Annotated in this window: 375 protein-coding genes, 3 tRNA genes and 1 pseudogene (2 of these 379 cut by a window edge); 166 read left to right on the top strand and 213 right to left on the bottom strand. The window is 52.3% G+C overall.

Going from position 1 to position 461373, the window contains the following annotated elements:
* The 8 genes in view from H5P27_RS18430 to H5P27_RS18395 are tightly spaced (at most 44 nt apart) and all read left to right on the top strand, a layout consistent with a single transcriptional unit that may run on beyond the window.
* On the top strand, positions 1–338 hold the end of the coding sequence (locus H5P27_RS18430) for a DUF5060 domain-containing protein (RefSeq protein WP_185661893.1). Its footprint begins 1267 nt before the window's first position; only the last 338 of its 1605 coding nucleotides appear in the window; its start codon lies off the left edge, out of view; the stop codon is at positions 336–338.
* Between the two features lie 29 nt (positions 339–367).
* On the top strand, positions 368–1357 hold the full coding sequence (locus tag H5P27_RS18425) for a glycoside hydrolase family 43 protein (protein WP_221774788.1): 990 nt from the start codon (positions 368–370) through the stop codon (positions 1355–1357).
* A gap of 33 nt (positions 1358–1390) precedes the next feature.
* Positions 1391–2974 (top strand): glycoside hydrolase family 28 protein, encoded by a 1584-nt coding sequence (locus H5P27_RS18420; RefSeq protein ID WP_185661892.1) that lies wholly within the window; start codon positions 1391–1393, stop codon positions 2972–2974.
* 41 nt (positions 2975–3015) lie between these two features.
* Entirely contained in the window at positions 3016–3942 is a 927-nt protein-coding gene (locus tag H5P27_RS18415) for a dihydrodipicolinate synthase family protein (protein WP_185661891.1), read from the top strand.
* Between the two features lie 33 nt (positions 3943–3975).
* A complete protein-coding gene (locus tag H5P27_RS18410) occupies positions 3976–5472 on the top strand; it encodes a sodium:solute symporter family protein (protein WP_185661890.1) in 1497 nt (498 codons plus the stop codon).
* A 12-nt stretch (positions 5473–5484) separates the two neighbouring features.
* Positions 5485–9027 carry a glycosyl hydrolase family 95 catalytic domain-containing protein gene (locus tag H5P27_RS18405; RefSeq protein ID WP_185661889.1) on the top strand — a complete coding sequence of 1181 codons (3543 nt, stop codon included), beginning with the start codon at positions 5485–5487 and terminating at the stop codon, positions 9025–9027.
* 44 nt (positions 9028–9071) lie between these two features.
* The gene (locus H5P27_RS18400) at positions 9072–13085 is read left to right on the top strand and encodes an exo-alpha-sialidase (protein WP_185661888.1); all 4014 of its coding nucleotides are present in this window, start codon (positions 9072–9074) and stop codon (positions 13083–13085) included.
* A 32-nt stretch (positions 13086–13117) separates the two neighbouring features.
* A complete protein-coding gene (locus H5P27_RS18395; RefSeq protein ID WP_185661887.1) occupies positions 13118–17551 on the top strand; it encodes a family 78 glycoside hydrolase catalytic domain in 4434 nt (1477 codons plus the stop codon).
* Positions 17552–17591: 40 nt separating this feature from the next.
* Here the strand turns inward: H5P27_RS18395 and H5P27_RS18390 are convergent, their stop codons facing one another.
* Positions 17592–18689 carry a GntR family transcriptional regulator gene (locus H5P27_RS18390; protein WP_185661886.1) on the bottom strand — a complete coding sequence of 366 codons (1098 nt, stop codon included), beginning with the start codon at positions 18687–18689 and terminating at the stop codon, positions 17592–17594.
* 139 nt (positions 18690–18828) lie between these two features.
* On the opposite strand from H5P27_RS18390, the gene H5P27_RS18385 reads away from it, so the two are divergent.
* From H5P27_RS18385 to H5P27_RS18345, 9 genes are all read left to right on the top strand, one after another.
* A complete protein-coding gene (locus tag H5P27_RS18385) occupies positions 18829–19722 on the top strand; it encodes a PfkB family carbohydrate kinase (protein WP_185661885.1) in 894 nt (297 codons plus the stop codon).
* An 83-nt stretch (positions 19723–19805) separates the two neighbouring features.
* Positions 19806–20765, top strand: a complete 960-nt coding sequence (locus H5P27_RS18380; protein WP_185661884.1) for a sugar ABC transporter substrate-binding protein — start codon at positions 19806–19808, stop codon at positions 20763–20765.
* Positions 20766–20871: 106 nt separating this feature from the next.
* Positions 20872–22350 (top strand): sugar ABC transporter ATP-binding protein, encoded by a 1479-nt coding sequence (locus H5P27_RS18375; RefSeq protein WP_185661883.1) that lies wholly within the window; start codon positions 20872–20874, stop codon positions 22348–22350.
* A 12-nt stretch (positions 22351–22362) separates the two neighbouring features.
* Positions 22363–23331, top strand: a complete 969-nt coding sequence (locus H5P27_RS18370) for an ABC transporter permease (RefSeq protein ID WP_185661882.1) — start codon at positions 22363–22365, stop codon at positions 23329–23331.
* Between the two features lie 44 nt (positions 23332–23375).
* Positions 23376–24029 (top strand): cytidylate kinase-like family protein, encoded by a 654-nt coding sequence (locus H5P27_RS18365; RefSeq protein ID WP_185661881.1) that lies wholly within the window; start codon positions 23376–23378, stop codon positions 24027–24029.
* 121 nt (positions 24030–24150) lie between these two features.
* On the top strand, positions 24151–25623 hold the full coding sequence (locus tag H5P27_RS18360; RefSeq protein WP_185661880.1) for a mannitol dehydrogenase family protein: 1473 nt from the start codon (positions 24151–24153) through the stop codon (positions 25621–25623).
* A gap of 21 nt (positions 25624–25644) precedes the next feature.
* Positions 25645–26382, top strand: coding sequence for an SDR family oxidoreductase (locus tag H5P27_RS18355; RefSeq protein WP_185661879.1), 738 nt, complete (start codon positions 25645–25647; stop codon positions 26380–26382).
* Between the two features lie 326 nt (positions 26383–26708).
* Entirely contained in the window at positions 26709–27929 is a 1221-nt protein-coding gene (locus tag H5P27_RS18350) for a hypothetical protein (RefSeq protein WP_343075620.1), read from the top strand.
* Positions 27930–28207: 278 nt separating this feature from the next.
* A complete protein-coding gene (locus tag H5P27_RS18345; protein ID WP_185661878.1) occupies positions 28208–29416 on the top strand; it encodes a PP2C family protein-serine/threonine phosphatase in 1209 nt (402 codons plus the stop codon).
* 50 nt (positions 29417–29466) lie between these two features.
* On the opposite strand, the gene H5P27_RS18340 is transcribed toward H5P27_RS18345, so the two are convergent.
* The gene (locus tag H5P27_RS18340; protein ID WP_185661877.1) at positions 29467–30516 is read right to left on the bottom strand and encodes a beta/alpha barrel domain-containing protein; all 1050 of its coding nucleotides are present in this window, start codon (positions 30514–30516) and stop codon (positions 29467–29469) included.
* A gap of 124 nt (positions 30517–30640) precedes the next feature.
* Here H5P27_RS18340 and H5P27_RS18335 point away from each other — a divergent pair, with 124 nt between their 5' ends.
* Together H5P27_RS18335 and H5P27_RS18330 are read left to right on the top strand one after the other, a co-directional pair.
* Complete coding sequence (locus tag H5P27_RS18335) at positions 30641–31405, top strand: glycerophosphodiester phosphodiesterase (RefSeq protein WP_221774786.1); 765 nt, start codon at positions 30641–30643, stop codon at positions 31403–31405.
* Positions 31406–31537: 132 nt separating this feature from the next.
* Complete coding sequence (locus H5P27_RS18330; RefSeq protein ID WP_185661875.1) at positions 31538–32161, top strand: hypothetical protein; 624 nt, start codon at positions 31538–31540, stop codon at positions 32159–32161.
* 44 nt (positions 32162–32205) lie between these two features.
* Here H5P27_RS18330 and H5P27_RS18325 read toward each other — a convergent pair whose 3' ends face one another.
* Positions 32206–34299 carry a glycoside hydrolase family 43 protein gene (locus H5P27_RS18325; RefSeq protein WP_185661874.1) on the bottom strand — a complete coding sequence of 698 codons (2094 nt, stop codon included), beginning with the start codon at positions 34297–34299 and terminating at the stop codon, positions 32206–32208.
* A gap of 192 nt (positions 34300–34491) precedes the next feature.
* Positions 34492–34567, bottom strand: a tRNA-Lys gene (locus tag H5P27_RS18320).
* 369 nt (positions 34568–34936) lie between these two features.
* Between H5P27_RS18320 and H5P27_RS18315 the strand changes: the two genes are divergently transcribed.
* The gene (locus tag H5P27_RS18315) at positions 34937–35539 is read left to right on the top strand and encodes a sigma-70 family RNA polymerase sigma factor (protein WP_185661873.1); all 603 of its coding nucleotides are present in this window, start codon (positions 34937–34939) and stop codon (positions 35537–35539) included.
* Positions 35536–36255, top strand: a complete 720-nt coding sequence (locus tag H5P27_RS18310) for a hypothetical protein (protein WP_185661872.1) — start codon at positions 35536–35538, stop codon at positions 36253–36255. Before H5P27_RS18315 ends, H5P27_RS18310 begins: the two co-directional genes overlap by 4 nt.
* Before the next feature lie 96 nt (positions 36256–36351).
* Here the strand turns inward: H5P27_RS18310 and ruvA are convergent, their stop codons facing one another.
* Genes ruvA through dapA form a run of 3 tightly spaced genes read right to left on the bottom strand, consistent with a single transcriptional unit; the run spans position 36352 to position 38628 of the window.
* On the bottom strand, positions 36352–36972 hold the full coding sequence (ruvA, locus tag H5P27_RS18305) for a Holliday junction branch migration protein RuvA (RefSeq protein WP_185661871.1): 621 nt from the start codon (positions 36970–36972) through the stop codon (positions 36352–36354).
* Positions 36973–36978: 6 nt separating this feature from the next.
* The gene (gene dapB, locus H5P27_RS18300) at positions 36979–37710 is read right to left on the bottom strand and encodes a 4-hydroxy-tetrahydrodipicolinate reductase (protein WP_185661870.1); all 732 of its coding nucleotides are present in this window, start codon (positions 37708–37710) and stop codon (positions 36979–36981) included.
* A 9-nt stretch (positions 37711–37719) separates the two neighbouring features.
* The gene (dapA, locus tag H5P27_RS18295) at positions 37720–38628 is read right to left on the bottom strand and encodes a 4-hydroxy-tetrahydrodipicolinate synthase (RefSeq protein ID WP_221774785.1); all 909 of its coding nucleotides are present in this window, start codon (positions 38626–38628) and stop codon (positions 37720–37722) included.
* Positions 38629–38731: 103 nt separating this feature from the next.
* On the opposite strand from dapA, the gene H5P27_RS18290 reads away from it, so the two are divergent.
* Complete coding sequence (locus H5P27_RS18290) at positions 38732–39847, top strand: type IV pilus twitching motility protein PilT (RefSeq protein WP_185661869.1); 1116 nt, start codon at positions 38732–38734, stop codon at positions 39845–39847.
* A gap of 29 nt (positions 39848–39876) precedes the next feature.
* Here the strand turns inward: H5P27_RS18290 and hemA are convergent, their stop codons facing one another.
* The 3 genes from hemA to H5P27_RS18275 form a co-directional block, all read right to left on the bottom strand.
* The gene (gene hemA, locus H5P27_RS18285; RefSeq protein WP_185661868.1) at positions 39877–40929 is read right to left on the bottom strand and encodes a glutamyl-tRNA reductase; all 1053 of its coding nucleotides are present in this window, start codon (positions 40927–40929) and stop codon (positions 39877–39879) included.
* Complete coding sequence (locus tag H5P27_RS18280; protein ID WP_185661867.1) at positions 40926–41798, bottom strand: cytochrome C assembly family protein; 873 nt, start codon at positions 41796–41798, stop codon at positions 40926–40928. The genes hemA and H5P27_RS18280 overlap by 4 nt, the downstream gene beginning before the upstream one ends.
* 117 nt (positions 41799–41915) lie before the next feature.
* Entirely contained in the window at positions 41916–42308 is a 393-nt protein-coding gene (locus tag H5P27_RS18275; RefSeq protein WP_185661866.1) for an ApaG domain-containing protein, read from the bottom strand.
* 260 nt (positions 42309–42568) lie between these two features.
* Here H5P27_RS18275 and H5P27_RS18265 point away from each other — a divergent pair, with 260 nt between their 5' ends.
* Positions 42569–44041, top strand: coding sequence for a hypothetical protein (locus tag H5P27_RS18265; RefSeq protein WP_185661864.1), 1473 nt, complete (start codon positions 42569–42571; stop codon positions 44039–44041).
* Positions 44042–44069: 28 nt separating this feature from the next.
* On the opposite strand, the gene H5P27_RS18260 is transcribed toward H5P27_RS18265, so the two are convergent.
* From H5P27_RS18260 to H5P27_RS18245, 4 genes are all read right to left on the bottom strand, one after another.
* Positions 44070–44741, bottom strand: a complete 672-nt coding sequence (locus H5P27_RS18260) for a GOLPH3/VPS74 family protein (protein WP_185661863.1) — start codon at positions 44739–44741, stop codon at positions 44070–44072.
* 31 nt (positions 44742–44772) lie between these two features.
* A complete protein-coding gene (locus tag H5P27_RS18255) occupies positions 44773–45108 on the bottom strand; it encodes an SdpI family protein (RefSeq protein ID WP_185661862.1) in 336 nt (111 codons plus the stop codon).
* Between the two features lie 22 nt (positions 45109–45130).
* Positions 45131–45310 carry a hypothetical protein gene (locus H5P27_RS18250; protein ID WP_185661861.1) on the bottom strand — a complete coding sequence of 60 codons (180 nt, stop codon included), beginning with the start codon at positions 45308–45310 and terminating at the stop codon, positions 45131–45133.
* Between the two features lie 110 nt (positions 45311–45420).
* A complete protein-coding gene (locus tag H5P27_RS18245) occupies positions 45421–46758 on the bottom strand; it encodes a BNR repeat-containing protein (protein WP_185661860.1) in 1338 nt (445 codons plus the stop codon).
* A 93-nt stretch (positions 46759–46851) separates the two neighbouring features.
* On the opposite strand from H5P27_RS18245, the gene H5P27_RS18240 reads away from it, so the two are divergent.
* Complete coding sequence (locus tag H5P27_RS18240) at positions 46852–48225, top strand: M20/M25/M40 family metallo-hydrolase (protein WP_185661859.1); 1374 nt, start codon at positions 46852–46854, stop codon at positions 48223–48225.
* On the opposite strand, the gene H5P27_RS18235 is transcribed toward H5P27_RS18240, so the two are convergent.
* The 3 genes from H5P27_RS18235 to H5P27_RS18225 form a co-directional block, all read right to left on the bottom strand.
* A complete protein-coding gene (locus H5P27_RS18235) occupies positions 48222–49166 on the bottom strand; it encodes a hypothetical protein (RefSeq protein WP_185661858.1) in 945 nt (314 codons plus the stop codon). The genes H5P27_RS18240 and H5P27_RS18235 overlap by 4 nt on opposite strands.
* Before the next feature lie 133 nt (positions 49167–49299).
* Positions 49300–50238 carry a thioredoxin-disulfide reductase gene (gene trxB / locus H5P27_RS18230; protein ID WP_185661857.1) on the bottom strand — a complete coding sequence of 313 codons (939 nt, stop codon included), beginning with the start codon at positions 50236–50238 and terminating at the stop codon, positions 49300–49302.
* A gap of 149 nt (positions 50239–50387) precedes the next feature.
* Positions 50388–56459 carry an InlB B-repeat-containing protein gene (locus tag H5P27_RS18225; protein ID WP_185661856.1) on the bottom strand — a complete coding sequence of 2024 codons (6072 nt, stop codon included), beginning with the start codon at positions 56457–56459 and terminating at the stop codon, positions 50388–50390.
* Positions 56460–56629: 170 nt separating this feature from the next.
* On the opposite strand from H5P27_RS18225, the gene H5P27_RS18220 reads away from it, so the two are divergent.
* The gene (locus H5P27_RS18220; RefSeq protein WP_185661855.1) at positions 56630–57430 is read left to right on the top strand and encodes a TatD family hydrolase; all 801 of its coding nucleotides are present in this window, start codon (positions 56630–56632) and stop codon (positions 57428–57430) included.
* A gap of 84 nt (positions 57431–57514) precedes the next feature.
* Here the strand turns inward: H5P27_RS18220 and H5P27_RS18215 are convergent, their stop codons facing one another.
* Entirely contained in the window at positions 57515–57814 is a 300-nt protein-coding gene (locus H5P27_RS18215; RefSeq protein WP_185661854.1) for an HPr family phosphocarrier protein, read from the bottom strand.
* Positions 57815–57907: 93 nt separating this feature from the next.
* Here H5P27_RS18215 and kdsB point away from each other — a divergent pair, with 93 nt between their 5' ends.
* A complete protein-coding gene (kdsB, locus tag H5P27_RS18210) occupies positions 57908–58648 on the top strand; it encodes a 3-deoxy-manno-octulosonate cytidylyltransferase (RefSeq protein ID WP_185661853.1) in 741 nt (246 codons plus the stop codon).
* Positions 58649–58665: 17 nt separating this feature from the next.
* Here the strand turns inward: kdsB and H5P27_RS18205 are convergent, their stop codons facing one another.
* From H5P27_RS18205 to carA, 9 genes are all read right to left on the bottom strand, one after another.
* Complete coding sequence (locus H5P27_RS18205) at positions 58666–59205, bottom strand: lipocalin family protein (protein ID WP_185661852.1); 540 nt, start codon at positions 59203–59205, stop codon at positions 58666–58668.
* Positions 59202–59942 (bottom strand): acyl-CoA desaturase, encoded by a 741-nt coding sequence (locus tag H5P27_RS18200; RefSeq protein ID WP_185661851.1) that lies wholly within the window; start codon positions 59940–59942, stop codon positions 59202–59204. Before H5P27_RS18200 ends, H5P27_RS18205 begins: the two co-directional genes overlap by 4 nt.
* A gap of 25 nt (positions 59943–59967) precedes the next feature.
* Positions 59968–60993 carry an SAM-dependent methyltransferase gene (locus H5P27_RS18195; protein WP_185661850.1) on the bottom strand — a complete coding sequence of 342 codons (1026 nt, stop codon included), beginning with the start codon at positions 60991–60993 and terminating at the stop codon, positions 59968–59970.
* A gap of 26 nt (positions 60994–61019) precedes the next feature.
* Positions 61020–61814, bottom strand: coding sequence for a DUF1295 domain-containing protein (locus H5P27_RS18190; RefSeq protein WP_185661849.1), 795 nt, complete (start codon positions 61812–61814; stop codon positions 61020–61022).
* Positions 61811–63088, bottom strand: a complete 1278-nt coding sequence (locus tag H5P27_RS18185) for an SAM-dependent methyltransferase (RefSeq protein ID WP_185661848.1) — start codon at positions 63086–63088, stop codon at positions 61811–61813. The genes H5P27_RS18190 and H5P27_RS18185 overlap by 4 nt, the downstream gene beginning before the upstream one ends.
* A gap of 4 nt (positions 63089–63092) precedes the next feature.
* Complete coding sequence (locus H5P27_RS18180; RefSeq protein WP_185661847.1) at positions 63093–63890, bottom strand: DUF1365 family protein; 798 nt, start codon at positions 63888–63890, stop codon at positions 63093–63095.
* Complete coding sequence (locus H5P27_RS18175; protein WP_185661846.1) at positions 63871–65154, bottom strand: NAD(P)/FAD-dependent oxidoreductase; 1284 nt, start codon at positions 65152–65154, stop codon at positions 63871–63873. Before H5P27_RS18175 ends, H5P27_RS18180 begins: the two co-directional genes overlap by 20 nt.
* Complete coding sequence (locus H5P27_RS18170) at positions 65151–66098, bottom strand: MerR family transcriptional regulator (RefSeq protein ID WP_185661845.1); 948 nt, start codon at positions 66096–66098, stop codon at positions 65151–65153. The genes H5P27_RS18175 and H5P27_RS18170 overlap by 4 nt, the downstream gene beginning before the upstream one ends.
* A gap of 313 nt (positions 66099–66411) precedes the next feature.
* Positions 66412–67569 (bottom strand): glutamine-hydrolyzing carbamoyl-phosphate synthase small subunit, encoded by a 1158-nt coding sequence (gene carA / locus H5P27_RS18165; protein WP_185661844.1) that lies wholly within the window; start codon positions 67567–67569, stop codon positions 66412–66414.
* Positions 67570–67711: 142 nt separating this feature from the next.
* Here carA and H5P27_RS18160 point away from each other — a divergent pair, with 142 nt between their 5' ends.
* Entirely contained in the window at positions 67712–68908 is a 1197-nt protein-coding gene (locus H5P27_RS18160; protein ID WP_185661843.1) for a KamA family radical SAM protein, read from the top strand.
* 27 nt (positions 68909–68935) lie between these two features.
* Here the strand turns inward: H5P27_RS18160 and H5P27_RS18155 are convergent, their stop codons facing one another.
* The 10 genes from H5P27_RS18155 to H5P27_RS18110 form a co-directional block, all read right to left on the bottom strand.
* Entirely contained in the window at positions 68936–73450 is a 4515-nt protein-coding gene (locus H5P27_RS18155; protein ID WP_185661842.1) for a non-ribosomal peptide synthetase, read from the bottom strand.
* Between the two features lie 7 nt (positions 73451–73457).
* Positions 73458–77168: a class I SAM-dependent methyltransferase gene (locus H5P27_RS18150; protein WP_185661841.1), complete on the bottom strand. Its 3711-nt coding sequence runs from the start codon at positions 77166–77168 to the stop codon at positions 73458–73460.
* Positions 77165–81376, bottom strand: coding sequence for a non-ribosomal peptide synthetase (locus tag H5P27_RS18145; RefSeq protein WP_185661840.1), 4212 nt, complete (start codon positions 81374–81376; stop codon positions 77165–77167). The genes H5P27_RS18150 and H5P27_RS18145 overlap by 4 nt, the downstream gene beginning before the upstream one ends.
* A complete protein-coding gene (locus H5P27_RS18140) occupies positions 81357–82943 on the bottom strand; it encodes an amino acid adenylation domain-containing protein (protein ID WP_185661839.1) in 1587 nt (528 codons plus the stop codon). The genes H5P27_RS18145 and H5P27_RS18140 overlap by 20 nt, the downstream gene beginning before the upstream one ends.
* A gap of 7 nt (positions 82944–82950) precedes the next feature.
* Positions 82951–84096 carry an acyl-CoA dehydrogenase family protein gene (locus H5P27_RS18135; protein ID WP_185661838.1) on the bottom strand — a complete coding sequence of 382 codons (1146 nt, stop codon included), beginning with the start codon at positions 84094–84096 and terminating at the stop codon, positions 82951–82953.
* On the bottom strand, positions 84080–85171 hold the full coding sequence (locus tag H5P27_RS18130) for an ornithine cyclodeaminase family protein (RefSeq protein ID WP_185661837.1): 1092 nt from the start codon (positions 85169–85171) through the stop codon (positions 84080–84082). The genes H5P27_RS18135 and H5P27_RS18130 overlap by 17 nt, the downstream gene beginning before the upstream one ends.
* Positions 85168–85425, bottom strand: a complete 258-nt coding sequence (locus H5P27_RS18125; protein WP_185661836.1) for an acyl carrier protein — start codon at positions 85423–85425, stop codon at positions 85168–85170. Before H5P27_RS18125 ends, H5P27_RS18130 begins: the two co-directional genes overlap by 4 nt.
* Positions 85426–85438: 13 nt before the next feature.
* Positions 85439–86590, bottom strand: a complete 1152-nt coding sequence (locus H5P27_RS18120) for a HupE/UreJ family protein (RefSeq protein WP_185661835.1) — start codon at positions 86588–86590, stop codon at positions 85439–85441.
* Between the two features lie 73 nt (positions 86591–86663).
* A complete protein-coding gene (locus tag H5P27_RS20145; RefSeq protein WP_185661834.1) occupies positions 86664–87473 on the bottom strand; it encodes a 4'-phosphopantetheinyl transferase superfamily protein in 810 nt (269 codons plus the stop codon).
* 91 nt (positions 87474–87564) lie between these two features.
* On the bottom strand, positions 87565–88119 hold the full coding sequence (locus H5P27_RS18110; protein WP_185661833.1) for a sugar O-acetyltransferase: 555 nt from the start codon (positions 88117–88119) through the stop codon (positions 87565–87567).
* A gap of 208 nt (positions 88120–88327) precedes the next feature.
* Between H5P27_RS18110 and H5P27_RS18105 the strand changes: the two genes are divergently transcribed.
* Complete coding sequence (locus H5P27_RS18105) at positions 88328–89491, top strand: glycosyltransferase family protein (protein ID WP_185661832.1); 1164 nt, start codon at positions 88328–88330, stop codon at positions 89489–89491.
* A 51-nt stretch (positions 89492–89542) separates the two neighbouring features.
* Here the strand turns inward: H5P27_RS18105 and H5P27_RS18100 are convergent, their stop codons facing one another.
* Positions 89543–90892 carry a TolB-like translocation protein gene (locus H5P27_RS18100; protein ID WP_221774784.1) on the bottom strand — a complete coding sequence of 450 codons (1350 nt, stop codon included), beginning with the start codon at positions 90890–90892 and terminating at the stop codon, positions 89543–89545.
* A gap of 201 nt (positions 90893–91093) precedes the next feature.
* Here H5P27_RS18100 and H5P27_RS19660 point away from each other — a divergent pair, with 201 nt between their 5' ends.
* Positions 91094–93907 carry a rhamnogalacturonan acetylesterase gene (locus tag H5P27_RS19660; protein WP_221774783.1) on the top strand — a complete coding sequence of 938 codons (2814 nt, stop codon included), beginning with the start codon at positions 91094–91096 and terminating at the stop codon, positions 93905–93907.
* Positions 93908–93989: 82 nt separating this feature from the next.
* On the opposite strand, the pseudogene H5P27_RS18085 reads toward H5P27_RS19660, so the two are convergent.
* A pseudogene (locus H5P27_RS18085) lies at positions 93990–94229 on the bottom strand (alpha-L-fucosidase); the annotation flags it as partial.
* Between the two features lie 231 nt (positions 94230–94460).
* On the opposite strand from H5P27_RS18085, the gene H5P27_RS18080 reads away from it, so the two are divergent.
* Complete coding sequence (locus H5P27_RS18080) at positions 94461–95513, top strand: PRC-barrel domain containing protein (protein ID WP_185661831.1); 1053 nt, start codon at positions 94461–94463, stop codon at positions 95511–95513.
* A gap of 157 nt (positions 95514–95670) precedes the next feature.
* Here the strand turns inward: H5P27_RS18080 and H5P27_RS18075 are convergent, their stop codons facing one another.
* On the bottom strand, positions 95671–95895 hold the full coding sequence (locus H5P27_RS18075; RefSeq protein ID WP_185661830.1) for a hypothetical protein: 225 nt from the start codon (positions 95893–95895) through the stop codon (positions 95671–95673).
* A 218-nt stretch (positions 95896–96113) separates the two neighbouring features.
* On the opposite strand from H5P27_RS18075, the gene H5P27_RS18070 reads away from it, so the two are divergent.
* On the top strand, positions 96114–96806 hold the full coding sequence (locus H5P27_RS18070; RefSeq protein WP_185661829.1) for a DUF4336 domain-containing protein: 693 nt from the start codon (positions 96114–96116) through the stop codon (positions 96804–96806).
* A 17-nt stretch (positions 96807–96823) separates the two neighbouring features.
* Here H5P27_RS18070 and H5P27_RS18065 read toward each other — a convergent pair whose 3' ends face one another.
* Both H5P27_RS18065 and H5P27_RS18060 read right to left on the bottom strand, forming a co-directional pair.
* A complete protein-coding gene (locus H5P27_RS18065; RefSeq protein WP_185661828.1) occupies positions 96824–97357 on the bottom strand; it encodes a protein tyrosine phosphatase family protein in 534 nt (177 codons plus the stop codon).
* A 55-nt stretch (positions 97358–97412) separates the two neighbouring features.
* On the bottom strand, positions 97413–98405 hold the full coding sequence (locus tag H5P27_RS18060; protein ID WP_185661827.1) for a 2-hydroxyacid dehydrogenase: 993 nt from the start codon (positions 98403–98405) through the stop codon (positions 97413–97415).
* Positions 98406–98777: 372 nt separating this feature from the next.
* Between H5P27_RS18060 and H5P27_RS18055 the strand changes: the two genes are divergently transcribed.
* Positions 98778–99809: a transglutaminase-like domain-containing protein gene (locus H5P27_RS18055; RefSeq protein ID WP_185661826.1), complete on the top strand. Its 1032-nt coding sequence runs from the start codon at positions 98778–98780 to the stop codon at positions 99807–99809.
* 63 nt (positions 99810–99872) lie between these two features.
* On the opposite strand, the gene H5P27_RS18050 is transcribed toward H5P27_RS18055, so the two are convergent.
* The 7 genes from H5P27_RS18050 to H5P27_RS18020 are packed head-to-tail and all read right to left on the bottom strand — an operon-like array spanning position 99873 to position 106058.
* A complete protein-coding gene (locus H5P27_RS18050) occupies positions 99873–100694 on the bottom strand; it encodes a DUF3891 family protein (protein WP_185661825.1) in 822 nt (273 codons plus the stop codon).
* A gap of 41 nt (positions 100695–100735) precedes the next feature.
* Positions 100736–102115: a tetratricopeptide repeat protein gene (locus H5P27_RS18045; protein ID WP_185661824.1), complete on the bottom strand. Its 1380-nt coding sequence runs from the start codon at positions 102113–102115 to the stop codon at positions 100736–100738.
* A 3-nt stretch (positions 102116–102118) separates the two neighbouring features.
* Positions 102119–102793: an energy transducer TonB gene (locus H5P27_RS18040; RefSeq protein WP_185661823.1), complete on the bottom strand. Its 675-nt coding sequence runs from the start codon at positions 102791–102793 to the stop codon at positions 102119–102121.
* 16 nt (positions 102794–102809) lie between these two features.
* A complete protein-coding gene (locus tag H5P27_RS18035; RefSeq protein ID WP_185661822.1) occupies positions 102810–103214 on the bottom strand; it encodes an ExbD/TolR family protein in 405 nt (134 codons plus the stop codon).
* Between the two features lie 11 nt (positions 103215–103225).
* Positions 103226–103828 carry a MotA/TolQ/ExbB proton channel family protein gene (locus H5P27_RS18030; RefSeq protein ID WP_185661821.1) on the bottom strand — a complete coding sequence of 201 codons (603 nt, stop codon included), beginning with the start codon at positions 103826–103828 and terminating at the stop codon, positions 103226–103228.
* A 23-nt stretch (positions 103829–103851) separates the two neighbouring features.
* Entirely contained in the window at positions 103852–105243 is a 1392-nt protein-coding gene (locus H5P27_RS18025; RefSeq protein WP_185661820.1) for a MotA/TolQ/ExbB proton channel family protein, read from the bottom strand.
* Positions 105244–105281: 38 nt separating this feature from the next.
* Entirely contained in the window at positions 105282–106058 is a 777-nt protein-coding gene (locus H5P27_RS18020) for a DUF3450 family protein (RefSeq protein ID WP_185661819.1), read from the bottom strand.
* 130 nt (positions 106059–106188) lie between these two features.
* On the opposite strand from H5P27_RS18020, the gene H5P27_RS18015 reads away from it, so the two are divergent.
* The gene (locus tag H5P27_RS18015; RefSeq protein WP_185661818.1) at positions 106189–107166 is read left to right on the top strand and encodes an ABC transporter substrate-binding protein; all 978 of its coding nucleotides are present in this window, start codon (positions 106189–106191) and stop codon (positions 107164–107166) included.
* A 40-nt stretch (positions 107167–107206) separates the two neighbouring features.
* On the opposite strand, the gene H5P27_RS18010 is transcribed toward H5P27_RS18015, so the two are convergent.
* Both H5P27_RS18010 and H5P27_RS18005 read right to left on the bottom strand, forming a co-directional pair.
* Positions 107207–108538: an FAD-binding oxidoreductase gene (locus H5P27_RS18010; RefSeq protein ID WP_185661817.1), complete on the bottom strand. Its 1332-nt coding sequence runs from the start codon at positions 108536–108538 to the stop codon at positions 107207–107209.
* A gap of 15 nt (positions 108539–108553) precedes the next feature.
* Complete coding sequence (locus tag H5P27_RS18005; protein ID WP_185661816.1) at positions 108554–109696, bottom strand: aromatic ring-hydroxylating oxygenase subunit alpha; 1143 nt, start codon at positions 109694–109696, stop codon at positions 108554–108556.
* Positions 109697–109843: 147 nt separating this feature from the next.
* Between H5P27_RS18005 and H5P27_RS18000 the strand changes: the two genes are divergently transcribed.
* From H5P27_RS18000 to H5P27_RS17990, 3 genes are read left to right on the top strand one after another with little or no spacing between them, the layout of a single operon-like run.
* Positions 109844–110821: an ABC transporter substrate-binding protein gene (locus H5P27_RS18000; protein WP_185661815.1), complete on the top strand. Its 978-nt coding sequence runs from the start codon at positions 109844–109846 to the stop codon at positions 110819–110821.
* Positions 110821–111828, top strand: coding sequence for an ABC transporter substrate-binding protein (locus tag H5P27_RS17995; protein WP_185661814.1), 1008 nt, complete (start codon positions 110821–110823; stop codon positions 111826–111828). The genes H5P27_RS18000 and H5P27_RS17995 overlap by 1 nt, the downstream gene beginning before the upstream one ends.
* Positions 111828–112646, top strand: a complete 819-nt coding sequence (locus H5P27_RS17990; RefSeq protein ID WP_221774782.1) for an ABC transporter ATP-binding protein — start codon at positions 111828–111830, stop codon at positions 112644–112646. Before H5P27_RS17995 ends, H5P27_RS17990 begins: the two co-directional genes overlap by 1 nt.
* 43 nt (positions 112647–112689) lie before the next feature.
* On the opposite strand, the gene H5P27_RS17985 is transcribed toward H5P27_RS17990, so the two are convergent.
* Positions 112690–113589 (bottom strand): alpha/beta hydrolase fold domain-containing protein, encoded by a 900-nt coding sequence (locus tag H5P27_RS17985; protein WP_185661813.1) that lies wholly within the window; start codon positions 113587–113589, stop codon positions 112690–112692.
* A gap of 97 nt (positions 113590–113686) precedes the next feature.
* Between H5P27_RS17985 and H5P27_RS17980 the strand changes: the two genes are divergently transcribed.
* Positions 113687–114709 carry an ABC transporter substrate-binding protein gene (locus H5P27_RS17980; protein ID WP_185661812.1) on the top strand — a complete coding sequence of 341 codons (1023 nt, stop codon included), beginning with the start codon at positions 113687–113689 and terminating at the stop codon, positions 114707–114709.
* Between the two features lie 16 nt (positions 114710–114725).
* Here H5P27_RS17980 and H5P27_RS17975 read toward each other — a convergent pair whose 3' ends face one another.
* From H5P27_RS17975 to H5P27_RS17940, 8 genes are read right to left on the bottom strand one after another with little or no spacing between them, the layout of a single operon-like run.
* A complete protein-coding gene (locus tag H5P27_RS17975; RefSeq protein ID WP_185661811.1) occupies positions 114726–116114 on the bottom strand; it encodes an FAD-binding oxidoreductase in 1389 nt (462 codons plus the stop codon).
* Between the two features lie 25 nt (positions 116115–116139).
* Positions 116140–116874: a sulfite exporter TauE/SafE family protein gene (locus H5P27_RS17970; RefSeq protein WP_185661810.1), complete on the bottom strand. Its 735-nt coding sequence runs from the start codon at positions 116872–116874 to the stop codon at positions 116140–116142.
* Between the two features lie 25 nt (positions 116875–116899).
* Positions 116900–117301 (bottom strand): VOC family protein, encoded by a 402-nt coding sequence (locus H5P27_RS17965; RefSeq protein ID WP_185661809.1) that lies wholly within the window; start codon positions 117299–117301, stop codon positions 116900–116902.
* Between the two features lie 18 nt (positions 117302–117319).
* Positions 117320–118645: an FAD-binding oxidoreductase gene (locus tag H5P27_RS17960; RefSeq protein ID WP_185661808.1), complete on the bottom strand. Its 1326-nt coding sequence runs from the start codon at positions 118643–118645 to the stop codon at positions 117320–117322.
* Between the two features lie 6 nt (positions 118646–118651).
* Positions 118652–119986 carry an FAD-binding oxidoreductase gene (locus H5P27_RS17955; RefSeq protein ID WP_185661807.1) on the bottom strand — a complete coding sequence of 445 codons (1335 nt, stop codon included), beginning with the start codon at positions 119984–119986 and terminating at the stop codon, positions 118652–118654.
* A gap of 3 nt (positions 119987–119989) precedes the next feature.
* A complete protein-coding gene (locus H5P27_RS17950) occupies positions 119990–121336 on the bottom strand; it encodes an FAD-binding oxidoreductase (RefSeq protein WP_185661806.1) in 1347 nt (448 codons plus the stop codon).
* Between the two features lie 24 nt (positions 121337–121360).
* Positions 121361–122149 carry an ABC transporter permease gene (locus H5P27_RS17945; RefSeq protein WP_185661805.1) on the bottom strand — a complete coding sequence of 263 codons (789 nt, stop codon included), beginning with the start codon at positions 122147–122149 and terminating at the stop codon, positions 121361–121363.
* A gap of 41 nt (positions 122150–122190) precedes the next feature.
* Positions 122191–123351, bottom strand: a complete 1161-nt coding sequence (locus H5P27_RS17940) for an ABC transporter substrate-binding protein (RefSeq protein ID WP_185661804.1) — start codon at positions 123349–123351, stop codon at positions 122191–122193.
* Between the two features lie 63 nt (positions 123352–123414).
* Between H5P27_RS17940 and H5P27_RS17935 the strand changes: the two genes are divergently transcribed.
* Positions 123415–124419, top strand: coding sequence for an ABC transporter substrate-binding protein (locus H5P27_RS17935; RefSeq protein WP_246462809.1), 1005 nt, complete (start codon positions 123415–123417; stop codon positions 124417–124419).
* Here the strand turns inward: H5P27_RS17935 and H5P27_RS17930 are convergent.
* Genes H5P27_RS17930 through H5P27_RS17915 form a run of 4 tightly spaced genes read right to left on the bottom strand, consistent with a single transcriptional unit; the run spans position 124416 to position 128214 of the window.
* Positions 124416–125882 (bottom strand): sulfatase family protein, encoded by a 1467-nt coding sequence (locus tag H5P27_RS17930; protein ID WP_185661802.1) that lies wholly within the window; start codon positions 125880–125882, stop codon positions 124416–124418. The two genes, H5P27_RS17935 and H5P27_RS17930, sit on opposite strands and share 4 nt — an antisense overlap.
* Positions 125857–126309 (bottom strand): DUF5069 domain-containing protein, encoded by a 453-nt coding sequence (locus H5P27_RS17925; RefSeq protein ID WP_185661801.1) that lies wholly within the window; start codon positions 126307–126309, stop codon positions 125857–125859. The genes H5P27_RS17930 and H5P27_RS17925 overlap by 26 nt, the downstream gene beginning before the upstream one ends.
* A 30-nt stretch (positions 126310–126339) precedes the next feature.
* A complete protein-coding gene (locus H5P27_RS17920; protein ID WP_185661800.1) occupies positions 126340–127623 on the bottom strand; it encodes an MFS transporter in 1284 nt (427 codons plus the stop codon).
* A gap of 3 nt (positions 127624–127626) precedes the next feature.
* A complete protein-coding gene (locus H5P27_RS17915) occupies positions 127627–128214 on the bottom strand; it encodes a pyridoxamine 5'-phosphate oxidase family protein (RefSeq protein WP_185661799.1) in 588 nt (195 codons plus the stop codon).
* 91 nt (positions 128215–128305) lie between these two features.
* On the opposite strand from H5P27_RS17915, the gene H5P27_RS17910 reads away from it, so the two are divergent.
* The 5 genes from H5P27_RS17910 to H5P27_RS17890 all read left to right on the top strand — a co-directional run bounded on the left by H5P27_RS17910 (position 128306) and on the right by H5P27_RS17890 (position 132369).
* Positions 128306–129016, top strand: coding sequence for a dienelactone hydrolase family protein (locus tag H5P27_RS17910; RefSeq protein ID WP_185661798.1), 711 nt, complete (start codon positions 128306–128308; stop codon positions 129014–129016).
* A 113-nt stretch (positions 129017–129129) separates the two neighbouring features.
* The gene (locus H5P27_RS17905) at positions 129130–130179 is read left to right on the top strand and encodes an ABC transporter substrate-binding protein (RefSeq protein WP_185661797.1); all 1050 of its coding nucleotides are present in this window, start codon (positions 129130–129132) and stop codon (positions 130177–130179) included.
* A 21-nt stretch (positions 130180–130200) separates the two neighbouring features.
* On the top strand, positions 130201–130998 hold the full coding sequence (locus H5P27_RS17900; protein WP_185661796.1) for an ABC transporter ATP-binding protein: 798 nt from the start codon (positions 130201–130203) through the stop codon (positions 130996–130998).
* Entirely contained in the window at positions 130995–131756 is a 762-nt protein-coding gene (locus tag H5P27_RS17895) for an ABC transporter permease (RefSeq protein WP_185661795.1), read from the top strand. The genes H5P27_RS17900 and H5P27_RS17895 overlap by 4 nt, the downstream gene beginning before the upstream one ends.
* A 31-nt stretch (positions 131757–131787) precedes the next feature.
* On the top strand, positions 131788–132369 hold the full coding sequence (locus H5P27_RS17890) for an LOG family protein (protein WP_185661794.1): 582 nt from the start codon (positions 131788–131790) through the stop codon (positions 132367–132369).
* A gap of 18 nt (positions 132370–132387) precedes the next feature.
* Here H5P27_RS17890 and H5P27_RS17885 read toward each other — a convergent pair whose 3' ends face one another.
* Genes H5P27_RS17885 through H5P27_RS17860 form a run of 6 tightly spaced genes read right to left on the bottom strand, consistent with a single transcriptional unit; the run spans position 132388 to position 137502 of the window.
* The gene (locus H5P27_RS17885; RefSeq protein ID WP_185661793.1) at positions 132388–132786 is read right to left on the bottom strand and encodes an NUDIX hydrolase; all 399 of its coding nucleotides are present in this window, start codon (positions 132784–132786) and stop codon (positions 132388–132390) included.
* Positions 132787–132823: 37 nt separating this feature from the next.
* Positions 132824–134212, bottom strand: coding sequence for an FAD-binding oxidoreductase (locus H5P27_RS17880; RefSeq protein ID WP_185661792.1), 1389 nt, complete (start codon positions 134210–134212; stop codon positions 132824–132826).
* 6 nt (positions 134213–134218) lie between these two features.
* Positions 134219–135220, bottom strand: a complete 1002-nt coding sequence (locus H5P27_RS17875; protein ID WP_185661791.1) for an ABC transporter substrate-binding protein — start codon at positions 135218–135220, stop codon at positions 134219–134221.
* Positions 135208–135987, bottom strand: coding sequence for a creatininase family protein (locus H5P27_RS17870; RefSeq protein ID WP_185661790.1), 780 nt, complete (start codon positions 135985–135987; stop codon positions 135208–135210). Before H5P27_RS17870 ends, H5P27_RS17875 begins: the two co-directional genes overlap by 13 nt.
* Positions 135984–136805, bottom strand: coding sequence for a creatininase family protein (locus tag H5P27_RS17865; RefSeq protein WP_185661789.1), 822 nt, complete (start codon positions 136803–136805; stop codon positions 135984–135986). The genes H5P27_RS17870 and H5P27_RS17865 overlap by 4 nt, the downstream gene beginning before the upstream one ends.
* A gap of 25 nt (positions 136806–136830) precedes the next feature.
* A complete protein-coding gene (locus H5P27_RS17860) occupies positions 136831–137502 on the bottom strand; it encodes an O-methyltransferase (RefSeq protein WP_185661788.1) in 672 nt (223 codons plus the stop codon).
* A 106-nt stretch (positions 137503–137608) separates the two neighbouring features.
* Between H5P27_RS17860 and H5P27_RS17855 the strand changes: the two genes are divergently transcribed.
* The gene (locus tag H5P27_RS17855; protein ID WP_185661787.1) at positions 137609–138997 is read left to right on the top strand and encodes an FAD-binding oxidoreductase; all 1389 of its coding nucleotides are present in this window, start codon (positions 137609–137611) and stop codon (positions 138995–138997) included.
* Positions 138997–140076, top strand: a complete 1080-nt coding sequence (locus tag H5P27_RS17850; protein WP_185661786.1) for an ABC transporter substrate-binding protein — start codon at positions 138997–138999, stop codon at positions 140074–140076. The genes H5P27_RS17855 and H5P27_RS17850 overlap by 1 nt, the downstream gene beginning before the upstream one ends.
* Positions 140077–140090: 14 nt before the next feature.
* Here the strand turns inward: H5P27_RS17850 and H5P27_RS17845 are convergent, their stop codons facing one another.
* Positions 140091–141485, bottom strand: coding sequence for a uracil-xanthine permease family protein (locus tag H5P27_RS17845; protein ID WP_185661785.1), 1395 nt, complete (start codon positions 141483–141485; stop codon positions 140091–140093).
* Positions 141486–141560: 75 nt separating this feature from the next.
* On the opposite strand from H5P27_RS17845, the gene H5P27_RS17840 reads away from it, so the two are divergent.
* The 3 genes from H5P27_RS17840 to H5P27_RS17830 are packed head-to-tail and all read left to right on the top strand — an operon-like array spanning position 141561 to position 144363.
* Positions 141561–142358: a DUF3891 family protein gene (locus tag H5P27_RS17840; RefSeq protein ID WP_185661784.1), complete on the top strand. Its 798-nt coding sequence runs from the start codon at positions 141561–141563 to the stop codon at positions 142356–142358.
* A gap of 23 nt (positions 142359–142381) precedes the next feature.
* On the top strand, positions 142382–143611 hold the full coding sequence (locus H5P27_RS17835) for an FAD-dependent monooxygenase (RefSeq protein ID WP_185661783.1): 1230 nt from the start codon (positions 142382–142384) through the stop codon (positions 143609–143611).
* Between the two features lie 11 nt (positions 143612–143622).
* On the top strand, positions 143623–144363 hold the full coding sequence (locus tag H5P27_RS17830; RefSeq protein WP_185661782.1) for an ATP-binding cassette domain-containing protein: 741 nt from the start codon (positions 143623–143625) through the stop codon (positions 144361–144363).
* 22 nt (positions 144364–144385) lie between these two features.
* Here the strand turns inward: H5P27_RS17830 and H5P27_RS17825 are convergent, their stop codons facing one another.
* From H5P27_RS17825 to H5P27_RS17805, 5 genes are read right to left on the bottom strand one after another with little or no spacing between them, the layout of a single operon-like run.
* Positions 144386–145138 carry an ABC transporter permease gene (locus H5P27_RS17825; protein ID WP_185661781.1) on the bottom strand — a complete coding sequence of 251 codons (753 nt, stop codon included), beginning with the start codon at positions 145136–145138 and terminating at the stop codon, positions 144386–144388.
* An 11-nt stretch (positions 145139–145149) separates the two neighbouring features.
* On the bottom strand, positions 145150–146430 hold the full coding sequence (locus H5P27_RS17820) for a uracil-xanthine permease family protein (RefSeq protein WP_185661780.1): 1281 nt from the start codon (positions 146428–146430) through the stop codon (positions 145150–145152).
* Positions 146427–147611: an ABC transporter substrate-binding protein gene (locus H5P27_RS17815; RefSeq protein ID WP_185661779.1), complete on the bottom strand. Its 1185-nt coding sequence runs from the start codon at positions 147609–147611 to the stop codon at positions 146427–146429. Before H5P27_RS17815 ends, H5P27_RS17820 begins: the two co-directional genes overlap by 4 nt.
* Positions 147608–148942, bottom strand: a complete 1335-nt coding sequence (locus H5P27_RS17810) for a cytochrome P450 (RefSeq protein ID WP_185661778.1) — start codon at positions 148940–148942, stop codon at positions 147608–147610. The genes H5P27_RS17815 and H5P27_RS17810 overlap by 4 nt, the downstream gene beginning before the upstream one ends.
* A 22-nt stretch (positions 148943–148964) precedes the next feature.
* The gene (locus tag H5P27_RS17805) at positions 148965–150296 is read right to left on the bottom strand and encodes a cytochrome P450 (protein WP_185661777.1); all 1332 of its coding nucleotides are present in this window, start codon (positions 150294–150296) and stop codon (positions 148965–148967) included.
* Positions 150297–150430: 134 nt separating this feature from the next.
* Between H5P27_RS17805 and H5P27_RS17800 the strand changes: the two genes are divergently transcribed.
* Positions 150431–151552, top strand: coding sequence for an ABC transporter substrate-binding protein (locus H5P27_RS17800; protein WP_221774781.1), 1122 nt, complete (start codon positions 150431–150433; stop codon positions 151550–151552).
* A 12-nt stretch (positions 151553–151564) separates the two neighbouring features.
* Positions 151565–152779, top strand: a complete 1215-nt coding sequence (locus tag H5P27_RS17795; protein WP_185661775.1) for an amidohydrolase family protein — start codon at positions 151565–151567, stop codon at positions 152777–152779.
* 13 nt (positions 152780–152792) lie between these two features.
* Here H5P27_RS17795 and H5P27_RS17790 read toward each other — a convergent pair whose 3' ends face one another.
* The 5 genes from H5P27_RS17790 to H5P27_RS17770 form a co-directional block, all read right to left on the bottom strand.
* Positions 152793–154205, bottom strand: coding sequence for an amidase family protein (locus H5P27_RS17790; protein WP_185661774.1), 1413 nt, complete (start codon positions 154203–154205; stop codon positions 152793–152795).
* A 33-nt stretch (positions 154206–154238) separates the two neighbouring features.
* The gene (gene atzD, locus H5P27_RS17785) at positions 154239–155330 is read right to left on the bottom strand and encodes a cyanuric acid amidohydrolase (RefSeq protein ID WP_185661773.1); all 1092 of its coding nucleotides are present in this window, start codon (positions 155328–155330) and stop codon (positions 154239–154241) included.
* A complete protein-coding gene (locus H5P27_RS17780; RefSeq protein ID WP_185661772.1) occupies positions 155327–156484 on the bottom strand; it encodes an ABC transporter substrate-binding protein in 1158 nt (385 codons plus the stop codon). The genes atzD (H5P27_RS17785) and H5P27_RS17780 overlap by 4 nt, the downstream gene beginning before the upstream one ends.
* Positions 156485–156602: 118 nt before the next feature.
* Positions 156603–159128, bottom strand: a complete 2526-nt coding sequence (locus H5P27_RS17775) for a TonB-dependent siderophore receptor (protein ID WP_185661771.1) — start codon at positions 159126–159128, stop codon at positions 156603–156605.
* A gap of 270 nt (positions 159129–159398) precedes the next feature.
* Positions 159399–160733, bottom strand: a complete 1335-nt coding sequence (locus H5P27_RS17770) for a uracil-xanthine permease family protein (RefSeq protein WP_185661770.1) — start codon at positions 160731–160733, stop codon at positions 159399–159401.
* Between the two features lie 162 nt (positions 160734–160895).
* On the opposite strand from H5P27_RS17770, the gene H5P27_RS17765 reads away from it, so the two are divergent.
* Complete coding sequence (locus tag H5P27_RS17765) at positions 160896–162119, top strand: amidase (protein ID WP_185661769.1); 1224 nt, start codon at positions 160896–160898, stop codon at positions 162117–162119.
* A gap of 23 nt (positions 162120–162142) precedes the next feature.
* Here H5P27_RS17765 and H5P27_RS17760 read toward each other — a convergent pair whose 3' ends face one another.
* Genes H5P27_RS17760 through H5P27_RS17735 form a run of 6 tightly spaced genes read right to left on the bottom strand, consistent with a single transcriptional unit; the run spans position 162143 to position 169005 of the window.
* Positions 162143–162922: a creatininase family protein gene (locus H5P27_RS17760; protein ID WP_221774780.1), complete on the bottom strand. Its 780-nt coding sequence runs from the start codon at positions 162920–162922 to the stop codon at positions 162143–162145.
* Positions 162923–162933: 11 nt separating this feature from the next.
* Positions 162934–164319: an FAD-binding oxidoreductase gene (locus H5P27_RS17755; protein ID WP_185661767.1), complete on the bottom strand. Its 1386-nt coding sequence runs from the start codon at positions 164317–164319 to the stop codon at positions 162934–162936.
* Positions 164320–164326: 7 nt separating this feature from the next.
* Positions 164327–165265 (bottom strand): ABC transporter permease, encoded by a 939-nt coding sequence (locus H5P27_RS17750; protein ID WP_185661766.1) that lies wholly within the window; start codon positions 165263–165265, stop codon positions 164327–164329.
* The gene (locus H5P27_RS17745) at positions 165258–166376 is read right to left on the bottom strand and encodes an ABC transporter permease (RefSeq protein ID WP_185661765.1); all 1119 of its coding nucleotides are present in this window, start codon (positions 166374–166376) and stop codon (positions 165258–165260) included. Before H5P27_RS17745 ends, H5P27_RS17750 begins: the two co-directional genes overlap by 8 nt.
* Positions 166373–167947 carry an ABC transporter ATP-binding protein gene (locus H5P27_RS17740; protein ID WP_185661764.1) on the bottom strand — a complete coding sequence of 525 codons (1575 nt, stop codon included), beginning with the start codon at positions 167945–167947 and terminating at the stop codon, positions 166373–166375. Before H5P27_RS17740 ends, H5P27_RS17745 begins: the two co-directional genes overlap by 4 nt.
* On the bottom strand, positions 167944–169005 hold the full coding sequence (locus H5P27_RS17735; protein ID WP_185661763.1) for a BMP family protein: 1062 nt from the start codon (positions 169003–169005) through the stop codon (positions 167944–167946). Before H5P27_RS17735 ends, H5P27_RS17740 begins: the two co-directional genes overlap by 4 nt.
* Before the next feature lie 86 nt (positions 169006–169091).
* Between H5P27_RS17735 and H5P27_RS17730 the strand changes: the two genes are divergently transcribed.
* Positions 169092–169970 carry a carbon-nitrogen hydrolase family protein gene (locus tag H5P27_RS17730; RefSeq protein ID WP_185661762.1) on the top strand — a complete coding sequence of 293 codons (879 nt, stop codon included), beginning with the start codon at positions 169092–169094 and terminating at the stop codon, positions 169968–169970.
* 95 nt (positions 169971–170065) lie between these two features.
* Here H5P27_RS17730 and H5P27_RS17725 read toward each other — a convergent pair whose 3' ends face one another.
* A complete protein-coding gene (locus H5P27_RS17725) occupies positions 170066–171184 on the bottom strand; it encodes an MBL fold metallo-hydrolase (RefSeq protein WP_185661761.1) in 1119 nt (372 codons plus the stop codon).
* On the opposite strand from H5P27_RS17725, the gene H5P27_RS17720 reads away from it, so the two are divergent.
* Positions 171153–172550, top strand: coding sequence for a cytochrome P450 (locus H5P27_RS17720; RefSeq protein WP_185661760.1), 1398 nt, complete (start codon positions 171153–171155; stop codon positions 172548–172550). The genes H5P27_RS17725 and H5P27_RS17720 overlap by 32 nt on opposite strands.
* Positions 172551–172578: 28 nt before the next feature.
* The gene (locus tag H5P27_RS17715; protein ID WP_185661759.1) at positions 172579–173292 is read left to right on the top strand and encodes an SDR family oxidoreductase; all 714 of its coding nucleotides are present in this window, start codon (positions 172579–172581) and stop codon (positions 173290–173292) included.
* Here the strand turns inward: H5P27_RS17715 and H5P27_RS17710 are convergent.
* Entirely contained in the window at positions 173289–173924 is a 636-nt protein-coding gene (locus tag H5P27_RS17710; RefSeq protein ID WP_185661758.1) for a riboflavin synthase subunit alpha, read from the bottom strand. The genes H5P27_RS17715 and H5P27_RS17710 overlap by 4 nt on opposite strands.
* A gap of 63 nt (positions 173925–173987) precedes the next feature.
* The gene (locus H5P27_RS17705; protein ID WP_185661757.1) at positions 173988–175442 is read right to left on the bottom strand and encodes an NAD(P)-binding domain-containing protein; all 1455 of its coding nucleotides are present in this window, start codon (positions 175440–175442) and stop codon (positions 173988–173990) included.
* A gap of 111 nt (positions 175443–175553) precedes the next feature.
* On the opposite strand from H5P27_RS17705, the gene H5P27_RS17700 reads away from it, so the two are divergent.
* The 7 genes from H5P27_RS17700 (at position 175554) to atzD (H5P27_RS17670) (ending at position 182328) form a co-directional block, all read left to right on the top strand.
* Positions 175554–176480 carry a polysaccharide deacetylase family protein gene (locus H5P27_RS17700; protein WP_185661756.1) on the top strand — a complete coding sequence of 309 codons (927 nt, stop codon included), beginning with the start codon at positions 175554–175556 and terminating at the stop codon, positions 176478–176480.
* A gap of 220 nt (positions 176481–176700) precedes the next feature.
* Positions 176701–178020: a cytochrome P450 gene (locus tag H5P27_RS17695; RefSeq protein WP_185661755.1), complete on the top strand. Its 1320-nt coding sequence runs from the start codon at positions 176701–176703 to the stop codon at positions 178018–178020.
* Positions 178017–179195 (top strand): ABC transporter substrate-binding protein, encoded by a 1179-nt coding sequence (locus tag H5P27_RS17690; protein ID WP_185661754.1) that lies wholly within the window; start codon positions 178017–178019, stop codon positions 179193–179195. The genes H5P27_RS17695 and H5P27_RS17690 overlap by 4 nt, the downstream gene beginning before the upstream one ends.
* Before the next feature lie 52 nt (positions 179196–179247).
* Positions 179248–179634 carry an oxalurate catabolism protein HpxZ gene (hpxZ, locus tag H5P27_RS17685; RefSeq protein ID WP_185661753.1) on the top strand — a complete coding sequence of 129 codons (387 nt, stop codon included), beginning with the start codon at positions 179248–179250 and terminating at the stop codon, positions 179632–179634.
* Positions 179635–179645: 11 nt separating this feature from the next.
* A complete protein-coding gene (locus tag H5P27_RS17680; protein WP_185661752.1) occupies positions 179646–179855 on the top strand; it encodes a hypothetical protein in 210 nt (69 codons plus the stop codon).
* Complete coding sequence (locus H5P27_RS17675; protein ID WP_185661751.1) at positions 179855–181255, top strand: AtzE family amidohydrolase; 1401 nt, start codon at positions 179855–179857, stop codon at positions 181253–181255. The genes H5P27_RS17680 and H5P27_RS17675 overlap by 1 nt, the downstream gene beginning before the upstream one ends.
* On the top strand, positions 181252–182328 hold the full coding sequence (gene atzD, locus H5P27_RS17670) for a cyanuric acid amidohydrolase (RefSeq protein WP_185661750.1): 1077 nt from the start codon (positions 181252–181254) through the stop codon (positions 182326–182328). Before H5P27_RS17675 ends, atzD (H5P27_RS17670) begins: the two co-directional genes overlap by 4 nt.
* A gap of 12 nt (positions 182329–182340) precedes the next feature.
* On the opposite strand, the gene H5P27_RS17665 is transcribed toward atzD (H5P27_RS17670), so the two are convergent.
* Positions 182341–183768: an aldehyde dehydrogenase family protein gene (locus tag H5P27_RS17665; RefSeq protein WP_185661749.1), complete on the bottom strand. Its 1428-nt coding sequence runs from the start codon at positions 183766–183768 to the stop codon at positions 182341–182343.
* Positions 183761–185380 (bottom strand): amidohydrolase family protein, encoded by a 1620-nt coding sequence (locus tag H5P27_RS17660; protein WP_185661748.1) that lies wholly within the window; start codon positions 185378–185380, stop codon positions 183761–183763. Before H5P27_RS17660 ends, H5P27_RS17665 begins: the two co-directional genes overlap by 8 nt.
* 122 nt (positions 185381–185502) lie before the next feature.
* Here H5P27_RS17660 and H5P27_RS17655 point away from each other — a divergent pair, with 122 nt between their 5' ends.
* The 9 genes from H5P27_RS17655 (at position 185503) to H5P27_RS17615 (ending at position 193858) form a co-directional block, all read left to right on the top strand.
* Positions 185503–186987 carry a dihydroorotase gene (locus tag H5P27_RS17655; RefSeq protein ID WP_185661747.1) on the top strand — a complete coding sequence of 495 codons (1485 nt, stop codon included), beginning with the start codon at positions 185503–185505 and terminating at the stop codon, positions 186985–186987.
* A gap of 16 nt (positions 186988–187003) precedes the next feature.
* Positions 187004–187744 carry an isochorismatase family protein gene (locus H5P27_RS17650; RefSeq protein WP_185661746.1) on the top strand — a complete coding sequence of 247 codons (741 nt, stop codon included), beginning with the start codon at positions 187004–187006 and terminating at the stop codon, positions 187742–187744.
* 2 nt (positions 187745–187746) lie between these two features.
* Positions 187747–188358 (top strand): amino acid synthesis family protein, encoded by a 612-nt coding sequence (locus H5P27_RS17645; protein ID WP_185661745.1) that lies wholly within the window; start codon positions 187747–187749, stop codon positions 188356–188358.
* A gap of 22 nt (positions 188359–188380) precedes the next feature.
* Positions 188381–188881 (top strand): amino acid synthesis family protein, encoded by a 501-nt coding sequence (locus H5P27_RS17640; RefSeq protein WP_185661744.1) that lies wholly within the window; start codon positions 188381–188383, stop codon positions 188879–188881.
* Between the two features lie 447 nt (positions 188882–189328).
* The gene (locus H5P27_RS17635; RefSeq protein WP_185661743.1) at positions 189329–190498 is read left to right on the top strand and encodes an amidohydrolase family protein; all 1170 of its coding nucleotides are present in this window, start codon (positions 189329–189331) and stop codon (positions 190496–190498) included.
* Between the two features lie 13 nt (positions 190499–190511).
* The gene (locus tag H5P27_RS17630; protein ID WP_185661742.1) at positions 190512–191126 is read left to right on the top strand and encodes a DUF1989 domain-containing protein; all 615 of its coding nucleotides are present in this window, start codon (positions 190512–190514) and stop codon (positions 191124–191126) included.
* Between the two features lie 13 nt (positions 191127–191139).
* Positions 191140–191811 (top strand): class II aldolase/adducin family protein, encoded by a 672-nt coding sequence (locus H5P27_RS17625; protein ID WP_185661741.1) that lies wholly within the window; start codon positions 191140–191142, stop codon positions 191809–191811.
* 77 nt (positions 191812–191888) lie between these two features.
* Positions 191889–192848, top strand: a complete 960-nt coding sequence (locus H5P27_RS17620) for an aromatic ring-hydroxylating dioxygenase subunit alpha (RefSeq protein WP_185661740.1) — start codon at positions 191889–191891, stop codon at positions 192846–192848.
* The gene (locus tag H5P27_RS17615; RefSeq protein WP_185661739.1) at positions 192845–193858 is read left to right on the top strand and encodes an ABC transporter substrate-binding protein; all 1014 of its coding nucleotides are present in this window, start codon (positions 192845–192847) and stop codon (positions 193856–193858) included. Before H5P27_RS17620 ends, H5P27_RS17615 begins: the two co-directional genes overlap by 4 nt.
* Positions 193859–193985: 127 nt before the next feature.
* Here the strand turns inward: H5P27_RS17615 and H5P27_RS17610 are convergent, their stop codons facing one another.
* Both H5P27_RS17610 and H5P27_RS17605 read right to left on the bottom strand, forming a co-directional pair.
* Positions 193986–196586, bottom strand: a complete 2601-nt coding sequence (locus H5P27_RS17610) for a TonB-dependent siderophore receptor (protein ID WP_185661738.1) — start codon at positions 196584–196586, stop codon at positions 193986–193988.
* A 149-nt stretch (positions 196587–196735) separates the two neighbouring features.
* Positions 196736–197557, bottom strand: a complete 822-nt coding sequence (locus tag H5P27_RS17605; RefSeq protein WP_185661737.1) for a hypothetical protein — start codon at positions 197555–197557, stop codon at positions 196736–196738.
* A gap of 220 nt (positions 197558–197777) precedes the next feature.
* Here H5P27_RS17605 and H5P27_RS17600 point away from each other — a divergent pair, with 220 nt between their 5' ends.
* Positions 197778–199076: a cytosine deaminase gene (locus tag H5P27_RS17600; RefSeq protein ID WP_185661736.1), complete on the top strand. Its 1299-nt coding sequence runs from the start codon at positions 197778–197780 to the stop codon at positions 199074–199076.
* Here the strand turns inward: H5P27_RS17600 and H5P27_RS17595 are convergent.
* The gene (locus H5P27_RS17595) at positions 199073–200704 is read right to left on the bottom strand and encodes a bifunctional UDP-sugar hydrolase/5'-nucleotidase (protein ID WP_185661735.1); all 1632 of its coding nucleotides are present in this window, start codon (positions 200702–200704) and stop codon (positions 199073–199075) included. The genes H5P27_RS17600 and H5P27_RS17595 overlap by 4 nt on opposite strands.
* Here H5P27_RS17595 and H5P27_RS17590 point away from each other — a divergent pair.
* The 3 genes from H5P27_RS17590 to H5P27_RS17580 all read left to right on the top strand — a co-directional run bounded on the left by H5P27_RS17590 (position 200703) and on the right by H5P27_RS17580 (position 202971).
* Positions 200703–201200, top strand: coding sequence for a DUF2165 family protein (locus H5P27_RS17590; RefSeq protein WP_185661734.1), 498 nt, complete (start codon positions 200703–200705; stop codon positions 201198–201200). The two genes, H5P27_RS17595 and H5P27_RS17590, sit on opposite strands and share 2 nt — an antisense overlap.
* A complete protein-coding gene (locus H5P27_RS17585; RefSeq protein ID WP_221774779.1) occupies positions 201197–202435 on the top strand; it encodes an amidohydrolase family protein in 1239 nt (412 codons plus the stop codon). Before H5P27_RS17590 ends, H5P27_RS17585 begins: the two co-directional genes overlap by 4 nt.
* Positions 202436–202506: 71 nt before the next feature.
* On the top strand, positions 202507–202971 hold the full coding sequence (locus H5P27_RS17580) for a RidA family protein (RefSeq protein WP_185661733.1): 465 nt from the start codon (positions 202507–202509) through the stop codon (positions 202969–202971).
* Positions 202972–202991: 20 nt separating this feature from the next.
* On the opposite strand, the gene H5P27_RS17575 is transcribed toward H5P27_RS17580, so the two are convergent.
* From H5P27_RS17575 to H5P27_RS17550, 6 genes are all read right to left on the bottom strand, one after another.
* A complete protein-coding gene (locus H5P27_RS17575) occupies positions 202992–206105 on the bottom strand; it encodes an efflux RND transporter permease subunit (protein ID WP_185661732.1) in 3114 nt (1037 codons plus the stop codon).
* A 2-nt stretch (positions 206106–206107) separates the two neighbouring features.
* The gene (locus H5P27_RS17570) at positions 206108–207328 is read right to left on the bottom strand and encodes an efflux RND transporter periplasmic adaptor subunit (RefSeq protein ID WP_185661731.1); all 1221 of its coding nucleotides are present in this window, start codon (positions 207326–207328) and stop codon (positions 206108–206110) included.
* A 6-nt stretch (positions 207329–207334) separates the two neighbouring features.
* The gene (locus H5P27_RS17565; protein WP_185661730.1) at positions 207335–208747 is read right to left on the bottom strand and encodes an efflux transporter outer membrane subunit; all 1413 of its coding nucleotides are present in this window, start codon (positions 208745–208747) and stop codon (positions 207335–207337) included.
* Positions 208748–208855: 108 nt separating this feature from the next.
* Positions 208856–209581 (bottom strand): SDR family oxidoreductase, encoded by a 726-nt coding sequence (locus H5P27_RS17560; protein WP_185661729.1) that lies wholly within the window; start codon positions 209579–209581, stop codon positions 208856–208858.
* Between the two features lie 26 nt (positions 209582–209607).
* Positions 209608–211431, bottom strand: a complete 1824-nt coding sequence (locus tag H5P27_RS17555; RefSeq protein WP_221774778.1) for a subtype B tannase — start codon at positions 211429–211431, stop codon at positions 209608–209610.
* 122 nt (positions 211432–211553) lie between these two features.
* A complete protein-coding gene (locus H5P27_RS17550) occupies positions 211554–212279 on the bottom strand; it encodes a siderophore-interacting protein (RefSeq protein WP_185661727.1) in 726 nt (241 codons plus the stop codon).
* Positions 212280–212415: 136 nt separating this feature from the next.
* Between H5P27_RS17550 and H5P27_RS17545 the strand changes: the two genes are divergently transcribed.
* Positions 212416–212898, top strand: a complete 483-nt coding sequence (locus H5P27_RS17545; protein WP_185661726.1) for a MarR family winged helix-turn-helix transcriptional regulator — start codon at positions 212416–212418, stop codon at positions 212896–212898.
* Positions 212899–212950: 52 nt separating this feature from the next.
* Here the strand turns inward: H5P27_RS17545 and H5P27_RS17540 are convergent, their stop codons facing one another.
* Positions 212951–213544, bottom strand: a complete 594-nt coding sequence (locus tag H5P27_RS17540) for a TetR/AcrR family transcriptional regulator (RefSeq protein ID WP_185661725.1) — start codon at positions 213542–213544, stop codon at positions 212951–212953.
* A gap of 186 nt (positions 213545–213730) precedes the next feature.
* Between H5P27_RS17540 and H5P27_RS17535 the strand changes: the two genes are divergently transcribed.
* From H5P27_RS17535 to H5P27_RS17525, 3 genes are read left to right on the top strand one after another with little or no spacing between them, the layout of a single operon-like run.
* Entirely contained in the window at positions 213731–215116 is a 1386-nt protein-coding gene (locus tag H5P27_RS17535; RefSeq protein ID WP_185661724.1) for an efflux transporter outer membrane subunit, read from the top strand.
* A gap of 36 nt (positions 215117–215152) precedes the next feature.
* Positions 215153–216238 carry an efflux RND transporter periplasmic adaptor subunit gene (locus H5P27_RS17530; protein WP_185661723.1) on the top strand — a complete coding sequence of 362 codons (1086 nt, stop codon included), beginning with the start codon at positions 215153–215155 and terminating at the stop codon, positions 216236–216238.
* 19 nt (positions 216239–216257) lie between these two features.
* Positions 216258–219290 (top strand): efflux RND transporter permease subunit, encoded by a 3033-nt coding sequence (locus H5P27_RS17525; protein ID WP_185661722.1) that lies wholly within the window; start codon positions 216258–216260, stop codon positions 219288–219290.
* A gap of 23 nt (positions 219291–219313) precedes the next feature.
* On the opposite strand, the gene arsB is transcribed toward H5P27_RS17525, so the two are convergent.
* The 12 genes from arsB to H5P27_RS17465 all read right to left on the bottom strand — a co-directional run bounded on the left by arsB (position 219314) and on the right by H5P27_RS17465 (position 235591).
* Positions 219314–220387, bottom strand: a complete 1074-nt coding sequence (gene arsB / locus H5P27_RS17520; RefSeq protein ID WP_185661721.1) for an ACR3 family arsenite efflux transporter — start codon at positions 220385–220387, stop codon at positions 219314–219316.
* Positions 220388–220427: 40 nt separating this feature from the next.
* Positions 220428–221381, bottom strand: a complete 954-nt coding sequence (locus tag H5P27_RS17515) for a permease (protein WP_185661720.1) — start codon at positions 221379–221381, stop codon at positions 220428–220430.
* Complete coding sequence (locus tag H5P27_RS17510; RefSeq protein WP_185661719.1) at positions 221372–221548, bottom strand: hypothetical protein; 177 nt, start codon at positions 221546–221548, stop codon at positions 221372–221374. Before H5P27_RS17510 ends, H5P27_RS17515 begins: the two co-directional genes overlap by 10 nt.
* Before the next feature lie 28 nt (positions 221549–221576).
* Complete coding sequence (locus tag H5P27_RS17505) at positions 221577–222011, bottom strand: arsenate reductase ArsC (protein ID WP_185661718.1); 435 nt, start codon at positions 222009–222011, stop codon at positions 221577–221579.
* 216 nt (positions 222012–222227) lie between these two features.
* On the bottom strand, positions 222228–223538 hold the full coding sequence (locus tag H5P27_RS17500; protein ID WP_185661717.1) for a PepSY-associated TM helix domain-containing protein: 1311 nt from the start codon (positions 223536–223538) through the stop codon (positions 222228–222230).
* Positions 223539–223548: 10 nt separating this feature from the next.
* Positions 223549–224667 carry a PepSY-associated TM helix domain-containing protein gene (locus H5P27_RS17495; protein WP_185661716.1) on the bottom strand — a complete coding sequence of 373 codons (1119 nt, stop codon included), beginning with the start codon at positions 224665–224667 and terminating at the stop codon, positions 223549–223551.
* Between the two features lie 153 nt (positions 224668–224820).
* Complete coding sequence (locus tag H5P27_RS17490; protein ID WP_185661715.1) at positions 224821–226983, bottom strand: TonB-dependent siderophore receptor; 2163 nt, start codon at positions 226981–226983, stop codon at positions 224821–224823.
* 197 nt (positions 226984–227180) lie between these two features.
* Positions 227181–228392, bottom strand: coding sequence for a sugar efflux transporter (locus H5P27_RS17485; RefSeq protein ID WP_185661714.1), 1212 nt, complete (start codon positions 228390–228392; stop codon positions 227181–227183).
* A gap of 168 nt (positions 228393–228560) precedes the next feature.
* Positions 228561–230615 carry a TonB-dependent receptor gene (locus tag H5P27_RS17480; protein ID WP_185661713.1) on the bottom strand — a complete coding sequence of 685 codons (2055 nt, stop codon included), beginning with the start codon at positions 230613–230615 and terminating at the stop codon, positions 228561–228563.
* Between the two features lie 308 nt (positions 230616–230923).
* Positions 230924–231361 carry a hypothetical protein gene (locus H5P27_RS17475; RefSeq protein WP_185661712.1) on the bottom strand — a complete coding sequence of 146 codons (438 nt, stop codon included), beginning with the start codon at positions 231359–231361 and terminating at the stop codon, positions 230924–230926.
* A 53-nt stretch (positions 231362–231414) separates the two neighbouring features.
* Complete coding sequence (locus H5P27_RS17470) at positions 231415–233313, bottom strand: TonB-dependent receptor plug domain-containing protein (protein WP_185661711.1); 1899 nt, start codon at positions 233311–233313, stop codon at positions 231415–231417.
* Between the two features lie 145 nt (positions 233314–233458).
* On the bottom strand, positions 233459–235591 hold the full coding sequence (locus tag H5P27_RS17465; RefSeq protein ID WP_185661710.1) for a TonB-dependent receptor plug domain-containing protein: 2133 nt from the start codon (positions 235589–235591) through the stop codon (positions 233459–233461).
* A 212-nt stretch (positions 235592–235803) separates the two neighbouring features.
* Here H5P27_RS17465 and H5P27_RS17460 point away from each other — a divergent pair, with 212 nt between their 5' ends.
* Positions 235804–236427, top strand: a complete 624-nt coding sequence (locus H5P27_RS17460) for a DUF3793 family protein (protein ID WP_185661709.1) — start codon at positions 235804–235806, stop codon at positions 236425–236427.
* Positions 236428–236518: 91 nt separating this feature from the next.
* Here H5P27_RS17460 and H5P27_RS17455 read toward each other — a convergent pair whose 3' ends face one another.
* The 5 genes from H5P27_RS17455 to H5P27_RS19845 form a co-directional block, all read right to left on the bottom strand.
* On the bottom strand, positions 236519–236710 hold the full coding sequence (locus H5P27_RS17455) for a 4Fe-4S binding protein (protein WP_185661708.1): 192 nt from the start codon (positions 236708–236710) through the stop codon (positions 236519–236521).
* A gap of 389 nt (positions 236711–237099) precedes the next feature.
* Positions 237100–238113 (bottom strand): cytochrome d ubiquinol oxidase subunit II, encoded by a 1014-nt coding sequence (locus H5P27_RS17450; protein ID WP_185661707.1) that lies wholly within the window; start codon positions 238111–238113, stop codon positions 237100–237102.
* Entirely contained in the window at positions 238110–239432 is a 1323-nt protein-coding gene (locus tag H5P27_RS17445; protein ID WP_185661706.1) for a cytochrome ubiquinol oxidase subunit I, read from the bottom strand. Before H5P27_RS17445 ends, H5P27_RS17450 begins: the two co-directional genes overlap by 4 nt.
* 424 nt (positions 239433–239856) lie before the next feature.
* The gene (locus H5P27_RS17440; RefSeq protein WP_185661705.1) at positions 239857–241452 is read right to left on the bottom strand and encodes an aspartate:alanine exchanger family transporter; all 1596 of its coding nucleotides are present in this window, start codon (positions 241450–241452) and stop codon (positions 239857–239859) included.
* Positions 241421–241561 (bottom strand): hypothetical protein, encoded by a 141-nt coding sequence (locus tag H5P27_RS19845; protein WP_185661704.1) that lies wholly within the window; start codon positions 241559–241561, stop codon positions 241421–241423. The genes H5P27_RS17440 and H5P27_RS19845 overlap by 32 nt, the downstream gene beginning before the upstream one ends.
* A gap of 264 nt (positions 241562–241825) precedes the next feature.
* On the opposite strand from H5P27_RS19845, the gene H5P27_RS17430 reads away from it, so the two are divergent.
* The 3 genes from H5P27_RS17430 to H5P27_RS17420 are packed head-to-tail and all read left to right on the top strand — an operon-like array spanning position 241826 to position 246433.
* Complete coding sequence (locus H5P27_RS17430; protein WP_185661703.1) at positions 241826–243949, top strand: TonB-dependent receptor; 2124 nt, start codon at positions 241826–241828, stop codon at positions 243947–243949.
* A gap of 6 nt (positions 243950–243955) precedes the next feature.
* Positions 243956–245170, top strand: coding sequence for a CobW family GTP-binding protein (locus H5P27_RS17425; RefSeq protein WP_185661702.1), 1215 nt, complete (start codon positions 243956–243958; stop codon positions 245168–245170).
* A gap of 48 nt (positions 245171–245218) precedes the next feature.
* Positions 245219–246433, top strand: coding sequence for an endonuclease/exonuclease/phosphatase family protein (locus tag H5P27_RS17420; protein WP_185661701.1), 1215 nt, complete (start codon positions 245219–245221; stop codon positions 246431–246433).
* 57 nt (positions 246434–246490) lie between these two features.
* Here the strand turns inward: H5P27_RS17420 and H5P27_RS17415 are convergent, their stop codons facing one another.
* Both H5P27_RS17415 and H5P27_RS17410 read right to left on the bottom strand, forming a co-directional pair.
* On the bottom strand, positions 246491–246982 hold the full coding sequence (locus tag H5P27_RS17415) for a DUF6702 family protein (protein WP_185661700.1): 492 nt from the start codon (positions 246980–246982) through the stop codon (positions 246491–246493).
* The gene (locus H5P27_RS17410; protein ID WP_185661699.1) at positions 246979–249498 is read right to left on the bottom strand and encodes a M1 family metallopeptidase; all 2520 of its coding nucleotides are present in this window, start codon (positions 249496–249498) and stop codon (positions 246979–246981) included. The genes H5P27_RS17415 and H5P27_RS17410 overlap by 4 nt, the downstream gene beginning before the upstream one ends.
* A 310-nt stretch (positions 249499–249808) precedes the next feature.
* On the opposite strand from H5P27_RS17410, the gene H5P27_RS17405 reads away from it, so the two are divergent.
* The 5 genes from H5P27_RS17405 (at position 249809) to H5P27_RS17385 (ending at position 253445) form a co-directional block, all read left to right on the top strand.
* Positions 249809–250390: a MerC domain-containing protein gene (locus tag H5P27_RS17405; RefSeq protein WP_185661698.1), complete on the top strand. Its 582-nt coding sequence runs from the start codon at positions 249809–249811 to the stop codon at positions 250388–250390.
* 98 nt (positions 250391–250488) lie between these two features.
* Positions 250489–251178 carry an ABC transporter ATP-binding protein gene (locus H5P27_RS17400; RefSeq protein WP_185661697.1) on the top strand — a complete coding sequence of 230 codons (690 nt, stop codon included), beginning with the start codon at positions 250489–250491 and terminating at the stop codon, positions 251176–251178.
* Positions 251175–252374 carry an ABC transporter permease gene (locus H5P27_RS17395; RefSeq protein WP_185661696.1) on the top strand — a complete coding sequence of 400 codons (1200 nt, stop codon included), beginning with the start codon at positions 251175–251177 and terminating at the stop codon, positions 252372–252374. The genes H5P27_RS17400 and H5P27_RS17395 overlap by 4 nt, the downstream gene beginning before the upstream one ends.
* 17 nt (positions 252375–252391) lie before the next feature.
* Positions 252392–252886: a hypothetical protein gene (locus tag H5P27_RS17390; protein ID WP_185661695.1), complete on the top strand. Its 495-nt coding sequence runs from the start codon at positions 252392–252394 to the stop codon at positions 252884–252886.
* A 22-nt stretch (positions 252887–252908) separates the two neighbouring features.
* Positions 252909–253445, top strand: coding sequence for a DUF3299 domain-containing protein (locus H5P27_RS17385; protein WP_221774776.1), 537 nt, complete (start codon positions 252909–252911; stop codon positions 253443–253445).
* Positions 253446–253800: 355 nt separating this feature from the next.
* On the opposite strand, the gene H5P27_RS17380 is transcribed toward H5P27_RS17385, so the two are convergent.
* The 10 genes from H5P27_RS17380 to H5P27_RS17335 form a co-directional block, all read right to left on the bottom strand.
* Positions 253801–254652 (bottom strand): hypothetical protein, encoded by an 852-nt coding sequence (locus H5P27_RS17380; RefSeq protein ID WP_185661693.1) that lies wholly within the window; start codon positions 254650–254652, stop codon positions 253801–253803.
* A gap of 623 nt (positions 254653–255275) precedes the next feature.
* Positions 255276–256142, bottom strand: coding sequence for a metal ABC transporter permease (locus tag H5P27_RS17375; RefSeq protein ID WP_185661692.1), 867 nt, complete (start codon positions 256140–256142; stop codon positions 255276–255278).
* Complete coding sequence (locus H5P27_RS17370) at positions 256130–256879, bottom strand: metal ABC transporter ATP-binding protein (RefSeq protein ID WP_185661691.1); 750 nt, start codon at positions 256877–256879, stop codon at positions 256130–256132. The genes H5P27_RS17375 and H5P27_RS17370 overlap by 13 nt, the downstream gene beginning before the upstream one ends.
* A complete protein-coding gene (locus tag H5P27_RS17365; protein ID WP_185661690.1) occupies positions 256876–257769 on the bottom strand; it encodes a metal ABC transporter solute-binding protein, Zn/Mn family in 894 nt (297 codons plus the stop codon). Before H5P27_RS17365 ends, H5P27_RS17370 begins: the two co-directional genes overlap by 4 nt.
* Before the next feature lie 125 nt (positions 257770–257894).
* Positions 257895–258359, bottom strand: coding sequence for a thioredoxin family protein (locus H5P27_RS17360; RefSeq protein WP_185661689.1), 465 nt, complete (start codon positions 258357–258359; stop codon positions 257895–257897).
* A 350-nt stretch (positions 258360–258709) separates the two neighbouring features.
* Complete coding sequence (locus tag H5P27_RS17355; RefSeq protein ID WP_185661688.1) at positions 258710–261478, bottom strand: bifunctional aconitate hydratase 2/2-methylisocitrate dehydratase; 2769 nt, start codon at positions 261476–261478, stop codon at positions 258710–258712.
* A 215-nt stretch (positions 261479–261693) separates the two neighbouring features.
* Positions 261694–262635 (bottom strand): alpha/beta hydrolase, encoded by a 942-nt coding sequence (locus tag H5P27_RS17350; RefSeq protein ID WP_221774775.1) that lies wholly within the window; start codon positions 262633–262635, stop codon positions 261694–261696.
* Positions 262636–262787: 152 nt separating this feature from the next.
* Positions 262788–263309 carry a DUF6691 family protein gene (locus H5P27_RS17345; protein WP_185661686.1) on the bottom strand — a complete coding sequence of 174 codons (522 nt, stop codon included), beginning with the start codon at positions 263307–263309 and terminating at the stop codon, positions 262788–262790.
* The gene (locus tag H5P27_RS17340) at positions 263309–263905 is read right to left on the bottom strand and encodes a YeeE/YedE thiosulfate transporter family protein (RefSeq protein ID WP_185661685.1); all 597 of its coding nucleotides are present in this window, start codon (positions 263903–263905) and stop codon (positions 263309–263311) included. Before H5P27_RS17340 ends, H5P27_RS17345 begins: the two co-directional genes overlap by 1 nt.
* A complete protein-coding gene (locus H5P27_RS17335; protein WP_185661684.1) occupies positions 263902–265320 on the bottom strand; it encodes an MBL fold metallo-hydrolase in 1419 nt (472 codons plus the stop codon). Before H5P27_RS17335 ends, H5P27_RS17340 begins: the two co-directional genes overlap by 4 nt.
* Positions 265321–265700: 380 nt before the next feature.
* Here H5P27_RS17335 and H5P27_RS17330 point away from each other — a divergent pair, with 380 nt between their 5' ends.
* On the top strand, positions 265701–270521 hold the full coding sequence (locus tag H5P27_RS17330; RefSeq protein WP_185661683.1) for a hypothetical protein: 4821 nt from the start codon (positions 265701–265703) through the stop codon (positions 270519–270521).
* Positions 270522–270623: 102 nt separating this feature from the next.
* Positions 270624–271262 (top strand): uracil phosphoribosyltransferase, encoded by a 639-nt coding sequence (gene upp / locus H5P27_RS17325; RefSeq protein ID WP_185661682.1) that lies wholly within the window; start codon positions 270624–270626, stop codon positions 271260–271262.
* A gap of 148 nt (positions 271263–271410) precedes the next feature.
* Here the strand turns inward: upp and H5P27_RS17320 are convergent.
* Positions 271411–271487 (bottom strand) — tRNA-Val (locus H5P27_RS17320).
* Between the two features lie 167 nt (positions 271488–271654).
* On the opposite strand from H5P27_RS17320, the gene recN reads away from it, so the two are divergent.
* The 5 genes from recN to H5P27_RS17295 all read left to right on the top strand — a co-directional run bounded on the left by recN (position 271655) and on the right by H5P27_RS17295 (position 277799).
* On the top strand, positions 271655–273316 hold the full coding sequence (recN, locus tag H5P27_RS17315) for a DNA repair protein RecN (RefSeq protein ID WP_185661681.1): 1662 nt from the start codon (positions 271655–271657) through the stop codon (positions 273314–273316).
* Positions 273317–273319: 3 nt separating this feature from the next.
* Entirely contained in the window at positions 273320–274126 is an 807-nt protein-coding gene (locus tag H5P27_RS17310; RefSeq protein WP_185661680.1) for an SDR family NAD(P)-dependent oxidoreductase, read from the top strand.
* Between the two features lie 113 nt (positions 274127–274239).
* Positions 274240–275328 carry a glycosyltransferase gene (locus tag H5P27_RS20140; protein WP_221774774.1) on the top strand — a complete coding sequence of 363 codons (1089 nt, stop codon included), beginning with the start codon at positions 274240–274242 and terminating at the stop codon, positions 275326–275328.
* Between the two features lie 41 nt (positions 275329–275369).
* Positions 275370–276578: a glycosyltransferase gene (locus H5P27_RS17300; protein ID WP_185661679.1), complete on the top strand. Its 1209-nt coding sequence runs from the start codon at positions 275370–275372 to the stop codon at positions 276576–276578.
* Between the two features lie 129 nt (positions 276579–276707).
* Positions 276708–277799: a glycosyltransferase gene (locus H5P27_RS17295; protein WP_185661678.1), complete on the top strand. Its 1092-nt coding sequence runs from the start codon at positions 276708–276710 to the stop codon at positions 277797–277799.
* A 66-nt stretch (positions 277800–277865) separates the two neighbouring features.
* Here the strand turns inward: H5P27_RS17295 and H5P27_RS17290 are convergent, their stop codons facing one another.
* The 12 genes from H5P27_RS17290 to H5P27_RS17235 form a co-directional block, all read right to left on the bottom strand.
* Positions 277866–279806: an alpha/beta hydrolase family protein gene (locus tag H5P27_RS17290; protein WP_185661677.1), complete on the bottom strand. Its 1941-nt coding sequence runs from the start codon at positions 279804–279806 to the stop codon at positions 277866–277868.
* Positions 279807–279872: 66 nt separating this feature from the next.
* The gene (locus H5P27_RS17285; protein ID WP_185661676.1) at positions 279873–281114 is read right to left on the bottom strand and encodes a tetratricopeptide repeat protein; all 1242 of its coding nucleotides are present in this window, start codon (positions 281112–281114) and stop codon (positions 279873–279875) included.
* Positions 281115–281137: 23 nt separating this feature from the next.
* A complete protein-coding gene (locus H5P27_RS17280; RefSeq protein ID WP_185661675.1) occupies positions 281138–281806 on the bottom strand; it encodes an energy transducer TonB in 669 nt (222 codons plus the stop codon).
* Positions 281806–282207 carry an ExbD/TolR family protein gene (locus tag H5P27_RS17275; RefSeq protein WP_185661674.1) on the bottom strand — a complete coding sequence of 134 codons (402 nt, stop codon included), beginning with the start codon at positions 282205–282207 and terminating at the stop codon, positions 281806–281808. Before H5P27_RS17275 ends, H5P27_RS17280 begins: the two co-directional genes overlap by 1 nt.
* A 3-nt stretch (positions 282208–282210) precedes the next feature.
* The gene (locus H5P27_RS17270) at positions 282211–282615 is read right to left on the bottom strand and encodes an ExbD/TolR family protein (RefSeq protein ID WP_185661673.1); all 405 of its coding nucleotides are present in this window, start codon (positions 282613–282615) and stop codon (positions 282211–282213) included.
* Positions 282616–282618: 3 nt separating this feature from the next.
* Positions 282619–283143 (bottom strand): MotA/TolQ/ExbB proton channel family protein, encoded by a 525-nt coding sequence (locus H5P27_RS17265; RefSeq protein WP_185661672.1) that lies wholly within the window; start codon positions 283141–283143, stop codon positions 282619–282621.
* A gap of 7 nt (positions 283144–283150) precedes the next feature.
* Entirely contained in the window at positions 283151–284506 is a 1356-nt protein-coding gene (locus H5P27_RS17260; RefSeq protein WP_185661671.1) for a MotA/TolQ/ExbB proton channel family protein, read from the bottom strand.
* A 24-nt stretch (positions 284507–284530) separates the two neighbouring features.
* The gene (locus H5P27_RS17255) at positions 284531–285352 is read right to left on the bottom strand and encodes a DUF3450 domain-containing protein (protein ID WP_185661670.1); all 822 of its coding nucleotides are present in this window, start codon (positions 285350–285352) and stop codon (positions 284531–284533) included.
* 164 nt (positions 285353–285516) lie between these two features.
* Complete coding sequence (locus H5P27_RS17250; RefSeq protein WP_185661669.1) at positions 285517–288174, bottom strand: TonB-dependent receptor plug domain-containing protein; 2658 nt, start codon at positions 288172–288174, stop codon at positions 285517–285519.
* 194 nt (positions 288175–288368) lie between these two features.
* Positions 288369–289562: an aminotransferase class I/II-fold pyridoxal phosphate-dependent enzyme gene (locus H5P27_RS17245; protein ID WP_185661668.1), complete on the bottom strand. Its 1194-nt coding sequence runs from the start codon at positions 289560–289562 to the stop codon at positions 288369–288371.
* Positions 289563–289635: 73 nt separating this feature from the next.
* On the bottom strand, positions 289636–290490 hold the full coding sequence (locus H5P27_RS17240) for a glycosyltransferase family 2 protein (RefSeq protein WP_339382609.1): 855 nt from the start codon (positions 290488–290490) through the stop codon (positions 289636–289638).
* A gap of 18 nt (positions 290491–290508) precedes the next feature.
* The gene (locus H5P27_RS17235; RefSeq protein WP_185661666.1) at positions 290509–291387 is read right to left on the bottom strand and encodes a polyprenyl synthetase family protein; all 879 of its coding nucleotides are present in this window, start codon (positions 291385–291387) and stop codon (positions 290509–290511) included.
* Between the two features lie 46 nt (positions 291388–291433).
* Here H5P27_RS17235 and H5P27_RS17230 point away from each other — a divergent pair, with 46 nt between their 5' ends.
* From H5P27_RS17230 to H5P27_RS17215, 4 genes are all read left to right on the top strand, one after another.
* Complete coding sequence (locus H5P27_RS17230) at positions 291434–292018, top strand: DUF4013 domain-containing protein (protein ID WP_185661665.1); 585 nt, start codon at positions 291434–291436, stop codon at positions 292016–292018.
* Positions 292019–292041: 23 nt separating this feature from the next.
* Positions 292042–292734 (top strand): hypothetical protein, encoded by a 693-nt coding sequence (locus H5P27_RS17225; RefSeq protein ID WP_185661664.1) that lies wholly within the window; start codon positions 292042–292044, stop codon positions 292732–292734.
* A 78-nt stretch (positions 292735–292812) separates the two neighbouring features.
* A complete protein-coding gene (gene murJ / locus H5P27_RS17220; RefSeq protein ID WP_281384361.1) occupies positions 292813–294333 on the top strand; it encodes a murein biosynthesis integral membrane protein MurJ in 1521 nt (506 codons plus the stop codon).
* Positions 294334–294376: 43 nt separating this feature from the next.
* A complete protein-coding gene (locus tag H5P27_RS17215; RefSeq protein ID WP_185661662.1) occupies positions 294377–295840 on the top strand; it encodes an FAD-binding oxidoreductase in 1464 nt (487 codons plus the stop codon).
* Between the two features lie 10 nt (positions 295841–295850).
* On the opposite strand, the gene H5P27_RS17210 is transcribed toward H5P27_RS17215, so the two are convergent.
* The 11 genes from H5P27_RS17210 to H5P27_RS17160 all read right to left on the bottom strand — a co-directional run bounded on the left by H5P27_RS17210 (position 295851) and on the right by H5P27_RS17160 (position 307874).
* Positions 295851–297569 (bottom strand): SulP family inorganic anion transporter, encoded by a 1719-nt coding sequence (locus H5P27_RS17210; protein ID WP_185661661.1) that lies wholly within the window; start codon positions 297567–297569, stop codon positions 295851–295853.
* A gap of 179 nt (positions 297570–297748) precedes the next feature.
* Positions 297749–298900, bottom strand: a complete 1152-nt coding sequence (locus tag H5P27_RS17205) for a phosphoserine transaminase (RefSeq protein ID WP_185661660.1) — start codon at positions 298898–298900, stop codon at positions 297749–297751.
* 109 nt (positions 298901–299009) lie between these two features.
* Entirely contained in the window at positions 299010–299780 is a 771-nt protein-coding gene (gene surE / locus H5P27_RS17200; RefSeq protein ID WP_185661659.1) for a 5'/3'-nucleotidase SurE, read from the bottom strand.
* A gap of 123 nt (positions 299781–299903) precedes the next feature.
* Positions 299904–302120 (bottom strand): polyribonucleotide nucleotidyltransferase, encoded by a 2217-nt coding sequence (gene pnp / locus H5P27_RS17195; protein ID WP_185661658.1) that lies wholly within the window; start codon positions 302118–302120, stop codon positions 299904–299906.
* 288 nt (positions 302121–302408) lie between these two features.
* Positions 302409–302681 carry a 30S ribosomal protein S15 gene (rpsO, locus tag H5P27_RS17190; RefSeq protein WP_185661657.1) on the bottom strand — a complete coding sequence of 91 codons (273 nt, stop codon included), beginning with the start codon at positions 302679–302681 and terminating at the stop codon, positions 302409–302411.
* 223 nt (positions 302682–302904) lie between these two features.
* Positions 302905–303321, bottom strand: coding sequence for a response regulator (locus H5P27_RS17185; RefSeq protein ID WP_185661656.1), 417 nt, complete (start codon positions 303319–303321; stop codon positions 302905–302907).
* 39 nt (positions 303322–303360) lie between these two features.
* A complete protein-coding gene (locus H5P27_RS17180; protein WP_185661655.1) occupies positions 303361–304008 on the bottom strand; it encodes a LuxR C-terminal-related transcriptional regulator in 648 nt (215 codons plus the stop codon).
* A 237-nt stretch (positions 304009–304245) separates the two neighbouring features.
* A complete protein-coding gene (locus H5P27_RS17175) occupies positions 304246–304896 on the bottom strand; it encodes a response regulator (protein WP_185661654.1) in 651 nt (216 codons plus the stop codon).
* 164 nt (positions 304897–305060) lie between these two features.
* Positions 305061–306251 (bottom strand): outer membrane beta-barrel protein, encoded by a 1191-nt coding sequence (locus H5P27_RS17170; RefSeq protein ID WP_185661653.1) that lies wholly within the window; start codon positions 306249–306251, stop codon positions 305061–305063.
* Between the two features lie 90 nt (positions 306252–306341).
* On the bottom strand, positions 306342–307043 hold the full coding sequence (locus tag H5P27_RS17165; RefSeq protein WP_185661652.1) for a DUF445 domain-containing protein: 702 nt from the start codon (positions 307041–307043) through the stop codon (positions 306342–306344).
* A 57-nt stretch (positions 307044–307100) separates the two neighbouring features.
* Positions 307101–307874, bottom strand: a complete 774-nt coding sequence (locus H5P27_RS17160) for an alpha/beta hydrolase (protein WP_185661651.1) — start codon at positions 307872–307874, stop codon at positions 307101–307103.
* Between the two features lie 250 nt (positions 307875–308124).
* Here H5P27_RS17160 and H5P27_RS17155 point away from each other — a divergent pair, with 250 nt between their 5' ends.
* Positions 308125–309003 carry an HDOD domain-containing protein gene (locus H5P27_RS17155; protein ID WP_185661650.1) on the top strand — a complete coding sequence of 293 codons (879 nt, stop codon included), beginning with the start codon at positions 308125–308127 and terminating at the stop codon, positions 309001–309003.
* Here the strand turns inward: H5P27_RS17155 and gcvP are convergent.
* Positions 309000–311900, bottom strand: a complete 2901-nt coding sequence (gcvP, locus tag H5P27_RS17150) for an aminomethyl-transferring glycine dehydrogenase (RefSeq protein ID WP_185662141.1) — start codon at positions 311898–311900, stop codon at positions 309000–309002. The two genes, H5P27_RS17155 and gcvP, sit on opposite strands and share 4 nt — an antisense overlap.
* A 126-nt stretch (positions 311901–312026) precedes the next feature.
* Between gcvP and H5P27_RS17145 the strand changes: the two genes are divergently transcribed.
* Entirely contained in the window at positions 312027–312680 is a 654-nt protein-coding gene (locus H5P27_RS17145; protein ID WP_185661649.1) for an endonuclease III domain-containing protein, read from the top strand.
* A 72-nt stretch (positions 312681–312752) separates the two neighbouring features.
* Here the strand turns inward: H5P27_RS17145 and H5P27_RS17140 are convergent, their stop codons facing one another.
* Positions 312753–313457 carry a type II secretion system protein gene (locus H5P27_RS17140; RefSeq protein WP_185661648.1) on the bottom strand — a complete coding sequence of 235 codons (705 nt, stop codon included), beginning with the start codon at positions 313455–313457 and terminating at the stop codon, positions 312753–312755.
* A gap of 332 nt (positions 313458–313789) precedes the next feature.
* Here H5P27_RS17140 and ilvE point away from each other — a divergent pair, with 332 nt between their 5' ends.
* The 9 genes from ilvE to H5P27_RS17095 all read left to right on the top strand — a co-directional run bounded on the left by ilvE (position 313790) and on the right by H5P27_RS17095 (position 327137).
* Positions 313790–314656 carry a branched-chain-amino-acid transaminase gene (gene ilvE / locus H5P27_RS17135; protein ID WP_185661647.1) on the top strand — a complete coding sequence of 289 codons (867 nt, stop codon included), beginning with the start codon at positions 313790–313792 and terminating at the stop codon, positions 314654–314656.
* 237 nt (positions 314657–314893) lie between these two features.
* A complete protein-coding gene (locus H5P27_RS17130) occupies positions 314894–315403 on the top strand; it encodes a UvrB/UvrC motif-containing protein (protein ID WP_185661646.1) in 510 nt (169 codons plus the stop codon).
* 4 nt (positions 315404–315407) lie between these two features.
* The gene (locus H5P27_RS17125; RefSeq protein ID WP_185661645.1) at positions 315408–316538 is read left to right on the top strand and encodes a protein arginine kinase; all 1131 of its coding nucleotides are present in this window, start codon (positions 315408–315410) and stop codon (positions 316536–316538) included.
* 4 nt (positions 316539–316542) lie between these two features.
* Complete coding sequence (locus tag H5P27_RS17120; RefSeq protein WP_185661644.1) at positions 316543–319053, top strand: ATP-dependent Clp protease ATP-binding subunit; 2511 nt, start codon at positions 316543–316545, stop codon at positions 319051–319053.
* 242 nt (positions 319054–319295) lie between these two features.
* On the top strand, positions 319296–323288 hold the full coding sequence (locus tag H5P27_RS17115) for a S8 family serine peptidase (protein WP_185661643.1): 3993 nt from the start codon (positions 319296–319298) through the stop codon (positions 323286–323288).
* A gap of 56 nt (positions 323289–323344) precedes the next feature.
* Positions 323345–324403, top strand: a complete 1059-nt coding sequence (obgE, locus tag H5P27_RS17110; RefSeq protein ID WP_185661642.1) for a GTPase ObgE — start codon at positions 323345–323347, stop codon at positions 324401–324403.
* Between the two features lie 49 nt (positions 324404–324452).
* The gene (locus H5P27_RS17105; protein ID WP_185661641.1) at positions 324453–324938 is read left to right on the top strand and encodes a hypothetical protein; all 486 of its coding nucleotides are present in this window, start codon (positions 324453–324455) and stop codon (positions 324936–324938) included.
* Between the two features lie 6 nt (positions 324939–324944).
* Entirely contained in the window at positions 324945–326660 is a 1716-nt protein-coding gene (locus H5P27_RS17100; RefSeq protein ID WP_185661640.1) for a GspE/PulE family protein, read from the top strand.
* A 39-nt stretch (positions 326661–326699) separates the two neighbouring features.
* Entirely contained in the window at positions 326700–327137 is a 438-nt protein-coding gene (locus H5P27_RS17095; RefSeq protein WP_185661639.1) for a PDZ domain-containing protein, read from the top strand.
* A 29-nt stretch (positions 327138–327166) separates the two neighbouring features.
* Here the strand turns inward: H5P27_RS17095 and speB are convergent, their stop codons facing one another.
* The 5 genes from speB to msrA form a co-directional block, all read right to left on the bottom strand.
* Positions 327167–328048 (bottom strand): agmatinase, encoded by an 882-nt coding sequence (gene speB, locus H5P27_RS17090; RefSeq protein WP_185661638.1) that lies wholly within the window; start codon positions 328046–328048, stop codon positions 327167–327169.
* Between the two features lie 16 nt (positions 328049–328064).
* A complete protein-coding gene (gene nspC / locus H5P27_RS17085) occupies positions 328065–329228 on the bottom strand; it encodes a carboxynorspermidine decarboxylase (RefSeq protein WP_185661637.1) in 1164 nt (387 codons plus the stop codon).
* Positions 329229–329327: 99 nt separating this feature from the next.
* The gene (locus tag H5P27_RS17080) at positions 329328–330533 is read right to left on the bottom strand and encodes a saccharopine dehydrogenase family protein (RefSeq protein ID WP_185661636.1); all 1206 of its coding nucleotides are present in this window, start codon (positions 330531–330533) and stop codon (positions 329328–329330) included.
* A 598-nt stretch (positions 330534–331131) separates the two neighbouring features.
* Positions 331132–334833, bottom strand: a complete 3702-nt coding sequence (locus tag H5P27_RS17075) for an ATP-binding protein (RefSeq protein ID WP_185661635.1) — start codon at positions 334831–334833, stop codon at positions 331132–331134.
* A 176-nt stretch (positions 334834–335009) separates the two neighbouring features.
* On the bottom strand, positions 335010–335546 hold the full coding sequence (gene msrA, locus H5P27_RS17070; RefSeq protein WP_343075618.1) for a peptide-methionine (S)-S-oxide reductase MsrA: 537 nt from the start codon (positions 335544–335546) through the stop codon (positions 335010–335012).
* Positions 335547–335761: 215 nt separating this feature from the next.
* Between msrA and H5P27_RS17065 the strand changes: the two genes are divergently transcribed.
* The gene (locus H5P27_RS17065; protein ID WP_185661633.1) at positions 335762–336619 is read left to right on the top strand and encodes a ParB/RepB/Spo0J family partition protein; all 858 of its coding nucleotides are present in this window, start codon (positions 335762–335764) and stop codon (positions 336617–336619) included.
* Positions 336620–336739: 120 nt separating this feature from the next.
* Positions 336740–337345, top strand: a complete 606-nt coding sequence (locus H5P27_RS17060) for a GNAT family N-acetyltransferase (protein ID WP_185661632.1) — start codon at positions 336740–336742, stop codon at positions 337343–337345.
* Here H5P27_RS17060 and H5P27_RS17055 read toward each other — a convergent pair.
* The 4 genes from H5P27_RS17055 to ppdK all read right to left on the bottom strand — a co-directional run bounded on the left by H5P27_RS17055 (position 337292) and on the right by ppdK (position 343733).
* The gene (locus H5P27_RS17055) at positions 337292–337984 is read right to left on the bottom strand and encodes a hypothetical protein (protein ID WP_185661631.1); all 693 of its coding nucleotides are present in this window, start codon (positions 337982–337984) and stop codon (positions 337292–337294) included. The genes H5P27_RS17060 and H5P27_RS17055 overlap by 54 nt on opposite strands.
* Before the next feature lie 12 nt (positions 337985–337996).
* Positions 337997–339391 (bottom strand): alkaline phosphatase PhoX, encoded by a 1395-nt coding sequence (locus H5P27_RS17050; protein WP_185661630.1) that lies wholly within the window; start codon positions 339389–339391, stop codon positions 337997–337999.
* Between the two features lie 56 nt (positions 339392–339447).
* Positions 339448–340746 (bottom strand): GTPase HflX, encoded by a 1299-nt coding sequence (gene hflX / locus H5P27_RS17045; protein ID WP_185661629.1) that lies wholly within the window; start codon positions 340744–340746, stop codon positions 339448–339450.
* A 170-nt stretch (positions 340747–340916) separates the two neighbouring features.
* Entirely contained in the window at positions 340917–343733 is a 2817-nt protein-coding gene (gene ppdK / locus H5P27_RS17040; RefSeq protein ID WP_185661628.1) for a pyruvate, phosphate dikinase, read from the bottom strand.
* A gap of 211 nt (positions 343734–343944) precedes the next feature.
* Here ppdK and tatC point away from each other — a divergent pair, with 211 nt between their 5' ends.
* Positions 343945–344778 carry a twin-arginine translocase subunit TatC gene (tatC, locus tag H5P27_RS17035; RefSeq protein ID WP_185661627.1) on the top strand — a complete coding sequence of 278 codons (834 nt, stop codon included), beginning with the start codon at positions 343945–343947 and terminating at the stop codon, positions 344776–344778.
* A gap of 42 nt (positions 344779–344820) precedes the next feature.
* Here the strand turns inward: tatC and hemL are convergent, their stop codons facing one another.
* Entirely contained in the window at positions 344821–346098 is a 1278-nt protein-coding gene (hemL, locus tag H5P27_RS17030) for a glutamate-1-semialdehyde 2,1-aminomutase (protein WP_185661626.1), read from the bottom strand.
* A 33-nt stretch (positions 346099–346131) separates the two neighbouring features.
* Positions 346132–347772 (bottom strand): NAD+ synthase, encoded by a 1641-nt coding sequence (locus H5P27_RS17025; RefSeq protein ID WP_185661625.1) that lies wholly within the window; start codon positions 347770–347772, stop codon positions 346132–346134.
* Between the two features lie 174 nt (positions 347773–347946).
* Here H5P27_RS17025 and H5P27_RS17020 point away from each other — a divergent pair, with 174 nt between their 5' ends.
* The 6 genes from H5P27_RS17020 (at position 347947) to H5P27_RS16995 (ending at position 353121) form a co-directional block, all read left to right on the top strand.
* Positions 347947–348522, top strand: coding sequence for a Maf family protein (locus tag H5P27_RS17020; protein ID WP_185661624.1), 576 nt, complete (start codon positions 347947–347949; stop codon positions 348520–348522).
* Between the two features lie 12 nt (positions 348523–348534).
* Positions 348535–349749 carry a hypothetical protein gene (locus H5P27_RS17015; RefSeq protein WP_185661623.1) on the top strand — a complete coding sequence of 405 codons (1215 nt, stop codon included), beginning with the start codon at positions 348535–348537 and terminating at the stop codon, positions 349747–349749.
* Positions 349750–349753: 4 nt separating this feature from the next.
* Positions 349754–350407, top strand: coding sequence for an alpha/beta fold hydrolase (locus H5P27_RS17010; RefSeq protein ID WP_221774772.1), 654 nt, complete (start codon positions 349754–349756; stop codon positions 350405–350407).
* A gap of 5 nt (positions 350408–350412) precedes the next feature.
* On the top strand, positions 350413–350838 hold the full coding sequence (locus H5P27_RS17005) for a GNAT family N-acetyltransferase (protein ID WP_185661622.1): 426 nt from the start codon (positions 350413–350415) through the stop codon (positions 350836–350838).
* 200 nt (positions 350839–351038) lie between these two features.
* Positions 351039–352241 carry a mannosyl-3-phosphoglycerate synthase gene (gene mpgS, locus H5P27_RS17000; RefSeq protein WP_185661621.1) on the top strand — a complete coding sequence of 401 codons (1203 nt, stop codon included), beginning with the start codon at positions 351039–351041 and terminating at the stop codon, positions 352239–352241.
* Positions 352242–352269: 28 nt separating this feature from the next.
* Positions 352270–353121, top strand: a complete 852-nt coding sequence (locus H5P27_RS16995) for an HAD-IIB family hydrolase (RefSeq protein WP_185661620.1) — start codon at positions 352270–352272, stop codon at positions 353119–353121.
* A gap of 85 nt (positions 353122–353206) precedes the next feature.
* Here the strand turns inward: H5P27_RS16995 and H5P27_RS16990 are convergent, their stop codons facing one another.
* The 3 genes from H5P27_RS16990 to H5P27_RS16980 all read right to left on the bottom strand — a co-directional run bounded on the left by H5P27_RS16990 (position 353207) and on the right by H5P27_RS16980 (position 357941).
* The gene (locus H5P27_RS16990; protein ID WP_185661619.1) at positions 353207–354592 is read right to left on the bottom strand and encodes a hypothetical protein; all 1386 of its coding nucleotides are present in this window, start codon (positions 354590–354592) and stop codon (positions 353207–353209) included.
* A gap of 143 nt (positions 354593–354735) precedes the next feature.
* Complete coding sequence (gene purD / locus H5P27_RS16985) at positions 354736–356028, bottom strand: phosphoribosylamine--glycine ligase (protein WP_185661618.1); 1293 nt, start codon at positions 356026–356028, stop codon at positions 354736–354738.
* 107 nt (positions 356029–356135) lie between these two features.
* Positions 356136–357941: a glycoside hydrolase family 2 protein gene (locus tag H5P27_RS16980; RefSeq protein WP_185661617.1), complete on the bottom strand. Its 1806-nt coding sequence runs from the start codon at positions 357939–357941 to the stop codon at positions 356136–356138.
* Positions 357942–358158: 217 nt separating this feature from the next.
* Here H5P27_RS16980 and H5P27_RS16975 point away from each other — a divergent pair, with 217 nt between their 5' ends.
* Positions 358159–359226 carry a M48 family metallopeptidase gene (locus tag H5P27_RS16975; RefSeq protein ID WP_185661616.1) on the top strand — a complete coding sequence of 356 codons (1068 nt, stop codon included), beginning with the start codon at positions 358159–358161 and terminating at the stop codon, positions 359224–359226.
* An 86-nt stretch (positions 359227–359312) separates the two neighbouring features.
* Here the strand turns inward: H5P27_RS16975 and H5P27_RS16970 are convergent, their stop codons facing one another.
* A complete protein-coding gene (locus tag H5P27_RS16970) occupies positions 359313–361229 on the bottom strand; it encodes an LOG family protein (RefSeq protein WP_185661615.1) in 1917 nt (638 codons plus the stop codon).
* Between the two features lie 128 nt (positions 361230–361357).
* Between H5P27_RS16970 and H5P27_RS16965 the strand changes: the two genes are divergently transcribed.
* The 4 genes from H5P27_RS16965 to H5P27_RS16950 all read left to right on the top strand — a co-directional run bounded on the left by H5P27_RS16965 (position 361358) and on the right by H5P27_RS16950 (position 365828).
* The gene (locus H5P27_RS16965; RefSeq protein ID WP_185661614.1) at positions 361358–362143 is read left to right on the top strand and encodes an FKBP-type peptidyl-prolyl cis-trans isomerase; all 786 of its coding nucleotides are present in this window, start codon (positions 361358–361360) and stop codon (positions 362141–362143) included.
* A 32-nt stretch (positions 362144–362175) separates the two neighbouring features.
* Complete coding sequence (locus tag H5P27_RS16960; protein WP_185661613.1) at positions 362176–363309, top strand: glycosyltransferase; 1134 nt, start codon at positions 362176–362178, stop codon at positions 363307–363309.
* A 66-nt stretch (positions 363310–363375) separates the two neighbouring features.
* Positions 363376–364254 (top strand): diacylglycerol/lipid kinase family protein, encoded by an 879-nt coding sequence (locus H5P27_RS16955; RefSeq protein ID WP_185661612.1) that lies wholly within the window; start codon positions 363376–363378, stop codon positions 364252–364254.
* 665 nt (positions 364255–364919) lie between these two features.
* The gene (locus H5P27_RS16950) at positions 364920–365828 is read left to right on the top strand and encodes a 2-dehydropantoate 2-reductase (protein ID WP_185661611.1); all 909 of its coding nucleotides are present in this window, start codon (positions 364920–364922) and stop codon (positions 365826–365828) included.
* 25 nt (positions 365829–365853) lie between these two features.
* Here H5P27_RS16950 and H5P27_RS16945 read toward each other — a convergent pair whose 3' ends face one another.
* Positions 365854–367410, bottom strand: a complete 1557-nt coding sequence (locus H5P27_RS16945) for an adenylosuccinate synthetase (protein WP_185661610.1) — start codon at positions 367408–367410, stop codon at positions 365854–365856.
* 216 nt (positions 367411–367626) lie between these two features.
* Here H5P27_RS16945 and H5P27_RS16940 point away from each other — a divergent pair, with 216 nt between their 5' ends.
* On the top strand, positions 367627–371499 hold the full coding sequence (locus tag H5P27_RS16940; RefSeq protein ID WP_185661609.1) for a beta-propeller fold lactonase family protein: 3873 nt from the start codon (positions 367627–367629) through the stop codon (positions 371497–371499).
* Here the strand turns inward: H5P27_RS16940 and H5P27_RS16935 are convergent.
* Positions 371496–372164: an arylesterase gene (locus tag H5P27_RS16935; RefSeq protein WP_221774771.1), complete on the bottom strand. Its 669-nt coding sequence runs from the start codon at positions 372162–372164 to the stop codon at positions 371496–371498. The genes H5P27_RS16940 and H5P27_RS16935 overlap by 4 nt on opposite strands.
* 31 nt (positions 372165–372195) lie before the next feature.
* Between H5P27_RS16935 and H5P27_RS16930 the strand changes: the two genes are divergently transcribed.
* Positions 372196–372903, top strand: coding sequence for an ABC transporter ATP-binding protein (locus tag H5P27_RS16930; RefSeq protein ID WP_221774799.1), 708 nt, complete (start codon positions 372196–372198; stop codon positions 372901–372903).
* A 43-nt stretch (positions 372904–372946) separates the two neighbouring features.
* Positions 372947–375451: an ABC transporter permease gene (locus H5P27_RS16925; RefSeq protein ID WP_185661606.1), complete on the top strand. Its 2505-nt coding sequence runs from the start codon at positions 372947–372949 to the stop codon at positions 375449–375451.
* A gap of 85 nt (positions 375452–375536) precedes the next feature.
* Here H5P27_RS16925 and H5P27_RS16920 read toward each other — a convergent pair whose 3' ends face one another.
* From H5P27_RS16920 to H5P27_RS16910, 3 genes are all read right to left on the bottom strand, one after another.
* Positions 375537–376112, bottom strand: a complete 576-nt coding sequence (locus H5P27_RS16920; RefSeq protein WP_185661605.1) for a tetratricopeptide repeat protein — start codon at positions 376110–376112, stop codon at positions 375537–375539.
* A 166-nt stretch (positions 376113–376278) separates the two neighbouring features.
* The gene (locus H5P27_RS16915) at positions 376279–376806 is read right to left on the bottom strand and encodes a GNAT family N-acetyltransferase (RefSeq protein ID WP_185661604.1); all 528 of its coding nucleotides are present in this window, start codon (positions 376804–376806) and stop codon (positions 376279–376281) included.
* A gap of 81 nt (positions 376807–376887) precedes the next feature.
* Positions 376888–379773: a glycosyl hydrolase 115 family protein gene (locus H5P27_RS16910; RefSeq protein ID WP_185661603.1), complete on the bottom strand. Its 2886-nt coding sequence runs from the start codon at positions 379771–379773 to the stop codon at positions 376888–376890.
* Between the two features lie 124 nt (positions 379774–379897).
* Here H5P27_RS16910 and H5P27_RS16905 point away from each other — a divergent pair, with 124 nt between their 5' ends.
* Together H5P27_RS16905 and cbiB are read left to right on the top strand one after the other, a co-directional pair.
* On the top strand, positions 379898–381583 hold the full coding sequence (locus H5P27_RS16905) for a glycoside hydrolase family 43 protein (protein ID WP_185661602.1): 1686 nt from the start codon (positions 379898–379900) through the stop codon (positions 381581–381583).
* A gap of 12 nt (positions 381584–381595) precedes the next feature.
* On the top strand, positions 381596–382537 hold the full coding sequence (gene cbiB / locus H5P27_RS16900; RefSeq protein ID WP_185661601.1) for an adenosylcobinamide-phosphate synthase CbiB: 942 nt from the start codon (positions 381596–381598) through the stop codon (positions 382535–382537).
* Between the two features lie 135 nt (positions 382538–382672).
* On the opposite strand, the gene H5P27_RS20255 is transcribed toward cbiB, so the two are convergent.
* Positions 382673–382858 (bottom strand): hypothetical protein, encoded by a 186-nt coding sequence (locus tag H5P27_RS20255; protein ID WP_425511344.1) that lies wholly within the window; start codon positions 382856–382858, stop codon positions 382673–382675.
* 111 nt (positions 382859–382969) lie between these two features.
* Between H5P27_RS20255 and H5P27_RS16895 the strand changes: the two genes are divergently transcribed.
* The 10 genes from H5P27_RS16895 to H5P27_RS16850 all read left to right on the top strand — a co-directional run bounded on the left by H5P27_RS16895 (position 382970) and on the right by H5P27_RS16850 (position 395260).
* Complete coding sequence (locus H5P27_RS16895; RefSeq protein ID WP_185661600.1) at positions 382970–384853, top strand: TonB-dependent receptor plug domain-containing protein; 1884 nt, start codon at positions 382970–382972, stop codon at positions 384851–384853.
* Between the two features lie 103 nt (positions 384854–384956).
* Complete coding sequence (locus H5P27_RS16890) at positions 384957–386063, top strand: ABC transporter substrate-binding protein (protein WP_185661599.1); 1107 nt, start codon at positions 384957–384959, stop codon at positions 386061–386063.
* 12 nt (positions 386064–386075) lie between these two features.
* On the top strand, positions 386076–387128 hold the full coding sequence (locus H5P27_RS16885; protein WP_185661598.1) for a FecCD family ABC transporter permease: 1053 nt from the start codon (positions 386076–386078) through the stop codon (positions 387126–387128).
* Entirely contained in the window at positions 387128–388174 is a 1047-nt protein-coding gene (locus H5P27_RS16880) for an ABC transporter ATP-binding protein (protein ID WP_185661597.1), read from the top strand. The genes H5P27_RS16885 and H5P27_RS16880 overlap by 1 nt, the downstream gene beginning before the upstream one ends.
* On the top strand, positions 388171–389331 hold the full coding sequence (locus tag H5P27_RS16875) for an adenosylcobinamide amidohydrolase (protein ID WP_185661596.1): 1161 nt from the start codon (positions 388171–388173) through the stop codon (positions 389329–389331). The genes H5P27_RS16880 and H5P27_RS16875 overlap by 4 nt, the downstream gene beginning before the upstream one ends.
* 34 nt (positions 389332–389365) lie before the next feature.
* The gene (locus H5P27_RS16870; protein WP_185661595.1) at positions 389366–389944 is read left to right on the top strand and encodes a cob(I)yrinic acid a,c-diamide adenosyltransferase; all 579 of its coding nucleotides are present in this window, start codon (positions 389366–389368) and stop codon (positions 389942–389944) included.
* A 10-nt stretch (positions 389945–389954) separates the two neighbouring features.
* The gene (locus H5P27_RS16865) at positions 389955–390644 is read left to right on the top strand and encodes an adenine nucleotide alpha hydrolase (protein WP_185661594.1); all 690 of its coding nucleotides are present in this window, start codon (positions 389955–389957) and stop codon (positions 390642–390644) included.
* Positions 390641–392095: a cobyric acid synthase gene (locus H5P27_RS16860; protein WP_185661593.1), complete on the top strand. Its 1455-nt coding sequence runs from the start codon at positions 390641–390643 to the stop codon at positions 392093–392095. The genes H5P27_RS16865 and H5P27_RS16860 overlap by 4 nt, the downstream gene beginning before the upstream one ends.
* 161 nt (positions 392096–392256) lie before the next feature.
* On the top strand, positions 392257–394464 hold the full coding sequence (locus H5P27_RS16855; protein ID WP_221774770.1) for a ribonucleoside triphosphate reductase: 2208 nt from the start codon (positions 392257–392259) through the stop codon (positions 394462–394464).
* 61 nt (positions 394465–394525) lie between these two features.
* A complete protein-coding gene (locus H5P27_RS16850) occupies positions 394526–395260 on the top strand; it encodes an anaerobic ribonucleoside-triphosphate reductase activating protein (protein WP_185661592.1) in 735 nt (244 codons plus the stop codon).
* A gap of 42 nt (positions 395261–395302) precedes the next feature.
* On the opposite strand, the gene H5P27_RS16845 is transcribed toward H5P27_RS16850, so the two are convergent.
* Positions 395303–395959, bottom strand: coding sequence for a rhomboid family intramembrane serine protease (locus H5P27_RS16845; RefSeq protein ID WP_185661591.1), 657 nt, complete (start codon positions 395957–395959; stop codon positions 395303–395305).
* A gap of 373 nt (positions 395960–396332) precedes the next feature.
* Between H5P27_RS16845 and H5P27_RS16840 the strand changes: the two genes are divergently transcribed.
* Positions 396333–396527 (top strand): cold-shock protein, encoded by a 195-nt coding sequence (locus H5P27_RS16840; RefSeq protein ID WP_185661590.1) that lies wholly within the window; start codon positions 396333–396335, stop codon positions 396525–396527.
* Positions 396528–396681: 154 nt separating this feature from the next.
* Here H5P27_RS16840 and H5P27_RS16835 read toward each other — a convergent pair whose 3' ends face one another.
* Entirely contained in the window at positions 396682–396960 is a 279-nt protein-coding gene (locus tag H5P27_RS16835) for a DUF2103 domain-containing protein (protein WP_185661589.1), read from the bottom strand.
* Between the two features lie 116 nt (positions 396961–397076).
* On the opposite strand from H5P27_RS16835, the gene H5P27_RS16830 reads away from it, so the two are divergent.
* The gene (locus H5P27_RS16830; RefSeq protein WP_185661588.1) at positions 397077–397496 is read left to right on the top strand and encodes an acyl-CoA thioesterase; all 420 of its coding nucleotides are present in this window, start codon (positions 397077–397079) and stop codon (positions 397494–397496) included.
* A gap of 10 nt (positions 397497–397506) precedes the next feature.
* Here the strand turns inward: H5P27_RS16830 and H5P27_RS16825 are convergent, their stop codons facing one another.
* Complete coding sequence (locus H5P27_RS16825) at positions 397507–398202, bottom strand: rhomboid family intramembrane serine protease (protein WP_185661587.1); 696 nt, start codon at positions 398200–398202, stop codon at positions 397507–397509.
* 101 nt (positions 398203–398303) lie between these two features.
* Positions 398304–400007 carry a hypothetical protein gene (locus H5P27_RS16820; protein WP_221774769.1) on the bottom strand — a complete coding sequence of 568 codons (1704 nt, stop codon included), beginning with the start codon at positions 400005–400007 and terminating at the stop codon, positions 398304–398306.
* A gap of 319 nt (positions 400008–400326) precedes the next feature.
* Between H5P27_RS16820 and H5P27_RS16815 the strand changes: the two genes are divergently transcribed.
* The gene (locus H5P27_RS16815; RefSeq protein WP_185661586.1) at positions 400327–401877 is read left to right on the top strand and encodes an alkaline phosphatase PhoX; all 1551 of its coding nucleotides are present in this window, start codon (positions 400327–400329) and stop codon (positions 401875–401877) included.
* 139 nt (positions 401878–402016) lie between these two features.
* Here H5P27_RS16815 and H5P27_RS16810 read toward each other — a convergent pair whose 3' ends face one another.
* Positions 402017–403999, bottom strand: coding sequence for an alpha-L-arabinofuranosidase C-terminal domain-containing protein (locus H5P27_RS16810; protein WP_185661585.1), 1983 nt, complete (start codon positions 403997–403999; stop codon positions 402017–402019).
* Between the two features lie 477 nt (positions 404000–404476).
* Between H5P27_RS16810 and H5P27_RS16805 the strand changes: the two genes are divergently transcribed.
* Positions 404477–405640, top strand: a complete 1164-nt coding sequence (locus H5P27_RS16805; RefSeq protein WP_221774768.1) for an aldose epimerase family protein — start codon at positions 404477–404479, stop codon at positions 405638–405640.
* Positions 405641–405657: 17 nt separating this feature from the next.
* Positions 405658–407367: a sodium:solute symporter gene (locus H5P27_RS16800; RefSeq protein ID WP_185661584.1), complete on the top strand. Its 1710-nt coding sequence runs from the start codon at positions 405658–405660 to the stop codon at positions 407365–407367.
* A 178-nt stretch (positions 407368–407545) separates the two neighbouring features.
* Here the strand turns inward: H5P27_RS16800 and ovoA are convergent, their stop codons facing one another.
* Both ovoA and H5P27_RS16790 read right to left on the bottom strand, forming a co-directional pair.
* The gene (gene ovoA, locus H5P27_RS16795; protein ID WP_185661583.1) at positions 407546–409678 is read right to left on the bottom strand and encodes a 5-histidylcysteine sulfoxide synthase; all 2133 of its coding nucleotides are present in this window, start codon (positions 409676–409678) and stop codon (positions 407546–407548) included.
* A gap of 179 nt (positions 409679–409857) precedes the next feature.
* Positions 409858–410313, bottom strand: a complete 456-nt coding sequence (locus H5P27_RS16790; protein WP_185661582.1) for a hypothetical protein — start codon at positions 410311–410313, stop codon at positions 409858–409860.
* A 96-nt stretch (positions 410314–410409) separates the two neighbouring features.
* On the opposite strand from H5P27_RS16790, the gene H5P27_RS16785 reads away from it, so the two are divergent.
* The 5 genes from H5P27_RS16785 to H5P27_RS16765 all read left to right on the top strand — a co-directional run bounded on the left by H5P27_RS16785 (position 410410) and on the right by H5P27_RS16765 (position 414343).
* Positions 410410–410928, top strand: coding sequence for an NUDIX hydrolase (locus tag H5P27_RS16785; RefSeq protein WP_185661581.1), 519 nt, complete (start codon positions 410410–410412; stop codon positions 410926–410928).
* A 98-nt stretch (positions 410929–411026) separates the two neighbouring features.
* Positions 411027–411938 carry a 4-hydroxythreonine-4-phosphate dehydrogenase PdxA gene (pdxA, locus tag H5P27_RS16780; RefSeq protein ID WP_185661580.1) on the top strand — a complete coding sequence of 304 codons (912 nt, stop codon included), beginning with the start codon at positions 411027–411029 and terminating at the stop codon, positions 411936–411938.
* 53 nt (positions 411939–411991) lie between these two features.
* Entirely contained in the window at positions 411992–412369 is a 378-nt protein-coding gene (locus tag H5P27_RS16775; RefSeq protein WP_185661579.1) for an iron-sulfur cluster assembly accessory protein, read from the top strand.
* A 140-nt stretch (positions 412370–412509) separates the two neighbouring features.
* Positions 412510–413181: a translation initiation factor IF-3 gene (gene infC / locus H5P27_RS16770; RefSeq protein ID WP_185661578.1), complete on the top strand. Its 672-nt coding sequence runs from the start codon at positions 412510–412512 to the stop codon at positions 413179–413181.
* A gap of 43 nt (positions 413182–413224) precedes the next feature.
* Positions 413225–414343, top strand: coding sequence for an N-acetylmuramoyl-L-alanine amidase (locus tag H5P27_RS16765; protein ID WP_185661577.1), 1119 nt, complete (start codon positions 413225–413227; stop codon positions 414341–414343).
* 89 nt (positions 414344–414432) lie between these two features.
* Here H5P27_RS16765 and H5P27_RS16760 read toward each other — a convergent pair whose 3' ends face one another.
* The 6 genes from H5P27_RS16760 to H5P27_RS16735 form a co-directional block, all read right to left on the bottom strand.
* Positions 414433–415011: a ClpP family protease gene (locus H5P27_RS16760; protein WP_185661576.1), complete on the bottom strand. Its 579-nt coding sequence runs from the start codon at positions 415009–415011 to the stop codon at positions 414433–414435.
* A 164-nt stretch (positions 415012–415175) separates the two neighbouring features.
* Positions 415176–415754 (bottom strand): putative Fe-S cluster assembly protein SufT, encoded by a 579-nt coding sequence (sufT, locus tag H5P27_RS16755; RefSeq protein WP_185661575.1) that lies wholly within the window; start codon positions 415752–415754, stop codon positions 415176–415178.
* Positions 415755–415850: 96 nt separating this feature from the next.
* Positions 415851–417227 (bottom strand): Fe-S cluster assembly protein SufD, encoded by a 1377-nt coding sequence (gene sufD / locus H5P27_RS16750; protein WP_185661574.1) that lies wholly within the window; start codon positions 417225–417227, stop codon positions 415851–415853.
* Between the two features lie 52 nt (positions 417228–417279).
* Positions 417280–418689: a Fe-S cluster assembly protein SufB gene (sufB, locus tag H5P27_RS16745; RefSeq protein WP_185661573.1), complete on the bottom strand. Its 1410-nt coding sequence runs from the start codon at positions 418687–418689 to the stop codon at positions 417280–417282.
* A 46-nt stretch (positions 418690–418735) separates the two neighbouring features.
* Complete coding sequence (gene sufC / locus H5P27_RS16740; RefSeq protein WP_185661572.1) at positions 418736–419503, bottom strand: Fe-S cluster assembly ATPase SufC; 768 nt, start codon at positions 419501–419503, stop codon at positions 418736–418738.
* 66 nt (positions 419504–419569) lie between these two features.
* Positions 419570–419989 carry a Fur family transcriptional regulator gene (locus H5P27_RS16735; RefSeq protein WP_185661571.1) on the bottom strand — a complete coding sequence of 140 codons (420 nt, stop codon included), beginning with the start codon at positions 419987–419989 and terminating at the stop codon, positions 419570–419572.
* Positions 419990–420249: 260 nt separating this feature from the next.
* On the opposite strand from H5P27_RS16735, the gene H5P27_RS16730 reads away from it, so the two are divergent.
* Positions 420250–421569 carry a cytochrome P450 gene (locus tag H5P27_RS16730; protein ID WP_185661570.1) on the top strand — a complete coding sequence of 440 codons (1320 nt, stop codon included), beginning with the start codon at positions 420250–420252 and terminating at the stop codon, positions 421567–421569.
* Positions 421570–421579: 10 nt separating this feature from the next.
* Entirely contained in the window at positions 421580–423235 is a 1656-nt protein-coding gene (locus H5P27_RS16725; RefSeq protein WP_185661569.1) for an NCS2 family permease, read from the top strand.
* Here H5P27_RS16725 and H5P27_RS16720 read toward each other — a convergent pair.
* From H5P27_RS16720 to H5P27_RS16700, 5 genes are all read right to left on the bottom strand, one after another.
* Positions 423232–423789: an MOSC domain-containing protein gene (locus H5P27_RS16720; RefSeq protein ID WP_185661568.1), complete on the bottom strand. Its 558-nt coding sequence runs from the start codon at positions 423787–423789 to the stop codon at positions 423232–423234. The two genes, H5P27_RS16725 and H5P27_RS16720, sit on opposite strands and share 4 nt — an antisense overlap.
* A 7-nt stretch (positions 423790–423796) precedes the next feature.
* Positions 423797–425203, bottom strand: coding sequence for a dihydrolipoyl dehydrogenase (gene lpdA, locus H5P27_RS16715; RefSeq protein ID WP_185661567.1), 1407 nt, complete (start codon positions 425201–425203; stop codon positions 423797–423799).
* Positions 425204–425264: 61 nt separating this feature from the next.
* Positions 425265–425735 carry an SRPBCC family protein gene (locus H5P27_RS16710; protein WP_185661566.1) on the bottom strand — a complete coding sequence of 157 codons (471 nt, stop codon included), beginning with the start codon at positions 425733–425735 and terminating at the stop codon, positions 425265–425267.
* Between the two features lie 53 nt (positions 425736–425788).
* On the bottom strand, positions 425789–427000 hold the full coding sequence (gene odhB, locus H5P27_RS16705; protein ID WP_185661565.1) for a 2-oxoglutarate dehydrogenase complex dihydrolipoyllysine-residue succinyltransferase: 1212 nt from the start codon (positions 426998–427000) through the stop codon (positions 425789–425791).
* Positions 427001–427029: 29 nt separating this feature from the next.
* Entirely contained in the window at positions 427030–429768 is a 2739-nt protein-coding gene (locus H5P27_RS16700; protein WP_185661564.1) for a 2-oxoglutarate dehydrogenase E1 component, read from the bottom strand.
* Between the two features lie 225 nt (positions 429769–429993).
* On the opposite strand from H5P27_RS16700, the gene H5P27_RS16695 reads away from it, so the two are divergent.
* Together H5P27_RS16695 and H5P27_RS16690 are read left to right on the top strand one after the other, a co-directional pair.
* Positions 429994–430272 carry a hypothetical protein gene (locus H5P27_RS16695; protein WP_221774766.1) on the top strand — a complete coding sequence of 93 codons (279 nt, stop codon included), beginning with the start codon at positions 429994–429996 and terminating at the stop codon, positions 430270–430272.
* A gap of 1 nt (position 430273) precedes the next feature.
* Positions 430274–430669 (top strand): translation initiation factor, encoded by a 396-nt coding sequence (locus H5P27_RS16690; RefSeq protein ID WP_185661563.1) that lies wholly within the window; start codon positions 430274–430276, stop codon positions 430667–430669.
* Positions 430670–430701: 32 nt separating this feature from the next.
* Here H5P27_RS16690 and metF read toward each other — a convergent pair whose 3' ends face one another.
* Together metF and rlmN are read right to left on the bottom strand one after the other, a co-directional pair.
* On the bottom strand, positions 430702–431586 hold the full coding sequence (gene metF, locus H5P27_RS16685) for a methylenetetrahydrofolate reductase [NAD(P)H] (protein WP_185661562.1): 885 nt from the start codon (positions 431584–431586) through the stop codon (positions 430702–430704).
* Positions 431587–431674: 88 nt separating this feature from the next.
* Positions 431675–432778, bottom strand: coding sequence for a dual-specificity RNA methyltransferase RlmN (gene rlmN / locus H5P27_RS16680; protein WP_185661561.1), 1104 nt, complete (start codon positions 432776–432778; stop codon positions 431675–431677).
* A gap of 113 nt (positions 432779–432891) precedes the next feature.
* Between rlmN and H5P27_RS16675 the strand changes: the two genes are divergently transcribed.
* Positions 432892–434061, top strand: a complete 1170-nt coding sequence (locus H5P27_RS16675) for an LptF/LptG family permease (RefSeq protein ID WP_185661560.1) — start codon at positions 432892–432894, stop codon at positions 434059–434061.
* A gap of 27 nt (positions 434062–434088) precedes the next feature.
* On the opposite strand, the gene H5P27_RS16670 is transcribed toward H5P27_RS16675, so the two are convergent.
* From H5P27_RS16670 to H5P27_RS16660, 3 genes are read right to left on the bottom strand one after another with little or no spacing between them, the layout of a single operon-like run.
* Positions 434089–434532 (bottom strand): hypothetical protein, encoded by a 444-nt coding sequence (locus H5P27_RS16670; RefSeq protein ID WP_185661559.1) that lies wholly within the window; start codon positions 434530–434532, stop codon positions 434089–434091.
* On the bottom strand, positions 434529–435113 hold the full coding sequence (locus H5P27_RS16665) for a sigma-70 family RNA polymerase sigma factor (RefSeq protein ID WP_221774765.1): 585 nt from the start codon (positions 435111–435113) through the stop codon (positions 434529–434531). The genes H5P27_RS16670 and H5P27_RS16665 overlap by 4 nt, the downstream gene beginning before the upstream one ends.
* Before the next feature lie 48 nt (positions 435114–435161).
* Positions 435162–435935: a M14 family metallopeptidase gene (locus H5P27_RS16660; RefSeq protein ID WP_185661557.1), complete on the bottom strand. Its 774-nt coding sequence runs from the start codon at positions 435933–435935 to the stop codon at positions 435162–435164.
* 161 nt (positions 435936–436096) lie between these two features.
* On the opposite strand from H5P27_RS16660, the gene H5P27_RS16655 reads away from it, so the two are divergent.
* Positions 436097–437476 carry a UDP-glucose 6-dehydrogenase gene (locus H5P27_RS16655; RefSeq protein ID WP_185661556.1) on the top strand — a complete coding sequence of 460 codons (1380 nt, stop codon included), beginning with the start codon at positions 436097–436099 and terminating at the stop codon, positions 437474–437476.
* Between the two features lie 190 nt (positions 437477–437666).
* Positions 437667–437984 carry a hypothetical protein gene (locus tag H5P27_RS16650; protein WP_185661555.1) on the top strand — a complete coding sequence of 106 codons (318 nt, stop codon included), beginning with the start codon at positions 437667–437669 and terminating at the stop codon, positions 437982–437984.
* Between the two features lie 43 nt (positions 437985–438027).
* On the opposite strand, the gene H5P27_RS16645 is transcribed toward H5P27_RS16650, so the two are convergent.
* Positions 438028–440589, bottom strand: coding sequence for a DNA topoisomerase III (locus H5P27_RS16645; protein ID WP_185661554.1), 2562 nt, complete (start codon positions 440587–440589; stop codon positions 438028–438030).
* Positions 440590–440869: 280 nt separating this feature from the next.
* On the opposite strand from H5P27_RS16645, the gene lpxK reads away from it, so the two are divergent.
* The 9 genes from lpxK (at position 440870) to H5P27_RS16600 (ending at position 451391) form a co-directional block, all read left to right on the top strand.
* Entirely contained in the window at positions 440870–442078 is a 1209-nt protein-coding gene (gene lpxK / locus H5P27_RS16640) for a tetraacyldisaccharide 4'-kinase (protein WP_185661553.1), read from the top strand.
* 59 nt (positions 442079–442137) lie between these two features.
* Positions 442138–443253, top strand: a complete 1116-nt coding sequence (locus H5P27_RS16635; RefSeq protein WP_185661552.1) for an aminopeptidase — start codon at positions 442138–442140, stop codon at positions 443251–443253.
* Position 443254: 1 nt separating this feature from the next.
* Positions 443255–444250 carry an adenosine deaminase family protein gene (locus H5P27_RS16630; protein ID WP_185661551.1) on the top strand — a complete coding sequence of 332 codons (996 nt, stop codon included), beginning with the start codon at positions 443255–443257 and terminating at the stop codon, positions 444248–444250.
* Positions 444247–445179 (top strand): RluA family pseudouridine synthase, encoded by a 933-nt coding sequence (locus tag H5P27_RS16625; protein ID WP_185661550.1) that lies wholly within the window; start codon positions 444247–444249, stop codon positions 445177–445179. The genes H5P27_RS16630 and H5P27_RS16625 overlap by 4 nt, the downstream gene beginning before the upstream one ends.
* A 51-nt stretch (positions 445180–445230) precedes the next feature.
* The gene (menB, locus tag H5P27_RS16620; RefSeq protein ID WP_185661549.1) at positions 445231–446067 is read left to right on the top strand and encodes a 1,4-dihydroxy-2-naphthoyl-CoA synthase; all 837 of its coding nucleotides are present in this window, start codon (positions 445231–445233) and stop codon (positions 446065–446067) included.
* Positions 446068–446085: 18 nt separating this feature from the next.
* Positions 446086–447345, top strand: coding sequence for a diaminopimelate decarboxylase (locus H5P27_RS16615; RefSeq protein ID WP_185661548.1), 1260 nt, complete (start codon positions 446086–446088; stop codon positions 447343–447345).
* A 63-nt stretch (positions 447346–447408) separates the two neighbouring features.
* Complete coding sequence (hrpB, locus tag H5P27_RS16610) at positions 447409–449952, top strand: ATP-dependent helicase HrpB (protein ID WP_185661547.1); 2544 nt, start codon at positions 447409–447411, stop codon at positions 449950–449952.
* A 27-nt stretch (positions 449953–449979) separates the two neighbouring features.
* Entirely contained in the window at positions 449980–450264 is a 285-nt protein-coding gene (locus H5P27_RS16605; protein ID WP_221774764.1) for a flagellar basal body rod C-terminal domain-containing protein, read from the top strand.
* A gap of 146 nt (positions 450265–450410) precedes the next feature.
* Complete coding sequence (locus H5P27_RS16600) at positions 450411–451391, top strand: hypothetical protein (protein ID WP_185661545.1); 981 nt, start codon at positions 450411–450413, stop codon at positions 451389–451391.
* A gap of 7 nt (positions 451392–451398) precedes the next feature.
* On the opposite strand, the gene H5P27_RS16595 is transcribed toward H5P27_RS16600, so the two are convergent.
* The 3 genes from H5P27_RS16595 to H5P27_RS16585 all read right to left on the bottom strand — a co-directional run bounded on the left by H5P27_RS16595 (position 451399) and on the right by H5P27_RS16585 (position 454662).
* The gene (locus H5P27_RS16595; protein WP_185661544.1) at positions 451399–452745 is read right to left on the bottom strand and encodes an MFS transporter; all 1347 of its coding nucleotides are present in this window, start codon (positions 452743–452745) and stop codon (positions 451399–451401) included.
* Between the two features lie 325 nt (positions 452746–453070).
* Positions 453071–453859, bottom strand: coding sequence for an RluA family pseudouridine synthase (locus H5P27_RS16590; RefSeq protein WP_185661543.1), 789 nt, complete (start codon positions 453857–453859; stop codon positions 453071–453073).
* Positions 453860–453867: 8 nt separating this feature from the next.
* Positions 453868–454662 carry an SDR family NAD(P)-dependent oxidoreductase gene (locus tag H5P27_RS16585; protein WP_185661542.1) on the bottom strand — a complete coding sequence of 265 codons (795 nt, stop codon included), beginning with the start codon at positions 454660–454662 and terminating at the stop codon, positions 453868–453870.
* A 59-nt stretch (positions 454663–454721) separates the two neighbouring features.
* On the opposite strand from H5P27_RS16585, the gene hpf reads away from it, so the two are divergent.
* Entirely contained in the window at positions 454722–455093 is a 372-nt protein-coding gene (gene hpf / locus H5P27_RS16580) for a ribosome hibernation-promoting factor, HPF/YfiA family (RefSeq protein ID WP_185661541.1), read from the top strand.
* Positions 455094–455235: 142 nt separating this feature from the next.
* Positions 455236–455312: transfer RNA gene (locus H5P27_RS16575), tRNA-Arg, on the top strand.
* A gap of 56 nt (positions 455313–455368) precedes the next feature.
* Here H5P27_RS16575 and H5P27_RS16570 read toward each other — a convergent pair.
* The 8 genes from H5P27_RS16570 to H5P27_RS16535 all read right to left on the bottom strand — a co-directional run.
* A complete protein-coding gene (locus H5P27_RS16570) occupies positions 455369–455809 on the bottom strand; it encodes an NUDIX hydrolase (protein ID WP_185661540.1) in 441 nt (146 codons plus the stop codon).
* Positions 455802–456659, bottom strand: coding sequence for a polyphosphate kinase 2 family protein (locus H5P27_RS16565; protein ID WP_185661539.1), 858 nt, complete (start codon positions 456657–456659; stop codon positions 455802–455804). The genes H5P27_RS16570 and H5P27_RS16565 overlap by 8 nt, the downstream gene beginning before the upstream one ends.
* 115 nt (positions 456660–456774) lie before the next feature.
* Positions 456775–457629 (bottom strand): class I SAM-dependent methyltransferase, encoded by an 855-nt coding sequence (locus tag H5P27_RS16560; RefSeq protein ID WP_185661538.1) that lies wholly within the window; start codon positions 457627–457629, stop codon positions 456775–456777.
* A 56-nt stretch (positions 457630–457685) separates the two neighbouring features.
* Positions 457686–458261, bottom strand: a complete 576-nt coding sequence (hpt, locus tag H5P27_RS16555; RefSeq protein WP_185661537.1) for a hypoxanthine phosphoribosyltransferase — start codon at positions 458259–458261, stop codon at positions 457686–457688.
* Positions 458262–458918, bottom strand: coding sequence for a ribulose-phosphate 3-epimerase (gene rpe, locus H5P27_RS16550; protein WP_185661536.1), 657 nt, complete (start codon positions 458916–458918; stop codon positions 458262–458264).
* 75 nt (positions 458919–458993) lie between these two features.
* Positions 458994–459500: an LPS assembly lipoprotein LptE gene (lptE, locus tag H5P27_RS16545; RefSeq protein ID WP_185661535.1), complete on the bottom strand. Its 507-nt coding sequence runs from the start codon at positions 459498–459500 to the stop codon at positions 458994–458996.
* A 48-nt stretch (positions 459501–459548) separates the two neighbouring features.
* Entirely contained in the window at positions 459549–460664 is a 1116-nt protein-coding gene (locus H5P27_RS16540; RefSeq protein WP_185661534.1) for a tetratricopeptide repeat protein, read from the bottom strand.
* 42 nt (positions 460665–460706) lie between these two features.
* Positions 460707–461373, bottom strand: partial view of a beta-ketoacyl-ACP synthase III gene (locus H5P27_RS16535; RefSeq protein WP_185661533.1) — the 3' portion only. The gene runs 332 nt beyond the window's last position; the window shows 667 of its 999 coding nt (coding positions 333–999); its start codon lies beyond the right edge, outside the window — the gene reads right to left on this strand; it ends in the stop codon at positions 460707–460709.

Genomic DNA, 461373 nt, shown 5'->3' with positions numbered 1-461373 from the left:
TCCTGCTGGAAATCCTCGAAAACGGCCCGCTTGGCGGATTCGAACCAATCGATAAGTGGCATTGGGATCCGACAGTGGGTCAGCCAGGAGTGCAGTATTTGACCTACTTTGGCCGGCAAGCGCCCGAAGAGTGGGAGTTCAAACTCTACAAAGGCCTCGAGGCCGGCATGAAGTTCAAGGTCGAAATAATCGATGCGTGGAACATGACCATCACACCGGTTAAGGGCGTTTTCGAGATCGGCGAAAAGAAGGACTACCACCACTACGATACGAAGGGCCGCTCCATTCAGCTGGATGGCAAGCCCTACCAAGCGCTGCGGATTACCCGAGTTAACTAAAAGTCGGATCCCCAAATCTAAACTTCGACATGACTTTTGCCCCAAACCCAACACGTATTGGAAAGACGATTACGCGTCTGGTCGTCTCGACTCTCGCTTTCGCAGCCGCAATGTACGCATTTGCGCAAGATGAGCAAAGCGTTCCAGAGAAAGCTTACCTCTTTCCTCACTTCTATTGGAATGGGGACTCCGGTATGCACCTCGCTTGGAGCCGTGATGGTTTCACTTGGGAATTACTCAAAGACGGGGAGAGTTTCCTGCATCCCGAGGTAGGCGAGTCGAAACTTATTCGAGACCCGTCTGTGACGAAAGGGCCAGACGGTACCTACCACATGGTTTGGACCGACTCATGGGGCAGCAAGACGATTGGCTATGCTTCGACCAAAGATTTTGTTCATTGGAGCGAGCAGAAGACGATACCCGTCATGACACATGAGCCCGACGCACAGAATAGCTGGGCTCCCGAGATTTACTGGGATTCGAGCGAGCAGAATTTTCTAATCCTGTGGTCGACTACCATTCCCGGTACCTTTCCTGAGTCAGCTCTCTCGAATCGACGCCCAACCCGCAATCACCGTATTTACGTTACGACTACGGAAGATTTCGAAAATTTCACGCCGACCCGACTCTATTACGATGGAGGCTTCAATGTCATCGACGCGATCCTTGCGGAAGACGGAGACGATTGGCTGATGTTCGTCAAGCACGAGCAACTCAGCCCAACCACAGAGAAGAACATCCGTCTGGTTCGTGCCAAGACTTCGCACGGTCCATTTTCGGCTCCGTCACCCGCTATCACCGGAGACTATTGGTCTGAGGGCCCATCGCCCTTTAAGATCGATGACTATTGGTACGTGTATTTCGACAAGCACATGCTTAACAAGTACGGAGCCGTTCGCTCCAAGGACTTGGAAAATTGGGAGGATGTGAGCGACCTATTGCATTTTCCCAAAGACGTACGGCATGGCTGCTTCATAGAGGTGGATCGCTCCATACTTGAGCCTTTGCTGGCTCTTTAAGTTACCCAATCCATTTAACCCCCAATTTATCTTATGACTCTCAATCTATTCAGAGCCCTAACGCTTAGTGCGTTCGCATTTTTCGCAACCGTGGCCTTGGCCCAAAACTCAAGCTGGCACGACGTGCGGGACTACGGAGCAGCTGGCGATGGCGTGATCAAAGACACCGACGCAATAAACGCAGCGATCGCCGCCTGCACGGAGCAGGGAGGCGGTACCGTCTATTTCCCTGCCGGCACTTACCTGACCGGTTCGATCCACATGGAAAGCAACCTAACGCTCCACGTCGACAATGGAGCGGAACTCCTCTATAGCGGAGACCCCGAAGATTCGCCGGTCGTCAAGACCCGTTGGGAAGGTACCGAAGTCTATACTTACAGCCCTCTCATCTACGCTTACCAGAAGGAGAATATCGCCGTAGTGGGCGGTGGACTACTCAACGGGGCCGGCGTTAACTGGTGGTGGCGCACGACGGAAGACCCTGCTCGTGAGCATATTGCTATGCCAGGAAAACTCGCTTGGAAGGCCCTTCTGAAGCGTATCCAAGAAGAAGGGTACGAGCCTGTTGAAGAAGACTTCGAGGTCGCGATGCATTACCTTCGCCCTTCGCTGATCCAGAGCATCGAGTGCAAGAAGGTCCTGTTTGAAGGAATCAGTTTGCTCGATTCGCCTATGTGGATGCTGCATCCGATCTACTGCGAAGACTTGCAGATCCGCGGCGTGAAGTTCTCTTCCCACGGACCGAATGGCGATGGAATCGATTTGGACTCTTGCCGAAACGTCCGCATCTCGGACTGTTTTTTCGATACCTACGACGACTGCATCGTTATCAAGTCTGGCCGTGACGCTCAAGGACGAGCGATTGGTCGTCCTACCGAGTTTGTGACCATCACGAACTGCGTTATGTATCAAGGAAATGGAGGTGTCGTGATTGGTAGCGAGATGTCAGGCGGTATTCGTAACATCACTGCGTCCAATATCGTGTGCTACGGCACGGATCGCGGAATTCGGCTCAAGACAGCTCGTGGACGCGGAGCAGTAGTCGAGAACCTACGCTTCGACAATTGGGTGATCGAAAACTCCGCTTTGGAATCTATTCAGATTTCTAGCAACTACGTGGATTTGCCCGAGGAGGATTTCAGTGAACGTACTCCTACCATGCGTAACGTGGCTATCAGTAACGTCACTATCGTGAACGCTGCCAAAGCAATCAACATCGCTGGATTGCCGGAGCAAAAGGTCGAAGGTCTTCGCTTTTCCGATATCGTAGCTTCGGGGGAAATCGGTCTAAACTGCGATCTCGCGGAAGATGTAGAGTTCAATAACGTGCGGATTAACGCTCGGACAGGTGCTCAGTTTTCAATTACAAACTCCAAAGGCGTTGTTCTCAATAATGTCGGGAGCCGCCAAGAATCTCAAGAGCCGGTGGTTTCCGTTCGCGATGTCGAGGACCTGTGGTTGACCAACAGCCATGCGGTCGCGGCAAACGAGACTTTTCTCGAGGTTAATGGAGCAGAAACCTCAAACATCGCGGTAACAGGTAGTGAAATTTCGAATGCGGCGACTCCATTGAGCGTTGGCGAGGAAGTCAGTGAGGGAGAGGTCCTTTTCAAATAGCGGGAGGTAAGACTTCTCCCGTACAACTATTCGATTCTAAAATGAAAACTGAATTGCCAAAAGAAGGAGTGCTGGCCGCTCTTTGTTTGCCTGTCGACCCAAATGGTCGGCTTCTGGAGGACGCATTGGCGGCCCATTTGCAATGGCTGCAAGCCAAAGGAGTTCATGGCGTGTTGGCTCTAGGCAGCACGGGCGAGTTTCCGCTCATGACGCTAGACGAGCGTAAGGAGACCTTGGATACCGTTTTGAGATTGGCTAACGGATTACCTGTCATCGCGAACATCAGCGATATCAACCCTCGCACGGTGGAAGTACTGGGCAAACATGCCAAGACGATCGGGTTGCCAGGAGTCGCGGTTATGCCGCCAAGTTTCTATCCAGTCGGGCCGCAGGAGCAGTTGAGCTTTTTTCAGCGCGTTGCGGCAGCGGCGGACCTGCCGGTAATGCTCTATAATTTCCCTGAGTTAACGGGCAATCGGATCGCTCCTGAAACGGTAGCAGCCTTTGCGGATTCCGCTCCCATGTTTGGCATCAAGCAAAGTGGGAAGGAGTTCGAGTACCACAAGGAGTTGGTGGCTATCGGCGAAGCCAAGGGGTTTAGCGTTTACAGCGGAGCGGATACTCGTCTACCAGAGGCGTTTGGGCTTGGAGTTAAAGCGGCAATAGGTGGTTTGGTGAATTTCATTCCTGAATACATGTTGGCGATCCATGCACATTGCCGGAAAGGCGAAGTTTGCGATGTTGAGCTTCTCGCTCAGAGAATGAGAGAGATCGGAGCTAAGATCGACCGTTTGACCTTTCCCGTCAATGTGGGGATGGGCATGGCGGCTCGCGGACTTGAGCCAGGTTGCTCACGGACCAATGTTTCGCAGACGTTTCGTGATGAATTCGCTGTCGTGACGCAGGAACTACGCGAGCTCTTCGATTCCTGGAACCTAGAATCAGCCGCATCGGAGGCGGTATCCTAGCTTAGTCGCTCCCTCCCGAATATCCCAAACCCCATGCAGTCTCATTTCACCACCTTAGACCTAATAATCCTCGGAGCTTATTTCGTGGCAATCCTTGGAGTGGGCTACGGCTTCCGGACCAAGAGTTCCAGCGTGGAAGGGTTTACAGCGGCGAACCGTAGTCTGCCCGGTTGGTTGACTGGATTGTCGATTCTCGGGACTTACGTCAGCAGCATCAGCTTTCTCGCTCTGCCAGGAAAGGCGTTCGCCACCGATTGGAACTCGTTCGTATTCAGTCTTTCTCTGCCACTGGCGACCTTGGTGGCGATTCGCTGGTTTCTTCCTTTTTATCGAAATAGCAGTTCCGTTTCCGCTTACGAGCACTTGGAAGAACGCTTCGGCGTCTGGGCTCGGAGCTATACGAGCGCTTGCTACCTGCTGACGCAGCTTGCTCGTATGGGAACGGTTATGTACTTGATGGCACTTCCCTTGAACGTGTTGCTCGGCTGGGATATTCGCCTGATTATCATTGCGACCGGTGTATCCGTGACAGCTTACACCTTTCTTGGCGGATTAGTCGCGGTCATTTGGACGGATGCGATCCAGACTATTATTCTGATTCTTGGAGCGCTTGTTTGCGGAGCGATCATGGTCTTCAGCTTGCCAGGCGGATTTGGGGAATTGTTTCCCGTAGCGGCGGAGAATGACAAGTTCAGCCTCGGTAGCTACGGTCTCGAATTAGGGGAGAGCACCTTCTGGGTTGTACTTGTGTATGGTCTCGTAATCAACCTGCAGAATTTCGGAATCGACCAAAACTACGTGCAACGCTACGTGGCTTCCAGCTCCGACAAGGAAGCTCGCAAAAGTCTCTGGGTCGGCGGGGCTACTTACCTTCCGGTATCGGCTATCTTCTTTTTCTTGGGAACCAGCCTTTTCGCTTACTACCAGGCGTTTCCGGACTTGCTGCCGACTGCCTACCAGGATCCGGCTAATGCAGATAAAGTTTTTCCCTGGTTCATCGTGTCGGCTTTGCCGGCGGGGCTGACTGGCTTGTTGATCGCAGCGGTATTTGCAGCGGCTATGAGCACGGTTTCGACTAGCCTCAACTCTTCGTCGACCATTATCCTCAACGACTATTACAAGCGCTTCGTGAATCGCTCCGCCGATGATCGGACCGGAATGCGTTTCCTGCACGGGACGACGGTTGTATGGGGGATATTGGGTACAGTGATCGCCTTGGCGATGACTGAAGTGAAGAGCGCCTTGGATGCATGGTGGAGCCTAGCGGGAATTTTTGGAGGCGGAACGCTGGGGCTGTTTCTCCTCGGCATGATTTCGCACCGGGCCAAGAACGCGGCCGCCATTACCGGCGTAACAGCCGGAGTTTTGCTCATCGTTTGGATGACTTTCTCAAGCAAGGCCGAGTTCTTGCCAAACGGGCTGCAAAGTCCCTTCCACAATTACCTGATCATCGTTTTTGGAACCGCGACCATCTTGATCGTGGGTGGTCTCGTTTCACTGCTGCTCGGGAAAAAGCCTAACGCTAACTGATACAATTTTATAATGATAAAAAGATTCGGAATAACTCGCTGGCTAAGCTTCTCGGTTATGGCCTTGTCCCTCGGGCTGATTGGGCAGAGTGCTGAGGAGACTACGCTTTGGTACAATGAACCCGCGGAGCATTGGACAGAAGCCCTGCCGGTTGGCAATGGGAGTCTGGGAGCAATGGTCTTCGGCGGCAAGGAGCTCGAACATCTGCAGCTCAATGAAGATACGCTCTGGACCGGCCAACCGCACGAGTACCAGCACGAAGGAGCAGTGGATCATCTCCCCGAGATCCGGAGACTGCTAAGGGCAGGCGATCAGGACGCAGCGGAAGCGCTGGCCATGGATACGTTTATGAGTATCCCGCTTCGTCAAAAATGGTACCAGCCCATGTCGGATCTGCTGATGGAATTCAAGGGTCACGAATCCGCCACTAACTATCGTAGGGAACTCGACCTTGATACTGCGATTTCACGAGTTGGTTATGAAGTCGGCGGAGTCGAATTCGCTCGCGAAACGATATCCAGCTACCCGGATCAGGTCATCGGCCAACGAATTGTATCCAGCCAAAAAGGCGCCCTTGATTTCTCAATACGCCTTACTACGGAACATGCTCTGCACGAGGTTAAGGTTTTGGGGAAACAGGGTCGCATCTTGCTTACCGGCCAGGTCGAGGACATTTCCTTGGAAAGGCTCAGCGAAGAACAAGCCCAATACTTGGGCGATCTTTACGAAGGGGAGGGGATTCGCTTTGCTACACAGGTCGAAGTTAGGATCGAAGGCGGCAAGCTGAAGCGAAAGGGAGATCGTTTGCTCGTTGTAGGAGCGGATGCAGCGACTTTGTTAATAAGCGGTGCGACTTCTTTCGAAAACTATCGGGACATCAGTGGCGATCCGGTGGCCAAGACGAACGCCATTTTAGAACAGGCGGAATCCAAGGATTACGCCTCGATTCGCTCGGCTCAGAAAGCGGATCATGAAGCGCTTTTTAGCCGGATGGAAATCGATCTTGGGACTTCGGAACGTTCGCAACTCTCAACATATGATCGTTTGCGGGAAGAAGATAAAACCCAGGATCCCGGCTTGGTGTCTCTGTTGTTCAACTACGGCCGTTATCTTCTCATCTCCAGCAGTCGAGCCGGCTCACAGCCCGCTAACCTGCAGGGTATCTGGAATGACCAGATTCGTCCCCCTTGGGGCAGCAAATACACAGTTAACATCAATGCGGAAATGAATTATTGGCCGACGGAAGTGGCTAATCTCGCCGAGACGGCTGAGCCTTTGTTCGATATGATCGACGATCTTGTCGAGAGCGGCCGTAAGACCGCTCAGACCCACTACGGCGCTCGCGGTTGGGTGCTGCACCACAATACGGATTTGTGGCGAGCTACGGCACCTATTAATAACTCCAACCATGGGATCTGGCCCGCAGGAGGCGCTTGGCTTTGCAATCATCTGTGGGAACGGTATTTGTTTACCGGAGACGAGGCGTTTTTGAAGAATCGCGCTTACCCAGTGATGAAAGAGGCTGCTCTCTTTTTCATGGATACGCTGGTTGAAGACAACAACGGCCAGTGGCTGATCAGCGGTCCCTCCAACTCCCCCGAACATGGTGGGCTCGTAATGGGGCCGACAATGGATCACCAGATCATTCGCAATCTCTATGCCGCGGTAATTGAAGCTGCCAAGGTTCTAGATGTAGACGCAGAGCTAGCCAGCGAACTCACGGCTCAGCGAAACCGTATTGCGCCCAACCAGATCGGGCAACACGGCCAGCTGCAGGAATGGCTCGAAGATGAGGACGATCCGGATAACCGTCACCGTCACGTTTCGCACCTTTGGGGCGTCTTTCCCGGCAAGGAAATTACGCAACGCACCCCCGAACTCCTTGAGGCAGCGAAGCAATCCCTGACCTTTAGAGGTGATGGAGGAACGGGTTGGTCATTGGGTTGGAAGATCGCTCTCTGGGCTCGTTTTCGTGACGGAGACCACGCTCACAAGATGATCATGACACAGCTTAACTTCGTCGATCCGGGATACGGATCAAAGGGAGGCGGAGGTATGTATCCGAATCTCTTCGACGCCCATCCGCCGTTTCAGATCGATGGAAATTTCGCCGCAACCGCAGCAGTTTGCGAGATGTTGCTGCAAAGCCATGAATACGTATCCACGCAGAGCGATCGCAGAGAGCTCGTTTTATTGCCCGCTTTGCCCGGCCTATGGAAATCAGGTTCCATCAAGGGGCTAAAAGCTCGAGGTGGCTTCGAAGTCGATTTGAGCTGGCAGGATAGCCGTTTGTTATCCGTTGAAATTTCCTCTGTTAAAGGAGGTAAGGCACGTCTCGTTTACGGGGACAGGGTGGTTGATGTGAATTTGAAAGCCGGCGAGAGGGCGAGTTTTGGTCCGGACCTGAGAAACACGCTCGCCTACGATGCTGAGCAGTCGCCGCTGGAGCTCTCCCAGTGGATGATGCGATCCACGGTTGAGCGCTTCCAAACTTGGTTGCCCGCAGGAGAAGAGGTGGCCTCTTTCTGGGACTATGGACTGGGAATGCTCGCGGTGGCCAACGTAGAGCTGTACCGGGCCAGCGGGGAAGAAAAGTGGCTGGACTACGCGGAAGGCATTATCCGTCCCAACATGTTGGAGGACGGCTCTATTCGTCGCTACGAGCTAGAGAAGTACAATGTCGACCTGGTGAAGCCCGGAAGCGCTGCGATCGATCTGTACAAGATAACTGGAGACGAGGTCTACAAGGCACCCATCGAATTGCTCCGCAAGCAGATGCGTGAGCATCCCCGCACCGAAGAAGGTGGATTTTGGCACAAGAAGAAGTACGAGTCGCAAATGTGGCTAGATGGCCTCTACATGGCTTCTCCTTTCTTGGCCCAGTATGCGGCGACCTTTGAAGAGCCGGAGCTTTTTGATGACGTGGTCAATCAGATTGCCCTAATGGATAAGCACGCGTACGATGCGGAGAAAGGCCTACACTACCATGCATGGGATGAAAAACGGCAGCAGTCTTGGGCGGATGCGGAAACCGGCTTGTCCGATAATTTCTGGAGTCGCTCAATCGGTTGGTACGGCATGGCCCTGGTCGATGTGCTAGACTACCTGCCTGAAGACTATGCGGGACGTGATACTGTAGTGGAGATTCTCGGACGATGGGCCAAGGGTGTCAAAAAGTACCAGGATGCGGATACCGGCTTGTGGTGGCAGGTAACGGATGCTGGTGGCAAGACAGGTAACTATTTGGAAGCCAGCGGTTCGTGCATGTTCGTCTACGTATTGTCGAAGGCGGTGAACCGGGGCTATCTCGATCGTACCGTTTTCGAGGATACTATTGAACAAGGCTGGACTGGCATAAAGGAGCGTTTGCTCGATGTAGATGGAGAACTGCTGAAGCTCGCCCAATGTTGCCGTGTAGCAGGACTGAGCGATTCGCGGGACGGGTCCTTTGACTATTATCTCAGCGAGCCGGTGATCTTCAACGATCTCAAAGGAGTGGGGCCCTTTATTCGGGCTGGAGTAGAAATGGAAGCCTTCGAAAAGGCACTGAACTGAGCGGATTTCTCTAACCGCTTCAGAATAAACAGAAAGAATTTGTCATGATACTTAGGAAAAGAATTGGAAGCTCGCTTCGCCGGTGGTCGGCGGGATTGTTAACGGTGCTGGGCTGTCTTTCGGCGTCCCAAGCGGTGGAAGTTCCAGAGAGCCAATCGCTCGATGGCGACTGGTCGTTTAAATGGGTTCCGGATCAGAAAGCAGCGGACGAGTATCGCTGGTTTTTCGAGGAAGGTTACGACTATAGCGATTGGGATACGATTCCGGTCCCTTCCCACTGGAATCTGCACGGATACGAGGATCCTCGTTGGGTCGATGGTTCAACTGGAGAGGGCTTTTACTACACGACATTCGAAGCACCGGAAAATACCAAGGAGTTGCGTAGCTACCTGAACTTCGGAGGCGTATGGGTCTCGGCCGAAGTTTGGCTGAACGGAAAGAATCTCGGTCGCCACGACAGTGGTTTTACCGCCTTTTCCTACGATATCAGCGGATCGATCAAGGCGGGAGAAACGAACGTATTGGCAGTGCGGGTACGTCAGCAGATCGCGGGCGAGCTATTTAAGTTCGACGCCAACGACGACTGGGGACTCGCCGGCATCTACCGCAGTGTAGAAGTCGAGTACAAGCCCAAGGACATGTTTATCGAACGCGTCGCGGTAGAAACCGACTTGGATGATCAGTTCATCGATGCGGATCTTAATCTAAGCGTATTTGTCCAGCGAAACGAGAGCGACCACTACATCGCGCCGTCGCCTCCCTTTGATTTGGTTGCCACTTTGTCTACGACCGAAGGAGAAGAGGTTCAACGCAAGACTTTTACCGCTACGGTTGCTGGGGCTCACAATGGCCGGGAAGCACACTTCAGCATGCATGTAGACAAGCCTCTACAGTGGACAGCTGAAACTCCGAACCTCTACGATTTGCGTATCGATCTGATCAAAGGCGGCGAGTTGCACCACAGCTGGCAAGATCGCATCGGTTTCCGCGAAGTATCTACTGACGGAGGTATTCTTCGTCTCAATGGGCAGGCTATCAAGTTGCGTGGGGTTGCCACCCACGACCTTTGGCCCGACGTAGGGCGGGCCACTCGCGAAGAGCATTGGGTCAAAGACCTAGAGCTGATGAAAGCTGCGAATATCAACGCCATCCGCATGGCCCACTATCCCCACGCGGAAGGCTTCCTGCGCTTGTGCGATGAATACGGGATGTATGTGCTGGACGAAATTCCTCTTGGATTTGGAGGGGACCGTATGGGCAATCCCATTTTTGCGGCAGGTATGTATCTGCGTATCCATGAAACAATGGAGCGCGACCTGAACCGTCCATCGGTGATCGTTTGGGATTTTGGTAATGAGGATCCGTTTTCCGCCCTGCACCTGACCGGCTTGAAAGCCATCAAAGGCCTGGACAAAACGCGTCCGGTTCTGATGCCTTTCCGTGCGTCAGAGACTTTGCCGCCAGAAGTCGATATTCTCGCTCCTCACTACTGGAAGGCAGACGAGTACGATGAGCTCGCGGCCGATGCCCGTCGTCCTATTATCACTACCGAGTATACGCACGCCATTGGCCCCAACGATTTTGGAGAAATGGAAGATCGCTGGAACGCTCTTACCAAGCATCCAGCCGGAGCGGGTGGAATGATTTGGCTTTGGGCTGACCAAGGGCTGCTGCGCGAAGTTGACGACCGCGAGGTGCTGGATCCGTTGCTGGATAAGAGTAAATACACCCGCAAAGGTGGCGAGCTTGTGGCTCACAGTTTCGTAGGTCGCGGAGAAAAAATGATTTTGGATGCGCACGGCAACCTCGGCCAAGACGGCATCGTCGACCCGGATCGTAAACCGCAGCGCGACTACTTCGAAGCCAAGGCGGTCTACGCCCCCGCTCAAGCCTTGGTGGACAGCGTAACGCTGGTGCCAGGAGACACGTTCTATCGCATTCCTGTTCGTAACGGATACGACTTCAAGGATCTGTCGGGATTGAACTTCCAATGGAAGCTGATGCGAGACGGAGAGACTCTTCAAACAGGCGATGCTACTTTGGAAGCACCAGCCCACACGACCAAAGACCTGCTAATCCCGGCTGAAAAGGTGGATCTCGGTGTTTCGGGCGCTTATTACGTAGCGGTTAAAATTAAGCGTGAGGACAATTCCTTAATGTCGGAGTTCTCCGTTCGATTGGGCGGAAAATCTTCGATCGTTGAAGAAGCAATCGCGGAAGCCGGTGAACTATCGGTGAGCGAAGACGATAGCGAACTCGTGGTATCCGTAAACGGGGCACGCTATACGTTCGCCAAAGCCAGCGGTACCATAGAGTCGATTAAGGTTTCCGGCGAAAAAGTCGTGGAGGATTCGAGTTTCACGGTTTGGCGACCTGCTACCTTTGCAGAACGTAATCGCCTCGATAAGCGTAAGGATGGCTACCCTTGGGAGTCCTACATGAGCGACCTCAAGGCGAAGGCTAGTTCTTGGGCGACAGAAGTAAGTGATGATGCAGTAGTCCTGAAAACGACCGTGACGCACCGCTACGACGAGCAGAATTACGTGGAGGTTGAGTACGCCTATACGGTCGATGCCCAAGGAGTGCTTTCGGTCGACTACACCGCGAAACCGACTTTGGACCATGATTGGTTTCCTGAAATCGGCCTCAGTTTGAAACTCGCCGACGAGCCGATGATGCTAGGCTGGCAGGGGCTCGGAATTCTGGATACAACTCCCGGCAAAACTGCGGCTGCTCAATTTGGGCAATGGCTTGCTCCTGTCTTCAGCAAGGAGTCGCGAGGACCGAAAACAGGAATCGAGTGGGCCCGTTTGTCGCTCGGGCAGGGAACTGGATTCTATGCCGACGGCATGCCAGCCTTCCGTTTGGACGGAGTTTTTGGCAATGGCAGCTCGATCCATCTTCTCTCAAAAATTGCAGGCTCCTGGGTGAAAAATGGCCCAGCGGAACGTGAAGAGCGGAACATCCCAGTAGAAGAGGGAAGCGTCTACAGTGGATCGGTTCGTCTCGTGCCGGTCGCGAAAGATGCGAGTATCGAGGAGAATCGCGAAGCGGTTTTGCCCCACCCAGCGGTCTTGGAATCGAGTTTCATCAATGAAAATAAGAGCTACCGCGAGTGCCATGCTTCCTCGATTGTGGACCTTGGAAACGGTGAGCTGTTGGCGACCTGGTTTGGAGGAACCAAAGAGCGAAATCCCGATGTAACCATTTGGGTGGCGCGCTACAAAGACGGAGAGTGGTCGGACGCAGAAGAGGTTGCGGATGGGAAACAGAAAGACGGAGAACGCTACCCAACTTGGAATCCAGTGCTCTTCAACCCGAGCAACGGACCGCTTCAGCTCTTCTACAAAGTTGGCCCAAATCCCGGCTCATGGTGGGGGATGGTGATGACCTCGAAGAATGGCGGTAAGTCGTGGAGCAAGCCGACTCGCCTCGAAGACGAATTTCTCGGACCAATCAAAAACAAGCCCATCGAGTTGGCCAATGGTGATTGGCTTTCCCCTTCGAGCACGGAAGGAAAGTACGATGGTTGGAGGCTTCACTTCGAACGTTCCTCCGACCAAGGAAAGACTTGGGAAATGACTCCACCCGTTGAGCCGGGTCAAATGGGAGCCTACTTCGATTCTATTCAAGCCAGCATTCTCGATCACGGCGATGAGGTTCTGCAGGCTCTGAGTCGCACTAAGCAAGGCGTTATGTCTTCTACTTGGTCTTACGACAATGGTGAGACTTGGACTCCGACCGAAGGTACTGAAATACCCAATACCGGTTCTGGCGCGGATGCAGTTACCTTGCAGGACGGGCGTCATCTTTTGGTTTACAACCACACTTCCGGTCCGCCAGAGCGCGTGCACAAGGGTGTTCGTTATCCACTGGATCTCGCCATTTCTAGCGATGGCAAGACTTGGGAGCACTTGCTTACGCTAGAGAACGTCCCTCGCGGTGCAGGCTACGCTTATCCAGCTATCATTCAAGATGAGGCGGGACTAGTCCATGTGACTTATACCTGGAATAGGCGTATCATTAAGCACGTGGTTATAGATCCCTCTAAATTCTAACTCGAATTCGCCTTTCAAAACCCTCTCTTCTGATGTTCTCCTGCCCACGTTTCTTGACGTTCGTCTGTCTGCTTATTGCGGCCGTCGCTCCATCACTTCGCGCTTCGCTTGATTGGTTGCCAGAAGATTTCCCGGAGGCGACTGAGTCCATGCTTTGCCAGCGGTCTTACTTGAGCGCTGAGAAGGGGGCTGAGGTATTGCAGGCGGCAGTCGAGGAGTTCGATAGTGTTGAAAAGTGGGAGGCCTATCGAGCTCTGGTTAAGCGGAAGATTTTGGAGGGAGCCGGACTTTCGCCGCTGCCCAAGAAGACGCCTCTCAATGCGATAGTGCATTCGCGGCGTGAATACGATGGCTACAGCCTAGAAAATGTAGCCATCGAAACCACTCCCGGCTACTGGGCGACTGGTAATCTGTTTCGCCCACTAAATACGGAAGGAAAGGTTCCGGGAATTCTGAATACACACGGCCACTCCGGTCGTATCGAGCGAGAGGAACAGTGGCTGAAACACGGCCGTTTTCACGAGCAGAACCAACGTCGGGGTGCAGCCTTGGCAAAGATGGGAGCGGTGGTTTTCAGCATCGACATGTTTGGCTACGCCGACGGCATCACTCAGCTTGGCCCAGACGCCCACCGCACGGAAGTTGCTATGCGGATACAGTTGTGGAACGCTATTCGAGCTCTCGACTTTTTGGAGTCCTTGCCTGAAGTCGATTCCGAGCGATTGGGAGTGACTGGATACTCGGGCGGAGGGACTCAAGCCTTCCTGCTCACCGTGGTCGACGACCGTATCGCCGCCTCCGCTCCCGTTGCCATGGTTTCCTCCTACTTTTTTGGCGGGTGCCCTTGTGAGAGCGGTAGGCCGATTCACCGTAGCGAAGAGCACTTCGTGAGCAATGCAATGATCTCTGCTATGGCTGCTCCGCGTCCGCAGCGACTAATCTCGGACGGAGGGGATTGGTCGGTCCATACGCCGGAGACGGAATTCCCCTTTTTACAGAAGATCTATGCCCTGTACGGAGCGGAGGATAAAGTCTCCAATGTGCACTTACCGGACGAAGGGCATAATTATGGGCCGAACAAGCGGAAGGCTATGTACCCGTTTTTTGCGGACGTGTTTGGTTTGGACCTGAATGCTATCCGCAATGATTCGGGCGAAATCGATGATAGCGTGATCGAAGTCGAATTTCCCGATCAGCTGCGTGTTTTCAATGAGGAGCACCCCGTTCCAGTTGGCACCTTGCGTACTGCGGAGGCGGTGGGAAGATCCTTGGATCGTCTACAGCTTTCCGAAGAGGTGGCTTCGCTTAGCGTCTACGATCTGCGTGTGGATGATCAACGAGACCCTTTGGGGATCGACTCAGAGAAGCCCGAATTCTCGTGGAAGCTAGAATCATCGCTTAATGGAGTTGCTCAAGCTGCCTATCAAATTTTGGTGGCTTCGGATATTAACTCGCTATCAGAGGAGCTGGGTAATGTTTGGGATAGCCGAAAGGTAAATTCTGATGAGCAGTATGGAATTCCTTTTGGCGGTCCTCGCTTGGAAGGCTCTTCTACGTATTTCTGGAAGGTCAAAATATGGGATCAAACCGGCAAAGCTAGCGAATGGTCCCCTGTGGCCAAATTGACAACTGGGGCTCTTACCTCGGCTGATTGGGCGGGAGCGGAGTGGATTACGCATCCTGATTGGCTGGTCGCCAATCGTCCTCACCTCGGATACCGGTCGCATTCCGAGGAATCGGTTGACTCGCCCAAGTGGTTGCAAATCGATTTGGGCCAGAGTTATGCGATAGATGAAATCTTTCTGCACTCGCTGCGGCACACTGTTGCCGAGCGTCTTGGTTTCCCGACCGAGTTTAAGGTCGAGTTATCCGAGAGCTATAGGTTTGAGAATCCGTATCTAGTCGTTGACTACACGGTCCCGCCGCACACGAACAAGTGGTTTACGAAACATCATTTTGAATTAGAAACACCGCAGAACGCTCGCTACTTCCGCATGGAAGTTCCGCGCTTGCGGGATTTGGATGGCGAAATTTGCTTGGCTTTAAGTCAGATTGAGATCCTGAGCAGTGGGAAGAACGTAGCTCTCGGTGCAAAAATCTCAGCCAGCGATTCTAGGGAAGAAGGGTTGTGGTCCGCATCCGCGGTGGTCGACGGAAAGGGTGTACCGGGTAGCAATCCAATGGGCACCAAAACGGCCCAGCTCCGCAAAGAGTTTGAGGTTAGCTCGGATGTGGAATCCGCTATGTTGCATGTGGCTGGTCTGGGAAGCTATGCTTTGCAGATCAATGGCGAAGTAGTTGGCAAGGATCGCCTAGGTCCTGGTTGGACGGATACGGATGAGACCGTTCTCTATGATACGAGGGATGTGACTGAATTGTTGAAAGCGGGGCCAAATGCCATCGGTTTGGATCTGGCAGGAGGCATGTACAGCGTTACCGATCCAGGTAAACGCTACACCAAATTCGTAGGCAGATTCCGTCCGCTCAAGGCTATCGTTAGTTTGCTGATTCGCTACAAAGATGGATCTAGTCAGCGTCTCGTGACTGATGATACCTGGCAGGCGAAAGTTGGACCAACTACCTATAGTCATATGTATGGAGGGGAGGACTACGACGCTCGACTCGAAGATCGTGGATGGACCAAGGCAGGTTTCGAAGGTGCTTCTTGGGCACCTGCAGCCGTTGCTTCTGCTCCAGCTGGAGAGCTAAAGGGGGCCTCTTACGCCGCTCCAGCTCTGGTCGGTCATGAGCGGTTTGAACCTGTTATGATTTCGCAGCTGGGCGAGGGGAAGTTTATCTATGACTTTGGCCAAAACGCTTCCATGATGCCTGAATTGGAAGTGAAAGGGCCTGCCGGATCGAAGGTTAGATTGCTGCCCGGTGAGTTGCTCAAAGAGGACGGCAGTATTTATCGGGGATCCTCGGCTCATGGGGCCAAGGATGCATACTGGCAGTACACGCTACTCGGCGAAGGAAAGGTCGAAAGCTGGGCTCCTCAATTCTTTTATCACGGAGCGAGATACGTGCAGGTCGAGCTTGAACCGGCGACAGAGGGTGGGGAGCTTCCACGAGTTGTCAGTATTGAAAGCGTGGTGACGCACTCCAGTTCCGAACCAGTAGGGCATTTTGCCAGTTCGAGCGACTTGTTCAACCAGACGCGGGAGCTCATACGTTGGGCTCAGCGAAGCAACATGGTGAGCGTTCTGACCGATTGCCCTCATCGTGAGCGGCTAGGCTGGATGGAGCAATATCACCTCAACGGACCCTCGCTTCGGTACGAGTTCGATGTCACGCAACTCTATCGGAAGTGCTTCGGTGATATGGTTGATTCGCAAACCGAGGAGGGACTCGTTACCAATGTCTCGCCAGAGTTCATAACGTTTGACGGAGCGTTTAGAGACTCGCCGGAATGGGGGAGCGCTTTGATTTTGGCCGCTTGGCAGCAGTATTTGTGGAATGGAGACTTGAGCGAGTTTAAGCGACACTACGAGGAGATGCTGCGCTATGTTGAATACCTCGGTGGAAAATCGAAGGGCCATTTGTTGAATCACGGTCTGGGCGATTGGTATGATCTCGGTCCTGAACGTCCCGGATTTTCGCAACTTACACCTATCTCGCTGACCGCGACCGCGACATACTACGAAGATGTAAGGACCATGGAGCGCATAGCGCGTTTGCTAGGGAAGACCGGTGATGCTGAGCGTTTCTCGAGTCTCGGCTCCCAAATCAAGACCGCTTTCAATGATGCCCATTTTGACCCTGTGGCGAAAAACTATGGAGCGACGAGTCAAGCGGGCAACGCCATGGCTTTGGTTCTAGGACTCGCTCCGGAGGACGCTCGTGATGACGTTCTTGATACGATTATCTCTGATATATGTTCACGTGGGAACGCTTTGTCGGCCGGAGATGTGGGACATCGTTACCTTTTGCTAGCTCTCGCTCAAGCAGGCCGCTCTGATGTGATCTTTGACATGCATCACCAGACCGATCGGCCCGGTTATGGAATGCAAATCGCCAATGGGGCGACCAGTCTCGCAGAGGCTTGGGATGCGGGGCGGCATTCTTCGCAGAACCACTTTATGCTCGGTCACATAATGGAGTGGTTTTACAGCAGCCTAGTCGGAATCTCTCCTCTCGCGGAAGAACCCGGATTTAAGCTCGTATCCATTGCTCCACAACCCGTGGAAGGCATCGATTGGGCAGAAGCCCGTTTCGACAGCGTGCGTGGCCCGGTAGAAGCACGCTGGAAAAAGGATGGCGAGCATTTTGAACTGGAGGTTTCACTTGCTGCAAACATGCGTGGCAGAGTGAAACTGCCGGAGGCTCACGTTGAACGAGTTTTGTTAAACGGTATTCCAGCAGATGAAGTAGAGTCTGTTAGCTGGCTCGAATCTGTCGACTCATCCCCAGTCATTGAATTCCCCTCAGGGCTTTGGAGCATAGACCTCGGGCTTGCTAGCGATTAGCATTTGCATCTGTAGCCGGAGGTTTGGAATTTTGGCATAGCTACTCCTCGGAAGTGGCTGAGGTAGATCCGCGAACGATGATGCGGCCATTTAGTGAAATTCGACAATTAGGGCTTTCTGGGTTTTTGATGCGGTTTAGCATTACTTTGGCGGCTACTTCTCCAATGTCGTTGCAGGGCTGGTGGTAACTCGTGAGGGGGACTGACAAAAGGGAGGCGTATTTCACGTCGTCGAAACCGCAAACTTTGATGGCGGATGGTATGTCTGCTCCCAGATCGATGAGGGCCCTGAGGAGAGGAGCTGCTGTGACGTCGTTGGCGCAGATGATTCCATCTATCTTTTTATCCAAGAGTTTACGGGCTGTCTTTTGGGGGGTGTCTACTAGCATTTCTACATCCACCAGATCGCGGGCTCTCAGGCCGTTATGCACCAGTGCCTCTCGGCAGCCCAAGCGGCGAAGCTCGACGGTCATCGCCACATTGGGAGCCGAAACAAAGGCGAGGTTTTGGCATCCGAGGCCGATTAGATGTCCACACATGACGTATCCAGCTTCGATGTTGTCGATCCCTATCAGGTCGCACGGTGTCTGTCTTGGCCAGGGGTAGACGTCGCGATCGAGCAGCACTACTTCGATGTTCTGTTCTCTCAGTCTTCTGATGATCTGCAGGTTGAAGTCTTGTTGGCAGGGGATGTGTTCGACTGGAGTGAAGAAGACGCCGTTGACTTTCTCCTCAATGAAACGGTCCGTCAGCAGTTCCGCCATCGTTTTAGGCTCGAGGTTGGTGCTCAGTTCAGTGGGCCGAAGAACCCGCATCGCCTCCATGCCGGCGCTCTCTATGAGGCTTGCGCAGATTGGTTCGAAGATCTCGATTTCCTGTAGCTGGGGAATCAAAAGGCCTGCTTTAAGCCCGGTTCGGCCAGGCCCAATGACTTGGGTGCCGAAACCTGAACGACGGTGTACCAGCTTTTCCTTTGCGAGCATGTTCAGCGCTTTAGCCACGGTGGGTCGCGAAACGTTGTACTTTTCACACAATTCGGCCTCAGTCGGTAACATGTCCCCGGGCGAGAAGGTCTGTTTCTTAATCGAAGACGATAATTCGTCATAAAGCTGCAAGTACCTTAGTTTTGAAGAACTCATGAAAAGTTTGTTATACAAATGTAAGTAATAAGAAAAGTAAAAAATTACTTTTGAATTTACTTTTGTCGGAAGAATGAGAAGGTTTTGTCATCGCATCGCCCCGAGCGATCGAGTGTTTTCCAAGTAACCCCTCAACCCCGTGACAAAACGATTTATAGTAGCCGGCATCGGCGAGGTCCTTTGGGACCTGTTTCCAAATCACAAGCGCCTTGGCGGCGCCCCAGCCAATTTCGCTTGCCACGTGCAGCAGCTGGGGCCGAGCGCGTATCCTGTCAGTTGCGTTGGAGCTGACGAGCTGGGAGACGAGATATTTACGCACCTCTCTAGGCTGGGAGTCGACACTGTGTACGTAACCGAGGTTCCGGATAGCAGGACAGGCATCGTGGATGTCGTTTTGAAGTTTGGGAAGCCAACTTACGAGATTCACGAGGATGTCGCATGGGATCACATCCCTTTCACGGCAGAGCTATCGGAACTCGCCGAGAAGCTCGATGCCGTTTGTTTTGGTTCCCTCTCTCAACGTTCTGAAGTATCGAAAAGGACGATACAGTCTTTCTTGGGCAAAATGCGAGAGGGAGCGTTGAAAATTTTCGACGTGAATTTGCGCCAGTCTTATTTCTCCGCAGGCCTGCTCGAGGACTCATTGAAACTGGCCAACGTGCTGAAGTTAAGCGATGAAGAGTTGCCCGTCCTTGCGGATATGTTTGAGTTGGAAGGCTCGGTGCAGCAGCAGCTTGCCCAACTCGCGGACCGATTCTCTCTCCGACTGGTCGCTTACACACGTGGGCCTGAAGGCAGCCTTTTGTACACGCCGGAGGAATCGGACGACTTTCCTGGCATCGAAGTCCAAGCGGTGGATACGGTTGGAGCCGGAGACTCGTTTACGGCGACCTTGTGTGTCGGGTTGCTGCTGGGCAAGCCACTAAGCGAAGTGAATCGGTTCGCAAATGAGGTGGCCGCATATGTGTGCTCCCAAAAGGGAGCAACTCCGGGTTTTCCGCTCCAAATGGCCAGCAAGTGGAGTCTCACTTAGGTCCGCAGGCTCTGCTGGTAAAAATTTTCTTAGATTTTCTCTCTGTGTTGAGAGAAACAACCCCAAATAAAATATATTATAAGATGAAGAATACTATCATAGGTTTAGTGGCGATGCTCGCGAGTTTTGCCATCGTAGGCTGCAGTCCCAAAAGCGAAGAGAGCTCGGCTTCGAGCGAGGCGATAAAAATTGGAATGACAGTCCAGGATTTGAGTAATCCGACATGGGCTGGCTATTGTCAGGCCATCGCAAAAGAAGTTAAGGCTCAGGGTGGCAGCATGACCTTTGTCGCATGTGAGAGTAATGCCGGCAAGCAGATCACCCAGATCGAGAATTTTGTATCCAGCGGAGTAGACGTCCTGATCGTGCATCCGGCAGATCCGGCCGGAGTGGAGTTCGCGCTCAAGCAAGCTCGCGAGGCTGGCATCAAGGTGATTGCTTGGGATGACAACCTGAAGAATGCAGACCTTGCTTGGTTGATCGACAACCATGATCTCGGCTACGAGATTGGGAAGCACGCTGCGAAGTGGATCAACGAGAAGCATGGCGGCTCGACTGAGGTAGCGATTCTTAACTACCCGCAGCTACCAATCTTGCTCGAGCGCGGTAACGGTATCCGTGATGCCATACAAGAGCTTGCTCCGAATGCAAAGATCGTAGCGGAGACGAGCGCGATCAATCCCGCCGAAGGGATCTCGAAGATGGAAACCATTTTTCAGTCCAACCCAGGTGTTAAGGTTGTTTGTTCCATCGGTGGAGGCGGTTCCGTAGGTGCGAATGAGGCAGCGAAGGCCGCGAATAAGATCACTGACGATTTCGGCATCTTCGCGGCAGATGCTACCCAGCCAGAGCTCTCCGCTATGACCAACAACGAAGGCGTACGGATGAGTGTTACGATTACTGGCACGAACCAGGATATCGCTGAAGCGATTTGGGCGATGGTTACCAAGCTGACTTCGGGAGAGTCCATCGAGCAGAAGGAAATCTATCGTACGCTCATTCCCGTGACAAAGGACAACGTCTCAAAGTTTCTCGTAAAGTAGTAAACGACACAGGACCAGAGCTCGGAAAGCGGATGTATCCAATTTTCGAGCAATCCATCCACTCAAACGCTAGGTTTGGCTGTAACAACTTTTTGAGGACGCGACAATGAACATACTTCAGCTGAAGAATATCACAAAAAAATACCCCGGAGTCATCGCTTTGAATGACGTCAGCATCGATTTTATCGAGGGCGAGGCCCATGCTTTAGTGGGTGAAAACGGGGCAGGGAAGTCGACGCTTATCAAGAGTTGTACAGGTGCGGTCATACCTAATGAAGGGTCGATTGTAGTTGGAGGCGAAGAGTATTCTTCTCTGACGCCTCAGCTCTCCGAGCAAAATGGAATTGGCGTAATCTATCAGGAATTCAACCTGGTGGGCGAGTTGTCGGTAGCCGAGAATATCTTTCTTGGGCGGGCGATCCGCAAGGGGATCGTGATCGACCGAAAGGCGATGGTGGCTGAATCGGCCAAGATCTTCGAGCAATTCAATATCGATATCGATCCCAATGCGTTGGTTAGCAGCCTCACTGTGGGTTACCAGCAGCTTGTTGAAATCGCCAAGGCTCTATCGCAAAACGCTAGGATTCTCATAATGGACGAGCCTTCCGCTCCGCTAACCTCTGCGGAAGCGGAAAGGCTCTACCAGATGGTAGAAAAACTGAAGAAATCCGGCGTTACGATAATCTACATATCCCACCGGATGGAAGAGATTTTCAGGCTTACTGAGCGCATAACAGTGCTGCGAGATGGCCATAAGATCGATACGGTGAAGACGTGCGATACGAATATGAACGACCTTGTGAAGATGATGGTTGGTCGCGAATTGAAGGAAACGTATCCGGCACGTGGAGACTGCATTTCAGATGAAGTCCTCCTTGAGGTTAAAGACCTATCTGGAAACGGAGTCAGTGGCACCAGTTTTCAAATACGAAAAGGGGAGGTTCTTGGCTTTGCTGGCCTAATCGGCGCAGGTCGTACCGAAACGGCTGAGCTTCTCTTTGGAGCTGCCAAAAAGACTGGCGGATCGATTTTTCTCAATGGCAAGGAGATTAGTCCGAAGACGCCTCGAGACGCTATTGATTCTGGCATCGCACTCGTACCCGAGGATCGCAAGGGGAAGGGTGCTCTTCTGGAGATGGACATACGCTCTAACACGAGCATGTCGGTACTGGAGAGATTGTCCAAGCTCATGGTGGTTAACCAGAAAGAGGAAAAGCGTATCGCCAACCACTACAAAGAATCGATCCGCATCAAAACGCCGTCGATTGAGCAGAAAATCAAGAACCTAAGTGGAGGGAACCAGCAGAAGGTAATCATCGCTAGGTGGCTCGCGTCGGAACCGGACCTTGTTATATTTGATGAACCGACTCGGGGTATCGATGTGGGAGCTAAGTCTGAGATCTATGCCCTCGTAAATTCCTTAGTGGAGGCGGGCAAGGCGGTTTTGATGATCTCCTCTGAGATGGAGGAGGTCATGGGCATGTCCGATCGGATTATAGTGCTGTGCGAAGGGCGGATTTCCGGAGAGCTCGAACGCAAAGATTTCAACCAGGAAGCTATTATGAATTTCGCTTCGCAGAAGTAGGAGAATACACTAATGGAATATTTAGATAAATTAAGAAACGCCACCAACGCGGTAGAATTTGCCAAGCGAAACGGGATTTACATCGTCCTTTTGTTGCTGGTCTTTTTCTTCTCTATCGCGTCAGAAAATTTCCTGGTTAGCAATAACCTGCTCAATGTAGCACGACAGGTTTCGATGCTCGGTATCGCATCGGTCGGTTTCGCATTCGTACTCCTTTTGGGAGGTATCGACCTTTCGGTTGGATCAAACATAACCTTGGTCAATATCGTTGGAGGTTGGTGCATGGTGAATGCTGGAATGCATCCGGCGCTGGCGATCGTTTTGGCCCTCTCGATGGCTACTTTCATCGGCTTTGCGAATGGCTGGATCATCGCAAATCTTAACATGCCGCCGCTGATCGTGACCTTGGCGATGATGATTATTGTAGAAGGTTTGGCCTACTTGATTTGTGAAGGTCTCCCGATTTATGGATTTCCCGCGTCGTTTGCCGTGATTGGGCAGGGCTATGTAGGCCCTATCCCAATACCGGTAATCATAATGGTGGTGATTTTAAGCATCGGAGCTTTTATCCTCAATAAGACGTATTTCGGCCGCTATTTCTATGCCGTAGGTGGAAACGAAGAGGCAGCCAAGCTCTCAGGAATCAAGGTCAAGAACGTCAAATACCTCGTGTATTCTCTATCTGGATTCTTTGCGGGACTCGCAGGTATCGTAATCCTCTCAAGAACAAACTCCGCTCAAGTCCTGGCCGGTAAGGGATTGGAGTTTGATATTCTTACAGCCTGTGTCCTCGGCGGAGTTAGTGTCACGGGTGGATTTGGAAGAATTTCGAACGTCGTTGCTGGTGTTCTCATTCTAGGTGTTCTGAGTAATGGTCTGGTTCTGATGAACGTGACTCAGTTCTCTCAGATGGTTATCAAGGGAGCTGTCCTGATGATCGCAGTCGCTTTCGACTGCCTCCAGCACCGCAAGGCAAGCTGAAGCGTAAATTAGAATCTGTCCTGATCGACGAAGTGTAGCTAGTTATGAACACGATAATCATTTCAAGATTGCTAGGTAGTGGGGCTGGATTGATAGCCAGCCAATTAGCCCAATCCCTAAATTACGATTTTGTGGATAAGGAAATGCTTCAGGTAACTATGGAGCAGTATGGATTGACTCGTTTCGGCAAGCTATACACTTCGCCGCCAAATATCTGGGACTTGGCGAACTCCAAAAACCTTCAAGTCGTATCCATGTTGGATGATACGATGCGGGCTCTTGCTCATCGCAAGCAGACCGTGGTTTTGGCCCGCGGTGGGTACAACGTGCTTAGCAATCGTTCGGATGTACTCAAAGTTAGAATACAGGCACCGTTCGCTGCAAGGGTCGAAAGGGTAATGGAAAGGGAAGGGATTCAGGATAAGGAGCAGGCGGAAAAGCTTGTGGCGGCGGATGATAAAGCGCGAACGAAGTTTGTGGCACGCTTCTATCATCAAAATTGGGAAGATGCCAGTAGCTTCGATCTGGTCATAAATACAGATCTAATTCCCACTGAGACTTCGGTAGCTTGGATAAGTGATGCATCTCGATTACTCGAGAAAAGGGATCAGCTGATTGGTTCTGGATCAACCGAAAGCAAGGAAGTGGATCCGCTTCTTCTAGAGGCTATCGAGCACGCTTTGGAAGGGCGTGTCTAGAACACTCCACCTAGTGAACTACCGCGAGTAGCAAAATTATATCGACTTGGTTATAGCCTAAGAGGCGAAGGCTTCGATTCAGTCTAATACATTTTCAAATAACCCCAGAGTAGGACCTCAAATGAACATCAAACTTAATAGCGCAAACGTCGGCAATTTAGCTTCGAATATCGAGGTGCCTGCTTACGATAGGCAAGCGGTAACGCCGTCAATAATGCACGTCGGTGTAGGCGGATTTCATCGGGCTCATCAAGCCGTTTACACTGACGATCTCCTCAAGCAGGGTGGTGATTCGTCCTGGGGCTTTTGTGGCGTAGGGCTGTTGGAGCACGACAAGCGTATGCATGAGGTGATGAAGGCTCAAGATTGTCTCTATACCTTGGTTGAAAGGAGCTCCGAAGGCGATACGGCTCGTGTCGTGGGGTCGATTGTCGATTTCGTTTTTGCTCCAGATAATCGAGAGAAAGTCCTAGAGCAAATGGCATCGCCGGATACGCGGATTGTCTCCATGACGATTACTGAAGGCGGCTACTATTTTGGATCTGACGGAGAGTTGAATGTGGGGCACCCGGACCTCCAGCGAGACCTTGAGAATCCCGGTCAGCCTAGGTGCTCGTTTGGGTTTCTTTTGGAAGCACTCAATCGTCGCCGTTTGCGAGGACTGGCTCCCTTTACCATCATGTCGTGTGACAATGTCCAAGGAAATGGCAACATTGCCAAGAAGATGCTTTCTGCTTATGCCGAGCTGAGAGATCCGGTTCTCAGGAATTGGATGGACGAAAATTGCCTGTTCCCAAATAGCATGGTAGATCGTATCACGCCAGCGACTACAAGCGAGTTACGGGATTTGGTTGGCGCTCAATTTGGTATCGATGATGGATGGCCCGTGATGACGGAACCGTTCAAGCAATGGGTGATTGAGGATCATTTCGTTCAGGGTCGTCCGAAGTGGGAAAACGTCGGAGCTCAGATGACCAACGACGTGTTGCCATATGAATTAATGAAGTTGCGACTTCTCAACGGCACGCACCAAGCCCTTTGCTACCCAGGCATGTTGTTGGGGAAAGAGCTTGTGCACGAGGCAATGGAAAACGCGGATATACGCCTCCTGTGCCGCAAGATGATGGATGAAGAAGCGACGCCGACACTATCGCCTGTTCCCGGCATTGACCTCGACGAGTACAAGGACTCCGTCATTGAGCGTTTTGCGAATCCGGCCATTCGCGACCAACTGTCCCGTATTGGGATCTATGGTTCTTCCGGACTGCCGACTTTTGTGCTGCCGTCCATTGTCGAGCAACTCAAGCGGGGCGGATCGATCAAGTATCTTTGTTTCGTGATCGCATCCTGGTTTCGCTACCTCAATGGAGCAGATGAATCAGGCAAGGCGATGCCTATGCTTGATCCTATGGCTGAAAAGCTGAGGGAACGTGCTCAAGAAGCTGGACCGGATGCTCGCCCTCTACTGGCGATGCGCGAAGTATTTAGCGAAGAGCTAGCTAGCGAGCCAATTTTCGTGGATACCGTCTGCGCCCAATTGAAGGGGCTTTACGAAAATGGAACCGCTGCTGCTCTGAAAGAGTGCATTGCTTAACAGGACTGTATCCAGAGTAATATGAGCACTCTAAAATCAAGTCTGGAAGGGAAGATCGCGGCGGTGACAGGCGGGGCATCGGGCATCGGGCTTGCGAGCGTAAAGGGAATGCTTGGCGCGGGAGCTCAGGTTGTCGTGATTGACCGAGACGAGAGCGCTCTGGCGAGAGTCAGGGATGAGTTTGGCGACCAAGTCACGACCTTGGCGATTGATCTACTGGATACGAAATGTTGCTCGAGCCTAGTGCCTCGTATTTTGGAGGAAGTTGGCCACATCGATATATTTCATGCCAATGCTGGGCTCTATTTAGGTGGGGATCTTGTGGAGGCCAGTAGCGAGGCGATCGATAGAATGCTGCACCTGAATGTGAACGTTGTTATGAAGAACGTTCGAGATGTCTTGCCCCATATGATTGAACGCAAAGGGGGAGATATTCTGGTAACGAGTTCTCTAGCGGCTCACTACCCAACTCCATGGGAGCCAGTCTATGCATCCTCTAAATGGGCCATCAATTGTTTCGTTCAGGTGGTTCGCCGTCAAAATTTCAAACATGGAATTCGTGTCGGCTCGATTTCTCCCGGGCCGGTGCGTACCAATTTGGTTTCCGATTGGCCCGAAGATAAGCTCCGGGAGGCTATCGATTCTGGGAGCCTCATCGACCCCAAGGAGATAGGGGACACAATTTTATTTATGCTCACCCGGCCACCCCAGGTTACGATTCGAGATGTCGTATTAATGCCGACCAATTTCGATTTATAATAGAAGATAAACTGAAAAATTAACCCCCATATACGTTCTCTGGAACGGATGTGAACACTCTGTCTGAGAAGGCACGGCAGCTACTGCTTTGTGCAAAATTTCGAGGATTTACAAATCGTTTTAATATCAACCCCAAAAGTAATATGACTACATACAAAAAAGATAACAGAAAATTGAAAACACTCTATGCTGGAGCTTTTGCAGCAGGTTTAGCTGTATCCGCGCCGTTTTCCCTCGAGGCCCAGAAGCTAAGTGACGAAACTCCAGCCTATGTTCCCGCGAGTGAAGTCAACACCTGGCTCGACGGCCGTGCGGAAGTTAAGTTTATGGCATTGCAGAACTACCAGGCTATCCAAGCGAAGGATGGAGCGTTCCGACCTGAGGATGAGTTGCAGTCAGATGGTTTTGGCCGACTTCGCCTGAACCTTCAGATGAAGTTTCACATTTCCGAGCACATCGTAGCTGACGTTGACATAGCGGAAGAGCCTAATGATTTCGGTAATAATGGAGATCGTGATTTCTCATTCCACCAAGACTTTGCTGGTATCGAGTTCGACCTGTTAGGATTGACGGGATCTTCTCAGGATGGCTCGGACTTGACGCTTCGCATCGGTAATATCGGCGCAGCACCCTTTCAGTTCAAAGGCTTCCAAGATGGTGCAGACAACCAAGGGAATGCCTTGATTGGCAATGGCATGATTGACTATGCGACTGCGGAGAATGGGGTACAATTGAGCTACAGCAAGTCCTTGGAGGATGGCAGTGCCATTACCGGCTACAATGTTGCAGGACACATGACGACTTCGAGTTTCGGGGAAGCCTTTCAGGACAATCGCGGCTACAACTACAGACTGCAGGGTACACTCGAGTTCGCAGGTGGTTTCAAGGCGGGCTTAAACATGTTTCAAGCGAATCAAGGCGGACAACTACAATTCGTGAATGGGGTTGCGAGTTTGGCTGGCGTCACCACCACCAACTATCGGTTTGGAGACGGCGATAATTACAATTTCTCCGCATCAGGATCAAGTGAGAGAGATACGCATCTGGGAATTATGCCTGGACTCGACCAGTCTATTCTGCAGCTCAACTTAGCCTATCAGCCAAACCCGAATACGAGCATCATCTTCATGATGGGCGAATCGTCCGACGACTACACTTTCGCTGATGCAGCGGGTAATGCTGTCGCTGGTATCACCTATTTCGGGGATGACAATGGTGTAGCCGATGCCAACGGGACAACTTATGATTCCTCCACAGTTATTCGAGGCGAGTCTTCAGTCGAATACTGGATTATCGAGGCCCAGCAGTACCTCGTGCCCGAAAAATTCTACGTGGCTGCGCGCTATGCGGAAGCTGAAAATACTTCTGAGCTGATCGCCCAGTCTGACAATACCGCAGATCGCTTGCAACTGGCCGCTGGATACTGGTTCAACGATCGGACCCTATTGAAATTTGAATACGTTGACCAGAGTGAAGGAGCTAATTCTGGTGGACAGATTGGCGCTGGTTTCGACGGGTTTACGTCAGAGCTTTCGGTTAAGTTCTAAGGTAGTTAGAAGCTAATCGATTAATGACGCCATTAAGTGTTGGGTACACTAGGCGTTCATTGGGAGACCCCCAGAATTGGTAGGCGAGTTTCCGGGGGGATATCGTGTGTCGATGGGACTAGCTCCTGTCGTGACGATAGGGGCGGCTCAGGTAGAGTCGCCCCACTTTTATATTTGTTAATAATGCGGAAGGAAAGTGCTGATCTGCTATACGGCGGGTGCAAGCATGGAACTTCCGTTATCAAGGTCCAAATAGTATCTGTAGCTAGCTCAAGAAGATGAATGAAAAACTGCCTATCAACAAATCTATCCGCGAGCTCGGAGATGCCAGAGCAGGATTGCTTTTCAGAGCGCTCCTGGAGCAAACACAGGACCAAGTCTACTTCAAAGACTTAAACAGCAAGTTCGTTTGGGTAAGTGATGTAATGCTTTCCAAATACAAATTGGAATCTATGGATGACCTCCTTGGCAAAAGCGATTTTGATTTTTTCAGTAGGGAACATGCCCAGAAGACTTTTGAAGAGGAGCAGCGGTTAATACGAGATGACGAGCGGCTCGTTAACTACGTAGAAAAGGAAATATGGCCGGACGGACGAATTACTTATGTCACTTCAACCAAGGTGCCATTGCGTCTAGATTCGGGTGAAATCGTGGGTATCCTTGGGATAACAAGGGACATAACGGATGAGGTGAAAATTCAGCATCAGCTCGAGGAAAGCAGAGCCTTGTTACTAAAAAGAAACGCGATAATGGAGGAAGATCTCCAGAGTGCTCGAACAGTACAACGAATGACAATCCCAGGCTTATTGCCTGACGTCCCTTTTGCAGATGTCGCTGTTTCCATTACAAGCTTAAACGAAGTTTGCGGAGATCTTGTGACTTTTCCGCTGCAAAACGACAGGCGGATGTCATTGGTTCTTGGAGACATCAGTGGGCATGGAGTCACCGCAGGGCTTTTCACAATGCTGGCAAAACACCTGGCGGATTTCTATTTGAAAAATGAATCTTGTGGTCCTGATGAAGCGTTATTCGTTCTTGATAGGCATCTAGAGGGGCTCATACCGGAGGGGTTTTTAACCGCGGTGGCTGGCGTCTTTTATAGGAAAAATGAAGACGAGCTGTACGTTTCCTTGGCGAGTTCCTGCCAACCTCCTGTTTTATGGTACCGTAGCCAAACGCAAGAGGTTGAGATTGTGAAAATGAGGGGAGAAGGAGCACTAGGCTTAGGGATATGCGACAGCTTCGAATGCCGCTCGTTGCGTTTGTCGAGAGGAGATTGTCTGCTTTTTGCTACCGATGGCGCAACTGAGCTGGAAAACCCCGATGGCGTCCAGTTGGGGGTGGCAAAATGGGCTGAGCTTTTTAGAGGCGTAGGAGCCTTGGACACCGAAGAAATAATTCGTCGTCTCTTGACGGAACTCGAACGTTTTTCTGGCGGACGTTTCCCTCAAGATGACACGACATTGCTCGCCGTTAGAATCAAATAGATAGTTTCTGTTTAGGCGAAAACAGAGGATTTTGGCTGAAAACCATGATGCTAAGCACCTGAGTAATTGTTTTGGGTCGGGGTAGGTTTTAGGTCGTCCGCTAGCTCTCTGTGTGGTTTTATTCGAGCCTTGGAGAGCTCGCCATGATAAGCCTTGACGGCTTCGATGGGGCTGATCTCGCCGTCCACGATTTTACGTAGGAAATTAATGAATACGAGAGGGGATTCGGACAGGTTGATCTTGCGTCCGAACAAAGCGACTTTGGCACCGTACTTTTGTGCGTCGTGGATAAGCTGGAAGGCGTCTAAGGTGGTGCCGGCGCTTCCGCCTAGTATACCGACCACAAGTCTGGGATCGTAGGCAACGAGTTCTTCCAAAGGGCCCGGACCATTGTAGGGAATCTTTAAGAACAAGGGTCGCCCCGTTCGTGTGACCCCAGCCAGCGAACGAACGATAGCATCGTTCAGGAAGGTACCGGTATGGGAGGGATCGAAGCCCGGGTGTACGTTGGGATTGAAGACTTCGAGAAAATAGCGGAATCGCTTTTGTTCGGCTTCGATGCGAAAGGCGCGAAACGTCTCCAGCGCCGCGTGGTCGTGATCAATGTCGTTGGTGAAAGTGATCGAGTAGAGGCCGAGATCGGCTCCTTGGTAAGGCTGAGTGAAATCGTCGCTGAGCCGGCCGTATTTTATGTGGTCAATCGAAGCGGTCCTGAAGTTGCGAGAGGGTTGGCTTGGATATGAGGATTCTCGGAAGGCCCAAACGTCCGTGGTGTCGTTGGCCCGAGCGGCTGGAGTGATCGCCGAGTCGCGGAAGAGTCCTTCGTCTATCCCGATTTTCTCCAAGTTCGACGCGGATAAGAGGAGGATGTCCACAATGTCTTGCTCAATGATGGCTCTGATTTGGTCGAGGTATTCCTCGTTTGATTGGTAGAGAAGGTGGCTTGGCTTGTTTTTATTGCCCGGCCGCTTCGGACCCGGAGCCTGAATGCCGAAAGCCATGTCAGCGTCCTTGGCGTCTGCGATAATGAAGTCGCTTCGTTTTGCCTGTCCTTGGGCAATGCGTTCAAGCTTCTCGTCCAGTCTCTTAGTCGTCTGCATTTTGATATTATAATGTCGGTGTATCTCCGTTTTAACCACAGGTTGGCTCGCTTGGCCATTCCTGAACGAGTTCTTTCGCCACTTTTGGATTCCAAGTGATTCTCGACTTCGCTAGCGGTGAATGATGGCTGCTTCCGTTTCAGAGAGGGTTCGAATCGTGGCTCACAGAGGGGCGTCTGCTTATGCGCCTGAGAATACGCTGCCTTCCTTCGAATTAGCTTGGGAAATGGGGGCCGACGCGATCGAAGGTGATTTTCAACTGACTGTAGATGGACATGTCGTATGTGTGCACGATTACTCAATCGAAAGGTACACAGGTATAGACCGTCGTGTGGTTGAAATGACGCTTTCCGAACTGAGGGCGCTGGACTTCGGGTCCTGGAAGGGAGGCGAATGGATTGGAGTATCGATTGCGACCCTTGAGGAAGTCCTCTCTATCGTTCCTTCCGGGAAGATGCTCTATTTGGAAATTAAATCCGGTCCAGAAATTGTTCCGGAGTTGCTGAAACAAGTAGCGAAGGCCCGTATTAAAGCGGAGCAGCTTGTTTTCATCTCTTTTGATCAAGCGGTGGTGACACGGCTGAAGCGAGAAGCTCCCGAGCTGGTGGTTAATTGGCTCGTGTCATTGGAATCCAACGACGGTGTCATTTCACCTGCGCCAAAAGAGCTCTTGCAGGTTTTGAAGCTGACAGGGGCAGATGGTATCGGAGTTGAGGCCATTCCAGATATCAGTGCTGAATTCGTTGCAGCCATTAGAGGAGGTGGTTGGGCGTTCCATGTCTGGACAGTGGACCAAGTGGCTTTGGCGCGAAAGTTAGCTCAGTTCGGTTCCAAATCGATCACTACCAATAAACCAGACCTTATCCTACGTGCACTCAGACGTGACTGAGCTAATGGCTGGGTGATCGGTAAAAAGGCACTTAGGGATCTTTTATAGTCAACATTGGGGCTTTCACTTTAGCTTAGCTGTAAAACAAAAGTAAAAGTTGATTGAGTCCGCAAAGGGTGCATAGCTCGCCTCATGAGAATCCATCCATTGCCTCGACGGGCGACTGTTTCCTTGTTTTTCGTTTTGTCGCTCTTGGTAGCCAAGTCGGCTTCCGCTGTCACGATGGAGCTATACACGCAGGTGTTGAGCAATTCGATTTATGCCACGCCCGGCGTAGAGGACATGGATTTGGACTATGATTACTATTCTTATCCCTTGATCTCGCAGGTGGGAGCCGGTGATTTTTTAAGGGTAGAGATCTATTTTAGCCCTTTCAAAATGTGGTGGGATTCGGATCCAATCCCCGGTCGCTACGAGGTGGATGTATTTGGTTTGTACGACTCCTCCGACAATTATGTAGGAGGCGATGGAGCCATTTCCACCTATTGGAGAGAAGTAAATGGCCGCCGCGTATTTGATACGCTTTCTGGGCCTTCTATCTTGGATTTAGACGTCAATATTTCTGCCGAGGATTTTACCGGCACTATCCGATTTCTTGGTGTGAGGCATGTCGGATGGGGTAATTTGACTGTACAAGTACTGGGAGGGCGCTTTGCGGAAGGCAGTTTGCCAGCAGTGCCTGATCCTGTCGGCACTGCGGCGCTCTTGTTCGGCTCTCTTTCTGGTTTGGTTTTGTTTCGCCGCCTTCAGAGTTGAGTTTGAGTAGCTAGGCTTTAATGGCCCAGCGTGCTGTATCGAACTTACTCTACAAGCTGCCAAGTGAAACAGCTTCCGCCTTTTCTATTAGGCGTTGCCCCGGGAGAGTCCGCTGAGGTGAGTTCGCCTCCACTTGGCAAGGCGTTCAAGTAGCGATTGGTATGCAGGGATAGGAGCATGATTTCCTTGTTGAGCATATCTTGCCATTGGAAAAGTGAGGCCTGTCCCGACTCTTCGGATACGAAACGGACATCGCCCGTGGCTCCAACTCCGGTTACTCGAATAAAGGATCCGTCCGATGATTTTAGCGCTATCCGACCTTGACCTCGATCTACCACTGTAAGGTGAGCCGCTTCCGATTTAGCTAGGTCCGAGTCTGGAGACATTGGGCGAAGAAAGCCGTTCCATGAGACAAGTGTCGCTCCGTCGGCCTTGCTGATGAGCTTGATCTTTTTGCCTACAGGGATTTCTCGCCATTTGGCAGTCGCAACCGGTTCTTCGAGCTCGAAAGAATCGAAATCCGCGTAACCTCCATCGGATCCGGATTGATTGAAGTTGAATAGCGAATACCGGATTCCCTGGAAGGTCTTGAGTTGGAAGACCATGGTAAACGGCTCACCGATCTTTGTGTATTCCTGTCCATTTACGCTGTAGCTGAACTGAGCTTGCTCGGTGTCGAAATCGCATTCGACTCGCAAGCTAACCGTGTTGGAATCGATCGCTTCGCGAAGGTAGCTTTCTGATATTTGGTCATATCTCTCTATCCAGAATCCGCTTTCGTCACGGCCGGCGGCCAATCGAGCGTAGGGGAAGTTGGCCAGAGCCAGTCCGGCTCGGTCGCCAGGTTTCAACCCCGAAAGATCCAAGTGGGTAGTCGCAATGGATATTGGCCCAACCGCTCTTTGGGTGAGAGTATTGCGAGCGGTCCAGTAAGATTCTGCTGGCGTCGAGTGAAGACGAAGAAACCCTGCCCGTTCGGAGAGCGACCACTTTTGGTCGTTCGGCACGTGGCTCCACTGCCAGACATTGGCGAGTTCGCTCTCAAACTCGTCGCTTCGTTGATAGGGCGCGTGGGGCTCATCGACTGGGTATTCAGTTTCTGGTTTCACCCAAGTGCGAGGCGTACGAGTCAAGTTGCCCGGAAGCCCGAAATAGGGCCAGTCATCCTGCCATGTCACGGGAGATAAGCAGGTGAGGCGACCGACGGAGTTGTAGTCGATCATAGAGAAGCCCCACCATTGCCCGCTTGGCGTATCGACCAAACCTCCTTGGTGGAGAGATATAGTGCTTCCTGATTCCGGTGCTGGTGGGATGAGTTCTATTTCGGGTCCACCTCGCCCCCATCCTTCGAGACGCCAGCCGTTTGATTTACCCAAGGTTTCCCGAGCGCTTATGGTAGTAACTTCGTAGGGGCCATCGATTTGCGAGGCTCGAGCGCAGGCCATGTAGAGCATGGGGCTGTAGTTCGAGCTCGTGATGATGTATTGCCCATCAATCTTATAGAAGTGCACGCCTTCTCCGATCCCGCTACCAGCTGGGATGATGATTCGTTCGGAACCGGGAACGATATCTAGTAAGTCATCGGTCAGCTCGACCATGCGGATTTCGTTGTAGCCCCAGATCGCGTAGGCTTTGCCATCGTCATCGAATAGGACGGAAAGGTCGTGGAGCGACACTTTCATCTGTTCCCGTTGCCATGGGCCAGCTGGATCGGTGGCGGAAAGGATCTGGGTTTTCTCCCCGTTGATATTTGTGAAGATGTAAAAGATGCCGTCGTGGTAACGGAGGCAAGGAGCCCAGATGCCTTGGCCGTAGATCTCGCCGTCCTCCAGTCGGAAATTTGGCCCAAGATCTAGCTTTTCGAAGGCGTAGGTCAAAAGCTGCCAGTTAACGAGATCTCTAGAATGCAGAATGGGAAGCCCCGGCATGCTGTGCATGGTGGTTCCAGTGAGGTAATAGTCATCACCCACGCGAATCATGTCCGGATCGGAGAATTCGTCGTAGAAAAGGGGATTAGTGAAGGTGCCATTTCCGTTGTCGGCGGTCCATGTGGAGAGTTTCTCCGCTTGAAGAAAGTTGGCCGCGGCCAGACAAGCTGCCAGGGCAAGTCTGGCGAAGAGTTTGGGAGAGTTGATCATAGGGCAAAATGGGGGATGTATCGTTTATCGAGTAAAGCGGCCGAGCGTTATTTGGTCAAACGAGAGCGAGGCATTCTTCGAAGCAGTCAGTTCTCTTTATAGGCAGATTCGAGAACTGATGGCTGAGAGCGGAGGACTGCCTGACTAATGGCACAAAAAAACCTCTGCAATCTGTTGATTTGCAGAGGTTTTTGGTAGGCCGACTGGGACTCGAACCCAGAACCAATTGCTTAAAAGGCAACTGCTCTACCGATTGAGCTATCGACCCATCAGAGCCCTACGGGCTTTCGGAAGTTGGGGAATACAGGACGAGGTAAAGGGGATGGCAAGTCCTAATTGTAAGTTTCCAAGCTTGTTCCATTCTTTCGGTCGAAAGGGCGTTTCAAACGTTATTTAAGCAACCGGACGGCGTAATGTTGCGTATAAACCTTGAAAAATCACAGAGGTATCGGCTCTTTTTCGGCTGGGACTGTGTGAAAATCGCTAATTTTTATAGGAGGAGACGATCCGAAAGTGCGGAAATCGCCGCTAAAAGTTGAATAAACTGCTGGTTAGGAGCGTCTTATTTCGAGATTTGAAAGAAGGAGGAAAAATGGGAACAATAGCCGACGACAGCCGTCCCAAAGCGACAACCGCTATGTCAACTAAAGCTCAAGAAGTCGCCCTAGACAAAGCGCTGGTAGCGCGCTTCAAGGCCGGAGATGAATCCGCCTTCGAAGAAATGGTTTCACGATACTGGGATCGCATCTACGCGATGGTGCACAAGCTTCTCCGCAACACCCAAGATGCGGAGGAGGTAACTCAAGATGCTTTCATCCGCGCTCACCGTGGTTTGGAGAATTTCCGCGGCGATTCCAGTTTTTCAACCTGGCTCTATCAGATTGCGACCAATTTGGCTCGCAATCGCTACTGGTACTGGTGGCGCCGCAAGCGTGACAAATCGGTCTCTTTCGATCAGCCAATCGCTGCTGAGTCCTCCACAACGCTAGCTGAAGTTTTTCCTGCGGAGGTGGAATCTCCTGAGGACATCACCATCACCAATGAATTTAAAGATCGGGTTGCCGCGGCGATGGATCTTTTGAACGAAAAGCATCGCGAAGCTTTGGTCCTTCGCAACGTACGAAACCTCACTTATGAGGAGATCGCCGACGAACTGCAAATCAGCATCGGCACCGTCAAAAGTAGAATTGCGAGAGCTCGCGAGAGCCTACGCGAGAAAATGGGTAACGAACTTCTATGAATAAGCAGCGTTTCATCGAACAACTGAATCTACACCTCGACGAAGAGTTGTCTGCGGAAGACTCTGCTGAGTTACTCGATGCGGTGCGCTCCAACCCGGAGTATCATCGGATATACATCCAGTACTGCCAGTTATTCAACGCATGCTCCGAGCTCGGCGACAAGTTTTCGCAACAAAAGCCGATCACTCAGTGGCGCCAGAAGCTCTACGCCGTCGGTGGTATGGCTGCAGCGGCGGCTCTGTTATTCATGGCTGCACGTAACCTCTCGCCGTTTATTGGAAACGAAGGGACTCAACTCGTTGCTAGTAATACCGAAGCGCAAAGTGTAAACGCTCCGTCGGCCGAGCCCGTGCTCGTAGTCGAGAAGGGCGAGTTGCCAGCGAGTGATTTTATGACCCTAGGGGATGCTATCCCTGTCGGTCTCGATCTCGATAAGGTCTTCAATCCATCAAATCGCGATTGGGAGTTGGATTCCGAATCATCTCGCTCGCTGACAAATTTCAAGGTTTCTCGAACCGTGGAAGCTCATGCTGCTTCCAAGTGGCCGAGTAAGGAATTCGGTTTTGCAAAGCCTGTTATCGAAAGTACCTATGCTCACGAAGAGATCGGGTCTGGTATGGCGGATAGCGAATCTTTATCAATTGGTTCCGCTTTTGGTGGAGAGGGCTACGACTTCGGAAGTGCGGCGGCAACAGCCCCCAAGCCTCGACAGTAAAACCGCTCGGTGGATATAATTTTTAAGGCGCTCACTTTATAAGTGGGCACCTTTTTTGTAGGCCAAAATCGCAGCTATGCCGGATTTGGGCTGATCTCAGCCGAGAGCGGCTTTGATAAGTTGCTCGGTCGATGCATTTGGACCGAGGGCTTCAACAGCCTTGCCGACTGACTTTGACGCGTCGGTCTGGCGATATCCTAAAGCGAGTAGGGCTAGAATAGCATCTTCCTGGTGATTGCCGCTTGGGGCTGATCCACTTGTTGTGTCGGATTTCAAGCCTTGCAGTGGATCACTCGTCGAAGTCTGAGCGAAGGCACCGAGTTTGTCCTTCAATTCTATTATGACTCGTTCGGCTGTTTTTTTGCCAATACCGGGAGTTTTGGCCAGAAGGACCGAATCCTCGTTGCCGATTGCAGATACGAGGGAAGGAAGCTCGAGCTTGGAAAGCATGCCTATACCGACCTTGGGACCGACTCCAGAGACCTTCTCGATAAGGAGCTGAAAGAAGTTTCGCTCTTCCTCGGTAGCGAAGCCGTATAGAGCCTGCGAATCCTCGCGGTACACCACGTGGGTGTGAAGTTTTACTCGTTCCCCGTTCGCAGGGAGTTTAGCTGCCGTGGAAACGGGAATGTTGACCAAATAGCCCAGACCTCCCGCATTGACGATGGCAGTGAGCGGTGTAGCCCGCTCCAAAATCCCTTCGATAGAGACGATCATGCGCGACTAGGCTAGGCCGAGAACTTCTCTGATTCCGTAGATTCCAGGCTTTTTGCCAACGGACCAGGCTGCGGCCCGTACCGCTCCACGGGCGAAGATAGCTCTGCTCGAAGCTTTGTGTGTAAGCTCCACGCGTTCTCCGACATCCGAGAAGATCACGGTGTGATCGCCAACCACATCGCCGCCTCGGAGTGAATGCATTCCCACTTCGCGCTCTGTTCGCTCGCCGGTGATTCCCTCGCGGCCGTGTCGTAGGTCATCGTAATTGAGACCTCTCGGTTCGAGAACGGCGTCAGCGAGCATCAGAGCGGTGCCGCTGGGGGCATCTTTCTTGAGTCGGTGGTGCATCTCCACGATTTCGGCGTTGTAGTCCATGGGTAGGATACCAGCTGCCTTCTCGACGAGGTAGCACAGCAGATTTACGCCGATGGAAAAATTTCCGGCCCAGACGGTTGCGGTCTTAGAGGCGATTTCCAGGAGCTTAGCCTTTTCCTCCTGACTGTGTCCGGTGGTGCCGCAAACGACTGGTTTGCCGAGCTCGGCAGCTGTTTGGAAAACAGACTCCGTTACGGTGTGGAAAGAGAAATCGATAACCGCGTCCGCTGCTGCGATTCCAGCCTTCAGGTCATCGCCTTGATCGATTTTTGCTACGACCTTGTGTCCAGCTTCCACTGTCGCCTCGGCGATCGCTTGGCCCATACGCCCCTTGGCGCCTACAATACAGATTTTCAATGACATGGCTCTGATCTACGCTTGGGTGGCTAGGGCTGCTTGCAGTTCTTCAAAAATGGAGAGCACCAAAGTTTTGTTCTCGGGGCGCAGTTCACACAGCGGTAGCCTTACGCGACCAGTTTCAAAGAGACCCGCCTTGACCATGCACGCTTTCACCGGAACCGGATTTGGCTCGATGAAAAGATTGGTGAAGATCGGGTAGAGAAGCTGATGCAGGGCGCTGGCTGTTTTTAGGTCACCATCCAGGGATGCCTTAACGAGGGCTACCACTTGCTCGGGAATGACGTTCGAGGCGACTGATATTACGCCTTCCGCTCCAGCGCAGATGAAGGGGAGAGTTAGCCCGTCGTCGCCGCTGAGCACTACGAGGTCGTCACCCATCGCCTTCTTGAGTTCGTTTACTCGGTCTACACTGCCGCCCGCTTCCTTGATGTGGTTAACGTGAGGGTACTTCGCCAGAAGTCTCTCAACTGTTGATACGTCGATCTGGATGCCGCAGCGTCCTGGAATCGAGTAGAGAACGATGGTGCGGTCAGTTGCTTCCGCAATTGCAGAGAAATGGCGGAACAGGCCTTCCTGGCTTGGCTTGTTGTAGTAGGGGGCCACGTGAAGCATGCCGGCTGCTCCCGCTTGATGGGCATACTTAGTGAGCGAAACTGCTTCACGAGTAGAATTGGAACCCGCTCCTGCGATTACGGGCACGCGCCCCGCTGCAGTTTGGATTGTCAATTCCACGACACGTTGGTGCTCATCATGGCTGAGGGTAGGGCATTCGCCGGTCGTCCCTACGGGTACGAGCGCGTCGATACCTCCCTGAATCTGGTGTTCGACCAGTTTTTTAAGATCAGATTCGGCTAAGGACCCATCTCCGAGGAAGGGGGTCGCTAGGGCGGTCATTGATCCGGTGTACTTTTTTGCGCTCATAATTCGAAAGTGAAGGAATCGAGTTCCAAGCCGATTTATAAGGACGGTCAACCTTATACCTGTAGAGGCGATCTTTTCTATAACTCGAGTCCACTTTCCAAAAATGTCATCTGAGATCTTCGACGAACTTCTTTATCTAGCTGTCGACAATGGGGCGTCTGATATCGTCATAAAAAGCGATAAGCCAGGCTATCTCCGTCTTCATGGAAATCTTGAGCCAGTGGAGATGCCTCCCATCGACGGTGAGTCTGTCTTGGAGTTCGTCGACGAAAACGTGCCCAGCAACTACAAGGAAACGTGGGAAATGGAAGGTCAGGTCGACTTCGCCTATTTCTTGGAACGTGCAGGACGTTTTCGTGTGAACGCTTTTCTGCAACGCGGCACCGTCAGCATCGTTTTCCGTCACATCAAGAGCAAGATTCCCAATTTCGAGGATCTCTCGCTCGATCAGGAAGTACTGCTAAATCTCGCTCAAAAGAAGGATGGTATCGTTTTCGTGTGCGGGGCGACCGGATCCGGAAAATCGACGACGCTCGCTTGTTTGCTGAATTGGATCAACCACAACATGGACAAGCATGTGGTGACCTTGGAGGATCCGATCGAGTTCAATTTCATCGATTCAAAATCTGTCTTCCAGCAGCGAGAGGTCGGTATCGACGCTCCAAGCTTCCAGAAGGCTCTCAAAGCCGTTTTGCGTCAAAATCCGGACATGATTCTGATCGGGGAAATGCGCGATAAGGAAACGTTCGAGACGGCGCTTGCCGCTGCCGAAACGGGCCACCTCGTTTTCACGACTTTGCACGCCGCGAGCGCCCAACAGGCGATCACTCGCTTATTCGAGTATTTTCCAGCCGAGCAACATCAGTTGGTCCAAAGAAAGTTGTCCGAAACGCTGCGTGGCATTATCGTGCAGAAGTTGCTTCCCAATCTGGAAGGGGACGGACGTGTTCCTGCTCAGGAGATCTTGATTGGCGATTCTGTAGTCCGTACCACGATCCGAGAGGGTCGTTTCGATCAGGTCGGAACCTTGCTCGATGTTTCTGCGGACAGTGGCTCGCGGTCCTTCAACAAGGAGCTCTCGAGACTAATCAAGGCCGGGATGATCAGCAAGAAGATCGGCTTGAAGAACTCTCCAAATCCGCAGGCTCTGGAAATGAACCTGAAGGGTATCTACTTGAGCGATTCGAACCGGATCCTCGGGGGAGCTAGTTTGAACTAGCATCCTCGCTTGGGTCGGTTTCGCTGACCCTATTTCTTTTCGAACTGCTTTCGCTTCAGTATCGCGTCCCAGATGAACTTCGATTTCTGGGCGGCAATCTCGGTCGATTCCAAGACTGCTTTTTTGCGTTGAGCCAAGTTTTCGTCAGCGATGCTCGCTAGATCGTCTAGATTGTAGAGGAAGACGCTGTCTAAGTCTCCGCAGCGTTTCTCGATGTTTCTCGGCAAGCCGAGGTCGATGAGAAACAAGGGGCGTCCTCGCCGTTTCGCGATTCGCTTCTTTACGAGGTCGTAGGTTATAATAGGGCTTTCCGCTCCGACGGAGGAGATAACGATGTCGTATTCCTGCAGGTATTCAGGAAGTTCTGACAAAAGGCGCGGAGTTCCTCCCCATTGCTGAGCTACCTCGTTGGCTCGTTCCTGACTGCGGCTGGCGATTCCGAAGTTTTCAGCCCCGCGGCTGCGCAGTGCTTTAACCGTTTTCTCCCCGATTTCGCCTGTTCCGAGCGAGAGGGCGGCGGCGGATTTCAGATCTCCGAAAATTTTGCCCGCCAAGTCCACGGCTACGTTGGCTATGTTGATCTGCCCTTCGCCAACTGTAGTTGAATTTCGGATGAGCTTGGCCGCTTGGAAACCTTTCTGGAAAACCCGGTTGATAACCTTGCCTGCGTATCCATTTGTTTGGGACTCAGCGTAGGCGGCTTTAACTTGACCGAATATTTCCGCTTCGCCGGTTATTTGAGAGCGAAGTCCAGCGGAAACTTCAATGAGATGCTGCACGGCGTCTTGGCCCGAGCGAAGGTGTATGTGATCCTTTATTTCGTCTGTCGAGACGGCGTAGATTTGCGCCAACTGCTCCAGCACTTCTTGAGGCGTCGCGTCATCGGAAAGCTGTGTGTAGAGCTCGAAGCGGTTGCAGGTATTTAGCACCAGCGACTCGGATATGTGATCGGAGCTATGCAGGTCGGAGTACAGTTTGCCCACCTTTTCGCTATCCAGAGAGTAACGCTCTCTTACTTCCAAGGGGGCGATCTCGTGGTTGATGCTCACCACGATGAATGACTTGTCGTCTTCGGCGCTCATGGTTGCTCAATCGATTCCGAGTAGGCCGCAGCGTGACTAGAGTTGTCGCTATTGCGGTCGACTGCCGCGAGGGAGAGCAGGGCGGCGACGAAGATAAAGATGCAAGACCAGGCGAATTTTTTGGAGGTGATCGCCAGTTTCCAGTCCAAAACCAGTACGACGGCGTAGGCGAGCCAGACTGCGATGGTGGAAGCCAGTTTAACGGTGAGAACCGAATCCAGATTTTGTATGAAATAGCGGTAGCCGATGGCGAGAGACACGCTGAGAATGACGAAGCCCATTTTGGCCAATCGCCCGTTTATGCTGACCAATTCGACGATGGAAGGGAGAAAAGGAAAGAGCCCTCCTACCACATTCTTGGTTTTCAAACTGCGGCTCTGCAGCAAATACATCGCGGAGGTCAGAGCCAGCACGCCGAAGACACCGTAGCTAAATAAGGCGAGGGCTGCATGGGTCTCGATCCATGGAGAATCGCCAAAAATCGGTTCGCGGCTGGGAGAATCCCAATGTCCGAAAATCAGAGACAATATTGAGAAGAGGCAGGCAAAGCCGGAGGTGAAAACACCCAGCAGACTGACTCGAAAAGCGGGCCCCACAAAGATATAGATAGCGATGGCCGACCAGACCATGAATTGCACCAGTTCAAATTGGTTGGCCAAGGGGCATCCGCCGTACTGCAGGCCGCGAGCGTAGAGTCCGGTGGTTTGCAGGATCCATCCGAAGGTGACCAAGCCGAGGATGTAGGGGCGGCCGGTCTTTCTTTTTAGCTTCAAGGCCGAATAGGAGCCCAGCAGAAAGGAGGACGCGAACACAATGGTCGCGAGCCATATCCACTGTTTGTCGGCGAGGCCGAATAGCATGTTGTTCATTTGCTAGGCTAAAGATGAATTAGAAAGACGCCTCTTTGTGCTGAGACTGATGGCGAGGAAGCTTGATTGGTGGCAGATCTTCAAAGGGATGCCTCAGACGTCAAGCGGATCTATGGCTTATGCCATTGGAGGGATCTTCATTTCGAAGGGAGGGATCAGGCAGTGTATCTTATTTCCGAATTGGTCCCTCCCGTGGAAGCTGCCCCAAGCCTCCGCGTTGCAGCTACCGATATGGAAGCTGTTATAGGAGAAGCGTTCGCCGGGCTGAAGTTCGGGCTCTTCCCCAACGATCTTGTCGCCCTCGACTACGAGCGTTTCGCCTTCCTCGCCTTTGATTATCCATTTCCGGCCGAGAAGTTGGACTGCCCGTTCGGAGCGATTTTCCACTGTGATAAAGTAAATGAAAACATGTGGCGTTTCGGGAGGTACGTTGGGTCCTCCGTATTGATAACGAAGGTCGTCTAGTTTGACCACTAGACCGTCAAGTTCTTCGGATGGGCTGCTTTGCATGCTGTTTAGTTTCCTAAGCCTGTCCTGTTTTGTGAACTGCTTCTGCCATCGTCTGAAGTTGGCGCTCAGGCTGATTTTGGGTGGGAAGACTGCCTTCCAAGCTGAAGAATGAGGCGTTGTTTAGATGGATAAACTGGGACGTTTGGGACTGTTTTGAGCGTGCGGTAGCGTTCATAGTTGAATGACGCCGGACGTTAGGGAGTGGCTGCATCGCGGTCAAAATCCTTTCGCGGCCGGCTCGTTTTCCACAATTGGCTTGTATGAGCAAGCAGGTGTCGGAAAAGAGAGGCATGTCTTCGAAAGCGCTTATCATGGTAAAAGACGTTTCAGGGGTCGCCTCGTTGGCGAAAAGCCTGGTGGGGGAATTCGGTTTTGAGCTTTGGGGTAATGAAATCGCCTGTGAAGCGCTGACGGGGCTCGGTGTTTCCATCAAGCTTGCCAAGACCTCGGAGGCTGTGGCCATGATCGAGAATCCGGCTGAGGCAGTTCGGCTGGTGGTGGCTAATTTCGTGGATGTGGAATCGGCGGGTCGTGCTTTCATGTCGTGGAAGTCGGCCTTGTCTGCTTTTGATCGAGGAATCGTATCCTCGTTGCGGGCAGCGGCCTGGGCAGTGGACCGGGTCGCGGTAATTGGCAATCCAAGCGATTATGATGCCGCTTTGCAGGAGTTGAGCGAAAATGGTGGAAAGTTCCGGCAGGCGTTTCGTATGGAGCGGGCAACGGCGGCATTTCGGGCAGCCAGTGAATTCGATTTTGCAGTGGGCCAGTATTTGGAAGTTCAAGGTGCCGACAAACCTGACATGGGCGCTCTCAGTGGATACTCGAAAGCCCTTCGCTTCGCTTGGCCGAGGTTACAGCTCTTGGAGCATGGCGAAAATGGACATCAGCTTGCGGCTCTCTATGGCAGTTTTTCCGAGCATTTCGAACAGGTTTGCGGACCTAAACTCGACTACACCTCGATTTTGAGCGTGTCGAAAGCCGCCTATCTTATCGGAGAGTTCGAAAAACCGGCGGCCGCCTTACTGCGAAATGGCAAGATTGTGACTGCGGCTTGCGGTTCGGATTTGGCTGAGCTGGTGGCTGGGGTGCTGAAAGATGAGGATGCTCGCGGCTCGTGGCTCGTGGCGAACGGAAGTTTGGGGGAATCCGTCATTTCCGAAGCAATCGAATCGGGAGTCGTGGGTATTTTGTCTCCGGACCTCACAGATTCGGAACGGGAGTTGTTGAGTCGCACAGGGAAGGTCTCTGCTCTGGTTTCTCTTACAGGTCTAGGTTACGAGGCCTTGCAGGAGATTCGCAGCGTAGCGGGCGGGGTGCTCGTGCAAGATAAGGATCGGGCTCCGGTCAATCCGATGGAGTGGACGCCGATGAGCCTCGCCCAGCCGCTGGTGGAAGACTGGGAGTCGCTGATGTTTGGGGCCAAAGTGGTTCGCCATGCGGATTCCGAAGCTTTGGCGATCGTGAGCGGCGAGCGGCTAATTTGGCTTGCTGCGGGGGAAGTGTCGACGCGACGCGCTTGGCAAGTCGTGGAAGAGTCGGGAGTTGGATTGGACAAGACTGTCGCGGTTTTCGATTCGCCGGAGGTCGACCCTAAGATATTGCCCCGCATGAAGGAATTTGGCGTGCGAGTAGCGCTTGTTACAGCGGGTGGCGATGAACAGGCTCTTCGCGATGCTGCCAACAGTTGCGGCTTGGTCCTTTTGTCTGCGCCAAAGTCCTGGAGAAAGTTCTAGCCCAGCTGAACTCGGGGAAGTTTCTCCGTCAGTTAGTTACCACTACAGTTACGGCGGTGGTCACGGCCACGATGGTGGCAATTTGGATCTCTTGGATCAGATCCTTGGTCGCTTTCCCAGCCACCTCTCCGGAGACGATTTGTTTGATGCGTTCCTTTTGCGGATTCAGCCGTTTTCGGCCATAGATGCGAAGGAGAAGCTCGCTGGCGTCGGCCAAGGATACGAGCAAAATGTCCCGTGGAGTTGGCTCTTGGTCCGGGCTGAATATCAAGCGTTCTAGTCGATCCAATAGCGCTTGTTCCGGAGCGTGATTCACTTCGGGATAAACCGTTCGGTTGAATACCAGCAAAACGCTATCTGAAGTCCTACGCAAAATGCCCAGATCGCAGAGGGACTCCGCTGCCCTGTGGTGAATCCGCTTTATGCTTGCGATGCGGTTAACCCATTTGGCGAGTCGCGTCGGCCGTTTCGCAGAATCGATCTTTTGGATACATTCGTCCAGCAGGGCGTCTCCTGTCGGGCTCGAGTCGAGCAGCTCGACAAACTTTTTCTTGTCGTCCGAGACTGCGATTCGCTTTTCGAAGAGCAGTTCCGCCATGATGGATCCAGCCAGCACGAGGCCAAGGTTTTCGATGGTGAAAGTGCCTTTTTCGTCCTTTAGGGCGAGGAGTGAAATTTCTTGGTAGAGATGAAGTTTCATTGTTTTTGGGGGCTGGCTTGAAGCGGAGCTCCTACAATTTTCGGGCGTAAAGATAAGCCTGAAGCCCGGGTATCAAGTAGAGCATGGGAGCGTAGGCGAACAGCCACTGGTAGGGGGATTCAATGGGAGGAAGGACGAAACAAAGGAGACCGATAAGCAAGATAGGCACTGACCACGCTAGGAGCAATTTTCCTCCCTTTTTGTTTATCTTGTACCAAAGCTCATCCGACTCGAAGCTTTTGGCGAGGCGTACGCCGTAGAGCTTGTTCATCGCGACCTTCTCTTTTATCAGGGGGATGGATACGCCGGCGGCAAGCACGGCAACCACGCTGTTTGAAATTCCCAAAGTGAGGTTTAGTTTTTCCATTTTGGTAGCGCGGAGGTGGCTATCAGGTACGTTCTCCGCATCTCGATTTTCCGGTGAAAAGAGTTATCTGCAAAACGACAGCCACTAGAGGCAGTGTTTGCGTGAAAGAATCGGGAGCTCCCAATAGGGCAGATGCGAGGATCGCTGTGGCCCACGCCAGAGCGTGGAGGACTGAATAGAGTTTGCGGTGCTTGTCTGTCATGATGTGTTTGTTGTTAACTTTTACACAGACTAGCATGCCGAAGTTACCGTCGTGTTACCTATCGGTAAAACGTGTTTTTTTTCTAAAATAACTCGGAAAGCCCATAGACGCTATCTGCTATCCTGCCACTGCAACACGTAGACTGGCTGGGGTGGAAGCTCGACCGTTTTCTCCTGACCTTCGCTGGCGTAGCCGTCCCCTTGAGCTGTTCTTTGTATGAACAACGCCAATTTCTTCTCCCGACTCCAAAGCGGCAAGTCGTAGCTAGGTTCCCACTGATCCGTATCGATTTCCGCCAAGTCCTTGAACTTCCACTCAGGTGAGGAAATATCATCGCAGTAGGCCATGCTCGGGCGGTTATCCCTTTCTATGTCTCGAAAGATTAAATACGCTTTGGTCGTGTCTCCGGTCGAGTCGGCCAGAATTTGGGGACGGGAGATCGGAATCTTTTTGGTCCCAGTTCCGCTGAGCGAAAACGGCGTTTCTCGCTTGGTTATTTGCGAGTTATGCCAAGCGTATCCATCGTAATGGACTAAATGGAATTGAGGTACTTTTGATCCGGCTGGAGTCCAGTAGGAGGCGATGTAGGGATTCCCGTCCGAATCCGAGCACATCGAGGTTTGGTTGATTAGCTCGCTGTTTTGAGGGATGAGAGCCGCGTATTCGGCAGTTGCCGCGGTTATCGGCAGGACGTAGGGCGTGCCGTCTGATCGGACCCAGGATTTCCCCCCGTCGCTAGATTTTGCGAAACAGATGTCATGATTCGTGGATACGTCCCACGTCTCTCTCCAGGTCCAGGATAGGTAGATGCTCTCGGAATTCGGATCCACATAGGCTTGCCAGTAGGAATTTCGCTTGTTCTCGCCGTCGATTAGCTTGGTTTGCACACGGGACCAAGTTTTTGAGGCGGTATGGTAGCGATTCATGACCAGATTCCCCCGGCCGGATCCCCCGTCGCGGTAGAGGAAAATCAAGTCGCCGCCAGCTATGGAGTAAAACTCCGGATAGGTCACGCTGTGCTCTTCGCTCCCGATCATGGAGGGGATTTCGGCAAATTCGAGAGAGCCAGGCTTTGTCGATTTGGCGTAGTGGAGAGAAGTGTTATGGTGATCCCAAGCGATGTGCAGGAAGCCGTCTCCGTCCACCGCTATGCAGATGGAGTTGTGGGCGTCTTTCATGTTTCCGGTGAGCTGGGTCCGCTCGGCAGTCCAATCCTCGGAATCTAAGTTTCGGTGGGCGATGACTACGTGGCCGCTTTCGTCATAGTAGGCTGCGTACTGGCGGTTCTGGTCGGAAACGACGGAGTTTTTCCGGAAAATCGTGGTGTTGACCGAGTTTTGAGCCCATCCCGTGCCGACTTGCATCAAGGTCGATTTCTCGGATCGACAGGAAACGAGGGCCAGAAGAAGGCAGAGGAGGGTGAGGAGCTTTGGGACGGGGAATTTCATCGGAAAACCCATTTTGCGAAAAGTAGCCGACGAGCGAAAGCCAATTAACTGTTCCGGGTTGCTATTGATGGGGGTATGTCTTGAATTCGCCGCATGTTTGACGCGATCGAAAAGCTGAAAGAGTACGTTAGTTATCAGAGTGTTTCCGCTGATTCCGCCTATAAGGAAGGAATGGGGCAAACGAGAGATTTTGTAGCAAAAATGCTGGGAGACCTTGGACTCAGTGTTGAGATCGTGGATACTCAAAAGCATCCGATCGTGATGGCTCGCCGCACTGGAGATCCCTCTTGGCCGCATGTCGTGATTTACGGTCACTACGATGTGCAGCCGGTCGATCCGATCGAGCTCTGGGAGACTAGTCCGTTCGAGGCGACCATCAAAGGAGATCGTATTTATGGTCGAGGAACAGCGGACAACAAGGGACCGCAAATGGCTCACATCGCTGCGGTGGCGGAATTGCTCGAAGAGCATCCTGATGTACCGCTGCGTCTAACTTTCATTATCGAAGGAGAGGAAGAAATCGGGAGCCCAAGCCTATTGCCTCTGCTCGTGGAGCGAAAGGAAGAGTTGAGCGAAGCGGATATGGTGTTGCTCTCAGATACGCTTAGCCCGACGGCGGATCAAATCGCGGTAACGGTTGGCTTACGAGGTATCGTGGAAATGGAATTTGAGTTGGTGGGCCCCAAGTCGGACTTGCACTCTGGTTTGCATGGCGGAGCGGTCTACAATCCTCTGCAGGCGATGGCGGAGATTTGCGCTTCACTGCACACTGCGGATAATCGCGTAAACATATCCGGTTTCTACGACGATGTGACGGATGTGGAAGACTGGGAGCGGGAAGAGCTCGCAGGCTTGGGGACGAATATCGAAGCCTATGCGGCGAGTGTCGGGGTGGAGGCCTTGCATCCGGTAACAGGATACACGCCCTTTGAAGCGATTCGCTACATGCCAACCCTCGAATTTAATGGCCTCTGGGGCGGCTACACCGGTGAAGGTAGCAAGACAATCGTACCCGCCAAAGCGACAGTCAAAATCACCTGTCGCCTTGTTGGGAATCAGAAGCCTGACGTTATCGGAAAGCTCGTATCGGAAGCGCTCATGAAGCGAGTGCCCCAGGGCTTGAAAGGCAAAGTGAAGCTTGGCCATACCGGCGTACCTTATCTCGTCGTCCCGCCAAATCGCCCCAATACGCCTAAGGATCAAAGTGAGATCTTGGCCAAAGCCTATGAGGCAACTGAATCGGCGGTTACGGATGTGTTTGGAAAGAAGCCACTGTTTTTGCGCGAGGGAGGAAGCATCCCGATTATCGCGGATGTAAAACGCGTGACCGGACTAGACTCCGTCATGATCGGACTATTCTTGCCGGAGGATAATCTTCACGCTCCCAATGAAAGCATGTCCTTGGAGGTGCTTAAAAAGGGAATACAGGTTTCTAAGCGGATTCTGAAGGCGGTCGCAGGAGTCTAGTTTCTACCTTTTGCCCGTTTAGCGGGGAGGGTTTCCTGTACGGCCTCTCCGCTCTCCACGACTTCCAAATCGCCCAGCTCGATCTTGTATTCGTCGCGTTTGTACACCTTCGTTTCAAGACCCTCGCTCACGTTTCCGTAGTAGGCTTCGCCTGCTTTGCTCATCAACAGAACTGCATCCTTATAGCTGGAGCCCAAGGCTTTCATGCTAATGCGAGTTGTCCACAGAAGTCGCTTTTTGTTGTTTTTCGAGAGCTCTTGGAAATCCCAGGCCATTACCACGATCAGATAGCGTTCTTGTTGTAATTGCGTCAGCATCCGCACCTCGTCAGTCGTGGCGAATGGCTTGGCTCTTTCTTTGGCCAAGTCGTCGTCGAAACCGAGGATTTCGGCGATCTGGTTTTCCTGCATACGTTCGCTTTGCAGGCTGTTGTTGTACTTGAGCGAGTCAAATCGGGCTTGGTCCGAACTGTACATGTCGGAGTAGGGAGGGGTATAGCTCGAATTGGGCGATGCTCCCGGAGGAAGGTTCTGATTCATTTCGGCAATCCCTTCATATGCCTGCTGCAATGCGAAGTCGCGATTTGGGTCCTCGAACTTCTCGACCGCTCCCCAGTGTACGACCAGCAACATGTCCGCGGCTGCCTGGTCTTGTGCGGGCAGAAAATTCTGAGCGGCGAGACTTTCCGACAAGGTTTCGGCTATCTCCAGAAAGTCGACTTGCTTGATTCGGTCTGAACGAGTTGAGTTTCCGAAGAAATCGCCTTGGGCAAAAACGTAGCTTAGTGGCTGATTGTGATCCAATTCCCTTTGCTCGAGAAAGGCGTTGGAGCTGCGCGCTTTTACGGCGACGCGAACTTTAGCGTCCAGAGTTGGGCTCAGAATGAGCATACCGAGTAGGGCGATGACGCAGAAGCGGGGCAGGTAGCTGGGGTTATTCATTGTGAATGAATCCCGATTATCTTGTATCGCCGAAATTGGCAAATCTATCGGACGTGCAGAGTGAAAGCTGGACACAAAAAAGCCGCATCGGTGGAGACGCGGCTTTTGTTGAAAATCTAGTTGTTTATGGGGGCTACTGCTCGGCCAACCAACGTTCCGCTTCGATCGCGGCTTGGCAACCCATACCCGCAGCGGTGATCGCTTGGCGATAGACATGGTCGGCGCAGTCGCCGGAGACATAGACTCCGGGGATGTTGGTTTGGACCTGGCTGCCCAGCTTTGGCTTGAAGTAGCCTTCTTCGTCCGTTTCCAACGCGTCCGCGAAGGGGCCAGTGTTGGGAATGTGGCCGATGGCGATGAATACGCCTTTGGCGTCGATGGATGAGGATTCGCCAGTCTTGCGGTTGGTAACCTTCACAGCGGTGGCAAAGCCTTGTTCGTCAGCTACGACTTCGTCCAAAACCGTGTCCCAAACCATCTCGATCTTCTCGTGGGCGATAGTACGCTCTGCCATCAATTTAGAGGCGCGGAGCTCGTCTCGACGGTGGATCAAATAAACCTTAGAAGCAAAGCGAGTGAGGAAGAGGGCCTCCTCACAAGCGGTGTCTCCGCCGCCTACGACCACGACATCCATGTTGCGGTAGAAGGCTCCATCGCAAGTCGCGCAGGTGGTGACTCCCTTGCCTCCGTACATTTCCTTTTCGCCCGGTATGTCGAGGAGACGAGGGGAAGCTCCCGTGGAGATGATGACCGACTTGGCCTTATACTCTTTATCGCCCGCCTTGAGGGTGTAAGGGGAGCTCGAAAAGTCTACGCTATCGATGGTGGCCTGTGCGAAACGAGTGCCGAAGCGAGTCGCCTGCTTGCGGAGATTGTCCATGAGCATGAAGCCGTCGATTCCCTCTGGGAAACCTGGGAAATTTTCCACTTCGCTCGTCTGGGTGAGCTGTCCACCCGGGAGCGTGCCTTCCAGGACGAGAGGGTTCAGATTAGCCCGAGCGGTGTAGATGGCTGCTGTGAGGCCAGAGCAGCCAGTTCCGATAATGATGACGTTTTCGACTTCGGTTGACATGTGTTGTTAGGAAAGACTCTACGAAGATTGAGGGGGGATTGATGCAGGAAAGCGATCAAGCCCGCTTTGGCAACGGAGGAATTCAGGGAACTCGCTTTCGTCAGCCACGCTGATCCTAGACCCAAATCTGCTTGGATGGAAAATGCCGTTTACTCCGCCAGCTCCTCTAAGGTTCTCGATTCGGCAGAATGCTGCAGCTTGAAATAGAGGTGATCTGTTCCGTAGAGATCAGGAGGCAAGAGGGTCGATTTCCAATCAGCTGAATCGGTAGCATCCAGGCTTTCGGGGAGTTCGAAGTAATCCCAAGTTGTACCTAAAGTTGTGCTGAAGAGTATCTTTGCATCGTCGAGAAGAGAGGTACTGGGTTGATGGATTTCAAGTCGCAGAGATTCCTCTGGGGATAACGCTGGCACCAGTCGGATTTGCGGTGTCGGACGACCCGGATCAGTTCCAAGAAGGTATTCTTCGTAGTTGGTGAGCCCGTCCTCATCTGGATCCCCGCTCGGTTCGGTCCAGCCCAAGTCGAGACCTTGAGATTCATCGAAACTGAGCCACCAGTCGAGATAGTCGCTCAATCCCCCCGTTAGCTCCTCTTTTTCCAGTGAATCGAAAGAGAGGGCCTGATCTTTCGTAGTCCCGTTGTAGTCTGGTACCTGGTTCTCGATGATTACACCGAGGGTGCCCTCGGAAATGATCATCCTGCCCGACGAGAGTGATTGGCCAGCCGTAGTATTTTCAGAGCTACCACCTAGCAGGGTTATGCTTGGTGATACGGTTTCCCAGTAGCTGACTCGTTCCTTGGACTTGAATTCAAATCTGTAACTACCGGAATCGGGGTGATCTAATTTCAGCAGGTCTAGGTTGCTTCGAGGATGAGCGGCGATTGTGTACTCTGCCGCTCCGAGGCGCGTCCACGTCCCGATGCCAGCATGTTGGAAATCGTAGCCGAACAGCTTGGCTGGCTTCCAAGCCCGAACTTCCAGCTTGAGCGAGCCATCTATTATTATCTCATGCGATCCTCCGTCGGCATTTAACTCTTCTGGCAGGCCGATCCATTCTAGGGTTGTGTTGGAAGCATAGGGTACAGCCTCGATATTTACCGTGTCTCCCGTCCGGTAGACGTTTTTGGTCGGCTCGCGTTTTATTTCTGTACCGATTCCGGTGAGGTCGAGAAGGTAGCCACTTGCGATGTTAGCCCCGAAATTGAAATAGCTTGGGACATCCTCGTATTTCAAAACTAGGTCATGGGTTCCAGAGGGAATTTGAATGGAAGCGAAGAACTTCCCCGAGCCTGAGTTAGAGTAAGCAGCGTTTTGGAAGTCCCCATTGTCGATGCTGTAGCTTGGGACCTCTGTTGAACCGTCTACATCGCTAAAAACGATCACCGCGGGACCCTCTATTTCGGTGCTCATTTCGATGGGCTCGAGATAATTCAGTTTATCGATTTCAATTGTTTGTAGTGGGGTGCCGACAAACTCGTTTGAATAGACATCCAAACTTGCGTTGTTGAGTACCCAATCGTGCCCGAGGAAAGTCTCATAGTTGATGATCTTTTGGAATACCGGTATGGGTTCCTCACTACTTACATCAGTCTGAAATTGGTAACCGTGCTCTTCGTAGGGGGCTTGCCATTTGACGAATTCGTAACCGTCCTTTGGAAGCGCTGTTACCGAAATGCTTCTGCCAGCCTGATAGGTACTGGTAAACGTGCCAAAACGCATCGTCCCCATTTCGTAAACCCGTTCGTAACTCCTGTAACCCTCGTCTTTCCCGTCGAAGATTATCGAAGCGCTTTCGTGGGGAGAGAACGGGTGCTCGATGGTGAGAGCGTTTTCTCCTGCGGGGAATTGCAGAGCAATCTCGTTCTCGTACAAAACGATGGGGTTTAAAATCTGTTCGCCGGACTTGTAGATGAAATCCTCGTGGGAACTCTCTGTACTCAGGCGAATGTAAGCGGGTCCCTCAATTGGTAGCGTCAGTGTGTGGGAGGCCTCTTCGTTTTCGCCATATGAGCTTTGGATCCAACTAGAAGCATAGCTAGTTTGCTGGAAGGATCCAACACTTGATGGCTTTGCCCAGCCTGCTTGCGTATCGAACGGAATGTTTATGCGGGCGGTAATGGGTGTGTTGTCTGCTTGGCTGACTTCTATTTGACTGATAGCGGATTGTGTCTCTTCGCCCACTACCCACTCTATAAGATCGTCTTCCCAGTTTTCGTCCACCGAGACATTTACTGGACTGTTTTTTGATAGAGAAGCCAAACTTGGCTCGAAGTCGAGATCGGCTGGATCGGTCACTTGAGTCATCGGTGCCCAGTACTCCAAGAACTTTACCCCGCATATTTGAGCGTACGTGTAGCTGTCGTCTCGGTTGGCTATGAGCTTTACCTGCTCTCCCTCCGATACAGGGATTCTCAGGTGTTTCCAGTTTAGGGGAGATCCTTGTATTTTGAATACAATTTGCCCCTCTTTTTCGATTTCTATGATGTCATCAACATATTTAGATCGTACGTAAAATTCAATGTGCCCTTCGGTTTCAGCTTCGAATAAGAGTGTGCTAATTACGTTAAGGTCGAAAACTTCAGTTTGTCCCGGGCCGATGTCTTGAGAACTTGGCCATAAGTCATTGTAGCCTTCGTCTATAACCTTTAGATTTGGAATATCTAATTGGTCTTTTCTGTACTCCGCCTGTAGCGCATAAGTTGGATCTGCTTCTATAGTTATTGACCTCTGCGTGCTGAAAGTCTCGTTGCTGGAGCCGTTCAACCAGCGGTAAAATTCCCATCCTAAGAGATTTTTCTCAGATGCGACCAATGTGACTTCTTCTCCAGGAATGTAATCGCTTTTAGCTGGCGATATTTCTATCTCGGCATTATAGGCGAATGCGTAGATTGAGACACTTTCCTTGAGTGTGAGTGGGTATATCGAGATGGCTGATAGCTCTGATTCGTCCAAGGGCAGGGAGGTTACTTCCCATCTTAACTCATGCTCGCCTTCGGGTATTAAGAAACCAGATACGTCTTCAACTGCGGTGCCATCTAGAAGAAGCTGAACATCTAGTCCATCATATTTTCCGTATGTATAGAAGTATGAACTGGCATAGACTGGTCCGGTCAAGGTTGTTGTAGCGCTAGATTGAGTCCCGCTATCTTCGGCTGAAAAATAGTACCATAAATACTCGGAGTCGCTGCTGCCAAGACGTGATGGTGGCTTGTTTTCGAAGCTCCATTGGCTTCCTCCGAAATTACCATCGCTAGCGAAGATGGCGGCGACTGAGGCATGCTCCGTGACTTTGAGGTTCAGTGGGTTTGGGGAGGCTTCATAAGGCGCGGCCCATCCGACGAAGGTGTTTCCCTCGTCTGCCGTAGCCAGAAGCTGGACTGATGCGTCGAGTTGGTAGGTGGTTTCTTCGGGCGTCATCTGCACGGTACCGCCGGCTCCACCTGAACTAACTTGGTAGCCTTCTGTAAACCCTAAGCTTGATACAATTGGGTCTAGCAGCGTTTGAGAAGAGCTATCGGAAGTCGCCGGGTCTACAACAATCTCTACTGAGTGCTCGCCATCTTCGATAAGAACCTTTCCTGAGGCCCAAGAGAAACTCTTGGACAGATCATTTTCTTCCCCATCTACGTACACGGATGCACTTTCTACACGGCTAATCGTGAGATAGAAAATCCCGGGACCTTGCAATGTTGTGCGAAGCGTTGTCGCCGTTTCGGAGCTCCAAGGGCTTGGTAGGCTCAAATAGTCAGTGTTAAAGAATACCCCTTCCGTATCAGTTTCCAAGGCTATCCCATTGTATTCGAAGGTCTCCACTCCATAGCGGCCATGGCTGACGATTGGTCGGTCTACCAGTACTTGGGTCGTTGCTTCGTTTCCTGCTAAGTCTCCGTCCCAGCCTAAGAACAGGTTCTTGTCACTATAGGAAGTTGAGGTAATCTGAAGTTCGGTGCCGTGTGGCAGATAGACGATATAGTCCGACTCGTCTTCTTCCCAGTAGTCGTCCGGTTCCGGAAGTGCGGGACTGAATTCGACCGAGCCGCCTGCGAGGGTGATGTCTATAGGATGTACTTGTTCGAGGCGAACTCTAGTCGCTGAATGTACACTACCGTATGCGATCACACGTACGCGGTGCTCGCCCTCGGGGATTCCGAAGACACCCTCCTTGCTGAGAATGCAAATTTCACCATCGATTTCATATTGGAAATTTGAGACTCCATATTGACTTACTTGGATACGCATCGTCGCGGGGCCAATGAATGTTGATTCAAACCAGGCCGATTGATCCTCGTTCATGTCGTTGCCGACCGACCACTCCCCTTCGGAATAGGTCCAGAGTGTATCGCCAGATTGGATAGCGCCGGATTCGTCTGCTTGTTTGACGAAATTCGCTTTCAATACAGTCGGGGAACTCGGGCTGACCTCAATGCTTGGCTGAGTGGATTCGGAAAGGCCTGACCAGTGGCTGAAAGTGTATCCATCATTGGGTACGGCGGTTAATTGAGTGGCTGACTCTCCCTCTAGAAAATAGGTTCCACTTTCATAGCCTTCAATCGTTCCGCCTAAGGTTGTATAGAATTCGACGGGAACTCCTGGCTGCCATTTGATGTTGTCTACTGTTGTGAGAGGTTCGTAGGTGAAGGCTTTGGAACTGTTGTCATACGCGATCACGATTGCGTGCCATCCTCGGTCAAGAAAGAGCTCCAAGGTCGTGATTCCGGATACTTTGCTAGTCTCTACTTCTACCCCATCCACATAACATTCTATATCGGATCCGTATCCATCGAATTGCATGCTGAGAAGGCCTGATCCCTCCACTAGGAATCCAACCCTAGCTATATCGGTCCAGCTTTCTAGTGGGTTTGATGGAGCTAAGCTCAGTCCGTCTTCTCCTTCCGTGATCGTCCATTCGTGATCGCTATAGGATCTAAGCTCGAGTTCTCCGGAGCGGATGACCTTATAGAACCGGGCCTCGAAGTTGTTTTCTACGTTCGGATCGATCTCGATCACTGGATCTGAACTTCCCACATCCCCCTTCCAGGACTCGAATTCCCAACCCTCGTCAGGAACTGCCCGTAGCTGATGAGGTACAGTCAATGGTACATAACTTTCGTTGACGATACCTTCGACTTCGCCCTCTCCCAAAATGGTCAGCTCGATGGGAAGGAAGGGCGATATCTCAAAGTCGTACAATTCTAGATTGCCGGAACCTGGGACAGAGAAATCCTTGGTCGCAGGCGAAACCCATTGGGAAAAAACCATGGTTTCGCCCTCGCCGATTGTTTCCGAATTCCAATTAGCATTGGCCTCTACGCCGTTGCCTCTTCGAACCTTCATTTGGAATAGGCCGGGGTTTTCCACCGTGAAGCGGAAGTACTTGTTGGACTGAAGATCGATGGAAAAGCTGGGAGCAGTACCCGGCTCGGGTAGGGAATAGCTGTTGTAGTCGCTAAGATCGCATTCTACGAATCCGCCTTCGAAAGGCTGCTTGATTATCCAGATAGCTTCAAACGAGTACGGAACTGTAGGCACGATCGTTAGCTCTGGCGATTCGAGATCCCAACCATCTACAGGTCCCCAGAAGTTATTGGGAATCCAACGGATAAACTCTACCTGTTCGTAAGGAGCGGACGCTGTCAAAGTGACCTCTTCGCCGTAGTCGTAACGGTCTTTGTCTGGGTATTTGCTGAGCGTGGTCCCCGGAGTTTGGACCAACTCTAATGGGGTGCCCTGTAGAATTTCCAGATTGGAAAAACGGAAGCTGCGATCACTAGCTTCGCTTGCGCTGCTGCTAATTGGTGAAATCTGAATCGAGATGTCCTGCTCTGGAACAGTCTCGTCGTCTCTCTCAAAGAAGCTACCAAAACTGAAGCTGTTGTTGATATAAGAGTAGCTACTTAGATACAGGGATTTCGAGGGTTCTTCACCCTGGAATTCCTGGACCGTGCTGCCCAAGCCGCTCAAATCGGTCTCAATGGACAATAGGTACTCACCCGGCGAAGGTACGTTTTTGAGTATCAGCTTCGCGTAGCTGTCAGCCGGTACGGATAATTGGAGGCCAGATTCGGTGAGGGAGACTTCAGCTCCATCGCCTAGCTCGACCGCGAGCTCGTTGGGGCCATCGAATTGGAGTGCCTCTTCGAGTGCTGCCGAGTCGGGTAATTCAGCATATGACAGGGACGCCCAGATGGCGGCAAAAAATAAGGGGAGGGAACGAAACATGGTTTGAACTGGAGAAAGTGGGAGACACTCGTAAGGGTAATTATTTAATTCAAGGATCTAATTAATAGTTGCAATTATAATTAGTAAATCTTCTGGGGGTAGGGGCAAGGTGTCATCGCCGCGGTGTTTTAAGTTTGTATGTCGTTGCCGCTTTCGATGGATGGTAGGGCATGTCGGGAATCGTAGATACGCATACGCATTTGCATAGTTTTGCCCTGAAGGGGGTCTTGGAGCAGACGCTTGAAGCCGCGGCGGAAGCGGGCTTGCGGCGTTTGGTGACGGTCGGCACCGATACGGACGACTGGGAGCTCTACGCTGAGATGGCGTCAAACTACGAGCAGATCGACTACACGGTGGGGATTCATCCTTGCTCGGTGGAAGCGGGCTGGGAGAAGAGTTTTGCCCAGATCGAAGCCTTTTGGGCGAAGGACCTTAAGCCGGTGGCTCTGGGGGAAATCGGTTTGGATCGCTTTCATCTCCCGAAGAACGACGAGGAGAAGGCGAAGCAGGTGTTCGAACTGCAGGTCGCTGCTTGCGAAGCGCAGCTCCAATTGGCCAAAAAGTTGGATTGCCCGGTGGTGATTCACTCGCGTGGCGCTTTCGAGGAATCGGTGAAGTTGATCGACGCGAGCGGCGTGGACTGGAGCAAGGTGGTCTTTCACTGCTTCTCGGAAGGTCCGGGAGAGATGAAGCAGCTTCTCGATCGAGGCGGTTTTGGCAGCTTCACCGGAGTGATTACTTTTAAGAATGCGGAAAGCGTGCGTGAGGCGGCCAAGCTGCAGGGGCTGGATCGTCTGATGATCGAGACGGATGCTCCCTATCTTGCTCCCATGCCGAAGCGTGGAAAACCAAACGAACCTGCTTACTTGCGTTACACGGCGGATTATTGTGCCGAGCTTTTTGGCGTTTCCCAAGAAGCATTTGCGGAGCATACGACGGCGACGGCTAGAGCCTTTTACGGGCTGGCTTAACCGCGATTATTGAAGGCAAAAAAAGGGCCAGTTCTGGTTAGAACTGGCCTAACTGTTATCGAGGGAATCGTTTCGCGTCTCAGTCTATTTCTCGTCGAACTTGGTGGCGAAAAGGGCTTCTAGGGCGTCGAGGCATTCAGCCGCATCGGGTCCGGTGGCCAATGTTTTGATTTCGGAGCCTTTGCCGGCGGCCAGCATCATAAGGCCCATGATGGATTTGCCATTCACTTGCTCGTCGTCCTTTTCGAAGAAGACGTCGGAGCTGTACTTGTTGGTGACCCTTACGATCATGGCGGCGGGGCGAGCGTGGATACCCATTTGGTTTTGGACCAGGAGCATGCGTTCGAGCGCGTTTCCGTCTGAACTAAGGTTGGCAGAATCCATAAGCGATGAGGGTGAGAATTTCTTTGAGTAAAAGTGTGGTATACGTATGCAGGTGGCCAAGTACAAGTACGGATATTTAACCTCGTAACCTAAATGCTAGCAATCGTAGCCCCAGCGCGCCTCGCCTCTACCCGTTTTCCTGAGAAACTACTCCATCCCATTTGTGGAAAGCCCCTTATTCTTTGGGTCGCGGAACGCATACAATCCCAAGTGCCTGATATCCCCGCTTACTTTGCGGTGGACGATGAAAAGCTAAGATCCGTAGTCGAAGAGGCCGGATTCCGCGCGATCATGACGCGTGTGGACCATCAGAGCGGAACCGACCGACTCGCCGAGGCCAACGAACAAATCGGTGCGGATGTCCTGATCAATGTGCAGGCGGACGAGCCCATGGTCGCTGCTTCGCAGATCGCATCGCTGGTCGAATACATGGAGCAGGGGGCCACGATGGCGACTCTGGCCACGCCGTTCCTAACCCGAAAGGACTTCTTGGATCCCAATCAGGTGAAGGTAACGATTTCGAACGAGGGTGATGCCCTCTATTTTTCGAGAGCTCCGATCCCTTACCATCGAGATGGCTTCGCGAGCTTCGATGACGAGTGGGTTAAACGCTCCCCGGTGTTTCGCCATCTGGGACTCTATGCCTATCGAGCCGACTTCCTGAACGAGTTTTGCCGATTGCCGCAAGGTCGTCTCGAAGCGATCGAACGCCTCGAGCAATTAAGGGCCTTGGAAAATGGCTATCGGATCAAAGTCGGACTCACCCAAGAGCAGTCTATCGGTATCGACACTGCAGAGGACGTTGAGAAATTCACCGCCGCGGTCGCCGGCTAGTCTCTCGGGTGAATTTCTCAATCCTTGGTCTCTGCTTGGTGCGGCAAACGTCTCAGCTCACTAAGATCGTAGTCTCGAGAAACGAGCTCTTGTATTAGCTCATCGTACTTTGAATCAGTCATTTGGGGCGACCGGGACATGATCCAGGCCATGCTTCTGCCCGGATGTCCGACCACCGTGTACTCGTAGGAGGGATCCACGTAGAGAATGTAGTAGGCAGCGTTTAGGATTCCGAAAAAACGCATCCTCCACTCCGCGTTAGATTCGTGGTCGTATACTTTTCCGACCGGATGGTATTCCTTCCACTTACCCTCGTGAGAGCCTTTGCGGTAGCGGTAGGTAGTGCGGATCTTTTTGCCGTCCAGTTCGTAGGTCTCAGTGGCGTCGTAAGCCTCCTTATCCATGAAGGTCGGCGTATGGCCGTGCACGTACCAGGTGCCCATGAAGCTCTCGAGATTTACGGAGTCGGCTAGTTTTTGGTTTGGCATTTCGTTTTCGGAACAGGCGGTTGTGAGTAGCGTCGCCAGTAAGGTTAAGGCTATCAAAAGTCGTTTCATGACGAGCGTACTGGGGCTAGGCGGATGATTCGCAGTTTATCCAACACAAGGATGAAGGGATAGAGGACGTCCCATTCGTACCAGCGGTTGGCGAAGTTGGCGCGATTCGGAAAGCGGTGATGGTTGTTCTGAAAAGTCTCTCCCACGAATAGCAGATCCCAAGCGAAAGTGTTCTTCGATTGGTCAGGTGTATTGTGATTCCGGTAACCGTACTTGTGGCCACACCAGTTCACGAAAGCCCCATGTACCGGCCCCATCAGGAAGTGGAACGGCAGCAGCAGATACCAGATAGGGGAGGGAGCAAAGTAGTAGTAGAAAAGTATATACAGCGCGCAGAAGCCAAGCCGCACGAAGATGGAGTTGCCGAGGCGATCCACTAAAGGCCAAGTGGGCAGAGCTCGGATCGAGGGGGAGCTTGACTCACGTTGACCGGTCTTAAATTCATAGTAGACCCTTGCGGTGTTCTTCATCATACCCCAGACATCGCTAAAGAAATGTGGTGAATGAGGATCTTCCTCTGTATCGCTATGCTTGTGATGCTCCATGTGCAGAGCCGCGTACGACTTCGGGTGAAGAAAGGAAGATCCTTGGGCCACAAACGTGAACAAGTAGAAGAACTTCTCCCAAAATGGGCTCATGCGAAACATGCTGTGAGCCATATAGCGGTGCAGGAAAAAACTTTGGGCAATCACTGACGCATACCAGTGGAGCACAAAGAATATGATTATGGCGGTCATCGGAATAGAATCCCCAACGTTTCGTTTACTTTGACAACTGCTTGGTGAAACGGTAGTGCGAGACTCCCCATTCGCTACCATTTTTGTATCCAAACAATTCCGCACAAGCTAGGAAGAAAAGTCGCCATCTCCACATCCACTGCTTCGCATTCTCGGGTCCGTAGACTTTGGCGAAAATAGGCTCTATTTTTGATTCGTACGTATTCATGTTTTGGAGCCAAGCTTCGGATGTTTTCTGGTAATGCACTCCGCTCAAGGCCCAGCTCTCCTCCGCTTGAATATACTTGTCGAAGCTCGGAAGAAGATCGTGCGACGGCATGATCCCACCGGTGAAGAAGTGTCGAGCCATCCATTCGGAAGGGTTGCTCGCGTCGTAGGCGTAAGCGTGCTTCTTATGAGAGAATACGTGGACGAACATTTTCGCGTCGTCGCGTAGCCAGTTGGAAAGTTTTGCGAATAAAGCGTCGTAGTTTCTCACGTGCTCTAGCATTTCGATTGAGACGATGCGGTCGAATTGGAGAGGGGTGTCGAAGGCGTTGATATCGCAAGTGACTACGTTTAGATTGGTCAATCCCCGTTCGCTAGCCCGCTTTCTTATGAACTCTGCCTGACTCGAAGAATTGGATACAGTAGTGATTTGGGAGTATGGGAACTTCGCTGCAGCCCAGAGCGAAAATGAACCCCAGCCACAACCGAGCTCCAGGATATCCTGTCCATCTTTCAACTGGGCTCGCTCGGCGACGAGTTCGAGAGACGCAAGCTCAGACTCTTCGATTGAGTTACATCCCTCTGGCCAGTATCCGCTGCTGTATTTCAAGTAGGGCCCGAGCACTAGTTCGAAGAATTCAGCCGGAACTTCGTAGTGCTGTTCGTTCGCTTTGTCTGTGTCTACTGCCAAAGCGCTTTGCTTGAGGGCTCTCTTGAAGCTCTCATTGGAATCGGGGCCTTTCGACGCTTCGATCTCTAGTTTGCGTTTTAGCCTCTGTCTGATTCCGAATCTGAGAAGAAAGTAAGGGATGTATCCATTTTCTGCGAGTTTTAGCGTGTTCATTTTTCTGCTGGCGTAAGGTTGTTGTTTTAATTGGATGCGGGACTCTTCTTGGGAATCGGAAGGAAAGCTCGGGTCTCTTTTTGGTAAGCTCGGTAATCGTCGCCTCGGCTCTTTATGGCGTTTCGCTCCGTGGGCGGGATTCCGGTAACTTTGGTTATCAGGAAAAGGAGAATCAGCGGGCTCGCGAGCGAAGCCCAGAAATAGGGGGTGCCGTAGGTGAGGAAAGGGAACGAGCACCAGAGCATCCACTCGAAGAAGTAGTTGGGGTGTCGGGAGAGGGCCCACAGTCCCTTACGGCATGTGCGTCCCTTGTTGTTGGGGTCGCTCCTAAACTTTGATAGTTGGTTGTCTGCAATCGCCTCGCCGGTTATCGCGACGCCAGCGATTCCAATAGCAATCCAATCTCCGACTGCTCCGAAACTTTGTCGGGTCGACATTGCCAGTAGCGGGGCGATACTCATGATGACCGCTGCAAGTGCTTGAAACTGAAAGAATATGAAAGTGCGACGCTTCAGATCGTCTTTCCAGGCTTCTCGGATCTCTTGATATCGTCCATCCTCCTCTTCGTTTGATACTCTGACGAGCAGGTGAGTGCCCAGACGCACGGACCAAGTGAGCGTCAAAGCTAAGGCGAGGAGGCTGCGGGAAATCGCGTTTTCGTAGTTGGCCACGAAATAGAGAATGGCCAAGGCTCCTACTGAGTAGGACCACACGACATCCACGTAGCCGAAGTTCTCTCTTTTCCAACAATATTTGAAAGTGAGGAGCATCGCGATGGACACCATTGCGAGGCCGGTAGCTAGTTGTATGTAGATATTCATGACGCGACGCTGAGACCCTTCTCAAACCCTGCATTGGATTGAGAGTGGGATCGCTCTTCGAAATTGTAGGCCGGCTCGTCTGGACGACCGAAGACCATTTGCATGACGTTAATGTGGCGTTGAAGGAAGCCCGCCTCGCAGTAGGCGAAGTAGAACTCCCACTTGCGCTTGAAGGCTTCGTCGAACCCTTGCTGCTCGATGTTTCCCCACTGTGAGAGGAATCGGCGTCTCCAAAGGTTGAGTGTTTTGGCGTAATGTAAGCCAAAGGTTTCTTGGTGGAGCAGGTCGAGGTTTCCGCTGGACTCGGCGGCTTCTAGCAGGCGACGCGAAGAGGGCAGGTGTGAACCGGGGAAAATGTGTTTCTGTATCCAGTCTACACGTTTGCGGTAACCTTTGTAGATTGGGTTCGGCGTGGTGATAACTTGGACTGCCGCCAACCCTTCGGGCTTCAAAAGCCGTTCGACTTGTTCGAAGTACTGGCCGAGATATTTTTCTCCCACAGCCTCCAGCATCTCGATAGAGGCGATACGATCGAACTTGCCTTCCAGCGTTCTATAGTCCGCGAAGCGAATTTCGATCCGGTCGCGGACCGGACTGTTGGCTACCCGTTTTTGAGCTTCTTTCAACTGCTCTTCCGAGATGGTGATGCCTGTAATTTTACAGCCGTAGTGGGTTGCCGCGTACATGGCGAAACCTCCCCAGCCACACCCAATCTCAAGCAGGTGATGGTACGGTTGAAGATCCAGCTTACGGCAGATCCTGTCGTACTTTTCCTCCTGGGCTTGCTCGAGGCTCTGGGTTTCGCTCGTGAAGAAGGCAGACGAGTACGTCATCGTCGGATCGAGGAAGAGCTTGTAGAAGTCGTTTCCGAGATCGTAGTGAGCGTGGATGTTGCGTCTGCTTTGATCGATGGTGTTGCGACGCCTCCAGTGGGTCAAAGTGTCGGCTGCGACCAGCAGGCCAGAAAGGGCTTTGCTTGCAGCAGGAGTGATGTTTGGCGAGATGTCCTGAAGGTTGACGCAGAACCACTGCAGCAAACCGCAAAGGTCGTCGCTGCTCCAGTAGCCATGCTGGTAGGCTTCGCCAAGTCCGATGCCTTTGTTTAGGGCCACCATTTTAAATGTTTCAGTATTGTGGATACGAAAAGTCGTTGATTTGGCGGAATCGTTTGCCCCGCATTTGTGGATCTCACCATTTGGAAGATGCACCTCGATTGAGCCGACTCTCGCTTGTTTCAGGTTATTGAGGACGACGTTTTGGTATAGGCTAGGCATGGCTTCAGTGGATGGAGTGGTTGTGCGGTTTGAGATAGATGTGTTTGTCCTGTTGCAGTTCAGGCCGGCTCGCTTTTCGACGTACTTTTAGTCCTTTCAGAAAGAGCAGGAATGCGTGCCAGTGAATGCCCCAGACGATTCCTAGCGTGATAGCCGGAAATCGGAGACTATAAGCGATGAGTTTCCAGTCGCTTAATTCGGTTTGTTCGCCGCTGAGGGAACTGGTAAAATAGGGCCGACGCGATTCGGTATCAGATTGGTTGATACTGATCTTGAGCTTTTCGTTGGGAACTTGGAGTTGGAAGTGAAATACTGTATCCAGATCGCTGAACGGTGAAACGTAAAACAGCTTGCTTTGGTCATCTTGGAAGCGATCTGAGCGTCTCTCTTTTATCAGGAAGAGTTTCTGTTCGTTGAAGGTGTTGTCTACCTCGGCGATGGAGCAAAGCGGATCGCCTTCGGGAGTCTTCACGAAGTAGAAGGAGACCGGATTAAAAATGTGGCCGAATGTTCTTAGGTGGGTGAGGAGCCCGATGGTTCCGATCTGGTTCCGAGCGAATCCATTTTCTTCGAGGAACTGGATTACGTTCTCCTTGATGCTTGGCTTTTCCGCATCGTAGTGGTCGCTGACTCGCAATTGGTAGGGAGCCCAACCTCTGGATCCAACCAGGCGGAAGCGCTTCTCGAGCGTTTGCTCCTCGTCCAAATCGATGTAGAACATGAAAAGGCGATAAGAGAAGGCGTGCTTCTTGGGCTTGCTGCGAGAATGGTATACTTTGCAATCATACAGCCGCGATTTCACTTCGCACCTCCTTCCGTTTCAGCAGTAACTCAACAGCGTTGAGGGCAGACCAGAGCGCGTCTTCGTGAAAGCCATTGCGGAAGTAGCTCCCGCAGAAGCTAAGTGATCCTTCCTCATTCAGCTGCTTGAGTCTCGGTTGAGCTTCAATCGCTGCCGTGTCGAAGCGAGGGTGCGTGTAGTGGGTGGACCAGACGATCTTGTCTGGATCGATAGTCTGGTGCGGATCGACGCTGACGAAGTGATTCCCCAGTGGCTCTATGTCTTGGAGATTGTTCATCCAGTAGTGCGTCGAGGCTAGCGTTTCACCGTCCCTCTTCTCATGGGATACGTTCCAAGACGCCCAAGCGTTGCGCGACTTTGGCATTACCGATTCATCAGTGTGCAGAACGGTGTGGTTCTGGTTGTATCCGAAGCGGGACAGTAGCTCGCCTTGCAGCTCTGTCGGGTTAGAGAGAAGCTTCAAGGCGTCGTCGGCGTGCGTGGCGACGATTACGTGCGAGAAAGCTTTGCTTGTCCCGTCGCTTAGTTGAACGGTCGATCCGGTATCAGATTGGTGGATGCTTTTGACCCCGCATCCAACCATCGGAGGTCGGTGCAGCTGGTTCAGAAGCTTTCGCTTATATTGTTCGCTGCCGCCTTTGACAGTCTTCCACTGGTACTGGATTCCGATGCCAAGCATGTGGTGATTCTTCATGAAACCCAGCATGGACTTAGCCGGAAAATCCAAGATCTTGTCTGGAGGCGTGGACCAGACCGCTCCTGCCATTGGCAGGACGAAATCTTCCATGGCTCTGTCTGAGATCGCGTATTCTTGCGCGAAGTCGCCAATCGTGATTTCAGGTGAGATATCACTCTCGAGTAGCCGGTGAGCTTGTGAGAAGAAGTGTTTGATACCCGAATACAAGCTCCATTGTCGGGGATCTAAGATGCGAGCACGCTGAGCGAAGAAACCGCTTCCGCCATTGCTGCAGTATTCCAAACCCGTATTCACGTTACGAACACCGAACGACATGGAAGTCGGGTAGGAGCTGACGCCGAGCTCGTCGAAGAGTTTTATGAGGTTGGGGTAAGTGTGGTCGTTGAAGACCATGAAGCCTGTGTCGATCGGCGTTTCACCTTTTCCGCTGGCGACGAACTTGGTGTTCGTATGGCCGCCGACGTAGTCTGCCGACTCGTATAGATGCACATCGAAGTGATCGCGGAGGTAGTAGGCGCTCGCCATCCCCGCGATGCCACTGCCTATGACTGCAACTTGCGGTTTCATGACGCAGGCTCCGTGGAGTATGGAATGTTGTCTTTGGTGCAGAGGTAGAGCAGAGCCTTCTCCACGATCCCTCTCGCCTTGGCTATCTCATTACCCAGATGCGTATGTAGCTCCGCGTCTTCGGGGGACTCGATTTCGCAGTGCTGGCAGTACTTTTCAAAGGACACTAGGCTCGCAACGAGTGCTGAGATATGGTGCGGACACTCGCACTTGATGCTTGGATTCGAGCGGGCAATCAAGGCGAGCTGTTCCTCGCTGAAAAGTCGGTCTGGAGACTTGTCTGACCGTTGGGCGTTTGCAGCGCTTTGGTGCGACGAGCCAGCGATGGCCGCATGGATGTAGTGAGCCATGAGCTCTGCAGAGCAGGGAGCATTGATCAAAAAAATCCCTTTCTTGGAGAGTTCCGAGATCGCTCCGCGAGGGGCGTAGTCGTAGATGACTGCGAGTGGAACGTTGGGATGTTCGTGGCGAATGACGGCCAAGTCTTGGCGGCAGCTGTTTATGTCGGAGCCGAGCTCGCAAATCACTATATCCGGCGTCTCTCTGGCTTCGCTAGAGGCCTGAAAGCTCTCGGGCAGGATCGAAGTCCAGAGGAGGGCTTTCGGACCGACGGCCAAAATTCGGACGAGCTTGGTTTGGTTTGCCGAGTGTTCTGTACTTCTTGTCTGAAACTCGAGAACACGCTTTCGGAGTCCTTCGATGGGCATTTCGGCAATGGAGCCGATGGAGTCGCCGGCTTCGGTTAGCTTTCGCAGCAGAGCGATTTGCTCCACCTGGCTCTGCGTGTAGCGTCTGCGACCGGAGGCGGTTCTATGAGCCGCTTTAATAAACCTGCGTCTCTCCCAAGTTCTCAAGGTATTGGGCGAAAGCCCGACCATGCGAGCAACTGCTCCTACTTCAAATTGGCCTTCCTCTTGAGCGAGGTCTGTTTTGTTTTGCTCCATATCTGTCTCGGTTGAAATTTAATACGAAGCATTACGATAAATGATGCAGTGAAGCGATTCATATTGAATCGTAAAAATGGTTCAAGAATTGTTCAAATAGCGGTTGGGATCAATAAATACCTGTTGTGCATCAGTTTAAGGCTTGTTCAGTGCTTGTTTGGTTATGATGAGAATCGATTCATGCGTCCTTTTGAAACAATTCTATGAACAGGGTGTTGTGAGCTTTGAACCGATTCGTTTCACGGTTCATAGTCACAAAAAAGGCGCGGTCCCGAGGAACCGCGCCGTGGCTTAAATGCTTCTACTGGAAAATCTAGGCCTTTTTAGACTGAGCGACCAGCTGGTAGAACTTTTCGAAGTTCGGGTTAGCGTCGCTTGGGCCAGGGCCCGCTTCCGGATGGTATTGCACGGAGAAGACCGGCTTATCCTTTAGCTTGATTCCAGCGATGGTGTTGTCGTTCAAGTTGACCTCGGTGATTTCCGCACCGCACTCGGCCAGACCTTCTTCTGAGGTGGCGAATCCGTGGTTGTGAGCGGTGATGGCTACGAAGTCAGTTTCGAAGTTCTTGACCGGTTGGTTGCCGCCGCGATGACCAAACTTGAGCTTGTAGGTCTTCGCTCCGATGGCGTGAGTGATGATCTGATGTCCGAGACAAATGCCGAAAACTGGATAGTCGTTCATCAAGCCGCGAACCGTCTCGTGCACGTAGGTAACGGGCTCTGGATCGCCGGGGCCATTGGAAAGGAAGACTCCGTCTGGGTTGATGGCTTTAATTTCCTCTACTGTGGAAGTGGCAGGGAAAACGTGGACTTCGAATCCGTGGAAGGCCAATTCGCGGAAAATCGACTTCTTGGCTCCCAGGTCGAGAGCGGCGATTTTGAAAATTTCACGTTCGCGGGCTGGCTTTCTGATTGTGGAACGAGTCGGGTTGTAAGGCCAACCAGCTTCTTTGGGGCCGTAGACGTAGGTCGCGGCACAAGTGACCTCTTTCACGTAGTCGGCTCCCACGATGCCTTCCCAGTCCTTAGCACGCTGGACGGCTTCCTCGTCGGAGATATCCTCGGTACTGATGCAGCATTTCATCGCTCCCGAGACACGTAGCTTCTTGGTCAAGGCGCGAGTATCGATGCCTTCGAGGCCTGGGATGCCGTGCTTTTCCAAGTACTCTGGCAGCGTGGCGGTGCTACGCCAGTTGCTGGCGATAGGGCTTAGCTCGCGTACCACGAATCCGGTGCACATAGGCTTGTCGGCTTCGATGTCTTCCTCGTTGACTCCATAGTTGCCGATCATCGGCGCAGTCATGGTGATTATCTGTCCGTAATAGGAGGGGTCGGTCAGGATTTCCTGATAACCGGTCATGCTCGTATTAAAAACAGCTTCGCCAACCACCGTCTTTTTCGCTCCGAAGGCTACGCCTCGGAAAACAGATCCGTCTTCTAGTGCTAGTACTCCTGTCTGGCTGTCGTTCATTAAGGATGGGACAAAAGTTGGTTTGCGGTGGGGCTACAATCCCTTTTTGTGACTTAATCGTAAATATCGCGTTAGCTCGTCTACTCGGGTTGCGCCTTCCAGCCTAATCCAACCTTTCATCCTTCCGAATTTAATCGAAAATATGCCATACACCGAAGACCGAACACACTGGCAATCAGGGCAAGGCCTCTGGGAACATGTCCCCGAATCCGACTGGAACAACTGGACTTGGCAGCTCAAAAATCGCATCACTTCCCTCGAGCAACTCGAGAAGTACATGGAACTCACCCCTGAAGAACGAGCGGGTTGTGAGCATGCCAATACGAAGCTGGCCATGGCGATTACGCCGTACTTTTTCAACCTGATCGACCGTGACGATCCGAATTGCCCGATCCGCAAACAGGTCATTCCACGTGAAGGGGAGATGACAGTCGGAGCGGAGGAGATGCTTGATCCGGTAGGAGAAGACGGGCACTCGCCAGTCCCGGGCCTCGTGCACCGCTATCCGGACCGCGTGCTGTTTTTGGTTACTGACCGCTGCGCTGCCTATTGCCGCTACTGCACGCGCTCGCGTCTTGTTAGCAACGCGCAGGATTACAATTTCCATCCGGAGTTCGAAGCTGGGCTGAAGTACATTGAAGAGCATCCCGAGGTGCGTGACGTGTTGCTCAGCGGCGGAGACCCATTGCTGATGTCGGACAAGAAGATTGATTACTTGCTTGGTCGTCTTCGGGCTATCGAGCACGTGGAATTTATTCGAATAGGATCCCGCATCCCGGTCTTTTTGCCTCAGCGTATCACGCCGGAGCTCTGCGAGATCTTCAAAAAGCATGGCCCGATTTGGATGAGTATACACACCAACCATCCAAGAGAGTGCACTCAAACTCTGAAGGACGCTTGCGAACGACTTTCCTTCGCAGGAGTTCCACTCGGCAATCAATCGGTCTTGCTCAAGGACGTAAATGACGACGCGGACATAATGAAGGCTCTTGTGCACCGTCTGGTGCGCATGCGGGTGCGGCCTTACTACATCTACCAATGCGATCTAATCACCGGTAGCGCTCACCTTCGGGCCAACGTTTGCAAGGGGATCGAGATCATGAAACAGCTCCGCGGCCACACTACGGGCTATTCAGTGCCGCAATTCGTAATCGATGCTCCGGGGGGAGGAGGCAAAGTGCCGATCAATCCTCAGTACATCACTAAGATCGATGACGAGGCGATCCACTTTAAGAATTTCGAAGGCAAACTCTACAGGTATCCGCTTAACACCTACGGTCCACTCGACTCAGATGATGACGACGACTGCAAGTGCGACGCGGAAGAGATAATGTTCTAGCGAGTAGTTGCTAAAGGCTCAGCGAGTTTAGAAGCTTTTCAGTTTCTCATTGATGGAATCGGCAAGGATCGCCGCATGCGGAGCCTTTAGTATTTCAGCGTGCTTGCATTCCACTTGAATCATTTCGCTGTTTGGAGCTACTCGCTGCCAATCCGCTTTACCATGATTTGCGTAAATGTCAGAATCGTTGCAGCGAAATGCGAGAACCGGGCCGCGGTAAGGACTGGTGCGATGGTTTCTAAAGGCGATCTTTACGGAACTTTCCATCAACTCTGTCAGCTCTGCATTCTGCCTATAGGAATCGCTCAGGTATCGCCTGCTTGATTCTCGTAAGCGTCTGATTAGCCTTCTGGCGTTACGGACCATTCGCCGCGGAGCTCTCAGCAATCTGGGATAATTCTCGAATGAGTTCTGGTATCGGGGAATGTTGTCCTCCTCGTTCACTTCATCGCCAATTAGGTGAGGGGATTCCCCATCAATGGAAACGATGAGTGGTACTTGTTTCCCTTTTGCCTCCAGCTGTTTCGCCATCTCGATTGCTACGGCAGCCCCAAAACAGTGGCCGACTAGAATGTATGGGCCGTTGCTATAGACTGCTTCCACTTCCGATAGGTGTCTTGTCGCAATCTCTTGGATACTCTTGCAGGGTGGCTCTGACCCGTCTCGACCGATTGACTGTAGTCCGTAAATAGTACGGTTTGCGTCTAGTTTGTTTGCCAGTTCCCTGTAGAAGAGGACTTGCAAGCCACCTGCGTGAATGAGAAAGAGCGGCACCGAGTCTCCGCCTTTTCTGATCGTCACCAGATTCTTAAGGGAAGGCAATTGTGGTGCGTCTGCTCCGAGTAAGCTTGCGATCGCTGTAACGGTTGAATTTGTGAATAGCACAGACGGAGCAAGTCGTTTTCCGAATTCATCCTCAATTTTTCGAAAGAGCCTGACTGCTTGTAGAGAAGTTCCGCCCAACTCAAAGAAATCGTCGGTTCCATGGCAGGAGCGGACATCCAGTATCGATTCGAAGATACTCGCCACCCGGGCCGTTGGGTTAAGGGAATCTGCTTTTCCCGATGAACCAATTGCAGGGGGATTTTTGATACTTTTCGAGGCGGGTGTTGCAGAGGTCCCAGGTTGGGTTTCAGAAAGAAATTCCGAAGATACCTGCGGCAAATAGAGGGACACGCTACGTCGTCTCAAAGTAATCAGTTTATCGACGGCTTCCTGGAATGTTAAGCGTATATGCTCTACTTCGGATTTCGAAAATGCTCCTGTATCAAAGTCGAAGTTTAGCTTTAGAATGTCTGCTAGCTCAATCGAAAGTGAGAGAGGGGATAGAGATGTGGAGTCGCCCTTGAAGTTTTCGAGTCGAACCTTGCCGGATTCCTCAACCCATGGGTAGTTGGCAATGGTGAGGGTTGTGTCGAATAGGTTGAGGGAGACATTTTCTAAAGAACCGAGGATGCGAGCGGAAGAAAGGTAAGCAAATCGAGATACCATTTCTTGATTCTTCAGAACCGATTGAACCCAAAATTGCAGGTTCTCCCGAGGATCGACATCGATCCGAATCGGTACGGTGCTAGCTAGATTGGCGACGACTGCCTGCGGGTTTGAGATCTCGATGTCGCGTCCTGAGATTGTGTAACCGAATACCACTGATGAGGAATTGCTGAGTGCCGAGAGGGTGAGTGCCCAGGCAGCGGTCAGGATGGCACTCGGTGTTGAACGAAATTCCTTGGCAGTAGATTTTATGGCTTGTAGCTGCTCTGCCCCGACGTCGATTTTTTGGAGACTTCGATTTCCTGCAGTTGTAGTGGTCCCGATATTACAAGGAGAGCAATTTGAAAGATAGTCTTTCCAAAAAGCCGAAGCGCTGGCCTTGGATCGAGACGAAATCCAGCGTTGGTATTCTGAGAAGGCCTCGTTCGCTTCCTCCGTTTTCGATATTTCCGCTCCATTGGCCAAGCGAAGCACTTCCTGCAAGATGATAGAGCTAGACCAGCCATCTATAAATAGGTGGTGGCATTTCCAAAAGAAATGGTGGCGGTCTTTGGCCGTATTGACGAGTAGCAAGCGTTGGGTCGGACCGTGCTCCAAATCGAGGCTTTGACTGAAGAAATCTTCTTTCGTTCTGGAAAGCTCTTGCTGTTGGTCTGACTGCTCTAGATCAGTTAGGTCGAGGGGGGTTATCTCGGCTTGAGAGGTAGGACCGATGATTTGAACCGGTCTCTGTCCCTTCGTTTCCGAGAGCCTGGAGCGGAGGGCGGGATGGGTGCTAAAGACCGTTTTCCAAGCTTGTTCGAGATCAAGTGAATTTGGACTGCCGACAAATTCGCCGGATAGGTTCAGTTCTCCTTGGTCGTCTCTTGGGTTGCCGAGGCGATGTAAGAGCAAGCTTTGTTGAATGTCTGAAATTTCGTACCTAAGTTCCTCGCCTGATTCTCTGTATTCACCCATCGAAGACAGACTCAGAAAATGACTTCGTACCTCCACCAGCAAGGCGTCCATGCTCTTGTTCGGGTGAAGCATCGGGTTGAAGGACCAGTTGACCTCCAATTCGTCATCCCGAATCGCAGCATTGATCTCGAATTGAGCGGTGCGTCGGTTCTGCGGGTCGCGGTTTTCTCCGATGTTTTGGCCAACTATTTCCAGAGTGCCGTTTCCTTTAGTTTCACTCTGTCTTCCCAAGTAGTTAAACGTGATCTCGGGCTCTGGAATCCTAGACCCTCCCTCTCGTGTGTTGAGCCGAGTTCTGATGAGGCCGAAATTCTCACCCTTTGCTGGTATGCGATCCAGCTGGAATTGTACGTCGTTCAAGCAATCCTGAATACCCTCTGAGTGACTCAGATCCAAAACTAGCGGGAAATAGCTGGTCATCCAAGAAACGACGCTGCTGGTATTGGGATCTTCCAAGTCACGTCCATGGCCTTCCACTCCGATCAGGACATTGGGTGAACCTATGAAACCAACTAGAGATTTGGATACAGCAGCTAGAAGAGCGGATTGAACGCTGCTGTAGTGTTTCGATGCGAAGTTTTGAACTGCTTTGGTTTCCCTTTTTCCTAGTCGAAAACTCAAGCTAGCGGTGTCTGCTTCTCGGTTTTTGAGCGAAATTCCGCTGTGGAGTTTTGGGCATTTAGCATAGTCCTGCCTTGTCCAAAATTCAGCCTCGGCCGCCAAGGCTCTGTTTGCTCGGTTCGGGATGTTGGACAAAACTTCTTTCAGTTCAGAGTCACCAACCGCGTTGAGCTCGGAGGGTGTGCTTGGATTGGATAGTTGACTCTCTAAGTCCGAAAGGAGTCTCGTCCACGAAACCGCATCCACCGACCAGTGATGCACTGCAAGAAGAAGTAGTGTCTCGCGATCCGTTTGAAAAATGGCACCTCTCAGCAGAGGACCCTCGGATAAACTCAACTGCGGGTGTAGTTTGTCCGCGGTTGTCTGTATCAGTTTATCAAGTACGTTTTTTTCGAGGCCTCTGGCGTCTACAGTTTCGACGATGTCGTTGGTAACTGAGTAAGTTCTGATGCTCTGGTGCTTTTTGTCTTCGCACAAGGCGAGTCGAAGTGATGCATGACGCGCAAGCAGACTCTGTACTGCATTGCGGATAGTTTCCTCTGTGCGTTGCTTATCAATCTTCAGGAGAACCGATTGGTTCCAGTGGTCGGGGGAGTCTAGATCTTGATCGAGAAACCACTCTTGGATGGGTGTGAGTGGAAGGTGAGAGGTTTCGGAGTTCGATAGAGTGGCTTCGATGCCGACTGGAATTGCGACTTGGGCTTGGTTCCCAGCGGAAATGGAAGCTTTCAGTTTGTTGGGAGAGGGATGTTTGAAGAGGCTGGACACTGAGAATGAAAAACCTCTTTCCCTCAGTTTTGAAATGAGGCTGATTGCCGTAATCGAATCTCCTCCGGCTTCGAAGAAATCGTCATCCGCTTGAAAGTCGGGAACTCCTAGAACGTCACGAAAAATGGATACAATAGCCGTGGGCTGCTCAGCTTTTTCCTGTTGGGCCGACGAAAGGTTGAGCGTTTCGCTTAGGCTGTTGAAGCGTGAATGACGAAACAGATCGGTAACCCGAAGCTCGATTCCTGCAGACCTCGCATGGGAAACGATTTGCATCGCCATGATGGAATCTCCACCGAGCTCGAAGAAATCGTCGTCATCTTCGATTTTCTTGCCAAAGGCTTTTTCCCAGATCGATTTCAGCGGATTAGATTCTTGCGAGCTTTTGGTATCGACGACTGTTTTTGTCCGAGGATCTTTTTTGGCCGACTCGGCTAGCGCTTTCCTGTCGACCTTGCCGTTGGATGTGAGCGGGAGCTTTTCGAGAACATGGTAGTCTTTGGGTACCATGTATTGAGGAAGGTGACTCGATAGGATTTTCTGGAGCTCCTTGCTCGAGGGATGGTCGGAGCTGTTCTTTTGAGTTACGAAGGCGGTGAGACGGTGAGGGCCTATCGGGTGCTTCTTTTTCAGAATTACCAGCAAAGCCTCTCTTTGGCTCGGCGTAAGATCAGCGATCCGATCTGATGTATGCGATTTATCCATACGGGGTCTATTTGGTCGCTTTGATCGCGATCATGGATTGAGCCCACCAAGTGTCGATGGTGTCGTAAGGCACGTTCAGCGAAATGGGCCGGTAGGTGACCTCGCTAAAATGTTTGAGCAACGCCCTTTGATGGCGTCGGCTAATCGAATCGATTTCTGTCGTAAGATAAGTGAAGACTCCACCCTTTTTCAGGTGGGCAGCCATAGGTTCGAAGGCGTGTTCTGCAAAGGTTACGCTATTGAGAACGTATTCGACGAATTCTTCCTCGTTCATCGGAAAGGCATGAAACAGAATCCCATCGAATAGACCGAGTTTTGGAAGAATATCCTGCCAGCGAGAATGGTGAAGTCGAATGTCGGAAATCGGGTATTGGGATTTCCAAGGCTTGAAATGGTTTTCAATGCAGGGACCATTCATTTCGACTACTGTGTGGCTCGATACCTTGTTATCTTGTATAAAACTAGCAGATACGCCGAGCCCGAACCCGATTTCTAGAATGTCTCCATGTGATTCAGTCGCGTAGGCAGCCATTTGCTTCATTATCGGAGTCTGCCAATCCTCCATGATGCTATCGCTTTCCAGATCAGCTTTCGTGATATCGAGAAGGTCGCGGTCTAGTTTGTGATCCTTGCCCGGCACGAATTGAGGAGTGGTTTTGTCGAGATGCTCAAGGTCGTCTGCTATTTCGTTAATTGCTTGAGCGATGAGCCAATCACGCTGGGCCTTGCGTGGCGGAGCGATGAATTGCTCAGATTGGAAATTAAGTTCTATTTCGAGCTTTTCTCTTTTTAATCTCCGGTTGTTTTTCGACGTTCGAGCAGGCTGGCGTCCAGTCGCACAAACCTCTTTTATCGCTTCGGCTAAGTCTTGTTCTTCAGTTTGGGCGATAAGTTCTTCCAGGGGTCGTGTATCCAGCTCTGGTGACAAGTGGCTTGGAGTAGCGAGTACCGAGGCTTCTTTTACACCCTCGATATTTCTAAGCGCATTTTCAATTTCACCTATTTCGATACGATAGCCGTTGATCTTAACCTGTTCGTCCGTCCGACCGTGGTAGACGATTTCGCCCGCAGCGTTCCAACTGCCTAGGTCTCCAGTCGCGTAAAACCTTTGTTGGTTTTCATCTTCGAAGAACTTTTCCTGAGTTAACTCAGTTGAATTGTCGTACCCGAGCGTGACTCCTGGGCCAGCGATACATATTTCGCCTACGAATCCTTTGGGTATGCGTTTTCTTCCGGAATCCACGATCCTGATTGTTGTGCCAGGTATCGGCTTCCCGATGGGAACTGCTTCGAGCGTATTTTCTCTTAGGAATGAATGCACGGTGGCCCAAACTGTAGCTTCAGTTGGACCGTATTCATTAAATAGTGACGAATGTGGGAGCTTGGCTTGAACTTCCTTGACGAGCTTTTCGCTACAAGCTTCGCCAGCTACGATAATATTCTTCAGGCAGGTCAATCTATCCGCATTCCAGCGAACCAGCTGTTCCACCAACGAGGGAACTGCTAGAAGGGAGTCGACCCTATTTTCAGCAATGAAGGTGCTCAACAACTCTGGGTCTCGTATCTGCTCAAAGGTGGGAACGACCAGTGTAGCTCCTGCTGCGAATGTCCAAAACAGACTCGCTACCGAACTATCGAAGGAGAGGCTTGGAATGAGAATGAAGCGCTTTGGTAGAGAATCGTAATACTGCAGGCGGGCTTGAGTCGAGGAGATCAAATTGCCATGCGTGACGCTGACCCCTTTGGGCTTACCGGTGGAGCCCGAGGTGAAAATTGTGTAGGCAAAGTCTTCAAGAGAAGGGGCAGTTAGCTTCCCGTCTGCTGGGGCCTGATCCGAATTGGCGAGCAATTCTTCTATTCGAAGGGAGGTGAGTTTATTTGCCGGGATTTTTGAAGAAGAACTCTCCGCACAAATTATCAGTGCGGGAGCTGCATCTTCGAAGAGCTGCTCAACACGTTTGGGCGGGTAATCGACATCGATGGAAGTGTACCTGCATTTCGCTTTAAGAATGCCGTAGATCGCGACGATCGCTTCCGGTGAGCGTTCCAGGAAAAGGGCTACGGAATCGCCTCGGGTAACGCCTTTTTCGAGCAACGACGCAGCCACACGATTGGATAGGGTGTGGAGCTGTGCGTACGAGTAACTCGTACCGTTTCCCTCCAAGGCAATTGTATTGGAATTTTCGCGACCGGCGAAAAAATCTAGCACGGTGCTGCGGTTTGTCAGTTCTAAGGCCGGCCCCTGCTCAAGCGTTTGCAGTTCCTCTACGTCTTTTTCGCTCAAATACGGAAGATCTGCCACCGGCAGGTTTGGGCTGGCTGCGATGCCCTGAAGCAAGGTTTCGTAATGCTTCAGAAACCGTTTGATCGTGGCGGCTTCGAAGAGCTCTGTGCGGTATTCGACTACTGTCTTGAACCCGTCATCCTGCTCTGAAACGAAAAGGCTTATGTCGAATTTTGACGTTTTCGTTTCGATAAAGATCGGCTCGATCTCGCAACCCGGCAACGAAAGCTTGGGCGTTCCTTCGTCTTCCCTTTGGAAGACGAACATGGTCTGGAAAAGCGGATGCCTGCCTTGTACGCGCTTGGGTTTCAGCAGCTCTACGATTTTGTCCGTTGGAAGATCCTGGTGTTCCAAGGCTTCGGCAATCGTTTGCTTCGCTTCGGAAAGAGCCTGCAAAAAAATAGGGTTTCCCGCAAAATTTGAACGGATAACCAATGTGTTGAGAAAGAAACCAATCAGTTTGGCGGTTTCCTTTTTTCTTCGATTGGCTACGGGTGTGGAAACCAGTATGTCATCGTTTTGCGAATACTTCGACAGGAGAAGGGAGAATGCGAGTATGAGAACGGTGAATGTGGATGCATTGTTCTCGTTGGCCAGCTTCTTGATGTTGGAAGCGGTTTTTGAGTCGATTCTCCCGTACTCAAGGCTTCCTGCTGTAGTGAGGGTGGCTGGGTAGGGGTGGTCCGTTGGGAGCGAGATGGGCGCAGGTGGGTCTTGGAGCTTAGCTCTCCAATAGTCTGCTTGCTTGCTTTCTCTTTCTTTGGTGAACCACTTCCTCTGCCAATGCGCGAAGTCGGAAAATTGGTACGAAGGTTCCTCTAGATTCAATGGTCCCCCTTTCGCTAGGTGAGTATAGGCCGCTTCTACCTCTTTCCAGAATACGAGCAGCGACCATTTGTCGAAGGCGATATCGTGTACAGTAAGAATCAGTACGAATGTGCCACCGGGTTCGGGAAACAGGCCGACTCGATAAAGGGGACCCTTTTCGATGTCGATCGGGAGTTGCCCAAAGGCTTGGGCCTTCTGCATTGAGGAATCTGGGGAATCGCAAACAAAAGTCTCCAGCTTCTTGTGGTCATTCCTTGCCGGTACCTGCGTTAGCTGACCTTCTAGCATTTCGTAGCCTGAGGACAGGATCTCGTGACGCGAGACGACCTTTTCCAGGGCTTTGGCCAGAGCTTCTACATTCAATCCCGAGTGAATGCGGAAGCTGCTCGTAATGTTGTTCGATGCAGAGCCCGAATCTAGACGATCGAGAAGCCAGATGCGACTTTGGCCGATTGATGCGAGCTTGGGTGCATCAGCGGGCCTCTTTCCCAGACTGTTGGAATCTGCCTGGGGAGCGAGTTTACGCTTTAGTCGACGTTGCAGCAGCAAGCGCTTCGCTTCGCTCAAATCCCTCCCGGATGGTTTTGCATTTTGCTCCGCGCTCATTGCTCAGATTGAAGAAGCTTGTCGACTTCTTCCGGGTCCATACCCTCGATTTCACTGAAGATGATCTCTTCGATTTTCTCGCTCAATTGAGCGACAGTGGGAAATTGGAAGATGCTCTGCAGAGGAAGGTCTATTTGGAAATCGTTGCAGAGTTGAAGCGTTATTTCCATGGCTGCCAGCGAAACGCCGCCAATTTGGAAAAAGCTGTCGTCTACCCCGAATTGACGCGTTCCGAGATGGGTTGCCCAAACTTCGAATACATGCTCTTCGACTTCTCCTGTTGGTTGGAGGCGTTCTTTGCTGGAAGCAGAACTCTCCGGGTCAATTGCGGGCAAAGCGGCGACGTCGATCTTACCATTGGTAGTCAATGGCATGCTTGGGACTTGTACAAAGTAGTTAGGCCGAAGCTGTGGTGGCAGGTATTTATCAACAGTCGATATTAGCTCAGAAGGTGGTATCGGATCGGGGGATACATAGTAGGCGACGAGCTGTTCTTTTCCTTCTGCCGCTTCCAATCGGTTTTCGTCATACCCGATTTCGCTCAGCATTGTTTTGACCTCTTCGGTGTCGAAGTGGTCTTCCAATTCCTCTTTCGCTTCGTCGCGACGTTTTTGGTCCAAACGCACGTCCCAACTGTAGGGCAGGGCGTAGTTGTGAAAGCCACGCTCCTTGTTGTGGATGTAGATCCCTACATCGTTCACGCGGCAGTTAGTTGAACGCCCAGTATCGGATGGCTTGATCCAAGGGACACGTTTTGAGAGGTAGCGGTAGATCTCCTCCAACGGTGCACTCCAGTAGCGGTAGAAGTCGACGAATATGATTTCTTCAAAAATGTCGTCAGTTTCGAACAAGCTATTGTCCAAACAACGCGTAACCGCATCTTGGGTACGGTGATAGTTTTTGCGGGCCTCCAGTACGGCGAGATCGACTTGTTCCGGGTTGAATCGTCCGCCCACAAAAAGATTTTCGGTCAATCGTGTTTCGAAGAATTGGCCGCGGGAAAGTCCGGTCACTATAGTTGGAATACCAAGCTCATGGGCTCGGTTGATGCCAAGTGTGTAAATTGTCTTAAAGCAGCCGTTGCAGACATTTGAGAAACGAGTCAGGCTGTCGCGGAAAATCTCGTTCATGGACTCGGTCTGGGCGAACTCGTGCTCGACTCCTAGGGCTTCGGTCACGCGACGAATATTGTCCATGGCCTGCTCGGACAGGTATCCATTGTCCAAGGTGAAGGCGTATACCCTTAGCCCCATATCCACCAGTTGGCACAAGGCGTAGGCACTGTCCTTTCCGCCGCTGAAAAAGACCATGCAGTCGTAGCCTGAGTTTTTCTCAGTACGCCTTGATTCGAAGAGCTCCCTAAGTTCCTCCGGCTTTTTGAAGTAGGCTTGAGCCTCGTCTTTGATGGAATCGTAGGAACTGCAAACACTGCAAACTCCCTGCTCGTTGAAGACGATGGAAGGGTACTGGGAGGAGATGCCGCAGCGGACGCAATGGGCTGCGTCCTTGTTAACGGTGACACCCGCGTTTGGCTTTGTTAGGGTCACATATGCCGAACGTATTTCAGGATGGCTCGCTATGGCTGATTCGATTTCGCCCAACTCGATTCTGAAGCCCGAGCGTTTGATCTGGCTATCGATTCTGCCGAGGTAGGAGAGTTCGCCACGCTGTGAAAACCTCGCCAGATCCCCTGTTTTATAGGTCCGTCTACCCTGGGTGATCGAACTCTCCAAAAAGGACGAGGCCGTCTTTTCCGGATCGTTGCGATAGCCTCGAGCTAAACCAATCCGTTCAATGAAGATCTCTCCAGGAGTTCCCTCTGGAACAGGCGTGCCAGCACTATTTAACAGATGGATTGAAACTCCGTCGGCCGGGCGACCAATTGGGACGCTTAAGCCCTCGTGACCGATTTCATGGCGATGTATCATGCAACCAACAACGGCTTCGGTCGGACCGTATTCGTTGTAAAGTTCGACCGCTTGTGGAAACTGTTTACATACTTCGTCCGCGAGACTCTGTTTCAAATCCTCTCCACCCAGAACAAGTCGGCGGATCTTTGATTGGGAAAGGTCTAGGTTTCTCAGTAGTGAGAGGTGGGATGGGGTCAGCTTTATGAAGTCGACCGCGTTGTCGTTTATCACGTCAATAACTCCGTGATCCACCGCGTCATTAAGTTGTGGGTACACAACGAGGCTTCCACCGGTGACGAAGGGTAGGAAGAGGCTTGTTACGGTGAGGTCGAAAGCGAGCGAAGTGAAAAGCGGGTAGACCAACTTTTCGCCTCTGACGTATTCGCGCTCCGCCCATTGAATGTAGTCCAGCAGACCCTCGTGCTCAATCTCAACCCCCTTTGGCTGTCCAGTGGAACCGGAGGTGTAAATGACGTAGGCGAGGTCTTTGAGGCCTATTTTAGGCAATTCGCTCGAAATTGATTTACCCGCTATCTGCAAGCTCTGCAGCGTTTCGCAAGATAGGGTAGCTGTTCCGGAAATTCGCTTCTGGTCCTCCGCGATGACTAATTGCGTATCCGAGTCTTGGATGATCCGTTCAATCCGATTGGCCGGGTATTTGGGATCAATGGGGGCATAGGCCTGACCGGCTCGAAGACAGCCTAGTATTGCGACAACCAGTTCGAGCGAGCGTGGCAGTAGAATGGCTACGCAATCATTGCTGGCGTCTACCTTCGCTTGGATGCCTTTCGCGGCGACTTCCGATGCTTGCCAGAGTTCGCCGTAAGTCATGGATCTCGAACCCTCTCTTAGGGCCGTAGAATCCGGAGAAGTAGCAACGTGTTCCGCAATAAGATCGATGACCGTTGAGGCTCCGCTTCGAGTAGGAGAAGAACAGTTGTTGAACTCCACCAGGGTTCGCTCGCGTTCTTCGCTTGTCAATATATCGACCTGATCGATTTGCGTATCGGGAGCCTTGGTTGCCGCTGCGAGCAAGGCCATGAAGTGGGCAGGGATCCTTCGCCTATCGTACTGAGAGAAAGTTGTATCGCTAAGGTCGAATTGAATAACGAATGCTCCGGTTCCATTGTAGTCGTGGACTTGGAGCTTCAAGTCGTAGACACCGTCGATGTGTCCAGAGTGTATCCAGTTTGCCTTTACGGGTAAGTCGGCGAAGTTGCCGAATGATTGCGGAAAGTAATTCAAAACCGCGTTGCTTGTGGTTGCTCCGCTAGGGGCGCTAAGTCCCGGTCCCGAGTTGCTGAGAAAATCTTGGATTTCTGCCAAGGCCTTGGCACCGAGAGAGGCGAAGGTTTCTTCGTCTGCTAACTCAAGGTCCAATGGGAACATTTCGATGAAACATCCTAACGATTTCTTTGAGGCTCGGTTCGGGCGGTTCCCGGCAGGCGAGTCGAAGGACACTCTATCTTGGGAGGAAACACGATTCAGCAGGGCGGCGAGGAGCGTTGAGAAGACCGCGTAAATCGATATGTCTGGAAAAAACGCGGCAAAGGACTCGTGAGCAGACAGGTCTCTTATGGCCTTGGATTGCTCTTCGGTGAGATTTATTTGGATACGCTCACTGGACGTTACATTTTGATCGGATTCCCGTCCGTATATTGGGTTGTTGCGGATCGGGAACTGCTCCGCCTTTTTGAGCCAATAGTCTGTATCTCTCGCTGATGCTTCGTTTTCGGCGGCTATTTCAAAATACTGTTTTTTGGGGGCTGAAGTCTCGGCCTTTTGATCGGCGGAGTAGGCCGACGAAATCGCTTTGAAGAGCCCTATGGTCGAAGAGGCATCGGTAATCAGATGATGTTGGTTCAGGAACCAACCGTATCTATTTACGGCCAGCTTCACTAGCTTGGATTCGATGAGCGGCCCGTCCATTTTCATCAGCGTGGCGGACTGCTGCTTAGCCAGTTCGTAGAAGGCTGCCTCTGGATCTGCCTGATCTGAAAAATCGAAGAGTTGGGTGGCGCAGGCTTGCGTATCCAACCCCTCCCGTTTGGGAGAGCCGAAATCGAGGCGGATCGAAGATCGAAGAACCGGATTCATCTCGATGACCTGATTCCACGCCCGTTGAAAGCGTTGCTCATCGACCTTGCCGTCGATCACATAGGCGAAAGCCATATTGCAGAACGGGCTTTGAGGATGAACCTGTTGCCCTGTCCAGATCTGAATCTGGGAATGGGTCAGTCCGGAACCGGCCTTTATTGAACTAAGTGGCTTGTTGCCGTTAGGAGACGGTTCGTTCATTGTCTAGTTCGGCGAGTTTAATTCGGTCAATTTTTCCGGATCCTGTACGAGGAAACGTATCTAAGCTAAGAATACGCGAGGGAACAGCATAGCTTGGTAGGTTTTTTCTAGCAGTACTAAGAAGCTCCTTTGAGTCGATGCTCGATCCAATCGATGGCTTGTAGTAAGCTACGATTGTTTTTTCGCCCTGCGGATCTTCTACGACGATCGCTGCCGCTTCTTCGACCTGCAGTTGCTGCGTAAAGGCAGCTTCGATTTCGTCGAGTTCGATACGGTAGCCTCGCAGCTTAATCTGCCGGTCCTTTCTGCCTAGAAAATGGAGTATCCCGTTCTGGTCCCTCTGCATGAGGTCGCCGGTTCGATAGTAGCGTCGCTTGAAACCGGATACGGGTTCTTCGTGAAAAAATGCTTTCTCGTTAAGGTCTGATCGTCCCCAGTACCCTTGCATCATTGTCGAGGCGCTTATCAGCAGCTCGCCGGTACCTTCCTTTTCGATCAGATGATTTTCGTCATCCAGCAGCAAGTGGTGGGCGGCGTCCCAAATATGGCCGATGGGTACTGGCTCATCGGAGAGACTCTCCTTGTCGGGGACATGGTAGTAGCTGCATTGGTTCACTTCTGCCGGCCCGTACACATTACAGAACCTTGCTCCAGGCAGGCGATCCATCAGCATACTGAGGTATTTAGGAGGGAAGGGTTCTCCGCCGAAGAGTACCCAGCGGAGCGAACTCAGGTCGAGGCCTTCCCATTCTCCACGAAGTACGAGCTGGGTCAGAGCCAACGGAACCGAGTACCAAAAGGTGAGCCGCTCGCGTTCGATGAGACGGGCCAGGCTGGCAGGAAACATCAATTCCTCCTCGGGAATTAAAACTGTCGTCGCTCCGACGAAAGGACCGGTTAGAAGCTCGAATGTCGAAATGTCGAAATGGATCGGAGCATGATTCCCCAGAATATCTTCGGGAACCACTTGGTATAAGTCCGCTGAGTGCCGAGCGTAGGCCAGACCGCTGCGATGGGTATGCATCAAACCTTTGGGCAGGCCAGTCGACCCAGAAGTATACATGATGTAGGCAAGGTCATCCTCCTTTGCCTTATTCTCCGGTGGCGCCGAAACGGAGTCGTAAATGGAGCACCAGTCTACATAGGTCCGATGGATGGTATCGTCGCGTTGGATACCGATTACCGTTCTTAACGGGAGCTTTTGATTCTGCTCGAGCGATGCGATTGTTCTCCGCTTTTCCTTGTTGGTAACCAAGAAATGGATTCCGCAGTCCTGAATTATGAATTCGATCCGGTTAAGGGGGGCTGAGGCATCGATGGGCACGTAAACGCCCCCAGCTAGCAAGATCCCGTAAATAGCTACCGGCAATTCGAGGGATTTATTCATGTGGATGCCGACACGATCCAATGGCGAAAGTCCTTGCTCTAGCAAGGTATTGGCTAGTTGGCAGGCAGCGGTGTAGAGCTGGGCGTAGGTAAGCAAATCTCCGCGGCAGCGGAAAGCGATGCTGTCGGGACGCTCTAGAGCATTGCGCTCGATCGACTGATGTAAGCAGGTTTGCAGCATGTAGATCCTAGATCCCGGTGAGGCGGGCGATAAGGTTGCGCTGTATATCCGAAGTACCTGCGTAAAGAACCCCGCCGACTGAATCTCGCAGATTTCTCTCGGTAGCCGATCCGCTTAAATATCCAACAGCCCCGTGGATACGCATCGCATCCGTGCTAGAAGCTAGAAAGGCTTCGGAGATTGTAAGTTTGGTCATAGCTGCCTCAGCAGCGATGGACTTTCCTTGATCGATCAGCCAGGCAGATCGGTACAAGTGCAGCTTGCAGTTTTCCAGTCTCAGACGCATGTCCGCGATTCGGTTGGATACGCTTTGAAATTGGGATATCGGCTTCTTGAACTGTTTCCGTTTTTTGGAGAACTCCACTGTATCTTCCAATTGACGGGCAAGTACTCCCACCTGAGAGGCGAGGATAAGGGCACGCTCCCATTCCATCGATTCGTTGAACAAGCTGAGCCCCGTGCCTTCTTCGCCGAGGCGAGCCGATTCGGAAATCTGGCAGTCGGTAAAGGTCAAATCTCCCATCGGCAGAGTTCGTAGGCCGAGCTTTTCGATGTTATCCGATTTGTGAATACCTGGATTTGGGCAGTCCACGAGGAAGGCGGACAAACCCCAAGGTCCTGCGTTTGGATCAGTCTTGGCGTAGACCAGTAGGAGATCGGCGACAGGGGCGAAGCCGATGTAGGCTTTTTCTCCATTCAGCAGATAGCCCGATTCGTTCCGTTGAGCGAAGCTCTCCATGGCCATCGCGTCTGAGCCCGCATGCGGTTCTGTAATGCAGTCTGCGGCAATTGTTTCTCCCGACAAAAGCCGCGGCAGATACTTTGAAATCTGCTCTTGGCTACCAAAGGTAATGAGAGGCGGCAAGATCGTGCAGACCAAAGCAGAGAACCCCAGTGCCAATCCATTATCCTCGCAAGCGAAGCCGAAGGCCTCAAGGGCGATGGCTTTCGTCTGAGTATCCCAGCCCCGTCCGCCGTGATCTTTGGGAATGAATCCGTGAGCGAAACCGCTGTCGCACAATTTCTTCCAGCCGCTTTCGTCGAAGTGTGAAGCGGAGTCCGATCTTGGAGGGAGATCAGCGAAAAGCCGCGAACCGATTTCGATGGCTTCTTCGCGGACCTCCTTTTGTTGGGGGCTAATTTCGAAGTTCATGAAGAGTGCGCTCCGCGGAAAGGGCTTTCCCTAAAAAGGAGTAGGGGTCGCGAGGGTCTTGGGGGATGCTTTCCAATTGAAGCTCCTGTCCTAGCCCTAGCTCTTGGGCTAGTTGTTCAAAAAGGGACGCTGTCACGTAGTCCGCGTAGGCGTGTCCTGTCGAATCGAATACGCTTAATCGGTCTTTGGCTTTGTTTTGAAGATCGGCTGAATTGAGCAAAGCGCTCAGCTCGGTATCAATTTCTTGCTCAAGTAGCTGCTGACATTCTCCCTCGGCTTGAGCCTGAAGCTTGAAGTCGGGGCAGACGAAACTGCGTTTCAGGAGTGAGATGGGGAGTTCTATCTTGTTCGGAAAATCCGAACCGACGGCGTTAATGTGCAGGTTCGGTCGATTCGAAAAATCGTTGAAAAGCGGGCCTGATCCTGGATCGGCGGAAGTACAGGTACAGAGAATGTCGCTGCTCTCAAGGAGCGGCTTCAATCCTTCCAACTCAACCACTTCGACTTTGAGACCGGTGAACTGGATTCGCTCTTGAAGCGAATCGGCGGCCGATCGATCGATGTCGCATGCGAGAACGCGATCGATGTCGAAGACTCTAGAAAGGGCATGGATTTGGGTAACCGCTTGGGCTCCCGAGCCAACGATTCCGAGCACGATCCCGTTTTTTGGTTCAACCATGTATTTGCTCGCAATCGCAGTCATGGCTCCGGTCCGAAGAGCTGTTGCGAAGGTTCCGTCGACGAGGCATTTTAGGTGACCAGTCGTTGTATCGAAAAGGCCGATACTGGATAAGATCGTTGGTAGGTTGCGTTTGCCCGGGTTGGTCGGGTGGTAGCCTACGACTTTTAGGGAGGCCAAACCTTTTCCTATGGAGGCAGGCATCCATTCCAGTAACCCCAAATCCGGATTCTGGTAGTGTATACCGGTTCGAGGTGGGATCACCGCGTTTTGCGAGTCGAGTTCCTTGAAGGCAGTTTCCAAACGAGCTATGAGTCGATCAAGCAAAGCATCGATGCCGACGCTACCAACAATTTCGCCGATATCTTCGCAGGATAGGATTCGGGTGGTTCTCATGATGGGGTAAGAGTGCGGGCGAGGTAGTCCGCCATGGCCTGCTCCGAAAGGAAGTTAGCGGGGACTAGATCGCGCGGTGGAATCTTGGTATCGAATTCCGACTCGATTTTACTCACTAGCCGCATGGCGTTTATGGAGTCCAAGAACCCTTCCGCTATTAAGTTGGTATCGGGGGCGATTTCCTCGCCCTCCGCTAAATCCAAGTCAATAGTCAGTATCTTGTGGATACGGACGAGAATATCTTCGCTAGTCATGCTGGATTGGCGATTAGAGAGCGAAGGCTCGTTCGATAAACCAGTAGCCCGCTATCAGAATGAGGGCGCAGGATCCTCCCTTGAGCGCTACTGGAAGGTAGACGCTGCTGGTCCGCAGGACGTAAATGACCGGAAAGAGAACCAGGAGTATGGCGAGCTGCCCGATTTCTACACCTACATTGAAGGCGATGATGATTTTTAGAAATGGCGTTAGCTCGGACACGCGGAAAGGTAGGTCCGCCATTACGCTCGCGAAGCCGAGCCCGTGGAAGAGGCCGAGCAGGAAGGTAATAGTGAGCGACACCTTTGCGGCGCGACCCAGTAGATTATTAACTGCCACCAGCACGATGGAGAGGGCGATGATTGATTCGACCAAGCGCGAGGGGAGCTGTACGAAACCGAGACTGGCGAGTGCCAAGGTGATACTGTGCGCTACCGTGAATACGGTCACTATTTTGAGAAGAGATACTAAGGTCTTTTTCAAACCTTGGGCGGGCTGCCACTTGTTTTCCTTTTTGACCAAGACGATCGGCAGGGCGAGCGCCACTAAAAACAGGATGTGATCGATCCCGATCCAGATGTGCAGGATCCCTTGCCAGATCATGTCCCGAGCCCGTTGCACAGAAGGAGGATTGAATACGTCTAGGATTTGCTCGCTGTTGTTGCGGCTGAAAACCATCGAGATGTTCATCTCGTAGTCCTCGCTAGGCCAAACGCCCTTTTCCGTTACAACGATATCGCGATGCATGGTGTCGCCATCGTAGAGCATCGTTAGCTTCAGGTCCAAGTAGGGAGGGACTGGATCGGCGGGGATATTAAACTCGTATTGAGCCCAACCGCCTTCCGCATCGAACAGTTTGGTGGTGTGAAAATTAAGAGGGTAGGGCTCGCCACCTCGCGGAGCTATGGAGAGGTTTTCCTTTATATAGTCGGTGATTTGCGGAGCGGTATCGACGATGATTTTCTCGCTCGCCTTTCCGTTCTGCATGGCGTCGACTCCGAGCTTTTCGTTCAGGTCGTCGAGCTTGATTTCAACCCTTCCTCTTATCGAGCTCTCCAGAAATTCAAGGAAGAGGTAGGTTTCGCCAGTCGCGTGAGCAAATAGCTTGGCGGGTAGGCAGGTGCATGCGGCAAGGCACGCTAGGGCAAAGTAGCGTTGGATCATGTATTAGGTGGATTAAGGGGAACAGCAATCAGGGGGCTGAAGGCCGGTACGACTAGTTTACGTTCGAAAACGTCTAAGTGGACTCAAAAAAATAGCGGGCTTTTACCGTTTTTATTGGTTGGTGGCTCGCTATGGCACAGATAGATTCGGGAGTGATTGGAGGCGAGGAGAGGTGCCATTCATTAACGTCACCCCATTTCGGATCTATAGAGCGAAGTTGGCAATCTTTGTCGGGATCGAGAGTAACTTGTAACGAATCTAGGTGAGCGCTCAAGCCTTCGCCAGTCGCTTTCAAGACCGCTTCCTTGCGAGTCCACGCTAACAGAAACGCTTCGTCTTTCAGCTCTTCGGGCAAGCTCTGGAACTCCTGTAACTCGGTGGGGTGGAAAAACCTTTCGACCAATTCGTCTCGCCCGTTTATGCTGCGGCGATCCTCGATGTCCACCCCGATGGGGCTGTCTAAACGAACGCCGAGCAGATAGCTGGATCCTGAGTGGGACAGGTTGAAATGGATTCGGCTGTTTTCTGCAGGTGCGAGGGAGGCTAGCTCCGGTTTTCCGAGAGGCGAGAAGGCAAATTCCAACTGCTCGGGGAGAATGCCAAGGTAGCGAGACAGGATCAGACGCGTGATAGTGCGAGCGGCTCGGTAGCGGGACTGCAACTGTGGGGTCCGGAAACGACGGGCCTTTTGTTCTTCGGTTGCGGACAGTTTTGGTTCAATGGGAACGTCAAGATCCGCACTCCAAAGGTGGGCTTCACCGGGGCGGACTATCCACTGGTTATCCGAATTTGGAAAGGTCGATTCACTTATCTGAAAATCTGTTTTCAGAGGCCTTTGACCTGAGGACAGGTCGGATGGTGAGTTGGTGATCGATCTTGGCACAGCGTAGACCCGATAGGGTATTAGCAGTACGTATCATTTCTAGTAGATACGTCAATAGGCGTGTTGGACTACTCCTGCCTGCAAAAATGGGTCAGATTTCCCTGATCACGCGGCAGGGATTCCCTGCAGCGACGACGCGTGACGGTATGGAGCGAGTTACCACGCTACCGGCGCCGATGGTGGTTCCTTCTCCGATTTCCACGCCCGGCAAAACAATCGATCCACCTCCGATCCAGACTTTGCTTCCGATTTTAATAGGTTTCGCGAACTCGTCGAAGCGAGCGCGTTCTTCGGGATCGATGGGGTGGGTGGCGGTGTAGATCTGCACGTTGGGTCCGAACTTTACGTAGTCGCCTATCTCGATGCGGTTCACGTCCAGCATGACGCAGCCGAAGTTAGCGTAGAAGGCTTTGCCGAGGTGGATGTTGTAGCCGTAGTCGCAGCGGAAGGGAGGTTCGATGAAGGACGTCTTGTGGCAGGAGCCGAGTAACGATTTGAGAAGGGCGGCCCGCTCGGCGAATTGCTCAGGCTCGGTTGCATTGTAGCTGTGGATTGCTTTGCGGGCGGTAAGTCGGTCCTTGCTCAATTCCGGGTCCATGGCCCGATAAAGTTCCCCGGCTAGCATCTTCTCTTTTTCTGTCGGCATGAATTGGATGCTTGAGAGAAATTTGGGTAAAGGAAAGGGTGGATTTGTTCCGCTTGACCGCTTGCAGAAGAATGTGGTTTGAGGCTGACTATGATCGGGTGGGGCGGGTACGTATCCGGAATCAATATACAATTTGGGTTCCGTTTAGTCGATTAATTCTATTTCCGTTCCCACTTGCGGAAGTCCATCCTTGGCCTAGCGTTTTGAAATGGCTCTCACGGATCACAAGATCATCCTCTACAAAGGCGATTCCCAATACGGTGTCATGCACCGGTTCATCGACGATATTGCCGAAGCGTATCGAGAGCTTGGGCACAAGGTCGATATTGTGTCTCTGGGGGATTCGAATCCTCAAAGCGATCAAGAAGTGATCAAGGCCTTAAGTGGTGAGAAGCCGCTTTTCGCGTTGGGAATTAATGGGGTGGGCGAGTTCGCGATCGATGGGAAATCGATATACGATATCGGTGCCTTTCCTCATGTATCTTGGCTAATGGATCATCCCGTTTGGCACATGGAGCGGCTGGAGCGAGGTGCCGAGAAGTTCAAGGTGGTCGGCGTTGTCGACGACGACCACCTCGCCTTTTTCCAGGCGGCGTTTCCATCGCCACCCAGTACGGTCTTCTTGCCGCATGGCGGGTGTCTGGCTCGAAGCCCAACTCCGGCGGAGCGTGATCTGGATATTGTATTTAGCGGGTCAGGGGTTGATCCAAAGACCCAACGCGAATCGTGGGCCAGCAAAAGCGAGGAAGAGCGCCAACTGCTTGAGGCGGCAGCGGAAATTGGGCTCAGTAGCTACGGCTTGCCGTTGCTGGATGTCGTAACGAAGTGTTTTGAAACCTTGGGCTTAAAGCCCAGCCGCGAGCTCTTTCTAAGCTCCATGGTTGAAGTGGATCGTTACCTGAGGGCGGAGCGTCGCTTGGCCGATTTGAGAGCCTTGGATGACGCGGGCGTAGCGGTAGATCTTTTTGGCAACGGCTGGGAGTTCGCTGGATTCACGACACATCGGCTACACGGGCCGGTGGATTTCGACGAGAGCTTGAATCTTCTGCAGCGAAGCAAGCTCGCCCTGAACGTGTCGGATTTCTTTGCCAGCGGGAGTCACGACCGCGTCTTCTCTTCCATGCTAAATGGAGCAGTGCCGCTCACTACCGGCAGCAACTATTTCGATTCGCTTCCGGGGTTCGATGAGGTTGCTCTCAGTTATCGGAGCTCTTCCGAGTTGGTAGAAAAGGCCAAGGCAGGTTTAGCCGATGAGGCGGATCTTTTGCGGCGGGCGGCTGCCGGCAAGGTGTTCACGGAGGCAGAGCACACGATCGGCAAGCGAGCAATCGCCCTGCGGGATGCCATCGCGGAAGCGGTTGGCATCAGCTAACAAAAAAGGCCCGACCTTCCGGCCGAGCCATGGGAGGGAGAAAATGTGATGCTAGTCTTTTCTCAAGACTCCGCTGTAGTCCTTGTTCAGAAGCGAATCTGGGAGATAGACTACGCAGATATTCATGGAGCGATCGTCTTCCGATAGCATGGCGGACTGGATCTGGATCTTGGTGCCGTCGCGGCTGAAAGTCGGATGCACGTGGTCACGAGCTGTTGGCTTGTGCCCGGTGGTGAGTAGCATCATTTCGTCCGTGGTGCGATCGATCAGGTAAAGGCTCCTGCTAAAGTCGTCCCCAACTGCCCAGCGTCCGTCAGGTGAACCGGATACGTGCCAGAGGCCGCTGCCGCTGCGGGTTTGGCCAGCGATGCGCATTTCTCCGGTGCGAAGGTTTACGATGCCCAGTCCGGTTGGCTTCTCGCGAGTGGCGGAGGGGCCCCAATCGTCGACGGTTCCGGGAGCTCGGTGGCCCATGATAGCGATCGCGACCTCGTCCTTGGTGATGATGGCTTCGTGGGTGACCCACTCGTAGTCGGCCTCAGGGTAAAGAATGCGTGGCTCTTCGCCCACGGTTACCACCCAAGTACGCTGCGGAGATTTGCCACCGGTTTCCCAGCAAGCTACGATTTCGCGTGATTTCCAAGGGTTGCTTTGGATATGTCCCAATTGGAAAGGTAGGGCGGCGACGATTTCGATTTCGCCGGTTTCGATATCCATGCTGGCGATTCCGGTTGGACCCGCACCCATGTTGCGAGGGCCGTAGTTTTCGAAGATTTCAGTCCCCTCGGGAATGTATTTGGCCGCTTCCTCGCGTCCAATGCGGAAGTAGATCAAGTCGTCATTGGCATCGATGGTCATGTCTCCTCCGGCTCCCATGGAAGCGTCGACCATGCCCACGGTGCGTTGGTAGGCGGATTGGTCTTTTAGAGTCCCAGCTGCACTATCGGCGAAGAGGGACTCAAGGTCGATTTCCACGATCGCCTTGTCGGCGTCGTTACTGCCGTAGCGAGGCTGGGCGTCAGCCGGTGAGGCCGGATCTCGCATGACGTAGAGCTTCATAGCCTTTTGGGCGATGGTCAGCATGCCGAAGTAGCCGCCTTCGGTTACTTGTACTATGTCGCCTGTTTCCTCGTTCACGGCGAGGGCTTCGCCAGCAATACGATCAGAGCGGAAGATCAGCCATTTTCCATCCGCTGTCCATTGTGGATGGGTTTGGTAGATCTTGGAATCTCCCGCTTGCTTGCTGGTTAGGAAGGCGAGTTCGACGCCGGTGACTGGGTCCGAGATGACCTTCTTTTCGGAAGGGAGTCGGGTCCCGATAGGGGATGCGGATAGGGCCTGAGTTGAGAGTAAGGCAGCACCCGCGACTAGAAGGGATAAAAAGGGTATCTTCACATTCACGGCAGCAGAGGCTGCTCGTTTCTTGGGTCAGGTCAAAGGGTCTGTGTTCGCCTGAACGCGGACAGTCCGAGTTTTTCCTACGATCGTAGTCTATAGTTGGGATAAGTGGCCGCTTTCGTGGCCGGCTTGTCTGTAGGTTTCTGACTGTCGGGATTTTGTCGCGTGGACAGGAGCAGAAGATTCGGGCTTAATGGCGGGCCTATGTCCCGAAAGACGCTTACGCTCTCCCTACGCGTTGCGAGTCTCTTGCTCGTTTCGCTATTCCATTACATCGCCTTTACCCAAGAGGATGACTCCGAGCCTCGCTTGCCGCATATCTTCGTGGCTGGAGACTCGACGGCAGCTCCCGGCGACGGCACTGACCGCATGGGTTGGGCCACGCCATTCGCTGAGTTTTTCGATGAAACCAAGGTGGTTGTTGAAAACAAAGCCCGTGGTGGCCGCAGCAGTCGTACCTTTATCACCGAAGGGCACTGGGGCCGTCTGCTGCTCGAAGTCGATCCGGGCGACGTAGTGATTATCCAGTTCGGGCACAACGACAGCGGCGCAGTTAACCGCGAACCCGAAGGATCTACACGCCCGCTCCGCGCTCGCGGCAGCATTCCCGGGCTCGGTGACGAGAGTGTCGAAATCGACAACGCGGTAACGGGCAAACATGAGGTCGTGTATACTTACGGCCACTACATGCGGAAGATGGTGGCAGACGTGCGATCAAAAGGAGCGACGCCTGTTTTTCTCTCTTTGACTTCACGCAACCTCTGGAAGGACGGACGTCTGGAGCGTGGCTCTGGCCAGTATGGCTACTGGACCTACCGTCTCGCAAAGGAGCTCGACGTGCCGTTTATCGATATAACCAACCCGGTGGTCGACTTCTACGAGCCGCTCGGGACCAAGGAGGCGCTCGACAAGTATTTCCCCAAGGACTACGTGCACACCGGGCCTGAAGGGGCTATGATCAACGCTGAAACGGTGGTCGCTGGTCTCAAAGGACTGCGTCCCAGCCCTGTCGATGGTTGGCTTTCGGCCAAGGGTGAAGAAGTCGAAGCTGATCCTCTCTCTTGGCTGACTCTGCCAATCACTGCCGATGGCGAAAAGCCGACTGTATTCTTGATTGGCGATTCCACGGTCCGCAATGGACGTGGCGATGGATCCAACGGCCAATGGGGTTGGGGAGCGTTCTTGGACCGTCACTTCGACGACACCGAGATCAATGTTGTAAACCGAGCGGTAGGAGGTTTGAGCAGCCGTACTTTTTTCACCGGTCCTTACTGGGCTCGCGTCAAGACAATGATGAAGCCCGGCGATTTCCTAATCATGCAGTTCGGACATAACGATGATATCGCTCTTAACGACGCTAAGCGTGCTCGCGGCACGATTAAAGGGGTCGGTGAAGAGACGGAAGAAATCGATAACATGCTGACCGGCAAGCACGAGGTCGTGCACACATACGGCTGGTATTTGCGTCAATACATTGAGACCGCTAAAGAAGCCGGTGTCACTCCGTTGGTTTGCTCGCTCGTGCCTCGCAAGAAATGGACCGAAGACGGCAAGATTCGCCGGAGCCCCGATAGCTATGCCGGCTGGGCCAAGCAAGTGGCGGAAGAAGAGGGCGTTGGTTTTATCGATCTCAACTCCATCGTAGCCGACAAGTACGATGCCCTTGGCAAGAAGGCCGTCGATCCGCTTTTTGGAGACGCTCATACGCACACTAGCCTGGAGGGCGCTATCCTAAATGCCGAGTGTGTGGCGGAAGGACTCAGAGCATTGGAATCTAACCCCTTGGAAGAATTTATGACAGTGAATATTGGATACGGTAAGCCAGTGACTTTCTCTTTTGGAGAAGAGGCGGTGGAAGGAGCAATTCAAGTTTCACCCGATGATGTTTACGACGCCGAGAGCGGCTATGGCTTTGATCTTGGTATCGAGCCGGACTCAGATGAGGGCGTTTTCTATTTCTCAGTTTCGGCTATGGATGGGAATTACCGCCTAACTATGGAATTTGGTGACGACGAAGAAGCGTCGGAAAATACAGTTAAGGTTGAATCCCGCCGACTGCTTCTCGAAAAGGTAGAAACCAAGGCAGGGGAGTTTGTTACTCGTAGCGTAATCGCCAATACGCGTGACTCTAACTTGATCCCGCCGGAGAAGTTCGCCCCCGGTGGCACTGAAGTGGTGCTCAACGATCGTGAGATCGGAAAGCTTCATTGGGATGATAAGCTGACGATAGAATTCAACGGCACTAATCCGAAAGTACGCTCGCTAAAGATCGAAAAGGTCGATGTGCCCACGGTTTACCTCATCGGCGATTCTACCGTGACCGATCAACCTTATGAGCCAGCTGCTAGCTGGGGCCAAATGCTGCCCCGCTTTTTAAGAGACGAAATCGCTGTATCCAATCACGCCGAGTCTGGCGAGACCATGAAGTCCTTCATCACGGGTCTCCGCCTCGCTAAGGTTTTGGAAGCAATGAAAGAAGGAGACTATCTCTTCGTGCAGTTCACCCATAACGATCAGAAGAAGCAGTGGCCGCAGACCTACGTGGAAGCTGATTCAACTTACAAGGCGTACTTGAATGTATTGATCGAGGAAGCACGTCTTCGGGGTGCAACTCCGGTGCTTGTAACGTCCATGGAACGCCGTATCTTCGACAAGAAGGGAAAGATCAAAAGCAGTTTGGGCGACTACCCGAAAGCCATGCGAGAAGTCGCGAAGAAGGCAAAAGTCACTTTGATCGATCTGCAGCCCATGAGCGTAAAACTCTACGAAGCCCTTGGAGAGGAAGATTCGCCCAAGGCCTTTAGCAACGATGGAAAGGATATTACTCACCACAACAACTACGGCGCGTACGAGCTGGCCAAGTGTGTTATTGAACAGGTCAGCAAGTCCAAGCTGCCCTTGGCTGAATTGATTGTAGATGATTTTGCGGGATTCGACCCTGCGAGTCCTGATGATGTGGATACGTTCGACATGGCGGCGAGTCCATTCAGCAGCGACATAGCTCCTTTGGGGAACTAGCGGAATCGCTTGACCCTCGATTCATAGCAAAAAGGCCCGTCGCGAGACGGGCCTTTTTTGTGAAGTGTTTTTTGGAAACGGATTACTGTTTCGTTTCGATTTTGAAGGTGACTGCCATGGGGTCTGTCTTGCTCCGGTCTGCGCTCAGAGAAAGACCTTGTTCGCCGATGGACCATTCCACGGGCAAGTCCGATTCCAAGAGGCGGATCGATTCAATTTCGATAGGAGAGGGAAGCTGATTGGCCGCGAAAGACTCAAGCAAAACCGAATCCGTTTCGGGGCGTCCCAGGATCGTTGCGTAGATTGTGGATCCTTTTGTCGTGTAACGCGTATCCCGAAACGGTCATTCAATGTGCAACTACGTGTCAGCGTTTTGCGATACCATACTATAGTTTAGGGGTTTGAATTAAGTTCCGAAGATAAAATTAAATTTTGTAAGTATCAGATTAAGAATGAGTAATGTTTTGGAGTAGGTTGGGTTTAGGAGGTTGGCACGCGAATGGCAAATGGTAAGGCGAACCTAAATTCGTTAATACCAACCCACGTAATTAAAATGAAACTACACAAAAACACCAAGACTCAGATAAACTCTTCGAATTTCATAAAGAACACCACTGCGGCTGCCTTGGCTCTCACGGTCATGATCCCGCTCTCGTTGCAGGCGCATGACCACAAGTCTGATGCGACCGAGAAGCAGGAGTCCATGGCTCAGGCGGAAACTTCCCCCAAGGAATCTTATTCCGGAAGCGATGTTTCTAGTGCGGACGGCAGTATGCCGGAAGAGGGACAGTACTCTATGGAGAGTTCAGAAGGTAGCCCTAAGCTCAACGAATCGGCCTCTGAAGATAACTGGAGCGAAGAGATGAAGAAAAAGGCGAACAAAGCTGGCGATGAAGCTGAAAGTGCAATGTCAAAGCACGACATGGCAATGGCTGACCAGGGACAAATGGCCCACAAGCAGCACGGTGAGCAGAATCTTCAGGATTTCCCAAAGTCCTTCACTTCATCTAATCGCGTAGAGATCGATTCATGGATGGGCGTCGCTGTAGTCGAAGGTGAGAATACTGAACTGGGAGAAGTGGAAGATGTCGTAGTTGACCTGAAGTCTGGCGAAATCAGTCACCTCGTAGTGGACAATCCAGGACTCTTTGCAGGCTCTTCTTTGCTCTCGATGCAGCACGCTGAGCTGAAGGCAGCTGAAGGTAAAGTAGCCGCGGAAAGCAGTAAGGCATTTGAGTTGAAGGATGATTATCTCCGAGAAACTGAAGCTCTCGGCAGTAAGCTGATTGGATCGAAGGTGAAGGATACGGAAGGACGAAAGATTGGTAAGATCGACCGTCTAGTCATCGCGCCGAACTCCTCTTCAGTGTATGCTATCCTAGGCAACCTCGATAAGGACATCGAAATTGGCGAAGCCGACCGTGAAATTGCAGTGCCTGTGATCTCTTTGGAAAGCGACGTAGAAGAAGACGGATATCTCACTCTTTTTGCGGTGGAAGAACTAGCTAGTTTCGATACGCCGTCAGTCTCTGAAGATTGGAGTACCGCCTTTGATAAAGGATATATCGTGATTTCGAGTGAAGTCACTGTGGCGAGTGCTTACTAAAAATAGGCTAATCGGAAACGTAGAAAAATTTCTTTCTAGGAACGCTCCCCTCTGACGAGGGGAGTGTTTTTGCATACAGTTTTAACGTATACACTGGATACAAAAAAACCACCGATGCTTTTAGCGTCGGTGGTTTTTAAGCTGTCTTAGAATTTGGCTAGTGTCCGTTAAGTATTGAGAAACTGGAGTCGAAAAATGTATTAATTACGGATTGGGGAACTTCTGAGTTTTTAGCCTCTTGTGGTGTGTGCTGAATTAGGCCTCTTAAGGTCGCCAATTCTAAGTTGAGAGCTTCCTCTTGCTGGCCACTCCCGTTGCCGGAAACGATTCCCGGTCCAGCTCGATCGTAGTCAAAGTCCAATTCTTGCTTTTTTAATTCCATAGAGCCGTTTACGCCTAAACCGCGCCATCCGCATTTGGAGGCGGACTACCTATCAAGACCCCCTTGGGTAAGGTCTTGAACGATGCAAAAAACATGGATCCCTTGCATCCTGCACTTTCGAGACCCCGATATTCGCTAATTCATCCCTTCATTTCCTTGAGCGCGATTTCTGCAAATGAGTGGATGAACAGACAAGAAGATCAACCTGAGGAGAGCGAATGAAACAGATAGGGACCAATATTTGGATACAGAAACACAAACTGAGTTTTTTAGGATTGGATGTAGGCAGAACCGTTACAGCTATCAGATTGGCGAGTGGGGAAGTCCTATTGCATTCGACGGCTCCGTTCAAAGAAACTCATCTGTTGGAGCTTCGCGAGATTGGTCCAGTTGCTTGGGTTGTGGAGCCCATGAATGATCATGATACGTTCACGAAGGAGGGGCTTAGCTTCTTCCCTGATGCTACTTTCCTTGCTCCCGTTAATTTTCCAAGTCTCGAAGGCGTGCCGAGGCCAGACCCCATCTTCCCGGCTCCAGAGGCGTGGTCAGACGAGATAGAGGTCCTGCGGATAGAGGGAGCGCCCTGGTTCAATGAGTATGTCTTTTTTCACCGTCCTAGTCGGACCCTGATCGTTTGTGACCTGTTACTTAACTTCCCGGAGGTCGATTCCAGTTGGAAAAAATTGTTGCTCACCCTTGGTCTTGGAAAGCGTAAGTCCCCCGGAGTGTCTCGGCGGTTCAAGCTCGCGATTACGGATGAGGAGGCATTTCGTTCTTCGATTCTGAAGCTCCTGCAGTGGGACTTTCAACAAGTTGTAGTTGGGCATGGTGAACCGATATTAAAAAACGCGAAGGCCGAGGTGACCGACGCGTTTGAGGACGCAGGCTGGCTCGAGAGCGTCTGCGCTTAGGTTCTGTTGTAGCCAGATTATTGAGACATTTCTTGGAGTTTAGTCCGCAAGGGTTCTTCCAGTTTCGTTAATCCCCACTCTTTGCCAGTGGAAATCGCTGTCTCTACATTAGCTCCCTTTTCGGTGAATTCGTGGTAAGCGATTACAGCTCCTACGCGATTACCACTTGCGCAATGAAGGAAGGCCTTTTCGTCGCCTATCTCTTTCAGGGTTTTTGCCAGTTCGGAGTCTGTCTCTGCATTCACATCCTTAGCGCCTGCCACGGGGATCGTGTGGTAAGTCATCCCCAAGCTCTCGACGTAGGATTTTTCGTCCCAATCCATTTCGGAAGCGGGGCGAAGGTTGAGGACGTGTTTCACGCCTGAAGAAGCGAGTTCGGCGAGATCCTCTTTACTTGGCTGTCCGCCGGTGAGTATTTTGTCAGTGGGTTGCCGAAGGTTGGCAATCGGTGGAAGGCTTTCTGCCTCGGACGATTTGGAGCATCCTGTTAGAGCGACTAGGGTGCCCAGCGCTACCACGGCAAGGAATTTGATTCGTTTTGGAGTAAGCATAGCGGGTATCTTTGTTAGGGTCTTAGAAAGTGTCCATCGAAGAAAGGAGTCCGGGTCAGTCTGCTTTGACCTCATTCTTGCACGATCCATCTGCTGCTAGATCGTTCAGGTTTTGCAGCGTGACACTAGCGATCTGAGTCAGAGCAGTATCAGTGAAAAAGGCTTGGTGTCCGGTCACGAGCACATTGGGAAAAGTAAGCAGTCGGGCGAAGACGTCGTCTTGCATGACGAGGGCAGACTGATCCTCGAAAAACATGGAATCTTCCTCCTCGTATACATCGATAGCCAGATTCCCGATATGACCGTTTTTCAGGCCACCTATCACGGCTGCGGTGTCAATGAGGCCTCCTCGACTGGTGTTCACGATGGTGACGCCCTTTTTCATTTTTGAGATCGAAGCTGCGTCAATAAGGTGATGGGTCGATTCCATCAGCGGGCAATGCAAGCTTATGACATCGGACTGTGAAAAGATGGTCTCAAGGTCGACGTAGCTCGCTCCGGCCAAAATGAGCGATTCGTTCTCAAACTTGTCGTGACAAATAACTTGGCAGCCAAACCCTTGGAAAAGGGACGCTACGATAGAGCCAATTTTTCCGGTCCCAATGATCCCTACTGTGAGTCCGTGTAAATCGAAGCCCACGAGTCCATCGAGAGCGAAGTTGCCCTCGCGAACGCGGTTGTAGGAGCGGTGGATGCGACGGTTCAAAGTAAGCAAAAGAGCCAGCGTGTGCTCCGCTACGGCGTGTGGCGAATAAGCGGGAACCCTCACAACCTTCAGTCCTAGATTTTCAGCGGCCTCCAAATCCACGTTATTAAATCCCGCGCAACGCAAGGCAACGTACTTGACGCCTAGGCGAGCGAGTCCCTCAAGGGTGGGACGATCGACGTGATCGTTCACGAATACACAAACCGCGGTCGCGCCTTCCGCGAGAGAGACTGATCTTTCTGCCAACTTCGTTTCGAAAAAGACTAGCTCGTGCTGAGACTGGTTGGCGGCTTTGAAGTACTTTTCGTCGTAGCGTTTGCTGCTGAAAAATGCGATTTTCATAATTTTAGATTCCGTCTTAGGGGACGAGCTGGGTTATTCTTTTTGTAGCGGGGAGAGTGATACAAATGCGGGATCTACAGTCGTAACGTTATCATCGAGCTCCCAGATATAGGAACCCTATGCCCAATCGGATAACTGTCCAACCGTATCCCGCTGAAGGTTTCAACAGCGCTCAATCGTCACAAGTTCCTAGTCGGAGTAACTGAAATCATTTTAACCGAGCCCGAAGGAGGCGCTTGGCGGAGTCTATGCTAAGAAATGATTATTTGAGGCAGACGACTGTAACCTTTGGCTACGTTTCTGAGTATTGGATTACTGAACGACGCCTCCTCCGGCCCTTCCGGGCCACTCGAACTCTTCGCCAAATTCGCCATGAAACGTACGCTACGCCACATTTGTTCCTTATCCGCTATCTTATGCCTCTTTGGATCGCTCGCCACCGCGAGCGAATCGTCGAGCCCGGAGGGTGGACTGGCCGAGTCTAGCTTAGAGTTGAATAAGCAGATGATCGATTTTCTGCAGAGTAGCGGCGTGAGTGAGGAGCAACCCCCGGTTGAGCGAATGCAAGGAATCCTGGACGCTCTCTATGGAGCGGAAGATGGGTTTACCTATGATTCAGCCGCTAACTTCAGTGCTCAAAAAGCCTTTGAGGAGAAACGAGGAAACTGCGTTTCGCTTGCCATGCTTTTTACCTCTTTCGCCCGCTCGGTGGGGCTAGATGCTAGATTCAACCAGTTAGATTATACCCCGATCTGGGAAAACGTGGATGGGATCTTGGTGGAAACCATTCATATCAACGTCCTTGTTTACGTGGGTGGAAATCAGTATGTGGTGGACGCTCAGCCCGAGTTAGTCGAGTTGGCTTCCCATAGCCGAAATCCAGTTTCAGATGAGCGAGTCTTTTCCCACTTTTACAACAACCAAGGTTTGCTCGCCTTGGCGGATGGAAAATTGGAATTGGCCGGAGAGCTGATTCAGAGAGCGATTGAAATGGATCCTGAAAATGGGACCGCTTGGCAAAATCGTGGCCTGTATCATTTCCGCTCCAGCAATAAAAAAGAGGGTGAAGAATCCCTCGTGAAAGCCGCGGAGCTGAACCGCTCCTCATCTTCGGCTTGCTTCCAGTTGTCTGCCTACTATGAAGCGGTTGGAGATACCAATCGATCGGAGAAGTACGCCAAGTTGGGATCCAAACGCTCCAAGCGGAATCCATTTTATCACTACTATCGCTCCCAGCAGTTTGCGGAACAGGGCGATCTCAAGAAAGCCACGAAGCACTTGGAGTACGCCTTAAAAATCCTGCCTAGCTATTCCACTTTCCAAATCGCTCTTATGGATTTAAAGCAAAGGCAGGAACAAGACAAAGGCTTGGCCTCGAAGCCCGAGCTGGCACGTTTTCACTGAGCCTGACGTCGTGCTTGCCGTGCGGATACGGCTAGAACAATTATAGCTCGGTGAAATCCAGGGTCACTTGGTCAAAGTGATGGTAATCTTTTCTTCCTGAGCGACTGAAAACGCGCTGCGGAAGGCTTCTACATTCTCGAAGGTGTTGCCAGGTACAAAGCGAGCTGGGACCGTTAGGCTTATCTTTTCCTCGTCCAATGGGTAGGGCTCGAGGCGGTAGCAATTATCGCCAAGCGGAATCACTTTAATCTCATGGCGAGCCCCAGATTCATCCGGGTGTAAATGCTGCAAAGGGATACTGGTTGGAAAAGCGACGCAGGTGATGAGCGAAAAGCTGTCACAGGCTTGAAGGAATTCGAAAGCCCGGCGGAGCGTTTCTGGAGTCGAATAAGGCTCTAGGCTCGGGTCGCGTTTAATTGCTTCCGCTAGCAGCTCTTTTTGACGCTTTTGTTGTCCGGCGATGAATTCGCCGTGAGCAACTCGTTCCTCTTCCGTTAAGGTGCTGAGGTCGGCTCCGTTGGTAAGCAAACTCTCGGTGTGCATGCTGATCAGCATAGCGGCGTAGGGATTGGCATCCGCTTGTGCCTCCGTTGCTTGGCCGCGTACCTTTAAGTATGCGTAGAAGTCAATTTCCTCAAAAGCGTCGTAGGTGCCGACCAACTCTTTGGTAAAGGCGCTAGGACGGCCTTCGGGAGTGAGTTCCGGTTCGCTATCCCGCTCCACCCAGGCGTCGTCGTGGTGGGTGATTGCTGTGAGCACTTCTTTGCGAGGCTCTGGAGCTGGAAAGTCCTTTGTCGACCAGTGGTGGCCAAATGCGGCGGCTAAACGTGCGTGATCGCGATGGCCCATTAGCCACCAACCTTCAGGGGTTTCGATACGAATCATAGGTCTTGGAAAATTGGATACCGTTACAACTTAGTATCAAGCTAGCGAATTGCCGCTTCGACCTGGGTGAGGTAGTTGGCGATGTAAGGCTTGGGATCGATGGCTTGAACGCTGCGTAGGATGTCCGCTGCGACACGATAGTCCTTCATCTGCACGTAGACGCGTGCCCGGTTGAGCATCGCTTCTATCGTGAAGTCCTTCGCCTTTTCCGCTCTTTCAAATTGTACGAGGGCGTTTTCAAGATCGTCCTTTTTCCAGAAGTATTCGCCGAGGAGTATCAAGGCGCGGCCATTGAGCGGATCCACGCTAACGATGTTTTCCAGAATTTCCGCTGCCGCATCCTCTTGCTCGAGTCCTAGGGCGATCTTGGCCTTGTAGTTGAGCAGTTCCAGGTAGGACGGATCTGTTTCTCCCAACGACAGGGCGTTTTCTATATCGGATGCAAGCACTTCAGCTTGTTCGAAATTCGCTTGGTCGGTAAGGATCTTGAGCATTCTCAAGGCTCTTTCGGCCACAACGCCTTCACCTTTGATCGCGGTTTGATAAGCGCTGAGGGCTAGGGCTGGCAGACCTTCGTTCATATACAAATCGCCAAGCAGGTTTTGCACGGAAAACTCGTCTGCACCCAACATGGTGGCAACGGTTAGACTTGCGGCTGCTTTCTCCGTGTCCTGTAGGGTGAGGTAGTTGTTTGCTTTGAACTTCCAGTAGTCGGAGTTGTCAGGTTCTTCGACGAGGAGTTCGTTTAAAAGGCGTTGAGCGGCGAGATTTTCGCCGGAAGCGATCAAGGCGCTGAGCTTGCCGCGTTTCCAGTCCTTACTTTCTGGATTCAGAATCAGGGCGGTGCGGTAGGCGTCTATAGCGGAGTCGTAGAACTTCTGGTTGAGATACGCGAGCCCGAGCAATCCGTAGACAGTGTCAGTTCCGGTGCCCAGTTCAACGGCCTTGGTGAGGAAAGGAGTCGCGTCTTCAAAACGTTGGTCTTGGACGAGCACGAGTCCCATGTTCATGTAGGCTCTAGCGAAGTTAGGGAATTTCTTGATGGCGTCGCGGTAGGCCTGCTCGGCTAAGTCAGCCTTCTGCGTTTGCAGGTAGAGGTTGCCCAGCGTGTAGGTGAGGGCGGCGCTGGACTCCGGAGTGATGGCTGACTTGAGCGTCTCGATTGCCTGTTGCGGATTTGACCGGATGGTAGGAGCGAGGGTTTGAAACAGTTCGCCTTCTTCTTTCGAGATGGTCGGTTCCGTCTCGGTCATGAAACCGTAGGACCCGAGGAAACGCTCCTGAAATTCAGGGTTGTCCCAAGCGTTCTCGCTTAGCGGAAATGTCTGCGCATTCGATGTTGAGATTCCGAGCAGGGCGATGGTTCCGGGAACGATCGCGGTTAGTCGGCGAAAGGAGCGGTGGAGGTGAGTACGAGTCATGGCTTATCGAATTTTGCTTGAGACTGGAAGGATGTATTCAGCACGGACGGGCTCTCCGTCCTTGGTTGGTGGCGTGAAGACCCAGGACTTAACGGTAGACAGGGCGGCGGGTCCGTAGTCGGGGTGATTGGACTCGACTAGGTTGGCTGCCAGAATCCGTCCTTCGGGACCCAATAGAATTTTAATGCGAGCCCGGCCGGGGATCCGTCCCTGCTGCATAGAGTAAGGAAGTTGGACAGGGCGGCCGCTGACGAAACGAGGCTGCTCGTCGAGATCTGCGATCGAGAAGATCTGCATTTCAGAGATGGCATCCGGCTGGACGCCGAAGCCTCCGACTTGCATGGCAGCAGCCATCGCGTCACCCATCCCTGGGTTGAGGGCCAAATCGAGGGCTGCGAGAGAGATTGGCGGCGGCGGCGGCGTCATCTGCGGAGGCGGTTCTTCCACTGCCTCTTGTTCTGGCGGTGGCGGCTCCGGCGGTGGGGGCGGCGGAGGAGGGAGCGTAACTTCCACCGATCGCACGGTGCTGTCGCTCTGACTCAGAGCGGTTATAAGCTGTGTGAAGGGAAGCAGGGCAAAGATTGCCAAGCCCATCAGTAAGGTGAGCGCAACGCGTATGGCTAGGCCTTGCTTGTAGCTCGGCGAGCGATATCCGCTACTGTCTTGTGCCAACTTCATGGAATCCAGGTGCCGACTAATTCTCGGTCGAAATGCTGACCGATTCGGCTCCGGCCAACTTAGATTCGTCGATCACCCCTACCAGCAGGTGCGTGGGTACGTTGCGATCGGCTTGAATAATTACTGGCATCATCTCGCGTTGTGTATTGCGACGGACGATAGAGCGAACTCCGGAGAGACCGATTTCTCGTCCCCCGTACACAACCTTGCCTGTATCTGTAATTGCGATCAGGATACTGTTTTTCTCAAGATCTACTGCGGAGGCAGCTTGCGGCTTGTTAACGTCCACACCTGTTTCTTCAACGAATACCGTGGTCACGATAAAGAAGATCAAGAGAATGAATACCATATCGATGAGCGGAGAGATGTTTAGCTCATCGGTTTGATTGTCGGAATCGTCTAGTGACGGTCTGTTTCTCATGCGGTGGGTGGTTACTTGCGAAGATGTTCTACGCGCTTGACGGTGTAGGTTTCGAGTTTGGAGAGGAACAGCTCCATCTCGTCTCGTCGGCGCTTGATTGAGGCGATTATGATGTAGGCGGGGATCGCGACGATGAGGCCTGCTTGCGTAGTGATGAGGGCTTGAGAGATGCCTCCGGCTACCACGTCCACGGTCTCGCCTCCCGCTCCTGTGGAGAGTCCGCCAAATGTGCTGAGCATCCCGGCCACAGTACCGAGCAGACCGGTTAGGGGAGCGGTACCTGTCAGGATACTTCCAAAAATGATGCGACGGGTTATCGGCTTGAGGAGGGCGATGCGAACTTCCTCGAAGCGCCAGCGCATATCGGCGATAGGGAGGCGATCTCCACGAACGTAGCGCAAGATGTGCCCAATCTCGCCTTGGGAATCTTCCGGGCGATCAATCCAATGCTCCCAGGCGTTGGGGTCTTCCCGATAGAAGTTGTTTCGAGAGAGAAAGCCCCAGGTGTCAAAGAGGACGTAATAAATAACGATCACGAGAATCGCTAGAGGGATCATGAGCCAGCCGCCGCCGGTCCAGATCTCTATCATCGATTCGTAGAATGAGCTACTCATGGAACTTAGGTTAAGATTCGTTCCTAGCTGGCGCTCTTTTCCTTCTTAGGCAGGGCATTGATAAAGGCGACTCCCGACTTCTCCATGTCACCTATCATAGCTCCGGCCCTCCTTGATAGGATAGCGTGCATGATGAGAGCTGGGATGGCGACGATCAGACCAAACTCTGTGGTGATAAGAGCTTCGGAGATGCCTGAAGAAAGTGATTTCGCGTCGCCGGTGCCGAAGATGGTGATCAGCTTGAAGGTGTTGATCATACCGGTAACGGTTCCCAGGAGACCCATCAGCGGAGCGGTCGCAGCGGTGACTGCGATGAAGGGAAGCATTCGGTTGATCTTCGGCTTCGTCTCCAGCATCTCCTCGTAGAGAACTTCTTCAACTGTCTCCTTGCTCTCGAAAATATTCTTGGAGCCAGCTTGGAACATTTTACCAAGCGGGCCGGGCATTGCGTTCGCGATATGCAATGCTTTTTCCTGGTCAGCAGAAGTGATCGCCGAGAACAGCTTTCCGATTTCCGAGTCGGCTGGACGCTTTATAGAGTAAATTTCCAAGGCCTTGAATCCAGCGACCATGGTAGCGAGAAGGGCGAATCCAAGAATTGGATATACCCAAATACCGCCCTTGGCGATATGCTCGGGGATCGTTTCTTCGGTAGAGGCGAGAGCGATAGCGTTGCCGATGGTAGAGTCTACTGGGAGTTTTCCAGACTTGCTGCTGGCAAGCGTTGCAATCGATTCGTCCGCATCCGGTATTCCGATATCCACTACGCTCGGCTCTGAGGACGCTCCCCGCTGAGCGATGCCACCTAGGCCGGATTTATCGGAACTGAAGTAGGTGATTGGGCCGAAGAGTATGAACTTACCGTCTTCGAATGCTCCGGTGGGGAGAATGGCTTCCCCTTGTATAATCTGTCCTCCGACCAGCTCTTTGGCGCGATCCAGACCGATCATCATGATCTCCGCTTGCTTGTTAAGACCCGTGCCGTCTTCTACGTCGGCGGCGAGGAGCGACTCGTCGATCAGCGGTTCGAGCGTGCTTAGCTCGGCGATGGATGCCCGCGTTTCGAGGCCTCTTGCGTATTCGAGGAGCAGGTTGGACGCGAACTGGATTTCTTCCTGACGAGCCTTCACAGACTCCTGCATTTTGGTCAGGTCGAAATTACTGTTTTCGCGGAGGCGATCGATGCGTTCCGCTTCTTTGTCCAGAGTTTTGATCTCGGCCTGCAGCTCGTTGAGCTTGCGGGAGAGAGGCACCTTTTCGTCGCGTATTTCGGCTCGAGCCGAAGAAAGGCGAGAGAGGGCGTCAGCTAGCTTGGATTCGATTTCCTTATCCGTTTGACTCAGTGTCTGAGCGGCAAGCAGTGCAGGAGTTGCGATCAATATCGCAGAAGAAAGTAGGGTGGAAAATTTGAACATGACGAGCGATCAGGTTTCGGCAGGAATGGTGTAGTGGATCAGTAGATACTCACTGGAAGTTCGATGAACTCCGCTTGGGAAGTCTGCTGGTATATTGCTAGGAGTTTTTGGATGTCCGGGGCCAAGTCGGTGTCGGTCGTCCACTCCCAACCCTCTGGGCTAGGTGTGCCGTATCCTGCGGTAACTCCTTGGGTATCTACGAAATAGGCTGCGGCTAAACCGAAATAAAGGGTGTGAACTTCGAGGCTTTGGTCATCGCTGACCTTTTTGATTTCGCTCAGGTAGGTGACTCCCGAATTAAACTTATCTACCTGCGATAGGATACCGACTACGTTTTGAGTACGTTGTGAAAGGGAGAGCTTTGTGGTGCTGGAATCTTCGGGAAGGCGCGAGATCAAAGGCTTGATTTCCTCGGTGAAGGGAGGAGGCAGCATCGGAATCAGCTCACGCGTTTTTGCTTCCGCATCTGAGATTATGGATACATAGGCATCTGCCGTAGCAGTGAGCTTATCTTTTTCCTCAACGATTGCGGCACGCTCTTCATCGGCGGCGGAACTGAGCTCGTTGGCGCTGTCGATTTTCTCCTGCAGAGACGCTTTGTCTGTTTCCATCAAAGAGATCATATCTTCGATGACTGCTTTTTCGGATTCCCATTCAGTAGATTCTTCCGAGATCAATCGCTCGGTTTCCATCCACTGTAGGATTTTCATTTCTATGGTTGAAGCGTCAGTCTGCGCGAACCCAGTTGCTGGAATGAGTGATGAGCAGATGGAGGCGAGAGCGGCAGCTTGGATGAATCGGCGAGGTCTTCCCATGGGGCCAGCTTCTAGCTGCTCGCGTGCCAGAAAGTGGCATACGTAACTTTTTTTGAAGGATGTTATAAGATCGGCTTAAACGCTAAAACGGAGCTGGCATTTTGGCTGCTATGGTAAGGCGATGCCACGAATGCTTCCGACAAAATTTGGTCACTTCTATTATATATCGCTGCTCTTGAATTTGCTGATTCTCGTAGGCTGCAGGGAGGGGCCACGTTCCGATGCTCCCTTAGTATTGCAGACCAATTGGGCTCCTCAGCCTGAAGATGGAGGTTTCTTTCATGCTTCGGAATCCGGTTTGTTCGAAGAGGAGGGAATTGATGTCGAAGTCCGTCCGGCTTCAGCGGGTATGAATATCTATTCTCACGTGGCAGCCGGTGAAGCGGACTTTGGCATCTCTGTACTGGCAAAGCTGAGCGTTGCGATTAATCGCGGTTTACCCCTTGTGGCTGTTGCCTCCTACCGACCGGCGACTTTGCGGGTTTTGTTGCTTCACGAGGATGACCCAGTTCAAGATTTTCCTGATCTCAATCACCGTATGGTAAAGGCCCGCGGAGAAGATCTTTGGCTGAAATATTTACAACATGAATACAAGCTCGAGATGCGCATTGTGCCGCATGACTTCGGGCTCGGCCAATTCTTGGCTCAAGATGATCTTATCCAACAAGGACTCCTGACGAGCGAACCTTATACGTTAAAAGAGCGTGGCGTGCCGGTGCGTATTTTGGAGCTGAGCAAAGCAGGCTGGGAGAATCCAGAGGTTATCTTTTGCCGCCGCGATCTGCTTGAGCAGGATCCCGAACTTGTAGCCAAAGTCGTTCGAGCTTCGCTTAAAGGTTGGGACGAGTTTTTGCGAGGGGATGCTGAGGAGACACTGGCTTGGTTGGCCAAAGAGAATCCAGCCCGCTCGATCGAATCGATGCGTTGGGCTCGCGATGAGCTAACGAAGATGTATGGAGAAAGTGGAGTTTGGACCGGCGACGATTTCGGGAAGATCAGTCCAGAGAAGGTGGAACGGATACTCTCTATCCTAAAGACGCTTGGGGCGGTGGGGGATTCCCTTTCGGTCGAAGAGCTTGTGGATTTCAGTATTGGAGAACGAATCTAGCGGCTTGAGAAGCAGGCCCGCTCGTTCTCCGATTCTCCGCTTAGCCAAAACGACCAGGACTGAGTAGTTCGTGCGGATCGAATCGCTTTTTCATCTTCTGTTTCGCAGAGAGTCTATCTGGATTCAGTTTGCTGCCGATATAAGGATCGTGGCTGTTGAATCGTAGTATTCCCATCTCGCGAAGCTTCTCGAGACTTTCGTCTAGGTGCGGTTCATCGACGAAGGGGAAGAGTAGCGAACATTGCATGAAGAGCTGATCCGCTGTTCGGTGAAAATCGGCTTGGATGAAGCACTCGTGTCCGAGTTTGGGCCGAATGGTTTCCAGTTCTTCTTTCCAATTATCGAAGGATAGAAATACGGAAAGGGATGCCAGTCGCTCGTCGCCTTTTAAGGCCCAAAGGATACTGTGCCCCTGCACGAAGTCCGAAAGCATGGGGCTGCGTCTTGGTTCGGCGTGCGGAATCTCGAAGGGAACCGTGTATCCGTTGTCTAATGCCAAGGCTTTGAGCGAGTCGGTACCGGATTGGGCAACCTCTAGAAGGATAGCGTTTGCGTTCTCGGGAAGATGCTTGCGTATCGGGATGCAGTAATGCGGCAGCGGATTTTCCAAGAAGCACATGGTGCGAAGGGGAATGCTGCGGTCGTTAGCAAGTCTGGCGGCAAATGCGAACAGCTCTACGAAAGAGTTTCCACACACCACAATTTGATCCCAGGATTCCTTGGGTTCCAGACGGACCGATACTTCTGTGATTAACGCAACCGCGCCAAAGGAGTGGATAAGGTCAGTCGTATCGCTTCCGGAAAGGACGATTTCTTGTGGCTCTTCTTCGATGGTGAGCAGCTTGATCTGCTCTACCATGTTGTTGTGTTGCAGTAGGCCGTTGCGCATCCCTCCCACTCCTCCGGATCCGCCTACCGCGAAACCTGCAATGGTTGCCTTCGCCCAAGTCGATGGGTAGCACGGCATCTCGTAGCCGGCGGCACGGGCGGCGTCTTCGATCGCTCGGCAGCGGGCTCCGGCTTGGGCTTTTATGGTGTTGCCCTCGACCGCGATGATTTGATCGAAGGAACTAAAATCGATTAGCAGCCCATCGCATAAGGGCACCGCTTGTCCGAAGTTACCTGTAGCGCCTCCGCGGAGGTGGAGGGGGACTTTGTGTTTGCAGGCTAAGGAGACGACAGATCGCAGGGTCTCCATGTCACGGACTGTGTATACCGCGTCCGCCGTGTTTTCAGCGAGCTCACGTTCGAGTCGTGGAGAGAACCAGTAGTAGTCTCGTGACCGTTTCCGAACCGACTCCGGTTCGGTATTCAAGTCCTCGGCTGGAACGATCTCGGCAAGTTTTTGCGAAAATTCGGCGGGAAGCGGCATTGCGGAATTCGTGCCCTAAACGCTTTTGTCCACAGGGGAGGAGGCTGGCTTGCCTGTTTCCTCCGGCATTTTGACAGGGTCGACCTCGTTTTTCCGGTATTCGATATTCTCTGGCGTCTCGTATTGGATGAAGTGATCGCCGTAGACCTCTTGTTCTCCGTTTTCCTTGAGAAGCTCCATCAGGATGTTGCGAATCAGCATGCCTGGACGATCCGATGCCATGTGCAGTTCTGCTCGACGTGATTGATCTATGGGTACATCTGGATCGCACGACTCGAGGATGTGGCGATCTTCGATGGTGACGATACGGTCGAAGGCGACCACTTTTTCGGCCGGCACGTCTTCCTCTGTATCGTTACGGTAGACCCATTGGCAAAGTTGCATGGTTCCGTCGGCAATCGGTGTGGCACAGGTTACGATGGAGTGGATGAGTCCGCCCGGGTAGTGGATTTTCGATTTGCGGATAACGGGTGGGTAATAGTCGGTGCGAGTGGTGCGATAGGTGACGTCGTCGTCCTCGCCAGTCACGGAGCGATCCACCTTGGTATTGTCGACCCGGTTTTTGTTAAGCATGTAGAAGCTCCCGTTTTCCGTTTTGTAGAGCTTGCCGAGTTCCGGGACAGGTTTGTTGATGTCGCCAAATGAATCTTTATGCACGAAGGCGATATGAGCGGCGTCGAAAGAGTTTTCCATGAGACGCATGCTGGCGCAGTCCCATGTTTCGTAGAACTCGAAGACTTGGCGGAAATCGGGATCACCTGCTTCTTCGAACTCCGGTATGCCACTTATCGGGTCGTCGCTCAGGCACACCCAAGCGTATCCATATTTCTCTTCGCACAAGTACGCTTTGATTTTCAGCTGGTGGTTAGGGACCTTGTCGCCGATTTGCGGAACGCTGCGGCATTGGCCGGAGCCGTCGAAACGCCAGCCGTGGTAGGGGCAGGTTATGCAACCATCGGTGTCGACCCAGCCAATCGATAGTTTCGCCATGCGGTGGCAGCATCGGTCGATAGCGGCGCGGGGAGCCCCTTCGTTGTCAGCCCATAGAACAATAGATTCGCCCATGAGCGTAAACGGTTGTGGGCCCTCCTTCAGCATTTCCATGGGCACGATGGGATACCAGAAGCGTTTAAATACGGCTTGTTTCGTAATTAGCATGGCGAAGTGTCAGTCGGTTTAGATTAGCGGGTGCGGGTTAACTCACGAGCAAGCAACGTCTGCGCCAATAGGTTGCGGAGTCGCTCGCTGAAGGGATAGTCTGGCGCAACTACTGCTCCCGGCGGGGCAATGTTCCCGCTACGTACGATGATGAAACACTGGGTGTATCCGCTATTTGCATTTTCAGCTCTGCTTTGCCTCGCGGGCTGTGGTGAAAAGGAGTCAGAAGATGGCGCTAAGAAAGTACGTTTTCAGATGGGCTGGTATGCGCAGCCGGAGCGAGGTGGCTTTTTCCAAGGCGTGGTGGCCGGGCATTTTGCCAACGAGGGTTTAGAGGTGACCTTGAAAAATGGTGGGCCTCAAAACACGGCAGGCGCTATGCTTGCGGCAGGAGAAGCTGATATCGCGGATCTTCGTTTGGAAGAATCCTTAGCCCTTATCGAAAAGGGATTTCCGATCGTGCTGGTAGCGGCCTATATGCAGCACGATCCCCAGGCCATAATGGTGCGGGAAAGTAGTCCAGTAATGACGATGGCAGACTTGGATGGACGCCGTGTGATGGCACGGCCAGGGATTCCATTTCTCGAAGTGATCAAGAAGAAGTTCGATATCGATTTCTCGCTAATACCGTTAAGCGGCAATGCGGCTCTCTTTCTTTCGGATCCAGAAATCGCCCAGCAGTGTTTCATCACGAACGAGCCTTTTTATGCGGATCGTGAAGGAATAAAGGTTAGGACTATGACGCTATCCTCCATCGGCTTTGACCTTTTTCGAGTGATCGGAGTTCGCAAGAGCTACGCAGAAAAGAATCCGGAAATCGTGAAAGGTTTCTTGCGGGGAATGATTGCTGGTTGGGAAGACTATCTCACCGCGGAGGACGTAACTGCGGCCCACGATATGATCAAACAAATGAACCCGACTTTGGACGAAGCGGGAATGGACTTCGCACGGGAGGTAATGATCAGGGAGAAGCTAATCGAGGGTAAAGAGAATCCTCACGGTATCGGTTGGCTAGACGTGGCGCGATTGGACGAAGTGATGAACGAGCTTTATGAAATCGGTTTCCTGAAGAAGAAAATCGATATTGAAGCGTCAACGGACCTGAGCTTTTTGGAGTCGCTTTGATGCCTAGATTCTCTCGTATCCAGAAATTGGGGGCGATTGCGGGTTGCCTCTTTCTGGTGGCTTGTGGCGATCGGGATACGGAAGAGAACTCGGGGGCGGAGGTTGTTCCGATTTCTCTGCAACCGGATTGGTACGCCCAGCCGGAGCAGGGTGGGTTTTATTTTGCTCTGGCGGAAGGACTCTACGATCGGGCGGACTTGAGAGTTACGATCCTTGATACGGCTCCGAACCTTCCGTTTTTGCAAAAGGTAGCCAAAGGCGAAGCCACCGTAGGCATTACTCGCTTGGATCTACTGGCAGCCGCGGTGGAGAAGGGGTTGCCCTTGGTTGTGATCGGAAAGTACTCCGAGCACGCGCCGAGCGGGATCATGGTTCCTGCGGGTAGCGATATTCATGATTTTGCTGATTTGGATGGAAAGCGGGTCATGGCCACGATCTACGCTCCCTACGTCAATTATCTGCAGTCGCATTTTGGAATCAAGATGCGGCTCATTCCTCATAACTGGGGAATGGCACAATTTGTGTCGGGAGAGCTCGATGCCCAGCAATGTTACATAACCAGCGAACCTTATCACGTGAAGCGGCAAGGCATGGAGACGCGGACGCTGATAGTTGCCGATGCCGGATATGATCCGCCGCATGTGCTTTACACGAGTCGCGAAACGTTGGAGGCGAACAAGGATGCCTTGCTCCGTTTTTTCGAAGCGTCGATGGCTGGATGGAAGGGATATTTAGAGGCAGATCCCAGTTCGACGCACGAGTTGATAGCTAAGCGAAATCCCAAGATGGATCCTGATTTCATGGATTGGTCTCGAAGCGTTTTGATCGAGGAAGGGGTTATTTCGGGACGGCGTCCCGAGATCAGGGAAACTTGGGGTAAAGTCTCGCGAGAGGAAGTGAGTGAATTGATCGAACAGCTTCTGGAGGTTGGCGAGTTGAGCGATTTGTCTCCGGACGAATTGGATTGGGTAGATTTCGATTTCAGCTGGGAAGAGGTAGATGCGTAATGAAAGACTTTAATTCAGAAGAGAATGTGGCAGGTAGCTTGCTTACGAAGCCCATGATGGCACTCCCGCAAGTCTATTTTAAGGAAGTACAAAAGCAGTTCGGCACTGGACCGGTCATTCTCGATAATATCAATCTTGAGGTGCAAGCGGGTGAGTTCATCAGTCTCATTGGCCCAAGTGGCTGCGGTAAATCCACCTTGTTGCGTCTGATTTCGGGCCTGACTCCCAACACCGCTGGCGAAATCGTAATCGATGGTATGACACCTGAAAACGCTCGCGCGGAGATGGCCTACATTTTCCAAGAGGCGAATCTGCTCCCCTGGCTGAGAGTGCAAAAAAACGTGGAGCTCGCTCTCAAGGTGCAAGGGCACATCGACAAGTATCGCCGCAAGGATATCGCCGATAAGATGATCGATCTGGTTGGGCTCGATCACGCTCGTAACCGATTCCCGCATCAGCTTTCGGGTGGCATGCGTATGCGCGTATCCATTGCTCGGGCACTCTCGCTTTCTCCCAGGATTTTGCTTTTGGACGAGCCTTTTGGCGCTTTGGACGAAATGACTCGAGATCGCTTAAATGAGGAGATTCTCGAGATTCGGGCTAAGGAAAATTGGACTGCCTTTTTCGTAACGCACTCCGTCGCGGAAGCCGTATTTCTATCGTCCCGCATTGTTGTTTTGTCAGCCAATCCTGGGCGAGTAGCCGAGATCATCGAAGTACCCTTTTCTTATCCACGTACCGCCGAGTTGCGAGAAACGACGGAGTTTCTAGACTTGGTGCGTCGCACTTCAATGTCGCTTCGCTCTGTCATGCACTAGCGTGCAGTCCAGACCGAAACGTTTAGATGTATTTGGATACTGGTTACTTTTGGCTTATCTCTTTGAGGAAGGCCATTAGCTTCTGATGAAGGGGATCGCCTTCGGTCCGAGCGAACCATTGGGTATTGTAGTGGTTTCCTCCCGGAGCGCTGACTAGAGTCGATTGGTTTCCGGCGTCTAACCAAGCTTGATGCATGACGGCGCTTTGTCGGGCGAACTCCTCCGTTTCGTCGTCTCCAAAAACGATGAACGCTGGAGGTAGGTCGCGTTTGACATGATAGAATGGCGACCAAGCTTTCGCGTCCTTCACGCTCGTCACGTACTGGCGGGAGTTAGAACTGTGGTGAGCCATTTCCAGGTCGTAGAGACCAGAGAATCCGAAACATCCCAAAATGTTCTGCGGATCTAAAGAGGTTTCGGTCCAGTCGTTAACCATTGCCATCATGGCCAAGTGTGCGCCCGCTGAGTTTCCGGACACGATGAGGCGGGTCGGATCGATCCCGAGTTTGGCGTGGTTGTCGCTCACCCAGTTCACTGCCAGCCGGGCGTGATCTATGATTTGATCCATACTGAAGAGCGGTAGAAAGCCATAGGTGGCGGCGATGAAATTGTAGCCCGCCGGACAGAACGCCTCTGCCCAGAAGTTCGCAAAGAACTTGTCGCTCAGGCGCCAGCTGCCTCCGTGAAAGAAAATGATGGTTGGGGCTTTGTCTGCTCCCAATGGAGTTGGGAAAAAGTCTAGGCGATGGCGGTCTGCCGGACCGTACATAAGGTCAAGCTTTGGGGAAAAGGCATCTCGCGCTCGGTAAGCCCCTTCTACAAAATTCGCGTACGCTTCGTCGCGTTTGGGTCCGACCATTCCGTAAGAAAGCTGATGGTCGATTTCTTCTTGGGTCGAGTAGCCGGCGTAGATCATGCCCAAGCAAAGCAAAAGATGGGCCACGTTTTGCTGGACTCTTTGTCTCTCAGTGGGAATGGCGAATGCTTAGCAAATCGCAATGTATGTAGAATCCAGAAAGTTGGGACATTTCACTTTTGAGATGTTCAAGAAAGTAGCGGTCCAGGTCTCGATTGTCTCTACTGTAATCTTTGTCAGTGGATGCAGTAACAAAAGTGTGGATACAATAGCTGTTGAAGATGAAGCTAATGCTGTTCAAATTCAAGCAGATTGGTATGCTCAACCTGAGCACTCAGGGTTTTATCTCGCATGGAAAAAGAGATACTACGAAGCCGCTGGAATCGTAATGGAAGTGAAAGCGGGTGGCCCCAATGATAACACTCGGCAGAAGGTCGCTCAAGGTACAGTGACTTTTGGAGTGGCTCGGCTTGAGGACGTGATCATGGCCATTGACCGCGGTTTGCCATTAGTAGCAGTGGGAGCTTATTTGCAACGAATTCCGCTTTCGCTAATGGTGCACGCGGATCAGGATGTGTATTCAGTTACTGATATTGGCGATCGACCGGTTATGGCCTCCGCTGGTTCGCTTTATCTGGAACGTCTAGAGGCCCGGCACGGCGTTTCGCTCAACACGATCCCGCACATGAGAACTATAGCCAGATTCCTTTCGGACAAGGAACTCGTGCAGCAGTGCTATCTAACCAATGAACCGTATTTCGTGGAGCGAGAAGGGGTAGATGTGCGGGTACTTCCTATTTACAACGAAGGACTGGACTCTTTTAGAGTGCTTTACACGCGCACTGATCTCGTGAAGGAAGATCCGGACTTGATCGAGAAGGTCGTCGCCATATCGCACCGAGGCTGGGCTGAGTATATTGCGGAGGGGGATGGCTACGAAATCGCTCACGCTGCGATTAAGGAGATGAACCCGGAGCAAGATCTAGAGTTCATGAAATGGGCCCGGGAACAAATGTTGAGTCACGGCATTGTGACGGGTCCTTCTGGGCAGGTAGAGGATCTCCGATCAGTCACCCGGGAGCGTGTCCAGGAAATGGCGGACGAACTCCTGAATCTCGGCCTTGTATCGCGGAAATATCTCGCAGACGAAATTATGGCCTGGGAAGTGGTAGACAAGGTATTGGAAAAACCGATACCCAGCAGCTAGAAGCGTTTACTGGATTCTACCAGGATTTCGACATTTCTGATCCTAGGTCCGGGGCTTCATGAGCCAGTTTCCCGATGCCGAATATTCTACTCGGGTCGCGTACCGACTTGAGGCGGATTTTTGAACTGTGCATCGTTTCCATTCCCCGCCGGTCGAGGAAGGGTGAGTGCACATCATAGAAATAGATCCCCATTTCCTGCAGAGCTCTCTCTCCCTTCTGGAGTGTCTCTGTGTCGGGGGCTTTGAAGATAGGCCCCGCGGCGACTGAAGGTTTGCCATCGGTTTGATTGAAGTCAGCTCGCAGTGCAAATACGGGATCCTTCCAATCCATGAGTCGGCGTACTGCGGATTCCCAATTTTGGAAATCGATCTTGGCGGAAAGGTAAGTGTAGCTGGGATCTTCTTTCTTAGCCCAAAGGGTGGAGTGATTCTGTACGAAATCCGAAAGCATGGGAGCTCGCCTCGGTTCTTTGTGTGGAAGGTGGAGTTTAACCGAGATTCCCTCGCTTTCTGCTTTATCCAGAATCAGGGAAAGGTACTCGGTGGTGACTTCCAGCTGGATGATGCTCTCGCCCTCGGTGTAGTGCTTCTTCAAGGGAATGAAGAAGGAGGGAATGGGCCATTGTTGAAAGTTTAGGAGCCGGAGTTTTTCAGCATGATCACGAGCGAGGCTGTGGGCGAAAGCGAAAAGCTTCATTGCATCGGGAGAAGAAAGGACGACTTGCTCCCAGGGCAATTTTGGCACGAGTTGCAATTCGACGTCTACGATAAAGCCATTGACCCCGTAGGCATGAAGGTAGTTGAGGCAGTCTGCACCTGTAATGCGATGCAATTGCGGAGGCTGGCTGCTATCGAGAATCGTCATAGCAGTGACGGTTTTGCCATCGCGTAAAACGCCGTTTTTTATGCTCCCGATTCCGGCTGAGCCTCCGGCAAGAAATCCTCCAATCGTGGATTTGACCCAAGTAGATGGATACATGGGCAACTCCCAGCCAAATGGGCGTGCGAACTCTTCCATGGTCTGGCAGCGAACGCCTGCGGTTGCCCGTAATCTCCCCGTTTCTCTATCGATTTTAAGTGGTTCGGTGAGCGGTCGCATGTCTAAGAGAAGTCCGCCAAGGACAGGTGCTGCCTGGCCGTAGTTACCCGTTCCAGCGCCTCTGGGCGTTAACGGAATCCCTTCTTTAGCCGCATATGCGACTACCTTCTTGAGCGTTTCGATGGATCGAACCGCAATGACGGCGTCTGCAATGATTGGATCAAGTAGGGGTGTAAGACGCGGCGAATACCAGTAGTAGTCCCTCGAAAGTTTGGTTCGGGTCGCCTCGTCTGTTAGGAAATCTCCTTCCGGGCAAAGCTCAGCGAGCTCTTGGAGTTGCTTAGGTTCAAGTGGCTTAATGGGCATGTGGATAAAATGCGTTTGGGGTTAGTCAGACGATGGAGATCGAATATTTGACACCAATCAGCAGAAGGAAACAGAGGACTATACGTTTCAAGGTCTGCGGGTTTAGGAGATGCGCTGATTTCAGTCCGAGCAGCACGGATAGTATGAGAATGGGGGAGGCCAAAGCGAAAAGCTTTAGGTGGGGAAGTGGGAGATTGCCATTTGCTCCGTGCATGACGATTAAGGCGGTCATATTGATCATCATATAACCGGTGATGTTGCTTTTGAATTCCTTTTCGTTCCAACCCGAGCACAAGCCGTAGATGATGGCGAAGGGGCCGCCTGCGTTGAAGGCCCCGGCGAGCGTGCCTGAGCCGAATCCAAATAGGTATGCAACCCATGGATACTTAATCTTAGGCAAATGTGGACGACTCAGGGAGAACAAAGAAAATCCGATGATAACGACTCCGAGCAGAGAAAGGGCAACTTGGGAATCCAGTTTCCTGACGAAGTGCATGCCCACCGGAATTCCGGGGATGGCTCCTGCGAGGAGCTTCAGAACCGGTCGCAAGGTGAACGAATTGCGATAAACGAATAGGATAACCAAGCCCGTGAGCAGCGCTGTTAATGCGGCGAATGCGGCAGCGTAGTAGATCGGGAGGAAAAGGGTGAGTAGCGAGATGGCCACGATGCCAACTCCGAAGCCGGTCACCCCGTGCGAGAAGCCTGCAATGAAGAGGATAATCGCTAGATACAGGAAGGTTGGCCAATCAATTGTCATGGGGCAGGCAATACAAAGCTATCGGTCAGGAACTCGGAAGAATGGTATCCTCCGCTCCCTCGTCATAGTTGCATATTTGTATCTTCAAGCCCTCGTGGGCTACAAAATGAGCGGTTTCCATCTTTGCTGTCTCGGTCCGCTTGGGGCCGCGAACGGGAGGATACCCCCCCTCGGACATCGCTTGGCAATCAGCGGTGACATCGTCCGTGCGAAAGGCGAAATGGTCTACGCCTCCTTTGCCGGCGTCTACCTCGATAAGCTCGAACTTGGTGCCGGTTCCCGGGTCCCAGATGAATACGATAGGGCGGCCACTGACCATGTGTGTTCCGCGGCGACCGACTCTAAAATTAAGTTTTTGCGTAAAGAACGCGATGCTCGCTTCGATGTCTTCAACACCGAGGGCAATGTGGTCTAATTGGGTAATCATAGTCTAAAGCTTTCAGGGTTAGGAGTCAGTCGACCGAGGAATACGGCCGTCGTTTAGCAGGTGGAGTGGATCGGTTTTTGATCGCGTCTTTTGTATCAACTCCAGGCTAGGGGGATGACCGTTTCCGAGCTGATGGTTGTGCACATTGATCACTTGGAGGCCCATCGATCGAATTTCAGAGATAGCCCGAAGAAGGAGCTCTTCGCTCTCGTAGCGGGAAAGTAGGATACCCCCGTAGCTATCAGCGTTTCCTGCTTCTTTTCTCGAGTCGAAATGGCAGCTAGCCTCTGGAAGTAGAGCTATTATTTGGGGTAGGTTTTTTATGATTCCAGCACCCTTGATTTGCAGGTGGCAAAGGTCCGCGCGTTTCTGTTTTATGCGAAGCGTGGGATGGTTGAAAGAGTGGGTGTGGAGATATTCCAAAGCTGTTGGGTCTTCCGCTTCGAACGTTCCTCCATGCTTGTGCACGATTTCTTGGATACGACTTGCCATCGAGCTAGCTACCATGGACCTCAGGCTAATTCGTCCTTTAGGCATTCGCTCGTCATCGCCGAAATAGTCTACGATATCGGGCAGATCGAAGGAGTTTAGGCGAGGTGGGATGGGGAGGTGTACTATCTCCTGAGACGCGGCGGCCACCGCTTCTATTTGGTCAGGAGAAAACGAGAAGAAAAACGCGGTCCAATCTCTACGAGGGCGGAGTCTAACCTTTGCCTCCGCGATAATCCCTGTCGTTCCGTAGGCGTGTAGATAGGGGTTGCAATCTTTACCCTGCACCAAAAATGGCTCTGAGTCTTGCGTACAGGGATATATTTTTAATGTATCCACGAAACCATTCCAGATCATTCCGTAAGTGACGGATCCTGCTCCACCGTTGCCGCCAGAGAGGAAACCAGCCAGAGTACTGCCAGTGGTGCTAGGGACGAGCTGAAGTTCCTGATTCGTCTCAGATGCGGCCCTCTCCAGTTGCCGAAAGTTACAGCCTGCTTGAGCGGTTATCCAATTTTCTTCGATCGAGCGGATAGCATTCAAGTTCGTCAGGTCCAGCACTAGGCCTCCATCTATGGGGACTGCTTGGCCGTAGTTGCCGGTGCCTTTGCCACGAGGGGTTACGGGTATGTTGTTCCGGTAGGCCCATTTTAGAATCGTCTGGAGGTGATCTTCCGATTCTGGTTTGGCCAATATCTCTGCTGGAGGTCGATCCGCGAGTTTTCGTTTCAGAATCGGGGACATCCAGTAGTAGTCGCGTGACGCTCTCAGCAGGGCCGCAGGATCGAGGTCTACTACGCTTTTCGGAATTAATTTTAGGAGCTCCTGCAAGGAGTCGGGCGTAAGGGATGACATGGAAAATCATTCCTCAGGGAAGGTTGCGACTACTGTTTCCGAGGGGAGTCTTCCTCTATTCAGCAAATTCTTTGGATCATTCACTGCCTTTGTCCGGATCACATTTTCGATCTTGGGCAGATGGCCTTCGCCCAGTTTATCGGAGTGTACATTGACGACTTGGAGGCCGAGCGAGCGAAGCGACTCAATTGCATTTGCGATCGTTGCTCTATCCACAAAACGAGAAACCAGAAGGCCTCCGAAGCTCTGTTTATCGTCAACGAGTCTACACTCGAGATGGAGGGCAGAGTCGGGCAAAAGCGATAAGATGGCTTCCGTTTTCTCGACCATTGCATCGCCAGCTAGCTGCAAATGGCAAATTTCGGGACGCTTCTGTTTTGCCCGCAGCGTGAAGTGGTTGTAAGAGAGAAGGTGAAGATTCTCCAGGTCCTCTGGTTTTTCCGCTTCGAAACGCCCGCCGAGTTGCTCCACTATTTGAATACAATTGTCGACGGTGCTCTTGTCCACCATAGGACGCAGGCTGATCCTTCCTGCAGGCATAGCTGCGTTCTTAGGAAGGAGGGCCACTGCTTCGGGGAGGTCGAATGTATTTAGTCGCGGGACGATCGGGAGTTTCGTGAATGCTTTTGCCGCGGCAGCCGCTTTTGAAATCTGATCTGCACCAAAGGAGAAGTAGAGAGCGGTCCAATTTCTGCGCGGGCGGAGGCGGACTTTTGCTTTGGTGATAATTCCCGTCGTTCCGAAGGCGTGTAGGTAGTTTAGGCATTCTTCGCCGCTGACCCAGAAAGGCTCAGGATTTTCCACGCAGGGCAGGATTTCCAGCGAATCTACAAAGTCGTTCCAAATGAATCCGTATTGCACCGAACCAGCTCCTCCAGCTCCTCCTCCGATAAAGCCACCCAGCGTACTCTTGGTAGTGCTGGGAATGATTTGCAATTCACGGTCCAGGCTCTCAGTGGCCGCTTCCAATTGGAGAAAGTTGCACCCGGTTTCTGCCGTTATCCAATCGCTCTCAACCTCGATGACTTGGTTCATCGCAGTCAAATCGAACACGATGCCGCCGTCGACGGGTACCGCTTGCCCGTAGTTGCCCGTTCCCTTGCCGCGTGGCGTTATGGGGACCTCGTACTGGTAGGCGATGGAAAGCGCCTTGGCCAAGTCCAGCAGATTCTGAGGCTTAACGACCGCGGAGGCCAGCGGGCAGTCACGAAGCTGTTGGGAAAGGATAGGCGAGAGCCAAAAGTAATCTCGCGAGGCGATTTGACAACTCCGGGCATCGCAGTCGACGGCCTCATCTCCGAGGGATGCTTTCAGTGCATTGATCGCGGATGGCAAATCCATGGCTTAGGCTAGCTCCTTGGAGTTTTGGGCAATGACCTCTTTCGGGGGGAACCGTCCCGGATTCAGCAAGCCCTTTGGGTCGACCAATGCGGATACGCGAAGCACTTCGGATAGGGTCGGGTAGTGGCCTAAACCCAGATACCAATGGTGTGGATTCACGACGATACAGCCCATTGATTTTAGCTCGGCCATGGCCTCATACAGGGTAGCTCGATTGACAAAGCGTGAGATCAAAATTCCTCCGTATCCGGGAGTTCCCGACACCTTCATACCGTCTAAGTGGACTGTTGATTCTGGCAGAATGCTGGTGATTTGATCGATTCTGTCGATGACTGCAGGTCCGCCGATTTGGAGGTGACAAAGACCTGGATCACTTTGCTTGGCCCGCAAGCTCACGTGGTTGTAGGAAAGAAAAGTCTGCAGCGTACAGGCTTTAGGATCGATGGACTCTACCTTTCCTCCCATCTCATCCAACCATGACTCATACTCGGCTAGCATCGTGGGGTCGGATATAAGCCGCACGCTGATTCGGTCGCGAGCAAGACCGGGGTGCTCCGGAAAGAATTTGAGGAATGAAGCTTGGTCGACAGACAGGAGCCGAGGCAAGGTCGCGGCTTTCATGGTTCGCATCCCAAATGCTGTCGCTGCTTCCCAGGCGTCTGCCGGAAAGCTGGCAAAGAGGGCGGTCCAATCAGTCTTGGGGACAAGCTTGATGGTTGCTTCCGCAATTAAACCGGTGGTGCCGTATCCATGCAGGTGGTCGAGTGTATCCGGCGCATCCACGACAAATGGCGCGCTCTCTTCGAGACAGGGAACGATCTTCAGCTGCTTGACGAAACCATTCCATAGAAATCCGTGAGCGACCGATCCGGTCCCTCCTGAACCGCCACTTAGAAATCCTCCTAAGTAGCTGTTGGTTGTGCTTGGAAAAATGGATAGTTCTTGTCCTGTCTTATTGGCTGCCGCTTCAAGCTTCGTGAACGGTACGCCCGCTTCCGCCCGCATAAAGCCGTCACCAATTTCGAGAATTTGCTGCATCCGACTGGTGTCTACCACCGCACCTGGTCCCTGAGGAACGGATTGGCCGTAATTCCCAGTACCTTTGCCGCGAGGAGTTAGGCCCACGTTGTATTTGTACGCTAGACTAGTGATTGCCGAAAGCTCGTCCGCGTTTTCCGGATACACCACGAAGTCAGTTATTTTTCCTTCTACGAGGGGAGAAAGGATGGGGGATAACCACGCGTAGTCGCGCGAAACGGATCTCAACGTTGCCGGGTCATCGCTCACCCGATCCGCTCCTATTTCAGAACGCACCGCATCGGCAAATTGTTGGACTTTAAGAGCAGGCATTAGAGGAGGAAGGAAGATTGGTGGCTAGGTTTCGCGTCGGATGGCGGATTCGTGCCAGTTGTGCAGCAAGAGCCAGTGCAGATAATTGACCCCTGAGACGAAGACGAAACCAAGCAAGCAAGCCACCAGTGCGGTCGCGAAAAGCGCTGCGGTCTCTAACTGCGAGCTGTAGGATACCACGAGGTAGCCAAGACCCCCTTTTCCGCCGGAGGCTTCGCCCGCATAGAAGTCGCCTACCAAGGCGCCTATCGGAGCGAGGGTACCGGAGATCTTCAAGCCTGTCAGGAAGTATGGCAGGGCGAAAGGAACGCGGAGCATGAAAACCTCTGCTTGAGTGGAGGCATTGAGCGTGGTGAAAAGATCTATGAGGTTCTTGTCAGTCGAGACCAAGCCCATGGTCGTATTTGCGACGATAGGGAAGAAGGTGATCATGAAGGTGATCGCTACGATGCTCGGAAGACCCTGCCCGTACCAGAGTACGAAGATTGGGGCCAATACGATGACGGGGACCATCTGGAAAAAGATCACCCATGGATACCACATCGTCCGTACCCACTGAGCGGATGCAAGGAGTACGCTTAAGCCGATGCCAACTACGATGGAAAACAGAAAGCCCACCAGAGCGGAAGCTCCCGTCTGAATGGCTGCACCCATTAGGATACTAAATTCCTCTCCAATCGCGGCCAAAATCTGTCCCGGCCAGGGAAGAATCCAATCCTCTTGCCCTCCGATGACTTTGAAGAGAATCCAAATGAGATAGAGTATAAGTCCGCCGGCTACAGGCAGCATCCAATTGAGTAGGCGTTTTTGCATTGTTCGGTTCCGCTACTAGCAAAAGAGTTGCCAACTTGCCTCTACTCGGGCGACGAAGTTTGATCCGGTAAATCGATGGCTCCGTGTCGCCACAAAATTGCGGCTGCCTCCACCCAACGATCCTCGGTCATGAACAGGAGATCCTCGTTTGGTTTGGCTAGAGAGAGGGGCCTTTGCAGATCCAGTCGCCTCGCGATTAGCTCGGCGGTAAGTCCCGATTCCTCGATCAAGGGATGAATCTCCTTTGCCGCGCTCAAGCTATCTGCAGCCAAAAGCTCTCTCAAGCTATGATCCAATCCGCGCAAAAAGGCTCGTACGCTCTCAGCATCGTTTTGCAGCGTACTCGGCAGAACGGTAACGACATTATGATAGTCTTCCCAGCCGTGCTTGCGAAATTCCCAAAGCATCCAGTTCTGGTATCCCATAGCTTCGAGCTTCCTCGGATTGTTGTCGGCCATGGTGGTATAGTAGTCGTAGACGCCGTTGGTCAGCGGCACGAGACTGGTTCCTGCTTTGCTCACTACGATATCGCTGGACTCTAGCCCGAGCTTCTCGAGTGCGAAGGACAAGAAGATCTCGCCGCCCGGCGTCATGCCTAGCTTTTTTCCGCGAAAATCTTCCGCTGTAAGCTCCCGCTGCGAAGTTTGAGACTGGGGGATTGTTTGATCGATGGCGATGTAGGCGTAGGGATACTCCTTTTGCAAAGCGCCCACCGCGACTACCTCGCCTCCTGTGTCGCTGGCCAACATGCGGATAACGCTGGTAGTGGAAGATGCGATCGCTATGTCGACCTGATTGCTGAGCAGCAGGATCAGGTTGTCCCGTCCAGGTCCTCCGGGGACGACCTCGATATCCAAGCCCTCTTGCTCGAAATACCCTCGGGCGAGTCCGAACCAGAGAGCTGGCACTTGATCGTTCACTAGCCACGGCAAGGCGACTCGAAGCTTCTTCGTTGGGCCAGTTGCCGATTTAAAATTCGAGAAATCCGTCTCCCCCTGGATGGGTAGGTAGTCGTTGGATACGTAGCGATCCCAAGAAAATGCGTCCTTTAGTTTCTGATGACTCTCCTCTTCGCTAAACTCCAGACGGTTAGTGGTGGAGGCTTCTTTGTCGTTTGTCTTTTCCTTGGAAGCTCGGCAGGCGAAAAGAGTGAGAGCGGCGAGTAAAGTGGCTACTGTTGTTGTAACGCGGGAACGATCCATTGGCCGCCTGTAGCAGGTCGCTTACCAGCTCGGATTGGCGCTTTTGTTGCTCGTGTGGCTTTGATGATCCATGGTCGCAGCGTATCAGTTATTTCCGGCATAATCTTAGTTGCTCTGGGTGCTCTGTGGCAGGGATGTTCCGAGAATGGGACGGAAGAGTTGACTAGCGATACGCTTCCTCTCGTTCGTTTGCAGGCGAATTGGTATGCCCAAACATCGCATGGCGGTTTTCATCAAGCCATGGCCAAAGGGATCTACGAGAAGCATGGCGTTCAGGTGGAACTGATGGACGCCGGACCCGGAAGCAAGTTTATGCAAAAGGTGGCGCTTGGCGATGCGGACATCGGTATGAACCGGTTTGATTCCATCGCTCAAGCTGTGGACAAGGGCCTACCTATCGTGGCAGTCGCGATATTTATGTATCACGACGCGGCTGCATTTATGGTGCGAGAGGATTCCCCGGTGAAGACATTTTCAGACTTAGATGGTCGTCGTGTCATGTTGGCAGTGGGTTCGACCTTTGAAGCCTATTTTCGCCGCCAATTCGATATCGAGTTCAAGGCTGTTCCTTACAATTGGGGTTATGGCGAATTCATGATCGACCCTGAGCTTACCCAGCAAAGCTACGTGACCAATGAGCCCTATTTCGTAGCCAGAGAAGGAGTGGCTACCAGGACCTTGCCATTTTACGAGGCCGGTTACGATCCACCGCAGGTCCTTTTCGCCAATCGCGAATTTTTGGAGAAGAATCCTGACACAGTTCGCCGATTTTTAGCAGCCACCATAGAAGGCTATCTGGATTTTATGGATAATGATCCTCAGCCCGCCTTTGATTCGATCCATTCCTATAATCCCAATCTCGATCAAGATCACATGCGTTTCGCCCATGGGGTTTTGGTGGACCAGCATTTTCTCCGCGGGGAGCCTGAATTGGATTATCAATACGGAACCATGCCAGATGCTAAGATGAGAAAGGTCGTAGACATCCTGAAGGACCTAGACCTTGTATCCAAAGAGCTCACACTTGAAGAATGCGTCGATTCCTCATTTCTCCCCGGAGAAGATTAGTTGCTGGATATGGGAAGCGGCTCCTTGGTCCATGGCTCGCCAGCGTTGAAGCGGGGTAGGGACCAGACCTGTCGACCACTTTTGCCCGGCTCTTCCCAGCGTGTGAAGTAAGTTTCTAGTTGCGATACGAAATCTTCTTTTGCCTCTTGGTGGGGGCCAATGCTGGGAACGCGTTCCTTTCTTGGATTTGAAAGATCGAACCAATGGTCGACCGGTGCCGATGCTGGATCTTCAGCGTAGTACCTGACCAACTTCCAGCGTCCGTCGCTAATCATGCGAGCGTTGCCGTACTCTGCAAATTGACGTTGTCGCCATTCTCTTACACGTTCGCCTTGCAAGAGCGGAGTCAATGCTTTGCCCGGACCTTTGGGAGTTTCATCGCTGCCGGCCAAATCGACGATAGTTTCGTGAAGATCACAAAGGTTGACGAATTCGGATCTCACCTGGGCAGGCCGTATCCATTCTCTGGGCCCGGAAATTATAAGCGGAATTGAGAGGGTCTCTTCCGTGAGGTTCAGGGGCAGACTTCCATTAGCCTTCCCATACAGACCATATTGTCCGGTCATGTGTCCATGGTCGGAAACGTAGATGATAATCGTGTTTTCGAGCAGTCCTCTCGCTTGCAGACCATCTTGGAGCCGACCGATTTGCTCGTCGAGCAGGGTGACGGCGGCGAGGTATTGAGCGACCCACTCTTCGTGTTGAGGGGTGTCGCCCGTCTTTTTATTTGAGCGATTGGTCCAGCTATTGTCGCCATAGGGAAGCAGTTCCGAAGCGAAATCGCGGTAATAGGAAACCGTTCTCTCCGGAAGCCCTTCGAAGGGAAAATGAGGCTCGACGTAGGTGAGGCATGTGAAGAAGGGAGCCCCCTCCGCGCTGTCTATGAATTCGAGGGCGGACTCGGTTAGGAACCAGGCTTGCATACCGGTTTTGCTTACCGCCTCTCCATCGACCGAATAGTGGACTGTCCCGCTATGGGCGTACTGAGTTATCCAATCCATTGCTCGCAGGTCATAGCTAAGCCATTTGTCGAAACCACGTACCGGCTTCCAACCTTCACCATCTGCGTGCCATTTGCCAAAAAGGCCCGTTTTGTAGCCCGCTTTCTTCAACTTCTCGGACAAAAGCGTTTCTCCATCGAGCCTTCCTTTTTTATCAAAAGGCTCATCTTCCGACAAAAAGTCGTGTACGCCGTGCTGCGACGGAATGCGGCCTGTGAAGAAGCTCGCTCGGGAAGGGGAGCAAACTGGGGCTGGCGAAATCGCCGCGTCAAATCTCACTCCCTCTGCGGCGAGCTGATCCATATTTGGAGTTCGGATACGCGAATCTCCATAGGTCCCAGTTGCCCAGCGTCCATGGTCGTCCGCCATGATGAGGACAATGTTGGGTTGTTCGCTGGCCGCGTTTAGGCAGGCCAAACCCAAAAGGAAAAGAATGCTAAGCTTTGCCGCCAAAGGATACATAGTCGTCGAGGTCGAGCATATCGAAGGACGTCACAATATCAGTGCGATCCGGGGCCAGCGTTTCGTGCATCTTGTTGAATTTGGCTCGGTATGTGGGATTGTCCGGAGATCGGCTCTGGTGGTAAGCCGACCAAGCCAAAATGTCAGGTAGGCTTAGGTCGCGTCCCAGATTTTCCATTACCCAAGCGAGAATCTCACCATCTCCCTTGCCCGCAGCGATTTCAGCTTTCATCGCCTCGGGATCGATTTTGGTAAATGTGAAGAAATGCTGGTCTAAGGCGCAGGCGTAATTGTAGTCGCCGTTGGTTCCAGCCAACACGGCACGACATTTGTCAATCACACGTGGGAGGATCGCGAAGCCTCCAAGTCGGACGCGAGGGCTTCGCGGAGGTTGTTGGGTCAGGTCTGGGCTTGAGTAGTTGGTCATGATATTAGAAATGGGGAAATTCGGTTTTGCCTACCCCTTGGGTTCAGGAAGTCGACGTGCCAGAGAAAAGGCGAATAGGTACAGGACGCTGAATGCTCCAAAGGCCACGATCGGTCCTGTAAAAGCGAATACGCTCCCTAAGGCGATGGGGCCAAATCCGCTGCCCATCGCGGCTCGGGCCCGAAAGAGCCCTAGATATTCCCCTTGGCGGTCGTGGGGGGCGTACAGTGATGCCAGACTCGATAAGGCGGGAAAGACGAGTCCTGCTCCAGTTGCTAGAAAGATGAGCCCGGTAACCAGTCCATATGAAGGAAGGGGGCTGGCCATGATTGCCACTCCCAGAGCGGCCAATACGAAACCGATGAAGCTACATTGCCTTTCATCCATGTACTTCGATAAACGAGGCAGGATGAACGATTGGCTGATCAATTGGAAAACACCCGATGCCGCGTAGAGCAGACTGGTTTTGCTCGGAGTCCAGTCGTAGCGGTTTAGGGCCAGAAACGATAGGTTGAATTGCACCGCGGCATAGGCGAATACGAAGATGAAGAAAACAAAGTTGAGTTGATTCATTGCCTTTTCTGGCACCCGGTGGAGGCGTCCCAGTATGGTTTTGACGCTTACATCCAAAACTTGGGTACGAGCCTCACGAGGATGGGATTCTCTAAAGAGAAAACGCACCATCCACAGGTTTAACACGCAGAACATCATAGAACCAAAAGCTACGAAGGAAAAAGGATTCACCCCGTAGTCTCGCAGGTAAGGCACATAATCGAGCGGATTTACTTTAACCAACAGACCTCCGATCAGGGGAGAGAGCGTCGAACCAAGGGCGAAACCCATCGCCAAAACGTTCATTCCCAACATGCGGTGGTGACGGCTGGTAGAGTCGCTGATCGCCGCCGAAGTAATCGACATGTTACCGGAAGTGATCCCTGTAAAAGCCCGAACCAAGAGGAAGAGCCAAATCGTGTCGCTAAATATCCAGAGGATCTGGGCGGCAAGCTGAATCCAAAGCGACCAAAGAAGGATCGGTTTACGGCCCTTATGATCCGAGAATGCTCCCCATACCGGGCCTAGGAAAACCTGGGATAATCCGTATATAGTGGCTGCTACGCCTCCCATCAGAACAGAGGGAATACTGTATTCGGCCAAATAATACGCCATCATGGTGGGGATGAGTGGTATTATTAGCCCGTAGGCTAGGTAGTTTAGCCAAAAGGTAAATCCGATCACGGTGAGCTGTCGCCAAGGAGCCGGTGGCTTGGCAGCATTCTGGGGATCAGACTGTGGAGGAATGTCAGTCTCGTTCATGGTTCAGGGGACGAGTTGCTGACAGTGCCATTGGCCGTCTATTAGGGTTGCTCGGCGACGGTCGTGTTGGCGATCTGAGGGCGATGTTTTCAGCCGTTCTATTTCTTCGGGTTCGAAAAGAATGGCTCGGACGTGGCTAGGCGTAGTTTCTATGGATTTGCCTTCGCTTCGTTCGGCTACGGTTTCGGAAACTTTCTCGATGCTCTCGATCGCTTGGCCGGGGATGAAGCCGTCCCCGTAGGCAAGGTCGAGTCGGCGAACGCTAGGTGGTAGTTGGCTCCAACGAGCTGAGGCTACATCCGGGCTTTGGCTAATGCACTTGCCGGTTATCCGGTATTGCAGGCCAAGGCTTGGCCACCAAAGCATGATTTCCGCTTTTGGGTTTGCGGAGAGTTGTCTCCACTTTTGATGAAATTCGCTAGCGACAAGGAGGAGGCCTTTAGCCGTGAGTTCGTGGATAACGACTGTCCTCACGCGTGCTTGTCCGCTACTATCGCAAGTCGCAAGCGAGCCGAGAAACGCGTTTGGTTCTGACGCGTCTTTAGCGCTTTGGAATTCGAGGATAAGCTCGTCGAGGAGCGAGAGAGACATAGGCAGGCCCTAGCAGAAAGTGAGCCCACTTTCTTCAGTAGTGGATAGTTCACTCCGCTTTGCTCGGCAGGTTTCTTGCTAAGACGGGCCTATGCTCCGAACGATTACCTACTCAGTCGGGTCGATCACTTTCGAATCCCGTTGCTACATCCCACCTTTTTCTGAAAAGCCCGGCCCCGCTCTCATCGTTTTTCCAAACTTATGGGGTCCCAACGACTACTGGGACGAGATGCTAGAAAAGTATTCGACCCTAGGATACGTGGTCATGATTGTCGATATGTACGGAGTAGATACGCGCCCAGAAACTTTCGATGAGGCCTATGAAGTGATCAAACCTCTCAAGGCGGATCGCGAAGTGACTCGCCAACGGGCTACGGCTGCCCTGGAGAACTTGGCCGCTCTGCAGGAGGTTGATTCAAGCAAGGTTATCGCAACGGGATATTGCTTTGGCGGTATGTGCGTATTGGAGCTCGCTCGCATTTCAGCTCCAGTTCTGGGAGTTGTCTCCCTGCACGGTACTCTTAAGTCGCCGCTAGCGTTGGGGCAGGGAGATACGATTAAGCCCAGCGTCTTGGTATTGCACGGAGCCGAGGATCCGGGGATTCCAGACGAGGAGGTTGCTGGATTTATGGCCGAGATGCGGGCAGTGGACGCAGATTGGCAGCTAGTGCATTTTGGTGGACAGGTGCACGCCTTCACTGACCGGAAGGCTAACCGTCCGGGGCATGCAAAGTACGATGCTCTAACAGACTCTCGGTCATGGGGCATGATGGTTCAGTTCATCGCCGAGAAATTCGGCTGATGTTGAGCCATTCATACGATCATGGCGCTGTCCGAGGTGGTACAGCTTTTGCTGAATGCGGAATCACTTCGCCGACCCTGTTTCGCGCTGTGTCGACTTCACTTAGAAAAACGATGACTAACCCCGAGCTTTCGAGACGAAATTTCCTTCAAAAGACCGCCGTTGCTTCCGCCGCCTCGCTTTTTGGTTTTCCGAATATTCTCAAGGCGGCTGACACTAAGCTGAAGATGGTGCTGAACTGGCGTTACGAAGGCCCGCAGGCTTGGTACTTTCTCGCCCAGGATCGTGGCTATTTCGCGAAAGCGGGGATCGACATCCAGATTGACCAGGGAAACGGTTCCGGCGCTGCGGTCGGAAAAGTCGCTGGTATCTACGATGTTGGTTTCGGAGATGTGAACGCGCTGATCCAACTCGCGGCTCAGAAGCCAGAGGAGGCCCCTGTGTGTGTCTATCAGCTCTACAACACGCCACCGTTCACGATCGCGGTGCTGAAGGATGGACCGATCAAGACTGCCAAGGATCTGGCCGGCCGCACCTTAGGGGGAGCTCCAAATGATGGAGCGCTTAAGCTTTTTTCCATCTTTAGCAAAGGGGCGGGGATTGATACGTCCAATATCGATATCGTTCACTTCCAACCGAACATGCGCGAACAAATGCTGCGCACGAAACAGGTGGATGGCGTTTTTGGATACGTGAATACAATTCGTTTTTCCGCGAAACTTTCAGGGATGGATCCGGACAACGATCTGCGGTTCATCAATTTCAGCGATTACGGAATCGATCTCTACTCCAACGGGATCATCGTAAACAGAGAGCTTGCGGTCGACAAACCGGAGATTGTGAGAGGTTTGGTTCACGGCATTAATCGCGGGATTTCAGACGTGATCGCGGATCCCAATGCGGGAATCGCAGCGGTGGCGAAGCGGGAAGGGCTGATTAACCGGAGAGTCGAGAAGGAGCGTTTACTCGCCACGCTAGAATTTGAAATGAACCATCCGGAAATCGCTACTCACGGGCTGGGGGCGATTGATGAGGAAAGATTCAGCGGAGCGATCGATACGGTAGTCGAGGCGTACGGACTGCCCAGAACTCCGAGTATCGAAGAAATTTATACGCCGGAGTTTCTGCCTCCTGAAAGCGATAGACTCTACAAGCTACTCTGATAGTTTGCCTGCCAATTCCCCTTGAAACCGCTCATTCAGTTCCGAGATGTCAGCGTCACTTATGGTGATGGGGCTGACGCTACCTTGGCGTTGAGCCCGACGAACCTCTCGATCGAACAGGGGGATTTTATAGCGCTTGTTGGTCCGTCTGGCTGCGGGAAGTCGACCCTGCTGAAATTGGCCAGCGAGCTTCTGGCACCGAGCTCAGGCGCTCTAGAATTTTGTGGGGTCGAGTCGGTGAGAGTGGGGATGGCGTTTCAATCGGCTAACTTATTGCCGTGGCTTAGCATTCGGAAAAATGTCATGATGCCGCTCAAAATCGTGCCACCCTACAAGGCAGAGTATCGAAAGAAAAGATACAACGAGTATAAGGATCGAGTCGATCAGCTGCTCGATCAGGTGGGGCTACTTTCGTTTGCTGAAAAGCAGCCTTGGCAGTTGTCGGGTGGTATGATGCAACGGGCGAATCTTTGCCGAGCTCTGGTGCACGAGCCGGATTTGCTGCTGCTTGACGAACCTTTTGGCGCGCTCGATCAGTTTACTCGAGAAGAGCTTTGGGGTACCTTGCAGGATCTTTGGCTGAGCAAAAAACCGACGGTTATGCTTGTCACTCACGACCTGAGGGAGGCTGCGTATCTCGCCACCCGTATTTGTGTGATGAGTCCACGGCCGGGGCGGATTCTTGAAGATCGCTCTGTGAGCTTTCCGCGGCCCCGTAGCTTGCAGACGACGTTTCAGCCTGAGTTTTCCAGCTTAGTTCAAGAGTTGCACGCTTTGATCTCTGTACCAAAAAAACAAACACAGGAGTTTGCTCGATGAGGGATAGAATCAAGCGATTTCTGGCGTCGTTATCTTTGTTTGTCGCGGTATTTGTATTGTGGGAGGTGGTAGTAGTCGTTTTCCAGATATCGGAGTTGGTGCTCCCCAGGCCGAGCCAAGTGTTTACCGCTCTTATTGATTATTGGTCGGGTATACTGCCGCATGCTTACCAGACTCTTTACACCACTTTGCTCGGTTTCGCGCTAGGCGTGATTTGCGGGCTTTTCCTCGGTGTGGCGATTGGTTCGTCGCGATTGGTTTACGACACTGGATATCCCTTGCTGGTTGGCATATCCTCGGTTCCCAAGGTGGCCGTGGTACCCATTTTCGTCCTGTGGTTTGGCGCTGGTTCAGTACCAGCGATTTTGACTGCGATGATCATTTGCGTCTTTCCGATCGTAGTTAATGTGGCCACGGGCATCGCCAACGTGGAACCAGAGCTAATCGACGTGATGCGGGCGATGAAAGCGAGCCGCCGAGAGATACTCTGGAATGTGAGCTTGCCGCGTTCGCTACCTTATTTTTTCGCCTCACTCAAAGTAGCGATCACTCTGGCTTTTGTCGGAGCGGTGGTGGCGGAGACCGTCGCCTCCAACAAAGGAATTGGCAACATGATGATGATTGCGTCCTCGTCATTCAACGTGCCGCTTGTCTTTGCTGGTCTACTGATCCTGGCCTTTCTAGGCGTGTTGCTGTACGGAGTCTTTGCCTTGCTCGAACAACGTTTTGCTGGCTGGGCCACAAGACGGAGTCGTTAACCTTCAAACGCAAATCTGGAGAATAATTTTTATGACAACGAATTCTATAAAATCGATCGCTGTGTATTGCGGTTCGAATACGGGAGCTGGAACCAAGTACATGGATTCGGCGAAGGAGCTTGGCACTTTGCTGGCGAAGTCCGGCATCCGGCTGATTTATGGAGGCACACACAAAGGCTTGATGGGAGCGATTGCTGACGCGGTTCTGGAAAACGGAGGCGAAGCTTACGGTGTGATTACGGAGCGACTATTGGGAAAAGGGCATCTTCATGATGGGCTCACAGGACACGAAGTCACTGCCACCATGAAGGAGCGAAAACACCGCATGGCGCAGCTCGCCGACGCTTTTATCGGGATGCCAGGCGGAATCGGTACGATGGAAGAATTTTTAGAAGTTTGGACGCTTAACCAATTGGGCGATCTCGATAAACCGCCCGGCTTGTTCAGCGTGGACGGCTATTTTGAACCGTTCATGGGTTTTATCGATCACATGATTCAAGAAGCATTTTTGCCAGCCGCTCACAGAAACTCGGTAGTGGTGGAAAGCGATGCAAAGGCCCTGTTGGAAGGTTTACTCAGCTTCGAAAAGGTGACGGTTCCAAAGTGGCTGTAGTGTCACAGCGGCTATTGATCAATCGAGTAGGCCGCGTTGTTTCAAATCGGAAAAAATCAACCGGCTCGCTTCGGAAATTTTGTCACTATCCCTTGAGTCGAGCCACGTGATCTCTTCGATTTCGGAAGAAGGCTTGAGCGTACCTTTAAAGGGAGCGGAATAGCAGGTCATCTTAACGATCAAGCCCTCCGCATGCCCATCCGCCTGAGCTTCATAGACTCCAATCAAAGCCGCCTGGTCCGCGAGGATTTCCACAGCAAGCTCCTCTTTCACTTCTCGCACCAAAGTTTCGGTGTCGGTCTCGCCTGCTTCCCGTTTGCCGCCCGGAAGGTACCAGACATCCTTCCCTTTGCTGCGTGCCCCGAGGATCTTTCGATCTGCGAGGTGTATCCAAGCGATCTTATCGATAACTTTCATCTAGGGCAGGGCAGCGTTCGAGGAAGTTCACCTGCGACTATGCAGAAGTGGTTTGAAAGGGGTTGAGCGGATAGCTGCTCATTTTGCCCGGGTTGAGAATACCTTTCGGATCAGTTTGGCGTTTCAGTTCGACCTTCGCCTTTATGAGGTCCTCGAAATAGCCTTCCTCCAGGTGGTAAACGTGGGGACTTGTGGTGGTGCAGCCAACTTCTTCCGCGTAGGCTACGATTTCGTCGAGACGCTCTTTCGTGGTGTAATTAATCGCGGGACCGCCGCCTGGAACGACGGATTCTTCTCCTGCCTTCCACTTGCTGGTAGCTTTCACCCATTCGAAATGGGAGAATATTTCTTCAGGGAAGCGTTCCTTCAGTTTCTTGGCCGCATTGAGAGGATCCTCTCCGTAGTCTACTTGCAAATACGTCCAGTGTGGATGGTCCTTTAGAATCCAGAGCATGGTATGGTTCCAAGTGTAGTCGGTTATGTGGGGCGGGCGTAGGGGCTCGACCGCGGCGATGAAATGGCAATTTTGAATGCCTGCTTCTTTGGCCAAGGCGAGCAACTCCGGTGTTTTCGATTCGTCAATCTGTATGAACGCGGAGTGATGGCCTTGCGGGAGATATTTCTTGAGGGGCTTGAAAGTATCGGAGATTGGCCCTTCAAAGAAGGAAACCAATCGCTTGGGCAGGTCGCTACGGTTAGCGATTTCGTGACACCAGTTGTAGAGTGCATCGAAGTCGGAGTGCGCAAAAATGTGTTGGTCGTACTTTCGCTTAGGAGCCATGCGTAGGGTAAGTTCCACTACGACTCCTGTGGTTCCGTAGGTGTTGATGGCTGGGAGGCAATCGTCCTCTTCGAAGGTTAGGATCTTCGGCTCGGCCTCGACAGTTAGGATTTTCAAACGCTTTACCATGCCACCATTGGCAGTGCCACCGTAGGTAATGGAACCGATGCCGCCTGAGCCTCCGCAGATGAAGCCAGCGATAGAGCTCTTGACGAAGGTCGAGGGAATGCAGCGCATTTCTAATCCGCTTTCTCGGGCTTTGTTCTCCAGGTCAATCACCCGGACGCCCGGCTCTACGGTCGCCTCGCCATCTGCGATTTCGATGATCTTATCTAGCTGCATCAACTCCAACAAAATACCGCCGTAGAGTGGAGTGCATTGCCCGTAATTTCCGGTGCCTCCACCGCGAACCGTTACAGGGATCTGCTCAGAATAGCACCAAGATACCAAGGCTTTGAGTGTTGCGAGATCAGGTACGAGCACGACTGCGTCAGCCCGCTTCGATTCGAGCTCATTTTTGAGCAGCGGGGAGAAGTAGGCGAAGTCTTTGGAATACTTCTCTAGGTCTGTATCCTCTTGGAGAATACGAGAAAGGTCGACGAGTTGGGCTAGCGATTCGAGTCGTTCAGGTGTTAATTGAGACATGGCAGGTTAGTTAAGTGATTCGGGTAGAAATGAGTTGGATATGGCAGCTTTCCAATCGAGGTCTGCGGGCACCATTTCGAGGTCGCGCAGTAGTTCGAACTGGGTTCGCGTGCGGCTCGGGTCGATGGCGTAAAAGGATTCGTCCCACTGGTAATCGCCGTCCACTAGGTGGTAGTTTATGATTTGCTTGCGGCCCCATTCAACGTGGTCTGGCTTGAGCACAGGATTCAGCTCGACGAGCAAATCGTTTGTGGCTGAGGCATCGCCGTTTAGGTAGTCTTGCCAGCCGCGAGCTGAGGCTCGAACAACAGCTTTAACCACCTCAGGATGTTCGGCTGCGAACTCTTCCCGCGTATATACGCAGAGGAAGGTTTGATAACCAGCGTCGGCAAGAGGAAGAAGCTTTAGGTCGATGTCCGCTTTTTCAACCTGGTAGGGCTCGTTGGTGAGATAGGCTTGTTGGACAAACTCTTTCGATTCGTCTGCCATGAATCTTTGGATACCGTAGTCGTGCGGAACGGCTCGCAGCTTTATATCAAAATGACGTTCCATCCACAGGTGAAACGGTTTTCCTAGCTGGAGCATGACGGTATGCTCATCTAGCTCAGGAATTGAGTTAGCCGGATTGGACTCGTGAAGCATCAGGGCCAAGGGCGAACGTTGGAAGTAGACCGATACGGCAAGCAAGGGCATGCCGCGAGCTCTGGCCATGAGAATATCCTCGATACGGGTGATGCCAAAATCCGCTTGGCCGGAGGCGACCATCTGGGCGTTGATCATTTGCGGATTGCTAGGTTTTACGTCCAGATTCACGCCCTCATCGCTGTAGAAACCTTGCAGGGAAGCGTGGAAAAATCCGCCTGTTTCAGGCTGGGCGTACCAGTCCGTTTGCAAAACGTACGGCTTCGAGTCAGCCGCCTCTTCAGCGTTTTTGTCCCCGCACCCAGCCAAGAAACTGAGAGCAGCGAGGGAAGCGAAGCCGGCAGATTTCGCGACTACTGATTGCATAAGGTTACGATGCTTTCCGCCAGAGCGGCAGCTCCTTTGTCCAACCACTCTCTTCCATCTTCGATGGTTGCGAGACTAGCGTCTCCGATTACTCCGGAATCTGAAATATCCGCCGTTACCCAAGAGTAGGTCGCAGGGGCGCACTCGGCCCTTAACTCTGCGGGATCGTCTACAGAACCTGGATACTCGCAGGGTAGGTAAGTCGAATCCACGAGTTGATGGTCTTCGGTGGCAGCCATCATCCAGGCGGTTTCAACCTGATTTGCGTGGAATCCGAAAGCCGCTTCCTGCTTGCTGATTGGAGGAGCGAAACCGGAGCGCAAGAAACAGGTCGAGATGTCGGATTTCTCAGCTTGGAATTCCTGCATGCAGGCTCGCACAACGGACATGTTTCCGCCGTGCGTATTCAAAAAGGCGAACTTACGGAAGCCCCAGCCGTAGCACTGCTGGAAAATGCTGTGAACGAGGCGGCGGAGAATTTTGGCAGGGACAAAGAGGGTTCCAGGATAGCCTACATGTTCGTTGCTTTTGCCGATGGTGACTGGCGGGGTCACGAAGACTGGCGTTCCTTCTGGCACTTTAGGCAAGGCCAAGCTAAGCCACGCTTGTCCCATCAAGGAATCGACTGCAACCGGCAATTGAGGACCGTGCTGCTCGATGGCTCCCGTAGGGATAATAACCAAAGCTGACTCTTTGTTGGGAAAAGCCTCGATCTGGGATGGCGAGTAGGATGGGAGATAGAACTTTCTGTAGCTTGGGAAGCTCATGAGGCAGGCGGGATGTAGTCGGTTTTGAAAGTGATGGCACCGTCGTTGGGTAGAGGGGCTCGTTCGGCGATCTCATGCAGGAGGCGAGCGAGATGTGCGCCCGATTCTTCCAAAATGGCCGGAGCAGTCTCAGCGGCTTCGGCCGGTATCAGGCCACCTTTTAAAGGATCGCAGAATTTCGGTATTCCAGGCTCATAGGCATCGTTCGGAATAGGATCTGCAGATTCCACGGCGGGCTCGTCCAAGAGGTAAACCGCCAGGGCTCGCGCCTTCTCGCGGTCTGGCGTTTTAACCGGACCGCTATTGGCGCTTCCCATTCCCATGGCGGAGGCTTGCCGGTATGGGTGTAGATCCAATCCGAGGCCACTTAGGTTTACGCAAAACATCTGCAGCCCGTGTTTGATTCGCATATCCCGTCCCATGATGTCGGTAAACTGTTCGTTGTATGGGCCGGTATTGAAAAGGATGACCTTTTTAAAGCCGGTAAGCTTGATACTGTCCAAAACGCTATCAACGAGATCGTACGCAGTTTCGAAATCCAGAGAAAAGGACGCATTCGAGAATGGTTGCGGCTGGAAACGAACGGGCGGGGTAACGAGGATTTTTTCGCCCAAATCCGCTTTCTGTATCGAGTCTTTCAGTACGGCAGACCCGATTGTCTCTTCCACATCCATGCCGAGTCCGATTCCCCAGTCGGCGAATCCATGCAAAGGAACGACGACAAGAGTCTCCTCCTTATCCGGCCAGTTGTAGATTTTAGTCCAGGTGTAGTGGGCCCATGAACTGGTGATGTCTGAATCTGCTATCTTTATGAACATGTCGTTATTCGAAAGGGTGTGGCTTTTAGCGACGCGCTCCCACAGTTAAGCCTTCGCCCGTGGGAAGTATGGTTGAGACGAAATCCGGGTGTTCCAATATCGCCTTGTTAAACTGTATGCAGCCGTTGATTAGAGCCGCTTCCTCCTCGTCCGCTGGAGGGGACGCGATTCGTCCGTACGCGAAAGTGTTGTCCGCTACGAGTAAACCGCCTGGCCGAAGCGCTTCAGCGGCCAGCTCGAGATACTCCGGATAGTGGTCGCGATCCGCGTCCAGAAAAATGAAGTCCAGTTTCCCTTTCGCTGCGACTTGGGCAAAGCCTTCCAGCCCTGGAGCTTCGATACAGGTTACTTGTTTAGCGTATCCATATTTCTCGAACGTTTCTGTAGCGACGGCGACGTGCTTGGGCTCGATGTCGACTGTGTAAAGATGTCCGTCCGCAGGGAGCTCCCTTGCGATGCAGAGCCCGGAGTAGCCTCCCAGTGTTCCGATTTCCAAAACATTTTTTGCTCGGCATGCGTTCAGCAAGAATGCGAGGTGGCGCGTGTCTTCCCGCGTTAGTTGGATACCCGGTAAGTCCGCGGCGGAACTACGCTCGCGCACTTCTTCGAGAGCAGGATCGTCATCGAGCAGAAGCTCGCTGACGTAGTTGGATATAGAGGCGTCTTGCAGTGAGAAGTTTTTTAATACGTCAACCATGGCTTAGTGTCGCTTACCCAAAAAGGGGGAGTATTTCTAAAGCCATTAGCACGAAGAATGCCGTTTGGTAGAAAAGCTGCTAGAGCAAATGCGCTTAATTTTTGATATGCCCGTATTTGACCTAAGTTCCGTTTTAGAGGTCCTCGGCACCGTATTGCCAGAGGAGAGAATCATCCTGCGAGAAGGCTCCTTGGAGAAACTCTCGAAGGATTTCTACTGGTACTCGCCTGTACTCAAACGTCAGCTTGAAGACAAAAAGGCCGATTTCGGATTGATGATCGAAACCCGGGAAGAGCTGCAAAAGGTGATTTCGATTTTGTTCGAATACCAGGTTCCGATCCAAATTAGAGGAGGGGGAACCGGGAACTACGGTCAGCTGATTCCTCTCTATGGTGGAGTGATACTAGACCTTTCCGGAATGGATGCGATTCATTCGGTGGAGGAAGGGGTTCTCCGAGCGGAGCCCGGTGTTAGGATAGCGACGATCGAACTAGAAGCGGGCAAGGCAGGTTACGAGATGCGCTGCATTCCGTCGACTTGGGTCAAGAGTTCCTTCGGCGGATTCCTAGCCGGTGGTTCGGGTGGAATCGGTTCAATCACTTACGGTGGAATCGCCTCCAATGACAACATGGTTTCTGCCACCATTTGCACAGTCGAAGCAGAGCCGAAGATTGTGAAAATCGAGGGACCGGATTGCCTGCGTGTGTTACACACTTATGGAACCAACGGGATTTTGGTGGAAGCCGAGATGAAGCTGGGTGTGAAGCGAAAGTACGAGCAACTGATTTTCTCCCATGCCGATTGGAGCACGCTGTTCGATTGGACCAATTCAATTGCCCAAGACCGCTCGATTCTGAAGCGCTTGGTAACGCAGTTTGATGGTGACATCGTCGATGCGTTTAAACCTCTCAGACGTTACTTTACCGAGGGAGAGCACGTCACTTTTCTTCTTATCGATGAAGCTTTCGTGGAAGGCGTTTTGGCTAGCGCTGAGGAGGCGGGCATCCGTTTCTGTCATCAAATGCCGCTCAACTTCCCGCCAAAGCCGCCCTACCTGACAGACTACACCTGGAACCACACCACGCTTTGGGCTCTGAAGAAGGATCCTAACATCACCTACCTGCAACTCGGCTTCGGTCCAACTGGTTTCAAGGAGCGGGCCCAGCTGCTCAAGGATGCGTTTCCGGACGAAATCTTCCACCACCTTGAATTCACCGCCAACCATGAGCCGGAAGGCGAGGCGACCGGCATCAGCTGCGGAGGACTGCCTATCGTCAAGTTCACGACCGAGGAGCGCTTAAACGAGATTATCTCCTTCTGTTGGGACAATGGTATCTTTGTGGCGAATCCGCATACTTGTATCTTGGAAGAAGGCGGTCGGCATGACGATTTGGACGAGAAGCGTCGCCTAAAATCTCTCTACGATCCGAAAGGCCTGCTCAACCCAGGTAAAATGAAAACCTACGAAAGCAATCCTTTCACCGCCCCTGTATAATGTTTACGAATACGAAATATTTCCGACAGATCTTTAATGCTAAAGTAGTTTCCAGCCTAGGACTCGCGTCTTCGCTAGTTTTCCTAGTCGGCTGCGGTAACGATGAATCAACGGAGGCTGGTGACGAAAGCGCGTTGACCCCGGTTAGCATCCAAACCGACTGGTATGCCCAGCCCGAGCACGGTGGATTCTACCAGGCGAAGGTTGCCGGCATCTACGAGGAGGCAGGGCTGGATGTGACGATTTCCCAAGGTGGGCCCAATTCCAACGCGGTTATGAAAGTGGCCCGCGGTCAGATGGATTTCGGGATCGGTCGCTTGGACGACATCGCTCTCAGGATCGAAAAGGGCTTAGATATCGTGATCGTCTCCGCTCTCATGCAGCACGACCCGCAAGCACTGTTGCTCCATGCAGACAACCCGATTTCTAAAATCGCAGAACTCGACGATCAACGAATCATGATTACTCCGGGCTCTGTCATGGTACAGATGATGGAGAAAAAGTACGACCTCTCCATCCGTATCCAGCCCTTGGATTTCGGGATAGGGCGCTTCCTTTCCGATCCCGGCTACATCCAGCAATGTTTCGTGACAAGCGAACCCTATTTTGCCCGGAAGAACGGAGTCGAATCCAAGGTCATCCTTATTTCCGATTTGGGATTCGATCCTTACCGAGTGATTTTTGCCAATCGAACTATGGTTGAGGAAAAGCCTGATGTGGTGGCCGCCTTTGTTGCCGCTACCATAGAAGGTTGGTCTGACTATGTCGACGAAGCGACCGATAGAAGCGCCGCAAACGCGATGATCTCTACCGAGAACAAGATCATGGATGATCCCGAGCTGCTCGCCTTTTGCGTGCAGTCCATGAGGGATTACAACTTGATTCACGGAATAGAAGAAGAGGGAGACGCGAACGGTTTGCTTCGCAAAGCGCGTATCCAAGAAGCCATAGACTTGATGGTGGAGCTAGACATACTCGAAACCATCACCCAGGCGGAAGACGTCTATACCACGGAGTTCCTGCCTGAGAACCTGCAGTCCATGCTGTCCGACGAAGAGAAAGTTCCGTTTCAGCCTTAGGTCCTGAACAAAGCCTAACTTTCTGCTAGCTCTCGTTCGTTGGAACGGGAACTTTTTTTGCGTGTATCCAGCAGGTTGAAAAAGGCGTTTAATCCCACTGCGAAGATGATGGCGAGGACTACGTTGCTCGTTACGAGTAGCCGTACGATCAGAGGCCAAGAGGCGGTGGCGTCGGGCAAGGCTTCCAGCCGAATGGGTAGAAGCAGAGAGCAGAGCACTGTTAGCCCGATGGTGTAGGCGTGCCGTATTTCGCTGGTGGACTGAGCGAGTACGCGGATACCCGAGATCGCGATCATAGCGCAAACCAGGAGGAAGACGCCGCCGAGAACGGATCGAGGAAGCGAGACCAACAATGTTCCAAATTTTGGACACAGTCCGTAGAGTGCGAGGATCAAGGCGGCGACTTGGACTACGCGTCGGCTTGCGACTCCGGTAGCGGCGATTACTCCGATATTTTGAGTGTAGCTGGTACAGGGAAGCCCGCCGAAAAGGGAGGCTATAAAACTACCGGCTCCTTCCGCCATGATGCCGCGGTTTATGTGGCGCTTTTGCAGCGGTTCGTCCGATGCTGCGCAGGTGGCGGCATAGTCGCCCAGAGACTCTACGATCGATCCGATGAAACCGATGGTCACAGCGAAAATGGCAGTCGGAATCCATTCCCAGCCAAAACCAGGGCCGCCGTAGGGAAAGAGCTTTGGGATGGCGAACCAAGAAGCTTCTCGCACGGGGCTCCAATCCATTTGGCCGCTGAGGCTGCCGCCTACAAGTCCAACCAAAAGGATGGAGAGCAGGATGGCTCCTCGCGCGAGCAAGCCGCCGAATAGTTTTTGAAATCGCAGCTGCAGGATCAGGACAAAAAGGATGACTGTGGTGGCGAAAGCGAAATTGCTCCAATGGCCACTCCCCACCGCGAGGCGTGTTGCCACCTGTCCCAGGCTCAGGGCGATGCAAATGATGACCGTCCCGATCACGACGGGCGGAAACAGTTTCTTCAAGGGAGACAGCCAGCCCAAGGCTCCGACGATCGTCTGCAGGATCGATGCGATCCAAACTCCGCCCCAAACGGCCGCCAAGCCGATTTGACCCGCGACCGGTGCTATGACTCCGGTCACCATGGCGGAGCAACCTTGGATGATGGGGAGGCGGTTGCCTATGGTTGTTTGCAGGATGGTTGCGATACCCATGGTGAACAGGCAGGCGTTGATCAAGTCGGCCCGTCCACTCACGCTCATGCCAACCGCCGAGGCCACCGCTAGTGGAATTACGAAAGGGGAGATGTCCACCATGGTGTGCTGCCAGGCGTAGAAGAGCGTTTCGCTAAAGCGTTTGGGGCTTTCTTCTATCTTGTAGTGCAGCGTTTGCTTGGGGGAATCTGGATCGGAAGCGGACGGATTAGGCACGGAGGACATCGCGGGGCGCTATGCAAGATTCCTGCCAAAGAAATTCCCGCATCGGCACGTCAGTTGCTAGGGCTGAGGTCTTCTATGTTTATCACTCCTGTCGGCAATCGTTGGTTTTTCACTACCCAAGCGGATCACAGTGTCCTCGTGGGGCAAATCGCATCCTTTTGGGGAAACGAGGAGTTCGCCGTGCCCAAGCCCATGCGATCGATGATAATTGCAGCCGCGGAGCACGACCACGTTTGGGTTCGGGAGGACCATCAGGTTTTGCTTAAACCGGAAGGAGTGCCATTCGACTTTGCGAACCTTCCGTACGATCGGCATACCAGTCTCTATGCTGAGGGTGCCAGGCAGGTCGCTTCGCGAGACCTTTATGCGGGCTTTATGGTTTCCTTGCATGGCATGGGAATCTATAACTACCGTCATGGAACGGATGATACGATGATTCGTCCGCGAAATACGCCCCACGATGCCGAGGTTATAGATGCCTACATGGCTGGGGAGGCGGCCTACCAAAAGTCGCTTCAAGAACAGTTGGCTCCCGAATTCGCTCCTTACTTAGAGGAGGACACGCTTTGGACGAACTACCATATTTTTCAGGTTTGGGATCGGCTTGGGATCTTGTTGAGCAAGTACCAACAAGAGGACTTTATCATTGATCCTGCTCCGCTCGACTACGAAGGCGGCAGCACCAAGCTCGCTTTTACTAGAATCGAAGAAAACCATTTTCGGGTCAGTCCGTATCCGTTTTCCAAACCGAAAGTAAGCTTCAGTTTCATCGCTCGATGGGTGGACCAAATCTCGTTTGACGATGAGGAACAGTATCGCTGCGTGCTTGACCAAACGACGCGTATCCCGGTCACCTATACGTTCGAAGCTTAATCGCCGATTTTATCCAAATTAAAATGTCTGAAAAACCGCTACGTGTAGCAATCGTCGGATCCGGAGTCGCCGGAAGTCTTCTTGCCTACGGACTCTCTAATGATCCTCGCTTCGAAGTGTTCTGTTTCGAGAAGGTTGCGGCCGATGATTATTCTCTCGCCGGGACCGGCCTGAACATCAGCCCAAACTCGATTACCACCCTGCGTAACTTCTATCCAGAGGTCGCCGAGGACCTTTTAGAGAGCAATCTGCCTTGGAAGGAGTTCAACGTTTCGCTGGTAACCGGGGAGCCCTTAATCTCGCTCAACCTGCTCGATGTTGCGGATGATCCGGGGGTGCGTATCCGTTGGGCAGATCTCTACACGCACTGCCGCAAGCCTGTGATGGACAGGATTACCTTCGCGACAGATGTGAAGTCGATCGCCTATGAAGAGGGTGGTGAAACGCTGAAGCTTACCTATACCAACAGCCAGAGCGACACGGTGCATGAGCTCGATGGATTGGACTTAGTCGTGGGAGCAGATGGACGCTATTCTCTGGTTCGCGATACCTTTTTTCCGAAGATCCAATCCCGTTTGTGCGGCATGGGAATTTGCAGAGCTCTTTTCTACGATGAAGGGAAGCCGAACCCATTGCGTGAATACGGACAATGGTTTTTAGGAGCCCACCGTTTGCTCGGTTTCCCGCTTACCAATGGGGCGAACTACTGCACGGCGACTTTCCCGATTCCGATCGAAAGCCAGATTCCTCCCGAAAAGAAATCGGTGGAAGGGCTTTACCAGATGTTCGCCCCCGAAGGCGTTTCTCTCTGCAAGGAGGCGAAATTCATTTTGGAGGGAATCGCTTCGGAAAAAGATAATCTCCATTGGGCCCGTTTCCAAGTATCCGATTTTCAATGGCAGGATGAAGCCGGTCATGTTCTTTTGCTCGGCGATGCCTCTCACGCTATGGTGCCGACCCTTGGACAAGGGGCGACGCAGGCGATTGAGGATGCCTGTGCGGCAGCGGATTCCCTCAAGCTTCTTTATGACGAAAAGAACCGTGGAGGCAGCGTCGTGTCAGCTCTGCAGCATTATCGTGAACGCCGAGAAGCTCGGGTGCAATTTTGCTCGGACCTCAGCGATGACGCCTCCGATACGCTGCGTCCGGATACCGATGTGGTTAAGGATACGCTGCGTAAAGCTCAGCCTCCCTTTCTCGATCAATTGTCTCGTTTGTATCGAGACGTCCCCAAACCCCTCGTTAACTCCTAAGTCTTTGATCCGTGGTAATAATTGATTCCGTAACCAAAAAGTTCGGCGAGCAGTTTGTGGCTCTCCAAGATATTTCGCTCACCATAGACGAAGGTGAATTCGTGGCTATCATCGGCCCTTCCGGCTGCGGAAAGACGACGCTTCTTCGCCTCGTCGCGGATCTAGAGAAACCGACCGAGGGCGAAATTACGATTGAAGGGCATGCTCCCAAAGAAGCGAGACGGCAACATGAGATCGGCCTCGCTTTCCAGCGGCCCGCTCTGATCGATTCCAGAACCGCGCTCAAGAATGTGGAGTTCACGCTAGAAGTGGCGGGCTTGGAAGGTGCCTTGGATCCAAAGGCTTTGCTCGACAGCTTTGGCCTCGGAGATTTCTACAACTACTATCCGCACCAGCTATCTGGTGGTATGCAGCAGCGTGTGAACATTGCGTGTGCCTGCGTGCACAACCCGCGTCTTCTACTTCTCGACGAGCCCTTTGGAGCGCTCGACGAGATGACTCGTGAACGCATGATCTTGTGGATGCGCGATATCCATTTGGCGAACCCGCGTACGACCCTGCTGATTACGCACAGCATTGAAGAAGCAGTGTTGTTAGCCGACCGAATCGTCGTGCTCTCGGCGAAACCAGGACGGATTTCTGAGATCATTTCAATTCCCAGAGACGGTGAAATTGACCGCACTTCGCCGACTCATGTTCGCCACATCGCTGAGGTCCGAAAGGCTCTTCACGCTGTGATGGGCGACGAGTGATTAAGCCGTAATTGGCCAGCAATTACACCATCTTCCGGCGCCAGCGGAAGAGATAGCTTTCGAGGAATCGGATGCCGAGATAGGCAAAGATAGCGATCACGCTGGCCAGCAATCCGACTGCGAATAGACGGTCGCTCCGGTATTCAGTCGAGGCTTGTACGATTAGGTAACCCAAGCCCTCTTGGGCGAAAAACCACTCTGAGACGATTGCTCCCGTTATTGCTCCCGTGAGGGCAATTTCTTGGGCTGCGATAAAGTAGGGCAAGGCCGCCGGCATGCGAACTTTTCGAAATACGGTCCACTGTGAGGCGTTGAGGCTGTAGCAGCGATCAATGAGCACTTGATCCACCTCTCTCAGACCCTTGGACATATTTGCCAGGATCGGAAAGAAGTTGAAGAAAATCACTACCAGAACCTTTGGCGCCAGAGTGTCTCCCATCATTACAATCAGGATACTCGCATAGACGGGCAAAGGTAGGTTCTTGATTAGGATGGTCCAAGGAGTGGAAAACTCCTCGAAGCTCTTCATGTACAGGTAGGTCACCGCGATCGCGATGGCTACGAGGTTAGCTAGTACGTAGCCGAGCAGGGCGATCTTCAGGGTGGCTCCCGTATGGTACATGAGCCGGCCCCATTCCTCCACGAGCACTCCGAAGACTTTAGGGAAGGAAGGAAAGAGGAACTCGCTCGGTTGAAAAATCAAAGTGACCAGTATCCACAGAAGTGGAATGGACAGGAACATTAAGGGAAAGGCGAGACGCTGGCGGTTGTTCATAGTCAGTCAGATTATTTCTCGTCGGCTGCTGCTGCGGGACGACTGGGTAAGATTTGGTTCAGGATAATGCCAAGGATGGCTGCCAGACCGACTCCTCCAAGTTCGATCCCACCGAAGGTCCAAGTCAGTTTGCCGACTCCCACCACCATGATCACCGCGAACACGATGTAGTTCTTGGGGTCTTCAAAATCCACTTTGGCCCGCACAATGGTATTGAGACCCACTGCGGCGATCATACCGAAAACGATGACCATGACTCCGCCCATGACGGGGACTGGCACGGTTCCGAGTAAGGCGCTAAGCTTGCCGCTGAAGGCGAGCAGGATCGAAACGATGGCCCCGATGCGCATGTAGGTAACGGAAAAGGCTTTGGTCAAAGCGACGGCGCCAGTGACTTCTGAATACGTGGTATTGGGAGGGCCGCCGAACAAGCCAGCCAAGGCAGTGGCGATTCCGTCGCCCAAAATAGTTCGGTGCAGGCCAGGATTCTCCAAGTAGTTTTGCTTGGTAACCGATTGGATCGCGAGCACGTCGCCCACATGCTCAACCGCGGGGACAATCGCGACCGGCAGAAAGATTAAGATCGCTCCGATTGACCAAACGGGCATCTCGAATCTGCCTGCCTCGGAAGCGGAGGTCCATGGAAGTTGTATCCAGGGAGCTTCGACAACGGCTGTATAGTCCACGACGCCAAAGGCGATTGAAATGAAATAGCCGACTCCCGCCGCGATGATGATCGGTAGAAGATTCAGCAAACGTCTTTTGGATAGGGCGATGGCGATTGCTACACCGGCCGTAACGGCGGAGAGGATGGCGGCCTGGCCATTAAAGACGCCTGAGGAATCGAAACTGACCGCCATGTCCGAAGCGATTGGGGTCAGACCCAAACCGATGACCATGATGACCGGACCTGTGACAATGGCCGGGAGAACCTTTTGCACCGCGTTGATGCCCCTCCATAGAATTACGGCGGAGAGGATGGCGTATACGATGCCGACGCTGGCCATTCCGCAAAAAGTAGCGCCATACCCAAACTGAGCTAAGGATTGCTGGATCGGGGCCACAAAGGCGAAAGAGCTTGCGAGAAAGACAGGTACTTTCCCCTTGGTGATAAAGGTGAAGACGATCGTTCCCAGTCCCGCAGTGAAAAGGGCGATGGAGGGATCAAGTCCCGTGATGATCGGAATCAGAACCAAAGCTCCGAACGCGACGAAGAGCATTTGCGCTCCGATGACGTAGGTGTGCCAAGCTTTGAGGGAAGGATTGGTGATCGTCGAGCTGAGCTGGGTCATTGCTTTTTGTGGGATGGAGCTTCCGTGATACCGTACTGAACGAGGATAGCGGCTAGCTCGTTCCATCGCTTTTCTGTCATTTGGAGTGGGGCTGTTCCGTCTGTACCCACCACTTGGGCACGCTCGAGTTCGAAGCGTCGTTTTACGAGGACTGGATCAAGGTCGCCGTCCTCCATAAATCCGACTGTGATATCCACGGCCTCCTCTGGGTCGTTTAGCCAATCCTCGACTCCGCGGGACAAGGCGTAGCAGAAGCGTTTGAGCAGGTCGCTGTTTTCCTCGGCGAATTGTTTAGTGACCACGACGACGTCACAGTATTGGTTCCACCCATAGTCCTTGAGCATGAAGTGGGTCCAGTTCCTGATACCCTGGCGTTCCAGATATCTCGGTTCGTTTTGTATCCAGACACCGCGAAAATCGATGACCCGAGATTGCAGGATGAACTGGGCGTTTCCAGTGTTTTGAACCTTTACGAAATCTTCAGGCAAGCCAAGTTTGCGAGCTAGGAAGGGCGGGTACTTTCGGTCGTCCACTCCGACGCCTAGCTTTTTGCCAACCATATCGTAGGGAGTGATCTTCTTCTCGGTGACCTGGTCTTGCGGCACATCGAAATCCAGGGCCATGATCGCGTAGGGATTGTCCTTCTGAAAGGCAGCGATCGCCATCAATCCCATCGGGGTGGCGCTATTTTCGACGAGGATTACATTCTTTCCATGGCTGGTAGTTGCGAGATCTAGAAAGCCGCTGGAAAGTGTCTTCAGATGATCGATACCTGGACCGCCAGAACGAAGCTCCAGCTCGATTCCCACTTCGTCGAAATAACCCTTTTCGATGGCGACGTAAACTGCTGCAAACTGGTCGTTGAGAATCCATGGCATGCCCAGTCGTAAGGTTTGCTTCTCAGCCAGTGGCGGAAACTCCACGACTTCTCCAAACTCCGGGAGGAAATCGTTGGTCATGTAATCGCCGGCGGGCAGATCGGTTTCCACCTCCTCGAGGATTTCCTCGTAAGGACGGGAATCAATATCCGCCAAGCCATCTCCATCTTCTGGTTTGCTACAGCCAGCGACGAAGACGATACCGCAGGCGCATGCGGCTCGAAGTAAATTGGAAAAAGGCACGAGGAAAACGTTAGCCGAAATCGTGCCACGCGAGCGGTCCAAAATCTTGGAAGCTCTCAAGACGACTTAGGATGAAACTTGACCATGATGTCATCCCTCGGGGCCAGAACGACGTCCAACTTCGCCTCGGTCGAAGGAGGCGTTTGGTATTCAATGTCGTAGTAGCGAAGAATGTTACCAACCGCGGTCGGCTGCAGCACACGAGCGAGCGGAACACCGGCGCAGACATGGGCTCCGCCGCCAAATAGGCCATGCACATCCCGATCCGGCATGCCCGAGCCTTCCATGAATCGTTCTGGCTTAAAGGCGAGGGGATCTTCGTAGCATTCGTCGATGTAGTGGCCGAGCGTGTGCAGATGGGTTACCCAAGTCTTGGCTGGAATTTCGTATCCATCGAACTCGAACGCTTTTTTCGTGAGACGGTGGAATGCCATACTTGGAGGACGGAAACGCTCGATTTCCATGCAAGCAGCTTTGAGGCATGGCCACTCTTTCATGTTGGTAAATCGATCCGTTTCCCAATTTGAAAGTTCGGCGTCCATCTTCTCTTTCCACTCCGGAGTTTGTGTGGTCATCAACACGTTCCAAAGCACCATCTGCGAGGTGGTAGTCGATCCCGCCATCATGAGTTGCGACAGATCGTGGATAAGCTCGTAGCGAGGAATCGGCGGCTCGTCTTTGGGATGAGCGGCGAGACTCATGGACAGGACGTCGTTGCCCGGGCTGCCGTTCTTTTCCCGGTCCTCGATGATGGAGTTTAGATAACGGAAGATCTTTTTGCGGCGGTAGATACGATCCGGCCGCAGGTAGTAAAGGTGACGCCAAGGACCCAGTGATTCAGCCTTCAGCATCATCTTGTTGCTGATGGCCATGGTCTCGTCCATCCCGTCCGGCAGCTCGACTTGCATCAAGGCCCGGCTTGTCATCTTTATGATGATACGCATGCAGAACAGGCGAAAAGGAATCCACTCTCCTTTGTTTCTCGCAATCTCGCGATGGATGGATTCTCCCATCGCAGCCGTGTGCGGCATGATAACGCTCGGCTTGAAACCTGCCGTTACGCGGCGGCGTTTTTTCGCGTACTCAACTCCTTCGAGTTGGTTTAAATAGCGGTCGCTGAATTGCTCGCGGAAGTGGCGGTTCGAGGTTGGGTAGTCCCAGAGCTCCTTGTCACCCCAAATGAAGTGGTTCGCTTTCACGCCGGCCATAGCGACTCTTTCCTCGCCATGGTGCTTGATTTTGAAAATAGGTCCCGCCTCGCGGTATGAGTCCACGACCGTTCCGATTGGATCAACAGAGAACGCTTTGTCCCAAGTCTGGGCGACGCCTCGATCGTTCTTGGGTTCGTAGCTGGGAAGGGTGGCGAAGGTCTTTTTAACTTCTTGAATCATTTCTCAGGAGCCTCGGTTTGGGTTAGACGCTGGCTGGTTCGGTCGCTCGAGGAACGATGCGAACCTCGCACGGAGTCTGCGCTTCTCCGCCACTTTGCTCGATCAAGAAAGTGTCGCTTGGTGGAACGTCTTGGAGATCGAAGCTCTTCAGGATCAAGGCGACCATGAGTGGTCCCTGCAGCAGGGTTACGTTTCTACCAACGCAAACGTGAGCTCCTCCGCCGAAGAACCCGTTGTGCTTGGGGCTGAATTTCGCTCCGTCCATGAAACGCTTCGGATCGAAGACGTCCGGATTTTCGAAGTACTGCTCATCGAAATGCATGAAGGGCGGGCAGTAGACGCATAGAGTGCCTTCTGGGATTGTATAGCCTCCGAACTCGAAATCGCGGTTTGGCAGAAGCGGCAAAGTCAGAACCTGCGGGCGGTTGCGTTGTATTTCGAAAGTAAATGCTTTTAGACGCTCCATTCCGGCGACTGCCATGGCGTCGTAGCCATCCCAATCTTCCAGTTCTTCACGCAACCAATCCAGCCATCCCGCTGGCGAGTATATTTCCCGTAACATAGTGATGGTGAAGTGTGTTGTATTTTGGATACCGGCTACGAGGATGTAGTAGAGCTCGTTAACCAGATCGTCGCGAGTGCCCGGTGTTCCTGCTTTTTCTCTCGCCTCGATGACCTGCTGGAAATTGTCATCGGGTGGATTGTCGTCTGCGAGGCGTTCGTCGACGATGCGACCCATGATGTCGAAGGCGGCCTTTTTGTCCTCCAAATAGCTGGGCAAGCTGTAGTGCGCTTCTTGTTTCTGTGGAGACAGGGCCACGCCGGAGATGAAGTGTAATTGCCAGCGAACTAGGATCTCGAATTCCTCGTCGCTCACCGCCGCTTGAGAAACCGTTTCCAGATTGAAGCGAGTTATTACCCGAGGCAACCACTGGCGAAGAGCTACTTTTTCTCCTGCTTCGGCAGCTGCTTTCAAGTGGTCCCGCACGATGGAAGCGATTTTTGGCAGGTAGCGAATGTTGGAACTCACGCTGAACGACTTGTTGATCAGCTTGCGCTTGGCCCGGTGCTTTTCGCCATCGCTCGAGGTGACGTGAGGTTCTCCCAGTTCGCTTAGGAAGGCTCCGCGAGAGTCGCGGTAGCACCAGAGATCGCTGGAGGACCAGACAAATTCGTTCGCCTCCGTTCCGGTCAACAACACGAATTCGCGATCGCTAAAAGAAATACGGCATACCCCGCCATGACGTTTGTGCGCCGCCCGCATAAATTGAAGCGGTCCAGTTTGGAAAGACCAGTTTTCCTCCGTAGGAGCTGCAAAGTACGGGATATTTTCTGTAGTTGTTTTTTCGGACATTGTCAGGCTTTTGACGTTCTAAGCGGATGGGCAAGCGGGCTTCAGCATATTCGATACCCATTTTTCTTCCGACTGGATGAAATTGGCCTGCCTTTAGCTGAATGCCGTTTATGCGAAATTTGTGTCGCCCCGTTTTGACGTTTAGCACCAGCTTGCTCGCCGCTTGTTTTCTTTCCAGTTGCGGCCAAGGCGAGAAGGAATTGGAGGTTCCGGAGGACCTTCCGGAGTCCTTTGCCATTAATTCCGAAGTCGAAAAGACTTACAGCGAAAACCTGAAAGTTATTCGGGAATCTTTGCCGGCGGAGCGTTACGTCGACATGAGCTTTTTGCCGGAGGATGGCGATTACTCGGCTCCAGAGGAGAAGGGTCCAAGCTACGAGCTAACGGTCGGCTTGCCATGGATTTTTAACGACCAGCATGCTCCGCTCTACATCGCGCAAGCGCTTGGCTATTTCGAGGATGAGGGACTCATCGTGGATTTGAGAGAGGGAGGACCAGGAAGAAATCCTTTGGCTCTCTTAGCTGGAGGCTCGGTCGATATTGCGATTTCCTCCAGTGGGAACGCGATCGTCCGTTTGGCCGCGAGCGCCACCGGTGCGGACGTCGTAGCCATCGCCGCCATGAACCGAGGGAGTGGTTACTCTTGGTTGGCTATGGATGAGGATACTCCCAAGGAGCAGCGGTCGGACAAGGTCCTGACGCCCGCAGACTTCTACGGAGCAACAGTGGGGATCCAAGAAGGCGCCGATATGGCAATGACGTTTTTCTTGGAGAATTTTCCTTACCTGAAGGACAAGGTGAAGTTCACGCGGGCGGGATTTACGCCGGATCTTCTCGTGGTCGGAACGATCGATTTTTATGCGGCCATGTACGAGAACCAGCCGCGCCTGATCGAAGGGCAAGGCTTCAAGAATTGGACCGCATTTCGTTTTAGCGACTATGGACTGACCGATTTCGCCAACGTGCACACAGTGAGTCGAGAAATGGCTGAAACGCAGGGACCTGTTTTGCGGCGATATCTGCGAGCAGTGGGACGAGCAGTTCAATTGATGCTCGATGATCCGAAACAGGCGGCGGAGATAACCAAGGGCTACAGCACGACGACCCAATTAACGATCGAGCAAATCCTTCGACGTTTCGACCTGCAGCGTTCCATGATCGAAGCGAGTCCCGGCATGCCTATCTTGTATGCGCCGCTTGATACCTGGGACAGAATTGCATCCCAACTCTATACCTACGAGCAAATAGAATTTTGATCGAATCTCCGAATGTGTTTAGAAAATAGATACGATCTTTTAGTACGAGAAGCACGCTTACTAGGTTTCGATGGCACGACAGATATCGGGATAAAAGCAGGCAAAATCTCAGCCATCGGAAAGCTCGAGAATTGCGAGGCTTCCGAAATGATTGAGGCCAAGGGGCAGCTCGTTTTGCCCGCTTTCGTAAACGCGCATTTCCATCTCTGCAAAGTCTTCACTCTCGATTGGGTGGATGACGCGGCTATCGATGCCTATCATGCTCCCGGTATGGAGAACGCCGGTGAAGCGATCGATCTCGCCGCTCGGGTGAAAGCCCACTATAGCGAGGAGGTCTTGTTGCCTCAGATTACGCGAGCTCTCGAGTGGGCCGAGCGTTATGGAAACCTGTTTTTGCGCGTCTTTGCAGACGTGGATGGTAAAGCCGGTCTGACCGGACTGAAGGCAGTACTCAAAGCCAAGGAACTCTTTGCTGACCGACTCGAGCTGCAAGTCGTCGCCTTCGCCCAGGATGGAATTGTACGGGAGCCCGAAGCCACCGCACTAATGGAAGAAGCGATGCAGCTGGGGGCTGATGTGGTTGGCGGAATCCCATGGATCGAGGATGGGAGTGCTGCCCAGCAAGCGCATGTCGACGAGATATTCCGTCTTGCCCTCAAGTACGATGCTCCGGTTTCCATGTTGTTGGACGATGCCGGAAAACCTGATCTTCGAACTCTGGAGATGATGTGTCGCAAGGCGATCGAAACCGGTTGGCAAGGGCGTTGTCTGGCTCATCATTGTCGTGCACTGAATGTCTATCCCAGCGATTACAAAGAAGAGGTATTGTATCCGTTAATGCGAGACGCAGGAGTTGGATTGGTTAGCAATCCGCACACAGGGCCCATGCATGCCGACCCGAGGGAGCTGGAAGCCTCTGGTGTGGATATTTGCTTGGGGCAGGATGATGTGACTGATGCCTACTATCCCTTTGGGCGAAACAATATGTTGGAAGTCGCTTTTCTGGCTGCCCACGCGTGGATGTTAACCCGCCGCGAGGAAGGGGATAAACTTTTGGAAATGGTTACCTCCAGAGCGGCTAAAGCCATGGGGCTGAAGGCTTACGGCATAGAGGAGGGCAATGAAGCGAACCTCGTATTGGTCAAGGGAGACACTGCCCGCGAGGCCTTGCGTTTTCACGAGCCGCTTACGGTGATTCGAAAAGGACGGATCGTGACTCCGGCCTAATCGTTTGAATCGCTTACTGGGCTGCCGGCGGCAAGGGAAGCTCTGGCAGGACTGTCTCCAAAATTTGGGCGCCGGCCAATACGCGAGCGTCTTCCCAGCGAGGTCCCGCGATTTGAAGTCCTACCGGAAGACCACGCTTGGTGAGCCCGACAGGGGCGGAAGCAGCGGGACCGCTTAGTAGCGTGAGAAGAAAGGTTTGGGCTACCCAATCGATGTATGACTGCATCGGTTTGCCGTTAATGGTCTCAGGGTAATTCTGTTCAACTGGAAACGGCTCGATCGGCATGCAAGGAGTGAGGAGCAGGTCGAAGTTTTTCCAAATCGCTTGCACGCGAGCGTAGATTTCACCGCGCTTTTTCTCCGCTTTTGCCAAGTCCAGAGAGGTAACCTTAAGGCCTTGCTCTATGTTTCCGCGTAGGTTGGGGCCGAGCTGATCCAACTTATCCAGTTTGTCCAGATGATGATTCATCATGAACTGTCCACGCAGAGCCAAAAAGGCATCTCGTCCGTCGCTAAGATCCAGCTCGATTTCTTCGACGATGTGTCCCGCTTTCGCGAGGGATTTTACCTTTTCTTCGATGAGCGAGGCGATTTCCGCGTCAACCTCCAGACCGCTGATGCTCGGACACCAAGCGAATCGCATAGGCTTTGGGGCCGCCGCGAAATCGTCCAAAACAGAAAGAAAGGACGCCGCAGGCTTGTTGGCCGAAATGGGCGAGTGGCTGCTGTATCCAGATATCGAATCCAGCATGAGGGCGACGTCTTTCGCGTTGCGGGCCATGGGGCCTTGTGTGCGAATCACATCCCAAGGCGAAGCGCTTTCCACGGTTGGAACGAGGCCAATGGTGGGTCGCAAACCAAGCACTCCGCAAAACGATGCAGGGATGCGAAGGGATCCGCCCATGTCTGAGCCCTCGGCCAGAGGAGACAAGCGGGCGGTCAAAGCGGCTGCACCGCCACCTGTGGATCCGCCCGCAGTGAGTTCGGTATTCCACGGATTGCGTGTTGGTCCGAAGAGTGGGTTGGTGGCGTGGGCTCCGGCCGCAAACTCCGAGGTGTTGGTTTTTCCGAGGATTATGGCGCCTGCCGCCTTTAGGCGAGCGACCACCAGGTCGTCTTGCTGCGGGACGTTGTTCCGATAGAGGGGGGAACCGTAGGTGGTTAAGATTTTTGCAGTGGGCGTGACATCCTTGATGGCGACCGGAACACCATGGAGGGGGCCGACGGGCGTCGACTTGTTGTCCAATTCTTTAGCCGCGCTCACTGCGTGGTCTGCGGCGACGGTGCAATACGCGTTGACCGAAGGATTCAACTTTTCGATACGCTGCAGATAGGCGGCAACGACTTCGCTGGCGGAAACTTGTTTTTGGCGGACTAGAGCGGCCAGTTCCGTGGCGCTTAAAAGTGGGATTTCGTTGGCTTGCACTGGGAGGAATTGAGAGCCGACGGTGGCACAAGCTCAAGGCCTTTTCGTAATCACGGCTACCAATCCGCCGCCATCCGGTCCTTGGTGCTCAGCTCCCCCTGAGACGAAAATCCGTCCATCTCCAAAAACGCTGGCCACTAAACCGCCCAAGGCTCCGCGTATGTGGCGTTGGGCGTTTATGTCGGTGTCGTCCAACATGGTATGGCGAAATCCGCGCACTTGGCCGCGACGATCCGGTTCGCATTTCACTAGCACTCCACAGACCTCGCTTGTTTGAGCCTTGCTAGTCTCCCGGAGTTTCAGAACTGCATCCAGATCGAGCGCGTCAACCATGGAGGTGGCATCGATTTGGTAGTGGCCGCTCCAATCAGGACTGTTCCCCAACACAATGACTTCGACTGCGGACACCTCCACTCCGGACGACACGCTAGCACGATTGGAGAAAAGGCTGTAGTCGCTCAACATCGCTTCTGCAGACAGTTGATCCTCCGACAACTCGCCCAGAGCGAGGGCGACTCCCCAAGCTCCAGCGACACGTGAAAGGGCCATGGCCCGATTCGGATCTCCTGAGCAAAGGCTTTTGCCCGCTGCGACTGCTTGTTTTGCGGCGGCTACGGTGAAGCAGGGGCACTTCAGTTGCACGAAGGAGACATCGTCGGGATTGGAAATCTGCGCGTCCTCCATCGCTCTCTTCACTGCCTCTAAAGTGAGCTTCCAATGAGTTTCCGTTCCAATCTCCCAGGCTTCGATGGGGCGAGTCATGGCGACTCCCAAAGCGAGCGCTTTATCTCCGCTTGCGGGAGGTATCTCGGTTTGCGAGCGGGTCAAGACGACGTAGTGCGGGCTGAGTACACCTTCGGTTCCGCCGGAAAGCACGCAGGGGATTTTCTCCGCGAGTTCCTCGATCGTGGCGTCGAGGTATTTTGAAAGCAGCAACATCAAGGACTGAGTGAAGTAGCCGCGGGTAAAGTCATTTACTCCTCCGTTCCCCTCGGTCTTACCAATGATGGCGACGATGTCCGCTGACTTGATTCGTCCTTCGATGATTTCCTGATCCAGAGCGGACAGATCGCCCGGATGTTTCATGGTCAGCCGGGTAGCTTTGGCGGTGGGGTATTGCTTCATTCGCTCGTCGTTTGAAGTTGGGGAGGCATCTTTTCGATGACGCCGTAGTAGAGGAGGATGGCGGCGGTACGTTCCCAGGTTTCCGGGTCGATGCTGAGCATGGGAGCGTCACCGACGGGGAGGGAAAGATCGCTCTGATAAGCGAGGCGTTTGCCGATCAGTTCCAAGGTCAGACTCGTTTCGGGAATAGCCGCTTTCACGATCTCGGCCGACTCTTCCGGATTTTCTATGATGAACTCGACCGCTCGCGAAAGGGCCCAGAGATAGCGGGAAATCTTCTCCGGTTCGTTTTCGACAGTGGAGCGTGTAGTCATAATTACATTACCAAAATCAGCCCAACCATGCTCTGCGAACTCCCAGACAAACCAGTTCTTGTGGCCGCGAGCTTCCAGCATACGGGGCATATTATCCATCCAACAGGTCATGAATTCGAAGGCGCCTTCGAGCAGTGGTTCGATGGCGGTAGAGGTTCTTTTGATTTCTACTTCGTCTGGCGAAACGCCCATCTGTTCAAGGGTGAAAGCGGTTAGGTACTCTGACCCCGGTTCCGCTCCAATTCGTTGGCCGCGAAAGTCTTCCGCTGTAATTTTCCTTTCCGATCTTTGATCGGATGGAGTTTTCGGATCGAGGCCGACCCAGGCGTAAGGATATTTTCGAAACAGAGCTCCGACTGCGATCGCATCTCCTCCGGTGCGACTGTGCTGAAGGCGAATAAGAGCGCTTCCATTTGAGGATGAAACGAAGTCAATCTGTCCGGCCACAAGCAAGCCGATCGGGTTTTTGCCGGGTCCGCCGGGGATGAGTTCTACCTCGAATCCCGCGTCGCGAAAGTAGCCTTTGCTCTGGGCAATGTAGTAGGCGGCAAATTGGTCGTTGGCGATCCATGACAAGCCGACCGTCAGCGGTTCGAGCGGCGCGTCAGCTGGTACAGGATCGAAGGATTTCCCGGTGAAATCGTTGTTGAGATAGGTCGTTGGCTTTAGGACTTCCTTAACGTCGACTAACGCATCTTCGATCGAGGGGTATTGGGGTTCTACCAAAAAGGCCGCGTTCTTTCCCTTGTTTTCTTCGGGTGAATCTGGGTTTTGGCCGCATCCAGCCAAGAGCCCGATGGCGACCAGAGCAATTGCGGCGGGTATCGGTTTTCTAATCATTGGGAGGAGGGGCTTGCACGTTTTATGCCGAACGTATTGCCGAAAGGAGGAGTTGAAATGTGGGCACAAAAAAACGCCTCTCCGGGTGGAGAGGCGCTGATTTAATTATTGCACGTAATTAGAATTTATAAGTCGCGGTCAGTGCGGCTTCACGTCCGGAACCGGCTAGAACCAAAGTATCGAAGAAGAGGTTCTGGCTCTTGTACCAGTCGAGGTTGTCGAAGAGGTTATCCACGTTGAGACGAACCGAGAAATTGTCGGTAAACTCGTATCCAACAGACATGTTAACCAAATAGTATTCTGGGAGTGTGATGTAGCCTGTCCAACCAGCTTCAACCTCAGCTGTATATTCGAGACCGGTAGTTATGCTCAAACCGTAGTCGGATAGGTATGACACGTAGAGCGAGTAGTTGTGGTCGGGACGACCTGGTTCTTCCGCTCCTGATCCTGAAAATTCCTCCACGAGAGGACCTCCGAAGGAGTTGAAACGAAGACCCCCATAAGCGGCGAAGGCTTCCTCGATCGTGATGCCCATGCGGTCCGCGATGAGAGGAATGCCGGTACCAAGGAGGCTGGTTGCCGACGGACGAGTAGTCTTTGAAGTGTTCAGCGCGAAGGTAGCGAAGAGATTGTCGCTGGCTGCCCAACGAGCGCTGAATTCGACACCCTTGGTGTTCTCGTCGATGTTAGCGGCCAACTGCGAGTTGTACTCGGTACGGTTTTGCTCGTACGCCGCGACGCTAATAGTGAGGGAATCGTCGAGGAAGCTTCCTTTGACACCAAGCTCCATCAAGTCCGAATCTTGCAAGTAGCTACCAGCGGAAATGGTTCCCACATCAACTTCGGAAGCTTGTCCGTCGTTGATGAAGGTCGACTTCGCAAATGTGAAGTAAGGAATCAGTCCCATGCCTGTGCGGTAGCTCAAGCTGGCATTGACCGCTGAATACGAATCGCTCGCCTCCGCTCCTGGCGTACCGGCGAGAACGTTGACGCGGTTAAGGAAGCCGTAGTTGGTAGACTCGATATCGATTTCGTGGATGCTCGCACCTACGTTTAGGAGAATGCTGTCGGCGAATGTGAAATCGCCGGTGACGAATGCTCCGAGGTCATCGTAAACGGTATCGATGATATTGTCGTAGATGTTAACCGAACGGTCGAAGTAGTCTGGAATGGCAGTCTTGTCACCACCTGGAATCGTCGCGATAGCGATACGTGTGTTAGCGGTAACCGGTTGCGATAGGTCGCGGTAGTTGAAGGGCTCAGTTAGGAAGTCCGCGAGCATGTACGTATCCAAGTGACGGAAGGTGCCTCCGAATACGAAGGTTGCGTCGAAGTTCTCCTTTTCATCCATATCGTAGACGAAAGTGAGCTTGTTTTCCCATACCGCGGAATCGTAGTCGTTGTTGAAACCGTAAGTGGTATTACGAGCGGTTTCGTAGGCGTCATAGAAAAATTGATACTTCCAAGTCAGGTTACCTCCGGGATTACCCTTCAGGTCGAAGAAGGCGGTCAAGTTTTCGCCATAGCCGTAGTCCTCGGGTTCCGTGAAACCGACACTGTTGCTTAGTTGCGTCGTACCGGTGATGTCGAGAGTCGCAATGGAAAGACCGGTTTCGGAATCGATCGTATTGGCTGCTACCCAGTCGTCGAGAAGAAGGCCACCTACAGTAAGGTTGCCGTCAGCATCGGCGGACAAGCCCGGGATACGGTTTGTGAACTGAGCGAAACCATTTCCGGCGTCGACTTCGTCTGGCTCGAGGCGGCCGCTTCCATCTCGGTCAAGGTTTGTAATAGACAAGTCTCCAGTGATGTAAGTCTTGTTGTCGATCAGGTCTTGAGTCACGCGGTTCCAGCCTGGATTTTGGATCTGGCTGAGGTCTGCGTACATGAAGCCGGTTTCCAGGGTGATGGTGTCGGTGAGATCCTGAACGATGTTGGCCTGGAAGATGGTGTCTTCATTACCTAGGTAATCATAGAAGCTTCCTGAATCTTCGTATTCGAGATAGAAATACGCGCCACCCGCTTTGTCGCCTAGCTTGTAAGGGATACCTGTTTCAGCCGTAACTTGGAACTTATCATAAGTTCCCACAGTTACGGTGTACTTTCCAGTGGCGTCTGTCTGGTACTTGGTGTTGTCGCCACGAGCGGTTCTTGGGAAGTAGTTGAGGATACCGCCAACGGAGCCCGCTCCGTATTGGACGGGAGGAATGCCCTTGATGAGTTCGAAACGGTCTGCTGCTCCGATCGGAGTACGGAAATTACCGCGATTCTTCAGCTTCTTGAACCCGCGGAAGTAGTTCTCCGCTTCCACGTTACGCACGTCGACGTTACCCTCGATGCCGAACTGATTGTTCGTGTATGCGCCAGATGCAACCGCGGCGATACGGCCCACTGAGTCGATGCCGTAGGACTCGAGGATATCGCCTTCGACGATATCAACGGAACGTGGGATTTCTAGCTGTGATTTGGCATAACCAAAAACGGAATCAACAGGCCGAGTCGGCAAGATTCCGAGAGGGTCGGAAACCTCCTCTTCAAAGGAGACTTCCTCGAGTTCTTCAACTTCGGAGTCTTGGGCATGTAGGGCTCCAGCTGCCAGGAAAACGGAGCTAATGCACAAGTATTTATATAGCGGGTCATTCATAGTGTGAGATCTTTTTAGGAACCGTTTGTTGTTGTTGGATCAATAACTCGGCCTTGAGCAGGCAACGTGCCAAGGACGTGACATTAAGCTGCGGTGAAAAATGAAAAATAATCATACTTCACATGAACCTTTCCAGATGGCCAGAATGGCATCGCTTTTGGGTGAGTTTCCTGAGCCCATGTTACTTGTAGCAAGTATCGAACAGATCGATACGATAACGATCCATTGCTATGTGGACTCTCTATTGCGTGCTCGTGCTTTCCGAATCGACTAAGCCTTTTCTTTGATCCTGTTGGGGAGCAGCCCATTAAGAATCAATGCCACTAAGCCGCCGGTAACAAAAGGGGTGCCAAAGACCAGTCGGACCCAATCGGGGAATACGTCCAAAATCTCAGGTTTCATCTGAAGGCCCACTCCTGTTCCCAAGGCGACCGCTAAAACGAGGACGCTTCGCTGGTCGAGTGGATGTCGGGCAGTGGTGACTCGGATCCCGGCCACGAGGATAAAACTGAAAAGAATCAGTGTGAGGCCACCGAGAACGGGGGGAGGGGTGATTGAAATCCAACGTCCGATCGGAGGAAAGATGCCCAAAATAAGCATGAAACCAGAGACGTAGTAGCCGATGCGTCGCGAGGCGACTCCAGTGAGTTGGATGACTCCGTTGTTTTGGGAAAAGGAAGTGTTTGGAAAACTGTTCAGAATTCCGGCGATGACCGAATTCAGTCCGTCTGCGAGCACGCCGCCTTGTATACGATTCCAGAATACGTTGCCCGTTGTCGGTTCTCCCGAAAATTCGGAAGTCGCAGTGAGGTCTCCCACTGTCTCAACGCCTGAAAAGACGTACATAAGAGCAAAAGGGAGGAGGTAGGCCCAATTGAATTCCAAACCAAAGTGGAAGGGCACTGGAATTATCACCCAGCCTGTGGAAGGGGGTGGCGCCTGAACCCAACCGAAGATGGCGCAAGTCGCATAACCGATTCCTAGCGAAAGAACGATTGAGGTAAGACGAAGAAAGGGCCTTCCCAGTCCGTTGCAAATGATGACGATTACAATGGTGATCCCCGCCATGAGATGAGGAGCCCAAACTGGAGCCTCCGTACCGAAGCCTCTAATAATGTATGTGAAGGCGGCAGGTACTAGCGAGAATCCGATGAGGATCAGGAAGGTGCCTGTTACGATGGGCGAGAAGAAATTCCTAAGCCGCGGAAGGATGGGGGCAAAGAGCATTTGCATGGGTGCAGCTGCCAGTGACATTCCGATCATCAGAGGAATTCCACCCGCTTTGCCGGTCTCGGCGAGAATGGGAATGAAGGCGAAGCTCGTTCCCGTGACGCAAAGCATACCCGAGCCGAAGGGACCGCGACGCTTGATTTGTATTATGGTACCGATGGCGGACCCGATCAGTCCCATGCTCAGCAGATAGGCGGATTCCTCTTTGCTGTAGCCAACGATGCCCGCCAAAATGAGAGGTGGGGCGATTACACCCACAAACATCGCGAGGACGTGTTGCAAGCCCACCAAGGCGGCAGTGTGGATAGGAGGCTTGGCTTCTAGAGGATAGAGGATTTGCGAAGCGGCTGGGTAGTTGGGATCTTTTTCTGCCATGGAAAGAGCGATCTGAGGAGAGGAAGGCTCATCGCGAGTTGCAGTTCCCGTTCCATTTGGACTGGACGTAGAAAAATTAGCAGAACCTTGGAATGGCGTCTGCTAGGCGACCTCCTATGCCCCGTGTATTCAAAATGCTTTTATCGATAGGATTTAGAGCCGATGCATGAATCTGAAAGAATCTCGACCAGGCTCCGTGAGCTGGGGGCTTTGGTTCCAGAAGGTGACTTTCAGCTGCAAGGTTCGGGCAGCGGCCCGCTCAAGGGTTTGAGCTTCGTGGTCAAAGATCTGTTTGACGTAGCGGGATATCGAACTTCTGCCGGCAACCCGGACTGGCTAGCAGAGCAAGCTCCCGCATCCGTGACAGCGCCTCTTGTTTCGCACTTGCTGGATTCGGGAGCTGATCTGTTTGGAAAGACCATAACGGACGATTTCGCGTGCGGCATGTTTGGAGAGAACATCCATTACGGAACGCCTCTAAATAGTCGCAGTCCCGAACGCGTCCCGGGAGGCTCTTCTAGCGGCTCGGTGGCTGCGGTAGCGGGCGGAGCCGTTGATTTTTCCATTGGTACCGATACAGGTGGCAGCGTTCGCGTGCCGGCTTCCTTTTGTGGGATCTACGGTATGCGCCCATCTCATGGATACGTGAATATGAACCGCTGTTTCCCGCAGTGCGATTACTTCGATACGGCGGGGTGGTTCACTCGTTCGGTGGATCTCCTGCAGGTGGTTGGCGATGTGATTCTGAGTCCTGGCGACCCGTTTAGTGAACTGGATGAATTGCTCGTTGCGGAAGATGTTCTGGATTGGGTGGAGCCGAAGGTTGCAGAGGCGTTTACCGAGCTCTTCCGGTGGTTGGAAGTTTCCGGTCGCGGCAAGTTCTTCAACCGGAATGGTGAACACTATCTAAATACCTATTGGCCTTTGATGAGCCGGCAGCTTTGGAATACGCATCGCGAATGGCTGGAGGCGAAAGAGCGAACTTTAGCTCCCGGACTAGCAGATCGACTGAGAGAAGCGGGCAAGGTCGATGCTCTGGCGTTCCAAAAGGCCACTGAAGACCGAGCTGATATTGCTGCGCACTTCAACGATGCCCTTGGTAGTCATGGGGCTTTTCTGCTTCCGACGACCCCTGATCTAGCGCCCTTGAAAGGAGGCGAGTTGGGAGACTTAAACCGTTTCCGGAGCCGTTGTGTTAGCATGGTTGGCGGAGCTTCTTTAGCTGGGCTGCCGCAAATCAGTATCCCTGCCATCGAAATTCAAGGGGCAACGGTTGGCTTGTCTCTCCTTGGCCCGAGAGGATCAGATCGAGCTCTTCTCCGCCTCGCGAAGTCTATCGACCAGCGGCTAGTTCCTTGGCGGCAACGTTACGGTCCGGGAGGATAGCAGCTTCCTTTGGGCGTAGGCTACTAAGCTTTTGAGGCGAGCTGTTGGCGAAGGGAGTCGACTCGGTTTAGTATGGTGTCGAGTCGGTTGGCTTGAGCCTCCGCAAACGTTGTCCAAAGCAATTTTCCTTTTTCCGCGTATTCAGAAATTTGTTCGGCTTTCACTTCAATCGGATCCCCCCAGCAACCATCCTCGCTGAAAGCCCGCAGTAGCCCGTAGTTGAAAGCCGCTTCGTTTTGCTCGGGATGAAGGGACCCGAAGCTCCCCGCTTTCACAAGGTCAGGGTGGAAGAAGGCAGTTGAGCAAAGTGGTAGAAGTCCGCCATGCAGGCCTTCGCCTTCCGTAAGTCCGGCCGCTAGCCGCGCTTCAGGAATACTGTCTGCGGCCCCGTCTTTTGCCGAGATTAAGGTAATGTTTGGATTGGCGGCATTGATCTCTTTGATGGCACTGGATTCCCAATGAGAACCGCCATGCGGGCTGAGCAAGATGAACCGCCGGTATCCCTGCTGGGAGAGCTGACATACCAGATGTTCCGTGATTGTTTGCATCAATGACGCGGGTAGGGACAAGGTCCCCGCTAGGTTGCCATGCTCTTGAGACGTGTTGTAGGGAAAAACTGGAGTCCGGAAGGCATGCAGTGATTCGGCGTAGCGATCTGCTAGGAAGTCTGCTAACAAAGAGTCGATACAGCAGGGGAGACAAGGCCCGCATTGCTCCGCTCCACCAAAGACCAGAATCGCAGTCTCTGATTGTGAGTCCGCGAGTTCGCGGGAGGTGTTTTCCAATGAAAGTCCAGAGCCCATGCTTGTTTTCGCTAGATACTCTCGCTTGGCGTCCAAGGCTCGTAGCTGCCTGGGTTGTAGTTCTTTATTTTTCCTGGATTAAGCAGTCCTTGAGGGTCGACGAGATCCTTGATCGCGAATTTGGCTTCGAGGCCGTGGGAATGTAGTCCCTCGTCCAAGAATGGTGTGTGTGCCCCGCTTGTTCCGACCCCTTGAGCTTCCATAAACGCTCGCATCTCGTTGAAGCGCTCTTTCGTTGTGTACTTAAAAATAGTGAGACCGGCGAAGATGGGACAATCGTTGGTGTAGTCCCGCAAAACCTCGAGGTGCCACCAAACCTCGTCGGGAAAGGCTTCTTTGATCGCGCTCATCTGCTGGCGGTAGTTTGCCGTATCAAATCGGTTGCCCATGTAGGAGTAGCTTGGGTCAAACTTCAAAGCCCATAGCGTCGTATGATTGTAAGTGAAGTCTGAGTACATGGGAGCCTTGCGAGGCTCGTGTGGGGCGATGTCGTGCTGTACTTCCAGTCCTTTTTCGGCAACGTAGCTCTTGAAGCTCTCTGCTTGAGATTCTTCAATCTCGAAAAAGACGAGATGTGCATCGGGGCGTATCCATTTTTTCAGTCCTTTGAAGTAGGACGGGATGGGCCATTCGTGGATGCTGACAAGACGTTTCCTCCAGCTCTTGTCCGATGAGATTTCCACTGCGAACTCCATTAGCTTCCACCAATCCTCGCTCACTACCATGATCTGTCGCCAATCGGCTTTCGGGGCCAGTCGCAGAGTGATGCGGGTCACGATTCCGTTTGTGCCATAGGTGTGATAAACCTTGCACGTATCCTCTTCTTCGAGACGAAATTTTCGGGGCGGATTTTCTAGTGAAAGGAACTCCACGGCTTTTATGGTACCCGCTTCGTGCAGCCTGCCCCAGGTTACCGATCCGATGCCTCCCGATCCGCCTCCGATAAAACCGCTCAATGTAGACTTCACCCATGTGGAAGGATAGGAACGTAGTTCGAGACCTTTTTCTCTCGCTGCATTTTCTAAGGTTTGCATGCGAACGCCTGCTTGTGCTTCGACCCAATCATCACCGAAACCGAGGATCTCTTTCATACCGTTTATATCGATAAGAACGCCACCTTCGAACGGTGTGCATTGGCCATAGTTTCCGGTGGCGGCGCCACGAAGAGTCACAGGAACTTTAGCGGCTGCGCAATCTGCCACAACTTGCTCAAGTTGGCTTTCCGAGGAAACCTTGACCACCGCATCGGCCGCTTTGCTCGCAAGGGACTCCTTTAGGAAGGGCGAGTACCATGAGTAGTCGCGAGATAGCTTTAGGAGACTCGACTCGTCGGTGATTAGATTATCACTACCGACTGCATCGGTGAGTTTGCTTAGAAGGTCGTTAGAAAGTGTCATAGGAAATCTAGTCAAGTTTTTGGCCCAACATAAACGGAGCGCTGGATTTCTTTCCGCTCACGAAGAAGTAGACCACCAGGGTCAAAATGTAGGGCATAACGATCAGCCATTCGAAGGGAATCGCCAAATCTACCGTTTGGCCCCTGAGAGCTAGGGCTTGGCCTCCTCCGAATATCAACCCCACTGGTATGAGCCACCACGGATTCCAGCGGGCAACGATTACTAGGGCAAGGGCTACAAAGCCGACTCCTGCGGTCATATTCTCGGTGAAGAAGCGGACATTTCCGAGTGAGTAGGCACCCCCGGCGAGTCCCGCCATAAGTCCGCCGAAGAGTATGGCGCTTGCTCGGAGGCGAGTGACAGAGAAGCCCGCATTTGCGACCGCTTGCGGATTCTCACCTACGGCGCGAAGACGTAGACCGAGATGTGAACGGAAAAGAAACCAGCCGGTGAAGGCTGTTAATGCGTACAACAAATAGATCAGCACGTTGTATTCAAAAAGCAAGGTTCCGAAAAAGGGTATCTTGCTAAGCAAAGGAATCTCCATGCTCTCGAAGGCGGAGACGGGCTCTGGGTTGTCGCCAATAACCAGACGAGAGAGGTAGGTCGACGTACCTAATGCAGCGAGGTTTAGGGCGACCCCGCTTAGGATTTGGTCTGCTCTGAGAGCCAGAACGACCACAGTATGTACAGCGCTTATCGCCAAGCCGCACAGGGCCGCTAGGGCGAGCCCTCCGAAAGCGCTTCCCGTTAGACCTGAACCCCAAACCGCGGCAAAAGCGCTCATCAGCATCATCCCTTCGATGCCAATGTTGAGCACTCCAGTCCTCTCTGTGACCGCTTCTCCTGTCGCTGCAATTGTTATGGGAGCGGCACTACGAATCGCAGCCTGCCAAAATTCTGCGGAGATGAGGAGACCGCCTAATACCAAGGCGCTATCAAACATTGGCTCCTCCTTCGACAATGGCCTTTTTGCGGAGAGACGCCTGCCTCGTCTTGTGTTGTTGCCACCACTTTTTCCATTGCGGAGCCAAAGCTAAGAGCAAAAAGAAGAGGACTAAGGCTTGAATGATAACAGCGAGAGTCTGAGGGATTCCGGCGCTAAACTCCATGTATTCAGCTCCGGTGCGGAGGGTAGCGAAAAACAAGGCGCAAGGAATGATGGCTAGCGGATGGGATCTGGCGGCTAATGCAATGGTTAAGCCAGTAAACCCGTAGCCTGTGGCGACTTCCTCGCTTAACCTAAATTGAACTCCCAGCAAGGCGCAGGCCCCTCCAAGTCCTGCACAGGCTCCGCCGATCGCCATGGCTCTGTATTCAAGCTTTCGAACCGGGAAGCCCGCAAACAGAGCGGTGGGACGAGCCCGTCCGGTTACTTGTTCCTGAAATCCGGATACGCGATAGGTTTGTAATATCCAAATGAGAATCGCCAGCACAGGGGCGATTATCAGCCCGGAGTGGAAACGTATATCTCCACCTAGAATGGGTAGCTGCGACTCCAGTGGAACCGGCGGGCTCCAAGGGTGGCCCATGCCGCTTTCGGTATCCCGCATCGGACCGTGAACGAGCCAAGCTACAAACCAAAAAGCTATGAAGTTAAGCATTATGGTAACGATGATTTCGTTCATGCCTCGATGGATACGTGTCCAAGCGGCGAGCAAAGACCAAAGCGCTCCGGCGATGGCGGCGGCGAGGAGCGCGAATACAAGGATGCCCGGGCTAGCAACTTCGCTGAAACTGAGGGCGACCATAGTCGCCGCTGCGGCCCCCATGATCATTTGTCCTTCGCCGCCTAGATTGACCCAACCTAGCCGCCAAGGCGTGGCTACCGCCAGTGCCGCGAGAAGAAGGGGGGCGCATTCGTTCAGGGTTGAACCTAGACGAGAGGGGATTCGGAAAAACGATCCTCGACCTGAGAAGTCTAAACCTGTTGCCCCTTCGAACAGTTTCAGATAGCTGCCCCATGGGTCGAAACCGCTGAGTCCAAGCAGGAGAGCTCCAACCAAAACCGCTAGCAGGATGGATCCGAGAGTTGCGAAAAGCGGTAGGCTCTTCAAAGCGTTGCTCCTTCCGCTTGCAGGGCGTATCCCGCCATGAGTTGACCCACGGTTTCCCGAGCGTTGACGCCGTTGGGAACCGATCCCATCCATTTGCCACGATGCAGCACGCCTATTTGGTGAGACAAGGCAAGCAGCTCATCCAAGTCTCCCGATATTAGCACGACGGCGGTTCCGGTTTCGGCCGCTTTGACAAGCTGCTGGTGGACGAAGTCAGCCGAAACGAAATCCAGGCCGCGAGTAGGTTGGGCGACTACGAGGAGTTTGGCAGGTGTTTGTAGTTCACGGGCCAATACCACCTTTTGCTGATTTCCGCCGGAGAGTGTTCGAACGTTTCGCAAGAGATCGTTGGCCGCAATAGAGAAGCTGGCTTTCGCCTTTTCGCCAATCTCTTTCCAATGCCCACGCTTGAGCCAACCTTTCCGGCTCAAGGGATTCTGACCCGCGTATTGAAGCACAAGATTGTCCAGTATGGGAAGATCCAGAGCGAGTCCCTCGTGATGACGGTCCTCGCTCACTCGCCGTAATCCCAATGAGTTACGCTGTTCGATAGTCAGTTCCGGCAGCCGGTCGTGATTGAGAACTTCAAACATTCCGGTAGCTGGCCATCGGTCTCCCGTAATCAATTCGAAAAGTTCTCGCTGCCCGTTGCCATCGATGCCCGCGATTCCGAATATTTCACCGGGGAACACTTTCATGGATACGTCTTCAAGCGGAGAGGGCGTTCTGGAATCCGCGGAAGCTATGCTCACACTATCTAGCCAGACATAGGGACGAGAGCTCGTTTTGGCTTGGTCTGTTGTGGCAGATTGGGAAAACGTTCTTTGCGAGCTGGCCGTTGATTCGCCGGTCATTAGGGCTGCGAGTTCGCTAGCGTTTGTATCTGAAGCTTTCCGTTCACCGACCTTCTGGCCTTTACGCAGCACGGTAATCTGATCGCTGAGCTCCAGGACCTCAGCCAGCTTGTGAGCAATGAGAATAACTGCGGCACCGTCTTGAGCGAGTTTGCGTAAAATGCCAAATAGCCGCTGCACTTCTTCGGGGGTCAATATAGCGGTCGGTTCGTCGAGGATAAGAAGTTTTGGCTTGGAAAGGAGCGCTTTTAGAAGGGCTACGTTTTGTCGTTTGCCGAGTGCCATCTCGGAAACGATTTCCTCCATATTAAGTTCAAGCCTGTAGGCGTCATTGAGCTGTTCCGCACGCTGGCGAAGGTCCTTCCCGCTCTTTGGCGCAGACCAAAGGGGCCGGCTCTCGCCGAGTACGATATTTTCCCAAACCGTAAATGGTTCGACCAAAGTTACGTGCTGAGGAACGAAACTGATACCCAGTTCTCGAAAACGTTTCGTGTGGCCCGCTTCCACTTTTTCTCCGAGCCAAAACAGTTCCCCTCTATCGGGCCGTGTGGCTCCGTACAGGATGCTCACCAAGGTGGATTTGCCCGCTCCATTTTCGCCAATGATGGAATGGATCTTTCCCGACCAAATCTCTAGGTCGACCGCTTCGTTGGCTACGACTCCCGGATAGATCTTGGTCAAGTCCCGCGTTCTGAGTAGCGGTTGCTCGTCGTTCATGGAAGGCTGAGTGGCTCGAGTCCTTCAGAAGCGTCCCGCGTTTTCATGAGAGGGATTTCGATCAATCCATCCGCGATGGCTTGTCTCCACTTTTCGACGACATCCCGATATTCTTGCGGAACATCTTCGCGATACTCACCCAATCCGGCTGCTTCTGATTCCACTCCGAAAGACACGGAACCTCCTTCGAAAGTACCTTGCAAAATCTGGATTCCGACTTCGGCGCAAGCGGCTCCCACGTCGACCTTTTGAGTGGTGATAACGACTTCTGGCGCGACGTGCCGTTGGTCAATTCCCCAGCCGAATACATCTACTCCCGCTTCACGGCAGGCTTCGATGACGCCGAGACCTGCACTGTTGGCGAGCTGCCAGATTATATCGGCTCCGCTCTCGATTTGAGCTTGGGCGGCTTCCTTGGCTTTGATGGTATCGAAGTTGGAACCAGTGAATACGATTTGCGTTTTCGCTTCAGGATTCGCCGAGCGAGCGCCCAATCGATAACCTTCTGCTTGGGCAATAAATAGCGGATAATCATTTCCGCCCACCGCTCCACAAATTCCGCTTTCCGTCATTTGGCCCGCGAGAATTCCCGCTAGGAAGGAAGCTTCCCAGGTTCGGATCTCGATCGAGGTTAGGTTCTTGTCGTCTAGAGGGCGGATCGAATTGTTCACAATGAAATGCGTATCCGGAAACTGGGGAGCATATTTCTCGGCGATCTCAGTGAATTCGAGGCCATGCAAAATCAAAACGTCGACGCCTTCCTCGGCGAAGCTACGCGCCACGCGATCCCAGTTCGCTGCGGGCACGTTTTCCGCGAATCGGATCTCGGCCCCCGTTTCCTTTCCAATCTTTTCCAGTCCGAGATATCCCATCTGATTCCAGCCCTGATCGCTGATCGCTCCGGGGAGGATAATGGCTGCAGTTTGGGTGGGTTCGGGATCTGAATCCATTTCATCGTCGCCGCCACCGCAGGCGCTGAGCAGGAGCGAAATGAGTAGAGAGCAAAAGGAGAGGGGAAGTCGGAGCAGGCTTAGGCGAAAGCGGCGGGATGTAAGCATGTCCGGCCTAGAGCTAAAAGCGTACCATCGAAGTAGCTTTTGAGAGGCTTGGAGATTTTGGCATGTTCCTCGCTAAGGGTCGCCTCATGCCCACGAAAAAAGTAGCCTTGATTCATCCCCGAAATCTCATCCGCAGCTGGTCCCGTGTGTTCGCAGCGCATTTCGACGCCTCGACTCCGCCGGAAAGCGCCCAGCTCGACAATGCGGTAGAATGGGTCAATAAAGCCGTTACCGCGGGAGCGGAGTACGTCGTGTTTCCAGAGCTGTATCCAGGACCATTCACACCCGAAGCGGATTGTTTCACGCTCGATGATACCATCAGGGCGATGTGCGATGCAGCGAAAGCGGGTCAGGCTTGGGTCGTTTTTGGTGCTGCGGAAGAAGAGGAAGGGAAGCTCTTCAACACCCTGCGAATCGCCTCGCCGAAAGGAGATATTGTTGGCTACTACCGTAAACGGATTCCGGCTTGTGGAGAGCCTTGGTCGCCAGGCGAAGGGATCGCCGTTGTTGATTGTGGGGGACTGAAAATCGGTTTGGCCATCTGTTGGGAGGCTTGGTTTCCGGAAGTCGGTCGCACCCTGGCCCTAGAGGGAGCTGAACTGATCGTTTATCCGGTAGGAGCCTTGATTTACGAACTTACCGAGTCATGGCGGACCTTGGTCCACGCCCGCGCCATTGAAAATACGGCTTTCACTGCGGCCAGTATCAATCTCTTTGGAAAGGAAGATGGGATCTGTTCCGTGTTTGGTCCGGAAGGCGTTTTGGCTCAGCGGGAAGGGGAAGGTTTCGTGGTCGCGGAACTTGATCTCGATCGCCTGCGATGGATGAGATCGATAGACGAGGAAATGGTCATTCCGAAACCGTACAAAGCGATCCCGGGCCCCGCCCGCTCGCTGCCTTTGCCCGTGGTGGAAACGCTTTTGGAAGCAAAGAAGAAATACGATGCCGCCGGGCTAGGGCGTTAATATTTCTTGGCAATCGCGGTAGTGCTAACCCTATGCTGCCACAAATATCCGGAGAGATGCCCGTTTGAGTATCCATGAAGAGATTACACAACGAATCAGTTTTCTTCCGGGATGCGGATGGAGCTCAGGTCGGGGCCGACTATCACCGTGCCAGTGAAACCGCCTTCTCTTGCTGCGGCTTCGTAGTCGGATTCGTCTAAAGGGGCTCCGGGAATGTGCCAGCGATCTTTGCGGTCCACTTGTCCCAGGGGTGGAGTGAGGTGAGTCATCATGAAGTAGCGAATTCCCGCTCGCTCTGCCATGGCGCCCAAATCGTCGACGGTACTTTGACGATAAAAGATAGGAGCCGGCATGCCACCTCCTGCTTCGGGTCCCATGTTCGGATGAGTGGAGGAATGGACCAGGATGTCAGCTCCTTGCGAGAGCCTTTCCACAGCGGCCGAGGTGGATGTATCGCGAGGAGGCTTTCGAACATCATTCGATGCGTCCCCGCCTATCACCACGCTGCCAGCTGGCGTATCAACGCGGAAGGACAAGTGGTCGGGCGTATGGGTGGAGGCGATGGCGGACACGGTGACATCACCCTTTTGCCAAACGATCGTGGGCTCAAAAGGACGATCTACCGGTATGATATTGAAGAGCTCGGCGGGGCCGCCGGCTGGCGTGAAAGGACGTTCTGAATGCCGCTGCTTGATTTCCCCTGAGGCGAGGTAAGGGTCGGCTATGTGATGGGCGAGCTGGGTTCCACTAGTGGTGAATCCTTTGGAACCGATGACATCGGCGCTACAGATGAAGTCGATTTTGGGAAGGTCGGAAAAATAATGCCAACGAAGCTGCATGAAATTGGCGAGGCCGTCGACATGGTCGTTGTGGGTGTGCGTGATGAAAATGGCCTGTATTTGATCGACGGTTACATCGATTTCCGAAAGTCGCAGGGCAGTGCTGCGTCCCACGTCGAATTGTAGGCGGAGCGGATCTTGTTCGGAATCTGGGTCTGCGTAGGTTACGAGAGTTCCTGCTCCTGCGAGGCCTTTGTAGACATTGGGGCCTCCTTTAGTGCCGGTTAAAGTGACTTCCAAATAGGGAGTGGATAAGAGCGAAAGAGGCGTCACCACGAGCGGCATTAGGAATCGGATGAGGAGCTTAACAAGGGCCATAGCGAATTCATTCTCAGCAACGACTATGCCGAATCCAGCTCCGGCCAAGTTCCTCATGCAGAATGGTATGTGCTTTGCTCAGATGGCCTCCGTGAGTTTGCCCTTATCCGAAATCCCACAGTTCTCCGCCGACGACGAAGACGTGTTACCCGAATTGCTCGAGGACCCAATCGGACTCTACCTGCGGATCTATCGACGACATGGAGCCCTATGCCGTATCCGGTTGGGGGGTACCGATGCGTTGTTCATGGGAGGCTTGGAAGTGAACCATAAGATTTGGCGGACCTCGCACATGTGGGATTACGCTCGCTCCAACATCGCTTTCAAAGAGCAGATCGCCGATGACCATCTCGACTCGCTTGCGGGACCGGCCCACCAGAAAAAGCGGAAGATCCTACAGCCAATGTTTTCGATGGAGATGGTCATGCGGTTTCTCCCTGCTTTGAACCAGTATTTCCTAGCTACCATGGAGGAGTGGTCCCGGCGGGAATCGGTCGATTTCATGCGTTGTTGGTTGAACCACCTTTGCCGTTTTCGCTTCCGCTCTTTCGTGCAAGAGCCTGTTTCAAACGAGCAGATTGATCGGGCGGCGGAGTGGCAATTTCAGTTTATCCACGGCATCGCCTTGGGTGAGGCTCGGCACCAGTACTACGCCCGGCCTGAGTACGTGGCGATCCACGACGAAGCCATGGAACTTTTTAAAGGAATTGGCAAAGCCCGCCTCGAAGCGACAGATGCTCCAGCCGATTGCCTCACGGCGGTGATCGAAAATCGACGGGGGCTCGATTCCGAAATCGATCTCGAAGCTCTGAAGGACGATGTATATATGCTCACGGTGGCGGGGATCGATAATATCGCCAATTTCATTATCACCCTCTTATCCGATATCATTCACCAACCCGGCTTGCTGGAGAAAGTTCGGGCGGAAATCGATGAATGGGATGGCGAGGATTTGCGGGCCTTTTCCCAATTGCCCGTGATGAAGGCCATTGTTTTGGAAAGCCAACGCGTGCGTCCCCAAGTTGTGGCGACAACGGCTAGCTTCCTGTATCCAATGGAATCCTTCGAGTTTGAAGGTTATGAAATTCCGGCGGATACGCCGGTTTTTCACCCCATGATCCTTGGCCAGTTTTTAGAGGAGCATTACGCGGATCCATTTAAATTCGACGAAACCAGATTTTGGGAAGAAGAGGGCGGCTTGAAGAAATTCGTAGCTCGCACCCACGGATTTTTTGGCGGGGGAGCCCACCTCTGCATTGGGAAGAACCTCGGTTTGCTGCAAGGACCGCTGCTGGTGGCTCAGCTCCTGAAGCGTTATGATTTGGAAGGACTTCCCAAGCCTTTGGATCGGCCCAAGGTCGGGCGTCGCGATACAACCTATCTACAGAAAATGCCTGTACGACTGGTGCCGCGGACTAGCTGAGAATCGGCTATTTTGGGCTATTAAAATTATGAAACGAATATTTATTACCGGCTCTAACCGGGGCCTTGGACTCGGATTTGTTCGCTTATTTCTGGAGCGAGGCGACCAGGTTTTCGCAGCCTGCCGCCGTCCTGCTAAGGCGGAAGCGTTGCAGGAGCTGAAAGCGAAATTCGGCGGACTGCTGACTTTGATTGAGTGCGACGTCACGGATGAAGCCTCGATACTCGCCGCGGCAGCGGAGGTAAGCAAAGAAACCGATGCCCTCGATTGGGTGATCAACAATGCGGGGCAAGGCGGTTTGGAGACTTTGGCTGATGTGAGTTTCAAACGCGGCTTGGAGCTGTACGCGGCCAACTGTATTGGGCCGATCGTGGTGGCCCGCACCTTCCGCGAGCTTTTGAAGGCAGGCAGCAATCCTTTGCTAATTCAAATTAGCAGTCGCCTCGGATCTATCGGCGAACGCGAGTCGGAGGATGGCCGCTGGGTGGACGGATACGTTTACCCTTCCACCAAAGCCGCCTTGAACATGATGTCGCGCCAGCTATGGAAGGATTTCACTCCGCTGGGTATCACCGTTGTTATTCAGAGCCCCGGCTGGGTGCGAACAGATATGGGCGGCGACGCGGCTCCGCTGGATATCGAAACCGCAACCACTAGCATGCTGAAGGTCTGGGAGGGTCTCGGCCCCGAAGATGGAGGCCGCTACCTTAGCGAGACGGGAGACGATCTGCCTTTCGGCTAGAGCTTCGCAGTGGTTTCGCTGAGGGCGAGGCGTACCGCGTCGTGGATGGTGTCGACCATGATCTGAGTCTGGCGGTCAATCTCGAAGTTGATGAGATCGCCCGGCTTGCTCGTGTCGTAAGTCGTCTGGCGCAAGGTTTCGGGGATCAGGTAGACCTTGAAACGGCCGCTTTCGCGATCGAGCTCCGTCACGGTGAGGCTACAGCCATTGAGGCCGATGAAGCCTTTGTTGAAGACGTATCGACGGTAGGCCGGTGGTAGCTCGAGGGTGATGACGCAGTTGTTTTCCGGATGGTCAACTGCGACGACTGCCATAGTTCCGTCCACGTGACCACTCATCGGGTGTCCACCGATTTCAACGCCCGTCTTGGCGGAGCGTTCGACGTTCACGAGGTCGCCCTGCTTTTTGGTGCCTAAATTCGTCAGGCGAAGGGTTTCGATGGAGGCGTCGAAGGTAACGAGATTTCCCTCTACCGCCACGACCGACATGCAAACGCCGTCTAGGCTAACGCTGGCCCCGATCTTAAGGTCTTCGAGATGTCGTTCGTCGAAGGCAATCTTGAAGGTGGCGGCGTTTTCACGCTCTTCCAGGATTTCAATTGGGAAAACGGCTGTGACGATTCCGGTGTACATGGCTGGTGTTGTGCACGATTGGGACTAGCAGGTCGATTGAGAAAATCGAAATTAAGTTTGGCTTCAGTCCGCGTTAAAGCGGTCTACTTGGTCGGCGGGCAACTGGAGTTCCGCTTCGTCGAAGGCGAGGGCAGTTTTCACATAATAGTCCGCGTCGAGCAGAAACAAGCGATCGCGAATGCCTGATGAAAGTCGGGGAATGGTGAACTGTAGGCCACTGACGGATACGATGTGGGATCCATGGTTCATGCCGGAACCAAATGAAACGTTGAAAATTTGCCTTAGCCATCCGTCCTTCTCGTCTTTCGGTTGGAATTCGAAAGCCGGCCCGAGATCCGGAAAGGCGGAGATGCCCGCGTCTTCGTAGCCATCGGGAGCTTGGTAGGACTCCCAAGTCCGAATCTTTTGGGAGAAGGATTGTATGTCGCTGCGTTCCATGGGCTTTCGCTTGAAGCCCGTGGCTAAGATCGCGAAGTCCGACTCGTGTGGGCCTGAAGAGGTTTCGATGGTCACACCGCCTTCCTCTCCATCCTCGATGCTGCTCCAATTCGTTCCCGGGTGTATGGAGAGGGCGGGATGCTGGTAGATTCGCTCAAAGGCCTTTTGTGGAGGCGGTTGGTCGATGTCTATGAGGCGCTTTAAGATTTTCCATCGATCGTCAGGGGGCAGGTCTTTGAAGCCCGCCATCATGCCTGCATTTTCCAAGTGCCGACGAGGATTGACCAAAGGGATCTTTTTGCGGCGATAGAAGATATCCACCGCGGCTGCTCCTGCTTCAAGGGCGGTGCCGGCTAAGTCGAAGGCCCCCGCTCCGTGCCCAAGAATCGAGACTCGTTTTCCTTGGAAGGTTTGAAAGTCGATTGAGTCTCCGCCGTGGGCCCAACGCTCTGGGGACGCCTTGATAGACAGTGCGTTGGGAAAATTTTTATATTGGTCCGCGCTCGAGCCGCCTGCGAGAACGACGGTGCGACATCGCTGTATCATAGAGCCGTCAGGAGTTTCGAAGTGCAGGTTGAAAGTCTGGTCGGGCAGGGGCTCGATGGTCTTCAAGCGATGCTGGTAGGAGATGGGAAGCTCCAACAGCTCCGAGTACCAGTGCAGATAGTCCGCGAATGCGGCCCGAGGAGATTGTTTAAGGGGTTCCCAAGCTTCGGCCCCGTATCGAGCTTTGTAATACCTCTGGAAACTCAGTCTTGGGTCGCCCCGTTCCAGGCCGCAAAGGTCCTTCGGGGTTCGCAAGAAGTTCATTCGGGTGTATTGGGCGAAATTTCCGTTCTGGTATTGCGGATTCTGGTCGAAAATCTGGATACGGGTTACGCCCTCGCAGCGCAGCGAGTAACAGCATCCTAATCCGTTTTGACCGGCTCCGATGATCGCTACGTCAAGGATCGGCTGGCCTGTCTCATCCGCGTAGGGCCGCACCCATGGCTTTGCGTAGTATGAGAAGACGTCACGGTCGGAGCGTATTTCTTCCTCTAAGCGTTTAAGTGCGGGAGTGGCGGAAAGCGAAGACGGCATGATTCGCTGCAAAACCATTTTTCCTGCCAACTTTTCACTTAAAACGAAATCGTTGGGTTGCGGTTCTGTACCTAGCTCAAACTGGCACGCTGAACGCTTACGGCTTGGTTCGTGACCGAACCGTTATACCCTGATTTTCACCGCTTAGACCTAAGCTCGCACGGACGTTATGACTATGTTCCGATAAACGATCGGAATGACTTTGAATGGCCCGATGGAAAACGGCTCGCGGTCTATATCGCCGTAAAGATCGAGCACTTCCCATTTGGTGAAGGCATGGGGCACGCTCTCGCTCATCCGCAACCCGAACCAGATGTGATGAACTATGCCTGGAGGGACTATGGAGTTCGCGTTGGTATTTGGCGCCTCCTGGAGGAATTTCAGACTTTGGATCTTCCGTTTGCCGCCTTGTTGAACACGGCATTGATTGAATACGCTCCTCCATTGATCCGAGCTTTGAGTGATACGAGTTGCGAGATGGTCGGGCATGGTCGCAGCAACGGTGAGAGGCAAAGTCAATGGAGCGAAGAGACGGAGCGAAGGATGATCGAAGCGGTAACTCTCGACCTAGAAAACGCGTTCGGAAAAAGACCGCAAGGTTGGATGGGGCCGTGGGTGGCGGAGAGTCGGACGACTCCGGACCTTTTGGCGGAGGCCGGCTACCGCTACACCTTGGACTGGGGTATGGACGAGCAACCGGTTTGGCTAAAAACCAGAGGTGGGGGCAAACTGTTATCGATTCCTTATCCTAGGCCGAGCAACGATATCGCTCTGCTGCATGGGCACCATGTGACGCCGAGGGCCTACACGGAGATCTTGATCGACCAGTTCGAGGAGATGCTGGATCAATCACGCAAAGCTCCACTGGTATTCAACCTAAGCTTACACCCGTTTTTGGTTGGGCAACCCTTTCGTTTGCGAGCATTGAGGAAATTCCTAAGCTATCTCGCTGAGCGTAGAAATGAGATTTGGCTGACCACTCCGGGAGAAATTGCCCAATACTCTGCGTCGCTTCCTGCGGGTATTATCGCCTCATGATCTACTCAGGCTGCCAGCGTCTTACGACGATTCACCTTCCAGAACGCGTTAATTTCTCACCTTTGAAAGGGAGGCGGTAATAGGTGACTCATCTGGCCTGTCCTATGCTTGGGGGCTGGTGAACCGCGAAGCCAAGTAGCCTAAAAGCGATGACGCAATCAAGTGGAACGGAATCGCCTATCACCAAAGTCCTGCCCCTGCTTTCTCCCAATTCTGCACTATGATCACAGAACTTAAATCCCTGGAAGATATCCCTGTATTCAAAAGCCATGACAGCGTTGAGGAAGCGTCTCGGGAATTTTTGGATAAGCCGATTGAGCTCCTGTTAACGGCTTACCAAGAATGTGGGCCGATTTTTAAGATGGCGGTAGGAGGCCAGTGGAAAGTCATTTTGTCAGGTTACGACTCGAATGATTTCATGTGGCGAAATCCCCGAAATTTCAGCTATGGCATTGGAAATAAGCCATTTCTGGAGCAAATGGGACACGATCATCTGACGGGGCTCGATGGAGATCGCCACAAGCTAAAGAAGAAGATTCTCAAGCCGGCCTTCAGTATGGAGGGAGCCATGCGCTACCTCTCGATTTTTAATCGCGAGATCGAGAAAATGCTTTCAGCTTTAGATTTGGATTCGCCGATCGAAACGGCAGAGCTCTGGGCTCGGACCATTATTCGCATCAATAGCCAGACCGTGGCGGTAAGCGAAATCGATGAAGCAACGATTACCTTGCTTTCCGATTGGGAGCGCGAGTTCCTAAAGGGCCTCGTGAAAGGTGAAGAGCGGCATGCCTTTTTCGAGCAACCCGAGTATCTGGAATTAAAGGGAAAAGTATTTTCCCATTTTGGTTCCATCGTTGAGAGACGCTTATCGGGTGATTCCTCCATCCAAGATAATTTCGCCGAAGTCCTAGCCGCTCGGTCGGAGGAAGAGAATCCAATCAATCGAGAGCACGCTGCTAACGATTTGTACTTTATCCTCTTGGCCGGAGTGCACAATACCTCCGCTCTGATTAACGCCTGTCTCCATTTTGCTTATACGCGTCCAGCTTGGCTGCAGGCATTGCGGGAAGAAGTTGAGGCCTGGGATGGGAAGGACTTAATGGCCCTCGCGGGAATGACTCGTCTCAAGGCGACTATCATGGAGGCTCAACGTTTACTGCCCGCAGTTAATTTGCAGGGGAAATTCGTAACGGAAGCATTTGAATTCAAGGGGTACGACATTCCAGCGGGAACGCATTTCTTCCATGCCAATACCCTTTGTCATTTTCTGGACGAATACTACGAAAATCCGATGTCTTTTCTGCCGGAACGTTTCGTCGAAGAAGGCAAGTTCGTTCCAAAGACGATCGGGTTCTTTGGAGGCGGGATTCATCTCTGCCTCGGGCGAAATCATTCCATGCTGCAAACGCCGGTAGCCTTGGCTCATGTGCTCAGGAAATTCGATTTGAAGTTTAACTACGATCCGCCGCTCTCGGTAAAGCTCAGCAATCCAAGGCGATCAGTAACGCCCTTTTATCCAACGACTTTTGTTTCCCGATGAGAAGAGCTGAAAATCAAGATAGACGAGCTTCTTCTCTGGCCTGTGTATTCGCGTTTTGGGGACTGTCCTTAGCAGGTTGTGGCGGTGATTCCTCGCCTGAGGAACAAACGATTTCTTTGGAAGAGCAGGCTCAGTCGAAGGCGGCTGCTCTCGCATTCGAAGCCTCGCTGGAGGAGACCGAGCGACTCGTTCGGGAAAGAATGCCAGCGAGCAGCTATGTGGACCAGACCTTGATGCCAAAGATCGAAGATTTGAGCACGGCTCCAGAATTCGATGAAGTGGTAAAGCTGCGAGTCGGAGCTCCTTGGGTGTTCAATGACGAAACTGCGCCCTGGTATATTGGCCAAGAGCTTGGGTATTTTCGCGAGGCCGGATTGGAGATTGAATTGGTGGAGGGTGGCCCCGGTAGAAACCCGTTTACTCTTCTTCTTGGCGGCCAATTGGATATCGCAGTTTCAGCTTATTTTTCCCTCGTACCAACAGTACGAACTTCGCCGACGGGTGGCGATGTCGTGGTCATAAATGCGGTCCTTAAAAATACTCCAGCAGGCGTCTTAGCCATCGACCACAGCATCCCTCAGGATCAGCGGAGTGATTGGAAGCTGAAGCCAGAAGATATGCGGAACAAGGTCCTCGGGGTGCAGGCCGGCAGCGATCGTCATGCTGCGATTTATTTGCAGGCTTCGGGCATTCCGGAGGAATCGGTAGAGGTTATCCGCGTGGGGAATAGCCCGGAAGCCCTGATGTCTGGCAGGGTTGATTTCATGCTGGCTTGGATCGTTAACCAGCCTCGGATCCTGGAGGCGAATGGTTTTAAAAATTGGGCATTCTTTTTGGTGTCCGACTATTATTACACCTCTCCTTCCGATGTTTCAGTCGTCTTGCGCGAGATGCTGGAAAGCCGGCCCGACGTGGTCTACCGGTACAATTGGGCTCTTCTCAAAAGCGTTCGCTATCTGCTGGAACACAGTGATGATGCGGCGGAAATTACGGCCCGCTACATACCCGATGCAGGGCTGGATTTGGAACAGATAAAATGGCGCTTCGATTTGCAGCGGTCCCTTATCGAAGGGACGAATCCCGAAGACTTGCTGATGATCGATGTCGCTGAATTGGACAAGGTAGTCGCCTACAATATCCAAGCTGGCACAGTCGAAATGCCTCCCGAGAACTAGGTCGAATCTTTCAGGATAAGCTGGCTCGGCACCTGCTTGAGGCCTCCCGATCATGGATACCGAATTAAGTGAAGCTAGCCGAGAACTTACCGTCGCTTGCGATGCCTACGAAATAGCCCTTGTCACCAATGATGTGGATACGTTGATGGATCTATTTTGGGATTCGCCAGATACGGTTCGCTATGGCCCGACGGAAAATCTTTACGGATCCGAAGAGATCCAAGCCTTTCGTCAGAATCGACCTTCCAAAGGTCTGGAGCGGAAAGTGGAGCGGCGGGAGATCACCTTGCTCGATGCGATTACTGGCTATTGCAATATCGAGTTTTCCCGTGAGACCCCGGCTGGAAAACGGATTGGTCGTCAGACACAATTCTGGCGAAAGTTTCCCGAGATCGGCTGGAAGGTCGTTTCCGCGCACGTGTCGCTGATGGCGATTTGAAGCTAATTCTCATGGATCCGACCGAGTCTGAGCTTCACTCCTATGTGAAGGTTGCCCTGAAACTGAACGGCCTAAATTTGCCGGATGCCGACTTCGCGGAAACGCTGCGAAACTTCGAATTGTTGGCTAGTCATGCCAAAAATTTCACTAGTATGCAAACTCAGGATACAGATGAGATCGCTTTGAAATTCGAAGCGGGCAAAGGGTTTGGCAGCGTCTGATGGATTCGATCAGCACCATTTCCTCACGTGTCCGACTTGGGCAGCTCTCTGCTCGATCCGTGGTCGAAGAGGCGTTGGCCCAAATGTCTGGTCCCGGTCGTCAGCTGAATGCAGTGACCGCGGTTTTGTCGGAAAGAGCTTTGCTGCAGGCGGACGCTGTGGACCAAGCGGTTTCGCAGGGGAGAGATCCTGGCCCGCTTGCAGGAGTGCCATTTGGCGTGAAGGACCTCTTTGACGTGGAAGGGCTGGCAACCTTAGCGGGCTCGAAAATCCAAGCGGATTCTCCCGTCGCTCCGAAGGATGCAACCGCGATACGGCTCCTCGAATCGGCCGGAGCGGTGCTCTGCGGTACGCAACGTATGGATGAGTACGCCTATGGTTTTACGACCGAGAATGCCCACTATGGAGCCACTCGGAATCCGCACGATCGCGAGCGAATCGCCGGAGGGTCTTCCGGAGGGGCTGCCGCATGCGTGGCTGCTGGCTTGCTGCCGTTTTCTTTGGGAACCGATACGAATGGCTCCGTTCGCGTGCCATCCTCCCTTTGCGGTATCTATGGTTTAAAGCCGACCTATGGTCGCTTATCCCGAGCGGGGGCGTTTCTTTTTGTCGGAAGCATCGATTGTATCGGCCCGTTTGCGCGTTCGGTGGAAGACCTCGCCTTGGTTTTTGAAGCCATGCAAGGGAAGGATGCGGAAGATCCGGTTCAGTCGGATTGCTCTTTTTCCGCGGTCTCAAACGGAGGAAAAGTCGAGGAGGGCGTTCTGCGAGTTGGCATGCTGGACGGCTATTTTTCCGAGATGCAGGAACCCGAAGCGAGCGAGGCGGTGGCTGCGGTAGCTTCGCTTCTTGGGGCGAAAGACAAAGTCAGTTTTCCAGATCCCGTGGCGGCCCGTTCCGCCGCTTTCGTGGTGAGCGCTTGCGAAGGTGGGCGCTTGCACAAAGAACGCCTAAGCACGCGTTTCGAGGATTTTGACCCAGCAGTGAGAAACCGCTTGGCGGCCGGGCTTTGCGCACCGAGCTCCTGGTATTTGCAGGCCCAAGTCACCAGAAAAAAACTACAAAGAGAATTACTAGGTCTTTTCGAAACGCACGATGTTCTCATCGCTCCAGCGACTCCGCTTTCGGCTCCGAAAATTGGACAAACGGAAATGTCGATCGGCGGAAAGATCGTACCTACCCGCCCGAATATGGGAATCTTCACCCAGCCGATTTCCTTTTTCGGTTTACCGGTTCTCACGGTGCCATACCTGCGCAAGGGGCAAATGCCGATCGGCGTTCAACTTATTGGCCGACCGTTCGGCGAAGAAAATCTGTTCCGAGTAGCGCGAAGCCTAGAAGCGGCATCCGAAGCCTTTCGTCCCCAAATTCCCGAAACCTTTAAGCCAAAGAAATCATGAGCGCCTTTTTGCAAGTAGTGGGCCAAGCGAGCCCTGACGACCTTTCCGGTCTGCGAGCTTTGGTGGAGAGCGAGCAGCTCGATCCCAAGCGTATTGTCGCGTTTTTGAACAAGACGGAAGGGAACGGCTGCGTGAATGATTTCGCCCGCGGATACTGCGCTCATGTCCTGCACGAATACCTTTCTGGCGAGCTTGGCCCTGAGGCTGCCGAAAAGGCTTTGCTTATCATGTCTGGCGGTTGCGAAGGGGTTCTCAGCCCGCACATGAATGTGTTTTCGCAAGATGGTCCCGAGTCGGATCAAGTCACCGGTGGCTTGGCCATTGGGGCGGGGAAAACGAGGGATTTCAAAGCCGAAGAGATTGGCCGGATGGCAATGGTGGAAGAAACCGCGAGGCTCGCGACCGAGCTGATGGAGAGCTTATCCCTCTCCAAGGAGGACGTACATTTTGTGCAAATCAAGTGTCCGCTCATTCGCTCGTCAGATGTCACGGAAGCCCAGGAAAAGGGCGTGTCGCTCGCCACGACGGACACTTTGAAATCGATGGGCTATTCACGTGGGGCTTCCAGTTTGGGCGCCGCTGTCGCCTTGGGCGAAGTGGAGCTTTCGGGTTTGGACGATAGCAAGATTCTTGGAGCTCTTGATCTCTATTCCGGCGTTGCTTCCTCGTCTTCGGGCATTGAGCTCCGTTGTTGCGAAGTGTTGATCATGGGCAATAGCCCATTGTCGCGAAGTCCCTTGCGTATCGGTCATGCTGTGATGCAAGACGCCCTCGATCGCGACGCGGTGGTACAAGCTTGCGTAGAGAGCCAGGGAATGACCGATGGCAATTTCGATCCGGAAAAGGTCGCGAACGTATTTGCCAAGTCGGAGGTGGATCCCTCGGGAATGATACGTGGGAAACGGCATACTATGCTGCAGGATTCCGATGTGAGCGGAACGCGCATGAGTCGGGCCGTGGTAGGTGCGATCGTGGCCAGCGTACTCGGGCGAACCCAGGTTTATGTATCTGGAGGAGCGGAGCATCAAGGTCCACCAGGTGGTGGTCCGGTGGCGGCTATCTCTTGGATCTAGCCTGCTTTGACTCTAACTTTCGCAGGAACGCCAAACGGTATACTTCAGCTGGCTCATCTCTTCCAGTGTGAAGCCGAGTCCCTCCCGTCCTAAACCGCTCATTTTCACGCCGCCGAATGGAACGATGTACGGACGGTAGTTGCCAGTCCCATTGATTACGGTGCCTCCGGCCTCGATCTCGTTGGCCACCGATTCCGCTCGCTGCCAGTCGCGACTGAACACACCGCTGGATAATCCATAGCTGGATTGGTTGGCGATTTCGATAGCGCGCTTATCGGTGTCGAACGGAATCAAGGGCAATACGGGGCCGAAAATTTCGTCATCTTTGGCGATGTCTGCCGTAGCGGGAACGCGACCGAGAAGGAAAGGGCTGACGAATGCGCCGTGGGTCTCGAGTTCGCCAAAAAGGAGCTCTCCACCTTGCTCGATGGCATGCTTGACTTGGCTAACGACCCGGCGAGCAGCGTCGCTGCTGATCATGGGGCCGAGTTGCTTGGATTCGTCTAAAGGGTCCCCGATTGATATTTTGGCGAGCTCGCTCTTTAGTCGCTCTGCCAGAGCGTCGTGCAGGCTTTCGTGAACCAGAATCCGTTTGTTGGAGGCGCAGGCTTGGCCGTTCATCAGCGTGCGGCCGAAGATCAAATGGGGAACCGCAAGGTCCAAGTCGGCATCTTCCAGAAGGATTGCAGGATCATTGCCTCCCAACTCTAAATGCAGTTTCGGCAGATTCGCCGCCGATAACTCTGCGACAGAAATTCCTGCTGCCGTCGATCCAGTTAGGCTGATCAGATCGATTCCAGGGCTTGTTGCGATAGCCCGACCCAGATCGGCTCCACCATAAACGCAGTGTAAGGATTCTTTGGGGACGCCGCCAGAATGGAAGTGCTTTGTCACCCGCTCCACAATCAAAGGCGTCTGAGGCGGAGCTTTAACCAGAACTGAGTTCCCCATGGCTATGGCTGCAGCCACCTTTTCGACATACAACTCCACGGGGAAATTAAAGGGGAGGATTGCCGCGACTAAGCCGAAGGGGACTCGCCTGGAAATGATTCGATCTCCAGTGATACCGGGTGAATCTTGAGTTGATATCTGCTCAGGTTTGTAGGCGGTAGCTTTGGTAGCGATTGCCCGCAGATATTCGATCGTGATGGTGACTTCGAATCTCGCTTGAGCGATTGGCTTTCCACTCTCTTCGGCGAGCAACTCGCTTAGTCCGCTGCTGTCGCTCTGCAGGGAGTCCGCTACAGCGAGGAGCACTTCAGATCGTTGGTCGAGACTTTGTTGACGCCAAGATGATTGGCCATGGCGGAGATTTGCGATCAAAGTGGGAATTGATCGCAAATCGCTCTCAGCGACGTTGCCCAATTTGTGGCCAGTCGCGGGGGCGAAGCTTTCGATCGTCCGGCCGTCTGAATTCAACGTGGTTTCGATCTCAGGCATTTGCATTCGCGACCACGGGCGTGGTGGCGTGTGTCCAAAGCGGATGATCAGGACTCACCTTGGCTCGGATGCGGTTAATGCGATTGTGTACCTCGGAGGAAAGCTCTCTTGCATCGAGGTGTTCCACTTTTCCGTCGATGACTCGTCGCTCGCCGCCAACGTAAACGCCCTTTAGATTTCGCAAACTACAAGCCAGCACGTAGGTGCTGATCGGATCGTGGATCGGGCCCGTGTCGGGGTCCTGAGGATCGACGAGGAGGAAATCGGCGTATTTCCCGACTTCTAGGCTTCCAACCTGATCTGCTATTTGAAGCGTCTCGGCGCTACCCTTGGTGTGGAGGTAGAGCATCTTGCGAGCGCTCATTGCCGCAGGATCCTTGTGAGTTGCCCGCAGCGTATAGATGCCGATTCGCATGTTTTGAAAAGGATCTGAAAGATCGGTGCAGGATTGGTCGTCCAGCCCGACTCCCACATTCATGCCGTGCTTGAGCCAGCAGGGAACATCGGCCACGCCGGAGGCAAGCCTGCCGTTGCTTGTCGGTTGCCAAACTGCTCCACAGCCGCAGCGGGCGGCGGTCTGGATTATCTCCTCTCCAGCGTGAATGAAATGCCCGAAAATCAGATCCGGAGACAGGGCGCCCGCTTCGTGATACCACCAAAACTTCTCCCTTTGGCCTTCGATATTGTGCGGTGTTTCCAGGAAGTGCGGTTGGTTGATCAACCCGAAGCGTTGCATCGCTTCGAGCTCTAGGGCCGCGGTTTCCTTCTTCTCTGCCCACTGAACGGTGCCACTTAAGGCCATGCGCAGAAATTGAGGATGGTCTTGGAACTGATTCGACCAATTGACCAAGGCCTCTAGACGGGCGAAGGTCGCTTCCTTGCTTTGCATTTCAGCCAGCCAAACACTGTTGATAAAGCGAATGCCTGCATCGAGCTTCGCCTTGAACTGGGCTTGCTCCCAAGTGATCGGTTTGTAGTTGTCCTGCGAGAAGGTGCCGTGCCCGTCGTCCTCCATCTGGAAAGGAACGCCGGTGCTGGTGAAGTCGTAAGCGGTGGTAATCCCGTTTCTCAGGAAATCGACCGCTCCGTGCTTGCTGAGATAGTAAATGTCCTCGTCGTCGCAATGATCGGTGTAGCGGGTCATGGCGACGATCCAACCGTAGAGCGATTGGTCCTCGCCGAGTCCTCGCGAAGCGCTGGTGAAGAGGTGGCTGTGGGCGGAAACGAATCCAGGAGCTAGGATCTGGCCCTTCGCGTCGAGGCGACTCACCACTGAATCGTAGGATGGAGCGGGGCCTTGTCCTATTTTTTGGATACGACCATCGGTGGCTACAACGAGGTGTCCATAATAGGGGGCAAAGTCAGGAGTCGCCGCGTCTAGGATGAGAGCATTTTCTACAACTAGTTTGGGATGGGACGACTCGCTTAATTCCATGCGACCCTTCAGCAGGAGAAGCGCCCAAGAGCTACCATCCTGAATCAAAGCTACAAGGGGGCGAACGAATGCTGGTTCAAAATAAGCAAACGAGTTTCTTCTGCTGCCGGATGTGTCGTCAGGCTTAGAAAATCTTCCCTTTTCCAAGAAAACGTAGGAGTTCACGGTGCTTGGCATGTTAGTGGCTTAGCTTATGGCCTGTATTAACGACCAGCAGGGGACCCCATCTCCGCGCGAGTCAGAAAGGACCAGCAGGAGTGTCTTCGCTCCACGCGAGTCGAAGTTAACCTTTTTGAATTATGCGCGTTGATTTGCTGATCAAGAACGGGACGATCGTCTCGGGCTCAGGACGAAAGAAAGCGGAAATAGCCGTCAAGAACGGGAAGATAGTCGCTATCTATTCTGGAGAATCCCCTTACACGGCGGACGAGACGATAGACGCCGAGGGACTCTTCGTATTGCCAGGAGTCGTTGATACGGAAGCTCACCCTGGATGCTACAATCCGTTTCGATCCGACCTAGCGACTGAGTCGCGCGCCGCCGCTGCCACAGGAGTCACTACTTGGGGCGTACACCAGCCCAGCACTCGCTTAGGGGCAGAACCCTTTGTCGAATACGTGCAAGCCGAGGACGTTGGTCCTTTTCTCCCTGTGATGCCTGGCTGTGTGAAGATTATCGAAGAAGTTTCGGCAGTAGATGTATTTATCACTCCTATGGTCGAGACGGATGAGCAGGTCGCGGAGATTCCGCAGCTTGCTGAGGAGTTCGGCATGACCAGCTACAAGCTCTATTGCCAATCCATGAAGCCGGAGCTCGATAAATACTGGGCAGGCCGTAAGGCGGGACTGGGAGCGGGCTTCGACGATGGGGTGATCTTTAGCACCATGCGCGAAGTGGCGAAGCTCGGTGGCTCTGCCATTACCCAGATCCATGCTGAAAACTGGCAAATCGCTCGCTTGTTCGAAAAGGAATTGATTGAGGATGGGCGGACGGACTTCGCGGCCTGGACAGATCGGTCGCCAGATTTCTGTGAAGTTCACCACGTAAGATCTTTTGGGTATCTCGCCAAGATCACCGGCAGTCCGCTGTTTATACAGCATTCCAGCACTGCTGCGACTCACGAGGAGATCATGCGAATTCAAGGGGAGGGAGTTACCATTTATGGAAATTCCGGACCGTCGTGGCTCTATCTAGAGCCGAATCAGGAAGCATGGAGAATCAATGTGCCGATCCGGTATCCTGATAATCGAGCTGCGATCTGGGATGCTTTGGCGAAGGGTAAGGGGGTTAACACCGTAAGCTCTGATCACGTAATCTCTTGGCCGCCGAATCACCGTAAGGATATGTTCAACGACAATATTTGGAAGCTACGGACCGGATTTACCAGCCGGGTGGAAATGCTTGTGCCAGTCATGCTCAGCTATGGTGTAAATGAAGGACGCATTACTCTCGAACGTATGGTGGAAGTGCTTTGCGAAGATCCAGCCCGCATCTTTGGGTTATTTCCTAAGAAGGGTAGCATCGAAGTCGGAGCTGACGCGGATTTCTGTTTCGTGGATCTAGAACGGGAAATCACAGTGAATGAGAAAAACGTGACCAGCGCGTCAGGTTGGTCGGTGGTCGAAGGGCATACCTTCAAGGGTTGGCCGGTTCGTACCATATTGCGGGGAAAAACAATTGCCCATTGGAAAGAGGGAGAAGAGTCGCCCTACGTTGTTCCAACTGAAGAAAGCAACGGTGAATACCTGCCACGTATTAACGGCTCCAAATACTACAAAATCTAAACAAGGAATTAGACTTATGGCAATTTGGGATGATGTTTTAACCGAGCAGGACAAAAAGGTATATGAAGTAGCTGGTTGGAGTAAACCGGGTGGCTTTGGAAAACGTCCCGCTTTGTTGCTTGTTGATATTATATATAATTTTGTAGGCGATCCAGAAGAGCCTATATTGGATAGTATAAAAAAGTGGCGGTATAGCTGTGGGACCACCGGTTGGGATGGAGTTCGGGCAACCGCCAAACTCGTTGCAGCGGCTCGTAAGAAAAAGATTCCACTGTTTTATACGACATGGGAGCGGCGTGATGATTTTTTGGATATGGGGCGTTGGAATGATAAAAACTACCGTGTGGATGACGGGATTGATGCGATCGGGCACCACGGTAACGATATTGTGGCAGAGATCGCTCCCCAAGATCACGACATGGTTTTCGTTAAGAAAAAGCCTAGCGCTTTTTTCGGGACGAGTCTCGCCAGTTACTTTATCGATTTCGGGGTGGACACTGTGATTCTGGCTGGAACTACAACGAGTGGCTGTATCCGTTCCACTGCCATCGATTCATTTAGCTACAACTATTACACGATCGTTCCAACTGAGTGTGTCTGGGATAGGGGAGAAGTAAGTCACAAGATCAATCTCTTCGATATCAACGCGAAGTACGGAGATGTCGTCGCTCTTGAGAAAACCTTAGCCTACCTCGATGGGTTGGAAGAAGATATCTTCCACGATCGTTGGCCAAGGCAAATGAAGAGGGATTTTTAACCATGAAGAAAGCGGCTAACTTTCTAGACTACCATATTCGTCGTTGGTACACCCAGGTTGACGAAGCTCTCGCGAATGAATCCGGAGTGCTCGCCGAGGATGGTGTTCCGGTAAGGAAAGTTGTTGTCGCAGCAGCGATCCAGAATCCCTACGCTGGAGAGGGGTATTCGGATGATTTGTCTAAGATAGTTAATTGCTCAAAGGAGCTCGGGGCGGAGTTTGGACGTCGTTTGGTTCAAGCCTTAGCCGGAGATTCTGCTCAAAGCTACGGGAAGGCGTGTTTGGTCGGTGCAGAGGGAGAGTATGAACATGGTAATGGATTTTTAACTACGAGTTTTGCAAATCCCATAAGGGAGGCTCTTGGTGGCGGATCTGCTTGGATTCCTTCCACGGGTAAAAGGTCGGAGATTGGTGGAGGTATCGATGTTCCTCTGGCTTGCAAGGATGCATTGTATGTTAGGTCGCACTACGATACGATTACGGTTAATTTTCCGGATTCTCCAGCTCCCGATGAAGTTGTGGTTATTTTTGCCATCGCAACTAGAGGTCGGATCAAAGCTCGTTTAGGAGGGCTTACTTTTGATCAGGTCGAGGGCAAAGACGGGCTACGCTGATTAATAATGACCACTGGTGTCCATGGGAATAAAAATAAGAAAATGGATACAGAGGGTCGAAGAGGATCTGTCTCGTGGGTCTGTCGTCTTCAAGAAGATCGCCGTTGGGGCGGTGGTTGAGAATCCGTATGCCGGTGTTGATGCGGATAGTCTAGATGAGATAATCGAACCCAGTTTGAGTTTGAGCGGTTCTTTTGTTGATCGGCTGTTGTCTTTGCTTGGAGATTCTCATCCCGTATCCTATGGCAAGGCCGCAGTGGTCGGAAGCTCGGGCGAGTTCGAGCATGGGAAAGCGTTTCTCACCACGCGTTTTGTTGATCCCATTCGAGCGGCTTTGGGTAATGCCAAATCTTGGGTGCCGTCCACTTGCCTTAGATCAAGTGTGGGTTCGAATGTCGATGTGCCTACGGGGGCGATTCATGATCTTTTTGGCTTGGAGGAGAATCAGACCATATCCCTTAACTTCGGTGATTCACCCAATGCTGATGAAGTGATTGTAGTTTTTGTGATTGTTTGTAAGTAAACAAAAAAAGGATACAGGAAGTGTGTTTAAAAAGGTGCATTAAGAGTTGAAAAGAGTGCAGTTCGTGCGGCGATGAGATTAAAAATAGGCGCGATAAAAAGTTTCCCAGGTTTTGCTGAAAAATTGTCTTTGTTTGGCCAATATCGATTCTTGGCATTGATGGAAATGATGATAGTTTAGTAATTATATAAGAAGCTTGTAGGATGTGAAAGAGACTTGGATTTGTGCACGAAAAATGATGGGAGAATTGAGCAGGATGGTGGGGATATTTGAGCAATTTAAATGATCACTATGATATCAATACTTAGTTCGATGATTATTAATAAACAAATTGAGTTTTGGGTTAAGTATTTGTTCTATTGAAGGAGGGGCATGTGCTTAGGTGTTGAAGGTAGCTCTTGCACTAGAAGAAAAGAACACGGCGTCGGACGCCAAATAGATTGGTTGATGGAAAAGGTCTTAATAAAGAATTTGGGTTATGTGATCAGCGGAGACCTCGAGAAACGATGGGGCAAATGTTCTGAAGTCGCCATAGAGTCAGGGAAGGTTGCTTTTGTAGGTTCAGCGGGCAGTTGCGATGCGAGCGAATTCGACTTCGTGGTCGATGCGATGGGTTCGACTTTAGCACCCGGGCTTATTGATTCGCACGTCCACATTGTATTCGGAGATTGGACACCAAGGCAGAATACGATCGGATGGATCGAAAGCTATCTCCATGGTGGAATCACATCGATGATGTCGGCGAGCGAAGTTCACCTGCCTAATCGACCGAAAGATGCAGCTGGAGTTAAGGCTTTGGCCCTGACTGCCCACCGTTGCTACAGTTGTCGCTCTGCAGGAGACCAAAAGATTCATGCAGGATCGGTTATTCTAGAACCGGGGTTGGTCGCTGAGGATTTTGCTGAGCTTAGGAGCCAAGGTGTCTGGCTGGCAAAAATGGGATTTGGGTCATTCTCTGAAAATCGAGACGCCGCTCCGCTGGTGAAATCTGCGAAGGACGAGGGGTTCGTTGTTATGTCGCATACTGGCGGAGTGTCTATCCCCGGAAGCCGGGCCATAACTGCCGATGATCTTTTAAGTTTGGGCGTAGATGTTGCCGGCCACGTAAATGGGGGGACAACGGCCTTGCCTGAGGCGGACCTAGAGAAGCTGATATGCGAATCGAATGAAATGTACTTTCAGATCTCCCAGGCGGGAAATTTAAGGTCTGCCTTGAAGGTTTTGGAGTTCGCTGAAAGAGAAGGAAAGCTCAACCAAGTTTTGATGTCCTCGGACACTCCGACGGGGACGGGTGTAATGCCTCTCGGAACTTTGAAATCTGTAGTGGAGTTGTGTGCCCTTGGAAAGTTGGATCCCGATCACACGTGGGCTATGGCTACGGGCTTGAATGCGAAGATGCTTCGGCAAAACACGGGTGAAATTGCAGTAGGCAAGGAAGCGGATTTGCTTATCATCGATGCTCCAAGCGGTTCAGCTTTTGAAGATGCCATTTCTGCGATGAAAGGTGGAGACCTCCCTGGAATATCAGGCGTTTTGATCGATGGATTATGGCGGGTAGGCAGGAGTCGGAATACGCCATTGGCCAGGAATCTCGCCCTTATAGAAAAAGGAGGCTAGGTATTTGTTAGCGATGGATGGATACAAAAAGATTGTAGAAATTATAGTTCCGGCCAGCCACGGGAAAGCAGTAAAGGTGGCTGCTGGAGATAGGCTTGAAGTCATAGATCTCGAAGGGAAGCAAGTTGGAGATCTGATGGCTTGGGTGTCAGGTTCTGAAGAAGAGTATTTCTCCCCCGCTCACACCTTGACACAAAATTGGAGTGTAGCCCTGCGAGTGGGCAGCGTCCTCGCGACCAACAAACGTAGAATCCTATTTCGCGTTTTGGAGGATGATGTCGGGATTCACGATATTCTAGTGCCTTGCTGCGATCACGAAGCTTACGTTACGCGGTACGGAATTCATGACCACCGCAGTTGTCTGGAGAATATCAAAGAGTCACTAAGCGAGCTTGGGGAAGCTTGTGTAGCTAGAGCGGAAATGGCTGTTAATTTATTCATGAACAACAGGATAGAATCTGACGGAAAGATAGTCTATGAGGCACCTGAGCACGGCCCTGGATCTCGGATCCTCCTCTCCTGCGAGCTGGACGCTTTAGTCGCGTTATCGGCCTGTCCTCAAGATCAGACGCCTACGAATGGCTGGGAATGTACTGCGATGATGTTACGAGTTTGGAGGCCCGAATAATAGGTGGCATGGAATGGAGCAGTGGCTGAAAGATTTTAGTACCGCTCTACAGATCATGGAGGGCCATGGTCTGACGGAGGGGTTTGGGCATCTCAGCGTAAGGCTAAGGGATGGGCGAATTGCAATTACTCCTGCCAAAGGTCCGGGTATGTCTGCAGCCAATTCGTTGCATATCCTTTTTTCTGATACGGGAGAGAGACTTGATGACGGAACGCTTCCAGCTCCTCTGGAGTCGCCGATGCACTTAGCGGTCTACGCTGCGAGACCCGACGTTAATTCAATTTGTCGGACGCATTCTCGGTATATTGTTTCCTATGGCGTAACAGGCGACGAGTTGATATTGTCGCATGGATTTGGATTGATGCTGGGAGACAAGATTCCCTTCTGCGAATTCGGCGATTTGATTTCGAATGAAGAGAAAGGAAACCGTGTTGTTCAGTCATTGGGTGCCAATACGGCTTTGCTCCTCAAGGGAAATGGCGGCTTTTCGGTTGGGGATTCTATTTCCCAAGCAGTAGTAAAGGCGATCTATTTGGAAGAGGCGGCTAGGATCTCTATGGATCTGAAGGCGGCTTCGATGAATCTCGCTGAGTGGAGCGAAAGTGAACTCGAAAGTCGTCGCTCCTGGCATCAAGCAGAGGCTGCTCGAGCATGGGAGTACTACTCTTGGAAATACAGAGCTTGAGGAGCTGAACACTTTCATGGAGCTACGTTTTTCGGTGCACGCATTGGCGCGTTTTCGGCTCGAATTTAGATACTAGAATGATTGACGACCAAGTATTGAGGCGCGAATGGCACGTAGTGCTTCGAGCGAAGGATATAGGTGAGGGCGAGGTCCTTTCCAAAACAGTGCTGGGTGAAGACTTAGTGCTTTGGAAGGATGCGAGTAAGGTGCACGTATGGAGGGACTTGTGCATCCATCGGGGAGCTAAACTGTCTCTTGGAACCCTAAAGGAAGGATGTATCGTTTGTCCGTATCACGGCTGGGAATACAATTCGGAGGGTCGATGTATGCGGATTCCGGCCCAAAATTCGAAACGGGCCATTTCATCCAAGGCCAAGGCCCAACCGTATTTGTCATGCGAGAAATATGGAGCCATTTGGGTTTGCCTCGATTCTGATCCTATCTCTCCTGAACCATTCCTGCCAATCTTCGAAAATCAGACCTTAGGTCTTTTTCTCTCGAGTCATCCCATGCGGGCAAAAGCTCCTAGAGTTATCGAAAACTACCTTGATTTCTCTCATTTGCCGTTCTTGCACGCCGGTTTTTTGGGTGATCCAGATATGCCGCAAGTTGAGGACTACGACGTAGAAATGACGGAGAATGGACTAGTAGCTCGCGATTTAAAGATATGGCAACCTAACCCTGATGGTTCTGGCGTAGGTGGGTATCGAAGTTATGACTACTTCTGCTACCGACCTTTAATCGCCGCCTTTTCCAAGGAGAAGGTTCTTTCCGTTTTGACCGCTACTCCTGTGGATGAAGAGACCACTGTGGCTTGGCTGTTTGGCATGTCAGAGTTTAGGGAAGGTCTGACGGAGGAAGATGCTTTGAAGTGGTCTGAACTAATTATCAGTCAGGACAAACCTGCGGTCGAATCGCAGAGGCCGGAGCTCTTGCCTCTGGATCTCCAGGAAGAGTTGCACCTCGCTTGCGACCGTCTCGCCATTGCCTATCGGAGATGGTTGAAGGAATTGGGGCTAAGCTACGGAGTTTCATGAGCAAGAAGGCGTGGATCCTTAATACCTGTTTGGGGGTACTCCTTTCCGGATGCGCAAACGATCGTACGGATGAAGTGGAAGCTGAAGCTGATGGACAAGCTCTGCGAAAGGTGACCCTAAAACTAGATTGGTATGCTGAGCCGGCCCATGGCGGGTTTTATCAAGCTTTGCTCAACGGCTATTACGAAGAGGCCGGTCTCGAGGTGGAGATCCAGCAAGGTGGGCCGGGAGTTATGCCCTTGCAGGCGGTCGCGTTGGGACGTGTCGATTTTACCTTGGGGAGGATTGACGATGCGATTATCGGGGTAGATCGCGGGCTTCCGGTTCAATTGGTAGCGGCCTATATGGAGAAGGACCCGCAGGCGATTATGTTTCACGCATCGAACCCAATTGACAGTTGGGAAGACTTAGACGGTAAGTCGATCATGGTGAATCCAGGCAATGCATTTGTGGCTGTATTGAGAAAACGGAAACAAATCGATTTTAGCGTGATTCCGCTGGATTATGGAATTCAGCGTTTTCTCAAAGATCCGGATTTCATCCAACAGTGCTTCGTTACCAGTCAGCCATATTTTGCTAAGCAGCAAGGAGTAGAGGTCGGCGTTATGTTGCTCTCTGATGAGGACTACAGTCCAGAGCGAGTGGTCATTACGAATACGACTTTCGCGGAAGAGAATCCGGAAATCGTAAAGGCATTTGCGGAGAGCAGTCTGCGAGGTTGGAAAGACTACATGGAAGGCGACCCAAGTAAAACTCACGAATATCTCACTGGTATACACAATGGGAATACGGACGAGCTAAACGCTTACAGTCATAAAGCCATGAGCGAGTACAAAGTCGTATTCGGAGACGCAAGCCTAGGGGAATCGCTTGGATTGATTGACGAGTCGAAGCTCGAGAAGACGATCGAGACTTTGAGAGATTTGGAGATTGTTAAACAGGAATTGAGGGCGTCGGATCTGATCGATTATTCGATTCTTCCGGAGGCAGTTAGAGTTCCGGTTAAGTAAGTTAGGTAAGCGTCACCGTGCGGTAACTACTACTCGCCGTGCCAGGAAAGAAGGCGTTGCGGCTTAGCAAAAAAAAATGGTCGCCCACGTTGAGGCGACCATTTGGTTTAGAAATCTTATATTTAGATCAGAAGGGCACTGTCAGTGTCAGCTTCATCTGAACGTCTTCCGGAGCTTTGGTCAGCAGGTTGTTCGCTGCGAAGTTTGGATCCGCTCCGAGGAAGTAATCTTCTTCGGTTAGGTTTTCCAGACTTAGCATCGCCTTCCAAGCTTCGGTTTCGTACCAGAGGTTTGCGTTCACTACGGTCGATGAATCGATTTCGATGTTTCGGTCGTAAGAGGTCCAATAGGAGTCGCTCCATACGGCACCGATGGAGGCACCGAAGTTCTCGTTAAACGTATTCGATACGAATAGTTTTACTACCGTTTGCGGCGCGCCTGGTACGATCAGGTCTGGATTCGCTGATGGAGAACCGCCTTCCGGAGTGAACCCGCCAAATGCGTTGGCGAACTGGTTGAGCAATGCTCCACCTTCGAGGGCGACGCCGATCTCGTCGTTTCCAGCTCCCGTGGGATCGAGCAAGCCAAATGGCATGGTGCGGTAGCCAAGGCTGGTGGTTCTTCTTGTTTCACGATCGCTGAATGAAGCGATGATAGTGGTCGACTCGGTAGCGGCATAGGCCAGCTCGAATTCGATACCTTCAGATTCGTAGGGGTCCGAGGTGCCAGTGATGTCGTTGAAGGAAGCTTGGTCCCATTCGTAATACGATAGCGTCGAAAACAGATTTCCTTCCATAGCGGACATTTTGATACCCACTTCCTTTAAGCTGGATTCGCCGAAGTTCTGATCGCCAACAATTGCTCCGCCTTGAAGTGGAGCGTAGGTTGTCGCCTCCTGAAGAGCTCCGTAAAGCGATAGGGATTCGTTGATTTTGAAGGACGGATTGATGCTCCAGTTCAGGAAGGTATCATCGCCAGTCACTATGTTTTGTTCAATGTCAGTGGGCTCGTCGGGTACTCTGACCTCGTAGTCGATACTGTCGTAACGAGCGCTTGCTAGGATGGAAAAGCTTTCGCCTATGTCGAACTTGCTAGATAGGAACAAGCCCATTTGGGTGAGCTCCGATTCTGCCGCATGCCCGCCTGGTCCAGATGCTCCAAAATTTCCACCCCAATAGTTGTTTCCTCCCGCGAGCGGATCGATGTCAGAACCAGACAGGAAAACTGAGTTTGCGCTGATGGTAGGCAAGCTGATGTCACGCCTCGCCATAGGCTCGACCCAGAAATCCTGTAGCTGCTTTGCTTTGGTTAAGCGTGCTTGAGCACCGTAGTTAAGAAGCAAGGACATGGAGTCGCCAATATCGATTTCGTTGGTTAGAGAAATGCGATCGTCAACCACTTCCTGGCTCATGCGGAAGGCGTATTGGTAAGAGGATACTTTATCTGTATCGATCTTCTCGACGAAGAGCTTGTTGGTTAGGGTAGAGCCGCTATCGAAGTTGTGCGTGATATCGAAGAATGCCATGATATCCTCCGAGTCCGCGAAATCGGAGAGGTCGGACAGGACGTCATCGGCATCGATGGTGGTGGTGAAAGGAGTTCCTCCCGCCAAGAAGTACTCTGGCGTGTACAAATAACCGGAAGTGGTTTGCACTACATCGTCAGGCATGCCCGCGTAGGTGGCGGCTCTTACTTCTGCGTCAGCCATGTTCTTCAGGGCTGCGAGCTGATCCGCTGGTAGGCCTGCGGCTTCTACGATGTCTGCTGGAACGACCAGGGCTCGGAAATCCGCGTAGTTGCCATTGGTAAGCGGAGCGTATCCCCAGACTAGGCCATCCACGATGTTACGATCGGCGATGCCACCGTTGCCCGGGCGAACAACGCTTAGCGGCTCTCCGATGACGTATTCATTGTTGTCCACCAGGTTTTGAGTCGGACGGTTCCATCCGGCATTCTCGTTGGACTCGAATTCGTAGTATTCCGCTCCCGCGAAGATGCTAGTCTTGTCGGAGAGCTTAACTTTTAGAGCTGCGTACAGAGACAGATAATCATTACCCACGTTTTTCCAGTAGGAGTCTGCATCCTGGACTGAGAGCGATAAACGGTAGGCAGCGGGAGCTTTGCCGAGCATGAATGGGGCTCCTTGGTCGACCTGTACGTTGTAGTGGTCGTTGCTTCCTGCTTCCAAGGTCACCGAACCGCGCGACTCGTCGAAGAAGGGAGATTTGGGAATCATGTTCACGTACCCGCCCACGTGGCTAGGAATGTACTGCGCGGGAGCGGGACCTTTAACTATTTCCATGGCTTCGAGCGAGCCGAAGGAGGTAGGCATTTCGTTTCTCTGGAATGGTCGAAGCATGCCGTTGTAGTAGATGCCGCCTTGCCAACCACGAAGGACTGGGGCTCCCGGAATTCCGTAGAAATTATAACGCTCAGTGCCTGCTCCGACTTTTTGCAAGTCATCGAAGTCGTTGATCTGAAACTGCTCCATTGCTTCAGGGGAGAGGACGGTGATAGCTCTGGGAATATCGACGAGATCCATGTCGTCGAAGAACGCCGAATCCACAGTCCGATCCGTGGGGATCAGGGAATCTGATTCTTCAGCGGCAATTTGCTCAGAGATGAAGATCCCGAGGTCTGTAACCTCTTCGTCGTCTTGAGCGTGCAGGTTGAAGTTCGCTGCACCGCTTAGCAGTGCAGACGCAACTAGACATCTTTTTATTTTCATGGGCGATTTTAGAGCCCCTTAGGCTCTGTCAGGCAGTTGGAGTCTGTTTAGTTTTGAGTAGACGCGTTTTTGATTAAGCAAAATATGTGCCCGCTTCCGGCAGCGTGTATCAGAAATCGGGATACTTGGATCTAAGCATTTACGTTCGGCTATTCGCCGGCTACAGCGGTCAGAAGCCTCTTGAGGCTTTCTTTCTCCTCATTGCTGTAGTGGGCGTAGCTTGGCATTTTGGTGGCGAGCGGATTAGTGGCGCTCGGATCGATCAGCATACTCTCGAAATACTCCTCGGAGTTGCTGGCGAACAAGCTGAGTAGGGTGAGGTTTCGGGTTGAAACATGACCACCCATCAAGTCCGAATCGGTCGAATGGCAAGACAGGCAAGCGTTGAGATAGATGTCTTGTCCGAGCGAATGGTCTGGATCGGAAAATGGTTCCGGCAGCTCGGAAAGGGCGAGGTCAAGGTTTGTTGCGATGATCTCTTCCACGCCCCAAGGGTTCTTGTGCCCCGGATCCCTCAAGGAGTCTGTCTTCTCGGTATTGATTATGAAGGGTCCCCATTCGGGATGACCGATTTCAGCGAGCCAAGCTCCCAAGGGCTGTCCTTCCACCGTGAGGATGAGGTAAGGGTTTGTTGCTTCGATGATGGCCGGAGAGAAATTTGATTGGTAACCGTCGCTGCAGTTCGCGAGCCAGAAGTCGACATCCTCGTCCGATGAGAACTCCGCAATGAAGTCGGACAAGTAGACGTAGGTCATTTCTCGCTCTACCTCGTCGATTTCCATGGGAAGCCTTGCGGAGTGAGTGGGTAGTTTTGAAATTTCATCCCACGAAACTTCCTTTACGTGCGATCCTTCGCTTGTCTGGAATTTCAATGACAAGATGAACAGCTTCACCGGTTCGTCTGCATGGAGAAGGGCGCAGGCATGGAAAAGAATCGGTAGTAGGATGAGTCGAAGTAACATGTTCATCATCTAGCGGCGAATCCAAGAACGCGTGATGTTCACGCGAGTTGGTCGAACTAGGGTAGCAGGCGGCGATTTTAATAGGTTGGCAAAGCGGAGAGGACTTGATCCTCTGGCACTCGTTAAGCACGAACGCTGCCAATTTGAAATTCACGAGCAGCCAGTGCAAATTGGTACTACGATTGCTTTCCTAGGGACGAGTTTAGACCCTCTAAAGAAACAAATATACATGACATTGGACGATCAGCCGAATGCTACTTTAATCGCGAAAGCGCCTCGATGCCTGCTTCCAGAAAAGCTCGAATTACGAGAAGATGCGGAAGGATTAAGTGTCGTGAAAATTGTGCTTGAGGGCGATACGGTGAAGTCCATTTCGCAACACGATGAGAAGCCCGAAGAAGGTTGCCTAGACGTTAGCGACCAGCTTCTGTTTCCGGGGTTCTTGGACGCTCACACACATTTGGACAAGGCTCACAGTTGGGAGCGGGCTCCTAACCGATCCGGTACTTTCGATGAAGCGCTCAAGAACTTGTTTAAGGACAAAGTTCATTGGACTGAGGAAGATGTCTATGCACGCGCGAACTACTCGCTCGAGTGCGCCTATGCCTATGGAACTGTGGCGCTTCGCACGCACGTGGATACGGGCTTGGATTGGGCGGAACGCAGTTACAAAGCCCTCAGTCAGCTACGAGAAGACTGGAAAGGAAAGGTCGATTTGCAGATGGTAAGCCTTTGTCGAGTCGACGACTACGCAACGGATAAGGGCGAGGCTCTTGCAGACCTTCCCATTCGATACGGAGCCAATGCCTTGGGTGGCATGCCGCTCATGAACCCTGAACTTGATTCGCAACTTGATCGCCTCTTGGGATTCGCGAAAGAAAGGGGTGTCGGATTGGACTTGCACGTAGACGAAAGCGGCAATCCAGATGCGGACTGTCTGTCAGCGGTCGCTCGTGCTGTTATACGTAATGAATTCACAAATACAGTCGTGTGCGGACACTGTTGCAGTCTTGCCGTTAGGCCGATCGAAAAGCAAAAAGAGACGCTCGAACTGGTGAAAGAAGCGGGACTGAAAATCGTTTCCTTGCCCATGTGCAACTTGTATCTGCAGGATCGCAGAGGAGTCGGTGATACTATCCAAACTCCGTATTGGAGAGGGATTACTTTAGCGCATGAATTCATGGAACGAGGGGTCCCTTTCGCTTGCGCCAGCGACAATGTGCGGGATGCATTTTATGCGTTTGGCGATTTCGATATGCTGGAAGTCTACCGCGAGTCGGTTCGCATCGGCCACCTAGATCGTCGCTTGCAGGAATCAACGACGGTGGTGACATCGCAAGCGGCTTCGCTGATGGATTTGGGAGAAAAAGGTTTTGGAAGAATTGCACCGGGGGCTCCTGCACGTTTCGTAAAATTCGCTGCTAGTAGTCTAAGCCAGTTGCTAAGCCGACCTCGAATCGACCGGCAGCTGTTCTTGGAAGGGAGCTTTAAGTCTTTAGAAATTCCGCCATATCGGAAACTCGTCTAGTCGGTCGACAGGAACGTGAAGCGTTTCTGCGAGCTAGGTGGAATTTGAACTCCGTGTTCTTTGGCTTGTTTCCAGAGGGTTTCTCGAATCGAAGGTCCTGCTACTTTGAAGCTAGGAAAGTCTAGGCCTGCGGATTGGAAGAGATTTGAATATCCGCCCGCTCCGGAGGCCACGTAGCTGTGGGTGTAGAGTTCGAGTGTGTCGAACTGGTTGGGGTGGAAGTCCATGTCTTTGTAGGCGGCCCTCATGAGCTTCGGAGAATCCTGGCTGAGCTCGACCTCGTAAGAGAGCTTTCCGTCGAAGTGTAGAATTCCAATATCATCCCGGTATCCCGGAGGCTCCAGGACCCGCCTGGTATTTAATTCCAAGATCCTTGGCAGCAAACACCATGGAATGGTCGCCTTGTAAAGTTGGTCGCCGTAGGGGAATAGTTGATACCATTCTGCTTTGCTTAAGCTTCCATTAAGCCTGCGGTTTCCCATGAATGCGCAGCCGATCGCGATCAGCCTTGCATTGTCACGTGCTGGCGGAAGGGAGGCGGAGATCTGATCGCAAACCCAGTTCAATGTGCTTGATTGGCCGCGGTACCGGTCTGTCCAGGGATCCTCTTCCTGTAGTTTCTCTACCTGCACGTCGATTTCGCCAGCTGCGAGTATCAGCTGATTGGCAGCGGCTACCATGTTCGTTTCGGCTTGAGAGATAGTGGAAGTCTGAAACTTGGAGATTGGTATTGTGGAGCAAGTCCATCGATTCGACACGCTCCAAACTGCCTTGTTGTAGACGCTTAGCCCCAATCCCGCTTGTATGTAGTTGGTAGTCTGTGGAGACTTTTCGATGGATGGAATCAATTGATGGGTATGGGCTCCGCAGAGCAGCACGCCCGGCGGAAGCTGGTCGAGCAAAGCTTTGTCGTAAGTGGTTCCGTTATGCGAAAGGACAACCACGATGTTCGCTAGAGATTGAGCATCTGCTATACGATTACCAAGTGCCTTGGCCGGATCTACAAAGTCGGAATACGGATCTGGAATGTGGTTCGTGTTCGCGAGGCCCAAGACTGCGACCCGTTTGTCCAAAAAATCGAAGAGGACGATGTCGTGAGTCACGCGATTGAGCGGGGAGGAAGTTGTTAGATTGCTCGCAATGAAGAGGGGAAAGTCGCGAGGCGCTTTTTCAACTAGGCTTTCTATCCCCCAGTCCAAATCATGGTTGCCCGGGCAGATCGCATCTACTCCATAGGCGTTGAGGTATTCGTACAAGGGATTCGGAACGGGGCCCTCTTTTTCCATAAAAAGATCCCATGGTTCTCCGCCTCCAAAGTCATCCCCTCCATTTAAAAGTAGCGAATCTCCAGCCTCTGATTCCCTGAATTTGGCGAGGGAGGCGAGTCGACAGGCTTCAGGATCTGAAAGCGATAAGTGCTTACCGTGGGCGTCCGAAAAGTAGAACACGGAGAGTGTTGTTTGAGACGCCTCAGGCTTTGGGGGCAAGGTGACCCCATCCGAGCTGGGTAACCAAATGCGGAGATAATTTCTGTGGGGAGTTTCTCTGCAAATCCAAGGCATCTCTAGCGGCAAAGCAAAATGGGTGCCGTAGTTCTGTTGGCCGAAATCTTGCTGATGGGTGGCCATGCCGATTCGCCTTTGTAAAATTGCCCTGACTGCCGCTTCTGTTCCGTTTCTGCTTCTCGTTGTATTTAACAACATCACCGACTACGGATCCAATTACGCCTTTGTGGAAGGTGTCCTCAAGATGGATACAACTTTCGAAGGGAATGGGGCTATGTGGCGTTCAATTGATTCACCTTGGGTCTATCATGTTTTCTACGCCACGATTATTTGCTGGGAGTTCGTTTCCATGGTGATTCTCGGGATGGGTGTCCTTCGCCTATACAAAGCCCGTGGCAAGAGCGCTGCGGAATTCAACAAGGCCAAAGGGCTAGCTGTTTTGGGACTGACTGTGAGCATGCTGCAGTGGTACTTGGCCTTCCTCGTAGTGGGAGCGGAGTGGTTCCTGATGTGGCAATCCAACTCCTTCAACGGACAGGACGCCGCGACGCGTATGTTTCTCACAATGGGAATCTCGCTGCTTTTCCTGATTTCTAAGGACAGCGAGTTGGAGTCATGATTGAAGCGATGGTTTTCCGGGATGCCGTGGCATTGCTGGGAACTGAACTACAGCCGTTTCTTTGCGAAAAAATAGTAGTCGAGAAGGGGGTTTTTAGCGAGATTCAGCCTGTGCGACCCGTATCTGAGGTTGCTGGCTGCGGGCTGGTGCTCGTCCCTGGGCTATGCAACGCTCATACCCATGTCGGCGACTCGCCACTGCAAGATGGCACGGATGGTTTGACGCTGGAAGAGGGCTTTTTTCGGCCTCATGGATACAAGTATCGTGAGCTTGGCAAGATGAGCGAAGCGGTTCAATTGCCGCATTTGGTCGAGCAATTGTCGTTTATGGTTCGGACCGGCACTACCATGCATATCGATTTTCGAGAGCAGGGCGTAGAGGGCGCGAAACTTCTGAAAAAGGCATCTGCAGCAGCTGGGATTAAGTCGCTCATCCTGTCGCAATTCCAAGATTCGCCTCTTACGGAGGAGCAATTACTTGAGGATCAGGCAGCTCTAAGAGAGGAGGTTCAATCCGAATTCGAGCGAATGCTAGATGTAGCAGATGGGTTTAGCGAAAGCACCATGAACGATCTGACCAGTGTCGCTTGGAAGTGGATACAATGGGCTACAAAGCGGAAGGGGAAACTGCGAGCAATCCATTGTCTTGAAAATGAAGGCTATCGAAATCGCAGTTTGGAAATTGCCGGTAAGGGCGATCTTCAGAGGGCGATAGAGTTGTATGACCCGCATTTGATAGTGCATTTGACGGTAGCAAACGACGAGGAGATAGAGTTGCTCGCGAGTTCCGGAAAGGTTGCGGTGCTTAATCCTCGAGCCAACGCGAATCTGGGCCTTCCGCTACCGCCTGTCGCCAAACTGATGAAAGCCGGAGTCCCGCTGCTGCTCGGCACAGACAACGTAATGCTCAATGCGCCAAACATGCTGGCGGAACTCGATTTTACCTACAAGCTGGCGAAGAGCCAATTCGGCGATGCAAGAGGTCCGAGTTCTACGAGTATCCTGAAAATGGCGACGACGAACCTTAGCCATGTACTTCCGGGTATCGGAGAGGTAGGTATCGGGGAGGGAAAAACGGCAGACTTTTTTGTAGTGGATTTTAGGAATCCTCGTATCGCTTACACCCGAAACTTGGTCGCCAGTTTAGTAACCCGACTTTATCCTGAGGACGTAGTTTTGACAGTACGAGAAGGGAAGGTATTGTACCGGAATGCTGCGTTCGAGTCTTATTCCTAAGAGCGTATTGAGCTACAATATAAAGTCGTAACGCCAATTTGAGGACAGTTTAGAATCTGATAGAGAACACGATGAGCTTGATTGAAGAAAAACTAGAAGAAATGGGTTTGACCCTACCAGAACCGCCCTCGCCGGGAGGGAATTATGTTCCTCACAAGAAGGTGGGTAACTTAGTATACCTTGCCGGAGTGATCTGTATCCAAAATGGCGTACTCAGTCATGAGGGGCAAGTGGGCAGCGACCAGACCATCGAATCTGGCTATGAAGCAGCTAAGGTTTGTGCCTTGAACGCCTTGGCGGCAATCAAGGGAGCGGTGGGAGATTTCGATAAATTGCGAGAGATCGTATACATGTCCGGATACGTGAATGCGGTGTCTGGATTTGACAGCAGTCCGCTCGTTATAAACGGGGCGAGTGATCTATTTATCGAGTTGCTAGGAGAAAAAGGCATGCACGCTCGAGCCGCGGTTGCGGTTGCGGGATTACCCAAAAACGCGACAGTCGAAATCCAGCTCGTGGTCCATGTGGACGATTAAATAGCTCTTATGGTGCAGCCTTAACTCGCGGTCGGCGATTTACGGAACATATCTTTAATGTCCTCAAAGGTTAAGTACAAGCAGGGGACGAGTACTAAAATGATCCCGGTGGTGAATACGATTCCGAAACCGAGCGAGATTGCCATTGGGATCAGGTACTGAGCTTGCATCGAGCTTTCCGAGATGATGGGGATCAGGCCACAGGCGGTCGTCAAGGTCGTGAGCATGATCGGGCGGAAGCGTCGTAGTCCGGCTTGGTGAATGGCATCGAAGGTGGATGTCTTCTTCCTCTGCCGATTGGCAAAATCCACCATGATCAGTGAGTCGTTTACCACGACGCCTGAGAGCGCGATCATCCCCATCAGACTGATTAGCGACAAATCGTATCCAAGAATCATGTGTCCGATGATCGCTCCAATGGCTCCGAAGGGGATGGCCACCAGAACGATGAGCGGCTGGATATAGCTGCCGAAGGCTACAGCGAGGAGGGCGTAGATGACGAAGATGGCGAGGCCGAGTCCACCGTAGAGGACCTGGGTAGACTCTCTCATGTCTGCTTGGCTTCCCTCGAAGGTCCAAGTCAAGCCAGGGTAGTCGGCTCGAAGCTCCGGCAGCACCTCTGTTTCGAAAGCGGTAATGACTTGTCCAAGCGTGCGTTTGGGTTCCACGTCCATGGATACAGATACGACACGTCGGCCGTCGCGTCGATTGATGGAGGTGAAGGCCTCCCCGTAGCTGATATCGGCCACGTCGAGGAGCGGCACTTCTGTGCCGTTAGGCGTGCGAATGACGAGATCTTCGAAGTTGTGGATGTCCTTCCGTTCCTCGAGCGGGAGCTTAACGCGAACTTCGATCTCGTTGGTTCCTCTTAATTGTCGCGTCGCTAGTGCACCGAAAAATGAGTTGCGGACTTGTTCACCGAGGTCGTCTTCAGTTAGCCCTAGAGCACGACCTTCAGGGCGTAGCTTTATGTCGATTTGCTTTTTGCCCTTGTTGTAGTTGTCGCTGACGTCCCTTGTATTGGTAAAGCTCTCTGCTCGCTCCACGAACGCGTAGGTCGCCTGTTCGAGGACGTCGATATCATTATGGCTGAGATCGATGCTTATGTCCTGGCGAGCACCGCCCGGACCGCTCTCCGCCTCGAAAGTAACTTGATGAACGCCGGGAATATCTCCGATTTCCTGTCTCCAAAGTTCAATGACTTCCGCCGCGGTCATAGTGCTTTCTTCTGGAGGACGCATGACTATTTCCACGTCGATGAAGCTACCTCCACGGATATTTGTCTTAACGCCTTCTGCCGCCTCGTAGAGATTATGCTCTTCGAACATTCGCTGGGTTGACTCAGTTATTTCCCGAGCGACGCGAGCAGCCTGATCTGGCGTGACTCCCACTGGTAGGCGTACGCCTGCCTCGATTTCATCGGCAGAAACTTCAGGCATGTTGATCATGCCCATGTGGGCGCTGGTCGCGTAACCGCCGACGATGGCAAATAGGGCGATGGTGGCGACGAGAGTCAGGTAGCGTGCCCGGAGGCAAACGTCTAAAAAGCGTCGGTAGTAGTTGTTGACGAAGCCGTCGAATTTTCGAGCTACCTTCTGCTGGAGGTGGTGGATTCTGTTTCCTATCCGAGTGCGACCGCCTTCTTTGGTGTGGGCGAGGTGAGCTGGAAGGATGAACAGAGCTTCTACGAGAGATATCGTGAGAACGATAATAACGACTGCGGGAAGGGGCCACCAAAACATACCGGTCTCTCCCGGGATGAAGAGAAGCGGAATGAAGGCTACGATATTGGTAAGAATGCTAAAGATTACTGGACCGCTGATTTCTTTGGCTCCGCGTATCGAGGCAGTCATTACATCCATGCCTTGTTGCCGGTACTCATAGATGTTTTCTCCTACCACGATTGCGTCGTCCACCACAATTCCCAGCACTACGAGGAAGGCGAACATGGAGACCATGTTGATACTCAAATCGGCGACTGGCAGAAACATGATACCTCCGACGAATGAGACGGTCATACCAGCCATGACCCAGAAGGCTAACCTGATCTCCAAGAAGATGGAAAGGATGGCCAACACGATGAAGGCAGCGAGCACTCCGTTTTCAATTAGGAGCGACAAGCGTTGTTTATACTCGTCGGCAGAGTTGCTGTCGATTCGCCAATCCACGCCCGGGGGAAGGGTCGTTTCGAAATCTGCCATGATCTCGTCAACGGCGGCGGAGATATCCAGCGGCGACTGATTGCCGATGCGATATATGTTAACTTGAATCGAAAGCTCTTGGTTGAACTGTGACGGAAAACTACCTTCGGCGAAACCATCTGTGATAGTGGCTATGTCCTTTAGTTTCACGCTGGCTCCACTCTCGCCGCTAATGATTTCGATTTCTCCGAATTCTTCGGCCCATTGTTTCCGCCCTTTTGTCCGCAGCAAGATTTCGCCAGTCTGAGTCTCTACGGACCCGGCTGAAATGTCAGAACTGGAACTGGAAATAATGTCTGCGACCTCCCCTAAGGTTAACTGGTAAGTTCGCAAAGTGGCACGTGGGATCTCTACATGCGTCACGTAATCAGGGGCGTTGCGTAACTCGACTTGAGTGATACGGGGATCGCCCAACATTTGGTCCCGCAATTGTTCGGCCATCTTGCGCAAGGACCATTGGGTGGCTTTACCATAGATGACGATATTGAGAACGCTACGCTGGTTCGATTGGAGGCTTACCTGTGGTTCGTCGATATCGTCAGGGAAGGTACGAATGCGATTTACGGCTTGATCGATGTCTTGGAAGACCTGCATGCGATCAGCTCCCTGTACCAATTCTATGGTTACAGATCCCGAGCCTTCGCGAGCCACCGAAGTGATCTCCTTTATTCCATCCACTCCGCGTACGGTTTCCTCGACCGGCAAAATTATCCCTTGCTCGACTTCAGCCGGAGCTGCTCCTGGGTAGCCGACGCTGACCGTAACGACGTCCAGTTGGAATTCAGGCAGGACCTCCTTCTGTATGTTGATCGCGGTGAAAATTCCACCTAGCAGGAGAACGATCATCAAAAGATTTGCCGCCACGGGATTGCGAACCATCCAAGCGATAGCGCCACCCGAAAGGGTGTTGTCTGTTTTGGGTTTGGGCTCCATCCTTATTCGACTGTGAGAGGTTCGTCTTCGGTCCGCAGAGCTGCGCCTTCGACCACTGAGCTGAGGCTAGTGGCTACAATTTCATCCTCTTCACCGAGGCCAGCGCTGATGTAGGCGCTACTGGAATCGAGAAAAGCAATGTCGACTGGGACTATTCGCAAGACACCCTCTTGCTTCACCCAAACTGTGTTGTCTTGTCGTAAATGCGCTCGGTCGATCCGGTATACGTTTTCAATTGGTTTTCCTTCGATCGATACCTCCAGCAGCGAACCTATTATCAGTGGAGGGGTGCCTTTTTGAGCGGCCGACAATGCCAGTGGGTCTTCCACTAGAATTTGTACGCGAGCCAAACGTGTGGTTGAGTCGAGAGAGCCTATGAATTGATCCACAAAACCGATACGCGACACCTTCGACGGCCATGCCGTTTTATTGCGAAGGGTGGCCTTCGACCCAACGCTCCCGTCATCTGTACGGAAGCTGATGTTTTGGAGTTTGTCCAAAGGAATGGAGGCTACGACCCAGTAGGCTTGTGTTCCCGCAAGCTGAGCGAGTTCTGTCCCACTGTCGACTTGCGATCCGATAGACACCTCGCGACTCAAGATCTGGGCGTCAAAGGGGGCGACCACGTTTGTCCTTTGAAGGAGGAGTTCGGCTTGTTTCAGGTCTGCTTCGGCGGTGGCTACTTCGGCTTGAGCCAGCTTAAGCTGAGGCTGGCGTAAGGCGAGGGAGCGGTCCGACCAGTCTATATTGTCGCCAACTAGTTCCAAATCCATTTCGGCCACCTTCTGGTACCCGAGTTCGAGCTCCAAGTTCGCTTGAGCTTGCTCCAGAGCGCTTTGGGCGCGAGCGACGTCGTTTTCGAAATCGGCTGGATCAATCTTAAGAAGATGGTCCCCTTTTTTGACATGCTGGCCTGCTTCGAACAGGGAAGATATTTCGACCACTTCCCCAGTTACTCTAGCCTGCAATCCAACCGACTCTTTGGCTTGTACGTTCCCCATGACGTTGATTTGCGGAGCGAAGGTGCCAAATTCCGCTTTTGTGGTTTCCACTAGCATGGGTGTCCTACGGCTGGCAGCCACATTTTGAGCGGTGGGCTCGGTTGTGTTGATAAGGAAAAGAATCGCTGCGGTAGCGAGTAGGATGAGGACACTTATGCCGACGGTTAGTTTCCAGCCCAATGGCTTTGAGTCCTCGTTGCTCGGTTTTTTGGATGTTGTCATGTTGGACTAGTTTTCTTGGGCTGTATCAAAATTCTCGCGACCATTAGAGATCGTACCGGCAAGTGCTCTGTATAGAGTGACGCGTTGCTCGAGCACCATTCTTTGCAATTCTACCAAATCCCGCTGCAGGGATTGGACGTTGAGCAAAGCAGTGAGCACATCGAGGTATTCGGATACGCCGTTAGAGTACTCTGTCTGGAGGATTTTGTACGACCTTTCGGCTAGATTCAGTTGCCGGTTTTTGCTCTGTAATCGATCGGACAAGGATCTCTCCAGAACTAGGCTGTCTTCAACCTCTTGCAGGGCCACCAACATCGTTTGGCGGTAATTAGCGAGTCGACTCTCGAGAATGGCGCGGCTGCGTTCTGTTTCCGCTTTGCGGGCACCACCCTCAAATATGGGCGCTAGAACTTGAGCTGATAGGTTCTGTATCCACGTATCAAATAAGCTGGATGGGGAGTCTCCGATGGATGCAAGGCTCCCTCCGAGACTCAAGCTCGGGTAACGATCCGCGATCGAAGCGGCTAGATTTGCATTGGCTGCGGAGAGTGAGTTGAATGCGGCGAGAACATCGGGACGCCGTTCGAGTAGTTTCGCAGGAACCCCAGTCGCGGGTAGGGGCGGGAGCTCGGGGAGTTTCGAAGTGGTTCGGTCGCTTCCTTTTTCGAGTGGGCTGGTCCCAAGTAGTACGCTCATCGCATTTTGCTGTACTTCGATACTGGCAGCGATTTCTATGAGCTGCTCCTTACTGCTTTCAACTAGCTGTTCCTGTCGGAGGATATCGGAGCTGCGAACTAGGCCGCCTCCGAATCGAGTTTGCAGCGATTTGAGGGCGTCCTCATTAGCCTGTAGTTGCTGGCCAATCAGTTCCCTTTGCTTGAGAGATTCTGAGAGTCCGAAGTGTAGTATCGCCACCTGGGCAGCCAGGCTTTGCATCGCGCTTTGATAGTCGTAGTAGCTCGCTTCGAATTCGAATTTCGAAGCCTTGGCTGCATTGCTAACCCTTCCCCAGAGGTCGACCTCGTAGGATGCTTCCAAACCTATTCCGTAGCTCTCTGCACTAGGGGCGTTTTCCTCTTTTTCCTGCTCTGCGCTGGCTTGAAGGCTCAGAAAGGGAAACTTGGCGGAATTGGCCTGAGTGAGTACGGCCTTGGCTTGCAAGAGGTTTTGCCAGGCAATCTCGAGTGAGTTGTTTGTTTGAAAAGCTTGCTCGATTTTTTGGGCCAGAAGGGGATCGCCAAACTCATTCCACCAGGCTTCCTCTTGCTGTTTTTGGCCTAGCTCGCTGAACGAATTAGATAGTGGAAGTAGCTCCTCAGGAGGCGGTGCCGAGGTTTTTCGGGCTGTCGCGCACCCGGACAGCAAAACTACCCCGCAAAGTGGTAGTGCAATTGGTAAACAGAGTAGGCTTCTAAACATGGAAAGGCGTATCGATCGTTAATCGTTGGAAAATTTCGATCGGAATTCACAGGTGTCGTGCCCGTAATACGAGGGGTGCTCGTATCTGATTTACTAAAAGTGAGTTTTTTAAACCAAAGTTAAGCCCCCGTCGATTTGTAGTGTTTGGCCGGTGACGAAACTATTTTGCATCAGAAATAGATAGGCCTCTGCCACTTCCTCCATTGTTCCGGTTCGCCCGAGTGGGATGCGTTTCGAAAAATCTGCTTCGGTGGCACCCAACTCATCTGCGCTCATATCTTTCCAAAGAGGCGTCTTCATCCATGTGGGAGCGACGGAGTTTACCCGTGTATCGGGAGCCAGTTCCACGGCCAGTCCCTCCACTAATGTTCGGATAGCCTGATTTCCCAAAAATGCACCCGACGCATTATGGGGACGGCCTCCCGAACCCGAGGTGAACACCATGCTTCCGCCCTTCTTAATCTTCGTTGCTGCGGCACGAGCGATGCGGAGGTTGTTTTCGTATTTCTCTTCGAAGCTTTGTTTTATCGTTTGGAAATCTGTATCGGCGAATCCGCCACCCATAGCGCCGCCAGCCATCGAGACGAGGTGGTCGAATTCAGGAAGGCTTTCGAAAAAGGCCTGGACTTGCTGATCTGACGATGCCTCCACCGCCGAGGGGATCAACTCGCATCCCTCCACGGTCAAGGACTGGGCGGCTTCTTGGGCTTTTTCCAAGCTGCGACTTGTGATCGTAATCGTTTTGCAACTACGAGACAGCTTTTGGGCAAGAGTCAGTCCAATGCCGGAGGCTCCGCCAATGATTACTACGTCTTTGTTTTTTAGGTTATTCATCCTATGAATACGTTAGTTTTATCCGATTATTCCGCAAAGAATGACGCTGCTTCGCTTGCGATTAGGTTGTCGTTTTCTCCGCTAGAGCCACTGATACCGATAGCTCCCGCCAAGCTCCCTTGGTGGTAGATGGGTATTCCTCCTTGTAAGGGCACTATTCCGGGCACCGTGAGCATCGCGGTTTGGCCTTCATTGATCATATTCTCAAAGAGAGAGGAGGGGGCTCCCAGTTGGGCTGCTGTATTGGCTTTCCCAATGGCAACTTCGATCGTAACAAGCGATGCTCCGTCCATGCGTTCGAACGCGATCAAGTTACCGCTTCGGTCCACTACGGCGGCAGAAATCTTTGCTCCCATTTGTTCGGCCTTCGACTGGGCTGCGGATATAAGCATCTGGGTCGCTTCTAGATTGAGACTAAACTGCTTTTCAAAAAGAGGCTTTGAAGCGCTCGCTTCGTTTGCGCCGGTCACCTTTTCTATCCAGTTGAATAGTTGCGGCAAATCGTAGTCTCCGCTATGGGGTACATCCCATGGTAGCGTGAAATCAACCTCGTAACCTGTATTACGAAGGCGTGTGGCGAGAATCACAGGAATTGCTAGCGACGTGTCGCGGTCAATCGCTCCATGGCGAATCCTCCAGAACGGAGCGGTATCAGAAGTTTCGGTGCCGATATAGTTCATTGGGTTCATCAGCTTGATTCTGTCAGCTGCCGCAAGAGAGCTTCCCTCTGTCCCATGGGATAAGGAGAAGCGGGTGAAGTGCTGGTATTCGTTTTGCTTGTTGCCAAAAAGCTGATTTTCCGGCGTGTCGAGTTTGGTCGAGTCGAAGGCCGGAGGCGTCTTCTTCCTTGTTGCGTAAGCGACATAGGCGGGAAAGTCTATGTCTGCGACTTTCCCGTCCTGGAGTTCAATCCATTTGATCTTGTCCAGACTTACACCGTCTGAGAGAGCCGTTTGAGCAGAATCTATTACATACTGTTTGACGTGATCAGCGAAGCTCCCCGTGCCGTCTGCCTCCAAGGTCAAGGCGTTCCCGTGGCCGTCCTCTAGATGAAGACTGTTTAGGTAGGCGGGAAAAAGGGCTGCCAATTCGTTTGAGAGATCTATCTGCGAATCGTCCAGAGTGGAGGATACCTTTTCTCCCACTCGCGAGCCATCTGCTGAGCGAGTAAATCTCATATGTTCGAATTCGTTGTATCCATTGAATAACCACTCGTACGCAGTATCGGAATTATCCAAGTTAGTGATGGGGCAATAGGCGGAAGCTGCGTAAATGTCATCGCGGGCCGGAGCAGCACCCAATTCATCAAGGAAGGCGGAGTAGTCGGAATTGTTTCCAGTGGCGGCGAGTAAGGCGGAAAGGGCCCCGCCGGCGCTTGTTCCGTTTGAGATGACCTTTTCCGAATCTCCGGGAATTGTTTTGTCGTTGTATCTTAGATACCGAACGGCAGCTTTGAGGTCGACTATGGCGGCGGGGGCCTTGCCATTTTCCTCGGTTCGTCCCCGAACGCCTGGATAGGCGACGACATAGCCTTCAGAGAGAGCGTAGAAAGCGGCGTTCATGGGGCTATTCCAGCCAGGGCCTGGCTCGCCCGCGGCCGCTGGCATGTATCCACCCACATCGTTTGGCAAAAAGATGGGAGCTGAGTGTAGGTCGAATTTTCCACTCTTCGTGTTGTCGTAGTACGAAAGGGGGACGAAAATGTTGAGTTTTTGGCGGTCGGGATTGGCCGGGTTGGCGACGTAGACGATATCTTCGAATGCCCGGTAGGCGATCGTGATCCCGTCTATGGTTTGCTCCTTGTCTTGATAGGATGAGGAGTCGAATTCGAGAGAGTAGGTAGTAGCCATATTCTGTTCCGCTGAAAACCCAAGCGAGATCGCGACAAGGATAGCGAGAGGGGAAAGCGCCCGCATGCGGTATGTTTCGATCCGTAGCGTTCGAAGAAGATGTGATAGTTGCCTGAACATGATTATGCTTGAAGGGATTCTTTTACTTTATCGCGTTTCCAGTATGGCTTAACGAATACGTTTTCTTTTGGCATGGAAAAATGTTTGAGCAGAATGGATTCAACTTGAGTGATAGTGTCCTGCTCTCCAGCGCACCAAGCTACGCCTTCGCCTGCGGGTAGGGGTAAGTGTTTGAGTTTGTGGAGGAGTATGTCTTCAGACTGTATCCAATGGAATGACACATCAGCGTCTGATTTAATATTCCGTCGGTCTGCGGGATCTGGAAGTGTGACTAGCACTATCGCTTTGGTCCAGCTAGGTAGCTCCTCGACCCGGCGGTGAATCGCTGGTAGCGAGGAATTATCACCGATTAGCAGGTGCCAGTCGTAATTAGTAGGAATGATTCGTGAGCCCTTGGGGCCGCCAATTTCGGCTACGTCTCCAGGAACCGCGTTGGATGCCCAACGAGCAGCGGGACCTGTTGAGTGAGTTCCGAATTCAATTGTGAGTTCCTTGTTTTCGGGGTCATAGTCGCGAACTGTGTAGTGACGACCCAACCGCTCCCCTTCAGTAGTTTCGAGAAATAGCTTTATATGGTCGTCAAAAGAAGCGGTACGGAATCCTGCCAGGCTTTCCCCGCCAAACCTTATGCCAAGCGTGTTGGCACCTATTTTCTGAATCTCTTTTACTGCAACTGAGCGCTTTTTTAGCTCGTAGCTTACTTTTGTTATTTCCTTATCCTGTCCCATTCGATTATTGGTTGATAATGTCTACGAATGGAGAAAAGATGACAAAGTCAACAAAAAGAAGGGGCTCGGTCTCATATCCCGTCGATTGTGCGCTGAGCTTGCGCCTTTTGGCTTAGCTCTTTTTCTCGCTAGGAAAATGACTGTACCGAAAGACGAAAAACCTATGTCTGACGAGTCCTCGCAAGAAGGGGGAGCGGAGGAAATTTTTGAGGCTATCCACCGGACTATGCACCTTATTCGTGCGGAGCAGTACCGAGAACTGAAGGAAAGTCCTTTTGAGATTACCCACCTGGAAGGTAAAATTCTGAACTTTCTGGGCAGAAGCGATGGTTTAACCTTGAGCGAACTAGTTGAGCATTTTGGACGAGATAAGGGGCAGCTAGCTCGACTGACAAAGACACTTCGCGAGCAGGGGTTGGTTTGCTCAAATCCGAATTCAGAGGATCGACGAAGCTCGATTTTGCAGCTGACAGATCTGGGCAGGAAAGTGAATGATTCACTACTTGCTCGCCTAGCGAAGGTTAGCTCGCACGCGATCGAGGGGTTTACAAAGGATGAACAGAAGCAGTTTCTTTCGTACCTGGGTCGGGTTCAGAGTAATTTGAAGCCCCACGTCTAAGAGCAAAGCGCTCGGATATAGTTCCGTTAAAGAGCGACCTTCCTATGTCGTTTTACGGCGCGAGGGTCTTGCGGACCATTAGCTTTAAGGTTTCGGTTGGCGCTTTCAGGTCAAAGTCGCCGTTTGCATGTCCGGCGATTCTCAAGCCGTCGATGCAGCTCACGATGAGCACTGCGAAGCCGAGTGCGTCGATTTCTTTAGAGATGGTTCCTGTGCTCTGACCGAAACGAATGATTTTGGCGAAGCGTTCATGTAGTCGGGCATCGTAGCCGCGTATGATCTCTTGAACCTTGGGGTTCCGACTCGCTTCCGCCTTGAGCTCCGCGAGCAAACGGCCGCCAAAACCTTCTGTTGAATCTTCCCAGATTTCGTAGGCCCGCTCCAGCATGGCGTCGAGCGGGTCTCCGGTCTCAACCAAAGAGGCCAGACGTTCTTCGTAGTGCTGAGCGGAATTCTCGACCAAAGATTCGATGAGTTCCTCCTTGCCTTTGAAGTAGTGGTATAGATGTCCGGGGCTCATTTTCGCCTGCTTGCAAATGGCGGACATAGATGCCCCGTGGAAGCCCTTTTCTTCAAAGCAAATACGTGCTGCTTCGAGCACCTGTTGGCGCCGCTGCTCTATTAGTTCTGGATTTGCTGTTTTCATCTAATTCCCAGGGTCGCACCAGAACAGAAGAGAAAGTCTTCACCAAGTCTAGTTCTGGTCCCAGCTGGCCTTTTTTTGTTAAAGTAGAATGAACGTACTAAATACGGCTTGACCGCTGTCGACTTAAAAATAGAACGAACAATCTAATTAAAATGCTAAAGCTCGATATCTAGGAGTTCTGGAAAGATGAGGAGAATCTCTGCATACCTTTTGGCGAGCGTGCCAGTCGTCCTGTTGGCGGGTTGCGCTACCTTTGAGCCGCCGGCGGAGCGAGCCATCCTAGAAACAGCTCTGCCGCACATAGAATCTGTCCCAGATGCGTGGATGGCAGAAGGGGCATGGGCTGGCGAGGTCGATCCATCTTGGCTCCAGGCCCTCGCAGCTCCGGGATTGGAAGCCTATGTGAGCGAGGTGCTGGAAAACAATCCGTCGCTCGCTATCGCTGAGTATCGCGTAGAGGCGGCCGCTGCAGTGGCCCGTCAAGCGAGTGGTCAACTCCAACCTAGTTTAGGTGTAGGGGCTTCAGGAATTGTGCTCGACGGTATCGGTAGTGGCGTATCCACGAGTCTTGGGGCTGATGTGATGGGGTCTTGGACAATCGATATTTTTGGAAAGCTCCGCTCTGCCAAGCTTGCGGCAGAAGCTGGTCTGCGTCGGAGCGAAGCCGAATTCCAGCAGGCTCGGCTTTCGCTGGTTGGAGCTGCGGCCAAGGCTTGGATGGATGCGGCGGAGAGCGTGCAAGTTCGCGACTTCATAGAGGAGGTCTTTCTGAACCAAGAGGAGACGTTGCGCATCGTTCGGCTCAAAGTGGAAGAGGGAAGTCAGACCGAGAAGGAACTGCGTCTTGCTGAGGCGCAAGTAAGCGGCGCTCGTGCGCAGTTGGCTAATGCCCAGATGCGAGTGGCCCTCGCCAGTCGGGTCTTAGATATTTTGGCTGGCCGATACCCGAGTGGGAATACCTCTTTCCATGTATCCACTCCGTCGAGACTAGCTTCGACTCCGACAGGGATTCCTGCGGAATTGTTGGAAAGACGTTATGACATCGTTGCGGCACGTGAGGCGGTGGTCGCTACATTCCATTTGCTTGAAGAGGCAAAGGTGGCTCGCTTGCCCTCGCTGGAGCTGACTGGGGCGGGAATCTATTCTGGGGCTGACTCTCTAGCTCTGCTCGGAATCAAAGACAGCATCTTGGGAGGCATGGCTTCGCTGACCGCTCCAATCTTCGCGGGCGGGCAGTTAAAGGAGCAAGTCCAAGTGCGGACCGCCGAGCAAGAGCAGGCAATTGCCCTGTATGGCGATGTCGTCTTGCAAGCGTTTTTGGAAGTGGAGAGTAGCTTGGAAAAAAGTCGCTGGTTGGAAGTCCGCATCGACGCATTCGCTAGCTTGGTCGAGCAAATCTCAAGAGCTCGGGATCTGGCAGGCATCCAGTACGAAGGCGGCCAAATCGACCTCTTGAGCGTTTTGCAGCTAGAAGATCGCGTCATCGAACAGCGAATACAGGAGATCTCTGCGAGATACGCAGCGTGGAGAAATCGAATCGATCTGCACATAGCCCTAGGCGGCGCATTTTAGGACAAGGAAATTCAACGAAATTAACAGGCTTAAACCATGAACGGAAACCTGAAAAAAACACTCTCAACCGCGTTGGCGGGACTTAGCCTGACATTATTCGGATGCGGTAAAAAGGAAACCGCAGTGCAAGAGCCGGTCCGACCAGTTAAGCTCTACGAAGTCGAACTGGGAACTCCTGATCGCATGTACGAGTTTCCTGGCCGAATCCAGGCCAGTCAGGAAGCGAACCTCGCTTTCGAAGTAGCTGGGCGAATTCTGGAGATGCCAGTACGCGAGGGGGAGCTAGTGCAGAAGGGGCAATTGATCGCTCGGCTTGACGACCGTGATTACGAGTCGGACCTTCACGCGGCAGAAGCTCGCTATGAGCAGGCTAAATCTGAATACGATCGACTGAAGAGCCTGTTCGATCAGAACGCCACAGCCAAGGCCGCTCTCGAAGGAGCCAAGGTCGCTTTTGAAGCCGCGACGGCTCAGCGTGACATCGCCAAGAAACGCTGGGAAGAAACTCGCGTTTACGCTCCGTTCGCCGGAGAAATTGCCCAAATCCTAGTCAACGATTTCGCAAATGTAATGCCCAAGCAGCCGATCGCGGTTGTGCAGGATATTTCTACTTTGGAAGCGGTGGTGGATATTCCCGAAACGCTGTGGATTCTTAAAGGCGAAGACGCTACGGCGGAAATGGTAACCGAAAAGGTAAGGCCCGAACTTCGGGTGACGGCGATGCCTGAGGTCTCTTTCCCGCTGCGTGTTTCGGAATTTGCGACAAGGGCGAATCCTGCAAGCCGCACCTTTCCTGTGACTCTACAATTTGAGCGACCCAGTGAAATTAGTATTCATCCCGGCATGACAGCCCGCATTCGCTTCTGGGTACCCGCGAAGGAAGACGACGCGCTCGCCGGAACATTGCTGCCGGTATCCAGTATCGATTTTCAGCCGGATGGGCAGGCTCTGGTGTGGAAGTATGATCCGTCGGCTGAGGCGGTTTCGCCTGTTGCCGTATCGGTGGGTCAGGCGAGAGCCGAGGAGATCGAAGTGACGGGAGATCTGAAGTCGGGGGACTTGATTGTAAGCTCCGGAGTTGTCCACTTGCGCGAAGGCATGCAAGTGAAGCCTTGGAAATAATTAGCCCCAAGAATCCACCATGAACTGGATACGTTACTTTTTGGAGCGACGAGTTACGACGCTCTTTCTGGCCTTCGGCCTTTTTGTGGGCGGTCTGCAAGCTTATCTCAATATGAGCAGGCTGGAAGATCCCGAGTTTACCATTAAGGACGCTCTGATCATCACTCCTTATTCGGGTGCCTCCGCTGAAGAGGTTGAGCAAGAGGTCAGCGACGAAATCGAGATCGCGGTGCAGCAACTCGGGCAGTTGGATGAAGTCATTTCCAAGTCCGAGCGAGGCTTGTCTACCGTAACGGTTACCATCAAGGACACTTACGGGGGAGCGGCTTTGCCCCAAGTCTGGGACGAGTTGCGTCACAAGGTTCACGATGCCCAATCCTCTTTGCCGCCCGGTGCGGGGCCATCGATGGTGATCGATGATTACGGCGACGTCTTTGGCGTATTCTTTGTCGTCTATGGTGCCGACTATAGTTACGCCGAGCTCAAGCGAGTCACCGACATGCTGCGCCGGGAGCTGTTGAAAGTGCAGGATGTTGGGAAGGTATCTGTTTTTGGAGAAAGGCGTGAGGCGCTCTATGTAGAGTTCAATCGAGATCGACTGGCTCTTTTAGGAATTTCTCCGGAGTCGATAGGAAGGGAGTTGCAAAACCGTAATCTGGTCGGAGGTGCCGGGCGTGTGCAGGTGGGCGACGAGTTCATCGCGATCCATCCCGACGGGGAGTTCAAGTCGCTTGCCGATATCGAAAATCTCTTGATCGATACGCATCAGGGCGGGCGTTTCTATCTGCGGGATGTTGCCAAAGTAAGCCGTGGATACGTTGACCCGAGGAGTGAAGCGGTCTACTACGCAGGGCATCCTTCCATCGGCTTGGGAATTTCGACGGTATCCGGCGGGAATGTGGTTACCATGGGAGAGGCGTTGCTGGTGCGGCTGGAGGAGCTTAAAAGTGAAATCCCGCTCGGTATGGAAATCGGTATGGTTTCCATGCAGTCCGAAGCGGTACAAGAGGCCATCAACGGCTTTGTAATCAGCCTAATCGAAGCGGTGGCCATCGTGATTGGCGTACTGCTTCTCTTCATGGGCTTGCGTAGTGGGCTCTTGATCGGGGTGGTTCTGATCCTGACCATTGTAGGGTCGTTTATGATACTTAAACCGATGGGCGTAGCCTTGGAGCGCGTTTCGCTCGGCGCTCTCATCATCGCCTTGGGTATGCTGGTGGACAATGCGATCGTAGTTGTCGATGGGATACTGGTTGGCCTAGGGCGAGGGAAGAAAGCGATGGAGGCGGCGGTCGAAGTCGTTAAGCAATCGGCGATACCTCTGCTCGGAGCCACGTTCATTGCCGTGCTGGCATTTGCTGCGATTGGCTTCTCCAAAGATAGCACTGGCGAGTTCACCCGTTCGCTTTTCCTGGTGATCCTCGTGTCGCTGCTGTTGAGCTGGGTGGTTGCGGTCACGGTTACTCCCTTGCTGGGTGTGATGTTTCTGCCAAAGGCTGAAGCGGATGGAGCAGAGCCGCACTCGAATCGAATCTATGGCTGGTACAAGTCGACTCTTCGTTTCCTGCTGCGGAATCGCTGGAAAACAGTAATGCTGGTCGGACTGGTTTTTGTATTGTCCCTCGCGGGATTCACCCAACTAAAGCAAGCCTTCTTCCCCCCGTCGACTCGCCCACAGTTCTTGGTCGATTTTTGGATGCCCCAAGGTACTCACTTTGATGTGACGGACGAGAAGTCCAGTGAATTGGCCGACTTCGTTCGAAATATGGAAGGCGTGGAAGGCGTGACAACTCTGGTTGGACAAGGCGGGCCTCGCTTTTTGCTCACCTATGTTCCGGAAAAGCCGAATGCCGCCTATGCCCAGCTTATTGTAGATGTCTCCGGTCCTGAAGTAGTTGACGATCTGATACCGGAAATCGAAGCGGAGATCGTGGAGCGTTTTCCCGATGCCTTAGGGTTCGCCTACAAGTTTGAGCTCGGGCCGGGAGCGGTGGGAAAAATCCAAGCCCGCTTCTCCGGACCGGACGAAACCGTGTTGCGCGAAATCGCGAATCAGGCTATTGCCATCATGGATGAGGAACCGGAAGCGCGGGCACCGCGTACCAATTGGCGACAGCGGGTTAAAGTGATTCGTCCCATCTTGATCGAAGAGCAAGCGAGACATCTTGGAATCGACTATCTGCAGGTGGCTCGACTAATTCGTTCTTCCTTTCAGGGTCAAGCGGTCGGACTGTTTCGCGAGGGAGATTTGTTGCTACCGATAATGCTGCGAGCTCCCGAGGCAGAGAGGCTCGAAGTGTCGGAGCTGAGATCCTTGCAGATTTGGTCCCCGGTAGCTCAGCGTTATGTGCCTTTGACGCAAGTCGTCTCGGATTTCCAGATGGAAAGCGAAGAAGGGATCATTGTACGCAAAGATCGGCAACGTTCGATCACTGTGTTTAGCGACCCGAGGAATATTACCGCTTCCGAATTGCTCGAGCGACTACGGCGAAAGATCGAGGCAATCGAACTGCCGTCAGGTTATAATTTAGAGTGGGAAGGTGAATACAAAGATACAGCCAAGGCTCAGAGTAGCCTGGCGAAGAGTATTCCACTTTTTGCGGTCATGATGGTTCTGGTGACGATCGCGCTATTCAATTCCATTCGACAACCGCTCTTGATCTGGGCCTGCGTCCCGCTGGCAACGATCGGGGTAACCGCCGGCCTACTGGTTACGGGGCAGCCCTTTGGCTTTATGGCCTTGCTCGGTTTCCTCAGCTTGAGCGGAATGCTGATCAAGAACGCGATTGTGATGATCGATGAAATCAACCTGCAGATGCTCGAAGACAAATCAGAGATGGATGCAGTGGTCGACTCCGCCACTAGCCGTCTCATGCCGGTCGGTATGGCGGCAACCACTACCGCTTTGGGAATGATACCTTTACTCTTTGACGCCTTCTTCTCAGCGATGGCGGTTACCATCGTATCGGGACTCGTGGTGGCTACTGTACTTACTATGTTAGTCCTGCCGGTCTTTTACGTGATCGGCTTTAACATAAAAGAAGAGCGGTAAGGCGGGTGGAGCCGCAAGTTACTTTAGCTAAAGAGGCGCTTGCGGAACCAGAAGGCTAGATTGACCAAGGCGATCATGACCGGCACTTCCACCAGCGGTCCGATCACGGCCGCGAAAGCGACGCCGGATCCGATGCCAAAAACTGCTACCGCAACGGCGATGGCCAGTTCGAAGTTGTTGCTGGCGGCGGTGAAGCTGAGCGTTACGCTTTGGCGATAGTCCGCTCCCACGAATTTGCCCATCAGGAAGCTGACCACGAACATGATCAGGAAGTAGATGGTGAGGGGAATCGCGATGCGAACGACGTCCAAGGGGAGTTCCAGAATAGTGTCTCCCTTGAAGGTGAACATCAGCACGATGGTGAAGAGCAGGGCGATCAGCGTGATAGGGCTGATTTTGGGAATGAAGACCGATTCGTACCAATCTCGGCCTTTAAGCTTAACTCCGATGAAGCGAGTGAGCATGCCTCCGATGAACGGGATCCCGAGGTAGATGAAGACACTCTGGGCGACTTCTCCCATGGTGATGGCAACCACACTTCCTTCGTAACCAAACACTCCGGGTAGCCAGGTTATGAATACCCAAGCGTAGATGCTGAAGAATACAATTTGGAAAACGCTGTTGAAGGCGACTAGTCCGGCTGCGTATTCGTTGTCACCCTCGGCCAGCTCGTTCCAAACGATAACCATAGCGATGCAGCGAGCAAGGCCGATGAGAATGACGCCTGTCATGTATTCCGGGTGTCCGCTAAGGAAAGCAATCGCCAGGAGAAACATGAGCACTGGCCCGATAATCCAATTCTGGATCAATGAGAGGCCGAGCACTCGAAAGTTCCGGAAGACGCGGTGCATCTCCTCGTAGCGAACCTTAGCCAGCGGTGGATACATCATGAGGACTAGCCCGATGGCGATCGGAATGTTGGTAGTGCCCACTTGAAATTGGTCGAGGAAGCTAGTGGCTCCATCCCATAGGGCTCCGAGGGCGACCCCACCGGCGATAGCGAGGAAGATCCACAGCGTTAGGAAACGGTCGAGGAATCCGAGCTTTTTGCGAGCTGGCTGGCAAGCTCCGGGTACAGTTGGACTAGGTTGGCTCATTGGTGTTAAGCGTATCAGGAAGTTGGATGTAAGTCGGTTCTTACAAGTACTGACTCAGGGCGTTTAGCAGATATCCGGTAGCGATGATGGCGATGGTCGTTATGCCAAAGAAGATCGCGATAAGCGGGAGTCTCATGGTGCGTCGCAACATGATGGCTTCAGGCAAGCTTAACGCGGCCATAGCCATCATGAAGGCGAGGGCGGTTCCGAGCGGGATGCCCTTTTCGAAGAGCACGACGGCGATTGGTACGATGGCGGCGCAGCTACCGTACATCGGGACGCCTAGGATAGTGGCTAATGGAACGGAGAAGATGCCCGTGGCTTCCATCAAGCTGTGAATGGTGTCCTGCGGAACGTAGTTGTGAATGAAGGCCCCAATGGCTACGCCGACGATGACCCAGAGCCATATGCTGCGGATTACGCTGGCGGCTTCGTCGATGCCGAACTTGATACGTTTGCCGAATGTGTATTCAATTATCTGATCATCATTGTGGGCGGATTCGATGATATCAGTCTCCAAATGACGCTCCAGTTTCATGCGGCCGAGAATGACTCCGGCCAAAATGCCGATTAGCAAACCACTCGCCACGTAGGCAATAGTGATGGGAACCCCGAACTCGCTCGCCATGAGGATCACCAAGTATTCGTTGATGATGGGGGAGGTTATGAGAAAAGAGAAGGTAACCCCCAGTGGTACGCCAGCCTTCAACAGGCTGATGAAAATGGGAATAGAGGAACAGGAGCAAAAGGGAGTGATGGCTCCGAACAGGGCGGCTATGACGTTGGCCCAGACTCCGCCGGCTCCCATCCATTTTTTGAGCTTATGCTCCGGAAGCCAGGTGCGAATCACGCCGATAGCGAAGATCATCACTGCCAGCAGCAGGAAGATCTTTACCGTGTCGTAGAGGAAAAAGTGGACGGCCGCTGCGAAGCGTGACTCCGGGTCGAGGCCGATCCACTGGTAGACGATCGTATCAATCGATTTTAGCAGCACTTTCCGCCCTTGCCGTCACCGCCGCAGCAGCCTTGCTGGGATTTTTGGTCCGCCTTTTCCTTCATCACGCCGTCGATCTTGTTGACGATGCGGGTGAAGAATCCCTTTTTCTCGGGAGTTTGGGTTTCGGTCTTAGGCGCTTCGGTAGTGGTCTTTGGGTCGCTCATGGTATTTCCTCCTGTTCGGTTGATTCTATTATTTTGCAGCTTCGGTGAGACCGGCTGCGTAGGCTTCGAAAACGAGTTTAATTTCGTCGCGAATACGACGGAAAGCGTCGACTAGCTCCTCGCCCTCGCGTTGGGCGTGTGGGGGATCCTCGAAGCCCCAATGGTAGCGGTTGACCATGCCCGGGAAGACTGGGCAGGCGTCATTGGCATTGCCGCAAACGGTGATTACGGTGTCGATTCCAGCGTCGAGGAAGCGATCCAAGTGCTTTGACTCGTGTCCGGATACGTCGATTCCGATTTCCCCCATGACTTCGATGGCCTTCGGGTGAACGTAACCTGATGGCTTCGCGCCCGCCGAGAAGACTTCATGAGCTTCTCCCAACGCGTTGCGCAAGATGCCTTCCGCCATGTGGCTTCGGCAGGAGTTTCCGGTACAGAGGATGAGGATTTTTTTCTTAGACATGGTCTTGGCTAGTCAAGCGATTGCGGTCCGACGGATTTCGGGGTGTAGGTCACCTTTCAAGGCCTGCAATTCAAAATGAAAGACAGAGTCCGTCAAGTGAATATTCCATCAGGAGAATAATCGCACCCAAGGCATTGTATAAGGGTTTTAAACGAAAGGCCATTGGCGGGGTAGGTTAGGATTCGCCTGGAGTTTGGTCTTTTCTGAACGCAGATTTCAGCCCGCTTTTCTTTTTACCCAACTCGCAAGACCTATCAGGAGGAGAGTCGCTCCCACCGTTGGAAGAAAAATCGCTAGGGCGATAGTGAACCACGCGATCCAGCGGGGGACTTCGTTACCAACCGGTCTTCTTGGGGCACCCAATTTGCCCTGAGGTCGACGTCTCCACCAGATCCAAACCCCGGTGGCTGACATGGCGGTGATCAAGAGGCAGCTCAGCACGGCCAAAACTTTGGTGCCGAGACCAAAAATGCTGCCGGTATGGATAGGGTAGAAGAGGAGGGTCAAATGCGTTGGAAGGGGAAAACTCTCGCTCGATGTTGATAGCAGTATTTCTCCAGTGTGTTGATCAATGAATACAGCTCCTATGTCCTCGAAAGGACGGGTGATATCGCCCAAGACGCTAAAGGCGTCATTGGTTCCCGGGTGCGGGAGATCCAGGGTGAAGTCTGTTGCTCCGAAATTTGGATATGCCGCTTTTGCTATGCTTAGGGCTTTGTCTGGGGAGATTTGTTTTACTCCTTCGGGCGCGTCTGCGGATTTGGGAGGTGAAATGTAGAACTCGGGAAAGCCTCCGCTCAAGGCATTGCCGATCATGTAGGCGCGACCCCAAACGTTGGTAAACAAAAGCCCCGTGAGCATGATGAGTAACACGAAGAGAGAGACGTACATACCTGGCACTGTGTGCCAGTCGCGAAGAATGGTGCGGAAACTTCCCTTCGTCCGAGGTATCCAAACACCTTTAACTTTTTCTTTTTTTCGAGGCCACCAAAGGTAAAGTCCGGCTAGTATTGAAACGATTCCCCAGCAAGTGGATACTTCTGCGAGGTAGCGTCCCGTTTCACCAGCTAGGAAGGTTCGGTGAATCCTTAGAACGACGGGAAAGAATCCTTCTTTGGTACTGACGTGGCCAAGGATTTGACCTCTGTATTGGTCGTAAAATACGCGTCTGAACTCGTGTTCGCCTGATTTGTTTTCCTCTTCGACGAGAGCGGACCAAGAACGGCTTTTATTCTCTGGAAAATGGAAGTTGTGCAGTTCGTGATCTGGTAGTTCGATTGCGAGATCAGATCGTATCCGCTCCAAACTTACTGTGTTTTCAGCCGGTTCCACGAGATAAAGCTCCGGGTGGAAAATCGGAGCTAGTTCGTCTTCGAACACATAGATCGCCCCTGTGAGCGACATAATGATAAGGAAAGGGGCGGAAATTAGCCCTGCCCAGAAATGCCACCGCCAGACGGCTTGGTAGATTTTGCCAGAGACGTTTTGCTTTTTGGTCCCCTGAGAGTTTAGGGCCTCAGTCTTCATCTTTTTGATATTAGGCGGATTGGCTTTCCAGCGAGGCTTCCGGCTTTTGACGAAGGCGTTTTGGTCGCTTGCGTTTGAAGTACATCATGGCTCCGGTGATGCTAAGAGCTGCGGGACTTAGTCCGGCGAGGCACCAGAGGGTTTTGGTGAAGAGTCCACCGAAGCCGCCAAAATGAAGGGGCTCGAAGGCGTCGACGACTTTGGCCCACCATCCCGATTCCTTCAGGTTCGTGACGTGTTTTACTTGTCCGTTCTCTGCGGAAATCCAAATGGTGCTTCCGTAAAGGCTGTTGATAATTCCCGCCTCTGGATGTTGCCCGTAGAGATAGAAGGTCGGATCGGACTCGGTGGGGAAGTAGATGTAGTTTAGAGCGTATCCGGCGATTTGCTGGTCCGCAATCGTAGCGAGCTGATCTATACTGTCGCCATATTCTTGGTACGGGCTCTCGATCTCGTGCTCTTCTTCATGGCTGTGTTCGATCAATTCATGAGCAACGTGGGAGATGTTCCAGTAAGCACCGGTAAAGCCTAGGATGAAGTTGAAGGGGACGGAAGCGATGCCGATAGCTTTGTGAAAATCCGAAAAGAAGATACGCGAACTTGTTTTCCAGCGAATGCGGAAAAAGGCTTTGAAGAAAGGGCGGTGCAGGTAAATTCCGGATACGCTTAGAAATAGGAAACCGAGCGCTAGAATAGCTGCGACAATCATACCGATGTGGTCCGCGAAAAAGGTATAGTGCAGTTGGACGAACCAACCATATAGCGTCTCTTCGTAGTCAAGGGGGCGATCGGCAGTTTCTCCGGTGTAAGGATCTACATAAAGTATGTGCCATTCGTCCCCACCACGATCCATGACGTAGGCTCGGTCCCGCTTATCGGCGTCTGTATTAAAGAGCCATCCTCGTATCCAAAAATCAGGAAACTTGGACTCCACGCTTTGAGTTAATTCAGAAGTGGGAATTCGCGTTGACGCCTCATCCTGAGGCGCGTTGAGCGTAACGTCCGGGTGGAGAGCCGAGGAGATCTCCTCGTGGAATACCAGTACGCTGCCGCTTAAACCGATTATGAGTAAGCCGATGGCGCAAAAGAGTCCGATCCAAGAGTGGAGTTTCCACAGTCGTTTTCGCATTTGTGAGAGGAGGTAAAGTGTTCCGGAAGGATGTTCGGATTTTTCTCGCAGAGCGTCTCAAGCGGAAAAGAGGCGACCACCTCCCGAAGTAAGAGGTGGACGCCCGCATGTCATCTGCTTGGAAGATCTATCCGCTCGGTGTTTTGTCTGCCCCTAGAAGTCGTACCTCAGTGAAAAGAGCAGATTTCTTGGATCGCCAAATTGCGGGTAATCGAGATTGGAAAGGTATATTTCGTCCGTGGCGTTTTTGGCGCTGAAGGTAGCAGATAGGTTCTCGTTTATCTGATAGTTCACGTGCATGTTGAGCAAGGTGTAGGCACCTTGGCTAATCTGGACGTAGCCTTGGCCCGGAATGTACTGGGATCCTAGGATTTCGCTCTGCCAAGTGGCTCCACCTCCGATTGCCAGGCGACTCCAGTTTCCTGGGAATTGGTAGTGGGTGGAAAGCTGAAGGAGGTCATCGGGAAGATTCGTCCATATCGGGTCACCTTCGTGGCGGGAAGTTTCGTTGTGAGTGTATCCGAATATCATGGACCAGTCCTTGGTGACCTTTCCGCTCAATTGCAGTTCTATGCCCTCGGCTTTAGTTCCGTCTACCCCGATTTGCGGATACTTGCCACTGGGGAGTGGATCAGGATTAAGCGGATCAGCGACTGCGAAATTGTCCTGAGAGGTCTCGAACAAGGCAGCGGTGAAGGTGGCTCTGCCGTCTGAAAAACTAGACTTGATACCGATTTCGAGGTTGGTGCCGTCAACCGGATCGAGGATGTTTCCGCTGGCATCGACGTTGTCTTGTGGCTCGAAAATCGTGGTATAGCTCCCGTAAACGGTCACATTCTCGTTCAGGTCATAGGTGAAGCCGACATAGGGGGTAAACTCGTTATCCACTTCGTACTCGCTGCTGACGTAGGCGGTGGTTCCATCGTCGTTTCTTCCGTAGTCAATGGTATCCCATTTCGTGATACGTGCTCCGAGGATGGTCGAAAATCTGTCGGTCAAGCGGAGGCGAGTCGAAGCGTAGATGCCGGTGGATTTCGTATTGATTACGCCTTGGCCGGGCAGGTAGGCGAGCTCCATTTCCGGAGCGGTTCCGTCCCAGGTGTAGAAGTTCGGGATGGCGTAGGCGTAGGGAGTGCCGGCGAATCCGCTAGTCGTGTTCAAGGCGACGCTTTCGTAGTCGGAGTAGCTAGCCCCGAAGACGACTTCGTGCTCGCGCTCGAAAAGGTCGATTTTGCCATTAAGGTACAGGTCGATGCTGTCCCGTGTGTCGTCACTGTCCCAAGAGTAGCCGCTAAGGATAACTCCCGATCCGTCCTCCTTGTTGAGCCAGGTTTCCGCGTAGGCGTTTGCGTAGACGCTGAGGCTTTGTTCGTCGCCTTCAGTGTGGTTGATGGCGGCTTTCAATTGCCAGTCCTCGTTGATCTTGTGCTCGAGGTTTACGAAAGCGGTGTTGGAGTGACGGTGCCAGTAGGCCCAGTCGGTTGCGAAATTCGTAGTGTAGGGAAGCTCGGAGGGAGTGCCGTCTGCCGCGAGCGGCGGGATTGTGCCCCATACGGAGGCGGTTGGCTCATTGTCCTGTCTTTGGAATCCGAAGGAAAGAGTTGTGTTTTCCGTGAGATCGGCCGCGAAGGTAGCTAGGTAGGCTAACTTGTCTTCGTGGTAGCGATCACGGAAGCTATCGCGGTCTGTGTAAGCAACGACGAAGCGGCTACGGAATTTGCCGTCTGAGGTGATCGGTGTATTCACGTCGACTTGGGTGCGAAGATAATTCCAAGAGCCAATCGTCTGGGTTATCGAGGCAGCGAATCCCTTCTCTGCCTTTTTGCGATGGAGGTTAACAGTACCGGACGGTTTGCCCGATCCGCTAAAGAGTCCATTTGCGCCGCGTAGGATTTCTACACGTTCGTATAGGGCGGTATCGAATTCCTGATTGGTGTCGTTGCTGTAGGTCGGAATCCCGTCGACTTGGAAATCGGTGATACGAAAGCCGCGAGAGAAGTAGAGCGGTCGTTGGGTGTCGTAGAGAGAAACGTTTACTCCGGTGACGTTTCTCATAACGTCATCCATGTTAAACATCGATTCCGCTTCGAGGCGGGCTCCGTCGATCAAGCTAATCGTTTGTGGCGTTTCCCGGTCGGAAAGCGGAAGGCGTGTAGCGGCGCCTATGATTTCATACTGATCTCCGAAGAGCGTGAAGCTAGAGAGTTCCACGACTTCGTCGTCAGAAGCTTGATACGCTTCTTCTACAGTCTGACCTGTCGCGGAAACCGCGAGGCTAAGGGCGCTGATCGCTAAGCTGGATTTTGTTTTAGTCATCGTTTGGTAGTTTAGTTCTTCTCAACCGTGATCCTGTTGGAAACCGGCGGTCGAGTCGTTAAGCTACCAAATACTTTGGGTGGAAATCTGCCCGCTAAGGGATTTTGATGACTCTATTCGGGATTTTCGTTTAGGGGTATCACGAGGCGATGGTCGCTGGTTCGAAGCTCGAGAATCTCGGGTTCAACGGGCATTTCCTATTCGCTAGCGTCCCTGCGGATCCCGACGATTAGACCCGACGCGACCGTTGCGATGAGGGCGCAGGTCAGAAAGGTTCCTTGATGGCCGAAGGACTCGAGAATGAAACCAAAGGTCAACATGCCCACGAGATTTCCAACGGCTCCCGAATTCGAGAAGATGGAAGTCGCCAGCCCCATTTGACCTGGCAGCAGGTCTTGGAAAAAGAGGATAGCGATGTTGGTCAATATGGCAAAGGCTGTCCCGCTTAGTATCTGGAGTATGAATACGTGCCATGGCTGGGAAGCGAAGCTTAGTCCGAAGAAGTAGGCTGCTGTGATTATTACACCGAATTTGATGAGCGAGAGTTGGTAACCTTTGCCCGCCAAATGTCCGAACCAGAGCATTAGTGGAATTTCAACTACAGGTCCGATGCCGAAAGCGATGCCAAGATCCGATTCAGTGCCGTTGAGGGATCGAGTCATGGCTAGCGGCAGATTCATCATGTTGATCGCATTCGCGGCGGAAACTGCGGCAAAGGCGGTGAAGCTGAGGGCGAGTTTCGGGCGGGCGAGTCCAGCGAGGAAATTTGGCTTGGTCGCTGTGCTCGATTGAGGGTTCGGTTTGCGATAGGAAACGAATTTCAACACGCCGAGTAGAAACAAGAGGTAGAGTGCGGCGGCGGAAAGAAAGAGCCCGCGAAATCCAAAACTCGTTAGCATCACTGCGCCAGTCGCAGGTCCGAGTGTCCACGAAAAGGAGAAGCAAACCCGCACCACGCTCATGGTGAAGCTCGACGCTCCCTTATCTCCACCTATCTCGCCATAGGTCTCGCGAACGTGGGAGAAGAGTTGGGCGAAGCAAATGGAAGCCGCAGCTTGCATAGTACAACCGACCACGAGCAGTAGGGTGATGTCTCGGATCAGAGCGTAGGCCGCGAATCCGACCACTCCAGCGGCCGAACCTAGGATCAATACCGTTTTACGAGGCAAGCGAGAGTCGGAGAGTTTCGCCAGTACGGTGCTGACTACAATGGCACTCAGAGAGGTGATGGTCATGAATACTCCAAAACCGCTCGGAGTCATGCCGATTTCCTCCGTGCCCCATTTCGAGAGGAACGGGGCCACGAAAGAAAAGGCGATTCCTAGCGAGAAGGTAGACGCCAATAGCCCCGAAAAATTGGGCTTTTGGTGTAGGGAGGCTAGGGTACGCAGGAGCAGACGGAGAGACATTTGCAAGAGTACAGGTAAATCCTCGAACTTAGCCCTGCCAGCCTACGGTTTGAAAACTCTTCAGACGGTAAGAATAAGGAGAGTCTTGGACTTGGGCGCGAAAAAGCCACGGCGGGAGGCCGTGGCTTAGAAAGGATAACCTTTTAAACGGAGTTGAAACCTAGAGGGTTAGAAGAGCCGCGTTATGTTGAGTCGGGCTGTCATCGGTTCGATGATGTGATAGTGCCTATCGGCTACGCCACCATCGGGTTCTCCCGGGAGTCTGGATTCGTAGAAGTAAGTGATGTCCTTGTCATCCGAGTCGAGCAGGTTGAGCAGGTCGACGCTAACATCCCAGTTTCCTGTTTTGTATCCAACTTTCAAGTTAACGGAGTTGAAGTCATTAGAACGAACGGAGTTGTCCTCTATGAGTGGCCGGTCTGAAAAATAGCGGTAGCGAAGGGAACCATACCACGGTGCGTCTGGAGAGCGGTAGCTTAGACCGGCTGAGCCAACGGAATCGATTGCACCCGGAATCTCGTCGCCATCGGGTGATGTGTCGCTATAAGACGCATCGGTGAAGGCGAGATCCAGGTCTAGGGTGAGGTAGTCGGAGAGGGTGAAGTAGTTGGCGATTTCCAGGCCGATACGTTCGCTCGGACGGGAGGCTTCTGTGTTGCCAGCGTCGCCGACGTAGAGGAGCTCTGAGTCGAGGTCCAGTGTCCACAAGGCGATCGAGGTGTTGGAGCGTTCGTTCCAGTTGTGTCGGATGCCGATCTCGTATCCAAATGATCTTACAAGGAGGTCGACACTGTCCACCGGTGTGATGCGATCCGAGGGATCGATGGTGATGGTCGCACCTCTTGCGTCATTGCTATGGAAGCCGTAGCCTGCGCTGAGGTAGAGTTCGGTGTTATCGCTCGGTGTGTAGACGGCATTGAATTTCGGACTTACTTGGGTGTCATTCGCTGATCCGGAGTTGGCAGCGAAATCGCTATCGACGTCGAAGTCGAAGTAGTCGAAGCGAAGACCGAAATTAGTCGAAAAGGTTTCGGTCCAGTCCACCTCCGTGTCATAGAAAGCGGATAGGCTGAGCTCTTTGACCGAATCCTCCCGGTTCACGCCGATGACTTGGCGTTCGAAGGTGTTGTAGAGTCCGACTTTTTCGATGTCGTCAAAGCGTGTGGAGAGCCCGATGGTGTGCTCAGCTCGATTGCCCAGGAAACTGCTTTCCTCGAAAGTGTGGCTTAGATTTGCCCCGTAGAGAACGCGTTGGTCGGACTGCTGGAATTGATCGCCTTGTTCCGGATTGTCTAAAAAGTAGGTGAAGTTGGACCAAAGGTCCATGTCGTAGTAAATCGAATACGCAGTCAGTTTGGTGAACTGGCCATCGGAGTCCTTGGTCCATTCTCCGGAAAGGCTGTAGCGAGAGGAGGAGCCTCCCACTGTGTCATCGATGAATCCGTAGTCGCTAATCAGCCCTTGTTCGACGGCTCTCTGTGGGATCTGATCAGTTGAATCCCAACTCGAGTCGTAACCCATAAACGTGAGGGAGTAAGCAATTCCGTCCTGCCGGTCGCTCGCATATTTGATCATGCCGTTGAGCTTGTCCAAGTTTTCATCTAGATCCCAAGGACCGTTGTTGCCAACCTGCTCGATGCCAAGGATCAGCTCTCCGTTGCCGATTCGCTCGGAACCCGCTGCTAATGCTCTGAGGTAGGAGTCCTCGCCAATGGAAAGCGACAAGAGGTCGTTTTGCAGCGAGTTTGAGGTCGTCATCTGAGCGGAGCCAGCAGATGCGAAGTCGCCCACGGAAGCGTAGTAGGAGCCTTTCAGGTAGGTGATCGTATCGACGAGTTCCGGAATGATAAAATTGATGTCGGTGTAGCCTTGTCCGTGCCCGTGCGAAACCATGTTCACTGGCATACCATCGATCCAAGTTGCGAAGTCGGTACCGTGGTCCAGGTTAAAACCGCGGAGAAAGTACTGGTTGGCCTTTCCGGAACCGCTGTGTTGAGTAACGATCATGCCAGGGATTGCCTCCAGCATTTCTCCGGTACGGAGCATGGGGCGTGTCTCGAGGTCGACCTGACCGATGATGCCCTCGGAGGCGGATATGGCTTCACCGACCAAGGTGCTACCTCGGCCGGTGATCTTAAATTCGTCGAGCTCGACGACGTCTTGGGAAAATAGTTTCGGGACTAGGATTGCTGTGAGAAGAAAGGGGATCTTCTGAAGATGCATAGGATTCGGGTTAAGGTTGCAGGAATCTGCTACGCATACGAACGAATCTGCTATCTGGACGCAATTATATTAATAAAGAACATTAGGAACGATAATGGATCGAACTATCCTTGGAATCCGGTTTCTGTATTTTACAATTTTACTGAGACGAAGTCGTAGTTTGTTATAAAAAATTAGCTCTGTGGGGTGGAATAGTTACAGAGGCATTAAGCGCCGAGTGGCGGGTCCCCCTGGAAATTGTTTAAAGTTTTTGTCGCTTAATTTAAATAGCGAGACCCTCGCGGCACGAGGGTCTCAGTTGAAGGTTTCTAGTGTTTGGCTTTCACGTGTTCGGCCCACCAGGTCGGTTCTTGGAAGCCCTCCGCGTCATACATCGCGTTGGCGGCGTCTTTGAGAGCATCCTCGGGCAAAGGGAGTGGCGGCATGATGCCGAAGCGTTTTATTGCCCCTTTCATTAGGCTTTTGTCTGCTTCGGGTTTTGGGAGATATGCGACGATCGCTTCGACAAATGTTTCACGATCTGGATACTTCTCCAGATAGTGGTCGCGCACACCCCAGAGCGGTGGCGCCAGGCCCTTTTCTTGTAGCTCGTGGCTGGGTTGAGTCTGGTGGCATGCTATGCATAAGTTCTGCAGTGTTTCTGCACCTCTAGTTGTTGAGTCGCTCTGTTGGGAAAGAACTCGACTCAAGGGGGTTACGCTTGCTGCGGTGGACAGAAGGGTAAGGACAATCTTTTTGGAAATCATCTGAAAAGTATGTGATGGGACGTATTTGTTTTATTGAAGCGCAAGGTTCGAATTCAGAACCGCAAGTTGGCACCCGTGAAATAATGTGCTGGTAAAAGGCTGCTTTCCTCCGCGTCGAGCAGGTTCTTTGCGCCCGCGAAAAGTTCGAAGTGTTCGTTCAGTGACTTGCTAATGCGTGTATCGACGGTGAATGCGCTTTCGTAGGCGATGGTGTCAGTCGCTCCCCAGATTTTGCCGGCCCAGTTCAGGGCTAGATTCGCCCGAATCCCCCAGTGGGAGAAGTCTTTGTAGAATTTCAGGCGTGCGTTTGATTCGTGCTGTCCTTCCACGTGGTATCCAGTTTGTTGGTCGATGGGATCGACCCGTGTATAAGAAGCTTCGATACGGAAGGTCTCGTCGAGTTTATAGCTTGCGATCAATTCGACTCCTTCTATCTCGACCTCGCTGAGATTCTGCCACTGGGCGGTCGTAAGCTTGCCTTGTTTGGACAACGTAACTTGTTCGATCATATCCGATACTTCGTTGCGGAACGCGGTGGCTTCGAAGGTCCAGTCGGAAGCTATGTAAGAAAGGCCAGCCTCAATGTTTGTCGAAGTCTCTGGCTTGAGCTCGGCGTTGGGCTGGATGGTTGTCTTCCCTCCGTTAGCGTAGGTCTCGATAAGAAGTTCTGTAACGTTGGGGGCTCTGAATCCATTTCCAAGTCCGGCGTGTAGTTGCCATCCGGAAGTGAGTGAGTTCCATGAGATGGCGGCGCTAGGAGACAGACGCGACCCGTATCCGTCTTGATTGTCGTAGCGAAGTCCTAGGATTGCTTCGGTGGAGGCATTCGGATCCCAGACGAATTGCGAGTAGGTGGCTAAATTGTCTACGCTTTGGTTCGTGGAAGATTCGCTTTCGATTTCGTATTCGGTATTACGGTATTCGAATCCGAAGAACGAATTCAACGAGTCGGAAAAGCGTTGCGAGTAGCGTGCTTCACCGACCAGAATTTGACTTTCGGTCGCTAGGTTGAAAGCGGCGGCCTTTTGAGCCGGCAAATCGAAAGTAATGTCGCCGCTATAGGTGTTGGTGTAGGTTCTGATGACGAGTTGGCTATCGTCGTTGCTGAAATTGTTTTCGTATTCGGCGGAGAAGCCGACGCGCTCGTCCTCAGCATGACGTTCGGCACCACCGGAAGTAGGTCGCATACCTGTCCGCTCAGTGAGAGCGTAGTCGAAATGGGTTCTTAGGGTTTGGTCTTCGGAGAGGTGGTAGTCTAGGTTGACTGAGGTGTTGTACGTTTCTAGGTCATCCACATCGCTAGGCGCTCCGTCGCCGCTCTCCCATTGGTCGGTGGTCCTGGAGGAAATGGATGCCGCAATGCCCCATGGCCCTTGTAGGGTCTCGCTCGATACGCCTGCGCTCAAGCTATCCCATTCTCCGGTTCCGTATTCAAAATATGCACGGCTAGAGGGTGACTTAGATATGCCGTGTTGTGTTAGGATATTCACGACACCACCTATGGCGTCGGAGCCGTAGAGGGCGGATGCCGGGCCTCTAAGGATCTCCACTTGTGCAACACCGCCGAGTAGGTATTGGTTGAGGTCGGTCATTGACTTGAAGCCAGGGCTTGTGCGTCGGCCGTCGACAAGAATGAGTGTGTGTGATGAGCTTGATCCGCGAATGGATGGGCTTTTGATGCGACCGGAACTGTTTTCGATAAATAGGCCAGGAGCATAGCTGAGGCTCTCGCTCACACTATTGCTCGCAAAAGAGGAAAGATCCTCCTCGTTGAGTGTATCCGTTTGAATAGGGAGTGATTGGAGGACCGTTTGCTCCAGAGTGACGGTGCTCAACAATGTTGTGTCGAGACTCGTCTCTGAGCTTTGGGCCGATGCTGATCCGTATGAGAGGGAGATCGAAGCCAAGAACCCTAGGTTTCTGGCTAATCTTATATAGGAAGAAATAGACATCTTTTTATCTTTTATTTAGGTTTTTGTGTCGGGTTTGAGGGCAATCAAGAGGTGATCGTTGGGTAAAAAAAGGGTTTGGTCATCGACCAAACCCTGTATTTCAAATTCGCTTATCTGAGGCGTCTGTATTACTCTGGAGGATACGCTACCAAAGTACGCGTGCAGTGAGGTAAACGCTGCGTGGATTGACAGGCCCGTATAGGTAAGTCGGATCGCGTTCCTCGCCGTTGTCTTGCTGGTCTTTTTGGCGCTGGTCGAAGATATTGTTCACGCCGGCGCTTAGGATAAGTTCGGAGTCTCCAAGAAATCCTTCGAATTCTTTAGATAGGCCGAAGTCCATCACTAGGAATTTAGGTGTATCGCGCCAGATGTCTGCGTCTTCGCCTACGGCTACCATCGAACCAGTGTAGGACATTAGGAGATTGGCGTCGACGAATTCATGATTTTCGTAGGAGAGTGCGATGTGCCCCGTCCAGTCTGGGCGCTTGAGGTACTCGCGAGTTGTCAATCCTGTTACACGCTCGACAGGCTCGTCGTAGAGTGCGCGGACGTAGGAGATGCCAGCATCGAGCTTGAAGGCTTCGTTTATTTGCCAGTTGGTATTGTTTTCCCAAACAAATACGGAGGACTCGGCACCATTTACACGAAGCCAGATGTTCTCATCTCCAGAGAGCTCGCCGGAATCGTCGATGTCGAACGAATCCTTGAGGAGGGTGTAGTGTAGTTGCGAATGCAGGATGATTTTGTCCTCGAGGTTCTTTGGACGCCATTCCGCTCCGAGGCTGAAGGTTTGCGAGCTTTCCTCTTTTAGGTCGGGGTCGTTCTGCAATAAGATGGCTCCGCCGTTGTTTACGCCGATGTGTTGGTCCTCGTTGAAGGCTCCCGGAGCGTTGAAGCCGGTAGACCAGGAGGCGCGGTAAGTCATGTTCTTATTCTGAGTGTGGCGGTAGGCGATGCGAGGGGAGAAAACGGTGCCGTCAACATTATCGTGGTCGTCGATGCGGCCGCCCATCACCAACTCGCTTTTCTCCCCGATTAGCCACTGGTCTTGGAGGAAGAAGCTGGTGTTGCTGAAGTCGTCTTCCGTGTAGCTGGAAGCAGCTCCGTAAAGGGGTCCATCACTCAAGGTTTCCAGACGGTACTGCAAACCTGTGGAGAAGGTGTGCCGGTCCTTGCGCCAGTTGACTTGGCTATCGATGTAGAAGACGTCATTGTTAGAGTTTCCCCAAACGGTACGCGCCAGAGCGTCGATGGCGTTTTGGTTGGCGCTGATGTACGCTTCGGTCACATCTCCTTCGTATCCGGCTTCCTCGTACGCTCTTTGCTCTAGATCGGCACGGGCTCCGTAGTAGCTATGACGTTGAACGTCGATGTAGCTAGCCTTGAGGGTGTAGTCGATGTCAGATGCGAGCGTTTGGGCCCACTCGGCGCTCGCTATGTTAATCTCATGAGCCAGCGATTCCGCGACGCGAGCTTGCTCTTCTGGCAGATCTAGGTTGTCGCCTCCTCGGTGCGACTGGTCCATGTATTGGTAGGACAACTTCAATTGGCCTGTTTCGCTGGGGCGGTACCAAGTCTGGAAACCGATAACGGTGTTTTCAAATTCTGGAATTTCGGAAAAACCATCGGTTGTCAGGTCGAGAGAATCTCGATCCTGGCGCATCCCGTAAACTGTGTAGCTGAAAGCTCCGGAAGGATCGACGCTGTCGTAGGAGAAACTTGCCTCGGTCTCGGTCGCGTCTCCTAGGATGCTCTCGATTGAGAGAGAGGTTAGGAAGCTGCTTTCATTTGGCTCGGTGGTGATGAGATTTACCACGCCGGCAATTGCTTCAGGCCCGTAGAGAGAGGAACTGCCACCCTTGACCACTTCAAGGCGGTCAACGAAGACAGCAGGGAAAAGGTCGGCTCCGTAAACTTTGGCTAGGCCGCAGTAGAGGGGCGATCCGTCAAAGAGGAAGGAAGTGTAGTCCGTGCTGAGGCCAAGCAGTTGGATTTGGTTGAGACCGCAGTTCTGGCAGTCGCTCTCGAAGCGGGCCGTAGGCACGAGCTTTAAGGCGTCCTTGAGGGACGTCAGATTGTAGCTCTGCAGATCGTCTTTTAAGAGCAATTCGGTTTTTACAGGAGTTTCGCTTATGATGCGCTCGGTGCGAGTCCCTGTGACGACGACGGGATCAAGCTCGTAGGCGTCGTCGAACGTCTCCTCCTTTGCAAAGCTCAAAGAGCTAGTGGCTAGGATTAGAGCTCCTGCAGTTATTTTGGTGGTAGCGTGATAAATCATGACAGATTTGTATTTTATTTACGGGTCATTCGCCACCCCGAGAAGGATAGCGGGCGCCCTGAGAGGGATTTTTTGAGATCCGTTTGCAATAGGGGCTTGTGCTTCTGAAAGCCGATGGTCGACTTCGGTTAAACCAATTTCCGGTGGACGGCTGTTTTGCCTTGCCAAAGGAATATTATTTAGCGATCAAGACTCAGTCGCAATAAAGCACCATGAACGCTGCACCACAGAAGATTCCTGCCCTTATGGCCTTCCTGGACTGGCGGCAGGCTTTGGCTCAAATGGAGGAGCGAGTCCGCCGTTTCGACGCATGGGTATTTCTCAATGCGTCCAGTGTCTTGTTGAGTGAGAAGACGGGCGAGCTGCTCGCGATGGACCTTCAAGAGATGGGTATGACGGCTGATGACGTTGAGTTCGAGCTAGAGCGCCTCTCCGGCAAATGGAATTTTGACTATAAGCTGTTTGCTGAGAGCAATGGCTTTCTCAAGTTCATCGTCTATCGCAGGGATCGTCTCCGTGCAGTACTCGATGAGTCTCCGTATTGCGTGATGGTTGGGCAGTTGAACTATTCTCATCCACTCAGTCCGGAGTCTTTTCTGGGAGAGGTCAAAGAGCGCTGGCTTGAGCAGGGGTCGGTACCGCACGAGATCGGGGTGGCTCTGGGCTATCCCTTGGAGGATGTGTTTGGCTACATGGGCCTAATGCCTTTGGCGTGCAAAGGTGTTTGTGGATGGCGGGTTTATGGGTGTATGAAGGAATCGCAACGTCGAAGCTGCGCTTTCAACAACGCTCGTTGTCAGGCTTTGGCTTTTCTGGCCGGTTCCGCTGCTGCGTAAGCCCCGGCAAAGGGCGGGCTTGAGTGTGGGCACAAAAAAGCGGCTCCCCTAGATGGGAACCGCTCTGGTAATTTTGCAGTAAGCCTGCGGATTAGCCTTTTACAATAGCGTCCGCTGGGCATTGCGGTACGCAACGTACGGCTGCCATGTTGGAGCAGTCGTTACAGGCGTCAGCGTCGATGACGTAGGTCTTTTCGGATTCGTGTGCGCTAACAGCATTGCGAGGGCAAACTGGGCGACAGGCGTCGCACATAACACAGAGGTCTGGCTTGATGGTATACATAATTTTCGTCGTTAGAGTTTCTTGAGACTACAAAGTCCGTTAAATGAGATTAGAGTCGGCTATAAGCCTGCTATTCTCAAGGGAAAATCACTGAAAAGTATACGTAACTAGCAGAATAACAGTGAATTAAGTCGATACAGTAGTTATTGAGTCTCAATAACGCCGCTATTGAGACTCTATATCGCTAAATGACGGAAATTGAGACTTATTCGCGGGAAAATGAAGGGATCGACTCGATTTTGGTGGAGGGGTACCCAGCTCGGTTGGGGTAGCTCTTGCTCAGAGAAAGTTCTCCGCGAAGGTCGCGGACTTAAGATTCAGTCAGGACCGGGCTGGCGTTACCGTTTTCGTAGGTTTGCCCGATTTCTGTTTCTGTAAGTTCGGGGACCTCAATCGTAGCTTAGGTCCTCAGCTTTTCCTCTGAAGATCCAGTAGGCTAGCGTGGTGTATCCGATCATAAAGGGGAGGACTATGCCGGTGCCGATCAGGATTACGAGTAGCGACTCTGGAGCTGCGGAGGCGTCGACGATTTTCAGCTGCCCTGGAATAATGTAAGGATAGAAGCTGTAGACGAGTCCTAGAAATCCCAATACAAAGATGGAAATCGAAATGGCGAATGGCATCCAGGAAAGCCGATCTCCCTCAAGGGGAAGGGCCTTGAGGATAAAGAGCATAAACAAGGTAAGGATCATCGAGATCAGCGGCATCGCGATAAGCAGAGTTACCTCCGGAAATGAAAACATGCGGTCGTAGATGCGCGTGTCGACAAAAGGGGCTACAGCGCTACTCAGCACCGCGCCGAGAGTCATCAGCAGGATTGAGTTTCGGGCCCACTTGATCGCCTTTTTCTGCAGGTCTCCCTCCGCCTTCATAATAAGCCAGCAGGACCCCATCAGGGCGTATCCGGATACCACAAGCATGCCGAAGAAAACTGAAAACAGTTCTGCTATGAGTCCGCTCTGGAAACCGATCATGAAGCGTCCTACCATGTAGCCTTGGGTTAGGGTTATGCAAAGCGAGCTCCAGAAAAAGACCAAGTTCCATTTGTGCTGGGCTTCGGGAGCGACCTTCTTGCGGAAGTCGAACGAGACTCCTCGGAAAACCAAGGCGACAATCATTAAGGTAACTGGCAGGTAGAGGCTAGTCAGTACAATCCCGTGGGCGGGCGGAAACGCTACCAGGAGGAGACCTACTCCTAGGACGAGCCAAGTTTCATTGGCATCCCAAAAGGGGCCTATGGAAGCGATCATGCGGTCGCGTTCGTCGCTGTCGACCGATTTGGAAAGCAGTCCGACCCCTAGGTCGTAGCCGTCGAGGATGGCGTAAAGTAGCATGGACAGCCCGATGAGGAAGGCGAAGACGAAGGGCAGCCATGCACCGTTTTCAAATATCTCCAAATTCATGATACAGCAGGCGTTTTAGATTCGGTGGCAGCTTCCTTGCGAGCGAGATAGAAGAGCGAGCCAATGTAGGCGATAAAGAGCAGCACGTAGGTGACGAGGTATCCCGTCAAGGTTAGGGCAACGTGTTCTGGCGGCAGGTCCGCTACGGCGTCCTTGGTTTTCAGAATTCCGTAGACGAGCCACGGTTGGCGGCCAATTTCGGTAACATACCAGCCGGAAACTGTTCCCACCCAGCCAGAGAAGGTCATCGCCAAGAGAATTTGCAGGTAGAGCTTTGGCCATTCGCGTTTTTTCCAGATCAGGTAGGCTCCTACCGCGGAGACGGCGATCATGATCATGCCGGTGCCTACCATGATGCGGAAGCTCCAAAATACGGGACTTACTCTTGGGTGTTCTCCCTCGAATTCGTTTAAGCCTTGGACGTGTCCGTTGGGATCTCGCGTAATTATGAGGCTACCGAGCTTGGGTATCGCTATCTCGAATTTGTTTTCTCTGGCCTCTTCATCTGGCAACGCGAAAAGAACCAAGGGAGCTCCATCCTCGCTGTCCCAAAGAGCCTCCATGGCTGCGAGTTTAGCAGGCTGGTAGTCGCGGGTATTTATTCCATGCATATCTCCGACGAAGGCTTGTACCGGTGCGAGAAAGGCAGCTGCTACCACGCAAGTGGCGAGGCCAGTGCGAACCGCCGGTCGCTTGTCACCCTTCAAGTATCGATAGGAAAGCAAGCCTGCGGCCAGAAAGGCCACGGTTAGGCCCGAGCCTAGTAGGGTATGGAAAAGCCGGTAAGGCATTGAGGGACTGAATACGATGTCCCACCAACTTTCCGCATGGGCTACGCCATCTATCATGACATGCCCCGCGGGCGTTTGCATCCAGCTATCAAGAGCGAGTATCCAAAAAGCGGATAGGGTTGTACCTGCTGCGACTAGAAAGGTAGCGAGCGAGTGAAACCACGCGGGTACGCGTCGGAAACCATATAACATAACCCCTAGGAAAGTCGCTTCTAGGAAGAACGCGGTCAGGATCTCGTAGGCGAGCAGGGGGCCGGCGATGTTGCCAACAGTGTTCATGTAGCCCGGCCAGTTGGTGCCGAACTGAAACGACATGGTGACCCCCGTTACGACACCGAGGCTAAAGGTAAGGGCAAAAACCTTGGTGAAGTAGAAGTACAGCTCCATCCACTGGTAGTCTTTCGACCGGCTGTATCTCCATTTAAAATACAGCAGCAACCACCCCAAACTGATGGTGATGGTGGGGAATAGGATATGAAAGGTTATGTTGGCCGCGAATTGGATTCGCGACAAAAGGAATTCGTCCATGACTTGGTGGGCCGCTTCCGAATTGCTTCTAAGGCGGCAAGCTTAGTGTTGTTCAATCATCTCGGGCAGGTGCAACCCGTGAAGGGTTGAGCCATACTGCCAAATACGAACGGCACAACAAAAGGAAGGCAGGTCAAGGCGAAGATAAGGTGGGGTTCTTGTTTGTATTAGGCAGGCTTTGGGGGATCGGATTGTCTATGTTGTTGATGGCTAAGCCAAAGTCGCCGTAATCACGGGCTTTTAGTCTGAATTCTTGGTGTTATGAGGCAGCGCTGCTGCTCCAAGGCTGAACTAAGTCCTAGTGCCCGTAGCTACGCTGCTGGGCGATTCGGTGGCTACTAGCTCTGTACCAATTTTTTGAAGCAGCTGGCGATTCAGTTTGGAGAAGCGTGAAATAGCTTTCAGGCTTCTCCGTTTTCCCAGATCAAATTATCGCCATCAACAGTTTAGCCAGGAGCGCCATCAAGATAACAGCCACGGGATAAACGGTGGCGTAGCTTACGATGGGGGATTGTTTTGATGTTTTGGATACGATTGCTCCTAGCGCGGGAGTACTCGTCATGCCTCCGCAAATTCCGCCTAAGGTTTGACCTAGAGGGAGTCGGAAGGCTCGCCGAGCAAGGAAGTAGCACAAGAGCATCGGGATCAAAGTGATGATCGCTCCAATGATGAAGATTTGCAGGCCTTGGCTTTGCACCGCTTCCAAAATAGTTGCGCCCCCTTTGACTCCGGCGTCTGCGAGAAAAAATACGAGACCAAGTTCTTGCAGGAAAACGCGGGTAGGGCGGGGTATGTAGCCGATAAGTCCACCTACGCGTCCGAAATGGCCCAGGATGAGGGCCGCTATCAGCGGACCCCCCGAGAGTCCGAGCGAAAAGCTTTCCCCTCCGGGAAGAGGGAGTTGGATTTTTCCAAGGATAATTCCCAATGCGAGGCCGAAACAGAGGGAGAAGAGGCAGGTTTCGGAAAACGCGTTGGGCCGATGTCCAATAAATTTTTCAAAGGAGCGTAAATGGGAAGGCGGTCCCACGACGGTGAGAATGTCTCCTTGAGTTAAACGGGTTTCGCGCTGAGGCGTGAAGGCAAAGTCCATACGTTCGATGCGGGTGATGACGACTCCGTGATTTTTCAATGAATCGAACTGCCCAAGCGTTTGACCCAAGATCTTTCGATCCGTGAGCACCAGCCGTCGCCTTTCATTATCTACATCGAGATGTACCTCTCGATTCGAAGCTCGGCCGAGGAGTCGTGTTGCTAATTGTAGACCGCGCGGCTCTCCCACGAGGAGGAGGATTTTTCCCTCTTCGAAGGTGTCGGCCGCGGAGATGGGCTCGAGTCGATCTTGGCGGAGAACACGACTGATCTGGCACCCGCCGATGGCCTGAAGGCTCTCGTCGGTAACGGTTTGGCCAAAGAAGCTCGGATTTGTCACCTCAATCAATTGGCGACTTATATTGTTGGAGGTCGGGGCGTCTTCGCTGTCATCGAGGCTAAGTTTAAGAAGCCGAGGCATGAGCTGTACAAATAAAACCACGCCGATAATCCCGAGCGGATAAGCGACACCGTAGCCGACCACAACATCTTGACCAAGTTCTCCAGCAGCTTCGATCGCCGAGGCCAAGGCCGGGGTGCTGGTCAATGCTCCAGCGAAAATGCCCGTAGCCATGCCGGGGCTTAGGTCGTAGATTGCGGAGAGAGTCCAGGTGACGATTGCTCCCAGTCCGACTACTGCGACCGCCAGTTGGGCGAGAACTCTACCCTCTCTTTTCAGGGCTCCGAAGAAGCGGTTTCCCGCTCCAATGCCCACACTGTAGACGAACAGCACCAGACCGACGCTGCCTACTTGGTTGGGAATGGAAAGACCAAGATGGCCAGCGAGCAGGGCGGCGAAAATGACACCAGAAGAGCCGAGATTAACACCGCCGATTTCTATACGACCGAGGAGCAAGCCGAGTCCGATGATCGCAAACAAGGCGAGCAAAGGTGTTTCAATGAAGGGACTGAGTATTGAGTTTAGCATGACTGATAGTCTCGGCCCAGTGCATGCCAGTAGCGGCTGGTTCGCGTTTTTCGTGCGTATCCAGCTTTTCAGGCCCATCCCGAGCGCGAGGATGTATTATGGTTGGCATGGGCATTCTGGCTACGGCCTGTATTGGCCTCACAGTTGCGCGTCAGCTCCCGAGTTTCACGGGATTCCCCCAAAACGGTCAGCAGCTTCAGTTAAAAACTGCCTATGTCGAAGGGAGCGTGTAGAGTTGAATGAGCATTAGGCAAGCTAAACATAAACGAGTTAGAGTATTAGCGAGAATTCTTGTTTGAGCCGCGTTTTTAATGCAAATAAGTTGCGAAAAATAGATTGCGTAAATTGCAAAAATATTGCGATAAAGGCGGCCATGAGACGCATCAAGAGACTCACTATCACTTCAGCGGTGGGGTTCGCCCCATTCGGTCTGCTTTTCGCCCAAGAGGAATCTGGTAGCAGTTCTTCATTTGTAGAGCTTGCTCCTCACGTGGTTACCGCCAGTCCATTCGTAACGAATGTCGATGAATTGGTTGTGCCGGTTAGCGAGCTAGCAGGAGAGGAGCTCGACCGCAAGGCTGTCTCTAATCTGGGCGCGACTTTGGATGGAGAGCCCGGGGTGCATTCTACTTATTTTGGCCCGGGTGCTGGCAGGCCGGTCATTCGCGGTTTTGATGGAGATCGGGTGCGTATCCTCAACCAGGGTACGGACAGTCACGACGTTTCACAGACTAGTCCGGACCATGCGGTTGGAATCGAACCTCTCTTCGCCCACGATATCGAGGTGGTGCGTGGACCTGCTTCATTGCTATATGGAAACGCAGCCATCGGTGGTGTTGTTAACGTAATCGGAAAAGAACTACCGATCGAGCGTGCTCAAGTGCCAATCAGCGGCGAAATCGAGGTGAGCTACGGTTCTGTTGCGGACGAGAAGTCGGCTGGAGTCGCTCTTGAGGGAGGACAGGGAGATATTGCTTGGAGCTTAGGTTATTTCGAGCGTAGTTCTGGTGATATCGAGATTCCGGGTTATGCGGAATCGGCCTACCAGATGGAAGCGGAGGAGGAAGAAGAGAATCACGAGGAAGAGGAGGAAGTCTTTGGTGTTTTGGAAAATAGCTTTGTGGATACGCGGTCTGGCTATGTGGGAATGACTTGGTTCGGCGATTCCGGATCGTTTGGTTTCTCGTTCTCGAAGTACGACACCGACTATGGTGTTCCCGGCCATTCTCACGAGCATGAGCACGAAGAGGAAGAGGACCACGATGAGGAAGAGGAAGAACATGCGGAAGAAAGTGTCAGCATCGACTTGGACCAGTCTCGGTTCGCCCTGCGGGGTGAGTTGATTGACCCGGTAGACTTTTTCGAATCGGTAGAGCTGAACTTCAGCTATGGCGAGTATCAGCACAAGGAACTCGAAGGAGACGAAGTGGGCACCGTTTTCGATCGGGATGGTTTCGAACTGAGACTGACCGGCGTTCATCGTCCTTTGGGTGATTTGACTGGAGCAATTGGATTTCAGCTAAAGGGTGAGTCCTTCTCAGCAGTGGGCGAGGAGGCTTTCATCCCTGCCAATGATTCAACGCAATATGGTTTGTTCGCGGTTGAGCGTCTCAATCGTGAGTGGGGAGCATGGGAATTCGGTGGCCGTATCGAAAATGTGGATGTCGATCCAGTCGACTCGGCATTGAGCGGAAAGAGTTTCACTACTGGGAACGCCTCCGCCGGTTTTGTACGCAAGGTCGGGGAAAGTGCGGTCTTCGCAACGAATCTCACCTATACAGAGCGTGCGCCAAGCGCGAGCGAGCTCTATGCATTTGGTCCTCACGTGGGCACTCAGAGTTACGAGATCGGTGATTCCAGTCTCGGACTAGAGAGCTCTGTCAATCTTGACATGTCTTATCGCTTGGTTGCGGGTAAGGTGACCGGTGAGTTCACTGTTTTCTACTCCGATTTCAGCGACTACATATATATGCGATATTTGGATGAAGATACGATTGCTTCGCTTTATGGAGAATTGGATACGGATGGATTGGATCTTTTTCAAGCTACGCCCGCGGATGCTAAATTCTATGGTTACGAGCTAGACCTTCGCTACCACATCGTTGACGAAATCGATCGAGCCATGCATATCGACGTGATGCTTGATCAGACGCGTGCAACCAACGAGCGATTCGATACTAATATGCCCAGAATTCCAACGCGCCGTATCGGGGCACGCTACGAGTATGCGTCTGGGCCTTGGGTAGCAGGCATTGAAGGTCGTTATCATGAAGCGGCATCACATCTGGCTCCCAACGAATTGCCAACTGATAGCTATTTTCTCTGGGGAGCCGACTTGCTCTACCGTATCCAGACTACGGATTCGGTAACTGTGGATCTTTTTGCGATTGGCAGCAACCTGGGCGACGAGGAAGCCCGAGCTCACACTTCCTATCTAAAGGATCTCGCTCCCATGCCAGGACGAAGCGTGAAGCTTGGTGTGCGGACTCGCTTCTAGTTGTTCATGAAGGTCGGCAGCTTGGAAAAAGCGGAGGCTAATATTTCAGAAGGGGATGCGTCAGATGGACGTATCCCTCTTCTTATTCTGGGCGGATTTCTGGGGGCGGGAAAAACGACTGTCCTCAATCACATCCTCCGCGAGGCAAAGGGCCTCAAGATAGCGGCTTTGGTCAATGATGTCGGCGAGGTGAATATCGATGCCGCGTTTACCAAGGATGTAGCTCAGCTAGATGAGAAGTCAGCCGGCGAAATCGTAGAATTGAGCAATGGGTGTATCTGCTGTGGCATTCAAAGCGCTTTTGGAGAAGCTGTGATCGAACTCGCTAAACGTAAACCCGATTGCATCATCGTCGAAGCGACGGGTATTGCCGAGCCGCAAGGTATCATCTCAAGCCTTGCTTCGCGAGACGAGGTCGATGTTTCGGCTTTGGATTATGTGCGTATTGTTAATCTCATTACTTTGGTCGATGCGCAGTGGTGGGTAGATAAGGTGCAGGAGGCATTTACGCCTGTTCGTCGCTCGCTCCTTCTATTCTCAGATCCACGGAGGCCGCTGAGCGAGTTGCTGACCTTACAGGTGGAAGGAGCGAATGTGATCGTGCTCAATAAGAGCGATCTTGTGGATGAAGAATCGCTGCAACGATCGCACTCCGTTCTCGCCACCATGTGTCCGGAGGCAGCGATCTTCACGACATCCGAGGGACAGGTAGATATCAGGCAATTGCTAGAGGTGGAACGGTTTGAACTCGAAAACGCCTTAAAGCAGTCACGGTGCGATCAAGAGCTGAGGCACGATCGTGATTCAGACCACAACCCGTTGAAAAAGGAACCAGCCAAAGGGCATAAACATGGAGACTACGGTCTGATGGCATTTACCTTTCGGGCTCGGTATCCGCTGCAACACCACAAGTTTGTGGCGTATTTGCGAAGTGGGGTGCCGGGGCTTTTGAGAGCAAAGGGATTTGCTTGGACTAACCGTGATCTAGATCGGGTGGGTTACCTTTCTCTAGCCGGAGACACCCTTCGTTTCGATTACCTAGGAAAATGGATGCAGGCTCGACTCGAAGCCGGTGAAATTGATCGATCGCAGATACCGGCTGAGATTTGGAGAAATTGGGACATGGAAACTGGCGATCGTCGCCAAGAGATCGTATTGATAGGAATCGATCTCGACCGTGCGGCCATCGAATCGAGTTTGAAGAATTGCGCAGTTATGTAACTCATTTGAAGCTATACTTGCCGCGAGCATTCGACCTATGCTTTGCCCATGTCGTTTCGAATTCATCTACTGACATTTGGCCTACTAGTGGCTTTCAGCAATTCGGTTGATTCTAAGCTTTCAGCGAAGGAAGTCGCTGCCAATCACGAGGTGGCTACTGCGCAACCATTCCGAGTGGCGACTTTTAACGTGAGCATGGAGTCGGGGAATTATGGAGACGAGGCGTCGAGTCTCGTTTTGCAGCAAGAGCTGGCTTCCGGAGACAATCCACAGATTCAAGCCATAGCGGCGATTCTGCAAAAGCGACGACCCGACATCGTGCTGCTGAACGAGTTCGACTATATCGCGGATACCAGCAAAGGAATTAATGCCTTCCAGGATAACTACCTCGGTATCTCTCAACGAGGCGATGAGCCGATCCGCTACGATTACTTCTACTTGGCCGAATCCAACACAGGAGAATTGTCACCGGTCGATATCAACGACGACGGTACGCTTAGTTTGCCCGCCGACGCCTACGGCTTCGGCTTGTATCCAGGGCATTATGCCATGGTCCTTTTAAGTCGTTTCCCAATCGATTCGGAGCGTGTCCGGACTTTCAGGACTTTTTTGTGGAAGGACATGCCGGGTGCTTTGAAACCGCTGAAGGAAGATGGGAGCGGTTACTATTCCGCAGAGGTTTGGAATCATTTCCGGTTATCGTCCAAGTCGCATTGGGATGTGCCAGTTTTGATTGGAGGCAAGGCTTTGCACGTGCTGGCCAGTCACCCGACGCCGCCAGTTTTCGACGGCGAGGAGGATCGCAATGGGCGTCGCAACAACGACGAGATTCGCTTTTGGGCCGATTACGTCAGTCCCGACGAAGAAATCTCAGCCTACATTTATGATGACGCAGGGGAGGCCGGAGGTATGGCCTCTGACGAGCCCTTTGTCATTCTTGGTGATTTGAATGCGTCGGACTGCAACGGCGATTCGTACGAGGGAGCGATCCAGCAGTTGCTGGAGCATCCATCTATCGTCGACCCGAGGCCAGATAGCGATGGTGCGACTGAAGCCTGGCCTGGCGACGATTGCGCTCGTCATAGCACGCATATCGCGGGTTGGCGTCTGGACTATGTTTTGCCCTCGTCCGGTGAGTCGCTTCAGGTTTTAGATTCCGGTGTTTACTGGCCGGAAACCAGCTCGCCTGATGCGGAGTTGTTTGAAGACCGTTCGAAAAGCTCAGACCACCGCCTCGTGTGGCTCGATTTGGAACTGAGGTAGAGGGAGTTTTACGAGCGAAGTCCCGGGCACAAAAGGGAGGAGAGTATTCCTGTTTCCCTAGCGGACTGCTTTCCACTTGTCCTTGCCTGTGAAGAAAAGCGTGAGGCGAATTGTTTCAGTTTTGATGCTAACAAGGTTGGACTGCTTCGAGTAGACGTCGCGCAGAATATCGCTTCTGATCGAGAAGGAGTCGGGTAGATACCCTTCGTATTCCTGATAGACATACAGATGTTCTCCGGAAACCTCCGCTCCGACTAAGGTCAAGCTTAGTGGCTTGTCGGTGGTTGCTTCTCTAATGCCGAATCGTTTCTCAACGTAAATGGCCATGCGAGCCCGCCCTTCGAGGGTTTCTAGTGATTGTCCTTTGTCGTTCAGAATACGATCAATGATTGGCTCGACATCGTGCGCGTGCAGTGTGTGGACGATTTCAACCGTACCCGAATTTTCGTTACGCGTTATGGATGTGAATGCCTCTGGCTTGCGATGAGCCAGGAGGTCACTCGCGCTGAGCCAAGCCAAGGCGGCCAAGACTATCGAGAGTCGCTTCATTGCTGGTCTGGTGTATCCAGAGGTAAATCCTTGGCGTCGTCTTCCTCTTCGCCGGTTTTTGCTGGTTTTAGCTTGGCGAGCATTTCTGCCATTTGATCGCGTCTGTTGCGCTTATACTTGTAGAGTTCGATCCGAGATTTGCGAATGGTTGAGGGGAAGCTATTATTTGAGTAGTCCGCATCTGCTATTTCGTGGCGAGGATCTAGCTCGATCGAGCTTATCGCTTGGTCACGTATCAGTAGCTTGGTGACGTTCTTGTTGTTCCGCCTCCAGATTTCAGCAGGAATCATGAGAAACTCATCAGATCCATCGGTGAATATCAGCCGCAGTGGCAACGGCATGGGTAGGCCGCCTATGTTTTGGAAATCGACGAAGTAAATGAAGTCATCTTCTTCCAAGGCTTTTTCGAGAGTCGCTTTTTCCCAATCTTCCAGCCCTTCGAGGGCACTTGTGTAGTCGTTGCGGTTTTGGTTGCTGATCACGAAGGGATCGCTCTCGGTGTAAAAGTCTGCGAGCTCAGGTTCGCGATCGACTCGCATTGTGAGCCTTTCGGCTTTGTTGCGAGATTGGGTCAGAGGCTCTGGATACGCTGCCTCGTGTTCTGCGCGTTGCTTTTCCAGTTCCGTTTCAGGATTGAGGGTGGAGACCTTGTATTCCCGTACGTCGGTAATCGCCATGTCGACGTGATCTGTGCTGTAGAACCAACCTCTCCAGAACCAATCTAGATCTACCCCTGAAGCGTCTTCCATAGTGCGGAAAAAGTCGGAAGGGGTGGGGCGTTTGAACTTCCAGCGTTGCGAGTATTCACGGAAGGCGAAATCGAATAGCTCTCTGCCCATGATCGTTTCGCGCAAGATGGTCAGGGCGGCTGCCGGTTTGCGGTACGCGTTGTTCCCGAACTGAGTGATGGAGTCCGATTGGGTCATGATGGGCACTTGGTTACTGCTCGTCATGTAGCTGGAGATCATATCCAGCTGCGGTTTGTCGCTGCTCCAAAAATCGTCCTCCCATTCGTATTGGGCGGTATATTGCAGAAAGCTGTTTATACCCTCGTCCATCCAAGTCCATTGACGTTCGTCGGAGTTCACTGTCATGGGAAAGTAGATATGGCCAATTTCGTGGATGATCACTCCAACCAAGCCTACTTTCGTGGTGCGCGAGTAAGTGTAGTCCTGGTCGGCGCGGATACCTTTGGCGATGTACTCGGGTGTATCCTCCTCCTGCGAGGGAGTTGATTCATCGGGTGATTCTGACTCAACAATCTCGGCGTCCGATTCTTCCTCTTCCTGTTCGAAGGGTTCTGGCCGGTAGCCATTGAAAGTAATCATTGGATACTCCATCCCGCCGCTTTTCCAAGTGTTGACGGATTGGGCGGTGGGATAGGGGTAGTTGAATGAAAAACGTGAATACACGTCCATGGTATGGACCACAGCCTTAGTGGAATAGGTATGCCAGATCGGCATCGCTTCATTCGGGTAAAAGGACATGGCCAGAACTTTGGGTACTTCGGCATCGTCCTGATGGTGAATCATAGCGTCCCAAATGAACTTGCGTGAGCTCGCCCACGCGAAGTCGCGCACATTGGTGGCCGAGAAGCGCCAGGTCTTCGTGTCGTCGACGCCTTCGCTTTCGTTCTCCAAGGCTTCTTCCGGTGTAATGATGAATACCGGCTGGTCGGAGGAGCTCGCCTCTTTCAGCCGTTCCTGTTGGACGGAAGTCAGGATATTCTCCGGGTTCTGCAGGACTCCGGTGGAGGATACGACGTGATCCGAAGGGACGGTGATGGCCACTTCGTAGTCGCCAAACTCCAAGGTGAATTCGCCGCTGCCCAAGAACTGTTTGTGCTGCCAGCCAGCGTAGTCGGTGTAGGCTACGAGGCGAGGAAACCACTGGGCCAAAAAGAAGATGTAGGTATCGTTTTCGTCGAAATGCTCGAAGCCATTTCTCCCCCAGGCTTTACCATTTTCGGCGATGTTGAATTCCCAATCGACCTTGAAGGTGTGGTTTTCTCCAGCCTTGAGAGGAGTCGGAAGATTGATGCGCATCATCGTATCGACGATAGTATGACGTAGCTCAGTCCCATCTGCGTCTGTAACGCTCTTTATATGGTACCCAAGGCCCCGCTCTTTCAGGTAATAGTGGTGCTGCAGCGTTCCATAGCCGAGGCTGTCCTTTCCGTCCCGTTGGTAGGTCGTCGAGGTCAGATTTTGACCCGAATCCGGCTTGAATCGGTTTTGGTCCAATTGCAGCCAGATGTAGCGGAGGGTGTCCGGCGAATTATTTGTGTAGGAAATGGTTTCTGAGCCCGTAATGCTCTTCTCGTCTTCATCGAGCGAAACCTCGATTTGGTAGTCCGCCCGCTGCTGCCAGTAGGCGTGGCCGGGGGCTCCGGAGGCGGTCCGATAGACATTTGGTGAGGGTAGGTCCACCTCCAGTTGCCGGAAGGCGTCGTAGAAGTCGCCCTTAGTTTGGCGAATAGCGTCTCCCTTGGCCAGCGTGCAGGATAGTATCGCCATGAGAAGGGAAAGAAGTTTTTTACGGGTGTTCACTTTTAAATTTTAAGGGTTTAAAGAAAACTCAGAGTATGGGCCCACGTCTCTCAAAGTAGCAGGTCTGGCCTCAGCATAGTCGATGCCTTTCGGCGCTTTTGATTTTTATCGAGCGTCACGATTCTCGAAATGGAGGTATGGCTTTAGAGACTCAGTCGGCCAAGCCTCTTTTCGTTAGTCTGGTTGCTCCCCGGAAAATGGCTCTTCCACTGCAAATCTTGATTCCATCCGCAATTGAGTTTGCATTAAATGCAAGAATGTTGCGATAATGGCGGCAATGAACGTCGTTCTCCGTAGCACGCTTGATAAGGCCGCCATATCGATGGCGGTGATTTGTGGTATTCATTGCCTTGTAACTCCCGTTTTGCTGGTGGCTTTGCCGCTACTGGCTACCACTTTCTGGGTAGACGAGAATTTCCATTTATGGATGCTGCTGTTCGTCATCCCGACAACCACTTTAGCAGTCTGGAGCGGATGCCGGCGTCACAAGGACAAGTGGGTGGCGTTGTGCGCGGTGATCGGCATTGGGATATTGAGCTCCGCTTTGATCGCAGAGCGTATCGAACATGGCCACGGCGATGGTCACGATCATGCGGCAGAGTCCATTTACGCACAAAATGAAGAGCAAACTCTACTGGGGGGATCTTCCGACGAGACTCATGCTGCTGGTGGAGGTTGCTGCGAGCTGCATCCTGCCGCGGAGGAGGGCGATTCCTTGGCTACTGTTCTCCCGCTGACTTGGCATGCCCTTTTGAATACGCTCGGTGGTTGCTTCCTGGTCGCGGGTCATGTACGAAATTTTTTGCTGTGCCGAAAAAACGACTGCTCCCACTGCGATGAATGCAGCTCGTCAAAGTGACGCCTCATTAGCTGTTAAAGGCGTGTCGCAATAATTGAAAGGGCTTTGCAATACTTGAATCACTTGCCCAGCTTCGTGCGTATTCTGGAGGGAAGACTATGGCTTTGTTGGAAATAGCGGATTTGGAGAAGTCTTACGCCGAGGCGGACGGCGGGGAACGGGCAATATTGGCCGTAGATCGTTTCTCGCTCGAAGCGGGTGAACAGATGGCGCTGAAAGGGCCAAGCGGATGCGGCAAAACCACTTTTTTGCATCTGATTGCGGGAATCCTGCCGGCCAGCAAAGGACGGATTTGTGTTAAGGACACTGTGGTCTCGGAGCTTGGAGAAGCTGCGCGAGATCAGTACAGAGCGCGCACGATCGGCTATGTTTTTCAGAGCTTCCATCTGATGCGTGATTTCTCGTGCCTTGAAAACGTGGAACTAGGGATGTCCTTTGGCGCGAAGGTCGATAGAGCCTTCGCCAAGTCTCTTCTCATGCGTGTGGGCTTAGGCGAGCGTATCGACTATCGAGCGTCGCAGTTGTCGGTCGGACAGCAGCAGCGAGTCGCGATCGCTCGCGCTTTGGCCAACCGTCCTCGTCTCGTTTTGGCTGATGAGCCAACTGGTAGCCTCGACGAGGAAACGGGGAAGCTCGCCATCGATTTGCTGCGCGAACTATGCGAGGAAAACGGAGCTTCGCTGCTTCTGGTGAGTCATGACCGATCCGTTGTGGAGCGGTTCGAGTCGAGAGTGGATTTTCGGGAGCTCAACAGGGTCTTGTCCAACGCAGGGGAGGCTAAGCTGTGAGTCCGTTACGAATCGCCCTCAAAGGATTGAAGAACCGGGCTCTCAGCAGCTCGGTCACTGCCGGTTCGATGGCCCTTTCGGTCTGCCTGCTCTTACTTGTTTGGGGCTTCAAGGCTGAAGCGGAGAGGAGCTTTGCGGCTGCGGATGGCGGCTTTGACGCGGTACTTGGACCGCGCGGTTCCAAGCTGCAAATTGTTTTGAATGCTCTCTACCACTTGGACGATTCCCCCGGTCTGATGCGTTGGAGCGATTACGAGCAGATCAAGGCCAACCCGGTGATTGCCGAAGCTTATCCAATCGCGGTGGGAGACAACTATAGAGGTGTTAGGTTAGTGGGCACTGTTCCGGAGTATTTGCAGGACCACGAATATCGAGAAGGTCAAGGTTTCGAGATCGCGGACACTGGGCGCGTCTTCGCTGCAGGTAAATTAGAAGCTGTGGTTGGTAGCCAAGCGGCTAAGCAATTGCAAATAGGGGAAGGGGACACTTTCCACCCGTATCATGGTTTACAATACGACGTGAATGCTCGTCACGCGGAGCTGTACACTGTGGTCGGAGTTTTAGAGCCAACCGGTACGCCAGCAGACCGGGTTATTTGGATTCCCGTAGCAGGGATTCAGAACATGAGCGGCCACGCGGCGGCTGCTGCAAACTCGGTCAGCGCCACGCTTTTGAAATTTCATCCCGGAGCCCGCGCGGCGGGATTTCAGCTCGATATGCTTTACAACAAGCAAGGAGATCGGATGACTCTCGCTTGGCCCGCAAGCCAGAGCGTATTGCGGCTGTTCAACAAGCTCGGCTGGTTTGACCTAGCCCTGCGGGCGATCGCTGTCTTGGTGGCGATCATTGCTGCAGCCGGGGTAACGGCTACGCTCTACAACTCGATGAGCGAACGTCAGCGGGATATCGCAGTCTGGCGAGCCCTAGGGGCACGCCGTCGGGTTGTCTTTAGTATTGCAACTTTGGAGTCACTCGGGATTGCCATTCTGGGTTTGTTGGGAGGCTTCCTATTGTATCTGACGGCAGGCTTCGCCCTCGCGGAGTTTGTGAGAGAACGAGCCGGTGTTATGCTCGAATTATTCGCCCCTAATCCTGCATTTTGGGCAGTCCCTCTGGGCGTACTTGTAATTGGCTTCTTAGCCGGTCTCGCTCCTGCTTTGAAGGCCTATACTGTGGATGTGACAAAACACTTATAATAATAGGGAATCTTGTAATGAGAAATATACTACGAATGCTGGCTTTGCTCGGGACTGCGGGCACAATGCACCTTTTTACGGGTTGCGGCGGTGGACACGACCACGACCACGATCACGAGGTGGGCCACGAACATGTTCATCACGCGCCACACGGTGGAGCCTTGGGGATGCTAGGCGATCATGCTTTCCAAATCGAAATCGCACCGGATGCTGATGGGGGAAAGGTAGACCTCTATGTACTCGATGGCGAGGCTGAGAACTTTATTCGGATTGCAGCTCCTGCGATTGCCGCTGTTGCTGAGGTGGCTGGTAGCGAGCAGCCTTTGCTCTTCCAGGCGGTGGCAAGTGAGGCTACGGGGGAAACGGTTGGCGACAGCTCGCATTTCTCTGTTCTAGCCCCGGAACTTGCCATGAAATCTGAATTTGAGATAACGTTCGCAGAATTGGAATTGTTAGGCCAAGTGTTTGAGTCGGTCAGCATTCCGTATCCAGAAGGAACACATGGTGACTAGGGAATGGAAAAGGGGAGTGAATATGAGATTTAGAGCATTGTTTGTAATCTTTGCAGGACTGGTCATGTCCTTATGCCAATTATCGAACGGCAAGGCTGCCATTCAGGGCGATTATCCGTTTATCGGGTTTGACCGGCTTTCGTCTGGACTTTATCTGCCAGAGAAACCTGAGAAAGAGGGCAAGGTCGTCCGCAAGGATCCTGAGTACCTTGCTGAGGTTGTTCCGGCCGACGTGCTTGAAAAGAACGGAAAGAAGGTGGAGATCGCCGGCTACATGATGCCGATCTCCGTCAAGGGCGAAAAGGTGGATGAATTTCTCCTGCTCCCGGATACGGGAGCTTGTTGTTACGGCGCGATGCCCGCATTAAACGGATACGTCTTTGCTCGGGCTAAAAAGGGAGTGAACCTTTTGGATAACGTGCCCATCCGGATCCGAGGCAAATTTACAGTGGAAGAAGTTTGGCAGGGCCAGTTCTTTAGCCATCTCTACTTTATGGAGGTGGAAGAGGTGATCGTAGGATTTGGAGCCATACCGAAGGATCCTATGATTGGTCTTTAAACGTTTCTTTAGAGAAGGCCGCGTCCTTACGTTTTGGGTACGGCCTTTTCTTGTACAGTTGCTTCATCACTCTCGTCGAGATCGTCAAGAGATTCAACCACACGCCTGGTCCATTGTTCGAATGTCTCGTTGAAGTAAGCGTCTGCTTCTGTTTTAGGCGCGAACAACTAGCGTGTAGTCTTTGCAATTCAGCAACCAGGTCCTTTGCGTATTTGCAATTCGGATTCGATGGAGAGCTCCTCTGAATTGCCAGTCATGGTGGCGAAGTAGATGTGGAGCGTCTGGTTTGTTGAGTCTTCAAGCATTTGGCGGGAGCGAGGAAGATTGTTTTAGGCGTAGTTGTCTCGGCGTGCTCTCAGGTCGAAAGTAGGTCGTTGGTTATCGCTGAGAAGCAGCTCCGTGAGAAAGGTTCGGAGGTGGGACGAATGGCCATGAGTTGAAGGTTCTGGGGGCCTGTAACGATAAGGGTTGGCGTTTCTGGATCCTCGATATCCAGTTGTAAGGATTTGATGGCAGGAAACCCTATCTGGAATGTGCAGCGCTCTGCATGCGCGGAAATTGTGATATCGTCGAAGGAAATGTTCTTAGGGGTGAGTTCTCGAATTTGCGTTGAATCTGGGGTTTCTAAGGTGAGTTCGATACTTGCCTGCCTGTCGCAGATGTAATCAAGAATGGATACGAGAGTCGCTGGCGTGTGTCTTAAAGGGATAGGTCCCTTCTCTAGCGGAGAGAGGCCTGAAGGTTCCGATGTAGTCTCGGATTGCGGAGTGCCCTGGCAAATCGATTGAACGAAGCGGGCCCATTTATATATGGGAATTGTACTCGGGCAGCAAAGCTGTAGTGTTTCGAAGCCGCGTTGATTGAAAAACGAGATACGGCCCGGGCTGTTGCAGCAATCGCAGTAGTCGACTTTGGCCAGAACAGTAGAACCGGAGCGTTGCCGGAAGCGAAATGAGCCATCAAGTGAAACGCCCTCATTTAGCTCCTCGTCGAAAGCGAATTTGTGCAGCGGAGTGTGTGAAACTAGACGAGCGTAGGTATTTCGACTTTGCAGATAGACTGAGTCTAGCTGTTCTGCAGCAACCTGAAAAATGTGCAACCAGTTATTGGGTACAGGAATGTTTCCAGCATAGTCTGTTCTGAAAGTAACCGGTTTTTCTTTTATGTGGCTAGAAGTGTCCTTGGTGGGAATAGTCAGTCTGTTCATTAATTGCTTGTTGAAAAATTAGCCCTTTGACTTGCGACTCGGGCGCACACCTTTGCGTAGGGGCAAAATCCGGCGATGCAGCTAGCTAGCTTGAAAGCTGCTTCGCTTTGCGGTGAAAGCTCGGGTGGTACCGTTATAGTAATGAGGGGTTGTCCATCTAGAGACAGCCTTCTTGCCTCTATCGATAGCGAAAGGGGCATCTGCAAATCGCTTGCGCAGGTCCTTGCGATATTTTCCAAGTCCGCCCGTGCTTGTCGGTTAGGCGAACTGATTTCGCAAACTATCGCTCTATTGGATTTAGTGAACATCTCAGGAGTGAGTGGTTTGCTATGACCGCTCTGAAAGAGGTCGCAGCATGACGGAGACTATATCACCGCGGATCTGTATCCTCTACTCCGAGACGGATTCACTCGACTCGTAAAGGGATGTAATTGGATTTCGTTTCAGACTGAAGCCAGAGAAGCTCCAACTATTTTAGGACGGCTGTCTATCGTTTTTAGACCGAAAGCGGGAACGAAGACCGCTGCTATCTCCTTGGCGCGTCCTGTGCCATGAGCTACCGTTCCAAAGAACGTACCCGTCCCAAGTTTGAAGAAACTGTAACCAGAGTATCGATACGTTATCTACGCTTGATGCCTCGATTTAGCGGAATCGGTTTTCCCCGTCTTCACCAGCTTAGCCGGAACTATGTGCCGAAGGATGGAGGAGAGGCTAAAGAGGCTGGCTGCAGCGAGCACGATTACGGGGCCGGCAGGCCAATCCAAAGAGACCGCGGCTTCCAGTCCCACGAATATCGAAGCCAAGGCGATAAGGGACGCTAGCCCCACCATGGCGACCATACCGCGGGCCCAGTGGGCGGCCGAGGCCGAGGGCAGCGTTAGCAAAGCCAAGACGAGGATGAGGCCTACCACTTGAATGAGCAGCACCACTGCGATCGCGATCAAAGTGAGTAGCAGATAATTGAGCCCATCGACTGGCAAACCTCGCAGTCGGGCGAACTCGGGATCGAGGCTGGCAGCAACCAAAGGGCGCCAGAATATGATCAAAGGCAGAGCGACCACGATCAGACCGCCGGTCATAAACATGAGGCGATCTGGGCCTGCGGTGAGGATCGAGCCAAACAGGTAGCTCATCAGCTGAACGTTGTAGCCAGGCGTACGCGATATGAATAGGATGCCAACCGCCATACCGACCGCCCAAATCGCTCCGATCAAGGCGTCTTCATGGCCGTGGCCGCTACTTCTGCCGCGTTTGTCCAACCAGCCGATCAGGAAAGCGGAAACCACAGCAGCGGGTAAGGCGCCCGCCTCTGGAGCAAAGCCATAGTAGTAGGCGACTCCCAGTCCGCCCAAGGCCGAGTGGGCAACCGCTCCGGCGAGAAAGGCGAGGCGACGGACTCGTACGAAAGGACCGATCAAGCCGCAAGCCAACGCGGATACGACGCCAGCGCCTAGTGCCCAGCGCATGAAGGCGTAGGTTAAGAGTGACATTGCGTGCACTCCTCCTTCCGGTGACAGTGGACCTCGCCGCCAAATATCTGGTTGGCAAGGCTAGCGGCGGTCGGCTTTTCGGGGGCTTCCCAAAGTTTATGTTCCATGCAGAAGACCTGGTCGCAGTGAGCGGCTATCTGAGCTAGGTCATGGGAAACTACGATGATGGGCCGATGTTGTCCAAGCTTGCACATCAATTCAAAAAGGGAAGCCGCGTGAGAGTGATCGACGCTGGCGGTAGGTTCGTCGAACAGGAGCATCTCCGGGTTGGTCGCTAGAGCTCGGGCGATGAGCCCGCGTTGCAATTCGCCCCCGGATAGGGCGGATAAAGCCCGTTTGGCCAAGGGTTCTACTTTGGCCGCCTTCAGGGCCTCGTTTACGCGAGACTGCTTGGACTTGGCGGAGTTCCGCGACCACAGTTTAGGTCCAAGCAAGCCGGTTTCCACCAATCCCTTCAGTGTCACTGGGAATTCCCGATCGAACTTGGCGGCTTGTGGGACGAAGCCGATTTTTGAGGCTGCTTTGGCAGGAGGCTTATCGAAAACTCGTATCTGGCCGCTAGTGGGATTCAACAAGCCAAGAATTAGGTTCAGGAGGGTAGACTTGCCTCCGCCGTTCGGACCAATCAAACCGTAGAGTCCGGGACCCTCGATCCGCAGCGACACCTTTTCGAGGACCGATTGTCCGCCTCGATTAAAGCTCAAGTTATCGATGCTCAGCGGTAGGGGCGAAGTCATTTAAAGGAGGATGCCAGAGCGTCTGTGATGGATTGGAGGTTTTCGATGGGATCTTCGTGGAAAGGGTCGATCTGGGTGACTGATCCGCCAATCTCGATAGCGATGGTTCGGGCTTCTTTCTGGCTAAAGTGTTTTTGCACGAAAATTGTTAGAAGCCCTTCGGCGCGAGCGGTGTCGATGGCTTTGGCGATCATACGAGGCCCGGGAGGCATGCCTTCTTGCTCGATGGCTATCTGGCGAAGTCCGTAGCTGTCGCTAATGTAGCCCCAGGCCGGATGGAAAACGAGGAAGGCCCGGCCGCGAAAGGGATCTAGTTTGGCGGTGGCGGCTGCGTGGACGGCCTCAAGCTTCTTTAACCAAGCGTCGGCATTTGTTCGGTAGTCAGCGGCACGGCCGGGATCCATGGAAATGAGCTTGTCTCGTATGGCGAGGGCAGTGTCTCGAAGCTGGGGCGCGGCCAACCAGATATGCGGGTCGACCATTTCCTCGTCTGCGTGATCGTCATGCGAATCGTGATCGTGGTGAACATGACCGCTAATGGTGCGAGTTTGCACGAAATCTCGGGTGTGAAGAAGGGGGAGATCTGGCTGTATTTCCAATATTTGCGGAATCCAGTTTCGTTCGTGAGGCAGGTCGATCGCTACGTAGAGGTCGGCATTCGCGATAGATGCCATTTTCGAGGGAGATGGCTCGAATGTGTTCGGGTGGATGCCCGGAGGGACCATGGTGATGACTTCGACGTTATCGCCGCCAACGCCTTCGACGATTGCTTGTTGTGGCAAAATTGAGACGACAACCTTGAGGGGAGCGGCCTCGGCGAGAAGCAAGGAAATCGCGGGGAACGAAAGGAGGAGGGAGAGGAAGATGGTTTTAGCTACGGCGTGATTCATAGATGCACACAGATTGCAATAGGGAGCGTTCGCTGGTAGTCAACGAAGCAGGTGGGTGGGCTCGCTTTATCCAAGGGGGTAATAGGAAGCTAGCAGTCGGGGGCGCTATTGACCCGGGAGCTTATTTATTCGGCGGGTGCTTGGGGCTTTGAGGAGAGTCGGGCGGAGAGCTCCGCTAGATATTGCTTTGAATTCGTGGCGAAGTAGGAATGCCGCCAAAGTATCGTGTCGTCGGAAGGATCGTAGTAGATGACGGTAGGAAAGGCGGTCACTTCAAATTGGGCTTTTAGCAAATCGTTGCGTCGACCTTTACGCGGAGGGAGTTTGCGACGTTGCGGAAAATCGACTTTGACCGGTGTCGCGATTTCTTCGATACGACTCGCGAATTCTTCTTGGGAAAACAGTTCTCTTTCTAGTTTCTGGCACCAAATGCACCAATCGGAACCGGTGAAGAATAACAGCATCGGTTTGGAGCTCTCGAAAGCTAGGTCTCGGGCTTTCTGGTAATCGGTGCTCCAGACCGATCTTTTCTCGGAAGCGGAGCTCAAGACTAGCGGAAAAAAGAGGAACGCTATGAGGCATAATTTCATGTGAAGCGTTTTTAGTGCGAATTTCTCTAAATGCCCAATTCTTTGCTCTAGAGCTTTGAGTTAAAAAAGTGGCGGCCCGCTTTCGCGGACCGCCCTCTAACGACTTGTGTTTCCGAAAAATAAATTGTGGGGCCACTCTAGCAGGGGTGCTTCCCTAGAGCTACTCCGAGACGGATTTCGGTGACCCGAGGACGGATGATTGTAATGGCCGCTAGCCATTTGGTTAGATGTAAGGCCTCTCGAGAGGCTTGTTCCCTAATGAGAAATCTCTGGGGGCACTTGTCTTTTCGATTCAAAAAAAGGGTCCGAGAATTCTCTCGGACCCTTTGTGGAATTAAAGTGGTTTCGTACTAGCCAACCAGTCGCTCACGCGGTGGAGCGAACTTCGTCAGGTTGATTCCTTCTACCGCGGTTTTGTATTCTTCCATATTCGGGATTCTTCCAAGTATTGCGGAAAGCACTACGACTGGAGTGGAAGCCAATAGGGATTCACCTTTCTTGCGATCGGAGTCTTCAACTACGCGGCCTTGGAAGAGGCGGGTGGAGGTAGCCATTACGGTATCGCCCCTTGCCGCTTTCTCTTGGTTGCCCATACAGAGGTTACAGCCCGGACGCTCCAGGTACATCATGTTTTCGTATTCGGTACGAGCGGAGCCCTTGGGGGCATCGTCGTTGAATTCGAAGCCGGAATATTTCTGAAGGATGTTCCAGTCACCTTCTTCCTTGAGCTCGTCGATGATATTGTAAGTAGGCGCTGCCACAACGAGAGGAGCATGGAATTCTACCTTGCCGCTCTCCTTCTCCAAGTTTTTGAGCATTTGAGCTACGATCTTAAGGTCGCCCTTATGTACCATGCAGGAACCGACGAAACCGAGGTCCACCTTCTTGTCTCCTCCGTAGTAGGATACTTCGCGGATGGTATCGTGAGTGTAACGCTTGGATACGTCTTCATTGTTGACGTCCGGGTCAGCGATCATCGGTTCGTCGATAATATCGAGGTCGACCACGAACTCGGCGAAGTACTTGGCGCTCTCATCAGGTGTGAGGGCAGGCTTCTCGCCGGAACGGATTTCAGCGATTCTCTGGTTTGCCTTGTCGATCAATCCTTGGAGGACTTGGGCGTCGTTATCCATGCCCTTTTCGATCATGATTTGGATACGGTTTTTAGCAATTTCGAGGGACTCGATCAAAGTCTCGTTTTCTGAGATACAAATCGAAGCCTTTGCCTTCATTTCCGCGGTCCAGTCCGTGAAGGTGAACGCTTGGTCGGCGGGTAGGGTGCCGATGTGTACCTCGATCACGCGGCCTTGGAAAACGTTGTCGCCGAATTTCTTGAGCATTTGGGCCTGTGTGGCGTGAACGACGTCGCGGAAGTCCATGTGATCCTTGAGGTCCCCCTTGAAGGTGACCTTGACGGATTCCGGTATCGGCATCGTTGCTTCGCCTGTGGCGAGTGCCAAAGCGACTGTTCCCGAGTCGGCTCCGAAGGCGACACCCTTCGACATGCGGGTGTGCGAGTCTCCACCGATGATGATGGCCCAATCGTCCACGGTGAGGTCATTCAGAACCTTGTGGATAACGTCCGTCATGGAGTGGTAAACGCCCTTCGGGTCACGTGCCGTGATAAGCCCGAAAGAGTTCATGAACTTCATCAAACGCGGGATATTAGCCTGAGCCTTTTTATCCCAAACGGAGGCGGTGTGACAGCCAGACTGGTATGCTCCGTCAACAGTAGGAGAGATGACGGTTGCTGCCATGGCTTCCAGTTCTTGGGAAGTCATGAGGCCAGTGGTGTCCTGCGATCCCACGATGTTGACCTTGACGCGAACGTCGGAACCAGCGTGCAGGACGGTGCCCTTGGTGGTGCCGACGGCGTTTTTATTGAAGATCTTTTCGACTGCGGTGAGCCCTTGGCCTGGATTCGAAACCTCCTTGGAAGGCGCGAAGACTGGAGTCGCTTCGACTCCAAGAGTGGAGGCGGCGAAGCTCTGCAGCTTCTTTCCAAATACGATGGCGTAGGATCCGCCAGCCTTGATGAACTCGACCTTTTGTGGAGTCAGCGCGGAGGAGATGTCGACTAGCTCTTTGTCCCCGTTGTACAGCTTCTTCTCCTTTGTGTTGATGGTGAGGACGGTGCCGGTTTCAACGGAGTAGGTTTGCTTGAGGATTGGGTCGCCCTTGTCGTCTAGGACAGGCTTGCCGTCAGCGTCGAATTCCTTGACCCAGTTTTTCAGGTCGATGCCGATACCACCCGTTACGCCAACTGTGGTGAGGAAGATGGGGGAAATCCCGTTCGTTCCCGCCACGATAGGGGCGATGTTTACGAACGGAACGTAGGGGCTCGCTTGCTTGCCGGTCCAGAGAGCGACGTTGTTCACCCCAGACATACGGGAGGAACCTACGCCCATGGTGCCTTTTTCGGCGATGAGCATCACGCTCTTGCCCGGATGGGCGGCTTGGAGTTCTTGGATCTCCTTTTGGGCAGCCTCGGAGATCATGCACTTGCCGTGCAACTCGCGGTCGGAGCGAGAGTGGGCTTGGTTGCCGGGAGAGAGCAGGTCGGTGGAGATATCGCCTTCCGCAGCGATGTAGGTCACCACGTCGATCTTCTCAGCTACGTCCGGAAGCTTTGTGAAAAATTCAGCTTTTGCGTAACTTTCGAGTATGTCGCTCGCGACTGGGTTTCCTTCGGCAAAGGCCGCTTTGAGGCGGTCGGTATCCGCTTCGTAAAGGAAAACTTGGGTTTTCAGCACGGCTGCTGCCTCTTGAGCAATCGCGGCGTCCTCACCGAGGGCTAGGTCGAGTAGGACCTCTACGGAAGGTCCGCCTTTCATGTGAGAAAGCAGCTCGAACGCGAAGGTCGGGGAGATTTCCTCTACCACTGATTCGCCGAGAATGATTTCTTTGAGGAACTTAGCCTTTTCTCCCGCCGCACTTGTGGTGCCTGGTAGGGTGTTGTAGATAAGGAACTTAAGGGAGTCATCTCTATCCGGATGTCCCTCCGTTTTTATCTGCCCGATGATTTCGGACAGCAATTCGCCGTCGTCGATTGGCTTGGGGCTCAAGCCTTGGGCTTTTCTCTCTTCAATTTCTTTTGTGTAGTCGGAATACAAGCTCATGTGCGCTGCGAAATTTGATGTCCTAATATTGATATTTCCAGCAGAAACTCTGCCTCTCCCTCTCCAGAATAGGAAAACACGGGATTTGGAAACCCTTTTTGCCAAATTACAGTCTGCGAGGGGTTCTGGCAAGGGCGAGGGACGCTCAGCCCAAGTTTCAATCTAGCCCGCTGGGTCGCTCCTTTTTAGAGAAATTAGGCTCAGCGGAAGCCCAATCACTGGAAAGCGATGCGAAGTGCGTGGGTGATCATGGAAACGCGTGCGGTCCCGTGGTCGTTTTCGGCGAATTCGTAGTAGTCCACCGGCATGCCCAACGACCGTAATTCTTCGGAGAGCTCCTTCAGGCTTACCCCTTTGGCCCGCTCGGCGAGTATCTTTGCTCTTTCAGAACTGCTCGCGATTCGGTTCTCCGGAAACTCTAGGGTGCCGATCCCGAGGGCGAGTTTCGGGAACGGTTCATCTGAACTGTGATTTTCAAGCCAAAGGTCCTTCTCTTTCAGAACGTATTGGCGATTCCACCACACTGAAGGGCTCGCGGCTATGTAGGTTTGGAAAGCGTCGGGCCGCGTGAACAGAGTGTGCAGAGTGAATAATCCTCCGTAGGAATGCCCGAAGAGCGTTTGTCGCTCCTTGTTGATGGCGAAGTCATTCTCGATGCGGGGTTTCAGTTCGTTTTCGATGAAGTCTAGAAAGCGGTCCGCTCCGCCTTGTTTTCGGCCCGATGGATCTCCGGTATTCGACAAGTCCTTTGCTGGAGGGGTGTAGTCCTCGGTTCGAGCTGCCATATCGAAAACCACATCACCTTGATAGCCGATACCGACCATCAGCGCTTGTTTGAGCCCTCCCGGTCGCGGCGTGTGTAGAGCGATTTCTAGCTGACTGGCCGCGAGCGGGTAGGAGGCGTTTCCATCAAGCATGTATAGCACGGGGTATCCCTCGGGTGGGGGAGGAGAGGAGGGCACAAAGACAAAGATCTGGTAGGTCCGCCCCGTGATCTTTGATGGAATCTCAATTCGCTGGGCCCTAATGGAGAGAGGTTGGTCTCGCCAAGTCGGATCCTCAACGAGGCCAGTGTCGCTCGAGAAACCTTGGGTCAGCGAAGTGGAAGCTAAAACGATTGTGAGGAAGGTTGTTCGGATGAGATTCGAAATGTGCATGTGGGAAGCAGAGCGTTCGTATGAGTTAGCCAATGTTGATTGCGTGAACGGTTCACGCAGGGACTTGACCGCTTCGCTTTTTGTTTCAAGGGAAACGTTTAATAACTCGAGTGGCGGAAAGCTCTCGGGTCGTCATTAACCCTGTCGAACGTTCAGCTTGGTAGCAACAAAACCACCGCAGTCAGTGCTACTGCGAACCCAAAAACCGAGAGGTGCTGCTTGGCTCCCGACTGAGGCACGAGTCGAACGGCCTTCGCGTTGTCTTTACTCAACTTTCCTACGAACCGTTTTGACAATAATGCGAAGAGGTAGGATCCGGCCAACATTCCAGCGATCAGGGAAAAGGCATCTCCGTTTAGTTGACCAATTGCGGCGGCTCCTGTCCCAGGGCAGTAGCCGGCTAGAGCGAGGCCCACGCCAAACAGCAGGCCTCCTCCGATGTTTTTCGGTAAATTCAGTTTCTTTACTGAAAGCTGCACAAGGCCCCTGCTACGAAGAAAACTTACGCCAACGATTCCTGTTATTACCGCGGTGAGCATTATTTTCATGACGGTAAAGTCCTGTAGCTGTAGTGCTCCAATCAGTATGTGGAAGTTTGCAACGCCACCTTTTTGTAAAAGAAAACCAAATACAAAACCGATGATTGCTGCTTTTGTTAGCTTTGCGAGATTCATTAGAATGAAGGGTAGATTAGTTTGGCGGTCATGACTCCTCCTGCGAAAAAGCTGATGAGTGAAACCCAAGAGGCTGCGCTGAGTTGTAGAGCTCCGCTTATTCCGTGACCACTGGTGCAGCCTCCGGCAGTTCGAGCCCCCACCGCTAAGAATATCCCTCCTAAGAATGCCCACAGGAATCTTTGTCCCGCTGAATCCTCGCCAAATATGTCCTGCCAGTAGGGAGGGATGGCTTGCCATTCCAAGGTTCCGCCGCTTGAGGCAGCAACGAGGCTGCCGATTACTACGGCTAGTATGAATACGACTCCGTAGTTGAATTTTGGAGGATTCTCACGGTAGTACGGCAATCCGCTCGTGGTTTTGGGAGCGATCGATTTTCCGACCATTCCTGCAAGTGTCGCGTACGATGAAGATGCTCCAATTGGCTTTTTCGCGACAAGCATACTCAGGCAAACTAAAATACCAATTAGGAATCCAACCAGGATCGGAGACCAGGAAGGCTCTCCGTACTCCATGGCTAGTTCAGAGCCTCTACCGCTCAGTGCACCCGCTGGCACGAGTAGGAGGAGAGTTAGCGAGACGATGCGGTTCTTCATGCTGGCTGTAGCTCTCGCTTCTCATCCTTTTCAACAGGCAGCTCAGATTGCTTCCACGCCACCCAACTGCCTGGTAAGCTTCCCACGTTTTCGAACCCGATTTTCTTCAATATGCTGGCTGCGATACTTGCTCGGAATCCGCTGGCGCAGTAGGTAACTACTGGCTCGTTAGGATCTAGAATGTTGAGTGCCTGCTCTTCGAGGTCTGGTAGAAAAATGTGCTTCGAACTTGGGATGTATCCATTTTTACGTTCTGATTCAGAACGAACGTCCAACACTTGGACCAAGCCTAGGTAATCTTTTAGCTCAGGAGCGGTGTAAGGGTCGTAGGTGCTAACTGCTTTGCCCTCCATGATCCATTCCATAATACCGCCGGAAAGGTATCCAACTACGTTGTAGTGTCCTGTTCTCAAAAGCAGGGCCCGTACCTTCTCCAAATCTGAGTCCTTTTCCAAAACAAGGATCAATGGCGTGTCGAATTCCAGTAGCCAACCAGACCAGACTGACAATTCCCCTTTGGCCTCGATGTTGAGGGAGCCTGGTATGTGTCCGCTAGCGAATGAGAGAGCGGATCGAGTATCCAGTATTTTGGCACCGTCGCAGGCTACCCTCTCGACCTCCGCGGGGTTTAGGGCGCGGACTGACTTTTGCTCGTATCTCTCTTTGGCGTCACTGGCGTTAAGCTTTTTGAGAGGTCGGTAATGATTTGGCTCTTCAGGCGCCGCTCCCAAGACCTCCTCAATGAAATCTTCCTTTTCGGTCAACTTAAAGTACGGGTTGTTGCCTTTCTCGTAGCCAATCGTGCTGAACATTCGGTCACCTATTTTAGGACCGCAGGCGGAACCCGCCCCATGACCTGGGTAGAGCATCACGCCGTCGGGAATGTTCGCGTAAATTCGGTGGATACTGTGATACAGGTTTTCGGCTAGGTCCTGAGTTTCTTCCTCGCCTAGCAAATCGGGACGGCCTACTGAATCAACGAATAGGGTATCGCCAGAGAATAGGGCGAATGGGGTGTCCTTAGAGCCTTCGTAAGCAAAGTAGCTCAGGTGTTCCGGCGTATGTCCTGGAGTGTGACGGGCGACAATTCTGAGGTTTCCCAACTTCGCCTCGTGGCCATCCACAATTTTTTCGTGGCGGAATTTGTATTCAGGATTTCCTTCTCCGCTCACGCGGACTGGGACTTCGCCACCCAGTTTTTTCTGCAACGCGAGGGAGCCGCTCATGAAGTCAGCGTGTATATGAGTTTCGTAGATCGCTTTTATTTCTAGGCCCATTTCCTGAGCCTTCTTTACGTAGATATCGCAGTCAGGTCTGGGATCAATAACGGCTGCGAATCCCTCTGAATCATCTCCGACAAGGTATGAGAGTTGGGCTATTCCGTCGGTGTATACAGGTTCGATTATCAGTGCCATAATGCTTTTCCTTCCAATTGAGTTTCTCACCGGATTTGCATCACCTGCGCCAAGGTCATTAACGGGCTTTTTCCCGATGCCGATATTGCCTGATGCAATTTCTCAGAGCCGAGCCAGTGCAGCTTGCAATCTGGTAAGGTTCCGCTGCGTGACGGGGATCTTTGGACGTATCGAATGTCTCACGGTCACTGACCGCTAGCTGACAAAGAGGGATTTCCAGATGGTTTTTATCCAGGATTTCCAGTTCGATAGTTGTAAGATCCGGCTGGGGACTGGCCCGTAGCAAAGGGAGATTTGTATGGCGCATGGGTCGTACGCTAAAGTGCGTACGTAAGGGGTATTTTGTTGAATGGTGACAAACTGCTTGGATCCTTTTAGGTATGTCGATCCCGTTTCGCCGGTTATGTTTTCAAACTATTTGGGTCCTTCTGGCTTCTCTTGGCCTCAGCATATCGGGCTTTTGGGATAATTTGGAGGGAGCTTACACTGTGGAGCGGCTGGACACGACTAGCCTTCCGTATATCGTCGTCTCGCCACAGAGCATGAATGCCGATGGGACGGTCGTTTTCACCTCGGGTGATCCATCAGCAGCCACTGTCTACATTTGGGAGGCAGGTGATGAGCAAGCGTACCCAGCTTTGTCGACGCCACCTGCGGGTTGGTATGAATCAGCCATGATCCGGGATGATGGGATTATCTATGGTAAACGAAAGACGCGAACCTATCCTCAGGATCCGTACAATTATGTGGATACGACCTATTACGACAGGATCGATAATCAGGCTGTAAGTGAAAAGTTGATTCGTACGGGGACGGGTGCCACGGGTACTGCTTACGCTCCATCTGGGGTTTCGGATGACAACAAGCTAGTATCAAACTCCGCCGATAATGTCGAATCGGGCGATGACACGCTTACCTTCTCGATCTACGATCAGTTTTGGAGCGAAACCCGTATACGAGCACCGAATACGGATTTGCCTACCACCAACGGCCAGACTTGGGTGTGGGTGAACGGGATCAGTAAGGACGGTAGGGTTTTTGGCACCTACCCTATTGAAAACATCGGTCCAGGAAACAATACATCCTTGCAGCGATTTTGGTGGGACGGTGCGTTTCATGCATTCGGCCCTGTCTATGAGTCAAACGACTACCGGAATAACTCCCAGACTTCAGCCTGGACGATGGACAGTTCAGGGAAAATTGCGGGTTATGGTTTTGTTTACACCCCAATTGAAGCTCGGGAAGCAGGTGCGACCGAGCCTCTGTATGAAGAATTCGATCCTCTCGCTGAGATCGAGCCGGGCGCTGATCGCGGTAGGGTTTTTGTTCTCAACGAGAAGGGTGACCTATTGACTAGCAATGCCCTCGTACGCGATGGGGTTTTTACTCCGATCCGCGATTTGATACCCGAGGACTTTGAGACTATCGAAGGGGGGATATTGAGTGGCCTATGGATGAACGATAACGGCCAAATCTTGATAAAGGACTACACTTGCTTGGGAGGCTGCCAATCGGTCTTATATCGATTGACTCCGAATGATCAGTCGTTGTCCATATCGATTCCCGAGGATAGTTATAAGATAGGTGATTTTTTTACCGCCACGATTGTTGTAACCTCCAGTAAAGAAGAGTCCGCTACGGTATCGTTTCTAGATAACAAAATTCTGGATACGCCGGATAGCGCGATACTCAAAATCGTTGAGGACGATACCAACAACCTATCGAGCACGTTTGTCCTATCTGAAGAAGATCCCTCGAAAACGTTTGAGGTCGAAATAGAAGTGGTGGGCTATGGGGTCGCTGAACTCAATTCAGAAGTCGAAGCCGTTTACGAGAGTGGAGTGGACGCCCTTGTGGCCAGCGAGGACGTCATCGTACCATCGATTGTCCTAAGTCTGAGAGCCCTGCCGCTGGAGGACGGAGAGTCGAGGGTGAATTACGAGTTGAACGAGGAGGGGATGCCCACTGATTCGAAGGGTAATATCGTCAGCCCCAGAATCGAAGTAACGGTCGAGAATCTGGCTGAAGCTCCAGTAAACGCGGTGCTTCAGGGGCTGGATCCGCGAGCCCGAGACAAGTCCTCCGTTTTGGGGCGTATCCAAAGTTTGGGCGACTTCCCAATCGAGCTAGGGGCAATCGCCAAGGGATCTCTGAAGACGCAAGAGATCGCTCTGGAACTGAACGAAGATGGGCGTTTCGAATTTGCCGCGGTAGCTACCGCATATTTCGTGGACAAGCCGGCTGTGCAATTTAATGCCGCTAAGACAGGGGCGCCGATAGCGGTGGGCGAACCTTACCCGGTAAAAGTCGAAATGGAATTCGTCCGGACCTCGACGATCACCAATCAAGGTCCCGAAACCTTTTTCGTAAGTCCTGGCGGCGAGATCAAGATAATCGCCACCGTCGAGAACCTTACCACTAACAGTACTCTGCATTTTAAAGGACTGGATGCCGAGAAACGTTTCAATGCTTTCGGCAGCAGGCTTACTAGCTCAGAAGCAAATGAATTGGAACCACCTCTCGTACACGACCATGAAGTGGATGCGGATAGCTCCGTAGTGCTCTCTGGCCTCGTCCAGACGGATCCTTTTGGAGCTCCGACAGGGACGGTTCGTTGGATTATTCCGGAGGACGCCTATTTGATCGACGACGCGACGAAAGAGCGAACGGATCTTGATCCAAAAGATTTTTTAGTGGAAACGGAAATCAAGGGTTGGTTGAGCGACGAGTACTCGCTTCGCATTGTGCAGGATTTCTCAAAGCCCTTGCCACCCGAGCTAACCAGTCTCGAATCCGTAGCCCTCTTCGCGGGCAACTTCACAAAAGGGACTCTGGTCGGCATGGCCAAATGGACTCACGATTCGTTTGATGCGATCGGCGGGTTGGGGCGTGTCGCCGGTACTGTATCCGCAGACCCCTCGCTCTTGTCAGACGCCCTCGGCAACGGATCGCGTTTCGTATGGGAATCAGCAGAATTGGCGCATTTGGGTTGGACGAGTATGTCGACTGCTCAAAAAGAGGCCTTCATCCTCGAAGTTTCCGACGAGACGTGGAGGCGTGCCCAGTTTTTGGCGACCGCCCCTTTTGATAAGGAAAGCTACTCTGCCGCAGTTGAATACACGAAAAAAGTGACGTATCCGCTTTTTGATGGTGTTTCGGAGGCCTACGCGTCGGACGACCCTGAGAGAATTGCCGAACTCTACGGAACCATAACGGGTAATGTAGCGATGGAGGTTATCACAGCCTATCTGCCTGACCCTAAGTTTACTCGCTACGTCGACGGCGCGGAACTGGCCAACTTGGCCAAAGCGGCTGATAACATCCGAGCGGCAAATACTCAGCAAAAAATACTGCGGAGCGTGCCGGCTGGTCCCGTTACGCGTCAGTTAGCTGTGGAAGGTTGGGGGATCGGAGGCAAGCATCTCGACGACGTACAAGCCGCTCTCAAAGAGCTCGGTATGATGGGCTACGCTCGGGAACGAGCTCCCCGTTCGATTGAGCTCTCCGAGGTGCTCGACGAGGCCGTGCTGAAACCCCAAGGGATGAAACCGAAAGGGTTCAGTGACCTTGATCGTCTGATGCTTGGAAACGACGTTCCTACCGTAAAAGGGAAGAATGGAGACGATCTCGACTTAGATGCGATCACCGCGGTGATATGGCCTCCGCCGGATGACTTGATTAAGGTACGTTTGCAAGCCGCTGGTAATAGCGATGACGTTATCTCCGCCGTCCTTTCCCGAGCGGATGCCCGTCGAAAGGAATACCAAAAGCGTTTCCCAGAGTTTAAGGATTACAAGGAGAACGGCATACCCATCGAGTTTGACTATAAGAGCAATGACTCGCTCCCGATCAATCCGAACAATCCACCTGGAGCGACTCGGAAATTCGACTACGAGACCATTGAAACCACTTCGGGTGCCCTGATTCATGTGCCGAAGATGGGCAACGCTTCCAATGAGCTGCGCTACATAACTGGCGACGTCGATTGGATACATTTTGCCTGGCTTGACGGGACCTCACTAGATTCTGCCACAGCGGCTAAACTCTACGAGTTGCTCGAGCGCTGCTGCGGCCTACAGCATGGGGAAACTGTGACGTGGGTCAATAAGGGGCAAGCTGTGTTTGAAGGGAAGGCTAGCCAGATCGGCGAGTACCTTACCGGCCCGAATCAAAAGGCTCTGTTGGAAGTAACAGGAAATTCGATACGAGCGGTGCGAGTCCGCCCAAACCTCACTCGTTTCGCCAAAGACGCTCGTAATCATCTGATCTTCTTCGACGGTGGTACAAAATCCATGTGGGAAGCCCTCAGCGCCATCGAACGAGAGAATATCTTCGCCATGCTATTCGAACGACTGCCACCGAAAAAGGTGGTGCTGCCCTTCCTGTGGTTTGCCAAGTCCGCCGATTTCGCCAGCGACACGACCATAAACGGACAAGAGTGGACTTATAGCGACGACCCAGACGCCATACTCGCCCGTCAGGCGGACGACGGTACGCTCGAACGATACGACGGTAAAACTTGGCTCCCTTGGGATTTCGAGAACGAAGTGAACGGCGAAACGGACCGTGTATCCACATTTTCAAGCAACAGTGAAGCGAATCTTGAGTCATCAGAGGGTGATCAACTGAAATTAACCCCAACTTTAGTGCTCGAGGAAGCGACTGATGCGGGATTAACTGAGCTTCCCGTCACTGACTATAGTAAGGAGTGGGCTGACGAACTTGAGGGGCACCTCGAAGCGTGGTTTGAAGTGGGGGATGTCGTCATAATCGCTCCAGGAACGACCCTGCAAGAGATCCGAAAAATCGTATCTCTCGAACCCTTCACTTTAGATAAACCCCTGAGTTTTTCCCATTATGAAGACACTGTTGTAGCCAAAGTGACTGAGTCTATCGCTACCGAAATCGTGACTGTATCCGATGTGTCAGCACGATTAGATTCCCCTGTGATGGTTGATGGTATTATCGCCTTTTCCTTCGAGTTGCCCAATGGAGCAAGCGTAGAATTTCAAACGAGCGTGGATCTTGAGAATTGGCAAACAGTGGAGGAAGCGTCCGTTATGGGTGGAGATTACCAAAATGGAATCGTATCCTCGGAATATCCTGGCGAGTTGATTTACGTCGCGCTCGATACGGTTCAGAATCCAAGTCGAAGCCTGTTTCTACGTTGGCGTATTCTTGTAGAATCAGACTCGAACTAGCGAATAGCCGGAATCGGTTGGCCGTGTGCTTGCTTGCATATCTGGAGCGTCACAGCTTTTCTCAGGCTGCCGAGACTGCGCGGCATATCGTTCAAACCGATCATGAAAAGATTCCCGACCCTCACGATTTCCAACCATCCGTTGATACAGCACAAGCTGGCTTACATCCGGGACAAGACTACGCCCAAAAAGGTTTTCAAGGAGCTAATGGATGAGGTCAGCACTTTGCTCGCATACGAGATCACCAAGAATCTGCCTGTTCGGGCGGTGCAGGTAGAAACGCCGCTGCAGACCACGACTTGTCATGTGATCGACGTAGATAAAGTTGTCTTGGTTCCTTTGCTACGGGCAGGTCTCGGATTGGTTGAGGGGGTGCTCAAGCTCATACCGAGTTGCGCGGTTTGTCATGTCGGCTTGTATCGGGACCACGAAACGCTTGAGCCCCAGACCTATTATTTTAAGCCCATGTCCTCGCCGGAAGAGCGGATGTTCATCATGGTTGACCCGATGCTCGCGACTGGGGGATCGGCTATTGCGTCGGCGGATTTGTTGAAGAAAAACGGAGCCAAGAATATCAAGTTCATGTGCTTGGTTGCCGCTCCAGAGGGAGTTGAAGCGTTTCAGCACGCCCATCCTGATGTTGAAATCTACGCGGCAGCCCTCGATGACGGTCTCAACGAGAGTGCCTATATTTTACCCGGTCTCGGCGACGCAGGCGATCGTCTTTTTGGCACTCAATAGAAGGTCCTTGGCGGCCTCCCGTTGAGCTTCGTCGTTCACGAGTGAAACGAGAAGGCCCGACGCTCGGCGAGTTCTCATCTCAGATCTGGCGGCGATTGCTTGTATTGGGACACAAAAATACCGAAGGCGTTTTGTCCTTCGGTTTCAATGGTGGGAGATCCGAGATTCGAACTCGGGACCTCTACCATGTCAAGGTAGCGCTCTAACCAACTGAGCTAATCCCCCGTCTCATTCTCTGGCTGCCTGAGATGTTCTCCGGAGCCGGAATTTGAAAAGGGGTGGAATGTGTGATTGATCGAAAGGGTGGGCAAGAACAAATTTAGCAAAATTTCAGGCGTGATTTTCGGGGGTAGGACAGCCAAATTCCGAGGTGTCGCGCTAGACTCCCGCCCATGCTGCAATTCTTGAAAATCTCTAATTTGGCTTTGTTGGAAGCCGCATCGATCGATTTCGAGGCGGGATTCACCGTGGTGACCGGTGAGACGGGAGCGGGCAAAAGTGTTTTGCTGGGTGCTCTAAGCCTCTTGTCGGGGGCGAGGACGGACAAGTCTGTGATTCGCTCAGGCACGGAACAGTGCGAGGTCGAAGCGGCTCTCTGGTTCGAGGATTCTGCCCTTGTCGATAGCCTTTTGGCTGAAATGGATTTGCCCAAGTGCGAGGAGGGGATGCTGGTCTTGAAACGCTCGTTGCACGTTTCTAAACCCTCCCGGATCTCGATCAATGGCAGTCTGGCGACACTTTCGAATTTGCAGGAGCTTGGCGGAGTTTGGATCGACTTTCATGGCCCGGGAGAACCCCAGAGGCTATTGAAAAGCGAATGCCAGCTCGACTTGATCGACCTATACGGGGGCTTGGAAGAGGAGGCCGCTGCTTACCGGGAAAGATATCGGGAGTGGAAATCCGTGTTGGGCCAAATCGACGAGCTCAAAGGAGCGTCTCAGCTGGCGCCTGACCAGATCGACTTCATTCAAAGCCAGCTTCGCAGGATTGACGATTTGGAGCTGTCTCGGGAGATGGTCGAGCAGCTGGAGCAAGACTACAACCGGGTATCCGGAGCTCAGGATCTGCTGGAGTTGACAGCCGAGTTGAGCGAAGGGCTCAGTGGGGACGAAGGGGCGCTCAACATCCTATCTCAGCTTTCCCGTTCGGCTGAACAGGCGGCGGAGCTCGATCCTACTCTGAGCGAATTGGCGGAGCGGCTCAATGGTTTGATCATCGAGACCCAAGAGCTGGGCAGCGAGTACGAACAGCTTGGCTCCTCACTTGACTTCGAACCGGAATTTGCCGCCGAAGTGACGCAGAAGATGAATGATTGGCAAGACTTGCGTCGAAAGTATGGCCGAGATGTCGAAGACGTGCTGGAGGCCCGGCAGGAGATGTCGGATCGCCTCGATTCTCAGGGAGACATTCAAGGAAGCCTGGAGCGTTTACATGCTGAGGCCGACAAGCTTGAGAGCGAGCTCAAGGGAGTGGCGGGGCGTTTGACTCAAAAGCGACTCACCGCTGGGAAGTCTCTTGCCAAGAAAGCGGAGAAAATGCTTTTGGAATTGGGCTTCAAGAAGGGGCGCTTCGGTATTCAGATGCTGGATCAAACGAGCCTGAAGGGGCACGGAGATAGTTTGCCCGATCTTTTGTTCTCTCCCAATGTGGGTGAGCCAACGAAGTCGCTCTCTGATGTGGCTTCGAGCGGCGAGCTGGCTCGCGTGATGTTGGCCTTGAAGACTATTCTGGCGGATGTGGATAGTGTGCCGGTTCTTGTATTCGACGAAGTTGACGCGAATGTGGGCGGAGAGATCGGACGTATCGTCGGACAAAAGCTGAAAGGGATTGGCGACAACCATCAGGTCATCTGTATCACGCACTTACCTCAAGTCGCTGCCCTTGGTCGTCAGCACTTCCTGGTGGAAAAGGACCAAAGCGGCAACCGCGCGGCAGTAAAGATCCGCAGGATGGATACGGACTCGGATCAACGCGTGGAGGAACTGGCTCGTATGCTAGGTGACCGGCAAGCGAAGTCGGCTTTGTCGCACGCCCGGGAGTTGCTCGAACTTTAGGAAATGGAGTTAGCAGGCAAAAGGGCTTTGGTTACGGGGGCGAGTCGCGGAGTCGGCCGAGCCATCTCCAAAGCCTTGGCCGCCGCCGGTGTCGAGGTTGTGGGTACCTCGAGAAACGCGGATCGGGTCGATTGGCCTGAGGGGGTCAGCGGCGTCACATTTGACTGTTCGACTGCATCGTCTGTCGAGAGCAGCTGGAGAGCTGCTGGATTTGACCAGAGTGGATTCGATATCGTGGTCAGCAATGCTGGCTCGGGGGCCTTTGGCTCGTTTCGAGATGAAGATTTCGAGAATTGGGAAGATCAGATTCAGCTTATGTTGCTGGGAGCGATGAAGGTATCGCAATTGGTCTTAAGTTCTTGGACCCCTGCGAATCCAGGCGTTTTGGTGCAGATCGGTTCGTTGGCGACAGAGTATCCCATCCCTTACATGAGTGGATACAATGCGGCCAAAGCGGGTTTGGCTGCCTTTTGCGAGTCGATCCGGCTGGAAACGGATCCGCGCATCGCCCGAGTGGTGGAGCTCCGGCTGGGAGATGTGGCGACTCGTTTCAATGACCACGTGAAAGGAGCTCCTAAGGATCCGCGCCAAAAGGATGCCTGGGAAGCGATGTGCCAGCATGTAGAGGAGGGACCGGAACCAGAAATTGTGGCGAAGCGTTTGCTTAAGGCCCTCTCGCGCGACCAAGTTGGCATTATAAGGACGGGTAGCTTTTTTCAGGCTATAGTTGGATCGCTTTTTGCTAGATTTTTGTCGTCATCCTTAAAAGCTAAGCTTAACTGCTACTATTATAGGATAAGTAATTACTGAAAGTGGAAGGGTTAAGGATACTAGTACTGACATCGAGCACCGGGGGAGGGCATGACGCTCGCGCAACCGCTTTTCGACGTTGGGTACGTGAGCTCTACGCTTGGAAAGTCGACGTGAGAGTCGAGAGTATGCTGGAAGACTCTTCGCATGTGGCCAAGTTCGGGGTAAACTTCTACAACTTTATCCAGCGTCACTTTCCTTGGCTGCACCATCCTTATTACCTTCTGGTGGAAGGCTTAAGCCTTTTGAACAAGAAGGGCGTGTCACTGGGCCATAGTTACTACACGGGAGTGCTGAAGAGTTACCGGCCGCATCTTGTATTCAGTGTTCACGATTGTCTCAACCGTGGATACTTCCAAGAGGCCCGCGAAATCCTGGGAAACAGCGTTCGCTGCGCGACCTATTGCTCCGAGTTTTCAGGAGGATATGGATACAGCCGAAACTGGGTGGAGCCAACGGTCGACTTGTACATTTCCCGAACGGAAACGGCTAAGGACTACGCGGTGAAAAAGCTTGGACTTGCCGAAGAGAAGATCGCGGTACGCGGCCAGTTTTTGATGCCTCGTATTTACAGGGAGGCGTTTACTCCGATCGAGCGGCATCGCTTCGTGACGGAGCGTCTCGGATTGCGGTCTGATCGGCGGATCGTGTTTCTGACCACCGGGGGAGCTGGAGCGAACAATCACATTGCCCTGCTGGAAGTTCTCAAACGCTACAAAGAGAAGTACCAAGCGGTGGTGGTTTGCGGGAGAAATCAGAAGGTCTTCCTAGAAGCGTCCAAATGGAAAGAGGAGAATCCTGATTTCAGCTGCAACATCACCGGCTATACGAATGAGATTCACCTCTACATGCAGGCGGCGGATTTCGTGGTGACTCGGGGAGGTACGACGACCTGCGCCGAGGCTCTGCATTTCGAATGCCCCATTGTATTCAATGGATTTGGCGGTGTAATGCCGCAGGAAAAGCTCACGGTTAAGTACTTCATGCAGGACAATGCTGCGGTGAAGATCAGCAAAGCGGAAGATTTTGATTCCTTGTTGGGAGAATGGTGTCGCTCGACCGAAAAGTTCACCGATTTGAAGCGTAGATTCTCCAAGATGAGATTTCAGGACGATCCGAGAGATACGATTCGCATGCTGGTGGACTTGGCCCAAAGAGCCGCCTCTGAAAGCGATGTGCCTCCTTTAAAGGTTGTCGGCTAGTCGGTCAGGCCTAGCGTGGCGGCCTGTTCGAATTTCTACCGATGCGTATCCTTTACCTAACGACGAGCTTTCCCGTCTACTCCGAAACTTTTTTGCAACGCGAAGCCCGAGCTATGATCAAGGCTGGGGTAGGCTTTGAGATTATATCTTTGCACGGCGGCAAGCCAGAGTTCGAAGGCCATCCGGTAACCTTATTCTCCAAATGGTGGCTGCTGAAGTTGTTTTACCTACTCCCGTGGGCAGTTTTCAGACGCGGTAGGGAAGTATTGGAGATTGTCCAGGCCATGAATGTGAGGAGGCCCGCGTCGTTTCTAAACCTGGCGGAAAACCTACTGGGATTGGGAGCAGCTATCGTCATGGAACGGCGTATCCGAGAATTTCGGCCGGATGTAGTCCATTGCGTTTGGTCCAGCGCACCAGCTGCATTCGGAATGATGGCGGAAGCTTTAACAGATATTCCCTTTTCTACGGGAGCCCATGCGTATGACATATTTGAGTACGGAGGGGATTGGCTTCTGCCTATGAAGCTCGAGAGAGCGTGTCTGGTACATGTTTCGACAGACGTAGCCGCAGGGCGAATACGCACGCTTTGCGCGAGCGATAAGGTGAAGCGTATTCGACGTGGTTTGAATTCCTTGCCGCAGGCCCGTCTGCCTCGAGAGCTTTGTCCGACCTTGAGAATAGTCTGTGTGGCGCGCTTGGTTGAGAAGAAGGGCTTTCCTTATCAAATCGAGATTTACCGGCTACTGCGGGAGAAGGGAGTTTCTTTTGAAGCTCGGATCGTGGGAGACGGTCCGATGGAGGCTGAGATCCGACAATTGATAGCAAACGCGGATTTGCAGGGGCAGGTCAGTTTAACAGGGCTCTTGAGCGAGCAGGAAACGCTAGACCAACTTCAATGGGCGGATCTGCTGGTTCACACGGGAATTGTGGCTGCGAGCGGGGATCGCGATGGCTTGCCGAACGTCGTTCCAGAGGCGATGGCAAGCGGGGCCGTAGTTCTTGGATCGCCGGTATCTGGGGTAGTGGAGGCGATCGAAGATGGAGAGACTGGTTTCCTTTGTCCCCCTTGGGAACCTCAAGTCTGGCTAGAACGGTGTAGGGATTTACAGGGAGACTTTTCCCTTCGAGAGAGGCTTGCTCGAAATGCCAGAGCTTGGGTGGAAAGGGAGTTTGTGGCGGAGAAAAATACCGGCGCTTTGCTCCAATTTCTTGAGGCAGCAACCCAGAAAACCGCTCGAAAAGAGTGATGGATTGTATAAGATCACCCCTCTTTTGGCCAAAGATACTTTAAATGTCAGGTGAGGACTTGAGAGATTCCAGCGTTTGCCACATGTTATAGCGGATCCCCCCCCTTCGTTTACCCAATCAGATAAACAATGTCCGGTCGTCTTTTATTCGATATCACCAAAGCCAGTAAACAGTCCCACTATTCGGGAGTGCTCCGAGTTTCCAAGTGTCTAAAAGAAGAGCTTTCCAAAGTTCTGGAAGACGAATTGGTGGAAGTCATTTGGAGCGACAGAAAGCAGACTTTTCGAGCTCCAGCGATCGGACGAGATTTTTCGGTGGAGGCGGAAGATGTGCTCCTTACCGCGGAATTGTTCAGTGAGGCTGAACGACCGGGGATAGAAGCCTTTTTGCGATCTTCCTCCTGCCGGGCGTATGCGATTTTTCATGACGCTATCCCTCTCAGGTTTCCTGAATTTACATGGCCGCATAGCGTGCAACGTCATCCCAGCTACATGAAAATGCTCAGCCTCTTCGATGGCGTGTTTGGAGTTTCGCAGCATAGTTCGATCGTTTTGGAGGAATATTGGGAATGGTTGGGCTACGAATATTCTCCTTCCGTTAAATCAATTCAATTGGGCGCGGATGGCCTTTTCCCGGAGCCATTCAAACCTTTGGTCAAAGAGGGTGAGAGTTTCGATGTGCTGATGCTGGGCATCATTGAAAAGAGGAAAGGCAACGACCTGGCTCTAGATGCCTGTAGCCGTCTTTGGGATGAAGGGTTAGACTTCGATCTACACGTTGTAGGGCGTGCCAATCCCTATTTTGGGCGGGATATCGAGCGTCGAATGAAGCGTATGGCGAAATCTGGGCGCCCTATCACGCTGCACGGTCATTTGGATGACGATGGGCTAAAAGCTCTTATCCCTCAGATGGATTTGTTACTATTCGCATCACGGGCAGAAGGCTGCGGCCTACCGGTTCTAGAGTCGCTCTGGAGCGGTTTGCCCGTATTGAGCTCCAAACTACCTCCAGTGAAAGAAAGTGCGCGTTTTGGGGGCTGCTCGTTCTTTAAGCCAGATGACTCGGTCGACTTGGCGGGCCAGCTGAAGCGTCTGGTTCAGAATCGGAATCTTGTTACGGAGTTAAGGCACGGAATAAACACAGAAATGCTTCCGACTTGGAAACTGACTGCGAGCGAGGTCATCGAGACAATAAAGCCTGCCGGTGTCTTGACCTGCTAGGATTTTAAATACGAAAAGGCCCGACGTGTTAGCGTCGGGCCTTTGATTTTTCCAAAGCGCAATGATCTATTTCATGCCCCACTTTTTCATGAAGGGTGCGATGAAGTCTTCGATCTGGTTGAATTCGGTAAAGACGTTCTCTTCTTTGCGGAAGCCGTGGCCTTCATTTCGCTTCACCAGCCACTCGAACTTTTTCTTGTTCTTCTTCATGGCTGTGCGGAGTAGCTCGGCTTGCTTGATCGGTACTCGAGGATCTCGAACGCCGTGAATTATGAATACAGGATCGTCTAGCTTTTCGATGTGATTGATCGGAGAGGATTCGCGAACCATGTCGATGTCCTCTTTGAGCTTTCCGATACGGCTTTGCCAGAATGCGAAGGCTGAGTCAGAGGTAGCCTTTTCGTATTTTAGCATCTCCTCGGAATCTACGACACCTACCACGTTGATCCCAAAATTGTAGAGTTCCGGATATTTTGTGAGCTGAGCCATGGTGGCGTAACCTCCGTAGGAACCTCCGTATACCCCGATCTTCTTTTCGTCCACATAGCCTTGGTCTATGGCCCATTGCACAGCGTCACGAACGTCGTACTGCATCTCGTACCACCACTTTTTGTGACCGGCTTTGACGAAGTCGATTCCGTAGCCGTCGCTGCCGCGGAAGTTGACCTGAAGAACCGCGAATCCTCGAGTGGTGAAGAACTGTACGCGGGGATCCCAACCATAGGAGTCGCGAGCGTTTGGACCGCCGTGAGGATTCACGATCAGAGGCAGGTTTTTCCGATCCGAATTCGGCGGAAACCAGATGTATCCATGAAGGATGGTGCCATCTCTCGCTTCGAAGGTATAGGGTTCTTGCTCGGATTGGGTCTCGGGCTTTATCCACTCGCGGGAATAGCCGAGAGGAGTGAGTTTCAGAGTTCCTCCACGCAAGGAGATAAGGTTATAGTAAGCAGGTTGGCGAGCTGAGGTAGACACGTATACCATGACTGTTTCATCGTCGCTCATGCTGCTGGGAGAGTTTATGGTATCGGGGAACGCATTGTCCATGGCGGTTTGGATCTGCGACTTTTCCTCATCCACCCAAATGAACTCTGGCTTCTCGCGATTGATACCGTAACCAGCTAGTTTTTTCGTGAAATCTGAAACGACTACACCGCCAGCGTCGTAGGTGTCGTCCTGCAGGATCATCTCACCCAGCTCTTTCGCTTCAGGATCAAAGGTGTAAATACCCTCAACTTTTGCCCCGTCGGGGCGAGCGTGCACATACATGGTTTTGCCGTCGTGGTCGAAAGCGAGTGGGACTACCCTCCATTTATCCTCTTCCGCATACGGGAAAACTTGGTGGAATTCATCGTCGGGGCCGCTGCGGTAGATAAAGCTGCCTTTGATCTTATCGCTGGTGCTTGTGTCGCGAACCAAGCCCACTCGAACGACTCCATTTTGGTCGGTCATCCAACCTGTTACGTTGCCAGGGTTGGAAAGAAAGATCTTTTTGCGGCCAGTATGGATGTCGAGAAGGTAGAGGTCTGGATAGTCCGCACGGCTCTCGTTGTTTGCTACGAGAACGTAGTCAGGCTGGTCGTCGAGGAGGTCGATTACTCTCGTGTAGCGTGGGATGGAGAAACTCGCATCGTCTGAGAGCATTGGCATGATGGTGGTTGGATTACCGCCATCCCGGTCGACCGCGAAGGTGCCGTAATATTCGTCCCCGCCATTGTCCATCTGGAAGAATAAACGATCATCCGTAATCCAGCTAAATCCAGCGATATCGGTATCCTTCACAGCGGTGATTCGCGAGAAACTCATCGTCGCGAGTTCGATGATGTGAATGTTCAACCGTCTCTCATAAGGAGCGAGAACGGCGAGGTATTCTCCATTTGGAGACACTTGAAACGCTGCGAATTCCGGCTTTTTGAAGAGGGTTTCCACAGGGACGCCAGGACGAGAGTGAACCGAAGAGGCGCTGATGAAGGCGAGGGTTAGCAGGAGGACTAATCTTTTTATCATTCTCTAAACGGGATTTTATTTCGGCCCGACGTCCAACCGTAGCGGGCCTGGTGTTTCGGGTTATTATTAATCAGCTTGAGCCAGGAATTCTGTCTTCAAGTAGTCGATCCACTGGTCGTAGTCGGGCTTATCCTCAGGATCCGCCGTTCCCGCCTTGGTGAAGGCTTCGACTGCTTTGGCGTACTGCTTTAAGCCATAGTAGGCGTATCCTTGGAGCTTATACAGATTACCTAGGTCCTCGACTTCTTCGTTGTTTAAGCCGATGTCCAACAGTTCGAGGGCCTGCTGGTGCTTCTCTTGGTCGATCAGAATCTGAGTTGCTCGTAGTGTGGCCTCCTCATCTCCAGTGGAGTGGACAATTTTTTTGAGAACCTCGAGTGAATTCTCAAACTCGCGGGCCGAGAACCACGCTTGGGAGAGCAATTCCAAGTTTTCCTTAGACTCGGTGAGTACTCCGCGCTCCAAACCAGTGGAGATGACTTCCGCGCCGTTGAAGGGCATCTTGTTGAACATGTAGAATCGACCCAGCAGGAGATATTCTTCCTTCTTAGTCATCATGTCCTCGTCATAGGCGATGACCAATGCGGCGAGCGCTTCTTTATCCTCTTGGAGCAACTGGTAAATGCTGGAAAGAGTCTTCCAGAATTCGTTGTCGTCGGGGAAAGCAGCGAGAGCTCGTTGTAGAGATTCAACCGCCTTTTTGAGGTCGCTGTTTTGAAAGTGCAGCGCAATGAGCAGGTTGTAGAGCTCCCGCTTCGGCTCGGGGCTGATCTGGATCGCTTTTTCCGTACAATCGATGGCAAAGGGGAAGTCGTCACAATTACTGGCGATCGCCGCGCCGAGCGAGTAGGCGTCTACATCGGGCTTTGGAAGGCCTTCTTGTTCGGCGATTTCCGAGTTGGCTATGTTGAGCCACGTTTGGAAAACATCGTAGGACTTTTGCCATTCCTCGGCAGAGGCCAGCAAATTGGCAATCACGTATCGCATTTCCTGCTCCATCTGCACGTTGAGGACATCGAGGTCGATCGCGGTCTGGAAGTCGTTGATCGTCTCGTTCCCGCGGTCCATGTTGAGTAGGATAAAGCCTCTGGCTCGCAGGATGGCGGCGGTCTCTACGTCGGCCGTTTTGTAGTTGGCCAGTTTGTTGATTCCCTCGAGGGCTACCTCGAATTCTCCCGCTACGGTGGCTTCCTGGATTTTCAGGTAGGCGTTGTAGATACGGTCGTTTTCGAAAGATTGCGAGTAGGCCAATTCCGTCCCGAGGAGGGCGGTTCCGATCAAAAAGAGTCTGAGTAGCTTATGCTTCATGTTCTAGCGTAGCTCGGTGGCATCTAATTGTTTAGCGTGAAGGGCATTTTGATTACCCATGTCCATTCCACCGGTTCTCCGTTCTCGTAGGCGGGCTCCCATCTCCAGCGGAAGATCGCTCTTCTAGCTGGGTTGACGAAAACGCGGTCGCTGTAGTCGAGAACTTCGACATCGGTGGGAGATCCCTCCTTGCCGATGGTGACACGCATTTCGACGTAGCCTTCCAGTCCGTCCATGGCTGCTTGCTGCGGATAGACAGGATCTATGCGGCTGCGCAGCATAGTACGCGAGTTTCGGTCACCAGCGCCTTGGTTGGCAGCCAATCCGAAACCGCCGATGGAGGCTCCTGTACCGGATACGGAAGGGATATTGAGATTTGGAATGGTGATCTCTGGAGTGGGCGTGTCGGGTTGTTCGACTTGCTCCACTTCCATGCGTTTTGGTGGGGGTGGTTTCTTGGGTGGGGGAGGCTCTTCCGGACGGCGGCGCTCCTTGACCTTGACCTGCTCCTCAATCTTGAGACGCACGAAATTGACTGAGCCGATATCAGGGCTTTCTCCGGTCAACGCGTTACCCGAGCTAACGAGGCGAATCATCAATCCGAAGAGAAGCAGGGCCACTCCGACGCCAAGCGCCATGGAGAGTAGCCACTTCAGGATCTGCAATGGTTGTTCTTTGGGCGAAAAATTCATTACTCGGTGGAGGCTAGGGAGACTTGGCTGGCTCCCGCTTGTCGCGCTTGGTCGACGATCACAACCAAGTCATTGACCTGGCTGCCTTTTTGGGAGGCGAGGATCACGGATGCATCGGGCATTTCTGCGAGGAGGCGTTCCACATTAGGTCTTACAGCCTCTAGAGAAACGGCCTTCTTGTTCACCAGAATCGTGCCGGCACTATCCAATTCGATTACGATGTTTCCCTTGTCGCTCTTCACGGACGCGTTGCTTGATGGGCTCGCGACCTCGATGCCTTTTTCCTTCACGAAAGAGGTGGTGACGATGAAGAAGATCAACATGATGAAGACCACGTCCAGCATGGGCGTGATATCGATCTCGGATTCTTCCTTTTTGTGTTTTCGGTGTTTGAGGCTCATGGCTTACTCTCTCGACTCGGCGGCTATGGATACTTGCCCTATGCCAGCTCGAGCCAGTTGTTGCATGACTTGGGTGAGGACCGCGTTGTCGGCAGCTTTGTCCGCTACGATTACGGTTTCACCTTCGGGGTTTTCGGCGCGAAGTCGCTCGATGATGGTTTGGATCGCGTTCATTTCGACATGCGACTTGTTGATCCAAACTTCTCCGTTCTCGCGGATACCCACGAGTATGTTTCCTCGCTCCTTGAGCTCGGCGGTTAGCGCTTCGGGACGAGTGACTTGGATGCCGGTTTCCTTCACGAAAGAAGTCGTGACGATGAAGAAGATCAGCATGATGAAGACCACGTCCAACATGGGCGTGATATCGATCGACTGCTCTTCTTTGCGTTGTCTGCTGCGACGGGCCATGGTCTAGTCGGTTGAGATTTGCAGCTCGTCCATGAGCTTTTCCTCTGCTCGTTCCGCGGCTCTTTCCAAGCGCACGGCACAGAGTAGACCAGATAGAGACGCTACGAGACCTGCCATGGTGGGCAGAGTCGCCTTCGTTATCCCTGCCGCCATTCCACGTGCGTTTCCGGTCCCGGTGATGGTGATTACGTCAAAGACGAGGATCATACCGGTTACGGTGCCGAGGATACCGAGTAGGGGACAAACGGCCACGAGCGTCTTGATCAAGGTGATCCTCTTGTTAGCTAGCAGTCTCATAGTGACCACCATTGCTTCGCGGATCTTGTGGGCCTTCCAAGAGGACTTATCCCCTCTGGACTGCCAGTCGCGCAGGGTGGCGGCGTGCACGTCCTTTAACCGAAAAAGGAAAAAGAAAAGACGCTCCAAAATCAGGATCCACATGAGCGTGAGTACCCCGAAGATGGCGAAAAGCACTACGCCGCCCTTGTCGAAGAAATCGCGAAGGTTGACGAAATATTCTAAGAACATAGCGGGCTTATTTCGCGCTTTTTTCGGAGAAGGATGCGATCAGACCTGCGCTCTGCTCTTCGATGATGGCTATACACCGGTTGCTGATCCCCTGTAGGAACGAGTGAATGAGAACCAATGGGATTGCGCAAATCAGGCCCAATACAGTCGTTACCAAGGCCTGGGAAATACCACCTGCCATCAGCTTTGGGTCGCCTGTACCGAAAAGAGTAATGGACTGGAAGGTCGCGATCATACCGACAACAGTACCGAGAAGTCCAAGGAGAGGCGCGATAGCCGAGAGGATCTTGATGGTGGAAAGACCGCTTTCCAGCTTTGGCGTTTCCTTGAGGATCGCTTCGTCAATCTTTAGCTCCAAGGTTTCCACCCCTACGTCAGGGCGGTCGTATTCTTGGAAGACTTTGATGATGCGTCCGACTGGGTTGGAGCCCGCCTTGGATAGATCCTTGAGCTGAGCCTTCATCTTGGTCTGGACTAGCGTCAATGTGATCCAACGGTAGATGCTGATGATTATCCCGATGCAGAGAAGGGAGATGATGACGTAACCGACCTCGCCACCTTGATTGACTCGGTCGCTTAGGTCAGGCGTGTTGGCGAACGCTTGCAGTAGCGCTCCTTGGGAAGGGTCGATTACGACTGACTGGGAATCACCTTCTACGAAAGCGATGGAAGGGGCTGTGTAGCGAGCTTTGGGCTGTTCCGCCAGCTCGGCGAGCTGTCCGGTTTCCTGGACATAGTCGAGGAATCCTTTTGAGTTCAGAGCGTTGAAGGTGCCGACTCTGACGACTTCTTGCGTCGACTCTATTCCATCGGTGTTAACAACCTTCGCTTGGTAACGGGCAACCTTTCCGGACTCTACAGTTTCTTGCAGGATTTGGAACCAAAGCTTGTTGAGCTCTTCGATGGTTGGCAGAGCTTTCGATTCACCCAGATCAGCGAAGAACTGAGCACGCCCCGGGAACTGGGAAGAAGTGAGGCTAGAGCTGACGATGTTCTTAAACTGCCCGGCGAGTTGGCGAACGTTGCCGAAAATTTCGCCGAGGTCGCCCATTTCGTTTTCACGTTGGGTTTCGAGGTCGGCCAAAGTTAGCTCGTTCTCGTCGTAGCTGTTTTTCAGCTGAATGCTGAGGTCCTTGGCCGCAGCCAGTTCGGCCTTGGCTTGGGCCAAGAGCTCTTTCTGCTGGGCTTGCTGGCTTAGAAAGCGCTGGATACGCTGTTCGTTTTCCTTCGATTCAAGGATCTTGTTTTGCTCCACGCGCTCGAGCAAAGCGTCGAGGTTTGTGGTGGCTGAGCTTTGCGCAAAGAGTGGGCAGGCTGCGGCGATGAGCGTAGCAATGCCAATAAGTGACGGTATCTTTTTCATCCGTATGGTTTGGAAAGGGTTTGCTTATGGCTTGGTGACTGGGAGTACGAGCAGGTCGACCGGTATTTCTTTTCGTGCGATCTTGAAGGCGCGAAGGATATTCAGTCTTTCCGAATCGTCTTCCACCACGACCCAATCATTCGATTTGGTGTCCCAGCGGGTGATGAGCTTGTCGTCGAGCGATTTGAAATAGAATGCGACTCGGCCTACACGTAGGAATTCTACGGTGCGGCTTTCTCCCTTATAATTAACGTTGCCGGTGGTCGCCTCGATGTTGCGAGCGAGGTTGTTTTCCTGCTGGTAGGCATCGAAAACCTTACGGTACTTTTCAGCGATGGAGATGTCGCCGCGATCCATCATTGCTTTGAGATCTTCGACGCGACCTTTTCTCTCCTCGATGAGGAACGGGGTGTCTGCGTCTACAAATTGATCGAGCGCTTCGATCATGCGAAGGAGCAGGGGAACGATCTCGCGTTGCGTGTCCTGCAACTTGGCCAAGTCGGCCTCGATGGTGGAGATTTCCTCTTCTTGAGAGCCGATGATGGCTCTCATTTGATCGTTGTACTTGTTCACGACCTCGAGCTCGCGAAGTACGATTTTGTATTCGGATTCGAGTGACTGGGTCTGGTCCGAAATGCTGTTTATTTGCTCTTGAGTAGAGATGGCTTGGTTTTCGCGATCAACTACCGTGTCTACTGCTTCGGATATGGCCTCCGGATTGGGAGGGGAAGCAGGAGCAGCCTCTTCTTGGGCGAAAATTGAATAGGGCGCTATGCTGATAACCACGAGGGCGACAGCGCGCTTGGGGTGGATTAATGAGGTTAAAATCGAGGGTTTGATGGTCATTTCGTAATGTTAAGCTCGCCGTGAAGGTCGGGCCTCACTGACGGGTTATGAGTTAAGGTATTCGGTGTGGTTTGAATACAGAGCTTTCTTTCCGATAGCGCAAATACGAAGGCTGGCATCTAAGGCAGATGCCAGCCAAAGAGAAAAAACTAACTACGCGAGGATTAGAAATCCTTGGTCAGACGGAGGTACCAGAAAGCTGGCTCGATGCTGTTAACGGAAGTATTAACAGTCATAGACTCGTCCTTATCGCGTGGTGGCTCGCTGTTGAATACGTTACGTACACCGAAGGTAACCTTCGTGTCGTATAGTCCAGAGTAGGAAACCTGTGGATTGAAGAGCCACTGGGATTCTGTTCCTGGTACGCCGTAGTCAGCGTAGATCGATGGATACTCGTCGATGTAGAGAACGTACAAGGACGCTGCCCAATCGTTTTTGTTCCAAGCGAAGCGAGCAGTGCCGCGCCATTCTGGGTAGTTGTCGGTACCGATGAGCTCGTAACCGTCGTAGGTGTACGAATCGTTCATGGTTGCGTCAACCGATACGCGGAAGTCACCGAGGTTGTCAGTTTCCTTGAGCCACTTGATGCCAATGTCGTAACCGCTCATCTTCGCAGAGTCGATGTTCTGGAAGTTGGAGTTAACGTACAGGATCTGGCCGTAAGTTTGGCCGGCTGCAGGAGCGGCACGAACAACGAGACCTGGGATAGTGTCTTCAAGTGTGAGCGCTTCAGAAGCTGAGAGGCTGTCGATCAATCCGGATTGGTCGAATTCGAAGAACTCGAAGGAGAACTGGAAGTCCTTCAGGAACGGAGTTTCCGATGGGGAGATGATGATACCAGCGTAGGTCACGTCGGTTTCTTCAGGTCCCAAGTCAGGGTTACCTCCAGTGATAGAGCGGATCTGCTGGGCAGGTACGTCTGGGTTCTTCGGGTCGATCAATTGCGAAGAAGAGAAGCTAGTGGACTGTTGAGCGTAGAGGTACGACAAGTCCGGAGCGCGGAAAGACTGACCATAGGATGCGCGGAAGAGCAACCAGTCAGTTGGACGGAACTTGAACGCAGCCTTAGGCTTGGTGGTGTCACCGAAGTCACTGTAGTCTTCGTAACGGGCAGCGAGCTGGAGCTCGAGGTTTTCGAGTACTGGGACAGAGAGCTCTGCGTAAGCGGAGGTAACGTCGCGGTAGCCGAAGGTGTTTGTTCCAGCAGAACCGCCAACGATCTGAGACGTCTCGTTCAGGATTGTTCCGACAGACTCGAGGTTGTCTTCGCGGTATTCTACACCGAATGCAACGCCGAGTGGACCAGCAGGCATGTCAGTGATTACGCCAGAAGCGTTTGCGCCGAGGATGAGAGCTTCGTAGGAATCGTCATTGGGATTCTCTACTGTGAAGTAGTCGATCACGCGAGGATCGTTGGTTCCGAATGGGTTCGCATAGAGCGTTTCGCCATCGATTTCGATCCCGTTCAAAGCGTCCTGCAATAGGTCGTCTACAACAGAGTTACGGTTGTAGTTGGTGAGCGAGGACTTCGAGTAGGCAACCGAAGTTTCCCAAGTCCAGTCGAAGCCGATCTCACCCTGCAATCCACCAACGAAACGTGGGTATTGGATTACGAGATCGTTTTCACGAGGGCCAGATTCAACCATACGCCAGCGAAGGGCATCCAGCTCGACTCCGAATGGGTTGTATGGATTTTCCACCGGCATGACGAGCGTGCCGGCGTCGCTGTCACCATTCTCGTTGAAGAAGAATGCTGGAGTCGGAGCTGCCAATACGTTCATCTCCAAGTGACGGTAGGATACTTCGGCGAAGGCCTGTACCGTGTCGGAGATTTCGTGAGTGAGGTAGCTGTAGAAACCGAGCGAACGTTGCTCTGGGAAGAGAGATTGTTCTTCCTGGAAGTTGTAGTAAACGTTACCAGCTACGAAGTCGTCGATTGATACACCGTCTTGGTAGTCGAGCATTACGCCATTGGTGGTTGCCCAACCAGATGGGAATTGTGGGAATAGCGCTGGGTCCAAACCACGAACGTTTGCGGATGGAGGAGCCGAGCTGCTCCAGTCGTAGCTGCCGAGGTCAGTAGCATCGGCGCTATCGGTGTAGTCGAGGTCGCGAGCGAAGAGCGCGTTGCGCTTGGTGAAGTCGACCGTGTATACAATAGAAGTTTTCTCGTTTCCAGTGCCCGCGATAGCGAAGAACTTTTCTTCGAAGGATCCTGTGTCCCAGGTGTCTCCGAAGGAGATTTGGGTCTGCATGCCTTCGAAGTCCTTGCGGAGCTCGATGTTTACAACACCAGCGACCGCGTCGGAACCGTAGATAGCGGAAGCACCGTCCTTCTGGATCTGGATAGACTCGATAGCGGATACTGGAACGCTATTGTAGTCGAATACGGACTGGAATCCGTTGAAGCCTGGAGATGGGTATAGGGCAGCACGACGACCGTTGATAAGGGCGAGCGTGTTGTTGTTACCCAAACCGCGGAGGTTCAAGCTGCTTACGCCTGGGGTAAATGAAGTACCGGCGTCTGCAGAGTTAAGGCTTTGGCCATTCACGATAGGGAGGGCGCGCAATGCGTCGCCAACAGTAGCGAATCCGGTCGCATCCAACTCGTCACGGCTGATTACCAATACTGGAGAAGGCGTTTCCAAATCGATACGTCGGATACGCGATCCGGTAACGGTGTAGGTTTTTACCTCTTCATCCGTTGTATCCTCTTCCATCTCTTGCGAGTAGAGAGGGGATCCAATCATAGCGAGTGCGAAGGATCCGAGCAGCGCGTTTTTAGGTAGGGCGCTACGTCGGAGTACTTTTGTGTACTTCATATAGTTCTTAGGTCTCAGTTCAGTTTGTAGCCAATTTTTGACTTCAGCAGGTCGAAAATTAGCAGTTAGTTTGGTGGAACGGGGCTAGCATTCCCCATGCCTCGCAATACCTCAAACATGAAATTGAGATGAATTGCACTAAATTTCACTTACGGATTAAAAAAAATAATCCGAGTGTAATTTCAGGCTAATATTCAGCCCGCCGCGTAGCGTATGGCGGCTTCAATTCGCTCAAAGTCTTGATCTGTATGGCGAGCCGATATCGCGGTGCGAACGAGATCTTTACCCGGAGGTACCCCTGGCGCCGTGGACATGACTGTGAAAACGCCTTTCTCCCAGAGTTTTTTCCAGAAAAAGTATGCTCTTTCTCTCGTTCCCAACACGATTGGCACAGCAGGCGTTGCACTTCCCCAGGTATCCAGTCCCAGTTCTTCCAGCAGCTTTTTGAACCTCTCGGTGTTGTCCCAGAGGCGGCTTTGCCATTCCGGTTCTTGCTGCATTATTTTGAGCGCTGCTCGTGCGCAGGCAGCCTGCGATGGGCTCAAGGCGGCACTGAAGATCGACTGTTTGCAGTGGGTGCGCATGTACTCGATCTCTGCTTTGCCGCCCGCGATGAATCCACCTGTGCTGGCGAATGACTTGGACAAGCTGCCGGCGATAATGTCGATCTGGTCAGTTAAGCCGAAGTGGTTTGCGGTGCCGCGTCCTTGATCACCGAGTACCCCGATTCCGTGAGCGTCGTCCATGGAGACAAAGCAGTTATGTTCGGCCGCGACCTTGGTGATGGCGGGCAGGTCTCCTATGTGACCTTCCATGGAATAGATGCCCTCTATGGAGATCAGTTTCGGTGTGTTCGGGTCGAGTTGTTTGAGGATGGAAGATAGGTGTTCCGCATTGTTGTGTCCAAAGCGTTCCACGTCGGCCATGGAGAGGCGTATGCCCTCCCAGAGGCTGGAATGCAGGTTCTTGTCTGCCAGGATGATGTCCCCGCGTTGGGCGAAACCGGTGATCGAGGCCATGCAGGCTAAGTAGCCCGCCGCAAAGACGTGGCACGATTCTTTACCTAGGAAGTCGGCGAGTTCTTCTTCTAGTTCCCTGTGAAACCACCTGCCACCGTTTGCAGATCGAGCTCCCATGGTGCCGCTGCCCCATTTCTGCAATGCGTCTCGTCCCGCTTCGATCACCTTGGGGTGCATGGAAAGGCCGAGGTATTCGTTGCTGGCGAGCATGACCATCTCTTTTCCGTCGATGGTGACCCGAGTCCCGCTCTGTCCCTCCGCTATTTTATAGTAGAGGTCATATTTTTGACGAAGCTTAGTGAAGCTATCCTTTTCGCAACGTTCGGAGATTGGGTTGCGGGAGTTTGTTTTGAAAAAGTTACGGATCATTTGCAATGGCCGCGAAGTCTAGGGGAGCTTCGCGGGATAGTTTCTCAGGGAGTCGGGTTGTTAGAGGCGACTTTCAGCGAAAGTAGGACATCAGGAGCATGCTTAGCGCCTTGATGGCAAGCCGAGGATTCATTCTCCACCAAAAGCGGGCGTATCTTCGGAAGTACTCCATTGGCCATTCGCTTTGGCCGAAAGGACGGGCGAAGTCGCTCCATCTGTCGCGAAACAGGTTTGAATTGGCATCGTTGTTGACGTGTCGCCCTGGTGCGGAGCTCACGTGATGGCGGATGACGCTGTCGAGAGCGACGAGGATTTTCTGGCCGTTTTTTTTCAGCTTCATACAAAGATCCACGTCCTCCATGCCATTTCGGTACGCTTCATCGAAACCGCCTACCGAGAAAAAGGTTTCCTTCTTGATCGCCAGACAGGCCGCAGTGGCGGCGTTTCTCTCTATCATGCTTCCTTTCGGGGGATTGCGTCTGTTCTTGTGGGCGTGAGTCGGCATGCCCTCCAGATCAAAAAAGATACCAGCATGGTCCACGAGGTTTGTCGCGAAATTACGCTGTACGTTCCCAACGGCGCCGACGTCAGGGCTTCCGGTTAATGCGGCCAACATCGGGTCCAGCCAATTGGCGGAGAACTCGAGGTCGTTGTTTATAAATACAAGGACATCGCTCTGGGCCTGCCTCGCTGCGATATTATTGGAAGCGGCAAAACCGAGGTTTTCGGTGTTGCGGATGATTGTGAAGTTGGGACGAGTCTCCAGATCGTCTAGGTATTCAGACGTTCCGTCTTTGGAGCAGTCATCGATCAGGACGACCTCTTTGTTTGAGAGATCGATGGTCTTTTCCAGGCTTGATAGCATTGCCTTCGTAAGGGGAAGGCAATTGTGCAATGCCGAGACAAAGCTAACCGTGGGTGTGCTCACAGAGCGGTCTGGTCTACCTTAGTTGAGTCGATTTTCCAGATAGCTTGCCAAGCCTTCTAGAAAGGAGGTGTCGCCGGGAAGCTCTGAGCAGAGCTCGATGGCTCTCCCAGTCCTCTGGGCGGCGAGTTGTCTCGATTTTTCCAAGCCGTGAAGTTTCACATAGGTCGTCTTTTCCATCTCCGCGTCGGAGCCGGTATTTTTGCCCAATGTCGCTTCGTCGCTGGTAGCGTCGAGAATGTCGTCGATAATCTGGAAGGCGATGCCGATCTCGCGGCCGTAGGCTCGCAAGGATTCTATTTGGCCAGCGTCTGCTTGACCCACGATCCCGCCCATTACCAAACAGCACTCGATCAAAGCAGAAGTCTTGTTCAAATGGATGAAGTTTAAGGTGTCTTCCGAAAGCGGTGCTCCCTCGCCGAGGATGTCCTCCATCTGTCCACCGATTAAACGCTCACTGCCTGCCGTGTCCGAAAGCTCGGCGACTAGCTTGGTGCAGATTTCGGGCGAATCGCCGTAATGCTTAGCCAGCAATTGAAATGCGTAGGTGAGGAGGGCGTCTCCTGCTAAAACAGCTGTCGCTTCATCGAATTGCTTATGGCAAGTTGGTTTGCCGCGTCGCAAATCTCCGTCGTCGATAGAGGGGAGGTCGTCATGGATCAAAGAGTAGGTATGGAGGCTTTCCACAGAAATTGCTGCCGGCATAGCGATAGCTTCACCGCCGAACAGCTCCCTTGCCGCTAGAACCAAAATGGGGCGCAAGCGTTTGCCGCCGGCCCGGAGGCTGTATAGCATGGCTTCGTGAATGTGGCTGGGACGTGTTTGAGCTGTCGGGAGGTATTCCTCGATGGCGGATTCGATTTCCGTCTGGTAGGCTCGTAATTTCTCTTTGAACTCCATCTTAAATGTGCGTAGTGCAATAAGTTAATCAACCCGAGCATCCTCAATGCCCACAATCGAGCAAGTATCTAAACGAGTCTTTTCAGACAATAATTGGCTTAAGAAGTGCGCCATCGGCGGAGTTCTAAGCTTGATCCCGATAGTGAACATCCTCGCCCTCGGTTATCTCTACCAGATCTTTCTGCAAGGTCGCACTTCTAGGAACATCGTATTGCCCGAGTGGGACGACTTCAAAACCCTGTTCGTAGACGGTCTCCGCTTTTTAATTGTGGGCATCATATTCGCCGCGCTTCCGATTGCCTTGGTGACGCTATTTGCCGAACTGGCCTTTGATGGGATGATTGCTCGTATACCCTTGATTCCTGTCCTCTTCTTGGCGGGGCCGGTATTGAGCGCTGCTCTCTATTTGTATTCAGTTAAAAATGATATCTCCGATTGCTTCAATGTGGAGGCGCTTGGAATCATGCTCAGGAAGACCGCTATCAATTACACGGTACCGACTTTGGCCTATCTCGGTTTGTGTATGCTTGGGCTGGTATTGCTCCCGTTTCCATTTTTCTTCGGAGGCGTCTTCTACTTCTACGTAATGGGATTCACATTTCAGGATCTCGAAAGACGAGTCCGTCGCTAGAACCAACCCTTTCAATCGCCTGAATGAAAAAGCTGAAAACTAAGGAGCCGAAGCTCTTAACTCTGATTCTCACTGCCTCTTCGGGGATTTTTCTCGGAGTGCTTTTAGGGATTACGATTCTCCTATCCAGACCGGCCAAGGTGGTCACAAGCATGGATGAAGATGGAGCGACTACAGAAAGAGGCGACTATACCAGCATCTACATGAAGGGTAGAGTCTCTGGAACTGAGACTTCGAATTTGCGAGGTGGATTGAGTCGACTGCAGCGTCGGTCGCCTGGTCCGGTTTCTTTTTCCGAAGCGGAAATCAATTACTTTTTTGGTCAGCTAGGTAAGGGCGATAAAGAGGAGACCACCGAAGAAACTCCGGATAAGCAGCCTGCCAAGATCGGACCCTTCAACCTTCGAATTCAGGACGATCGCATGTTCGCGAATCTGAAGGTAGTCGTGGACCCGCAGGGTGACCCGTTTGAGTTGCTAGCGGTAGCAGAGTTGAAATTCGAGAATTCGGAGAGTGGGCCAACGTTATCTGTGACTGGCTTGCGATTGAACTCATTGCCGATCCCCGGATTGGGCGGTTTGGTAACATCACTTGTACAGTCCAAGATTGCCGAAACGGCGTGGCCGGAAGAATTCATCGAAATGTGGCAAAACGTAAAGACTATCACTTTGGAGGATGGTCAATTGATTGCTGAAGTCGGTTTGCGCCAAGCTTGATAGCGATACTCGTTAGCTGGTCTGGAAGGGTCTATCTGCCTCTGTATCCAGTACGTGGATAAATTCTCGATTTGATAGATGGCAAGGCTGGTTAAGAGCATAGGTCTGGTTTCGTCTTTCACCATGATCTCTCGGGTCTTTGGACTGCTGCGAGATATGATGACGAGTTCGATGTTGGGAGCGTCAATTTGGAACTCCGCTTTTCTCACCGCTTTCACTCTGCCGAACCTCTTCCGGCGGCTATTAGGAGAGGGAGCTTTGACGGCTGCTCTAATGCCTAACCTAAGTGAAGAGCTAGAACAGGGTGGGCGATCGGCGGTGCATGACCTCGTGAACAAGACCTTGAGCTGGCTGATTCTCATTTGCCTTGGCATCACCCTGATGGTGATTGGAGGATTCGAAGTTGTTAAGAGGTCAAGTGTATCCGAAGATTGGATTATTGCTGCACGATTGGGTCAGGTTGTTTTTCCCTATGTTCTCTTAATTTGTGTAGCGGCAATCCTTTCGGCCGCCCTGAATTTGTTTTCCAGATTTGGAATTCCGGCCCTTACCGCGGTCTGGCTAAACGCGAGTATCATCGTAGCTCTTGGGATCGCGGGATGGCATCTAGGAGCCGATTTGGAGGAGAAAACCTACTGGCTCTGCGCGGGTGCTATGGTAGGTGGCCTTCTGCAGATGGTCGTTCCGGCGATCGCCTTGTCACGCGAGGGCTGGCGACCACGATTTGATTTTTCTGTATCCGAAAGGGTTAAGGAAGTGGCTTTGCTTACTGTACCCGGGATTATAGGTGGCGCGGTTTTTCAAGTAAACATACTGGTTAGTCGTGTGCTTGCCTACACGGTGAATGATTCGGCTGCCTCGCTGCTGTACTATGCCAACCGTTTGGTTGAGTTGCCCGTCGGTGTGTTTGCGATCGCGATTTCCACGGTCATTTTTCCGAGCCTGACAGCTGCGATCGCAGGGGCGCGTGGAACGGAGTTTAGTGGGATCTACAAGAAGGGAGTGCTGGTTTGCCTGTTACTTGCTGTGCCTTCTGCAGTGGGGCTTTGCGTGTTGGCCCCGGAAATAATCGCTTTGCTTTTCGAGCGGGGTGAGTTCGTTGAGACAGACACGCTGGCGACCGTACCGCTAGTTATCATTTTCGCGATTGGAATGCCGTTTTACTCCTTCATCGCTATCGAGACGCGAGCCTTTTATGCGCTCAAAGACACTCGCACACCGATGCGAGCTGCTATGGTGGCTTTTGTAATTAACCTAGTCTTGAGTCTAAGCTTGATGGGGAAGTTTGGAGCGGTCGGCTTAGCGATCGCAACCAACGCTGCCGCGGTAACTCAGACGTTGTTTCTCCATGTCGCTCTGGGTCGGAAGAATTTGAATACGAGTTTGGGCGGTATTTTTCCGAACCTCTTTAAGGTGATTGTTTCCGCTGCATTGATGGGAATAGTGGTTTTTCTGTCCGTTGAATGGCTAGAGAGTTGGAATGGGAGTGGCACCTTCGCCTTGGCTATGAAAGTAACCTTTCCAATTGCCGTGGGAGTGGGGGTATACTTTTTGGCTTTGCAGTTGATGGGGCTGAAGCTCAAGCGAGCCTTGAGCTAAACGGTTGCGATTATCTCGGGACGCGTTCTATTGCTAGTCTCCTATGGCACGCATTTCCAAGAAACGGCAGCTCGCAACGGATAAGCTCGTAGAGCAACTAGGCGCCCGAAAGGTTAAGTTGGAAGAAGACGAAAAGTATATGGCTTCGTTTGATTCCCTGAAACTGGGGTTTGCCTACGATGCCCTTGTTTTAGCTAGGACGGAGAAAGATGTCGGGACCACTCTGAAGCTTGCCAACGAATATGGCGTACCGGTTACGACTCGCGGGGCGGGGACGTCTTTGACAGGTTCGGCCGCACCCGCAAAAGGCGGTTGGGTATTGGACGTTTCGAGGATGGACCGCATCAAGATCGAACGCACAAAATCTATGGCCGTGGTAGGTCCTGGGGCAGTCGTAGGAAAAATCCAGGCAGCCGCCGAGGAACTCGGGTTGTTCTATCCGCCAGACCCATCTTCTCTCAAATATAGCACCATTGGCGGGAATATCGCCTGTAACGCAGGCGGCATGCGTTGCGCTAAGTATGGAGTGACGCGAGATTTCGTTTTGGCTCTAGAAGGTTTTCTTCCAACAGGCGAAAAAGTGTCCTGGGGAGGCGAATACAAGAAATTTGCTACTGGCTACAATGTCCGCGACCTTTGGATCGGAAGCGAAGGCACCCTTGGTGTTGTGACCAAAGCGGTATTGCGGCTGCTGCCAAAGCCGGAAAAGAAATGGACTATTCTAGTGGCGTTTGATTCGGATGTGAAGGCGCTTGAGGCAGTTCAAGTCTTGCTCGGTTCAGGACAGAATCCGTCGATACTTGAATTTTTGGATACAAATTCAGTCTATTGTGCTGAGGAGATTGCAGGTGTTAAACTTTTCGAAGGACTGTCGTTGAAGCCCTTGCTTCTCGTTGAGTTTGATGGGAACCCAGCTCAAATCCGTGCGGACAAGAAAAAAGCGATCGAGTGGGCCAAGGAGAATGGACTGGCTTACCGGGAAGCGAAGACCGCGAAAGAAACGGAGACGCTCTGGTCGGCCCGCCGAGCTTGCTCGCCAGCCATGTTCTCGATGGGGGATTCCAAGATCAACGAGGACATCGTCGTTCCTTTGGAGAGTCAGGCTAAGTTTGCCCGCTTTCTTGTGCAGATGCAGAAGAAGTGGAAGGTCAACGCACCTACTTTCGGGCATGCGGCGGATGGTAATTTCCACGTCAACATCATGTATACTCGCAGCGATAAGGATGAATGTCGGCGGGCTAAGGGAGCGGTATCTGATTTGATGAAGAAGGTTTGCGCTCTCGGAGGAACCATTTCCGGAGAGCATGGTATCGGGTTGGCCAAGACTCCTTTTATGACCGTTGCTCGCAACGAAGCGGAGATTTCGGCCATGAAGGCGATCAAGAAAGCTCTGGATCCAAAGGGCATTTTGAATCCAGGAAAGATATTCGAACCCTACGAAGTTTGGGACAAGACCCTAGAGAAAGTTAAACTTCCCTGGGACAAAAAACCGATTTTGCCGAAGTAAGCGCTGTGCTTTAAGCTTCTGATTGGGAGCTAAGTTCTTTAGCTCTGATCAGTGAGTCGTCGAAGGTGGCGCAGAAGTTCTCGCGCCCGATGGTGTTGATAAATCCGCTCTTTTTGAGCATCTGCAAGGGTTGCTGATGGATGCCGCTCAGTATGACTTTGCCCTGGTGGTTTTTCATCCGCTCCACAAGGCTGACAAGCGCATGCATGCCAGTCGCGTCCATTGCGGTAACGAGGTGTAGTCGAAGTATCAATACATTTGGCCAGCTGTCGATCCGTGAAAGGGCGTCTTCCATCTTCTCGGCGGCTCCAAATAAAAACGGTCCGAAAATTCGGTAGACGAGGACTCCTTCCGGGATTTCCTTACCTTGCGCAATCTGCTCGGGCCGTTCCAGCATGTCATTCCCCGTCACTTGACTCACCTCAGTGGTTTGGGAGACGCGTTTAATGAAGAGGATGGCGGCGAGGACCATCCCGATTTCCACGGCGACGACCAGATCGAAAATTACCGTTAGGGCGAAGGTGGTCAGCATCACGATAGCGTCGCTGCGAGGTAGTTTGGGGAGACGTGACAGCTCATGCCATTCCCCCATTTTTAACGCTACGACAATGAGTACTGCCGACATCGCAGCCATGGGGATGTAGATTACCCAATTGGCCGCCACTAGAATGATACTGAGTAGAGCGATTGCGTGGATTATGCCTGCAAGTGGCGTTTTGCCGCCATTGTTGATGTTCGCTGAAGTGCGAGCTATTGCGCCTGTTACGGGTAGGCCTCCGAAAAATGGGCAGAGGAAATTGGCGAAACCTTGAGCGATCAGTTCTGTATTGCTGTCGTGATGATCTCCGGAAAGTCCGTCTGCCACCACGGCGGAAAGCAGGGATTCTATCGCTCCGAGTAGGGCAATGGCAGTTGCGGGCCCGATCAGTTCTCTCACCATATTCCAATCAAATTGCGGTAGGGAAGGTGTCGGAAAATGGGCTGAAAACGCGTTGGCTCCGAACTTACTGCCGATGGTTGCAATGCCGTGTGCGTCGGACCAACCGAGCAATGAAACGAGAACGGTGGCCAGTAGCATCGCTGCGATGGATCCCGGAATGAAGCGAAGTTTTAGCCGAGGCCAAAAAAGGATGACTACGACGCAAAGGATTGCGATGGAGAGAGAGTAGGGATTCGAAAGGTCCAGGTGCTCGAAGATCCAGGGAATCTTTTCGAAAAACTCGCGCGGCATCGCCGTTTCCGTTTTTAGGCCGGCGAAATCAGGCACCTGAGTGAGCATGATTGCCACCGCGATTCCTGTGGTGAAGCCACTCGTGACGGGCCATGGAATGAACTTTATGAGGCTGCCCATGCGAGTGACGCCCATGATCATGAGAATGACGCCCGCCATCATCGTTGCTACCAGCAGCCCGGAGTATCCGTGCTCGCTGACTATGAGCAATACGATCGGGATGAAGGCAGCGGTCGGACCGCCTATTTGAACCCGACTCCCTCCCAATAGAGCGACGAGAAATCCGCCAATCACGGCAGTGAATATTCCGATCGCCGGAGCGGGCAAGGGCGTGTCGGTGCCGGATGGAATGCTGGCAATTCCCAGTGCGAGAGCGAGCGGCAGCGCGATTAAACCGACTGTAATTCCCGCAGTGATTTCCGTTCCGAGGGAAAACGAGTTTTCTCGCTTGGAGAATAGTTCAATAAAACGAGGGCGAAATACCGGACGTTTTTTCATTTTTAAGAATCACAGATTACCGAATACTGGTAAGGGTGGCAGCACGAGTGATGCCTATTAACATGGAGTGATTCTGTCGAGGCGTATGGATTGAAAAAGCCGAAGCGCATTATGTTTAGCGCTTCGGCTCGAAAGGTTTTTGGATCGTATCATCCTGTCTGATACGATCCGAATGGAGTCTAGCTGCCCGACTTGACTTGAGCGTAAGCCCAGTCGAGCCAAGGTAGAAGAGCTTCGATGTCGGAGGTTTCGACTGTGGCTCCACCCCAAATGCGGAATCCCGTAGGAGCGTCCCGGTAGGCACCGAAGTCGTAACCGACCTCTTCCGCTTCGCAAAGGGACACGATCTTTTTTGCTGCTGCCGCTTGTTCGTCTTCTGGAAGCGAGGTGAACCAGGTATCCGTGATTTTGAGACAGATGGATGTGTTTGAGCGGATGGACTTGTCCTCTGCTAGGAATCCAGCCCAATCACTCGCTTCGACCCACTTTTCAATGGCTGCCAAATTAGCGTCGGACCGTTTGATTAGCTCTGGAAGACCGCCAATTTCCTGGGCCCACTTGAGTCCATCTACTGCGTCCTCTACGCATAGCATGGAAACTGTGTTGATGGTTGCGCCCGTGAAAATACCGTTGATCAGCTTTCCACCCTTAGTTAGGCGGAAGATCTTTGGGAGTGGCCAAGCGGGAGTGTAGCTTTCCAAGCGCTCGATCGCTCGAGGGCTGAGGATTAGCATGCCGTGAGCCGCTTCGCCACCCATGACCTTCTGCCATGAGTAAGTTACGACATCGAGCTTCTCCCATGGTAGTTCCATGGCGAATACGGCAGAAGTCGCATCGCAAATGGTTAGTCCTTCGCGGTCGTCGGGAATCCAGTCGCCGTTTGGTACTTTGGCACCCGAGGTAGTGCCGTTCCATGTGAATACGACGTCGTTCGAGAAGTTGACCTTGCTCAAGTCGGGGATCTCTCCGTACGCGGCTTCGTGTTTGGCGACGTTTTCCAATTTCAGCTGCTTTACTACGTCGGTGACCCAACCGGATCCGAAGGATTCCCAAGCCATCATTTCGACGCCGCGAGCGCCGAGAAGGGACCATAGGGCCATCTCTACAGCTCCAGTGTCGGAGGCTGGGACGATACCGCAAACGTAGCCCTCGGGGAGGCTTAGCAAGTCTTTGGTACGAGTGATGACTTCTTCGATGCGAGCCTTGGCGTTTTTGGCTCTATGAGATCGGCCTACTAGCGCGTTTTCGAGGGCGGAGAGGCTCCAGCCCGGACGCTTCGAGCAGGGGCCCGATGAGAAGTAAGGACGATTTGGTTTTTTTGCGGGTTTCATTCGCGTGTAGGGTTAAAGGAGCGAGGTGTGTAAGCGGCGGAGGCTGGGCTGTCAATGGCGGTCAATTAAAGCCTTCAAATTGGCTTTTGGGGCGGCTTGCTAGTAGCGACTAGGAGAGTTGGCCGATTTGGGAGAAGTCCAATTTGGAGTAGCTGATTTTGCCGGCTTTCAGGGTCTCCCGATCGGTTGGAGTCTGCGAGTCGATTTCCCCCAGTTCGCGATAGGAGAAACTAAAAGCGTTTTTTTTGGCGGCGAAAAAGCTACCGGCTTCAGTGCGAGCTGGGTTTGAGCGAACGATCTCGGTTTTGCCGCTGATCTCAGAGGAGGGGAAATTCAATTTATGAACGACTCCGTAGGCCGGCTCGTTGGATTCCAGCGTTTTGGAGACAAAGTCAGCCAAGATTTCTGCGGCTAGGGCGGCTTTGCTACCGAGCGATTCGCCTAGAGCTTGCGGGTTGTCTTTTAGCCGGTCGTAATCGCCGCGATCCAGTCCGAGTGAGGCGGCGAATGAAGGGATGTTGTGTAGTGCCCCTTCCAAAGCGGCTCCCACAGTGCCGGAAGAAAGGATGTAGGCCAGTCCAGCGTTGTGGCCTACGTTGATGCCGGAAACCACGCAAAGGGGCTTTTCTTCCAGAAGGTGTCCCAGTGCTAAATTGACGCAGTCCGCGGGGGAGCCGGAAATGGAGTACGCTTCGCAGGGGAGGTCGTCGCGCTTAATGGCGTCGACATCCTTAAAGCGGCTCATGCATTTGCTAACCCAGCTTTGTTCAAAGCGCGGAGCGGCGACCACGACTTCTCCCAGTTTTTGAAAGCGAGCAATAAGGGCCTGCAGCAAGGGTGAATCAATTCCGTCGTCATTTACGATTAAGATCTTGGACATGGGTCTTGGGATGACTGCTTTCGGCGGGGAATCCAAGCACACTCGTCGGATCAATGGCGTCCGAGCACAAAAAAGCGCCCGAGGATCACTCCCTGGGCGCTGAAATAAGTAGCTATTAAGCGATTACGCTTCGGTCTTCTCTTCGCTCGCTTCAGCGGCGACTTCTTCCTCTGCGGCTGGCTCTTCAGCAGGAGCTTCGGCGGCCTTCTTGGCAGCCTTGCGCGCTTCGAGCTCTTCGAGGGCTGCCTTGCGAGATAGGCGAACGCGTCCACGCTCGTCGACTCCGAGGCACTTGACGACCATTTCGTCGCCTGGCTTGCAGACGTCTTCGGTCTTGCGAACGCGGAAGTCGGCTAGCTCGGAGATGTGGACGAGACCTTCTTGACCTGGCAAAACTTCTACGAAGCAGCCAAACTCCTTGGTCGCCTTGACGATACCGCGGTAGATCTTGCCCTCTTCGATTTCGCCACAAACGAGGTCGATTTCGTTGAGGGCGCGCTTCATCGCTTCTTCGCTGGTTGCGTAAACGTTTACGCGGCCAGAGTTGTCTTCGTTGATGTCGATCTGGGCTCCGGTGATTTCAACGATACGACGGATGTTCTTTCCGCCTGGACCGATGAGAGCGCCGATCTTTTCAGGGTTGATCTGAACGGTTGTGATACGAGGAGCAGTTGCAGCGACTTCTTCGCGAGGTGCGGAGATGGCGGTTGCCATGTTTTCCAAGATCTCGATGCGAGCTTCACGAGACTGGGCCACGGCCGCTTTCACGATGTCTGTTGGGAGGCCATTGATCTTAAGGTCCAACTGGAATCCGGTGATTCCGTTCTTGGTACCCGCGATCTTGAAGTCCATATCGCCGAAATGGTCTTCTTCACCAAGGATGTCGGTGAGGATGTGGTGCTTGCCGATTTTTCCGTTTTCATCGAACTCCGAAACGAGTCCGACTGAAATACCAGCAACTGGATCAGTGATAGGCACGCCAGCGTCCATCAAAGAGAGACATCCACCACAGATGGAAGCCATGGAGGTCGAGCCGTTTGAAGCCATGATCTCGGAGCTGATGCGGATCGAGTATGGGAAAACGTCTTCCGAAGGAACGACTGGCAAGAGCGAACGCTCAGCCAAGGCGCCGTGTCCGATCTCGCGACGACCAGGGCTGCCGAAGCGGCCTGTTTCACCGACGGAGAAAGGAGGGAAGTTGTAGTGCAGCATGAAGGACTTCTGGGTTGGTCCTCCGGTGATGGCGTCGAGGCTTTGAGCTTCGTTCGCTGGGCCGAGTGTGGTCAAGACGAGGCCTTGGGTTTCGCCACGAGAGAAGAGGGCGGATCCGTGTACGCGAGGTACGACACCAACCTTGGACTTTAGCTCGCGAAGCTCGTTTGGCTTGCGGCCGCCGGAGCGAACTCCGTTGTCGAGGATCGACTTGCGGTAGGTGTGCTCGAGCAATTCCTCCATCGCCATGTTGAGCTGCGCTGGATTGTAGTTGTCGCCGTACTTCTCTTGAAGGGCGCCTTCGGCGAGCCCCTTGAGCTCGTCGATCTTTGCGTTGCGCTCCTGCTTGTCGCCGGCGGCGCAAGCTTCACCGATGCGGTCGCTCACGAGGGAGTTCACGATTTGACGAACTTCGTCCTCGAGAACGCAAAGTGGGAAGGTCTTCTTCTCCTTACCAGCTTCGCTACGGAGTTGCTCGATACCGGCGATGATTGGCTGGATTGCTTCGTGAGCGAAATCGAGTGCCTCGAGGAAGCGATCCTCTGCGATCTGGTCCGCAGAACCTTCGATCATGAGCATCTCTTCCTTGGTGCCTACGTAGATGAGGTCGAGGTCGGACGCGTACTGCTCTTCGATGGTTGGGTTGGCGACGAAATGGCCGTCGATTTGGCCAACGCGAACAGCGCCGATCGGGCCATTCCAAGGAATGTCAGAGATAGCGAGGGCTGCGGAAGCGCCATTAACCATCAAGATGTCCGCATCGTTTACCTGGTCAGCGGAAAGAAGGAAGCCGATGATCTGAACTTCGTTCAAAAAGCCCTTCGGGAAGAGCGGACGGCAAGGACGGTCGCAAAGGCGAGAAGTCAGGATTTCCTTTTCGGAGGGACGACCTTCGCGCTTGAAGTAGCCACCTGGGATACGACCAGCCGCGGTGTATTTTTCGCGGTAGTCAACGGTGAGGGGGAACCAGTCTTGGCCTTCGCGGACCGTTTTTGCTACAGTCGCTGATACGAAGAGGCTGGTTTCTCCGGTGGTAACGGTTACCGCGCCAGAGGCGAGGTTTGCCACGTCTCCAGTGGAGAAGGTGATGTCGAGATCGTCTACAGTTATGCTATGTTTTTGTATCATCTATTTCTTTTACTTCAGTGTGAGATGACAACTCGGCGAACGGGATCTGACTAAATTCTGAAGAGATTTCGGGATGTGGCGACCTGCTAAGGTGCGAGGCGCGACATGCGGAAATTTCCTCAAGTGGATCGGGTTCAGCCGGGTCGTCGGTGTGTTTTTTGTTTAGTTAGTTGGAAATTTTAGAAGCGAAAAAGCCCGCGAAGTAAAATTCGCAGGCTTGGAAACTGATCATCACCGCTGGTTTTGCAATGTCTGATCGGAGTTTAAGTTCCTCGTGAGGATCCGCGATTATTTGCGGAGATTCAGGCGTTGTAGGATGTCGTTGTACTTCTCCAGATCGCTTTTCTTCAGGTAGTTGAGAAGCTTACGACGGCGAGCTGCCATAGCGAGTAGACCACGGCGAGTGTGGAAGTCCTTACGGTTGGAGCGCAAGTGCTCGGTAAGGTGGTTGATACGGGCCGTCAAGAGGGCGATTTGGACGTCTGCCGAACCAGTGTCGGAGTCGTGAGTCTTGAAGTCGCCAATGATCTGGGCCTTGTCTATCGATTTGCTGTTAGCCATTTGTTTGTTCGTTTTTCGAATTAGCACGAAAGATCGGACCAGCCAGTGGGCGGATCCCTAGCCAAGTTTTCGCTGGGCTAGACGCTGTATCTTCAAGAATTTGAAGATCTTTCGCGGAAGCGTACGGTGTAGCCGCACGATTCTTGCGTGAAAGCGGTCTAAAAGAGCGTAAATCCGATAGGGCGCAATAATAAAATTACGAAGGGATGGAGTATGGGCTCTCTTACGACAGTTCAGCTTTTTGTTTGCAGCCTAAGTCCGAGAGCTTTGCTTCGAAATCCGTAAAGGTAAAGGGCTTCTCGATGAATTCTGAATCTGGATCAGGATCTTCGGAGGTAAATTTAGGGTCGTACAAATTACCGGACATCACCAGAAAACGGTCACAGGCTCCGGATCTTCTAGCTTCTTTGATTACTCTATCTCCGCTTGCTTTAGGCATTAGAAGATCAGTCACGATCACATCAAAATGTTGATCCGAACTTTGATTCAAGATGTCTATGGCGTCCGCTCCATTGGGGGCTTGGCTCACTTCGTACCCTAATTTTTCGAGGTAAGTCGCAACGAGCTCGCGAATAAATGTGTTGTCCTCTGCCAAGAGGGCTCGACGTTGGCTATTTGTTTCTTGTTTTCGCGGAGTCACTAGGTTGCGGATTCTTTTACGATTATTCGTAGTTAGATCCTAGAAGTAGTGAAGTCGCATTGCATATCGCATGAGTTCTTGCGGGCTATCGAGCTGGAGCTTCGCTTTTATTCTAGAACGATGTGACTCTATCGTCTTTACGCTAATTTGCAGCGCCTGAGCGATTTCTTTATTGTTTTTTGACAGACCAATTTGCTCTACGATCAGCAGCTCCCTGTCGGATAGGTTCTGAAATGTTGGTTTCGCCTCGGGACCACTCGGGTTCGCAAGGCGATCGATCATGAGTGATTTAACTTTTTCGCTCACGTACAACTCCCCTTGTGACACAAGGTCTATCGCTCTTTTTAATTCCTGCATTGAGGAAGATTTCATGGCGTATCCTTGGGCTCCTGATTTAAGGCAGCGATCTGCATAAATCGTTTCATCGTAACTGCTGAGCACGAGAATCGGTGTTTGCGGGTAGACGCTGCGAAGTTCTTTTACTACCGCGATTCCTTGGGGGCGACTTGAAGTGATTTCGACGATTGCGAGGTCGATGGATTTTGGGAGCTCCCTTCGGTTTTCGGAAGAAGCTCGGCGGCAAACCTCCCATTGAGGATCGTCTTTAAGCATGCTCTCCAACCCGTGTTGGCATACGGGGTGTTCATCGATGTAGAGGAGTTGTTTCGGAGGTGATTTGTGGAACATATCGCTAATGTGGAAACGCGATAGTCTATCAATTTATACAGCTTTTTTACAATCGGGCGATGGCTGTTAGGGTTTTGGCGGAAAGGATTGAGTAGACGAGGGTACTTGTAGGCGATAGAGTTTGATTAGCCTTAGCTATTCCGTGGGTGTTTTGCTCTAGGAGCATTCATTGTTCAGGGTACTAAAAAAGCGACCAGTCTTGGTCGCTTTCCATAAAATCAAATTTTCGATCGTATCTCAGTTATCCTGTTGGTCGACCCATTGGACGGAGAACTGCACTAGCTCAGTCGCATTTCTCAAATTCAACTTTTCTTTAACGTGAGCTCGATGGGATTCGATGGTTTTGACTGACAGGTGAAGGCTTTCAGCAATTTCGCGAGTCGATAGACCTCTTCCGATAAGCTGAACGACTTCAAGTTCGCGGTCCGTCAAGCGATCCACTGGCGAAGTCGAGGAGTTGGTAGGCCCATTCACTATCTGGTGCAGGACTTGGTCTGCAACCCGAGGACTCACGTAAATTTCCCCCTTCAAGATCTTGCGGATAGCATCAACGATCTTATCGGAAGATTCCTTTTTCATCACGTAGGCCTTGGCTCCTGCCCGGAGCGCTCTCTGCGCGTAGATGGACTCGTCGTGCATCGAGAATACAAGAATCGGTAGCTTCTCGTGGATGGCCTTGAGGTTTTTTATAAGCTCCAGGCCATTGTTTCCTTGGAGCGAAATATCGACGATCACGACATCCGGATTTGAGGATTCGATACCTCTCATAGCACCGGAGGAATCCTCTGCTTCTCCACAAACTTCTAGGTCTTCCTGGCCACTGATAATTTGCGTCAGACCTTGGCGAACTAGTGGGTGATCGTCTACGATATATACTCTTATGGACATGGTGGGATTCGTGAAATGGGTAACTGTTTGCTTATCAATCGGTAGGTTAACGGTTTTGCCTTAGCTCTTTAGGGAATTATTATGATTTCCGGTGGAAATTAAGTACGTTTGGGGCAATTCCCTTTGAGTTTTACAAGCTGCGTTCAAAGGCAATCCGTTTGCTGCTAGAACGCAAGGGTAGTGGAGAGATTGAAAGTCGATGAGTTGTAGTCGCTAATTTCGACCGTCGAAGAAGAGTCTCTGTAGTTGTAACCGATGGTGGCGAACCAATTGAGTCGAATCGTATAGTTGGCACTTACTGAGGCGATGAATACGTCGTCGTTTCGGGGTTCCTGGTCGAATATGAAATCGTTACTTTGTACTCCGAATTCGGTAACAAAAGTTAGTTTCTGGTTCGGAGTGTAGTCGATCATCAGAGAAAGATCACTCTGTTCGACGGTGCGGTCGTCATCCGTAACGGCTAGATTACGGCGGTAAGTCAACGCGACGTTTGTCTTAGTGTTAGCTGGGTAGGCGAGGCGACCATCCAAAGTGAGGCGGTTATTTCTTTGGCTGGAGGTGGTATTCGAGTAGTTTCCTACGTCGGTCGAAGTAAGGCCGAAAGCCAGGTCGGCTTCGAGCTTTGGAAACAGATTTTCAGGTAGTATTTGGCCAGTAATGCCGAAGTTGATTCCATCATCTGTATTATCTACAGCTTGGGCAGTCGCTCCTCTATCTGTTTTACGGCTGCGGATCAGGTATTCAGCGTATAAGCCAATTCGCCCCCGAATCAGCTCGCGAGCATGAATACCAGCTGCAAACAACGTGGAGGTATTCGCGTTCTGATATGCTTCTTCCACTCCGGAACTCGAGCGATCATTGTAGCCAAAGCGAGTTCTCAAGCTCAGCTTGTTTCGCAAAACGTAATCCACGTAAGCATTTGCATTGAGGCTCTCGGTGTTCAGTACCTGGTTGGTAAGGTAGCTGGCTCTCATACCGTCGATGTAGGCCACGCTCCAATCGCCAGAGAGACGAGGTCCGCCTGCTCCGAATGGCACTTCGCCATTGATCAGAAATTCGATGTCGTCGGAGTCGTATTGGGTGTTTTCGTCGTAGCGACGAAAGGGCAAAGCCAAGTTTGCACGCAAGTTCATAGCGGCGGTTTCCCGCTCGTACGTAACGGCTGGCGTGAAGGTATAGAAGATGTCGGAAGGGCTTTCCGCGTTTGGCGACACGCGACTGGTGTCGGTGACTTGAGCGGTTCCTTGGAAGGTTAATTCGCCTCCGGCGAAAATTGGTCCGGCCTGGAGAGATGTTCCGGCCATTAGGCATGCCCCTGTAAGGAGCGCGAGTGAAGTGGAAGTCAAGGAGCTCATATATTTGGATTCGTTCAGTTTAAGTGAATGCGTTAGAGAATCTTAGATTGCAAGCTTGGGTTGGAGGATGCGTGTGCAGTGGTGTAGGGGCTAGATCAATGTGGTAGTTATGGCGGTAGATACGAGACCTATGAGCGCTCCGAATACACCGCCCCAGACTACGAGCCAACCAAGGTGTTCCCTAATTAAGTCAGAAAGGATCTGCTTTACTTGAGGGGCGGTAAGCTCGTCTAGCTTACCTTTGACCAATCCCTCGATGACAGGCTGCATTTTTTCGAAAGTGCTATGAGAGTGAGAGAAATCTAGTTTAGCCACGAACTCTTCGAGCCTTTTCCTGAATTCGACTTTGAAGGGATCACGAAGCGGCTCCAAAACTTTGATACCACCAAACATGGAGAGCATTCCGCCGAATTTGGATTCGGCCACCACCTTGAGGAAACCGTCAAACTGTTCGTCGAAATCGATGCTCTTCTCCAAGGTCTCGGGATCGAGTCCGCTATGAAGAGCCGTGTCTGCAAATTTCATGAAATTCTCCTCTGTGAAAAAGCTTTCCATTACGAGCTTGTGGATCGCGGTTTTGAATTGTTCGAAGCGAGCCGCGATAACGCCTGAGCCATAGAGGCCCGGTACTTTTTCGAAAAGCATATGGACGGCTATCCAGTTTGTAATAGCGCCCGCCAAGGCGAAGATGCCCGCGTTGAGCACATAAGGTTGGTACAGCGAGTCGGGCATGTAGATCCCGGCTGCAAGCAGGGCTATGGCGGCTAGATTTGTCGCTAGGCTCTTGTTCATAGGGGCGTAGCAAAACTTGAAATCGCTGCTGGTCGAGTCTTTGAGGAAAGTGAGCTGCTATTTTTCCAGGGTTTCGAATGGAAACCATCGTAATGCCTCTTGAATTTGGCTGTCCCAGTATGACCATTCGTGGGCTCCTGGCCCCTCTCTGAACTCGACTGGAAAGTTGATTGAGCGGCAGTGTCTCAGGAAGTTCCTATTTGCCGGGTATAGGTAGTCTTCGGTTCCGCAACTCTGAAAAAGTTTAGGTATGGGGCGTCCCGAATTCACCAAGGTTGTGGTCAAATGAAACAGATCGTCCTCCGTATCAGTAAAGGGATTGTCCGGACCGAAAATGTGCGGCCATTCGGGGTAGGACTCATCCCTGTGTTCTGCCAGTGCAGAGAGATCTAATGCCCCTGAAAAACTTGCTGCCGCGGCGTACCTTTCTGGGTGACTCAACGCTAATTTAAAGGATCCGTATCCGCCCATGGATAGTCCAGCGACGAAGTTTTGTTCTCTCTCATTGGAAACTCCAAAGTACGCTTTGCATATCTCGGGCAATTCAGAGGCGATGTAATCAAAATATCGATACCCGGAATGAGTGTTTCTATAGAAGCTTCGGTGAACGTCTGGCATGACGACGATGACGTCCAGGTTTTCGACGTACCGCTCAATCGAGCTCTTCCTTAGCCAAGCTGTATGGTTGTCGGACAGGCCATGAAGCAAATAGAGCACTGGACTTTGATGGTCATTACCGAGGAGTCTTTTCGCCTTTTGGCTGAAAACGACGTTAACCTCCGTTGCGAGCCTCAGTGTCTCAGAGAAGAACTTAAAATTCAATAGCGCCATTTCTCAAGGCTTAGAAGCAATGAGTACGTTTTCAATGGCTTATGCCTTAATTTTAAAATTGAGGCGAGAGTGGAGGGCTGATGCCAGAATGTGGAAGATTTCTCTAGGGTCCGTAAGTTCAATTTCAGCTTATTTAGCGGTCAAACCCTATTCACAAATCGCCCTAGTTTTCCCTATAATTGGGCTACGTATATCGCTCTAGATAAAGCTGCGAAGCTGTTTCCTAACTACCGATCCAACTCCCATGCAAATGACCACAACAGTGGCCCAAGACATAGATTTCAATAACGAGGCCAATTCAGGGTACTGGATGAAGGCTTTTTTGGCCTGTATTGAGTCTTTTCCTACACCTGCAAATAAGAGCCGCGGACTTTATTTGTACTTGCGGGGCAATTATGCGGACTTGGAAAAGGCCGCCTCACTCATTGGTTTAGACCCGTTTTTGTCGGTGGAGGTTATCCGATCGGCTAATACGGCAACGTATGGCTGCAGAGGCACCGACTCTCTTCTAGATGCAGTCAACGCTATCGGCTTGGAGCGATTGAGTCGTATCGCTTTGAGAATCTGGCTTAAGAATTTTCTCCCCAGAAGTTTGCGATCTTATTACTTGGATGGAGGTGATTTCGTACATCGCTCAGTGGCTTGCGGCGCTGCCATGCGGTACATGTACCAAGGCGATTCCGGGCTTGCCGAAACTGCTTATGCTGTGGGGCTCCTTCATTCGATCGGAAGGGTGGTTATCGATGAAGCGGTTCGGAGGAGCGGAGATTCAGACATCAAGTTTTGCCAAAGGACGACCCGTACTTTGGCTGAGGCGGAGAAGCGCGAATTCGGAACTACGCACGCAGTGGTTGGAGGTCTTGCTTTGGAGTTTTGGGGGTTCTCCAAGGCGATTTACGAGCCTGTTTCCCAGCAATTCGCCAATGTGACTGACACACGCCTGGCGGATTGGACCCAGAGTCTCGCCATTGCTCGATTCACGGCGGACCGTGTACTCGAAGTTCTCAACGGTCACCAAGACCCACTCAGGGGAGAAGGGCGTGCAGTCTACAAGGGAAAAACTCTGTCAGATATTTACGAATTCACGCTGGCAATGACAGAGCAAGAAATCCTCTCGGACATGAACTAGTCTTGGTAGGCTTCCATGGGTAGACAGGAGCAAACCAGATTTCTATCGCCGAAGACATTGTCTACACGACCCACTGGGGGCCAGTATTTGTATTCGCGAGTCCACTCGGCTGGGAAGGCGGCAAGATCGCGAGAGTAGGGAGATTCCCAGTTCTCGGCTGTTACGCAGGCCGAAGTGTGAGGGGCGTTCTTCAGTGGATTGTCAGTCGCTGACCATTCGCCAGACTCGACCTTCTGCATTTCTTTTTTGATAGAAATTAGAGCGTCGCACAGACGGTCCAATTCGGCGGGAGATTCGCTCTCGGTCGGCTCGATCATCATCGTCCCTGGAACAGGGAACGACATGGTCGGGGCGTGGAAGCCATAATCCATGAGACGCTTCGCGACGTCCTCGACTTCGACGCCCGACTTATCTTTCCAGTCACGGAAATCAATTATGAACTCGTGGGCGACTAATCCTGATTCGCCGCGGTACACTATCTTGTAATCGTTCTCCAATCGTTTCGCCATGTAGTTGGCGTTAAGGATCGCTATTTTGGTAGCCAGCGTGATGCCTTTGGCTCCCATCATGCGAATGTATGCCCATGAGATCGGGAGGATGCTGGCGCTTCCGTATGGGGCTGCTGAAATCGCTCCAATGCGATTTTCACCTTCGATGGAATCACTCAGTTGATGCCCCGGCAAAAAGGGAGTCAAATGCTCTGCCACGCAGATGGGGCCAACTCCGGGACCACCTCCGCCGTGGGGAATGCAGAACGTTTTGTGGAGGTTGAGGTGGCAGACGTCCGCTCCAATTTCTCCCGGGCTTGTGAGGCCACATTGGGCGTTCATATTCGCTCCATCCATATAAACTTGGCCGCCGTTGTCGTGAATGATTTGGCAGATGTCGCGTATTGAAGACTCGAATACTCCGTGCGTAGAGGGATAGGTAACCATTAGCGCGGCGAGATTCTCGGCATGCTGCTCCGCCTTGGCCTTGAGGTTGTCGACGTCTATATTGCCTTTTTCGTCGCAAGCGACAGTCACGACTTTCAGCCCCGCCATAGCAGCACTGGCAGGGTTGGTGCCGTGAGCGGAGAGAGGAATGAGGCAAACGTTTCTGTTTTTGTCGCCTCGATTTTCGTGGTAGGCTCTAATGGCCAGCAAACCGGCGTATTCTCCTTGAGATCCAGCGTTGGGTTGCAAGGAAGTGGAGTGGAAGCCGGTGATCGCTGAAAGCCAGCTTTCGAGCTGCTCAATTAGCTTGAGGTAACCGAGGGTCTGCTCCTTGGGGGCAAATGGATGGATATTTGAAAACTCTGGCCATGTGATCGGGAGCATTTCCGCCGCGGCATTGAGCTTCATCGTGCAGGACCCCAGTGGAATCATAGAAGTCGTTAGCGACAGGTCCCTGTTCTCCAAGCGCTTCAGATAGCGAAGCATTTCCGTTTCGGTGTGGTAGGAGTTGAAAACGGGGTGCGTTAGGTAATTGCACTCGCGATCGAGCGGGCTGGGCCCGGTTTGGTTGAACTTCAAGGCTAGATCGGTAAGTTCGGAGACCGTGACCTCTATTCCGAATATGGAGAGGAGCGTGGATAGTTCCGATGAAGTCGTTGTTTCGTTGAGAGATAGCGATAGGGAGGTAGTGGAAATTTCTCTAAGATTTAGATCCAGATCTCTCGCCTTGTTGATCGCTTGCTGAATTTTATCATCTGAAGCTTCCAGAGTAATAGTGTCGAAACGGATTCCTTCGGCAATGTTGTAACCACTTCCCTCTAGGAGTTGGACAGCAATTTTGGTCAGAAGCTGTATCCGTTTTGCAATTTTTTGTAATCCGATCGGGCCATGGTATACACCGTAGGCGGCAGCTATGTTCGCGAGCAAGGCTTGGGCTGTGCATATATTGCTTGTCGCCTTGTCTCTGCGGATGTGTTGCTCGCGTGTCTGTAGGGCAAGTCGGAGGGCATTGTTTCCGTAACGATCTTTGGATACACCGATCAAACGGCCAGGTATTTTGCGTTTGTAGGCGTCTCTGGTAGCAAAGAATCCTGCGTGTGGTCCACCGAATCCCATGGGCACTCCGAATCGTTGAGCGCTGCCGATTGCGACGTCTGCTCCCAGATCCGCTGGGGACTTAAGGATTGTCAAAGCGAGTAGGTCGGTCGCTACGATCGTGAGGGCTTTGTTTTCCTTGGCCTTTTCTGCGATCGCGGAAAAGTCTCTAGCGAGCCCGTTTACGTCCGGATATTGTAGTAAAACCGCGAATACGCCTTCGAAATCTATTTCGCTATCGATATCAATTATTTCGACATCGATACCCATGGGAGTCGCTCGAGCGGTTGTTACTTCGATTGTTTGGGGGAAGCAGGTACTTGAAATCAGGATCTTTTGCTTCTTGCCTGCCCGACCAACTTGGGAAAAGGCTAAGCCCATCGCTTCTGCAGCAGCAGTACCCTCGTCCAGCAAGGATGCGTTTGAAATTTCGAGGCCGGTCAGGTCTGAGACCATCGTTTGGAAGTTGAGAAGACCTTCAAGTCTACCCTGCGAGATTTCCGGCTGGTAGGGAGTGTATTGGGTGTACCAACCGGGACTTTCCAGAATGCCTCGCTGGATGACTGGTGGAGTAATGGTTGGATAATAGCCTAAGCCGATGTAGCTCGTTTTCACCGAGTTTTGGGCGGCGATTGCTTTGAGCTCCGCCAGCATGTCATGCTCGCCGATAGGTTCCGGCAGAGAGTTCAGCTCAGAGATTCGGATGGAGCTGGGCACGGCTTCGTCGATGAGGGCATCGAGGGAATCGTAACCTAAGGAGGCCGCCATTTTTTCGGCTTCAGCTCCATTCACGCCTAGATGGCGTGGTGCGAATTCGTCTAGCTTGGAGAGCGGATTGAATTGGCTGGTAGCGGAGTCTTTGGACATGGGCGAAGCCTCGATAGGATTTGGCATGGGCGGGAGAGTAGGAGAGAGAGGATGCAAATCAATGCGACAGTTTTGAAAAATGGAAATGAGGTTGCCAAAATCGGTGGATCGGTTGCTTAGGGGAGCATGACCAAGAAGGAAAGAGCGGCCTACGTAGATATCGAGCTAGAGAAACGTTATCCGAATCCTCCGATTCCTTTGGATCATTTTGACGCCTATTCTCTACTGGTGGCCGTTTTGTTGTCCGCCCAGTGCACGGATGAACGCGTCAACAAGGTGACCCCAAGTCTTTGGGCTCTTGCCAAGACTCCGCAGGAGATGAGCCTTCAGGAGCCTGAAACGATTCGGGAAATCATTCGTCCTTGCGGTTTGTCCCCTCGCAAGTCTGTCGCGATTCGCGATCTTTCGAGGATTTTGATCGAAAAGCACGATGGAGTGGTACCGGAGAGTTTCGAAGAGCTGGAGGCCTTACCTGGAGTGGGCCACAAGACTGCTTCGGTTGTCATGTCGCAAATGTTTGGGCACCCGTCATTTCCGGTGGATACACATATTCATAGACTTGCCCAGCGATGGGGCCTCACTTCAGGGAAGAACGTTACCCAAACCGAGCTTGATCTAAAAAAGCTTTTCCCGATCGAGCGGTGGAATCACTTGCACCTGCAAATCATTTATTACGGTCGCGAGTTTTGCACAGCCCGAGGATGCGATGGGACCGTTTGTCCGATATGCAGGGCTTTGTATCCGGATCGCAAACGAGCCAAAGTCACCAAAAAGGCTTGAGTTTCGAGCAATAAAAAAGCTCTCGCGGAAGGGCGAGAGCTTTGGGGAACTTATTGATGCTGTTTTCCGATGCTATTCAGTTGGCTCCCGTGCGACAACCGTGCGGGTGCTGTCGAAGCCGGTAATGGCTTCGTTGATCGAATCAGCCGTCTCACCAGTTGGTTTCACTAGGAGGCCGGAGAGGTTTTCATACCAGCTAACACTACCTCCTAGGAATGCTATGTGTCCACCTTCGTCGTCGTAAGGGTCTGTCGTGGACCATGTCGGCGAGGTCAATTCGCTAATGCGTGTGAAAGCCACTGGAGTGTGGGACGGGTCTGATGTGCGGAGGCCTGTGATGTAGCCGTATGAAAAGTCGCTAGTGCTATATGTGCTAGCCGATAGACCGGTTTCCTCGCTGGTCTGGAGGAATAGGCCACCTGTTCCTTCATTGCGAGACTGCTCGTTAGCGCTGACCCAATTCTGGGGATCGGTCAGCTCTCCCCCGTAGGCTAGAATAGCTGCCACATCGACGATATCATTCGAATCGCCCTCGACTACGCCATCTGAACCCAGTGTCTGGCCGCTACCCACGAACCGTTCTCCGTTTTGAGCGGCAAACAGCTGTGAGGCTTGTACTATATTTCGAAGGTCATTCGAGTCGCTGGTCTTTTTCGCTAAGGTGCGGAATTGTCCGACGGTTGGGAATATTATGGCTCCTAAGATCGCGAGGATGGCGATGACTGTTAGCAACTCAATGAGGGTGAATCCTTGCTTGGCTTTAGATTGCTTAAGCATGACGAGAATTTGTGGGACTTGGTAGTTAGGTCGCTTAGGGGGGTGCTCCCTCCAGAGACGTGATTCTAATGTGGACTATAAACAAAAGTGGAAGTTTCCGATTCTTCAAGCAGCAAGCTTAGTTGGAACGTCTGAGCGGATTTAAAACTATCTCTGTCTCAGGGAAACCATTAAGCTTTTCCTCGGGGAGTGGGTCTGCAAAACTTCCGTCTATCGATTTCTGTTCAGTTTTGGGGTGGGCTTGAGGTCTTCCGGGACGCTTAAGCCATCTAGTGGGCGCTGCAAACATTTTAATTGCCAGAGAAGTCCACCCCAGCAGTTTTCTGACAGCAATGAAGATTTATTTAGACGGACAGTTTGTAGATAAGGAAGACGCCAAGATTTCCGTGTTTGATCACGGCCTCCTCTATGGGGATGGAATTTTCGAGGGGATTCGTATCTACAAGAATTGTGTTTACCGTCTGGATGAGCATCTGGAGCGGCTCGAATATTCTGCCAAAGCAATCTTGCTCAACATGCCTTGGAGCAGAGAGGAGCTCTCGAAACTGGTGTGCGAATCGTGTCGGATAAACGGTCTGAGCGATGGCTACATCAGACTTATTGTCACCAGAGGAGCCGGAAGTCTCGGGCTTTCTCCAAATTCCTGCCCAAAACCGTCCCTGATAATTATCGCTGATAAAATAGCGCTCTATCCAGAAGAGTGTTACACGGAAGGCTTGAAGATCGTCACTGTTCCCACGCGGAGAACCAACGCGGCAGCCCTGAATCCCGGCGTTAAGTCTCTGAATTACCTAAACAACATCATGGCCAAGGTGGAAGCTGCCCAAGCGGGAGCGCTCGAAGCTATCATGCTAAATGATCAGGGCAACGTAGCAGAGTGTACCGGCGACAATATCTTTATTGTGCACAAGGGCGTGATTTTCACCCCACATGCTTCAAATGGTGCTTTGAGGGGAATCACTCGTCAGGCAGTCATCGACATCGCAAGCTCGCAAGGCTACGAAGTGCGCGAGGTGAATCTTACGCGTTACGAAATTTGGAATGCGGACGAATGTTTCCTTACCGGTACCGCTGCAGAATTGATTCCGGTAGTTGGCTTAGATTCGCGAGCCATAGGCGATGGCACCCCCGGGAATGTCACCAAGAAGCTACACGCGGCTTTCCACGAGGAGGTTAGCACCCGAGGCACTATGATTTGATTTTTGGCGGCGGCTGTGGCGGGACCAGAGGGAGTCTTGCAGTAATCGTTCAGTTCAGCTCGTAAATTATTAGGAAATCGCCATGTTTACTTTGAGCAAAGGCGATTCCTAGAGCATTAATGTTGGACAGTATGCTTGCTATCCGGCAAACATGGCATGGCGAATGCATAGCCACCGTGCCACGGCTTGGTGGAACATATTGCCTAGTTAACCAAACCCAAACCAAATTTATTCCCTATGGCGAAGCCTCTGAAGTGCGATGTCTGTAGTGAGCCAGCAACGGTTCATCTCACGCAGATCATCAATAATCAGATTCACAAAATCGACCTCTGCGAAGCGTGCGCGGAGCAAAAAGGCATTACCGACCCAAGCGGCTACTCTCTCGCTGATCTTCTCGTCAAGCCGGACTCTTCCAAATCAGCGGATGCTGCCTCAATCTCGTGCCCAGAATGTGGATGCACCCAACGCGAGTTCAAGAAAACCGGCCGCCTTGGTTGCGCGACTTGCTACGAGACCTTTGAGGCTCTGGTGGGTCCCGCCTTGCTAAACATGCACAAGGGCGATTCTCACAAAGGAAAAGTGCCTCACCGGGCACTAGAGAGAGCTCATTACATTGACCGATTGGATTCTCTGGAGAACGGCTTGAAAGAAGCGATTTCCAGCGAGCGTTACGAGGACGCGGCCAAGATGCGTGACGAAATTATCGAGTTAAAAAAGGCTATGGAAGCGGCCGCAGTCGAGGATTAGCCAGATGTTGATCAAAAGCATATTCGGCGGTAAGTCCGAAATGACGGAGGCGGGATCCAAAAAATGTCCCGTGGTCCTGATGACTCGTATCCGACTCGCTCGAAATCTAGCGGATACTCCCTTTCCCGGTTGGGCCAAAGAGACTCGGCGACGCGAGGTATTAGAGACATGTTTACCCTCAGTCGCCTCGTTAGGCCAGATGAAGCGAGGTATCTCTGCAGAGATTGGAACCCTTTCTGACCTCGAAAGGCAGATACTTGTGGAACGTCATCTGATCAGCCGCGAATTATCGAACAATTCCGACGCCGCTGGCGTGGTCATCAGCAAGGACCAGTCGATTTCGGTGATGATCAACGAAGAGGACCATCTCCGTATCCAGGTTATCAAGTCAGGATACCGGTTCAAGAGTGCATGGAATGCGGTGGACGCCATCGATTCAGCGCTCGAAGAGCAGCTTGATTTCGCGTTTTCTCAAAAGATCGGATACCTGACGGCTTGCCCTACGAACGTGGGTACTGGGATGCGCGCGTCGACTATGATGCATCTGCCGGCCCTTGTTATCTCAAACCAAATGGAAAAAGTGGTCCGCGCCGTTAATCAGCTCGGTATCGCGGTACGTGGTTTGTTTGGCGAAGGCTCTGACGCTAGCGGAAGCATCTTTCAAATATCGAACCAGACCACCTTGGGTGAATCCGAGGAGGAAATCGTTAAGCGGCTTTCTTCGGTACTCCGAACTATCATTGACCAGGAGATGAACGCCCGCGAAAAGATTTTGGAGAAAGACCCACGCAAGCTCTATGATAAGATCGGTCGAGCTTACGGGATTCTGCAGAACAGTCATCTTTTGACCTCTTCGGAGTGCATGAATCTCGCCTCGCTTGTTCGTTTCGGGGTGGATCTTGAGATGTTTCCTGAAAAGACTCGGAACATCGTAGACCGTATGTTCATCGAATGCCAACCAGGGCATGTGCAGTATCACGCTGGCGAAAATATAGAGTCCAACGCGAGAGACGCGTTCCGTGCCGAATACATGCGTAAGCAGTTCGAGAACGTCGCTCGACCACTATTTAACATTCACGAATCGTCCGATAAGGACGATACCCCTCAATCAGATCCCGAACAGGAGGCAGAATAGCTTTATGGAACCAATGAATAACTTCACTCCCCGCGCTCAACAAGTATTGGCCTTGGCGCGTAAGGAGGCAGACCGCTTTCACCACAACTACGTAGGCACGGAGCACATTTTGCTAGGCCTCATCAAGTTAGGTCAGGGTGTGGCCGTCAGCGTTCTTCAAAAAATGGGTCTCGATTTGGAGACAGTTCGCAGCGCGGTTGAAAAGCAAGTTGGGTCCGGCCCTGAAGGCAAGGCAGCGGGAAGCATCCCATACACGCCTCGTGTCAAAAAGGTTTTGGCCCTAGCCGGCAAAGAAGCGAAGGCTCTGAACCACAGCTACGTTGGCACCGAGCACATCCTACTCGGTCTACTACGAGAGGGCGAAGGGGTGGCTGCTCGGGTACTCAAGTCTCTCGACGTAGACATCGAGCGTACCCGCAACGAAATCCTTCGGGAGCTCGATCCGCAATTTTCGGGTGAAACAGACGAAGCCGTTTCGCCAACTCGTTCTCAGGCCCAGGAAGAGAAAAAGGAAGCGAAGACTCCCGCTCTCAAAGCATTTGGTCGCGATCTAACTGAGTTGGCCCGACAAGGTGACTTGGACCCAGTCATCGGACGCAAAAGCGAGATTCGCCGCGTTATCCAAATCCTTTGCCGTCGTACCAAAAACAATCCGGTTTTGATCGGTGAAGCGGGTGTCGGTAAAACAGCGATCGTGGAAGGCTTGGCACTCGAGATCGCCAGCGGCGTCGTTCCAGAGATTCTGGTAGACAAGAAGGTTGTTACCTTGGACTTGGCTCTCATGGTGGCGGGTACTAAGTACCGTGGTCAGTTCGAGGAGCGTATCAAGGCCGTCATGGACGAGATCAAGAGAGCTGGAAACATCATCATTTTCATCGATGAGCTCCACACTATCGTGGGAGCGGGTGCTGCTGAAGGGGCCATGGACGCCTCAAACATCTTCAAGCCGGCGCTATCGAGAGGCGAGTTGCAATGTATCGGAGCGACTACTCTCAACGAATACCGTAAATTTATCGAAAAGGATAGCGCCTTGGATCGCCGCTTCCAAAGCGTGAAGGTTGATGCCCCGAACATCGAAGATACCATTTTGATTCTGAAGGGAATCAGAGGTAAATACGAAGAGCACCACAAAGCTGTATTTACCGATGAGTCTTTGGCTGCGGCTGCCAAGCTTTCAGAACGTTACATTACTTCCCGTTTCTTGCCGGACAAGGCGATCGACGTGATGGACGAGGCTGGTTCGCGAGCTCGCATTGCCTCTTTGAATCGCCCGCCAGAAATCGAAACTCTCGCTAAGCAGGTAGAAGAGGTCTGCGGGAAAAAGGAAGAGGCAATCAGCAAGCAGCACTTTGAAGAGGCCGCGAAGTTCCGAGACGAAGAAAAGCGTCTACGTAAGAAGCAGGAGGACGTCCTCGAAGAGTGGAAAACTAGCCGCGAGGAAAACCGTATCACTATCGGAGAAGACGATATGCTGAAGGTCGTTTCCGATTGGACTGGCGTGCCACTCCAACGGCTCGAAAAGAAAGAGACGGAACGCTTGCTACAGCTCGAAAAGGAACTTCAGGAAACCGTTATTGGCCAAGACGAAGCATGTGTCGCCATATCCAAGGCGCTTCGCCGTAGCAGAGCGGACCTTAAGGATCCGAAGCGTCCGATTGGCTCATTTATGTTCCTCGGCCCAACCGGCGTGGGTAAAACATTCCTCGCCAGAACGCTCGCTGAAAAGATGTTTGGCGACCGGGATGCGATCATCCAAGTCGACATGTCAGAGTACATGGAGAAGTTCTCCGTATCCCGTATGATTGGCTCGCCTCCAGGCTATGTTGGGCACGAAGAAGGCGGTCAGCTTTCGGAACAGGTACGTAGAAAGCCGTACTCGCTGGTCCTATTCGACGAGATAGAAAAAGCTCACCCGGACGTTGTGCAGATCATGCTTCAGATTTTCGAAGAGGGTCACCTCACCGATAGTTTAGGACGCATAATCGACTTCCGCAATACGATCATCATCATGACCACCAACGTGGGTGCGAGCGTGATCCAAAAGCAGACCACGATGGGCTTCGGAGCGGTTACCAATCTTTCCGACGACTTTGACGGTGTTAAGTCGAAGGTCATGGATGAGGCGAAGAAGGCATTTAAGCCGGAATTCCTCAACCGCATCAATGACCTCATCGTCTTCCACAGCTTGGCTCGCCATGATTTGGTCAAGATTGTAGATCTCGAAATCGCAAAGTTGCAAAAGCGCCTCGTTGACAAGGAGATCACTATGACTCTCGACAGCGACGCGAAGGAGCTGCTCATCGACGAAGGTTACGACGAAAAGTACGGAGCCCGCCCGCTTCGTCGTTCGATCGAACGCTTCCTTGAGGATCCTCTCGCTGAAGCTCTCTTGAGCGGTCAGGTACAGGAAGGCGACAGCATCATGGTGATTCGTGATGGCCAGGAGCTGAAGTTCACTAAGATCGCAGACAGCGAGACCGAAGGTGAGGGAGTCTCGAGCGAGTCCGAAAAGTAGGAATCGTTTAGCAGTCACAAATCGTATTTCAGGAAGCCGCGGACTTTTCGAAGTTCGCGGCTTTTTTGTTTACGTGGCAGCGGCCAGATCGTCTCTCGAAAAGTCGTCACTGTGGCTTGAAAGGCGACTTTTGTAGGATTTGCTGAATACATGGCGGCGGTTCCTGCGTATAGTTGAGTTAAGGGCTAGCTGCTCTGAGATTCCAACGACCCAACCCCCGATAACTCGTCCGACTCGCAACGATGAAATTGCCTAAGTCAAAGACACTAATTCCGACGCTGATTACACTGTTGGTCTGTCTGACTGGGGCCTTGGGCTTGCTCTTTGACGTAAGTGAGAGCGAAACCAAGAGCATTTTCGGAGAGGTCAAGAGTGGCAGCGAAGCTAGTGCGGTTCACTCGAAGCGACAAACTCCAGAATCTGAATCTATTCTCGCATCGAAGGTCGACGATCTTGCTAAAATATTAGCTCAAGATAGCGATTGGCAGGATCGATATCCTCGAGGTGAAATATCGAAAAGCGAATGGTTGGACTCGACGGGGCCAGTTTTTAAGAACCGTAGCTTATTAAGAACCGGCTCTGATAGAATTCCATGGGTCGTTTGGGAAGATCGATTTACGGAAGCCGTTGGAGGAGAAATTGTGCAGCTTTCTGCTGTCGTATATATGGCAGACATCTTCCTCATCGATGCGAACCCAGATTTAGTCCATCCCGACGCTTTCGACGAATTCATCCAGGAATTCGGGCTAACTGTGGAAAAGGCTTCGGAGTTGACGGATGTTGTTTGTGTCAAGTTGCCTAGTGAAAGTTTGGATACGTTGGATGGGACGATGAATGCTTTTCAGGCTCGTTTTCCCGGAGCTTCCGTCGAATACGAATTTTTGAATTTTCCGAGCGTAGAGCCCGATGATTGGAGTTCGGCACGCATGTGGGGACTTGATCAAATCAATGCTCTTGATGCGTGGGAGTTTCAAACCGGACCTACCGACGAGAGTGTTGTGGTCGCTGTCATCGATACGGGACTACAAGTCTCTCATCCTGATATAGCTGAAAATGTGTATTCGAATTCCAGATATGTAGGGAATGAATGGGATTTTGTAGACGAAGACTCTGATCCGAATGACGTCGACGGGCACGGGACACATGTAGCGGGAATTGTGGGAGCTGTGGGTAATAATGGATCCGGCTCCGTAGGAGTGAACTGGAACGTTAAAATATTGCCGCTGAAGGTTGGTGATGAGGAAGGGCTAAGGACCTCAGCGATAATCGATGCCCTTGCTTATGTTAGCTCGCTGAAAAGGGCTGGAGTCAATATTGTGGCGACCAACAATTCCTACGGCTCAGGGGGATATAGTTCGATGACCCGCTCGGAGATCTCCAAACATAAGGACCTTGGAGTACTTTTTGTGGCCGCTGCGGGGAATGACGGTATCAACATGGATGCCTCGAGCGACAGCATGGAGTATCCGGCCGGTTACGATTTGGATAATATCATTTCGGTAGCGAGTTCGAACCAAGAAGACGCTTTAAACGCTTCGTCGAACTACGGTAGCGAAAGCGTAGATATTTCGGCTCCGGGGAGCGATATCTATTCACTGTATCCGACTGATTCGTACGAGTTCCTGTCGGGAACTTCTATGGCATCGCCGATGGTCGCTGGAGCTGTTGCTCTTCTTGCTGCGTCCGATCCCACCTTGTCTGCAAGTCAGATCAAAACGCGTTTAATGGAGAGCGCGGATCTTGTCGAAAGCCAGAGTGGGTTCACTGTCAGTGGGAGAAGGTTGAATCTTTTGGCAGCTCTCGATCCAGATTTCTCTGGCCACGAAATCGAAATCTCAAATGTATCGGATTCTATCGTGCTGATTCCTGAAGTAGGAATGACTGCCATGTTTCACGTGGAGGCTCACGGGTCTGCAAATATTTCAGTCAGCATATCAGAAGGTGACAGTGTTGAGTTCGCAGAATTGGCGAACGATGGAAGCTATCGATTTTTAGCGACTGGAGAGGGACAATCTGTGATTCGTTTCGAGTCAGAATTGGGTGGGATTTTGCGTTCGATAGAAAAGACAGTCATTGTCGGGGATGCCTCTTCTGTATCGACCGGGCTGTTACACCATTTCACGTTTGATAGCCAAGGAGCCACTGAAGAGGATTTAGCGGGTGGTAGCGATGGTACGTTGGTCGGTGTCACTAAAGAGTACGACGACTATGGGCAAAGCGTCAGATTTGACAGCTTCACCGATAAGATGTCCTTCGCGGGCCAGTTTTCTGAGCAAGTTACTATAGCTGCGCTAGTTCGGTCTGATAATTTGATTTCGAGCGCCCATCCACGTATTGTGAACATGCCCTTCTACTACTTGTACATTTCGTCGGGAGAGGGTTCGGGCGTGCCGGATGGGAACCGTCAGACTTTGAAGTTCTACTCGGATTTCGAAAATTATGGAGTTTGGAATGCTCCGCCGCGTTCTATTCAAGAAGGCCAGTGGTACTATGTAGTTGGAAGCTTTGACAGCTCAAGCGTCGAGAACACTCCAGCTTTGTACATAAACGGCGGTGCTCAAGTGGTGCGTATGCAGCAGGCTCCATCGGGGAGTATGCTTTCGACGGGAACCACTTCCTATGTTGGCAACAACGCGGCATCAGAGCGCTCGTTTGAGGGAGTGATCGCCGATGTTAGGATATACAATCGGGAATTGAGCTCGACTGAGGTCAGCCAATTAGGGGCCTATTTGGTTCAAAGCAAAGGTGCTAACTTTTTAATATCGGGGGAGGACTCTGTCGGATTGTATGAGCAGACATCCTTTGAGCTTAGGGACTTCAGCTATTACCCCGGAGACGTCGTGGTGGAATGGTATCTTGCAGACGATTCCGTCGGTGAAGTCTCCGAGACGGGAGAGATCCAATTCTACGAGTCCGGTTCGCAATTTGTGTATGCGCAAGTTTCGGATGGTGTCGTGACCCGAGTTTTGCGCAAGCAGGTCGAAGTGGAACTTACGGCTGGCTACTACGAGGGCGAGACTTCCGGAGGAGGACGTGTAGTGGTCTGGGTGGACGATTCTCTCGCGAGCGGTTGGGTATCTATCTTCGACCCTGAAACCGGATTCTATCGATTCGAACAAAGTATAACCATCGATGAGGAGGGGAGCTTTTTGTCAGAAGAAGATTCGAATGGACAAATCTCCGGTTCGCTCTCTTCGGAGCTAAGCGGCACCGTGGCGTTTTACGGAATTTCGTTTACCGGAACCTTCCATAATGCACCCACTGATGGTTCCGATTTCTTTACCGAATACGAAGGTGGTGTCGTGGGCGTTTTAGGCGATTCGCTTACGCTTTCAGTCTTCAGCGACGAGAGTGTCGTTCTGCTGCGAGAAGGAAATTATCCAGATGTGATAACTGGTGTTTTGGATTCTTCGGGCGGCTTCGTTTCTAGCTCATCCGAGAGTGAAACTATCTCGATCGTTTTCGATTCGGAATCGACAGTTGTGGGAACGTGGGGAGAGCATGACTTGTTTTTGCGGCAGTCTGGAACTGCTGCGGTTTCCTCGTTAATGGCTGGATATTTTGTGGGTGAAACAAGTGGCAGCGGCCTAAATGGGCTTTATGTCGAGTTTGTTCCTCCGGGCGCAGATGCCTCGGAGTACCTCTCAGGCGGGGAGTTGACGTTTGATGAAAACGCCCAACAAGATTCGACGTTTGAGCTCATGCTCGCAGCGGATGGCAGCGCTGAGCGCGTGTCGGCAGGTTCTTGGGAAGAACGTCTAGACTTTCTCGCGTCTTTCGTTTCCTCGGAAGATTCGAAGATATCAGTCAAAGAAGTAGATGAGATTCGAGGTCAGCTCCTGCTCGCAGACGAATCCTATGGGGTGCTTATGTTCGAGGTGACTGGAGAGTATCCGATCGAAATACTGAGCCGTGCTCTCGGTTTTTCATTTGTGAGCGACGGAGCGGAGGATCCAATGGTTTCAATTTACAGACTACAGGATGGGCTGGCTGAACTACTCGGAGCCAATGACGATTGGCAAGATGGAGCTACGGTCACTTCAGCGGGAGAAAGCGTCCAGGGCGCATATTTGAACCTGCTCAGTGGATTCGATGAGCTGAGCCTAGATCCGCTGCCTTCGGACTCCAAGGAATCGGCTTTCCGCGTTTGGCTAAGCCCGGGGCGCTATCTCCTGCGGGTTGAGTTGGCCTCCGGCGACCCCGGTAGTTGCTTGATTGAAGCTTTTGCGCTCTAAAATGAACCTTCTAGTCGGGATTGCATTCTGCGATTCTAGTCCTATGGGTTGCGCTCATGTTCGTAGACGAAACCAGAATAATTGCCCAAGCGGGTGACGGTGGAAACGGTTGTATCAGCTTTCGCCGTGAGAAATACGAGGCCTTTGGCGGCCCTAACGGGGGCGATGGCGGCAAAGGCGGCGATGTAATTCTTGAAGGGACGAACAACGAAAACAACCTCGTCAAATTTAAGTACCAGCAACATTGGAATGCGGAGCGTGGCGGGCACGGACTGGGCTCGGATCGTAATGGGCGCGGAGGCAAGGATGCGGTCCTTTTGGTTCCGCTCGGCACAATTGTGGAGGATAACTCCACTGGCCAAGTGGTAGCGGAAATCTTGGAAGTGGGCCAAAGGGTGCGCATTCTCAAAGGCGGCAATGGAGGCTGGGGAAACGCCAAGTTCAAGAGTTCCATCAACCGCGCTCCACGACGGGCAAATCCAGGAGATCCCGGTGAAGTCGGCGAATTTAAGCTAGTGCTCAAGAGTATTGCGGACGTGGGCCTTGTTGGTTACCCCAACGCCGGTAAGTCCACGCTTACTAACTTGATCACCAACGCTCGGCCGAAGATGGCACCTTATCCGTTTACGACTTTGCATCCTGGAATTGGGGTCATCGAGTATCCGAACCGGTACGCGAGGCTTCAGATGGCGGACATCCCTGGGATAATCGAGGGGGCGAGCGAAAACCGCGGACTGGGGCATCGCTTTCTCCGTCACATCGAACGTTGTTTTGTCCTCACGTTTATTATCGATATGTCAGGCATCGACGAACGCGCTCCTTGGGATGATTTTTCCCAGCTTCTGAAGGAGTTGGGGGCCTATGACGCTTCTCTTTTAGATAAGCCACGCATCGTTCTCGCCAATAAGATGGACGAGGAAATTGCGGTGGAAAATCTAAAAGAATTCAAAAAACGCCATGATGTGGTGGTCCAGCCGATCTCTTGTTTGTCGGAAGAAGGAATCGAAGAATTCAAGGAAGTTCTCTGGGAAAAGGTGGCAGAAGCTAAAGCTAGTGAAAAAGAAACCGAGATAGTGGATAGCGAATCCGCGAACGACGACTCGGAATCACTCTAGCAACATAGTTTCTCCCACCTATTCAATGGCCAGTCTTAAGCCACTAATCATGCGTGCAAACCGCCTACTCGGAGCGAGTCTGGTGGAGCGCGGCCTCGTATCTATCGAGGCGCTAGACGCAGCAAACGAGCGTTTCCTCGAGCTGCTGTCGAATTCGACTGGCGAAATGCGAATCAGCCTGCTCTCCATTTTGACAGGAGAGATCCAAAGCCTGCAAGAGACCAAGCTGATTGAATACCTGGTAGAGGAGGAAGGGCTCGGAATCATCGATGTTCGAAATATGGAGATACCAGAAGAGGTTTCTACTATCACGAACTATGATGAATGCTGGGCCACTTGGACCGTACCATTCGATTTAGTAGAAGACACTAGCTACATCGCGACTGCCTACTATATGAGTCCAGCCGTTCGCGCTTTTTGGGAGCAGAAAATATCGGGCCACATTGTCTGGTTTGCCGCTCCTCAAGAAACGATTTCGGGCTATCTGGAAACTCGAGAGGCAGAGGAGGCCAAAGCGGCGATGATCGCGAGCTAGTGATTCATGGCTCTGGGACGATTACAGTCAGGCATAGTCGACTATCTGCTCGAGCTCAAGTACCTCGACGCAGATCAGTGCGAAGTTATCAAATCGACTCAAGAGGAGCTTAACGGTAGCAGCTTCGATAATTTGCTATTGGCGGATTATCGTATTTCGCCGCACCAACTCAATATCGCCAAGGCGCGAAGCTACGGAGTATCTCCCATAAACGTTAAGCAGATCTCTATCAATCAAGGTACCTGGGAGCTCCTTGACCAAGATTTCTGCTCCAAGAACCAAGTCGTTCCGGTTGCATCTTATGGTCGCTACATTGCGGTAGCATTGGCCAACCCGTTTGAACTCACGGTAACCTCTCGGATTTCCGAGATAAGCAAGAAATCCGTGATCGCTCTACTGGCGCCTGAGGGCGATATCCAGGAAGTCCTCAAGCAGGATCCCAAGCGAGAGGAGACTCATTTTGAAGATGTCGTTGAGGCGGTAGGGCTCGAGTTCGAAGATGGGGAGATCGAGGACTCGGAAGAAGGCCTCGATAGCGAGGAGTCCGCTCCGATTATCCAGCTTTCGAATAGAATTGTTGAAGACGCCTACTACGCTGGGGCTTCTGACATCCATATCGAGCCGCGCGAAAAGGAGTTAGTTGTTCGCTACCGAATCGACGGCGTTTGCCAAGAGAAGTTGAAGCTTCCGCCGAAGGTGTCTGGGTCGCTTGTCGCACGTTTCAAGATCATGTCTAATCTTGATATCGCGGAGCGCAGATTACCGCAGGACGGACGTATCGTTTTCAAGCAATTCACCAAGAAAAACATAGACATCGACTTACGTGTTTCGACTGCTCCGCTAAATCACGGGGAAGGGGTTGTAATGCGTATTCTGGACAAGCAAAAGTCCACGCTGCCTATGCCTGCTCTCGGGTTCTCTGAAGAAAATTTGAGTCGTTACCGGGAAGTGATCAAGCAGCCCTACGGCATGATTCTACACTGCGGGCCTACTGGCTCCGGTAAATCGATGACTTTGTATTCCGCACTGAATGAGATCAATGATCCAAGCTTTGTGATCAGAACTGCGGAAGATCCAATCGAGTATACTTTGAATGGCATCAACCAGATGCAGATGAACCGCCAGATCGGCCTTACGTTTGCCAGCGCTCTTCGCGCGTTTCTACGTCAGGATCCGGACATCATCCTGGTGGGAGAAATTCGTGACCAAGAAACGGCAAACATCGCGGTGGAAGCGGCACTCACGGGTCACTTGCTGATCAGTACGCTGCACACCAATGATGCGCCTAGCACGGTAGCTCGTCTGACGGATATGGGTATCGAGCCCTTTATGATCTCCTCTTCATTGCTTTGCGTCTGTGCCCAACGTCTGATGCGTCGGGTGTGCAAAACGTGTCGCATCCAGTACGAGCCGGAAGGGCGCGAGAAAGAAATTCTGGAAAATGGCATTGGTTGGAGTGGGCCAATTTTTAAGCATAACCCCAAAGGCTGTCCTAGATGCACGAATACAGGCTACAAGGGTCGCGTCGGTATCCACGAGCTAATGACCAGTAGCGAGCAATTGATCGAAGACATCAACAAGGGCAGAGAAACGGCGGATCTGAAGCGTACTGCTGTCGCTGCAGGTATGAAGACTTTGCACCAAGACAGCCTTTTAAAGGTGAAAGATGGCATAACGACCATGGAAGAGGCTCTGGCTACAGTGCCCGTGGACATGTTCTAGGTCTTGCCTCTTGTGCGAATCCGATTCTAGCTTTTCAAAATGAAGGTAGCTTTACCCCTCTTACTCCTTTCGGCTTTGTTTTTGTCGGCCTGTGGAGCGGGTCCAGAGCCGGATCGGCTAGAAGGTGAAGAGCAGGCGACGAAAGTGGTTTACGCTTTCCTGACTGCTTTGCAAAGTGGCGATGAAGAGAAGGCTCTGGCTCTAATCCACAATAAACCCGACTACATCATCAAGGATTTCGAACGGTGTCGTGAGTACTTTTTCGATCGTCAGCCCACTGGTAGAAAGATGCTTGAAGTTGGCCGAGAAACTTACGGGGCTGAGTGGCAAATCTATTTGGATCTACAGCTCAACTACGGTCCGCAGATGAAGCAACTGCACTTCATACTTGGGCCGGGCAACCCCCCGACCGTGAGAGGAGTCACGCCGATTGTACCTGACGATCAGACGGAGCCCGGACCGTTCTCTTCCAATTAGTCCAGAAAGCAGGCCAACCCCACGCTCGTTCAAAGGCATCCTTGCCTTTGGGCGATCTCCATGAACTTGTAGATAAGGTTGGCGACCAAAAAATCGGGGGCATGCTGGCCGGGCTGAGGCGCTAGTTCGACGAAGTCAGCACCGATCAGTTTCCTGCCTTTCAATGCTCGCTCCAGACCATCGATCGCTTGGTACCAATTCAGACCGCCTGGGACTGGAGTACCGGTTGAAGGCATGATCGAAGGGTCGAGGCCGTCCACATCGAAGGTGATAAAGACGTGCTCCGGAAAATCGTCGGGAAGTAGCTGCTCGGGATAACCTTTCCAGTAAAGGTCTGCTGCATCTAGGAAGGTAACGCCGCGCTCCGAACGTCTGTCGGCCTCTTCTTTGCATAACGCCCGAACCCCGATTTGATGAAGAGGAACGCCCAAATCCGTGCATCTTTCCATCACGCTCGCATGGCTGTATAGATTACCTTGATACGCGTATCGAAGATCTGCGTGGGCATCGAATTGGACAATTCCAAAGGGGATCCCCTGTTCTAGGCACGCCTTAACCGGGCCCAACGTCATCGCATGCTCACCGCCAAGTAGAATCGGGCATTTTCCGAGCTCAAGAGACTTTGAAGTGGCTGCTTGGATACGGGCTAACACTTCAGTGGCTTCACCCTGACAATCGACAGCGTCAGCAGTGTAGATTCCTGCGTCACCGGGGAAGCTGCCATCAAGATAATGCTCTAGTTGTACGGAAGAATGCAAAATCGCGTTGGGCCCGTCTGCGGTACCTCCACCGTAAGAAACGCTCGTTTCCCAAGGAACCGGAATGATGTGAAAGGTCGCTTTCTCAGGGGCAGACGGTTCGATGTCGTCTGAATGGAAGGCGGGAGGGTTTTGGTAGGAATTGTTTCCCATAATGAATGGATTGATGTCAAGAGAGGCGGTTTCGGTAATCTTCGTATCCGAATTCTCTGACTACTTGCAGTTCTTTCTTATCTGGATCCCACGTAGCAATTGCCGGGTGTTTGATCCCATTGAAGGTGCTGGTTTTCACCATCGTATAGTGGGCCATATCGAGAAAATATAGCTTGTCGCCCGGAGTGAGCTCTTTCTGGAAGGAGAAATGACCGATCATATCTCCAGCGAGGCAGGATAGTCCTCCAAGGCTGTAAGTGTAGGGAAGTTCGCCAGCTTCTTTGGCCCCTACTATCTCAGGCCTATAAGGCATTTCTAGGACGTCGGGCATGTGGCAAGTCGCCGACAAATCGAGAATGGCTATGGGCGGGGCGTCTTGGATAATGTCAAGAACGGTTGCCACGAGGACACCAGTGTTGATGGCCATCGCTTCACCAGGCTCAAGATAGACTTCCAGATGTGGATACCGCGATTTGAAGGCCTTAAGGATTTTGATCAGTCGTTCGCGATCGTAGGTCGGTGAAGTGATGTGATGTCCCCCGCCAAAATTGACCCATTTCATCTGCGGCAGAAGGTCGCCAAATTTTTCCTCAAAATGTACCAAGGTCCGTTCGAGTGTATCCGAATTCTGCTCGCACATCGTGTGGAAGTGAAGCCCCTCGACTTCGCTGAGATCTTGCCCGTCTAAAGCCTTTCTACGAATGCCGAGTCGTGAACCTGCCACACAAGGATTGTAAATATCTGTCTCTACTTCGCTGTATTCAGGATTTACACGCAAGCCACAGGATACGTGCCTAGCGGAAGACTTTACCGCGTTCAGATGTTTCCGGAATTGTGCGATAGAATTGAAAGAAATATGGTGCGCAAAGCTCAGCACCTCTTGCATGTCAACCTCCGTGAATGCGGGAGCAAAGCAGTGAACTTCCTTACCGAATTCTTGCGCTCCCAACTGCGCTTCCCATGGACCGCTAGCGCAAACCCCGGCCACGTATTCTCGCATAAGGGGAAAAACGCTGTGCATCGCGAAGCCCTTGAGAGCGGCTAGAATCTTACTGCCTGTTTGTTCTTGGACCGACTTGATGAGATCCATGTTGGACCTGAGTCGGCTCAGGTCTACGACATAGCAGGGCGATGGCGTCTCCGGAGGTAGTCCGGGTTCGTAGTGGATGATATGATCCATTTGATAGGATTGGCGATGCGTGGTAACCCAGTTCGGTGAAATGCGAGACGAAAGGTATATGGTTTCGCCTTGCAGGCTGATGCAGGGTTGTAAGTGCGTTTAGACGAGTGGCTCTGGCTTTTTGTCTAGCCAGCTTTCGACCCAAGGTAGGCCTTGGACATTTAGTTGTTCCATGAAGGGATCGGGATCGAATTCTTCTACGTTGAAGACGCCTTTTCCTTTCCACTGATCAGTGAGCATCATCTTGGCTCCGATCATGGCGGGAACGCCGGTCGTGTAGCTGATTGCCTGAGAGTTAACCTCCGCGAAGCAGGCTTCGTGATCGCAGATGTTGTAAAGGTAGTAGTGCTTCCTTTCGCCGTTTTTATGCCCATCCGCCACGACGCCGATGCAGGTGCGGCCCTTGGTCGATTCGCCTAGCGAACCTGGGTCTGGGAGCACTGCTTTGAGGAATTGGAGAGGGATGATTTCTTGGCCGTTGTAGATGACCGGGTCGATACGAGTCATACCTACGTTTTCCAAAACTTTCAGGTGAGTCAGGTACTGCTGCCCGAAAGTCATCCAGAAGCGCATGCGTTTGATGTCTGGAAAATTTTTGGTAAGCGATTCCATTTCTTCATGATACATGAGGTACATGTCCTTGGGGCCGATCCCGTCAGGAAAATCGAATACACGGTGTTCGGAGAGGGGAGGGGTTTCTTTCCACTCGCCATTTTGGAAGTAGCGGCCATTTGCCGTGACTTCTCTGATGTTTATCTCCGGATTAAAATTGGTCGCAAACGCTTTTCCGTGATCCCCCGCATTGCAATCAATGATATCGAGCGTATCGATAGTGTCGAAATGGTGCTTCTTGGCGTAGGCTGTGAAAATGTTGGTTACCCCTGGATCGAATCCGGACCCGAGGAGAGCCATTATCCCCGCTTCCTTGAAGCGATCATGGTAAGCCCATTGCCAATGATACTCAAATTTCGCCTCGTCTCTCGGCTCGTAGTTGGCGGTATCCAGATAGTCCGTACCCGTCTCTAGACAGGCATCCATGATCGCTAGATCTTGGTAGGGCAGAGCTACGTTCAGCACGAGATCAGGCTGGAAGTCCTTTATTAGGGCTACGGTTTCAGAAGTGTTGTCCGCGTCGACTTGAGCGGTATGGATCTCAGAATCAATTTGTTCCGCGATTTTGTCGCAGGAGGATTTCCTGCGGCTTGCGAGGCAGATTTCGCCAAATACGTCGCGGTTCATGGCGCATTTGTGAGCAACTACGCTGCCGACGCCACCAGCGCCGATGATTAGGACTTTCTTACTCATTTGTATTCTCAGTGGGAGGTTTAGGCGGCTGGGCCGCGATATTGCTTCTTTGTGAAATCAGTGGTTGTTTTCAGTCAATGGAAGCCAGGGTTCAAGCGGATATTGGGTGTGGGAACATTATCCTTTGTAACGTTTTCTGGGGTCCGCTTTAGAGCGATCCCTCTACTTCATTTTCATAACCTTGGGTGAAAAAAAACCGCTAGCTGCCGGTTGACCCTATTTACCTTTTGCCTGTGGAGATGCTAAAATGGGACTGTTCTGGCAAACGGTGCCTGCATAGAAACTTAAACGAATTAGAAGGAAGGCAAACAATGGATTTTCCCCCTGTTATCAATCTCGTACGGGCAACTTTCGACGATATGAGCCGTCTGGAGCCTTCAATTAATCCCACAACCACTGCAATTGCTCCTCAGCCTGTAGCGAACACGCCCGGGCTGGATGTTAATCAGGAGAGGCATAGTTCCAGCGATCCAGCGTCGATTGGGACCAGTCCAGTGGGACGAGCGCTTGATGTCGTAGCCTAGAAGCTATTCCAATTTATTATCGTGCAAGGTCACCGGTGATTATAGCCGGTGGCTTTTTTTTAGAAAAGGCGAAGTCATCGAGGCGGGCTGCTCTTGGCTGAAAGCGATTTATCTATGGCCTTTTTCAGGGTTGGACGCTCCAACGGTTTCGTCAGAAAACAGCACATGCCGGCATCAACTGACTGTGCTCGGTCGCTTTCGGCTGACTTGGCGGTCACGGCGATGATTGGCGGGGTTTTTTCTGCGAGCGATTCCCTTATCTTTCGCGCGCACTGGAAGCCATCCATCCCTGGCATTTGTATGTCCATCAGGATAACTTTATAGTTTTTCTTTTCAGTGGTCTCTATGGCCAGATCGCCGTTGCCTACGATGTCGCAGGTGTACCCGATACGACGTAGCATCATGGCTGTCACTTGCTGGTTAATCGGATTGTCTTCCACGAGTAAAACGTCTCTCGGCTCCAAAGCGATGGATGGCGTTTGGGATTCGTCAAAAGGAACGGCAATTTGTGGGTGCAAGTCAGTCTCCACTTCGAGCTGAAAGCTTTCATTTCTGAATTCCCTTGTTTGCTCTTCGCTTGCGGATACCAGTTCTATCGCGAAGGAAAAGGTTGAACCCTGGCCGAGCTCGCTGGAAACCCCGATATTCCCATTCATTTGGGTCACAAGCTTTTTGCAAATGGCCAATCCTAGCCCAGTTCCACCGTATTTACGCGTGTTGGAAGAATCGAGTTGGCTAAAGGTTTTAAAGAGTTCGTCCATGTCTTCCGATGCGATTCCTACGCCTGTATCTTGGACGGTAAAAAGCAGTTGCGGCTTGCTGGTCGAAGATTTTTTCGTTTCCAGACGGATCCTTATTCCTCCTGTTTCTGTAAACTTTAGAGCATTGCCCACCAGATTGATTAGGATTTGTTTTATTCTTATGGAATCTCCGATCGCTACCTCTGGTACTTGGTCTCCAACTTGCGTTTTTAGAGACAGATTCTTTTCTTTGCAGGACTGTATGAATAGGTTGAATACGTCATCAATGATGCTCTTGGGAGAGTAAGGCTCCCTCTCAAACTCGATCTTTCCTGCTTCGATTTTTGAAAAATCCAGGATGTCGGAGATTATCGTAACCAAGGTTTTTCCGCTGGAATGAATTGTGCGTGACATTTGTGCCTGGTCCCTTTCCAAGGGAGTTCCCAAGAGGTTGTCGGCCATTCCTATGATACAGTTGAGCGGAGTCCTTATCTCATGGCTCACCATGGCAAGGAACTCGCTTTTAGCCTTATTGGCCTTTTCCGCCTTTTTCTTAAGTTCTCTTTCGTTGAGGAAGGCCCCGTGTAACTGAATGTTTTTCTCCCGGAGCGCCTTTGTTTGAAGCCGAACTTTCTCTTCTAGCAGAGTTTGGCGTTTCATGAGTTTATTGTGCCTGAAGAGAACGACAACCCAGACTGAAACGACAAAGATGGTAATGTATACGAAGTAGGCGGGCCAAGTCTTGTAGAGTGGAATCCCGATTTGGATGGGCACTGCCGTGGTGGGAGTGAGTTTTGATTCGCCAATCAGTCCCCGGATTTCGAAGGTGAATTTACCACTTGGTATTCTTTCCAAATTGATTAAAGACCCGCTTGTGGGGTCACTCCATTCGTTACTGTATCCATTTAGTCGATATTGATACTTTATTCCTCGCGTCTGTTGGTAGAACGGAGTGGTGAAATGCAGTTGGATACTGTTGTCCGAATGGGCAAGTTTTTGCGGCCAACGTGTGTTTGGAAGATTGTAGTGGTAAAGTAATCCACCAGTAGAGGGGTTGAGAATAGAGACCAGTGATGGGGGAGGGATTTGATGTTCTGATGCGGAGCTCGTGTCATCGATTCGAATCAGTTGACGACTGCTTGTTATCCAGACGACCCCATCTTCCTCGAAAATTATTTCATCCAGCATCGTCGATCCTAGTTTCTCAAAGGGGCTAGGGTCGGGTAAAAATGAGCCATCTTTTTGGAGTCTCAAGACGGTAGGATGCTCCTCGGCCAATACCCATAAATCGCCGCTAGGCGAGAAGGCGGGACGGGTAAGACCTTCGACGGATTCGGGAATCAAGTTGGCTACATCCGTTGCGACGCGAAAACGTCCCGAGTCCCGATCGAATCGAAGCGGCCCCTTGCGGGTCGAAAAGAGAACTTCGTTTTTGTAACGCCAAATAGAGATCCATTGGTCAGAAGTAAGTCCTGATTCTATGCCGTATTCAGAATACTGGTACTTACCTTCTTCGATGTGGATTCTTCCTATTTTGGAAATACCCCGCTCCAACCAAATATCGCCTCGGGCGTCATCCAGTATTTTGTTCGAAAGATCACCTACTTCGATTTCATCCAAGAGTGTCAACCTGTCATCGAGGAGCTCAGTGATATAGAGTTTTTCTACTGTGGATACTGTGAGGATTTGCTTTTCGCCATACGTACTTTTGTGGAGCTTGTAGGCGTCTTTGATATCAAGCAGCTTCTCGGGGGGCTTGTCTGCCTGCAAAAGAAAGATCCCTTGACCAGACGAAGCGAGAACCCTGTCTCCGAGACCCAACATCTTTAGAATTCCGCCACCTTGCAGGGCCTCGAATTTTTTAAACCCGGTCATTTGTCCCGTAGCGGAGTATTCGGCGAGATATAGGCCTCCACTGGAAGCCAGAAGCAAATCGCTTCCTAGTCGCGCCATGTCGAAATAATTCATGGGGACACCAAAACGCTCATCAATGAAGGTCGTGTTCAAGGGACTAAGGATTTGAGCGACTCCATCTGAGAGGCAGACCCAAATACTTTTGTCCGGAGCGATCGCGATCTCTCCGCATTCTCCGAAACGATAGTCTCTCTTTTGATTAATCGTGGTTATTATTTCACCTCTAGAATCAAGCAGGCAAATGCCATCATCGGCGGTCGTCAGGGCTAGAGTCTCTGAGTCGACCCTTTTCATGTCTTTGACCCATTCCCAGGTCGGGTTACTCTCCATACCGTCTGAAATATTCTCGAAGCTCTTGCCGTCGAAGAGAACGAGCCCCCATTTGTTGTGATAAAGCGCAATGCGCCCGTCGGTCCAAGGTGCGCTTGCTTGGAAGCGACCTTCGCCTATGCGAATCGGTGCGAGATCTACCAAGGGGATGAGCTTATCTCCTTCAACTCGTGAAATGGCATTTGAGGAGGCAACAAAGGTTTCATCGTCGACTGTGAAAACGCAGTCGATTCGATCTATTTCCCAGATGGTAGATCCCTTCTGCGGAGACCATCGGACAAGTGTGCTAAGTCCGGAGAAAAAAACGGAGCCTCCGCAGAATTCGATCCGCTTGAAGCCCTCGATTGACGTTTTGTTCTGCTCCTCTTCCGATGAGAGAAACTCAGTTTGATAGCGGCCCTGTTGGTCGGTTTTGAGACGGCCCCAATAACCAATACCCCCTACGTAAAGCCTCCCGTCAGGTCCTTCTCGAACCGACATCATATCTTCGTTTTGCCGCCTTCGACTTACGCTAACTTGATTCCACTCGGTCCCATCGTAGGCGAAAAGTTGTCCATCGCTGGAAAAAAGTATTCGCCCGTTGGTGTCTACTGAAACGAACCGCCCCCCGGAATTTGATCCGATTTCCTCTGTCTCATGTATTTTGAGCTCCGGGAGCCCGAGCTCTTGGCGAGGAGCGGACAGAGCGTCTCGCGTCTGAGTCAAAACCAGCAAAAGTTGAAGCAAGAACAGAAATGCTGCGAGACGCCATCGAGAGGCTATGGTTCCTTTTGCTGGTAAGTAGGGGTCCATTGAGTGCTGGCTGTGATAATGGCACAAGCCTGCCTGATGGGACCAATCCTATGGAGCCGATGGGACGCATGCTGTTGCCACGCCTATCTTTACTGTATTCTCGCAAGCGTCGATCAAGAGAAAATACCGTGTGGAGTACAGTAATTCTGCATGATCAGGAAATCAGTCATTCGACCTTACTCCAAACCTAGCTTTTTGAGTTTTGGAGTGATGACAGCTCGGCAATATGGGTAGCTTTTGTTCAGTTCGTAGTATTCCTGATGGTAGTCTTCGGCTGGGTAAAAGGTGCTCGCTTCGGTTATCTCTGTGACAATTGGATCCGAGAATTTGGAGGCCGCTTTGGCTTTGGAGGCTTCGGCAATCTCTTTTTGGCTCTCATTTTCGTAGTAAATGGCGGATCGGTATTGAGTTCCCACGTCGGCGCCCTGCCGGTTGAGCGTCGTCGGATCGTGAGCCTCCCAGAAAAAATCGATTAGAGCAGCTAGATCTGTGACGGCTGGGTCGAACTTGATCTGAATGACCTCGGCGTGCCCAGTCTTCCCCGTACACACCTCCTTGTAGGAAGGTTTTTTTGTGTGTCCTCCCATGTAGCCGTTTACCGCGCTCTCCACGCCGTCCAGTCGCTGGTAAACTGCTTCCACGCACCAGAAACACCCACCAGCTAAAGTGATTGTTTCCAGGTCTTTTTTATCCGAGTCAGTGTCTTGGGCCATATTGGTTTGAGTCATTAAAATCAGGGCGAAAGTCAATAGGAGTAGATTCTTCATATCAGATTTTTTGGCGGGTGTGTTTCTGTCTACGAGGGGCGAAGGGAGGTACTTATTCCAATAAACGTATGCGGATGGTTTTTCATTGCCACAAATCCGCACTCGGCAAGTCTCACCCGCTTTCCTAATTAGTCCAATTTCGGTATCGGCGATCTAACTACATGAACATACAGCGAATTTCCCTAGAGCAAATCGATATTTATTCGGGCACCCAAACGAGGGTGGCCACCAACGACGAAGCGGTATCCGGCTACGCCGAAGACATGAAGCAAGGGGCTAAGTTTCCTCCGATTACGCTCTACTATGATGGATCGAAATATTACTTGGCGGATGGTTTTCACCGTTTTCTCGCTGCGAAGCGGATAGAGGAGAGGGACATTGAGGCGGAAGTGAGAGAAGGCTCTCGCACGGATGCCCTCGTGGCGGCCCTAGGAGCGAACGCGACTAATGGACTGTACCGCACAAACGCCGATAAGCGCCACGCGGTGGAGATCGCTCTCGAAGAGTGGACCGGTCATTCAAACGCCTACCTCGCCGATATTTGCAAAGTTTCCATTGAGCTCGTCCGGAGAGTCAGGAAATCCATGGGGCTCGATCACCCAGACAAGGTGATTGGCAAGGATGGCAAAAGCTATCCTGCAGGCATCGAAAAGACTGCCCGTCACGGAGGTGAGGAGCGAGAAAAGAATGACGGAAGCTCGGCCGGCGAGGGAGCAGGGTCCGGGGGTGGCGGAGCTCCATCCAAGAAGAATGCGAATTATTCCGACACATCAGGTGGGACACGAAACGAAATCGAGGAAGAAGCCCGAAAGATGATTCGTGACGGCGAGATGGACCCAAGGGAACTGGATACATTGCCAACCGCCATCCCCAACGACTACGCCGTTGCCGCTATCGGAATTTTGGACCGCATGAACAAGTCTGATCCCAAATTTCCCGCTGCTGTCGAACGACTTGAGAAATGGGTCATGCAAAGGAAGGCTGAGCTTCTGGTCGCCACCAGCGGTTCGGGGGAGTAGCCTCACCTCGTTCATCCGCGGCTCTGTAGCGCTTCTTATCGTGGGTGTTAGGAGCTCCTAAAAGGATATTTAGCCGCTTGCCGGAGCTCTCTTTTTTACGTATACTCGAGAATTCGAGCAATGAAATCTATACCGCTAGGGCACACACTCGAGACTGAGCGTCTGATTCTACGAATCTCCTCCAACGAGGAGATCGATTTCGTGTGGGATGCCGTCAACTCCCCAGGGTTTCTGGATGGAATGATGTGGAATAGGCCGGAGTCCAAGGAGGAGCTTCAGCGTTTTTCAGGCAACGCTCAGGCTCGTTGGCTGGCAGGCGATGCGTACACTTTCACGTTTTGCGACCGACTAACGGGAGAGCCGCTGGGGAGAATCTTGGCGGAAAAGCGTTTTTCCAAATGGAATTTTGGCTTCTGGACCCATCCGAAAAAGCAGGGAGCTGGCTATGCGACGGAAGCGTTGTCTGCTATTCTGAGCTTCGGATTTTTAGAGCTCGGAATAAGGGAAGCGACCGCAAGTCATGCCTCATGGAACCTAGCCAGCAAGAAGGTCCTCGAGAACAACGGTTTCCGCTTCAGGATGAGAACGGAAGATGGCTTTGAGCGGGGAGGCGAGTGGATAGCCCTCGATTCCTTGTCTCTTAGCAAGGACCGCTGGTACGAGTCCCACGTCTCATCGCCGTTTGCTGAGGATACGGTCGACGATGTCTCGAATCTCGTTGGCTAGATCGGGAGATAGGTTTTCATTCGGCACCCCGGCTTCGTCGGCATAGGCCTTGGCCTTATCCAAGGCCTCGAATAACTCCTCGTCGGAGATGTCGCTTCTGAATTGAAGATTTTCCAATCCTTCCCCCCGGGACGAAGGAAGTATGAATGGTTCCATCAAGTCTCTGATGGCAGACTCTGGAATGCTCTCCTCGAATATGCCGTAAATGAATCTCCTTATTGTCAGTAGAGCGGCTTTTCTCTCTTCGTCCGAAATGGATGCCCGATCCAGTGGGTCCCCCTCGGCTTCGTAGTAGCGAATCACGCTCATGGCAGGGCTTTGCTCAAGACCCTCCAAAATCATGACCATTTCCTTTATACTGATTTCTCCGGCTTTGAAAGCTTCGGTGACTCTATCTATCTCGGCCTTGAGGGCTTGTTGCTGCTCGAATGGCAGGCCCGATTGCTCGATCTTTTGAACGACCTTGTTCCGAACTTCGTCCGTGATGACTTTTTTGCCTGAGGTAAAGAACCAGTATAAGCCAACTCCAAAAGCGAGAATGATGACTCCAGTAATGCCTAGGCAGCCGATTAGCCAAGGTCTTCGCGATGAGCCGCTCTCTCTTGATTTAGGCGATAAGGGACTGGTTCTTTCTGGCATAAACGAGCGATTTTAGGACGCGTCCTCCCGCCAAGGTCCGGTTATGGCGAGGGTTTGTCCCGGATTGCTCTGAATATTTACGAACAAAGTGCTGCCGTCAGGCGAAAAAGTGCAGCCTGCGAATTCGCTATCAATAATCGCATGGGCGATGTGATAGATCTCACCTTCCGGTGTGATTCCCACAATGGAGCTTTCCAGCCCGCAATCTTCGCAAATGATGATGTCGCCCCAAGGGGCCACGGTCATATTGTCGCAGGCCTGCATGAGCTCTTTGTCGTGGGATTCGATGTAGAGTTCCAGCTTGCCGGGCGCCTCTGCTTCTCTTTCCGTCCCCTCAAGCGGGCTTGGTGTATACTTGAAGATTTGGCCGTATTGTTTCGCTCCGCCATTCGTACAAGCGAAATAGACCGAACCGTCTATATAGAAAATTCCTTCACCCCGGGCGAATCTGGCTGCTCCGGCTTCGAAGCCTCTACGACGCAGGTCGTCTTCGGGATTGTCGATATCCTCCATATCTATCCATTCGACGGATACTTCACTGTTTATGGGAAACTGTTCCGCTTCGACGTCAGGCCAGTTACGGGTGTCTGAAGATGGTTTGCCGACGATGGCGAGGGCTTGGGTTCTACCGCCGTTGTGCAGCTTACCGGGTGTGTTGGGGATGTAGCGGTAGATGAGGGAGTCCAGGCGGTCCTCGGTTTGGTAGACGATACCGGTTTCCGGGGCTACAGCCACAGCCTCGCGATAGAAGCGGCCCATAGGCTTGATTGGCACGGGCAGGGCGAGGCCTATTTCGGCGGTTGCTGGGACTTCGAAAACGTACCCGTGGTCCTTTTCCAATGTTTCTCCCGCTTTGGAAACGTCTTCCTCGCAGGTGAGCCAGGTTCCCCAAGGAGTAGGGCCGCCGGAACAGTTTCTGATCGTGCCCGCGAGGCTGAGCGAGTGTTGCTCCAAGCTTTGTGTTTTGAGATTGTAGATTAGGGTCGTGGTGCCACCGCAACAGTCGCCGCTTCCATGGGCTGGATCGTATTGTTTTTCCAGGTACTGAGGGATTTTTTCCCGATTTCCGAAGAAGGGGCTCTTGGCTTGCTCGTTAGGATCGAGTTCGTGATTTCTCACGAGGATGACGCGATCTTCGTCTAGCGGGAACGCAGCCATACCGTCGTGATCCCCAGGAACGGCGAGGCCGTCGTCCATCAATTCTCCGGTCTTCGAGAAAGAAGTGTAGCTAAATCCTTTTGGCAGCTTGAGCAACTCATCTGGGCCACCGGTCAGAGGTCCGTATCCGACTCTTGCTTTGGCGGACCCGGAGCCTTTTGCGCAGCCAGTCACATAGACTTGCAGCCCGATGAACCCCAAAGAGAGAGCAGTGTTCTTGATGAATTCACGACGAGAATTTGGCTTCATATCTTAGGAGTTGGCTAATCGGTGCTGCCCGCGAGTCGATACCCTTACGGTTACATTTACGTTTCGGAGCTAGATTTGGAGGTTACAGCGAAGGGTTTTATCACCCCAGCGAGGGCCGGCGGGAAGATCCCTTCGATGTATACTCCTTCGTCTCTTGTCTCTTGCTCCCGAATACCTCCGCTTTGATGCAACTTCGAGATGACGTCGTAGCGTTCGTGCGGGATGAGCAATTCGGTCGACTTGTACTTCGCATTAAGGTGGTGGGCGATTGTCTCTTTGAGTTCGGATACTCCTTCGCCCGTGTTAGCGCTGAGATAGAGGGCATCTTTGTGCGTGAACATAAACCGCTCGCGATCGCTTTGGTCTTCTAGGGCATCGATTTTGTTGAAAACCACCAGCATCGGGTTCTTGTCCGCTTCGATCTCTTTCAGTACCTGCATGGTGGTCTCGTAGTGCTTTTCGGCATCTGGATTGGTGACGTCGATGACGTGTATCAACAGGTCTGCTACAACGGCTTCTTCTAGGGTTGCCTTGAACGCTTCCACTAGACGGTGGGGGAGTCGACGCACAAATCCAACTGTATCGGTAACGAGAACATGCTGGCTATTGTCCAATTCTAGACGGCGTGTAGTTGGATCCAGAGTGGCGAATAGTTTGTCCTCCGCTAGGACGTCCGAGTCCGTCATCGTGTTGAGCAGAGAGGATTTTCCGGCATTGGTGTATCCAACGATCGCTACGGTTGGCACGGGCTTGCGTAGTCGTTTGGCGCGTTGCACGTGTCGATGCTGTATAACTTCCTTGAGCTCCTTTTTCGTGATGGCTATGCGATCGCGAATCATACGGGAGTCGGCTTCCAGCTGAGTCTCGCCTTGCCCACGAGCGCCAGTGCCTCCGCCGCGTTGGCGAGACAAGTGGGTCCATGCTCTGCGAAGTCTTGGAAGCGAATATTCCATGCGAGCCAAGGCGACTTGGAGGGCGGCTTCCTTGGTGTGAGCACGTTCGGAGAAAATATCTATGATGATTTCCTGCCGATCGATCACTGCGATCTTTGCTTCCGCTTCCCAGTTACGCTGTTGGGCAGGTGTGAGTTCGTCGTCAAAGATTATAACATCGGCTTCCAGTTCCTTGGCGTGCGCTATGAGCTCTTGCACCTTGCCGGTTCCCAGGAGGAAGGCGGGATGCGCTTTGCGGAGCTTTACGACGACGCGGTCGACTGTCGGGATGTCTAGGTTGGCAGTCAGTTCCTGAAGCTCGTCTAGAAGGCGTTCTGCATCATCGCTCGACATGCGAGGATCCTGAATGCCTACGAGCAAAGCTCGTTGTACTTTTTTTCTATTTTCTTCGAGATCGAACATGTTGTTTGAGTTCCGGGTAACCGGGACGGTTCCGGGAGGTAGGAGCGAGCTTGCTCGCGATTTTAGGTTGAATTTTCGCGAGCAAGCTCGCTCCTACATGAAAAGCAAAAGCCCTGCCTCCGAGTGTCGGAAGCAGGGCCGTGTAATTAGTTATCTGATACGCAGATCACTTACTTGGCACGCTTCTCTTCGATCGCGGCTTGCGCAGCGGAGAGACGAGCTACTGGCACGCGGTAAGGCGAGCAGGATACGTAAGTGAGTCCTGCGTTGTGGCAGAACTTTACTGAAGCTGGATCACCACCGTGTTCACCACAGATGCCGAGCTTCATGCCGGGACGTGTGCCACGACCCTTAGCGATCGCAGTTTCGACGAGCTGGCCAACACCAGTTTGGTCGATCGATGCGAACGGGTTGTACGGAAGGATTTCAACTTCCTTGTACTTGCCGAGGAAGGAGCCAGCGTCGTCGCGAGACATGCCCATAGTTGTTTGGGTCAAGTCGTTAGTACCGAATGAGAAGAACTCAGCGGTCTCAGCGATTTCGTCAGCGGTCAAAGCTCCACGTGGTACTTCGATCATAGTTCCAACGGTGTAAGAGATCTCAACACCCTTGGCTTCCTGAACTTCCTTCGCAACGCGATGTACGATCTCAGTTTGGATATCGAGTTCCTTCTTGAAGCCAACGAGCGGGATCATGACTTCTGGCTTGGCTGGGATGCCCTTCTTCTCGCACTGCGCAGCAGCTTCGAAGATGGCGCGAGCCTGCATCTCTGCGATTTCTGGGTAGCAGATCGCGAGACGGCAGCCACGGAAACCAAGCATTGGGTTGAACTCGTGCAGATCCGCAACACGTTGCATGATCTTCTCAACCTTGATGTCGAGAGTACGAGCGAGATCCATTTGCTGCTCCTTGGTGTGAGGGAGGAACTCGTGGAGTGGTGGGTCTAGAAGACGGATAGTCGCTGGGAGACCCTTCAGAGCGCGGAAGATTCCGGCGAAATCCTTGCGCTGATATGGGAGAAGCTTCTTGAGGGCCTTTTGACGACCTTCGAGGCTGTCTGCCAAGATCATTTCGCGCATGGCGTCGATACGATCGCCTTCGAAGAACATGTGCTCGGTACGAGTCAAACCGATACCTTCAGCGCCAAACGCGATAGCGTTCTTGGTCTGCTCTGGAGTGTCGGCGTTGGTACGGACCTGAAGGCGAGTTGCCTTGGCGCACCATTCCATGAGCTTGATGTAGTTCTGGTACTTCTCGGTCTTCTGGGCAGCCTTCTTGTTGTTGATGAGGCCGTCGATGATTTCTGAAGGAGCAGCCTTGATTTCGCCTGCGTAAACTTCACCAGTGGTTCCGTCGATGGAGAGGTAGTCACCTTCCTTGAAGACGTTCTTACCAACAGTAAGGGTCTTCTTGTCGTAGTCGATCTGGAGTTCGCCAGCGCCACAAACACAAACCTTACCCATCTGGCGGGCAACGAGTGCAGCGTGGGAAGAAACACCACCGCGAGCGGTGAGGATACCTTCCGCAGCGATCATACCACGAAGGTCTTCTGGAGAAGTTTCTACGCGAGTGAGGAGAACCTTTTCGCCGCGAGCTTCTGCGTCAACGGCACGCTCAGCGTTGAAGTAGATCTTACCAGCAGCAGCACCTGGACCGGCAGGGAGACCAACGGAAAGAACCTTAGCCTTCTTGACTTCAGCGAGGTCGAAGATAGGCGCGAGGAGCTGGTCGAGCTGGTCAGCTGGGTTGCGGAGAACTGCAGTTTCCCAGTTGATGAGACGCTCCTTAACCATGTCGATAGAGATCTTCAGAGCGGCAGCAGCGGTGCGCTTACCGTTACGAGTCTGCAGCATGTAGAGCTTGCCTTCCTGGATGGTGAACTCGACGTCCTGTACATCCTTGAAGTGCTTTTCGAGCTTCTTGCGAACCTTGAGCAACTCCTTGAAAGACTTTGGCATTACTTCCTCGAGCTTAGCAACTGGCTCTGGAGTACGAACACCAGCTACCACGTCTTCACCCTGCGCGTTGACGAGGAATTCACCGTAGAATTCGTTTTCGCCGTTGGCTGGGTTACGAGTGAAGGCAACTCCGGAACCGGAAGTCGCGCCAGTGTTTCCGAATACCATGGCCTGAACGTTAACAGCAGTACCCCATTCAGCTGGGATGCCGTACTTCTGGCGGTAAACGATCGCGCGGTCATTCATCCAAGAACCGAATACAGCGCCGGCAGCTCCGCGGAGCTGATCCCAAGGATCTTCTGGGAAGCCTTGTCCAGTGCGGTCCTTAACGAGAGCCTTGAAGCGGCTAACGAGTTCCATCTGGTCTTCAGCTGTGAGCTCGGAGTCGATGATGTCCTTGCCGTAAGTCTCGTGCTTGAATGCGTGGATAACGCCTTCGAATGGCTCTACGTCTTCGTCTGGTCCAGCTTGTACGCCGAGAACAACGTCTCCGTACATCTGGATGAAGCGGCGGTAACAGTCCCAAGCGAAACGTGGGTTGTCAGTAGCCTTAGTGAGTGCTTCAACGGAAGCTTCGTTCAAACCGAGGTTGAGGATGGTATCCATCATACCTGGCATTGAGTCGCGAGCGCCGGAACGAACAGCTACGAGGAGAGGCATACCGGAAGTAGCTCCAAACTTGGTGCCCATTTCCTTTTCCATCTTTTCGATGGCGGCTTCCATCTGAGCCTGGAGGCTTTCAGGATAGGTGCGTCCGTTGTCGTAGAAGTAAGTACAGACTTCAGTGGTGATGGTGAAGCCCGGAGGAACTGGGAGGCCGATGTTGGCCATCTCGGCGAGGTTCGCACCCTTGCCACCGAGGAGGTTTCTCATAGTAGCGTCCCCGTCAGTCTTCTGACCGAAGGAGTAGACGTACTTTACGTTCTTCGCCGCTGCTTTGCGAGGGGCTTTTTTAGCGGCCTTTTTGGCTGGCTTGCGTGCAGCTTTTTTTGCTGCTGTTGCGCGTTTCGCTGTAGTTTTGGATGCCATACTTCGATAGCTTGGGTTATGCGATTTTGTTAATTGAAAGATGCGTAAGTGCGTCTTCCCAGTTTCGAAAAGGGGTTCCTCATAGTGATGGTGCGCTCAGTGTCAACGGGAATGCTCCTTACGAGCGTCATATGGAACGACTTAGCGTGACGATTTGCGATTGCCCGCGGCCATATGCTTGCGCATTAAGGTCCGCTTCGAAGCACCAGGTATGAGCGATTTAGTTCCAGCAAAAGAAACAGAAGAGTCCGATGACGAAATGGATTGGGCCGATGATCCCAAGAAAATGGGATTCTTGGATCACGTGGAAGAATTGCGCTGGACCCTCATCAAACCACTGGCCGTTTTCTTTCTCACTTTTGCCCTAACCATCGTCTTTATCCAGCAGGTCAAAGAGGTTTTGATGTTCCCGCTTAGCGAGAACTACTCAGCGTCGGATTTGGAAACCTTCAATGGCTTAGCGACTCGCAACCCGACTGGCGTATTCACCGCCATGTTACACATTGGTCTGCTTTGCGGGGTTACAGTGGCGTCGCCGGTATTCCTTTTCTACCTCGGAAAATTCCTCTCTCCCGCTCTGACTAAGAAGGAAAAGAAACTCCTTTTGCCCGGCTGCATCAGCGCGTTTTTCCTTTTTATCTTGGGGGCCGCTTTCGCGTTCTTCGCTTTGTTGCCCAAAGCGATCGATGTGACGATGGAGTTCAATCGCATGATGGGGTTCCAGATAATCTGGTCGCCGGATAGCTACTTTGGTTTTATCACTTGGATCGTGCTGGGGATGGGCGTCTCCTTCCAGTTTCCACTTGTCGCAGTGGTTTTGGTTTACCTCGATGTGGTAAGCTTGGAAAAGCTACGCTCGCTGCGAAGAGTCTTGATTGTGGTTTTCTTCATCGCGGCTGCGGTTCTAACGCCACCTGATCCGGTTACCCAGATCATGATGGCCTTGCCGATGATCGTGCTTTACGAGATCTCTTTGATCGTCGCAGGATTCCTCTTACGCAAGCGCAAGAAAGCCGAGGAGGAAGAAGAGCTCGAAGACGTTTAATCGAATCCGAGCCTTTCGCTGACCTCCACGCGAATTAGCGGGCTAAAGCTCCCGCAGGGTTTCGCAAAGAATCTCCGTGGCCTTGTCGATCGCTGCTTGTTCGTGGGTGGTGGAGATGAAGTTGGCCTCGTATTTGGAAGGTGGAAGGTAGACTCCTTTTTCCAGCGCGGAGTGGAAGTACTTATTGAAACGCTCCGTGTCGGTGGCGATGGCGTCGTCGAGTGTCTCGACCGTTTTTTCGCTGAAGTAGACGCAAAACATGGAGCCGACTTGAGGTACTTGTAGCGGGAGGCCGAGATCTTTAGCTGTGTCGATGATAGCTCCAGAAATCTGTTTTCCCATTCGATCAAGCCGTTCGTAGGTATCGCCTTGTCGTAGGAGCTTGAGGGCTGTGATACCAGCTGCCATAGCGAGCGGATTGCCGCTCAAGGTTCCTGCTTGGTAGACCGGACCGAGTGGGGCGAGGTGGTCCATGATCTCGGCTTTGCCGCCGAGAGCTCCGACTGGCAGGCCGCCGCCGATGATTTTTCCAAGCGTGGTTATGTCTGGCTGGATGCCGACATGCTGTTGTACCCCGCCTGCGGATACGCGAAACCCGGTCATGACTTCGTCGAAAATTAGGACTGCTCCGTATTTTGTACACAAAGCCCTGAGGCCTTCGAGGTAGCCGTCTTTCGGGAAGATGAGTCCGATGTTTGCGGGGTAGGGCTCGAGGATTATGCCTGCGATGTCATCGCCATATTTGGCGAATGCCTCTTCGACTTTCGAAAGGTCATTAAAAGGAAGGACGATTGTTTCTTCTGCCAAGCTTTCTGGTATACCCGCCGAGTCCGGTTTGCCGAGCGTGAGAGCTCCAGAACCTGCTGCAATGAGAAGGGAATCGACATGACCGTGGTAGCAGCCGGCGAACTTGATGATCTTGTTTCGCTTCGTGTAACCGCGGGCGAGACGAATAGCCGTCATGGTAGCCTCGGTGCCGGAGTTAACCATGCGAACTTTTTCGACGGATGGGACGAGCTCGATGATAAGCTCCGCCATCTCGACTTCGTAAGGATTCGGTGTACCGAAGCTTGTACCTTTATCAAGGGCTTCGGAGATGGCTTCACGAATGGCTGGATTGTTATGTCCGTGAATAGCGGGACCCCAGGTGCAGACGAAATCGATCAGCTCTTGATCGTCGGCGGTGGTGAGGGTAGCTCCTTCGGCCTTTTTGGTGAAGAAGGGCGTTCCTCCTACGGAACGAAAGGCGCGTACCGGAGAATTGACTCCTCCAGGTATTAGTTTTTGGGCACGGGCGAAAAGGTCGGACGAAATTGTCATCTGTGGAAACGAGGCTTGTTTTTGAAATTTGGATTACGAGACGTAGCGTTGGACGATCGGGATACGGCGACCGACTCCGAATGCGAGTGGAGTAAGTTTTAGACCGGGGGCTGCCTGCTTTCTCTTGTATTCATTGAGATCCACTTTGCGTATCATGTCTTTCACTACGTCTTTATCGTATCCCATCTCGATTAGCTGGCAGGAGGAATATCCTTTTTCGACGTAGCCTTCTAGTATGCCGTCGAGGATGTCGTAAGGTGGCAGGCTGTCCTCGTCTTTCTGATCCGGACGAAGTTCGGCGCTTGGCGGCTTCTCTATGGTGTTGACCGGGATGGTTGGCTTATCGCGATTCATGTAGCGGGCTAGTTCGAAAACCTTCGTTTTGGGGAGGTCGCTAATAACAGCCAGTCCCCCACACATGTCGCCGTATAGGGTGCAATATCCTACCGCGAGTTCGGATTTGTTGCCGGTCGTGAGAAGGAGGGCTCCGAGTTTGTTGGACAAAGCCATCAGTAGTAAACCGCGAGCTCGGGCTTGTATGTTTTCTTCAGTTACATCACGGCCGTATCCCGTGGTCAGCGGGGAGAGCGTATCTTCTGCCGCAGACACGATATCAGCGATCGCTACGGTGTGGAAATTGATCCCCAAGAAATCTGCCAAGTCTTTAGCGTCGCTTTTGGAGTGGTCGCTAGAAATGGCAGAGGGCAGGGAAATGCCGGTAACATTTTCTGGTCCAAGAGCCTTGGCTGCAATCGCCGCAACTACGGCGGAGTCGATGCCGCCCGAAAGTCCGATCAGGGCTTTTTTGAAGCCGGATTTATGAACGTAGTCGCGTAGTCCCAGAACCAAGGCTTCTTCGATGTTTGGCATCAGATCTTGGCGAAATGAAGAAGCTAGCGAAATCTCTTCGCAATCGAGATCCACGATTTTTTGGTCTGCTGCAAAGGCGGCCAAGCCAGCAATGATTTGTCCCGAGGAATCGGATACCATGCTGCGTCCATCGAAAATCAGCTCGTCGTTTCCACCAACTGCGTTGACGTAGACAGTGGGGCATTGGCAGGCTTTGGAAGCTGCGGAGACCAGACCTTCGCGTTGTTCGCCTTTTCCGCCCCAATGCCATGGGCTGGCGGAGAGGTTGATGTGGAGGTCGAGATTTTGCTCCTTCAGGTATTCGACGGGGGCGTGCGGGTAGCGTTCGCGGGAAATGTCGGTGTTGCCCCAGATGTCCTCGCAGATGGTGATACCGATTTTCTTGTCATTCCAATCGAAGACCAACGGTAGGTCTGACGGGTGGAAGTAGCGGTCTTCGTCAAATACATCGTAGGTAGGGAGCAGGCATTTGCGCCCGATTTGCTGGACTTTGCCTTGGTAGCAAAATGCGGCAGCGTTGTAGAAATCGCGACCGGAGGCGGAGGGGTTAGCCTCAACGAAGCCGATTACTGCGGGAGCGTCTCCGATTTGTTGGGCGATAGCTTCCAGGCTTTCGTGTTGGTCCGGCACGAAACGTCGTTTGAAGAGAAGGTCGCGTGGCGGGTAGCCGCAAACGGCAAGTTCTGGAAAGACGACGAGCTCAGCTCCAGAGGCGACGAGCGACTGGTAGGCCTCGAGAATAAGCTTCTGGTTTCCGGCTAGGTCGCCAACGGTGGTGTTAATTTGAGCAAGTCCGATCTTCATTTCCGAAAGTCGAGAGACTGAAACAGGCGTGGCGTAAAGGGCAAGCGCGAGAATTGAGCAGATTCGAGCTGTGGCTGAAATCGTGGCAGCCCATCGAGACGGATTCAGCGAAAACTTATGGATAGACAGTTTCTGGGTTGCTGTCGCGGCGGCTAGTCGGAAGACATTTAGGCAATGGGGTTAGCAAAGTTTATATTGGCGTCGCAATCGCCTCGCCGCAAAGAGCTGCTAGAGCGGATCGGGGCGAGCTTCGATATATTGCCGGCGGATGTTGAGGAGTTCGAAGAAGGGCATGGAGATCCGGAAGGGATGGTGCGTCAAAACGCCCTGCTCAAAGCGACTTGGATCGCCGATCGCCATCCTGATAGATACGTTTTGGGCTCAGATACGACGGTGCACCTCGATGGTCGCGTTCTCGTGAAGCCAGTCGACCTGGCGGACGCCAAGCAGATGCTTCTCAAGCTCGGTGGCCGAACGCATGTGGTGTACACCGGCTTTGCTCTTGTTTGCCGTGACAGGAAAATCGAAGTGGTGGATGGAGCGAGAAGCGAGGTTACCTTCAAGCCCTTGGACGACGGTATTATAGACGAGTACCTGAAAATCGTGAATCCTCTCGATAAAGCCGGCGGCTACGGAATCCAAGAGGGCACGGATTTGATCATCGAATCCTTCAAGGGATCTCACTCAAATATAATGGGGCTGCCATTGGATGAAACAAAGGCCCTTCTGCAGCGTCATAGCTTGCTCTAAGTTTTTCCTCTAATGTCCTTGGCCGCTCCTGAACCCTCCCAAAAACCGCCTTCTCGAAAGAATAAGCAAGGCGATCGCGGATGGCTCAGCGCTGGAGGTTACTCCAAGCGGCAAATCACAGTCGGGGTGCTTGGGACTTTTCTCGGGCACATCTGGCTTTATTTGCTTTTTTCGTCGGGTTTTTTCGAGCCAGGGCCGATTCCTGAATCATCCGATCCGTATCAAGAATTCAGCATCGAGCTCGAAGCTCCGGAAGCTCAGGAACCGGAGCCGGTCTACACCAAAACAAATCCTGATGTTCCCGAAAACGAACCCGACGAGACAAATCGCTTCGGAGCTCGAGACCAGCAGGCTGCCAACGAGGAGGCTCCTGAGGAGATCGATCCGGATAACGAGCCAGCCACGGAATCTGACGACATTATCGAGACGGACGAGTTTCTCACCGGTAGCCTTGTGGAGCCTTTGGTAGCGCCGCCGCCGGCGCCAGAGGCGCAAGAGCAAGAAACTCAGGAGCAGCCGAGGCCGGTTCAGCCACCCTCAACAAACCAGCCTTTGATTCAAGCCTTGGATGCCAGTGGTATGCCCCTGAAAAAGGAGATCCCATTGTTTGGCTCTCAAGAGGATGCAGAAGACGAATCGGGGATTGCCGAGCATAAGTACGACAAGATGGAAGAGGCTCCGACTAACGTGACCGACTTGTTCGAAGGTGAAGAAGAGGAGGGCGAAGAAACGGAGCAGACGGTGGAAAAAAGCCCGCAAGTTTCGCCCAGTGTCGCGGCGCAGCCGACTTTGGAAGCCATTCACACCGCGGAGGGAGTTCCATCGCCCCGTCCTCGCCCCCAGTTGCCGAGAGTCGTTACCTCTCCAGTGCGTAACTCAAACCTTGGAGTCTCCAATATTGGGGTTGTTTCGGCCGATTCCCGTTCTTCCGAACTCGGCGAGTACGCGGACCGACTTTTCGAGACGATTTCTCTCTATTGGAACGATTTGGCCAATCGCAGCGCGGCGGAACTAGATAAGAGCGTGGTCAAGGTGAGGTTTCGCCTGGGCAACGACGGAGCAGTCTTGGATATCGAAATCCTAGAAGGCACCACCGCCAAAGCAGCGGGTATCTATCTGTGCCGGGAGGCAATTCAGCGATCCTCTCCATTTGCTCCTTGGCCGCAAAGCATAGTCGACCTGTACGGCGACTATAAGGACGTTTTTCTGACGTTTAATTATTTCTAAGCCGGTGATCGACGAACGTGAGCCTTTGGTTGTGCTGCTGCACGGCTTGGCGAGAACTTCCCGGTCCATGCGACCAATGGCGAAATATCTAGAGAGGCATGGGTTTAACACGCTTTGCCTTTCGTACCCTTCGACCAAGGCGCCCGTCGAGAAATTGGCCGGGCAAGTGAGGTCAGCCATCCGAGATCAGTGCGGCGGGCGACGGCTACTGCACTTCGTGACTCACTCCATGGGAGGAATCCTTTTGAGGGTGATGCAACGCGATGAACCGATGCCGAATCTGGGTAGGGCCGTAATGTTATGTCCTCCGAACAAGGGGAGCCAGATCGTGGACCGTCTTGGCGGTTGGAGGCTTTTCGGCTGGTTGAATGGTCCTGCGGGACGTCAGCTCGTCACGGGCCCCCTTGGTTTGCCGGAAACCTTGGGAAAGGCGAATTTTGAAGTTGGCGTGCTAGCTGGCAATCGAACGTTTGATCCGATTTTGTCACGACTGCTTCCTGGTGAAAATGACGGGAAGGTCGCTGTTTCGCACATGGAATTGGAGGGGCAGGCTGACTTCAAAATCGTCCCAGCCACGCATACATTCGTCATGTCCAACGGCGAAGCTCAGGCCAACACGCTGGCCTTTTTGAAAAACGGAGCTTTCATCCACCCCTGATAATTATGGCGACGGAATTAGAAATTGAAGAGGTAGATTTTGCAAAGTGGCGGGAGCAAATTCGCTCGGTCCGTTTCACGGTATTTGTAGACGAGCAAAAGGTGCCGGCGGAAATCGAAATGGACGCATGGGATGACAAATCGCGTCACGTTTTGGCTCTGGCGGAAGGCCTGCCCGTGGGTACAGGCCGCCTCCTTCCAGATGGCCACATAGGCCGTTTGGCCGTTCTCAAAGAGTGGCGCGGCAAAAAGGTGGGGCTCGCCTTGATGCAGAGGCTTATGCAGATGGGGCAGGACGCCAATATGCCGGAATTGATCCTTTCGGCTCAAACCCATGCCGCGGAATTTTACAGACGTTTGGGCTTTGTGGCCATGGGAAAGCCTTACCAGGAGGCCGGAATCGAGCATATCGAAATGCGTCGCAAAGCCTGATTTTTTGCTAAATCCGACGACCTTCGCGGTAGGTCATTAGCGGAGATTATCGGTGTTATGGGCCACCTAGCTGCTTAGTTCCTAATTGTTGTAAATTCAGTTCCGGAAGAGCGGGCTAGATGCATTTGGCATTAGGCCTGCTCTTGAGGGTGCACTTTACGATTTTGCTCACTAATGAGCGCGACCCGAGAGCTGATAATATGAAGATAGAAATACCCAGAGACTGCGACCGTCTAGGCGGCGTACAAATTTATGGCCTCCAAAAAGTTTACGAACTCGATAGCGGAGGCAACTTCGGCAAGGAGAACAATACCCACAACAACGTAATCCGAAGCATCCCGTCCGAGGCATTGTACGAACGCCAAAAGAACATGGCGATCGTGGTGCCGGTGAAAAACGAACGGTTGAAGCTTATAGAAGGGGTCCTCGTGGGGATCCCTCATCCGTGTCAGATCATCGTTGTTTCCAATAGCCCGCGTGGCCCAGTGGACCGTTTCCAAATCGAAAAGGAAGCGATTACCAATTTCTGCAAGTTCACCAATAAGCGAGTCACCGTAGTCCACCAGAAAGACGCAGCACTAGCAAAAGCAATTGAGCTCGCCGGTTATGGCGAGCTTCTTGGCGATGACGGTTTGGTTCGTTCCGGTAAGGCGGAAGGTATGATCATGGGTACGCTGCTGGCCCGTTGGTTGAACAACAAGTACATCGGTTTTGTCGATAGCGACAATTACTTCCCGGGAGCGGTGCACGAATATGTGCAAGAGTATGCTGCGGGCTTTGAAATGTTCGACACCGATAGCACCTTCGTCCGCATTTCTTGGAACTCCAAGCCCAAGGTCATGGAGAACTCTCTGTTCTTCGCGAAGTGGGGTCGCAGTTCGGTACATTCTAACAAGACGCTCAATCTTCTGTTGTCTTATTTCAGTGGATACGAGACTGAAGTGGTCAAAACCGGCAATGCTGGAGAACACGCTCTCACTGTAGACTTGGCGTTGAACATTGAATACGCAGCAGGTTACGCGGTAGAGACGCACCACTTCGTTAACATCATAGAAAGCTGGGGAGGTGTATTGCCGCCGAAAGATAATGTAGATCAAAGGGATAAAGTGACTATCTGCCAGATTGAGTCGCGCAATCCGCATTTGCACGAATCTAAGGGAGATGAACACGTCGAAGACATGATCGACGCTTCGCTTTCCGTTATCTATAACTCGCCGCTTTGTCCCGAACTTCTGAAGCGGGAAATAGCGGAAGATCGAGCTAAGAGAATGAATTTAGCTGAGGCGGAACCAATTGCTCCAGTCAAGATCTACAGCAATCTGAACAACCTGAATTTGGATGTGTTCCTCGAGCATTGCGAAGCGGCATTCGCAAGCAATACAGAGTCTCTCTCGCTCGTTTAAATCAATTGAAGCTATTCGATTTATAATTATGCCCCCCGCCTCACAGACTAGCATGATAGCTATATTCACCGACTTGGATGGTACTCTCATCGACTTCGACAACTACTCGAGCGAGCTTGCTCGCCCGTACGTACATCGACTCATCAAGCTCGGCTACCTTGTAATCTTTTGCTCATCCAAAACTTTTGCCGAGCAAAGGGTTCTCCAGGAAGAGATCGATATAGAGATGCCGTGTATTGTTGAAAACGGCAGCGCTATCATCGCTCCTCCCGGATTCTGGAATCCGGAGTTCGTCGATTTTGATGTTGTGGATGGCTGGCAACGCATCGTACTCGGAAAACCCGCGGCGGAAATTAGACAACGTCTCCGCCGCGTTGAGTGCAAGTTTGGGGAGTCGCTCCATGGCTTTAGCTCCATGATGACTGAGGACATCGCGAGTGTAACTGGTTTGGACATTGGTTCCGCTCGACGCGCTCAAAATCGGGAATATAGTGAAACGCTTTCTGCCAAGCTGCCGCAAGATGTCTGGGAAAGTTTGGATTCAGCTTTTGAATACGAAGGCCTAAAGTGTCTGCCCGGTGGACGTTTTCATACAGTGATTGATAGCCAGTCTGACAAAGGCGCTGCTATCCGTAAGTTCGGAGAACTGTGGAAGGCTCAATCAAGCGAGCCTCTTATTTCCTTTGGCCTTGGTGACAGTGAAAACGATCAGGAGCTGCTCGAGAACGTCGATTGGCCGCACTTAGTGAAGCGACCCAACGGATCTTGGGCTGGCTTATCTGGCCGACGAATTGAGCGAGTCAACGGAGTAGGACCGAAAGGTTGGGTTAAGGTAGCAGAGCAGCTGCTGAGCAAGGCGAAGCCGGAGGCGACCGTCTAGGTTTATAATCGAAGCAAAACAAAAGGAGCTAACCGAAATCGGAAAGCTCCTTCACTGCTTTTGGGCTAAGCCGTGATTGGCCATATCAGAATTTGTCTTCCTTTAGGTCTATGCCGCAGGGACAGTCCGAGTCCATTGTTCGCCCTTGAAGTTGCGGGTTCGTTGTATTTCCAAGAAAGCCTAAGTCATAGAGCTTAACCGATTCGAACGCGTCTTTTAGCAGCAACGCTGCGGATGGAGGCGCGTCTCCGTCTTTGTGGGAAGCAGCCGAAACAAATAGAGCTTTTGCCACGCTGCTGGTAAACTCGCTACCTTGCTCGCCTTGGTCCAGGCCGAAGGGGTCCTGGAAGGTGTCGGAGAGTTTTTCGACGGCGCTTGAATAGGTGTATTCATTTTCCTCGCACGCGGTAAGCACGCTTTCGGTGTTTGGGATCTTCAAAAGATCATCGGCGAAGCATGCTGCGTTGTTAGTATCTACAATGATATTCAAGTGACAGGTTCTGAGGTTAGATAAGAAGGTTGCGAGATCCTCGGGGTAGAATTTCTTCTCCGCATCTCTCGATCTGTCTGTGCCTTCGTAAGGGAAGGGCAGGTCTAGGGCCACTTCCTCTCTGTATCCAGTTTTCGAGAGCGTTGTCTCTCCGGTGATGTATACGATGAGCTGTTCGCAGCAGTCATTTAGGTCGACGTGAATGTTCACGATGTTCATCAAACGTCTGATGCCTGCTCCTCGAGGGGATGCTAGGTTCAAGAAATCCACCTGCTCTCCGGTCGCTGGATCTTGCACAAACTGATGTACACTGTAGCCATTTGCTCTCAAGGCTTCGGACATCATCTCAAGGTTTGCGACTGTCTCAGGACTGCTCTCTAGATCCTCGAGATTGTGTATGAGAACCGCGTAGGCGCGCCGTTCGTTTTTGCATTGGTCTGCCATCATGCGAGGCGGCCAATCACTCGCTTGATATTTCACAATTGATTCGGGACTGCGAGTGGTCGCCGTATCCAGCCAGCTCTCCGCATAGAAAATATGTTCATCAGCGAGAAGGGCTGCCACGTTGGGCCATGCTGGCTGATAGTTGACGGTCGGTAAATGACGAGCCGAAGTCATGCTGAGCTCCGGTTCGAGGTAGCTTAAGAACGCGTAAGCGACCGGGTGGCGAAAATATGCTCCTGGCTCGTAGTCGATCAGGGTAAACCACTCGTACTGCATCGAATGATGGACAGAGTCCGAGTTCAATTCACCGACTGCGTCGTTCTTGTTGAGCAAGTCCCGATAGAGTGTGGCTCGAGCTTCGGGATGCGTTTCCCAGTTTATACCCGAGAGGAAACGCTCTTTGGCTTCCTTTTCGGTCCTTACTTCATCCACTACCGCCGTTTCGGGGGCTGGTTCTTGTCTTTGGTCGCTACAGGCCGATAGGGCAAGAGCCGCCACGGAAAACAGCAGTGACCTACCTGCTAATTTCTTCTTCATGGCTACTCCTGAAGGTAGCTTATTTCATGAGAAAAGTAAAGAAGCTAAGCTAGTCCGAGCTGCCGTATAACTCGAAAAAAAGCGACCTAGCAGGCCGCTTTTGATTAGAATATCTTTTGAGCCTCCTTTTGAAGGCATCCCTCCTAATCCTGACGTTTCAGTTCCTTGAAACCGATGTCGCGGCGAAGGTATTTGGATTTGAAGCTGATTTTGTCGCAGAGGGCGTAAGCTTTTTCAGCGGCATTCTTTAGGTCTGGTCCTAAAGCGGTGACACCAAGGACGCGGCCACCATTTGTGACGACGTTTTTCTCGGAGTCGAACTTGGTGCCGGCGTGAAACACGATCTCGTTTTCTCCGACTTCTGCAGGGAAGTCGATCACTTCGCCTTTGGGGTAGCTTCCGGGATAACCGTCGCTCGCCAAGACAACAACCATGGCGTACTCATCTTTCACTTCCACTTTGAGTTCGGCTAGTTCGCCTTTTGCGGCTGCCAGCATGATTTGAACTGGATCGGTCTTGAGGCGAGTCAGCAGAACCTGAGTTTCTGGATCGCCGAAGCGCGTATTGAATTCGAGAACCTTGGGGCCAGATTTGGTAATCATCAGGCCGATGAATAGCGTGCCACGGAAGTCGATGCCCTCGGCGGCGATGCCTTTGACCGATGGAATCACGATGTCTCGCTCAATCTCCGCCATCAATTCGTCGCTAATCAAATCAGCCGGCGAGTAGGCTCCCATGCCTCCTGTGTTGGGACCAACGTCACCCTCGTAGGCCTGTTTGTGGTCTTGGCTGGTGGGGAGAATCACATAGTCTTCGCCCGAAACGATCACGTGAATGGAAGTCTCCTCGCCGAAGAGGCACTCTTCGATCAAGACCTCTTTGGAGGCTTCGCCAAATGCTGCTCCGTCGATCATGTCTTTTACCGTCTGGGTCGCCTCCTCCAAATCTTGAGCGATGATGACCCCCTTGCCGGCCGCTAATCCGTCCGCTTTCAACACGATCGGCATGGATGCCGTTTGCAGGTAGTCTATGGCGGCAGCTGACTCGGTGAAACTAGCGGCCGCTCCGGTAGGTATCTTGTTTTTGAGAAGTACTTCCTTGGTGAAGTTCTTGGAACCTTCGAGGCGAGCGCCGTCCGCTCTGGGTCCATAGGCGAGGATTCCTTTTTCCTGTAGCTTGTCTACCAAGCCCAATGTGAGCGGAACTTCAGGACCCACCACCACGAAGTTGATCTCTTGATCGGCTGCAAGTTTCGCCAATCCTTCAATGTCGTCGGCCGCGATGTCGACGCATTCGCATTGAGAAGCGATCCCTGGATTTCCCGGGGCAACGATGGTGCGGCTCACCAGAGGACTGTTGACGCATGCGTTGGCGAGAGCGTGTTCGCGTCCGCCGGAACCGACGATGAGGAAAGATAGTTTGGAAGAATCAGCCATGATTTGAGGGTTCGCTTTAACGATTTAAGAGGAAAGCGAGTCTGGTCGGTGGCGTAGAAAGTCAACGTCCGAATACTTGCTCTCGATTTTGGACCGAGGGACTTCTCCTATTTCTTGGATTCGTAGTAACGCTGCATTTCGAAAAAGGCTGCCTTCTTCTCTCCCGATTCGGAGATGAGCCCTTTGCGGTTCCATTCATCTTGGATGTGTGGAAGTTGACGAAGCGGGGAGCGGAAATCCACCAGGATCCAAGGGCACAGGCCGCGGATTTTTTCCACCTTTTCGAACATCTTCAGGTTTTCCTCGTAGAGCCAAAGTTGATACTCCTCAGTCCAGCGAGTTTCCTTTTCGCCATGAAATCCTTGCAAGGCGCCTCCTCCGAATTCGCTTATGACGACCGGCTTCTCGAAAGCGATTTCGTAGCTTTTGCGTTCGCAGGAATCGGGAAGGCCTTGGTACCAGCCGACGTAGTCGTTGAGGCTAACAATGTCCAGAATCTCGGCGATCGGGTCGTTGACGATGTAATGGTCGTGGCGTTCGCCAATGTGGTCGGCGAATTTTTTCAGCGCGGCGCTGAGTAGGCGAGTGTTGTCAATGGATCGGACGTGGGAAGCTACTTCGCGCAAAAAGTGGTTTCGGTCCGGATTATCGCCCGTCTCATTGGCAATGGACCAGACGATGACGCTGGCTCGGTTTTTATCGCGACGGATGAGTTCGGAAAATTGCTGTTTAGCGAAACCAAGCGTGTTCTCGTTTTTCCAATCGATCCCCCAGTAGAGTGGAAGCTCCTCCCATAGAAGGATTCCCATCTCGTCCGCTACGCGAGCCATATGCTCATTGTGCGGGTAGTGGGCGAGGCGTACGAAATTGCAATTCATCTCCTTGGCCCAGCCCAGCAGGAGGCGAGCGTCTTCTTCAGAGTAGGCCCGTCCGCCTCGGATGGGGTTTTCCTCGTGCAGACAAGCCCCTCGCAGGAATATCTCTTCCCCGTTGAGAACCAGCTTCGTGCCGCTGGTTTGGATGCGGCGAAAACCGATCTGCTCTTCAATTTTGTCCTGACCTGATTCTATGGATACACTGTAGCGTTTTGGATTTTCTGGATTCCAAAGCTGCAGTTCTGGAGTCGAGATGAGGAATCGCGCGATTCCGTCTTGGTCGGCTTCTGCGGTTTCGCTCAGGGCGAGCTCCGCGATTTCAAATGAAACGCTTTGACCATTCGTGGCATTGTCCAATTCGACGGTCACCTCTATTTGTTGATCGTTGTCTGGAGCTAGCTGCACACTGTAGTCTTGGATGAAAGTGGCGGGAACCTCCACGAGTCGGACGTCGCGAGTAATGCCTCCATAATTCCACCAATCCGTTACCATACCGGGAATTTTGTCTTCCTCGCGACGGTTGCTCACGCCAACGATTAGGGAATTGCCGGTTGGTTTTAGTTTTCCGCTTACCTCAAAATTGAAGGGCGTAAATCCGCCTTCGTGTTCCCCCAGCTTTTCACCATTCAGGAAGACCTCCGCTCTTTGGGCGACGGCGTCGAAGTAGAGGAACTGCCTAACGCCAGGAGACGTCGCTGGGCTTGGGAAGGTTTTGCGGTACCAGATTGTCCCTTCGAAATAGTAGAGTTTTGGCTTTTGCGTATTCCAGTCTCCGGGGACCCAGATGGAATCTGCGTCGTCGAATGAGTATTCTACACGATCGCTGGGAGACTCCTGCTTTATGTCTTGGGAATAAGGAACGAAGCCACCGCTTCCGGTTTGGTATTGATCGACGTGATACCTCCACTTGCCATTTAGAGATATTTGTTCGCGGGCTTGAATATTGGTGATCAAAGGCTCGGCAGCCTCTGTGGCCAGAAGGCAAATGTGGCAACAGATCAATACGACAAAGGAGACGCTTCGGGGAAAGGGAATCATCAAGCCAAGACAGGCTCTCTATCTTGATTTATCCAGACAAAAAACGACGGTGCATCCCCGGCTTGCTATGAAGATTTAATAGCGAATTCAGTAGATAGTTTCTTGTAATTATTACGAGAAATGGTAATCGTTATTACGTTCTCTGATGGTCCCCTTTTTATCAGGTCAACGAATCTTGAGACGATTCCCGGTATCTGGCTCGTTAACCTGTTTCTTGTTGCTGATTTCCTTTCTGTTGCAGGGATGTGAATCGACTCAAGCCTCGCTAAAAGAACAGGCGGAAGCTGCTCAGGTCCGCAAAATAGACGCCGCTAAGCTGCAGGAACTCTATCGGATCCGAGACGCTGAGATCCGCGCTTGGGATGTGCTCCGGCCGATGATGCTAGAAGCGGGGACCTACCAACTCTCTGAGAGTTTTGGGGATATTGGAGCTGTTTTTACCGCAGAGCACTATTACCCGGAACGTCTTCGAGGCACTGCTCGGCAGTATTCAATTGGCCCATACGTTTCGATTTCCCAAGTTTTCCCAGGCACTGTCGCCGAAGCTGCCGGCTTGATGGAGGGAGATCGGATTTTAGAAGTCAATGGAGACAAGACTCCGCGCTGGAGTTTGGCTGCTCGCTACGCTTCAAGCAGGATCAAAAGGGATTTGGTTCCCGGAAGAGTGAACCGGCTCAAGATCCAACGGAGCGGTCAAATCTTCGAGGTGGAGGTCATTCCTGAAAAGGCTGCCTATTACACTGTCGTTGTTTCTCCAGATGCCCAGTCCGACGTGCGAGCAGATGGAGAAGTTATCTGGTTAAGTCTCAACGGAGTGAAAAACTTGTCGGATCCAACTGAGTTTGCCTACACCTGCGCTTATGCGTTGGCTCAAAACGTGATGCGTCATCCGGAGAAGCGTCGCAAAAACCTCTGGATCGGTCAAACGGCTGACGTAGCAGCTTTGACAGCTGGGATCCCCACAATCTGGATTTTCGGAAACGCGACGGGCAATAACAAGCGGCGAGCACTGCAAATCGAGGCCGATTTAATCGCCCTCTATCTACTGGCCTCGCAAGGAGCCGATCTAAACAAGTACTCAGCCTTTTGGCAGCGTCAGATGCCGCGTTCGCGCCGTACTGGAAAAATGGATGCCAGAGATCTACGCCGCCTAGAAGTGCAGCAACAGATCATTGCCTCGATTGAACGGAAGCGGGACGCGGGCTTGTTTATATTCCCGGAAGAATACCTTTCCGGTGACGCTTCGGAAGTAGCTCTTAACCGTTTTGGTAGAGTGGCTCCGTAAGAGGGGGTTACGCGATTAGCATGTTGGCCCAAGCGTGAACTCTCTTGGGGCGACCGGGACGCCTAGCGCCCCGGCAATTCAAGATTTTAGAGAATCTGAAGGCTCTTTCGGTAGAAGTTGATGATTTCGTCAGGGTTTCCAGAGAAGAGCAGGTGGTCGTTCATCCAAGCAGGCATCCGATTATCGGATACAAGTTTCTCAAATTGTAGCTCGAGGTCTGACCAATATTCGTCGTGGAAGAAGACCAGCGGCACACGCGGACGAATGCCGAGTTTCATGTTGCAGAGCTCGATGCCAATTTCTTCCATGGTTCCAGCTCCTCCCAAATTGAAGATGCAGAAATCAGCTACCTGGAACCATTTTTGGCGATTGTGGCGGTTGGTTTCCTGAAATGTATTGAAAAAGTTGACACCCACTTTCGGAGGTTGGGCTTCAAGTTCGAGGAATGCTGCGCCCGTTAGGCAGCCTTTTTGCTGAGCAACATCGGTCGCCAATCCCATTACTCCCTCGCCGCCGCCGGTGAGGATACCGACGTTGTTTCCGAAGAAATCGATCATGCGCACTACGAGTTCGCTGATGCGGCGCTTCTGCTCCTCGTCCATTTCGAGAGCGGATCCATAGAAGGCGATTATGGTGCAGGCTAGGAAGCGGTCCACCTCCTCCTCTCGGATGAAAAAGCCTTGTCCGTTCTTGTAAGTATGCAGGTACAAATCATTGAGGGAAGGTATATGCCAATACACTTTGAGCCCAAGTTGATCGTATGTCTCGAGGCGGCTGTGCGCGTCGTTGGATAGGAAAAACTCTTGCAGCGGGGTCGCCTTCCGGAAGACTAGGTTTTTGATTTTTAGCTTCCTGATATTGGCTAGGATTTCGATGTGCTCAGCGAGGCTAGGGAAGTAGTCCAATACTAGCGTGTTCGCTTCTGGGTCCCCTTTCCGCAGGGCTTGGCTTACTGTTCGGAATCCGAAATGGCCGTTTACGGAAACGCGTTTTAGCTCTTCTTTAATCGAGTTCTCCGATTCGAAGAGGATGCTCTGGTTCTCGGTTCGAGCGCTTTGACCACGCAAGGAAATCTCGGTAGTGGTCTTAAGTCTTTCGAAATATTGCTTGGGCTTATCGTCGAGCTGACGGTAGATCTTGTCGAGATTGGTGAAGAATACGAGGCGTTTGTCACGCAGGTCGGCTACCTTATTGGGGTCGGCTTGTGGCGCTTTGTAAACTTCGATGGATACGACTGGATTGATAACCGGCTGATCTGAGCGGTTGTATATTTCGAGAATGATTCCAGATCCGAAGGTTTTAACGGGGTCCAGCAAGACGGCTCCGGAATGCAGACCGAAGTTTCCTTCACCTCGATTGAGTACGACGTAGTGTTCCTTGAGATACATGGAGCAACTGGTTAGGATGCCGGATTGCGGATCGATAGAAACCACTGGGAGGTCCTCGCGCTGCTGGACCTTGTCCAAAAAGGTACGGGGCAGGAGACCCTTCACGAGTCTCAGATGATCGAGTTCAGTGACCGTTTTGGGCAACGTGTATTGGACTTTGTGAGGCGTCAGGAATACTCGGCCGAAGCGGTCGATCGAAGTTGTGTTGGGAAGCTTGATACGGTTTTCTTGCAGGGCTTGCCAAATCTCTCCGGAGCTCAATTTGCTGCTTTCTGGAGCGTAGAAGACGCGGCCGGCGGCTGTACCGGGTTCGAGCAGTTTTTCGGCGTAGGGCGCGCAGGGAAAGTCGGTATCGTAGACGAAGGCGACTCCTTGAAGGATGAGCCTATCCTTATTTATCCGCGCGGGGCTAGGCGAATAGATTTCGATTCCGACCCGAGCCAGCGAGCTTCTCTCGCTAAATTGGATTTTGTCCAATCGTTCTGAAACAAATTCTACTTCCTGAGCATCTCTAAGCTTAAAAGTTATGGTCAAATCGATGGTGGATGCATCCTTGCCCTGCTTTATCGTTGTGATAAGCCCGTCGTCGCTGATCCAAAAGGATTCTTCGTTCATATATTTGGTGTACGTCTGTATCGGATTTTGGAGGTTTACAATAGGGCTCAATTCAGTAGGACTGGCAAGCATTGCCCCAAAGTACTTTTCCAGAGGGAAATTTTTAAATTATTGATGTCTAATATTTTATGAGAAAATTTTTAGCAGTAACCGCTCTTGCCGCTATTTCCGTGCCTTGTTTTGGACAATTGGCTGACATGATCGATTTGCCGGAGGATATGGTTGGCAAGGAACCAGAGTACTCCGAGGAAGATCTGCTGCGCTCTTGGGGTTGGCTGTTGGCTGAGCGTTTCAATTTAAAGGGGCTCGAACTGTCTCCACAGGAGATTGAGTGGGTCGCGGAAGGTTTGATTAGCCATGTCGACGGAGAGGATGCTCCGACTGATTTGAGTAAATCGCAGCTTGCTCTGCAAGAGTACTTTGCAAATCGAGAGGCAGAAATTATGAGCCGTCAATTCGAGCAGAATCGACGTGAGGGTGAAGAGTTTTTCGACTCGCTATTTGGAACGCCCGGCATGCTTTCGCTCGGAACCGGACTGTTCTACGAAATTAAAGAAAAGGGGAACGACAAAAGGCCAGGCCCCTCCGATGGCGTTTTGGTTCGCTATGAAGGTCGCTTTCTCGACAACACGGTATTCGACTCCACCGAAGAGAAAGGGCCGATTGCCTTCAATCTGGACGAAGTAATACCCGCTTGGTCGCAGGGCATGCCTTTGATCGGTGAAGGTGGTCGTATCAAACTCTACGTTCCATCGGATCTTGGTTACGGTGACGAAGGTCGCCCCGGAATTCCTCCCGCTTCCACCTTGGTTTTTGATGTGGAATTGTTGAAGGTTATCCGAGCCGGAGAACGTTTGACCGAAACGGGAGAGGTCGTCCCGGCCAATCCGCCAGTTCCTCCCGTAGCCGAGTAGGGCAAGGGAAGGACTCGCTGATCCTTATCGCCGTGAGATTGGCTCTCGTCACGGAAACCTTTCCCCCCGAGGTTAATGGAGTTTCCATGACTTTGGGGCGCCTCTGTCATGGATTGGCAGCGCGTGGGTGGGACCTGCAGGTTACCCGCCCGGTGCAGGAACACGAGGAGGTCGATTCGTTAACGGATAAACCTCCATTTGAAGAGTTTGTCGTGGCTGGGGTGCCTATCCCCGGCTATTCCAGTTTGCGGATGGGCGAACCTGCGGGGTTTAGCCTGCATCGGATGTGGAAGGAAAAGCGGCCAGACGTCGTCCATATCGCGACCGAAGGACCGTTAGGGGTGGCTGCATTGACAGCTGCGAAACTGTTGGGAATTCCAGTCTGTTCCACGTTTCATACTAACTTTGATCAGTATAGCGATCACTACAGCGTTGGTTTCGTACAACGGGCAATGTCGTCTTACCTCAAGACAGTCCACAACCAGTGCGCCCGCACCCTCGCTCCCACGCGACAGATGGCTGAGGAGCTGGCCCAATGCGGATACGCAAATACGGGCGTTTTGTCTCGTGGGGTGGATACGGATCTTTTTTGCCCAACCAAAAGAGACGAGAAATTGCGAGAGACCTGGGGTGTGCCAGAGGGCGGACGAGCCGTTGTCTACGTAGGTCGGATTGCCAAGGAGAAGAATATCGATTTGGTGATGAAGGCTTTCCAGGCTTTAAGCAAAGAGCACCCGCTTGACCGCATGGTTTTGGTAGGAGATGGCCCTGAGCTTGAGCGTTTGAAACGCAAGTATCCGGACGTTTGTTTCGCTGGAATGAGAAAGGGGGAAGACTTGGCCAGGCACTACGCATCTGGTGACCTCTTCCTTTTTGCGAGCGAAACGGAAACCTTCGGTAATGTGGTAACCGAAGCGATGGCCTCCGGGTTAGCGGTTTGCGTCTACGATTATGCAGTGGGCAGAGAATACGTGAGGGACGGAGAAAACGGCGTGGTTGCTCGCTTGGGCGACTCTTGCCAGTTCATTGAAAAGACTCTGGAGCTCGCAGCCCTGGAGTCTGAACAATTAGCCGATTTAAGACAGAATGCCCGAAAGACCGCGGAAGGCATTAGTTGGGAATCCGTAGTGGATTCCTTCGAAGCGTCTCTGAAATCGCTAGTTTGAGCGAAAGCTTCCGCTCGGATATTGCTTTTTTCCGAACAAGAGTGTTGAGGATATCGATACTACGCCATGGAACTCGCCTTCATCGTTAATCCCATATCCGGCAAGCGCTTAAAAGGCCCGCAAAGAGTCGACCTCGTTCGGGCTTTTGCGGACTCCGAAAAGTTGGATGCCGTGGTGTGGCCGACGGAACGCCCTGGCCATGCTCCCGAGCTTGCAAAACAAGCTTTGGCGGCCGGAGCGAAGCGAATTGTCGCAGTCGGAGGGGATGGGACGATCAACGAAATCGGGCGAGTGATTGTCGGTACGAATTGTGAATTTGGACTCGTGCCGATGGGCTCTGGTAACGGTTTGGCCCGTCACATTGGAATCCCGTTAGGCTTCAATAAGGCACTGCGTTTGGCAGCGTCCGGAAGCGCGATCAAGGTAGATACTGGCGAGGCTGATGGTCGTCCGTTTTTCAATGTTATGGGCATAGGCTTCGATGCTGAAGTTGGACGTCGGTTCAACGAAACCGAGGGTCGAGGCTTGCTCAACTATATGAAGGAAGGCTGGAAAGCGTTTCGCGGATATCGCTCCTTGAATTGCAGTATCGAAACGTCGAGCGGAACCAAGGCGCTCAATGCCTATATCGTAGCGGTCGCCAATTCTTCTCAATACGGAAGCAATGCCTTCATTGCTCCGGACGCGTCGATGACGGACGGCAAGCTAAACCTGGTCGCCATTTCGGAGCCGAATTTCCTAAGCTTCTTCATCCTAATTTGGCGTATGTTCAGCAAGAAGCTCTACTACAGTCCCCGCGTTACTCCCATATGCTCCGATAGCTTCACGCTAAGCATGAAGTCGGGCGGTTTTTTTCATGTAGACGGGGAGATTTTCCGCTGCGGTGAGAAACTCACCGTAAAAGCTTGCCCCAAATCGCTTCGTATTGTCGCCATGGCCTGCTGATTTTGGCTGAAATTTTGGCGGTAGCTCGCTTCGATTTTTACGAACGTTTTAATGGTTTTTAACGAAAAAACCGTTGTGAATAACTTGGGAGCAAGTGGTCCAGAGCTATGATCTTGGCTATTTTACGAGAGATAATCGTCATTCTTGCAATAGAGGGCGGAACCTAGCCCGCAAATTTGGCATTGAAACGATTTGGAAAAGGTTTCAGGGCTCGGATCTGGGGTAAAAACCACCCCGGATTAGTAGAAATTTGGCAGTCCCCTCGAGCTGTCATATTTGTAACTAGGGTGTAACAAAAATATGATCTTGTAAGTTGAAGATTATAAGGGACTTAAGGTGAGTTTTTGTTTGATTAAATCGTCTTGGAGCTCTTGCTTTTGCAAACGTGCTTGTTCGTCAGGGTTTCGCCATTTGTAGGATGTCGATCTGTCGTCTCCCGATCGTAACCAAGTTTGTAACGCAAAAAGGCGGAGTTTTGCCTGTCTTTGTTTTCGCGAGGTAAGGTCAACACCTTATGTCAAATGTAAAAAACAGGGTTCCCAAAAGGCAGTGGAATAACTTGTGAAGAACATTGGAGTTTTTTGCTTGTGTAAAAAAACAAAGGGCGCATCGCGGGCCTCAGAACTTGCTTGATCACTTGGTCCGCGTTTGAGTCCCGTCCAACTATGAAAATTGGAATAGTAGGCTCGGGAGCTATAGGGCTTTATTATGGCGCTTTGCTGCAAAATGCTGGACAGGAAGTCGCATTTTTGATGCGCAGCGACTTGGAGAAGGCCAAGAAAACAGGCATCCGGGTGGTATCGGGTACCGGCGAGCTGCATTTGTCGGAGGTTCAGGTAAGTGGCGAGGCTTCAGAAATTGGCATCTGCGATTTGGTGATCGTCTCAATCAAAGCTACTGCGAATTCGATTCTTGAGAATGTTCTACCTCCTCTAGTCGGTCAGGAAACTAAGCTGCTCACCCTGCAAAACGGTCTCGGGAACGATCGGCTGCTCGCTGAACTTTTCCCTCGTAATCAAATTTTCGGGGGACTCTGTTTCGTTTGTCTAAACCGGACAGCTCCCGCCGTAGTAGAAAATTTTATGCCGGGCTCCGTGAGTATTGGCCCGGAAAAGGCCGAGAACGGTGAAGCAGCCAAGGAGCTCGTCGCTCTATTCAGCGAAGCGGGGGTAAAAACTCGTTTCGAGCCGAACTTGCAACTCGTGCAATGGAAGAAGCTGGTTTGGAACGTGCCGTTTAACGGGCTCGCTGTAGCGGCGGGTGGAGTGACGACGGATGTCATCGTCGGGTCAGAATCACTTTGCGAAGAAGCCCGTGGCTTGATGCGCGAGATTATAGCTGCAGCGGAGGCCTTAGGCTTCGAGTTCCAGGAAGGATTTGTTGAATACCAGATCAAGCTTACTCGTGGTATGACAGCATATCGCCCATCCAGCATGATCGACTACGTGGAAGGGCGACCAGTGGAAGTGGAAGCCATTTGGGGCGAACCGCTCCGTCAGGCCGAGGCGGCAGGCGTGGCGATGCCCAAGCTCGAAATGCTTTACGCTATATTGAAGCAAATCTGCCGCCGATAAATTTTGGCGACAGGCTTTTCGCCTCCTAGAGCGGCTTATCGAAAGTGAGCAGCTCGCGGATTTCAGGGATGTCCCGAATCACCTGTGATGGCATTGGGCCCACTCCCACGTAGCGCAGGTTTGGCAGCTGCTCTGGCCATTCTTCGCCATAGTAGGCGGAGTCGAGCAGGGCGCGCATCATGCCAGCGATGTAGGCTTTGGCCTCGGCGGGCAGTTCTCCGAAACTGCGGCATTTGGAAATGTCCTGCGTCCAGCCGGCGTATTCCTGGTAGATCGGCTTGAGTGTTTTGCGGAAGGCTTCGCTTCGGGGAACGTGGTGGTAGCGTTTTCCATCAGCGTCTTCGTAGGCGACGCAAATCTTCAGATTTCCATTCCAGTCTCCTGAGTGGGTGAGGGCGTCGATCTTGTTGATCATCAGATCGTCGAAGCCGCCGTAGCGAAGGGTGTCTCCTTTTTCGACTGCGTCGTACCAGCCGACCATGCGTTGGCGGCCTGTGGATACTCCAAACTCGAGTCGACGCAGGATAACAAAAAGCGGATGCTCCGGATCTTCTTCGGTGATGAAGACGTGAGTGCCGACCTTAGTGTCGTAGGCCTTGGCGACACCAAAAACGTGCAAAGGCTGTACAGGTTGGCAGGCGGAATTGAAGAATTCGGCCGCGTAGGTGTGGGAGGCGGAAACGTTTGGCGAGAAGCCTTGGCGCTTGTCCAGCCAGTAAGCTTGGCCGTACTCGCCGATGACGTAGCGATCCGAGTTTTGGGCTCCCCGGACCAATTCACGTACGTCGACGATTTTGTCGGCTAGCTTGGCAGCGGCTTCCCAGTAGATTTCCACGATCTTTTCCGCATCTAGCGAGAATGCGGATGCTCCCTTGAATACGGTGAAGTCGAATTCGCTCTCAGGGAACAGTCCGACTTTGATGGCTTCCTCGTTGGCGCGAGTTTCCGCAGTGGTAAGGATCTCGAAAAACTCGTTCCAAGCTTCTTCGGATACTTGGCAAACGTGCTGGATAACGCGGCAGGCGCGGTCTGCTCTCTGGGCAACCTTCTTAGCGTATTTCTCGCGGTCGCCGAGGAAGTCGGAGTAGGTAATTTGGAATTGGCCCACTTCGTCGAGGTAGGCCGGAGTGATGCCTCGTCCCGTGCTGCCGCGCGGCTCTTCGTTGATGATATTGACGCGGTACCATTCCCAAGCGAGGTCCAGCAAGCGGTGAATCACGTCGGAGACCATGCAACGCTCGTCGATAGCGAGGCGTTCGGTTACGCGGTAGCCCTTGTGGTCGACGGGAACGAGCTCCCAGAGGAATTTGCGAGGGTCGGCCACTACGCCAGATCCGATGGCCAGAGATTCGACGGATTGGTCCACTACGCCGGCCGGGAGAAGGTTGAGTTTCAAGCCGCCTGCTGTATGGCCGGAATTGGCTCCGCCGTTCACCTTGAGGACGACCTGTACAGGTGCGTCGACGCCAGTTTTTTCGCGTAGTTCTTCGACGACTTCAGAGATGAGACGACCTTTTCCCTCGTCTCCCATGCTGATGCCGCAGTCGGCGATGAATTTGCTTTTGTACTCTGTTAGGGCCATTTTCTTTGTCGGCTTTGGGTTCTGGACCAAAGCCGCGAGAAAATGCACAGAATTGCCGTGGAGATCGAGCAAAACTTCCCGCTAATTGCGCTAAGCCCCTCATCGCGGAGGATGCTCCGGCTCGAGGTAGCGGCAGAATCTTTCTGCGGTAAATGAATTGTTAAGAACGGGGGTGGGGCATGTTGGGTGCTACGTAGGGCGGGTTATCTCCCCACCATGCGAAATTTGCCTAGTTCACTTCGATGGCTCATTGCCACTTGCTTCCTCCTCGGCGGAGGGTTCGGCGTGCTGTTGGCAAACGAGGAAGCTTCCGAAGAAGAAACTGTTTCGGAGGTGGTGAAGGAACTGGTTTTCATTGAGCAGCACCTTGCGGAGGATGGCGTGTTGGATGGGATAGAGTCGCCGTACGACGTTCAGGTTTCACCGGACGGGGGGCATGTTTATGTGGCTTCCTTGAAAAACGATGCCATCGCCTACTTCGGTCGAGATCAGGAGAACGGTGAGCTTTCTTACCTCGGGTATGTTTCGCAGTCGGATATCGGAGAAGACACCTTAAACGGTGTTAGGTCCTTAGCCATCAGCCCAGACGGATCTTTCCTCTACGGTGTGTCTATGTTTTCGAACGATATTGCCGCCTTTTCGCGTGATGACTCTACGGGGGCTCTGAGCCTGATTGGATCGATCTATGATACGGATGGTGGCGTGGACGGGCTTGACGGTGGACGATCCGTCGCGATTTCGCCGGATGGAAAAAATCTCTACGTCGCCGCCTACGACGACAGCAAGGTTAGCGTTTTTAGTCGAGATGGTACCACTGGAGCCATCGGTTTTCTCGCGGTTTACGAAGAAGGAGACCAAGATGTGGAGGAACTCTCTCAGCCGCATGCGATTAGTGTGAGCCCTGATGGGAAACATGTTTACGTGGCCCTTTGGAAAAACGAAATCGTGGTTTTCGAGCGAAATTCATCCACCGGCCTTTTGAGTTACGTATCCAAATTGAGCTACCTAGAAGGGGAGTCTAAAACGCTCTCGCCGCGCGATCTGGCGTTCAGTCCCGACGGTGCGTTCGCTTATGTCGTATCCTCCAACAATGATGCCCTCAGCGTGTTTTCGCGAGACTCGGAAACGGGCGAACTGACTCTGGAAGAAACTGTTTTCAATAACGAGGGCGGCGTCATCGACTTGGATGGGCCGCACGCTCTCTCCATTAGCTCCGACGGAAAATACGTCTACGTGGCGGCATTTAGTAGCGACTCAGTCACTTCTTTCGAACGTGATTCGACTACAGGCCTGGTGAGCTATTACCAGAGTATTTCGGCTGAAGCGGAGGACACCTGGGATATGAACGGTCCCATTTCTATAGGCACGAGTCCGGATGGTGAACATGTTTACGTGGGCTCCGGATCCGGCACGCATTCGGTGGTAACGTTTCGTAGGGAGTCGCTTGTCGATCCTCCGGAGTTTGTTGTTCAGCCTGTGGCGGTCGAAATCGAAGAAGGGGAAGATGCCGCTTTTTACGCCTTGGCTCAGGGCGTAGAGCTTAGCTACCAGTGGATGAAAAATGGGTCAGTGCTTTCGGGAAAAACTTTGCCTGTGTTGAGCCTACCGGCGGTATCCAGTTCTGAAGACGGGGTGGAATACAGTGTAAAGGTGAGCAACGCGGGCGGAAGCGTAACCAGTGGTTCAGTCGGTTTGACGGTTCTCCCGCCAATCGTGGTGGAAGCTCCTGAGGATTTGACCGCTTTAAATATTTCGAGCAGCTCGGCCCAATTGGCTTGGAAGGACCTTAGCGACAACGAAACTAGTTTCGAGCTGCAGAGGAGAACTTCAGGTGGCGAATTCACGAGTATAGGCACTGCCTCGGAAAACCAAACGGGGTATGAGGATGACACCCTTGATGCCTCGACCAAATACTTCTACCGATTGCGAGCCAAGCGTTTGACCAATGTCTCGCTTTGGTCGAACGACGCCGTGATTGAGTCTTATGACGACGTTCCGCAGCCGCCTGTTAATCTGCAGGTGAAGGAGCAAACCTATAACAAAGTTCTGCTCGCTTGGTCGGATCGATCTGCGGTGGAAGACGGATTTCTTATCTATCGCCGAATCGATGATCTGGGGTCCACTTGGGAATTGGTAGATACGATAGACAAGGATGCTACTCGCTACGAAGATCGAGCGGTGGTAGCGGACGCCACCTACGCATATCGTATTCTGGCATTTAACGAATCAGGAAATTCCGAATACAGTAATTCAGTCGTCGCGATTACAGGTTCCAATCCGGTTGATACTATAAGTCCTGTTTCGAGAGTGATTCCCGCTGAGGAAATACGTGGCTACTCGATAAGCGTAAGTTCTTCAGATGATTGGGAAGCTGTTTCGAATGTGGATTGGCTTATCGTTACGAGTCCGACCGATGGGGAAGGCACCGAAAACGAAGGTGTAGTCTATCGTTCAAGGTTGAACGAATCCCAGGATGAGAGGACTGGTGAAATCGTTGTGGGCGGTATTGAACATACGGTTACGCAGGAAGGTTCGCCACCCTTTCTCAAGGTGAATCCGTCGAAGGTCGAAAAGGACGCTTCCGAGGGAATCGCATTGATCGAAATTTCGGCGAATGTGGATTGGGCGGTCTCAGAGTCTTCAGAATGGGTATCCATTTCTTCCGGACAATCGGGAGAGGGTAGTGGCGTCGTGTCATTGCATTTGGATGAAAATCGCAGTTTCGAAAATCGCTTTGCTGAATTGGAGATAACGTCTAGCGATCCCACGATCGCTGATCGTTCTTACACCGTAGAGCAGGCGGGCAATGTTGAGATCTTTGAGGTCACTGTTTCCGAGAGCAGCTTTACCAGTTCTGGTGGTAATGGATCGGTCACGGTATCCAGTAATATCGCATGGAATGCCTCCTCTTCCGTCTCTTGGCTGTCTCTCGAGTCTGAGCTGAGTGGGGAGGGTGATGGAGAGTTTACTTTTATTTTGGAGGAGAATGCAGAGGAAACGCCGCGATCCGCGGATATCGTGGTCAATGATACTGCGATCACGATAACGCAGGAAGCGGTGCTCGTCTCCGACGTGGAAGCTCCTGAATGGGTTCGAGTCACAGTAGGTCCTCTCGGGGCTGAACTCGTTTGGACGGATCTTTCCGAAACTGAGTCCGGTTTCCGCATCCGACGCTCGATCGTCGGCTCAGAAAGGGTTGTTGATGTCGTAGAACTCGAAGCGGACACGACCAGCTATTTTGACCGAGACGCGCCTCGTGGCGAAACGGTGGAATATCGACTCGTTTCTTTTGATGGCATCGGGGAGTCTGACGAAGTACTAGCGACCAGCGAGCAGATCCCTAGCGCGAACTTAACCGCAGTCGCACTGCGTGTAGAAAGCTCGGGCTACGGCACAGGGTTTTTCGCTGGATTTGATTTGGCGGGTAAGGGCGAGATGGGAATGCAATACGCGGGGAAGGGCACTGCTTTTCAGAAGCTTGATTTCGGGAAGAAACATCCAAGTGGTCGCTATGAAATGGATACGGATGGAAACGAATTTCGGTACGCGGGTTCGGTAAGCAATCAGGATTGGGAGAGCTATTTCTCGATGCGGACTGCCGATGCTGAGTTGTCTTTTTCCAGCTCCGCCGATCGGCTCGAATATGCAGCCTGGAGTCTCGATTCTAGTACAGCCTACTCCCGGGGAGGACGAGTTTTAGGGGAACTCTTGAATAGCGAATCTGCCATCGTTTTTGGCTTCGAAATCGAGGGTGAGATGGAGTTGCCTATTTTGATTCAGGGAGTCGGGAAGAGTCTAGCGGATCATGCTGTAGCGGACTGGGCAGGTGACCTGAAACTTGAGCTTTACGAGGTAAGTGGCGAAGCGGACCGTTTAGCGGTCAATGCTGACTGGAGAGTTTGGACCAACGAGACTGCTATCACTCTGGACGACGCCATTGTTCAAACAAATGCCATCGCTTCGCTTTCTGAATCGGGGGGAGAAGCCCGGATTCTAATTTCCTTAGGCACGGGCCGCTATCTGGCCGTTTTGACCAGCTCCACCGGTAAGACGGGACACGCGATGCTCGAAGTCAAAGACGCTCGCTAGTCGCTCAGGAGCGGAGCCAGGACTTCCCAAACGTTCTCGGCGAGGATTTCATGGCCCTCCGCGTTGGGGTGGATGCCATCGGCGATATTCAGCTCCGGATGCCCTCCGACTCCCTCTAGCAGGAATGGGATTAGGGGTAGCTCGTTCTTCTGGGCGAGGTCAGGATACATTTCGCTGAATTCTTTCGTGTAGGCGTCGCCAAGGTTTGGCGGCATTTTCATCCCGGCCAGTACTATCTGGATATCTGGATATTTTTGGCGGGCTAGGTCGATTATCTTTTGCAGGTTTTGTTTCGTATCCGATAAATCCATACCGCGAAGACCGTCGTTCGCTCCAAGCGCAACAACAAGGATGTCGGCAGGTTTTTGCAGAATCCAATTCGCTCGTCGAAGTCCACCAGCACTTGTTTCTCCGCTCAGTCCGGCGGCTGTGACCTCGTAGTTCAGCCCCTGATCTTGGATTCGCTTTTCGATTAAACTGGGGTAGGCCAATTCGGGGTCTATTCCGTAGCCGGCGGTTAAGCTGTCACCTAGGAAAACGATACGCGCAGAGTCTTGAGCGGACGAAGGTGACGCTAGAACCGTGACCGTTAGGAAAATAGCAATCAAAGTGCTGGCGAGACGCGTTTGCTTCATGACTGAGAATGAGAGCTTAACAAGTTGCATGTTACAAGAAACGAATATTGAGTCGGATCGCATGAGCGAATCGAAGGAAGACCGCCCAGCGTTGGCCCTGAATGATGTCAGAAAGTCGTTTCGGAGCGGAGGCGATGCTCTGGAAGTGCTCAAAGGAATTTCGTTTACGGTGCGTCCGGGCGAAACTGTTTCCATCATTGGACCCTCTGGCAGTGGCAAGACCACCTTGCTTGGCATCTGTGCCGGGCTAGACCAGCCAACCACAGGTACGGTGACTCTGTGTGGTGAAGATGTTTCCCACATGGGAGAGGATCAGCGAGCAGCGATTCGTAACGAGCGAGTGGGCTTCGTTTTTCAGAATTTTCAGCTCATTCCGACTTTGACTGCCTTGGAGAACGTGATGGTGCCCCTCGAATTAAGGGGGGAGAAAAACGTCAGGGAGAGAGCCCGAGAGCTTCTCGGAAAAGTGGGACTCGCGGATCGCGTTACGCATTATCCTATCCAACTTTCGGGAGGCGAGCAGCAACGCGTAGCTCTGGCCCGTGCGTTTGTGAATGAGCCGGATATCCTTTTTGCGGATGAGCCAACTGGTAATCTTGATTCGGATACCAGCGAGCCAATCGTTGACCTTCTTTTCGAACTGAATCGAAACTTAGGCACGACTCTGGTCCTGGTAACGCACGATTTGGAGCTCGCCAAAACCACGGACCGGCTTCTGAAGATCGACCACGGTGTCTTGTCCGAAATTAACGCCTCGGGGCATGAATAGTCGGCTAAGACCTTTATGGATTCTCGCTATGGCATGGCGAGATATGAGGAGAGCTAAAGGAAGGCTCTCGCTTTTTGCCCTCGCCGTGGTCGCGGGGGTGGCAGCTCTGGTGGCCATCAATTCCTTTCGGGATAATTTGGAAAGCGAGATCGATCGCCAGTCACGCGGTTTGCTGGGGGCCGATGTCGAGTACGATTCGAATACCCCTTTCAGCAAAGAGGCAGAATCGCTCATCTCGGTAGTACCTGCGGAAGCGACTGCTCAGGAAGTCAAATTTGCCACCATGGCTTATTTTCCGAAAAAGGATGACACTCGCATCGTGCGGGCCCACGCCATGGAAGGAGGCTTCCCTTGGTATGGCAAGTTGGATACGCGTCCGGAAGGGTTGAGGGTTGCGGATCGGAACGAGCCAGTTGCCTTGTTAGAGGATAGTTTGATGATCCAGTTTGATCTGGAAGTGGGGGACACTGTCAAAATTGGTCAAGTCGAGTTCGAGATCATCGGTGAGGTGTTACGAATTCCGGGAGAGGGCTCCTTTACCGGATCATTTGCACCTCGGGTCTTGATTCCCTTCAAGTTTCTTGAATCAACAGGGTTAGCCGGAATGGGTAGCCGGCTGCATTATTACAAATACCAGAAGTTCGACGAGTTGCTCGAAGAGCCGAGCCTAAATGTTCTGGAAAACTTGCGGGAAGATCTGGAGGCTCTGGAAATAGATGTCGATACTGTGGCGGACCAAAAGAGACGGGTGGGTCGTTCTCTCGAGGGCATGAATAGCTTTTTGAGCATGGTCGGTTTTGTGGCTCTTTTGTTGGGAGGAGTGGCCATTGCAGGAGCTGTGCAGGTTTACTTGAAAGGGAAGGTGGATGCGGTCGCTATGCTCCGTTGTGTTGGAGCGAGCTCACGCCAAGCGATGCTCATTTACTGTATCCAAATTTCTCTAGTAGGTTTGTTGGGATGTCTTTTGGGGGCGGTTTTGGGTCTGTCGATACAGAGTTACTTGCCGAACTTGATGCAGTCCTTCTTGCCGATCGACCTACAGGTGGAAATTTCCTGGAAGAGCATTTTCAGCAGTCTTGTCTTTGGCTGGCTGTTTACGTCTTTGTTTGCGTTTCTTCCGCTGCTTCCGATTCGGCGAATTTCGCCTCTCAAAGCAATTCGGGCCTCGGTGGAGTCAGGCGGGAAGGCTTGGAAGGACTTGTATTTTCTAGCGGTATGCGGAGCCTTGGTAGTTCTGACCGCCGTATTCACGATCACCCAGACGCAGACCTTGCGGCAAGCGGCCGGTTTCCTCGGAGGGATAGCGGGTGCGATCCTGCTGCTGGCTCTCATCGGTTGGCTACTGCGTCTTATCCTTCGCAAGACGAGCTTCGGAGGGCTTCCCTACGTGTGGCGGCAAGGCCTAGCCAATTTGCATCGTCCCAACAATCGCACTACGATGCTGGTGGTTACACTCGGAATGGGGGCCTTTTTGATCTACACCATCTACATAAGCGAGCAAAGCATGCTCCGCCAAGGCGAGCTGGCGGATGACGAAGGGCAACCGAATGTCATTCTGTTTGATATCCAGCCGGATCAGCTTTCCGGGGTGGAGTCGATCATGGATGGATTAGGAGTAGATGCCTCGCGGCCAGCTCCGATCGTCACGATGCGTCTGGCTAGCCTGAACGGGCAATCACCGAGTGAACTGCAGGAGGACAAGACCCGAGAAATCGAGCGATGGGCTACGACTAGAGAGTACCGCTCAACCTTTCGTGATTTCATTCGAGAGGACGAAGAGCTAACAGCTGGAAGTTTTACTGCCGAAGCCTCGTTGGATTCAGGAACGCCGATCCCAATCTCAGTAGAAGAGAGAATTGTCGAAGCTCTCCAGCTGAAGTTGGGAGACACCATCGTTTGGGACGTGCAGGGGCTGCCGATTGAAACGACGGTATCCAGTATTCGAAAAGTGGATTGGCGGGAAATGAAACCGAACTTTTTTGTGGTATTTCCAGCGGGCGTTCTGGAAGCGGCTCCAGCATTCTACGTCACCGCAGTCCATGCTTCGGATCGAGAAAAGATCGTGGCTCTTCAAAGTGCAGTTGTGAAGCAGTATCCAAATGTGTCAGCAGTGAACTTGACCATGATCCTCGAGAGCCTGCGGGAGATTTTTGACAAGATCAGCTTCGTTATCCGCTTCATGGCGTCCTTTACCATTGTCACAGGATTGGTTGCACTCATGGCATCGGTGATCACGAGTCGCTACCAGCGCGCAAGGGAAAGCTCCTTGCTGCGCACCTTAGGCGCGTCTACGGGACAAATTCGCGGCATCATGGCCGTGGAGTATGCCTTGGTGGGAATCATCGCGGGAATCGCCGGAATTGCACTCTCGCTTGCGGGGGCATGGGCTCTGACTACTTATGCCTTGAAAGTAGAGCTCTACATTCCGTGGGGAATAACCGTCAGCATGGTGTTGGTTGTTGCCGCTCTAACGCTGCTGACGGGGATGTTTAACAGCCTCGGGATAGCGAGCCAGTCTCCGATGGAGTCTATTCGTAACGAAGCTTAGCGGTATCGTATCCTAGGCCATCGGTGTCATTTTTACGTATATTCATAATAGGTTTGTGGATACGTGCTCTGACTGAACAGTTATTTTATTCCCGAAAGGTTGAATCCAATTCGTTCAGTTGTCGGTATCCAAATTCCTTGGCTCGCGAGTAATGAAGGTCTCGAAGTTCAAATTTGCCCAAATAATGGTATCCCACAGCCAGATTTGCATTAATAACAGGATCTTCTGGCAGTAAGTCATACGCTTTCATGAACTCTCGTGTGGCCATCCGATAGTGACCTTTGATCATCAAGATAACTCCGAGTTTTGCTCTGGTGTATCCGTTATTTGGTTCAACGAGACTCGCCCTCTGGTATCGTTCAATCGCAAGTTCGTACTGTCGTCTGTGCCGAGCGATTTGTCCTAAGCCAAGAAGGGACGTCTTACTTTGCGGTTCTATTTCTAGAGCTTTTTTGTATTGTTCTTCGGCCAAGCCCAGATTCCCCATCTTGTAGGCTACTTGCCCTTGGATCTCGTAGTATCTAACTTGGATACGCGGTTTCAGCGGCGAGAAGTAGATAACGATGCAAAGCCCCGAGATAACAACGGAAAGTCGAATGAATATGCGAAAGAAAGAGCTGAGCCGATCTTTGCGCAAACCGAGCAGTCTGGATACACGCATTAGAAGAGAGGATATACAGACATAGATCCCTCATGGGCGGATTTGTTTCAAATTGCGTGAAAGTAGCGAGCGAGATTGGACTCGTGTAGTGGATGAATAGCTACGGCTATGGTGTAATCTGATGCCCATTTAAGGGGTTACACTTAAAAAAGAAGTGAGGGAACAGTCATAACTGAAGTTGGTAAACCTCATGATCTACCACTCTTTCGTACAGTTGCTCTGCGGCGGGAATAATACCTGCGAACTTGTAACCCAAGCGAAGAGGGATTGCCTTGCTTTTCGAATTTCCCGGAGCGCAACGGATTTCAAGAGTTTGAAGCTTGAAGAGTTCCTTTCCGATTTGGGCCAGCTCATTCACGGCTCTAGTCATTATTCCTAGGCCGTTAAATTCCTCGCCGAGCCAGTATCCTATCTTTCCCGTTTTAGATTCCGCATCGATGGTGTTAAATCCTGTCACACCAGCGATACTTTCCTTGTAATGTATGATAAGAAGCAAACCTTCGTCTCGAGAAAAGCGTACGAGCTCGGAGCGGATAAACGTATCCGTATCGCTTGAGCTTTGATTACTATCCAGCCAAGGGAGCCACTCTTTGAGAAATTGCCGGTTTCTGTCGACTAGCTGGAATAAGCCCTCGGCGTGCAGAGGAATGGCGAGGCTAAGGGAAATATCGCTGTCTACTACTCGGCTGAACATAGGAGGGAACCTAAAGGTGAGGCGGAGTGGAAGGCAATCCCACTTACGATCAGGATCGCCGATTCTTTAGCGTTTGTCCCGTCATTTGGTCGTGACGTAGTCGCTTTCTTCCGGACCGAGGTAGCTTGGCTGCAAGTCGCCTGTATCGATTATGATTTTCTGCAAGGTAGTGGCAGGATCGATACGGTATATTCGCAGAGTATGCGGACCCGGAGAATCGATGGTATGATTCGACGTGGAACTTCTTACTCCATTTCGCACAGATTCTTGCCAGAGGGAATGGTCGCGATTTTCGTGTAGATCTACGACTTGCGGAATCTGATCGTCTATCGCGATGGCGTAGCGTAGCCCTCGCCCGGGAACGATTGGCCAGGTAGGGGCCCATAGTGTATCTATAACGAATTCGCCTGTAGAAAAGAAGGTGAGGTCGTACTCAAGGAAAGGGGCGTCTTTCAGATCTTCGGTCGAGAAATCGTTGACTGGAAACGTGGATACAGAATCGCCCGTCCTTCCAAGTTCAGGGATGACTTGCCAAGAGATTCCTTGGGCTTCTGTTTTGCGAGAAAAACTCGCGGCATCGATTGAAATGTATCCATCAGCCTCGACGAACCCATTCGCTTCGATGTCAGTTGGATTGGTGACATTGATCGCAATGCGGGCGCTGCCCCAGCCAGTTCCCCTTACATCGATAACGGCTTTGGATTTTCCTTCGGGGACCTTATCCCAGTCGACGGATACAGGTAGGCGAAGAGTATCGGTGACCGAACCTTTATCCTGAGTGAGCAAGACCCAAGGCTCCGAGGGCGTAGCTGTAAACTCGAAGGGCACAGTGCCTTTGTTAAAGATTTCGAGGTAACGTTCTTTCGCTCCGTGGGGAGTGAAGGTCGGCAGTGCGTAGCTATTTCCTTCCGCAGGCCATGCCGCAGTCATACCCTCCATTGCGACTCCCATATCGGCGACTTGATTCGGGCGATTCCTCATAACTGGAGGTAAGGTGTCGGCTGGGGGATTATTCCAGTGAGTGTAGCCGATGCGAGGTTGGGACATCATATGGTTCCATTTCCCGTTTGTTGCATCGCCATGGTACAAGTCCTCTAGTTCCTTGTTTAAGTCGAAGAGTAACTCCACTTGGTCCGCCCAGTGGTTCGTGCTAGCCCGTCCTTGTTCGGCGAAAAGTAGGTTTCTCCCTTGGGCGATATACATGCGAGTGATGGTGGAGCTCGCACGAACCGGATAATAAACCAGTTGGAAAAATGCGGATTTGGCGGTTTCCGGGATCTTTTCGTACAGTGCCTCGGCTCTACTTTCCATATCTATCAACTCCGCTTCGATCCGTTCCGCTTCACGATAGTTTAGAAGGCTATAGGTGCTCGCCTCTTGTAGCTCGGGCTTGCGGCGGCCATTATGGCGAGTGTAGTCGGCGAGAAGCTCCGCAATTTCGGCCGCGTATTGGTCGCCGAATATGCTGCGGGCGAAGAGCTGCCCGTATTCTGGAATCTGTTCCTTAGGCCAATCCTCGATGTCCCATGCGAGATCCAAAAAGTAAGTGATCGGGAACTCCATGGGCTTCAGGTCGCCCACATTTGTTAACCAAATCTGGTTCGCATCGTATTGGTACGCCAGGTTCATTTGTTCCCAGATTTTGGCGAGTTGAATGACGTTTATCCAACGGTAGGATCGGGGGCCGCCGACGTAGTCGAAATGGTAATACACGCCCGCTCCTCCCGAACGTTCCCGTTCTTCCACAGTTGGTAAACGTCGGATGTTGCCCCAATTGTCGTCACACCAAAGTAGGATTACATCGTCCGGCACGCGCATGCCGCTTTCGTAGTAGCCTTGTACCTCCTTGTAGAGAGCCCAGACTTGAGGCACGTCCTCTAGGGGCCGATCATCGAATACTTCGGAAAGGATCTCTCGCTGTGCTTTGACGATCTTTTCCAGTAGGTCGATATCCTCGGTTTCGGACATGGGAGTATCCGCCTGGCCTCGCATACCGATGGTATAAATGGAGTCGTAGGGCTTGTTTCGCTGCGCACCTTCTCGCCAGAACTCGTCGAGTCGATCTGGGTTTCGGGCGTAGTCCCACGGCCCTTCGCCATAGCGGTTCCATTCGTGGTCTGCCCGCATCATGGGCTCGTGGTGGGAGGTGCTCATCACAATGCCGTATTTGTGAGCGAGGATCATATTTTGCTCATCGTCGTCCGCAAAGGCGTTGTTCCACATGGCGGGCCAGAGGAAGTTGGATTTCAAGCGTAGCAAAAGTTCAAATACATGCACGTAAAATTCGGAATTGAAATCGCCGTAGTTTTCATGGACCCATCCGGTCAGGGCTGGGGCTTCATCGTTCAAGAAGATACCGCGGTATTTGACTTTGGGTGCGTCTTGGATGGGAGCGTCGAGAGTTGCGTAGAGCGTTTCAGACTGTTTGATTGGCGCGTCTGCCCACCAATACCACGGAGATACGCCGATCTGTTCCGACACCTCGTAAACGCCAAAAATCGCTCCTCGTTTATCGCTGCCTGCAATGACAAGGGCTCGATCGATGTGTGGTAGGGGGGAGTCGACGATTTCGATGTGGTAGGCTTCCCATTTGTCACGGATGCTGGATACATCGATTTTTCTTTCTTTAGCGAGCTGTCCGATGAACTTCGATTTCTCTAGCGTGCCAACGATGATGGCGGTCTTTAGCTTTTTGTTGGACTTGTGAACGAGCATAGCCTCATGGCCTGTGACTCGCTCGAAGTCGACGGATAAGTCTCTCGCTGCGCGAATCAAACCCCATTCGTCCGCTTCGTCCACGAGGATAGGGATTGTATTGTTGGAATCCGCCAAGAGCAAGGAACTGGGGCTGAGCTCTGATTTGCTAATGAAAGCCTCGTCTCCCAGACTGTGGGCGTGCCGGAGAGGGAGCGTGAAAGCCAGTAAAAGGAATATCGTTTTTAGGAATGAAGTGGCTTTGAGGTCCATTAAGATGAAGGGGTTGGTTTGTTTAGGAATTCCATTTTCCAAATACGGAGAAAAAGGGGGGGCGCGATAATGTTAGAGCAAGGGGCTTATTGCTCAAGTTGAGCTAAGCAAATCTGATAGGTTTATGTACCTCAACCCCCTGAAAGGTCTTTTATTAGTCTCGTTATTGAACATTGGAGAAATCCACGCTGCTTCTGATTCGGTCCACTTCGATTGGTTTGAATATGAAGGTAAGGACGTCGCCTTCAGCGATCCGGTTCCCGAAGGAAGTTTTCAGAATCCGATCTTAGCCGGGTTCTACCCTGACCCTAGCATGTGTCGCGTAGAGGACGATTTCTACATGGTCACTTCGACATTCGCCTTTTGGCCTGGCGTACCCATTTTTCACAGCCAGGATTTGGTGAATTGGGAGCAAATCGGACACGTCTTGGACCGACCGAGCCAATTGGACAACATCGGCGACAAGGTGTCCGAATCGATATTTGCCCCGACGATCCGCCACCATGACGGCGTTTTCTATATGATCACGACTGCGGTGCAGGGGATAAACAATTTTTACGTGACCGCTACTGGCCCGGCGGGTCCATGGTCGGACCCGATCTTGTTGCCATGGGTCGACGGTATTGATCCTTCCTTCTTCTTCGATGATGATGGCAGAGTCTATATTACGCATAACGGTCTTCCGCCTCAACGGGAGTCCCTCTACGAAGGGCACAGGGCGGTTTGGCTTTGGGAGATCGACATGGAATCGGGAGAGCCGATCGGAGAAGGCAAAATCATCGTAAACGGTGGCGTGGACCTATCTGAGGAGCCGGTTTGGATCGAGGCTCCACACATCTTTAAAAGAGGAGACTGGTATTACCTGACCTGCGCGGAAGGAGGCACTAGCCAAAACCATTCCCAAGTCATCTTCCGTGCTAAGAGCCTCGGCGATGAGTGGATTGCTTGGGAGGAAAATCCAATTCTCACCCAACGGGACCTTTCACCGGACCGACCGAATCCAATCGACGCAGCGGGACATGCGGACTTCGTGCAGCTCGAAAACGGCGACTGGTGGGCAAGCTTCTTGGCGGTGCGTCCCTACGAGGGTGGCTTCTACGGAACAGGCCGCGAGACCTTCCTTCTACCAGTGGAGTGGACCGAAGACGATTGGCCGATCATTCTGCCGGCTGGTCAAGAGGTCCCTTGGACGCTGCCAAAACCCGATCTCGCTCCGAGCGAAGTCTCGATGCCGACCACTGGAAATTTCTCGATTCGGGAAGAGTTCGATGGCGACGAACTGGGCATGGAGTGGATAACGCTGAGAACCCCGGTCCACGACTGGAGTTCGCTCGAGGAGAAAGCTGGATTTCTGAGCATCGACCCGCTTGCCGTCGAGTTGTCGGAACTGGATAATCCATCTTGGCTGTGCAGACGCATCCAACACGCCACTTACTCAGCTTCCAGCAGCCTGCTAGCTCCGGCTCCAGGTGTAGAGGCAGGAGTGGCTCTGCTCATCCGTGAGGATCATTACTTTTTTGTAGGGATACAGTATGTGAATGACGAATACGTTGTCTTCCTAGAAAAGGCTGATGGAGGTGAGGGGCAGATCGTGGTTCAAGTGCCTTTGCCCGAATTGAAGGAAGGTGAAGCGCTTGTTTTCAAAATCGAAGCCGACCGCTCTGAAATTTCCTTCAAGGTTCAAACCGAAGGGAGCGGAGAGCTCGACTTGGCTGAAAACGAGGATGCAACCATATTGACCACGCAAAAGGCTTGGGGATTTGTTGGTACCATGATTGGACCCTATGCTCGACTTGAGGCGACCGAGTAGCATGTTGGTCGCGTGATTTACGAATACGCGATAGCCATCGGAGGGGGCGTAGCCCTTGATTTTATCTTCGGAGACCCGCGCCGAATGCCACATTTGGTGCGGGCTGTAGGTTGGCTGGCCGTACAAGGCGAGAAGGCGGTTGTGACGACTCTAGGTCGAACGGTCGTGGGCGGGTTCTTCCTTGGGGCAGGCATCTTGGCTATTTGCCTTGGCTGCTATCTGGGAGTGGTAACCCTGCTCGCCGGCTGGAGTCCCTGGGCCAAGGTCGCTTTTGACGCGATTGTGGTATTCCAGTGCGTCGCTTACAGAGACCTCGTCAAGCATGTGCTGGAGGTGAAAAGAGGGCTTGAGAATAGTTTGGAGCAAGGTCGGCAACGCGTCTCCTGGATCGTAGGTCGGGACACGGAACGGATGGAGGAAGACGACGTCTGCCGAGCCGCGATCGAGAGTGGGGCGGAGAATTTGAACGACGCTGTAGTCGCTCCCCTGTTTTGGGCTGCTTTCCTAGGACCGGTCGGTGCGCTCGTATTCAGGATCTCAAACACCATGGACGCCATGGTGGGGCATCGGACCGAGCGTTTCGAGAAGCTTGGCAAAGTTTCGGCTCGGATAGATGACATCCTAAACTATTTACCCGCTCGTTTATGCTGCGTGCTCATTCTGAAGCTGGGCCAATGTTTCGGATGGAGGCGGTTGAAGTCAGACGCCAAGAAGCATCCTAGTTTCAATGCAGGTTGGCCAGAGGCGGCTATGGCGTCGCGACTAGGAGTCGTAATTGGTGGTCGGATGTACGAGGGAGGCGAACTAGTGCAGACGGCTGAGATGAACGAAGGAGCTCGGCAACCCGGCAGAGATGATGTGGAAAAAGCGACTCAAGTCATGGGGGTTGCCTACTTTAAGTTGTTGGTTCTCATAGCGCTTGGCTGGAGCGTCTCTGCCTTGGTTTTAAACTAAATACAAATTTGTCTTAATTAGCCTTGCTAATGTCTGGAGAGTGGGGCTTAAGGAGTGCGTTCTTTACCATAATTGAATTGGTTCGTAGTCAGGAAACGCCGTGAGAATCGGCGACAGTCGCGCTACGGTAACAAGTCACAAGCCCATCCGAGAGTTTGAAAAGAAGATCTCGGGCTTCATTTCTGGAGTGAGGGTGAGGTTTCCCCAATCCATTTTAGGGGATGCAAACTTGGAGTCCGAACGCTGACCGCGATCCGTACCCGCTTCCACGCCAAGGGCGTGAGGCAACCAACTTGTCGCAAGAACGAGTGAACGGTACACATGCTTCGAATTATTCGAAGTGAGTCGGCGTAATACAAGAGGAGCCCGGCTTGCTTTCGTTTTCGATATGGATGCCTGACGCTATTTCGAGCGACAGACTACATATCGAAAATGAATCAACAAACTGAATACAACTTTAAGAATTCCATCCGCTTTTGCTGCGCGGTTGGTTTCGGTATCGCCGGCCTGGCGTCTCCTGCGCGTTCTCAGGATAGTTTGGCAGAAGATGTCCACGAGCTGGACGCCTTCTCGGTGTCTGCCTCCCGCTTGGAGCTGCCCATCCAGCAGGTGGGAAGCACCGTCGATGTTCTCGACACTTACGAATTGAACCAAGGAGCGGATTTGTTCCTCGTTGACGCTCTTCGCGAATTGCCAGGATTGGTTATGCGCAACAACGGGGGAGCGGGCAATAGCTTCGGCATCACCACCCGCGGTCTAAATTCCAACCGACCAAAAGTTCTGCTTAACGGCATCGACGTCAGCAATCCTTCTTCCGGGCAGATTTTGAACTTGGGCAACCTCTTCACGAGCTCGGTTTCCCGCGTCGAAATGTTGCGCGGCCCACAGAGTTCAATCTATGGAGCGGATGCCTTGGCTGGCGTAATCTCTATCGATACTTTGAGCCCAGACTCCGCCCCTGGCGGAAGAGCTGCCTTGTCCTACGGATCTCATGACACTTATGACTACTCGCTCGGCCACAGCGGTTCGCAGGGGGCGTTGAGCTGGTCCGTCGATGGCATGATCCACGAGTCGGAAGGCTTCTCTGCACAATCACCTAGCTACGGCGAGGCCTGGGCAGACGATGATACCTACGACAATACGACTTTCACCGGAGCCCTCGGTTACCAGTTGAGCGAGAAGGCTCGTCTCTTCGCATCTGCGGTCTACATGGATACCTATGCGGAATATGATCCAGGCGACCCTGCTTGGGTATGGGGAACGGTCTCTGGCGATTACTACGCTACCACCGAAGAGTTATTTGCCCGCGTCGGCAGCGACTTCACCGTTCAGGATAACTGGCAGAGCACGCTCGCCCTTGGATACTCTGATGTTGAGAGCTCCTCATACAGCGATGGCTACGTATATGACAGTAACGGACGACGCTACAGCTACGAATGGATTAACCAGATCGAAGCCAGCGAAGCCTGGTCAGTCGTAGCTGGGCTTGAATACAAAAGCGAAGAGAACCTCAGCGATATAGGCAACCGAAACGACCTTTCCGCTTACATGGAAAACGTCTTCCGCGTAAACGAGAACCTGGACGTGACTCTGGGTGCTCGCTACGATGACAATAGCGCTTATGGCGAAGAAGGAACCTACCGTGCTACCTTTAGCTATCGTATCGACGATTTGGATGCACGCGTTCGTGGCTCTTTGGGCACGTCCTTCCAAGCTCCTTCATTCTATCAGCTCTTCAGCCCTTATTACGGAAATGTAGACCTGAAAGCTGAGAGCGGAAAGGGTTGGGATCTCGGAGTGGAGAAGTCGCTACTCGACGGGAATCTATCTTTCAGCTCTACGCTTTTCGGAAACAAGGTGAGCGACAAGATCGTGTGGAGCGGCGTTTACAACAATGTAAGCGAGTACAAGAGCGTCGGTGTTGAAAGCGCACTGCGCTACTTCTTCTCGGACACGTTGAGCTTCAAAGCGGCTTACACCTATAGCGATGCGGAAGAAGACGGCGGACTCGAGCCTTTGCGTGTACCTCGCCATGTTGGTTCGATCGGTACCAACTACAGCGCTCTCGACGGTGACTTGAACCTGAACCTCGATCTGGTCGCGGTTTCTAGCCAGTTTAGCGACAGCACTGCTCGTGCGGCAGGAACTCGCCTCGATGGGTACCAAGTGGTGAACTTCGCTGCTCGCTACAAGGTCTCGGAGCAGTACTCGCTTTGGCTGCGTGTTGGAAATCTCTTCGATTCGGAGTATGAGGAAATTTCTGGCTACGAGACGGACGGCATCAACGCCAATGCCGGCGTGCGCATGGCATTTTAGTGGAATTTAGCAGTAGGGCAGTAGCTTGCCGCTTGGCTTCGACGCTTATTCGGTGCTCATTAGTCGGACCACGCGGTAGGCTTCGGCCCTACTTACTCCAATTATGAAGTCCTTTTCTTTTATCCTCCTATTGGCCCTTTTCTGTTTCGTGGGGCAGGCGAGCGAACTTCGCTACGCCAAAAACTTCTCTATCCGCGATCACGAGGACTATCGGGAGATAGAAGTACGCAACACTTGGGTGGGCGCGGGTGATGAGAAACAGGTTTATGCCTTGGTTCCCCGCGGTAGCGATTTGCCGGAGCTCGATGATTCCGTTGTCGTGATTAGAACACCGGTCGAGCGACTGGCGGTGATGACAACAGTCTTCCTCGGTGTCGTGCACGAACTCGACCTCTACGAGTCCTTGGCGGGTGTGGCTAACCCGAATTTTGTCAATGACCAGCGTACCATCGAGCTTCTCGAAGCGGGTAAGGTGAAGGAACTGCAGTCCGGCAGCTCCATGAATCTGGAGACCATGATGCTGCTGCAGCCGGATCTCGTTCTTACCAGCACTACCGGAAACCCAACGTTTGACGTCGATCCACAGCTAAGCCGGTCAGCTCTTCCAATTGTAGTGACTGCGGCATACATGGAAGAACATCCCTTGGGTCGCACAGAGTGGATCAAGTTTGTTGCCGCCTTTTACGGCGAGGAAAAGCAAGCCTTGGCTGACATAATTTTCAACGAGGTGGCAACTGAATACGAGAGGCTTGTCGAGCTAGCAGCAGCAGTCGAATCGAGACCTACCGTACTTACCAATGCCCCATTTGGTGGTTCATGGCATGTTTCCGGCGGCCAAAGCTATACCGCCAAAGCCCTCGAACATGCAGGGGCGGATTATCTCTGGAAGGATCTTGATTCCAGTGGGAGCCAGCCGATGGACATCGAAATCATTTTGCAGCGGGCGGCCGATGTGGATATCTGGCTTAATCCCAGTAGTTACTCTACCATGAAGTCGCTCCTTGCTCAGGATGAACGCTACGTGGCCTTCAAGGCGCTTCGCGAGGGCGAAGTTTACAACAAGACGGTTCGGGTAAACGAGAATGGCGGTAACGACATCTACGAGCGTGGGGTTGCTCATCCGGAGGAAGTGCTCGCTGATCTCATCAAGATTTTCCACCCGGAGCTTTTGCCGGAGCATGAGTTTGTCTTCTACGAGAAGCTCAAGTAGTTAGTTGGCCGAATGAGTGAGCCTGTTGCCAAAAACCGTGTACCTGTCTTCTTCGGACTGCTCGTTCTTTGCGTCCTCGTTTTGTTAGTTGCCAATGTGTGCCTCGGCTCTGCCACATTTTCCCTCAAGGAGCTTTGGGCAGCGGTTAGCGGAGACGAATCCGGTTCTCCAGTGATCGCTCAAATAGTTCTCGATTTCCGGTTGCCACGGGCTTTGACCGCTCTTTTCGCCGGAGCGGCTTTGGCTGTATCCGGACTCTTGATGCAGACTGTTTTTCGGAATCCCTTGGCTGACCCTTTTGTATTGGGGGTGAACTCGGGTGCCAGTCTAGGTGTAGCGATTGTATTGCTGGTTCTGGCTCCGGCGGGCATTTCGCTCACGCAAGGGCTCGAGCTGAGTGGTCATGTGCTGGTCGTGATCGCTGCGACTGGTGGGGCTGCAGTGGTGCTGGGGATCGTGCTAGCATTTGCCCAAAGGGTAGATGTCATGTCGCTGCTGATACTCGGATTGATGATGAGTTATGCGGTCGGGTCGATTGTTAGCATTCTCATGTTTTATAGTATGGCTGAGCGGATACAGTCGTTTTTCTCCTGGTCCTACGGAACTTTCGGAAATGTCGCTTGGAGTCATATGCGGGTTTTTGGTAGCTGTATTTTGGCGGGGGCCGGAGCGAGCTTGTTCCTTTGCAAACCATTGGATGCTCTCTTAATGGGGGAACGATTCGCCGAGTCCCTCGGCACCAATGTTAAGTTGGTCCGCTTCTTCTGCCTCGGATTGGCTTCGCTGCTCGCAGGTACGGTAACCGGCTTTTGCGGACCAATCGGCTTCCTCGGCATCGCGGCTCCGCACTTGTGTCGCTATTTGTTCAAGACAGCTCGGCATCGTGTCCTTATCCCTGCCTCGCTCCTCAGTGGGGCATCAATTGCCATGGCGGCTGATTTAGTTGCCAAGGCCCCAGGGTTCGATGGAGCTCTTCCTCTTAACGCCGTCACTGCTCTAGTAGGAGCGCCGGTCATCATCGCCGCCCTTATTCGTCAGAGAAATCTTAGAAAGGCCTTTGGGTAATGGGGGCAAAAACTGAGAATCACGCTCCTCTTGAGTCTGAGGATTTGGCTGTGGGTTACCATGTTAAAGGTCAGCCTGATCGACTGGTTGCCAAAGACTTGAATCTGCAATTGGTGCCAGGTGAGTTTGTCTGTCTTCTAGGCCCGAATGGAGTAGGCAAGTCGACCTTGATCCGCACTTTGGCCGGCATGCAAGATCCGTTGCGAGGCTGTATCCAGATTTCAGGTTCAAAGGTCTCAGACATGAACGCCAAGGAAAGGGCCCGTTCCGTCAGCGTGGTTTTGACCGATAGCCTGCCGCATGGCATGTTTGACGGTTACTCGGTCGTAGCCCTTGGAAGGCATCCGCATACTAGTTGGACAGGCGGATTGGGTGCTGAGGACAAGCGAAAGATTAATTGGGCCTTGGAAGCAGTAGGGGCGACTCCGCTGGCTCGTCGGCAGATTTCGGAACTGAGCGATGGTGAACGGCAAAAAATCATGATTGCCCGGGCTTTGGCGCAGGAGACCAATATCATGCTCCTCGATGAGCCGACTGCCTTTTTGGACCTGCCGCGTCGCGTCGAGCTGATGAGGACGCTGCGAGATCTGGCCCGCAAGGAGCGGCTTTGCATTTTGCTTTCCACCCATGATTTAGACTTGGCCTTGCGAAGCGCGGATCGGCTATGGCTGCTTACAGGTGAGGGACGTTTGACTACTGGCATGCCAGAAGAATTAGCCCTACAAGGAGAGATCGCCCGAACATTCGCTTCCGACGAAGTCGATTGGGATGCTGAGCAGGGTGCGTTTCGGATGCATCCAGAGACTTGCTCCATGGTTAGTTTGGAAGGGACGGGGCATGCGCTCGTTTGGACTCGTCGCGCTTTGACCCGTATCGGCTACGAGGTCGTGGAAAATGGGCAAATCCCCGAGCTGAGGATACGAATAGAAGGCGAAAGCCGTTGGATGGTTAGCTACAAGGAGACACGCCTCAGTTTTGATTCCTTGGGTTCTCTCGTAGAAGGACTTTTGAATTTTAGGCCTGCCAAAGCGGGGAAGACACTATGAAGATTGGTCATTTTTACGACGCGGTGGAACTGCACCGTGAGGAGAAGATCGTTTATGCGAAGTTTCTGAAGCCGCATCGAACGCTGTCTACCTGCCGGTTAAATGGTGGAATGCGCGAGGATCTTGAATACGTCTACAACCACCAGTCTTGCGAACCCCGGGCCCACATAGGAACTGATCTTTGCCATGTGGCGGTGAAGGAGCCAGAGCGCTACCAGCGTCGAATCGCTGGCAAGGCAGGCTTGGACTTCGAAAAGTGCGCCTCTCTGGGAACCGCTGCCAATGTTAACAACGCAGCAGTCAGCGTTGAGAAGTTCGAGGATCTGGAAGTGGTCGCAATCGTGACGGCAGGCGTTGGCGGCAATGGCGGCCGAGCGGGCGATCCAGCATCCTACTATCAATCCGAAGACGGAGCGGTGATTATAAACAAGGCTCCGCCGCAAGCGGGTACGATCAATATGATCCTGCTAATAAGCGAGGAGGTTACCAAGGGAGCTCTTGTCTCTGCAGCCACAGTTCTATGCGAAGCGAAAAGCAGCATCTTACAAGAGCTCATGGCCCCCTCCCGCTATTCGGAGGGAATTGCTAGCGGCACCGGGACCGATCAGATCGGAATCGCCTGCCGCCTCGGTACCAAGATTGTGCATACCGATGCGAACAAGCATTCAAAGCTCGGAGAATTAATAGGTAAGGTGGGGCGGAAGGCTCTGCAGGAAGCTCTGAATTTGCAATCGGGACTTACCCCTGACGCGAGACGATCGAGCGTCGCACAACTCGCTCGCTTCGGCGAGACGCAGGAGGCATTTATCGAGGGAATAAAATCGCTCCTCGACCCCGAAGCGGCCGCCCTGTTCGAGGCCAACTTTCTTTCGGCCAATCACGATCCGGTTTCGGTGGCGGCAGTTCAGGCATTGGTACATCTCAAGGACCAATTCACTTGGGGAGTACTTCCTTTCGGTTGTATTCAGGAGATAATGACCGGACAGGCTGCTCTGTTGGCGAGCTGCGTGGCAGGAAAAGAAATCTCACGAAGCCAACTGCAGGAAAAGCTAGGTATGGAGGCGATCAGCTTAGACTCAGGCGATTTTTTGACCTTGGTTCGCAAATGCTATGCGCTCGGCTATGGTATGAAATGGCAAGGTCGCTTCGAGGACTAGTCGGAGAATTTTAAGGAACTAAGGAGAACGAATTATGGGAAAAGGCATTATTTCAACGAGAGCGGGCGACAAGGGAAGAACGGGCGTCGGAGGCGGTGGTCGAGTCGACAAAGACGATGCTCGTATCGAAGCTCTTGGCGATTTGGATGAAACCAATAGCGTTATAGGCGTATTGAGAAGCTTGCTCCCCGCTGAACACGATTGGGAGGAAGGTTTGAGACGTATCCAGACGGAAATGATGAACCTCATGGGTCACGTTGCTACGCCGTCCGATGTCGAGCGTCCTCAGTCCATTCCCTTGCCCGACGAAGCGGTCGTCTGGATGGAAGATTGGATGCAGAAGATCGAAGACAGTCTAGCCGATACCACGGAGTATTTCCTTCTTCCCGGGGGCAACCAGATTTCCGCCCAATGCCATATCGTTCGCACCGTGGCTCGTCGGGCGGAACGGAGACTGGTGACACTTAACAAGGCCGACCCAGTTGTCCCAAGCGTGCTGAAGTTTGTGAACCGTTTGTCTGACTTGATGTTCAAGCTAGCTCGTCAGGAGACGCACCGCAAGGGCCTGACCGAAAATCGTTGGCGCCTCTTCAAGCCAGAGCGTAACAAGTAGCGTACTTAGCATGAGCGAGGAAATCATCCACTCCTGGTCTAGCGGCAAGGATAGCGCGATGGCGTTGTCAACCGTTCGAAAAAATGGATACAAGGTGGCTACTTTGGTAACGGTCGTTCGGGACGATCAGCGCGTCAGCGTTCATGGTGTTAGCCGTGAGCTATTGAGAGCGCAGGCAAGTCGTTTAGGGCTACCCTTAGTCGAATTACTAGTAGACAAGACGAACTCCTATGAGGACGTGATGGCTGGTTTTTTGTTAGAGCAAGCCGAGAAGGGGCGAAACAAAATATCCTACGGCGACCTCTTTTTGGAAGACATCCGGAACTGGAGGGACCAGCTTCACCGCAGACTTGGCTTTCATTGTCTGTATCCGATTTGGCAAACGCCTAGCCGAATATTCGCAGATGAGTTCATCGCCAGCGGACGAAAAGCGGTAGTGGTTTGTGTGGATACGAAGCGACTTGATGCGTCGTTTGCGGGAAGGGATTACGACCAGAATTTTCTCGAAGATTTGCCTGAAGGAATCGATCCCTGTGGAGAAAACGGGGAGTTTCACACTTTCGTCTACGACGGACCGGATTTCTCTCGCCCGATCCCCCTCGAGCGCGGAGCTCCAGAGATTAGAGAGTTCAACGATCCGGGACATCAGTTTCGCTTTGGCTTTTGTGACCTAAGTTTGAGGCAAGGGGAATCGCGGTGAAAGCGATCTCGATCCTCGGCTCTTCGTCCAACGCGGGTAAAAGCTGGGTTGCCACCGCTCTGTGCGCGTGGCTGCGAAAACAGGGGATAAAGGTAGCTCCGTTCAAAGCCCAGAATATGGCCAACAATGCCTTCGCCACCCTGGCAGGCGGAGAGATCGGCGTCGCTCAAGCCGTGCAAGCCGAAGCCTGTGGATTGTTGCCTCGGGTCGAAATGAACCCGATTTTGCTCAAGCCCAACGGTCCGGATGGCTCGCAAATCGTACGTCTCGGAGTGGCGGGAGAGACGCGGAGCGCAGCGAGCTATTACGAAACGGTCGAAGAGTCGTGGCGGATCGTACAGCAAACTTTGGATGGATGGAAATCCGAGTGCGATGTGTTGGTGCTGGAGGGGGCTGGCAGTCCGGTGGAACTGAATCTTATGACACGAGACATCGTCAATTTGCGTCCTGTAGAGTATCTAGATGGTCGTTGGATACTCGTCTCGAATATAGAGTTCGGCGGGGTTTTTGCGCAAGTGTTCGGGACCTGGAATCTTTTGCCTCCCGCCATGCAAGCCCGTGGCTTGGGTACCATCGTAAACCGGTTTCGCGGTGATTTGTCCCTGTTCTCTGATGCGGCCGATGTTTTTCGCGAAAGGATGAAGCTGCCCTATCTCGGATGTCTGCCTTTCGACGGCTCGCTGCGAATCGATGACGAAGACAGTCTAAATGCGGAGGCTTCGATTCCTAAGGACGGGACCCCGTACATCGCTTGGATTAAGTATCCGCGCATCTCGAATTCGCAGGATCAGCTGCCTTGGCAAAACGATATTGGTATCCAGTCGATTTGGACAGATTCTCCGAAGGTAGTGGAAGGGGCGACCGCAGTCGTTCTACCGGGGAGTAAAAACACGCTTAGCGATCTGGCTTGGCTGAAAGAACGCGGGCTCGCTTCTGCAGTGGTGGGCGGCGCTAAAAGGGGCATACCGGTGGTAGGCATTTGTGGAGGGAAGCAAATGCTGGGACGTGTATTGCGCGATCCGCAAACTGGCGAAGATGCTCGAGGCTTGGAATTGCTCCCGATCGAAACCGAGTTTTTGCCAAGCAAACGCGTGGTTCGAAATGAATCTAGGCGAGCCGGCGAGGTTTGGCAGACATTCGAGATCCATACCGGTGAGAGCTCGATAGTAGAATCCGTCCCATTCGAACCGCTGTGCGAGAGTCGCCCTGCGGGGGAGGGCGATTTCGATTCGGATGGTATGAAGATCGGAAAGGTTTGGGGCACCTATCAGCACGGGATATTTGATGCGGTTTCGATGCGGGAGCTTCTGCTAAGCGATGCGTGCATCGAAGGAGTCCAGGTATGCCGGAGCGATTGGCGAGAATCTCGTATGTCGATCTATGACCGCATGGCCGATTGCTTGGATATGTATCTAGATTTGGATACGGTCAAACGCTACCTCGGTCTCTGATCGCTTCAAAATACCGGTGAATTTTAACCGATTTTGACAGCAAAATAAGCGAGCTTTGCCGTGCTTATTAGCGATAGGCCTAATTAGCCTTCTGAGCTAAAGTGTCTGCATATTGTGGTTGTTTGGGAAATGACCACAATATATGGGGTTGTTTATTGATTATGAAAAAGCCCACCAATACCTCGCCTCTACAATCAGCCCTTTCTTCATATCAACTTTCAGATCGCTTGCTGGATCATCTGAAGGTCGCGCTCAATGAGAGTGCCACTCCATTTTCCGCTGAGCTTTATGCCAATATCGCTCTTCGTTTGGAGAGTGGACAGGAGGAGAGTTCTATCTTGAATGAATATGAGGTAGCGGAAGAGGAGCTTGCGTCTCTCGGTATGGTGAAAGCCCTCAAAGCCTTTTGGAAAAATACTCGCGAGGAGGCTGAGGGAAGCGAGGTTAAGTCCAACGAACGCGACACGCTTATCAGTGCCAAGCAAGCGGTTGAGGAGTATATCAACAAGGTTGATTGGCGTATCAATGCGAACGCGAATGTTGGATACAGCCACGCTGGTCTGATCAATCAGTCCGCAGGCAAGTTGGTGGCGAACTACTGGCTAGACCAAATCTATACCGATGAAGAGGGGGAAGCCCATCGTCGAGCTGACTACCATATCCACGACCTTGATAATCTCTCCGGTTATTGCGCAGGCTGGAGTCTGCGAGTGTTGCTCGACGAAGGTTTCAACGGCGTCGATGGACGCGTTTCGAGCAAGCCGGCGAACCACTTCAACGAAGCCCTCGGGCAGATGGCCAACTTCCTAGGCATTTTGCAGTCTGAGTGGGCAGGAGCCCAGGCGTTTAGCTCTTTCGACACTTATCTGGCTCCATTGCTTTTCAAGGACCAGCTCGATTTCAAGGAAACGAAGAAGGCGATTCGTCGATTTGTGTATAATCTGAATGTACCCGCTCGGTGGGGACAGAGCCCGTTCACGAACATTACGCTCGATTTCACTCCGCCTAAGGACCTTTCCACTCAGTACCCAAGCCGTAACTACCGCCATCTCTTCGAAAATGTGCAAGACGAGCGGCTCGAACAAATCGCTCGTGAGCGGGGTGTGGAGAAGCTTACTGACCTTCGCTACAAGCATTTCCAGGAGGAGATGGAAATGATCGACGTCGCCTACTACGAGGTGATGACGGAGGGTGATAGCCACGAGCAGCCGTTCACATTTCCGATTCCGACCGTAAATATCACGGAAGATTTCGACTGGGATTCCGCCGCCGCGGACGCGCTTTTTGAAAACACCGCCAAGGTGGGTAACTCCTATTTTCAGAATTTCATCGGTAGCCAGTGGATGTTCGATGATGAGGGGAACAAGGTCCCGAATCCCGACGCTTACCAGCCCGATGCGGTTCGAAGCATGTGCTGCCGCTTACAGCTCGATCTCAGAGAGCTGCTCAAGCGAGGAAATGGATTGTTTGGGTCGGCGGAGATGACTGGTTCTATTGGTGTTGTTACTCTGAACATGGCTCGTCTCGGCTATCGTTTTAAAGGAGATTGGGATGGTCTTAAAGCCGAGACAGTTCGCCTTATGGATCTGGCTAAGGATACCTTGGAGAAAAAGCGCGTTTTTGTGCAGAGCCTTTTTGACCGCGGCCTCTTCCCTTATAGCAAGCGCTACCTGCCGCACTTTCGAAACCACTTCAGCACCATTGGCGTGAACGGCCTCAACGAGATGTTGAGGAACTTCTCCGAAGACCGATTCGATATCGCGAATGAAGAGGGAATGCGGCACGCTATCGAGCTTTTGGACATGGTACGCGATCGCATGAAGAAGTATCAGGAAGAGACCGGTAACCTTTATAATCTGGAAGCGACTCCCGCGGAAGGAACTACTTACCGATTCGCCAAGGAAGATGCGAAACGCTTCCCCGGTATCTTGCAGTCCGGAAGCGGCGAAAATATCTACTACACCAATAGCAGCCAATTGCCCGCGGGCTACACCGACGATCCCTTCTATGCGCTTGAGAAGCAGGACGAGCTGCAGTGCAAGTACACGGGCGGGACCGTGCTGCACTTGTACATGGATGAGCGGCTCGACAATGGCCGGGCCTGCGCGAAGTTCGTTAAGTCCGCTTTGAGTAGTTTCCGTTTACCGTATCTCACGGTGACGCCGGTTTTCTCCGTGTGCGACGATCATGGATACCTGAATGGTGAACAGGCGGATTGTCCGCACTGCGGAAAAGCGACTCAGGTCTGGACTCGCGTCATGGGCTATCACCGTCCTGTGAGCAGCTTCAATCGAGGCAAGAAGGGAGAGCACGGGGATAGAAAGCATTTCTCTCTGACCGCGAACCCACACCTGCCCCTATTTGAGTAATTTAAAGTTTTTCCTGTAACGGTCGCCCGGAAACGGGCGGCCTCGTTTTCGTTTTTCCCTCATGTTATCCAAACCCCACAATATCCCTCTTGTTTCCCTCACTACCTTCACACTGCAGGATTTCCCTAATAAGTCTGCTTGTATCCTTTGGTTTACTGGCTGCCAAATGCGTTGCTCCTATTGCCACAACCCAGATTTGGCCTTGGGTGGCGGGAGGCGTATCAGCGTGGAGGATACGCTGGCGTTTTTGAGGAAACGAGAACCTTTGCTCGATGGAGTCGTATTCTCTGGAGGCGAATGTTTGCTTAGCTCTGGAGTTGAGCAGCTGGTCCGCGAGGTCAAAAAGATCGGTTATGCGGTAAAGATCGATACGAACGGGGCGAAGCCAGAACGCTTAAAAACTTTAATCGATGAAGGGGTAGTCGACTACGTGGCGATGGACTTCAAGTCTCCGCTCGAAGACTACGAGAATTTGACCGGGTGGAACCGCACTGAGTTGTGGGAAAAGAGCTTCGAGATTCTACAGTGCAGCGGAGTCGAATACGAACTTCGTACGACGGTTCATGCGGATCTGATCGACGAAACGACGGTTGGACTGATGATGGATTATCTCGAGAAGAACGAGTATCGAGGGAGCTACTGGCTGCAGCATTTTCAGGCGTCCGGCCGCACCTTGGGCGACATCGCTGAACCGAGTCGCCGCTTCGATCTCAGTCGTCTCGACTTGCAAAGACCGTTCTCGGTCAAGTTTCGAAACTTTTCGGATCACGAGGTGAAGCAAGCGCTTCGAGGCTAATCCCGGATTCGTTTTCGTTCGATTCTTGTGATCCTACGCGGATCAGTAGTAGTGCCGGGGCGGTAGTTTCTTCCGCCAGTAGAGCATGAGTAAGAAGCCTATGATGGCCCCTCCGATATGGGCGAAGTGAGCTATGCCTCCTCCAAAAAGCGAGAATCCTGTCACGCCAGAGAACAGGTCGATCAGAAGTAGGACCGGGACGAAATACTTCGCCGCGACGGGCACTGGCAGGAAGATCAGCATCATCTTCGCATTTGGGAAAAGCAGGGCGAAGGCGACCAATACGCCGTACAAAGCTCCAGACGCTCCAACCATGCTGCTCCAATAAAGCGACAAAAATGTGGTTTGCTCTTCAACGTTGAGAAAGCGCAAGAGATTGGATTGCGGGGCACCAGTATCCAGAAACCGCTGTATGGTTTCGGCGGGGACATTGTTGCTCGTGAGGTAGCTTACAAAGGTTCCGAACTCGTAGACATTAATACCTGAGAAGATGGCAGCGGCTCCGATTCCCGAGAGGAAATAGAAGATCAGAAAGCGTTTTGCCCCCCAGATTCTCTCCAGATGTATGCCGAAGGTGTAGAGCCCGAACATGTTGAACATGATATGGGCGAGGTTCCCGTGCATGAACATGTGTGTAACTAGCTGCCAGATGTGTACGCGATCATTGTACGGGAAATACAAGGCAAATAGGCGGAGCATCTTTTCCTGCAGGCCGGGCACGTAGTAGGTCGCTACGAAAAAGAGAACGTTTGCAATGACGATGCCGATGACGGCGGGAGAGCTGTTTTTTGAAAAGTTGATACGCTGTGCTTGGTGGAATTGGTCCGGCTTTTAAAGGCAGAAATTTGGCTGTTCCAAATCAATGGAGCTTCCAGTCGGGACAACGGATGAAGTCTCTTGTTTAACGGAGCTGGGACAAAATACCTGGCTCACTGTCCGCGTAGGTGCTGCCTCCGAGAAAAATACTAGGTGAATTGCTTAGACAATGGGCAGTGGGCTCTACGGTCCGTCCCGAATCGCGGCTTTCTGGAACAGTTTCAAGAGGCCAACGGTTCGGAATACAAAAACATATATGTCAAAAGGAACTATTAAGTGGTTTGATCAGGAAAAGGGCTTCGGCTTCATTCAGCAGAGTGAGGGAGGTAACGACCTTTTCGTTCATCATTCCGAGACTGACGGGTACGCCCTCAACGAAGGTGACACCGTAGAATTTGATATCGGCGAGGGGCGTAAGGGTCCTTGTGCCGTAAAAGTTAAGAGAATCTAAACTTCTCGAGCATAAGGCGCTCTGAGCTGAACGCTGCTTTCAGCACGGTTTGAGCGCTTGATTTAGCTATTTCAAATTAGAAAATGAGAGAGAGGCTTCGGCTTCTCTCATTTTTTGTAGGTAGATGCAGGCTATTTCCGACAGCTGAACCGAGTTACAGCTTTTCGATTGCTTCGGTAATCTCCGGATTCTTCCTAGTATCAGTCCTGATGAATAGTTCCTGCAGGCCTTTTGCTGTCTGAGTAACCGCCTTCAAGCCCCCAGGCTGCTCGCGCTGGATCTTCACAGCACCCGTTTTTCCGCCTCCCCCGAGAGACTTTCCACCGTAGGAACGCCCGATGATCACGCCGACGACCCCCTCCATCGCTTCGATCTTGGCGATGGTGCGCTGGCATTCTTTGGAAGTGCTTTGGTGGCGTCCGCGGGAGGGCATGACTCCTTGTTTGTAGACGAGAGGAGCTCTTGTCTAGCGGCAGTTTTCAACAAGATCAGGTAGATCTCAAATATTTTGAATTTTCAGGTGAAAGCGCTATTAGCCCTTAAGTTCCTATGTTTAAAGAGATCAAACGTTTCCCTCGGGTAGACTTCAGCGCCAGTATTCAATTCCGGATTACTGACCATAACTATGGCGATCATGTCGCCAACAACGTGTTCGTGGAATACTTGCACGAAGCCAGGGTGCAGTTTCTAGCCAGTCTTGGTTACACCGAAAAGGATCTGGCCGGGGTGGCCCTGATCATGTCGGAACTATGCATAAAGTTCACCAAGCAAGCCTTCTATCCGGGTTCGCTACGACTGGACATCGCGGTCGCTAATTTGCGGCCAACCCGCTTCGATCTCTACTACCGTGGCTATGACGAAGAGGGCGGACTGACTCTTTTGGCAAAATCGGAGATGGCGGCATTCGATCCCAGCTCTGGCAAGCCTATTAGGATGCCAGAAGTCTTCGCCGGACGCTTTCAAGGGTAACTTGTCGAGCTTAGTTTCGCCGGTTGGAGCCTTTGAGGTCCGGGAGCAATTTGCCGCTTAGATTCTGAGGGTCGAGATATAGGATAACGAGGCAGGCGACCGCAGCGAACGCGGAGCCAAAAAAGAAGAGGGGATCCTCGAAGCAGAAGCTTGGGCGTATGAGAAAGGCAAATACAAGTCCGACGATTGCTCCACCAAAGTGGGCGTCGTGCCCGATGTTTCCCTTCTTTTTACGCAAGCCGTAGAAGGAACCTAGAAGGTAGAGTAGGGCAAAAATGTTTCCAGGAATGGCGATCGGTATAAAGAAGAGGCTTACTCCGGTGCCTGGTACTAGGAAAATGGTGGCGAAGATTACTCCCGATACTCCGCCCGAGGCTCCCAACGCGGCGTAGCTCTGGTTCCGGTGTAAGTAAAGGGAAAGCAACGATCCTCCTGCCACAGCGAATACGTAAATCACGACAAGCGACTTCCAGCCATAGAGGTATTCGATCGAACTCCCAAATGAATAGAGGGCGAATAGATTGAAGCCCGCGTGCATCCAGTCAGCGTGGATCAACGCACTGGAAAAGAGGCGATCCCATTGTTGTCCTTTGAGAATCGCATCGGGGACGAAAAGGAGGCGGCGAAGGACCTCCGGTTTCATGAGTGCGATTTGGGTGATTACACCTGTAATGATGCAGATGGTAAGGGTGACTGTAGCGTTCATTAGCAAATTCAGGGACAGCCGTGGTGGCTGGCCCTGATGCTCAGAATCAAAGTACCCTCAGTTTCGGCAAGCGGATTCGTATGCGCCGCTATGCTGTCCGCCTATTGTGAATCTGCTATCCTCGTTCCACTTTCTTCCAGCTGGGACCAATCGAGGCGAATATCCCATTCGAATACCCGATCTTCGGGGAGGGTCGGAGTTCGTAGGTTGTCAATTTCGCTATAGACGTTTGCGGGAGGTTGTACGGTAGCGTCTCTGCCATAGATGAAATCCTGATCCTCCACGATTGCCTTGTAGGCTTTATTGAGAACCAGAGCCCGTTCCTTTGAGGGTGCTATCAGCTCGTAAACGTCTTCTGCTGCGGCAACTTTCTCGTGGTCAACGGTTCCGTCCTCCTTGAACCAGCGTTGCTCCATTTCCTCGTTGTTGCGGAACTCGCTGCCGCCACCCACGCGTTCGAGGTAGGTGAGGATCTCACCTTGGCTTTCACCTACGTTTGGAGCGTCGGGCATGCCGTGCAAATCGATGTAAGACCAGCCCTGTGGGCCATCCAGCTTACGGGCGAAGGCAAAGGTCTTATCAATAGTGGAACCTATTGTATTATGACAGCCCATACAGAAGAAATTCTCTTCGAAGGTATTGGCTCGCAGCCTGCCATGCTTGTCTTCGATGAAGCCTTGCACCGACCAGCCGTTTCCATTGTCGAATCCCCATTGGCCTAGGTTTTTGTAGCCCGGCAGATTGCCAGCTTCCTTTTCGAAGCCTTCCAAATCGTAGCGGCGATGGTAGTTTTGCTTCGAATACTCCTGCCACTTTTTCATATAGCGAACTTCCTTGATTCTTCTAGATGGTTCGACGTGTCCATCGGATCCGAATCCCAAATATCGAATCGTATGCAAAAATTCGGTCCCTTTCGGATAAAGGTGTGTCTCTATAAATTCACCGGAAGCTGCGCCCACGTAATTGTCCGTTTTCGAAATGTACTTCGCCACACCTAGCTGCCCGTCTTGGTCTAGGTCTATGCCGACAGTTTTTTCGTCGATGGGTAGCGTACGAATCTGGTCTTGACCTTTTATCTTCGCTTCCAAGATGCTGAGGTTCGCCATGTATATGTCTCGTGAATACGAACCGGATTCGTCTTCTCTAAATGCTTTGGGCAGGCGGATCATGACGTCGTCAGTCGATCCGTTAGTTGGCCAGAATGTGCTGGGAACAGGCTTATAGTTAAAGGCTACCCAGTGGCTGCCATCTTTAGCGAAACCTTGGGAGTCGAATGCCTCGCGAGCTAGGTGGAGGTTTTCAAGGTCTGGGATCCAGCCATTGAATTCCGCCACTTCCAAGCGGTTTGATAGCTCCGAGTAATTCTCTTGGTTTACATACTCCAGGATTTCGGAATCGCTGATCTGGCCGACCCTTTCGGAGCGATCTTCGAAGAGGTTTTTCCAGTGATTATGGGTCCCCAAGTCGCTGAAGCTGTACTCCACTTGAAGGTCTTGGTCGTTCATTGAGTTTTCCCGACCCGGAATCTCGTTCTGATGGCAAACGTAACAGGGGTTGAAGTAGCCTTCGGTGCGTGTGTAGCACTGGGGTGGCACGACTGCCTCTCTGTTGTACACGGTTGAAACTGGGTGTGCGTCAGGAGCGGGTGGGATTACTGATTCGTTGGCCGATAGTAGGGCGAGCACCGTTTCGTGAGTGGGGCGTTTCGAATCTGCTTCTGACCTATCTTTTGGGCTATTCGCTATAAGAAAATAGGCATTGGCTGAAATCAGGCAAGCAGCGGGGAGAACTAGGGCTTTTCGCATTTTGATAAAAAGTTTTACAGGCTTATGCGTTGGAAAAGCGTGTCCTATGCATGGCTTGAGTTCTGAACGAGCCGTTTATTGTGAAAGATAGGAAACGCGATCATTGAGCTGTAACAAAAGACGCATGTTTGTGATAAAGTGCGCGGTAAAGTATCATAGATACAATTACGTTTAATTGGTGAGTATATTGTAACTTATGATACGCATTTCCCCGTTGATTGGAGATCTGCGTTTCTACTGTTTTGAGGTGAGCCCATCGTTTCCTTCGGGCTCTTTGTAGAATTAGCCTAAACCAAAATAATACCTACACCTAACGATAATGAACTCCTCAAAAGTTTCAGTTTCCAAGCGCGCTTTCGCCTATGCGTCAGCAGCTTCCGCTTTGGCATTCGCAGCTCCTGCGTTTGCTGGCGGATCAGACGTATGGTTCACACCACTCACAGAATCAGCCACCGTATTGTCTCCCAATGATGTGGCTGAGCTCATGGAACCTTGGATCGCTCCCTCCGGCTTGATGCAAGTCAATCTCGTCAGCCTCCACGAAGTTGAAGACCAGGTTCTTAGTCCTCTTCAATCCATCGTGCGTGTGCCTGCAGGAAATTCTTCCTCGATGTTTGATATGATGGCCTACGACGACACCGGTGACTTTCTTTTCATCCCTCATGAAACGCCATTTGGCGCGGGCGTCTCCCGCCACGATATTCATGGCCGTTCAACCGAAACCCTTTTCAATGGCGACGGAGGAGGAAACGATGGCGATTGGAGCAACGACTGGGGTGCATTCGACCCATGTCGCTTTACTCCAAACGGGACGCTTTTCCTTGCTGAGGAGTGGACTGGTGAAGGTCGGGTGATGGAGGTTTTGAATCCATTCGCTGCCCCAGAGGACATTGCAGTTCGCGAATTGGATAGCATCGCAAACGTAGCTCACGAAGGGATCAACTTCAGCCTGCAAGATCCTCGTGTCATCTACTATATTGACGAGTGGAATTCTGGTTCGATCTACAAGTTCGTAATGAAGCGTGCGGGAGATTACACACGTGGACAGACCTTTGTTCTTAAGGTGGACGCATACGAAGGTGATCCAGCCGAATACTGGAATGAAGGTACAAATGTTGACGCCGCCCGTACAGGTGTCGCGACTTGGGTGCCTTTGACGGATCGTCGTGGCAATGTTCTCTCGGGAATCACCGATCCTTTCCGCAATGGTCCGACCACAGATCCCCGCACAGATCCAACGGTTCGTGGCGGACGTCCCGCGGCGGACGATGTGAACGCCACTCCGTACGGTCGTCCTGAAGATATGGAAGTAGCGGAGTTGGCCAATGGAAATGAAGTCCTCTACATCTGTATGACTTCCGAGCAGACTGTTTACTCTATCGAGATTCTCAGCAAGGAGAAGGCGATCGTTGGCAAATTGGTCGACGGTAGCGTAACCCCAAAGAACGTCGGTTTCGCTCCGACCACAGCTGTATTGAATTCTCCTGACAACCTCGCCCAAGACGCAGCTGGCAACATTTACATCATCGAAGATGCTCCCAATGGTTCTAGCACCGGCGGTGATATTTGGTTCGCCCGCGATGTCGATAACGACGGTGTTGCCGAGTCGCTCGACCATTTCCTCAGCTTGCAGGTTGATGGTTCCGAGGCCACCGGTATGATCTTCAACCCAACCAAGCCAACTGAGTTCGTAGTGGCTGTTCAGCACCCTGACAGCACTAACTTGGATTCAGTACCTGAAGGTCTTGGTGATTCTGTTTGGAAGTTTGAAATCTCGGATAGCGAGTTCGATCGCGCGGTGCAGATCAAGCAGTTGAAAGATTACTGGAAGCGTCGCAAGAGCCCTTTCTGGGGTAAGCTTTGGTGGTAAACAGGCTCTGTATTCAGTAGTTGATACCTGGCGAGCTCCTAGTGGGGCTCGCCATTTTTTATGCTATGGAACTAGCGGTAACGCAAAAGGCCGCCACGTGATCGTGGCGGTCTTTGTTGTGAAAATTTGTTTTCTTTGATTAGAGTTCGATTCTGTAAAGGACCGAACTAAGGGCAGGGGCCTTGAGGCCTTTGGTAATCTTAGCAGTGGACTCGACTGCGTCGACTTGACGCTCAGCCCCGGGAGCGTTGTGGGAGCGGTGGTCTGGTCCGGTGATAGTCCACACCTTTGCTTCCTTAGGGAGTTTCATTCCTTCGATACTGAAATCGAAAGAAGCCGCTTCTTCGGTTGGGTTCACGATGCTCACGGTCAAGGTTTTGCCATCTTCCGATTTGGAGGCGGCTACGTCCAGATGTCCATAGGCATCCACGGGAACTTCGACTGGGATGGGTTGCCATTCCGCACGGTAAAGTTTCAGGACGATGCCAGTGGTAGCGAACTCGGCTTCTGTCTTGGAAGTTTTGATACAGCCAATGACATTTACGGTCTGAGCGTAGTTTGCGATCTTGATCAGGTCGCTTTGACGATAGAATTCGTGCAGGGCGACTACGGTGCCGAGGGCGTCCTTTAGATCGTAGACGCATCCCAGTTCGCCGTATTCATATTGTCGATCCCAGTAGTTCCATTCGTCCATGGCGATATACATGGTCTTGCCGTTGAGCTCTTCGATCTCTGGTTGAAGTCTGCGGTGCTCGCTAGATATGCGGCGGATCTGGTCTCGCATGAGAACGACGTGCTCGATGGGCTCGAGTTCTTGAGCGTCTGTCCATGGTGTTTCGCCAGAGTAGAAGTGCTCCGAGATGAGGTGCATGTAATCGGCGGAACCTTCCATCATGCCCACCGACCACAGCTTTTCGGCTTTCGCTTGGTTTGGATCGTAGTCCGCATTGATTTGATCGACGGCTCCCACTCCGATGAGAACGAGATCCTTATCTGCGTCGAGCATGGCGGAGGCGACTTCGTTGTGCTTTAGCACGTATTGCTCGAGCTGCATGAATCCAAGCTGCCAAGGGCCCCACATCTCGTTGCCAACGCACCAGTATTTTACGTTGTACGGTTCGTAGTTTCCATTGTCTACACGCCATTGGCCGCCGATGGTATCGCCGTTTGCATTGCAATACTCGACCCACTGGGCCGCGGAGTAGGCGTCGCCGAAGCCGGTATTGGCGGCGATGGTTGGCTCGGTGTTAATCTCCCGACAGAAGTCGATGAATTCGTCGGTACCGAAGTCGTTGTGCTCAACTCCTGTCCAAGCTGGGTTTTTACGAGGAGGGCGACGATCGCGGTCGCCGATGCCATCCCGCCAATTGTAGCCCGATACGAAGTTGCCGCCTGGCCAGCGGTAAATGGGGGCGTCGAGCTCTTTGAGAAGCTCGAGCGTATCGGCCCGCATGCCTCTCACATTATTGGCGGGCATAATTGAAAGGGTTCCCACGAATGCTTCGCCAGAGAGAACTTCGACCGCTAGGCTCGCTTTCAAGGTTTCCTCCTTGGCATTGAAGGTGTAGGGAAATTTTTGGTACGCGCCCTCTGGTACAGTGAATGTTGAGCTTTCACTATTTCCACCAGTTGAGAAGGTTACTTTGACCACACTTCGTTCTGCTCCGGCGTTCTGCAGCCAGATGTAGCCATCGTAGTCCATGTCTTCGATTGTGGCTAAGTCGTTCTGGCGGAAGCCAGATCCCGCACTGACCTTGGGGGTGAATTCCCCGACAAATGAGTCCTCGCGTACCATACTCACTCCCGACGCTGAGCCGAGAATTTCCCAAGGTGAGGCTCCCACTACAGGATAGGCTGTGTCTTGGAGGGATTTGTAAGGATCGTAGTCTTCGGTGATCGGGAAATAGAATTTCCGATCTTCCAGCATCTCTGCCCAGATTCCTCCGTAGATGCATCGGCCCATATGTTCGATGAATTGTCCGTAGATGAAGGGGCTGATCGCTTCACTGGTTTGGGAGAGGTCTAGTTCGATGCTCTCCGATGGTTTATCAGTTGCCGAATGGGTCATAGGCAGGAGGGTAGAGGTAGCTACTGCTAACAAGGTCGTTTTCAGTCGGTTCATAGGGTTCGTTTTGGGTTCGTACGAAATGCTCCCCCGAATGGGGGATGGGGTGGCAAAAACGATCCTCTGATGTGGCCTGAGAGCCAAGAATAAGCGTACTTTACTGTTAAGTAAAAATCGTCACTATTCAGTAAAAATCATCTTGGACCGGAGGCCTAGAGTACGCAGTGTACACCAGTCTTTTTGGGCGTTTTTCTTCGCGGGAGATTTAGCGCACATCAAGACGCGAACCTAACACCCCAAACCCTAAAACGAAATTGATCCTGCATATCTGCGAATTTTCGAGCTGCGATCCTTGTGGCGCACGCCCGTGCCTCGAGCTCACAACTATACGCTTTCGCCAAAGTCCGCCAGAGTGTAGCTGAAACGGTTTCTGACTCTCCCTTGTCTATTCGTGTAAATCGCCAAAATCGCGCCGCGTGTCCTGCGTCGGTTTACCCCAACTGATATCCCCCCTAACACACCAATTAATAGCTTATGAGATCTAATGGACCTTCATTAAAAACATCGCTTCAGCTGCTCGCGCTATCCGGCGCCATGCTCGTCGGAGCAAGCTGTACCGCCGAATCCGATACAGTTGAGAGCAGCGCCTTCGGAACAAGCAAATCTGGAGAGCCGGTCACGCTTTACACTTTAGACAATGCCAATGGCATGGAAGTGGACATCATCACCTATGGAGGAAGAGTCACCCGTCTGACTGCTCCAGATCGCGATGGCAATTACGCGGATGTAGTTCAAGGCTTCTCCGACATCGCGGGATACGAAGCGGACTCCAGCTTCCAGGGCGCTTTAATCGGTCGCTATGGAAACCGTATTGCTCACGGTCAGTTCGTGATCGATGGCGAAACTTACGACCTGGCCAAGAACGATATGCCTGGCGACATCCCCTGTCACCTCCATGGAGGAACAATCGGTTACGACAAGGTCGTCTGGACAGCTGAGCCCGTTGTGAAGGACGGAATCGAAGGTTTGAAGCTCACCTATCTGAGCGAGGATGGAGAAGAAGGCTACCCCGGCACTTTGGATATTACGGTCCACTACTGGCTCCAGGACGATGATTCACTGAAAATCACTTACCACGCCACTACCGACAAGAAGACTTACGTCAACTTGACCAATCACGCTTACTTCAACCTCAAGGGAGAAGGAGAGGGCACGATCGTCGATCATGAGTTCACCCTCAACGCCAGCAAGTTCACCCCTGTGGACAAAGGCTTGATCCCGACTGGCGAGCTTCGCCCAGTGAAGGGTACTCCTTTTGATTTCACCACAGCTCATACGCTCTCCGCACGTATTGGCGACGAGAACGAACAGCTGTCATTTGGCGGTGGATACGACCACAATTGGGTGCTCGACAACCAAGATGGTTCTATGGCTTTGGCTGCTACTGTTTACGAGCCCACAACTGGACGCGTGATGGAAGTGATGACCGAAGAGCCTGGTATCCAGCTCTACAGCGGTAACTTCTTGGACGGGACCATGACTGGCCAGTCTGGCAAGAGCTACGAATACCGCGGCGCGTTCTGCCTCGAGACTCAGCACTATCCCGACTCTCCAAACCAGCCAAACTTCCCAAGCACGCTTTTGGCTCCAGGAGATGTCTACGACACGACCACCATCTACAAGTTTAGCTCTAAGTAAACGAATCGGAACAAACAATGGAAAGCACACTTCAAGCAATGGACTGGGCGGTTATCGCCCTCTATTTCGTAGGAATCGGGTTGATAGCCTGGTGGTCCGGTCGAAATCAGAGCGATACCTCCGACTACTTCTTGGCTGGCCGTAATGCTGGCTTCTTCGCGATCGGCGCTTCGATCTTCACTTCTAACATTGGCTCCGAGCATATCGTAGGACTTGCAGGGCAAGGTGCGTCGACCGGTATGGCTATGGCCCACTGGGAACTGCACGCTTGGGTAATGATCCTTCTGGCCTACGTATTCGTTCCGTTCTACTACAAGTCAGGCGTCTACACGATTCCTGAGTTCCTGGAAAAGCGTTTCAACGCCAAGTCGCGTTGGCTGCTCTCTCTGGTTTCCCTTGTCGCTTACGTTTTCACAAAGGTGAGCGTAACGGTTTACGCGGGTGCGTTGGTATTCCAGGTTCTGATGCCAGACACTTTCGGTTCTCCGGAAGCTGCGTTCTGGGTCGGTGCGTTCATGACGGTTATCCTGACAGGCCTCTACACCGTTTTCGGCGGTATGAAGGCTGTTCTCTACACTTCGGCGCCACAAGCGATCATCCTCATTTTCGGCTCCTTCCTCATCACTGCTTACGGTTTGAGCCGTTTGGGTGGCTGGAACGAGTTGGTCTCCTTGGCGAGCGCCAATGCTGACCAGTTCGCGCTCTGGAGACCTTTGTCGGACCCTGATTTCCCATGGCTCGGCGTTTTGATCGCTTCTCCGATCATCGGTATCTGGTACTGGTGTACAGACCAATACATCGTGCAGCGTACTTTGACTGCGGCTAACCTCACTCAAGCTCGTAAGGGCGCGCTCTTCGGTGGTTTGCTCAAGGTCACCCCAGTTCTGATCTTCCTCATCCCAGGTTTGATCGGTTGGGCGTTGCACCAGAAGGGTCTCATACAGATCCCACTCAAGGAAATCATTACCGCTGCAGGCGTTGAGCAAGTAATCAACGGCGATATGGTTTTCCCAACCTTGGTGACCGAGCTCCTTCCTGTGGGTATTCGTGGTTTGATCGTGGCAAGTATGTTGGCGGCTTTGATGAGCTCGCTCGCATCTCTCTTCAACTCCAGTGCCTCGCTCTTTACCGTTGATATTTACGAAAAGCTCCGTCCTGGAATGCCTTCCAAACACTATGTGACCGCGGGTCGTATCGCGACTACAGTGGTCGTGGGCGCAGGTATGCTCTGGATCCCTGTCATGAAGCTCGTCGCAGGTGGAGGCCTCTACCAATACTTGCAAAGCGTGCAAGGTTACCTCGCTCCTCCAATCGCGGCCGTGTTCCTCCTCGGCGTGATGTGGAAGCGCGTTAACGCTCAGGGCGCAGCTTGGGGACTTGGTCTCGGCTTTGTGCTCGGTATGGCGAAGCTCACTGTTCAAACCTTCTTCGGAACAGCTGAGAACAAGATCAGCGATCCAGCATTCCTCGCAGCGATCGGAGACTACAACTGGCTCTACGCGACTGGTGTTCTTTTCGCCATCAGTGTCGTAATCATTGTAGTGGTATCTCTTCTCACGCCTCCACCGACTGAAGCGCAGACCAAGGGTCTCACTTACAGCTCCATGAAGGACGACGACGATGGCGACCTCAAGGCAAGCTGGGATACTGGCAACAAGATTCTGTCTGGTTTGATCGCAGTGCTCGTACTCGGCCTATATCTCTACTTCAGCTTCTGGCTGGGTTAGTCCAAATCTCAAAGTTCGCTGTCCTGCCATCGCGTAGGCCAGCGGCTATTTAGGATAGTCTTTTTTGGCTGCGATCGGTTTTTTGCCGGTCGCAGCTTTTTTTTATTTTTTAGATAGGGAAAAATAAAAAAGGCATCCCGGATAAGGATGCCCTTGGAAATAGTCTTAGTTTCGAACTCTAGCGCTTTTCCCAAACAGTGAGGTCGGCAATGTTATGGTCGAAAGTGCGAGCGGTCCTTCGCAGAACGTATTCGAGATCTCGAGACGTGCCCAATTTTTTAAATTCTTTGCTCAGCAATTCTTCGATGCGGTCCTTCCCGGTGACGTTTTCTCCGTTCACCTTAATCCCTCCGAGCCAATGATCGCGACTTGTTACTTTTTCTTGCCAGTCATAAGTCGAAGCGATGACTAGTAGGCCGCCCTCGTTGAGGCGTTTGCTAGCTGATTCGAGGAATTTCTGAGGATCGTAACTTCGTTCCAGAAGCGTATCCAAGAGGATCAGATCGTATCCCTGGTAAATTTCCTTAAGGTTCGAAAGGTCGCCTTGCATGAACTCAACCCGGTCTCGCGTTCCATCCAGCCCTAGGTTTTGCAGCTTAACTTGATGGAAGGATGATATCTCTCCCTCTTCGGGCAAAGTGTACTGCGTGTAGCCTTTTTCTTTGAGCTGAACCCCAATGCGAATCATCCGAGCGCTGAAGTCGATGCCTGTCACGTTCTTGTAGCCGGCAGCGAGTTCGAAAGCGGCTCGTCCGGTTTTGCATCCCAGAACGAGGGCTTTCTCGCGTTTGCGGTCAGAAGCGATGTCTAGGCAGATTTGGGCCAACTTTTCGGGATAGTTGTCTACGTCGAAGTATTCTTTGCCGTAGTTAAATTCACAGTACGGAATTACTTCTGGATCCGTTTCCCATGAGTCGTCTGGTATCTCGACTGGGGCGTCGCTAATGACGTAGCGGAAGCCTGCGTGCTGGTAGAAGTGTCTCCTGAAGGCGTAGCGAGAGTCACGCATCAACTCGTTTCCTGTGGAAATCCAAGATCCGCCCTTGATCATGTTATGCTTCGTGTCGAAAGTCGGGGTCGAAAAGTCGTCGTAAAGAGGATGGATTTCGAATCCGTCGTATCCGCGGATCGGTGTTTCAGTGTGCTGCCAAACGTTGCCGACCACGTCGTAGAAGCCATGTTTAAATGGATGGGTATCGACCGGTACTGATGAGGCGGGGCCTTCTAAGTTTAGGTTGCCCGGAGCTTTCTTCCAAGCGGGGGCATCGGGGACTTCGGTGTAGTCGAGCAGTCGATACCATTCTTCCTCTGTCGGCAGGCGTACAGGCTGGCCGGTTTTGGCAGCCTTCCAGTTACAGAAGGCCTTTGCTTCTAGATAGTTGGTTTCGACCGGCCAAGACCAAGGCATGTCGATCTCTTTCAACATGGTTCGAAATTTGTAGCTACCATCGGGTTGAGGCAGCCAGAAGCGAGGACAGGTTGCCTTTTCGTAGCTTACCCAGTTCCAGCCTTCTTCGGTCCAGAAATCCCGATTCGAGTAACCACCATCCTGAACGAAAGCTAAGAACTCGTCATTGGATACCAAATACTTGCTGGCTCCAAAGTCTGTTATTTCCTTCGAGTAAGTTCCGTACTCGTTGTCCCATCCGTAATAGGCATCCTCGAGTGATTTGCCGAGTGCGACGCTTTTTCCTGGCACAGCAATGATTTCGTTTGTTTGGGGTGTCGTATCCGAATCGCTAGGTTGCCATGCTGGATGTTCGCCATCGAGAAGGCTCGTTGGTAGTTGACGAATCAGTACAGAGCTTGTCTCGAGGTGGATACGTTCGTGCTCGATACCCATCATGATCGGCCAGAAGGGGCTCTCCCATCCGATCGGCAGCTTTATCGGCAGTTTGCTGATTAGCTGATCGATACATTCACGGACCTGAGCTCTGTATTCGCGGACTTCGTCAGGATCTGGCCAGGCGTAGTGAGCTTCATTCAAATCGTCCCACGACATTTCGTCCACGCCGATGGCGAAAATGGATTCGAAGCCGGGGTTGATGCGATCCACTAGTTTTGCAAGCACCAGCTTGTTCATGAAGAAGGTGGCGGTGTGTCCGTAGTAAAAGATCAGTGGATGCCTAAGGGCGTCGGCTCTCGTCGTGTAGGCTACTTTGTCCAAAAACGGTTCAAAGAGGGCCTCGTAGGCATCATAGGTTTCGTGGAAATAGCGGCGAATCTCTTCGCGTTTGGCTTCGGGGTCTCCTGTTGAGAGGTTTACGGTGTAGGGGGTCTTGATTTCCGTGGTCGCCGAGTTGGTAGTCATATTGGTGTAATCGGTTATGGTTTCTCTCGGTAGGCAGGGGCGCTACAAGAGAGGGCGTTGGAGATGCTTTGTCAGGCTGCACCTCAACACTTTTGAAAACGAATCTAGGCACAAAAAAGCTGCGGGCAAATCCGCAGCTGAATTTTGGATGAGCTCTCGCTCTATCTATCGCCAGGTGATCAGAAATCGCTCTCGATTTCTGGAATCTTGTTGTCGGTGCGGACGACAGCGACCGGGACCTTGTTCTTTATGGCTAGACTCTGTTCTTTCAGGAAACGAGCGCCCACAGCCTCGCAAGCCTCGCCGACAGTCTTCACCGGGTATTTGCGGCCCTTTTTAGAAATGTTGTACTCGTAGGAAGCTCGAATCAGCCGGTCCATTGTTTCTCCGACAGGGTCGTCCTCTGGAATTTGGGCTACCCAGCCGACATAGTCTTCGCTTGGGATGGTGCCATTCGGATCCGATACGATGATGACAAATTGCTTTTTGACGGTGGGTTCGCGATTCGCTTTTTCCGCTTCCGCCTCTGCTGCAGCTTGCTCTTCGATTTGTTTGAGCACGGCTGTGATCATGTCCGGCTCGAGATTATTGTTGGAAAGGACTTCGTGAATGAGTTCTACGGAAACTTTTGGCATGGTGGAAATTAGGAGGTTTTTTTACTCGTGTAGCGGCACGCGCTCTGCTGGCGTTTGGGCCTGACAGCCTTTCCAGATTTCCGCTCCAACCAGTCCATGCAAGAAGATATTTTCGACATCGTCGATGAAAACGATCAAGTCGTAGGGCAAGCGACCCGCTCACGAGCCCACGCCGAAAAGCTCCGCCACCGCGCGGTCCACGTACTTATTTTTAACGATGAGGGAGAAGTTTTCCTTCAAAAACGTGCCATGTCGAAAGACAGCTGGCCAGGGGCATGGGACTCTTCTTGCTCTGGACATGTCGACCAAGGCGAAGACTACCTTACGGCAGCACACCGCGAACTGGACGAAGAGCTCGGCTACACGGCTACCAAGCCACTGGAGTTTCTCTTTCAGCTGACCCCTTGCGACGCCACGGGTCAGGAATTTATCAACGTCTATCGCGATACCGGAAATGGACCATTCCGACTCAATCACGACGAGATCGAGATCGGCGAATGGAAACCGATCAGCAAACTCCTCGAAGGGATCGGGTTTACTCCGAATAGGTATTCGAGCGCTCTGCGTTTGATTTTGGAAAAGCTGCAGGCTATGCAGCAGTTGCCTGCCTCCTGAGAACAGGTTCGCCTGTCCTTTCAGCGCGTGTTCGAGAGCTTGTATTTGGAGCATCAATACGGTTTTGGATGTAGGTTGAGCTTAACAGGGATTTATAGATGAGAAGAGTAGCCATATGCTGCGGAGATCCTTCCGGCTTGGGTCCGGAATTGATCGAACGTTGTTTGAGCGAGAACGATTACGGAGACGCGCAATTTGTTGTGTTCGGCAGCAAGCAATGGGTAGACCATGTAGTGGCTCAAGGGAACGGCCGTGTGGAAGGCGTGGCCCTGAGTGAGCGAGTGTTTCATCCTGGCAAGCCCGAACCTGACGGGGCCAAGCTTGCCATGGCAGCCATGGAGGCAGCGGCCGAATCTTGCGTATCGGGCCGTTGCGACTCGGTTGTCACGGGACCCATTTCCAAGGCCTTGTGCGCGAAAGTCGGATACCAGTTTCCCGGGCAAACCGAATTCTTTGCTGCTCGCTGGGGAGGTGAACCGACCATGGCATTTGTAGGAGAGCGTCTGAAGGTTTGCCTGAGCACTTGGCATATTCCCCTTAAAACTGTGGCGGAGAGCCTAGATGAAGAGACTTTCAAGCATAGCGTTTGCTCAGCTGCGGAACTGGGTCGCCGGCTCGGCATTACGAATCCAAAAATCCTTGTCTGCGGACTGAATCCGCATGCGGGCGAGGGCGGTTTGCTAGGTTCGGAGGAAATCGATTCGCTAAATCCATGGTTGGCCGAATTACGCCCAAATTTGGAAGCCGTCGTGGAAGATTGTGTGCCCGGAGATACCGCCTTTGCACGGGCGATGAAGGGTGAGGCGGATGTGGTGGTGGCCCTGTACCATGACCAGGGTTTAGCTCCTTTTAAGGCCGTCGATTTCGATAGTGGCGTGAACGTAACCCTTGGCTTGAAGTATCTTAGAGTGAGCCCAGATCACGGGACTGGCTTCGAAATAGCGGGTAAGGGCATCGCTAGCTCGGGAAGTACCCACCATGCGATTAGACTCGCCTGCAGCATGAAATAAGCGGGCACAGCTCTTGCTTGATTTCGGACCTTTAAATTTTGATAGTTCTTAGCGTGTCAGACCAAACAACAGTCCAGTTACCGGAAGGTGTGCGAAAAGGTGACGATCGTCTCGTCAAGGTGACCGCATCCGCTATATCCAAGATTGCCAAGTTGGCGGAAAAAGAAGGCGACAAAGCATTGTTACGGGTAGGCATCTCTGGCGGAGGCTGTAATGGGTTGTCGTACAAGATGCGATTTGTGGAGAATGCCCGCAAAGGCGATATCTTCCTCGATTTCTCTCCGGCGCATCTGGTCGTCGACAGCAAAAGCGCGCTTTATCTGAAAGGCACCGTCCTCGACTACTCAGATGCTTTGATTTCGGGAGGTTTCAAGTTCTCCAACCCTAATGCGACTTCCAGCTGCTCCTGCGGGGAGAGTTTCTCTGTTTGAGCGAAGTTTTTCCAAATGTAGGCAAAAGATAGGCCTAGCGGCTTGGATTTCAGCGGTTTAGGCGTAAAAAGTGTTGAACATGGCCCGAAAGCCGCGATTAGTTGTCGGTTCAAACCTGCTATACTAGAATCATTATTTGAATGCCAAAACCAAGAGGTAGACGTAGACCACCACGTAAATTAGACCCATTCGCCCAAATTCGGCGAAATCACCGCATCCGCGTACCGAAGATTCGAGTCGTAGGACCGGACGGCAAGCAGTATGGCGTGATGGATACCAAGGAGGCTTTGGAAGTAGCTCAAGGAGCAGGCCTCGATCTCGTGGAAGTAGCGGCCCAAGCGCGTCCACCGGTTTGCCGTATCATGGACTTCGGCAAGTATGTCTATGAGCAGCAAAAGAAGTCCAAGGATAACAAGTCGACTTCCAGCAAAGTCAAAGAGGTCAAGTTCCGCCCTCGTGTGGAGCAGCACGACTATGAGACGAAGCTGCGCAGAGCTGAGCTGTTCCTCTCAAAGGGCAACAAACTGAAGCTAACGCTTTCTTTTCGCGGTCGCGAAATGTCCCACACCGAAATCGGTTTCGAAACGATGCGTCGCGCGATCGCAGATCTCGAAACAATGGGACACGCTGACAACCAGCCACGTTTGATAGGCAGAAACATAAATGTAATGGTTTCGCCACTACCTGCCAACAAACGTAAGCCCAAGTTCTTGCGCGAGGACGACGATCACGACGAAATCGAAGCCTCCGAGCACCATGATGAAGATCATGGCGATGAGGGAGAGGACACCGATGCCGAAGGTAGCAAGTAGGATCACCTTAGCATAGGTTGACCTTTTGGTATTCTATAAGTTGATGCATATTTCATTCAGAGGCGGCTTACACATCATCGGATGCGTAGCCGCTTCTTTGTTTCTAGTCAGTTGTGAAAACACGAATGACCAAGATCCCGATCCTATCGAGGCAGCTCCCTTGAGTCAGGCCACAAGCGTCGAACCTTCTGATTCGGACGCTACCAACGACCTGGAATCAGAAATTCAGGAGTCATCCGACGCTAGCGAGACTGAAGGGGAAGATGCTCAAATCGCTAATGGCATCGAGTCTCAGGCTCTTCGTTTCGGGGCTAATATCGAGAAAGTACCTGAAAAAAAGGAGTGGAAGCTTTCGAAAAACGAACGTGTGCTCACGCTGACCGAGGGGAGCCGAGTTGCTTATCTAGACGGAGTGAAGGTGTTCCTCGATATTCCTTTTGAAGAAATTGAAGGGGCATTTGCGTTAAGCTCATCCGACGAACGAATTTTGCTCGAAGCCGTCTTTGGAGGCCATAATCGTATCGATACTGAGGTGTCCACCGTGGTGATTGATCCCGGACATGGGGGTTCTCAAGACGGGACCAAAAACGAGACGCTTGGGATCTATGAAAAGGAGATGACGCTCGATGTGTCGCTCCGCTTGAAGACGCATTTGGAGGAAGCCGGGTTCAAAGTCATTTTAACTCGCTACGAAGATCGTCATGTGAGTTTGGACGATCGCCCTGCCATGGCCAATGGCGCCAAAGCGGATCTTTTTGTAAGCGTTCATTTCAACGCTGCCATAAACAAGAAGGCTAGCGGTTTGGAAACGTATATGCTTACCCCGGCTGCTATGCCTTCCAGTTCGGATACGGAGGTCGATGGAGATGGGAAGGAGTACGCTGGCAATCAGTTTGACCTTGAGAATTTCGATCTCAGTTTTCGTATCCAAGATTCACTGTTGAGCCGACTAGGTCGAGAGGATCGAGGCGTTCGCAAAGCTCGCTTCAGGGTCTTGAAACCGCTCAATTGCCCTGGCGTCCTCGCTGAGTGTGGATTTATATCCAACGAGCAGGAAGGGCTTCTTGTCAGCACGGCGGGGTATCGCGAGCGCGTGGCTCAGTCGCTAGCCGACGCTATCATTGCTTATTCAAACGCCCGCAAAGCGCGAAGTGACAGTTAGACAGTTAGCTCTTCGCTAATGGGTACGACTACAAAAAAACCGTGCCTCTTACGGAAGCACGGTTTCGTAAATTTTTCAGAGCGGTTCGCTTAGATTTCGTCGATTATTCGATCGGCGAGACCGTAGTCGATTGCCTCTTGAGCGCTCATGTAGAAGTCGCGGTCCGTATCCGTCTGGATCTTGTCTAGTGGTTGTCCAGACGCTTCGGACAGGATTCGGTTGAGCTCCTCGCGAGTCTTTTCCATGTCTTGGGCGAAGATGTGAATATCTACTGCTGGACCTTGGAACTGGCCGCCGATGAGTGGCTGGTGGATCAACACCTTCGCGTGCGGGTAGAGAAGGCGGTTACCTTTCTTGGGGGCTGACAGTAGGATAGAGCCCATGGATGCCGCGAGTCCGGTCACTACAACGATAACCTCGGAGGAGATCAGCTTGATGGTGTCGTAAATGGCGAGTCCAGCGGTTACCGAACCACCCGGAGTGTTGATGTAAAAGGTGATGTCTTTTCCTGGAGCATCGGCCTCTAGGTAGAGGAGCTTTTCGGTGACGTCCTTAGCGGATTCATCGGAAACCTGTCCCCAAAGGAAAATTTTGCGCTCTTCCAAAAATTTCTTCTGGATGAGTGAGCCTACAGGAGAGTCTGGAGTTTTTTCTTCGTTTTTGGGCATCTATAAAAATGTGATGTAGTTGTTGGTATTCAAGGAGCTGGCTTTGGCAAGGAATTCGACTCAAAAGACGGCGTCTGAAGCTTATTCCTGAAAGTGTCCCGTCAGCTGCCGCCTCTGCAAAGGCGGCCCCAACTACGTTCAACGCTTGAGGGAGTCGCCTGATTCTAAACCAAGCCCAGGACCATGCGGCCCTCTTCGCTGATCATGCTTTGGTCCCAGGCAGGTTCCCAGACCAAGTTGACTTCTGCTTCGTCTACACCGGGTACGAGAAGGACTTTGCCTCGGGCGTCTTCTGCGATGGCTGGTCCCATTCCGCAGCCTGGAGCGGTGAGTGTCATTTGGACGACGACCTTGTTGGCGCTGTTTTCCGTTTCCTCGACCACCATGGAGTAAACAAGCCCGAGGTCTACGATGTTGACCGGTATTTCTGGGTCGTAAACGTTGCGGAGTTGCTGCCAGATCGCCTCCTCGTCTGGAGATTCGCCGGAAGATTCGGATTTTGATGCCTTGGCTGCCTCCTCGGCCTCTGCTTGCTCTGCGGCTATGTCTTGGCCGAGGGCGTCAGCGTCGCGACCGTCGATTCGCGCCAAGCCGAATTCTGTCATCACGGTGTAGCTTCCACCGAGTTGTTGAGTGATGTGAACCGTGGAAAGAGCGGGAAGGTGTAGAGGCTCACCGCTAGGGATCTGTACTGCTTCGACCTCTCTGGTGAGGCTTCGTGGCTGCTGGTCTTCAGATTGCATTTTGAATGTAGGAGTTATTCTCCGGGGTTCTGTTTATGAAAATATTGAAAACGGGGATTGTCTTATCGATCAATCCCCGCGGGCGCAAATTCAACTTTAGCTCTTTGCTTGTGACTGTTTGGCGAGGCGTTTCTTAAACTTCGCCTGGATGATCTGGCGGGCGTTCTCTGCCACGGTCGGACATTCGATACGTTCGAGGATTTCCTCGAAGAAGCCGTAAACGATCAACTCTTGGGCTTTGGCGCGTGGGATTCCGCGGGCCAGCATGTAGAAGATCTCGTCATCCTCGATTTGGGATGTTGTCGCCCCGTGACTGCACTTCACGTCATTGGCGTCGATCTCCAGACCTGGCAGCGAATTGGCTTCCGCTGTGTTGCTGAGCAATAGGTTGCGGTTGGTCTGGTAAGCGTCGGTCTGTTGGGCTCCCGGGTCGACCTTGATCAAACCTGAGAATATGGTGCGAGCGTCGTCGATGAGAGCGTTTTTGAAGAGCAGATCCGAAACCGCGTTGGCGGCGGAGTGGGTTTGCAAGGTACGCTGATCGATTTCCTGCTCGTTGTCCGCTACGGCGAGGGAGAGCATTTCCACCTTGGAGCCAGGGCCTTTGATTTGGCCGTGTGTCTCGGAGCGGTAGCGTTGGCAGCCTACGTTTACACTGATGGTTTTTACGTTGGAGTCGCGACCGGCGATGTTGGAATTGATCTGGAAACCAAGGGTCTTCTCGTTGAAGTTTTGCAACAGCGTGTAGTCCACGGTTGAGCCAACTCCGGCGAATATGTGGTTCACTCCGCAGGAGAACGCGGCTGCGTCTTCGCTGGCAGAGAGATTAGCTTCGACTACTTTGACCTTCGCGAAGTCTTCGGTGATGATCAAGGTGTGCGGGAAAATGGCGGAGCCCGCGTTGATGCTCCAGTTGTAGACGATGAACGCCTCTTCGATTTCCACGCCTTTCGGCACGTAGAGTAGGGCGCCGTTTTCCAGGAAGGCCTGATGGAGGGCGGCGAACTTTTCCGAACCGAGATCTGCTTCCTGCTTCATGAAGTAGTCCTTCATGATGTCGGCGTGCTTGGTGATGGCTTCACGGAATGGGGCCCAGATAACGCCTTTTTCCGCAAGTTCCGGAGAGATGCGGTCCGCTTGCAAGGTTTGGTCGTCTCCGAATACGAACCGTCCGGCGTAGTTGTCCAAGAAATTTGACTTTTCCACGAGGGACGCTGCGTCGCTGATGCTTGGCAGGGCGGCAAACTGAATGTCGCTCAGCTCGAGCCCTTTGAGCTTGGCGAAGCGCCAGCTCTCCATGCTTCGATTTGGGGCGGGCAGTTTGGCGAAGGTCTCGAAAGACTCGGCCTTGGCCGTTTTCCACCATGAGGGAGCGGTGTCGAGGTCTTCGACATGTCTGTTGAAGGCTTCCCTGATCGGAGCGACCGCGTCGCTGCTTTCGCTCGTTGATGTTTCTTCTGTTAGTGAGCTCACTGACTTTATTGGTAGATTGTATGTATTCAGGTTCTAGTTACCAAATCGGCGTTTAACCGACTGAGCCTTCCATTTCCAATTCGATCAGGCGCTTCAGCTCTACGCTGTACTCCATGGGGAATTGGCGAGTCAGGTCGTTCACGAATCCATTTACGCTTAGGCTCATGGCTTCTCCTTCACTCAAGCCGCGTTGCTGCATGTAGAAAATCTGCTCGGCGGATACCTTCGATACAGAGGCTTCGTGCTGCACCGCATTGCGGTCACCGCGAACTGTGATGGCCGGATAGGTGTCTGTACGAGAGTTGTCGTTGATCAGCAAGGCGTCACACTCGGTGTTGTTTTTGCAGCCTCTGAGGTTCTTAGGCATGTGGACTTGGCCACGGTAAGTGGAGCGTCCTTGGCCTACGCTGATGGACTTGGAGATGATGTTGCTAGTCGTTTCGTCAGCGGCGTGAATCATCTTCGCACCCGTGTCCTGGTGCTGTCCGTCGTTGGCAAGAGCGATGGAGAGAACCTCGCCGCGAGCTCGCTTGCCCTTTAGGACTACGCCCGGGTACTTCATGGTCAGGCGGCTGCCGATGTTGCAGTCGATCCACTTGACGGTGGCATCTTCGTGAGCGATAGCACGCTTCGTCACGAGATTGAAAACGTTGGAGGCCCAGTTCTGTACGGTGACGTATTCGATCTTCGCGCCCTTCATGGCGACAAGTTCCACAACAGCGGAGTGCAGCGTGGCGGTGTCGAACTTTGGAGCTGTGCAGCCTTCCATGTAGGTGACTTCCGAGCCTTCGTCCGCGATGATTAGCGTACGCTCGAATTGGCCGAAATTCTCCGCGTTGATACGGAAGTAGGCTTGCAGCGGATGGCTGACCTTGACGCCGGGTGGAACGTAGATGAACGATCCACCAGAGAAGGCAGCGGAGTTGAGGGCGGAAAACTTGTTGTCACCGGTTGGGATAACCTTTCCGAACCACTTCTTGAAGATCTCTGGATGCTCGATCAAAGCCTCGGTCGAACCCATGAAGATTACGCCCTGCTTGCCCACGCTCTCCTTGATGTTGGAGTAGGCGGCTTCGGAGTCGAATTGGGCTTCGACGCCCGCCAGGAACTTACGCTCGTTTTCCGGAATGCCCAGACGTTCGAATGTTTGCTTCACGTCGTCGGGGACATCGTCCCAACTCTTTGAGGCTCTCTTTTCACCTGCGAGGTAGTAGCGAATCTTGTCGAAGTCGATTACTTCGAGATCCTTGGTTGCCCAGTTGGTTGGCAAAGGCTTCGATTCGAAGACCTTCAGGGCACGCTTGCGAAAGTCGCGGATCCAGTCCGGCTCTCCCTTTGCGTCACAGATGTAATCGATTACCTTTTCGTCCAGTCCAATGCCGGCGTCGTACTTGTGGCTTTCCGTGTAGCGAAAATTTCCTTTATCGCGATCTACTTCGATCTCGGAGTTTGGCGTAACCATAATCTTTTTGGTTAAAGTGTTGGCAGTTCTAGCGGTTCGCTAGCGTTTAGGACGCGACTGTTTCAGCGGCCAATTCCTTGACCCACTCGTAGCCCTTGCTTTCGAGCTCTAGTGCGAGCTCCTTCGGACCGCTCTTGACGATGCGGCCGTCGTACATGACGTGAACGACGTCTGGTACGATGTAGTCGAGAAGACGTTGGTAGTGAGTGATGACGAGTGCTCCGAGGTTCGGGCCGCGCATGGAATTAACGCCTTCGGAAACAATCTTGAGGGCGTCGATATCGAGTCCGGAGTCGGTTTCGTCCAATACCGCGTATTTCGGATCGAGCATCGCCATCTGCAGGATTTCGCAGCGCTTCTTTTCACCGCCAGAGAAACCATCGTTTACAGAACGGGAGGTGAACTTGCGGTCGATTTTGAGGAGATCCATCTTCTCATAGAGTGCCTTGTAGTAGTCCGGAGCGTTCAGCTCTTCGTCGTCTGGCAAGCGAGCGTTCAAGGCAGCGCGGATGAAATTGGCGATCGTTACGCCTGGTATTTCCATTGGATATTGGAAGGCGAGGAAAAGACCCGCTCTGGCACGCTCGTCGGCTTCCATTTCCATGATGTCTTCACCATCTATGATTACCTCGCCGCTGGTGACTTCGTAGTCAGGGTGGCCCGCCATGGCCTTGGCCAGGGTGCTTTTGCCAGTACCGTTCGGTCCCATGATGGCGTGTACTTCGCCTTTGGGAACGGTGAGGCTGAAGTCCTTGAGGATCTGCTTGTCGCCGATGCTAACGTTGAGGTTTTTGATTTCTAGTGTGTTGCTCATGGTTTGCTCTAAAGTTTGTCCGTAATTATTTGGTTTGTTGATTTGAAACGAGGAGAGGGCTTGAGGCTACTGGGCAGCCTTGCCGCGGAAGGTTATGTCGATGGAGCTCACGTCGAATCCTGCGGGCAATAGGTTTGCGAGCTGGGAGATCGTGGCTGGGTCGAGCTGCACGTCGTAGATGGTGCCGCTTTCGTTATCGTGGAAGTGAGCGTGCTCAGTAAGGTTAGGGCAGTAGCGAGTCGATTCCCGCTCCAGGTGCACTTGTTTCACCAGATCGCACTGCACCAAGGTGTCCAAACAGTTGTATACGGTGGCGAGTGAAATGGTTGGCATCTCTTGCTTGGCCCGAGCGAAAATCTCATCGGCAGTCGGATGGTCGCGTTTGGTGATTATCGCATCGTAGACGACTTCGCGTTGGCGGGTCGATCGAAGCCCGGAAGCGGCAAGCTTCTGGTGGAGGATCTCGGTTTTGACTTCGCTGTTCATCTCTTGGAAAAGGTTCTTATTTGGAATAACTCTAAGTCGCAGTATCGAAATGGAATTATTCTAAATATCAAGTGAAAATTGGAATCGTTCCAAACAAATGCGAAAAAAGTGTCGATTCGCTAGGTCCTCAAACTGCAGGAATCGAGCCGTAAGCGAGTGATGGAGGACCTTCAGGGGGTCGTAGGTTCCCTTACTTTCCGCATTGTTACCGAATTGGCCGGCTCTGCTTTTTGAGGCGCGTGGATTGCTAGCCGATTGCCGTGCCAACAAAATCTCTACCCGAAATTCCCTCCTACGAGCTAGATTTCGCTGGGTACTCAGCGAGCGAGGAGACAGAGCTCGATTCTTTCGATCACCTTTCCGCCTATCGGAAGTTGGGACCGATTTACACGGTCCAATTTCGCGGCGAGAAGTGGATTTGTCTCGGTGGAATGGAGGCAAACGATGTAGCGTGGAGAAATCCGGACATGTGGGACTACCATTCGGCTTTGTCTCCTTTTAGAGACGTTATGGGCGATCGGCACGTTACTCAAATGGATGGCAAACCGCACCGGCGTAAGCGTCGTCAACTCAAGCCAGGATTCGCCATGAGCGCCATCGGGCGTTGGATTCCAAGTATTGATGGAGTCCTCAAATCGAGATTGGCCGATATCGAAGGCCAGCAGACCTCATTGGCTGACTTTTTCATGAGCGCCCTCACTTGCGCAAACTCCAAGACGGTTTTGCAAGCGCCCCTCAGCGAGGAGGCAATCAAGGTCTTTATCCGTTTTGAGGAGAGTTTTATCGGAGCCACAGTTTGGGAGAAATCGCGTCGGGACGCGTTCTACGCCAGCGAAGCGTTTCTGGCCGACAAGAACTTTGTTTTCAACCTCTTGGCAGAGCTTGTGAAGGAGCGCATTGCTCGATTGCCCGAGAAGGCAGAGGACAATTTCTCGGAAGTGTTATCTTTGACTTTAGAAGACAACGATGGGCAGGTAGACCTGCAGGAGCTGGTTTCCGAGGCTTACCTGCTGCTTATGGCAGGTACCGGGAACACCGCAAAACTTCTAAACTGCGGCTTGCAGCACATCTTAGCGGACGACGATCTGCAGGCAGAGCTTCGGAAGGAGTTGGAGGGGTATGGGCCCGAATCCTTTGCTCGGGGCATGGAAGCTTTTCCGAAGCTCAAAGCGACCATTATGGAAATCGAGAGGATGTTCCCTGCGGCGCCTGTTCTCGCACGCACGGTCGCAACTCCGTTCGAATTTATGGGTTACCCGCTAGAGAAGGGCGACAAGGTTCTCCACATGCAGACGCTGCCCCATTTTTTGGAGGAGATTTATGAGGATCCTTACACCTTCAAGCCAGCTCGGTGGCTCGAAAAGAAATATCCAAAGAAGAGCCAAGGCACCTTTGGCGGGAGTACCCATATTTGTTTGGGAATGAATCTCGCCCGCGTTCATATGCCGATAGCCCTTGCGAATATCCTGGCGAATTACGATTTGGAGCAAACCTCGGAGAGCGACATTAAGGTGAATCTTAACTACGGGGTTCCGCAAGTATCCGATATTTCAGGACGTTTCGTGGCTCGTTCCAAATAAAAGGTATCGTATGAAGTGGATCGCCAAGGGAGATTGGGACGGTTTCTTCGGTCTCGGACTAAACAATTTCGTAAACCTGCTGCTTATCATAAATCTGAGTACCTTTGTTCTCGGATTTAGCCCGGAGTTTGTGGCGACTCGTGTTCTGCCAGGGCTGGGCATGGGCTTGATCTTCGGAAATGTTTTCTACGCTTGGCAGGCTAAGTCTTTGGCGACCCGGACTAATCGCAATGACGTCTGCGCTCTGCCTTACGGCATTAATCTTCTGCCCATCTTTTTCTTTACCTTCTACGTGATGGCTCCGGCTCAGCAAATCGCATTGTCGAATGGAGCTAGTAAGGAAGAGGCGGATCATATCGCGTGGATGGCAGGAGTTGTAGCCTGTTTTGGATCCGGACTTATCGAAGTAGTCGGCGCCTTCTTCGTGCACCACCTGCGCAAGGTTGCGGCGCGAGCAGCTCTGCTATCGGCCTTGGCCTCCGTGGGACTGTTCTTCATCGCAGCGGACTATGCCTTTCGTTCTTATGCATTCCCGTTGGTGGGACTCTCGACGCTGTTTCTAGTACTCTATTTCTATTATGGCTCGGTGACCATCAAATGGAGAATTCCCGGCGGATTGATTGTGCTCATATTCGGGATCGCAATTGCCTGGATTAGCCATGCCTTTGGAATGGAGAGTCCGGTCGCTTCGCTCAGCGAGTCCAGCATACCATTAGGCTTGTATTTGCCGTTGCCCTACGGTTTGGAGGCGTTTGCCTCACCCGAACGCTTGCTCGGCTTCGCGGCGGTGATGATACCCATGGGACTGATGAATGTCGTTGGATCAATGCAAGCCCTGGAGTCCGCGGCTGCGGCAGGGGACAGTTTTGCTCCCCGTTCTTCGCTAATTGTGAATGGCCTTGGAACCTTGGTCGCAGGAGGCTTAGGCGCTCCATTTCCGACTACACTTTTTATTGGGCATGCGGGTTGGAAAGAGATTGGGGCAAGGTCAGGCTATTCGTTAATCAATGGGGTAGTGATGGGAGTTTTGTGTTTCTCGGGGCTAATTGGATTTCTCTCCTCTTATGTGCCGATCGAAGCGGGAATGGCTATCTTGATTTGGATCGGAATTACCATTGGCACCCAGGCTTTCGCGGCGGTGCCTAAACGTCATATACCGGCCGTCGCGGTGGGACTCATTCCCGGGATTGGCGCTTTCGCGGCTCTGGTGGCCAAACGAGTACTCAGTGGAGCTGGCTATGGAGCCGAGGGTATACCGTATTCTTCGGAGTTATTGAACCACCTCGCGATCGAAGGCGGCTTTTTTGCCAAAGGCGTTTTCGCTCTCGAGCAAGGTTGGCTCTACGCCTCTATCGTATTGGCTTCGATTATGGTGGCTTTCATCGATCGAAAATTCTCTGCGGCCTTAAGTTGGCTTGGAACGGCGGCGGTTTTATCTGCTCTGGGTATCCTTCACAACTTCCAAGTTTTGGATACAGATATAACGACTGGACTTGGTCCAGTGTGGGGAACTGTAGCCGGTTATGCGTCAGCTATCTTAGTGCTCGTTCTCGTCAAAGTTTTCTTGATCGAAAAAGAACCGGTCGTTGCCGCGAAAGTGGAGAAGGCAACGGGCGAAGATCGCTCCAGCGTTATACTCGCGAAAGGAAACGTAGAAACGACTTAGGAGCAAACTTTGCGAATCTTGTCGGTCAGGCTGACTTCACCGGCCTTTACGACTTTGCAAAGCACACCCCGCAAGCGGTGCGGTTTGTTCTCGGGCAAGTTGATCCATTTTATGGATTCCTTCCCATGGCGCACGTTCCACTTGGAACAAGCTGTATTGAAAACGTCTGACACTTCGATGACGGCGGATCCGACTTGCAGAAGCTGTCCTACCGGCATGTTCATCTCGGAGAAATCCATGTCTGCGATGATGTTGTCACCCGGATAGGTCATTCCGTCCGGATCGCGGCGGATGAGCTGTAGTACTCGGGATCCTAGGATGCAGACTTGTATGCGCGGATCAGGCTTTCCATCCGGAGTGTAGATCCAGGTTTTACGTATCCAACGATCGCCTACGACCCCTTGCTCGGGGTCTAGGCTTAAGGTTTTCACAAATTCACGCTCACCCTCGTTTGGCCGCACGCACAAAGTAAGTATTGGAGCGTCATCTTTGGGAGCGTCCAAAACCCAATCGCGGTGGGCGTCGAGAAAATCGAGAGTAGCGTGCTGTGACATTCGAAAACTACAGGCTGTGAATCGCCGCCTTGTCTACGGCGAGACCCGCTTCCTTGATCGCTTCGGAGATAGTTGGGTGGGCGTGGACGGTTCTGCCAAGGTCCTCGGCACTGCCGCCGTATTCCATGTGAGTCACGATTTCCGAGATCATCTCGCTGGCTCCCTTGGCGACGATCTGCCCGCCCAGAATTTTGTCAGTCTCAGCGCAGGCGATGATCTTAACCATTCCATCGGTGGCATCCGAAGCGATGGCTCGTCCGTTTCCGGTGAGCGGGAACTTTCCGACCTTAACGGCGATCCCCTTATCCTTCGCTTGGGCTTCGGTGATTCCCACGCCGGCAACCTCAGGTTCGGTGTAAATGACGTTTGGAATCACGTCGTAGTTAACGTGTCCCGCCTTGCCGGCGATCATTTCAGCTATCGCGACGCCCTCTTCCTCAGCCTTGTGTGCTAGCATGGGGCCGCGAACGATATCGCCAATCGCGAAAATGCCATCGGCGGAAGTCTTGAAGTGGTCATCGATTTCGATGAAGCCGCGGTCGGTGGGAGTGATGCCAACCGAGTCGAGACCGAGGTTTTCGGTGTACGGCTTACGCCCGACTGCCACGAGGACTTTGTCGGCGGGGAAGGTGAGCTCCTTGCCCTTCTTTTCTGCCACGACGTTAAGCTTCCCGTCGATTTCTTTAGTACCGGTTACCTTGGTGTTAGTATGGATGCTCAAACCTTGTTTCTTGAAAGAGCGTTCCAAAAGTTTGGATACATCGTCATCGTAACCAGCAGCCACTTTGGGAAGAAACTCGACCACGGTGACTTTCGATCCGTAGCGAGCCCAGACGGAGCCGAGCTCCAGTCCGATGGCGCCCGCACCGATTACAACGAGGTTTTCCGGAACGGAATCGAAGGCGATGGCCTGATCCGAGGAAACGATAGTCTCGCCGTCCTGCGGCAGAAAGGGAAGGTCGACCACTGATGAGCCAGTCGCTAGAATAATATTCTTAGCGGTGATCTCCTCTTTGTCGTCAATTGCGATCTTGCCGTCACCGAGCAATTTTCCGTGTCCATCGAAACGTGTGATCCCGCGCTTCTTGACTAGCATGTCTACTCCACCGGTGAGTTGCTGGACCACCTTGTCCTTCTTTTTCATGACCGTTTCGAGATTGAGGGATACTTGTCCATCTATCTCTACTCCTGCTTCCGCAGCGTGATGGGCCGCAAAAACAAATTGTTCGCTGGTGTGAAGGAGGGCTTTGCTCGGAATGCATCCGACGTTTAGGCAGGTGCCGCCCAAGGTCTTTCGCTTTTCAACGAGAGCTGTTTTCAAACCGAGCTGAGCGCAGCGAATTGCGGCGACGTAGCCGCCAGGACCGCCACCGATGATGGCAACTTCGAACTGATTATTGGATGATTCGGACATGAGATTAGGAGGGGCGGGGAAGCGTTAGGAGTTACGATTTAACAGCTCTTCTGATTGTTAACTAGGACCATGGATCTTCGCCTTTGGCAAATTTTTCGAGCTTTGGGATTACCAATTCGAACCAGGCTCGCTCGAAATAGCTGTAAGCCTGATCCCACTGTTCTCCCTCTCCCCAGCCTTCGTGGACAAAAGTCATTTTGGTTTTCTCGTTATCCAACGGGGAAAAGCGTATTTCCACGACTGTGTATTGGTTGCGGACCTGTTCGAGATGGGGAGGCGCGTTCCATGTGAATGCGAATCTTCGGTGTGGCTCTTTGCGAAGGATCTTACAACCTTCCGAGCCTCGAAGGCCCTCTGCGACATCCATATTGAAATAGATTTCATATGGATCACCGGGAGACTCGCCTATGTGGCAAGTCTCGGAAAAAAAGGAGCGCACTCCGTCTTCGGTCGTCCACGCTATCCAAACATCGGATACGGCGGCATGGATCTCGTACTCCTTGTAGAGTCTACGTTCGATAGAAGGAGGCATTACGGATTGGCGGGCACGAGCGTTAGATCGCTCGTGCCGAGTTGTCTCATTCGCTAGACTCCGAGGAGTAGGCGAGCTGGGTCTTCCAGGGCTTGCTTAACTTTAACGAGGAAGGTGACTGCTTCCTTTCCGTCCACGATGCGATGATCGTAGGATACGGCTAGGTACATCATGGGGCGGATATCTACCTTACCATCCACGGCGACCGGACGTTGCTGGATCGTGTGCATGCCGAGAATGCCGCTTTGTGGAGCATTCAGGATCGGTGTGGAAAGCATGGAGCCGAAAATACCTCCGTTTGTAATTGTGAATACGCCGCCCGAAAGGTCATCGATGCTGATCTTTCCGTCACGCGCTTTGGTCGCGTAGTTGATGATTTCCTTTTCGATTTCCGCGAGACCTAGCTGGTCGCAATCGCGTACGACCGGTACCATCAGGCCTTTCGGCGTGGAGACTGCGATACCGATGTCATAGAAGTGATTTTGTACGATATCGTTTCCGTCGATCTGAGCGTTGATACCGGGAACTTCCTGCAGCGCATTGACGACTGCCTTCACGAAGAGAGACATGAAACCGAGTTTCACCCCGTTCTTCTTTACGAAGGCATCTTGATATTGCTTACGCAGCCCCATAACGGCGGTCATGTCGACTTCGTTGAAAGTGGTAAGCATGGCGGCTTCCTGCTGAGCCGCGACGAGCCTTTCGGCGATCTTGGCACGGAGCGGAGTCATGCGCTTGCGAGTCGTACGCTCACCCGTTGGCGCTGGAGCTTTGGCCGCAGGCTTTGGAGCAGGAGCTTCTGATTTCTCCGCTGGCATGCGGGAAGTTGGCTGAGCCTTTAGCATGTCGCCCTTGGTAACGCGCCCGTCTTTTCCGGTACCTGAAACGCTGGCTGGGTCGATGTTTTCCTCTTCGGCAATGCGACGAACAGCCGGGGATACGGCGTCGGACTTTTTCTCGGGAGTCTCATTTTCCGCGGGAGCGGCCGTTGATTCGCTCTTTTCGGAGCTTCCGCCTGCTGGAGCGGAGGCGGATTCGTCAATCGTCGCGATAACGGCTCCGATATCTACTTCGTCACCTTCTTCGGCTTTCAGGGATACGACGCCTGCTACTTCAGCGAGCCCTTCGGAAGTGATTTTGTCAGTTTCCAGTTCGTATAGGACTTGGTCTTTTTCGACGTAGTCTCCTTCTTTTACGTTCCACGCGGCGATGATGCCGGACGTGATAGATTCGCCGAGGGCGGGCACTATTACTTCAGTTGCCATGCTTATTTGTCAGTAGTCGGTTAGAAAAATCAGAGTGTGAAGGCGTCTTCGAGCAGCTGCGCGAGTTCCTTCTTGTGCAGCACCATCACCCCGACTGCGGGGCTTGCGGATGCTCCGCGGCCAGCGTACGCAGGCTTCTTGCCGAAGATCTCTTCAAGCTGAGGAGCGATGAAAGAGTAGGCTCCCATGTTTTGGGATTCTTCTTGGCACCATACGAGGTTGGTCACTTTGGAGTATTTCTTGGCCAACTCTTTTAGCTTTTCGGTGTGAAGCGGGTAGAGTTGCTCAACGCGTATCACTGCGGTCGACTTGTCATTCAACTCGGCCTGCTTTTTGCGGATATCGTAATAGACTTTTCCGGAGCAGAGAATGAGTCGCTTCGTCTTGGCAGCTGTAATCTGGTCGTCGTCGATGATTTCTTGGAAAGAACCAGACTCCACTTCGTCCCAGGTGGATGCGGCGTCCTTTAGTCGCAGCATCGATTTTGGAGACATAATGACCAAAGGCTTGCGGAACTCACGCATCATCTGCCGGCGCAGAAGATGGAAGTACTGAGCGGAATTGGTCATGTTGCAGACTTGAATATTGTCCTCGGCACAAGATTGGAGGAAGCGTTCGAGTCTCGCGGAGGAGTGCTCGGGACCCTGGCCTTCATAACCGTGAGGAAGAAGCATTACCAATCCCGATACGCGTCCCCATTTCGATTCGGAGGAGGCTATGAATTGGTCGATAATGACTTGGGCTCCGTTAGCGAAGTCGCCAAATTGGGCCTCCCAAATGCAGAGCATGCGGGGGTAATCCAAGGAGTAGCCGAAGTCGAAGCCGAGAACCGCGGCTTCTGAAAGCAGAGAATTGTAGACGCAGAATCGAGCTTGGTTTTCGTCGATGTTGAGGAGCGGAATGTAACGCTCGTCTGTCTTGGCGTCGTGGATGACGGAGTGGCGATGACTGAAGGTACCACGTTCCGAGTCCTGACCTGATAGGCGAACGGGAGTGCCTTGGTTGAGCAGGCTTCCGAATGCCAATGCCTCGCCGTAAGCCCAATCGATGGTTCCGTTGCTTTCGAAGGAAGTGCGACGGGTGTCGAGGAAGCGCTTGATTTTGCGGTTGGGCTTGATGTGGGCGGGTAGGCGAGTGAGGCCTTGCACGATCTTGCCGAGTGTTTCTCGATCAACTCCGGTTTCGACCGGGGTGAAATTGTACTTGGGCTGGAAAACCGCGTTGGATCCCGCGAGAGCTTTCTTGAGCTCAATCCGACCTTCGGCGGCTTTTTTCACACGCTCGAGAGAGTTGGCGAGCGAGGTCTCGTATTCGCTTTTGATTTCCTCGATCTGCTCCTTGGAGAGGGTGCCTTCTTCAACGAGTCGCTTGGTCATGATCTCGCTCACCGGTGGGTGCTTGGAGATCTTGTCGTAGAGGTCTGGATTTGTGAACATCGGTTCATCCGCCTCGTTGTGACCGTGTTTGCGGTAGCAATACATGTCGATTACAACGTCTGCTCCGAACTTCTGACGGTATTCGATGGCGAGCATGGTGACGTAGACGACTGCGATGGGGTCGTCTCCGTTGACGTGGAAGATCGGGGCTTCGATCATCTTGGCCACGTCCGTACAGTAACGGGTAGAGCGGGCTTCCTTCGGAGTGGTGGTGAAGCCAATCTGATTATTTACAATGATGTGCAGGGTTCCGCCAGTGCGGTAGCCGGGAAGCTGAGAGGAGTTTAGCACTTCAGTGACCAAGCCCTGACCTGCAAAAGCGGCGTCGCCATGAACGAGAACTGGAAGCACCTTGTCTCGCTTGGTATCGTTGAGAATGCGTTGTCTGGCTCGAGCTTTGCCCTCTACGACGGGGTTGACTGCCTCGAGGTGGGAAGGGTTGGAGGCCAGGCGAATCTCGACGTAGTGACCTTCTTTGGTTTCGATGACTTTTTCGTATCCAAGATGGTACTTCACGTCTCCGTCACCGCCGACGGTGTCGGGAACATACTCCTCGCCGAACTCCTCAAAAACGAATTCGTAGGATTTTTTGAGGGTGTTCGCCAAAACGTTGAGGCGACCACGGTGGGCCATGCCCATGACTACCTCTTTGATTCCGAGGCGTCCGCAGTGCTCGAGTACGTTGTCCAAGCAAGGAATCAGAGTTTCCCCGCCTTCCAGCGAGAAGCGTTTTTGTCCCGTGTAGCGTGTATGGAGGAAACTTTCGAAAGACTCTGCCGCAAAGACTTTCCGAAGGATTCGCGTCTTTATTTTGTCGGAGAAATCGATCGCTCCTTGCAAGGGCTCTATCTTTGACTGAATCCAACGGCGGGCTTCTGTATTCTGCATGTGGATATACTCGTATCCAATGCTAGAACAATAGGTCTTCTTCAGGGCTTCGATCAGGTCCTTCAGCTTCAAGGGCTGTCCATCGAGGAAGTGTCCTGAGTTGAAGGATGAGTTAAGGTCCGCTTCGCTAAGGCCGAACTCTTCGAGCTGTAGGCTCGGGTTGAGTGGAGTCGTCTCGTCTAGTGGGTTGATCTTGGCCTGAGTGTGTCCGAGGCTACGGTAAGCGTAGATGAGACTCGAGACGTTCATCTGCTTGGCCGCATTGGAGCCAGACTTGACGGAGGGTCCTTGTGAGGATTTTGGAGAGGGCGCTGTGGCGAGAGCGAGCTCAAAGCCTTCGAAGAAAGCCTGCCATTTCTCGTCTACCGAAGCGGGATCCGATTTCCACTTCTCGTAGTTGAGATCAATCAAGTCAGCGTTAGAACGCGTAGCGAATGTGACCATTCCTGGAATTTTCTGTAGGTGTCGTTAGTTGGCCGAAGTTGGAAAGACGAATAGCGTTAAGCATAGGAGGGTAGGGAGTAAAGCAAAACGGGGTAATTAATCTAAGAGTTTGACTGTCAAACTCCGATAGGCCCTAGCTTTTACATTTCTAAGGCCGCTTCTCGGACTGCAGAAAGCTGATTCCAGTCGCAATAGCGAGACCTGGCCCGAACTAGAGCTTGCGGTATGGTCCTTTGTTATGCGAAGGAAGCGATCGTGATGATAGAGGAACAGATCAAAGATTCGCTTGAGAAGTTGCAGGATGCCATCGAGCGGGCCGACGCCGCCCAAATCAAGGAGAGTATGACCTTCGTCGATACGGCTCTAGTTACCCATCGAAAAGATTTGGATGCTCGGTTGAAACATTTTCTCAAGAATCGTAGCTACTTGAAGGCCCTCGCGCATCTCAGGGGTGAGACTGACATCCCGAAAGGGCGTTGCGGAGGGAGAACCGATTTTTCCTGAGATGGGCAAAAACAAAAAGCGAATCGGAACGGATGGGGGCGGCGAACTTTCGTCGAATCCATTTGGAGCTTTGAATTTGGGCGATCTACCCAGTGGCCCGGCAACGCCGGCTCAGCCCGCGAAAGTAACTCCTGCTCCTAAGACTAATAAGGATCGGGGCCGTTTGGATGTTCGCCGCGAGAAGTCCGGCCGCGGAGGCAAGACCGTCACCGTCGTTTCTGGATGGAAAGGAATTTCCATCGACGAGAAGCAGTCCCTCGCTAAGTCGATCCAGAAGCGTTGCGGAGTCGGAGGAGCGGTCAAAAACGGAAACATCGAAATCCAAGGGGACAAGCGAGACGAAGCCAAGGAGGCTCTGGAGTCCGCTGGATTTCGTGTGGTGTTTACCGGAGGTTGAGGTTCGTCCTCCGAGTCTCCACTGCGTTCGCTTTATTCGACGGACGAGCGAAAAGCTGACATCAGCTCTGTCGCGACATCCGACCGGTTCAAGGCGTACAGATGCACGCCAGGCAGTCCCTGTTCTATCAGGTCTTGCAGTTGTTCCGTGGCCCAGCGGATGCCGATCTGGCGAACCAGTTCATCATTGTCGCCCGCTAGATTTAGATGCTTCTCGAGCTCAGCAGGAAGGCTGGCTCCGCACATCGAGGTGATTCTTTTTACCTGCTTCAGAGAAAGGACTGGCATTAGGCCGGGAATGACCGGCACGGAGATATCCAACTTGTCAGCCTCCTCGAGGAAGCGGTAAAGGTCGCTATTATCGAAGAAGAGCTGAGTTGTTATAAATGAGGCTCCAGCGTCTACCTTGGTTTTAAGGTTTCGCAAGTCGGTCGAGAGATCGGCGGCCTCTGGATGTTTTTCCGGGTAGCCCGCAACCCCAATAGAGATATCCGGATGGAGCTCTTTGATAAAGGCTACTAGGTCCGACGCATAGGCGAATCCGTTTTCCGCCACCACAAACGAGGGGCTGTCTTTCGGTGGGTCGCCGCGTAGAGCCATGATGTTCCGGTAGCCAGACTCGTAGAGCCCGTTAACGGTGACGGCCAGTTCGTCGCGACTCGCTCCCACGCAAGTGAGGTGGGGCATGATGTTGAATTCATGCTCGTCGCGAAGCAGCTCGCAAGCCTTAGCGGAACGGTCGCGGGTGCTTCCTCCAGCTCCATAAGTGACCGAAACGAAGTCAGGCTGGTAGAAGGCGAGATCGTCCGCTGACTCGATTAGCTTCTCGAGGGCGTCGTCCGACTTAGGCGGAAAAAATTCAACGGAGAGGAGAGGACGTTCCTGGGAAAAGAGTTGGCTGATTGGGGTTTGGCTCATTTTATTGTCTTAGATATCAACGTATCTGGATTTGTTGATATGAATCTATTCGACTTTGAATCAAGTAGAAATTCGTTTCTCGGCCGACTTAGGCGAGCTCGGTTTCTGTTTTTAACTTTAATTGACCGCAGGCGGCAGCGATATCGTGTCCCTTCTCCCGTCGAATGGTAACCGATACGCCGCGGTTTCGGAGCCGGTTGTAGAAAGTGTCCTGACGATTAATGGAGGGTCGTTTCCATTCCAAGCCGTCGACAGTGTTGTACGGGATGAGGTTTACGTGAGCTTTCAAATCCAGCGCTATCTTAATTAGAGCGTCCGCTTGCTCGAGGGTGTCGTTGATCTCTTCGATCAGGATAAATTCCAGTGTAACCATGCGTCCCTTGGTTTGGGCGTATTTTTGAATAGCTGGCAACAGTTGCTCCAGCGGATACTTCCGGTTCACGGGCATGATCTGGTCGCGTACCTCGTTGGTCGCGCCATGGAGGGAAATTGCCAGTCGGAATTGCTCCTTCTCGTCCGCTAGCTCCAAAATTCTGGGTACGACTCCTGAAGTGGAGATCGTCACACGTCGGGCTCCGAAATTTAGCCCCCAGTCCGCGTTGAGAATGCGGAGGGCAGGGAGGAGGTTCTTGTAGTTGGCCATTGGCTCGCCCATGCCCATGACCACGATGTTATCAAAAGAGGCGATCTCATCGGAGGCTCTCTCGGTGGTGGCGTCTTCCATGTGGCAAACGTGGATGAGCTGAGAGACTATTTCGCCTACCGAAAGGTCCCGTTTCCATCCGGCCAGACCCGAGGCGCAAAAACGGCAGCCGTAGGCGCAGCCCACTTGGGTGGATATGCAAATCGTCTTGCGAGAGTTTTCCTGCCCGACTCCAACTTGCGGGGCCCGAATCACAACGGTCTCCACCATGGAGTTATCGCCCATCTGCAGCAGGAGCTTTTCCGTGTCGTCCGATGATTCCTTAGCTAAGACGCGTTTGGAAGGCGCGATCTCGAACGAGGCTTCCAGCTTTTCACGCAGGGGCTTGGGAAGGTTTGTCATGGCATCCCACGACTTGGCTCGTTTTTTGTAGAGCCACTCTAGAACCTGTTTGGCTCGAAATTTCGGTTCGCCCAATTCTAGGAATCGGTCTTGTAGGCTTTGGAGTGTTTCCCCGTAGATTGGCGGCTTTTCCGGAACGTATTTCATCAGGCGGTGGAAGACTGGCGGGAGTTGGGGTGGAGGGGAAGTCTAGGTTGAGAGTTTTCTTTGTTGGAGATTTCGGCTTGCGGATAGGGCGAGGAGAATAACTGTAGGCCGCGGTGAGCTTGATCCATCGTTACATTTTCAGAAACGTTTTCACCTCCTGCTTCGCGTCGGTGGCGATGTTTGCGTTTCTCATTCTGACCATGAGTCTGGTCAAGGACATGTTGAGTCTCCTAGCGGAGGGGCAGCTAACCCTGAAAGCTTTTTTCCAGCTCACGTGGCTGCTACTGCCATTTGTATTCGTCTATGCCCTACCGATGGGCTTCATCACCGGAACGCTGCTGACGATGGGACGTCTCTCGGCGGAGAATGAAGTGACATCCCTTCGCGCGGCGGGGGTAAGCGTTATTCGGTTGTCCAGCTCTGTTTTGCTTTTGGCTATTTTGGGTACGACGGTTTCGCTGATTGTTAATTTCTACTATGGTCCTTTGGCCAAGACGAAATACCGTCAGGAACTAAAGAATACGATCCAAACCAATCCGTTGGGCTTCATCGTAGAGAAAACCTTCGTGAAAGACTTCCCCGGGTCTGTCATCTACGTCGGCAAAAAGGAGAATGAAATGCTCTACGACGTTTGGATTTGGAAGCTAAACAGCAAGAGTCAGGTTACTACCTTTGCTCGAGCAGAGAAGGGCCGTTTCGCCTTCATCGAAAATAGTTCGGAGCTCCAATTGGACGCAGAGCAGGTGACGATCGAGTATCGCGACGAAGACGATCCCGAGAGTTTCAGAACCAGAAATTTCTACCCGGCCTCCGCGGCTCGCTTCCCGTTTTCCTTTTCTCTGGAGAAGATCCTTGGGCGTGAAACATTAGCCCGAAAGCTCACCTGGATGACATTTGATGAGCTGCAGACAGAAATTCGTGGCTATCGGGAAATCGCGGATTCCTCTAGCGGTGAAGTTCGCGAGGAAGCTTTGCAAAACTTGCTCAAGGCCAAGATGGTCTTCCATCAGAATTTCGCCATGGGCTTTGCAGTACTATCTTTCGCCTGTATTGCGGTGCCACTTGGGCTGAAAACTTCGCGCAAGGAGACTTCGGCCAACCTCGCTCTCGGCGTGGGAATGGGCCTGATATATTACTTGGCGATGATTTCGATAGACATGCTAGACAGCCGTCCGAATTTCCGTCCCGAGTTGTTGTTTTGGGTGCCCAATCTCTGCTATCAAGCCTACGGGGCTTGGCTTTTCATCAGGTTGGACCACGGCAAAAAGGCCAAGAAAAAGTAGAACGAAGCGGCTATCGTGAGAGGCCGCTCAGTTCGCGATTAGTATCAGAATGTATTGGCCACCCCCGACGAGTACGGTCGGCCGGTTTTTGGAGGCCACTACCGTCGTGTTAACCATGGTCTGGTTGCCTCGTTTCCATTGGGCAGAGATCCGATATCTGCCTTCGCCTGCAGACTCAGCCGATACGCCAACGTTTTGGCCACCGCCGAGTCCGATAGAGCCGCGACCTGGTACATAGATGGAAGCTCGACCGCCTCCCTGACGTTTGAAGGTGTCAAAGGGCAACACCCGTTTGAGGTTCTTCTCGTACTGACGAAGCGGAGCGTCGACGCCGCCCCCGTCGTTGCTGCCGATGATTAGGGTGGCGTTTATCGTTACCTTTTCGGCGGCATGGACCGAGCTCGCGGCGATGGCAGCGAAAGCGAGGGCCACGAATAGGGTAGTGAATTTAGAGATGCGAGAGCGTTTCATGTGACTAGGTCGGCTAAATATTTTTGGATGGTTTTTCGCGCATTGAAAAGTCGTGACATCACGGTGCCTGTTTTGCACTGGAGCTTTTTAGCCATCTCTTCGTAGCTAAGGCCTTCGATTTCTCGAAGCTGGAGCGCGGTTCGAAGTTTTTCGGGAAGTTTGGCGAGAGCGTCGTCGATTCTTTGCTGTAGTTCTTTTCTTTCTACATTGCGTAATTGTTCAGGGGAAGCAACTGGCGATGCTTCACTGTGGGCTGCGTTTTCCAGGAATTCGTCGTCTGATTGAGTTTCCCTGCGATTGTCGCGTTTGCGGATGCAGTCTAGGGCGGTGAAAGTTGTAATTCTGTATAGCCATGAAGTGAATGCTGAATCGCCGCGGAAACTGTCCAATTTTTTCCACGCCTTTATCCAAGCCAGCTGAGCGACATCTTTGGCATCCTCTTCGGAGCGGAGCATGCGGAGCGCTTGCCCGTACACTTTGTCGTAATGAAGAGTCACAAGACGGTCGAAGGCGCGTTTGTCGCCTCCTCGGGCTTTGGCCACGAGCTGGTCTGTCTCTTCGTCCGGTGTCAAATTGTGCAAATTTGTTAGGCGGATTTATCGCCTAGTGAGACGGTCGCTCCGAGGAAATTATTCAGAAGGAGAGTTCTTTCGTTTTTCTTCCAGCAAGCGAATCGCGGTTTTGACCGCCTGACATTGCTGGGCGATGCGTATTCGCAATTGGGCTGAGCTGGCAGATTCAGTGGTGATGTGAACGTGTTCCGAACGCTCGTAGAGCAGAAATGCTTCTGGCCAATCGTCTCTACCCTCTAAATCGAAATCAGCGGGTCGAGTGATAAGCCCGTTTTCTGCGGGATGCCCGTCAATTTCTGTCTCAGGCTCCAGGGGACCCTCCTTTTTGACCTCGTTCAAGATTTTCCGTGGCAGTCTATCATCTCCATCCGGAGTGATGCAGTACATGTAGAATCCTGAGCTCTCCCAATCTTCGTGCAACGCTACACTCAAATGGAAAGGCGCTTGGGAGATAATAAATTCCCGTACCGCTTGGGTCTCTGGATTTTTCGGATATCTGAAATCGCGATTGAGATCCCAGCCATTGTCGTTTTCGCGCTTCTTTGCCTTGATCCCAGTGGGGTTGATGAGAGGAACAATCGCAATATCGGTATCTCTCGGGAGAAGTCCCGATTCGAGGAGTTCGAGCAAAGCGAGTGGTCCCGCAGGTTCGTCCCCATGAATGCCGGAAGACAGATAGAGACGGAGAGGAGGCTTGTCGCCAGAAGGGGCCGCTTTCCGAGTTAGGGCGTAAATCGCGTAGCCTGAATGGCTTGTCAGTTCCTCGACTGCAAAGTTTTGATCTCGGGCGGCCGCAAGCAGTTGAGCGTTAAAATGAGTCGGATTTAGCATCTACAGGCAACTGGTGGGTCGTTTTCTTTAAGTTTTATTGAAGCCTCGACGATTTAGGCTTGGTTTATGCGTGGGTTCGTTCGGATTAAAAACTGTAAATTTGCCTAAATCCTCTAAATTCGCATTTTTCGCGAATTTCTTATCACAACTCTAAATCGAATATGAAAATCTGTTGCTTAGGAGCTGGCTACGTGGGTGGCCCTACTATGGCTATGATCGCCTACAAGTGCCCCGACATTACGGTCACTGTAGCTGACATTAACGAGGCGCGAATCAACGCCTGGAACTCGGACGAGCTCCCTGTCTTCGAGCCAGGCTTGGACGACGTAGTGAGCGCTGCGAGAGGTCGGAACCTATTTTTCACAACAGACAAGAATAAGGCTATCAAAGAGGCTGACATTATTTTCGTTAGTGTTGGCACGCCTACCAAGACTTACGGTTCCGGAGCGGGCAAGGCTGCCGACCTGAAGTACATTGAGCTGTGCGCTAGAGATATCGCTGAATTTTCCGAAGGTCCGAAGATCGTCGTTGAGAAATCGACTTTGCCAGTTCGTACGGCGGAAGGCCTCAAAACCGTTCTGAAAGCAAATTCTCGCCCAGGCCTCGAATTCCAAGTCCTGTCCAATCCAGAGTTCCTCGCGGAAGGTACAGCGATTGACGACCTCAACGATCCTGACCGTGTATTGATTGGCGGTGAAGAGGAAACGGAAGCGGGCAGAAAGGCTATCGCCACCTTGGTCGACGTTTATGCGAACTGGGTGCCACGCGAACGAATTCTCACCACCAACCTGTGGTCGTCGGAGCTCTCCAAACTGGTTGCCAACGCGTTTTTGGCTCAAAGAATTTCCAGCATCAACTCCATCTCAGCCCTCTGTGAGCGCACAGAAGCGAATGTCGATCAAGTCGCCTACGCGATTGGTCAAGATTCCCGTATCGGCCCTAAGTTCCTCAAGGCCTCGGTTGGTTTTGGAGGATCCTGCTTCCAAAAGGATATCCTGAATTTGGTCTACCTCTGCGAGCATTTCGGACTCCCCGATGTGGCCGCATATTGGGAGCAAGTGATCATCATGAACGACTGGCAGAAGCGTCGCTTCTCCCAGAAGATCGTCAATACGCTCTTCAATACCGTTAACGGCAAGCGCATCGCTATGCTGGGATTCGCTTTCAAGAAAGATACCAACGACACTCGCGAAACGGCCGCAATGTACGTCGGGCGCGACTTGCTCGACGAGCAAGCAGTCTTGGCGATTCACGATCCAAAGGTTTCTCCAGATCAAATTTTCTATGATCTAAAGGAAAAGCCAACCGACGCAGAGGGTAAGCCGAACAAGCAGATCGAAATTTGCGAAGATCCTTATGTCGCAACACAAAAGGCCCATGGTTTGGCGATTTTGACGGAGTGGGATAGCTTCAAGGATTTGGATTTCGAAAAGATCTACGAGAATATGTACAAGCCGGCCTTTGTTTTCGATGGCCGCAATATTCTAGATCACGAGAAGCTCCGTAAGATTGGATTCGAGGTATTTGCCATCGGCCGTTAGGAGTAAAAGGCTAGTATACTTTATCAAGCGGCAGGCCCTTTTATCTAGGGGCCTGCCTTTTTGTTTCGGGCATCGATTTCGTTTGTAAAATGAAATGTAAAATTGGCTTGGGATGCCGGACAATGCCTCATGTAGAGCGATAGGCTTCCGATAATCAGCAGCAGGAATCCGCTATCGAACCCAACCTCTTATGCTACTGAGCCTCCTCTTTCTGATCATATTGGCTATTGCTTCATTCAAGAGCCGAAAAATCGTTATCCCAGCTATTCTATTTGGAATTCTCAAGGCCGCGTCATCGTGCTTCTATGTGCTCGCGGAATCCGATTTGCGCTACGACACGATTGCATTGTTGGCAGGTTCACAATTGCTTGCGAACGGCTTACTCGGAGCCGGGATCGCCTATCTCGTAGTTAAGCACGCCCAAGATTGGAGATGCTCCGTGGGAACCACCTTCCTCGCAGTCGCCACTTTCCTGACCAGTGCGATTGATCCGCTGGTCGTAGCTTAGGATCAATCGCAAGAGCTGGGTCGTATTCGCGACCCGTGATGAGCTACTCGCTTTTAACCGCTTTTTTGGCAGCCTTCTTGATGGTCTTCTTCACTCCTTTTTTTGCCGTTTTCTTGGCCGCTTTTTTGGCGGCCTTTTTTGCGGCTCTTGGAGGAAATTCGAATTTGGTTTGTCCGTTTGGCTGCAAGGTCAAATACGCGTCGAATGGACGCTTAGTACGCTTAGACCAGAATTTTTCGAGCAAGTCGGTCTTACCGTTTTCCAGCAGCTTCATCATTTGATCGAGAGGAATTTCTCGATCGAGGATTTTGCGGCTGACTCGAATCGGGGTGGTTTCCTTGTCGTTTTCCATGACCCGTACGACATAGGCAGCAGGTGTCTCGAAAACGTCTCCACCTGTGCGAGGGCATTTTGCGACAGGAGTCATACTTGAGAAATCGACTGATCCGTCGCCTGAATCGTCGCCATTTCCGAAATCGAATTTTACGCGACGTGTTTCCGGATCCAGGAACAAGTTCGCGCTGTAGGGCTTGCCGGCCTTGGAACGGAAGTTGTCAATCGGGCCGACTTTCCCTTTTTCGAGAAGCTCTTGGAGTTCTTCGATCTCCATTTTGCGGTTTCCGATAATCTTGTAGATCGCGAAACCGTTTTCCTTGTCGTCGCCCTTCGTTTTGTAGGCGCGCATGGACTCGAACAAAGGTTGCTGATCTATGGGGGACTTCAAAGGTGAAGGCAGGAGATCTTCGTCTTTTTCTTCGAAATTCTTGATACCATCGACGACCTTCTTGGTCATTTCGACGATGTCTTTGATAAAGGTGGTGCGATCGAGTTCACCATCTTCGATCTTGTGCAACTTGTATTCCCATTCGCCCGTGAGCTCTGGCTTCGTCAAAGCCTCCGCATTTATGCAGGACAGGAAGTCTAGCAAGGTCTCGGCTTTTGGCGTTGGGCAAAGCGCTCTTCGATCTCGCTCGATATAGCGTTCCGCGATGAGGCGTTCGATAATCTGAGCTCGGGTGGCTGGAGTTCCGAGCCCGCCTTCTTTCATGGCGTCGGCCAGTTCGTCGTCTTCGACCAACTTGCCAGCTCCTTCCATGGCGGAGAGTAGGGTGGCTTCCGTGTAGCGTGGAGGTGGCTTGGTCTCTTCCGAGAGGGTTTCGTAGCTCTCGAGTTGGGCTTTAGGAGGATCCCCATCTTGTTCCGAGAGTGCAGGCAAGGTATCGTCGACTCCCGCCACAGTAACGCTTTTTCCGTAAACTTCTAACCAGCCTGGCGAGACGAGCACCTTACCTTCGGTTTTGAAGTTTAGTCCCTGGACCTCGCTAATACGGGTCGTAACGGCAAATTCGGCGCTCGGATAGAAGATCGAGATAAAACGACGAGCGATCATGTCGTAAATCTTGGCCTCGTCGTCGTTGAGCTTCTTGTATGATTCCGGAGTCGGAATAATCGCAAAGTGATCGGAGATTTGCTTGTTATTGAAAACGCGTCGATCCGAAGGATTTACCCAGTTGTTTTTAAGGGGACGAACTGCGACCTCTCCGATGCTTGATTCAAGGTTTTGAAGAGTGCTGCGAACCGTGTCTGGATAGTCCTCCGGCAGAGCCCGCGAATCCGTACGAGGATAAGTGATCATCTTATGCTTCTCGTACAGTGCCTGAGCGAGTTGCAAAGTGCGGCGGGCAGAATAGCCAAAGCGATTGTTCGCCTCACGCTGGAGGGTGGTCAGGTCGTAGAGCCTCTGAGACGCTTGGCGGGATTTTTTCTTCTCCTCGGAAACTGTGGCTACCGGATTGTCTTCTATTAGAGCAGCGATTCGAGCGGCTTCTTCCTCCGACCAAATCCGGTCGATGCGATCATGCTCGTCGTCTCCCTTCTTGAAATCGGGTTTCTGGTAGGTGCCTTGGTAGGTGCCATTTGCGACGTTGAAGTCTCCGACCAGACGCCAATAGGCGCGAGGTTGGAAGGCGGCGATTTGCTTTTCCCGCTCCACCACGATGGCTAGAGTTGGAGTTTGCACGCGGCCCACGCCCGCAACATTGCCAGCTCTAGAGCCGTAAAGGCGTTTGGTGACTCCTCGGGTGCAATTGATTCCAATCAGCCAATCCGCCTCAGAGCGTGACTGGGCTGCATCGGCGAGGTTTTGCATCTCTTCTCCGTCGCGTAGTTCAGTAAACGCTTTCCGGATGGAAGCTGGCGTCATTGACAACATCCAAAGGCGCTTCACTGGCAGTTTGGATTTGGCCAATTTGTAGACGTAAGAAAAGATCAGCTCACCTTCGCGACCGGCGTCACAAGCGTTGATGACGGTGTCGATGTCTTTTCGCTTCATCAGCTTCTTGATCGACTTGAATTTCGACTCCGTCTTCTCGATCGGCTTGAGTTTGAACTTCTCGGGAATGATGGGAAGGTTTGCCAAGCGCCAGAAAGCGTCACGCTTGTCGTAGTCCTCTGGCATGCACAGTTCGACGATGTGGCCGACGGCGGAGGTGATAACGTATTCCTCGCTTTCGAAGTACTCGTCGTGCTTGTCGAATTTTCCGCCTACTGCTTTGCAAAGGTCGCGAGCTACGCTCGGCTTTTCCGCGATGACAAGGGACTTCATTAATATATGTGGAGCTGGTGAGTTTTTCTGCTGTCGCTCAAAAGCGGCAATCTACCGTTGGTTGGCATCTGTTGGTTAACGCCTGTGCTCAGGACGCTGGTTTCGGGTCGATGGGGACAAATTCATAGGCTTGCAAGTACAATTTTGGCGTTTTTGGTCAGGGAAGACCCTAGAACTCGCGTTTAATGCTTTGAACTTGGCGACTGAGAAACAGCGGTCTAAGCATTACTGTTTTATGACTTTCTGTTCGCGTCAAATGAACCAAATCAAGTTTTAGGGAATGAGCAGCAAATCGAAACGGCTGCTTACCCAGCTAGAGGAGTTCGCGGTCGAAGTCGTCAACGATCGCCGCCGAGGAAAGAGGGCGGTGGCGTTCAAGATATTCCTGCGAGGCTTGTCCTTCATATTCGCCGGTCTGGTGAAGCTGAGGTTTTTCCTCTACCGGAACCGTATCCTTAAAGACCAACCACTTGGTTGCTTGGTGGTCGTTGTTGGCAATCTAACCGTCGGCGGAACTGGCAAAACGCCGGTCGTGGAGAAGTTTGCCCGATCCCTGCAAAACCGAGGACGCAAGGTGGCGATACTGAGTCGTGGATACAAAAGCCGCGACCTAAAGAAAGAGACCTTAAAGGAACGGCTTTGGAGAAAGTACGTGACTGGCGGGGATCCTTTGCCTCCTAAGGTGGTGAGTGATGGCGAGAAGGTGCTGCTAGATTCCGAATGGGCGGGAGACGAGCCTTTCATGTTAGCCAAAAACCTTCCCGGAGTGGTGGTGCTCGTGGACAAGGATCGAGTGAAAAGCGGAACCTACGCTATCAAGCACTTCGGTTGCGACACGCTCATCCTTGACGACGGGATGCAGTACTTGCCGCTAAAGGGTAGGTTGAATCTTCTTCTAGTAGATAAGACCAACCCCTTCGGAAACCGGAAACTGCTCCCTCGCGGGATCCTTCGTGAGCCGGTTAGGCACCTGAAGCGTGCCTCCTATGTGTTTTTGACAAAATCTGATGGGGTGCCGGATCCGGAGCTTGAAGCCTTGATCCAGCGGCACAATCCCGGTGTGGACGTGATCGAGTGCACGCACCAACCTCAGTATCTGAAGGAGGTTAACGGCGATCGTCGTTTAGAGCTGAAAGACCTGAAAGGGAGAAGGATCGGAGCGTTCAGCGGAATCGCGGTACCGCAGAGCTTTGAGGGGTTTTTGCGAAATTACGGGGCGAACCTTCCTTACACGCGTCGGTTTATGGACCACCATCGTTTCGAGGAACATGAGCTTCTCAGTATCGCAGAAGAGGCGAAGGCGGCTGGTTTGGAGTTTCTAGTCACCACCGAGAAGGATGCGGTCCGCATCCCGGAGTCGATAGGTTTTTCCGTGCCGCTTTATTATCTGAGACTGGAAATCGAGATCCTTCGTGGAGCGGATGACTTCGACGAGGCGGTTTCGCGGGTCTGCTTTACCGAAAACGTCGAGCGAAAACTCACGGTCTAGTCTTTTGCGATTTAGCTAAATCGTTGCAAGTTGCGAAGAAATGCATTCCTAGAAGTGCCATGATCGATCCTCGCCTTTCTCAATTGGCTAAAAATCTTACGCGCTATTCGACCAATCTCCGCGAAGGAGAGAGGGTTTTAATCGATGCTTTTGACGTGCCAGACGAGATAATCGTGGAGCTAATCCGCTCGGCTCGCGAGATCGGAGCCATTCCGTATGTCAACTTGAACCATGCTCGGGTGAATCGTGAGCTGTCATTGGAAGCCACTGAGGAATCTCTTCGTATCCAGAGCGCTATCGAGCTGCAGCGTATGAAGAATATGGATGCCTACATCGCTCTGCGGGGATCGAATAATATCTTCGAGGCTTCCGACGTGCCAAGCGAACAGGCTCAACTCGTGTCTCAGGTTATGAAGCCGGTTCTTGATTGGAGAGTGAACAAGACCAAGTGGTGCGTCTTGCGTTGGCCGACTTCAGCCATGGCTCAGCAGGCCATGATGTCCAGCGAGGCCTTTGAAGACTTTTTCTTCAAGGTTTGTAATCTAGACTACTCGAAGATGAAGGCAGGCAGTGAAGCCTTGGAGTCGCTCATGAAAAAGACCGATCGTGTCCATTTGGTGGGCCCTGGAACGGACCTAAAGTTTTCCATCAAGAACATCGGAGCGGTCGCTTGTATCGGGACTCACAATATTCCAGATGGTGAAGTCTTTTCCTGCCCAGTACTCGAAACTGTAGAAGGCGTGCTGCAATACAATGCTCCGTCTGTGTATCAGGGAGTATCCTTTGACGATATCCGTCTGGAATTTAAGAAAGGCCGCATCGTCAATGCGACTTCCAACAATACCAAGCGTCTTAACGAGATCTTGGACTCGGACAAAGGTGCTCGCTACATCGGGGAATTCGCCATCGGCTTCAATCCGCATATCAAGGAGCCCATGCGGGATATTCTTTTCGACGAGAAGATTGCCGGTTCATTCCATTTCACTCCCGGACAGGCCTACGAGGATGCGAACAATGGAAACAAGTCTCAAGTCCACTGGGACATGGTTTGTATCCAACGACCCGAATACGGAGGAGGCGAGATCTGGTTCGACGACACCTTGATCCGCAAGGACGGACTGTTTGTAATCGAGGAGCTCGAATCCTTGAATCCTGCCAATCTAATCTCTAAGTAAGATGGCTCTAGAAGGAGACGAACTGGAAGCGTTTATCCGCCGTATTCCCAAAACGGAGACGCACCTTCATATCGAAGGTGCCTTGCCCTATGATTTGCTGCACGGAATGGATAGCGGACGGTTTCCGGCCAATCCGCATTTCCGCAGTCCAAGCTACCGGTATCCAGGTTTTGTAGAGTTTGAAAACATCCTGCTCGACCACGCTGTGGTTTGGTTCAACTCCGCTGAAAGATACCATGAGGCGTGCAAGGTGATGTTCGATAGAATGGTGTCCTTGAACATCAAATACGTCGAGACCAGCTTCCATCTGCATATGATCGAGTTCATCGGAGTGGATGGCCGTGACATCTTGTCAGCTATCAAGTCTGCCGTTCCCAAGGAATTGGAAGTCAAAGTGATAGGCGGCATGGTTCGCAATGGATACAGCGAGAAGATGCAGCCGATCCTCGACAATCTCCACTCATGGGAAGAATTGGACGGAATCGATTTGCACGGTCAAGAGTGGCTCGAACTCGAAAATTGGACCCCTCCTATTTGGGAGAAATGCCGTGAGGCAGGTAAGATCGTGAAATGCCACGCGGGAGAATTTGGCGGGCCGAACAAGGTTTACGAAGCTATCGATACCCTTGGCTCTCGCCGTATCCAACACGGTGTTCGATCCGTGGAAGACAAAGAGTTGGTCAAGCGATTGGCAGGGGAAGGTGCCGTCTTGGACGTTTGCCCCTTGAGCAATGAGAAGTTGCAGGTTTTTCCATCCCTCGAAGACCATTCTTTGCGCGAGCTTGTGGACGCCGGGGTGACTTGCACAATCAGCACCGACGATCCACTTTGCTTCTCGAATGACATTCTCGACGAGTATCGAGCCTTGGCAGCACGTCTAGGGTTCACCAAGGCCGAATTGGCACAGTTCGCCAAAAACGGTTTTGAGCATTCCCGTCTCGATGGGGAAGCGAAGCGTAAGTTTATTTCCGAAATTGATTCTCTTCTCGTTTCATGAGCGATCCGATAAGTTGGGAAGTACCGGAAGGCGTCTACAAAAAGCGGGTCGATAAGCTGCTGTCCGACGCTTTTGCCGAACACAGTCGAGCCGATTTTCAGCGGGCATTCGAAGCTGATCTCGTACGTGTTGATGGAAAACCTGTGGCGAAAAATCGCCGCCTGTCGGAAGGCGATCTGGTCGAATTCGCTATGCCTAGCGTCGAAAAGCTGGATATGAGTCCGATCGCCATGGACCTCGATATTCTTTTCGAGGACGAACACATGGTCGTAGTCAACAAGCCAGCCGGATTGGTTGTCCATCCCGGGGCGGGACCAGACGAGCCTACGCTTGCTCACGGGTTGTTGCATCACTGCCAGGGGCAGTTGAGTGGGATTGGCGGCATTGAGCGTCCGGGGATTGTGCATCGCCTCGACCGTGAGACTTCAGGTATCATTATGGCAGCCAAAACGGATGTAGCCCACCGTGCTTTGAGTGAACTATTTCAGTCCCGCTCGCTCGTGAAGGAATATTTGGCTCTCGGTTGTGGCGCTCCCGAGCTTCTAAGCGGAACGATCGAACGCCCGATCGAGCGGAACCCAAACCAGCGACACAAGATGCGGGTTGGCCATGAAGGGCGTGGTCGGGCTCGAGAGGCCAAGACGGATTGGAATCTGGTTGAGACTTTCGATGAGGGCTACTGCTTGCTTCGCTGCCGAATTCATACCGGAAGGACGCATCAGATCCGCGTGCATTTAAAAAGCATCGGGCACATCATTTTGGGCGATTCTGTTTATGGTTACCGCCCATTGCCTAAGCTATCGCATCAGCCCGAGCGGGTGATGCTGCATAGCTGTTACCTTAAGTTTGTCCATCCGATCACAAATGAGCCTCTGGAAATCGAAGCGGAGCCTCCTGAGGATTTCCGGTCGTATCTGTCAGGTAAATAGGGGAGCCTTCGTGCTTGCAGGTCTGCGACCAGATCCCAAAATCGCCCGCCTATGTCTCAAGCAGAATGGCAATCCGTTAACGAGTACCAAGATATCCTCTACCACAAGTGGAACGGTATCGCTAAGATCACCATCAACCGTCCCGAGAAACGAAATGCGTTTCGCCCTCAAACGGTGAGCGAAATGTTTCATGCCTTCTGTGATGCGCGGGAAGATCAAAGCATTGGCGTTATTCTTCTGACTGGGGCGGGGCCTCACACGGATGGCAAATATGCGTTTTGCTCGGGAGGAGACCAGAGTGTCCGCGGTCATGCGGGTTATGTGGGAGATGATGGCGTGCCTCGCCTCAACGTGCTCGATTTGCAGAAACTGATCCGTTCCATCCCTAAGGTTGTTATCTCTCTCGTCGCAGGCTACGCGATTGGCGGAGGTCATGTCTTGCATGTGATCTGTGATATGACGATCGCGGCGGACAATGCCATTTTTGGCCAAACGGGTCCTCGCGTCGGAAGTTTCGACGGTGGCTTTGGAGCCAGCTTTCTGGCTCGGCTGGTGGGACAGAAAAAGGCCCGGGAGATTTGGTATACGTGTCGCCAATACAATGCGCAGGAAGCGGTCGACATGGGCTTGGTCAACAAGGTCGTGCCCGTGGAGCAACTTGAGGAAGAAGGCGTGCAATGGGCTCTCGATGTATTGCAGCACAGTCCGACCGCCATCCGTTTATTGAAGTCTTCCTTCAATGCTGAACTCGATGGCCAAGCTGGAATACAGGAACTCGCTGGCAATGCCACTTACCTCTATTATATGACGGAAGAGGGCACAGAGGGGAAACGGTCCTTCCTCGAAAAGCGTAAGCCAGACTTCACGAAGTACCCGTGGATGCCTTGATCCGAAAAATTTAGATTAATGAGCCAAGAAAATTTTATCAGCCGCGATCTTGCGGAGCAGATTCATAGTAAAGTCGGAACACCGTGCTACGTTTACAGCGAGGCGGTTTTGCGGGATAGCGCTTCCAAGGTTTTGGCCTTCCCCAATGCCTTTGGATTGACCGCCCGCTACGCTATGAAAGCGAGCCCGAACTCGAATATCCTGCGCTTCTTCGCGTCCATGGGACTGCATTTTGATGCTAGCTCTGGCTACGAAGTACGTCGCGCGATCGCAGCGGGAATTGAGCCGCAGCGTATTTCTTTGAGCACTCAAGAGCTCCCCGATGATTTCGTTTCGCTGGTGGAGTCGGGAATTTCGGTCAACGTGTGCTCACTCAGCCAACTCAAGCGTTTCGGCCAGGAATTGCCGGGCGAAAAAGTCGGGCTGCGTATAAATCCGGGCCTCGGTTCCGGTGGAACGCAACGTACAAACGTGGGAGGCCCCGCGTCTTCCTTCGGCATTTGGCACGAAGACTTGGATCAAGTGAAGAAGCTCGTGGAGCAGTACGAACTTAACGTATTCAGAATTCACTCTCACATCGGCAGTGGCAGCGATCCGGATGTCTGGATTAAGGTGGTGGGCATGAATTTGGCCCTCGTTGACCAATTTAAGAGCGTTACTCATCTCAATCTGGGAGGAGGCTACAAGGTCGGCCGTGTAGAAGGCGAGAAGACGACTGATCTGCAAGTGATCGGAGAAAAGATGAAGGCCGAGTTCAAGGAGTTCGCAGCCAAGACCGGTCGAAAAATCCATCTCGAAGTGGAGCCTGGTACTTACTTGGTCGCCAACGGTTGCTCGATCCTCTCCCGCGTTCAGGACGAGACTTCAACCGGTGAAGAAGGCTACAAGTTCCTGAAACTGGATACAGGCATGACGGACAACACGCGTCCTTCGATGTACGGAGCCCAGCACCCGATGTGGGTGGTGCCTGCCGATAATTCCCGAAGAGGCAAGGAGGACTACATCGTAGTCGGCCACTGCTGCGAATCTGGTGATATCCTAACTCCGAAGGCAGGAGATCCAGAAGCTCTCTCTCCACGGACTTTGAAGAAGGCAAGATTGGGAGACTACTTTGTGATTGGCGGAGCGGGAGCCTACTGTGCTTCTATGGCCTCCAAAAACTATAATAGCTTCCCCGAATCCCCTGAAGTTCTTGTTCGAGAAGGAGGTCGAGTCGCGGTGATCCGCGAGCGTCAGCCAATCGAGCAGATTTGGGCGAATGAAGTAGCAGTCCTCTAGAGAACCGCGTATCGACCTTTTTCGTACGAATAAGGCTCGATAAGGATATTTACAGTGGGTGTTATGGATCTGCCAATTCTCGAAATTGAATCCGAATTTTGCGCTGAACTTTCGGATACAAATCGGCTTGTTCTGGAAGCTCCCACTGGCTCGGGAAAATCTACCCAAACCCCAAAGTTTCTACTGAGGGGAGGTTTTCTGGCTTCAGGCGACGCGATCATTCTTCAGCCAAGGCGGATTGCCGCTCGCATGCTGGCCAAACGCGTAGCTTGGGAATTGGATGAACCCCTCGGCAAGACTGTCGGTTTCCAGGTTCGGCATGAACGTGTTTCTTCCAAGGAAACACGTATTCACTTCGTTACAGAAGGAATACTGCTGCGACGAATGATGGGCGACCCTGAGTTGCGAGGAGTATCTTGCCTGGTCTTTGACGAGTTCCACGAGCGAAGTTTGCACGCGGATTTGACTTTGGCCCGCGCTTTAATGCTGCAGCGCACAAAACGACCGGATTTGAAGATCGTGGTCATGTCAGCCACTTTAGATGCCTCGGAGCTGGAGAGTTATCTAAAGCCTTGCCGTATCCTTCGTTCCCAGGGAAGAACCTTTCCTGTGGCAATCGAGCACATCGATAATCGCTTGGCCAATAGTGATCTGCCTATCTGGGACATTGCCGCGAAAGCGACACTCGACAGGCTCCAGCAAGAAAAGGAAGGTCACGTGCTCATTTTCATGCCGGGAGCCTTTGAAATTGGGAAAACGATAGCGGCTCTTGGCAGTCGACTTTCGACCCGGGAATTCGAGTTGTTAGCTTTGCATAGCGAACTCAGCGCTAAGGATCAGGATCGAGCCGTAGAAGCCGGAGATCGTCGCAAGGTAATCGTCGCAACCAATGTAGCAGAAACGTCCCTGACGATTGATAATGTAAGATTGGTCGTGGATAGCGGCCAGGCACGCATCGCTCGCTACGATCCCACACGAGGCATCAATACTTTGTGGATCGAGAAGATCAGCGATGCGTCTGCGAGGCAGAGAGCAGGGCGTGCAGGGCGAACCGCCCCAGGGCGAGCAATTCGATTGTGGGCCGAACGGGAGCATGCCAGTAGGGCTTTGTTCGAAGAGCCCGAAGTACGCCGAGTGGATTTGTCTGAGATGCTTTTGTCCCTATTGGCAACGGGTATCGAGAGTGTGGATTCCTTCGAGTGGTTTGAGCCACCCAATGAAGAGCGCCTGTCAGACGCGACAGGGCTATTGAGGAGTTTGGGGGCTATCGATCGGGATGGACGCCTTACTGAGCGAGGCCGGAAGATGAGCGGCTTCCCTTTGCATCCTCGGTATGCGTCTATGTTGCTGGCTTCGGATGCGTTTGGTTGTGTGGAAGAAATCGCTTTGGCAGCCGCTCTAGCTCAGAGCCGTAGTATTTTGCTGAGAAAGGTCGACAAGTCCGTGGAGCGAAGACGTGAGTCACTTTGGGGAGCTCAGCTTCGAAGCGATGTTTTGGGGCAGATGATTGCTTGGGAAGCGGCACTTAAAGAGCGGTTCGATATGGGCTTTTGCCAGGAAATCGGGGTGCATGCCCAGAGCTCGAGGCAGGTCTTGAAAATTGCGAATCAACTTTCTCAATACGCCGAAGCGAGCGGTTTAGGGTCGAACTCCAATCCGCGTGAAGAGAGTTCCAAGGATCAAGCGGTTGCCAAATGTTTGCTCTATGGCTTCCCTGATCGGGTCTGTAGGAGGCTCGACAGGGGAACCTTGCGTTGCGGGATGGTGGGCGGCCGTCGTGGCGTCTTGGCACGTGAGAGTTTAGTGGGAGAAAGCGAGTTGTTCGTTGCCTGTGAGGTGAATGAGATTGGGAGACAAGGTGGCCAGGTGAATACGGTTTTCAATCTGTGCACCGCCATCGAAGTGGAGTGGTTGCAAGAATTGTTTCCGAAGCTGTTTTCCGATGTGGAAGAGGTAGTCTTCGACGAAAAGCAAAAGCGAGTCGTAGAGCGTCGCGTAACTCGATTTCAGGATCTGGAGCTTTCTTGCCGTGAAAGTTTCGAAGTTGATTCTGCTAAGGCTGCTGAGGTCTTTGCGAAGCTGATCACGGAAGGAAAGGCGAAGCTCGCAAACTGGGATGAGGAAGTGGAGCACTTGATTCGACGCGTTAATTTCCTTGCTCAGGCCTTCCCGGAATATGGCTTCGAGCTTATCGATGACGATGCCCGATCTCTTTTGTTGGAACAGTGCTGCGAAGGAGTCCGAAGCTTGAAAGATCTTAAACGAAAGGACGTGCTGCCGGTAGTTCGTGATTGGGTGGGGACGCCAGCCATGAAAATGCTCGAGCACGAACTTCCCGAGAGATTGAAGCTAGACAACGGAAAACCAGCCCGCTTAAGAGTGGATGCGGATATGCAGCTCACCTTGTCCGCCAAAATTCAATGCCTGTATGACATTCCGGATACGCCTCGTTTTTGCCAAGGTCGATCCCTGCCACGAGTCGAGCTTCTCGCGCCCAATATGCGACCCGTGCAAATGACTAACGATCTGCAAGCATTTTGGTCAGGATCCTACGAAGGCGTTAAGAAGGAGCTGAAAGGACGTTACCCCAAGCACGAGTGGCGCTAGCCTATAGAGCGAGTAGCTCAGCCAATTTTGAGTAACAAGCTCGATGGATTTCCGAGCAAGTTTTTGCTAGAATTCGGAATGGCAATCCAAGCTGTAACAACGAGTCAATCCACAGCCTTTGAAAAGGCCAAGGAAGGCATGGATCGCGGAAGTCGAAAACTCAACAACGCCGCCGCCAAAATAGCGTCTGGCGATATCAGCCCCAATAACATCGTAGAGTTGGCCTGTGCAGAAACGATGTACAGCGCTAACGCCAAGGTCATCCACACCGAGGACGAGATGTTGGGAACGCTGTTGGATGTGAAGCGTTGACCGAAACCTATTCCGCAAACGTCAAAAAACCGCTAATCTGAGCTAGCTTCGATTACGCGGGTAGGAGGTATTGCGCCAACGGTTAACCAAATAGGGTTTTGGTCGAGTTAGTAGGTGAACGACTACCAACAGACGAAATCCCACAAATGATTTTATTGCCGCTAGCTGAATTGCCGAATTCACACCCCGGAGACGCCATTACCGACGTGCTCGGCGTGGTGGCGGTATGTTCGTTTCTCGGCATAGCGTGCTACATCGGCTTGCAGGTTTTGAAAGACTCGCACCGTAAGGTTTCGGCAGGAGCGAATTCCCTCGAGGATTTTGGTGCCGACGCGGAAGCGGAGAGGGAGGCGGCGAAGCCCAAGGTCGTGGTTAACGAGCGTGAGGAATTGGAGCGGCATTGCCGCGAAATCGAAATCGATATTTTAGAAACCGGTCGCACGAAACTCTCGGATTTCGCCCTAATCGCCGAAAATACATTTGATAAGGTAGCAGATGGCTACGCTTCGAATTCTTTTGGTCACGAAGGCGAAACTCACGCGGTTCGCAGCAAGAAGTTTTTGTCGGTTTGCGAGCGACAATGGGGCGCTTTACGAAGCGATATCGGCTACGTCTCCTACATGGATATTCAAGACCATCTGAGGCATATCCTTATTAATCATCGTATGTTAAATGGTAGCAACCACGCGACCAGCGAAACTCTGGACATGAGTCCAGATGTTCTACGTTCGCAAGAGTTGGTTGCCCTCGTCCGAGTTGTTCCAAAAGAGAAGGTGAAGCTTGTTCAGGAGCAACTGCTGAAAGCGATTGCTGCCTTTCGAAATGCATATGAAGAAGAGTGCAAAGCATGGCTGAACGAGCAGATCGTCAAAGTGGGAGGCGAAATGCGTCCCAAAAAGTCCCGGAAAGTCCAAGTACCGGATACTGAGTACTACAACAAATTCAAGCAGCTGAAAATTCGTCTGGAAGTTGTAGCTCGCCTAGCGGATAGCGTAACGGAGAAAACTGAACGCGTCAGTGAAGCCGGTTTAGCTTTGAGCCAGGTCATTCATGTCGGCACGATCCTTCGGATTCTTGCCACGCTACCAGAGTGGTTTACGGAGCTGGAGCTGACGCAGCGTCATTGATTTTCGCTCACGAAGCCTTGCTCGGACTTTCCACTTTTAGGCGATAGGAGGAAACGGCCGCAACCAAAGCGACCAAGACTAAGAAGTAGTAGGGAGCATAACCGAAGACCGTTTGGAAGAGGGCATCGCTCTTCGAGGATTCTGCAACCGATTGGATTTCGCCGGTTTCTCGGATAATGCTACTTGTTGAAGCGTAAAGGTATCCGATTGCTCCATACGCTAAATTGAAGCAAAGTCCTTTGAAGCTAAGCACGGTTGCTCGACTCTTGGAGTCAGTTATCTGGTTCAGGTAGTGGCTAACAAAAAAACCGTTCAGAAAAATTCCCCCATACACCAACACCATAGGTAGGGCACTCCAGTAGGGAGTAAATCTGGCCATGAGCCAGAGGCCGGAAAAGACGCAGATGCTAAGCGTTGCAAAATTGAAGCCTTTGCACCGCTTTTCGACCATCGCTTTTCCAATTTTGGGCATGAATGTGCCGAGTATCGCGAGCCCGGATCCGATAAATCCAAAACTATATTCTGGTATGGCAAACTGGCGATAAAGCTCGCTCGTGAGCGTCATGATCATGCGGGTAATATGATCGAATAGCATACCGCAGCTTATGATGACGAACGCCATCGGGGTGCGAAGGATCCAGATTCCGGCCTGTATCGTGTTTTTTGTTGATTCCTGGATTGTTCCCCAAGTGTTGTGGTCCGCTGATTCCGGGCTCGTTTCCTTCATCCCCAGCGTTGTGATTACTGCCGCAATTCCTAAGAAAAGCGTTCCCCAGATCGGTAGTCTGGTTGCGGTTTCCCGGCTTATTTCGAGGTTCAGGCCAATGCTAGAAATTGCTGAATTCAACAAATCCCCGTCGTATAGAATAGCTCCTGTGCTCATTGCTACGATGAAGGCCAATGACTGAAAACGCATTTGCTTTTCGAGCACTTCGCCCCAGCGCTGCTCGAGTCCGTTTTCTTTGAGGGTATCGTAGGCGAGCGCTTCGTCAGCTCCACTTGCAGCGGATTCAGCCGCTCCGCTCAGTATCCGGTTGGCCAAAAACAGGTAGAAGACGGTGGTTGATTCTCCCATAGGGGCGAAAAGGATAAGAAGCATCTCCGCCACCATGAAAAAGGCTGCCAAGACGACTAGGTTTCGTCTTCCCAAGGTGTCTGCAAGCGCTCCTGATGGAACTTCTAAGAGGACGATCGTGGCAGCCCAAACGGTATTGAGTAGGGCGAATTGCTCCAGTGTTAGCCCGAAATCTAGAAATAGGATCGTGAAAACCGGGTAGTAAAACCGGGCGTTAAACAGAAGCCGAAAAAGGATGAAACGCTTTACGTTGGATAGCTGGAGAGGATCGGTAGGCACAGCGGCTTATTGGCTAGCGCAGAAGCGCTTTGAATCAATTGATAATGCGACCTTCAGACGCGAAAGCGGCCGCTCTCTTCAGGGGAGCGGCCGCTATGGCAAGTTTCAAGGTTTGGGATAGCTGAACTTCTTCTTCAGGTTACGAAGGTTCGGGCTAGGGTCCACAGGGAATCAATCACGTAGATCCATATGAATATCGCGGAAATCATCAGCGATATTATGCCGAACATGTTAAACCTCATGTCCGGAATAGATCAGATATGAAGCGTTAAATAAAGTGTAAATTCACAATTCCTTTACGCTCAGGGTTTGGCTTAGAGGATCTTCACAGTTCAGAGATGATCTCGTCCAATTTGTCTTTGGGGAGGCCCAGCTTTTGTTCGCAAAATTCGATCAAGTCTGCGGTCAGCGGGGCAATATAGGTCTCTGTTCCCGTCTCCAGTTCGAAAACCATGCGGTAGGCGTGCAAGGCATGACGGTTAAGGGGAAGGATCTGAGCCATTTTATCGGTCCAGCCATCTTCGATGAAGTCGAGGAATAGCCCTTCGTCTGGACCGTAAAGCTTATCGCCCACGATGTGGTGACCGATGTGTAGCGCGTGGGCTCTTATCTGGTGCTTACGTCCAGTGATGGGGTCAACTTTTGCTAGAGTATAGCGGCCATTGCTGAAAAGAGGGGTGTAGCGGGTTTGGGCGTCCTGCCTGCGACCGTCGCGCTTAACGGTGTTTTTTGAATGGACAATGCTTTGGGTATCGGGACCGAGCGGTGCATCCACTAAAGTTTCCTCAGAGAGTTCGCCCTCCAAGATTGCCAGATAGGTTTTGCTTACTTTTCGCCGCTCTAGCGCCATCTGAAGGTGGCGTGATTTCAGCCTGTGTTTGGCGAAGAGAACGATTCCACTCGTCTCTCTGTCCAGTCGCGATACTAGGTGAGACCGGTCAGACTGGGTGTACTCACGGCATGCTCCCGCAAGCGAGGACCATGGGCCGTTTTTGGACGGATGGCACACAAGGAGGGCAGGTTTGTTGACCAGCAAGACGTGGTCGTCGTTTTGCAGGATCCAGTCCTCAAGTTCTTCGGGCGTTACGAGCCAACCCCATTCGGTCGCGGGCATATGCTTATCTAGTTAGGTTTGGGGCGGAAATGGCGTATCACTTTCCCTGCCACTTTAGTTCGCAGGGAAAGTGGAAGCAGGCGGGAAAAAAGCGAGGCTGCTTTGTTCTTAAATCCGGTTACTGTAAAACTCTTGCCCTGATCCAGGGCTTTGAGAGCGAGTTTAGCCACCTCTTCGGAGCTTTGGCCGTAGCTGTCTGGGATGATACTCTCGCTGAAGCCTGCTCGGCGGAAAAACTGCGTCTTCGTGGGGCCGGGGCAGATGGCTATCGCCCTGACCTTAGATCCCCCTAGCTCGTCATTGAGAGCTAAAGTCCAATTTAGGACGAATGCTTTGCTGGCCCCGTAGGTGGAAAGGCCAGGGGTCGGCTGGAAGGCCGAAGTGGAGGATATGTTCAAGATGGCTCCGCCTCTCTTTTGTAGGACGGGAAGCAGGCTTACTGTGATGTCCACCAGCGCATTTACATTTACTTCCAGTAGCTCGAGATGCTCTTGCGGACTTTTAGACCATATTTCTCCGTAAATGCCTAATCCAGCGTTGTTTACGAGAAGTATAGGACCATTTGAATCGGTTGTTTCGATCCTATGGATCAGCTCCTGCAAGGTCCGTTTTCTGGCATCTCGATCGGATAGATCGCACTCAAGGTGGACGCGATTTGGGCCGATAGAAAAAGATGACGGAATACGTCGAGAAATGTTGAATATCGAAGCAGTCCGTCCTACGTTTACTAATCCTTCGATGATTGAACTACCGATCCCAGAAGAGCCTCCTGTTATGATAGCGAGGTCGTATCTAGAGCTCATAGTGAATGCTTTAGATGTTTGGGACTTTTCATCGAATAACAAATAACCAAAGGAGTATCATGTACACTGAGAACGACCACGATCTAATTATCACCGGCATCCACATGGATCTGACTGAGTCAATCAAGCAGGCCGTAACGGAGAAGGTGGATCGACTCTTCAGGCATGAAGAGCGAATCATTAGAATCAAGGTTGAACTGGAATGCATCTATGGAAAAGGAGGCAGCGAACACGAGTTCATTGCGAAAGGGCACATTGAAATAAACGGTCCTTCGATGAATGTCTCCGTCTCGGACCCAGACTGCTACAAGGCAGTCGACCTATTGGTGGACAAGCTAGATCGAATGCTTCGCCGCAGATCTCGCTTGCAGCGTGTCAAACGGAAAGACACCCACGAAGTCGATATCCCGGCGAATTTGCCGAAGGTGTAGTCCTTGACCGTACCCTGTAATTTAAAAGCGGCCGCCCGGTTTTTCGGGCGGTTTCTTTTTTTTGAAAAAAGTCCTTGTAACGGACGCGCAAAACCACTTTCTTCCTGACCCTTGATCGCCGACCCGGCGATTCATAACTGAAGCGGGGCTAGCTCAATTGGATAGAGCGTCTGACTACGAATCAGAAGGTTAGGGGTTCAAGTCCCTTGTCCCGTACCAGTTATGGCGAGTTGTAAAACCGTTGTATCGGGAATGTGGATTACTCGCGAACCTCCTTACTTGGAGCGAATCTTCCTTAGCTTTTTCCAGAAGCTTACCAAATATTGGATACGGGAAGGGCAGTTGCTCAGAGGTCGTTCCAACTCCCAAATCGGTATCCAGACACAGTGTTCAATACCTTCCGCAGTTTGAGGCTCTAGAGGGCTGTTCGAGTTACTGCAACGGATGAGAAACCACTGGGTTCGCTTCAGCCACTTTTTCTTCGCGTACTTGGATATATGTGAGGTTGGTATCAGTTCACCGACTACCGTTAGAGTGTCTAGTGGTTGTCCTGTTTCTTCGGATACCTCGCTCAAGGCTGTCTGTGATGTGGATTTCCCTTTCTCAACTATCCCTTTAGGCAAATCCCAGCGACCGTTTTTGAAGATGAATAGGACGCGATCTGAATTGTCGATCGTGAGGCCTCCAGCTGCTTCAATTACGGGCAAATTAAGCATCGTACTTCGCCTGTAGTGTCTGGAGAAGTTTGAACTGGCGATAGTTCAAGTTGTTGAAGGCCACTCCCTCGATGTTAATGCTGTAGCGTTTTCTATCGGTCTTTTTGGTGAGTGGCTTGAAGTTCTTCCATTCGTCGTGCGGGATAGTGGACAAAACGTAAAGCATTGAGGTCAGACGTGCCTCGAGCTTGTTGTTGGAACCGATCACGATCCAAGGGCTCTTGGGAGAGGAGGTCCGTTCGAACATCTGCTCCTTATACTTGGTGAGCACATCCCAATATTCGCGGACCTTCTCATCGTTGACGGAGTATTTCCAGTACTTGAGAGGATTGACGATTCGCTCCTGGAAGCGGACTGACTGAGTTTCTTTATCTACAGAAAGATACAGCTTTATCAGGATTAGGCCCTCGTCGATGTGCTTCTCCTCCCAATCCAGTACCTTGCTCATGAAGTACTTGTACTGGGACTTTTTGCAGTAGCCCATGGTGGGCTCGATCATGGCCCTGTTGTACCAAGAGCGATCGAAGAAGACGATTTCGCCCGGTTCGGGAAAATGCTTTTCGTAGCGCCTAAACCAGTATTTCGACTCGCTAGGAGTGGGAATTCCTAACTCAACAACACGCAGGTTCTTGGGCATCATGTATTCGATGAAGCGCTTGATGGCGGAACCTTTTCCGGCTGCATCTCGACCCTCAAAAACGATTGCTACGCGTTTTTTGTTTTCCACCACCCAATGCTGCATTTTTAGAAGCTCAATCTGCAGAGCCTCCTTTTCGTGCTTATAGGTGGGGTAGTCTATGTTCCGGTAGTAATTGAAAAACTTACTTTTTGCTAAGTCCTTTTTTGCCATTCCTTGCTGCGTGATTCCCTGATTTGAAACTGTTACAACTTTGCGCCTGCCCATGCAAACCAGAAGGCTCGCCGGGCGAAATTGTAACAAAACACGGAAGGAAATGTCGTGGTAATCAGCTCTCCCAACGGGCGTAGAGGCCGCAAGGGAGGGTATTGGCTGTACGTGAGATAGGTAGACCAACTTCCCCAGACGAGACCTTGCCGTCGAATCCAGACATGGATTCTCGTAAGAGGTTTCCAACTACAGTTGGAGAAACCCCAGTGGTATAGGCATTGACCAAGAAAAACAGTCCCTTGGTATCGAAAATCTTGGTGCATTTTTGGAGAAGACCATAAAGGTCCCGCTCAAATTGCCAAACTTCGCCTTTACTTCCTCTTCCGTACGAAGGTGGATCCATTATGATTCCTTGGTACTTTGTGCCTCTGCGAATCTCTCGCTCCACAAATTTCACACAATCATCTACGATGTAGCGAATTGGCGCTTCGCTAAGATTGCTCAGGGCAGCATTTTCCCGACACCAAGCCACCATGCCTTTTGCCGCGTCGACATGGCAAACCTCTGCCCCGGCTGCGGCCGCCGCAATAGTGGCTCCTCCGGTGTATCCAAATAGGTTGAGTACCTTGATCTGCTTTTTCTGGTTCGATATTTTTTCTCCAAACCAATCCCAATTAACCGCCTGCTCTGGAAAAAGCCCTGTGTGCTTGAAGTTGGTGGGGCGGATTTTGAAGCGGCGATCTCGGTATCGAATAATCCAGCTTTCTGGCAAGGCCTTGCGGTAATCCCACGAACCGCCGCCTTTGGCGCTCCGTTGATAGTAAGCGTCGAATTGACCCCAATCCGGGGTCTTGCGCGGCCAAATGACTTGTGGGTCAGGTCGGACAAGGACGATGTCGCCCCATCTCTCCTTTTTCATTCCGTCACCGCATTCCAGTATTTCGTAATCCTTCCAGCTATTCGCCAAGATCATAGGTATATTCTCAATTCTGCCCTCAAGAAAAGTCAGGCATCAGGCTGAGAGCCGAATTATATATGTGTAGCGGAATCTTGCAGTTCCTTTTTCAAGACTCCGATGCTGGCGAGATTTCGGTAGCGTTCCGCGAAATCGAGGCCATATCCGACCACAAATTGGTCCGGTATGGTGAAACCGCAGAAATCGGCGCTAAATGACTTTTCGTGGCGGGCAGGCTTGTCCAGAAGCACGCATGTTTTCAGCGACGCAGGGGAGAATCCTTCCAGGTGAGCAATGATTGATTTGAGGGTGTTGCCTGAATCGAGAATGTCATCCACCACCAAAACATCGTGACCTGTGATGTCGGTTTTCAATGGGTTGGTGATTCTAGGCGGCTCTTGGGCGCTCGTGGCGTTGCCGTAGCTCTCAGCTCGAAGGCAGTCCAGTCGAGTCGGAAAATCGCATGAACGAATCAGGTCTGCAGTGAAGATAAGCGCTCCGCTCAGAATCGAAACGATGGTTACGTCTCTTCCCTCGTAAAACTTGGAAAGCTCTACTCCCAGTTCTTCGACGCGAGTCTGTATTTGCTCCCTTGTTACAAGGATTGTTTCGAGGTCTTCCTCTGTGTATTTAGGTCGTTTTGCGAGCATTTAGTCGAGCGTTTCGATGTTCTTTCTGAAAAGGGATCGGTCTTCCGATTTGAAAAAAGCTGTCCCGGCTACGAATGTATCCACGCCTTTGGCACGACAGAGGGGAGCGTTTTCGGCATTTACTCCGCCATCTACTTCGATCCGGAAATCGAGTCCCAAGGACTCTCTCCATTTCGCTATTTGTGCTGTCTTTTCCAATACGTCCTGTTGGAATGATTGGCCGCCGAATCCTGGCTGTACAGTCATGGCAAGTACGATGTCGACCTCTCGCAGATAGGGCTCTACGGCCTCGGCCGGAGTTCGAGGGTTTATTACTACACCGCGTTTCACGCCCAGATCTTTTAGTTGATCAAGACAGGCTCCTACGTCGTAGGATGGCTCGACGTGTATCGTTATCTGGTCGGCGCCCGCTTTGGCGAAAGCCTCCACAAAATGCTGGGGTTGGGCAAGCATCAGGTGAACATCGAGGAAAAGCTCAGTTTTGGGACGGAGGTCGGCGACCGTTTGTGGACCAAAAGTGAGGTTAGGGACAAAGTGTCCGTCCATAATGTCCACGTGTAGCCATGTGCAGCCAGCTGCCTCGACAAGTTTGATATCCTCGGCTAGTCGCGTGTGGTCGGCTGCTAGCATGGATGGAGCTAATATAGGTGAACCCATTTCGCCCACGTTAGCGGGCTAACCTAGGCTTGCTCAAGTCTAGACCCGCGTATTTTCGAGCCTCTTTTCGAGAAGCTACTGCCAAAGCTCAGTTACGAGTTCGGTAGTTTTCTCGGCGATCTTTCTGCTGATTTCAGGGATCGCTTGATATTCGGCTTCCACTTGCCCGTCATCTGTGAAGATGTCCTGGGAAATGGCGAATACTCTGGACGGGAGGTAAGGGGCGCTAGGGTCGTTCTCGTTCGACACTGACAACTCTACTTGAATCTCGAGCTGGAACTTACGGCCTCTTCCTACGTCGTCTGAGGTCACTGCAGCGATGGAGCGTTTAACCTCCAGTAAAGTTAGGCTAAGTATTCCATCCGCGGCACTGCCGGTTGACAGTTTGACGGAGCTGCTGCGTTGCAGGGATTGTCTGAGTGCGGCGTTGAGCGGCCCCTCAATTTGCGGCAGAGTCGTTTTGTTGAGTGGAGGAGCTACCGCAATAGTCTCGTAGGGAAGTGGGCTCGGAGTTCCGAGCTGGTAGCTGGCACACCCGCTTAGTAGGGCGACTATGGCTCCGCAAAGGATTAGCGTTCGCATCTTGGAGGGCTTGGAGAGCGTTTTGGAGAGTTGGGTGCTCGGACAATTTTAGAATATGCCGAGAATCTTACGCTTGGCGCGCTTGCGAGCTCTCTCTTGGATTTCTTCTGTTGTAGGCGTCTTCTCGGAAGAAACTTCTTCTGTTTTGCCAACGATCGTGTCGATCTTTTCCAGGCGAACCCTTGCGGTATCCGCTGACTGGGAACGAGGGGCTATGGTGATAGCTTCGTTGTAAAGGACACGGGCAGCCTCGTATTTGGAGCGCTTGTAGTAGTAGAAGTCGCCCATTTTCAGCTTGCTCAAGGAGAGGATGTTTTTGGCTTCGGACAGGCCCTTTTCCGCTTGGTCTACATTCGGGTTTTCAGGGTATTGAATCAAGAAGTCCTCGAAGAAGGTAATTGCGTCCTCGGTGGCTCGCTGGTCGTACTCGGGCCCTTCGATTAGTCCGTAGTGGGTTTGGGCGAGCTTCAGGTATGCGTCAGAGGTGAGGAAGCTATTTGGGTAGTTGGTGACTAGTCTGTCCAAGGCGTAGATCGTCATGGTGTCGCTGTTTTTGTCAGACCAAGCCTTGGCCACATTCATGAGCGATAGAGGGGCGTAGTCGCTGTAAGGGGCGATGGCTACCACGCGCTCGAAGTATTGAATGGCCCTATCGGTATTTTTGAAGCCAGGGATTACCCAAAATATCTTATCGCGGTAAGTCTCAAGACGGGCGACTGCGATTTTGTACATTTCACCGAGAGTTTCGTTGAAGCTGCCGTAGTTAGGGTAGACCCACGCGATGGTGTTGAAGGCTTCAAAGGCTTTGTCGACCTTGTTGCGTCGCAGCTGAATCTGGGCTGTGCGGTAGTAGGCCTCTGGCGAATACTGGTTTTTTGGGTATTTCTTATATACCTTCTTGTAGAGCTTCAGCGCTTTACGGAAGGACTTCTTCTCCTCGGCCTCTCTGGCTGTGTTCATCCAAGTGAGGATCTTCTGCTGTTCTTCCGGCAGGAGACCGGAAAGATCCACTTCCTCGGAGGTGTAGCCGATTTCAGGGCTCCAGGAGATCTTTGACTTTGCCCACACGGATGTGGCGTTCGTCGACATGACAGCGAACAGCAAAGAGAGTAGTACGAAGAAACGATTGGGGTTCAAAGAGATAGAGGAAGTGGTCTTCATCATTGAGACTTGATAGCGATGATTTCTTTATTTGCGTGTGTCTTATTACCAGCGGAGGAGGGTTGCGCCCCATGTCAGGCCGGCTCCGAAGGCAACTATTAATATATAATCTCCAGCTTCTAGTCTCCCCGCTCGGGCTGCTTCGTCCAAGGCGATAGGGATGGAGGCCGCTGAAGTGTTGCCGTATTTGTCTAAATTTAGGAAAAAGCGTTCAATTGGAATGTGAAGTCTTGAAGAAATGGACTCGATTATGCGGATGTTTGCCTGATGCGGTATGACGCATTTCAGTTGGTCCGGTTTAATTCCATTTTGTTCAAGTATTTCCGAGGCGGCTTGCCCCATTACGCGAACCGCTTGCTTAAAGACCTCCTGACCGCGCATCTTCAGGAAGTGTTGGCGTGTTTCCAGCGATTCAACGGTGGCGGGTATTGCGCAACCACCTCCAGGCTGGTGGAGCATGTCGGCTTTGCTGCCATCGGAGCCGATTATGAAATCCAGGATACCCGATTCATCGCCTTCTTCTGCATGGCTTAACACGGCAGCTCCGGCACCATCGCCAAAGAGGACGCAGGTGGTGCGATCGGTCCAGTCTAGGACGGGAGATAACGTTTCCGACCCGATTATCAGAGCATTCTTGTAGCGTCCGGTCTGCAGCAGTCCGCAGGCAATCTCCATGATGTAGACGAAGCCTGAGCACGCTGCTTCTACGTCG

This window comes from Pelagicoccus albus (assembly GCF_014230145.1).
Classification (GTDB): domain Bacteria; phylum Verrucomicrobiota; class Verrucomicrobiia; order Opitutales; family Opitutaceae; genus Pelagicoccus; species Pelagicoccus albus.
Note: the sequence above shows the minus strand (reverse complement) of the source record. Positions and strands in the feature narration are given on the sequence as shown.

Excerpts from the sequence above, each read along its gene's own strand:
- H5P27_RS18425 (WP_221774788.1), top strand. The coding sequence starts at position 368 with ATGACTTTTGCCCCAAACCCAACACGTATTGGAAAGACGATTACGCGT.
- H5P27_RS18420 (WP_185661892.1), top strand. The coding sequence starts at position 1,391 with ATGACTCTCAATCTATTCAGAGCCCTAACGCTTAGTGCGTTCGCATTT.
- H5P27_RS18415 (WP_185661891.1), top strand. The coding sequence starts at position 3,016 with ATGAAAACTGAATTGCCAAAAGAAGGAGTGCTGGCCGCTCTTTGTTTG.
- H5P27_RS18410 (WP_185661890.1), top strand. The coding sequence starts at position 3,976 with ATGCAGTCTCATTTCACCACCTTAGACCTAATAATCCTCGGAGCTTAT.
- H5P27_RS18405 (WP_185661889.1), top strand. The coding sequence starts at position 5,485 with ATGATAAAAAGATTCGGAATAACTCGCTGGCTAAGCTTCTCGGTTATG.
- H5P27_RS18400 (WP_185661888.1), top strand. The coding sequence starts at position 9,072 with ATGATACTTAGGAAAAGAATTGGAAGCTCGCTTCGCCGGTGGTCGGCG.
- H5P27_RS18395 (WP_185661887.1), top strand. The coding sequence starts at position 13,118 with ATGTTCTCCTGCCCACGTTTCTTGACGTTCGTCTGTCTGCTTATTGCG.
- H5P27_RS18390 (WP_185661886.1), bottom strand. The coding sequence starts at position 18,689 with ATGAGTTCTTCAAAACTAAGGTACTTGCAGCTTTATGACGAATTATCG.
- H5P27_RS18380 (WP_185661884.1), top strand. The coding sequence starts at position 19,806 with ATGAAGAATACTATCATAGGTTTAGTGGCGATGCTCGCGAGTTTTGCC.
- H5P27_RS18375 (WP_185661883.1), top strand. The coding sequence starts at position 20,872 with ATGAACATACTTCAGCTGAAGAATATCACAAAAAAATACCCCGGAGTC.
- H5P27_RS18370 (WP_185661882.1), top strand. The coding sequence starts at position 22,363 with ATGGAATATTTAGATAAATTAAGAAACGCCACCAACGCGGTAGAATTT.
- H5P27_RS18365 (WP_185661881.1), top strand. The coding sequence starts at position 23,376 with ATGAACACGATAATCATTTCAAGATTGCTAGGTAGTGGGGCTGGATTG.
- H5P27_RS18360 (WP_185661880.1), top strand. The coding sequence starts at position 24,151 with ATGAACATCAAACTTAATAGCGCAAACGTCGGCAATTTAGCTTCGAAT.
- H5P27_RS18355 (WP_185661879.1), top strand. The coding sequence starts at position 25,645 with ATGAGCACTCTAAAATCAAGTCTGGAAGGGAAGATCGCGGCGGTGACA.
- H5P27_RS18350 (WP_343075620.1), top strand. The coding sequence starts at position 26,709 with ATGGCATTGCAGAACTACCAGGCTATCCAAGCGAAGGATGGAGCGTTC.
- H5P27_RS18345 (WP_185661878.1), top strand. The coding sequence starts at position 28,208 with ATGAATGAAAAACTGCCTATCAACAAATCTATCCGCGAGCTCGGAGAT.
- H5P27_RS18340 (WP_185661877.1), bottom strand. The coding sequence starts at position 30,516 with ATGCAGACGACTAAGAGACTGGACGAGAAGCTTGAACGCATTGCCCAA.
- H5P27_RS18335 (WP_221774786.1), top strand. The coding sequence starts at position 30,641 with ATGGCTGCTTCCGTTTCAGAGAGGGTTCGAATCGTGGCTCACAGAGGG.
- H5P27_RS18330 (WP_185661875.1), top strand. The coding sequence starts at position 31,538 with ATGAGAATCCATCCATTGCCTCGACGGGCGACTGTTTCCTTGTTTTTC.
- H5P27_RS18325 (WP_185661874.1), bottom strand. The coding sequence starts at position 34,299 with ATGATCAACTCTCCCAAACTCTTCGCCAGACTTGCCCTGGCAGCTTGT.
- H5P27_RS18315 (WP_185661873.1), top strand. The coding sequence starts at position 34,937 with ATGTCAACTAAAGCTCAAGAAGTCGCCCTAGACAAAGCGCTGGTAGCG.
- H5P27_RS18310 (WP_185661872.1), top strand. The coding sequence starts at position 35,536 with ATGAATAAGCAGCGTTTCATCGAACAACTGAATCTACACCTCGACGAA.
- ruvA (WP_185661871.1), bottom strand. The coding sequence starts at position 36,972 with ATGATCGTCTCTATCGAAGGGATTTTGGAGCGGGCTACACCGCTCACT.
- dapB (WP_185661870.1), bottom strand. The coding sequence starts at position 37,710 with ATGTCATTGAAAATCTGTATTGTAGGCGCCAAGGGGCGTATGGGCCAA.
- dapA (WP_221774785.1), bottom strand. The coding sequence starts at position 38,628 with ATGAGCGCAAAAAAGTACACCGGATCAATGACCGCCCTAGCGACCCCC.
- H5P27_RS18290 (WP_185661869.1), top strand. The coding sequence starts at position 38,732 with ATGTCATCTGAGATCTTCGACGAACTTCTTTATCTAGCTGTCGACAAT.
- hemA (WP_185661868.1), bottom strand. The coding sequence starts at position 40,929 with ATGAGCGCCGAAGACGACAAGTCATTCATCGTGGTGAGCATCAACCAC.
- H5P27_RS18280 (WP_185661867.1), bottom strand. The coding sequence starts at position 41,798 with ATGAACAACATGCTATTCGGCCTCGCCGACAAACAGTGGATATGGCTC.
- H5P27_RS18275 (WP_185661866.1), bottom strand. The coding sequence starts at position 42,308 with ATGCAAAGCAGCCCATCCGAAGAACTTGACGGTCTAGTGGTCAAACTA.
- H5P27_RS18265 (WP_185661864.1), top strand. The coding sequence starts at position 42,569 with ATGAGCAAGCAGGTGTCGGAAAAGAGAGGCATGTCTTCGAAAGCGCTT.
- H5P27_RS18260 (WP_185661863.1), bottom strand. The coding sequence starts at position 44,741 with ATGAAACTTCATCTCTACCAAGAAATTTCACTCCTCGCCCTAAAGGAC.
- H5P27_RS18255 (WP_185661862.1), bottom strand. The coding sequence starts at position 45,108 with ATGGAAAAACTAAACCTCACTTTGGGAATTTCAAACAGCGTGGTTGCC.
- H5P27_RS18250 (WP_185661861.1), bottom strand. The coding sequence starts at position 45,310 with ATGACAGACAAGCACCGCAAACTCTATTCAGTCCTCCACGCTCTGGCG.
- H5P27_RS18245 (WP_185661860.1), bottom strand. The coding sequence starts at position 46,758 with ATGAAATTCCCCGTCCCAAAGCTCCTCACCCTCCTCTGCCTTCTTCTG.
- H5P27_RS18240 (WP_185661859.1), top strand. The coding sequence starts at position 46,852 with ATGTTTGACGCGATCGAAAAGCTGAAAGAGTACGTTAGTTATCAGAGT.
- H5P27_RS18235 (WP_185661858.1), bottom strand. The coding sequence starts at position 49,166 with ATGAATAACCCCAGCTACCTGCCCCGCTTCTGCGTCATCGCCCTACTC.
- trxB (WP_185661857.1), bottom strand. The coding sequence starts at position 50,238 with ATGTCAACCGAAGTCGAAAACGTCATCATTATCGGAACTGGCTGCTCT.
- H5P27_RS18225 (WP_185661856.1), bottom strand. The coding sequence starts at position 56,459 with ATGTTTCGTTCCCTCCCCTTATTTTTTGCCGCCATCTGGGCGTCCCTG.
- H5P27_RS18220 (WP_185661855.1), top strand. The coding sequence starts at position 56,630 with ATGTCGGGAATCGTAGATACGCATACGCATTTGCATAGTTTTGCCCTG.
- H5P27_RS18215 (WP_185661854.1), bottom strand. The coding sequence starts at position 57,814 with ATGGATTCTGCCAACCTTAGTTCAGACGGAAACGCGCTCGAACGCATG.
- kdsB (WP_185661853.1), top strand. The coding sequence starts at position 57,908 with ATGCTAGCAATCGTAGCCCCAGCGCGCCTCGCCTCTACCCGTTTTCCT.
- H5P27_RS18205 (WP_185661852.1), bottom strand. The coding sequence starts at position 59,205 with ATGAAACGACTTTTGATAGCCTTAACCTTACTGGCGACGCTACTCACA.
- H5P27_RS18200 (WP_185661851.1), bottom strand. The coding sequence starts at position 59,942 with ATGACCGCCATAATCATATTCTTTGTGCTCCACTGGTATGCGTCAGTG.
- H5P27_RS18195 (WP_185661850.1), bottom strand. The coding sequence starts at position 60,993 with ATGAACACGCTAAAACTCGCAGAAAATGGATACATCCCTTACTTTCTT.
- H5P27_RS18190 (WP_185661849.1), bottom strand. The coding sequence starts at position 61,814 with ATGAATATCTACATACAACTAGCTACCGGCCTCGCAATGGTGTCCATC.
- H5P27_RS18185 (WP_185661848.1), bottom strand. The coding sequence starts at position 63,088 with ATGCCTAGCCTATACCAAAACGTCGTCCTCAATAACCTGAAACAAGCG.
- H5P27_RS18175 (WP_185661846.1), bottom strand. The coding sequence starts at position 65,154 with ATGAAACCGCAAGTTGCAGTCATAGGCAGTGGCATCGCGGGGATGGCG.
- H5P27_RS18170 (WP_185661845.1), bottom strand. The coding sequence starts at position 66,098 with ATGGAGCAAAACAAAACAGACCTCGCTCAAGAGGAAGGCCAATTTGAA.
- carA (WP_185661844.1), bottom strand. The coding sequence starts at position 67,569 with ATGAACGACAGCCAGACAGGAGTACTAGCACTAGAAGACGGATCTGTT.
- H5P27_RS18160 (WP_185661843.1), top strand. The coding sequence starts at position 67,712 with ATGCCATACACCGAAGACCGAACACACTGGCAATCAGGGCAAGGCCTC.
- H5P27_RS18155 (WP_185661842.1), bottom strand. The coding sequence starts at position 73,450 with ATGGATAAATCGCATACATCAGATCGGATCGCTGATCTTACGCCGAGC.
- H5P27_RS18150 (WP_185661841.1), bottom strand. The coding sequence starts at position 77,168 with ATGAGCGCGGAGCAAAATGCAAAACCATCCGGGAGGGATTTGAGCGAA.
- H5P27_RS18145 (WP_185661840.1), bottom strand. The coding sequence starts at position 81,376 with ATGAACGAACCGTCTCCTAACGGCAACAAGCCACTTAGTTCAATAAAG.
- H5P27_RS18140 (WP_185661839.1), bottom strand. The coding sequence starts at position 82,943 with ATGCTGCAAACCTGCTTACATCAGTCGATCGAGCGCAATGCTCTAGAG.
- H5P27_RS18135 (WP_185661838.1), bottom strand. The coding sequence starts at position 84,096 with ATGAACTTCGAAATTAGCCCCCAACAAAAGGAGGTCCGCGAAGAAGCC.
- H5P27_RS18130 (WP_185661837.1), bottom strand. The coding sequence starts at position 85,171 with ATGAGAACCACCCGAATCCTATCCTGCGAAGATATCGGCGAAATTGTT.
- H5P27_RS18125 (WP_185661836.1), bottom strand. The coding sequence starts at position 85,425 with ATGACTAGCGAAGATATTCTCGTCCGTATCCACAAGATACTGACTATT.
- H5P27_RS18120 (WP_185661835.1), bottom strand. The coding sequence starts at position 86,590 with ATGATCCAACGCTACTTTGCCCTAGCGTGCCTTGCCGCATGCACCTGC.
- H5P27_RS18110 (WP_185661833.1), bottom strand. The coding sequence starts at position 88,119 with ATGCCGACAGAAAAAGAGAAGATGCTAGCCGGGGAACTTTATCGGGCC.
- H5P27_RS18105 (WP_185661832.1), top strand. The coding sequence starts at position 88,328 with ATGGCTCTCACGGATCACAAGATCATCCTCTACAAAGGCGATTCCCAA.
- H5P27_RS19660 (WP_221774783.1), top strand. The coding sequence starts at position 91,094 with ATGTCCCGAAAGACGCTTACGCTCTCCCTACGCGTTGCGAGTCTCTTG.
- H5P27_RS18080 (WP_185661831.1), top strand. The coding sequence starts at position 94,461 with ATGAAACTACACAAAAACACCAAGACTCAGATAAACTCTTCGAATTTC.
- H5P27_RS18075 (WP_185661830.1), bottom strand. The coding sequence starts at position 95,895 with ATGGAATTAAAAAAGCAAGAATTGGACTTTGACTACGATCGAGCTGGA.
- H5P27_RS18070 (WP_185661829.1), top strand. The coding sequence starts at position 96,114 with ATGAAACAGATAGGGACCAATATTTGGATACAGAAACACAAACTGAGT.
- H5P27_RS18065 (WP_185661828.1), bottom strand. The coding sequence starts at position 97,357 with ATGCTTACTCCAAAACGAATCAAATTCCTTGCCGTGGTAGCGCTGGGC.
- H5P27_RS18060 (WP_185661827.1), bottom strand. The coding sequence starts at position 98,405 with ATGAAAATCGCATTTTTCAGCAGCAAACGCTACGACGAAAAGTACTTC.
- H5P27_RS18055 (WP_185661826.1), top strand. The coding sequence starts at position 98,778 with ATGAAACGTACGCTACGCCACATTTGTTCCTTATCCGCTATCTTATGC.
- H5P27_RS18050 (WP_185661825.1), bottom strand. The coding sequence starts at position 100,694 with ATGATTCGTATCGAAACCCCTGAAGGTTGGTGGCTAATGGGCCATCGC.
- H5P27_RS18045 (WP_185661824.1), bottom strand. The coding sequence starts at position 102,115 with ATGACTCGTACTCACCTCCACCGCTCCTTTCGCCGACTAACCGCGATC.
- H5P27_RS18040 (WP_185661823.1), bottom strand. The coding sequence starts at position 102,793 with ATGAAGTTGGCACAAGACAGTAGCGGATATCGCTCGCCGAGCTACAAG.
- H5P27_RS18035 (WP_185661822.1), bottom strand. The coding sequence starts at position 103,214 with ATGAGAAACAGACCGTCACTAGACGATTCCGACAATCAAACCGATGAG.
- H5P27_RS18030 (WP_185661821.1), bottom strand. The coding sequence starts at position 103,828 with ATGAGTAGCTCATTCTACGAATCGATGATAGAGATCTGGACCGGCGGC.
- H5P27_RS18025 (WP_185661820.1), bottom strand. The coding sequence starts at position 105,243 with ATGTTCAAATTTTCCACCCTACTTTCTTCTGCGATATTGATCGCAACT.
- H5P27_RS18020 (WP_185661819.1), bottom strand. The coding sequence starts at position 106,058 with ATGGGAAGACCTCGCCGATTCATCCAAGCTGCCGCTCTCGCCTCCATC.
- H5P27_RS18015 (WP_185661818.1), top strand. The coding sequence starts at position 106,189 with ATGCTTCCGACAAAATTTGGTCACTTCTATTATATATCGCTGCTCTTG.
- H5P27_RS18010 (WP_185661817.1), bottom strand. The coding sequence starts at position 108,538 with ATGCCGCTTCCCGCCGAATTTTCGCAAAAACTTGCCGAGATCGTTCCA.
- H5P27_RS18005 (WP_185661816.1), bottom strand. The coding sequence starts at position 109,696 with ATGCTAATTACGAAACAAGCCGTATTTAAACGCTTCTGGTATCCCATC.
- H5P27_RS18000 (WP_185661815.1), top strand. The coding sequence starts at position 109,844 with ATGATGAAACACTGGGTGTATCCGCTATTTGCATTTTCAGCTCTGCTT.
- H5P27_RS17995 (WP_185661814.1), top strand. The coding sequence starts at position 110,821 with ATGCCTAGATTCTCTCGTATCCAGAAATTGGGGGCGATTGCGGGTTGC.
- H5P27_RS17990 (WP_221774782.1), top strand. The coding sequence starts at position 111,828 with ATGAAAGACTTTAATTCAGAAGAGAATGTGGCAGGTAGCTTGCTTACG.
- H5P27_RS17980 (WP_185661812.1), top strand. The coding sequence starts at position 113,687 with ATGTTCAAGAAAGTAGCGGTCCAGGTCTCGATTGTCTCTACTGTAATC.
- H5P27_RS17975 (WP_185661811.1), bottom strand. The coding sequence starts at position 116,114 with ATGCCCATTAAGCCACTTGAACCTAAGCAACTCCAAGAGCTCGCTGAG.
- H5P27_RS17970 (WP_185661810.1), bottom strand. The coding sequence starts at position 116,874 with ATGACAATTGATTGGCCAACCTTCCTGTATCTAGCGATTATCCTCTTC.
- H5P27_RS17965 (WP_185661809.1), bottom strand. The coding sequence starts at position 117,301 with ATGATTACCCAATTAGACCACATTGCCCTCGGTGTTGAAGACATCGAA.
- H5P27_RS17960 (WP_185661808.1), bottom strand. The coding sequence starts at position 118,645 with ATGTCATCCCTTACGCCCGACTCCTTGCAGGAGCTCCTAAAATTAATT.
- H5P27_RS17955 (WP_185661807.1), bottom strand. The coding sequence starts at position 119,986 with ATGGATTTGCCATCCGCGATCAATGCACTGAAAGCATCCCTCGGAGAT.
- H5P27_RS17950 (WP_185661806.1), bottom strand. The coding sequence starts at position 121,336 with ATGCCTGCTCTTAAAGTCCAACAATTTGCCGATGCGGTGCGTTCTGAA.
- H5P27_RS17945 (WP_185661805.1), bottom strand. The coding sequence starts at position 122,149 with ATGCAAAAACGCCTACTCAATTGGATGCTGCCTGTAGCCGGCGGACTT.
- H5P27_RS17940 (WP_185661804.1), bottom strand. The coding sequence starts at position 123,351 with ATGGATCGTTCCCGCGTTACAACAACAGTAGCCACTTTACTCGCCGCT.
- H5P27_RS17935 (WP_246462809.1), top strand. The coding sequence starts at position 123,415 with ATGATCCATGGTCGCAGCGTATCAGTTATTTCCGGCATAATCTTAGTT.
- H5P27_RS17930 (WP_185661802.1), bottom strand. The coding sequence starts at position 125,882 with ATGTATCCTTTGGCGGCAAAGCTTAGCATTCTTTTCCTTTTGGGTTTG.
- H5P27_RS17925 (WP_185661801.1), bottom strand. The coding sequence starts at position 126,309 with ATGACCAACTACTCAAGCCCAGACCTGACCCAACAACCTCCGCGAAGC.
- H5P27_RS17920 (WP_185661800.1), bottom strand. The coding sequence starts at position 127,623 with ATGAACGAGACTGACATTCCTCCACAGTCTGATCCCCAGAATGCTGCC.
- H5P27_RS17915 (WP_185661799.1), bottom strand. The coding sequence starts at position 128,214 with ATGTCTCTCTCGCTCCTCGACGAGCTTATCCTCGAATTCCAAAGCGCT.
- H5P27_RS17910 (WP_185661798.1), top strand. The coding sequence starts at position 128,306 with ATGCTCCGAACGATTACCTACTCAGTCGGGTCGATCACTTTCGAATCC.
- H5P27_RS17905 (WP_185661797.1), top strand. The coding sequence starts at position 129,130 with ATGACTAACCCCGAGCTTTCGAGACGAAATTTCCTTCAAAAGACCGCC.
- H5P27_RS17895 (WP_185661795.1), top strand. The coding sequence starts at position 130,995 with ATGAGGGATAGAATCAAGCGATTTCTGGCGTCGTTATCTTTGTTTGTC.
- H5P27_RS17890 (WP_185661794.1), top strand. The coding sequence starts at position 131,788 with ATGACAACGAATTCTATAAAATCGATCGCTGTGTATTGCGGTTCGAAT.
- H5P27_RS17885 (WP_185661793.1), bottom strand. The coding sequence starts at position 132,786 with ATGAAAGTTATCGATAAGATCGCTTGGATACACCTCGCAGATCGAAAG.
- H5P27_RS17880 (WP_185661792.1), bottom strand. The coding sequence starts at position 134,212 with ATGTCTCAATTAACACCTGAACGACTCGAATCGCTAGCCCAACTCGTC.
- H5P27_RS17875 (WP_185661791.1), bottom strand. The coding sequence starts at position 135,220 with ATGCAATCAGTAGTCGCGAAATCTGCCGGCTTCGCTTCCCTCGCTGCT.
- H5P27_RS17870 (WP_185661790.1), bottom strand. The coding sequence starts at position 135,987 with ATGAGCTTCCCAAGCTACAGAAAGTTCTATCTCCCATCCTACTCGCCA.
- H5P27_RS17865 (WP_185661789.1), bottom strand. The coding sequence starts at position 136,805 with ATGTTCATAAAGATAGCAGATTCAGACATCACCAGTTCATGGGCCCAC.
- H5P27_RS17860 (WP_185661788.1), bottom strand. The coding sequence starts at position 137,502 with ATGGTTGACGTATTAAAAAACTTCTCACTGCAAGACGCCTCTATATCC.
- H5P27_RS17855 (WP_185661787.1), top strand. The coding sequence starts at position 137,609 with ATGCCCGTATTTGACCTAAGTTCCGTTTTAGAGGTCCTCGGCACCGTA.
- H5P27_RS17850 (WP_185661786.1), top strand. The coding sequence starts at position 138,997 with ATGTTTACGAATACGAAATATTTCCGACAGATCTTTAATGCTAAAGTA.
- H5P27_RS17845 (WP_185661785.1), bottom strand. The coding sequence starts at position 141,485 with ATGTCCTCCGTGCCTAATCCGTCCGCTTCCGATCCAGATTCCCCCAAG.
- H5P27_RS17840 (WP_185661784.1), top strand. The coding sequence starts at position 141,561 with ATGTTTATCACTCCTGTCGGCAATCGTTGGTTTTTCACTACCCAAGCG.
- H5P27_RS17835 (WP_185661783.1), top strand. The coding sequence starts at position 142,382 with ATGTCTGAAAAACCGCTACGTGTAGCAATCGTCGGATCCGGAGTCGCC.
- H5P27_RS17825 (WP_185661781.1), bottom strand. The coding sequence starts at position 145,138 with ATGAACAACCGCCAGCGTCTCGCCTTTCCCTTAATGTTCCTGTCCATT.
- H5P27_RS17820 (WP_185661780.1), bottom strand. The coding sequence starts at position 146,430 with ATGACCCAGCTCAGCTCGACGATCACCAATCCTTCCCTCAAAGCTTGG.
- H5P27_RS17810 (WP_185661778.1), bottom strand. The coding sequence starts at position 148,942 with ATGATTCAAGAAGTTAAAAAGACCTTCGCCACCCTTCCCAGCTACGAA.
- H5P27_RS17805 (WP_185661777.1), bottom strand. The coding sequence starts at position 150,296 with ATGTCCGAAAAAACAACTACAGAAAATATCCCGTACTTTGCAGCTCCT.
- H5P27_RS17795 (WP_185661775.1), top strand. The coding sequence starts at position 151,565 with ATGTGTTTAGAAAATAGATACGATCTTTTAGTACGAGAAGCACGCTTA.
- atzD (WP_185661773.1), bottom strand. The coding sequence starts at position 155,330 with ATGAAGCAATACCCCACCGCCAAAGCTACCCGGCTGACCATGAAACAT.
- H5P27_RS17780 (WP_185661772.1), bottom strand. The coding sequence starts at position 156,484 with ATGATTAGAAAACCGATACCCGCCGCAATTGCTCTGGTCGCCATCGGG.
- H5P27_RS17775 (WP_185661771.1), bottom strand. The coding sequence starts at position 159,128 with ATGAATGACCCGCTATATAAATACTTGTGCATTAGCTCCGTTTTCCTG.
- H5P27_RS17770 (WP_185661770.1), bottom strand. The coding sequence starts at position 160,733 with ATGGCAGAAAAAGATCCCAACTACCCAGCCGCTTCGCAAATCCTCTAT.
- H5P27_RS17765 (WP_185661769.1), top strand. The coding sequence starts at position 160,896 with ATGCATGAATCTGAAAGAATCTCGACCAGGCTCCGTGAGCTGGGGGCT.
- H5P27_RS17760 (WP_221774780.1), bottom strand. The coding sequence starts at position 162,922 with ATGGGCTCTGGACTTTCATTGGAAAACACCTCCCGCGAACTCGCGGAC.
- H5P27_RS17755 (WP_185661767.1), bottom strand. The coding sequence starts at position 164,319 with ATGACACTTTCTAACGACCTTCTAAGCAAACTCACCGATGCAGTCGGT.
- H5P27_RS17750 (WP_185661766.1), bottom strand. The coding sequence starts at position 165,265 with ATGTTTGATAGCGCCTTGGTATTAGGCGGTCTCCTCATCTCCGCAGAA.
- H5P27_RS17740 (WP_185661764.1), bottom strand. The coding sequence starts at position 167,947 with ATGAACGACGAGCAACCGCTACTCAGAACGCGGGACTTGACCAAGATC.
- H5P27_RS17735 (WP_185661763.1), bottom strand. The coding sequence starts at position 169,005 with ATGCTTACATCCCGCCGCTTTCGCCTAAGCCTGCTCCGACTTCCCCTC.
- H5P27_RS17730 (WP_185661762.1), top strand. The coding sequence starts at position 169,092 with ATGCCCACGAAAAAAGTAGCCTTGATTCATCCCCGAAATCTCATCCGC.
- H5P27_RS17720 (WP_185661760.1), top strand. The coding sequence starts at position 171,153 with ATGCCGAATCCAGCTCCGGCCAAGTTCCTCATGCAGAATGGTATGTGC.
- H5P27_RS17725 (WP_185661761.1), bottom strand. The coding sequence starts at position 171,184 with ATGAGGAACTTGGCCGGAGCTGGATTCGGCATAGTCGTTGCTGAGAAT.
- H5P27_RS17715 (WP_185661759.1), top strand. The coding sequence starts at position 172,579 with ATGAAACGAATATTTATTACCGGCTCTAACCGGGGCCTTGGACTCGGA.
- H5P27_RS17710 (WP_185661758.1), bottom strand. The coding sequence starts at position 173,924 with ATGTACACCGGAATCGTCACAGCCGTTTTCCCAATTGAAATCCTGGAA.
- H5P27_RS17705 (WP_185661757.1), bottom strand. The coding sequence starts at position 175,442 with ATGCCGTCTTCGCTTTCCGCCACTCCCGCACTTAAACGCTTAGAGGAA.
- H5P27_RS17695 (WP_185661755.1), top strand. The coding sequence starts at position 176,701 with ATGATCACAGAACTTAAATCCCTGGAAGATATCCCTGTATTCAAAAGC.
- H5P27_RS17690 (WP_185661754.1), top strand. The coding sequence starts at position 178,017 with ATGAGAAGAGCTGAAAATCAAGATAGACGAGCTTCTTCTCTGGCCTGT.
- hpxZ (WP_185661753.1), top strand. The coding sequence starts at position 179,248 with ATGGATACCGAATTAAGTGAAGCTAGCCGAGAACTTACCGTCGCTTGC.
- H5P27_RS17680 (WP_185661752.1), top strand. The coding sequence starts at position 179,646 with ATGGATCCGACCGAGTCTGAGCTTCACTCCTATGTGAAGGTTGCCCTG.
- H5P27_RS17675 (WP_185661751.1), top strand. The coding sequence starts at position 179,855 with ATGGATTCGATCAGCACCATTTCCTCACGTGTCCGACTTGGGCAGCTC.
- atzD (WP_185661750.1), top strand. The coding sequence starts at position 181,252 with ATGAGCGCCTTTTTGCAAGTAGTGGGCCAAGCGAGCCCTGACGACCTT.
- H5P27_RS17665 (WP_185661749.1), bottom strand. The coding sequence starts at position 183,768 with ATGCCTGAGATCGAAACCACGTTGAATTCAGACGGCCGGACGATCGAA.
- H5P27_RS17660 (WP_185661748.1), bottom strand. The coding sequence starts at position 185,380 with ATGCCAAGCACCGTGAACTCCTACGTTTTCTTGGAAAAGGGAAGATTT.
- H5P27_RS17655 (WP_185661747.1), top strand. The coding sequence starts at position 185,503 with ATGCGCGTTGATTTGCTGATCAAGAACGGGACGATCGTCTCGGGCTCA.
- H5P27_RS17650 (WP_185661746.1), top strand. The coding sequence starts at position 187,004 with ATGGCAATTTGGGATGATGTTTTAACCGAGCAGGACAAAAAGGTATAT.
- H5P27_RS17645 (WP_185661745.1), top strand. The coding sequence starts at position 187,747 with ATGAAGAAAGCGGCTAACTTTCTAGACTACCATATTCGTCGTTGGTAC.
- H5P27_RS17640 (WP_185661744.1), top strand. The coding sequence starts at position 188,381 with ATGGGAATAAAAATAAGAAAATGGATACAGAGGGTCGAAGAGGATCTG.
- H5P27_RS17635 (WP_185661743.1), top strand. The coding sequence starts at position 189,329 with ATGGAAAAGGTCTTAATAAAGAATTTGGGTTATGTGATCAGCGGAGAC.
- H5P27_RS17630 (WP_185661742.1), top strand. The coding sequence starts at position 190,512 with ATGGATGGATACAAAAAGATTGTAGAAATTATAGTTCCGGCCAGCCAC.
- H5P27_RS17625 (WP_185661741.1), top strand. The coding sequence starts at position 191,140 with ATGGAGCAGTGGCTGAAAGATTTTAGTACCGCTCTACAGATCATGGAG.
- H5P27_RS17620 (WP_185661740.1), top strand. The coding sequence starts at position 191,889 with ATGATTGACGACCAAGTATTGAGGCGCGAATGGCACGTAGTGCTTCGA.
- H5P27_RS17615 (WP_185661739.1), top strand. The coding sequence starts at position 192,845 with ATGAGCAAGAAGGCGTGGATCCTTAATACCTGTTTGGGGGTACTCCTT.
- H5P27_RS17610 (WP_185661738.1), bottom strand. The coding sequence starts at position 196,586 with ATGAAAATAAAAAGATGTCTAGTTGCGTCTGCACTGCTAAGCGGTGCA.
- H5P27_RS17605 (WP_185661737.1), bottom strand. The coding sequence starts at position 197,557 with ATGATGAACATGTTACTTCGACTCATCCTACTACCGATTCTTTTCCAT.
- H5P27_RS17600 (WP_185661736.1), top strand. The coding sequence starts at position 197,778 with ATGACATTGGACGATCAGCCGAATGCTACTTTAATCGCGAAAGCGCCT.
- H5P27_RS17590 (WP_185661734.1), top strand. The coding sequence starts at position 200,703 with ATGCCGATTCGCCTTTGTAAAATTGCCCTGACTGCCGCTTCTGTTCCG.
- H5P27_RS17595 (WP_185661735.1), bottom strand. The coding sequence starts at position 200,704 with ATGGCCACCCATCAGCAAGATTTCGGCCAACAGAACTACGGCACCCAT.
- H5P27_RS17585 (WP_221774779.1), top strand. The coding sequence starts at position 201,197 with ATGATTGAAGCGATGGTTTTCCGGGATGCCGTGGCATTGCTGGGAACT.
- H5P27_RS17580 (WP_185661733.1), top strand. The coding sequence starts at position 202,507 with ATGAGCTTGATTGAAGAAAAACTAGAAGAAATGGGTTTGACCCTACCA.
- H5P27_RS17575 (WP_185661732.1), bottom strand. The coding sequence starts at position 206,105 with ATGGAGCCCAAACCCAAAACAGACAACACCCTTTCGGGTGGCGCTATC.
- H5P27_RS17570 (WP_185661731.1), bottom strand. The coding sequence starts at position 207,328 with ATGACAACATCCAAAAAACCGAGCAACGAGGACTCAAAGCCATTGGGC.
- H5P27_RS17565 (WP_185661730.1), bottom strand. The coding sequence starts at position 208,747 with ATGTTTAGAAGCCTACTCTGTTTACCAATTGCACTACCACTTTGCGGG.
- H5P27_RS17560 (WP_185661729.1), bottom strand. The coding sequence starts at position 209,581 with ATGAATAACCTAAAAAACAAAGACGTAGTAATCATTGGCGGAGCCTCC.
- H5P27_RS17555 (WP_221774778.1), bottom strand. The coding sequence starts at position 211,431 with ATGGCTACTACCTACTCTCTCGAATTCGACTCCTCATCCTATCAAGAC.
- H5P27_RS17550 (WP_185661727.1), bottom strand. The coding sequence starts at position 212,279 with ATGGGACAGGATAAGGAAATAACAAAAGTAAGCTACGAGCTAAAAAAG.
- H5P27_RS17545 (WP_185661726.1), top strand. The coding sequence starts at position 212,416 with ATGACTGTACCGAAAGACGAAAAACCTATGTCTGACGAGTCCTCGCAA.
- H5P27_RS17540 (WP_185661725.1), bottom strand. The coding sequence starts at position 213,544 with ATGAAAACAGCAAATCCAGAACTAATAGAGCAGCGGCGCCAACAGGTG.
- H5P27_RS17535 (WP_185661724.1), top strand. The coding sequence starts at position 213,731 with ATGAGGAGAATCTCTGCATACCTTTTGGCGAGCGTGCCAGTCGTCCTG.
- H5P27_RS17530 (WP_185661723.1), top strand. The coding sequence starts at position 215,153 with ATGAACGGAAACCTGAAAAAAACACTCTCAACCGCGTTGGCGGGACTT.
- H5P27_RS17525 (WP_185661722.1), top strand. The coding sequence starts at position 216,258 with ATGAACTGGATACGTTACTTTTTGGAGCGACGAGTTACGACGCTCTTT.
- arsB (WP_185661721.1), bottom strand. The coding sequence starts at position 220,387 with ATGAGCCAACCTAGTCCAACTGTACCCGGAGCTTGCCAGCCAGCTCGC.
- H5P27_RS17510 (WP_185661719.1), bottom strand. The coding sequence starts at position 221,548 with ATGAGCGACCCAAAGACCACTACCGAAGCGCCTAAGACCGAAACCCAA.
- H5P27_RS17505 (WP_185661718.1), bottom strand. The coding sequence starts at position 222,011 with ATGTCTAAGAAAAAAATCCTCATCCTCTGTACCGGAAACTCCTGCCGA.
- H5P27_RS17500 (WP_185661717.1), bottom strand. The coding sequence starts at position 223,538 with ATGAAGACTGAGGCCCTAAACTCTCAGGGGACCAAAAAGCAAAACGTC.
- H5P27_RS17495 (WP_185661716.1), bottom strand. The coding sequence starts at position 224,667 with ATGCGAAAACGACTGTGGAAACTCCACTCTTGGATCGGACTCTTTTGC.
- H5P27_RS17490 (WP_185661715.1), bottom strand. The coding sequence starts at position 226,983 with ATGACTAAAACAAAATCCAGCTTAGCGATCAGCGCCCTTAGCCTCGCG.
- H5P27_RS17485 (WP_185661714.1), bottom strand. The coding sequence starts at position 228,392 with ATGTCTCTCCGTCTGCTCCTGCGTACCCTAGCCTCCCTACACCAAAAG.
- H5P27_RS17480 (WP_185661713.1), bottom strand. The coding sequence starts at position 230,615 with ATGCATCTTCAGAAGATCCCCTTTCTTCTCACAGCAATCCTAGTCCCG.
- H5P27_RS17475 (WP_185661712.1), bottom strand. The coding sequence starts at position 231,361 with ATGATTTCCAAAAAGATTGTCCTTACCCTTCTGTCCACCGCAGCAAGC.
- H5P27_RS17470 (WP_185661711.1), bottom strand. The coding sequence starts at position 233,313 with ATGTCTATTTCTTCCTATATAAGATTAGCCAGAAACCTAGGGTTCTTG.
- H5P27_RS17465 (WP_185661710.1), bottom strand. The coding sequence starts at position 235,591 with ATGATTTATCACGCTACCACCAAAATAACTGCAGGAGCTCTAATCCTA.
- H5P27_RS17460 (WP_185661709.1), top strand. The coding sequence starts at position 235,804 with ATGAACGCTGCACCACAGAAGATTCCTGCCCTTATGGCCTTCCTGGAC.
- H5P27_RS17455 (WP_185661708.1), bottom strand. The coding sequence starts at position 236,710 with ATGTATACCATCAAGCCAGACCTCTGTGTTATGTGCGACGCCTGTCGC.
- H5P27_RS17450 (WP_185661707.1), bottom strand. The coding sequence starts at position 238,113 with ATGAATTTGGAGATATTTGAAAACGGTGCATGGCTGCCCTTCGTCTTC.
- H5P27_RS17445 (WP_185661706.1), bottom strand. The coding sequence starts at position 239,432 with ATGGACGAATTCCTTTTGTCGCGAATCCAATTCGCGGCCAACATAACC.
- H5P27_RS17440 (WP_185661705.1), bottom strand. The coding sequence starts at position 241,452 with ATGCTAAACTCAATACTCAGTCCCTTCATTGAAACACCTTTGCTCGCC.
- H5P27_RS19845 (WP_185661704.1), bottom strand. The coding sequence starts at position 241,561 with ATGCCAACCATAATACATCCTCGCGCTCGGGATGGGCCTGAAAAGCTG.
- H5P27_RS17430 (WP_185661703.1), top strand. The coding sequence starts at position 241,826 with ATGAGACGCATCAAGAGACTCACTATCACTTCAGCGGTGGGGTTCGCC.
- H5P27_RS17425 (WP_185661702.1), top strand. The coding sequence starts at position 243,956 with ATGAAGGTCGGCAGCTTGGAAAAAGCGGAGGCTAATATTTCAGAAGGG.
- H5P27_RS17420 (WP_185661701.1), top strand. The coding sequence starts at position 245,219 with ATGTCGTTTCGAATTCATCTACTGACATTTGGCCTACTAGTGGCTTTC.
- H5P27_RS17415 (WP_185661700.1), bottom strand. The coding sequence starts at position 246,982 with ATGAAGCGACTCTCGATAGTCTTGGCCGCCTTGGCTTGGCTCAGCGCG.
- H5P27_RS17410 (WP_185661699.1), bottom strand. The coding sequence starts at position 249,498 with ATGGCGATACTATCCTGCACGCTGGCCAAGGGAGACGCTATTCGCCAA.
- H5P27_RS17405 (WP_185661698.1), top strand. The coding sequence starts at position 249,809 with ATGAACGTCGTTCTCCGTAGCACGCTTGATAAGGCCGCCATATCGATG.
- H5P27_RS17400 (WP_185661697.1), top strand. The coding sequence starts at position 250,489 with ATGGCTTTGTTGGAAATAGCGGATTTGGAGAAGTCTTACGCCGAGGCG.
- H5P27_RS17390 (WP_185661695.1), top strand. The coding sequence starts at position 252,392 with ATGAGAAATATACTACGAATGCTGGCTTTGCTCGGGACTGCGGGCACA.
- H5P27_RS17385 (WP_221774776.1), top strand. The coding sequence starts at position 252,909 with ATGAGATTTAGAGCATTGTTTGTAATCTTTGCAGGACTGGTCATGTCC.
- H5P27_RS17380 (WP_185661693.1), bottom strand. The coding sequence starts at position 254,652 with ATGAACAGACTGACTATTCCCACCAAGGACACTTCTAGCCACATAAAA.
- H5P27_RS17375 (WP_185661692.1), bottom strand. The coding sequence starts at position 256,142 with ATGTCACTCTTAACCTACGCCTTCATGCGCTGGGCACTAGGCGCTGGC.
- H5P27_RS17370 (WP_185661691.1), bottom strand. The coding sequence starts at position 256,879 with ATGACTTCGCCCCTACCGCTGAGCATCGATAACTTGAGCTTTAATCGA.
- H5P27_RS17365 (WP_185661690.1), bottom strand. The coding sequence starts at position 257,769 with ATGAATCACGCCGTAGCTAAAACCATCTTCCTCTCCCTCCTCCTTTCG.
- H5P27_RS17360 (WP_185661689.1), bottom strand. The coding sequence starts at position 258,359 with ATGAAATTATGCCTCATAGCGTTCCTCTTTTTTCCGCTAGTCTTGAGC.
- H5P27_RS17355 (WP_185661688.1), bottom strand. The coding sequence starts at position 261,478 with ATGAGCTTGTATTCCGACTACACAAAAGAAATTGAAGAGAGAAAAGCC.
- H5P27_RS17350 (WP_221774775.1), bottom strand. The coding sequence starts at position 262,635 with ATGCACATTTCGAATCTCATCCGAACAACCTTCCTCACAATCGTTTTA.
- H5P27_RS17345 (WP_185661686.1), bottom strand. The coding sequence starts at position 263,309 with ATGAATCTCGCAAAGCTAACAAAAGCAGCAATCATCGGTTTTGTATTT.
- H5P27_RS17340 (WP_185661685.1), bottom strand. The coding sequence starts at position 263,905 with ATGAAGAACCGCATCGTCTCGCTAACTCTCCTCCTACTCGTGCCAGCG.
- H5P27_RS17335 (WP_185661684.1), bottom strand. The coding sequence starts at position 265,320 with ATGGCACTGATAATCGAACCTGTATACACCGACGGAATAGCCCAACTC.
- H5P27_RS17330 (WP_185661683.1), top strand. The coding sequence starts at position 265,701 with ATGTCGATCCCGTTTCGCCGGTTATGTTTTCAAACTATTTGGGTCCTT.
- upp (WP_185661682.1), top strand. The coding sequence starts at position 270,624 with ATGAAAAGATTCCCGACCCTCACGATTTCCAACCATCCGTTGATACAG.
- recN (WP_185661681.1), top strand. The coding sequence starts at position 271,655 with ATGCTGCAATTCTTGAAAATCTCTAATTTGGCTTTGTTGGAAGCCGCA.
- H5P27_RS17310 (WP_185661680.1), top strand. The coding sequence starts at position 273,320 with ATGGAGTTAGCAGGCAAAAGGGCTTTGGTTACGGGGGCGAGTCGCGGA.
- H5P27_RS17300 (WP_185661679.1), top strand. The coding sequence starts at position 275,370 with ATGCGTATCCTTTACCTAACGACGAGCTTTCCCGTCTACTCCGAAACT.
- H5P27_RS17295 (WP_185661678.1), top strand. The coding sequence starts at position 276,708 with ATGTCCGGTCGTCTTTTATTCGATATCACCAAAGCCAGTAAACAGTCC.
- H5P27_RS17290 (WP_185661677.1), bottom strand. The coding sequence starts at position 279,806 with ATGATAAAAAGATTAGTCCTCCTGCTAACCCTCGCCTTCATCAGCGCC.
- H5P27_RS17285 (WP_185661676.1), bottom strand. The coding sequence starts at position 281,114 with ATGAAGCATAAGCTACTCAGACTCTTTTTGATCGGAACCGCCCTCCTC.
- H5P27_RS17280 (WP_185661675.1), bottom strand. The coding sequence starts at position 281,806 with ATGAATTTTTCGCCCAAAGAACAACCATTGCAGATCCTGAAGTGGCTA.
- H5P27_RS17275 (WP_185661674.1), bottom strand. The coding sequence starts at position 282,207 with ATGAGCCTCAAACACCGAAAACACAAAAAGGAAGAATCCGAGATCGAT.
- H5P27_RS17270 (WP_185661673.1), bottom strand. The coding sequence starts at position 282,615 with ATGGCCCGTCGCAGCAGACAACGCAAAGAAGAGCAGTCGATCGATATC.
- H5P27_RS17265 (WP_185661672.1), bottom strand. The coding sequence starts at position 283,143 with ATGTTCTTAGAATATTTCGTCAACCTTCGCGATTTCTTCGACAAGGGC.
- H5P27_RS17260 (WP_185661671.1), bottom strand. The coding sequence starts at position 284,506 with ATGAAAAAGATACCGTCACTTATTGGCATTGCTACGCTCATCGCCGCA.
- H5P27_RS17255 (WP_185661670.1), bottom strand. The coding sequence starts at position 285,352 with ATGACCATCAAACCCTCGATTTTAACCTCATTAATCCACCCCAAGCGC.
- H5P27_RS17250 (WP_185661669.1), bottom strand. The coding sequence starts at position 288,174 with ATGAAGTACACAAAAGTACTCCGACGTAGCGCCCTACCTAAAAACGCG.
- H5P27_RS17245 (WP_185661668.1), bottom strand. The coding sequence starts at position 289,562 with ATGATCCGTAACTTTTTCAAAACAAACTCCCGCAACCCAATCTCCGAA.
- H5P27_RS17235 (WP_185661666.1), bottom strand. The coding sequence starts at position 291,387 with ATGGAGTTCAAAGAGAAATTACGAGCCTACCAGACGGAAATCGAATCC.
- H5P27_RS17230 (WP_185661665.1), top strand. The coding sequence starts at position 291,434 with ATGCCCACAATCGAGCAAGTATCTAAACGAGTCTTTTCAGACAATAAT.
- H5P27_RS17225 (WP_185661664.1), top strand. The coding sequence starts at position 292,042 with ATGAAAAAGCTGAAAACTAAGGAGCCGAAGCTCTTAACTCTGATTCTC.
- murJ (WP_281384361.1), top strand. The coding sequence starts at position 292,813 with ATGGCAAGGCTGGTTAAGAGCATAGGTCTGGTTTCGTCTTTCACCATG.
- H5P27_RS17215 (WP_185661662.1), top strand. The coding sequence starts at position 294,377 with ATGGCACGCATTTCCAAGAAACGGCAGCTCGCAACGGATAAGCTCGTA.
- H5P27_RS17210 (WP_185661661.1), bottom strand. The coding sequence starts at position 297,569 with ATGAAAAAACGTCCGGTATTTCGCCCTCGTTTTATTGAACTATTCTCC.
- H5P27_RS17205 (WP_185661660.1), bottom strand. The coding sequence starts at position 298,900 with ATGAAACCCGCAAAAAAACCAAATCGTCCTTACTTCTCATCGGGCCCC.
- surE (WP_185661659.1), bottom strand. The coding sequence starts at position 299,780 with ATGTCCAAGATCTTAATCGTAAATGACGACGGAATTGATTCACCCTTG.
- pnp (WP_185661658.1), bottom strand. The coding sequence starts at position 302,120 with ATGATACAAAAACATAGCATAACTGTAGACGATCTCGACATCACCTTC.
- rpsO (WP_185661657.1), bottom strand. The coding sequence starts at position 302,681 with ATGGCTAACAGCAAATCGATAGACAAGGCCCAGATCATTGGCGACTTC.
- H5P27_RS17180 (WP_185661655.1), bottom strand. The coding sequence starts at position 304,008 with ATGTTCCACAAATCACCTCCGAAACAACTCCTCTACATCGATGAACAC.
- H5P27_RS17175 (WP_185661654.1), bottom strand. The coding sequence starts at position 304,896 with ATGTCCATAAGAGTATATATCGTAGACGATCACCCACTAGTTCGCCAA.
- H5P27_RS17170 (WP_185661653.1), bottom strand. The coding sequence starts at position 306,251 with ATGAGCTCCTTGACTTCCACTTCACTCGCGCTCCTTACAGGGGCATGC.
- H5P27_RS17165 (WP_185661652.1), bottom strand. The coding sequence starts at position 307,043 with ATGAACAAGAGCCTAGCGACAAATCTAGCCGCCATAGCCCTGCTTGCA.
- H5P27_RS17160 (WP_185661651.1), bottom strand. The coding sequence starts at position 307,874 with ATGGCGCTATTGAATTTTAAGTTCTTCTCTGAGACACTGAGGCTCGCA.
- H5P27_RS17155 (WP_185661650.1), top strand. The coding sequence starts at position 308,125 with ATGACCACAACAGTGGCCCAAGACATAGATTTCAATAACGAGGCCAAT.
- gcvP (WP_185662141.1), bottom strand. The coding sequence starts at position 311,900 with ATGTCCAAAGACTCCGCTACCAGCCAATTCAATCCGCTCTCCAAGCTA.
- H5P27_RS17145 (WP_185661649.1), top strand. The coding sequence starts at position 312,027 with ATGACCAAGAAGGAAAGAGCGGCCTACGTAGATATCGAGCTAGAGAAA.
- H5P27_RS17140 (WP_185661648.1), bottom strand. The coding sequence starts at position 313,457 with ATGCTTAAGCAATCTAAAGCCAAGCAAGGATTCACCCTCATTGAGTTG.
- ilvE (WP_185661647.1), top strand. The coding sequence starts at position 313,790 with ATGAAGATTTATTTAGACGGACAGTTTGTAGATAAGGAAGACGCCAAG.
- H5P27_RS17130 (WP_185661646.1), top strand. The coding sequence starts at position 314,894 with ATGGCGAAGCCTCTGAAGTGCGATGTCTGTAGTGAGCCAGCAACGGTT.
- H5P27_RS17125 (WP_185661645.1), top strand. The coding sequence starts at position 315,408 with ATGTTGATCAAAAGCATATTCGGCGGTAAGTCCGAAATGACGGAGGCG.
- H5P27_RS17120 (WP_185661644.1), top strand. The coding sequence starts at position 316,543 with ATGGAACCAATGAATAACTTCACTCCCCGCGCTCAACAAGTATTGGCC.
- H5P27_RS17115 (WP_185661643.1), top strand. The coding sequence starts at position 319,296 with ATGAAATTGCCTAAGTCAAAGACACTAATTCCGACGCTGATTACACTG.
- obgE (WP_185661642.1), top strand. The coding sequence starts at position 323,345 with ATGTTCGTAGACGAAACCAGAATAATTGCCCAAGCGGGTGACGGTGGA.
- H5P27_RS17105 (WP_185661641.1), top strand. The coding sequence starts at position 324,453 with ATGCGTGCAAACCGCCTACTCGGAGCGAGTCTGGTGGAGCGCGGCCTC.
- H5P27_RS17100 (WP_185661640.1), top strand. The coding sequence starts at position 324,945 with ATGGCTCTGGGACGATTACAGTCAGGCATAGTCGACTATCTGCTCGAG.
- H5P27_RS17095 (WP_185661639.1), top strand. The coding sequence starts at position 326,700 with ATGAAGGTAGCTTTACCCCTCTTACTCCTTTCGGCTTTGTTTTTGTCG.
- speB (WP_185661638.1), bottom strand. The coding sequence starts at position 328,048 with ATGGGAAACAATTCCTACCAAAACCCTCCCGCCTTCCATTCAGACGAC.
- nspC (WP_185661637.1), bottom strand. The coding sequence starts at position 329,228 with ATGGATCATATCATCCACTACGAACCCGGACTACCTCCGGAGACGCCA.
- H5P27_RS17080 (WP_185661636.1), bottom strand. The coding sequence starts at position 330,533 with ATGAGTAAGAAAGTCCTAATCATCGGCGCTGGTGGCGTCGGCAGCGTA.
- H5P27_RS17075 (WP_185661635.1), bottom strand. The coding sequence starts at position 334,833 with ATGGACCCCTACTTACCAGCAAAAGGAACCATAGCCTCTCGATGGCGT.
- msrA (WP_343075618.1), bottom strand. The coding sequence starts at position 335,546 with ATGGCCCAAGACACTGACTCGGATAAAAAAGACCTGGAAACAATCACT.
- H5P27_RS17065 (WP_185661633.1), top strand. The coding sequence starts at position 335,762 with ATGAACATACAGCGAATTTCCCTAGAGCAAATCGATATTTATTCGGGC.
- H5P27_RS17060 (WP_185661632.1), top strand. The coding sequence starts at position 336,740 with ATGAAATCTATACCGCTAGGGCACACACTCGAGACTGAGCGTCTGATT.
- H5P27_RS17055 (WP_185661631.1), bottom strand. The coding sequence starts at position 337,984 with ATGCCAGAAAGAACCAGTCCCTTATCGCCTAAATCAAGAGAGAGCGGC.
- H5P27_RS17050 (WP_185661630.1), bottom strand. The coding sequence starts at position 339,391 with ATGAAGCCAAATTCTCGTCGTGAATTCATCAAGAACACTGCTCTCTCT.
- hflX (WP_185661629.1), bottom strand. The coding sequence starts at position 340,746 with ATGTTCGATCTCGAAGAAAATAGAAAAAAAGTACAACGAGCTTTGCTC.
- ppdK (WP_185661628.1), bottom strand. The coding sequence starts at position 343,733 with ATGGCATCCAAAACTACAGCGAAACGCGCAACAGCAGCAAAAAAAGCT.
- tatC (WP_185661627.1), top strand. The coding sequence starts at position 343,945 with ATGAGCGATTTAGTTCCAGCAAAAGAAACAGAAGAGTCCGATGACGAA.
- hemL (WP_185661626.1), bottom strand. The coding sequence starts at position 346,098 with ATGACAATTTCGTCCGACCTTTTCGCCCGTGCCCAAAAACTAATACCT.
- H5P27_RS17025 (WP_185661625.1), bottom strand. The coding sequence starts at position 347,772 with ATGAAGATCGGACTTGCTCAAATTAACACCACCGTTGGCGACCTAGCC.
- H5P27_RS17020 (WP_185661624.1), top strand. The coding sequence starts at position 347,947 with ATGGGGTTAGCAAAGTTTATATTGGCGTCGCAATCGCCTCGCCGCAAA.
- H5P27_RS17015 (WP_185661623.1), top strand. The coding sequence starts at position 348,535 with ATGTCCTTGGCCGCTCCTGAACCCTCCCAAAAACCGCCTTCTCGAAAG.
- H5P27_RS17005 (WP_185661622.1), top strand. The coding sequence starts at position 350,413 with ATGGCGACGGAATTAGAAATTGAAGAGGTAGATTTTGCAAAGTGGCGG.
- mpgS (WP_185661621.1), top strand. The coding sequence starts at position 351,039 with ATGAAGATAGAAATACCCAGAGACTGCGACCGTCTAGGCGGCGTACAA.
- H5P27_RS16995 (WP_185661620.1), top strand. The coding sequence starts at position 352,270 with ATGCCCCCCGCCTCACAGACTAGCATGATAGCTATATTCACCGACTTG.
- H5P27_RS16990 (WP_185661619.1), bottom strand. The coding sequence starts at position 354,592 with ATGAAGAAGAAATTAGCAGGTAGGTCACTGCTGTTTTCCGTGGCGGCT.
- purD (WP_185661618.1), bottom strand. The coding sequence starts at position 356,028 with ATGGCTGATTCTTCCAAACTATCTTTCCTCATCGTCGGTTCCGGCGGA.
- H5P27_RS16980 (WP_185661617.1), bottom strand. The coding sequence starts at position 357,941 with ATGATTCCCTTTCCCCGAAGCGTCTCCTTTGTCGTATTGATCTGTTGC.
- H5P27_RS16970 (WP_185661615.1), bottom strand. The coding sequence starts at position 361,229 with ATGAACGAAGAATCCTTTTGGATCAGCGACGACGGGCTTATCACAACG.
- H5P27_RS16965 (WP_185661614.1), top strand. The coding sequence starts at position 361,358 with ATGAGAAAATTTTTAGCAGTAACCGCTCTTGCCGCTATTTCCGTGCCT.
- H5P27_RS16955 (WP_185661612.1), top strand. The coding sequence starts at position 363,376 with ATGGAACTCGCCTTCATCGTTAATCCCATATCCGGCAAGCGCTTAAAA.
- H5P27_RS16950 (WP_185661611.1), top strand. The coding sequence starts at position 364,920 with ATGAAAATTGGAATAGTAGGCTCGGGAGCTATAGGGCTTTATTATGGC.
- H5P27_RS16945 (WP_185661610.1), bottom strand. The coding sequence starts at position 367,410 with ATGGCCCTAACAGAGTACAAAAGCAAATTCATCGCCGACTGCGGCATC.
- H5P27_RS16940 (WP_185661609.1), top strand. The coding sequence starts at position 367,627 with ATGCGAAATTTGCCTAGTTCACTTCGATGGCTCATTGCCACTTGCTTC.
- H5P27_RS16935 (WP_221774771.1), bottom strand. The coding sequence starts at position 372,164 with ATGCAACTTGTTAAGCTCTCATTCTCAGTCATGAAGCAAACGCGTCTC.
- H5P27_RS16930 (WP_221774799.1), top strand. The coding sequence starts at position 372,196 with ATGAGCGAATCGAAGGAAGACCGCCCAGCGTTGGCCCTGAATGATGTC.
- H5P27_RS16925 (WP_185661606.1), top strand. The coding sequence starts at position 372,947 with ATGAGGAGAGCTAAAGGAAGGCTCTCGCTTTTTGCCCTCGCCGTGGTC.
- H5P27_RS16920 (WP_185661605.1), bottom strand. The coding sequence starts at position 376,112 with ATGCGTGTATCCAGACTGCTCGGTTTGCGCAAAGATCGGCTCAGCTCT.
- H5P27_RS16915 (WP_185661604.1), bottom strand. The coding sequence starts at position 376,806 with ATGTTCAGCCGAGTAGTAGACAGCGATATTTCCCTTAGCCTCGCCATT.
- H5P27_RS16910 (WP_185661603.1), bottom strand. The coding sequence starts at position 379,773 with ATGGACCTCAAAGCCACTTCATTCCTAAAAACGATATTCCTTTTACTG.
- H5P27_RS16905 (WP_185661602.1), top strand. The coding sequence starts at position 379,898 with ATGTACCTCAACCCCCTGAAAGGTCTTTTATTAGTCTCGTTATTGAAC.
- H5P27_RS16895 (WP_185661600.1), top strand. The coding sequence starts at position 382,970 with ATGAATCAACAAACTGAATACAACTTTAAGAATTCCATCCGCTTTTGC.
- H5P27_RS16890 (WP_185661599.1), top strand. The coding sequence starts at position 384,957 with ATGAAGTCCTTTTCTTTTATCCTCCTATTGGCCCTTTTCTGTTTCGTG.
- H5P27_RS16885 (WP_185661598.1), top strand. The coding sequence starts at position 386,076 with ATGAGTGAGCCTGTTGCCAAAAACCGTGTACCTGTCTTCTTCGGACTG.
- H5P27_RS16880 (WP_185661597.1), top strand. The coding sequence starts at position 387,128 with ATGGGGGCAAAAACTGAGAATCACGCTCCTCTTGAGTCTGAGGATTTG.
- H5P27_RS16875 (WP_185661596.1), top strand. The coding sequence starts at position 388,171 with ATGAAGATTGGTCATTTTTACGACGCGGTGGAACTGCACCGTGAGGAG.
- H5P27_RS16870 (WP_185661595.1), top strand. The coding sequence starts at position 389,366 with ATGGGAAAAGGCATTATTTCAACGAGAGCGGGCGACAAGGGAAGAACG.
- H5P27_RS16865 (WP_185661594.1), top strand. The coding sequence starts at position 389,955 with ATGAGCGAGGAAATCATCCACTCCTGGTCTAGCGGCAAGGATAGCGCG.
- H5P27_RS16855 (WP_221774770.1), top strand. The coding sequence starts at position 392,257 with ATGAAAAAGCCCACCAATACCTCGCCTCTACAATCAGCCCTTTCTTCA.
- H5P27_RS16850 (WP_185661592.1), top strand. The coding sequence starts at position 394,526 with ATGTTATCCAAACCCCACAATATCCCTCTTGTTTCCCTCACTACCTTC.
- H5P27_RS16845 (WP_185661591.1), bottom strand. The coding sequence starts at position 395,959 with ATGCTCCGCCTATTTGCCTTGTATTTCCCGTACAATGATCGCGTACAC.
- H5P27_RS16840 (WP_185661590.1), top strand. The coding sequence starts at position 396,333 with ATGTCAAAAGGAACTATTAAGTGGTTTGATCAGGAAAAGGGCTTCGGC.
- H5P27_RS16835 (WP_185661589.1), bottom strand. The coding sequence starts at position 396,960 with ATGCCCTCCCGCGGACGCCACCAAAGCACTTCCAAAGAATGCCAGCGC.
- H5P27_RS16830 (WP_185661588.1), top strand. The coding sequence starts at position 397,077 with ATGTTTAAAGAGATCAAACGTTTCCCTCGGGTAGACTTCAGCGCCAGT.
- H5P27_RS16825 (WP_185661587.1), bottom strand. The coding sequence starts at position 398,202 with ATGAACGCTACAGTCACCCTTACCATCTGCATCATTACAGGTGTAATC.
- H5P27_RS16820 (WP_221774769.1), bottom strand. The coding sequence starts at position 400,007 with ATGCGAAAAGCCCTAGTTCTCCCCGCTGCTTGCCTGATTTCAGCCAAT.
- H5P27_RS16815 (WP_185661586.1), top strand. The coding sequence starts at position 400,327 with ATGAACTCCTCAAAAGTTTCAGTTTCCAAGCGCGCTTTCGCCTATGCG.
- H5P27_RS16810 (WP_185661585.1), bottom strand. The coding sequence starts at position 403,999 with ATGAACCGACTGAAAACGACCTTGTTAGCAGTAGCTACCTCTACCCTC.
- H5P27_RS16805 (WP_221774768.1), top strand. The coding sequence starts at position 404,477 with ATGAGATCTAATGGACCTTCATTAAAAACATCGCTTCAGCTGCTCGCG.
- H5P27_RS16800 (WP_185661584.1), top strand. The coding sequence starts at position 405,658 with ATGGAAAGCACACTTCAAGCAATGGACTGGGCGGTTATCGCCCTCTAT.
- ovoA (WP_185661583.1), bottom strand. The coding sequence starts at position 409,678 with ATGACTACCAACTCGGCGACCACGGAAATCAAGACCCCCTACACCGTA.
- H5P27_RS16790 (WP_185661582.1), bottom strand. The coding sequence starts at position 410,313 with ATGCCAAAAGTTTCCGTAGAACTCATTCACGAAGTCCTTTCCAACAAT.
- H5P27_RS16785 (WP_185661581.1), top strand. The coding sequence starts at position 410,410 with ATGCAAGAAGATATTTTCGACATCGTCGATGAAAACGATCAAGTCGTA.
- pdxA (WP_185661580.1), top strand. The coding sequence starts at position 411,027 with ATGAGAAGAGTAGCCATATGCTGCGGAGATCCTTCCGGCTTGGGTCCG.
- infC (WP_185661578.1), top strand. The coding sequence starts at position 412,510 with ATGCCAAAACCAAGAGGTAGACGTAGACCACCACGTAAATTAGACCCA.
- H5P27_RS16765 (WP_185661577.1), top strand. The coding sequence starts at position 413,225 with ATGCATATTTCATTCAGAGGCGGCTTACACATCATCGGATGCGTAGCC.
- H5P27_RS16760 (WP_185661576.1), bottom strand. The coding sequence starts at position 415,011 with ATGCCCAAAAACGAAGAAAAAACTCCAGACTCTCCTGTAGGCTCACTC.
- sufT (WP_185661575.1), bottom strand. The coding sequence starts at position 415,754 with ATGCAATCTGAAGACCAGCAGCCACGAAGCCTCACCAGAGAGGTCGAA.
- sufB (WP_185661573.1), bottom strand. The coding sequence starts at position 418,689 with ATGGTTACGCCAAACTCCGAGATCGAAGTAGATCGCGATAAAGGAAAT.
- sufC (WP_185661572.1), bottom strand. The coding sequence starts at position 419,503 with ATGAGCAACACACTAGAAATCAAAAACCTCAACGTTAGCATCGGCGAC.
- H5P27_RS16735 (WP_185661571.1), bottom strand. The coding sequence starts at position 419,989 with ATGAACAGCGAAGTCAAAACCGAGATCCTCCACCAGAAGCTTGCCGCT.
- H5P27_RS16725 (WP_185661569.1), top strand. The coding sequence starts at position 421,580 with ATGAAGTGGATCGCCAAGGGAGATTGGGACGGTTTCTTCGGTCTCGGA.
- H5P27_RS16720 (WP_185661568.1), bottom strand. The coding sequence starts at position 423,789 with ATGTCACAGCACGCTACTCTCGATTTTCTCGACGCCCACCGCGATTGG.
- lpdA (WP_185661567.1), bottom strand. The coding sequence starts at position 425,203 with ATGTCCGAATCATCCAATAATCAGTTCGAAGTTGCCATCATCGGTGGC.
- H5P27_RS16710 (WP_185661566.1), bottom strand. The coding sequence starts at position 425,735 with ATGCCTCCTTCTATCGAACGTAGACTCTACAAGGAGTACGAGATCCAT.
- odhB (WP_185661565.1), bottom strand. The coding sequence starts at position 427,000 with ATGGCAACTGAAGTAATAGTGCCCGCCCTCGGCGAATCTATCACGTCC.
- H5P27_RS16700 (WP_185661564.1), bottom strand. The coding sequence starts at position 429,768 with ATGGTCACATTCGCTACGCGTTCTAACGCTGACTTGATTGATCTCAAC.
- H5P27_RS16695 (WP_221774766.1), top strand. The coding sequence starts at position 429,994 with ATGGTCCTTTGTTATGCGAAGGAAGCGATCGTGATGATAGAGGAACAG.
- H5P27_RS16690 (WP_185661563.1), top strand. The coding sequence starts at position 430,274 with ATGGGCAAAAACAAAAAGCGAATCGGAACGGATGGGGGCGGCGAACTT.
- metF (WP_185661562.1), bottom strand. The coding sequence starts at position 431,586 with ATGAGCCAAACCCCAATCAGCCAACTCTTTTCCCAGGAACGTCCTCTC.
- rlmN (WP_185661561.1), bottom strand. The coding sequence starts at position 432,778 with ATGAAATACGTTCCGGAAAAGCCGCCAATCTACGGGGAAACACTCCAA.
- H5P27_RS16670 (WP_185661559.1), bottom strand. The coding sequence starts at position 434,532 with ATGAAACGCTCTCGCATCTCTAAATTCACTACCCTATTCGTGGCCCTC.
- H5P27_RS16660 (WP_185661557.1), bottom strand. The coding sequence starts at position 435,935 with ATGCTAAATCCGACTCATTTTAACGCTCAACTGCTTGCGGCCGCCCGA.
- H5P27_RS16655 (WP_185661556.1), top strand. The coding sequence starts at position 436,097 with ATGAAAATCTGTTGCTTAGGAGCTGGCTACGTGGGTGGCCCTACTATG.
- H5P27_RS16650 (WP_185661555.1), top strand. The coding sequence starts at position 437,667 with ATGCTACTGAGCCTCCTCTTTCTGATCATATTGGCTATTGCTTCATTC.
- H5P27_RS16645 (WP_185661554.1), bottom strand. The coding sequence starts at position 440,589 with ATGAAGTCCCTTGTCATCGCGGAAAAGCCGAGCGTAGCTCGCGACCTT.
- lpxK (WP_185661553.1), top strand. The coding sequence starts at position 440,870 with ATGAGCAGCAAATCGAAACGGCTGCTTACCCAGCTAGAGGAGTTCGCG.
- H5P27_RS16635 (WP_185661552.1), top strand. The coding sequence starts at position 442,138 with ATGATCGATCCTCGCCTTTCTCAATTGGCTAAAAATCTTACGCGCTAT.
- H5P27_RS16630 (WP_185661551.1), top strand. The coding sequence starts at position 443,255 with ATGGCTCTAGAAGGAGACGAACTGGAAGCGTTTATCCGCCGTATTCCC.
- H5P27_RS16625 (WP_185661550.1), top strand. The coding sequence starts at position 444,247 with ATGAGCGATCCGATAAGTTGGGAAGTACCGGAAGGCGTCTACAAAAAG.
- menB (WP_185661549.1), top strand. The coding sequence starts at position 445,231 with ATGTCTCAAGCAGAATGGCAATCCGTTAACGAGTACCAAGATATCCTC.
- H5P27_RS16615 (WP_185661548.1), top strand. The coding sequence starts at position 446,086 with ATGAGCCAAGAAAATTTTATCAGCCGCGATCTTGCGGAGCAGATTCAT.
- hrpB (WP_185661547.1), top strand. The coding sequence starts at position 447,409 with ATGGATCTGCCAATTCTCGAAATTGAATCCGAATTTTGCGCTGAACTT.
- H5P27_RS16600 (WP_185661545.1), top strand. The coding sequence starts at position 450,411 with ATGATTTTATTGCCGCTAGCTGAATTGCCGAATTCACACCCCGGAGAC.
- H5P27_RS16590 (WP_185661543.1), bottom strand. The coding sequence starts at position 453,859 with ATGCCCGCGACCGAATGGGGTTGGCTCGTAACGCCCGAAGAACTTGAG.
- H5P27_RS16585 (WP_185661542.1), bottom strand. The coding sequence starts at position 454,662 with ATGAGCTCTAGATACGACCTCGCTATCATAACAGGAGGCTCTTCTGGG.
- hpf (WP_185661541.1), top strand. The coding sequence starts at position 454,722 with ATGTACACTGAGAACGACCACGATCTAATTATCACCGGCATCCACATG.
- H5P27_RS16570 (WP_185661540.1), bottom strand. The coding sequence starts at position 455,809 with ATGCTTAATTTGCCCGTAATTGAAGCAGCTGGAGGCCTCACGATCGAC.
- H5P27_RS16565 (WP_185661539.1), bottom strand. The coding sequence starts at position 456,659 with ATGGCAAAAAAGGACTTAGCAAAAAGTAAGTTTTTCAATTACTACCGG.
- H5P27_RS16560 (WP_185661538.1), bottom strand. The coding sequence starts at position 457,629 with ATGATCTTGGCGAATAGCTGGAAGGATTACGAAATACTGGAATGCGGT.
- hpt (WP_185661537.1), bottom strand. The coding sequence starts at position 458,261 with ATGCTCGCAAAACGACCTAAATACACAGAGGAAGACCTCGAAACAATC.
- rpe (WP_185661536.1), bottom strand. The coding sequence starts at position 458,918 with ATGGGTTCACCTATATTAGCTCCATCCATGCTAGCAGCCGACCACACG.
- lptE (WP_185661535.1), bottom strand. The coding sequence starts at position 459,500 with ATGCGAACGCTAATCCTTTGCGGAGCCATAGTCGCCCTACTAAGCGGG.
- H5P27_RS16540 (WP_185661534.1), bottom strand. The coding sequence starts at position 460,664 with ATGATGAAGACCACTTCCTCTATCTCTTTGAACCCCAATCGTTTCTTC.